285 protein-coding genes, 3 tRNA genes, 1 rRNA gene and 7 pseudogenes (1 of these 296 only partly in view) are annotated in these 337,349 nt (G+C 61.3%); 129 read left to right on the plus strand and 167 right to left on the minus strand.

The window, feature by feature from the left end; genetic code table 11:
• A protein-coding gene (locus AC07NR_RS15050) for a pilus assembly protein PilM (RefSeq protein ID WP_248738596.1) crosses the window boundary here: on the minus strand, positions 1 to 528 show its start. The gene continues 537 nt to the left of window position 1, outside the view; 528 of the gene's 1,065 nt are visible here — the first part of the coding sequence; it begins with the start codon at positions 526 to 528; its stop codon lies beyond the left edge, outside the window.
• A gap of 216 nt (positions 529 to 744) precedes the next feature.
• Between AC07NR_RS15050 and AC07NR_RS15055 the strand changes: the two genes are divergently transcribed.
• Positions 745 to 3,192, plus strand: a complete 2,448-nt coding sequence (locus AC07NR_RS15055; protein WP_423204734.1) for a penicillin-binding protein 1A — start codon at positions 745 to 747, stop codon at positions 3,190 to 3,192.
• Positions 3,193 to 3,354: 162 nt separating this feature from the next.
• Here AC07NR_RS15055 and AC07NR_RS15060 read toward each other — a convergent pair whose 3' ends face one another.
• The 3 genes from AC07NR_RS15060 to rpmE all read right to left on the minus strand — a co-directional run bounded on the left by AC07NR_RS15060 (position 3,355) and on the right by rpmE (position 5,850).
• A complete protein-coding gene (locus AC07NR_RS15060) occupies positions 3,355 to 4,623 on the minus strand; it encodes a malic enzyme-like NAD(P)-binding protein (protein WP_085711053.1) in 1,269 nt (422 codons plus the stop codon).
• Positions 4,624 to 4,807: 184 nt separating this feature from the next.
• Complete coding sequence (locus tag AC07NR_RS15065; RefSeq protein ID WP_423204733.1) at positions 4,808 to 5,590, minus strand: thermonuclease family protein; 783 nt, start codon at positions 5,588 to 5,590, stop codon at positions 4,808 to 4,810.
• Between the two features lie 41 nt (positions 5,591 to 5,631).
• Positions 5,632 to 5,850, minus strand: a complete 219-nt coding sequence (gene rpmE, locus AC07NR_RS15070) for a 50S ribosomal protein L31 (RefSeq protein ID WP_007952398.1) — start codon at positions 5,848 to 5,850, stop codon at positions 5,632 to 5,634.
• Between the two features lie 168 nt (positions 5,851 to 6,018).
• Here rpmE and AC07NR_RS15075 point away from each other — a divergent pair, with 168 nt between their 5' ends.
• The 10 genes from AC07NR_RS15075 (at position 6,019) to AC07NR_RS15120 (ending at position 18,711) form a co-directional block, all read left to right on the plus strand.
• A complete protein-coding gene (locus AC07NR_RS15075) occupies positions 6,019 to 8,238 on the plus strand; it encodes a primosomal protein N' (RefSeq protein WP_423204732.1) in 2,220 nt (739 codons plus the stop codon).
• A 142-nt stretch (positions 8,239 to 8,380) separates the two neighbouring features.
• Positions 8,381 to 10,117: an arginine--tRNA ligase gene (gene argS / locus AC07NR_RS15080; protein WP_134825209.1), complete on the plus strand. Its 1,737-nt coding sequence runs from the start codon at positions 8,381 to 8,383 to the stop codon at positions 10,115 to 10,117.
• Between the two features lies 1 nt (position 10,118).
• Positions 10,119 to 10,835: an SPOR domain-containing protein gene (locus AC07NR_RS15085; protein WP_085711050.1), complete on the plus strand. Its 717-nt coding sequence runs from the start codon at positions 10,119 to 10,121 to the stop codon at positions 10,833 to 10,835.
• Between the two features lie 155 nt (positions 10,836 to 10,990).
• Positions 10,991 to 11,527 carry an ATP-dependent protease subunit HslV gene (gene hslV / locus AC07NR_RS15090; RefSeq protein ID WP_003220875.1) on the plus strand — a complete coding sequence of 179 codons (537 nt, stop codon included), beginning with the start codon at positions 10,991 to 10,993 and terminating at the stop codon, positions 11,525 to 11,527.
• A 48-nt stretch (positions 11,528 to 11,575) separates the two neighbouring features.
• Positions 11,576 to 12,913 (plus strand): ATP-dependent protease ATPase subunit HslU, encoded by a 1,338-nt coding sequence (gene hslU, locus AC07NR_RS15095; RefSeq protein WP_085711049.1) that lies wholly within the window; start codon positions 11,576 to 11,578, stop codon positions 12,911 to 12,913.
• Positions 12,914 to 12,989: 76 nt separating this feature from the next.
• Positions 12,990 to 13,367, plus strand: coding sequence for a gamma-butyrobetaine hydroxylase family protein (locus tag AC07NR_RS15100; RefSeq protein WP_085711048.1), 378 nt, complete (start codon positions 12,990 to 12,992; stop codon positions 13,365 to 13,367).
• 257 nt (positions 13,368 to 13,624) lie between these two features.
• Positions 13,625 to 15,304, plus strand: coding sequence for a class II poly(R)-hydroxyalkanoic acid synthase (gene phaC, locus AC07NR_RS15105; protein ID WP_495078870.1), 1,680 nt, complete (start codon positions 13,625 to 13,627; stop codon positions 15,302 to 15,304).
• A gap of 68 nt (positions 15,305 to 15,372) precedes the next feature.
• On the plus strand, positions 15,373 to 16,227 hold the full coding sequence (gene phaZ, locus AC07NR_RS15110) for a poly(3-hydroxyalkanoate) depolymerase (RefSeq protein ID WP_065259455.1): 855 nt from the start codon (positions 15,373 to 15,375) through the stop codon (positions 16,225 to 16,227).
• 150 nt (positions 16,228 to 16,377) lie between these two features.
• The gene (gene phaC, locus AC07NR_RS15115; protein WP_248738600.1) at positions 16,378 to 18,060 is read left to right on the plus strand and encodes a class II poly(R)-hydroxyalkanoic acid synthase; all 1,683 of its coding nucleotides are present in this window, start codon (positions 16,378 to 16,380) and stop codon (positions 18,058 to 18,060) included.
• 30 nt (positions 18,061 to 18,090) lie between these two features.
• On the plus strand, positions 18,091 to 18,711 hold the full coding sequence (locus AC07NR_RS15120; RefSeq protein WP_085711045.1) for a TetR/AcrR family transcriptional regulator: 621 nt from the start codon (positions 18,091 to 18,093) through the stop codon (positions 18,709 to 18,711).
• Positions 18,712 to 18,769: 58 nt separating this feature from the next.
• Here AC07NR_RS15120 and AC07NR_RS15125 read toward each other — a convergent pair whose 3' ends face one another.
• From AC07NR_RS15125 to AC07NR_RS15135, 3 genes are all read right to left on the minus strand, one after another.
• Complete coding sequence (locus AC07NR_RS15125; RefSeq protein WP_495078871.1) at positions 18,770 to 19,624, minus strand: phasin family protein; 855 nt, start codon at positions 19,622 to 19,624, stop codon at positions 18,770 to 18,772.
• 10 nt (positions 19,625 to 19,634) lie between these two features.
• Positions 19,635 to 20,057, minus strand: coding sequence for a phasin family protein (locus AC07NR_RS15130; RefSeq protein WP_248738603.1), 423 nt, complete (start codon positions 20,055 to 20,057; stop codon positions 19,635 to 19,637).
• Positions 20,058 to 20,217: 160 nt separating this feature from the next.
• Complete coding sequence (locus AC07NR_RS15135; protein ID WP_085711042.1) at positions 20,218 to 20,493, minus strand: polyhydroxyalkanoic acid system family protein; 276 nt, start codon at positions 20,491 to 20,493, stop codon at positions 20,218 to 20,220.
• Positions 20,494 to 20,658: 165 nt separating this feature from the next.
• On the opposite strand from AC07NR_RS15135, the gene ubiE reads away from it, so the two are divergent.
• From ubiE to AC07NR_RS15190, 11 genes and pseudogenes are all read left to right on the plus strand, one after another.
• Positions 20,659 to 21,429 (plus strand): bifunctional demethylmenaquinone methyltransferase/2-methoxy-6-polyprenyl-1,4-benzoquinol methylase UbiE, encoded by a 771-nt coding sequence (gene ubiE / locus AC07NR_RS15140; RefSeq protein ID WP_007952418.1) that lies wholly within the window; start codon positions 20,659 to 20,661, stop codon positions 21,427 to 21,429.
• Positions 21,429 to 22,052 (plus strand): ubiquinone biosynthesis accessory factor UbiJ, encoded by a 624-nt coding sequence (locus AC07NR_RS15145; RefSeq protein ID WP_039772453.1) that lies wholly within the window; start codon positions 21,429 to 21,431, stop codon positions 22,050 to 22,052. The genes ubiE and AC07NR_RS15145 overlap by 1 nt, the downstream gene beginning before the upstream one ends.
• Complete coding sequence (gene ubiB, locus AC07NR_RS15150; protein ID WP_085683997.1) at positions 22,049 to 23,653, plus strand: ubiquinone biosynthesis regulatory protein kinase UbiB; 1,605 nt, start codon at positions 22,049 to 22,051, stop codon at positions 23,651 to 23,653. Before AC07NR_RS15145 ends, ubiB begins: the two co-directional genes overlap by 4 nt.
• 80 nt (positions 23,654 to 23,733) lie before the next feature.
• Positions 23,734 to 24,135 carry a phosphoribosyl-AMP cyclohydrolase gene (gene hisI / locus AC07NR_RS15155; protein WP_025110285.1) on the plus strand — a complete coding sequence of 134 codons (402 nt, stop codon included), beginning with the start codon at positions 23,734 to 23,736 and terminating at the stop codon, positions 24,133 to 24,135.
• A complete protein-coding gene (locus tag AC07NR_RS15160) occupies positions 24,128 to 24,460 on the plus strand; it encodes a phosphoribosyl-ATP diphosphatase (RefSeq protein WP_007952422.1) in 333 nt (110 codons plus the stop codon). The genes hisI and AC07NR_RS15160 overlap by 8 nt, the downstream gene beginning before the upstream one ends.
• A 25-nt stretch (positions 24,461 to 24,485) precedes the next feature.
• Entirely contained in the window at positions 24,486 to 24,764 is a 279-nt protein-coding gene (locus AC07NR_RS15165; protein WP_007952423.1) for a twin-arginine translocase TatA/TatE family subunit, read from the plus strand.
• Between the two features lie 10 nt (positions 24,765 to 24,774).
• Entirely contained in the window at positions 24,775 to 25,239 is a 465-nt protein-coding gene (tatB, locus tag AC07NR_RS15170; protein ID WP_495078872.1) for a Sec-independent protein translocase protein TatB, read from the plus strand.
• Positions 25,236 to 26,024 carry a twin-arginine translocase subunit TatC gene (gene tatC / locus AC07NR_RS15175; RefSeq protein WP_065261773.1) on the plus strand — a complete coding sequence of 263 codons (789 nt, stop codon included), beginning with the start codon at positions 25,236 to 25,238 and terminating at the stop codon, positions 26,022 to 26,024. Before tatB ends, tatC begins: the two co-directional genes overlap by 4 nt.
• Positions 26,021 to 26,728: a 16S rRNA (uracil(1498)-N(3))-methyltransferase gene (locus AC07NR_RS15180; RefSeq protein ID WP_423204728.1), complete on the plus strand. Its 708-nt coding sequence runs from the start codon at positions 26,021 to 26,023 to the stop codon at positions 26,726 to 26,728. The genes tatC and AC07NR_RS15180 overlap by 4 nt, the downstream gene beginning before the upstream one ends.
• A gap of 222 nt (positions 26,729 to 26,950) precedes the next feature.
• Positions 26,951 to 27,895, plus strand: a pseudogene (locus AC07NR_RS15185) (methyl-accepting chemotaxis protein); the annotation flags it as partial.
• Positions 27,896 to 28,036: 141 nt separating this feature from the next.
• Positions 28,037 to 28,750 (plus strand): methyl-accepting chemotaxis protein, encoded by a 714-nt coding sequence (locus tag AC07NR_RS15190; RefSeq protein WP_371320914.1) that lies wholly within the window; start codon positions 28,037 to 28,039, stop codon positions 28,748 to 28,750.
• A 54-nt stretch (positions 28,751 to 28,804) separates the two neighbouring features.
• Here the strand turns inward: AC07NR_RS15190 and AC07NR_RS15195 are convergent, their stop codons facing one another.
• From AC07NR_RS15195 to hutC, 20 genes are all read right to left on the minus strand, one after another.
• A complete protein-coding gene (locus AC07NR_RS15195) occupies positions 28,805 to 29,539 on the minus strand; it encodes an amino acid ABC transporter ATP-binding protein (protein WP_114881121.1) in 735 nt (244 codons plus the stop codon).
• Positions 29,532 to 30,491 carry an amino acid ABC transporter permease gene (locus AC07NR_RS15200; protein WP_007952431.1) on the minus strand — a complete coding sequence of 320 codons (960 nt, stop codon included), beginning with the start codon at positions 30,489 to 30,491 and terminating at the stop codon, positions 29,532 to 29,534. Before AC07NR_RS15200 ends, AC07NR_RS15195 begins: the two co-directional genes overlap by 8 nt.
• 145 nt (positions 30,492 to 30,636) lie before the next feature.
• Positions 30,637 to 31,434 carry a transporter substrate-binding domain-containing protein gene (locus AC07NR_RS15205; protein ID WP_085711037.1) on the minus strand — a complete coding sequence of 266 codons (798 nt, stop codon included), beginning with the start codon at positions 31,432 to 31,434 and terminating at the stop codon, positions 30,637 to 30,639.
• A gap of 189 nt (positions 31,435 to 31,623) precedes the next feature.
• Positions 31,624 to 34,194 (minus strand): glucans biosynthesis glucosyltransferase MdoH, encoded by a 2,571-nt coding sequence (mdoH, locus tag AC07NR_RS15210; protein ID WP_119429550.1) that lies wholly within the window; start codon positions 34,192 to 34,194, stop codon positions 31,624 to 31,626.
• Positions 34,187 to 36,001, minus strand: coding sequence for a glucan biosynthesis protein G (locus tag AC07NR_RS15215; RefSeq protein ID WP_085711291.1), 1,815 nt, complete (start codon positions 35,999 to 36,001; stop codon positions 34,187 to 34,189). Before AC07NR_RS15215 ends, mdoH begins: the two co-directional genes overlap by 8 nt.
• A gap of 321 nt (positions 36,002 to 36,322) precedes the next feature.
• Complete coding sequence (gene dtd / locus AC07NR_RS15220) at positions 36,323 to 36,760, minus strand: D-aminoacyl-tRNA deacylase (protein WP_065260939.1); 438 nt, start codon at positions 36,758 to 36,760, stop codon at positions 36,323 to 36,325.
• Positions 36,757 to 37,728 carry a prolyl aminopeptidase gene (gene pip / locus AC07NR_RS15225; protein ID WP_007952436.1) on the minus strand — a complete coding sequence of 324 codons (972 nt, stop codon included), beginning with the start codon at positions 37,726 to 37,728 and terminating at the stop codon, positions 36,757 to 36,759. The genes dtd and pip overlap by 4 nt, the downstream gene beginning before the upstream one ends.
• A gap of 104 nt (positions 37,729 to 37,832) precedes the next feature.
• Positions 37,833 to 38,738 (minus strand): alpha/beta hydrolase, encoded by a 906-nt coding sequence (locus AC07NR_RS15230; RefSeq protein WP_495078873.1) that lies wholly within the window; start codon positions 38,736 to 38,738, stop codon positions 37,833 to 37,835.
• Positions 38,738 to 39,685 carry a choline ABC transporter substrate-binding protein gene (locus AC07NR_RS15235; protein ID WP_085711033.1) on the minus strand — a complete coding sequence of 316 codons (948 nt, stop codon included), beginning with the start codon at positions 39,683 to 39,685 and terminating at the stop codon, positions 38,738 to 38,740. The genes AC07NR_RS15230 and AC07NR_RS15235 overlap by 1 nt, the downstream gene beginning before the upstream one ends.
• Positions 39,686 to 39,833: 148 nt before the next feature.
• On the minus strand, positions 39,834 to 40,634 hold the full coding sequence (hutG, locus tag AC07NR_RS15240; RefSeq protein ID WP_134825198.1) for an N-formylglutamate deformylase: 801 nt from the start codon (positions 40,632 to 40,634) through the stop codon (positions 39,834 to 39,836).
• Between the two features lie 10 nt (positions 40,635 to 40,644).
• Positions 40,645 to 41,850 carry an imidazolonepropionase gene (gene hutI / locus AC07NR_RS15245; protein ID WP_495078874.1) on the minus strand — a complete coding sequence of 402 codons (1,206 nt, stop codon included), beginning with the start codon at positions 41,848 to 41,850 and terminating at the stop codon, positions 40,645 to 40,647.
• Positions 41,851 to 41,950: 100 nt separating this feature from the next.
• Positions 41,951 to 43,483 (minus strand): histidine ammonia-lyase, encoded by a 1,533-nt coding sequence (hutH, locus tag AC07NR_RS15250; RefSeq protein WP_495078875.1) that lies wholly within the window; start codon positions 43,481 to 43,483, stop codon positions 41,951 to 41,953.
• Between the two features lie 117 nt (positions 43,484 to 43,600).
• Positions 43,601 to 45,124 (minus strand): histidine ammonia-lyase, encoded by a 1,524-nt coding sequence (gene hutH / locus AC07NR_RS15255; protein WP_495078876.1) that lies wholly within the window; start codon positions 45,122 to 45,124, stop codon positions 43,601 to 43,603.
• Between the two features lie 69 nt (positions 45,125 to 45,193).
• Positions 45,194 to 46,024, minus strand: a complete 831-nt coding sequence (locus AC07NR_RS15260) for a quaternary amine ABC transporter ATP-binding protein (RefSeq protein WP_495078877.1) — start codon at positions 46,022 to 46,024, stop codon at positions 45,194 to 45,196.
• On the minus strand, positions 46,021 to 46,872 hold the full coding sequence (locus tag AC07NR_RS15265; RefSeq protein WP_085711027.1) for an ABC transporter permease: 852 nt from the start codon (positions 46,870 to 46,872) through the stop codon (positions 46,021 to 46,023). Before AC07NR_RS15265 ends, AC07NR_RS15260 begins: the two co-directional genes overlap by 4 nt.
• 83 nt (positions 46,873 to 46,955) lie before the next feature.
• Complete coding sequence (locus AC07NR_RS15270) at positions 46,956 to 47,924, minus strand: ABC transporter substrate-binding protein (RefSeq protein WP_085732540.1); 969 nt, start codon at positions 47,922 to 47,924, stop codon at positions 46,956 to 46,958.
• Positions 47,925 to 47,995: 71 nt separating this feature from the next.
• Positions 47,996 to 49,468 (minus strand): purine-cytosine permease family protein, encoded by a 1,473-nt coding sequence (locus AC07NR_RS15275; RefSeq protein ID WP_495078878.1) that lies wholly within the window; start codon positions 49,466 to 49,468, stop codon positions 47,996 to 47,998.
• Between the two features lie 81 nt (positions 49,469 to 49,549).
• Positions 49,550 to 51,232 carry a urocanate hydratase gene (gene hutU / locus AC07NR_RS15280; RefSeq protein ID WP_432218325.1) on the minus strand — a complete coding sequence of 561 codons (1,683 nt, stop codon included), beginning with the start codon at positions 51,230 to 51,232 and terminating at the stop codon, positions 49,550 to 49,552.
• Between the two features lie 421 nt (positions 51,233 to 51,653).
• Positions 51,654 to 52,223: a HutD/Ves family protein gene (locus tag AC07NR_RS15285; protein WP_495078879.1), complete on the minus strand. Its 570-nt coding sequence runs from the start codon at positions 52,221 to 52,223 to the stop codon at positions 51,654 to 51,656.
• Positions 52,220 to 52,930 (minus strand): histidine utilization transcriptional repressor HutC, encoded by a 711-nt coding sequence (gene hutC, locus AC07NR_RS15290; RefSeq protein WP_162803449.1) that lies wholly within the window; start codon positions 52,928 to 52,930, stop codon positions 52,220 to 52,222. Before hutC ends, AC07NR_RS15285 begins: the two co-directional genes overlap by 4 nt.
• A 145-nt stretch (positions 52,931 to 53,075) precedes the next feature.
• Between hutC and AC07NR_RS15295 the strand changes: the two genes are divergently transcribed.
• Complete coding sequence (locus AC07NR_RS15295) at positions 53,076 to 54,440, plus strand: formimidoylglutamate deiminase (RefSeq protein WP_495078880.1); 1,365 nt, start codon at positions 53,076 to 53,078, stop codon at positions 54,438 to 54,440.
• A gap of 48 nt (positions 54,441 to 54,488) precedes the next feature.
• On the opposite strand, the gene AC07NR_RS15300 is transcribed toward AC07NR_RS15295, so the two are convergent.
• Both AC07NR_RS15300 and AC07NR_RS15305 read right to left on the minus strand, forming a co-directional pair.
• The gene (locus AC07NR_RS15300; protein WP_305833289.1) at positions 54,489 to 55,058 is read right to left on the minus strand and encodes a lipocalin family protein; all 570 of its coding nucleotides are present in this window, start codon (positions 55,056 to 55,058) and stop codon (positions 54,489 to 54,491) included.
• Positions 55,059 to 55,089: 31 nt separating this feature from the next.
• Positions 55,090 to 55,344 (minus strand): hypothetical protein, encoded by a 255-nt coding sequence (locus AC07NR_RS15305; RefSeq protein ID WP_007952486.1) that lies wholly within the window; start codon positions 55,342 to 55,344, stop codon positions 55,090 to 55,092.
• A gap of 294 nt (positions 55,345 to 55,638) precedes the next feature.
• Between AC07NR_RS15305 and AC07NR_RS15310 the strand changes: the two are divergent.
• Both AC07NR_RS15310 and AC07NR_RS15315 read left to right on the plus strand, forming a co-directional pair.
• Positions 55,639 to 56,661, plus strand: a pseudogene (locus tag AC07NR_RS15310) (HAMP domain-containing protein); the annotation flags it as partial.
• 93 nt (positions 56,662 to 56,754) lie between these two features.
• Complete coding sequence (locus AC07NR_RS15315) at positions 56,755 to 57,519, plus strand: methyl-accepting chemotaxis protein (protein ID WP_371320915.1); 765 nt, start codon at positions 56,755 to 56,757, stop codon at positions 57,517 to 57,519.
• 62 nt (positions 57,520 to 57,581) lie between these two features.
• Here the strand turns inward: AC07NR_RS15315 and AC07NR_RS15320 are convergent, their stop codons facing one another.
• The 5 genes from AC07NR_RS15320 to AC07NR_RS15340 all read right to left on the minus strand — a co-directional run bounded on the left by AC07NR_RS15320 (position 57,582) and on the right by AC07NR_RS15340 (position 66,901).
• On the minus strand, positions 57,582 to 58,184 hold the full coding sequence (locus tag AC07NR_RS15320; protein ID WP_495078881.1) for a DUF924 family protein: 603 nt from the start codon (positions 58,182 to 58,184) through the stop codon (positions 57,582 to 57,584).
• Positions 58,185 to 58,187: 3 nt separating this feature from the next.
• A complete protein-coding gene (locus tag AC07NR_RS15325; protein WP_065261556.1) occupies positions 58,188 to 59,198 on the minus strand; it encodes a class 1 fructose-bisphosphatase in 1,011 nt (336 codons plus the stop codon).
• A 195-nt stretch (positions 59,199 to 59,393) separates the two neighbouring features.
• Complete coding sequence (locus AC07NR_RS15330) at positions 59,394 to 60,758, minus strand: DUF3999 domain-containing protein (protein WP_495078882.1); 1,365 nt, start codon at positions 60,756 to 60,758, stop codon at positions 59,394 to 59,396.
• A complete protein-coding gene (locus AC07NR_RS15335; RefSeq protein WP_495078883.1) occupies positions 60,755 to 64,348 on the minus strand; it encodes a DUF2339 domain-containing protein in 3,594 nt (1,197 codons plus the stop codon). Before AC07NR_RS15335 ends, AC07NR_RS15330 begins: the two co-directional genes overlap by 4 nt.
• 102 nt (positions 64,349 to 64,450) lie before the next feature.
• On the minus strand, positions 64,451 to 66,901 hold the full coding sequence (locus tag AC07NR_RS15340) for a glycogen/starch/alpha-glucan phosphorylase (RefSeq protein WP_085712786.1): 2,451 nt from the start codon (positions 66,899 to 66,901) through the stop codon (positions 64,451 to 64,453).
• 258 nt (positions 66,902 to 67,159) lie between these two features.
• Here AC07NR_RS15340 and AC07NR_RS15345 point away from each other — a divergent pair, with 258 nt between their 5' ends.
• Positions 67,160 to 67,597 (plus strand): YkgJ family cysteine cluster protein, encoded by a 438-nt coding sequence (locus AC07NR_RS15345; RefSeq protein WP_007961740.1) that lies wholly within the window; start codon positions 67,160 to 67,162, stop codon positions 67,595 to 67,597.
• Positions 67,598 to 67,711: 114 nt separating this feature from the next.
• Here AC07NR_RS15345 and typA read toward each other — a convergent pair whose 3' ends face one another.
• Together typA and thiI are read right to left on the minus strand one after the other, a co-directional pair.
• A complete protein-coding gene (gene typA, locus AC07NR_RS15350) occupies positions 67,712 to 69,532 on the minus strand; it encodes a translational GTPase TypA (protein ID WP_085712784.1) in 1,821 nt (606 codons plus the stop codon).
• Between the two features lie 139 nt (positions 69,533 to 69,671).
• Positions 69,672 to 71,126 carry a tRNA uracil 4-sulfurtransferase ThiI gene (thiI, locus tag AC07NR_RS15355; protein ID WP_085712783.1) on the minus strand — a complete coding sequence of 485 codons (1,455 nt, stop codon included), beginning with the start codon at positions 71,124 to 71,126 and terminating at the stop codon, positions 69,672 to 69,674.
• 328 nt (positions 71,127 to 71,454) lie between these two features.
• Here thiI and glnA point away from each other — a divergent pair, with 328 nt between their 5' ends.
• The 5 genes from glnA to ntrC all read left to right on the plus strand — a co-directional run bounded on the left by glnA (position 71,455) and on the right by ntrC (position 76,884).
• On the plus strand, positions 71,455 to 72,861 hold the full coding sequence (glnA, locus tag AC07NR_RS15360) for a glutamate--ammonia ligase (RefSeq protein ID WP_085712782.1): 1,407 nt from the start codon (positions 71,455 to 71,457) through the stop codon (positions 72,859 to 72,861).
• Positions 72,862 to 73,004: 143 nt separating this feature from the next.
• Complete coding sequence (locus tag AC07NR_RS15365; RefSeq protein ID WP_495078884.1) at positions 73,005 to 73,514, plus strand: DUF4124 domain-containing protein; 510 nt, start codon at positions 73,005 to 73,007, stop codon at positions 73,512 to 73,514.
• Positions 73,511 to 74,134, plus strand: a complete 624-nt coding sequence (locus tag AC07NR_RS15370; RefSeq protein ID WP_495078885.1) for a DUF4124 domain-containing protein — start codon at positions 73,511 to 73,513, stop codon at positions 74,132 to 74,134. The genes AC07NR_RS15365 and AC07NR_RS15370 overlap by 4 nt, the downstream gene beginning before the upstream one ends.
• 231 nt (positions 74,135 to 74,365) lie before the next feature.
• Positions 74,366 to 75,451: a nitrogen regulation protein NR(II) gene (glnL, locus tag AC07NR_RS15375; RefSeq protein ID WP_085712779.1), complete on the plus strand. Its 1,086-nt coding sequence runs from the start codon at positions 74,366 to 74,368 to the stop codon at positions 75,449 to 75,451.
• On the plus strand, positions 75,448 to 76,884 hold the full coding sequence (ntrC, locus tag AC07NR_RS15380; protein WP_085712778.1) for a nitrogen regulation protein NR(I): 1,437 nt from the start codon (positions 75,448 to 75,450) through the stop codon (positions 76,882 to 76,884). Before glnL ends, ntrC begins: the two co-directional genes overlap by 4 nt.
• Before the next feature lie 410 nt (positions 76,885 to 77,294).
• Here ntrC and AC07NR_RS15385 read toward each other — a convergent pair whose 3' ends face one another.
• Positions 77,295 to 77,735 (minus strand): hypothetical protein, encoded by a 441-nt coding sequence (locus tag AC07NR_RS15385; RefSeq protein WP_248738622.1) that lies wholly within the window; start codon positions 77,733 to 77,735, stop codon positions 77,295 to 77,297.
• Here AC07NR_RS15385 and AC07NR_RS15390 point away from each other — a divergent pair.
• Complete coding sequence (locus AC07NR_RS15390; protein ID WP_114881098.1) at positions 77,734 to 78,189, plus strand: tRNA (cytidine(34)-2'-O)-methyltransferase; 456 nt, start codon at positions 77,734 to 77,736, stop codon at positions 78,187 to 78,189. The genes AC07NR_RS15385 and AC07NR_RS15390 overlap by 2 nt on opposite strands.
• Positions 78,190 to 78,250: 61 nt before the next feature.
• On the opposite strand, the gene secB is transcribed toward AC07NR_RS15390, so the two are convergent.
• From secB to AC07NR_RS15405, 3 genes are read right to left on the minus strand one after another with little or no spacing between them, the layout of a single operon-like run.
• Positions 78,251 to 78,736, minus strand: a complete 486-nt coding sequence (gene secB / locus AC07NR_RS15395) for a protein-export chaperone SecB (RefSeq protein WP_085712776.1) — start codon at positions 78,734 to 78,736, stop codon at positions 78,251 to 78,253.
• 53 nt (positions 78,737 to 78,789) lie between these two features.
• Complete coding sequence (gene grxC / locus AC07NR_RS15400; protein ID WP_085712775.1) at positions 78,790 to 79,044, minus strand: glutaredoxin 3; 255 nt, start codon at positions 79,042 to 79,044, stop codon at positions 78,790 to 78,792.
• Between the two features lies 1 nt (position 79,045).
• The gene (locus AC07NR_RS15405; protein WP_085712774.1) at positions 79,046 to 79,459 is read right to left on the minus strand and encodes a rhodanese-like domain-containing protein; all 414 of its coding nucleotides are present in this window, start codon (positions 79,457 to 79,459) and stop codon (positions 79,046 to 79,048) included.
• Between the two features lie 153 nt (positions 79,460 to 79,612).
• Between AC07NR_RS15405 and gpmI the strand changes: the two genes are divergently transcribed.
• The 5 genes from gpmI (at position 79,613) to AC07NR_RS15430 (ending at position 86,197) form a co-directional block, all read left to right on the plus strand.
• Positions 79,613 to 81,139, plus strand: a complete 1,527-nt coding sequence (gene gpmI, locus AC07NR_RS15410) for a 2,3-bisphosphoglycerate-independent phosphoglycerate mutase (protein ID WP_119428658.1) — start codon at positions 79,613 to 79,615, stop codon at positions 81,137 to 81,139.
• Between the two features lie 136 nt (positions 81,140 to 81,275).
• Complete coding sequence (locus tag AC07NR_RS15415; RefSeq protein ID WP_495078886.1) at positions 81,276 to 82,580, plus strand: murein hydrolase activator EnvC family protein; 1,305 nt, start codon at positions 81,276 to 81,278, stop codon at positions 82,578 to 82,580.
• A 31-nt stretch (positions 82,581 to 82,611) separates the two neighbouring features.
• A complete protein-coding gene (locus tag AC07NR_RS15420; RefSeq protein ID WP_085712771.1) occupies positions 82,612 to 83,931 on the plus strand; it encodes a S41 family peptidase in 1,320 nt (439 codons plus the stop codon).
• Positions 83,932 to 83,933: 2 nt separating this feature from the next.
• A complete protein-coding gene (locus tag AC07NR_RS15425; protein ID WP_495078887.1) occupies positions 83,934 to 84,710 on the plus strand; it encodes a divergent polysaccharide deacetylase family protein in 777 nt (258 codons plus the stop codon).
• Between the two features lie 107 nt (positions 84,711 to 84,817).
• Positions 84,818 to 86,197 carry a Vps62-related protein gene (locus tag AC07NR_RS15430; protein WP_248738626.1) on the plus strand — a complete coding sequence of 460 codons (1,380 nt, stop codon included), beginning with the start codon at positions 84,818 to 84,820 and terminating at the stop codon, positions 86,195 to 86,197.
• Here the strand turns inward: AC07NR_RS15430 and AC07NR_RS15435 are convergent.
• The 7 genes from AC07NR_RS15435 to AC07NR_RS15465 form a co-directional block, all read right to left on the minus strand.
• The gene (locus AC07NR_RS15435; protein WP_248738627.1) at positions 86,178 to 86,933 is read right to left on the minus strand and encodes a substrate-binding periplasmic protein; all 756 of its coding nucleotides are present in this window, start codon (positions 86,931 to 86,933) and stop codon (positions 86,178 to 86,180) included. The genes AC07NR_RS15430 and AC07NR_RS15435 overlap by 20 nt on opposite strands.
• Before the next feature lie 73 nt (positions 86,934 to 87,006).
• Positions 87,007 to 87,777: an imidazole glycerol phosphate synthase subunit HisF gene (hisF, locus tag AC07NR_RS15440; RefSeq protein WP_007909211.1), complete on the minus strand. Its 771-nt coding sequence runs from the start codon at positions 87,775 to 87,777 to the stop codon at positions 87,007 to 87,009.
• Positions 87,778 to 87,786: 9 nt separating this feature from the next.
• Complete coding sequence (gene hisA / locus AC07NR_RS15445; protein ID WP_248738628.1) at positions 87,787 to 88,524, minus strand: 1-(5-phosphoribosyl)-5-[(5-phosphoribosylamino)methylideneamino]imidazole-4-carboxamide isomerase; 738 nt, start codon at positions 88,522 to 88,524, stop codon at positions 87,787 to 87,789.
• A gap of 42 nt (positions 88,525 to 88,566) precedes the next feature.
• Positions 88,567 to 88,824, minus strand: a complete 258-nt coding sequence (locus tag AC07NR_RS15450; protein ID WP_085712766.1) for a DUF2164 domain-containing protein — start codon at positions 88,822 to 88,824, stop codon at positions 88,567 to 88,569.
• On the minus strand, positions 88,825 to 89,463 hold the full coding sequence (gene hisH, locus AC07NR_RS15455) for an imidazole glycerol phosphate synthase subunit HisH (protein WP_085712765.1): 639 nt from the start codon (positions 89,461 to 89,463) through the stop codon (positions 88,825 to 88,827).
• Entirely contained in the window at positions 89,463 to 90,056 is a 594-nt protein-coding gene (hisB, locus tag AC07NR_RS15460; RefSeq protein ID WP_085712764.1) for an imidazoleglycerol-phosphate dehydratase HisB, read from the minus strand. The genes hisH and hisB overlap by 1 nt, the downstream gene beginning before the upstream one ends.
• Positions 90,057 to 90,347: 291 nt before the next feature.
• Positions 90,348 to 92,012 (minus strand): OFA family MFS transporter, encoded by a 1,665-nt coding sequence (locus AC07NR_RS15465; protein WP_085712763.1) that lies wholly within the window; start codon positions 92,010 to 92,012, stop codon positions 90,348 to 90,350.
• Positions 92,013 to 92,366: 354 nt separating this feature from the next.
• Between AC07NR_RS15465 and AC07NR_RS15470 the strand changes: the two genes are divergently transcribed.
• From AC07NR_RS15470 to AC07NR_RS15485, 4 genes are all read left to right on the plus strand, one after another.
• Positions 92,367 to 94,598, plus strand: a complete 2,232-nt coding sequence (locus AC07NR_RS15470) for an AsmA family protein (protein WP_495078888.1) — start codon at positions 92,367 to 92,369, stop codon at positions 94,596 to 94,598.
• Positions 94,595 to 95,662, plus strand: coding sequence for an A/G-specific adenine glycosylase (gene mutY / locus AC07NR_RS15475; RefSeq protein ID WP_192552731.1), 1,068 nt, complete (start codon positions 94,595 to 94,597; stop codon positions 95,660 to 95,662). The genes AC07NR_RS15470 and mutY overlap by 4 nt, the downstream gene beginning before the upstream one ends.
• Positions 95,659 to 95,931, plus strand: a complete 273-nt coding sequence (locus tag AC07NR_RS15480) for an oxidative damage protection protein (RefSeq protein ID WP_085712761.1) — start codon at positions 95,659 to 95,661, stop codon at positions 95,929 to 95,931. The genes mutY and AC07NR_RS15480 overlap by 4 nt, the downstream gene beginning before the upstream one ends.
• Before the next feature lie 103 nt (positions 95,932 to 96,034).
• Positions 96,035 to 96,110, plus strand: a tRNA-Phe gene (locus AC07NR_RS15485).
• Between the two features lie 139 nt (positions 96,111 to 96,249).
• On the opposite strand, the gene AC07NR_RS15490 is transcribed toward AC07NR_RS15485, so the two are convergent.
• The 3 genes and pseudogenes from AC07NR_RS15490 to AC07NR_RS15500 form a co-directional block, all read right to left on the minus strand.
• Positions 96,250 to 98,700: a TonB-dependent receptor gene (locus AC07NR_RS15490; protein WP_495078889.1), complete on the minus strand. Its 2,451-nt coding sequence runs from the start codon at positions 98,698 to 98,700 to the stop codon at positions 96,250 to 96,252.
• A gap of 122 nt (positions 98,701 to 98,822) precedes the next feature.
• Positions 98,823 to 99,782 (minus strand): FecR family protein, encoded by a 960-nt coding sequence (locus AC07NR_RS15495; protein ID WP_495078890.1) that lies wholly within the window; start codon positions 99,780 to 99,782, stop codon positions 98,823 to 98,825.
• Between the two features lie 7 nt (positions 99,783 to 99,789).
• Positions 99,790 to 100,284, minus strand: a pseudogene (locus AC07NR_RS15500) (RNA polymerase sigma factor); the annotation flags it as partial.
• Between the two features lie 168 nt (positions 100,285 to 100,452).
• Between AC07NR_RS15500 and AC07NR_RS15505 the strand changes: the two are divergent.
• A complete protein-coding gene (locus tag AC07NR_RS15505) occupies positions 100,453 to 100,764 on the plus strand; it encodes a hypothetical protein (protein ID WP_495078891.1) in 312 nt (103 codons plus the stop codon).
• Between the two features lie 43 nt (positions 100,765 to 100,807).
• Here the strand turns inward: AC07NR_RS15505 and AC07NR_RS15510 are convergent, their stop codons facing one another.
• A complete protein-coding gene (locus AC07NR_RS15510; protein ID WP_114881085.1) occupies positions 100,808 to 101,257 on the minus strand; it encodes a carboxypeptidase regulatory-like domain-containing protein in 450 nt (149 codons plus the stop codon).
• Positions 101,258 to 101,372: 115 nt separating this feature from the next.
• Here AC07NR_RS15510 and AC07NR_RS15515 point away from each other — a divergent pair, with 115 nt between their 5' ends.
• From AC07NR_RS15515 to AC07NR_RS15535, 5 genes are all read left to right on the plus strand, one after another.
• Positions 101,373 to 101,519 (plus strand): hypothetical protein, encoded by a 147-nt coding sequence (locus AC07NR_RS15515; protein ID WP_423204704.1) that lies wholly within the window; start codon positions 101,373 to 101,375, stop codon positions 101,517 to 101,519.
• Positions 101,519 to 102,577: a PDDEXK nuclease domain-containing protein gene (locus AC07NR_RS15520; protein WP_495078892.1), complete on the plus strand. Its 1,059-nt coding sequence runs from the start codon at positions 101,519 to 101,521 to the stop codon at positions 102,575 to 102,577. Before AC07NR_RS15515 ends, AC07NR_RS15520 begins: the two co-directional genes overlap by 1 nt.
• Positions 102,578 to 102,646: 69 nt before the next feature.
• Positions 102,647 to 103,621: an alpha/beta hydrolase family protein gene (locus tag AC07NR_RS15525; RefSeq protein ID WP_495078893.1), complete on the plus strand. Its 975-nt coding sequence runs from the start codon at positions 102,647 to 102,649 to the stop codon at positions 103,619 to 103,621.
• 31 nt (positions 103,622 to 103,652) lie between these two features.
• Complete coding sequence (locus AC07NR_RS15530; RefSeq protein WP_085712753.1) at positions 103,653 to 104,066, plus strand: hypothetical protein; 414 nt, start codon at positions 103,653 to 103,655, stop codon at positions 104,064 to 104,066.
• A 6-nt stretch (positions 104,067 to 104,072) separates the two neighbouring features.
• A complete protein-coding gene (locus tag AC07NR_RS15535) occupies positions 104,073 to 104,525 on the plus strand; it encodes a hypothetical protein (RefSeq protein ID WP_114881081.1) in 453 nt (150 codons plus the stop codon).
• A gap of 70 nt (positions 104,526 to 104,595) precedes the next feature.
• On the opposite strand, the gene gabP is transcribed toward AC07NR_RS15535, so the two are convergent.
• The gene (gene gabP / locus AC07NR_RS15540; RefSeq protein WP_134825169.1) at positions 104,596 to 105,987 is read right to left on the minus strand and encodes a GABA permease; all 1,392 of its coding nucleotides are present in this window, start codon (positions 105,985 to 105,987) and stop codon (positions 104,596 to 104,598) included.
• 551 nt (positions 105,988 to 106,538) lie between these two features.
• Here gabP and AC07NR_RS15545 point away from each other — a divergent pair.
• The 7 genes from AC07NR_RS15545 to AC07NR_RS15575 all read left to right on the plus strand — a co-directional run bounded on the left by AC07NR_RS15545 (position 106,539) and on the right by AC07NR_RS15575 (position 112,083).
• Entirely contained in the window at positions 106,539 to 107,312 is a 774-nt protein-coding gene (locus AC07NR_RS15545; RefSeq protein ID WP_007897462.1) for an ABC transporter ATP-binding protein, read from the plus strand.
• Positions 107,313 to 107,325: 13 nt separating this feature from the next.
• The gene (locus AC07NR_RS15550) at positions 107,326 to 108,075 is read left to right on the plus strand and encodes an ABC transporter substrate-binding protein (RefSeq protein WP_085712750.1); all 750 of its coding nucleotides are present in this window, start codon (positions 107,326 to 107,328) and stop codon (positions 108,073 to 108,075) included.
• A gap of 78 nt (positions 108,076 to 108,153) precedes the next feature.
• Entirely contained in the window at positions 108,154 to 108,849 is a 696-nt protein-coding gene (locus tag AC07NR_RS15555; RefSeq protein WP_495078894.1) for an ABC transporter permease, read from the plus strand.
• Complete coding sequence (locus AC07NR_RS15560) at positions 108,846 to 109,535, plus strand: ABC transporter permease (protein ID WP_085712748.1); 690 nt, start codon at positions 108,846 to 108,848, stop codon at positions 109,533 to 109,535. The genes AC07NR_RS15555 and AC07NR_RS15560 overlap by 4 nt, the downstream gene beginning before the upstream one ends.
• Positions 109,516 to 110,751 (plus strand): methyltransferase, encoded by a 1,236-nt coding sequence (locus AC07NR_RS15565; protein WP_495078895.1) that lies wholly within the window; start codon positions 109,516 to 109,518, stop codon positions 110,749 to 110,751. Before AC07NR_RS15560 ends, AC07NR_RS15565 begins: the two co-directional genes overlap by 20 nt.
• A 344-nt stretch (positions 110,752 to 111,095) precedes the next feature.
• Entirely contained in the window at positions 111,096 to 111,932 is an 837-nt protein-coding gene (locus AC07NR_RS15570; protein WP_495078896.1) for an FkbM family methyltransferase, read from the plus strand.
• Positions 111,933 to 112,007: 75 nt separating this feature from the next.
• A tRNA-Thr gene (locus tag AC07NR_RS15575) sits at positions 112,008 to 112,083 on the plus strand.
• A gap of 236 nt (positions 112,084 to 112,319) precedes the next feature.
• On the opposite strand, the pseudogene AC07NR_RS15580 reads toward AC07NR_RS15575, so the two are convergent.
• The 6 genes and pseudogenes from AC07NR_RS15580 to AC07NR_RS15605 all read right to left on the minus strand — a co-directional run.
• Positions 112,320 to 112,580 (minus strand): annotated as a pseudogene (locus AC07NR_RS15580) (type II toxin-antitoxin system RelE/ParE family toxin); the annotation flags it as partial.
• A gap of 135 nt (positions 112,581 to 112,715) precedes the next feature.
• Entirely contained in the window at positions 112,716 to 113,333 is a 618-nt protein-coding gene (locus tag AC07NR_RS15585; protein ID WP_495078897.1) for a hypothetical protein, read from the minus strand.
• 93 nt (positions 113,334 to 113,426) lie between these two features.
• Positions 113,427 to 113,723 (minus strand): hypothetical protein, encoded by a 297-nt coding sequence (locus tag AC07NR_RS15590; RefSeq protein WP_495078898.1) that lies wholly within the window; start codon positions 113,721 to 113,723, stop codon positions 113,427 to 113,429.
• 977 nt (positions 113,724 to 114,700) lie between these two features.
• A pseudogene (locus tag AC07NR_RS15595) lies at positions 114,701 to 115,026 on the minus strand (IS3 family transposase); the annotation flags it as partial.
• Positions 115,027 to 115,032: 6 nt separating this feature from the next.
• A pseudogene (locus AC07NR_RS15600) lies at positions 115,033 to 115,272 on the minus strand (type II toxin-antitoxin system RelB/DinJ family antitoxin).
• A 371-nt stretch (positions 115,273 to 115,643) separates the two neighbouring features.
• Positions 115,644 to 116,069 carry a type II toxin-antitoxin system HicB family antitoxin gene (locus AC07NR_RS15605; RefSeq protein ID WP_495078899.1) on the minus strand — a complete coding sequence of 142 codons (426 nt, stop codon included), beginning with the start codon at positions 116,067 to 116,069 and terminating at the stop codon, positions 115,644 to 115,646.
• Between the two features lie 512 nt (positions 116,070 to 116,581).
• Here AC07NR_RS15605 and AC07NR_RS15610 point away from each other — a divergent pair.
• Entirely contained in the window at positions 116,582 to 116,848 is a 267-nt protein-coding gene (locus AC07NR_RS15610) for a DUF3077 domain-containing protein (RefSeq protein WP_423204693.1), read from the plus strand.
• Positions 116,849 to 116,905: 57 nt separating this feature from the next.
• Here the strand turns inward: AC07NR_RS15610 and AC07NR_RS15615 are convergent, their stop codons facing one another.
• Positions 116,906 to 117,616: an SDR family NAD(P)-dependent oxidoreductase gene (locus AC07NR_RS15615; RefSeq protein ID WP_423204692.1), complete on the minus strand. Its 711-nt coding sequence runs from the start codon at positions 117,614 to 117,616 to the stop codon at positions 116,906 to 116,908.
• Positions 117,617 to 117,665: 49 nt separating this feature from the next.
• The gene (locus AC07NR_RS15620) at positions 117,666 to 117,884 is read right to left on the minus strand and encodes a tautomerase family protein (RefSeq protein WP_065257763.1); all 219 of its coding nucleotides are present in this window, start codon (positions 117,882 to 117,884) and stop codon (positions 117,666 to 117,668) included.
• Positions 117,885 to 118,263: 379 nt separating this feature from the next.
• Between AC07NR_RS15620 and AC07NR_RS15625 the strand changes: the two genes are divergently transcribed.
• Complete coding sequence (locus tag AC07NR_RS15625; RefSeq protein ID WP_085712740.1) at positions 118,264 to 119,190, plus strand: LysR family transcriptional regulator; 927 nt, start codon at positions 118,264 to 118,266, stop codon at positions 119,188 to 119,190.
• On the opposite strand, the gene AC07NR_RS15630 is transcribed toward AC07NR_RS15625, so the two are convergent.
• The 6 genes from AC07NR_RS15630 to AC07NR_RS15655 all read right to left on the minus strand — a co-directional run bounded on the left by AC07NR_RS15630 (position 119,107) and on the right by AC07NR_RS15655 (position 123,805).
• A complete protein-coding gene (locus tag AC07NR_RS15630) occupies positions 119,107 to 119,424 on the minus strand; it encodes an AzlD domain-containing protein (RefSeq protein ID WP_007952614.1) in 318 nt (105 codons plus the stop codon). The genes AC07NR_RS15625 and AC07NR_RS15630 overlap by 84 nt on opposite strands.
• Entirely contained in the window at positions 119,403 to 120,119 is a 717-nt protein-coding gene (locus AC07NR_RS15635; RefSeq protein ID WP_085608636.1) for an AzlC family ABC transporter permease, read from the minus strand. Before AC07NR_RS15635 ends, AC07NR_RS15630 begins: the two co-directional genes overlap by 22 nt.
• Entirely contained in the window at positions 120,116 to 120,493 is a 378-nt protein-coding gene (locus AC07NR_RS15640; protein WP_007952618.1) for a GNAT family N-acetyltransferase, read from the minus strand. The genes AC07NR_RS15635 and AC07NR_RS15640 overlap by 4 nt, the downstream gene beginning before the upstream one ends.
• Positions 120,494 to 120,572: 79 nt before the next feature.
• Complete coding sequence (locus tag AC07NR_RS15645; protein WP_114881035.1) at positions 120,573 to 121,319, minus strand: 2OG-Fe dioxygenase family protein; 747 nt, start codon at positions 121,317 to 121,319, stop codon at positions 120,573 to 120,575.
• Between the two features lie 232 nt (positions 121,320 to 121,551).
• The gene (locus AC07NR_RS15650) at positions 121,552 to 122,838 is read right to left on the minus strand and encodes an OprD family porin (protein WP_085733304.1); all 1,287 of its coding nucleotides are present in this window, start codon (positions 122,836 to 122,838) and stop codon (positions 121,552 to 121,554) included.
• Between the two features lie 298 nt (positions 122,839 to 123,136).
• Positions 123,137 to 123,805 carry a DsbA family protein gene (locus AC07NR_RS15655; protein ID WP_305833311.1) on the minus strand — a complete coding sequence of 223 codons (669 nt, stop codon included), beginning with the start codon at positions 123,803 to 123,805 and terminating at the stop codon, positions 123,137 to 123,139.
• Positions 123,806 to 124,049: 244 nt separating this feature from the next.
• Here AC07NR_RS15655 and AC07NR_RS15660 point away from each other — a divergent pair, with 244 nt between their 5' ends.
• Positions 124,050 to 126,137: a TonB-dependent receptor gene (locus AC07NR_RS15660; RefSeq protein ID WP_305833312.1), complete on the plus strand. Its 2,088-nt coding sequence runs from the start codon at positions 124,050 to 124,052 to the stop codon at positions 126,135 to 126,137.
• Between the two features lie 64 nt (positions 126,138 to 126,201).
• On the opposite strand, the gene AC07NR_RS15665 is transcribed toward AC07NR_RS15660, so the two are convergent.
• The 3 genes from AC07NR_RS15665 to AC07NR_RS15675 all read right to left on the minus strand — a co-directional run bounded on the left by AC07NR_RS15665 (position 126,202) and on the right by AC07NR_RS15675 (position 130,858).
• Positions 126,202 to 126,414: a hypothetical protein gene (locus tag AC07NR_RS15665; RefSeq protein ID WP_065257771.1), complete on the minus strand. Its 213-nt coding sequence runs from the start codon at positions 126,412 to 126,414 to the stop codon at positions 126,202 to 126,204.
• 245 nt (positions 126,415 to 126,659) lie between these two features.
• On the minus strand, positions 126,660 to 127,766 hold the full coding sequence (gene aguA / locus AC07NR_RS15670) for an agmatine deiminase (protein ID WP_248738647.1): 1,107 nt from the start codon (positions 127,764 to 127,766) through the stop codon (positions 126,660 to 126,662).
• Positions 127,767 to 127,945: 179 nt separating this feature from the next.
• Positions 127,946 to 130,858, minus strand: coding sequence for an aminotransferase (locus tag AC07NR_RS15675; RefSeq protein ID WP_495078900.1), 2,913 nt, complete (start codon positions 130,856 to 130,858; stop codon positions 127,946 to 127,948).
• A gap of 179 nt (positions 130,859 to 131,037) precedes the next feature.
• Between AC07NR_RS15675 and rfbC the strand changes: the two genes are divergently transcribed.
• The 4 genes from rfbC to AC07NR_RS15695 are packed head-to-tail and all read left to right on the plus strand — an operon-like array spanning position 131,038 to position 135,278.
• The gene (rfbC, locus tag AC07NR_RS15680; RefSeq protein ID WP_248738649.1) at positions 131,038 to 131,583 is read left to right on the plus strand and encodes a dTDP-4-dehydrorhamnose 3,5-epimerase; all 546 of its coding nucleotides are present in this window, start codon (positions 131,038 to 131,040) and stop codon (positions 131,581 to 131,583) included.
• A gap of 52 nt (positions 131,584 to 131,635) precedes the next feature.
• Positions 131,636 to 133,444: a sensor histidine kinase gene (locus AC07NR_RS15685; protein WP_248738650.1), complete on the plus strand. Its 1,809-nt coding sequence runs from the start codon at positions 131,636 to 131,638 to the stop codon at positions 133,442 to 133,444.
• Positions 133,441 to 134,826: a sigma-54-dependent transcriptional regulator gene (locus AC07NR_RS15690; protein ID WP_248738651.1), complete on the plus strand. Its 1,386-nt coding sequence runs from the start codon at positions 133,441 to 133,443 to the stop codon at positions 134,824 to 134,826. The genes AC07NR_RS15685 and AC07NR_RS15690 overlap by 4 nt, the downstream gene beginning before the upstream one ends.
• Positions 134,823 to 135,278 carry a YiiD C-terminal domain-containing protein gene (locus AC07NR_RS15695; RefSeq protein ID WP_495078901.1) on the plus strand — a complete coding sequence of 152 codons (456 nt, stop codon included), beginning with the start codon at positions 134,823 to 134,825 and terminating at the stop codon, positions 135,276 to 135,278. Before AC07NR_RS15690 ends, AC07NR_RS15695 begins: the two co-directional genes overlap by 4 nt.
• A 15-nt stretch (positions 135,279 to 135,293) precedes the next feature.
• Here the strand turns inward: AC07NR_RS15695 and cysQ are convergent, their stop codons facing one another.
• Together cysQ and nudE are read right to left on the minus strand one after the other, a co-directional pair.
• The gene (cysQ, locus tag AC07NR_RS15700; protein WP_495078971.1) at positions 135,294 to 136,127 is read right to left on the minus strand and encodes a 3'(2'),5'-bisphosphate nucleotidase CysQ; all 834 of its coding nucleotides are present in this window, start codon (positions 136,125 to 136,127) and stop codon (positions 135,294 to 135,296) included.
• 5 nt (positions 136,128 to 136,132) lie between these two features.
• Positions 136,133 to 136,699 carry an ADP compounds hydrolase NudE gene (nudE, locus tag AC07NR_RS15705; protein ID WP_495078902.1) on the minus strand — a complete coding sequence of 189 codons (567 nt, stop codon included), beginning with the start codon at positions 136,697 to 136,699 and terminating at the stop codon, positions 136,133 to 136,135.
• Between the two features lie 88 nt (positions 136,700 to 136,787).
• Between nudE and yrfG the strand changes: the two genes are divergently transcribed.
• Positions 136,788 to 137,450, plus strand: a complete 663-nt coding sequence (gene yrfG, locus AC07NR_RS15710; RefSeq protein WP_495078903.1) for a GMP/IMP nucleotidase — start codon at positions 136,788 to 136,790, stop codon at positions 137,448 to 137,450.
• A gap of 93 nt (positions 137,451 to 137,543) precedes the next feature.
• Here the strand turns inward: yrfG and lysM are convergent, their stop codons facing one another.
• Positions 137,544 to 137,984, minus strand: coding sequence for a peptidoglycan-binding protein LysM (gene lysM / locus AC07NR_RS15715; protein ID WP_065257779.1), 441 nt, complete (start codon positions 137,982 to 137,984; stop codon positions 137,544 to 137,546).
• Positions 137,985 to 138,121: 137 nt separating this feature from the next.
• Here lysM and AC07NR_RS15720 point away from each other — a divergent pair, with 137 nt between their 5' ends.
• The 4 genes from AC07NR_RS15720 (at position 138,122) to AC07NR_RS15735 (ending at position 143,054) form a co-directional block, all read left to right on the plus strand.
• Complete coding sequence (locus AC07NR_RS15720) at positions 138,122 to 139,009, plus strand: LysR family transcriptional regulator (protein ID WP_495078904.1); 888 nt, start codon at positions 138,122 to 138,124, stop codon at positions 139,007 to 139,009.
• Between the two features lie 92 nt (positions 139,010 to 139,101).
• Positions 139,102 to 139,941 (plus strand): formate dehydrogenase accessory sulfurtransferase FdhD, encoded by an 840-nt coding sequence (gene fdhD / locus AC07NR_RS15725; protein ID WP_495078905.1) that lies wholly within the window; start codon positions 139,102 to 139,104, stop codon positions 139,939 to 139,941.
• Positions 139,938 to 142,286: an FdhF/YdeP family oxidoreductase gene (locus AC07NR_RS15730; protein ID WP_495078906.1), complete on the plus strand. Its 2,349-nt coding sequence runs from the start codon at positions 139,938 to 139,940 to the stop codon at positions 142,284 to 142,286. The genes fdhD and AC07NR_RS15730 overlap by 4 nt, the downstream gene beginning before the upstream one ends.
• Positions 142,287 to 142,574: 288 nt before the next feature.
• The gene (locus AC07NR_RS15735; protein ID WP_248738654.1) at positions 142,575 to 143,054 is read left to right on the plus strand and encodes a glycine zipper domain-containing protein; all 480 of its coding nucleotides are present in this window, start codon (positions 142,575 to 142,577) and stop codon (positions 143,052 to 143,054) included.
• 64 nt (positions 143,055 to 143,118) lie between these two features.
• Here AC07NR_RS15735 and AC07NR_RS15740 read toward each other — a convergent pair whose 3' ends face one another.
• The 4 genes from AC07NR_RS15740 to AC07NR_RS15755 form a co-directional block, all read right to left on the minus strand.
• Positions 143,119 to 143,550, minus strand: a complete 432-nt coding sequence (locus AC07NR_RS15740) for an acyl-CoA thioesterase (protein WP_423204683.1) — start codon at positions 143,548 to 143,550, stop codon at positions 143,119 to 143,121.
• Positions 143,551 to 143,581: 31 nt separating this feature from the next.
• Positions 143,582 to 144,805 (minus strand): 3-hydroxyacyl-CoA dehydrogenase, encoded by a 1,224-nt coding sequence (locus AC07NR_RS15745; RefSeq protein ID WP_248738656.1) that lies wholly within the window; start codon positions 144,803 to 144,805, stop codon positions 143,582 to 143,584.
• Positions 144,806 to 144,914: 109 nt separating this feature from the next.
• Entirely contained in the window at positions 144,915 to 146,843 is a 1,929-nt protein-coding gene (locus tag AC07NR_RS15750) for a RecQ family ATP-dependent DNA helicase (protein ID WP_495078907.1), read from the minus strand.
• Positions 146,844 to 147,229: 386 nt separating this feature from the next.
• On the minus strand, positions 147,230 to 147,733 hold the full coding sequence (locus tag AC07NR_RS15755) for a polysaccharide deacetylase (protein WP_495078908.1): 504 nt from the start codon (positions 147,731 to 147,733) through the stop codon (positions 147,230 to 147,232).
• Between the two features lie 303 nt (positions 147,734 to 148,036).
• On the opposite strand from AC07NR_RS15755, the gene AC07NR_RS15760 reads away from it, so the two are divergent.
• The 5 genes and pseudogenes from AC07NR_RS15760 to AC07NR_RS15780 all read left to right on the plus strand — a co-directional run bounded on the left by AC07NR_RS15760 (position 148,037) and on the right by AC07NR_RS15780 (position 150,454).
• Complete coding sequence (locus AC07NR_RS15760; protein WP_305833324.1) at positions 148,037 to 148,318, plus strand: hypothetical protein; 282 nt, start codon at positions 148,037 to 148,039, stop codon at positions 148,316 to 148,318.
• A 194-nt stretch (positions 148,319 to 148,512) separates the two neighbouring features.
• Positions 148,513 to 148,938, plus strand: a pseudogene (locus AC07NR_RS15765) (hypothetical protein); the annotation flags it as partial.
• A gap of 343 nt (positions 148,939 to 149,281) precedes the next feature.
• Positions 149,282 to 149,581, plus strand: coding sequence for a hypothetical protein (locus tag AC07NR_RS15770; protein ID WP_495078909.1), 300 nt, complete (start codon positions 149,282 to 149,284; stop codon positions 149,579 to 149,581).
• A 157-nt stretch (positions 149,582 to 149,738) separates the two neighbouring features.
• The gene (locus tag AC07NR_RS15775) at positions 149,739 to 150,182 is read left to right on the plus strand and encodes a hypothetical protein (protein ID WP_134825142.1); all 444 of its coding nucleotides are present in this window, start codon (positions 149,739 to 149,741) and stop codon (positions 150,180 to 150,182) included.
• Positions 150,182 to 150,454, plus strand: coding sequence for a type II toxin-antitoxin system RelE/ParE family toxin (locus AC07NR_RS15780; RefSeq protein WP_114881019.1), 273 nt, complete (start codon positions 150,182 to 150,184; stop codon positions 150,452 to 150,454). The genes AC07NR_RS15775 and AC07NR_RS15780 overlap by 1 nt, the downstream gene beginning before the upstream one ends.
• A 178-nt stretch (positions 150,455 to 150,632) precedes the next feature.
• On the opposite strand, the gene AC07NR_RS15785 is transcribed toward AC07NR_RS15780, so the two are convergent.
• Positions 150,633 to 152,174 carry a phosphoenolpyruvate carboxykinase gene (locus AC07NR_RS15785; RefSeq protein ID WP_495078910.1) on the minus strand — a complete coding sequence of 514 codons (1,542 nt, stop codon included), beginning with the start codon at positions 152,172 to 152,174 and terminating at the stop codon, positions 150,633 to 150,635.
• A gap of 181 nt (positions 152,175 to 152,355) precedes the next feature.
• Positions 152,356 to 153,258 carry an Hsp33 family molecular chaperone HslO gene (gene hslO / locus AC07NR_RS15790; protein ID WP_495078911.1) on the minus strand — a complete coding sequence of 301 codons (903 nt, stop codon included), beginning with the start codon at positions 153,256 to 153,258 and terminating at the stop codon, positions 152,356 to 152,358.
• A 104-nt stretch (positions 153,259 to 153,362) separates the two neighbouring features.
• Between hslO and AC07NR_RS15795 the strand changes: the two genes are divergently transcribed.
• Complete coding sequence (locus AC07NR_RS15795) at positions 153,363 to 154,163, plus strand: phosphatase PAP2 family protein (protein WP_085733330.1); 801 nt, start codon at positions 153,363 to 153,365, stop codon at positions 154,161 to 154,163.
• A gap of 67 nt (positions 154,164 to 154,230) precedes the next feature.
• Here AC07NR_RS15795 and AC07NR_RS15800 read toward each other — a convergent pair whose 3' ends face one another.
• Positions 154,231 to 154,638: an RNA-binding S4 domain-containing protein gene (locus tag AC07NR_RS15800; protein WP_119428614.1), complete on the minus strand. Its 408-nt coding sequence runs from the start codon at positions 154,636 to 154,638 to the stop codon at positions 154,231 to 154,233.
• A gap of 218 nt (positions 154,639 to 154,856) precedes the next feature.
• On the opposite strand from AC07NR_RS15800, the gene rimB reads away from it, so the two are divergent.
• Together rimB and rimK are read left to right on the plus strand one after the other, a co-directional pair.
• On the plus strand, positions 154,857 to 155,336 hold the full coding sequence (gene rimB / locus AC07NR_RS15805; RefSeq protein ID WP_065257793.1) for a retropepsin-like aspartic endopeptidase RimB: 480 nt from the start codon (positions 154,857 to 154,859) through the stop codon (positions 155,334 to 155,336).
• The gene (gene rimK, locus AC07NR_RS15810) at positions 155,333 to 156,238 is read left to right on the plus strand and encodes a 30S ribosomal protein S6--L-glutamate ligase (protein ID WP_007949201.1); all 906 of its coding nucleotides are present in this window, start codon (positions 155,333 to 155,335) and stop codon (positions 156,236 to 156,238) included. The genes rimB and rimK overlap by 4 nt, the downstream gene beginning before the upstream one ends.
• A 35-nt stretch (positions 156,239 to 156,273) precedes the next feature.
• Here the strand turns inward: rimK and AC07NR_RS15815 are convergent, their stop codons facing one another.
• A complete protein-coding gene (locus AC07NR_RS15815) occupies positions 156,274 to 157,587 on the minus strand; it encodes an ATP-binding protein (RefSeq protein WP_085712711.1) in 1,314 nt (437 codons plus the stop codon).
• Positions 157,588 to 157,701: 114 nt separating this feature from the next.
• The gene (ompR, locus tag AC07NR_RS15820) at positions 157,702 to 158,442 is read right to left on the minus strand and encodes an osmolarity response regulator transcription factor OmpR (RefSeq protein WP_007952694.1); all 741 of its coding nucleotides are present in this window, start codon (positions 158,440 to 158,442) and stop codon (positions 157,702 to 157,704) included.
• A 360-nt stretch (positions 158,443 to 158,802) separates the two neighbouring features.
• Between ompR and AC07NR_RS15825 the strand changes: the two genes are divergently transcribed.
• The 7 genes from AC07NR_RS15825 (at position 158,803) to tauD (ending at position 167,010) form a co-directional block, all read left to right on the plus strand.
• A complete protein-coding gene (locus AC07NR_RS15825; protein WP_423204679.1) occupies positions 158,803 to 161,127 on the plus strand; it encodes a Tex family protein in 2,325 nt (774 codons plus the stop codon).
• Positions 161,127 to 161,510, plus strand: a complete 384-nt coding sequence (locus AC07NR_RS15830; protein ID WP_085712709.1) for a PaaI family thioesterase — start codon at positions 161,127 to 161,129, stop codon at positions 161,508 to 161,510. The genes AC07NR_RS15825 and AC07NR_RS15830 overlap by 1 nt, the downstream gene beginning before the upstream one ends.
• Positions 161,511 to 161,724: 214 nt before the next feature.
• Positions 161,725 to 163,308 (plus strand): glutamate--cysteine ligase, encoded by a 1,584-nt coding sequence (gene gshA, locus AC07NR_RS15835; RefSeq protein ID WP_495078912.1) that lies wholly within the window; start codon positions 161,725 to 161,727, stop codon positions 163,306 to 163,308.
• 177 nt (positions 163,309 to 163,485) lie between these two features.
• Positions 163,486 to 164,463 carry a taurine ABC transporter substrate-binding protein gene (tauA, locus tag AC07NR_RS15840; protein ID WP_134825137.1) on the plus strand — a complete coding sequence of 326 codons (978 nt, stop codon included), beginning with the start codon at positions 163,486 to 163,488 and terminating at the stop codon, positions 164,461 to 164,463.
• A gap of 16 nt (positions 164,464 to 164,479) precedes the next feature.
• Entirely contained in the window at positions 164,480 to 165,274 is a 795-nt protein-coding gene (gene tauB / locus AC07NR_RS15845; RefSeq protein WP_248738667.1) for a taurine ABC transporter ATP-binding subunit, read from the plus strand.
• A complete protein-coding gene (gene tauC / locus AC07NR_RS15850) occupies positions 165,271 to 166,110 on the plus strand; it encodes a taurine ABC transporter permease TauC (RefSeq protein ID WP_495078913.1) in 840 nt (279 codons plus the stop codon). The genes tauB and tauC overlap by 4 nt, the downstream gene beginning before the upstream one ends.
• Before the next feature lie 57 nt (positions 166,111 to 166,167).
• A complete protein-coding gene (tauD, locus tag AC07NR_RS15855) occupies positions 166,168 to 167,010 on the plus strand; it encodes a taurine dioxygenase (protein ID WP_493065890.1) in 843 nt (280 codons plus the stop codon).
• A gap of 46 nt (positions 167,011 to 167,056) precedes the next feature.
• Here tauD and mgrA read toward each other — a convergent pair whose 3' ends face one another.
• The 3 genes from mgrA to AC07NR_RS15870 are packed head-to-tail and all read right to left on the minus strand — an operon-like array spanning position 167,057 to position 171,680.
• Entirely contained in the window at positions 167,057 to 168,094 is a 1,038-nt protein-coding gene (gene mgrA, locus AC07NR_RS15860; RefSeq protein WP_248738669.1) for an L-glyceraldehyde 3-phosphate reductase, read from the minus strand.
• A gap of 39 nt (positions 168,095 to 168,133) precedes the next feature.
• A complete protein-coding gene (locus AC07NR_RS15865) occupies positions 168,134 to 169,453 on the minus strand; it encodes an LLM class flavin-dependent oxidoreductase (RefSeq protein WP_495078914.1) in 1,320 nt (439 codons plus the stop codon).
• A 1-nt stretch (position 169,454) separates the two neighbouring features.
• Complete coding sequence (locus AC07NR_RS15870) at positions 169,455 to 171,680, minus strand: TonB-dependent receptor (RefSeq protein WP_495078915.1); 2,226 nt, start codon at positions 171,678 to 171,680, stop codon at positions 169,455 to 169,457.
• A 206-nt stretch (positions 171,681 to 171,886) separates the two neighbouring features.
• On the opposite strand from AC07NR_RS15870, the gene AC07NR_RS15875 reads away from it, so the two are divergent.
• Positions 171,887 to 172,924: a LacI family DNA-binding transcriptional regulator gene (locus AC07NR_RS15875; RefSeq protein ID WP_495078916.1), complete on the plus strand. Its 1,038-nt coding sequence runs from the start codon at positions 171,887 to 171,889 to the stop codon at positions 172,922 to 172,924.
• Positions 172,925 to 172,988: 64 nt separating this feature from the next.
• Positions 172,989 to 173,249, plus strand: coding sequence for a hypothetical protein (locus AC07NR_RS15880; RefSeq protein WP_265812660.1), 261 nt, complete (start codon positions 172,989 to 172,991; stop codon positions 173,247 to 173,249).
• A gap of 24 nt (positions 173,250 to 173,273) precedes the next feature.
• Here AC07NR_RS15880 and betT read toward each other — a convergent pair whose 3' ends face one another.
• Together betT and epsC are read right to left on the minus strand one after the other, a co-directional pair.
• Positions 173,274 to 175,235: a choline transporter BetT gene (gene betT, locus AC07NR_RS15885; RefSeq protein ID WP_167443790.1), complete on the minus strand. Its 1,962-nt coding sequence runs from the start codon at positions 175,233 to 175,235 to the stop codon at positions 173,274 to 173,276.
• 288 nt (positions 175,236 to 175,523) lie between these two features.
• On the minus strand, positions 175,524 to 176,450 hold the full coding sequence (gene epsC, locus AC07NR_RS15890; RefSeq protein WP_085733345.1) for a serine O-acetyltransferase EpsC: 927 nt from the start codon (positions 176,448 to 176,450) through the stop codon (positions 175,524 to 175,526).
• Positions 176,451 to 176,640: 190 nt separating this feature from the next.
• Here epsC and AC07NR_RS15895 point away from each other — a divergent pair, with 190 nt between their 5' ends.
• The 12 genes from AC07NR_RS15895 (at position 176,641) to AC07NR_RS15950 (ending at position 188,712) form a co-directional block, all read left to right on the plus strand.
• A complete protein-coding gene (locus AC07NR_RS15895; protein ID WP_495078917.1) occupies positions 176,641 to 177,645 on the plus strand; it encodes a D-cysteine desulfhydrase in 1,005 nt (334 codons plus the stop codon).
• A 305-nt stretch (positions 177,646 to 177,950) separates the two neighbouring features.
• Positions 177,951 to 178,751, plus strand: coding sequence for a cystine ABC transporter substrate-binding protein (gene tcyJ / locus AC07NR_RS15900; protein ID WP_495078918.1), 801 nt, complete (start codon positions 177,951 to 177,953; stop codon positions 178,749 to 178,751).
• Positions 178,751 to 179,416, plus strand: a complete 666-nt coding sequence (gene tcyL / locus AC07NR_RS15905; RefSeq protein ID WP_114881003.1) for a cystine ABC transporter permease — start codon at positions 178,751 to 178,753, stop codon at positions 179,414 to 179,416. Before tcyJ ends, tcyL begins: the two co-directional genes overlap by 1 nt.
• 4 nt (positions 179,417 to 179,420) lie before the next feature.
• Positions 179,421 to 180,170 carry an L-cystine ABC transporter ATP-binding protein TcyN gene (gene tcyN, locus AC07NR_RS15910; protein WP_114881002.1) on the plus strand — a complete coding sequence of 250 codons (750 nt, stop codon included), beginning with the start codon at positions 179,421 to 179,423 and terminating at the stop codon, positions 180,168 to 180,170.
• Between the two features lie 473 nt (positions 180,171 to 180,643).
• A complete protein-coding gene (locus tag AC07NR_RS15915; RefSeq protein WP_495078919.1) occupies positions 180,644 to 181,408 on the plus strand; it encodes a hypothetical protein in 765 nt (254 codons plus the stop codon).
• Between the two features lie 209 nt (positions 181,409 to 181,617).
• The gene (locus tag AC07NR_RS15920) at positions 181,618 to 182,859 is read left to right on the plus strand and encodes an SfnB family sulfur acquisition oxidoreductase (protein ID WP_495078920.1); all 1,242 of its coding nucleotides are present in this window, start codon (positions 181,618 to 181,620) and stop codon (positions 182,857 to 182,859) included.
• Positions 182,860 to 182,895: 36 nt separating this feature from the next.
• A complete protein-coding gene (locus tag AC07NR_RS15925; RefSeq protein WP_495078921.1) occupies positions 182,896 to 184,089 on the plus strand; it encodes an SfnB family sulfur acquisition oxidoreductase in 1,194 nt (397 codons plus the stop codon).
• Complete coding sequence (locus AC07NR_RS15930) at positions 184,089 to 185,453, plus strand: LLM class flavin-dependent oxidoreductase (protein WP_169428379.1); 1,365 nt, start codon at positions 184,089 to 184,091, stop codon at positions 185,451 to 185,453. Before AC07NR_RS15925 ends, AC07NR_RS15930 begins: the two co-directional genes overlap by 1 nt.
• A gap of 13 nt (positions 185,454 to 185,466) precedes the next feature.
• On the plus strand, positions 185,467 to 186,276 hold the full coding sequence (locus AC07NR_RS15935) for a MetQ/NlpA family ABC transporter substrate-binding protein (RefSeq protein WP_007952748.1): 810 nt from the start codon (positions 185,467 to 185,469) through the stop codon (positions 186,274 to 186,276).
• 2 nt (positions 186,277 to 186,278) lie between these two features.
• Positions 186,279 to 187,403: a methionine ABC transporter ATP-binding protein gene (locus tag AC07NR_RS15940; protein ID WP_495078922.1), complete on the plus strand. Its 1,125-nt coding sequence runs from the start codon at positions 186,279 to 186,281 to the stop codon at positions 187,401 to 187,403.
• On the plus strand, positions 187,393 to 188,037 hold the full coding sequence (locus AC07NR_RS15945; protein ID WP_065261159.1) for a methionine ABC transporter permease: 645 nt from the start codon (positions 187,393 to 187,395) through the stop codon (positions 188,035 to 188,037). Before AC07NR_RS15940 ends, AC07NR_RS15945 begins: the two co-directional genes overlap by 11 nt.
• 48 nt (positions 188,038 to 188,085) lie before the next feature.
• Positions 188,086 to 188,712 carry a class I SAM-dependent methyltransferase gene (locus tag AC07NR_RS15950; protein WP_495078923.1) on the plus strand — a complete coding sequence of 209 codons (627 nt, stop codon included), beginning with the start codon at positions 188,086 to 188,088 and terminating at the stop codon, positions 188,710 to 188,712.
• Between the two features lie 34 nt (positions 188,713 to 188,746).
• Here AC07NR_RS15950 and AC07NR_RS15955 read toward each other — a convergent pair whose 3' ends face one another.
• Genes AC07NR_RS15955 through AC07NR_RS15965 form a run of 3 tightly spaced genes read right to left on the minus strand, consistent with a single transcriptional unit; the run spans position 188,747 to position 193,955 of the window.
• Positions 188,747 to 191,794 carry an efflux RND transporter permease subunit gene (locus AC07NR_RS15955; RefSeq protein WP_495078924.1) on the minus strand — a complete coding sequence of 1,016 codons (3,048 nt, stop codon included), beginning with the start codon at positions 191,792 to 191,794 and terminating at the stop codon, positions 188,747 to 188,749.
• Positions 191,791 to 192,855 (minus strand): efflux RND transporter periplasmic adaptor subunit, encoded by a 1,065-nt coding sequence (locus tag AC07NR_RS15960; RefSeq protein WP_114880994.1) that lies wholly within the window; start codon positions 192,853 to 192,855, stop codon positions 191,791 to 191,793. Before AC07NR_RS15960 ends, AC07NR_RS15955 begins: the two co-directional genes overlap by 4 nt.
• The gene (locus tag AC07NR_RS15965) at positions 192,852 to 193,955 is read right to left on the minus strand and encodes an efflux RND transporter periplasmic adaptor subunit (RefSeq protein ID WP_119428589.1); all 1,104 of its coding nucleotides are present in this window, start codon (positions 193,953 to 193,955) and stop codon (positions 192,852 to 192,854) included. The genes AC07NR_RS15960 and AC07NR_RS15965 overlap by 4 nt, the downstream gene beginning before the upstream one ends.
• Before the next feature lie 144 nt (positions 193,956 to 194,099).
• Between AC07NR_RS15965 and AC07NR_RS15970 the strand changes: the two genes are divergently transcribed.
• Positions 194,100 to 195,260 (plus strand): AAA family ATPase, encoded by a 1,161-nt coding sequence (locus AC07NR_RS15970; RefSeq protein WP_495078925.1) that lies wholly within the window; start codon positions 194,100 to 194,102, stop codon positions 195,258 to 195,260.
• Here the strand turns inward: AC07NR_RS15970 and AC07NR_RS15975 are convergent.
• From AC07NR_RS15975 to AC07NR_RS16035, 13 genes are all read right to left on the minus strand, one after another.
• A complete protein-coding gene (locus AC07NR_RS15975; RefSeq protein ID WP_323161034.1) occupies positions 195,257 to 196,135 on the minus strand; it encodes a transporter substrate-binding domain-containing protein in 879 nt (292 codons plus the stop codon). The genes AC07NR_RS15970 and AC07NR_RS15975 overlap by 4 nt on opposite strands.
• On the minus strand, positions 196,132 to 196,929 hold the full coding sequence (locus tag AC07NR_RS15980; RefSeq protein ID WP_085712678.1) for an amino acid ABC transporter ATP-binding protein: 798 nt from the start codon (positions 196,927 to 196,929) through the stop codon (positions 196,132 to 196,134). The genes AC07NR_RS15975 and AC07NR_RS15980 overlap by 4 nt, the downstream gene beginning before the upstream one ends.
• The gene (locus AC07NR_RS15985) at positions 196,926 to 197,585 is read right to left on the minus strand and encodes an amino acid ABC transporter permease (RefSeq protein WP_495078926.1); all 660 of its coding nucleotides are present in this window, start codon (positions 197,583 to 197,585) and stop codon (positions 196,926 to 196,928) included. The genes AC07NR_RS15980 and AC07NR_RS15985 overlap by 4 nt, the downstream gene beginning before the upstream one ends.
• Positions 197,566 to 198,231 (minus strand): amino acid ABC transporter permease, encoded by a 666-nt coding sequence (locus tag AC07NR_RS15990; protein ID WP_495078927.1) that lies wholly within the window; start codon positions 198,229 to 198,231, stop codon positions 197,566 to 197,568. The genes AC07NR_RS15985 and AC07NR_RS15990 overlap by 20 nt, the downstream gene beginning before the upstream one ends.
• Positions 198,232 to 198,702: 471 nt before the next feature.
• A complete protein-coding gene (locus AC07NR_RS15995; RefSeq protein ID WP_007952772.1) occupies positions 198,703 to 199,500 on the minus strand; it encodes a MetQ/NlpA family ABC transporter substrate-binding protein in 798 nt (265 codons plus the stop codon).
• A gap of 167 nt (positions 199,501 to 199,667) precedes the next feature.
• Complete coding sequence (locus AC07NR_RS16000) at positions 199,668 to 200,600, minus strand: sigma 54-interacting transcriptional regulator (RefSeq protein ID WP_495078928.1); 933 nt, start codon at positions 200,598 to 200,600, stop codon at positions 199,668 to 199,670.
• Between the two features lie 56 nt (positions 200,601 to 200,656).
• Positions 200,657 to 201,238: an alpha/beta hydrolase gene (locus AC07NR_RS16005; protein WP_085712674.1), complete on the minus strand. Its 582-nt coding sequence runs from the start codon at positions 201,236 to 201,238 to the stop codon at positions 200,657 to 200,659.
• A gap of 169 nt (positions 201,239 to 201,407) precedes the next feature.
• Positions 201,408 to 201,809, minus strand: a complete 402-nt coding sequence (locus AC07NR_RS16010) for an ExbD/TolR family protein (RefSeq protein ID WP_003220570.1) — start codon at positions 201,807 to 201,809, stop codon at positions 201,408 to 201,410.
• Position 201,810: 1 nt separating this feature from the next.
• Positions 201,811 to 202,536 carry a MotA/TolQ/ExbB proton channel family protein gene (locus AC07NR_RS16015; protein ID WP_011331927.1) on the minus strand — a complete coding sequence of 242 codons (726 nt, stop codon included), beginning with the start codon at positions 202,534 to 202,536 and terminating at the stop codon, positions 201,811 to 201,813.
• A 45-nt stretch (positions 202,537 to 202,581) separates the two neighbouring features.
• Positions 202,582 to 203,394 (minus strand): energy transducer TonB, encoded by an 813-nt coding sequence (locus AC07NR_RS16020; RefSeq protein WP_041475106.1) that lies wholly within the window; start codon positions 203,392 to 203,394, stop codon positions 202,582 to 202,584.
• Positions 203,395 to 203,773: 379 nt separating this feature from the next.
• On the minus strand, positions 203,774 to 204,100 hold the full coding sequence (locus AC07NR_RS16025; protein WP_007952780.1) for a hypothetical protein: 327 nt from the start codon (positions 204,098 to 204,100) through the stop codon (positions 203,774 to 203,776).
• Between the two features lie 189 nt (positions 204,101 to 204,289).
• Positions 204,290 to 205,633, minus strand: coding sequence for an aryl-sulfate sulfotransferase (locus tag AC07NR_RS16030; protein ID WP_495078929.1), 1,344 nt, complete (start codon positions 205,631 to 205,633; stop codon positions 204,290 to 204,292).
• Positions 205,634 to 205,656: 23 nt separating this feature from the next.
• The gene (locus tag AC07NR_RS16035) at positions 205,657 to 208,017 is read right to left on the minus strand and encodes a TonB-dependent receptor (RefSeq protein WP_495078930.1); all 2,361 of its coding nucleotides are present in this window, start codon (positions 208,015 to 208,017) and stop codon (positions 205,657 to 205,659) included.
• Between the two features lie 165 nt (positions 208,018 to 208,182).
• Between AC07NR_RS16035 and AC07NR_RS16040 the strand changes: the two genes are divergently transcribed.
• Complete coding sequence (locus AC07NR_RS16040; protein ID WP_305833350.1) at positions 208,183 to 209,127, plus strand: LysR family transcriptional regulator; 945 nt, start codon at positions 208,183 to 208,185, stop codon at positions 209,125 to 209,127.
• A 101-nt stretch (positions 209,128 to 209,228) separates the two neighbouring features.
• Positions 209,229 to 210,839: an alkaline phosphatase family protein gene (locus AC07NR_RS16045; protein WP_495078931.1), complete on the plus strand. Its 1,611-nt coding sequence runs from the start codon at positions 209,229 to 209,231 to the stop codon at positions 210,837 to 210,839.
• An 87-nt stretch (positions 210,840 to 210,926) separates the two neighbouring features.
• Here the strand turns inward: AC07NR_RS16045 and AC07NR_RS16050 are convergent, their stop codons facing one another.
• Positions 210,927 to 211,847: a TauD/TfdA dioxygenase family protein gene (locus AC07NR_RS16050; protein WP_495078932.1), complete on the minus strand. Its 921-nt coding sequence runs from the start codon at positions 211,845 to 211,847 to the stop codon at positions 210,927 to 210,929.
• Between the two features lie 180 nt (positions 211,848 to 212,027).
• Between AC07NR_RS16050 and AC07NR_RS16055 the strand changes: the two genes are divergently transcribed.
• Positions 212,028 to 212,948: a LysR family transcriptional regulator gene (locus AC07NR_RS16055; RefSeq protein ID WP_432218248.1), complete on the plus strand. Its 921-nt coding sequence runs from the start codon at positions 212,028 to 212,030 to the stop codon at positions 212,946 to 212,948.
• A 39-nt stretch (positions 212,949 to 212,987) separates the two neighbouring features.
• Here the strand turns inward: AC07NR_RS16055 and AC07NR_RS16060 are convergent, their stop codons facing one another.
• On the minus strand, positions 212,988 to 214,001 hold the full coding sequence (locus AC07NR_RS16060; protein ID WP_273897906.1) for an ABC transporter substrate-binding protein: 1,014 nt from the start codon (positions 213,999 to 214,001) through the stop codon (positions 212,988 to 212,990).
• A gap of 304 nt (positions 214,002 to 214,305) precedes the next feature.
• Between AC07NR_RS16060 and AC07NR_RS16065 the strand changes: the two genes are divergently transcribed.
• From AC07NR_RS16065 to AC07NR_RS16075, 3 genes are read left to right on the plus strand one after another with little or no spacing between them, the layout of a single operon-like run.
• A complete protein-coding gene (locus AC07NR_RS16065; protein ID WP_495078933.1) occupies positions 214,306 to 215,904 on the plus strand; it encodes an ABC transporter permease in 1,599 nt (532 codons plus the stop codon).
• Entirely contained in the window at positions 215,901 to 216,716 is an 816-nt protein-coding gene (locus AC07NR_RS16070) for an ABC transporter ATP-binding protein (protein WP_495078934.1), read from the plus strand. The genes AC07NR_RS16065 and AC07NR_RS16070 overlap by 4 nt, the downstream gene beginning before the upstream one ends.
• A gap of 14 nt (positions 216,717 to 216,730) precedes the next feature.
• On the plus strand, positions 216,731 to 218,341 hold the full coding sequence (locus tag AC07NR_RS16075) for an arylsulfatase (protein WP_495078935.1): 1,611 nt from the start codon (positions 216,731 to 216,733) through the stop codon (positions 218,339 to 218,341).
• 53 nt (positions 218,342 to 218,394) lie between these two features.
• On the opposite strand, the gene AC07NR_RS16080 is transcribed toward AC07NR_RS16075, so the two are convergent.
• Positions 218,395 to 219,468, minus strand: coding sequence for a fatty acid desaturase (locus AC07NR_RS16080; protein ID WP_495078936.1), 1,074 nt, complete (start codon positions 219,466 to 219,468; stop codon positions 218,395 to 218,397).
• A 100-nt stretch (positions 219,469 to 219,568) separates the two neighbouring features.
• Between AC07NR_RS16080 and AC07NR_RS16085 the strand changes: the two genes are divergently transcribed.
• Positions 219,569 to 220,573, plus strand: coding sequence for an AraC family transcriptional regulator (locus tag AC07NR_RS16085; RefSeq protein WP_085733379.1), 1,005 nt, complete (start codon positions 219,569 to 219,571; stop codon positions 220,571 to 220,573).
• 15 nt (positions 220,574 to 220,588) lie between these two features.
• Here AC07NR_RS16085 and AC07NR_RS16090 read toward each other — a convergent pair whose 3' ends face one another.
• The 4 genes from AC07NR_RS16090 to AC07NR_RS16105 all read right to left on the minus strand — a co-directional run bounded on the left by AC07NR_RS16090 (position 220,589) and on the right by AC07NR_RS16105 (position 224,226).
• Positions 220,589 to 221,812, minus strand: a complete 1,224-nt coding sequence (locus tag AC07NR_RS16090; RefSeq protein ID WP_495078937.1) for a type II toxin-antitoxin system HipA family toxin — start codon at positions 221,810 to 221,812, stop codon at positions 220,589 to 220,591.
• Complete coding sequence (locus AC07NR_RS16095; RefSeq protein ID WP_085746304.1) at positions 221,805 to 222,053, minus strand: helix-turn-helix domain-containing protein; 249 nt, start codon at positions 222,051 to 222,053, stop codon at positions 221,805 to 221,807. Before AC07NR_RS16095 ends, AC07NR_RS16090 begins: the two co-directional genes overlap by 8 nt.
• 114 nt (positions 222,054 to 222,167) lie before the next feature.
• On the minus strand, positions 222,168 to 223,556 hold the full coding sequence (locus AC07NR_RS16100) for a heavy metal sensor histidine kinase (protein WP_248738747.1): 1,389 nt from the start codon (positions 223,554 to 223,556) through the stop codon (positions 222,168 to 222,170).
• Entirely contained in the window at positions 223,546 to 224,226 is a 681-nt protein-coding gene (locus AC07NR_RS16105) for a heavy metal response regulator transcription factor (RefSeq protein ID WP_119428570.1), read from the minus strand. The genes AC07NR_RS16100 and AC07NR_RS16105 overlap by 11 nt, the downstream gene beginning before the upstream one ends.
• Before the next feature lie 136 nt (positions 224,227 to 224,362).
• Here AC07NR_RS16105 and AC07NR_RS16110 point away from each other — a divergent pair, with 136 nt between their 5' ends.
• Together AC07NR_RS16110 and uraH are read left to right on the plus strand one after the other, a co-directional pair.
• A complete protein-coding gene (locus AC07NR_RS16110; protein WP_495078938.1) occupies positions 224,363 to 224,845 on the plus strand; it encodes a GlcG/HbpS family heme-binding protein in 483 nt (160 codons plus the stop codon).
• 16 nt (positions 224,846 to 224,861) lie between these two features.
• Complete coding sequence (gene uraH, locus AC07NR_RS16115; RefSeq protein WP_495078939.1) at positions 224,862 to 225,272, plus strand: hydroxyisourate hydrolase; 411 nt, start codon at positions 224,862 to 224,864, stop codon at positions 225,270 to 225,272.
• 60 nt (positions 225,273 to 225,332) lie between these two features.
• Here uraH and AC07NR_RS16120 read toward each other — a convergent pair whose 3' ends face one another.
• Together AC07NR_RS16120 and AC07NR_RS16125 are read right to left on the minus strand one after the other, a co-directional pair.
• Positions 225,333 to 225,659, minus strand: coding sequence for a hypothetical protein (locus AC07NR_RS16120; RefSeq protein WP_305833356.1), 327 nt, complete (start codon positions 225,657 to 225,659; stop codon positions 225,333 to 225,335).
• A 69-nt stretch (positions 225,660 to 225,728) separates the two neighbouring features.
• Entirely contained in the window at positions 225,729 to 226,412 is a 684-nt protein-coding gene (locus AC07NR_RS16125; protein ID WP_305833357.1) for a Crp/Fnr family transcriptional regulator, read from the minus strand.
• An 85-nt stretch (positions 226,413 to 226,497) separates the two neighbouring features.
• On the opposite strand from AC07NR_RS16125, the gene AC07NR_RS16130 reads away from it, so the two are divergent.
• On the plus strand, positions 226,498 to 227,022 hold the full coding sequence (locus tag AC07NR_RS16130) for an Mpo1 family 2-hydroxy fatty acid dioxygenase (RefSeq protein ID WP_438300337.1): 525 nt from the start codon (positions 226,498 to 226,500) through the stop codon (positions 227,020 to 227,022).
• Positions 227,023 to 227,075: 53 nt separating this feature from the next.
• On the opposite strand, the gene AC07NR_RS16135 is transcribed toward AC07NR_RS16130, so the two are convergent.
• The 6 genes from AC07NR_RS16135 to dibA all read right to left on the minus strand — a co-directional run bounded on the left by AC07NR_RS16135 (position 227,076) and on the right by dibA (position 233,283).
• Positions 227,076 to 228,065, minus strand: coding sequence for a sulfate/molybdate ABC transporter ATP-binding protein (locus AC07NR_RS16135; RefSeq protein WP_085733384.1), 990 nt, complete (start codon positions 228,063 to 228,065; stop codon positions 227,076 to 227,078).
• A 3-nt stretch (positions 228,066 to 228,068) separates the two neighbouring features.
• Entirely contained in the window at positions 228,069 to 228,941 is an 873-nt protein-coding gene (cysW, locus tag AC07NR_RS16140) for a sulfate ABC transporter permease subunit CysW (RefSeq protein WP_003220512.1), read from the minus strand.
• Positions 228,942 to 228,954: 13 nt separating this feature from the next.
• Positions 228,955 to 229,773 carry a sulfate ABC transporter permease subunit CysT gene (gene cysT / locus AC07NR_RS16145; protein WP_085712655.1) on the minus strand — a complete coding sequence of 273 codons (819 nt, stop codon included), beginning with the start codon at positions 229,771 to 229,773 and terminating at the stop codon, positions 228,955 to 228,957.
• A gap of 71 nt (positions 229,774 to 229,844) precedes the next feature.
• Positions 229,845 to 230,858, minus strand: coding sequence for a sulfate ABC transporter substrate-binding protein (locus AC07NR_RS16150; protein WP_065257482.1), 1,014 nt, complete (start codon positions 230,856 to 230,858; stop codon positions 229,845 to 229,847).
• A 132-nt stretch (positions 230,859 to 230,990) separates the two neighbouring features.
• Positions 230,991 to 231,173 carry a sulfur starvation response protein OscA gene (oscA, locus tag AC07NR_RS16155; RefSeq protein ID WP_085712654.1) on the minus strand — a complete coding sequence of 61 codons (183 nt, stop codon included), beginning with the start codon at positions 231,171 to 231,173 and terminating at the stop codon, positions 230,991 to 230,993.
• Between the two features lie 190 nt (positions 231,174 to 231,363).
• Positions 231,364 to 233,283, minus strand: a complete 1,920-nt coding sequence (gene dibA, locus AC07NR_RS16160) for a phosphodiesterase DibA (protein WP_248738704.1) — start codon at positions 233,281 to 233,283, stop codon at positions 231,364 to 231,366.
• 146 nt (positions 233,284 to 233,429) lie between these two features.
• On the opposite strand from dibA, the gene desA reads away from it, so the two are divergent.
• Together desA and AC07NR_RS16170 are read left to right on the plus strand one after the other, a co-directional pair.
• Positions 233,430 to 234,614 carry a delta-9 fatty acid desaturase DesA gene (gene desA / locus AC07NR_RS16165; RefSeq protein WP_248738705.1) on the plus strand — a complete coding sequence of 395 codons (1,185 nt, stop codon included), beginning with the start codon at positions 233,430 to 233,432 and terminating at the stop codon, positions 234,612 to 234,614.
• Between the two features lie 144 nt (positions 234,615 to 234,758).
• A complete protein-coding gene (locus AC07NR_RS16170) occupies positions 234,759 to 235,748 on the plus strand; it encodes a GGDEF domain-containing protein (protein ID WP_495078940.1) in 990 nt (329 codons plus the stop codon).
• 25 nt (positions 235,749 to 235,773) lie between these two features.
• Here AC07NR_RS16170 and AC07NR_RS16175 read toward each other — a convergent pair whose 3' ends face one another.
• The 6 genes from AC07NR_RS16175 to AC07NR_RS16200 all read right to left on the minus strand — a co-directional run bounded on the left by AC07NR_RS16175 (position 235,774) and on the right by AC07NR_RS16200 (position 241,480).
• On the minus strand, positions 235,774 to 236,985 hold the full coding sequence (locus AC07NR_RS16175) for a response regulator (RefSeq protein ID WP_114880967.1): 1,212 nt from the start codon (positions 236,983 to 236,985) through the stop codon (positions 235,774 to 235,776).
• 141 nt (positions 236,986 to 237,126) lie between these two features.
• The gene (gene gabT / locus AC07NR_RS16180) at positions 237,127 to 238,404 is read right to left on the minus strand and encodes a 4-aminobutyrate--2-oxoglutarate transaminase (RefSeq protein ID WP_085684283.1); all 1,278 of its coding nucleotides are present in this window, start codon (positions 238,402 to 238,404) and stop codon (positions 237,127 to 237,129) included.
• A 186-nt stretch (positions 238,405 to 238,590) separates the two neighbouring features.
• Entirely contained in the window at positions 238,591 to 240,033 is a 1,443-nt protein-coding gene (gene gabD / locus AC07NR_RS16185; RefSeq protein WP_085712649.1) for an NADP-dependent succinate-semialdehyde dehydrogenase, read from the minus strand.
• A gap of 319 nt (positions 240,034 to 240,352) precedes the next feature.
• Positions 240,353 to 240,670 carry a RebB family R body protein gene (locus AC07NR_RS16190; protein WP_085712648.1) on the minus strand — a complete coding sequence of 106 codons (318 nt, stop codon included), beginning with the start codon at positions 240,668 to 240,670 and terminating at the stop codon, positions 240,353 to 240,355.
• A gap of 43 nt (positions 240,671 to 240,713) precedes the next feature.
• Positions 240,714 to 241,253 (minus strand): hypothetical protein, encoded by a 540-nt coding sequence (locus AC07NR_RS16195; protein ID WP_495078941.1) that lies wholly within the window; start codon positions 241,251 to 241,253, stop codon positions 240,714 to 240,716.
• A complete protein-coding gene (locus AC07NR_RS16200; protein WP_085712646.1) occupies positions 241,253 to 241,480 on the minus strand; it encodes a RebB family R body protein in 228 nt (75 codons plus the stop codon). Before AC07NR_RS16200 ends, AC07NR_RS16195 begins: the two co-directional genes overlap by 1 nt.
• Positions 241,481 to 241,678: 198 nt before the next feature.
• Between AC07NR_RS16200 and AC07NR_RS16205 the strand changes: the two genes are divergently transcribed.
• A tRNA-Arg gene (locus AC07NR_RS16205) sits at positions 241,679 to 241,755 on the plus strand.
• Between the two features lie 66 nt (positions 241,756 to 241,821).
• On the opposite strand, the gene AC07NR_RS16210 is transcribed toward AC07NR_RS16205, so the two are convergent.
• The 18 genes from AC07NR_RS16210 to AC07NR_RS16295 all read right to left on the minus strand — a co-directional run bounded on the left by AC07NR_RS16210 (position 241,822) and on the right by AC07NR_RS16295 (position 260,932).
• The gene (locus AC07NR_RS16210) at positions 241,822 to 242,091 is read right to left on the minus strand and encodes a hypothetical protein (protein ID WP_225739936.1); all 270 of its coding nucleotides are present in this window, start codon (positions 242,089 to 242,091) and stop codon (positions 241,822 to 241,824) included.
• Positions 242,092 to 242,111: 20 nt separating this feature from the next.
• Entirely contained in the window at positions 242,112 to 242,735 is a 624-nt protein-coding gene (locus AC07NR_RS16215; RefSeq protein ID WP_495078942.1) for a hypothetical protein, read from the minus strand.
• Complete coding sequence (locus AC07NR_RS16220) at positions 242,732 to 243,313, minus strand: RNA polymerase sigma factor (protein ID WP_495078972.1); 582 nt, start codon at positions 243,311 to 243,313, stop codon at positions 242,732 to 242,734. The genes AC07NR_RS16215 and AC07NR_RS16220 overlap by 4 nt, the downstream gene beginning before the upstream one ends.
• Before the next feature lie 29 nt (positions 243,314 to 243,342).
• Positions 243,343 to 245,034, minus strand: a complete 1,692-nt coding sequence (locus AC07NR_RS16225; RefSeq protein ID WP_495078943.1) for a vWA domain-containing protein — start codon at positions 245,032 to 245,034, stop codon at positions 243,343 to 243,345.
• Positions 245,035 to 245,123: 89 nt separating this feature from the next.
• A complete protein-coding gene (locus AC07NR_RS16230; protein ID WP_085712643.1) occupies positions 245,124 to 245,684 on the minus strand; it encodes a YbhB/YbcL family Raf kinase inhibitor-like protein in 561 nt (186 codons plus the stop codon).
• Positions 245,685 to 245,787: 103 nt separating this feature from the next.
• Positions 245,788 to 246,318 (minus strand): poly-beta-1,6-N-acetyl-D-glucosamine biosynthesis protein PgaD, encoded by a 531-nt coding sequence (pgaD, locus tag AC07NR_RS16235; RefSeq protein WP_119428556.1) that lies wholly within the window; start codon positions 246,316 to 246,318, stop codon positions 245,788 to 245,790.
• Complete coding sequence (gene pgaC, locus AC07NR_RS16240; protein WP_423204663.1) at positions 246,315 to 247,670, minus strand: poly-beta-1,6-N-acetyl-D-glucosamine synthase; 1,356 nt, start codon at positions 247,668 to 247,670, stop codon at positions 246,315 to 246,317. The genes pgaD and pgaC overlap by 4 nt, the downstream gene beginning before the upstream one ends.
• A 1-nt stretch (position 247,671) precedes the next feature.
• Positions 247,672 to 249,669 carry a poly-beta-1,6-N-acetyl-D-glucosamine N-deacetylase PgaB gene (gene pgaB / locus AC07NR_RS16245; protein ID WP_423204662.1) on the minus strand — a complete coding sequence of 666 codons (1,998 nt, stop codon included), beginning with the start codon at positions 249,667 to 249,669 and terminating at the stop codon, positions 247,672 to 247,674.
• A gap of 12 nt (positions 249,670 to 249,681) precedes the next feature.
• Positions 249,682 to 252,165, minus strand: a complete 2,484-nt coding sequence (gene pgaA, locus AC07NR_RS16250) for a poly-beta-1,6 N-acetyl-D-glucosamine export porin PgaA (protein ID WP_495078944.1) — start codon at positions 252,163 to 252,165, stop codon at positions 249,682 to 249,684.
• A gap of 258 nt (positions 252,166 to 252,423) precedes the next feature.
• A complete protein-coding gene (locus tag AC07NR_RS16255; RefSeq protein WP_114880958.1) occupies positions 252,424 to 253,935 on the minus strand; it encodes a YdgA family protein in 1,512 nt (503 codons plus the stop codon).
• Between the two features lie 199 nt (positions 253,936 to 254,134).
• Positions 254,135 to 254,770: an NADH:ubiquinone oxidoreductase subunit N gene (locus AC07NR_RS16260; protein WP_423204660.1), complete on the minus strand. Its 636-nt coding sequence runs from the start codon at positions 254,768 to 254,770 to the stop codon at positions 254,135 to 254,137.
• Between the two features lie 93 nt (positions 254,771 to 254,863).
• A complete protein-coding gene (locus AC07NR_RS16265) occupies positions 254,864 to 256,306 on the minus strand; it encodes an efflux transporter outer membrane subunit (RefSeq protein ID WP_495078945.1) in 1,443 nt (480 codons plus the stop codon).
• Positions 256,303 to 257,190 carry an efflux RND transporter periplasmic adaptor subunit gene (locus tag AC07NR_RS16270; RefSeq protein WP_248744083.1) on the minus strand — a complete coding sequence of 296 codons (888 nt, stop codon included), beginning with the start codon at positions 257,188 to 257,190 and terminating at the stop codon, positions 256,303 to 256,305. The genes AC07NR_RS16265 and AC07NR_RS16270 overlap by 4 nt, the downstream gene beginning before the upstream one ends.
• Positions 257,187 to 257,396, minus strand: a complete 210-nt coding sequence (locus AC07NR_RS16275) for a DUF1656 domain-containing protein (protein WP_007957657.1) — start codon at positions 257,394 to 257,396, stop codon at positions 257,187 to 257,189. Before AC07NR_RS16275 ends, AC07NR_RS16270 begins: the two co-directional genes overlap by 4 nt.
• Positions 257,393 to 259,456 (minus strand): FUSC family protein, encoded by a 2,064-nt coding sequence (locus AC07NR_RS16280; RefSeq protein ID WP_495078946.1) that lies wholly within the window; start codon positions 259,454 to 259,456, stop codon positions 257,393 to 257,395. The genes AC07NR_RS16275 and AC07NR_RS16280 overlap by 4 nt, the downstream gene beginning before the upstream one ends.
• Positions 259,453 to 259,881, minus strand: coding sequence for a MarR family winged helix-turn-helix transcriptional regulator (locus tag AC07NR_RS16285; protein ID WP_085712633.1), 429 nt, complete (start codon positions 259,879 to 259,881; stop codon positions 259,453 to 259,455). The genes AC07NR_RS16280 and AC07NR_RS16285 overlap by 4 nt, the downstream gene beginning before the upstream one ends.
• A 214-nt stretch (positions 259,882 to 260,095) precedes the next feature.
• Positions 260,096 to 260,341 carry a DUF2789 domain-containing protein gene (locus AC07NR_RS16290; RefSeq protein ID WP_114880954.1) on the minus strand — a complete coding sequence of 82 codons (246 nt, stop codon included), beginning with the start codon at positions 260,339 to 260,341 and terminating at the stop codon, positions 260,096 to 260,098.
• Between the two features lie 129 nt (positions 260,342 to 260,470).
• Positions 260,471 to 260,932 (minus strand): aminoacyl-tRNA deacylase, encoded by a 462-nt coding sequence (locus tag AC07NR_RS16295; protein ID WP_085712631.1) that lies wholly within the window; start codon positions 260,930 to 260,932, stop codon positions 260,471 to 260,473.
• 174 nt (positions 260,933 to 261,106) lie between these two features.
• Between AC07NR_RS16295 and AC07NR_RS16300 the strand changes: the two genes are divergently transcribed.
• Positions 261,107 to 261,658 (plus strand): NfeD family protein, encoded by a 552-nt coding sequence (locus AC07NR_RS16300; protein ID WP_248738716.1) that lies wholly within the window; start codon positions 261,107 to 261,109, stop codon positions 261,656 to 261,658.
• Positions 261,659 to 261,663: 5 nt separating this feature from the next.
• A complete protein-coding gene (locus AC07NR_RS16305; RefSeq protein WP_114880952.1) occupies positions 261,664 to 262,422 on the plus strand; it encodes a slipin family protein in 759 nt (252 codons plus the stop codon).
• On the opposite strand, the gene AC07NR_RS16310 is transcribed toward AC07NR_RS16305, so the two are convergent.
• The 7 genes from AC07NR_RS16310 to AC07NR_RS16340 all read right to left on the minus strand — a co-directional run bounded on the left by AC07NR_RS16310 (position 262,388) and on the right by AC07NR_RS16340 (position 275,299).
• Positions 262,388 to 263,362, minus strand: a complete 975-nt coding sequence (locus AC07NR_RS16310; RefSeq protein WP_495078947.1) for a sulfotransferase family protein — start codon at positions 263,360 to 263,362, stop codon at positions 262,388 to 262,390. The two genes, AC07NR_RS16305 and AC07NR_RS16310, sit on opposite strands and share 35 nt — an antisense overlap.
• Positions 263,350 to 264,135, minus strand: coding sequence for an aspartyl/asparaginyl beta-hydroxylase domain-containing protein (locus AC07NR_RS16315; RefSeq protein WP_495078948.1), 786 nt, complete (start codon positions 264,133 to 264,135; stop codon positions 263,350 to 263,352). The genes AC07NR_RS16310 and AC07NR_RS16315 overlap by 13 nt, the downstream gene beginning before the upstream one ends.
• Positions 264,132 to 264,737 carry an adenylyl-sulfate kinase gene (gene cysC, locus AC07NR_RS16320; RefSeq protein ID WP_495078949.1) on the minus strand — a complete coding sequence of 202 codons (606 nt, stop codon included), beginning with the start codon at positions 264,735 to 264,737 and terminating at the stop codon, positions 264,132 to 264,134. Before cysC ends, AC07NR_RS16315 begins: the two co-directional genes overlap by 4 nt.
• A complete protein-coding gene (locus tag AC07NR_RS16325) occupies positions 264,721 to 266,235 on the minus strand; it encodes a TolC family protein (protein ID WP_134825080.1) in 1,515 nt (504 codons plus the stop codon). Before AC07NR_RS16325 ends, cysC begins: the two co-directional genes overlap by 17 nt.
• A gap of 47 nt (positions 266,236 to 266,282) precedes the next feature.
• Positions 266,283 to 272,666 carry an Ig-like domain-containing protein gene (locus AC07NR_RS16330; protein ID WP_495078950.1) on the minus strand — a complete coding sequence of 2,128 codons (6,384 nt, stop codon included), beginning with the start codon at positions 272,664 to 272,666 and terminating at the stop codon, positions 266,283 to 266,285.
• A 53-nt stretch (positions 272,667 to 272,719) separates the two neighbouring features.
• On the minus strand, positions 272,720 to 273,565 hold the full coding sequence (locus AC07NR_RS16335; protein WP_085712623.1) for a sulfotransferase family protein: 846 nt from the start codon (positions 273,563 to 273,565) through the stop codon (positions 272,720 to 272,722).
• 138 nt (positions 273,566 to 273,703) lie between these two features.
• Positions 273,704 to 275,299 (minus strand): glycosyltransferase family 39 protein, encoded by a 1,596-nt coding sequence (locus AC07NR_RS16340; RefSeq protein ID WP_495078951.1) that lies wholly within the window; start codon positions 275,297 to 275,299, stop codon positions 273,704 to 273,706.
• A 241-nt stretch (positions 275,300 to 275,540) separates the two neighbouring features.
• On the opposite strand from AC07NR_RS16340, the gene AC07NR_RS16345 reads away from it, so the two are divergent.
• The 7 genes from AC07NR_RS16345 (at position 275,541) to AC07NR_RS16375 (ending at position 283,384) form a co-directional block, all read left to right on the plus strand.
• On the plus strand, positions 275,541 to 276,128 hold the full coding sequence (locus AC07NR_RS16345) for a phage tail protein (protein ID WP_085733413.1): 588 nt from the start codon (positions 275,541 to 275,543) through the stop codon (positions 276,126 to 276,128).
• A gap of 58 nt (positions 276,129 to 276,186) precedes the next feature.
• Positions 276,187 to 276,498 carry a DUF6916 family protein gene (locus AC07NR_RS16350; protein WP_248738721.1) on the plus strand — a complete coding sequence of 104 codons (312 nt, stop codon included), beginning with the start codon at positions 276,187 to 276,189 and terminating at the stop codon, positions 276,496 to 276,498.
• A 169-nt stretch (positions 276,499 to 276,667) separates the two neighbouring features.
• A complete protein-coding gene (locus AC07NR_RS16355; RefSeq protein WP_495078952.1) occupies positions 276,668 to 278,737 on the plus strand; it encodes a type VI secretion system Vgr family protein in 2,070 nt (689 codons plus the stop codon).
• Positions 278,734 to 279,582 (plus strand): DUF4123 domain-containing protein, encoded by an 849-nt coding sequence (locus tag AC07NR_RS16360; protein WP_495078953.1) that lies wholly within the window; start codon positions 278,734 to 278,736, stop codon positions 279,580 to 279,582. The genes AC07NR_RS16355 and AC07NR_RS16360 overlap by 4 nt, the downstream gene beginning before the upstream one ends.
• Positions 279,579 to 280,352 carry a hypothetical protein gene (locus AC07NR_RS16365; RefSeq protein WP_495078954.1) on the plus strand — a complete coding sequence of 258 codons (774 nt, stop codon included), beginning with the start codon at positions 279,579 to 279,581 and terminating at the stop codon, positions 280,350 to 280,352. The genes AC07NR_RS16360 and AC07NR_RS16365 overlap by 4 nt, the downstream gene beginning before the upstream one ends.
• 12 nt (positions 280,353 to 280,364) lie before the next feature.
• Positions 280,365 to 281,204 carry a hypothetical protein gene (locus AC07NR_RS16370; RefSeq protein WP_495078955.1) on the plus strand — a complete coding sequence of 280 codons (840 nt, stop codon included), beginning with the start codon at positions 280,365 to 280,367 and terminating at the stop codon, positions 281,202 to 281,204.
• Positions 281,201 to 283,384 (plus strand): lipase family protein, encoded by a 2,184-nt coding sequence (locus AC07NR_RS16375; RefSeq protein WP_495078956.1) that lies wholly within the window; start codon positions 281,201 to 281,203, stop codon positions 283,382 to 283,384. The genes AC07NR_RS16370 and AC07NR_RS16375 overlap by 4 nt, the downstream gene beginning before the upstream one ends.
• A 1-nt stretch (position 283,385) precedes the next feature.
• Here AC07NR_RS16375 and AC07NR_RS16380 read toward each other — a convergent pair whose 3' ends face one another.
• From AC07NR_RS16380 to AC07NR_RS16450, 15 genes are all read right to left on the minus strand, one after another.
• Positions 283,386 to 283,877 carry a GNAT family N-acetyltransferase gene (locus AC07NR_RS16380; RefSeq protein WP_495078957.1) on the minus strand — a complete coding sequence of 164 codons (492 nt, stop codon included), beginning with the start codon at positions 283,875 to 283,877 and terminating at the stop codon, positions 283,386 to 283,388.
• 11 nt (positions 283,878 to 283,888) lie between these two features.
• Positions 283,889 to 285,985 (minus strand): site-2 protease family protein, encoded by a 2,097-nt coding sequence (locus tag AC07NR_RS16385; protein ID WP_438300315.1) that lies wholly within the window; start codon positions 285,983 to 285,985, stop codon positions 283,889 to 283,891.
• The gene (locus AC07NR_RS16390) at positions 285,986 to 287,305 is read right to left on the minus strand and encodes an efflux RND transporter periplasmic adaptor subunit (RefSeq protein ID WP_495078958.1); all 1,320 of its coding nucleotides are present in this window, start codon (positions 287,303 to 287,305) and stop codon (positions 285,986 to 285,988) included.
• On the minus strand, positions 287,302 to 288,081 hold the full coding sequence (locus tag AC07NR_RS16395; protein WP_085712616.1) for an efflux RND transporter periplasmic adaptor subunit: 780 nt from the start codon (positions 288,079 to 288,081) through the stop codon (positions 287,302 to 287,304). Before AC07NR_RS16395 ends, AC07NR_RS16390 begins: the two co-directional genes overlap by 4 nt.
• A gap of 271 nt (positions 288,082 to 288,352) precedes the next feature.
• On the minus strand, positions 288,353 to 289,804 hold the full coding sequence (locus AC07NR_RS16400) for an efflux transporter outer membrane subunit (RefSeq protein ID WP_495078959.1): 1,452 nt from the start codon (positions 289,802 to 289,804) through the stop codon (positions 288,353 to 288,355).
• A complete protein-coding gene (locus AC07NR_RS16405; RefSeq protein ID WP_085733425.1) occupies positions 289,801 to 290,871 on the minus strand; it encodes an HlyD family secretion protein in 1,071 nt (356 codons plus the stop codon). The genes AC07NR_RS16400 and AC07NR_RS16405 overlap by 4 nt, the downstream gene beginning before the upstream one ends.
• Positions 290,872 to 290,890: 19 nt before the next feature.
• Positions 290,891 to 292,426 carry an MFS transporter gene (locus AC07NR_RS16410; protein WP_495078960.1) on the minus strand — a complete coding sequence of 512 codons (1,536 nt, stop codon included), beginning with the start codon at positions 292,424 to 292,426 and terminating at the stop codon, positions 290,891 to 290,893.
• 102 nt (positions 292,427 to 292,528) lie between these two features.
• Positions 292,529 to 293,446: a LysR family transcriptional regulator gene (locus AC07NR_RS16415; protein WP_011331856.1), complete on the minus strand. Its 918-nt coding sequence runs from the start codon at positions 293,444 to 293,446 to the stop codon at positions 292,529 to 292,531.
• 58 nt (positions 293,447 to 293,504) lie between these two features.
• A complete protein-coding gene (locus AC07NR_RS16420; protein WP_248738731.1) occupies positions 293,505 to 294,371 on the minus strand; it encodes an ABC transporter permease in 867 nt (288 codons plus the stop codon).
• Positions 294,372 to 294,391: 20 nt separating this feature from the next.
• On the minus strand, positions 294,392 to 295,252 hold the full coding sequence (locus AC07NR_RS16425) for an ABC transporter ATP-binding protein (protein ID WP_495078961.1): 861 nt from the start codon (positions 295,250 to 295,252) through the stop codon (positions 294,392 to 294,394).
• Between the two features lie 5 nt (positions 295,253 to 295,257).
• Positions 295,258 to 296,283, minus strand: a complete 1,026-nt coding sequence (locus tag AC07NR_RS16430) for an ABC transporter substrate-binding protein (RefSeq protein WP_495078962.1) — start codon at positions 296,281 to 296,283, stop codon at positions 295,258 to 295,260.
• Between the two features lie 18 nt (positions 296,284 to 296,301).
• Positions 296,302 to 297,198: a TauD/TfdA dioxygenase family protein gene (locus AC07NR_RS16435; RefSeq protein WP_495078963.1), complete on the minus strand. Its 897-nt coding sequence runs from the start codon at positions 297,196 to 297,198 to the stop codon at positions 296,302 to 296,304.
• Positions 297,199 to 297,485: 287 nt separating this feature from the next.
• Complete coding sequence (locus tag AC07NR_RS16440) at positions 297,486 to 298,853, minus strand: HlyD family type I secretion periplasmic adaptor subunit (RefSeq protein ID WP_085712607.1); 1,368 nt, start codon at positions 298,851 to 298,853, stop codon at positions 297,486 to 297,488.
• Positions 298,843 to 300,999, minus strand: coding sequence for a type I secretion system permease/ATPase (locus AC07NR_RS16445; protein ID WP_495078964.1), 2,157 nt, complete (start codon positions 300,997 to 300,999; stop codon positions 298,843 to 298,845). Before AC07NR_RS16445 ends, AC07NR_RS16440 begins: the two co-directional genes overlap by 11 nt.
• A 34-nt stretch (positions 301,000 to 301,033) precedes the next feature.
• Positions 301,034 to 302,386 (minus strand): TolC family outer membrane protein, encoded by a 1,353-nt coding sequence (locus AC07NR_RS16450; protein ID WP_085712605.1) that lies wholly within the window; start codon positions 302,384 to 302,386, stop codon positions 301,034 to 301,036.
• 360 nt (positions 302,387 to 302,746) lie between these two features.
• Between AC07NR_RS16450 and AC07NR_RS16455 the strand changes: the two genes are divergently transcribed.
• Together AC07NR_RS16455 and AC07NR_RS16460 are read left to right on the plus strand one after the other, a co-directional pair.
• The gene (locus tag AC07NR_RS16455; RefSeq protein ID WP_495078965.1) at positions 302,747 to 318,979 is read left to right on the plus strand and encodes an immunoglobulin-like domain-containing protein; all 16,233 of its coding nucleotides are present in this window, start codon (positions 302,747 to 302,749) and stop codon (positions 318,977 to 318,979) included.
• A gap of 148 nt (positions 318,980 to 319,127) precedes the next feature.
• A complete protein-coding gene (locus AC07NR_RS16460) occupies positions 319,128 to 319,466 on the plus strand; it encodes a tryptophan synthase subunit beta (RefSeq protein WP_085712603.1) in 339 nt (112 codons plus the stop codon).
• Between the two features lie 50 nt (positions 319,467 to 319,516).
• Here the strand turns inward: AC07NR_RS16460 and lapD are convergent, their stop codons facing one another.
• A complete protein-coding gene (gene lapD / locus AC07NR_RS16465) occupies positions 319,517 to 321,460 on the minus strand; it encodes a cyclic di-GMP receptor LapD (protein ID WP_085712602.1) in 1,944 nt (647 codons plus the stop codon).
• A 14-nt stretch (positions 321,461 to 321,474) separates the two neighbouring features.
• Entirely contained in the window at positions 321,475 to 322,167 is a 693-nt protein-coding gene (lapG, locus tag AC07NR_RS16470) for a cysteine protease LapG (RefSeq protein ID WP_114880931.1), read from the minus strand.
• 195 nt (positions 322,168 to 322,362) lie between these two features.
• On the opposite strand from lapG, the gene AC07NR_RS16475 reads away from it, so the two are divergent.
• The 5 genes from AC07NR_RS16475 (at position 322,363) to AC07NR_RS16495 (ending at position 329,419) form a co-directional block, all read left to right on the plus strand.
• Positions 322,363 to 323,073 carry a GntR family transcriptional regulator gene (locus AC07NR_RS16475; RefSeq protein WP_248738736.1) on the plus strand — a complete coding sequence of 237 codons (711 nt, stop codon included), beginning with the start codon at positions 322,363 to 322,365 and terminating at the stop codon, positions 323,071 to 323,073.
• Between the two features lie 752 nt (positions 323,074 to 323,825).
• Entirely contained in the window at positions 323,826 to 324,599 is a 774-nt protein-coding gene (locus AC07NR_RS16480) for a DUF3050 domain-containing protein (protein WP_119428524.1), read from the plus strand.
• A complete protein-coding gene (locus AC07NR_RS16485; protein ID WP_495078966.1) occupies positions 324,596 to 325,525 on the plus strand; it encodes a diiron oxygenase in 930 nt (309 codons plus the stop codon). Before AC07NR_RS16480 ends, AC07NR_RS16485 begins: the two co-directional genes overlap by 4 nt.
• A 13-nt stretch (positions 325,526 to 325,538) precedes the next feature.
• Positions 325,539 to 328,928, plus strand: coding sequence for a non-ribosomal peptide synthetase (locus tag AC07NR_RS16490; RefSeq protein ID WP_495078967.1), 3,390 nt, complete (start codon positions 325,539 to 325,541; stop codon positions 328,926 to 328,928).
• A 23-nt stretch (positions 328,929 to 328,951) separates the two neighbouring features.
• Positions 328,952 to 329,419: an SRPBCC family protein gene (locus AC07NR_RS16495; protein ID WP_248738739.1), complete on the plus strand. Its 468-nt coding sequence runs from the start codon at positions 328,952 to 328,954 to the stop codon at positions 329,417 to 329,419.
• A 59-nt stretch (positions 329,420 to 329,478) separates the two neighbouring features.
• Here the strand turns inward: AC07NR_RS16495 and AC07NR_RS16500 are convergent, their stop codons facing one another.
• Complete coding sequence (locus AC07NR_RS16500; RefSeq protein ID WP_085712595.1) at positions 329,479 to 331,359, minus strand: methyl-accepting chemotaxis protein; 1,881 nt, start codon at positions 331,357 to 331,359, stop codon at positions 329,479 to 329,481.
• Positions 331,360 to 331,670: 311 nt separating this feature from the next.
• Between AC07NR_RS16500 and AC07NR_RS16505 the strand changes: the two genes are divergently transcribed.
• The 4 genes from AC07NR_RS16505 to AC07NR_RS16520 all read left to right on the plus strand — a co-directional run bounded on the left by AC07NR_RS16505 (position 331,671) and on the right by AC07NR_RS16520 (position 337,025).
• A complete protein-coding gene (locus AC07NR_RS16505) occupies positions 331,671 to 332,171 on the plus strand; it encodes a sigma-70 family RNA polymerase sigma factor (protein WP_248738740.1) in 501 nt (166 codons plus the stop codon).
• Positions 332,171 to 333,181 carry a FecR domain-containing protein gene (locus AC07NR_RS16510; protein WP_495078968.1) on the plus strand — a complete coding sequence of 337 codons (1,011 nt, stop codon included), beginning with the start codon at positions 332,171 to 332,173 and terminating at the stop codon, positions 333,179 to 333,181. Before AC07NR_RS16505 ends, AC07NR_RS16510 begins: the two co-directional genes overlap by 1 nt.
• A gap of 87 nt (positions 333,182 to 333,268) precedes the next feature.
• Positions 333,269 to 335,770: a TonB-dependent siderophore receptor gene (locus AC07NR_RS16515; RefSeq protein WP_495078969.1), complete on the plus strand. Its 2,502-nt coding sequence runs from the start codon at positions 333,269 to 333,271 to the stop codon at positions 335,768 to 335,770.
• A gap of 76 nt (positions 335,771 to 335,846) precedes the next feature.
• Positions 335,847 to 337,025 (plus strand): PepSY-associated TM helix domain-containing protein, encoded by a 1,179-nt coding sequence (locus AC07NR_RS16520; RefSeq protein WP_495078970.1) that lies wholly within the window; start codon positions 335,847 to 335,849, stop codon positions 337,023 to 337,025.
• A 71-nt stretch (positions 337,026 to 337,096) separates the two neighbouring features.
• Here AC07NR_RS16520 and rrf read toward each other — a convergent pair.
• Positions 337,097 to 337,212, minus strand: a 5S ribosomal RNA gene (rrf, locus tag AC07NR_RS16525).
• Positions 337,213 to 337,349: the final 137 nt, after the last annotated feature.

Consider the following 337,349-nt stretch of genomic DNA (forward strand, 5'->3'; position numbering starts at 1 on the left):
CTCCAGCGCATAAGCCTCGACGTCGACCACCCGCGCGGTCAGGCCGGCAAGGGCCAGCGCCGCCTCACGGACTTCGACGTTTTCCTTGCGACAGGCGGCCAGCAGCACGTTGACCCGCTCGGGATTGCGCGGCGAAACGCCCTGGACTTCGAAATCGATGGCGACCTCGTCCAGCGGATAGGGAATGTATTGATCGGCTTCGATCTTGAGCTGGTTTTCCAGCTCGTCGTCGGACAGCCCGGCGTCCATTTCGATGACCTTGGTGATCACCGCCGAGCCGGCCACCGCCACCGCCACGCTCTTGAGCCCGGTGCGAGCCTTGGCCAGCACCCGGGACAGGGCATGCCCGACGCCTTCAAGCTCGGCGATGTTCTTCTCGACCACGGCATTGGCCGGCAACGGCTCCACCGCGTATGCCTCGACCCGGTAGCGCTCGCCCTGACGGCTCAGCTCCAGCAGCTTCACCGAAGTGGAGCTGATATCGATCCCCAGCAACGTATTGGTCTTTTTATTGAAGAGTCCTAGCACTACCAATTCCCTATGACTTTCCGTGAGTTACGGACTCTGTAATGCGCATTGCGTTCCCTCGCCCCGTCTTGACAGAAGCGCAAATGACGCCCCCAGCGGAAAAGTGCTTATAATGCCCAGCGATTTTTTCCGCTTTTTACTGCCGGCGCGGGCCGTTCTGTGTGTTCCCGGAACCCTGTCGCCCAATTCATTCTTTGCCCTGGATGTCCAAAAGCCTTGATTCGTCTGCTGAAATTCTTCGGTTGGTCCATCGTCGCCGTTTTCTGCGGACTGCTTTTAGTTCTCAGCGGCGCGTTTCTTTACCTTAGTCCGGGTTTGCCATCTGTGGAGGCGCTGAGAAGCATTCAGTTGCAGATTCCGCTCCGGGTCTACAGCAGCGACAACAAGTTGATCGCAGAATTTGGCGAAATGCGCCGTACTCCGATCCGTTTCGCCGACATTCCCCCCAATTTCATCAATGCGTTACTAAGTGCTGAGGACGACAACTTCGCCAATCACTATGGCGTCGATCCGAGCAGCCTGATGCGTGCCGCGACCCAACTGGTCAAGAGCGGGCACATCCAGTCCGGCGGCAGCACCATCACCATGCAGGTGGCGAAGAACTTCTTCCTGACCAGCGAACGCAGCTTCTCGCGCAAGACCACGGAAATCCTCCTGGCCCTGCAGATCGAGCGCCAGCTGACCAAGGACGAGATCCTCGAGCTGTACGTGAACAAGATTTATCTGGGCAACCGCGCCTACGGCATCGAGGCGGCGGCGCAGGTGTATTACGGCAAGTCGATCCGTGAGGTCAGCCTGGCGCAGATGGCGATGATCGCCGGCCTGCCGAAGGCCCCGTCGCGCTTCAACCCGCTGGCCAACCCGGCGCGCAGCAAGGAGCGTCGCGACTGGATCCTCGGGCGCATGTACAAGCTCGGCAAGATCACCGAAGCCGACTACACCGCTGCCATCAACGAGCCGCTGAACGCCAGCTATCACGTGCCGACCCCGGAAGTGAACGCGCCGTACATCGCCGAGATGGCCCGTGCCGAAATGGTCGGCCGTTACGGCAGCGACGCCTATACCGAAGGTTTCCGCGTCACCACCACGGTGCCGAGCAACCTGCAGGAAATGGCCAACACCGCGCTGCACGAAGGCCTGATGACCTACGACCAGCGTCACGGCTACCGTGGCCCTGAATCGCGCCTGCCGGGCAAGACCCATGAAGCCTGGGCCACCGAGCTGACCAAGCAACGCACCATCAGCAGCCTCGAGCCGGCCATCGTCACCCAGGTCGACAAGAACGGCCTGCAAGTGCTGACCCGTACCGGTGAAGAGCATGTGGCGTGGGACACCATGAAATGGGCCCGTCCGTTCCTCAATACCAACAGCATGGGCGCCGCGCCGCGTCAGCCATCGGATGTCGCGCAGGTCGGCGACCTGGTGCGCGTACAGCGCCAGCCGAACAATTCGCTGAAGTTCAGCCAGATTCCGCAGGCGCAAGGCGCGCTGGTGTCGCTGGATCCGCAGAACGGTGCAATCCGCTCGCTGGTCGGCGGTTTCGCCTTCGAACAGAGCAACTACAACCGTGCCATGCAGGCCAAGCGTCAGCCGGGCTCGAGCTTCAAGCCATTCGTCTACAGTGCCGCGCTGGATAACGGCTACACCGCCGCCACGCTGGTCAACGACGCGCCGATCGTGTTCGTCGACGAGTATCTGGACAAGGTCTGGCGTCCGAAGAACGACACCAACACCTTCCTCGGCCCGATCCGCCTGCGCGAAGCGCTGTACAAGTCGCGCAACCTGGTTTCGATCCGCCTGCTGCAAGCCATGGGTGTAGGCAAGACCATCGACTACATCACCCGCTTCGGTTTCAACAAGCAGGACCTGCCGCCAAACCTGTCCCTGGCGCTGGGCACCGCGACCCTGACCCCGATGGAAATCGCCACCGGCTGGAGCACCTTCGCCAACGGCGGTTACAAGATCACCCCGTACATCATCGACAAGATCGAAAGCCGCAATGGCGACACGCTGTTCGTCGCCAACCCGCCGACCGTGCCACAGGGCGGCGCGGCCACCGACGGCATCGCGGCACCGGCGACCCAACCGATCACCGTCGACGCAGCACCGGTTCCAGGGGAAGCACCGGGCAGCGCCGCAATGCCACAGGCTCCGGCAGTCGCCGAGCGCATCGTCGATGGCCGCACCACCTACATCCTCAACAGCATGTTGCAGGACGTGATCAAGCTCGGCACCGGTCGTCGCGCACTGGCCATGGGCCGCAGCGACATCGCGGGCAAAACCGGTACCACCAACGAATCCAAGGATGCCTGGTTCTCCGGTTACAACGCCGATTACGTGACCACGGTCTGGACCGGTTTCGACCAGCCGGAAAGCCTCGGCCGCCGGGAGTTCGGCGGCACCGTGGCGCTGCCGATCTGGATGAACTACATGAGCGCCGCGCTCAAGGACAAGCCGCCGCATGTACAGGCCGAACCGGAAGGCATCCTCAGCCTGCGGGTAGACCCGGTCAGCGGCCGCGCGGCTTCGCCGAGCACACCAGGCGCCTACTTCGAACTGTTCAAGGCCGAAGACACGCCGCCGTCGGTCAACGAGATCGGCAATGGCACGGCACCGGGCAGCCCGCTGCCGGCGGATGAACAGGCGCCGATCGATCTGTTCTGATCCTGACCTGCCAAAAAGCCCTGCCTTCGTGAGAAGGGCGGGGCTTTTTATTGCCTTCAGGATTGTGGCGGATGAACCGGCCAGACTCGAGCCAAAACCCTCAGGCACAAAAAAGCCCCGACTCTCACGAGCCGGGGCTTTCGCTTGAAGCGCTACAACGACTTAGCCGTTGAACACATCATCCACGCTTTTCAGCGGGTAGTTCTTCGGATACGGCAGGGTCGCTACGCCGGTCTCGATCGCAGCCTTGGCCACGGCGTCGGAGATCACGGTGATCAGGCGCTTGTCCATTGGTTTCGGAATGATGTACTCACGACCGAATTCCAGGGAGATACCGCCGTAGGCGTCGCAGACTTCCTGAGGAACCGGCAGCTTGGCCAGTTCGCGCAGGGCGTTGGCGGCAGCGATCTTCATTTCTTCGTTGATGCGCTTGGCGCGAACGTCCAGGGCACCGCGGAAGATGAACGGGAAGCCCAGCACGTTGTTGACCTGGTTCGGGTAGTCCGAACGGCCGGTGGCCATGATCACGTCGTTGCGGGTGGCGTGGGCCAGTTCCGGGGAGATTTCCGGATCCGGGTTGGAGCACGCGAAGACGATCGGGTTGGCCGCCATGCGCTTGAGTTGCTCGGCGCTCAGCAGGTTCGGGCCCGACAGGCCGACGAATACGTCAGCGCCTTCGATGGCGTCGTCCAGGGTGCGCTTCTCGGTAGCGTGAGCGAACACAGCCTTGTACTGGTTCAGGTCGTCACGGCCAGCGTGGATCACGCCGGTACGGTCGATCATGAAGATGTTCTCGACCTTGGCGCCCATGCTCACCAGCAGTTTCATGCAGGAGATGGCGGCAGCGCCGGCGCCCAGGCAGACGATCTTGGCTTCGCCGAGGGTTTTGCCAGCGATTTCCAGGGCGTTGATCATGCCCGCAGCGGTCACGATCGCGGTGCCGTGCTGGTCATCGTGGAATACCGGAATGTCGCATTGCTCGATCAGAGCGCGTTCGATCTCAAAGCACTCAGGTGCCTTGATGTCTTCCAGGTTGATGCCACCGAAGGTGATGGAAATGCGTTTTACGGTGTCGATGAAGGCTTGCGGGCTTTCGGAGTCGACTTCGATGTCGAAGACGTCGATGCCGGCGAAGCGCTTGAACAGCACGCCTTTACCTTCCATCACTGGCTTGGAAGCCAGTGGGCCGAGGTTACCCAGGCCCAGAATCGCGGTGCCATCGGAAATGACTGCAACCAGGTTGCCCTTGCCGGTGTACTTGTAGGCCAGTTCAGGATCGCGGGCGATCTCGCGCACTGGTTCAGCTACGCCGGGGCTGTAGGCCAGCGACAGGTCGCGGGCGGTAGCAGTGGCCTTGGTGAGCTCGACACTCAGCTTTCCTGGACGAGGATTGGCGTGATATTCGAGAGCGGCAGTTTTCAGATCAGACATTTTGGCATTCCGCTTTTTACTGTTGGACAGACTGGTCAGCGAGGATACGCGCCTCGCAAAGTCCCCACAAGACTGCCCGGTCACCCCTGTCAAGCGCCCTGCCCTACGACTTTGGGCCAAGAGCCACGGCGCACAAGGGTTAGACTGTTCACAATCGACAGAAAAAATGTCTACAACTTTTTCTTCAGCGGGACGATTGCAACATCGAAGGGTCGGTCAGCGGCAACAGCCAGCGAGCCTGACCGGGTTTCAATCCGCCCCGTCGTGAGCGGTCGACCACCCAGCCCCGAGCCTCGATCTGCCTGCCCTTCAGCGCTTGCAGGGCGTTGCCATCAAAACGCTCCAGCAGATTGGGTGCAACACGCAGTACAAGCTTGTCCTGCAACTCGATCCAGATTCCGCCACGATTGCGCTGAACCTTGCTCACACGCCCGCTGACGATGGCGAAACCCGAGCGTTCGATCTGCTCCGCTTTCAGTACAGGCGAGCGCTTCCACAAGCCAAGCCCGGCCTGCCGCGCGCTGCGTTCGGCGGCTTGCTGACAATCGACAAGATTGACATTCGGTGCCACCGCGACCTGGAATCCAAGGCCATCGGCGAGCATTTGCGCTTCGAGGTTCTCACCCTTGGCGCTGAAAACATGGGCGAGCGTACGCCCGTAATGGTCTTTTGCTTGCGCACCAAGGCGCAAACCGACCCGACCGCCACTGTCGGCCACCAAGGTTTCCAGGCGTTTGCGCGCCGCCACGGCAAACGGCTCGTCGCTGCGCCCCTGCTTGCCCAGCTCGGGCGTGTTGAGGCCGATCAGGCGTACGCTGCGCCCGTCGCTCAGACGCAAGGTGTCTCCGTCGACCACTCGCTGCACGGAGACGCCAGTCAGGCCGGCGGGAGCCGCACAGAACGCCTGGGCACCGGACAGCCAAATCGCGGACACAAAAAAGGCGCCCACAAGGGACGCCTTTTTCATCAGACCGGAAAAGCCGCTGAGGTTTTCCAGAATGAGGGGCCTTAGGCCTTTTTCGCGCCAAAAGCACCGAAACGGTCGGCGAACTTCTGAACGCGACCACCGGTGTCCAGAGTCTTCTGCTTACCGGTGTAGAACGGGTGGCACTCGTTGCAAACGTCGATCGCCAGGGCTTTGCCGAAGGTCGAACGGGTTTCGAACTTGTTGCCGCAGCTGCAAGTTACTGCAACTTCTGGGTAATTCGGGTGGATATCGGCTTTCATGGTGTTTTCCTCAGCTGGCGTGCCGCCATCCAACACGATTGTTGAATACCGCACGTAATTAGGCCGCGGATTCTACCAGACCTTTTCAATCACGCAAGCTGTCACCGAGACCGACCGTCTGCTAGGCTCCCGCCCTTCTTCACCGCCCCGCCTATGAGAATCCTCCGCGTGCCCGACGCCATTCTGCGCCTCGCCCTGCCCTCGCCCCTGCGCCGCCTGTTCGACTATCGGGCCCCGGCCGGCGTGCTGCGTTCGCAGTTGCAGCCGGGCATGCGCCTGCGGGTGCCGTTCGGTCGGCGGGAGATGATCGGGATTCTGGTGGAGGTCACTGACACCAGTGAAGTGCCGGTGGAGAAGCTCAAACCGGCGCTCGCGCTGCTGGACGCCACCCCACCGCTGCCGCCGGCACTGTTCAAGCTGTGCCTGTGGACCGCCCAGTATTACCAGCACAGCCTTGGCGACACCTTGAGCTGGGCACTGCCGGTGCTGCTGCGCCAAGGCGAACTGGCCGAAGCCCGCCAGGAACGCTTCTGGTCCGCCGCCCCCGGCGCCAGCCTCGACGACCCGCGTATCGCCCGCGCCCCGCGCCAGCGAGAAGCTCTGGCGACACTGGCCCAGCATCCTCATGGCGTCGCCCATCAGTTGCTGAGCAAACTGATGCTGAGCAAGGACAGCCTCGACCTGCTGCTGGCCAAGGATCTGGTGCAGGTGGAAGTGCGCCGCCATGCCCCCGGCGCGCGCCACGAACACTGGCTGGCCCAGCCCGAGCTGCCGCTCAACAGCGAGCAACGCGCCGCGTACGAGGCGATTCGCGCCGGGTTCGACAGTTATCACGCGTTCCTGCTGGCCGGGGTCACCGGCAGCGGCAAGACCGAAGTCTATTTACAGCTGATCCGCGAAACCCTCGAGGCCGGCAAGCAGGCACTGGTGCTGATCCCGGAGATCAACCTCGGCCCGCAGACCCTGGCCCGCTTCGAACAACGTTTCAATGCGCGCATCGCCCTGCTGCACTCGGCGGTCAATGACCGCGATCGCCTCGATGCCTGGCTCGCTGCCCGGGATGGCGAGGCCGACATTATTATCGGCACCCGCTCGGCGCTGTTCACCCCGATGAAAAATCCGGGGCTGATCATCATCGACGAAGAACACGACGGCTCCTATAAACAGCAGGAGGGCCTGCGCTACCACGCGCGGGATCTGGCACTGGTGCGCGCGCGGCAGGAAAACATCCCGATCGTGCTCGGTTCCGCGACGCCATCCCTGGAAAGCCTGCACAACGCCTACACCGGTCGGTACGGACTCCTGCGCCTGAACGAACGGGCCGGCGGCGCCAAGCAGCCACGCTTCCTGCGCCTGGATGTGAAAAGCCGTCCGCTGGACAGCGGTATTTCCGGGCCGATGCAGCAAGCCATCGGCCAGACCCTCGCCGCCGGCCAGCAGGTGCTGGTGTTCCTCAACCGCCGAGGGTTTGCTCCAACCCTGCTGTGCCACGATTGCGGCTGGATGTCCGAATGCCAGCGCTGCGATGCGCGGATGACCGTGCACCAGCGCTACGGCGAGCTGCGCTGCCACCACTGCGGTTACGTCGAGCGCGTGCCGCGCCAGTGCCCGAAGTGCAACAAGGTCGATCTGCGGCCGGTGGGCGCCGGCACCGAGCGCGCCGAGGAACGGCTGGCGATTCTGTTCCCGGACTATCCGGTACTGCGCGTCGACCGCGACAGCACCTCGCGCAAGGATGCGATGAACCAGTTGTTCGCCACGATCCAGAAAGGCCAGCCGTGCATCCTGGTCGGCACCCAGATGTTGGCCAAGGGTCACCACTTCCCCCGGGTCACCCTTGTGTCGATCCTCGATGCCGACGGCGGGCTGTTTTCCGGCGACTTCCGCGCCAGCGAACGCATGGCGCAGTTGATCGTGCAGGTCGCCGGGCGCGCCGGGCGTGCGGAGGAGCCGGGCAAGGTGATCATCCAGACCCATCTGGCCGACCATCCTTTATTGGTTCAACTGACCGAGCAGGGTTATTTCGCCTTCGCTGAACAAGCCCTGAGCGAACGCCGCGCCGCCGGCCTGCCGCCGTTCGCCCACCTCGCCCTGCTGCGGGCCGAAGCGCACAAGCCGGGGCAGGCCGAAGGTTTTCTCGATGAGGCCTGCAGCGAGGCCGAGCGTTTGCTGGCCGAACAGAATCTGACCGGCATTGAACTGCTGGGACCGGTGCCGGCACCGATGGAACGCCGGGCCGGGCGCTTCCGCGCGCAACTGCTCTTGCAGGCCACGGCCCGGGCGCCGCTGCACCGCTTGCTGGCGAGCTGGCTGCTGGTGCTGGAGCAGATGCCGAGCGGCCGAGCGGTGCGCTGGTCGCTGGATGTCGATCCGGTGGATCTGTACTGACCGGGCAAAACCGCTCGAATTGTCACCACACATCCACATCCTGCCTGCTAAGGTTGGCAAGCCCGTCTTCGCAACGGATAATGCCGAGTTTTTCCACCCGCGCATCGATGCGCCGCCGCGCTTGCGGTCGAAAGAGAAGACCATGAAAGACACCATTCGCCAGCTGATCCAACAAGCCCTCACCCAACTCGTCAACGAAGGTGTGTTGCCTGAAGGCCTGACGCCGGCGATCCAGGTGGAAAACGCCCGGGACAAGACCCACGGCGACTTCGCCAGCAACATCGCGATGATGCTGGCCAAGCCTGCGGGCATGAAGCCGCGTGACCTGGCGGAAAAGATCATCGCCGCCCTGCCGGCCGACGAGAACGTCACCAAGGCCGAAATCGCCGGCCCCGGCTTTATCAATTTCTTCCAGAACACTCAAGCGCTGGCCTCGCGCCTCGACGCCGCACTGGCCGACGCTCACGTTGGCGTGCGCAAGGCCGGCCCGGCGCAACGCACCGTGGTCGACCTGTCGGCGCCGAACCTGGCCAAAGAGATGCACGTCGGCCACCTGCGTTCGACCATCATCGGCGACGGCGTGGCCCGTGTGCTCGAATTCCTCGGCGATACCGTGATCCGTCAGAACCACGTCGGCGACTGGGGCACCCAGTTCGGCATGCTGATGGCGTATCTGCAGGAAAACCCGATCACCAGCGACGAACTGTCGGACCTGGAAAACTTCTACCGCGCCGCCAAGCAGCGCTTCGACGAGTCCCCGGAGTTCGCCGATCGCGCCCGTGGCCTGGTGGTCAAGCTGCAGGCCGGCGATGCCGAATGCCTGGCGCTGTGGACCAAGTTCAAGGACATCTCGCTGTCGCACTGCCAGAAGATCTACGAACTGCTCAACGTCAAACTGACCATGGCCGACGTGATGGGCGAAAGCGCCTACAACGATGACCTGATCAACGTGGTCAACGACCTGAAAGCCGCCGGCATGCTGGTTGAAAGCAACGGCGCCCAGTGCGTGTTCCTCGACGAATTCAAGAACGCCGAAGGCGAGCCACTGCCGGTGATCATCGTCAAGGCTGACGGCGGTTACCTGTACGCCACCACCGACCTGGCCGCCGTGCGCTACCGCAGCGGCAAACTGAAGGCCGACCGTGCGCTGTACTTCGTCGACCAGCGTCAGGCCCTGCACTTCCAGCAAGTGTTCGCCGTGGCGCGCAAGGCCGGTTTCGTGACCCATCCGATGGAAATGGAGCACATGGGCTTCGGCACCATGAACGGTGCCGACGGCCGTCCGTTCAAGACCCGTGACGGCGGCACCGTGAAGCTGATCGATCTGCTGACCGAAGCTCAGGAACGTGCCTACACCCTGGTGAAAGACAAGAATCCGGAGCTGGCCGAAGACGAGCTGCGCAACATCGCCAAAGTCGTGGGCATCGGCGCGGTGAAATACGCCGACCTGTCGAAGCACCGCACCAGCGACTACAGCTTCAACTTCGACCTGATGCTCAACTTCGAAGGCAACACCGCGCCATACCTGCTGTACGCCTACACTCGCGTGGCCGGCGTATTCCGCAAACTGGGCAAGGATTTCAGCGAAGTCGACGGCCAGATCGTCCTCGAAGCGGCGCACGAACAGGAGCTTGCGGCCAAACTGGCGCAGTTCGGTGAAGTGCTGAACAACGTCGCGGAAAAGGGCACGCCACACACTCTGTGCACCTACCTGTACGACGTGGCCGGCCTGTTCTCCAGCTTCTACGAGAACTGCCCGATCCTCGCCGCCGAGACCCCGGCACAAATGCAAAGCCGTCTGCGCCTCGCTGCGCTGACCGGCCGTACCCTCAAGCAAGGCCTGGAACTGCTCGGCCTGGAAACCCTGGAGCGTATGTAAGTTGGCTGCCAAGAAAAAACCTGCACCCAAGCGTGGCGCCAGCCGTTACCAAGCTCCTGCGAAGCAACCGATCCCGGGCTGGCTGTGGATGGCCATCGGCCTGACGGTCGGTGCGTTCATCGTGTTCCTGATGAAACTGGAGCCGGGCAAGGGCAGCGACACGGTCAAGCGCGAGAAGGTCGAGCAACAGCAACAACAGAAAGCCACCAAGATCGCCGAGGCCAACAAGACCCCGCCGAGCCCGACGCAACCGGTGAAGCCGAAGTACGACTTCTACACCCTGCTGCCGGAATCGGAAGTGATCGTGCCGCCTGACGCCGTGCCGGAGAAAACCCTGCCGACGCCACAGGTGCCGGCGATCCCGACCACGCCGGTGACTCCGGCTGAAGCGGCGAAGATCGACACGGCGCGCGCCCAGGCTGCGCTGGCCGGGATCACCCCGCCGCCAGCGCCACCGGTGACCAAGGCTGCACCGGTGACCAAGTTCTTCCTGCAGGCCGGCTCGTTCCGCAAGCAGACAGATGCCGACAAGGTCCGCGCGCAGATCATTCTGCTCGGCCAGGCGGTAGCGGTTGAGTCCGGAACCGTGAAGGATGAAACCTGGTACCGCGTACTGGTCGGTCCGTTCAGCAACCGCGAACAACTGACCACCGCCCAGAAACAACTGGCGGGCGCCGGTTTCAGCAACCTGTTGTTACAACAACGCCAGAGCCGCTGATTCCCCCTGAATGATCCTTCCCCCGCTCTGCGTGGGGAGGATCAGCGCGACAACACCGCTCGTCCCCTCTCCCTCCCCGCAGTTGAAATCCTCTCCACCACCCCCATATGAATGGGCATAAGGCATTTTCGCCCCGCAGTGTGGAGACTCTTCCCTTGACCACCATCGTTTCAGTCCGCCGCCACGGCAAAGTCGTCATGGGCGGCGACGGCCAGGTTTCTCTCGGCAACACCGTGATGAAAGGCAACGCGAAGAAAGTTCGCCGCCTGTACCACGGCCAGGTCATCGCCGGTTTCGCCGGTGCCACCGCCGACGCCTTTACCCTGTTCGAACGTTTCGAAGGCCAGCTCGAGAAACATCAGGGCCACCTGATCCGCGCCGCCGTCGAACTCGCCAAAGAATGGCGCACCGACCGCTCCCTGAGCCGCCTCGAAGCGATGCTCGCGGTCGCCAACAAGGACGCCTCCCTGATCATCACCGGCAACGGTGACGTAGTCGAACCGGAAAACGGCCTGATCGCCATGGGTTCCGGTGGCGGTTACGCCCAGGCCGCTGCCAGCGCGCTGCTGAAGAAGACCGACCTGTCGGCCCGCGAAATCGTCGAGACCGCTCTCGGGATCGCCGCCGACATCTGTGTATTCACCAACCACACCCAGACCATTGAGGAGCAGGATCTCGCTGAAGAAGCCTGAGTCGGCCCTGCGCCACGGCTTGTTTCTGCTTGAGGACCGTCAATTATTATGTCCATGACTCCCCGCGAAATCGTCCACGAACTCAACCGCCATATCATCGGCCAGGACGATGCCAAGCGCGCCGTCGCGATTGCCCTGCGCAACCGCTGGCGCCGCATGCAGCTGCCTGAAGAGCTGCGTGTTGAAGTGACCCCGAAGAACATCCTGATGATCGGCCCGACCGGTGTCGGTAAAACCGAGATCGCCCGTCGCCTGGCCAAGCTGGCCAACGCGCCGTTCATCAAGGTCGAAGCGACCAAGTTCACTGAAGTCGGCTACGTCGGCCGTGACGTCGAATCGATCATCCGTGATCTGGCCGATGCCGCGATCAAGATGCTGCGCGAGCAGGAAATGACCCGCGTGCGCCACCGCGCCGAAGACGCTGCCGAGGACCGCATCCTCGACGCCCTGCTGCCGCCGGCACGCATGGGCTTCGGCAACGAAGACGCGCCGACCCAGGATTCCAACACTCGCCAGCTGTTCCGCAAGCGCCTGCGCGAAGGTCAGCTGGACGACAAGGAAATCGAGATCGAAGTCGCCGAAATGGCCGGCATCGAGATCGCCACGCCGCCGGGCATGGAAGAAATGACCAACCAGCTGCAGTCCCTGTTCGCCAACATGGGCAAGGGCAAGAAGAAGGCCCGCAAGCTCAAGGTCAAGGAAGCGCTGAAGCTGGTGCGCGATGAAGAAGCCGGTCGCCTGGTCAACGAAGAAGAGTTGAAGGCCAAGGCCCTGGAAGCGGTCGAACAGCACGGCATCGTGTTCATCGACGAAATCGACAAGGTCGCCAAGCGCGGCAACGTCGGCGGCGCCGATGTGTCCCGCGAAGGCGTACAGCGTGACCTGCTGCCGCTGATCGAAGGCTGCACCGTCAACACCAAGCTGGGCATGGTCAAGACCGACCACATCCTGTTCATCGCCTCCGGTGCGTTCCACCTGAGCAAGCCGAGCGATCTGGTGCCGGAGCTGCAAGGCCGTCTGCCGATCCGCGTCGAACTCAAGGCCCTGAGCCCGGAAGACTTCGAGCGCATCCTCAGCGAACCGCACGCCTCGCTCACCGAGCAATACTGCGCGCTGCTGAAGACCGAAGGCCTGAACATCCAGTTCCAGCCTGAAGGCATCAAGCGTCTGGCGGAGATCGCCTGGCAGGTCAACGAAAAGACCGAGAACATCGGTGCCCGTCGCCTGCACACGCTGCTCGAGCGTCTGCTGGAAGAGGTGTCGTTCAGCGCCGGCGATCTGGCCAGCGCCCACGACGACAAGGCGATTCTGATCGACGCCGAGTACGTCAACAGCCACCTGGGTGAATTGGCGCAGAACGAAGATCTGTCCCGTTATATCCTGTAAGCCATACTTACAGTGGTCGTGAAACTGTGGGAGCCATCGGCTCCCACAATTTTTTCCACCTGACGGAACACCGGCGATGACCCAACTCCCCACCGACATCAAACTGCACAAAGCCTCGAAAACCCTGTCGCTCAAATACGCGTCCGGCGAGGAATACACCCTGCCCGCCGAATTCCTGCGCGTGCATTCCCCTTCCGCCGAGGTCCAGGGCCACGGCAAACCGATCCTGCAATTCGGCAAGCTCCACGTCGGCCTGACCAAGGTAGAACCGGCCGGTCAGTACGCACTGAAACTGACCTTCGACGACGGTCATGACAGCGGCCTGTTCACCTGGGATTACCTCTACGAACTGGGGCGACGTTATGACGCACTCTGGGCGGATTATCTGGCCGAGCTCAAGGCCGCCGGCAAAACCCGCGACCCGGACGAGTCCGTCGTCAAGCTGATGCTCTAGTCCGCGCCTCGGACTGTTTAGAGGGCATTTTCTAAATTCATCTGTTTGAATGCTCCGCTAAAGCGGCCCGGGATCGGCTGCTTGCGAAAAAAATTAAACTCGGGTAACCAATGGAGCTGGCAAGTTCCCTGCAGTGCTCTACGACTGTAAAGCAGCTATGCAGAATCAACGGTCACCCGAGCAGTAGTACCTGGCATTGGCTGTGGAACTGCACAGCAGAAACCGGGTACTCGTCTCAGGACAATGGAGCGTCGTAGATGAGTAACAAGAATAACGATGATTTGAAGTACCAAGCCTCGGAAAACACCCTGGGGCTGAATCCTGTCGTTGGGCTTCGCGGAAAGGATCTGCTGGCCTCTGCTCGAATGGTGCTGACCCAGGCCATCAAACAACCGATCCATAGCGTCAAACACGTCACTCATTTCGGCATCGAACTGAAGAACGTGCTGTTCGGCAAATCAGAACTGCAACCGGCAGGCGATGACCGTCGCTTCGTCGACCCGGCGTGGAGTCAGAACCCGCTGTACAAACGTTACCTGCAAACCTATCTGGCGTGGCGCAAGGAACTCCATGCCTGGATCGACGACAGCAGCCTCTCGCCCAAGGACATCGCGCGCGGCCACTTCGTGATCAACCTGATGACCGAAGCCATGGCGCCGACCAACACCGCAGCCAACCCGGCAGCGGTCAAACGCTTCTTCGAAACCGGCGGCAAGAGCCTGCTCGACGGCCTCTCGCATCTGGCCAAGGATCTGGTGCACAACGGCGGCATGCCGAGCCAGGTCAACATGGGCGCCTTCGAAGTCGGCAAGACCCTGGGCGTGAGCGAAGGCGCGGTGGTGTTTCGCAACGACGTGCTGGAGCTGATCCAGTACAAGCCGATCACCGAGCAAGTCCACGAGCGCCCGCTGCTGGTGGTGCCACCGCAGATCAACAAGTTCTACGTATTCGACCTGAGCCCGGACAAGAGCCTGGCGCGCTTCTGCCTGCGCAACAATGTGCAGACCTTCATCGTCAGCTGGCGCAACCCGACCAAGGAACAGCGCGAGTGGGGCCTCTCGACCTACATCGAAGCCCTGAAGGAAGCGGTCGACGTGGTCACCGCGATCACCGGCAGCAAGGACGTCAACATGCTGGGCGCCTGCTCCGGCGGCATCACCTGCACCGCCCTGCTCGGCCACTACGCCGCCACCGGCGAAAACAAGGTCAATGCCCTGACCCTGCTGGTCAGCGTGCTGGACACCACCCTGGACAGTGACGTCGCCCTGTTCGTCGACGAGCAGACGCTGGAGATGGCCAAGCGTCATTCGTATCAGGCCGGCGTGCTGGAAGGCAAAGACATGGCCAAGGTCTTCGCCTGGATGCGCCCCAACGATCTGATCTGGAACTACTGGGTCAACAACTACCTGCTCGGCAACGAGCCGCCGGTGTTCGACATCCTGTTCTGGAACAACGACACCACCCGGTTGCCGGCGGCGTTCCACGGCGACCTGATCGAGATGTTCAAAAACAACCCACTGACCCGTCCCGATGCACTGGAAGTGTGCGGCACGCCGATCGACCTCAAGAAGGTCACGGCCGACATCTTCTCGCTGGCCGGCACCAACGACCACATCACTCCGTGGAAGTCCTGCTACAAGTCGGCGCAGCTGTTTGGCGGCAAGGTGGAATTCGTGCTGTCCAGCAGCGGGCATATCCAGAGCATTCTGAACCCGCCGGGCAACCCGAAATCGCGCTACATGACCAGCGACGAAATGACCGCCAATGCCGATGACTGGCAGGAAAACTCGACCAAGCACGCCGATTCCTGGTGGCTGCACTGGCAGGCCTGGCAGGCGGCGCGTTCGGGCGAACTGAAAAAGGCACCGACGAAGCTGGGTAACAAGGCATATCCGGCAGGTGAAGCCTCGCCGGGCACCTACGTACACGAGCGGTAACCGATACACCTCACTCCCTGCGGGGAGTGAGGTGAACACTGAGATTGCGACCCACAGGGCCCTGAAGCATGCCGCAACCGTTCATCTTCCGTACCGTCGAGCTGGATGGCCAGACCCTCCGGACCGCCGTACGCCCCGGCAAGCCTCACTTGACGCCCTTGCTGATTTTCAACGGCATCGGCGCCAACCTGGAGCTGGTGTTTCCTTTTGTCGCGGCGCTGGATCCGGACCTGGAAGTGATCGCCTTCGACGTGCCCGGTGTCGGTGGTTCTTCGACGCCGAGCCGGCCGTATCGCTTTCCGGGCCTGGCCAAACTCACGGCACGGATGCTCGATTACCTCGACTACGGCCAGGTCAATGTGATCGGCGTGTCCTGGGGTGGCGCGCTGGCGCAGCAATTCGCCCATGACTATCCCGAGCGCTGCAAGAAGCTGGTACTGGCCGCCACGGCGGCGGGCGCGGTGATGGTGCCGGGCAAGCCTAAGGTGCTGTGGATGATGGCCAGTCCGCGCCGCTACATCCAGCCGTCCCATGTGATCCGCATTGCCCCGATGATCTACGGCGGCTCGTTCCGTCGCGACCCGACGCTCGCCGCCAGCCATGCGGCCAAGGTGCGTTCGGCGGGCAAGCTCGGCTACTACTGGCAACTGTTCGCGGGCCTTGGCTGGACCAGCATTCACTGGCTGCACAAGATCCATCAGCCGACCCTGGTGCTGGCCGGCGACGATGATCCGCTGATCCCGCTGATCAACATGCGCCTGCTCGCCTGGCGGATCCCCAACGCGCAATTGCACATCATCGATGACGGGCATCTGTTCCTCATCACCCGGGCCGAAGCCGTGGCGCCGATCATCATGAAGTTTCTCCAGGAGGAACGTCTTCGCGCAGTGATGCACCCCCACCCGACACCGCTGGGCGGATAACCGGCCCGGTCCGGTTTTCTGGACAGCTCCTTGCAGAGCTTTTTCAACGTGCGTGGCAGGACGCCGCGCAGGCAACAAGCCGCAACAGCGTCTATGGTGTTCTGGTTCGGTGTGTTTGTTTTTGACCTGAAGACGAAGGAGTGTTGAGTCATGCGCGACAAACCAGCGACGGGCGTAGTGCCCAGTCCCGCCGTTTTCATCAATGCACAAAGTGCAATGACCGGCCTGCGAGGCCGCGACCTGATTTCGACGTTGCGCAGTGTAGCCGCCCATGGTCTGCGCAACCCCATTCACAGCGCGAAGCACGCGTTGAAACTCGGTGGCGCGCTCGGACGCGTGCTGCTCGGTGAAACCCTGCACCCGACCAACCCCAATGACAGCCGGTTCGCCGATCCGGCCTGGAGTCTCAACCCGTTTTACCGCCGGGGCCTGCAGGCCTATCTGAGCTGGCAGAAACAGGTGAAGAGCTGGATCGACGAAAGCAGCATGAGCGACGACGACCGCGCCCGCGCGCACTTCGCTTTTTCCCTGATCAACGACGCCGTGGCGCCCTCCAACACGCTGCTCAATCCGCTGGCGATCAAGGAGCTGTTCAACTCCGGCGGCCACAGTCTGGTACGCGGTTTGAGTCATCTTTTCGATGACCTGCTGCACAACGACGGCCTGCCGCGCCAGGTGACCAAACAGGCTTTCGAAGTCGGCAAGACTGTCGCCACCACCACCGGTTCGGTGGTGTTTCGCAACGAACTGCTCGAGCTGATCCAGTACAAGCCGATGAGCGAAAAGCAGTATTCGAAACCGCTGCTGGTGGTGCCGCCGCAAATCAACAAGTACTACATTTTCGACCTGAGCCCGAGCAACAGCTTCGTCCAGTACGCCCTGAAGAACAGCCTGCAGACCTTCATGATCAGCTGGCGCAACCCGGACGTGCGTCATCGCGAGTGGGGCCTGTCGACCTACGTCGAGGCCGTGGAAGAAGCGATGAACATCTGCCGGGCGATCACCGGCGCCCGCGAGGTCAACCTCATGGGTGCCTGCGCTGGCGGGCTGACCATCGCTGCGCTGCAGGGGCACTTGCAGGCCAAGCGGCAGTTGCGGCGGGTCTCCAGCGCGACCTATCTGGTGAGCCTGCTCGACAGTCAGATCGACTCCCCGGCGACGCTGTTCGCCGACGAACAGACCCTCGAAGCGGCCAAGCGCCGTTCCTATCAGAAAGGCGTGCTGGACGGTCGCGACATGGCCAGGGTGTTCGCCTGGATGCGGCCCAACGATCTGATCTGGAGCTACTTCGTCAACAACTACCTGCTGGGCAAGGAGCCGCCGGCGTTCGACATCCTCTACTGGAACAACGACAGCACCCGCCTGCCCGCCGCGTTTCATGGCGATCTGCTGGACTTCTTCAAGCACAACCCGCTGATTCATTCGGGCGGCCTGGAAGTCTGCGGCACGCCGATCGACCTGCAGAAAGTCACGGTCGACAGTTTCAGCGTGGCCGGCATGAACGACCACATCACGCCCTGGGACGCGGTCTATCGCTCGACCCTGCTGCTGGGCGGCGAGCGGCGCTTCGTGCTGTCCAACAGCGGCCACGTCCAGAGCATTCTCAACCCGCCGAGCAACCCCAAGGCCAACTACGTCGAAAACGGCAAGATGAGCAGCGACCCTCGCGCCTGGTACTACGACGCGAAAAAAGTCGACGGCAGTTGGTGGCCGCAGTGGCTGGAATGGGTCCAGCAGCGCTCCGGCACCCTGCGCGAAACCCAGATGGCCCTTGGCAACGCGAACTATCCACCGATGGAGGCGGCGCCCGGCACTTACGTGCGTGTGCGCTGACCGGCCCCAACCGCCTTTTAAGAAGACTGGATGAAAACAAGCGAACGGATCCTCGAATGTGCCCTGCAGTTGTTCAACGAGAAGGGCGAGCCGAACGTCTCCACCATGGAGGTTGCCAATGAAATGGGGATCAGCCCCGGCAACCTCTACTACCATTTCCACGGCAAGGAGCCGCTGATCCTCGGGCTGTTCGAGCGCTTTCAGAGCGAGTTGGCGCCCTTGCTCGACCCGCCCGCCGATGTCGAACTGGCACCGGAGGATTACTGGCTGTTCCTGCATTTGATCGTCGAGCGGCTGGCGCAGTACCGGTTCCTGTTCCAGGACCTGTCGAACCTGGCCGGACGTCTGCCGAAACTGGCCAAGGGCATCCGCAATTTTCTCAACGTCCTGAAACGCACGCTGGCGTCACTGCTGGCGCGGTTGAAGGCCTCGGGGCAACTGGTCAGCGATACCCAGGCGCTGGGGCAACTGGTGGAGCAGATCACCATGACGCTGCTGTTCTCGCTGGACTATCAGCGGATTCTTGATCGCGAGGGGGAAGTGAGGCTGGTGGTTTACCAGATCATGATGCTGGTTGCGCCGCATTTGTTGCCGCCGGTGAAGGTGGCGACGGAGAGAATGGCTTTGCAATACCTCGAAGATCACGAGTGACCGCCCAAACAAAAACGCCCGACCTTCACAGGCCGGGCGTTTTCTTGAGCCCTGAAAATCAGGACTGACTGGTCGGCGTCGACGGAGTCGATGCAACAGTCGAAACAGGTGCCGGGGTTGGAGCCGAGGCGGAGTTCGACGTGCTGGCCAGTGCTTGCGGTGTGGTCACCGGTTTTGGTGCGGCAGCTTTCGGCGCAGCGGCTTTCGGCGCGGCCGGTTTTTTCACTGCAGGTTTTTTCGCTGCAGCCGGTTTGGCGGCAGGCTTGGCAGCGGGTTTGGCGGCAGCGGTTTTCGCTGCTGGCTTGGCCGCTGGTTTTGCAGCAGGTTTGGCGGCGGCCTTGGCGGCGACCGGTTTGGCTGCGGCTTTTACTGCAGGCTTGGCCGCAGCGGTTTTGGCTGCTGGTTTTGCTGCCGGTTTGGCGGCGGCTTTAGCCAGTGGCTTGGCAGCGGTTTTGGCCGCAGGCTTGGCTGCTGCGGTTTTGGCCGCGACAGGTTGGGTTTTCAGGCCGGTGAGTTTCTCGATCTGCTTGGTCAGGGTATCGACCTTCTTGTGCAGATCCTTCACCTCATTGCGGCTCGGTACGCCCAGGCGCGAAATCGCACTGTTCAGGCGCTTGTCGAAAGCCCCTTCCAGCTGATCCCAGGTGCCCAGCGCGCGATCTTTCACGCCGCTGATGCGCGATTTGGCCGAGCTCGCGGTGTCCTTGGCAGCATCGACTTTCTTGCCGACCGCAGCCTTGGTGAGCTTCTCGGCTTTCTCGCCGTCTTTGACCAATGTATCGAAGAGCTTGCTGCCGTCAGTGTCGATCTTCGAGTACACGCCTAAACCAGCCAGCCAGATCTTGCGGGAATAGTCTTCGACTTTTCCGATCCACGAGCTGCCTTCTTTATCGGTGTTCTTTTTACCAGCCATCCCGTTCTCCTTAAGATTTACGCGCGACGCGTTCGAGCAATGCCGTCAGCTCATCGAGCTTAGCAGAGAGTGCCTCAACGTCATGTTTAGACGGAATGCCGATACGATTCAAGGCACTGGCGACACGCGTGTCGAACGCCTTCTCGACCTTGTCGAGCTGAACTTCGACGCGACCTTTGAAAGAGCTGACTTCACTCTTGGCTTCGTCGATCTCGGCGTTGGCCGCTTCGAGTTTTTCGGTGACGGCTTTTTTGCCTTTCTTTTCAACAGTTTGACCAGCCTTGATCAACTCCTGAAAGTACTCGCTGCCCTCCTGACCGACCTTGGTGTAGGCACCCAGGCCTGCCAGCCAGATCTTGCGGGCATAGGATTTGACGTCGCTCAGGGCTGAAGTCGAGGCGTCGATTTTTTTCTTCAAAATAGCTTTGGCCATGGTGCACCTCACGCGCAGAAGGTTTGAGGAACTGCCCTGACGAGTGTCGGGCTCAGGCACAAAGTAGGGAGAAAAATTAGAAACGGCACCCTAACAACTGACATAAAAGGCAGGTGCACGAGAAAAGAAAGGGGAGCCCGAAGCTCCCCGTTTGTCCTGATCAGACCAGCGCTTTATCCAGCGCCTTTTCGATCTCGGCTTTGATCATGCCGCTCATGGCCGACATCATCAGGCCCAGCTCGACATCGACCCGGATCGAATCCTCGGCCACATGCACCGCACCCTTCACGCCCGAACGCTTGAGGTTCAGGGTGTCACCCGCCCACTGCGGCTCGAGGCCATATTGATCGGAGAGTTTCTGCGCCAGTTTGTCGGCTTTCTCGCGGGCAACTTCCTTGCCCAGGCTGTGGGCACGCTCAACACTGATATGGGCCATTGAATGACTCCTGCTTTTTGAATGGGGCTATGAATGCCTGCAACGAATCTTGACCGCCACTGCGGCAAATCGTCCCGAAGGTTGACCATCTTACCTTTAGCCATTCCAAGACAAAGCATGGCTTGGGGATTAGAATGTCGCGCATTCTCTTTTGGTGACAGCGATATGACTGATCAGCGCAAAGGCAGCGATGCCGAACCCACCACTCACTTCGGCTTCAAAAACGTTCCGGAAAGCCAGAAAGCGGAAAAAGTCGCTGAGGTGTTCCACTCCGTGGCCGCCAAGTACGACCTGATGAACGACCTTCTGTCGGGCGGCATGCACCGTCTGTGGAAGCGCTTCGCGATCGAGCTGTCGGGCGTGCGCGCCGGCAACCGCGTGCTGGACATCGCCGGCGGCACCGGCGACCTGACCAAAAAGTTCTCGCACCTGGTCGGCCCGACCGGTCAGGTCGTTCTCGCGGACATCAACGAATCCATGCTCAAGGTCGGCCGTGACCGCCTGCTGGATGTCGGCGTGTCGGGCAACGTCGAGTTCGTCCAGGCCGACGCAGAAAAACTGCCGTTCCCGGATAACCATTTCGACTGTGTGACCATCGCCTTCGGCCTGCGCAACGTGACGCATAAAGAAGACGCCCTGCGCTCGATGCTGCGCGTACTCAAGCCCGGCGGCCGTCTGCTGGTGCTGGAATTCTCCAAGCCGACCAACGCGCTGATGTCCAAGGCCTACGACGCCTACTCGTTCGCCTTCATGCCGTTGATGGGCAAGCTGATCACCAACGACTCGGAGAGCTATCGCTACCTGGCCGAATCGATCCGCATGCACCCGAATCAGGAAACCCTGAAGTCGATGATGGTCGACGCCGGTTTCGACCGCGTGACCTATCACAACATGACCGCAGGCATCGTCGCCCTGCACCGCGGCATCAAACCCTGATGCTGCTGACCGGGCTGCTGGCCAGCGTCGAACTCGGCCTGAACCGCGTGCTGCGTCTCGACAGCACGGCGCTGCCGCGACTGGCGCATCTGACCGGCAAAGTGATTGCCGTGGATTGCCGCAGCCCGGCGTTGCAACTGTTCATCCTGCCGAGCGACGAAGGTTTGATGCTGGCGTCCCGTTGGGAAACCGGCGTCGACTGCACCCTGCGCGCCCCGGCCTCGAGCCTGGTGAAACTGGCCCTGAGCAAGGACAAGACCGCGGTGCTGCACGCACCGGAAGTCGAACTCGACGGCGACAGCGGCGTGCTGCTGGAACTGGCGGGCGTGCTGCAGGACCTTGAGCTGGACTGGGAGTACGAACTCTCGCGCTGGCTCGGCCCGGTCGCCACGCAACTGGTCGGCGGTCACCTGCGCAGCCGCGCCCGCTGGTATCAACAAGGATTTGCCAGCCTCAACCAGAACCTCGCCGAATACCTGGCCGAAGAATCGCGCACCCTCGTCGGGCAGCGCGAAGCCGAAGCCCGCTTCAGCGAACTGGACCGGATCAAACTCGATCTGGAACGTCTCGAGGCGCGCTTCGAGCGCCTTTCCCGATCCCTCGACCCAAGCGATAACGCATGAAGCTGCTCGCCGTCCGCCGTCTGTTGCGCATCCAGCGCGTCGTGATCCGCTACCGCCTCGATGATCTGCTGTTCGATCTGCCTTTGCCTTGGTTCCTGCTGGCGCTGCGCTATGTCCTGCCGTGGCGCTGGTTCCCGCGCAAGCCGCTGGACCTGAGCCGTGGCGCACGCCTGCGCCTGGCCTTGCAGGACCTGGGGCCGATCTTCATCAAGTTCGGGCAGATCCTCTCGACCCGCCGCGACCTGCTGCCGGAAGACATCGCCGATGAGCTGATGCTGTTGCAGGACCGCGTGCCGCCGTTCGATTCGCAGCTGTCGGTCAAACTGATCGAAGAACAGCTGGGCAAGAAGATCAGCGAAGTATTCAGCCGCTTCGACGTCGAACCACTGGCCTCGGCCTCGGTGGCGCAAGTGCATGCCGCGCAGCTGAAGACCGGCGAAGAAGTGGTGGTCAAGGTGATCCGCCCGGGCCTGAAACCGGTGATCGCCCAGGATCTGGCGTGGCTGTTCATCCTTGCCCGCGCGGCCGAGAAGGTCTCCGCCGACGCCCGCCTGCTGCACCCGGTGGACGTGGTCAGCGACTACGAAAAAACCATCTATGACGAACTCGATTTGCTGCGCGAGGCGGCCAACGCCAGCCAGTTGAAGCGCAACTTCGAAGGCTCCCCGCTGCTCTACGTGCCGCAAGTCTATTGGGACTGGTGCCGGCCGAAAGTGCTGGTGATGGAGCGTATCTACGGGATTCAGGTGACGGACCTGGCGACCCTCGCCGACCAGCGCACCGACATGAAAATGCTTGCCGAACGCGGCGTGGAGATCTTCTTCACCCAGGTGTTCCGTGACAGTTTCTTCCACGCCGACATGCACCCGGGCAACATCTTCGTCAGCACCGTCAATCCGTGGAGCCCGCAGTACATTGCGATCGACTGCGGCATCGTCGGCAGCCTGACCCCGGAAGACCAGGATTATCTGGCGCGCAACCTGTTCGCCTTCTTCAAGCGCGACTACCGCCGCGTGGCGCAATTGCACATCGATTCGGGCTGGGTGCCGGCGGAAACCAAACTCAACGAATTCGAAGCGGCGATCCGCACCGTGTGCGAGCCGATCTTCGAAAAACCGTTAAAAGATATTTCATTTGGCCAGGTGCTGATGCGCCTGTTCCAGACTGCGCGCCGCTTCAACATGGAAGTGCAGCCGCAACTCGTGTTGCTGCAAAAGACCCTGCTGAACATCGAAGGCCTGGGCCGTCAGCTGTACCCGGATCTGGACCTGTGGAACACCGCGCAGCCGTTCCTCGAACGCTGGATGCGCGAACGCGTCAGCCCGAAAGCCTTGATCGGCAACGTACAGAGCCAGTTCGAACAGCTGCCGCACCTGGCCAACATGGCCCGCGACCTGCTCGAGCGCATGTCCCAGCCCCACGCCAACGACCCGCCACCACCGTGGAAAAAGCGCAAGGACGACTGGTTCCTGCGCCTGCTCGGCAGCGCCCATCTGGCGGGCGGCACGATCCTCGCCGCCGGTGGCCCGCTGAATGAACTGGGGCATTGGCCCGCCGGGATCATGGTGGCAGTCGGCTTGTATCTGGTCGTTCGCCGATAGCCAGTTGCGTGATCGGCTGGCACACTGTTTCAACGCCTGAACCCGACTATTGAAGTGTGGGTTCGCTGTCGGAGTCGAAGATGAAAAACTGGCTGGACGAGATCAAGTGGGACGCCGATGGCCTGGTGCCGGCGATTGCCCAGGATCACAAGACCGGACGCGTGCTGATGATGGCCTGGATGAACCGCGAAGCCCTGGAGCTGACCGCATCCGAAAACCGTGCCATCTACTGGTCACGTTCCCGTGGCAAGCTGTGGCGCAAGGGCGAAGAGTCCGGCCATGTGCAGACCCTGCATGAAATGCGTCTGGACTGCGACGCCGACGTGATCATCCTGATGGTTGAACAGATTGGCGACATCGCTTGCCATACCGGCCGTCAGAGCTGCTTCTACCGCGTCTTCGAAAACGGCGACTGGAAAACGGTCGACCCGGTCCTGAAAGACCCGCACGCCATCTATTCCGCAGGACACAAACATGAGTGACACCCTGACCCGCCTCGCTCAGGTACTTGAAGAGCGCAAGGGCGCTGCTGCCGACAGCTCATATGTAGCTAGTCTGTATCACAAGGGCCTGAACAAGATTCTGGAGAAGGTCGGCGAAGAGTCGGTCGAAACGATCATTGCCGCCAAGGACGCCGCCGTCAGCGGTGACTGCAGCGACGTGATCTACGAGACCGCCGACCTGTGGTTCCACAGCATGGTCATGCTCGCCCAGCTGGGGCAGCATCCGCAGGCTGTACTCGACGAACTGGATCGTCGCTTCGGCCTGTCCGGACACGTCGAGAAAGCCTCGCGTCCGTCCGCCTGAACAACTTTTAGAGAGGAACAGCAACATGGGCATTTTTGACTGGAAACACTGGATCGTCATTCTGGTTGTCGTGGTGCTGGTGTTCGGCACCAAGAAACTGAAAAACCTCGGCACCGACGTCGGCGAGTCGATCAAGGGCTTCCGTAAAGCCATGAACGACGACGAAAAACCGGCCGATCCGACCGTCACGCCTGCGCAGCCGGTGCCACCGGTCCAGCCGCAAGCCACCGCTCAGGCCAACCCGCCGCACACCATCGACGTGCAGGCGCAGAAAGTCGAAGAGCCGATCCGCAAAGACGTGTGAGCACTGACTAATGTTTGGTATCAGCTTCTCTGAACTGCTGCTCGTCGGTCTCGTTGCCCTGCTGGTGCTGGGCCCCGAGCGTTTGCCGGGTGCCGCGCGCACCGCCGGCCTGTGGGTCGGGCGGCTGAAGCGCAGCTTCAACGCGATCAAACAGGAAGTTGAACGTGAAATCGGTGCCGACGAAATCCGTCGGCAACTGCACAACGAACACATCCTGTCGCTGGAGCAGGAGGCGCGGAAGATCTTCACGCCACCGGTTCAGCAGGAGCCGACGCCGGTGCAGCCGGCGTCAGACCAGACGCCAACGCCGCCTGTCGCAGAGCAAACGATTCATGCGCCGGCGAGCGTCGAACACGTCTCTGCCGCAGCCGCTGAAACTGCCCCGGTCATGAAACCGATCGAACCCGTTGCTCCAGCCGCCGCGCCAGCCACACCAGCGCCCCAAGACACTACTTTGCCGCCGCGAGCCCCATGAGCGATCTCCCCGAAAACGACCAGCACATGCCGCTGGTATCGCACCTCACCGAGTTGCGCACCCGCCTGCTGCGTTGCGTCGCGGCAATCTTCATCATCTTCGCCGGGCTGTTCGCCTTCACCCAGCAGATCTACACCTTCGTCTCGACGCCGCTGCGCCAGTACCTGCCGGCCGGCGCGACGATGATCGCCACCGACGTGTCGTCGCCGTTCCTGACGCCGCTGAAGCTGACGATGATGGTCTCGCTGTTCCTCGCGATTCCGGTGATCCTGCACCAGATCTGGGGCTTCATCGCACCGGGCCTGTACAAGCACGAGAAGCGTGTGGCGGTGCCGTTGCTGATTTCCAGCATCCTGCTGTTCTACACCGGCATGGCGTTCGCCTACTTCTTCGTGTTCCCGCTGATCTTCAAGTTCTTCGCCTCGGCCACCCCCGCCGGCGTGGAAATGATGACCGACATCACCAGCTACCTCGATTTCGTCATGACGCTGTTCTTCGCCTTTGGCGTGGCGTTCGAAATCCCGGTGGCCGTGGTGCTGCTGGTGTGGATCGGCGTGGTCGACGTCAAATACCTGAAGAAGATCCGCCCGTACGTGATCATCGGCTGCTTCGTGGTCGGCATGATCCTGACCCCGCCGGACATCTTCTCCCAGACCCTGCTGGCCGTACCGATGTGGATGCTGTTTGAAGTCGGCATTCTGTTCGGCAGCCTGGTCAGCAAGCGCGAGCGCCCGGACGAAACCGTCGACGACCACAACGACCAGCCGCCAGCGACCCAGCCATGAACCTGCTGTTGTTAGAAGAGGCCGATTTCATTGCGGCCGACCGCGTCGTGCTGCGCGACCGGCGCCTGACCCACATGCAGGAAGTCCATCGCTCGGAAGTCGGCGACAGCCTGCGGGTCGGGCGTATCAACGGCTTGATGGGCTCCGCCGAGCTGCTGCGCCTGGAAGCGGGCGAAGCCGAGCTGCAGGTCACCCTTGATCAGCCACCACCGGCCAAACTGCCGCTGACCCTGGTACTCGCCCTGCCTCGCCCGAAGATGCTGCGTCGGGTGTTCCAGACCGTGGCGACCATGGGTGTGTCGAAGGTGATTCTGGTCAACAGCTATCGCGTCGAGAAAAGCTTCTGGCAGACGCCGTTTCTGGAGCCGGAAGCGATTCGCGAGAACCTGATCCTCGGCCTCGAACAGGCCCGGGATACCGTGCTGCCGGAAATCATCATCGAGAAGCGCTTCAAGCCGTTCGTTGAAGACCGCCTGCCGGCCATCAGCGACGGCACCCTCGGTCTGGTCGGCCATCCGGGCAACTTCCCGCCCTGCCCTCGCGCCTTGAGCGAACCGGTGACCCTGGCCATCGGCCCGGAAGGTGGCTGGATTCCCTACGAAATCGACCTGCTGGGCAAATCCGGCCTGCAACCGGTGCAACTCGGCGATCGCATCCTGCGGGTCGAAACCGCCGTCACCGCCCTGCTCGCCCGTCTGTTCTGAACCTGCCGGCGCCATTCGGCGCCGGACAAATCGCGTTACAGATTGCCATCATCCAGCCGATACAGTCTCCATAAGTCCAATTAGTGGTCCGAGGGGAGTCGTCGCATGTACCGTTGGTTAGCCGAGAATCTTGGAAACGTCAGCGTCAAACGCAAGCTGGGCATCGGTTTCGGCCTGGTGCTGCTGCTGACGCTGTTGATCACCTTCACCGGCTGGACCGGCATGAGCGGCATCATCAGCCGCGGTGACAAACTCGGTTTCATCTCCAGCCTCAACGAGCTGACCAAGGACCTGCGTCTGGCGCGCCTGGACTACGAAATGCGCCGTGGCGAACAAGGCCCGGGCGCGGTCAATGACCTGCTCGGCAAACTTGACAGCGGACTGCAGACCGCTCGCAGCCTGATCGAGCAACCGTCGGACGCAACGAAAGTCGATCAGCAACTGGCGGCCGTCGCCGAGTACAAACGCGCCTTCGCCGACATGGTGCAGGCCGGCGCCAACCGCGAAGATGCCCGCAGCAAGCTGGGCGCCACCGCCGACAACGCCGTGGCCAAGGTCGCCGAAGTCGAAAAATCCATGCTGCAGGGCGACAGCGTTGCCCAGTTCAACGCGGTGATCGACCTGAGCAAGCTGATCCAGCAGGCGCGCTTCCAGGTCCGTGGCTACACCTACAGCGGCAAGACCGAAGCCGAGCAACCGGCCCTCGACGCCATCGACAACGCCCTGAAAAACCTCGAGACCCTGCCGGCCAAACTGCCCGAGCAACACATCGCCAACCTGCAACAGGCCACCGACTCGCTCAAGGCCTATCGCGCAGCCGTCAGCCAGTTCCGCGACTCTCAGGTGGCCAGCGCCAAGGCTCTGGCCCGCATGTCGGTGCAGGGCGACATCCTGCTCGATGTCAGCAAGCAGCTCACCGAATCCCAGACCGTCGTTCGCGACACCGACGCCGCCAGCGCCAAGAACCAGTTGCTGATCGCCACCCTGCTGGCCGTGGCCTTCGGTCTGCTGGCCGCCTGGGCGATTACCCGACAGATCATCATTCCACTGAACCAGACCCTGAAAGTCGCCGAACGCGTAGCCTCCGGCGACCTGACCCACAACCTGATCTCCCAGCGCCGCGACGAACTCGGCCAGTTGCAGCGTTCGATGCAGAGCATGACCCAGGGTCTGCGCGAACTGATCGGCGGCATCAGCGACGGCGTCACCCAGATCGCCAGCGCCGCCGAAGAACTGTCCGCCGTGACCGAACAGACCAGCGCCGGCGTGAACAATCAGAAAGTCGAGACCGATCAGGTCGCCACCGCCATGAACGAAATGGCTGCCACCGTGCAGGAAGTCGCGCGAAACGCCGAGGAGGCTTCGGAAGCCGCCGTCGCCGCTGACCAGCAGGCCCGCGAAGGCGACAAGGTGGTCGGTGAAGCCATTGCCCAGATCGAACGTCTGGCCACTGAAGTCGGCCATTCCACCGAGGCCATGGGCGAGCTCAAGCGCGAAAGCGACAAGATCGGCAGCGTGCTCGACGTGATCAAGTCCGTGGCCCAGCAAACCAACCTGCTGGCCCTCAACGCCGCCATCGAAGCGGCCCGTGCCGGTGAAGCCGGTCGCGGTTTTGCGGTGGTCGCCGACGAAGTCCGCAGCCTCGCCCAGCGCACCCAGAAGTCCACCGAAGAGATCGAAGAGCTGATCGTCGGCCTGCAGAACGGCACCCAGCAAGTGGCGACGATCATGGACAACAGCCGTACCCTGACCGACAGCAGCGTCGAGCTGACCCGCCGTGCCGGTGGTTCGCTGGAAAGCATCACCCGCACCGTCTCGGCAATTCAGGCGATGAACCAGCAGATCGCCGCGGCGGCCGAGCAGCAGAGCGCCGTGGCCGAAGAGATCAACCGCAGCGTGCTGAACGTGCGGGATGTGTCGGATCAGACGTCGGCAGCGAGTGAAGAGACGGCGGCGTCCAGCGTCGAACTGGCGCGCCTGGGCACTCACCTGCAAACGCTGGTGGGGCGGTTCAAGGTTTAAACCGCGCAAACAAAAAAATCGCAGCCATTGGCTGCGATTTTTTTTGCCCTGCGTTTAGAGGACTTGCCGCAGGAACGCCTGGGCTCGCGGATCCTTCGGCGCGTCGAAGAATTCCGTCGGCGAAGCATCTTCCAGCAGTTTGCCGTGATCGAAGAACAGCACCCGGTCCGCCACTTCCCGGGCAAAGCCCATTTCGTGGGTCACGCAGACCATGGTCATGCCTTCCACGGCCAGATTCTTCATCACGTCCAGCACTTCACCGACCATTTCCGGGTCGAGGGCCGAGGTCGGCTCGTCGAACAGCATGACCTTCGGGTCCATCGCCAACGCCCGGGCAATCGCCACGCGTTGCTGCTGACCGCCGGACAGACGCGAAGGGTATTCGCGGGCCTTCTGCGCAATCCCGACCTTCTCCAGCAACGCCAGGGCCTTGGCCTCGCTTTCCTTCTGGCCGCGCTTGCGCACGACTTTCTGCGCCAGGCACAGGTTTTCCAGCACGGTCATGTGCGGGAACAGATTGAAATGCTGGAACACCATGCCGACTTCGCGGCGGTAGGCGTTGACGTCGGTTTTCGGGTCGGCCAGTTGCAGGCCGTCGATGCTCACCGAACCGGAATCGAACTCTTCCAGGCCATTGAGGCAGCGCAGGAAGGTCGACTTGCCGGAACCGGACGGGCCGAGCACCACCAGCACTTCGCCCTTGGCCACATTGGTGCTGACGTGATCCACGGCGCGCACCACCTGACCCCGGGTGTCGAAGACTTTTACCAGATCGCGGACTTCAATCACTTTGCGCGAGCCTCCGCTCAAGCCGGCTGGCGATTTTCGACAGCGGCAGGTTGATCAACAGGTACAGGCCGGCCACGCAGAACAGGATTTCGAACGGCGAAAACGAGGTGGTGATCACTTCACGGCCGCTCTTCAGCAGCTCAGTAATCGCAATCACCGACACCAGCGAAGTGTCCTTCACCAGACTGATGAACTGTCCGGCCAGCGGCGGCAGCACGCGTTTGAACGCCTGCGGCAGCACCACATGGCGCATCGACTGGCCGGCGCTCAGACCCAGCGAACGGGCCGCTTCGTTCTGCCCGCGGGCAATCGACTGCACGCCGGAACGGATGATTTCCGCCACGTAGGCGCCGGTGAACAGCGACAGCGCAGCGATCCCGGCGAACTCCCGGGACAGGTTCATCACCGTGCCGATGAAGAAGTAGAAAATGAAGATCTGCACCAGCAGCGGCGTGCCGCGCACCAGTTCGACATAGATCGTCGACAGGTCGCGCAGGGTCGGGTTGCTCGACAAGCGGCACAGCCCGGTCGCCAGACCGATCAGCAGCCCCAGCACGCCGGACACCACCGACAGCCAAAGCGTCGTCCACAGGCCCCACAGCAGCGGCCCCGCCGCCCAATGCCGGGTCACACCCACGACGTCGCCTTCAGCCACATCGTCGCCCTGGGCGAATTGCAGGCTGTTTTCGTCGACGGTCAGGTGCTGCTCGTCACCGGCATCGTTGCGCAGGGTAACCTGCGCGCTGCCGCCCTTGCGCACCAGTTCGCTGACGGTGGAGATGTCAGTCGCGCGCTGGGTTTCCTCGGCCTGATAGGCGAAGTACTGCGGCACGCGGTTCCAGCGCCATTCGTAGGACATCAGCGACGTGGCGTAATACAGCGCGCCAGCCAGGCCGACCAGCACCAGCACGGTCAGGACGTGCCAGGGCCATTGGGCTTTTTTCTGTTTCATGGGTTTAGCGAAATCCGAAAGTTGTGTCGCCGGGGAGGCCGCCTTCGCGGGCAAGCCCGCTCCCACAAGGGACCGGGTCAGACACACCGATCACTGTGGGAGCGAGCTTGCTCGCGAATGGGGCGACTCGGTCTATAGGACCGAGTTATTCCATGTCCTTGAGCCACTCGGTGCTCTTGAACCACTTGTCATGGATGCGATCGTAGGTGCCGTCTTCGTGGATCTGGTGCAGGAAGTTGTTGATGAAGTTGATGCTGTCGTAGTCACCCTTCTTCAGACCGAAGGCCAGCGGCTCGTAGGTGAACGGCTTGTCGAGGAACACCAGTTTGCCGGCGCCGACCTTGTTCACCGCGACCACGTTGTACGGCGCGTCGTAGATGAAGGCGTCAGCCTTGCCGTTGACCACGTCGAGCACGGCTTCCTGCTCGTTGTCGTAGCCGTGGTACTTGGCCTTGGCGATCAGCTTCTTGGCGACCATTTCGCCGGTGGTGCCGAGTTTGGAGGTGATGCGGTAGTCGGCGGTGTTCAGGTCTTTATAGGACTTGATGGTGCCTTCCAGCTCCTTGCGGATCAGCAGGGTCTGGCCGACCACAATGAACGGTTCGCTGAAGTTCAGGCGCAGGTTGCGTTCCTGGGTCAGGGTCATGCCGCTGCCGATCATGTCGAACTTGTCGGTCATCAGCGCCGGGATGATACCGTCGTAACCGGTCGAAACCAGCTCCAGCTTGACGCCCATGGCCTTGGACATGGCTTTGAGGATGTCGACTTCGAAACCGATGATCTCGCCGCGCTTGTTAGTCATCTCGAACGGCATGTAGGTCGGGTCCATGCCGACTTTCAAGGTGCCGCGCTTGACCGCGTCATCGATTGCGCCGGCCTGCGCCGCATTGACTGCAACCAGTGCCGTGACGCCGACCAGCAGCATCGACAGATACTTCTTCATCTTCAAGTCCCCAAAACCATTGCGTTTGCGGCGCGAAAACCGACAGAGATGGACAAAAGTGTCCGGGTGCGCCAATTCGGGGACGGATGCTAACGCACTCGTCCGTTTGCACAAGGTTTTTTCATGAGTGGCTGACCGATGCCAGCATTCGGCAGGCAAAAAAAACCCCGCTTTCGCGGGGTTTCTTCATCAGGCCGGTTGCGCCTGCAAACTCACAGGCTTGAGCGGCAGCAACGGCGCATGGGGATCGGCTTTCACCGAAGCCCGCCATGCATCCAGCCACTCGGCGTGACCTTCGGCCCACACCTGCTCATGCAGACGGGCCAGGGCCACCGGATCGCTCAGCAGTTGCAGGCGATCATGGTTGTTCAGCCCGGCCGGGCCGACCTTGATCGCGTGACGCACACGCTCCTGACGCAGCCACTCGATCGGCTCGGCCTGACCGTGACGCGAGGTCGCCAGCGAGCACGCCAGGGCGTTCTGTTGTGGATCGACCACGGCGCGGACGAAGCCGTCGTTCAGCGCGTGCCAACGGTTTTCGTGAGTGTACTGATCGGTAGCCAGCAGTGCCTGTGGCGGATTGTATTCCTCGGGGATGAGGAACAGGCTCTCGTCACGGGATTTGAGGCCCAGGCCCACACGACTGGAAATCACCGACACCGGAATCGACAGCATCAGCGAACCGACGATCGGCACCAGCCACCACAGGAAGCTCGGGTTCAGCCAGATCACCAGCAGCGCCCAGAAGAAGCCCAGCAGGGTCTGCGGACCGTGGCGCTTGACTGCTTCGCTCCATGGCGTGGAGTCGTCGTCACGCTGCGGCGAGTTCCAGGTCGCGGCCCAGCCGAGGAACGCGGCCAGGACGAAGCGGGTGTGGAAAATCATCCGCACTGGCGCCAGCAACATGGAGAACAGCATCTCCAGCAGCATCGACAGGGTCACCTTGAACTTGCCGCCGAACTCTTTCGCGCCCTTGGCCCAGATCAGGATGATGCTCAACAGCTTCGGCAGGAACAACAGCACGATGGTCGTCGAGAACAGCGCGATCGCCTTGTCCGGGTGCCATTGCGGCCACAGCGGATAGAGCTGGCGCGGTTCGAGGAAGTACTGCGGCTCCATCAGCGTGTTCACCGCCAGCAGCGCGGTGGACAGCACCAGGAAGAAGAACCACAGCGGTGCCGACAGGTAAGACATAACGCCGGTCAGGAACACCGCGCGGTGCACCGGGTGCATGCCTTTAACCAGGAACAGGCGGAAGTTCATCAGGTTGCCATGGCACCAGCGACGATCACGCTTGAGTTCGTCGAGCAGGTTCGGCGGCAGTTCTTCGTAGCTGCCCGGCAGGTCGTAGGCAATCCACACGCCCCAGCCGGCACGGCGCATCAGCGCGGCTTCGACGAAGTCGTGAGAAAGGATCGCACCGGAGAACGCACCTTTGCCCGGCAACGGCGCCAGGGCGCAGTGGTCGATGAACGGCTTCATGCGGATGATCGCGTTGTGACCCCAGTAGTGGGATTCACCCAGCTGCCAGAAGTGCAGGCCGGCAGTGAACAGCGGGCCGTAAACGCGAGTGGCGAACTGCTGCATGCGCGCATACAGCGTGTCCATGCCCGAAGCGCGCGGCGCGGTCTGGATGATGCCCGCGTCCGGAGTCGCCTCCATCAGGCGCACCAGACTGGTCAGGCACTCGCCGCTCATCACCGAGTCGGCGTCGAGCACGACCATGTACTTGTAGTCACCACCCCAGCGACGGCAGAAGTCGTCGAGGTTGCCGCTTTTGCGTTTGACGCGACGACGACGGCGGCGATAGAAGATCTTGCCGAAGCCCTTGGCTTCACGGCAAACGTCCAGCCAGGCCTGTTGTTCGGCAACACAGATATCGGTGTCGTTACTGTCGCTGAGCACGAAGAAGTCGAAGCGATCCAGGTCACCGGTGGCCGCGACGGACTCGAAGGTCGCGCGCAGACCGGCGAACACCCGAGGCACGTCTTCGTTACAGATCGGCATCACCAGTGCGGTGCGCGCGTCTTTCGGAATCGGCTCGTTGCCAGCACTTTTACCGGAGATCCGGTATTTATCGTGGCCGGTGAGCAACTCGAGGAAGCCCATCAGCGCGGTCCAGAAACCGGCCGACACCCAGCAGAACAGAATCCCGAACATGATCAGGATGCTGGTCTGCAGCGCATACGGCAGCACTTGCGTGGCGGTTTGCAGCAGCGGTTGATGCAGGACTTCTTCCAGGTCGACGAACGACCAGCCCTGGTACGGCATGATGCCTTTCATGTACCAGCCGGCGACGATGGTCTGGCCGAGCATCAGGATCAGCAGGATGTAGCGACGGATCGAACCGACGGTGCGCCAGCGGGCGGCCGGCAGCACGTTCTGGTCTTTCGGCGGCTGCGGCGGGTTGGTCCGGCCGGTCAGGCGACGCCAGCCACGCACCAGGATATTGGTGCGCCATGGCTCCGGCACGACCTTGGTCCGACGGATCGGCGGCGTGGCCTTGAGGCTGACCCGGCCGCTGGCGTCGAGCACCAGCATTTCCGCGTCTTCCAGCTCTTCGGCAGTGCTCAGGGTCAGGCGCTTGCCCACCGAAGCCTGGGCGGCTTCGGTCGGCGCGTCGAACGTCGAGGACGACAGGCGTTGATGCAATTCGCTGAAGGACTGGCAGCCCGCGAGTTCCGCGCGCTGCTCGTCGGTCATCGGCAGATGCGCCAGATACTCGGACAGAGTCTCTGGCTGTACTTGAGAGTTACTCATCGGCAGGCAACTGATAGCTCCAGGTCTCGGTCAGGACTTCTTCAGTCGAGGCCGGTTCCGGTGTGGCTGGGGCCGCGTCCGCAGCCGCTGGCTGCTTGGCGTCTTTGTTGGCCTTGTCCTTGGCATCTGCCGCTGGCTTGGCGTCGGCCTGTTTGGCTTCGGCGGCCTTGGCTTCCTTGTCGGCTTTTTCCTGTTGCTTGGCGGCGATCTTGTCGGCCTTGGCAACCGAGGAGTTGGAAGCCGGCAGCGAGGTCTTGGCCAGATCGGCCGGAACGATGTTCTGCACCAGTGCGGCACGCATCTCGGTCGACTTGCTCGCGTCCTTGATCTTCATCCGCAGGGTCAGGCGCCAGCCCTTGGTTTCAGGGTTGTAGCGCACGCTGTTCTCGACCAGTTCGGCGTTGTCGCCGACGCTGACCTGGCTGCGAACGTCCGCATCCGGGGCCAGAGCCGCCAGGGACGGGCCTTCGAAATCGACCAGATAGGCAACGCTGCCATCCGGCTGACGGATCAGGTTCGATTGCTTGACGTCACCAGTCGAACGCAGGGTCTGCTTGACCCAGGCGCTGTCCGGCGCGTGAATCGCCGCTTCGTCCATGGTCCAGTGCATGCGGTAGGCGAAGTCCAGCGGCTGGCCTGGCTCCGGCAGTTTTTCCGGGTTCCAGAACGCAACGATGTTGTCGTTGGTTTCGTCGGCGGTCGGGATCTCGACCAGATCGACGGTACCTTTGCCCCAGTCGCCCTTCGGCTCGATCCAGGCGCTTGGACGCTTGTCGTAGCGGTCGTCGAGGTCTTCGTAGTGGCTGAAGTCACGGCCACGCTGCAGCAGACCGAAACCACGCGGGTTTTCGACGCTGAACTGGCTCACCGCCAGATGTTTAGGGTTGTTCAGAGGACGCCAGATCCACTCGCCGTTGCCGGCATGGATCGACAGACCGCTGGAGTCGTGCAGTTCGCGACGGTAGTTGAGCACTTTCGACGGCTGGTTGGCGCCGAACAGGAACATGCTGGTCAGCGGCGCGATGCCGAGCTTGCCGACCTTGTCACGCAGGAACATCTGACCTTTGACGTCGACAATGGTGTCGCTGCCCGGGCGCAGGATCAGGCGGTAGGCGCCGGTCGCGCGCGGCGAGTCCAGCAGGGCGAAGATCACCAGGTGCTTGTCGCCCGGCTTCGGCTGCTGAATCCAGAACTCGCGAAAACGCGGGAATTCTTCGCCGGACGGCAGAGCGGTATCGATCGCCAGGCCACGGGCCGACAGACCGTAGGTGTGACCCTTGCCGACGACGCGGAAGTAGCTCGCGCCCAGCATGGTCATGATTTCGTCTTGCTTGTCAGCCTTGTTGATCGGGTACAGCACACGGAAACCGGCATAGCCCAGTTGTTCGGTGGCCTTAGGATCGAACTGCAGATCGCCGAAATCGAAACGGCTCGGATCGTATTTGATCTCTTCGACGGTGTTCGCGGTGATTTCGTTGATTTTCACCGGCGTATCGAAGTGCATGCCCTGATGATAGAAGGACAGCTTGAACGGGTTCTTCTGGTCGGCCCATTCGGCTTTTTCGGTGCGGAAACGAATCTTCTGATAGTCCGCGAACTTCATGTCACGGAATTCGTTCGGCAGGTTGCTGCGCGGGGCTTCGAATTTTTGCCCGGCCAGCTCTTTGGCCTTGGCCGACACATCGTCAAGATTGAATGCCCAAAGCTGGCCGGCGCTGAGCAGGCAGAGCACTGCCGAGCCCGCTACCAGAGCGCTGCGCAAGCGTTTGGCAGACAATTTTGCTGCATTACAGGGACTAACAATCACGAGCAACCCTCGCCGAAAACAGATCAATAAACCAACGGCCAGATGAAGTGCCTGTGAGGTTTTCGGTACAAAAATACCGGCCTTGCAGGGCACCCTTGCCAAGTTGGCGAGCATTGTTCCGACTCCGCTGGGTCGAAATGATTCCCCAATCGGATCCGGACAAGTCTCTACCTAAGTCAAAATGGACCAACGAACGCTGATCCCCGTAGCGCGCGATTATCTAGTAGCCCGCGTGACAACGCATCAGGGGTAACAAAGTATTTATCGCGAAAATTCCCTGTTTTCAGTCGAAAAGCCCTTAAAAACTTGTTTCAAGCGCTTTCATGTCTGTAACAGGAAGGTTACCGGGCCATCGTTGACCAGGTGCACCTGCATATCCGCGCCGAATCTACCTGATGCCACAGTGCCATGCATCTGTTTCGCTTTGCTTAATAGATAGTCGAACAATTCCTCGCCCAGCGCCGGAGGGGCGGCGGTCGAGAAACTCGGACGCAGCCCGCTTTTGGTGTCGGCAGCCAGGGTGAACTGAGAGACCAGCAGCAGCCCGCCGCCCACATCCGCCAAAGACAGATTCATCTTGCCCTCGGCGTCACTGAATACTCGATAGTTAAGCAGCTTATGCAGAAGTTTGTCGGCGCTGGCCTGCGTGTCGTCGGGTTCGACCGCCACCAGCACCAGCAAACCCTGATCGACGCTGCCGACCACCTCCCCCGCCACTTCGACCCGCGCGCCTTTCACGCGCTGCAAAAGCCCCTTCATGCTTCTTCGGGCGGCAGGTCGAGCAGGCGCCGGGCCATTTTGCTGGCGGCGCGCACCAGTGCATCGGTGATGCCCGGTTCGGACGCAGCGTGACCGGCATCGCGGATCACCTGCAGCTCGCTGTTCGGCCAGGCCTGATGCAGCTCCCACGCATTGTCGAGCGGGCAGATCACGTCGTAACGGCCATGGATGATCACGCCCGGCAAATGAGCGATCTTGCCCATGTCGCGAATCAGCTGGTTCGGTTCGAGGAAGGCGTTGTTGGTGAAGTAGTGGCATTCGATCCGCGCAATCGACAAGGCGCGCTGCGGCTCGGAGAAACGGTCGACCACCAGCGGGTTCGGGCGCAGGGTCGCGGTGCGCCCTTCCCAGGTCGACCAGGCCTTGGCGGCATGCATCTGGGCGATCTGGTCGTTGCCGGTCAGGCGCTTGTGGAAGGCGCTGAGCAAATCGTCGCGCTCGTCCAGCGGGATCGGCGCGAGGTAGTCCTGCCAGTAATCGGGGAACAGACGGCTGGCCCCGGCCTGGTAGAACCATTCGATTTCCTGCGGACGGCAGAGAAAGATCCCACGCAGGATCAAACCATGCACACGCTCCGGGTGGGTCTGCGCGTAAGCCAGCGCCAGAGTCGAACCCCAGGAGCCGCCGAACAGCACCCATTTATCGATGCCCAGATGTTTGCGGATGCGCTCGAGGTCTTCGACCAGATCCCAGGTGGTGTTGTTTTCCAGACTGGCGTGGGGGGTGGAGCGTCCGCAACCACGCTGGTCGAAGGTGACGATGCGATACAGGTTCGGATCGAAGTAGCGACGGCTCTGGGCATCGCACCCGGCGCCCGGGCCACCATGGATGAACACCACCGGCAAACCTTCCGGTGAACCGCTTTCGTCGACGTACAGCGTATGGGTGTCGTCGACGGCCAGATCGTGCCGTGCGTGAGGTTTGATCTGCGGAAACAAAGTCTGCATTGCGCGCTCCGTAAGGGGTCGAGGTCATCCCTGGGGGGACTTCTATTATTCTGCCGTCCGGCATCATAAACCCGATTTACGTCAATGAGCATGCCCGCACGCTGTCACATTTTGTCAGCCATGAACCCCAGCAGGTTTTCGTAGAGGCGATCGACTTCGGCGGCCTGATGCCGCGCCCGCAGGCAGCCGTGCACCAGCCCTTCGCCGTAATACAGCGTGGCCTCGCCCCCGGCGGCGGACAGTCGTTCGGCGTAGCGCACACCGTCGTCGCGCAACGGATCGAACTGCGCCACGGCGATCCAGGCCGGGGGCAGTCCGCTGAAGTCATCGGCAAACAACGGCATGGCCCGGGCATTCGGCTGTGGCGTGCCGCGCAGGTACAACGCGTGATAACAATCCACGTCGCTGCTGGAGAGTAACGGCGCATCGCTGCACTCGCTGCGCGACGGCAGTTGTTCGTCACCGCCCAGTCCGGGATAGATCAGCACCTGGGCTTTAGGCGGCGCTTCGCCGGCATCGCGCAGGGCCAGGCACAACGCAGCAGCGAGATTGCCGCCGGCGCTGTCGCCGGCCACCAGCATGCGCTCGGGGTCGACGCCGAGCGATCCGCTGCGCAGGGCACGCCAGACACTCAGGCAATCGTCGAACCCGGCGGGAAACGGATGCTCGGGCGCCAGCCGATAATCCACCGCCACCACCATCGCCCCCAGCGCCATGGCCAGTTCGCAGCAGATGAAGTCGTGGGAATCGAGCCCGCCGACTACCCAGCCACCACCGTGCAGGTACACCACGCAAGACGGTGACGCCACGGGTGGGCGATAAGCGCGGACCGGCACCACGCCCAACCGAAAGTCCTCTACCTCAAGCCCTGCCGGCCGCGGCGGGGTGAACGCCCGGCACATCTCGTCATAGCCACGGCGCAATCCGGCGAAGCTGCTGTCATCACTGGCGAAGCTTTCGGTTCTGGCGACGAACGCCGCCATCGCCGGTGAAAGTGGATAACTGCCCATCAGTTTTTCAGGCTGGCCTGGACCGTGGCCACGCCGTCCTTGCCGTCGAAACTGCTGACCCCCGCCAGCCAGCGCTGCAGATCTTGCGGATGCTCACGCAGCCAGGTCTTCGCCACTTCCTGAGGTGTCTTGCGCTCCATGATCGGCACCATCAGCTGGCTTTCCTGGGCGGCGGTGAAGGTCAGGTTTTCCAGCAGTCGATGAACGTTCGGGCAGCGCTCGGCGTAGTCCGGCGCGGTGACGGTGGAAACGGTGGCGGCGCCTTCGTTCGGGCCGTAGACGTCTTCGCTGCCGGTCAAGTAGGTGATTTTCATGTTGATGTTCATCGGGTGCGGCGTCCAGCCGACGAACACCACGAATTCCTTGCGGTTCACCGCCCGCTGCACGGCGGCGAGCATGCCGGCTTCACCGGACTCGATGATCTTGAAATCCTTCAGGCCGAAATGGTTGGTTTCGATCATGGTCTTGATCGTGGTGTTGGCGCCGCTGCCAGGCTCGATGCCGTAGATCTTGCCGCCGAGCTGATCCTTGAATTTTGCGATGTCGCCGAAGGTTTTCAGCCCTGCCGCCGCGACGTAATCCGGCACTGCCAGCGTCGCCTGAGCATCCGCCAGGCTTGGCTTGTCCATCACTTTGACTTGATTGGCAGCCAGGAACGGCGCGATGTTCTTGTCCATCGCCGGCTTCCAGTAACCGAGGAAGATATCCAGGCGTTTATCGCGGATGCCGGCAAAGATGATTTGCTGCACGGCGCTGGTCTGCTTGCTTTCATAACCGAGACCGTTGAGCAGCACGTCGGCCATGCCGCTGGTGGCGATCACGTCGGTCCAGTTGACCACGCCCATGCGCACGGTTTTGCAGGATGCATCATCGGAAGCCATGGCGCCGGCGCTGAGCAGCGCACTGCCGGTGAGGATTAACGCACAACGAGTGAACAGTTTTTTCATGTGGGATCGTCTCGTGCGGCAGCGGTTTATTGTTCGGATCGGTGTCTTCTTGCACCGTGGCCGAAACATTACGCAGCAGGCGAGACGGAAAAGCGACCTGTGGCGACCGGGATTTGCACGGTGGCGACAGGCGCTCTCCAAAACAGACTCAGTTGTAGTGCTTTGCGCCCCAGGCGAGCAGCCCTTGCAGCAACTCCTTGAGCACCACCCGCGTCGGCTCCGCCAGATCGGCGCGGTAGCGGAACGGTTCGAACTCTTCCATATAGGTGCACTGGCCCAGCTCCAGTTGCACGGCGTGGATGTTTTCGGCCGGGTTGCCGTAGTGACGGGTGATGTGGCCGCCCTTGAAGCGTCCGTTCAGCACATGGCTGTAATCGCCGTGGCGTGCGCAGATTGCTTCCAGTTGCGTGGCCAGTTGTGGATCGCAACTGGCACCGTTGAAGGTGCCGAGGTTGAAGTCCGGCAGCTTGCCGTCGAACAGGTGCGGGATGATCGAACGGATCGAGTGCGCATCGAACAACAGTGCGTAACCAAACTCGGCCTTCAGCCGCGCCAGCTCTTCCTGCAAGGTGCGGTGGTACGGCGTCCAGATCTGCTCAAGGTACGTCGCGCGTTCTTCTTTCGACGGTTCCTTGCCTTCCTTGAACAACGGAATGCCATCGAACAGCGTCGCCGGGTACAGCCCGGTGGTGGCGCCGGCATACAACGGCTTGTCGTCGGATGGCCGGTTCAGATCGATGACGAACCGCGAATACTCGGCCGCCAGGGTGCTGGCGCCCAGTTCGGCGGCGAAATCGTAGAGCTGCGGAATATGCCAGTCGGTGTCCGGCAGGCTTTTCGCGTCCGGGATCAACCCGGCCTCGACCGCCGGGGTCAGGCGCACGCCCGCGTGAGGCATGCTGATCAGCAGCGGCACGCGACCTTGTTTGAAGTTCAGAACCTTATCCACAACCGCTCTCCTACAGACTTGATTCAACGCCGTGACGCACGACGCGTTTGTCCAGTTCACCACCCAGCCAGTAAGCCAGATCCGCCGGCCGGTCGATCTGCCAGGCGACGAAATCCGCGACCTTGCCGACTTCCAGCGAACCGTGGGTATCGGCCATGCCGAGGGCTTGCGCCGCATGAATGGTGGCACCGGCCAGAGCTTCTTCCGGGGTCATGCGGAAACAGGTGCAGGCCATGTTCAGCATCAGGCGCAACGACAGTGCCGGCGAGGTGCCGGGGTTGAGGTCGCTGGCAATGGCGATCTTCACCTTGTGCTTGCGCAGGGCTTCCATTGGCGGCAATTGGGTTTCACGCAGGAAGTAAAACGCCCCCGGCAACAACACCGCGACGGTATCGGACCTGGCCATGGCGATGGCGTCGTCTTCATCCATGAACTCCAGGTGATCGGCGGACAACGCGTGATAGCGCGCCGCGAGGCTGGAGCCGTGCAGCGACGACAATTGCTCGGCGTGCAGCTTCACCGGCAGACCCAGTTTTTGCGCGGTGATGAACACACGCTCGACCTGCTCCGGGGAGAACGCCAGGTATTCGCAGAAAGCATCCACCGCGTCCACCAGCCCTTCGGCGGCCAGTGCGGGCAGCATTTCGGCGCAGATGTGATCGATGTAATCGTCAGCGCGATCCTTGTATTCCGGCGGCAACGCGTGAGCCGCCAGACAGGTGCTGCGTACGCTGATCGGCAGTTCGTCGGCGAGGCGGCGGATGACCCGCAGGATCTTGCGCTCGCTGGCCAGGTCGAGACCGTAGCCGGATTTCATTTCGACCGTGGTCACGCCGTCGCGCATCAGGCTTTTCAGGCGTTTGGCGGCGCTGGCGAACAGCTCGTCTTCCGAGGCTTCACGCGTCGCCCGCACGGTGCTGGCGATGCCGCCACCGGCTGCGGCGATCTCGGCGTAACTGACGCCTTGCAGGCGCTTCTCGAATTCACCGCTGCGGTTACCGCCGAACACGGTGTGGGTGTGGCAGTCGATCAGGCCGGGGGTGACCCACGCGCCTTGCAGATCGTTGACCGCCGGGTATTCGCCCGACGGCAATTGAGTGCGCGGGCCGATCCACTCGATGTGTGCACCGGACGTCACGATGGCCGCATCCTCGATGATCGAGTAGACGCCTTGCGCCATGGTTGCGACGTGGCAGTGTTGCCAGAGGGTTTTCATCCCTTAGTCTCCACAGTATTCAGAATCGAATCGCCAGCAGGCTGGCTCCCACGGGTTGCGCGGTGCTCTTGTGGGAGCCAGCCTGCTGGCGATGAGTGCATCACAGGCTCGGCAGCAACTTCGCCGGAACCAGTTCAGTCAAGATGCGCGAAGCCAGCAATTCGGTCGCCGCATTGATGTCCGGCGCAAAGAAGCGGTCCTTCTCGTAGAACGGCACTTCACGACGCAGAATGCCCCGGGCCTTTTCCAGTTTGGTCGAGGTCTTCAGGCCGTTGCGCAGGTCCAGACCCTGCACCGCCGCCAGCCATTCCACCGCGAGAATGCCGCGCGTGTTCTCGGCCATTTCCCACAGGCGTTTGCCGGCGGCCGGAGCCATCGACACGTGGTCTTCCTGGTTGGCGGAGGTCGGCAAGCTGTCCACCGAATGTGGATGAGCCAGTGCCTTGTTCTCGCTGGCCAGTGCGGCCGCAGTCACCTGGGCGATCATGAAGCCGGAGTTCACCCCGCCGTTGGCCACCAGGAACGGCGGCAGTTGCGACATGTGCTTGTCCATCATCAAAGAGATGCGACGCTCGCTCAGGGAACCGATTTCGGCGAGGGCCAACGCCATGTTGTCAGCAGCCATGGCCACCGGCTCGGCGTGGAAGTTGCCACCGGAAATCACGTCGCCTTCGGCGGCGAATACCAGCGGGTTGTCGGATACAGCGTTGGCTTCGATCACCAGCACCTCTGCGGCCTGACGGAACTGGGTCAGGCAAGCGCCCATGACTTGCGGCTGGCAGCGCAGCGAGTACGGGTCCTGGACCTTTTCGCAGTTCTGGTGCGAGTCGGACACTTCGCTGCGCTCGCCCAGCAGATCGCGGTAGGCAGCGGCGGTGTCGATCTGGCCTTTCTGGCCACGGGCGGCGTGGATGCGGGCGTCGAACGGCGAGCGCGAACCCAGTACCGCTTCAACTGTAAGACCGCCCAGCGCCAGCGCGCCGGCGAACAGGTCTTCACCTTCGAACAGACCGCGCAAAGCGAATGCGGTAGACACCTGCGTGCCGTTGAGCAGCGCCAGACCTTCTTTCGCGGCCAGGGTCAGCGGGGTCAGACCGGCGACTTTCAGCGCTTCGGTGGCTTCCATCCACTCGCCCTTGTAGCGCGCCTTGCCCTCACCCAGCAGCACCAGAGACATGTGCGCCAATGGCGCGAGGTCACCGGAGGCACCGACCGAACCTTTCAACGGAATGTGCGGGTAAACCTCGGCATTGATCAGCGCGATCAGCGCATCGATCACCACACGGCGGATACCAGAGAAACCACGGCTGAGGCTGTTGACCTTGAGCACCATGATCAGGCGCACCAGCTCATCGCTGATCGGCTGGCCGACGCCGGCGGCGTGGGACAGCACCAGCGAGCGCTGGAGGTTTTCCAGGTCTTCGCTGGCGATGCGGGTCGAGGCCAGCAGGCCGAAACCGGTGTTGATGCCGTAAGCGGTGCGGTTCTCGGCGAGGATCTGCTCGACGCAGGCGACGCTGGCTTCGATCTGTGCGCTGGCGCTGTTGTCGAGGGTCAGCTTGACCGGTTGCTGATAGACATCACGCAGTTGGGCCAGGCTCAGTTGGCCGGGAATCAGGTTCAGCGCAGTCATTTAAATGCTCCTTTTGAGGCATTGTTATTAACTACCAGTCGCTCCGGAGCATTCCGTTATCCGTCGCTTCTCGTCTTTTGGACGATCCGCGCCTTGGCACGCTGGTATGGGTAATTGTCAGTGCAAATTCGGCAGTACGTGGTGCAGCAGATCCGGGTCTTTCAACACGCTCGCGGCAGCGGCGATATCCGGCGCCAGCCAACGGTCCTGATCGTAGGCCGGGACCTTCTCGCGCAGCAGTCGCCACGCCACATCGGTGCCGGCGCCGAAGCGTTGTTCCTTGAGAAATTCAAAGGCCTGAGCCGCCAACAGGTACTCGATGGCGAGGATCTGCGTGCAGTTTTCCAGTGCGCGATGCAGCTTCAGCGCGGCGTTGGTGCCCATGCTCAGGTGGTCTTCCTGCAGACCGGAAGTGACGTAGTTGTCGAGCACCGCCGGTTGCGCCAACTGGCGGTTTTCCGCGCACAGCGACGCGGCGACGTATTGCACGATCATCATCCCGGAGTTCACCCCCGGATTGGCCACCAGAAACGCCGGCAGACCGCTGACGTGCGGGTTGATCAGACGGTCCAGACGCCGCTCGGCAATCGAGCCGATTTCGGCCATTGCGATCGCCAGCAAATCCGCCGCCAGCGCTACCGATTGTCCGTGCGGGTTGGCCTGGGACATCACCCGGAAGTTGTCCGGCGTACCCAGCAGCAACGGGTTGTCGGTGCAGCCGTTGAGTTCGGTTTCGATCTGTTTGATCGCGTGTTGCAGTTGATCGCGCGCGGCACCGTGCACCTGCGGGATCGAGCGGATGCTCAGCGCATCCTGAGTGCGAATGCCTTTGCTCTTCGCGATCACTTCACTGCCATCGAGCAGCGCCCGCAGATTGACGCCGACCTGTTGCATGCCCGGGTGCGGCTTGAGCGCGATGATCTCGGCGTCGAATGCGGCGATCTGGCCGCGCTGAGCTTCGAAACTCATGGCGCCGACCACGTCTGCCCATTGCACCAGACGCGTGGCATCGGCAATCGCCAGGCAACCGAGACCGGTCATGCATGGCGTGCCGTTGACCAGGCACAAACCGTCCTTCGCCCCGAGCTGCACCGGTTGCAGGCCTTCTTCGGCCAACGCCTGCTGCGCGGAAATCACTTGCCCGCGATAGCTGACATTGCCCACGCCCAACAGCGTGATACCGATGTGAGCCATGTGGGTCAGGTAACCGACCGAACCCTGGGACGGCACTTGCGGGGTGATGCCGCGATTGAGCAACGCCAGCAGTGCTTCGACCACTTGCCGATGAATCCCGGATTTGCCGTGGCTGTAATTGCGGATCGCGGCGCACATGATGGCGCGGGTCTGCTCGTCGGCCAGTACCGGGCCGACGCCGCAGGCGTGGCTGAGCAAGGTGTTACGCGACAACTGACTGAGTTGTTCGCCCTGCAACGAGACGTTGGACAGACCGCCCAGCCCGGTGTTGACGCCATAGGCGCGCTCGCCGCTGGCGACGATACGCTGGACGATGCCCTGAGCATTTTCGATGCGCGCCCAGGTCTGTGCCGACAGCTCGAGCTGCGCGCCGTGACGGGCTACCGCGACCACATCCTGCCAGCGCATCGGAGCGTCGGCGATAACGATTTTTTCAGCCTGGGACATCTAGAACCTCTTTAACCTGATCGTCACGGAATGCACTCCCACGCAGACGGTTCGACGTGGGAACGAACCTCAAACTACCGCCGCCCGCCGCTGCACGAAGCGGTCGACATATTCGTCCGCCGGCGAATGCAGGATCTCTTTCGGCGTACCGACCTGGATCAGGCGGCCGTCCTTGAGGATCGCGATGCGGTTGCCGATGCGCACGGCCTCGTCGAGGTCGTGGGTGATGAAGACGATGGTCTTGTGCAGAGTCTTTTGCAGCTCCAGCAACTGGTCCTGCATCTCGGCGCGGATCAGCGGGTCGAGGGCGCTGAACGCCTCGTCCATCAGGATGATGTCGGTGTCTGCCGCAAGCGCGCGGGCCAGGCCGACACGCTGGCGCATGCCGCCGGAGAGCTGGTGCGGGTATTTGTTTTCGTAGCCCTTGAGGCCCACGGTATTGATCCAGTGCAGCGCGCGCTCGGCGCACAGTTGCTTGCTCTCGCCGCGCACTTTCAGGCCGTAGGCGACGTTGTCGAGCACGGTCTTGTGGGGCAGCAGGCCGAAGCTCTGGAACACCATGCTGATCTTGTGCCGGCGAAATTCGCGCAGGGCGTCCATGTCGTATTGCAGGATGTCCACGCCGTCCACCAGGATCGCGCCGCTGGTCGGGTCGATCAGGCGGTTGAAGTGGCGCACCAGCGTGGATTTGCCGGAGCCGGACAGGCCCATGATCACGAAGATTTCGCCGGTGCCGATGCTCAGGGACAGGTCGTTGACCCCGACCACGCAACCGGTCTCGTTCAGCACCTGATCCTTGGTCTTGCCCTGGCCGACCATCGCCAGTGCATCCTTGGACCGGTTGCCGAAAATCTTGAAGACGTTTTTGACTTCGATCTTGCTCACGGTTGCGTTGCTCATTTGCTCACCTCATGCCGTGGCCGACCGTACGCCTGGGTAATGCGGTCGATGACCACTGCGAGAATCACGATCGCCAGACCGGCTTCAAGACCGCGTCCGACGTTGAGGGTCTGGATGCCTACCAGCACATCTTCACCCAGGCCACGGGCGCCGATCATGGAGGCGATCACCACCATCGACAGGGCCATCATGGTGGTCTGGTTGATCCCGGCCATGATGCTCGGCAGGGCCAGCGGCAGTTGCACGCCGAACAGTTGCTGCCAGCGGTTGGCGCCGAAAGCGTTGATGGCTTCCATCACTTCACCGTCGACCTGGCGGATGCCCAGATCGGTCAGGCGGATCAGCGGCGGTGCGGCGTAGATCACGGTGGCGAAAATCGCCGGCACCTTGCCCAGGCCGAACAGCATCAGCACCGGGATCAGGTACACGAAGCTGGGCATGGTCTGCATGATGTCGAGCAGCGGCATCAGGAACGAACGCAGGCGATTGCTGCGGGCCGAGAGGATCCCCAGCGGCACACCGATCAGCACCGAGATGACCGTGGCGACCATCATCAGCGCCAGTGTCTGCATGAGTTTGTCCCAGAGGCCGACGGCGCCGACCAGGAACAGCAGGCCAACGATCACAGCGGTGGTCACGACCTTGCGCGTGGCGTGCCAGGCAACGCCCGCGACGATGGCCAGCATCAGCCACCACGGCGCGGCGCGCAGCAGGCCTTCAAGGTTGACGATGGCCCACAGCAGGGTGTCGGAGATATGGCGGAACACGTCACCGTAGTTGGTGACCAGTGCATCGACCCAACCGTTGACCCAGTCGGCGATGGAAAACGTAAAGCGTTCGGGAAACATAAGCGGCTCTCAATCAGAAATCTCAATCAAGCGATGACGGCAATTCTCCCGGCCAGCCTCACGGTTAGCCGGGAGGTATCGACCTACAGCGCCGCGTCGATTTTCTTGGCAGCGTCGTCGCTGACCCACGCATGCCAGACCTCAGGATGTTCCTTGAGGAAGATTTTCGCCAGCTTCGGCGACTCGATCCGCTCCTTGGTCATGCGGCCCAGGTTCTGGTTCAGCAGGTCGATCGGCAGGTTGACCTTTTCCAGCACGGCCACCAGCTCGGGGGCTTCCTCGTGGAAAGTCTTGGACAGGCCGACCTTGATGGTCACGCGCTTGTCGACGCCCGGTTTCTCTTCCAGTTTGACCGCGTCGATCTGGCCCATCAGCGGGGTTGGCGACCAGTAGTAGAACAGGATCGGCTCGCCGCGCTTGTAGCTCGACAGCACCGCCGCATCCAGCGCCGGGCCGGTGCCCGGACGGAAGTTGGTGTAGCTGTTTTCCAGGCCGTAGCTTTTCAGCATTTCGCTGTTGTCCAGCTCGCAGGTCCAGCCGGCCGGGCAGTTGTAGAAGCGGCCCTTGGAAGGCTCTTCGGCGTCCTTGAAGATCGCCGAGTATTTGCCCAGATCAGCGATGTTTTTCAGGTCCGGGGCCTTGGCTTCGATCTTGCGCTTGGCATCGCCTTCGATCACGTAGCGCGGCACGTACCAGCCTTCCACCGCACCGACGACAGGCGCGCCGACACCGACGACCTTGCCGGCCTTCTCGGCCTTGTTCCAGACCTCGCTGCGGCCGACCCACTCTTCGGCAAAAACTTGAATATCGTTGCTGCTCAGGGCGTTTTCCATGGTGATGGAGTTGCCCGGCAGGCTGTCGGTCTTGCAGTCGTAACCTTTCTCCAGCACGACCTGCAGCACGTCGGTCAGCAACATCGCGCTTTCCCAGTTCAGGCCGGCGAATTTCACCGGTTTGCCGGATTCGCACCAGCCGGCGGCCTGGGTGGCACCGGCACTGGCCAGCAGGCCCATGGACAGCAATGTGGTCAGCAGGGTCTTGTTCGATTTCATTGTTGTGACGCTCCTAATCATGAATTGGCTTACGGCAGTTCAAGAGGCATCCAGCCCTGTCCACGTCCAGATCAGGCCTGCGCCGCAGCGCGGCCGGTCCCGTTTGCTTCAGGTTGTACAACGCTGTTCTGCTCGACCGGCAGAATCAGGTGATCGGGCACGCTGCCGTGCCATTTCTTTGCGCACACGTAGTAAAGCGCAGCGGGCAGCACCAGACCGATGATCCACGAGATGTCCACATCACCCAGTGCGGCCACCAGCGGACCGGTATAGAACTTGGTGGAGATGAACGGCAGCTGCACCAGCACACCGAACACATAGACGCTGATCCCGAGGAGGTTCCAGCGACCGTAGCGACCGTTCGGGTCGGCCAGCGCCGGGACGTCGTAGTGCTCACGGGTAATGCAGTAGTAGTCCACGAGGTTGATCGCGCTCCACGGCGTGAAGAACGCCAGCAGGAACAGGATGAAAGACTTGAAGGCACCGAGGAACGAGTGCTGGCCGAGCAAGGCGATCAGGGTCGCGGCACCGACGATCACCAGCACGAACACCAGGCGCTGCATCCGGGTGACCGTCAGGTGGCCACGGAAGCCGCTGATGATGGTCGCGATGCACATGAAGCTGCCATAGGAGTTCAGGGTGGAGATGGTCACCTTGCCGAACGCGATGCTGAAATACAGCAGCGCAGCGGTGGCACCGGTGCCGCCCAGACCGACGATGTAAGCCACTTCATGGCCGGCGAACTGGCCGTTGGCCGAAGCCGCCGCGAACACGCCGAGGATCATCGCCACTTGCGCGCCGATCACCGAGCCGGCGCCGGCAGCAAAGAAGGTTTTCACCGAAGAAACCTTGCTCGGCAGATAACGCGAATAGTCCGCCACGTAAGGGCCGAAGGCGATCTGCCAGGACGCGGCCAACGACACCGCCAGCAGGAAACTGCTCCAGCTGAAGTGACGGATTTGCAGGAGTGCGCCGACGTCCACTTGACTCAGCAGACGGCTGAACAGATAAACAAAAGCGATCACGCCAATGACACTGGCGATACGGCCGATCCAGTGGATCACCCGATAGCCGAGCACCGTGACCACCACAATGACGCTGGCGAACAGCAGGATGCCGACGGTGTCGCTGACCCCGAACAACTGGCCCAGCGCCTGACCGGACAGCACCGTGCCGGTGGCGGTGAAGCCGAGGTACATCAGGCACACCAGCACGATCGGAATCGCCGCGCCATACACCCCGAACTGCACACGGCTGGAGATCATCTGCGGCAGGCCCAGCTTCGGCCCTTGCGCCGCGTGCAGCGCCATGACGCCGCCGCCCAGCAGTTGACCAATCAACAGACCGATCAGCGACCAGAACACATCACCGCCCAGCACCACGGCCAGGGCCCCGGTGACAATCGCGGTGATTTGCAGGTTGGCACCCATCCACAGGGTGAACTGACTGAATAGACGACCGTGTCTTTCCGCTTCCGGGATGTAGTCGATCGAACGCCTTTCGATCAACGGTTTGTTGCTTGCACGATCGGTGTTGCCAGCCATGATTCAACCTCTGTGGATTGTTCTGGGTTTTGTTGTTGTATTGGCTTGAGCGGGAGCGAGCACGCTCGCTCCCGCCGTTTTTTATTTGCCGGTGATCATCGGCAGGTTCAGCCCTTGCTCCCTGGCGCAGTCGATGGCGATCTGGTAACCGGCATCGGCGTGACGCATGACGCCAGTGCCCGGGTCGTTGTGCAGCACACGAGCGATACGCTCGGCTGCTTCATCCGTACCGTCGCAGACGATCACCATGCCCGAGTGTTGCGAGAAGCCCATGCCGACACCGCCGCCGTGGTGCAGCGAGACCCAGGTCGCACCGCTGGCGGTGTTGAGCAAGGCGTTGAGCAGTGGCCAGTCGGAGACGGCATCGGAACCGTCCTGCATCGATTCGGTTTCGCGGTTCGGGCTGGAGACCGAGCCGGAGTCGAGGTGGTCGCGACCGATCACGATCGGCGCCGACAGCTCGCCGCGACGGACCATTTCGTTGAACGCCAGACCGAGCTTGGCGCGCTGGCCCAGACCCACCCAGCAGATACGCGCCGGCAGGCCCTGGAAGCTGATGCGCTCGCGAGCCATGTCCAGCCAGTTGTGCAGGTGCGCGTCGTCCGGGATCAGTTCCTTGACCTTGGCGTCGGTCTTGTAGATGTCCTGCGGATCACCCGACAGCGCCGCCCAACGGAACGGGCCGATGCCACGGCAAAACAGCGGACGGATGTAGGCCGGTACGAAACCCGGGAAGTCGAAGGCGTTTTCCACGCCCTCTTCCTGAGCCATCTGGCGGATGTTGTTGCCATAGTCGAAGGTCGGGATGCCTTGTTTCTGGAAATCCAGCATGGCTTTGACGTGGACGGCCATCGATTGCTTGGCGGCTTTGATTACAGCGGCCGGTTCGGTCTTGGCGCGGGCGCGGTATTCGTCCCAGGTCCAGCCGGCCGGCAGGTAACCGTTGAGCGGGTCGTGGGCGCTGGTCTGGTCGGTGACCATGTCCGGGCGCACACCGCGACGGACCAGTTCCGGGAGGATTTCGGCGGCGTTGCCCAGCAGCGCAATGGAGATGGCCTTGCCTTCTTTGGTGTACTTCTCGATGCGCGCCAGGGCGTCGTCGAGGTCTTTGGCCTGCTCGTCGACGTAACGGCTTTTCAGGCGGAAATCGATGCTCACCTGCTGGCATTCGATGTTCAGCGAGCAGGCACCGGCCAGGGTCGCGGCCAGCGGCTGGGCGCCGCCCATGCCGCCAAGGCCGGCGGTCAGGACCCAGCGGCCCTTGAGGTTGGAATCGTAATGCTGGCGACCGGCTTCGACGAAGGTTTCGTAGGTGCCCTGCACGATGCCCTGGCTGCCGATGTAGATCCAGCTGCCGGCGGTCATCTGGCCGTACATGGCCAGGCCCTTGGCGTCGAGTTCGTTGAAGTGTTCCCAAGTCGCCCAGTGCGGCACCAGGTTGGAGTTGGCGATCAGCACGCGCGGGGCGTTGCTGTGGGTCTTGAACACGCCGACCGGCTTGCCGGATTGCACCAGCAGGGTCTCGTCGTCATTCAGGTTGGTCAGGCTTTCGACGATCTTGTCGTAGCACTCCCAGTTACGCGCGGCGCGGCCGATGCCACCGTAGACCACCAGTTCTTTCGGGTTTTCGGCCACTTCCGGGTCGAGGTTGTTCATCAGCATGCGCAGCGGCGCTTCGGTCAGCCAGCTCTTGGCGGTCAGCTTGTTGCCGCGTGCGGCGCGTATTTCGACATTGCGGAATTTTGTAGGCTTGTTGTCAGTCACGAAAAAGACTCCTCAGCGATCAATTCAAACCAACCCTGGCGGTGGGCAAGCGGCTTGTGCGCTTCAATGCGCGACAAGCGAATCAGGGACGCTGCGGAGAACCTCTGACGACTCATACGCATACGTCTTTACTTGTACATACAAGCATATGCAATCGAGCGGCCAACTTTTTGGGGGGCTGTTCAACAAAAACGCCGGGCAAGTCTGGAGGACGCCTGAATCAAGGGTTGTGGCGTGTATGAATTTTTTCGCGAGATGGGTTTGAACAAGCGGAAGGCGAGTTCATGTGCGTGGTTTTGCGCCACGCTGGGGCGTTCGGTAACAAGTTGGTGCGCGTTCGGGAACGTCGGGATGAAAAAAACCGCCGCTCTCAACAGCCCCTACAGGCACTGTTCAAAGCGGCGGTTTTTCACGAGTCGGATCAGCGTGCAGTCAGTTCGATCACACAGCAGCCCGCGTTGACGGCGATTTCCACCAGACCGGTGTTGCCGTCCAGTTGCAGGCAATCATGTCGACCAAGCTGCGCAGCGCTGTCACCGACCCGCACTTGCAGCAACTCGCTGACACTGAAAACGAGAACGGTGCCGGCGGAGCTGAAAAACCGTTGCTCGCCATCCAGCCACTGCAAGCGTGCGCTGTAACGCTGCGGCGCGTAGATCAGGTTGAAATCGCGAATCGCCCCGCCGAGCAAGGTGCAGGACACCTGGCTTTCACCGCTGAAGGCAAACGGGTCGAGGGGTAACAACGGACGGGTGTCGTCACCGTCGACACACAGGGTCATACCGTCGCCCTGCAACACCGTGATCACCCGTTGATAACCGGTGAACGTCGAGAAACCACCGGATTCGGCGATGTCGGCAATCGACAGGCGCCAGCCGAAACCGTCGAGGCCGGCACCGGCGTCACGGGTGATTTCCTCGGTGCTGCCGCCGCCGTTTTTCCACGGCATGCGCGGGTAACCTTCGGCGCGTAAAACCTTCAACTCTTTCATTTATGGAACCGACCTTCCAGACGATGACGGGAACCGGGGTGGATCAGGCGCGCTGCCGTTACTGGCTGACGACCCGACCAGGTGCGGCGACGGATCAGCAGGCACGGCTCGCCTTTTTCGATCTGCAGCAATTTGCATTCGGACGGCTCGGCGAGGATCGCTTCGACCACATGCTCGCCTTCGGTCAGCGGCGCAACCTGGTTCAGATAGGCGTAAGGCGTTTGCAGGGTGAAGTCCTGCTTGAGGTATTCCGGGGCGACCAGCGCGTTGACGAAACGGTCTTCGATCTGCACCGGAATGTCGTTTTCGTAATGCACGATCAGCGAGTGGAACACCTTCTGCCCTTCGCGCATATCCAGCGCCAGCGCACGTTCGGAACCAGCGGCCTCTTCCTCCAGAGTGATCACCTGGCAGGTGTGGCGATGGCCACGGGAGGCGATTTCGTCGGCGATGTTGTGCACTTCGAACAGCGCGGACTGGCTCTTCGGCTCGGCGACGAAGGTGCCAACGCCTTGCATGCGCACCAGCAGACCGTCGGCGGTCATTTCCCGCAGCGCGCGGTTGATGGTCATGCGGCTGAAGCCCAACTGGCTGACCAGCTCGCTTTCCGACGGCACGCGATAATGCGGCGGCCAGTTACCACTGTCGATCTGCTGGGTGATCATCTGTTTGACGCGGGCGTACAAGGGCGCCGGACTGTCGCCCATGTTCGCGGCCAACGGAGAAACTGGAGGCGGAGTCGGCACGATGGATCCCTGTTCATTGGATAAGGTTGCTAGCTTGCCGGAGTTTACCGAGCAGGCAAACGTCTGTATATGTATATACAAATAACACACGATGGGGTGCTGAACCATGTCCGCCTTCTTTGCCGAACGCGCGCTGCTGCCTAACGGATGGGCCAACAATGTACGTCTCGAGGTCAGCGCCGACGGCGTATTGACCCGAATTCAGGCCGATTCCACCGCAGACGGCGCCGAACGGCTGAGCGGTCCGCTGCTGCCCGGCATGCCGAATCTGCACTCCCACGCGTTCCAGCGAGCGATGGCCGGGCTGGCGGAAGTGGCCGGCAATCCCAATGACAGTTTCTGGACCTGGCGCGATCTGATGTACCGGCTCGTCGGAAAAATCAGCCCGGATCAGCTCGGCGTGATCGCCCGCCAGCTGTATATCGAAATGCTCAAGGCCGGTTACACCTCGGTCGCCGAATTCCATTACGTCCACCACGATCACAACGGTCAGCCGTACGCCGATCCGGCGGAGCTGGCGTTGCGCATCAGCCAGGCCGCCAGCTCCGCCGGCATCGGTCTGACTCTGTTGCCGGTGCTTTACAGCCACAGCGGTTTCGGCGGCCAGACGCCGAACGAAGGTCAGCGCCGATTCATCAACAGCACCGAAAACTACCTGAAACTGCAATCGCGCCTGCAACCTTTGCTGGCGCAGCAGAAGGCCCAGTCGCTGGGATTGTGTTTCCACTCGTTGCGCGCGGTCACCCCGCAACAAATCAGCGAAGTGCTGGCGGCCAGCGACAAGCAATGCCCGGTGCACATCCACATCGCCGAACAGCAGAAAGAAGTCGACGACTGCCTGAGCTGGAGCGGTCGCCGCCCGCTGCAATGGCTGTACGAAAACACCGAAGTCGATCAGCGCTGGTGCCTGGTCCACGCCACCCACGCCAATCCGGAAGAAGTCACGCTGATGGCCAAGAGTCGCGCCATCGCCGGCCTGTGCCTGACCACCGAGGCCAACCTCGGCGACGGGATTTTCCCGGCGGTGGATTTCCTCGCTCAGGGCGGACGCATGGGCATCGGTTCCGACAGCCATGTGTCGTTGAGTGTGGTGGAAGAATTGCGTTGGCTGGAATACGGCCAGCGTCTGCGCGATCAGCGGCGCAATCGTCTGTATGGCGCGGATCAGCCGATGGTCGGCCGCACGTTGTATGACGCGGCGCTGGACGGTGGAGCTCAGGCGCTGGGCCAGCCGATCGGCGCGCTGGAGGTCGGCAAACGCGCCGACTGGATTGTGCTCGATGGCACGGATCCGTACCTGGCCACGGCCAGCGGTGACGGGATCCTCAACCGCTGGCTGTTTGCCGGTGGCGACCGTCAGGTGCGCGACGTGCTGGTCAACGGCCAGTGGGTCGTTCGCGACGGGCGACATGCCGGGGAAGAGGACAGCAATCGCGCCTTCACCCAGGTGCTGCGAGAGCTTTTGGGCTGACACAAAAAAACCTGTGGAGGGCAACCTCCACAGGTTTTTTGTTGTGCGTCAGTTGGACGTCTTGGCCATCTGCTGATCCGATGCTCGCCAGATCAACCGCGTGGTGTCGTAACCCTGCTGACGCGCCTTGCTCAGCAGTTCTTCGCGCACCACACCATTGACAGTCGGCGTGCGCGACAACAGCCACAGGTAGCGACGGCTCGGGTCGCCAACGATGGCAGTCTTGTAGTCGTCACTGACGTACAGCACCCAGTATTGACCCTTCGCCGAGCCCGGAATCAGCCGCGAAAACCAGGTATCGAACTCGACCCACAACTTGTCGGTCTTGCCCGGCACCTGTGGATAAGCCGTGCCCTTGACCTCTTCCCATTGCCAGTCCTTGGTCAGGCAACGGTTGAACACGCCCAGGTTGCCGTCCGATTCGAGCGTGTAACGGGCTTCGGATTGTGCGCAGTTGCGCTGGAAATACATCGGCAGTCGCGCCAGCTCGTACCAGGTGCCCTGGTAACGCTTGAGGTTGACGCTGCTGACTGTCTTGGGCGCCAGCGGATCTTCACCGGTGGTGGCGCAGCCGGCCAGTACCAGGCCGGCAAAAAGGACAAGCAATAACCGCTTCATTGTTTTTCTCCCGTGGGCGCGTAGCCCCGGTTTACTTCAGGCCTTGGCCGGAAAACATCAACACTTTGTCACCGGCGTACTGCACGCTGATAAAGCTGTTCTTGTCGCCCCAGGTGCAACTGGACATGCCGAGAGCGCCCGAGCAGTCGGTGGGCTTGCCGAGCAGCGTCTCCACTTCGGCCTTGGCCATGCCGGCCGAGAGCTTCGAGTAGTTTTCCTGATTGACCTTGCTGCATGCGGCCAACAGCACGCAAAACGACAGAAGGGCGATAGATCGCAGCGACATGGTGTAACTCCTGGAACGGAAGGGGGATGGCCTGGCGCCAACCAGAAGCTTAGAAGAGAAAACCCCTGTCTGGTTCCCTCGGCGGGTGGCTATTTATTGTCCCACTCGTCCGGCATTCATCGGTAAATCAGACACTTTGTAGGGCTATTGAGCATTTCGTCGCCTTTAACAAAAGCGTCCTCATCTTTGTCGCGCGGCGGTCGAAATAAGAGCAGCGCAAAGCCCGAGAGTGTGGCAAATTGCCGCCCTTTCTTGACCAGCCCCTTCGCGGTAGCTCACTTAATGACCAGAAACATGAAATTCAGCCACAAGATCTTGTTGGCTGCCGCCCTCGTGGTGGCCGTAGCGTTCGCCTGTTTCATTTTGTTCAACGACTATCGACAACGCGAAGCCCTGCAAAGCAGCACCGAAGCGTCCATGCAGGAACTGGGCAGCCTGACCACCAGCAACATCCAGACCTGGCTGGAAAGCCGCATCCAGTTGCTGCAATCGATGTCGCAGCAGGTTGTCGCCGACGGCAGCGCCCCGGCCAGCCTGAAACGCATCATCGACCTGCCCGCCTACACCGGCAATTTCCAGCTCAGCTACTTCGGCGGCGCCGACGGCGTAATGTTCTCGGTCCCGGCCGGCAACCGCGCGCCGGATTACGACCCGCGCGCCCGTGGCTGGTACAAGGCCGCGAACAGCGCCCAGCAGACCATCGTCACCGAACCGTACATCGCCGCGTCGTCGGGCAAACTGGTGATCACCGTCGCCACCCCGGTGCAGCGCCAGGGCCAGATGATCGGTGTGGCCGGCGCCGACATCGACCTCACCAGCGTCAGCGCGATCATCAACTCGCTGAACTTCGGCGGCCACGGCCACGCGTTCATCGTCAGCGCCGACGGCAAGATCCTGATCCACCCGGACAGCAAACTGGTGCTCAAGACCCTGGCCGAGGCTTACCCAAGCGGTGCACCGAAAGTCAGTCCGGGCCTGAAAGAAGTCGAGTTCGACGGCAAGACCCAACTGATCTCCTTCACCCGCGTCAACGGCGTGCCTTCGGCCGATTGGTATGTGGGCCTGGTGCTGGACAAGGACACCGCATTCTCGATGCTCAGCGAGTTCCGTACCTCGGCGCTGATCGCCATGGTCATCGCCGTGGTGATCATCATCGCCCTGCTCGGCATGCTGATCCGCGTTTTGATGCAACCGCTGCTGACCATGGGTCGCGCCATGCATGACATCGCCGAAGGCGAAGGCGACCTGACCAAGCGTCTGGTGATCCATGGCCACGACGAGTTCGGCGCGCTGGGTTTGTCGTTCAACCGTTTCGTCGAGCGTATCCACACCTCGATCCGCGAAGTGTCCTCGGCCACCGGGCAGGTCAACGAAGTCGCCCTGCGCGTGGTCGCGGCGTCCAACTCGTCGATGTTCAATTCCGACCAGCAGGCTTCGCGCACCAACAGCGTGGCGGCTGCAATCAATCAGCTCGGCGCCGCCGCCCAGGAAATCGCCCAGAACGCCGCCCTCGCCTCGCAGCACTCCAGCGACGCGCGCAGTCTGGCGGTCGACGGCCAGCAGGTTGTGGATAAAACCATCCATGCGATGCAGCAACTGTCGGCGAAGATCAGCGACTCCTGCGGCAACATCGAAACCCTGAACAGCAACACCGTGAACATCGGGCAGATTCTGGAAGTGATCACCAGCATCTCCCAGCAGACCAACCTGCTGGCGCTCAACGCCGCCATCGAAGCCGCCCGTGCCGGTGAGGCCGGTCGTGGTTTCGCCGTGGTCGCCGACGAAGTGCGCAACCTGGCGCACCGCACCCAGGACTCGGCGCAGCAAGTGCAGAGCATGATCGAAGAACTGCAGGTCGGCGCGCGTCAGGCGGTCGGCATCATGACCGAGAGCCAGCGCGAGAGCGAAAGCAGCGTCGGCATCGCCAACCAGGCTGGCGAACGCCTGGAAAGCGTGACCCAGCGCATCGGCGAGATCGACGGGATGAACCAGTCGGTGGCGACCGCGACCGAAGAGCAGACGGCGGTGGTCGAGTCGATCAACGTCGACATCAACGAGATCAACACGCTGAACCAGGAAGGTGTGGAGAACTTGCAGGCGACGTTGCGCGCTTGTGCGGATCTGGAGCAGCAGGCTGCCCGACTCAAGCAGTTGGTGGGTAGTTTCCGGATCTAAGGCGCTCTCACTGATCTCTTCGCGGGCCTTTCTGCGAAGAGGTCAGTCGTCTGGATGCTGATTCAGAACCGCGACCCCGGCTGCGCAAGAAACTCCAACTCCTCCACCGTAGACTCCCGCCCCAACACCGCATTGCGATGCGGAAACCGCCCGAACCGCGCAATCACCTTTTGATGCCGCTCGGCATAATCCAGGTTGTCGGCAAACACCCCGCGCTCCGCCTCCGGCTGTTCAGCCACCAATTCGATGAATCGCGAGACTGCTTCATTCTGCACCGCGAGGTTTTCGCAGTGTTCGAAGACGAGGTAGATGAAGAGGCGCTGGATCGGCTTCAACTGCCGGTCGAAATCCGCCGCGATGCCTTGGGCAACCAGTTTCTGCGCTCGCAGATCGCCGGAAAAAGCTTTGGGTGTATCGCGAAAGATCATTCGCGGAAGTTGATCGAGCAGCAGCACCACCGCCAGCCAACCTTCGGGACGTTGCGTCCACTCGGTCAATCCGCCAGCGAGGGCCTGATCGACAAAGACCCCGAAACGCTCACGCGCTTCGAGATCCTGGCTGTCTTTCTTGCCGAACCACAACCCGCCCTGTTGCGCCGTCACTTCAGTGGCTGACTCGGAGTGACCGAACCACCAATCGAGCAACGGCTGCCAGGGCGCGGTCATGGCTTATTCCTTGTGGTAAGCCGTGGCGCGAGCAACTTCTTCTTTCGAGCCGAGGAACACCGCTACGCGCTGGTGCAGGCCTTCAGGCTGGATGTCGAGGATGCGCTGGTGACCGTCGGTGGAAGCGCCGCCCGCCTGTTCCACCAGGAACGACATCGGGTTGGCTTCGTACATCAGGCGCAGTTTGCCTGGCTTGGACGGCTCGCGGCTGTCGCGCGGGTACATGAACAGACCGCCACGGGTCAGGATGCGGTGCACGTCGGCAACCATCGCCGCGACCCAACGCATGTTGTAGTTCTTCTTCAGCGGGCCTTCTTCACCGGCCAGCAGTTCCGAAACGTAGCGCTGTACCGGGGCTTCCCAGTGACGCTGGTTGGACATGTTGATCGCGAATTCCTGGGTGCTTTCAGGAATGGTGATGTCTTCGTGGGTCAGGACGAAGCTGCCCATTTCGCGGTCCAGGGTGAAGCCCTTCACGCCGTTGCCCAGGGTCAGGATCAGCATGGTCTGCGGACCGTAGATCGCGTAACCGGCAGCCACCTGCTGGGTGCCTGGCTGCAGGAAGGCCTTTTCATTCAGGGCTTCGTTCTGGCTCAGGTATTCGTTCGGGCAACGCAGTACCGAGAAGATGGTGCCGACCGGCGCGTTGATGTCGATGTTCGACGAACCGTCCAGCGGGTCGAATACCAGCAGGTAGGCGCCTTTCGGGTATTTGCCCGGGATCTGGTAGGCGTTGTCCATTTCTTCGGACGCCATGCCGGCCAGGTGACCGCCCCACTCGTTGGCTTCGAGCAGGATTTCGTTCGACAGCACGTCGAGCTTCTTCTGCACTTCGCCTTGCACGTTTTCCGTGCCCATGCTGCCCAGAACACCGCCGAGGGCGCCTTTGGACACGGCGTGGCTGATCTCTTTGCAGGCACGCGCCACCACTTCGATCAGGAAGCGCAGATCGGCAGGAGTGTTGTTGCTGCGGGTCTGCTCAATCAAATAGCGACTCAGGGTAACGCGGGACATGGACGGCTCCGGTGGAATGGGGGGCTGAAAACCCGCGCAGTTTACAGGGAGTCTGAAACCGTAGCGAGCAATGACGCCCGCTAACGTGCGTCGGGTGCGATTCCTGCTATCAGACGTGATGAATCCGGGAGAGTTCAGGCACCGGATTCAGCGTAGTTGGAAACCCGACGGGTGTGGAGGCCACACCCGTCATATTCAGGACTTCGCCGGCAGCTTGCGCAGCAGACTGAAGGCCATCGCGGCCAGAAACAGCACACTGAGCAGCAACACTGCCCACAATCCGATTTTCTTCCAGTTGGTCTCGGCAACAGCTGCTGTCGTTGCCGTCGTTGTCTGCGTCGCGACTGCATCGCCCTGCACCGTGGCCTTGCCCAGCGTGGCCAGTTTCTCCGGTTTGAAGTCAGGGATCAGGGTCGAGAGCGGCAAATTCGCCGTTCTCACCGTCGGATTGCCCAGCGCCAGGCTGTAAGGCCCGTCACCGCGTGCAAGAAAGATCACCTGAGTGGCGCGCACCGCGTACTTGATGCTCGGCGCCTGTTCGCCGAGGCCGCCGCCGCGTTCGTCGACCGTCAGTTTCAACTGCTGGACGGTCTGCCCGTAAAGCTGCAACTCGTTCTGCACCACGTCCTGGCCGTTCTGGGTCAGGCGATAGAGCAAGCCGCTGCTCAACGGCTGCCACGGCAGACTGGTTTCGCGGCGCCCCGAGAGCGTCACCGGCGCCAGGCTGTTGGGTTGTTTCAACTCGACCTGGACCCGCTCGACATTCAGCCCCATCGGCAACTGCCAGGTGTATTCACCGGCCTTGGTGCTGCTGCCGGCCAATGCAGGCGACCAGACCAGCGGCAACGGCAGGTTTTGCGGGTCGCTGCTTTTCAGTTGCGCCGAAGTCAGGGTCGGGGCCGCATTGGGCGAATCCCACAACAACCGCAGATAGCGCGCCGATTGCCCCGGCAGCGCGACTTCATGCTGTTCGATACGCTCATCGGAAAAGGTCAGGCGCGCGACCTGGCCTTCACCCCATGGCTGCCAGTGCTGCAAGTCGTCACTGGCCTCGATGCTGAAACGCTGGAAGCCGTCGCGCTCGCTGGTCCAGTCAAGAATCAGTTGCTGCAGCGGTGCCTTGATCGCACTGGCATCGAGCAGCCAGCCGCGCAGCACTTCCTCGCCCGCTTCCAGTTGGCTGGAGGGTTGCACTTCCACCAGCGTGCCGGTGGTGGTCGATTGCACGCGCACGCTCGGTGCGCGTTCGGTGGCATCCGCCGAGTTGTACAGCGGGAACCACTTCACCGTGTTCATGTGGCCGTCGTCGCGGGTCTGCGCCGATTCCCGGGCCAGCGCATAGGCCTGCGGTTCACCGGCGGCGTTGAACACCCGCAGGTCACTGAGATCGGTCTGACGGGCCTGCAACTGCACGTTCAGCGGCAGCTCGAGGCGATACCACGGGCCTGCGCCGCTGACCGACAACGGCACCTGCGCGGCGAAGTCCGCCGGTTTTTCCTGGGCGCCGGCCGTCATGGCCACGCCCAGCAACAGCCACCCGAGATTAAGCTTGCGACTCAAGACGACACTCCTTCGGTTTCCGGGGCCGGTTTGTCCGCCGCCGGTGCAGCTTCGACGCGTTTGGGCGGCAGTGGCGCGAAGTAGCCCACCACCAGCAGCAACACGCCGACGCCGATAAACGAGACGATCCGGGCCAGCCCGCCACGGTTGCTCAATTCGACAAAAATCAGTTTGGCCACCACCAGCGCAATCAGCGCCGCACCGATCAGCCACACTTCGCGGCGATGGCGCAGGTGCCCGCCGATCATCAGCCCGAGCGCCATCAGCGTCCAGACGATGGACAACCCGGCCTGCACCAGCATCGATTCGAGCAACAGGTCCAGCTCGAACGGAATTCCCGCCCAGTGGTGCGCGGCGCGGGTCACCAGCGCGGTACAGAAGGCGAACAGCGAAACACCGGCGATCAGTTGCGAGGCGTGAGCGGCGTAATCCTTGCGGATCGACAGCTCGGATACCGCACTGCGCGACCAGACATAAACGCTGAACAACGCGATCAGCAGGCCCAGCTCCAGCGGGTTGATCAGCGGCACGTATGGCAGCGGTTCGGCGTTGCCGTCGCTCACTCCGTTTGCCAGCCAGAACCAGATCAACATCAACACCGCCAGCGGCGCCGCTGCGTACAAGCGGTACTCGCGAGAGAACGCTGCCACCGGCCACGGCCAGTTGCGCGGCGCGGCCATCAGCAACAGATACACGCTCGGCAGAATCGCCCAGCCCAGCCAGCGCCAGGCATTGTATTGCTCGGACAACAGCAGCAAGCCGTAGCGCAGCTCCAGCGCCAGCACGCCGATCAGCAGCCAGCAACCGAGCACATGCGCGGTGCTCAAGGCCCGCGCCGGCAGCATCGGCGCCAGACGCCGCAGGCTGAAGAAATGCACCGCGAACACTGCTGCCCACGCCAGCCAGCCGAAGTTGGCCGCTGGGTGATAACGCGAGTGCCACGCAGCGAGCAACACCAGTCCGGCCGCCGGAATCAGCAAGGTGCAGAGCAAGCCGAGCGACGGCCATTTCAGGCGCAATGCCAACACTGTCCACAACGCGACACTCAACGCGGCGACCAGCAGCAACAACGTCGCCTGCAGATTCAGCGGCGCAAAACGCAGCACCTCACTAATCCACGCCAACGCCCACCAACCAGCGCCCCACACCAGCAACACTTCGGACAGCCGCTGCAAACTCAGCACATCGAATGCCGAAGCGTGATTACCCAATTGCAGGCGCCACGCACCGATCATCGCCGCCAGCCCCAGCACCAGCGGCGTCCAGAACCCGCCATGAGCGAGCGGTCGCATACCTTCGCTGGACAGCGGCCCGAGCAGCTCGGGACCGGCCAGCAAAAACGCCGCGCCGCCGATCAGTTGCAACAGCAGACCGAAGACAAAACTCACGCGCTGCTTGAGGTACAGGCTGAGCCAGATGATCAGCAAGCCACTGGCCGCCCATACCGCGCTCGCGGTCTGCCACGGCAGCACGAACAACACCGCCAGATTGATCAGCACCAACCCCGCCAGCAGCACCACCGACAAACCGCGCAGCAGCCGCACATCGCTGCGCACCATCTCGTCACGCGCCGCCAACAGCATGCCGGCGATCAGTGCCAGACCGATCAGCGAGGCGCTGAGCAAACCGCTCCAGCCAGCGCTGAACACGGCCGCCGAATCCTCACCCGCCCCTTGCAGGCGCAACAGGAACAGCGCACCGCCGAGCAGTTGCACGGCAAATGCGCAGAACAGGAACGTGCGCGATTGCAGGCGCAAGCCGACAAACAAGGTCAACAGTCCGGCCAGGGCCCAACTGATTGCCGTGAACTGGACGAAGAAAAACAGCGGCGCCAGCAGATAGAGAAAAGTCAGGCCGAGACTCGCCAACACCGGCAGGCCTTGGCGCTCCCACGCCGAGGTGAATTCCGCCGGGGCTTTGCGCAACTGATAGAAGCTGAACAGCAACGCGACGCCCAGCATCAACGTCCCCAGCGGCGCACCGTCGAGCAGGCTGCTTTCACCGACACGCAACTGGCTGAGAAACGCCAGCGCCGAGCCCAGTTGCAGCAGCAACGCAAAGGCCCGGGCGAAAGGCCGGTGCTGACGCAAGCCAAGCCAGAAAATCCCCGCGCCCTCCACCGCCCAGGCCGCGGAGGTCCAGCGCGCATCCAGCCCCAGCGGAATCGCCAGGCTGGCGAAAATCACCCCGAGCGCAAGGCAGGTCTCGCCCAGCAACAACGCCCGACCGCCCATCAGCGCCCGAGCGAGCGCCATGTAAATCATGCCCAGTGCCAGTGCACTGAACGCGGCGGCAAATTCCAGATGCTGCACCAGCGCGAATTGCAGACCGAAACCCACCAGCGGCGGCCCGAACAGCATGGTGCCGTCGACGTAGTCGCCCTTGCGCGCCGACCACTGCAGCAGCGCCTCGCGATCGCTCTCTACCGGTGCATCCGGCATGTCCAGCAGCTTGCGCCGGGCAAACAGCAGGCCGATGGCCAGGTACATCAGGAAGAACAGAATCAGGAACGGCTCGGTGCTCCACAGCAGTTCCGGCGCATACGAACGCACGCCCCAGGCGAAACCGATGCCGAAGGTGCCGGCGAAACCGATCAGGTTGAGCAGACGCCAGGCCTTGAACCAGGCGATGGCGAGAATGCCGGCGTTGAGCAATGCGAAATAGCTGAACAGCGCGACATGGTTGCCGGCGCCGGTGGACGTCAGGATCGGCGCGGCAAACCCGCCAAGCGCAGCAACGCAGGCCAGGGCCAGGGAATCCTGGGTGATGGCCAGAATGGCCGAGAACACCGTCACCGCCACCAGCAATCCCAGCGCGGCGGACGGATCGAGCAGCGGATGCAGACGCATCGCCGCAAATACCGTCAGGTACAACACTGCAATCCCGGTGCCTTGCAGCATCAAGGCGTAGCTCGTGTTGCGATGGCGCAGCCACCAGCCCAGCGCCAGCAATCCCAGCGCCGCCGCCGCGACCCCGGCGTAACGCATTTCGATCGGCACCACCATGCCTTCGGTAGCGTAGCGCAGCAGGAAGGCCAGACCGAAAAACAACAGCACCACGCCGACCCGCAACACGGTGTTGCCACCGAACAACCAGTTACGCGCAGCGCTGATGCCGCGCTCGATGAGGTTCGGGCCACGAGGTTCGGCAGGTTGCTGTGGTTCGGGAGCGTCGGGGGTTACGGCGTCGAGACGCCAGGCATCGGCCGGTAGCGGCTGACTGGCTTCGCTGGCGACGGCGGAGAGAGGTTCGAGTTCAGGTGGCAACTCCCAGACCAGTTCAGGGGCCGCAGCCTCTTCGGCGACCTCGTCGGGCTCGACCAAAGGCTCGGGGACCGGTTCCACGCCTGGCGCCGGCACCGCATGCGAGGGCGATCCCTCCAGCAGATACAGGCGCTGCGCAACGCCTTGCAACGCCACCTTCGTCTGTTCAAGTTGCCGCTGCTGCTCCGCCACCTGCGAGCCGAGGCGCATGATGCGGATCGTCTGCCCGATCGCCAGGCCCAGCAGCGCGCCCAATAGCGCAGAACTGAACGATTCGTCGAGCAGCCAACCGAGCAGCAGCCCGATCAACATGAACATCCATTGCATGGTCGATATCCCTGAGCAGCCCCGAAGCGGGGCGAAACCAGGGCTCAGTATATCGGCCCGGCCCAACAAGCGTGGGGCCGGGCGCACATTTGTCGCTAAAAGTTACTCCAGCGCCTTCCAGATATCCGTGGCGTACTCGCGAATCGTCCGGTCCGACGAGAACCAGCCCATCCGCGCGGTGTTCAGCACCGCCGAACGCCACCAGTTGTTGGAATCGTGCCAGAGCGCATCGACGCGCATCTGCGCTTCCCAGTACGAGTCGAAGTCGGCGCAGACCAGGAAGCGGTCGTAGTCCACCAGCGAATCGATCAGCCCGGTATAGCGCGAGGTGTCGTCCGGCGAGAACACGCCGCTGCGGATCGCCTGCAACACGTCATTGAGGCGATGGGACGCCGCAATGTCCGGCACCGCGCTGAACTCGTGGTTCTGCTTGCGCGCTTCGACCTGCTGGGCGCTCAGACCGAAGATGAACATGTGCTCGGCACCGATGCGCTCGCACATTTCCACGTTGGCACCGTCGAGGGTGCCGATGGTCAGCGCGCCGTTGAGGCCGAACTTCATGTTGCTGGTGCCCGAGGCTTCGAAACCGGCAGTGGAGATTTGCTCGGACAAATCCGCCGCCGGAATGATGCTTTCCGCCAGACTGACGTTGTAGTTGGGCAGGAACACCACTTTAAGGAGCCCGCGCACGGTCGGGTCGTTGTTCACCACCCGGGCGATGTCATTGGTCAGTTTGATGATGAGTTTGGCCTGGTGATAACTGGCCGCCGCCTTGCCGGCGAAGATTTTCACCCGTGGCACCCAGTCGGTTTCCGGCTGGGCACGAATCGCCTGATACAGCGCCACGGTGTGCATCAGGTTGAGCAACTGACGCTTGTACTCGTGGATCCTTTTGACCTGCACGTCGAACATCGCCGCCGGGTTCACCGCGATCCCCAGCCGTTCATGAATCAGATAGGCCAGCGCTTTTTTGCTGTGCAGCCGCTGCTCGGCGAAGGCCTTGCGGAAAGCCGCTTTTTCGGCGAACGGTTCAAGGTCCAGCAGGCGCTCTTCGGGGTTGTCCAGCACATCCGGGCCGAGGGCATCGACCAGCATCGAGGTCAGTTCAGAGTTGGCCTGGTACAACCAGCGGCGGAAGGTGATGCCGTTGGTCTTGTTGTTGATCCGCTCCGGATAGAGCTTGTGCAGTTCGGCGAACACGGTCTTGCGCATCAGTTGCGTGTGCAGGCCCGACACGCCGTTGACGCTGTGGGAGCCGAGGAACGCAAGATTGCCCATGCGTACCCGGCGGCCGTTGTCTTCTTCGATCAGCGACACCGCGCGCAGCACGTCGAAATCGTGGATGCCCTTGGCCCGCAACGAATCGATATGCTGGGCGTTGATCAGGTAGATGATCTGCATGTGCCGCGGCAGCATGCGCTCCATCAGGCCCACCGGCCAGGTTTCCAGTGCTTCGGGCAACAGCGTGTGGTTGGTGTACGAGAGCGTATCGACGGTGACTTGCCACGCCGCATCCCATGCCACGTCATAGACATCCACCAGAAGACGCATCAGTTCGGCGACGGCGATCGAGGGGTGCGTGTCGTTGAGCTGGATCGCCGCGTGATCGCCCAGGGTCAGCACCGAGGTGTGCATGTTGCGATGACGGCGCAACAAGTCCTGAAGCGAGGCGGCAACGAAGAAGTATTCCTGACGCAGGCGCAATTCCTGCCCGGCTTCGGTGCTGTCTGCCGGATAAAGAACGCGGGAAATACTTTCGGCCCGGGCCACTTCGGCCACAGCGCCCAGGTGGTCACCGGCGTTAAAGCGCTCCAGGTGCAAGTCCTCCATCGCCCGGGCGCGCCACAAGCGCAAGGTGTTGACGCTCGCCCCGCGCCAGCCGACCACCGGGGTGTCGTAGGCAATCGCCCGCACGGTTTCTGCCGGGTGCCAGACCTGTTTGCTCTTGCCGCTGACATCGGTGACGGTCTCGACGCTGCCGCCGAAGCCGATGCTGTAGACGACCTCCGGCCGCTCGAACTCCCACGGGTTGCCGAAATCCAGCCAGTGCTCGGTCTGTTCCTGCTGCCAACCATCGACGATGGCCTGGCGGAACAACCCGTGCTCGTAACGAATGCCGTAGCCGTGACCGGCGATGCCGAGGGTCGACATGCTTTCCATGAAGCACGCCGCCAGCCGTCCGAGGCCGCCGTTGCCCAGCGCGGCGTCGGGCTCCAGCAAGCGGATGCGCTCCAGATCCACACCCAGTTCGGTCAGTGCCTCACGGGCAACGTCGAGCAGGCCGAGGTTGCTCAGGCTGTCGTACAGCAAACGGCCGATGAGAAATTCCAGCGAGAGGTAATACACCCGCTTCTGACCTTTGCGGTAGATCTGCCGGGTGTGGTCCATCCAGTGCTCGACCATGTGGTCCCGGGCCGCCAGGGCGATGGCTTCGAACCAGTCATGGTCGAAGGCGTGATCCGGGTCTTTGCCCACCGCGTAGGTGAGTTTGGTCAGGACGGCGTCGCGGAATGCGGCCACCTCTGCTTCGCGAACTAGTGGTTCTTGAGTCATCGATAGGACCTCGAGCGAGCGGGGAATTGTCAGAGCCTAGACGGTCTGACCGACGGTGGCGGCTCTGGTTCGGCAGTTTTTCCTGAGAGTGCGGGATCGTTCGGCAATACCTTGGCGAATGCCTGAATGAATGCAGGGGCCGTGCCGAATTGTCGGCCCCGGTGATGACAGAAAGAAAAAATCTGGCGAAAGGTTGTTCAAAAATCCACCAGTCCCGGTATGATCGCGCGCCCTGATGCACACGCCTGGTAAACCCCGATGATGAAGCCCAACCTGATCGCCGCAGCCGAGATCGACCGTCTCGATACCTGGGCCAAATATTCGGCCCCGATGTGCGGCTCGTGCGTTTCCAGCTGCTGCACGCTGCCGGTCGAAGTCAAGATCAAGGATCTGGTGCGCATCGGTGTGGTCGACGAGTTCGAACTGGGCGACCCGCCGAAGAACATCGCCAAGCGCCTGCAAAAGGAAGGTCTGGTGGAGCGCTTCAACCAGAAGTCGGGGATCTTCACCCTGCAGCGCATGAGCAACAACGATTGCTACTACCTGGATCGCAAGAGCCGGTTGTGCACCATTTATGACAAGCGCCCGGACACCTGCCGCAACCACCCGAAGATCGGCCCGCGCCCGGGATATTGCGCGTACAAGCCGAAGGAAGTGGAGCGGGTGCAGAATTCGCGGTCGATCGAGAAGTTCTGATCGGCCCTTGATCGTCCCCACGCTTTGCGTGGGAACGAGATATCAAAAAAGCCCGAACAAAAAAAAACGCCCCCGGTCTCTCGACCGGGGGCGTTTTTTCAAGCCTGGGCTAAATTACGCCTTGGCTTTCTTGGCAGCGCGGGTACGCTCGCTTTCGTCCAGGATCTTCTTGCGAAGACGGATGGACTTAGGAGTAACTTCGCACAGCTCGTCTTCCTGGATGTATTCCAGAGCCTGTTCCAGGGTGAAGCGAACAGGTGGGACCAGAGCGATGGTTTCGTCTTTACCCGAAGCACGCATGTTGTCGAGCTTCTTGCCTTTGGTTGGGTTCACACCCAGGTCGTTGTCGCGGGAGTTCTGACCAACGATCTGACCGTTGTAGATCTCCTGGCCGTGTTCTACGAACAGCTTGCCACGAGCCTGCAGGGTTTCCAGGGAGTAGGTCAGTGCCTTGCCGGTTTCAACCGAAACCAGAACGCCGTTCTGACGGCCGGACATGTGGCCCGACTTCACTGGAGCGTAACGATCGAAGATCGAAGTCAGGATGCCAGCACCGTTGGTCAAGGTCAGGAACTGGTTACGGAAACCGATCAGACCGCGAGCAGGGATGTTGTATTCCAGACGAACACGGCCCTTGCCATCCGGCACCATGTTGCTCAGGTCGCCTTTACGCAGACCCATTTCTTCCATGACCTTGCCCTGGGATTCTTCAGGGATGTCGATGGTCACGTTTTCGAACGGTTCCTGCTTCACGCCGTCAACTTCACGGATGATCACTTCAGGACGGCCCAGGGCCAGCTCGAAGCCTTCGCGACGCATGGTTTCGATCAGTACCGACAGGTGCAGCTCACCACGGCCGGATACCTTGAACTTGTCAGCCGAGTCGCCTTCTTCAACGCGCAGTGCAACGTTGTACAGCAGCTCTTTGTCCAGACGATCCTTGATGTTACGGGAGGTCACGAACTTGCCTTCTTTACCGCAGAATGGCGAGTCGTTTACCTGGAAGGTCATGGAAACGGTTGGCTCGTCAACGGTCAGAGGCTTCATCGCCTCGACGGTGTTGATGTCGCACAGGGTGTCGGAGATGAACAGTTCGTCGAAACCGCTGATGCAGACGATGTCGCCCGCAGCTGCTTCTTCAACGTCAACGCGGTGCAGACCGTGGTGACCCATCAGCTTCAGGATACGGCCGTTGCGGCGCTTGCCGTTGGCGTCGATAGCGACAACCGGAGTGTTCGGCTTGACGCGACCACGAGCGATACGGCCAACACCGATAACACCCAGGAAGCTGTTGTAGTCCAGAGCGGAGATCTGCATCTGGAACGGACCGTCACGGTCAACAGCCGGAGCTGGAACGTGGTCGACAACCGCTTGGTACAGCGCGGTCATGTCTTCGCCCATGGCGGTGTGGTCCAGACCGGCGATGCCGTTCAAGGCCGAAGCGTAAACAACCTGGAAGTCCAGTTGTTCTTCGGTGGCGCCCAGGTTGTCGAACAGATCGAAGATCTGGTCCAGAACCCAGTCAGGACGCGCGCCCGGACGGTCAACCTTGTTGATCACCACGATCGGACGCAGGCCGGCTTCGAAAGCCTTCTTGGTCACGAAACGGGTTTGCGGCATTGGGCCGTCTTGAGCGTCGACCAGCAGCAGCACGGAGTCAACCATGGACATAACGCGTTCAACTTCGCCGCCGAAGTCGGCGTGGCCCGGGGTGTCCACGATGTTGATGTGGTAGCCGTTCCAGTTGATGGCGGTGTTTTTCGCCAGAATGGTAATGCCGCGCTCTTTTTCCTGGTCGTTGGAGTCCATCACGCGCTCGTCGTTGAGCTCGTTGCGCTCCAGGGTGCCGGATTGACGCAGGAGTTTGTCTACCAGGGTGGTCTTACCATGGTCAACGTGGGCAATGATGGCGATGTTGCGTAGATTTTCGATCACTTGTGTATCTCGATCAGAGGATTCGGTTTGCTGACAAGTCTTGGCAGCGATTAGCAGTAGTGTCCGGCATGGCCGTTACAGCTTGACGGCGGTGTCGGGGGGCCGGTGACGCAGGCCACAGGCAAACAGCCCCGGGCACTTAGCTCGGTCGATAAACGCGCACATTGGCATGCCCCTCACTGAGCAAATGGTGAGCATGCAGGCGACTCATCACGCCTTTGTCGCAATACAGCAGGTACTGGCGAGTAGGGTCCAGTTCCTTGAAACGTGCGTTCACTGCATAGAACGGCATCGTCTGTACTTCTATGCCCTCGAGTTCCAGCGGCTCATCCTCGGCGGCATCCGGGTGACGGATGTCGATGACGATCTGGCCGGCCAGTGCCTCGCTGACTTCTTCGATTTGCAAATCCTGGCCCAATTCGTCGATCACCCGATCGATCGGCACCAGTCTGGCGTTTGCGAGCGCACGCTCGAGCACCGCCATGTCGAATTCCTGCTCTTCGTGCTCGACCCGGCCACGCTTGGCGGCGGTCTTCGGGTTGACCGAAATGACCCCGCAGTACTCCGGCATGTGCCGGGCGAAATCGGCGGTGCCGATCTCGTTGGCCGTGTCGATGATGTCCTGCTTGTGGGCGACGATCAGCGGACGCAGGACCAGTTTGTCGGTCACACAGTCGATCACCGACAGGTTCGGCAGCGTCTGGCTCGATACCTGGGAGATCGCCTCGCCGGTGACCAGCGCATCAATGTGCAGGCGCTCGGCGATGGCCGAGGACGCGCGCAACATCATACGCTTCAATACGACGCCCATATGACTGTTATCGACCTTGCCGAGAATTTCGCCCAGGACTTCTTCAAATGGAACACTGACAAATAGCACGCGTTGCGAGCTGCCGTACTTCTTCCAGATGAAATGCGCGACTTCCATCACGCCCAATTCGTGAGCACGACCGCCCAGATTGAAGAAGCAGAAGTGCGCCATCAGGCCGCGACGCATGATCTGGTAGGCCGCAACCGTCGAGTCAAAGCCGCCGGACATCAATACCAGCGTCTGCTCCAGCGCACCGAGCGGATAGCCGCCGATGCCATTGTGCTGGCTGTGGATGACAAACAACCGTTTGTCGCGAACTTCGATGCGGACTTCGATTTCCGGCGCTTTCAGGTCGATTCCGGCGGCACCGCACTCACGGCGCAGCTTGCTGCCGACGTATTTTTCGACGTCCATCGAGCTGAATGCATGCTTGCCCGCACGTTTGCAGCGCACCGAGAAAATCTTCCCGGCCAGTGCATCGCCATAGTGCTGCTTGCACTTCTCGGTGATGTCGTCGAAGTCGCCCAGCGGGTACTCGTCGATCTGCAGAAAGTGCGCGATGCCCGGCATGCAGGTCAGGCGCTCGCCCATCTCTTTCAGGGCCTTGGGATCGGTCACGCGGGTTTCCAGCTCGAGATTGTCCCACACACCGTTCACCACCACGGCCGGGTCCAGGTCGCGGAGCACGGTGCGGATGTTCTTGGCCAGCTGGCGGATGAATTTCGTCCGGACAGGTCGGCTTTTGATGGTGATCTCGGGGAAGACTTTTACGATTAGTTTCATGAAAACAGCGCGCGCTGGGCCAGCCGAAAAAGGGGGGCGCGGATTATAGCGGAAATTGCTCAAGGTTTAACCAGTTAATGTGCAGAAGGTTTTGTATGCACCAAAACGGGTCATTTTCGACTTATGACGCTACATTAAAGGGCGAGATTTTCAGCCTTTATGCGTTTCGCACCTTAATAAGCGTGAATTTGGGGCAAAAAACCCATGCTGGGGCACTGGCATGCAATTTGCTCCCTTGTGAGGCAGGTTGCCTTGGCAGAGTATTCGCGCCGGCATCACCAACATTTAAGGGCATCCACTACCAGCCCTAAGCCACCCGGAGGACACTATGTCGAAGTCGGTTCAACTCATCAAAGATCATGACGTCAAGTGGATTGATCTGCGCTTCACGGACACCAAAGGCACTCAGCACCACGTGACCATGCCGGCTCGCGATGCGCTGGAAGACGACTTCTTCGAAGTTGGCAAGATGTTCGACGGTTCCTCCATCGCTGGCTGGAAAGGCATCGAAGCCTCCGACATGATCCTGCTGCCGGACGACGAAACCGCCGTTCTGGATCCGTTCACCGAAGAGCCGACCCTGATCCTGGTCTGCGACATCATCGAACCTTCGACCATGCAAGGTTATGATCGCGACCCGCGCGCCATCGCCCACCGCGCCGAGGAATACCTGAAGACCACCGGTATCGGTGACACCGTATTCGCCGGTCCAGAGCCTGAGTTCTTCATCTTCGACGAAGTGAAGTTCAAGTCCGACATCTCCGGCTCGATGTTCAAGATCTACTCCGAGCAAGGCTCGTGGATGTCCGACCAGGACGTGGAAGGCGGCAACAAGGGCCACCGTCCAGGCGTGAAAGGCGGCTACTTCCCGGTTCCGCCGTTCGACCACGACCACGAAATCCGTACCGCCATGTGCAACGCACTGGAAGAAATGGGTCAGACCGTTGAAGTTCACCACCACGAAGTGGCAACTGCCGGTCAAAACGAAATTGGTGTCAAGTTCAACACCCTGGTGAAGAAAGCTGACGAAGTTCAGACTCTGAAATACGTTGTCCACAACGTGGCCGATGCCTACGGCCGCACCGCGACCTTCATGCCGAAGCCTCTGTACGGCGATAACGGCTCGGGTATGCACGTTCACATGTCCATCGCCAAAGATGGCAAGAACACCTTCGCTGGCGAAGGCTATGCCGGCCTGTCCGAAACCGCCCTGTACTTCATCGGCGGTATCATCAAGCACGGTAAGGCCCTGAACGGCTTCACCAACCCGGCCACCAACTCCTACAAGCGTCTGGTGCCAGGTTTCGAAGCTCCGGTGATGCTGGCCTACTCGGCTCGCAACCGCTCCGCCTCGATCCGTATTCCTTACGTCAACAGCCCACGCGGCCGTCGTATCGAAGCACGCTTCCCGGATCCGGCTGCCAACCCGTACCTGGCTTTCGCAGCACTGCTGATGGCCGGTCTGGACGGTATCCAGAACAAGATCCACCCAGGCGATGCCGCTGACAAAAACCTGTACGACCTGCCGCCTGAAGAGGCGAAAGAGATCCCGCAAGTTTGCGGCAGCCTGAAAGAAGCCCTGGAAGAGCTGGACAAGGGCCGCGCGTTCCTGACCAAGGGCGGCGTATTCTCCGACGACTTCATCGATGCCTACATCGCTCTGAAATCCGAAGAAGAAATCAAGGTCCGCACCTTCGTACACCCACTGGAATATGAGCTGTACTACAGCTGCTGATCCGGTAGCGCTGCACTACGCGGCGTGACAAAAAGAGGCCTCCTTCGGGAGGCCTTTTTTATTGCCCGGATGTTTACCGCCCGAGCCATCCCCGCCCGACTGGCCTATGCTGCAACCCATCGTTTTCTTTTCCGGTCGATTTCATGGGTCGCACCTTTCTCTACATCCTGATGCTGATCGCCCTGCCCGCCGCCGCGCAGATCTACAAGTTCACCGACGCCAACGGCAACACGGTGTACAGCGATCACTCGCCGGACGGCATGAAGGCACAGGCGGTGGAGTTGCCGCCGCTCAACAGTGTCCAGCCTCAGGCACCGAGTGCGCCGTCACCGGACACGGCCAGCCGTGCGCCTGCGCGCAATGCCTATGAGGTGCTGGAGCTGACCGGCCTGCCCACCGAAGAAGCCCTGCGCGCCAACAACGGCACGTTCACCGTCAGCGTACTGATCAAGCCGCGCCTGCAACCGCCGCATCAATTGCGCCTGTTGCTGGACGACGCACCTTACGGTCAGCCAAGCAATGTGCCGATCCTGCAACTGGTGAACGTCGACCGGGGCGAGCATCGGCTGGCGGTTCAGGTGATCGATGGCGAGGCGATCATTCAGCAGAGCCCTGCTGTGGTTTTCGCTGTGCAACGGGTGCACAAGCCATGACTCGCGGATTGATCGCTGTGTGTCTGGCCCTGTTTGCGCTTGGCGCATCCGCCGAGGTCTTCACGTACGTCGATTCGCAGGGTAATCGCGTCTACACCGATCAACCCCGTGGCAACGCCAAGCGTGTGCCGCTGGCCACCAGCAATCGCATGGCCTCGAACCCGACCGGGGCGGCGCCCATCACCAAGGCCAAAAAATCAGCGGAGCAACCGCTGTTCCGCTACGACATGCTGCGGGTGCTGGTTCCCGAGCCGGACGCGACCATTCGCAGCAGCGCCGGCGAATTGATCGTCAGCATCACCAGCGAACCCGGCCTGCAAAAAGGTCATCGCTATCGCCTGTTGCTGGACGGCCAGCCCACCGGCGAACCCGGACTGAGCCCGGTGTTCCCGCTGAGCAATATCGATCGCGGCAGCCATAACCTGTCGGTGGAGATCCTTGATGCGCAGGATCGCATCGTGGAGCGCACCGCCAATCAGCCGTTCCATATGCAGCGCATTTCGCTGGCACAGAAGCGCCAGGTCAAACCCTGCACCACTGACGACTACGGCGTTCGCCCGGAATGCCCGCTGAAAGACAAACCCGCCGAACCGAAAAACCCCTTCCTGCGTTTCTTCTAACGCCGTTCAGCTTTGCGCACTATATTGGTGCAACAGTCTGCACCGTACTCACAATCCAACCCATTTTGGTTCGAAAGTACCCGCCAGGGCCGGCTGATCGCCACGCAAACGAGCGTCAAACGCCCGTTTCAGGGGATGAGCGCTTCTTTTCGGAGCCTTGGTTTGGTTTTTGCATTTTCCTCGCACCGGCGCTTCGTTTCTCGCGCACGCCTTGCTCCAAAAGAGGTCCTGATGACCATAAGCGACGCACTCCACCGATTGCTGCTCGACAACCTGACCACCGCCACCATCCTGCTCGACGCCGAATTGCGCCTCGAGTACATGAACCCGGCGGCGGAGATGCTGCTGGCCATCAGCGGTCAGCGCAGCCATGGCCAGTTCATCAGCGAGCTGTTCACCGAATCCACCGAGGCGCTCAATTCGTTGCGCCAGGCGGTGGAACAGGCGCACCCGTTCACCAAGCGCGAAGCGATGCTCACCGCCCTCACCGGCCAGACCCTGACCGTCGACTACGCGGTGACACCGATCCTGAGCAGCGGCGCGACCCTGCTGTTGCTGGAGGTTCACCCCCGCGATCGCTTGCTGCGGATCACCAAGGAAGAGGCGCAACTGTCGAAGCAGGAAACCAGCAAGATGCTTGTGCGCGGCCTCGCCCACGAGATCAAGAACCCGCTGGGCGGCATTCGTGGTGCCGCGCAATTGCTGGCCCGGGAGCTGCCGGAAGACAGCCTGCGCGACTACACCAACGTGATCATCGAAGAGGCCGACCGCCTGCGCAATCTGGTCGACCGCATGCTCGGCTCGAACAAACTGCCGTCGCTGGCCCTGTGCAACGTCCACGAAGTGCTGGAGCGCGTCTGCCAGCTGGTCGAGGCCGAAAGCCAGGGCTGCATCACGCTGGTGCGCGATTACGACCCGAGCATTCCGGACGTGCTGATCGACCGCGAGCAAATGATTCAGGCGGTGCTGAACATCGTGCGCAACGCGATGCAGGCGATCAGCAGCCAGAACGAGCTGCGCCTGGGCCGCATCAGCCTGCGCACCCGCGCCATGCGCCAGTTCACCATCGGCCATATCCGCCATCGTCTGGTGACCAAGATCGAGATCATCGACAACGGCCCGGGGATTCCGGCGGAACTCCAGGAAACCATTTTCTTTCCCATGGTCAGCGGCCGTCCGGACGGTACCGGACTCGGCCTGGCCATCACCCAGAACATCATCAGCCAGCACCAGGGCCTGATCGAGTGTGACAGCCATCCAGGCCACACCACCTTCTCGATCTTTCTGCCACTGGAACAAGGAGCCACATCGACATGAGCCGTAGTGAAACCGTGTGGATCGTCGATGACGACCGTTCTATCCGCTGGGTCCTGGAAAAAGCCCTGCAACAGGAAGGCATGACCACCCAGAGCTTCGACAGTGCCGATGGCGTGATGAGCCGCCTAGCCCGCCAGCAGCCGGACGTGATCATCTCCGACATCCGCATGCCGGGTGCCAGCGGTCTGGATCTTCTGGCGCGGATTCGCGAGCAGCACCCACGACTGCCGGTCATCATCATGACCGCACACTCCGATCTGGACAGCGCTGTCGCCTCCTATCAGGGCGGCGCTTTCGAATACCTGCCCAAGCCGTTCGACGTCGACGAAGCGGTGTCGCTGGTCAAGCGCGCCAACCAGCACGCCCAGGAGCAGCAAGGCCTGGAAGTGGTGCCGGCCCTGACCCGCACCCCGGAAATCATCGGCGAAGCGCCGGCAATGCAGGAAGTGTTTCGCGCCATCGGGCGCCTGAGCCACTCCAACATCACCGTGCTCATCAACGGCGAATCCGGCACCGGTAAAGAACTGGTGGCCCATGCCCTGCACCGCCACAGCCCGCGTGCGGCCTCGCCGTTCATTGCGCTGAACATGGCGGCGATTCCGAAAGATCTGATGGAATCCGAGCTGTTCGGCCACGAGAAAGGTGCGTTCACCGGCGCAGCCAACCTGCGTCGCGGGCGTTTCGAACAGGCCGATGGCGGCACGCTGTTCCTTGATGAAATCGGCGACATGCCGGCAGATACCCAGACCCGACTGCTTCGGGTGCTGGCCGACGGCGAGTTCTATCGCGTTGGCGGGCACGTGCCGGTCAAGGTCGATGTGCGGATCATCGCCGCGACCCACCAGAATCTGGAAACCCTGGTTCACGCCGGGAAATTCCGTGAGGACTTGTTCCACCGCCTCAACGTGATCCGCATCCATATCCCGCGCCTGTCGGACCGTCGCGAAGACATCCCGACCCTGGCCAAGCACTTCCTCAGCCGCGCCGCGCAGGAGCTGGCGGTGGAGCCTAAGCTGCTGAAAAGCGAGACCGAGGAATATCTGAAGAACCTGCCATGGCCGGGCAACGTGCGGCAGCTGGAAAACACCTGCCGCTGGATCACGGTGATGGCGTCCGGGCGTGAAGTGCACATCGGCGACCTGCCGCCGGAGCTTCTGAGCCTGCCGCAGGATTCAGCACCGGTGACCAACTGGGAGCAGGCGCTGCGCCAGTGGGCCGACCAGGCCTTGGCACGTGGTCAGTCGAGTCTGCTCGACAGCGCGGTGCCGGCGTTCGAGCGGATCATGATCGAGACAGCGTTGAAGCACACTGCCGGGCGTCGCCGTGACGCTGCGGTGCTGCTGGGCTGGGGCCGCAATACCCTGACCCGCAAGATCAAGGAGCTCGGCATGAAGGTCGATGGCGGGGATGACGATGAGGGTGATGAGGGCTGAGATTCAGTGCCGGCCTGCACCGCCGCAAGGCACCGTGACCCGTAATCGGGCACGGTCGCTAGCTCAACCTGGTATCGCAACACGCTGAAAAAACCATCCAGTGAAAAGACGAAGGCCCCGTATTACGGGGCCTTCGTCATGGTGCAGGGCTTTTTTGTTTCAAAACGATAAAAACTGGCACGTCCCCTGCAATAACCCTTTCAGGTGATTCGATTCACCCACCCTTTCGGGGGCCTTGGTACAGGCAGGCCGGGGATTCCCCTCTTTACACCGGACTCGAAGAGTCCACCCTTTTGGGGCCCTTGATACAGGCAGGTCAGGGGTTCCTTCTTTACACCGGCTCAGCACGCCATGCGATGAGCCCGCCCGTTTCGGGAACCTTGGTACAGGCAGGCCGGGGATTCCCTCTTTTATTGCTCCCGGAGACGGATCTCCAGCCGCCAGCGGTCATCGACCGCCTGGCCGGCCCACTCCCCTTGCAGCGGCCGCGCCGCCAGCACCGTCAGCAGTAAACCACCGTCACTCAATCGCGTCCGCCAGTTCCCGTCTTTGCCGTTGATCTTCAACTGGCCCTTTTGTGCCTTGCCCTCGGCCTGAAACAACAGGGCGAGCGTGCCATCGACGATTTCGCCATGCAGCTTCGGCTCATTGTTGAACCAGACCGCCAGACCGCCATCGATCACCTCGACCTGTTGCAATACGCTGGGGTCGGGGGTGGTCAAGCGGCCGATCATCATCCCGACCATCAGGCCGAAAATCGCCAGCGAACCCATGACTCGCGGGAATAGTTTCGAACGCGGGTCGGCTGGCGGCGTAGAATGCGCGTCATCTTTACCTTCGGAGCCGTGCATGTTTCACGTCATCCTTTTTCAACCGGAAATTCCACCGAACACCGGTAACGTTATCAGGCTGTGCGCCAACAGCGGCTGCCACCTGCATTTGATCGAACCGCTGGGCTTCGAGATGGACGACAAGCGCCTGCGTCGTGCCGGTCTCGACTACCACGAGTACGCCACGCTGCAACGCCACGCCGACCTGGCCAGTTGCCTGGAAAGTCTCGGCCACCCACGGCTGTTCGCCTTCACCACCAAGGGTTCGCGACCGTTTCACGATGCCGCGTTCGTCCCGGGCGATGCCTTCATCTTTGGCCCGGAAAGCCGTGGCCTGCCGCCGGAAGTGCTGGACGCCCTGCCCGCCGAACAGCGCCTGCGCCTGCCGATGCGCGAAGGCTGCCGCAGCCTGAACCTGTCCAACACCGTGGCAGTGGCCGTGTACGAAGCCTGGCGACAGAACGGCTTCAAGTAACGATCACCGCCCATGAAAAAAGCGCCTGTAACGGCGCTTTTTTCGTTGTTGCATCGACCGCTTACTGAACGGTCGGAGTCTCGCCGGCTTCCTGCATGCGCTGCAGCTCTTGCGCGTACAGGGCGTCGAAGTTCACCGGGGCCAGCATCAGGGCCGGGAACGAACCACGGGTCACCAGGCTGTCCAGGGTTTCGCGAGCGTACGGGAACAGGATGTTCGGGCAGAACGCACCCAGAGTGTGGCTCATCGAAGCCGCGTCCAGGTTCTTGATCAGGAAGATACCGGCCTGTTGCACTTCAGCGATGAAGGCGACTTCTTCACCGTTTTTCACGGTCACGGACAGGGTCAGCACGACTTCGTAGAAATCGCCTTCCAGCGCTTTCTGACGGGTGTTCAGATCCAGACCGACGGTCGGGTCCCACTGCTGGCGAAAGATCGCCGGGCTTTTCGGAGCTTCGAAGGACAGGTCGCGAACGTAGATGCGCTGCAAGGAGAATTGCGGTGCGGTTTCTTCTTCGCTGGCTGCAGTGTTCTGTTGGTCAGTCATCTCAGATCCTTTCTGATCTTGGGTCTTTTGGGTTCTTGGTGAGGTGCAGCAGTTCAGGCCTTGAGCAGCGCGTCGAGCTTGCCGGCGCGCTCCAGGGCGTACAAATCGTCACATCCGCCGACGTGGGTGTCGCCGATCCAGATCTGCGGCACGGACGTGCGTCCGGCTTTCTGGGCCATGGCGGCGCGCACTTGCGGCTTGCCATCGACCTTGATCTCTTCGAAGGCCACGCCTTTGTTCGCGAGCAGGTACTTGGCGCGCGAGCAGTAAGGGCAGTAATCGCTGGAGTAGACGATGACTTCGCTCATATCACTTCACCAGCGGCAAGTTGTCGCCTTTCCAGCTGGAGATCCCGCCGGACAGCTTGGCGGCGGTGAAGCCGGATTTCATCAGCTCGCGGGCGTGGGTGCCGGCAGTCTGGCCCAGGGCGTCGACCAGAATGATGGTCTTGGCCTTGTGCTTTTCCAGCTCGCCGATGCGGGCGGCCAGCTTGTCCTGGGGAATGTTCACCGCGCCAACGATGTGACCGGCGGCGTATTCCTTGCTCGGACGGATGTCCACCACCACGCCGGCTTCCTTGTTGACCAATGCGGTCAGCTCGCCCGTGCTCAGGCTTTTACCGCCGCCCTGCACCGTATGCGCCAGCAGCAAAGCCAGCAGTACGACGAAGATACCGACAAGAATGTAGTGGTTAGTGGCAAATTCAATCAGGTGAGCAACCATCGAAGGAGGTTCCAGGGCGTTAAAATGTCGGCCAGTATACACAGCCACTATGGTCGGCCAAACCCCGTCCGGCGGTGACGCCGCAGGAACTTAGCTTTAAACTGCCACTCCCTTTTCCATCGCCCTCTTCTTTATTAGCCACGAGTGGATTCCATGACTACCACGCCTAAACCTTTGGTCCTGATGATTCTCGACGGCTTCGGTCACAGCGACAGCCCCGAATCCAACGCCGTCTTCGCGGCCAAAAAGCCTGTGCTGGATCGCCTGTGGGCCACCGTGCCGAACGGCCTGATCTCGGGCAGCGGCATGGACGTCGGCCTGCCGGACGGCCAGATGGGCAACTCCGAAGTCGGCCACATGAACCTGGGCGCCGGCCGCGTGGTGTATCAGGACTTCACCCGCGTGACCAAGGCGATCCGCGACGGTGAGTTCTTCGAGAACCCGACCATCTGCGCCGCCGTGGACAAAGCCGTGGCCGCCGGCAAGGCCGTGCATTTCATGGGCCTGCTGTCGGACGGCGGCGTTCATAGCCACCAGGATCACCTGATCGCCATGGCAGAGTTGGCCTTCAAGCGTGGCGCCGAAAAGATCTACCTGCACGCCTTCCTCGACGGCCGTGACACGCCGCCGAAAAGCGCTGCTTCGTCGATCGAACTGCTCGACGCGACCTTCCAGGCACTCGGCAAGGGCCGCATCGCCAGCCTCATCGGCCGCTACTACGCCATGGACCGCGACAACCGCTGGGACCGCGTATCCCAGGCCTACAACTTGATCGTTGATGGTAAAGGCGAATTCAACGCCGCCACCGCCCAGGAAGGCCTGGAAGCCGCTTACGCCCGTGGCGAGAGCGACGAGTTCGTCAAGGCCACCAGCATCGGTGAGCCAGTAAAAGTTGAAGACGGCGACGCCGTGGTGTTCATGAACTTCCGCGCCGACCGTGCCCGCGAGCTGAGCCGTGTGTTTGTCGAAGACGGTTTCAAGGAATTCGAGCGCGCACGCCAGCCAAAAGTGCAGTACGTGGGCCTGACCCAGTACGCCGCCAGCATCCCGGCCCCCGCAGCCTTCGCGCCGGGCAGCCTGGAAAACGTGCTCGGCGACTACCTGGCGAAAAACGGCAAGACTCAACTGCGTATTGCCGAAACCGAGAAATACGCCCACGTGACCTTCTTCTTCTCCGGCGGTCGCGAAGAGCCGTTCCCGGGCGAAGAGCGCATTCTGATCCCGTCGCCGAAAGTCGCCACCTATGACTTGCAACCGGAAATGAGCGCGCCGGAAGTCACCGACCGCATCGTCGATGCCATCGAGAATCAGCGCTACGACGTGATCGTGGTCAACTACGCCAACGGCGACATGGTCGGCCACAGCGGCGTGTTCGAAGCAGCGGTGAAAGCCGTGGAATGCCTGGACACCTGCGTCGGCCGCATCGTCGAGGCCCTGGAAAAAGTCGGCGGTGAAGCCCTGATCACGGCCGACCACGGCAACGTCGAGCAAATGGCCGACGAAGCCACCGGCCAGGCGCACACCGCGCACACCACCGAGCCGGTACCGTTCATCTATGTCGGCAAGCGTGACCTCAAGGTCCGTGAAGGCGGCGTACTGGCGGACGTGGCGCCGACCATGCTCAAGTTGCTGGGCCTGGAAAAACCGGCGGAAATGACTGGCACTTCGATTCTGGTCTGATATCAAAAACGCCCTGTAATCAGCCTGAAACGGCTTTTTATGACGAACGCCTCAAAGCAGTTGGCTTTGAGGCGTTTTTTTTGCCGCGTGGGGCGGGCATACTAGGCCGTCCCTTACCCTGGTGCCGCCCGCCCCTATGCTTCGCGTCCTGATCGCCCTCGCTCTGACATGCCTGCTCCAACCGGCCTTCGCTGACGAGCGTGCGCAAACCCAACAGCAGTTGGACGCCACGCGTCAGGACATCGCCGAGCTGAAAAAGCTGCTGGGCAAGCTCCAGGAAGAAAAATCCGGGGTGCAAAAGGAGCTCAAGGGCACCGAAACCGAGATGGGCAAGCTCGAAAAGCAGGTCGATGCCCTGCAAAAAGAGCTGAAGAAGAGCGAATCCGAGCTGCAGCGGCTCGATGCGGAGAAAAAAAAACTCCAGAGCGCGCGCACTGAACAGCAGCGACTGATCGCCATCCAGGCCCGCGCGGCCTACCAGAACGGCCGGCAGGAATACCTCAAGCTGCTGCTCAATCAGCAGAATCCCGAGAAATTCGCCCGCACCCTCACCTATTACGACTATCTGAGCCAGGCCCGCCTGGAGCAGTTGAAGAACTTCAACGAAACCCTGCGTCAGCTGGCCAATGTCGAAAAAGACATTTCCTCGCAGCAAGCCCAGTTGCTGGTGCAGAAAAGCGACCTCGACACCCAGCGTGACGCCCTCGACAAGGTTCGCAAGGAGCGCCAGCAAGTTCTGGCCAAGCTCAATGACGACGTGAAAGCCCGCGACCAGAAACTGGCCGCCCGCGAGCAGGATCAGGCAGACCTGTCTAAAGTCCTTAAAACCATTGAAGAAACCCTGGCCCGCCAGGCCCGTGAGGCAGAAGAAGCGCGGCAGAAAGCGCTCATCGCCCAGCAGGAAGCCGAAAAAAAGCGTTTACGTGAGGCCCAGGCCCGCGCCGATGCGGACTCGGACACCAGCGACGCCCCGCGAAAACAAGCCAGACCCACACCTGGCGCGCTGGTTTCCAGCAGCGGCGAGACGTTCGGCGGCCCTTTTGCTGCCACCCGGGGAAAACTTCCATGGCCGGTTGATGGTCGACTGCTGGCACGCTTCGGTGAAACCCGTGGCGACGATGCCCGCACCAAGTGGGACGGCGTGATGATCAGCGCCGCCGCCGGCAGCCAGGTGCACGCCGTACACGGCGGGCGCGTGGTGTTTGCCGACTGGTTGCGCGGTGCCGGGCTGCTGGTGATCCTCGATCACGGCAACGGTTTTCTGAGTCTTTACGGTCATAACCAGACGCTGCTGAAGTCGGCTGGTGACGTGGTAAAAGCCGGTGAGTCCATCTCCACTGTCGGTAGCAGTGGCGGGCAGGACACACCAGCGCTGTATTTCGCAATTCGTCAGCAGGGTCACCCGAGTGATCCGGCGCAATGGTGTCACGCGCAAGGATAAGCGCGTCGCCTAATTCAGGAGTTCGTTCGACATGCTGCATTTGTCCCGCCTTACCTCGCTGGCCCTGACGATCGCCCTGGTGATCGGCGCGCCTCTGGCGTTTGCCGCTCAACCGGCCCCGGCTGTCGCTCCGGCAGGCACTGCCGCGACTTCCAAGGCCCCATTGCCGCTGGAAGAGCTGCGCACCTTTGCCGAGGTCATGGACCGGATCAAGGCCGCCTATGTCGAACCGGTGGACGACAAGACCCTGCTGGAAAACGCCATCAAGGGCATGCTCAGCAACCTCGACCCGCACTCGGCCTACCTTGGCCCGGAAGATTTCACCGAACTGCAGGAAAGCACCAGCGGTGAGTTCGGCGGCCTGGGCATCGAAGTCGGCTCGGAAGACGGTTTCATCAAGGTCGTGTCGCCAATCGACGATACGCCAGCGTCGAAGGCCGGCATCCAGGCCGGTGACTTCATCGTCAAGATCAACGGCGCACCGACCCGCGGCCAGACCATGACCGAAGCCGTGGACAAGATGCGCGGCAAGATCGGCCAGAAAATCACCCTGACCCTGGTCCGTGACGGCGGTACGCCGTTCGATGTGACTCTGGCCCGTGCGGTGATCCAGGTGAAGAGCGTCAAGGCGCAACTGCTCGAGTCGGGTTACGGCCTGATCCGCATCACCCAGTTCCAGGTCAAGACCGGCGAGGAAGTCTCCAAGGCCCTGGCCAAGCTGCGCAAGGACAACGGCAAGAAGCTCAACGGCATCATCCTCGACCTGCGCAACAACCCGGGCGGTGTGCTGCAGGCAGCGGTGGAAGTGGTCGACCACTTCATCACCAAGGGCCTGATCGTCTACACCAAAGGCCGGATCGCCAACTCCGAGCTGCGCTTCTCCGCCACCGGCAAGGACGAAAGCGAAGCGGTACCGATGGTCGTGCTGATCAACGGTGGCAGTGCCTCGGCCTCGGAAATCGTCGCCGGCGCCCTGCAGGACCAGAAACGCGCCGTGGTCATGGGCACCACCAGTTTCGGCAAGGGCTCGGTGCAGACCGTGCTGCCGCTGAACAACGACCGTGCGCTGAAGATCACCACCGCGCTGTACTTCACGCCGAATGGCCGCTCGATCCAGGCCCAGGGCATCGTCCCGGACATCGAAGTGCGCAAGGCCAAGATCACCAACGAGGCGGACGGCGACTACTTCAAGGAAGCCGACCTGCAGGGTCACCTGGGCAACGGTAACGGCGGCGCGGACAAACCGACCGGCTCCGGCGGCAAGCCGAAAGCCATGCCGCAGGATGACGATTACCAGTTGGCCCAGGCCCTGAGCCTGCTCAAAGGCCTGAGCATCACGTCCGGCCGTTGAGGATGTCTTTGCGTTTCGTCTTTGCCCTGCTGTGCTGTCTGGCGGGTGCTGTTCACGCAGAACCTGCCAGACCGACACCGCAAAAAGCCTACCTGACACTGATCATCGACGACCTGGGGCAGAACCTGCCTCGGGATCGTCGCGTGCTGGCCCTGCCCGGACCGGTCACCACGGCGATCATGCCCGACACCCCGCACGCCACCGAATTCGCCCGCGAAGCCCATCGCGCCGGCAAGATCGTGATCCTGCACATGCCGATGGACCCGGCCACCGGCCCGTTCGCCTGGCATCCCGAACTGCCCATCGAAGAGCTTGAGAAGCGTCTCGACGCTGCATTCAAAATGGTCCCGTACACCGCCGGCATCAACAACCACATGGGCAGCCGCATGACGGCACAACCGGTGGCGATGGCGTGGTTGATGGGCGAGCTGCAACGCCGCCACAAGTTCTTCGTCGACAGCCGCACCAGCGCCCAGACCGTCGCTGCGCAACAAGCGCAGAAGATCGATCTGGCGAGCGTTTCGCGGGACGTGTTTCTCGATGACGAGCGCACCGAAGCGGCGATCTATACCCAACTGCAGACCGCGATCACTCTGGCGCGTAAACAGGGTTCGGCGGTGATGATCGGCCATCCTTATCCACAGACGCTGGCGGTGCTGGAGCAGGAGCTGCCGAAGCTGAAAGCTCAAGGCATCGAGTGGATCGACATAAAGCAGATGATCAGTGTGCGCAGCAATCGCGCCACGGCCGCTCATGGCAAAGACGGTGTCTATCGCTAATGCCGGCCCATACATAGTTACCGCCAGCCCCCTCACCCACTTCCGGATAGTGAAACCTGCAACCGGTAGCGACTCAGCCGAGTCGCCTTTCACTATCAGGAATTACCATGACGATCAATGACAACAACGCCGCCCCTTCGCGGCCAATGGAACCCATCAAGCTCGACAACCTGCTGATCAGCTTCACCACAGAATTTCAGCGGGTGTGGGACACCAAAAACCTTCGCTCGAGCCCGGCCGGCTTCTGGCGCCCCGCCCCGCCCCCCGATGTGTTGCCGGGTTATTTCTCGATGGGCGATATTGCGATTCCCGGATTTGCCAACATCAACGGCACGAACGTTGCGGCCGTTGTACGAGAGGCGGACTCCCCGAGCATCGACAGCACCAAGGGCAAAGCACTCAGGCGGCCCGACAACTTCGAACTGGTCTGGAAGGACTCAGGCTCGGGCGCAAAAACCTACGTCTCGATCTGGCGCCCGATCCCTCCTGAAGGCTACGTCGCTCTTGGTCTGGTATGCGCCAGTGATCATGAAAAACCATCGGTCAATTCGGTACGTTGCGTACGTATGGATCTGGTAACGCCTGCCACTGCCGGCCCGTTGATCTGGAGTGATAAAGGCAGCGGCGCAAAGCAGAACTTCAGCGCTTGGAGTATTGAGCCACCGATCGCGGAAGCAGGAGAAATCTGCTTTTTACCCGGCACGTTCACCGGCGTGCAGAGCCATTCCAGACCTTCGTCATACCTGGCTTCCTACGCGTTGCGAGTACCGCTCACCGTGCAGTCTAACGCCGCGCCAGCAACCCCGATGCTGTCGGGGTTCGGATCGCCCTCCCCCATCGAGCCGGCTACGGTTACTCAGGTCACCCGGCTTCCGTGGTTCGCAGTCAGAGACGATATGCACCCGCTCGAACAGCTGCGGCTATCGCCGTACTACCGCCTTGAAAGAGCGGATCGGTACGTGTTGGTCGGTCACGAGCATAACGCGGGGGACCAATATCGATCTGTCAAATGGACGGCAGCGCGGGCTCAAAATGCGTCTTTACTGCAAGTGTTCAATCGACTGACAGCCATCGAGTTCGACAGGGCCTGGCCGATCAGGACACCCGGTGATAACTGGGCGATACGATTTTCGGCCAGCCTGACCAAAACCTTCACTCACACCGAAACATCGTCCGGCGGATGGGGGAAATTCTATCCCCTGGAGGTTGTCGCCCTGGCAGCGAAAAACACGATGGTTGCGGTATATCAATTGCAGAGCGAGTACCGGCTGCTGCGTGTGGACAACACGGCAGTGACATTCGGCGTCGAGTACAGCGATGACGAAAGCCTCTTTCTGAGCCAGTACCCGTCCGAAAAAGACGCCGTGATCACCTGCCCCTCGCCGAAGGCATCCGATCATGAACAGGGCGAGGCCTCTTTCGGGCAGGATGAAATCCCCGTCCTGCCGACGGAACAAGTGATGGTGACTACAGATACCGCCCCATGATCTCGTCGACCACGCCGTCCTTGCGCATTTGATCGAGCGCGGCTTGAAGTTTGGCAACGGCGGCGTCCGGCACTTCCTTGTTCAGCGCCAGATACAGTTCGGCGCTGTTGAAGCGCAGCACAGTCTTCAGCCCGGTCACGCCATCCTGCCGAGCCAGATAACGCCCGGCAGGATCGCCGGTGGCCCAAAGGTCGATCTGGCCGCTGACAAGCTTTTTGGCGTTGTCCTGATCGCGCAATACCACCACCGGCTTCAGGCCCTGCTTGGCCAGGGTCTCGGCAATCGCATCGCCCTTGTAAGCGCCGATCTTGTATTTGCGCGCGTCATTGAGGGTTTCGAGGGTGATCTTGCTGTCGGCCTTGGCCAGCATGACCCAGTCATCCGGGCCGATCGGGCCGACCCATTTGAACAGGGTCTCGCGATCCGGCAGACGCGCCATGACGAAAGCACCGTAACCGGGATTCTCCAGCGCCAGCTTGTAGACCCGCTCCCAGGGGAAGCGCAGGGTCAGGCTGTAAGTGATGCCGGCACGCTTGAACATCTCGCGCACGATGTCCGTGGCGATGCCGTTGATGTTTTCGTCCTGGGCGAAATTCTTGCCGTTCTTCGCCATGTTGTACGGCGGGAAGTTTTCGGTGAGGAGCACCAGATCGGTGTCGGGATTTTCTGCGGCGTGGCCAGTGTTGATCAACAACACGGAGGCACTGGCGAGGGCGAGAAGCAGGCGTTTGATCATGTCGGGCTACCGAAATCCATGGCGTGCCCAAGAGTGCCTCGGGTACGCCATGCTGTCCACTGGCCTGTATGGTTTAACGCATTACGATGCCGCGTTTAGCCATGTAGGCTTTGGCTTCCTGAACGGTGTATTCGCCGAAGTGGAAAATACTCGCCGCCAGTACTGCACTGGCGTGGCCTTCGAGAATCCCGTCAGCCAGATGCTGCAGGTTGCCGACGCCACCGGAAGCGATCACCGGAATGCCCAGCGCATCGCTGATGGCGCGAGTCACGCCAAGGTCGAAGCCGTTTTTCATGCCGTCCTGATCCATGCTGGTCAGGAGGATTTCACCGGCACCCAGGCCTTCCATTTTCTTCGCCCACTCGACCGCGTCGAGGCCGGTCGGTTTGCGGCCGCCGTGGGTGAAGATTTCCCAGCGCGGGGTTTCGCCCGGGCCGGACACCTTCTTCGCATCGATGGCGACGACGATGCATTGCGAACCGAAATGCTGCGCCGCTTCGCCGACGAATTCCGGGTTGAACACGGCAGCGGTGTTGATCGACACCTTGTCCGCACCGGCATTGAGCAAGTTGCGGATGTCCTGCACGGTACGTACGCCACCGCCGACGGTCAACGGGATGAACACCTGGCTGGCCATGCGCTCGACGGTGTGCAGCGTGGTGTCGCGACCATCGACGCTGGCGGTGATGTCGAGAAAGGTAATCTCGTCGGCACCCTGCTCGTCGTAGCGACGGGCGATTTCCACCGGGTCGCCGGCGTCACGGATGTTCTCGAACTTCACACCTTTGACGACCCGGCCGTTGTCCACGTCCAGGCAAGGGATGATGCGTTTGGCCAGCGCCATGGTCAGTCCTCAGCCTTGGTACGAGTCGCAGAAAGCTTGCGCTTCGGCGACGTCGAGAGTGCCTTCGTAGATCGCCCGGCCGGTGATTGCGCCGATGATGCCTGGCGCCTTGGCGTCGAGCAGCGACTTAATGTCACCCAGGTTGTGAATGCCGCCGGAAGCGATCACCGGGATCCTGGTGGCAGCAGCCAGCGCGGCGGTGAACGGTACGTTGCAGCCCTGCATCATGCCGTCTTTGGCGATGTCGGTATAAACGATCGAGGACACGCCGTCAGCTTCGAACTGCTTGGCCAAGTCGATGACCTGCACCTGGCTGATTTCAGCCCAGCCATCGGTGGCGACAAAACCGTCTTTGGCGTCGAGGCCGACGATGATCTTGCCCGGGAACGCGCGGCAGGCTTCGGCAACGAACGCCGGCTCTTTAACAGCCTTGGTGCCGATGATCACGTAGCTCACGCCAGCCTTGACGTAGTGCTCGATGGTTTCCAGCGAACGGATGCCGCCGCCGATCTGGATCGGCAGGTTCGGGTAGCGCTTGGCAATCGCGGTCACCACTTCGCCGTTGACCGGCTGGCCTTCGAAAGCGCCGTTCAGATCGACCAGATGCAGACGGCGGCAACCGCCCTCCACCCACTTGGCAGCCATGCTCACCGGGTCATCGGAGAACACTGTGGAATCTTCCATGCGGCCCTGGCGCAGACGTACGCAGGCACCGTCTTTGAGATCGATAGCGGGAATAATCAGCATCTGGCAAACCTTCAAATTTGAATGTTCAGCTTGGCTCGGAAATCAGTTTTTCTCGAGCGCCCACAGGTCGCTTTCGATGCTTTCAAACCGCTCCTTGAGGTGGGTCTGCACATCGAAAATCGCCCTGTTGTAATAGTGCGGAGCAATTTCGCGGGTAAACAGCTCAAGAATTTCCGCCGCCTCGAACGAACCCAGGTCCAGTTCGAAACGATCCTCCATGAACCGCTGGATCTTGCGATTGGCGTCGCTTTCCTGCTCGGGCGTGAGGGTCAGGATCGGCGGTTTCTTCTTGGCGGCCATTTACCAGCGACCGTCCCACGCTGCGAAGTTCTGCAGCAATTGCAGGCCATGGGTATGGCTCTTCTCCGGGTGGAACTGCACGGCGAAACGCGACCCTTCGGCCAGCGCTGCGGCGAAATCGACACCGTAATGACCGCTGCCGACCACTTGGCGCGGGTTACCGGCGGCGATGTAGTAGCTGTGCACGAAGTAGAAACGCGCCAGGTCCGGAATGTTGTGCCACAGCGGGTGATCCACCGACTGCTTCACTTCGTTCCAGCCCATGTGCGGGACTTTCAGGTGCTCGCCGTCTTCATGCAGGTCTTTGCCGAAGAACTTCACCGCGCCCGGGAACAGGCCGATGCAGTCGACGCCGTCGTTCTCTTCGCTGGTGTCGAGCAAGGCTTGCATGCCGACGCAGATGCCGAGGAACGGGCGATCCTGGCTGACTTCACGTACCAGCGAGTCGAAACCGAGGCGACGGATCTCCGCCATGCAATCGCGGATCGCGCCGACGCCGGGAAAAACCACGCGGTCGGCTTCGCGGATCACGTCCGCATCGCTGGTGATCAGCACCTTGCCAGCGCCGACGTGCTCGAGGGCCTTGGCCACCGAGTGCAGGTTACCCATGCCGTAATCGATGACTGCAACCGTCTGCATTACAGCACGCCCTTGGTCGAAGGCATCTGGCCGGCCATGCGGTCATCCAGTTCGACGGCCATGCGCAGCGCGCGGCCGAAAGCCTTGAACACGGTTTCGATCTGGTGGTGAGTGTTGGTGCCGCGCAGGTTGTCGATGTGCAGGCTGACCAGCGCGTGGTTGACGAAGCCCTGGAAGAATTCCTGGAACAGGTCGACATCGAAACCGCCAACGGTGGCGCGGGTGTACGGCACGTGCATCTGCAGGCCCGGACGGCCGGAGAAGTCGATGACCACACGCGACAGCGCTTCATCGAGCGGCACGTAGGCGTGGCCGTAGCGACGGATGCCTTTCTTGTCGCCGATGGCTTGTGCGAAGGCCTGGCCGAGGGTGATACCGACGTCTTCCACGGTATGGTGGTCGTCGATATGCAGATCGCCCTTGCATTGGATATCCAGGTCGATCAACCCGTGACGGGCGATCTGATCCAGCATGTGCTCAAGAAAAGGAACACCGATATCGAATCGGGCCTTTCCGGTGCCATCAAGGTTGATCGAGGCTTTGATCTGGGTTTCCAGAGTGTCGCGCTCGACAGACGCCTTACGTTCGGCCATCACCAGCTCCGCAAAATCATTGGGCGAAAAAGGCAGCCATTATAGGGGCGCGGGGCCGAAACAGAAACACGAGACGTGATATGGCAGACGGATAGAAGCCCGTGTTGTCGGGGATAGACATGTCCATACAAGCCATTTCAGACAGCCCGAAACAACTGTGGGAGCGAGCTTGCTCGCGATGAGGGCCGCACATTCAACATCACTGTCGACTGTCAGACCGCAATCGCGAGCAGGCTCGCTCCCACAGGTTTTGGTGCTGGCCTGAGATATCAGGCCGGCAACTTCAGCTTTTTAGTGAAACAGAACCGCCGTCTTCTGCAGGGTCACCCACACACCCCACGCCAACGGAATCCCGACCACCAGCCACGCAGCGATTGCCAGCGGCTTGCTGCCCGGCGCGGCTTTCCACTCCAGCACAGTGCTGCTGTCAGCACCCTTGTCGTGGCCCAGCGCCTGCTCGGCCGCCAGTTCGGCGTCGGTCATGAAGTACTTGTCCGCCACCGGGCGCACCAGCAGGTTGCACAGGAAACCCAGCACCAGCAGGCCGGCGAGAATGTACAGCGTGATGTCGTAAGCCGCGGCGCGTTCAACGCCGATGCTCAACTGATATTCACGCAGATAGTTCACCAGCACCGGACCCAGCACGCCAGCGGCGGCCCAGGCGGTCAGCAGACGACCGTGGATCGCGCCAACCATTTGCGTACCGAACAGGTCGGCCAGATAGGCCGGAACGGTCGCAAAACCACCGCCGTACATCGACAGGATGATGCAGAACGCCGCCACGAACAGCGCAACGTTGCCCAGGTGACCGAGGTTCGGGATCAGCGCGTACAGCGCAAAACCCAGTGCGAAGAACACGAAGTAAGTGTTCTTGCGGCCCAGGTAGTCCGAGAACGATGCCCAGAAGAACCGACCGCCGATGTTGAACAGGCTCAACAGACCGGTGAAACCGGCCGCAATCGCTGCGATCGAGGCCAGTTGCCCGGCATCCAGCTGACCGAACGGCAGATCATTGCCCAGCAGCTTGCCGCCGAACACTTCCTGCAACAGTGGCGAAGCCATGCCGAGGATGCCGATACCGGCGGACACGTTCAGGCACAGCACCAGCCACACCAGACGGAATTGCGGGGTTTTCCACGCTACATTCACGTGAACGTGACGGTGGGTGATCATCGCATTCGAGGCTTTTTTCGCCGGTGCGGTCCAGCCTTCAGGCTTCCAGCCGGTTGGCGGCACGCGGTAAGCCAGTGCACCACCGATCATGAACACGAAGTAGATCGCGGCCATGGCCACGAAGCTCTGCCATACGCCCACGCCAGTCGGCGAAGCGAAATGGCTCATCAGTGCGGTTGCCAGTGGAGCGCCGACCATCGCGCCGCCACCAAAACCCATGATCGCCATGCCGGTGGCCATGCCGCGCTTGTCCGGGAACCACTTGATCAGGGTCGAGACCGGCGAGATATAGCCTAGGCCCAGACCGATACCGCCGATCACGCCGGAGCCGATCCACATCAGCCAGATCTGGTGAGTATAAATACCCAGCGCGGAAATCAGCAGACCGCCGCACCAGCACAGTGCCGATACAACGCCGGCCTTGCGTGGCCCGGCGTGTTCGAGCCAGCCGCCCCAGATCGCTGCCGAGCAGCCGAGGAAGATGAAGAACAGGGTGTAGATCCAACCGAGCATGGAGATCGGCCAGTCGCATTGCGACGAGAAGACTTGTGCGATGAAGCCCATGTCCGGCGCGCAAGCCACCGGTGCGGTGATGCCCAGCGCTTTGGACAGCGGCAGCCAGAACACCGAGAAACCGTAGGCCATGCCGATGCACAAGTGGATGGCCAGAGCGGCCGGTGGTACCAGCCAGCGGTTGAAACCGGGCTTGGCGATGATGCGTTCCTTGGACAGGAACGCAGGCTGGGCGGCGCTGAGGCCGTCCGCCGTGATGCTCGTGCTCATTGTGTATCCCCCAATTATTAGTATGTGTTCGTCAGCCGCTGCTCACCCCCGGCCTTTATGCACGCAGGCATGACCGTGTTAGTGGGTGGAGCTCCTTGAAGCGCGACCAAAAGTCGCAGAGGGACGGACGAACGGGCGAAGGTTACCATCTGCACGTGACAGAAAAACCAAACTGATATCACCTTTTTCGAGTCATCTGATCCCATATGACCGGGGAACCCTCCCGCCGACCGTTGTCGAAGCGCTGCACGCCGCGGTTCAAGAGGCTCCTCAGGACACCGCACCAGCACGGGGTCAGGCAGCGCTATACTCCCCGGCTAAATTACGAATTCGACTAACTACAAGGACTCGCCCATGAAAGCGTTCGGCAAAATCCTGGGTCTGGTACTTCTCGGGCTGTTGCTGATCATTGTGGCGGCGGGCTTCGCCCTGACCCACTTCTTCGATCCCAACGACTACAAAAACGAGATCCGCCAGATAGCCCGCGACAAGGCCCACATCGAGCTGACGCTCAATGGCGATATCGGCTGGAGCCTGTTCCCGTGGCTTGGCCTGGAATTGCACGAGGCCAGCGTCGCCACCCTGATCAAGCCTGACGAGCCGTATGCCGATCTGCAGATGCTTGGTCTGTCGGTGCGCGTGCTGCCGCTGCTGCGCCGCGAAGTGCAGATGAGCGACGTGCGCGTCGAAGGCCTGAACCTGCGCCTGAACCGTGACAAGAACGGCCACGGCAACTGGGAAGACATCGGCAAGCTGCCGACTGCCGCCCCTGCGCCGGGCAGCACCCCGCCAGCGGCCGCCGGCGAACCGGTCGCCGAAACACCTGCCCAGCCGGAAAAGCCACCGCAGCCGATCCGCCTCGACATCGACAGCCTGACCGTCAACAACGCACGGGTTGAGTACAACGACGAGCAGACCGGCAAGCAGTTCAGCGCCGAAAGCATCCAGCTGAGCACCGGTGCGGTCCACGATTCAACCAACATTCCGCTGAAAGCCACGGCGTTCCTCAGCACCAATCAGCCCGTGCTGCGGGTACGCACCGAGCTCAATGGCGAGCTGCGCATCGAGCGCGCCCTGCAACGTTACAAGTTCGAAGACCTGAAGCTCTCCGGCGAACTGACCGGCGATCCGCTGCAAGGCAAAGCCATGACGTTCTCCGCCCAGGGCCAGATGTTGCTCGACAAGGCCGCCAACGTCGCCGAATGGACCGGGATCAAGATCTCCGCCAACCAGTTGCGCGCACTGGGTGAACTGAAGGCCAACGATCTGGACAAGACCCCGCAAATCACCGGCGCGATCTCCATCGCCCAGTTCGACCTGGCGAAGTTCGTCGACAGCATCGGCCAGACCCTGCCGGCCATGGCCGAAGGCAGCCTGAGCAAGGTCGAGCTGGTCAGCCGTGTCGCTGCCACGCCCACCAGTCTGGCGCTGGACAACATCAACCTGAAACTCGATGACAGCAGCTTCAGCGGCCGCATCGCCGTCGAAGACTTCGCCAAGCAATCTCTGCGGGCGATCCTCAAGGCCGACACCTTCAATGTCGACCGCTACCTGCCGCCGAAATCGGAAAAAGCCGCCAGCGCCACCCAGGCGCGCCAGACCGAAGTCGCCAGCACCGAAGCCGATGCCATGGCCAGCGCCGGCAGCACCCCGCTGCCGGACAAACCGAGCAAAAGCGCCTGGAGCACCGAGCGCCTGTTCCCGGTGGAGCGCCTGAGCAAACTGGACGTGAACGCCGACCTGACCTTCGGCCAGTTGACCCTCGACAAATTGCCGATCCAGAACGCCGCACTGAAAGCCACCGGCCAGGGCGGCCTGCTGACCCTGGAAAACCTGCGCGGCGAGTTGTACAACGGCGAATTCGAAGCCAAGGGCACGCTGGACGTGCGCCCGAATGCACCGCTGTTGAACCTGCAAACCCGGATCAACCGCGTGCCGGTGGAAAAAATCCTCGAAAGCCAGGGCAAGAATCCGCCGGTCAAAGGCCTGGTGAACCTCACCAGCACCGTCACCGGTAGCGGCAACAGCCAGCAAGCGCTGATCGATACCCTCAACGGCAACGCCAGTTTCGTGATCAACAACGGCGTGTTGCTCAACGCCAACCTTGAACAGCAGCTGTGCAAAGGCATCGCCACCCTCAACCGCAAATCCCTGAGCGGCGAGCCGCGGGGCAAGGACACGCCGTTCCAGGAGCTCAAGGGCAACCTGACCTTCCGCAACGGCGTGGCCAACAACCCGGACCTGAAAGTGCGCATCCCGGGGATGACCGTCAACGGTGACGGCGACATCGACCTGAAAGTGCTGGGCATGGACTATCGCGTCGGCATCATCGTCGAGGGCGACACCAGCGCCATGCCGGACCCGGCCTGCCAGGTCGGCGAGAAATTCGTCGGTATCGAATGGCCGCTGCGCTGCCGTGGCCCTCTGGAGCTGGGCGCCAAGGCCTGCCGCGTGGACAACGAGCGCCTCGGCCAGGTCGCGACCAAAATGGCCGGCGACAAGCTCAGCGAAAAAATCGACGAGAAACTGGGCGACAAAGTCAGCCCGGAACTGAAAAACGCATTGAAGGGGCTGTTCAAGCGATGAGAGCGGAGCAGTTTTCCACGGCGGTACTGGAATGGTTCGACCGCCACGGCCGCCATGATTTGCCCTGGCAACAGAACATCACCCCGTATCGGGTGTGGGTGTCCGAGATCATGTTGCAGCAGACTCAGGTCAGCACCGTGCTCAATTACTTCGACCGTTTCATGGCCGCGTTGCCGACGGTCGAAGCCCTGGCCGAAGCGCCGGAGGACGAAGTGCTGCACCTGTGGACGGGCCTGGGTTACTACACTCGTGCGCGCAACCTGCAGAAGACCGCGAAGATCGTCGTCAGCCAGTACGGCGGCGAGTTTCCCCGGGATGTCGAGAAGCTCACGGACTTGCCGGGCATCGGCCTGTCCACTGCCGGTGCGATTGCCAGCATCAGCATGGGCCTGCGCGCGCCGATCCTCGACGGCAACGTCAAACGGGTGCTGGCGCGGTTTACTGCGCAAGAAGGCTATCCAGGCGAACCGAAGGTCGCCAAACAGCTGTGGGCCAACGCAGAGCGCTTCACGCCGCAGGATCGGGTCAACGCCTACACCCAGGCGATGATGGATCTGGGCGCCACGCTGTGCACCCGCAGCAAACCGAGCTGCCTGCTGTGTCCACTGGAAAAGGGCTGCGAAGCACACATGCTCGGCCTGGAGACGCGCTACCCGATTCCCAAGCCGCGTAAAGCCATCCCGCAGAAACGCACGCTGATGCCGCTGCTGGCCAACGAGGATGGCGCGATTCTGCTTTATCGCCGCCCGTCCAGCGGATTGTGGGGCGGTTTGTGGAGCCTGCCGGAACTCGACGACCTCGACGACCTGCCACACCTCGCCGCGCAGCACTCGCTGGAACTGGGCGAGCAGCAGGCGCTGCCAAGCCTCGTCCATACCTTCAGCCATTTCCAGTTGTCCATCGAACCCTGGCTGGTCCAGGTGCAGGAAGCCGGCGGTCACGTGGCCGAGGCCGACTGGCTCTGGTATAACCTCGCCACCCCGCCGCGCCTGGGCCTCGCCGCCCCGGTCAAGACCTTGCTCGAACGCGCGGCCGCCGTCTTGAATGCAGGAGAGTCGACATGACCCGCACCGTAATGTGCCGCAAGTACAAAGAACAACTCGAAGGTCTGGAGCGCCCACCGTACCCGGGCGCCAAGGGCCAGGACATCTTCGAACACGTCTCGGCCAAGGCCTGGGCCGACTGGCAGAAACACCAGACCCTGCTGATCAACGAAAAACGCCTGAACATGATGAACGCCGAAGACCGCAAATATCTGCAGGGCGAAATGGACAAGTACTTCTCCGGCGAGGAATACGCCCAGGCCGAAGGCTACGTTCCGCCAGCGGAATAATCAGCGGAAATCGGGGGCCTGATCGTAAGCGACGGAATTAATTTAAGAAATTTTAAAAAAGTCGTTGACGTAAATCCGAAAAACCCTTTTAATGCGCCCCGTTGCCCAGATAGCTCAGTCGGTAGAGCAGGGGATTGAAAATCCCCGTGTCGGCGGTTCGATTCCGTCTCTGGGCACCAAATACCGAAACCCTGAATCGCAAGATTCAGGGTTTTTTTATGCCTGCGATTTGATGGCGGCGGAATCCGACCCATCTCGCAGCTCGAAAAGAACCCGCGATCCCTTTCCAGAGATCGCGGGTTTTGTCTTTTCAGCCGATCAGTAAGCCATCGACCAGCTCAACGTATACGTCCGCCCACGACCCTGATAGTCATACAGGTACGCCGGGCCGTAGGTCGGCGAGTAGAACAGCGTCGCCCGCTGCCCCCAGACCGTGCTGTATTGCTTGTCCAGCAGGTTCTGGATGCCGCCGCTGAAGGTGCCGAATTCGGTGTCGCGGCTGCTGAGCAGGTCGAAGGTGGTGTAGCCGCTGATCTTGTGGTCGGCATCGTCCTTGAGGGTGAAGGCGTGATTGCCTTGCAGGCGGGCGCTGGTACGGTCGCCCTTCCAGCCGACGAACGCGGTGGATTTCGACAGCGAAGCATAGCGGGCGTCGCGCTTGATCCAGCTGCCGTTGGCGCCCTCTTCTTCCGAACGCACCAGGTGCAGGGTGCTGCCCGCTTCCCAGCCGCTCTGGAAGTGTCGGGTCAGCGCACCTTCGAAACCGTAGTCGCGGCTCTTCTGGTCGATCACGTCGATGGTCAGGGTGGCGCTGTCAGTGGTGATGACTTTGTCCGACCAGATGTAATACAGCGCCGCCTGAGCGTCCCAGTCGCTGTCGGAGTAGCGCCAGCCGGTTTCCACCTGACGGCTCTTGATGCCGGCCAACGGGTTGTCAGCGACGCTCAGGCCCGGCTTGCCGTAAAATTTGGCGGGGTCCGGCAGATCGAAACCTTCGCCGTAGTTGACCCACACTTGATGACCGTTCTTGAAGTCGTAGATGGTGCCGAGGTTGTACAGGTTGACGGCGTAATCGTTGCTGCCGCCGGCGATGCCTTTGAAGTTGCCGACATCCACGTCCATTTGCTGACGGCGCATGCCGCCGGAGACGGTCAGGTTGTCCGTGGCGTACCAGTCGAGCTGGCCGTAACCGGATAGGCCATCGACGCGGTAGCTCGGATAGCGCGGTGCCTTGCTCAACGTATCCAGATCCAGCCCGCCGCTTTCCGAAGACACGCGCTGATCGAAGGTGCTCTGCTCGGCGTTGAAGCGCTCGCGATCCAGGTCCACGCCATAGGTGAACTTGAAGGATTGCCACTCCTTGGCGAACAGCGCCTTGAGGCTGCTGACCTCGAAGTTCTGTTGCGAAGCGGCGAAGTACACGCCCTTGGAACCCACCGGTTTGCCGGTGTTGTAGTAAGGGAACGGGTAGAAGTTGTTGTCTTCCTTGCGATACGACGCTTGCAGGTAGAAGTCCTGCCCCAGTACATCGCTGTGGTGGTAGTTGGCATTGAGCAGTACGCGTTTGGTGCGCGGATCGAGGTCGGTGGAGTAACCGCTGCGCAGTTCGGCGTCTTCCAGATTCGACGGCTTCTGGTATTTCAGGTTGGGAAAGTAGATGCCGGTGTCGCCGTTGTTACCCGAGTCGTAATACTGCGCCAGCAGATCGAGGGTCTGCTCGTCGTTGAAGCGCATCGCCAGGCTGCCCATGACGTCGATGGTGCGGTTGTATTGCAGGTCGGTCTGGGTGTTGTCGATGAAGATCTGGTCGCCAGCACCGTCGTAGAACGCCTTGTTCTGCTCGCCGGCAATTCCGAGGCGACCGCTGATATTGTCGTTGCCGCCGCTGACCGATTGCGCGATGCGCGTGGAGAGATCGTCACTGTTGTTGAAGCCGCTGCTGGCACCGATCTGGGTTTCGAATTGCGCCGGGCCCGGAGTGGCCTTCTTGGTGACGATGTTGATGATGCCGCCGGTGGCGCCACCGCCGTAAATCGCACTGGCACCGGACAGCACTTCGACGCGCTCGACGTTGAACGGCGAGATGCTGTCGAACTGGCGCGACAACCCGCGCGAGCTGTTCTGGCTGACGCCGTCGATCATCACCAGCACGTTGCGCCCGCGCATGTTCTGGCCGTAGTTGGTACGCCCTTCCGGCGCCAGGTCGAGGCCCGGCACCAGTTTGCCGATGGCCTCCTTGAGGCTGACACCGGTCTGCAGTTGTTCGCGCAACTGGGTCTGATCGACGACCCACACCGTACCGGGAATCTCACTGATGGCGGTGCTGGTGCGCGAAGCCACGCTGACCTCGATCGGCTTGAGCGTCATGGCATCCGCCGGTGCCTTTGCACGGCGGAGGATCACCGTCCGCGCGTCGCTGAATTCCCAGTTCATGCCGCTGCCGGCCAGCAGCGTCTGCAACGCCTGGGCAACGCTCATCGAACCGTTCAGCGCATCGGCCTGCACGCCTTCGACGTCGGCGGTGGTGTAGAGCAGGCGCAAGCCGGCCTGATCGGCAAATGCGGTCAGGGATTGATCGAGGGACTGGGAAGGCAACGAGAGCGTCACCTGGCGCTGTTGTGCGCCGGTTTCCTGCGCGACGCTGCTCCGGGGCTGTGCCTGCACCAGCGCGGAGCCGAACAGGCCGGCGATGATCGCCTGAGCCAACAGGGTCCGGTGCACGATGTTTCTGCCGTGGTTGCTGCGCGTCTGTGCCGACTGCTTGAACATACCTTTCACGTCTTCCTTCCCAGCCAAAATGAATGCGTCAATGAGAATGAGTTTCTTCTCAGTCCCACTACGACGATTCGGCAGGAAGGAACTTGCAGTCGCTTTATGAAAAAAGTTTCAGATCAGTGCAGCACCGCCAACCAGGGCAGGTAGGTGACCTTCAGCGGATAGCGTTGCTCTAGCGTTCGCAGCGAGCCTTGCGGGTCGTTCAGTTCGAACACACCGCTGACCGGCAGCGCCGCCAGTTCGCGGTCGGAGATCAGGATCCTGCCGTGCTGATAACGCTCCAGCTCGCCGATCACTTCGCCCAGCGGGCGCCCGTTGAAAATCAGCTTGCCGCGCTGCCAGGCCGTCAGACTTGCGGCGTCGACTTTTTGTCCGGCGAGCAGTGGCTGGCCGGGCTGATGCTCCAGTCGCTGATTGGCTTGCACCAGCATCGGCTGGTGCTGGCCGCTGAGCTGAACCTGACCGGTGCTGACCACCAGTGTCACGGCGTCACCCTCGCGGCGTACGCTGAAGGCTCCGCCACTGGCCTGCACACGCTCATCGCCTATGCGCACGACAAACGGCCGGGGATCGGATGCCGGTTCGAACAACGCTTCACCTTCGCGCAGGATCACGGTGCGCTCATCGTTGGAATAGGCCAGCGAAAACGCGCTGGCGCTGTTGAGGATGACCTGGCTGCCATCGGGCAGCGTTACGCGCTGCTGCTGGCCGACGCTGGTGTGATAGTCGGAGCTGAGCGCCGGCCATTGCTGCCAGCCTGTCACTCCGGCAATCGCCAGCACCACCGATGCAGCCAGCGCCGGCCACCAGTGCCTGCGCCGACGTGCAGCCGGGTGCGTTTTCGGGTGCTGCCTGGCGGTTGAAGTCTGGCCGATCATCGACCACAGCATCTGCGCCTCATCGGCCAGGGTTTGATGAACCGGACTTTCACTGCACCACTGCTGATAGGCGAGCCGATCGGCCGCAGTGGCCTTGCCCGAGTTGAGCAGCACCACCCAGTCGAGTGCGGTGTCTTCAAGGCTTTGCGAAGGGTCGGTCATGGCGGCATCGTGGCTGGAAAGGGAAAGGTCACGCATGGTTGGTCTTCAACCAGTCGCGACAGTGACGCAGGGCCTGGCCAATGTACTTGGCCACCATGCTTTCGGAGACGCCCAGTTCAACGGCGATTTGCGCCTGGGTCAAGCCTTCGAGGCGATTGAGCAGCAATGCCTGCCGCGCATTGGGCGACAACTGCTGCAGGGCGTCGTCGAGAATCCCCAGACGCTCCTTGGCCAGAAACGCCGCCTCCGGCGCGGGGGCAGGATCGACGACCTGGGAATATTCCAGATCGTCGCCGAGACTGCCGCTCAATCGCTGCTCGCGACGCAAAGTATCGATTGCCAGATTGCCCGCCACCCGGAAGATGAAACCACGGTCGTTGAGCACCGCCACCGACTCGTCGATGTTCAGCAGCTTCAGATAGGTTTCCTGCGCCACGTCGGCCGCTCGCTGCCGGTCGCTCATGCGTCGGGTCAGGTAATTCAGCAAGTCGTCGTAGTGTTCCTGAAAACTCAGCAACAGGCGGGGGGCTGGCGGCATCGAGGGGCGAGTCCGGGTTCGTTTGACTGAGCCAATGTGATCCTTTCACGGGCGTTAATGAGAAACAGTATCAATCATTGAACGATGAGTTTTCAACGCTGACGGGTTTCGGTCACCGCGGATCCGCGCTACTTTGGCCGCCCCTTACGGAAGAGGGTCATCACGTCGATGAACCAGAAACGAACCCGCGTCCCCCTGCCCCATCCGCCACCTTATCGGCAGAGCCGGACTTCATTCTGGCTGACCCTGCTTGTCGGGCTGTTGATCACGTTCGCCATTGGCGCGTCGATCTACCTGATCATCGACAGCCTGATCAGTGGCTCGATTACGACGACGAACCGCGGCCCGCGCACAACTTTCCTCCGGGATCTGCAACCGCGCCGGTACTGGTTCGAAGTCGTGTGGCAAAGCCTCATCCCCCTGATGCTGGTGAGCGTTGCGCTGTTCGGCTTACGGATCTACCGGAAAGTGCGCAAGTGATCGCGAAGGACGGGATTCAGGGCAAATCCCGTCCTTACCGACGCTATTGATGCCAGTCCCAATGGAACACCAGATTGCTGGCTGCACCACTGCCGACATTGGCAACGTCCCGGCGCACCTCGCCATTGCGGGTAGCGACCACGGTGTATTTGCCCGGAGGCAACTGTGCATAAACCAGAGGCCCGATCTGGTTCAGATTAAGCACCGGTTGCCCCGTCGCTTTCTGCACAACGAGGTCGACGTCCGAGGTGTACAGATTTTGCGCACCGACCGCGAAGGTCATGTGCAAGTTGTAACCAGCGGACTGTTGAATCGCCCGCGACTCGTCCAGGCCAATCCCGCCGGACAGATAATTAATCCCGTTCTGCTGTTGCTGCTGGACTTGCACGCCGGCGCTTTCGATAGGCTCGGCACTCGTGGCCTGTGCCATGAGCGGAAACATCAGAATCGCCACAGCGGCGACGGGCAACATGAGTGAAGTGACGCGTTTCATGATGAGTACTCCCGGGTTCTCGCAGAACCCAATCGTTACTCCTGTTTAGATTTTACGATGCGGGGCTGGTTTTAGATTGATTGGGAGTTGTCCTGGGTGCGAAAAGGACTACGCGTTGTATTCCCCAATCAATGCCGTCTTCGGTCAGTTCCCGCAAAAACCGTTCACCCTTCCTTCAGTTGAACCAGACATGGCCGGCATCGCCAAGCCGTGGGTTATTGGCATGCTCTCGCTTCTGTTTCTCCTGAGCCGGAAGACCTGATGAGCCAACTTGAACCTGCTGATACGCAAGATCCGAAACTCGATTCGTTACTGGGCAACCTCGGTGACTTGATACGTGAAGCGCGAAAGAAAGTATTGCGAACGGTCGACACGATTCAGGTCCAGACCTGCTGGCAGATCGGGCGGCATATTGTCGAGTTTGAACAACAGGGGGCCCGGCGGGCCGGGTATGGAAAGTTTTTACTGGCCACATTGGCGAAAGGGCTGACTACAGACTTTGGAAAAGGCTTTGACGTAACCAACCTTCGAAAAATGCGGCAGTTTTATCAGCTCTTTCCAATTCGAGACGCACTGCGTCTCGAATTGAGCTGGACCCATTACCGCAGGATTTTGCAGGTCGAAAGCGAATCAGCCCGGCAGTGGTACATGAACGAATCCGCCTCGCAAAACTGGTCAAGCCGCGCTCTGGATCGGCAGATCAACACGCTCTACTACGAACGTCTGTTGATGAGCAGAGACAGGACCGACGTCTATGCAGAGGCAGCCACCAACATCGCCGCGATGAAAAACAATCCCCGTGAATTCATCCGCGATCCTGTCCTTCTGGAGTTTCTCGGCCTGCCCTCACCGGGCAAGCTTCAGGAATCCGAACTGGAACAGGCCTTGATCGATCAGCTCCAGGGTTTTCTCCTCGAACTGGGCAAGGGCTTCGCCTTTGTCGGTCGCCAGCAACGCATCAGCGCCGGCGACGATGATTTTTACATCGACCTGGTGTTCTACAACTATCTGCTCAAATGTTTCGTCATCATTGACCTCAAGCGCGGCAAACTCAGTGCTCGGGACGTCGGGCAGATGGACATGTACATCCGTATGTACGACGACCTCAAACGCAGCGAGGGTGACGGGCCCACAGTCGGGATCATTCTCTGTGCGCAACAGAATGAATCGGTTGCGCACTATTCGATGCTCAAGGGCAATGAACAACTGTTCGCCAGCAGCTACAAACTGGTGCTGCCGAGCGAAGATGAATTGCGAGCGGAATTGAATCGTGAACAGCTTCAACTCGAAGAGCGCCTGCGCAATCAGGCGAGTGAATAAACACTGACGGATTGTTCACGAGAGCTGCCGAGACTATCGTTGGCAGCTACTTCGCGAAGGTCGAGAGCCATGGGTTTTCAAGAGACGCACGCACTGGAAAATGCTCAGGACAGAGTCGCCCTCACAGGCGAAGTTCAGGACGAACCCTTCCGGGAGCCCGCCGCCGACGGTTATGTTCTTGGCGGGTTCACCTGGCGCCACGCTTCACCTGACCCACAGCGCCCGGTTGTGATCATCAACGCCGCCACCTCGGTGCGTTGCCGTCACTATTCGCGCTTTGCCGCTTACCTGTTCGCCCACAATTTCGATGTGATCATCTTCGACTACCGGGGTATTGGTGAGTCGCGGCCGAAGTCGATGAGGCATTTGCAGGCCTCGTGGACGGATTGGGGAGCACTGGATTTCGAGGCGATGCTCAATCGCGCTCAGCGGGAGTTTCCCGGCCAGCCGATCGATGTGGTCGGGCACAGCTTCGGCGGTTGTGCGGCGGGGCTCGGCGCTTCCGGATCAGCGATCCGACGATTGGTAACCGTCGGCGCTCAGTTCGCCTACTGGCGTGATTACGCCCCGGAACATCGCTGGCGCATGTTCGGCAAATGGCATTTGCTGATGCCCCTGCTGACGCTGTTTTGCGGTTACTTCCCCGGCAAGCGTCTTGGCTGGCTGGAGGACACGCCCGCTGGTGTGGTGCGCGACTGGAGCACGCCTGCCCCGCGGTATGAACGGCGTCCGAGCGGTCGGGCGATGTTGGCGAAAAACGGCCATCTGCCCTTCGCCAACGTCCGCGCAAACACCCTGGCGCTCAGCATCAGCGACGATCCTTACGGAACCATTCCGGCAACCGAACGCCTGCTCGATTACTTCCACAACGCGCAAAAGACCCACCTGCGAATCGAACCGCAGGACATCGGCGAACAAGAAGTCGGACATTTCGCCTTTTTTCGCAGCGCATACCAAGCCACACTATGGCCCATCGCGCTGACCTGGCTGCAAACCGGCGCACTGGCCCCCGATACACCGGGGCGGCAAGTGCCGCGCAGTTGAGTCCCCTCCAACGCATCACGGAACACACACCATGGCTTCCGCCAACAAGCAGCAAAAACGCGCCGCCCGGGCCAAGACCAAGGCCAAGCAGAACCGCACCAAACGCGCCGAGGCACCGGTCGAGCTGGACCCGAACGACGACCGCATCGATTTCGAATCGGTGGACCTGACCGAACTGTTCAAGAAAATGATCGACGCCGAGAAGATCAGCCAGCAGGCCATGTGCACCGCGTTCCTCGAGGACCCGTTACTGGAGCTGGTGTACGAGCAGGAAGGCGAAGAAGGCGCGATGGATTTCATCCTCGCCGCCCTGATCGAGTACCGCCAGTGGTCCACCGAGACCGACGAAGCCGGTGCCCTGGCGTGGATCGAGTCGCCTGATTTCCAGAAAGACTATGTGGCCGCGTCCGACGCGATCGCCGCGCAAACCCAACAGAAAGACTGAGTTCCCATGGCATCCCTGAACAAACAGCAGAAACGCGCCAAACGCGCCAAGGCCAAAGCCAAGCAGATCCGCATGGTCGGCCGCAAACCTCTGGCCCTGGACGATGACCACGGTCACCTGGCCGAGCCGATCCCGGAATACACCCTGGCGATGTTCAGCAAAATGCGCGACGCCGAAGCCGTCAGCCGCGACGACATGCTGCTGACCCTGCTGCGGGAACTGGCGTTCATCATCGTCGACCATCCTGAACTGCTGGACATGGAAAACGCCGACGACGAAGGCATGGCTGCGACTCACCTGGCCGCCGACATGCTGATCGACTATCGCATGTGGGCCGATGGCATGGATCGCGAGACAGCCCAGGCCTGGCTGAGCGAGCCGCAGTTCATCACCGACTTCGGGAAGGCACTGGACACCTACGGCCAGTCGCTCGAAACGCAGGAAGAAAAAAGCGAATAAACCTCGCCCGCAAACAAAAACGGCCGCTTGTCATCGCTGACAGCGGCCGTTCTGCATTACGCGATACGGATCAGTTCAACACCACCGCACCACGGTTTTCTGCCTTGCGACGACGCGCCACGAGCATGCCGGTCGCGACAACCACCAGGCTCAGCAGGCCGGTCGCGAGGATTTCCACGCGGTGGGCTTCCTGGAACAGCATGATGGTCAGGGCGGCCACGATGAACACGATCACCGCGTAGGTCAGGCCCGGGAACAGCCACATGCTGAAGACGATTTTCTCGCCGCGAGCCATGCGTTGTTTACGCATGCGCAGCTGCGAAACCGCGATCACCAGGTACACCAGCAGCGCGATGGCGCCGGAGCTGGCCAGCAGGAACTCGAACACCGCAGCCGGGGCCACGTAGTTGGCGAAGGTGCACAGGAACGCCGCGCCAGTGGACAGCATCACCGCCCAGTAAGGCGTGCCGCTCTTGTTGGTGCGAGTTGCCATGGCAGGAGCATCGCCACGCTTGCCGAGGGAGAACAGCATGCGCGAAGAGGTGTACAGCGCCGAGTTCAGGCAGCTGGTCACAGCAACCAGAACCACGATGTCGACGATCATCTTGGCGTTAGGGATGCCCATGCGCTCAAGCACAGTCTGGTAGGAGCCAAGGCTGGCCAGCGCTGGATCATTCCATGGCACCAGGGCTACGACGATGAAGATCGATACGAGGTAGAACAAACCGATCCGCCAGATCACCGAGTTGGTGGCCTTGGAAATCTGCTTGCCCGGGTTCTTCGATTCCGCGGCCGCGATGGTCACGATCTCGGTACCCATGAAGGAGAACATGGTGGTCAGGATCGCGCCCAATACAGCGCCCAGGCCGTTTGGCAGGAAGCCTTGAGTGTCGAAGATGTGCGAAACGCCGCTCACCTGGCTGTTCGGCAGGAAGCCGAAAATCGCCGCCACACCCAGAATGATGAAACCGATGATCGCCACGACTTTGAGCAGGGCGAACCAGAATTCGAACTCACCGTAGTTTTTCACGCTGAACAGGTTGGTCACGGTCAGCAGCATGGTGATGATCAGCGCGAAGGCCCAGATTTCCACACTCGGGAACCAGGCGTGCAGGATGGTCGCGGCGGCGTTGGCCTCCAGCGGGATCACCAATACCCAGAACCACCAGTAGAGCCAGCCGATGGTGAAACCGGCCCAGTGACCGATGGCGCGGTCGGCGTAAGTCGAGAAGGAGCCGGTGTCCGGCGAGGCAACAGCCATTTCGCCGAGCATGCGCATGACCAGCACAACCAGCATGCCGGCAGCGGCATAGGCCAGCAGCACGGCCGGGCCGGCAGCGGCGATCGCGTGGCCGGAGCCGACGAACAGACCTGCACCGATCACACCGGCGATCGACAGCATGGTCACATGACGCGGTTTGAGCCCCTGTTCGAGGCCATTGGAGCTTGGGGTACTGCTCATTGAAACTACCTTTGCGAGGAAAGCGATTGCGTCCGGCCCGTCTGGCGTTCCTTCTCGTAAAAAGAATCCAACGGGGCGTTCCAGATTCTGCACGCAATAATTGCGCCAAAATGTTTCAAAGTCTTCTGGCCCGCGGTTTTTAGCGCGACCGGACGGTCATCGCAAGTCCTTGAGAATACTGGCCTTTCGCCAAAGCGTTACCCTGCGACTCACTTTTCAAACGAACGAGCGCACCAGAAACACACTGAAAAAGTGCGGGATGCACAATAAAAGGGCGAATGAGGAACGTTCGGCCGGATAGCGCTTCCAACACCCCGCCAAAGGTGGCAACATCGCGCCTTTTTTTACGCGACACCCACGGGAATCAACGTTCAAACGCCCGTTCGGTTGTTGACGGGGCGACAGTCTGCTGCGCTGATGCGACAACCTGCCACACGCCATCCGTTTACCGCTCGTAGCGCTGTTGGCTGCCATTGAAACGCTATGCTAGCTTGGCCGCCTCGCCAGGAAGGCCACCAACAGCTGGAGCGCAACATATATGAGGAACGCACATGGCTGAGGCCACGCCCGCGCTTGAAATCCGCAACCTGCACAAACGCTACGGACAGCTTGAGGTGCTCAAAGGCATCTCGCTGACCGCCCGCGACGGCGATGTGATCTCGATCCTCGGTTCCTCCGGTTCCGGCAAGTCCACGTTCCTGCGTTGCATCAACCTGTTGGAGAACCCGCACCAGGGCCAGATCCTGGTTGCCGGCGAAGAACTCAAGCTCAAGGCCGCCAAGAATGGCGAGCTGGTTGCCGCCGACGGCAAGCAGATCAACCGCCTGCGCTCCGAGATTGGTTTTGTGTTTCAAAACTTTAATCTGTGGCCGCACATGAGCGTGCTCGACAACATCATCGAAGCCCCGCGCCGCGTGCTCGGCCAGAGCAAGGCCGAAGCCATCGAAGTCGCCGAAGCCCTGCTGGCCAAGGTCGGCATCGCCGACAAGCGCCACGCCTACCCTGCGCAACTGTCGGGCGGTCAGCAACAGCGCGCGGCGATTGCCCGCACGCTGGCGATGCAGCCCAAGGTGATCCTGTTCGACGAGCCCACCTCCGCCCTTGACCCGGAAATGGTCCAGGAAGTACTTAATGTCATCCGCGCATTGGCCGAAGAAGGCCGCACCATGCTGCTCGTGACCCACGAAATGGGGTTCGCCCGTCAGGTGTCCAGTGAAGTGGTGTTCCTCCACCAGGGCCTGGTCGAAGAGCAAGGATCGCCACAGCAGGTGTTCGAAAACCCGCTTTCGGCGCGCTGCAAACAATTCATGTCCAGCAACCGCTAACGGAGCTACCCGCATGCAGAACTACAAAAAGGTCTTCCTGGCCGCCGCCGTCTCCCTGGCGTTCAGCGCCGGCGCCATGGCCGAGACCCTGAAGATGGGCATCGAAGCCGCTTACCCGCCGTTCAACAATAAAGACGCCAGCGGCCAGGTTGTTGGCTTCGACAAAGACATCGGCGACGCCCTGTGCGCCAAGATGAAAGTCGAGTGCAGCGTCGTGACTTCCGACTGGGACGGCATCATCCCGGCCCTGAACGCCAAGAAGTTCGACTTCCTGATTTCCTCGCTGTCGATCACCGACGAGCGCAAGGGTGCGGTGGACTTCACCGACCCGTACTACTCGAACAAGCTGCAGTTCATCGCGCCGAAAAACGTCGACTTCAAAACCGACAAGGACGCGCTCAAAGGCAAGATCATCGGCACGCAACGCGCGACCCTGGCCGGCACCTGGCTTGAAGACACCTACGGTAGCGATATCCAGGTCAAACTCTATGACACTCAGGAAAACGCCTACCTCGACCTGACTTCCGGTCGTGTCGACGCGATCCTCGCCGACAAGTACGCCAACTATGACTGGCTGAAAACCGATGCCGGCAAGAACTACGAGTTCAAGGGCGACCCGGTCGTGGAAAGCGACAAGATCGGCATCGCCGTGCGCAAAGGTGACCCGCTGCGTGAGAAGCTGAACGCCGCATTGAAGGAAATCGTCGCCGACGGTACCTACAAGAAGATCAACGACAAGTACTTCCCGTTCAGCATCTACTGATCCTGACGTGCGGGACCTGCGCCGTGATCCGACGGTGCAGGCTCCCGGCCTTGCCTGCCGCGATTTGAAAAGAAATCCATGATTATCGACCTCTACGGATTCGGCCCGGCGCTCGCCGCCGGCGCGCTGATGACCGTCAAACTGGCACTCACGGCCCTGTGCCTCGGGCTGGTGCTCGGTCTGCTCGGCGCCCTGGCCAAGACTTCCCCGTACAAGCCGCTGCAATGGCTTGGCGGCACTTATTCGACCCTGGTGCGCGGCGTCCCGGAATTGCTCTGGGTGCTGTTGATCTACTTCGGTACGGTCAACGCCATGCGCGCGCTCGGAGAGTTCTTCGGCAATCCCGAACTGGAACTTAGCGCCTTCGCCGCCGGCGTCATCGCGCTGGGCCTGTGCTTCGGCGCCTACGCCACGGAAGTGTTGCGCGGCGCGATCCTCGCCATTCCCAAGGGCCACCGTGAGGCCGGCGTGGCCCTGGGCCTGTCGAAATGGCGGATCTTCACCAGGCTGATCATGCCGCAGATGTGGCGCATCGCCCTGCCCGGTCTGGGTAACCTGTTCATGATCCTGATGAAGGACACCGCGCTGGTATCGGTCATCGGCCTGGAAGAGATCATGCGTCACGCGCAGATCGGCGTAACGGTGTCCAAACAACCATTCACCTTTTATATGGTCGCCGCCCTCATGTACCTGTGCCTGACGGTGCTCGCGATGACCGGCATGCACTTTCTGGAAAAACGCGCCGCCCGCGGCTTCGCGAGGAGCGCTCAATGAACTGGGAAGTCATCATCAAGTGGCTGCCGAAACTGGCGCAGGGCGCGACCCTGACCCTGGAACTGGTGGCCATCGCCGTCATCGCCGGTCTGCTGCTGGCAATCCCGCTGGGCATCGCCCGCTCGTCGAAGCTGTGGTATGTGCGCTCGCTGCCCTACGCCTACATCTTCTTTTTCCGTGGCACGCCGTTGCTGGTTCAACTGTTTCTGGTCTATTACGGCCTGGCGCAGTTCGACGCGGTGCGCAGCAGCGCGCTGTGGCCATACCTGCGCGATCCGTTCTGGTGCGCGACCGCGACCATGACCCTGCACACTGCGGCGTACATCGCCGAGATCCTGCGCGGCGCGATCCAGGCGATTCCGCCGGGCGAAATCGAAGCGGCGCGGGCACTGGGCATGTCCCGGCCGAAAGCGCTGTTCTACATCATCTTGCCGCGCGCCGCCCGCATCGGCCTGCCGGCCTACAGCAACGAAGTGATCCTGATGCTCAAGGCCAGCGCCCTGGCCAGCACCGTGACTTTGTTGGAACTGACCGGCATGGCGCGCACGATCATTGCCCGCACTTACCTGCCGGTGGAGATCTTCTTCGCTGCCGGCTTGTTCTATCTGGTGATGGCCTACGTGCTGGTTCGCGGTTTCAAATTGCTGGAACGCTGGCTGCGCGTCGATGCGTGCCAGGGACGCTGATTCTTCTTACGTGCTGACGGGCGAGGCCTTACTCGCCCGTTTCACCGCACTGGATACATTTCTCACAGCACATCATGCGCTGTGGAAGCCTCGCCCGTTTACTCATCTGCAACTTCCCTGGGAAGCGTCCTGCCCGGAGCTGGCTTCGTGGCTACGCGGGCGCTCACTGGAAGAAGCGGAAAACGCTCACAACAACCCTGCCGAACTCTTGAGTGCGCCGGAGCCGTTTGCTTCATTGGCGGCGTTGTCGCTTGAGCTGAGTGTGGTGGGTGAGTTGCCCGCACACTCACTGGAAGCTGCCAACCATCGCCTGAATGTCGATGTACCGGGGCGCAAATGGCAGCAGATCGAGGCGTTCGCCAGCCGCTTGTCGTTTGCCTCACAACCGAAGCACTGGCTGGATTGGTGTTCAGGCAAAGGCCATTTGGGGCGGCGCCTGCTCGGCGCTGGTCAGCAGCTCACCTGCCTGGAGTATGACCCGGTGCTGGTCGCCAGCGGTCAGGCGCTGAGCGAGCGTCATCACCTGCATGCGCTGCATGTCGAACAGGATGTGCTCGCGGCGGACACGGCTTTATTGCTGAACAGCGAACACACGCCTGTTGCCCTGCACGCTTGCGGCGATCTGCATGTGCGGCTGATGCAACTGGCTTCGGCGGCCGGCTGCCGACAATTGGCGATCGCACCGTGTTGCTATAACCGGATCAGTCGTACTGAATATCAGGCGTTGTCCTGCGCCGGTTCGCGATCAGCCCTACAGCTCTCGCTGGAAGATCTGTCGCTGCCGATGAGCGAAACCGTCACCGCCGGCGCCCGCGTCCGACGTCAACGCGACACCTCCATGGCCCGCAGACTGGCTTTCGATTTGCTGCAACGGCAAGTACGCGGCATCGACGAATACCTGCCGACACCTTCCCTGCCGAGCGCATGGCTGGAAAAACCGTTCGCCGACTTCTGCCGCGACCTGGCAGCGTTGAAAGAGTTATCCACAATCGGCGAGCAGGATTGGCCGGCACTGGAAACCGCCGGTTGGCAGCGATTGGCCGAAGTTCGCAACCTGGAACTGCTGCGCGGACTGTTCCGACGGCCGTTGGAACTTTGGCTGAATCTTGATCGGGCACTTTTCCTCACCGAGCAGGGATACGTTGTACGTCTCGGCACCTTCTGCGAAGCGCCGCTCACACCGCGCAATTTCCTGCTACTGGCGGAACGCGCTTAATTCTTCACATCCTGTGGATAACTCTGTTGATGGAATTCTCGTGGATCCAATATCCACGCCTGTTTCAAGCCATTAACAGCCTTGGTCATTTTTTGTTCACATGAATAAAAAACCGGTAAAACAGGGATTTGCGATTCAAATGAGAACCCGTCCACAAAATCCTCTCTAAGCCCGCCTTCTTCAAAGCCCGTTGTGCATAAGCCCCCAAGCAAAAGGACATAACCGCCGAATCACGGACGCAGGGAACGGAAAATTGCACCTGCCAACCACCCTTGCTATACAGGCTCACACCGTGCCGGCAGCGCACGCACGAACAAGAAGAACCTGACCGACAGGGAGCGACCGTGACGTTCATCTCTTACGCACAGAATTTCGAAGACATCCGCCTGTGGCGCGCCCTTAAATTCTTCGAGAATGGCTTCTATATAGATGTCGGCGCCAACGACCCGACCCACGATTCGGTGACCAAGGCGTTCTATGATCGCGGCTGGAGCGGCATCAACGTCGAGCCGATGCAGAACTTCCACGACGCCCTGCGCCAGCAACGCCCCCGCGACACCACGCTGCAATGCATCGCCAGCGATGAACCCGGCGAAGTGACCTTCTACGGCATTCCCGGCACCGGCCTGTCCACCGCCGACCCGGTCACCGCCCAGGAGCGTCGCGACCTTGGCCTCGATGTGCGCAGCCTCACCGTCAAGGCCCGCACCCTGACCTCGATCTGCGAAGAACACGTCGCCGGCCGCGAAATCCACTTCCTGAAAATCGACGTCGAAGGCCACGAAGAAACCGTGCTGCGCGGCATGGACTTCGTCCGCTTCCGCCCGTGGATCATCCTCATCGAAACCCCGTTCGAACGCGACCACACCTGGGAACACCTGATCACCGACGCGGGCTACACCAACGTCTGCTTCGACGGCCTCAACAGCTACTTTCTGGCCGACGAACACCTGAACCTCAAACCCGCCTTCGACATGCCGCCCTGCCAGCTCGACAACTTCCAGCTATGCCTCGGCCACCCCTTCGCCCACCCTGTCAGCCCCGGCGAAGCCGACGCCCTGGCGCAAATCAGCGCCGCCACGCAGCGCGCCGAACACGCCGAAGCCCAACTGCGCGCCCTCCAGAACAACCGCGTCTGGCGAGCGATCCAGAAACTGCGCAACGTCCTGCGCCGAGCCTGATCGACGCCCGCGCAAAAATAGTCAGAATTCAGGGGTTTACAGAACCAACCCAGTCGCTATAATCGTCGCCCACACGCCGGTATAGCTCAGATGGTAGAGCAACTGACTTGTAATCAGTAGGTCCCGGGTTCGATTCCTGGTGCCGGCACCATACAAAACAAAGCCCCTGCAGAAATGCAGGGGCTTTGTTGTTTCTGGGGTTTGGAGAATGCTCTTGCCGCAATGGGGAGTTTTTTGCGCTGGACTTCGGTATCCGGTGATCGCCACCACGCTCTATAGAACACTGACAATAGATCGAAAAATAAATCGATCGAAAAATAAATCTGTCGTCTTTTCTAGCTATGAACGTGCTCCGCCAGTTGCAGGTTCATGGAGCGCTTACGATTAATTGGTCGTTTTCACGAAGGAATGCAGCACAACGACCATGTCTGCGAATTTGGCCAAATAGACGCACCGAAATGCAGGGCTGCCGTTGATGATGAGCTCAATCGCCCTAGTCCCAACCGACTCCGTTAGCGACTTGACCGGCCGTTCAGGATCCTGCCCATACTGAATGCGACACAGGTCTTTGCCAAAGTCGTCTTGAACATCCTCTGCCCTCACAGCAAGAAAACGTTCGTCTGGTGCCAACCGCTTCCAAAGTGCGATATTTATGGGCGCTGGGATAGGAATAATATTTTCAGACGTACATTACCGCGCGAACCAAAAAAATCAATACCGCCTAACCTTTGAGTTCAGGGCCGGCTGGGAAAGTGGCGCCCCATTCAGCGATTTTTAGGCTTTTCATTTCCCAATTAGTTTCCCTGCAGACCAGATAATAAAGTCCAATTTCTTATTCTGACTAATTATATTAGCGTATCTTGGAAACACCTTATCAAATAGCTGAAATATTTCATCAAGCGATCCGTCTGAAATTATTTTCTCGTAGTCAGCTGATAATTCGGAGTAGAATTTCAAAAGATGATCAACTCTTTCGTCTACAGGCTTACCAGACAAAGGCGCTCTGTAGCCGTACATCTTTGCCACTTCAGAATCATAGATTGGCAATGAAACATTGACGGTGTTCGCAAGTTTTGTGACGAATGAAAACTGCAAACTCACCGATCCCTTTCTGTTCCTAATCTCATACAGATCCATGCAAATATTTTTGATATTTGGCTGGCTTGACCTAGAAGCCTCAAGGCGCTCAAAATATTTTTCCTTGAACTCGTCAGTTAGCCCTGCATTGTCTAAACGGTAGAAAGATCGGAATACAAACTGAAAAACCTTGTTATCAATAGCGGACTGTCCCTCCCACTGCTCTTGAAGAAAGCAGTAAACTGCCAACGACTCCTCTTGAAGATTTCCGATTATCTGGGTAGATGATGCGTTTATTTTTTTTGTATCTAGACCAATAGTCATGAGAAAAACCTAGCAATTAAGCAAACGGGCAGAAAAGCACAGTTTTTGGCTGTCCAACGAACGAAACGAACAGTTTCGTCAGACGGATAAAGATTAAGCAGGCTCCCCTACACTTTCTTCGTCCTCTGACTCCACCTCATCGTTTGGATCAGCAGGAAAAGGGCCAAGGAGGCGCTCAGTGATGAGATGCCAAGCTTCTATATAACGCTGCTTGTCCTTAACTTTTATCCAAAACATATAGCGACTCATCGGGCGCTCAAGATAAGAGGCAACATCCGAGAAGGGAACAATAAATACTTCAGGATGTGGATTCCTGATAGAGCTCGGGGTGCCCTTTAAGTTCACGAAAGCATAAAAATTGACGCCCCTTTGAGCGTCTTCCCCTTGCATCCAACGTCCCATTCCCACCTGTTTTTATCTTTATTCTTGTCTCTCTTAAAAACACGACGGGCGCTACTGGAAGTTTTTACCTGTATTGATATTGAACCATTCCCACCTACATCGCCGACCATCAAGTCTATAACAGGCGAACCGCCTCTAGTCAGAGTCGTCGGATAACCCATTGCCGAGAGCTTATAGGCCACATAATGCTCGCCAGCAGCGCCCGTTAATGAAGTTGCGCGCTTTGACATATATCCATTAACCTTTAATATTCTGTCGCACACAGCATAGGCGCACAGCTTGCTACGCGCCCTACGCATGTTTTTTTCATGCCACGGGTTAAGCACACACTCGAACGGGGCAACTTATAGATTGAGCTACTTAATTAAGCTCCATTCATTCCGACCGCAATCGGGGCAGTCGAATCTTTCCGACACGAATTTTGTTATCTCATCGGAGAATGCTAGCATCGCCACACCGCCCGCAACGATTGCCACGCAGATAGCTAAGGCAAATCCAGTGCCCGCAAAAAGGTAAGCAATCCAAGCGTACCCTCCAAATCCCACCATACCTCCGCCTAGCACTTTGAAGAAAAACTCTTTATTCGCTTCTTCTTCGTAACCGCAACACTTGCATTTAATTCTTGGCATTTACAAACCTATAATTGAATTGCGCGATTAGCACGCATTAAAAATATCATGTCACATGAGTTTCTTAACATAGACATCAGATGGTGAATAAGCCCCCTGACGGGACGGGTGGGCAACACTCCTTGTCATTTTCGTGCTCCCTTTACGTTGCGGGTTTCGCAGACAGGATGACCGCTTCGGGGAGTTATACACCCTGGGCGGCAAGACCAAGCTGCCTGACCAGACTCATGATCGAGTTCGCGTCAGACACTACTCCACTCACACCTAGCGAGTCTATTGCGAAGGTGGTTGCCATCCTCGGCAGCAGAATCAGTCCGTTTGTTCTCGACGGGCCTCGATGCCCAGAAACTGATAAGCCCCGGCAATACTCAGCCCTGCGGCTTGATCTTGTGAGAGGACTTGTCGGATCGCTTTTTTAAGACCGATACGCCGTAGTCATTTTTCAGGGCATCAACAACGGTCTCGAAGAACTGAGCCTTCTGGTTCATCAACTCAAGCTACTACTCAAGCTCTTTGATCCGCTGCTCTGGAGTGAGCGTTTTTGGAAGCGGACATCGCACAGCGCCTTTCGGGCCGGATCGACACCCCTTGACTCCAATCCTACCGACCATGCTTACGCACCATATCAGGACCGTCGACCGCCCCCAGATGCGATATCGAACTCAAGGCTATAGGTCATCCAGCGAAACCTTCACTCGCTGAGGGCCGGCAAGGCGCTCGCGAATGGTCGCTAGCAGCGCCTCATCCTCTTCGGTCATGAGCACAGGTTTAAAAGGCAACTGCCCGCGCTCGGCGACTTACTGCAAGGCTTGGCGCGTGAGCTCGGAGGGCGTAACACCCAAGCGCTCAAGCTCACGATAGGCTCGGATTTTAAGATCGTCGTCGATACGAACATTGATGGACTCCATAATGGCTTACTCACCGTAATGACAATTGTCTTTACAGCGGCGTAATTCTGGGCAGCAGACAAGTGGCTTATGGGCACAAACCGACGAAGGACAAGGCCGTTGCACGCCGATTCGATTCCACAAATAGCCATAAAGTGCTGATTTATTTATAGCTACGTAACGAGGTACGACCCAAAATCCACCAAATTCCAGTCCCGCGAATCCTCTGCCCTCACAGCCAAAAACCGTTCGTCTGGTGCCGGCGCCATACAAAACGAAGCCCCTGCAGAAATGCAAGGGCTTCGTTGTTTCTGGGGTTTGGTTTTCCACTCCTAATGCCCACTCCCGAAAGCTATAGCTGTCGGGAACGCTCCATCATTCGGTTGTGGAATCTACGCAGCCTCAACCGAAAGCAAAATCCGCCGCCCAAGCTGCTGCAATGCACGCTCGACATTCTCGATTTTGGAGTGATGCAGGAAATCGACTAACCGATCTACCTGGGGCCGTTGCACCCCCAAACGTTGTGCCAGTTCAGCTTTGCTAACCCCAGACTCCAAAAGCGTATTCCACAGCCCAACCTTTGCGGCAGTCAATGCAGGCAGACGCAAAACAGCGTCACTTTCCTGCTCTCCCGCATCACCTGTCGGAATCAACCGGCGATCATCAACGTAGATCGACAAGGCTGTTTCCATTGCATCAATAGCACCGTCGAGTACTTCCTCAAGAGTGTCGCCAGCGGCGTGCATCTCTGGAATTTCTGCGCAGGACAACCAGACACTGCCCGGTTCCTCGTGGACTTCCAACGCATATTCGAACATCGCGTTTCCTCTCATTGGGGTACAACTGGGTCCAACTGCATGCCGAAATTCGATGTCGCTCTCGCACATCACTCGGCATTTCGGTAGAGCGACCGTGCAACATATTTGTTACTCAAACAACATAAGTGTTGCGTGCGAGTATGTCGGCCTCCTCGCCACCACCTGGCCACGATTGCGCTCAATCCTCCCCCACGCTACCTTCAAACCCGTCGCTGCCAATTCAGCGACCGGGCCTGAGAACCCGCGTAAGATGCAGGCGCACCAGCGCCCCAACCCACGTTTGCCGGCGCTTTTTTATGCCTGCAATTCCGTGTAATGGCGGCTGTGCGTGGGAGGCCTTCGGGTCTGCCGGGTTCCTGTATCTCCGGTTTCTCAGCCTGCGCATAGCTGCCACCCTTTCGCCTGAGAACGAAGTGGCAGCGCTCATTTGATACAGGGAGTTTCACAAATGATTAGCATCGATCCGTCCAAAGTCTGCCCCTTCCACCAACCAGCCAACGGTAGGTGAAGCCATGACCAATCCCCACGATCTGAAAACCCTCGGCCTCACCCACTTTTCCTTCCAGTCCAACCACGCCCTCTTCCGCACCAACCCCGGCGTCCCGGTCGTCACCGCCCTCTCCCACGCCTCGCATCTGCTGCATATTTCCAAACTGCTTACCTCAGATACCTCTGCCGCCAACGACCCGGAACTCCATGCCTGCGCCTCGCAATACTTGCAGGAGTTGAGCAAGGCGCTGGTCGATGACGCGGTCAAAGTGTTGAGCCCAGCCCCATAAACCGTCGCCCACAAAAAGCCCTCGCATCTACGCAAGGGCTTTGTGTTACCGGATCAATCAGTGCCCGGCGCTCTGCCCACCATCCACATGCAGAATCTCGCCGGTCACAAAGTTCGCGTTATCGAGATACACCACCGCCTGCGCAATATCGTCGATCTCGCCCATGTGCCCAACCGGATGCAGCGCACCCAGTGCCGCGTGGGTTTCCGCGCCATGCATCGGCGTCTTGATGATGCCCGGTGATACTGCGTTCACCCGGATTCCGCGTTTGGCGTATTCGATGGCCAGGGATTTGGTGGCGGCGTTGAGGCCGCCCTTGGTCAGCGAAGCGAGGACCGAGGGCACGCCTTCGATGGCGTGGTCGACCAGGCTGGTGGTGATGTTGACCACGTGGCCCTTGCCCTGTTTTTCCATCTCGGCGATGGCCAGTTGGGTGATGTAGAAGAAGCCGCTGAGGTTGACCGACAGCACCGCCGCGTAGTCTTCCGGGGTGTAGGCGGTGAACGGTTTGGCGACGAAGATGCCGGCGTTGTTGACCAGGGTGTCGATGCTGCCGAAGCGTGCCACGCCTTCGCTGATCACGCGCTTTGCGGTGGCCGGGTCGCCGATGTCGCCAGCGATGGTCAGGATCTGCGGGTCGTTCGACGGTTTGATCGAGCGCGAAGTGGCGACGATGTTGTAGCCCAGCTCACGGAAGGCCTTGACCATGCCTTCGCCCAGACCTTGGGAAGCACCGGTGATAACGACGGTTTTTTTCGAGTGGCTCATGATGAAATCCTCAACAGATTGATGGTGATCGACAAGACAGCGGGCGCGGTCAGGACTGATTCCGCTCCGCCAGTTGCCGGCGGTATTCGGTGGTGGTGATACCGGCGTAGCCCCAGTTATCGGTGTCGACTTCTTCGATCACGATGTGGGTCAGGTCCGGGCGTTTGTTGAGGACGCGTTCCAGGGTCTCAGTGATTTCGGCGATAACCTGAGCTTTTTGCTCACGGGTAACACCGTCGCGGGTGATGCGTACGCTGACAAATGGCATGACGACGACTCCAGTGACCTGCCCTCGGGATGATGGTCAGGTGTTGGAGCTCAATTTAGGCGTGAGCCGGGAGGGGAAAAAGTAGGGGTGGGGTACTTCGTTTGTGAGGTGGTGTAATGAATAGTCTGTAAAAATCGCGCCAAAATTCCTTTGAAAATCCGCCCAAACGCACTCAAACCGTGCACTTTTTTTGACCCCAATCACCCCCGCGTCACCAAAAACCCCGATCCTGTGTCAGCCTCCAGCCATCGGCGGGGACATCAATTCGCTACTAATTGCGCGACAACTATGCTCAGGTACAGGAATATAGCCGGCAAATGGAGCCGTTCAGGCCGTCACGTACACAACAATACCCAGCCCACTTCAGAGGGCATTACCCATGGATAGCAGAACCTTACGCAACCTCATGCGCATCGTGCAGACCGGCTCCTTGTCGGCCGCAGCCGAGCATTCGTGCCTGACCGTGCAGGCCCTGGCCGCGCAGTTGAACAAGGTCGAAGAACAGTTCGGTTTCCGCTTGTTTCGCCGTTCCAACAAAGGTTTGACGCTGACGCCGCAAGGCACCGAGCTGACGCCTTATATGGACAGAGTGCTGATTGCCACGCGGCAGATGGAAGAGAAAGTCGAAGCATTGAAGGTGCCGGGACAGCGCACGTTGAAAGTGGCGTTGAACACCACGCTGGACCCGGACTTCAACCGGCGATTGATCGGACGCCTGATCGATGTGTTCCCCGACTACCAGATGGAATTCAGCTACGCCGAGTCGATGGAAAATCTCAGCAAGCTGAAGAACGAAGACTTCGACCTCGCGGTGCTGATCGGCCCGCAGCGTCCGGGTTTGCCAAGCATTGTCCTGCCTGAAGTGCAGGTGCAGGTGGTCGGCGCGCACTGCGGTCAGGAGAACGATCCGCTGACGTTGCTTGGCAACAAGTTTCAGGTGCGTCCTGCAGAAGATTGCCCGTATTCCCACAGCTTTTTGCGTTTTCTCGACGCCGGGCTGGGCAATCACGAGAACAGTCAGCGGACGATTTATTCCTGCAGCGAAACGCTGACCCTGTCGCTCATCACGCAGATGGACGCCGTCGGCATGGTCTCTCGCGAGGCCGCGCAGAAGAACGGCCTGACGATTTTCCCCGGGTTCGAGGATTTCCTCGAAGTGCGCCTGGCGGTGAACAACCCGGATCTGTCCGGCCAGGCGTTGAACGACGTGGTCGATCTGCCGCTACATGAACGAGCCGAGCGCAATGTACGCAGCCGTCCCAACCGCCACACTGAGAAAGAGGTTTTTGCTGAAATACGCACATAACAGCGTCGGAATCGCTGCATAGAATTCCGGGCGATCGAGCTGTATGTGCTGATCCTTGATCAACAAGGGTGTCAGGCTGATCGCAGCGACGATCGCCACCGGCAGGTATTCCAGCGCCCGGGCGACGAAGGGTGGCCAGTGCTCGGTGTTGACCTGCAATGGCAAGGCCCGTGGCAGGAAGGTCACGGCCATCATCAGCGCGACCACCAGAATCAGGAACGTTTGGTCAGGCATACACCTACTCCGCAGCCCACAAACGTGGCGATGAAAACGTTGAACGGCGAGCTGCCAACCAGGCTCAGCGCGCCCATGCAGACCACTGCGGCCAGGGCGGCGATGAGTTTGTTGCGGGTGTTGCACAGCGAGACCAGCACGTAGAGCATCATCGCGGTCAGCGCATAGTCGAGCTGGTATTTGATCAGGTGCGAGGCGTACTGCGCGCACAGGGCGCCGAGCAATCCGCCAATCACCCAGGAGGTGTGGCAGAACAGGTTGAAGCCGATCAGATAACGGATGTTCACCGGCGCACCGGTGCCGAGCTTGACGCTGTGGAAGGCGAACGATTCATCGGTCAGGCCGCCGGCATAGCACCAGCGCTCCATGCGGCTCAGGCCCAGCGCCCGCAGGGCCTTCGCCATGTAGACCGACATCAGCATGTGCCGCGCATTGATCAGAAATGTAGTCAGCACGATGGTAGTCAGCGACGCACCGCTGCTGATCAGCGCCAGCGCCGCGAATTGCGAAGCCCCGGCATACACGAACAGACACATTGCCACCGGCAACCACAACGGCAGCCCGGCGTTGACCGCCATCAGCCCGAACACGAACGACACGGTGAAATAACCGGCCACCACCGGGCTGGCTTCGGCAAACGTGCGCGACGGCTGACGGTCGACCATCAGCGGCGCACTGCCGGATGTTTCATTCATAGATCCCTCTCAAATGTCCGTTCGCCGTGAGGTTCACAGAAACCCTGGGCAGTCCAGAAACGCTTGCCCGCGAGGTTAGCATCATCGACGAACAGGAACATCCGCAGCACACCGACCCGTTTCATATCGGCCGACGCCGCCTCCACCAGACGCTGGCCGACGCCCTGGCTGCGATAGCGCAGGCTGACCGCCAGATGGTTGATGGTGCCGCGACTGCCGAGCATGCCGCCCAGCACCGCCCCGACGATCTCGCCTTCAACATCGAAGGCCAGATACGCCGTGGTGGTTTTCTGGATCAGCACGCCGCGCAGGCACTTGGCGTCCTGCCATTCACAGAACGATACTTCGTCGAACTGGCGGAAGAAACGCTCCATGCGCTGCGCGTCCTTGGCCGTCGCGCGCCGCAGCACCACCGGCGTCGAGCATTCGACGCCGTCTATTTGGGTGATCTGATTAGCGAACAATGTCGAAAGCGGTCCCGGGCCGCGAGAAGGAAATCGCCAGAATCTGCCGGTACGCCATGGCATGGGAATGGGTGTTGCGCGCCGGTGTCACGTAGTGGCGCATGTCGCGGTCGAGGAAGTAAGTGGTGTCGAGGATTTCCTGGTAGGTGGTCGACGCCAGTTGCTGCTCGTGAATGTCGTACAGGCGGCTTTCGGCACCCTCGACATTGTTGCGACCCCAGAAGTGCACACCGCTGAACGGGTAACCGTCGCAGTGAATGCCTTCCGGCGTGATTTCCAGTTGTTTGCCCGGTTTGATCTCGATGCGGATCTGATGGATCTGGCATTGCCAGATTTCATCATGCAGCTCTTCCGGCAACACGCTTTTGTACACTTCGAAATCAGTGTCGATCAGACTGCGCATCACAGGCGATTCGATGACTTCGTCCGAGAAGTCCTGGAAGTGTCGCACCACTCCGCCCACGTAGGCGTTGTTTTCCTTCGACTGCACGTATGCGCGGTGTTCCAGCTGCTTCAGCTCGCGCGTCTTGGGGTTGTATTCAAAGTCGCTGTAACGACGGTAACGCATGCCGGCTTCGGCCTGACCGTAGTAACTGTCAGGCTCCATGTTTTCCCAACTTTTGGTCAGTCTGACGAAGTCGGCGAAATGACCGTAGAGATTGAAGTCAGCACCCTGCACATTGGCGTACTTGTCGCGCCGTAGCGATTCGCCCACTTCTCTGGTTAAAACGATCATTACCAAATTCTCCGCTGCATTGAGCGGCCTAATCTATTAGGTGGAGAATTTGCGTCCATGAGAAAAAATTTCAGGCATTTAAAGCCCTGTTTGAAACGCGATTTGAAACGGCCTGAAAGTGCATTTCAAATGACAAAAACACGGGTTTTCATGTTTTTTTCAGAAAAACCGTCAAAAAAAAACCCCGAACCAGTCGGGGTTTTTTATCGGTTTTCGCGGGTTCAACCGATCATCAGAAGATGTTGATCGGATAATCCACGAACACACGCAGCTCGTTGCCGCTGACGTTGTATTCGCTGGATTTCTGCGAAACACGCAGGATCGAGCTACGTACTTTCACGCTCAGGTCTTTGGCCGGGCCGCTTTGCACGACGTATTTGAACTGGTTGAAGATTTCGCGCTCGGTGCCGCCTTCGCTGGTGGACGTGGTGATGTTGTCGCCACGTACGTACGCGAAGTTGTAGCTCAGACCCGGTACGCCGAATGCGCCGAAGTCCAGGCCGTAGCCCAGCTGCCAGCTGCGCTCGTCTTCAGCGTTGAAGTCCGACCAGTAGGAGTTGGCCAGGTAGATGGTGTTGCCACCGTCACCTACGCGACCCTGACCTTTCTGGTAGCCGCCGTAGGCGTAACCCAGGTTGCTGTCGCCGGTGGAACGCTGGTGCGCCACCGTGAACGAGTGCGGGCCGGTGGCGAAGGTCGCTGCCAGGCTCCAGATCTTGTTGTCGTCGCCGGTCACACCGTTTTCGCGGACATAGGAGTTGTCCAGCTTGGTGCGGTAACCGTTGAAGTCCAGGGTCAGGGACTGATCCTTGTCGATCGGGAACACGTAGTTGGCGTTCACGTATTGCTTCTTCAGCACGTCTTCGACGTCGGAAGCGTACAGCGCAGCCTTGAATTGTTCGGTGAACTGGTAGCTACCGCCCAATACGTTGATCGACTTCAGACCACCGCTGTCACGGCCTTCAGCGCTCTTGCGCGACTCGGCGGTGAAACGACCGGCATCCAGTTGCAGGCCTTTGATCTCTTTGGAAGTGATCAAGGTACCGGTGTAGCTTTCCGGCAGCAGACGCGAGTTGTCGTAGTTCAGCACCGGCAGGGCCGGCATCTGGTCACCGTAAGTCAGGGTGGTGTTGGACAGGCGGAATTTCACCGCCGCGCCGCCCTTGGACAGGTCGTTGGCCGGTTTGCCGCTGTCGCCCTTCTTGAAGAAGTCGATGCCGCCGGCGCCGCTGCGATCTTCGCTGCGCTCCAGGTTCAGGGCGTACAGGCCGAATGCGTCAACGCCGACACCGACAGTACCCTGGGTGAAACCGGACGAGAACGTACCGATGGCCGCCTGGCCCCACTCGGATTTGTCCTTGTTGCCGTCTTTGTAGTCACGATTGATGTAGGCATTGCGCAGCAGCACTTTGAGGCTGCTGTCTTCAACAAAACCCTTGGACTCGGCCTGGTCGTTAGCCATGGCCTGAGTGGCGCTCAACATCCCCAATGCGATCAGACTGATCCGCTTGTTCAACATTTTGTTTTCCTTATTACGGGTTGAAACGCGCTGTGTCGAACGGCTGAAACGGCGCTTGATGCACTCTTTTATTCACCCCGAAACAAAAAGGCCCGCTCAAGACAATGTCATGGCGGGCCTGCTCCTGATTTTGAGTCATGGCGGTTAGCCACAGGCGTTGGGCCGAATCGTAGCCGCGCCCTGAACAATGTGTCAATTTCAAGAATCGTCTTTAAATAGGCAAAAATCGTCTAATAAAAGTAAATTTTTCGAAAGCTTCGTGCGGGGAAATGCCTGTAGTCAGGGATTTGATGCCCGGTCACGCACAACCGTCGAGGCCACAGACCGGCAGGCCTTGCGCGTCGGGTGCCGACGGAATCGACTCGCTCAACCATTGTGCAAACGCCTGCGGTTTGCCGAGCCACGGGCCGATATCGATCAGGGTGAACTGGCCGTCCTGTTCCAGCGCGAAGGTCGGGAAGCCTTGGCCACCAAGTTTCGCCAACAGTGCGCGGCTGTTCTTTATGTGTTGATCGGTGTCAGTCGCTTTCAGGGTTTTGAGGAACGTGTCCGCCTCGTAGCCCATCTCTACCGCGCACTCCACGAGGACGGACTCATCGGCAATTCGCCGGCCTTCTACATAGTGTGCGGTTTGCAAACGACCCAGCAGTTCCAGTCCACGCCCATCGATGCTTTCTGCTGCCATGACTGCGGCAATCGGCGGAGCCGAATCAAATACCGCCGTGTGATCACGCAACAGGCCTTCGAAATAGGCTTCGCCGAACGGCTGCCCGGTGTACTCGGCAATGCGCCGGTCGTGAGGCATTACATAATTGCGCAGTTGCGGTGAAACGCTCTGGCGGTTGGCACCCGTCATCATGCCGCCAGCGTGGCCGATTACCGGCAACACTTGCTGTGCGGCCTGGACCAAAGGTTTGGCGCCGTAGCACCAGCCGCACAGAGGGTCGTAAATGTAGTGAAGGGTCATGTGAAAACTCCGGGAAATCGATGGCAGCCACGTTAATCCCTCGGTGGTTGCGGAAAAACGCCGGAATGGCTTTCAGTCTGTTTCGGCAATCGGTCGAATGCCGTCGTTATCCGCGCAGATACAAACCAGAAACAAATTGACACAATCAAACCACGGAACTTTTCCGGAATAATTAACGGAAGCAAATGCAAAGCATTACCATTCGCGCGCTCGAATTCTTCCACCCTTTCGGATGCGCTTTTCAATGCCTGCCCCGTTCCGTCTCACGCCCGTCACGCTTGGGCTTTCTGCCTTTTTGTCCTCCGGTTTCGCTTACTCCGCGACCGAGCTTCCTGCCACGTCGATCAGCGCCGAAGCGCAGGCCGACGACCCGCGCGTAAAGGTCAGCAACACCGCGACCCGCACCTCCACCCCGGTGCGCTACGTGCCGCAGGCGATCGACTCGATCAAGACCGCCAACGTCGCGGACTACGGCATCAATGACATCGAAGACGCCCTGAGCGGAATCCCCAACGTCAGCGGCGGCGGCGACACGCGCTTCGACAGCCTGCGCATCCGTGGTTTCGATGCCAGCAACGATTTCTATCTGGACGGCATCCGCGACGACAGCCAGTACAAGCGCGACTTGCACAACATCGAACGCGTCGAAGTGCTCAAGGGCCCCGCCGCCGTGCTGTACGGCCGTGGCAGCCAGGGCGGGATCGTCAATCGCGTCAGCAAGGCACCCGAGGCCGGCCGCCGCTCGACCATCGAGGCCCAGGGCGGCAGCGAAGATCTGCGCAGCCTGTACGCCGACCTCAGCGCCGACCCGAGCGAGAACATCAGCCTGCGCCTGAACATGGGCAACATGGACGAAAACAGCTTCCGCGACGGCGTCAGCGGCAACCGCAAACTGTTCGCGCCGTCGATGAACTGGCAGCTCACGCCTGACCTGAACTGGCTGGTGCAATACGAATACAGCCGCTACAACCGCACGCCGGATCGCGGCATTCCCGGGGTCGGTGGACGTCCGGCCGACGTTGGCCGGGACACGACCTACGGCAACGATCACGACTTCATCGACGACAAGACGCAATCCCTGCGCTCGCGACTCAGCTATGAACTCAACGACAACTGGCAACTGCGCCACACCCTCGGTGTGTTCAAGCTCGACAGCGATTTCGACAACACCTACCTCACCGGCTTCGACGCGAAAACCAACAAGGTCACCCGCCAGCACTGGCAACAGGACCTGACCACCCGCAACGTCTACAACAACGTCGAGCTGGAAGGTGGATTCGACACCTTCGGCCTCGAGCATCGCCTGCTGACCGGGATCGAAACCGGCAGCCAGCGCCGCGATCCGACGCTGTACAACGCGGCCACTGGCCGGGGCACTCAGCCGGTGCCGTCGCTGGACCTGTACAACCCCAACCGCGACCTGCGCCACACAGGGCGCATGCAGGTGTCGAGCAGCAGCCACACCGAAGTCGAAAGCCGCGCGATCTATGTTCAGGATCAACTGCGCCTGAACGATCAATGGCAACTGCTGGCCGGCCTGCGCTACGACACTTTCGATATCGAGTCGACCAACAAGCTGCGCAACATTTCCGAAGACCGTGACAGCCACAGCACCAGCCCGCGATTCGGCGTGGTCTGGACGCCGTTGCAGAACCACTCGTTCTACGCGTCGTGGACCAAGACCTTCTCTCCGGTCGGCGGCGGTCTGATCGGTATCACCCCGGGTGCGGCCGGCAACACCAACGACCTGAGCCCGGAGCTGACCAAGCAGAAGGAAATCGGGGTCAAGAGCGACTGGCTCGACGATCGCCTGAGCACCACCCTGGCGATCTACGAGCTGGAGCTCTACAACCGCCGCACCACCGATCCAAACGACCCGACCCTGACCGTACTCAGCGGCCTGCAACGTTCACGCGGGATCGAGCTGACCGGCACCGGCAAGATCGTCGGCAACTGGTATGTGCGCGGTGGCGTCGGCGTGCAGGACGCGACCATCGAGAAGGACAACAACGGCCTGGAAGGCAAGCGCGTCAACAACGTCGCCAAGCACAACGGCAGCCTGTTCCTGACCTGGAAACCGGAAATGGGCTGGTACGGCGAAACCGGCCTGACCCTGGTCGGCCAGCGTTACGCCGATAACGCCAACACCACCGTGTTGCCGGGCTACGGTCGCTGGGACGCCCTGGTCGGCTACCGCCACAAGGACTGGGACCTGCGTGCAGCGCTGAACAACATCACCGACCGCGAGTATTACGCTTCGGCCACCAGCGCCTTCCAGATCCAGCCGGGCGCACCGCGCAGCCTGGTCATGACCGGTACCTACAGCTTCTGATTCGCGCCCATAAAAAAAGCGCTGCCATCCCGGCAGCGCTTTTTACAATCCTTGTTTGTTCTTCTTATCCTTCCATCACATCCCAAAGTGCATCCAGTTCGGCCTCGCTGAACAGGCCAGCGGGGTAACGCTCGATCATCATCCGGCGCGGATCAGGTTCCCTGATCTGACGCGTTCCATTGGACTTCAACCAGTGCGCGACAATCTGGAGCGACTCACTATTTACAGCCATGGGATGCAACGTCCGCTCGCTGATTACGTTCACTTCGGCGTTCATTTCAGCGCTCTCTCCCCGTTCGTGAGCGGCTAAGTTATCCAAGGTTTATGACAGAACTGTTGAAGTTCTCCCCCCTCCCTAGTGCGTCATGAGCGATACAAGAGCTATGCCAACGTAATGAAATTGTCGACCGGCGGACATAAAGAAACCCGCAGTCCTGACGGGCTGCGGGTTTCTCTTCAAGCGTGGGCAACAAATGACTGCCCGGTCGATTTTCCAATCAACTCAAGCTGTTACATCCGCACTCACTCTTTGTGCGGCGCGGGTTGCTGTTGGGTAAGGCAGTGAATGTTGCCGCCCCCCAGTAACAGTTCGCGGCCCGGCACCATCACAACTTCGTGTTGCGGGAACAGCTTCTGCAGGATCTCCCGGGCTGGCGCGTCCATCGGATCGTCGAAGCTTGGCGCGATAATGCCGCCGTTGACGATCAGGAAGTTCACGTAGGATCCGGCCAGACGCACGCTCGGATTGCGCTCCTGAGTGCCGTCCACCGGATCCACGCCCGCGCATTCCTCTTCGGTGGCAAACAGCGGCCCCGGGATCGGCATCTTGTGCACCGTGAACGGGCGACCCTTGGCGTCGGTGCTGCTTTCCAGCACCTTCATCGCAGCCTGGCAGCGCGGGTAGTTCGGATCCTGCGGATCGTCGGTCCACGCCAGCAGCACTTCACCCGGACGCACGTAGCAGCAGAAGTTATCCACATGGCCGTCGGTTTCGTCGTTGAACAGGCCATCCGGCAGCCAGATGATCTTGTCCACCGACAGGTTGTCGCGCAGCACCGCTTCGATGTCTTCGCGGTTCAGGTGCGGGTTGCGATTGCGGTTGAGCAGGCATTCTTCGGTGGTGATCAGCGTGCCTTCACCGTCGACGTGAATCGAGCCACCCTCGAGTACGAAGCCCTCGGTACGGTAGCGCGGGCTGCGCTCGATTTCGAGGATCTTGCCGCCGACCTGGGAATCGCGGTTCCACGGGGAATACAGACCGCCGTCAAAACCGCCCCAGGCGTTGAAGTCCCAGTTCACACCGCGCACTTCACCGCTGTTGTTGATCACGAAAGTCGGGCCGCTGTCGCGGACCCAGGCGTCATCGCTGGACATCTCGACCACGCGGATATTCGGCACATCGAGGCGCGCGCGAGCGTTTTCGTACTGGCCGGCGGAGACCGCCACGGTCACCGGTTCGAAACGCGCGATGGCCTTGGCCACGGCAGCATGAGCGGCCTGCGCCGGCTTGCCGCCCAGACGCCAGTTATCCGGACGCTCGGGCCAGATCATCCAGGTCTGGGTTTGCGGCGCCCATTCGGCCGGCATGTAGAAGCCATCGGCGCGTGGGGTACTTTTCAAGGTGGTCATGTCGATCAGGACTCCAGGGAACGGTCGAGGTTGTTCAACGCGCCGAACAGGTTTGGACGACGGACGATGGCGACTTTATAAACGATAAATATCGACTTTAAAAGCTAAAAACAAATACCGAGTTTTGTTTTTACCGATTAATACCGATAGAAATCGGCATTAATCGGACTACCACAGGCTCAGAGGCCTTCTTCCAGCACCTTCGACAGCATGTCGACAAAGAAATCCACACTCTGCCGTGAAGTGACCATCGGCGGTTTGATCTTGAGGATGTTCAGGTCATCGCCGGTCGGCTGCATGAAAATCCCCAGCTCCCGCAGGCGATCACACAGCAGCGTGGTTTCTTCGGTCGCCGGCTCCAGGGTCTGGCGATTGCGGATCAGTTCGACCCCCAGATAGAACCCCGAGCCATGCACTGCGCCGACCAGCGGATGTTTATCGATCAACGCCTCCAGCCGCTGCTTGAAGTGCCCGCCGACGACCTGAGCGTTTTCCCAGAGTTTTTCTTCTTCCATGACATCGAGCACCGCCATGCCGATCTGGCAACTCACCGGGCTGCCGCCGGCGGACGAGAAGAAGTAGCCCTCGGCCTCCAGCGCCTCGGCGATTGCCCGACGGGTGATCACCGCGCCCAATGGCTGGCCGTTGCCCATGCCTTTGGCCATGGTGATGATGTCCGGCACCACGCCTTGCTCTTCGAAGCCCCAGAAGAAGTGGCCCATGCGCCCGTAGCCGACTTGCACCTCGTCGGCGATGCACACCCCGCCCCGGGCGCGCACCAGTTCATAGACTTTCTTGAGGTAGCCCGGCGGCAGCGAAATCCCGCCCGCATTGCCGTAGACCGGCTCGCAGATGAATCCGGCCAGTTGCCGTTTCTGTTCATCGATTTTGGCCAGGTTGTGTTCAACGCTGCGCACGTAATCCGGTGCCGAATCGAGGCCACGGAATTCGCCGCGATAGATGTTCGGCGCAGTCACCGGATGCACCCAGTCCGGACGGCTGCTCAGGGCTTGGGGGTTGTCGGCAATCGACGTCGATACCGCGTCCGCACCGACCGTCCAGCCGTGATAGGCCTCCAGCACACTGAGCATGTCGCGCCCGCCGCTGTAGGCCCAGGCCAGACGGATCGCCAGATCGTTGGCCTCGCTGCCGCTGTTGACCAGGAACACCCGATCCATGCCTTCCGGCGCCAGTTTCAGCAAGCGTTCGGAAAACTCCGCGACCGCCGCATAGTTGAACCGCGAGTTGGTGTTGAGCAATGACCACTGCCGACTCGCGACCGCCGCCATGCGCGGATGGCCATGTCCGAGCACCGCGACGTTATTGAGCATGTCGAGGTAGGAGCGGCCCTGCATGTCGATCAGGTGATTGCGCCAGCCGCGTTCGATACGCGGCGGGTCGACGTAATAGTGTTTCTGGGTGCGGGCGAAACTGGCGTCACGGCGCGCCAGCAGGGTTTTCGCATCCAGTTCCGGTTCGGCGTCGCAGGCCAGGCCCAGCAGTGCTGCCGGCGATGGCGACAGCGCCTGCCACGCCGGCGCGTGGGTCGGCGTGCAGAACAGCGGTGCCTCCAGATGCGCATCGCGGACCAGTTGCACAATCAGCGGCCCGTCCACCGAACCCAGCACCTGGCCTTTGACCAGCGCCGCACCGCCCTGCAACGACGGCGTCACGCCCCGCAGACGCAGGCTCAGTTGCGGGCCGTCGAGTCGCAGCGCGCCGTCGGCTGACAAATGCAGTACGCCGGCGAACGGCGCTTCGACCGCTGTCCCTTGAGGCACACGCAATTCGACGTGCAGCGGGAACGTCTCTGGTTCTTCGGCGCTGTCAGGCCGGGTGCGGGACAAACGGAATTGCCCGTATCGACTGGCAGCCAGTCCATGGATCGCGGCGGCTTCATTCAGCAGGCGTTGATCGATGCCTGGCTGTTCCCAGTTACCGGCCTCGAAATGCGCGCTCAATACACCCAGATCAATCAGCGCGAACTCGCGCCCGACCAGACCGGGCAACAACGGTGCGAAGCCTTCACTGTCGATGGCCGGCAATGCCTGCCCGACCGCCGAGAGAATCGCCGCCTCCATCAGCGCCAGCGGCACCGACGTCGCGACCCGGAAGATCTCCCACTCATGAGCAAGGTTGTCGCGGCTGTAGGTATTGCCCGGATCGATGCTGACCTGTTGCTCGCCACTGAGCACCAGCACCGCCGCCCGCGTCACGATCAGCGGCCACAGCGCCTGCAATTCTTCGTGTTGCAGCGGATTGACCGCGTGATAGGCCTGCACCGCCGGCAGGATCACGAACGGATCGCCCCCGGCGTGATGCAGCAACGCGGCACAGGTGACCGACAGATCGGTGATGCGCCAGGTACGCACCAGATCGCCGAAATCGATGACACCCTGCAACTGCCAGTGCCGCCGGGCATCACGTTGCCAGACCACGTTGTCGTCGGTGATGTCCATGTGGATCGCCTGCACCGGCAGCTTTTCCAGCAACGGTTGCAGACGGCGACCGGCCTGTTCGGCGGCATCTGCAATCAGTGCGCGCTGGTGCTGATCCCCGATCACCGGCAGCAGATGCTCGATCAGCGCGCTGGCGTGGCGCGCGTCCCACTGCAAGGTGCGTTCGAGTCCCGGATGGTCGAACCCGGCCAGGGCCAGGTCCATTTCGCCGCAGAGCCGACCGAATCCGGCAACGACTTCGTGGCCAAGATGATCGAGCGCGGTCAGCGGCTGACCTTCGATGTAGTCGAGCAGCCGCACGTGCACCGCTTCACCGCCGATCTCCAGCGACAACAGGTCCTGGCCGTCATTGGCCGGAATGACCCGGGGAACATGGACATCGCAATGTTCGGCCAGATACTTCAGGCCGGCGTGCTGAGCCTGCAACTCCACCAGTGAATAGTCGCCCCGGCAGATCTTCAACACGAACCGCCCGCGCTCACTGTCCACGCGATAGTTGAGGTCCTGCTGACTGCCCAGCGCCTGCAGCGTGCCGCTCAGCCCGTAATGCTGCGACAGTACCTGCAAGGCCTGCTCAGCAGTGACCTGTGGGCCTGGAAGACTGGCGCGGTGAATCAACGTGGCGAACGACATGGAACGACCCCTGAAATTTTATTAGGCGCCTATATCGCCACTGCTTCGGGCGATAAGCAACCCCCGACCATCCGTCCCCCGTGCGCTGTGTGGCGGGCATATTTGCAAGTCTGCACTCGCGCCCACCGGCACTTTGCGCAAGAATGTCGGCCATCCAAACCAGTCACTGGAAAATTTTCATGAATGTAATCACCACCGACCTGCCCGGTGTTCTGATCATCGAACCCAAGGTATTTGGTGACGAGCGCGGTTTCTTTTACGAAAGCTTCAATGCCAAGGCTTTTCAGGACGCAACCGGCCTGGATACACAATTTGTTCAGGACAACCATTCCCGCTCGCAAAAAGGCGTCCTGCGCGGTTTGCATTACCAGCTGGAAAACACCCAGGGCAAACTGGTCCGCGTCACGGCCGGTGAAGTGCTCGACGTGGCCGTCGATATCCGTCGCAGCTCGCCGCACTTCGGCAAATGGGTTGCCGTGCGTCTGTCCGCCGACAATCACCGTCAGCTGTGGGTACCGGAAGGCTTCGCCCATGGTTTCGTGGTACTGAGCGAATTCGCCGAATTCCTCTACAAGACCACGGACTACTACACCCCGTCGGCCGAGCGCAGCATTCGCTGGGACGACCCGGATCTGGGCATCGACTGGCAACTGGACGAAGCACCGAAACTGTCCGCCAAGGATCAGACAGCGGCCTTGCTCAAGGATGCCGACGTCTTTTCCTGAAGTGCCCCAAGCCTAGGCATAATGCGCCTGTATCCACAGGCGCCCGATGCTCATGACTCCGACCCTTCCCCGCCGCCCCCGCTGGCGCAGCCTCGCCCTGCTGGCACTGTGCCTGGCCCCGCTGCTGTGGCCGCTGGAACATCTGGCCGAGCGCTACTACCGCAGCGAACTGATCGGGCAGAACCGCCAGACCCTCGACCTCTACGTCGCCAACCTGCTGGGCACACTGCATCGCTACGAAGTGCTGCCACAGATCCTCGGGGATCTGCCGGCCCTGCGGGCGATCATCGGTGCGCCGGACGACGGCGTCACCCAGGGCAATGCCAACCGCCTGCTGAAAAACATTGCTGCCCAGACCGGCGCCGAAGTCATGTACCTGATGGACACCTCCGGCCGGACACTGGCCGCATCGAACTGGGACAAGCACGACAGTTTCGTCGGGCGCAATTTCTCGTTCCGGCCTTATTTCAGTGAAGCCATGGCCGGGCGCCTGGGCCGCTTCTTCGGCCTTGGCACCACCTCCGCCAAACGCGGCTACTTCTTCGCCGCGGCCGTGCGCAATGGCGAAAAAATCATCGGCGTGCTGGTGATCAAGGTCGATCTCGACCACACCGAAAGTCTGTGGGGCAAAACCCCGGAGCAACTGTTGGTGACCGACCACAACGGCGTGGTCATCCTCACCTCGCGTCCGGAATGGCGCTTTCGCTCGACCCGCCCATTGAGTGGCGACGAACGCTCGGCAATCACCGCGATCCAGCCGTATCCGACCCGCGAGCCGCGTCCATTGAACCTCAGCCCGACCGCCTGGCTGACCCAGACCCGGGACATCGAAGAAACCGGCTGGAGCGTCAGCATCCTGGCCCCGCGCACGCTGATCGACCGTCCGGTGCGCACCGTGGTGGCCGTCGGCGGCGCCACGCTGTTGGTGGTCATGCTATTGCTTGGTCTGATGATGCAGCGCCGTCGCCATTACCTGGAGCGAATCGCATTCGAAGCCAAGGCGCGACGGGAACTCGAAGGCCGGGTCGCCGAACGCACCAGCGATCTGGAAGGGCTCAACCGGCGTCTGAAACAGGAAGTGCTGGAACGCGAACAGGCCCAGCAGGAACTGGTACGCGCCCAGGACGATCTGGTGCAGGCCGGCAAGCTGTCGGCGCTGGGCACCATGTCGGCGAGCATCAGCCACGAACTCAATCAACCGCTGGCAGCGATCCGCAGTTACGCGGAAAACGCCGAAGTGTTGCTTGATCATCAGCGCACTGAAGATGCTCGCGGCAACCTCAAGTTGATCAGCGAACTGACCGGGCGCATGGCATCGATCATCGCCCACCTGCGCGCCTTCGCCCGCCGCGATCGCCACGCCCCGGAAAGCGTGGCCCTGCAACCGGCGCTGGACGATGCCTTGGCGCTGCTGGCCAAACGTCGCCGGAGCATGGATGTCGAGCTGATCCGCGACCTGCCCGCCGCAACCTTGTGGGTCGAGGCCGGGGAAACCCGTCTTCGCCAGGTCCTCGGCAATCTGTTGGCCAACGCCCTCGACGCCCTGACCGAGAAAGGCCCGCCGCGCAAATTGTGGCTGAGTGCCGAATCCACCGGCGAGGGCGTCAATCTGTACATTCGCGACAACGGTCCGGGTTTCTGCATGGAAGCCCTGGGCCGCGCCAGCGAACCGTTTTACACCACCAAGACCCGCACCCAGGGGCTTGGTCTGGGGTTGGCCATTTGCGAAACCCTGATGCGCGCCTTTGGTGGTGAACTGTCGTTCGCCAACCACAAGCAAGGTGGCGCCTTGATCACCCTGCGGCTGCGCGCCGGCGCGCCCGGGGTCAGCCTGCAACCGTCCGAGGATCGAAGTGCATGACCATCGACAACCGCATTCAGGTGGTGCTGATCGACGACGATCCGCACCTGCGTCAGGCCCTGGGCCAGACGCTGGATCTGGCCGGCCTGAAAATCCTTCCGCTGTCCGAAGCCAAGGGCCTGGCCACCCAACTGGAGCGTGACTGGCCGGGCGTGGTGGTCAGCGACATCCGCATGCCCGGCATGGACGGACTTGAGTTATTGAGCGAACTGCACGCCCAGGACCCTGAGTTGCCCGTACTGCTGATCACCGGTCATGGCGACGTGCCGCTGGCCGTGCAAGCCATGCGCGCCGGCGCCTACGATTTTCTGGAAAAACCCTTCGCCAGTGACGCCCTGCTCGACAGCGTGCGCCGCGCACTGGCCCTGCGCCGTCTCGTGCTGGACAACCGCAGCCTGCGCATGGCCCTGAGCGACCGCAACGAACTGAGCGCCCGACTGGTCGGCCACTCGGCCCCGATGGCACGCCTGCGCGAGCAGATCGGCGCACTGGCCGCGACCAAGGCTGACGTCCTGATCCTCGGCGAAACCGGTGCCGGCAAGGAAGTCGTCGCCCGTGCGCTGCACGACCTGTCGAGCCGGCGTAACGGCCCGTTCGTGGCAATCAACGCCGGGGCACTGGCCGAGTCGGTAGTGGAGAGCGAGTTGTTCGGTCATGAGCCCGGCGCCTTCACCGGCGCGCAGAAGCGCCGGATCGGCAAGTTCGAATTCGCCAATGGCGGCACGTTGTTCCTCGATGAAATCGAAAGCATGAGCATGGACGTGCAGGTAAAACTGCTGCGCATGCTGCAGGAACGAGTCGTCGAACGCCTCGGTGGCAATCAGTTGATCCCGCTGGACATCCGCGTCATCGCCGCGACCAAGGAAGACCTGCGTCAGGCCGCCGATCAGGGTCGGTTCCGGGCGGACTTGTATTACCGCCTCAACGTGGCGCCGCTGCGCATTCCGCCACTGCGTGAACGAGGCGAAGACGCGCTGGTGTTGTTCCAGCACTATGCCGACGAAGCCAGCGCCCGCCACGGTCTGCCACCTCATGAACTGCAACCGGCACAACGGGCGTTGCTGCTGCGTCACTCCTGGCCGGGCAATGTGCGGGAATTGCAGAACGCGGCGGAGCGTTTCGCCCTCGGCCTCGAACTGGCGCTGGACAACTCTCAGCCCGACGGCAGCGGCGCGACCATCGAAGTCACCAGCGGTGGCCTCAGTGAACAGGTGGAACATTTCGAGAAGTCCTTGATCGCCGCCGAGCTGGCCCGCTCGCACAGCTCGGTGCGCAGCCTCGCCGAAGCCCTGGGCATTCCGCGCAAGACCCTGCACGACAAACTGCGCAAGCACGGGCTGAACTTCGCCGACAGCAGCAACCATGGAGACGAATCCGAATGAAGCACGATAGCCATTATCTGGAATCCGTCCTCCATCACGACATTCCGCTGACCCGGGACATGGGCCTCAAAGTGCTCGACTGGCATGAACAGCAACTGCGCCTGCACTTGCCGCTGGAGGCCAACGTCAATCACAAGAGCACCATGTTCGGCGGCAGTCTGTATTGCGGCGCGGTGCTGGCCGGCTGGGGCTGGCTGCATCTGCGTTTGAAGGAAGAAGGCATCGACGACGGACACATCGTCATTCAGGAAGGACAGATCAGTTATCCGCTGCCGGTGACCGGCGATGCCATCGCGATCTGCCCGGCGCCGAGTGCGGCCGTGTGGAAGAGATTCCTGACGATGTATCAGCGTTACGGACGGGCTCGACTGACCCTGCAGACACGGATCGTCAATGCGGGCAGCGATGAGGATGCGGTGACCTTCAGCGGGCAGTACGTGCTGCACCGCTGAGGTATGGAAGTGCGCTTACGAACGGGCCAGCTCCAGCAGCTTCGCGCGCCATGCGGCTTTTGCCGGCAGCGCCAGGAAGAACTCGTTCAGCAGTGATTCCCGCGCCGGGTAGCAGAACGCTTCACCGTTCAACCCCAGCACCTCGCCACCCGCGCCTTCCAGCACGCCTTGTGCTGCCGCCGTGTCCCATTGGGATGTCGGTGCCAGTCGCGGATAGCAGTCCGCCGCACCTTCGGCCAACAGACAGAATTTCAGCGAACTGCCGATGTTGGCCAGTTGCAACTCGCCGAGGCTTGCGCTCAATCCGGCCAGCAAGCGTTCCTGCTCCGGGCTGGAATGACGGCGGCTGGCGACCACGGTGAAAGCTTCGCCAGGGCCAGGCACGTCACGCACCCGAATCGCCACCGGCGTGCCGCCTGTGTCGCCCCGCCAGGCACCAAGCCCGGCACCGCCGACGTAGAAACGCCCATTGGTCGGCATCGAAACCACCCCGAACACCACGCGGCCATTTTCGATCAGGGCGATGTTGACGGTGAACTCTTCACTGCCGCTGATGAATTCCTTGGTGCCATCCAGCGGATCTACCAGCCACCAGCGCTGCCAGCCGGCGCGCACGCTTTGCGGGATGTTGGCGTCCTCCTCGGACAACACCGGGATGCTCGGATCCAGCGCCGTCAGACCGGCGACGATCACATGGTGCGCGGCGAGGTCCGCAGCGGTCACCGGCGAATCATCGGACTTGGCGGTGACCGCCACATCGGCGCGCCAGAACGGCAGGATCGCCTCGCCGGCCTGCAGCGCCAGCTCAACCACCGGTGCCATCATCGGATGGGGAAAACTCATCGACATCTCACTCATGACTGGAAAACGCCGCGCTGGATCAGCAGATCGCGGGCCAGGTACAACGCCGCCAGGGCTCGACCTTCGGAAAATTGCGGATTTTGCGCCAACGAAGAGAGATCCCGCAGGTTGACCTTGTCCACCCGCATCGGCTCCGGCTCATCGCCTTCCAGTCGTTCTTCGTACAGATCGCTGGCGAGCACCACCTGGATTTTCTGGCTCATGTAGCCGGGAGACAGCGACAGCTCGGTCAGGTGCTCCAGTTGCCGTGCGCCGTAGCCTGCTTCTTCCTTGAGTTCACGCTCGGCCGCCGCCAGCACGTCCTCACCCGGTTCGATCAACCCTTTGGGCAGGGACAGTTCATATTCGTCGGTGCCGCCGCAGTACTCCTCGACCAGCACCGCATGCTCGGCATCGAGCATTGCCACGATCATCACCGCGCCATAACCGGCGCCCTTGCCCACCAGCCGCTCGTAGGTGCGCTCGACGCCGTTGGAAAAGCGCAGCTTCAGCTCTTCGACGCAGAACAGACGGCTGGTGGCGACGATTTCCCGGGCGAGTACGGTTGGTTTCTGGCGCATGCAAAGCTCCTTGGCGTGAACGCGCTACTATAACGCGGCTTTTCCGATTGTTTGTGTCGGATATCTTTCTACCGTTCGAGACGTTGCCATGCCTTCATTACCGTGGTCCGACATCGATACCGTTCTGCTGGACATGGACGGCACGTTGCTGGATCTGCACTTCGACAACCACTTCTGGCTGAAACACCTGCCACAGCGCTACGCCGAACTGCATGGCGTGAGCCGGGCCATGGCGGAAATGGAATTGCAGCCGTTGTTCGAGCGCCATGCCGGTCAATTGCAGTGGTATTGCCTGGATTTCTGGAGCGCGGAACTGAAGCTGTCGGTGCGTGAACTGAAACTGGAAACCGCCCACCTGATCGCCCTGCGTCCGGACGCCGACACCTTTCTGGCCGCGATCAAACGGGCCGGCAAACGTGTGGTGATGATCACCAATGCACACCGCGATTCGCTGTCGCTGAAACTGGAACGGGTTGAACTGGCGCCCTATTTCGAGCGGCTGATCAGCTCTCACGATTACGGATTCCCCAAGGAGAACCCGCAGTTCTGGGACGCCTTGCAGGCCGATATCGGATTCGACCCGGCGCGCAGCCTGTTCATCGACGACACCTTGCCGATCCTGCGCAGTGCGCGGGATTTCGGGGTAGCGCATCTGTTGGCGGTGAAGGAACCGGACAGTCGCAAAGGGCCGAAGGACACGGCGGAATTTGCGGCGGTCGAGGATTATCGGGATTTGATCAAAGGGCTTTAGACCGCGCGGACTTCATCGCGAGCAGGCTCGCTCCCACAATGGAAACGCATTCCAATGTGGGAGCGAGCCTGCTCGCGATTGCGGTTTCGAAAGTTAATCAGGAATACGCAGCGTCTGCCCCGGATAGATCTTGTTCACATCCTTGAGCATTGGCTTGTTGGCTTCGAAGATCTTGTTGTACTGGTTGGCATTGCCATACACCGCCAGGGAAATCGCGCTGAGGGTGTCGCCCTTTTTCACCACCACAAAACGTGCGGCGGCCACCACCGGCCCGGTCACGGTGATCTGGTCATCGACACTGCCCACGCCTTCGATGTTGCCGACGGCCAGCAGAATCTTCTCTTTCTCTTCCTGGCTCGCCACCTCGCCGGTGACCGTCACCTTGTCGCCGTCCACGGTGGCCTGGACATTGGGGTTACCCAATCCGACCTTGCTGATGTGTTCCTTCAACTGCTCGCTGGCATTGGCGTTGCCGGGGGTCAGCAGGTCGATCAGCTTCTCACCCGCCTCTTTTACAAAGCTCAAAAGACTCATAGCGCACACTCCTTGATTTAAGTTCCAGACGCCCAAGCCTAGACCACCCCGAACCCCACCGGTTCCGGCCCGACCAATGACCCTGCCCCCGTGCAAGCGGTAGAATCGCCCACCCTTGCCAGCGCCCCGGAGCGAAGATGGACATCAAGCAGCTGAAATTCCTCATCGCCCTCGACGAAACCCGCCATTTCGGCCAGGCCGCCGCCCGCTGCCACATTACCCAGCCGACCTTGTCGATGCGCCTGCGCAGCCTCGAAGAAGAACTCGACCTGCCGCTGGTCAATCGCGGTCAGCGCTTCGAAGGCTTTACCGCGCCAGGCGAGCGAGTGCTGGCCTGGGCACGCACGGTGCTGGCGGCTTATGACGGCTTGCAGGCGGAAGCGGCAGCCTGTCGCGGCAACCTGATCGGCACCTTGCGCCTGGGGGTCGTGCCGCTGTCCAGTTTCGATCCGCTGCCGCTGATGCAACGCCTGCACGCTGCACACCCGGAACTGCGTTTCGAACTGTCGGCACTGAGCTCCGAGCAGATCCTCGAACAACTGGCGGACAACCGGATCGACATCGGCGTGTCCTATCTGGATCGTCTCGACAACGAACGTTTCGAATCCCTGGCCTTCGACGAAACCCGCATGGGCCTGCTTTACGATCAGCGTTCCTTCAGCTTCGGCGAAGCACCGCTGAGCTGGCAGGCGCTGATCGAACTGCCGCTGGGCATGCTCACCAGCGGCATGCACTTTCGCCAGTCCATCGACCACAACTTCCACAGCCGTGGCCTGACACCGCAGCCGCTGTTGCAGACCGACGCCGTGCATCAATTGTTACAAGCTGTGCACGGCGGATTCTGCTGCGCGATCATGCCGCTGGACGGCGGCCTCGAACGCCTCACCGATCACCTGCGCCTGCAACCGATCGATAACGCCCAGACCCTCGCCCGACTGGGCCTGATCATGCGCCGTGGCGCCCCGCGTTCGGCGCTGGCCGAGGCCTGTTTCGCGCTGTATCAGAAATCGCCAGCCGCCGCTTGATCGACGGCATCTATCGATAGATCGACACTAGCGATTAGACGCGACAAGTTGCCGCGCCTAGTCTTAACGTTGATCAATCCGTCGGTGATGCCATGAACGCCAAGCGCCCGGCCTGCGCGGCGCCTGCACTCGAAACGCCCGCGCCCGCCGCCAGTCAGACCTACAGCTACAGCGACCTGCCCCTGGCGGAGTCGACCAGCACCGCGCTGGCCGAGGAAGTCGCGCTGGCGATTGCCTACAACGGCATCAGCCAGGCCGTGATGCTGGTGACACCGACCGACCTCGAAGACTTCATCGTCGGTTTCAGCCTCGGCAGCGGCATCATCGAAGACGCCACCGACATTTATGACCTGCAACTGACCGGTTCAGGCTCGGCGCAATACGCCCAGGTGACCATCGCCAATCGCGCGTTCTGGAACCTCAAGCAACAACGTCGGCAACTGGCCGGCACCAGCGGCTGCGGTTTGTGCGGCGTGGAAGCGGTGGAACAGGCGTTGCCCGATCTCAAGGTCTTGCCCGGCGCGCCTTTGCCGCCGGTCGAATGGCTCGACGGTCTGCGCCAGCGCATCGGCGCGTTCCAGCCGCTCGGCCAGCATTGCGGCGCGGTGCACGCGGCGGTGTTCATGAACGCCAGCGGTGAATTGCTGCTGGGCCGTGAAGACATCGGCCGGCACAACGCTCTCGACAAACTGATCGGCGGCCTGATCCGGCAAAAGATATCCACAACCGGCGGCCTGGCGATTGTCACCAGCCGCTGCAGCCTCGAATTGATTCAGAAAGTCCTGCGCGCCGGGATCCAGACCCTCGTCAGTCTGTCAGCGCCCACCGGCCTCGCCGTGCAATGGGCCCGTCGCCACAACCTCAATCTCATCCACCTGCCGCAGAAAAACGCGCCGCGGGTGTATAGCCCAGAAATGGAGAAACACCCGTGAGCCAACACCATCAAGCCGACCAGAAACCCGTCCCGCGCTACAAGCCCTACAAGGGTGCCGCCGGCGGCTGGGGCGCACTGATCAGCGTGGCCCAGGCCTGGTTGACCAGCGACAACGCGCTGAAAAACCTGCGCATGATGCTCAAGACCAACCAGAACGGCGGCTTCGACTGCCCGGGCTGCGCCTGGGGCGATTCGCCGGAAAGCGGCATGGTCAAGTTCTGCGAGAACGGCGCCAAAGCAGTGAACTGGGAAGCGACCAAGCGTCGCGTGGATGCAAAGTTCTTCGCCAAGCACAGCGTCACCGCGTTGCTGGAACAGAGCGACTATTGGCTCGAGTATCAAGGGCGTCTGACCGAGCCGGTGGTGTATGACGCCGAAACCGATCGCTACAAACCGATCAGCTGGGACGATGCCTACGCCCTGATCGGTAAACACCTGCAAGCGTTGTCGAGCCCGGACCAGGCCGAGTTCTACACCTCGGGTCGCGCCAGCAACGAAGCGGCATATCTGTATCAACTGTTCGTCCGCGCTTTCGGCACCAACAACTTCCCCGACTGCTCGAACATGTGCCACGAGGCCAGCGGTGTGGCGCTCGCGCAAAGCGTCGGTGTCGGCAAAGGCACCGTGACCTTCGACGACTTCGAACACGCCGATGCGATTTTCGTCTGGGGCCAGAACCCGGGGACAAACCATCCGCGCATGCTCGAACCGCTGCGTGAAGCGGTAAAACGCGGTGCTCAGGTGGTGTGCATCAACCCGCTGAAAGAGCGCGGCCTGGAACGTTTCCAGCACCCGCAGCACCCGATCGAAATGCTCACCAACGGCGACAAGCCGACCAACACCGCGTATTTCCGCCCGGCACTGGGCGGCGACATGGCGGTGTTGCGCGGCATGGCCAAATTCCTGCTGCAATGGGAGCGGGATGCGCAGAAGGCCGGCGCGCCGGCGGTGTTCGATCACGACTTCCTCAATGAACACAGCGTCAACGTGCTGGAATACCTCGGCGTCGTCGATGACACGCCGTGGGAGCAGATCGTCGCGCAGTCCGGCCTGAGCCTGTTGGAAATCGAGCAAGCGGCGCGCATGTACGCCAAAGGCAAGAACGTGATCATGTGCTGGGCGATGGGCATCACCCAGCACCGCCACTCGGTGCCGACCATCCAGGAAATCGCCAACCTGATGCTGCTGCGCGGCAACATCGGCAAGCCCGGTGCCGGTCTGTGCCCGGTGCGCGGCCACAGCAACGTGCAGGGCGACCGCACCATGGGCATCAACGAGCGTCCGCCGGTGGCGTTCCTCGATTCCCTGGAGCGTCGCTTCCAGTTCAAGGTGCCGCGCCACAACGGGCACAACGTGGTCGAAGCGATTCACGCGATGGCCGAAGGCCGCGCCAAGGTGTTCATCGGTCTGGGCGGCAACTTCGCCCAGGCCACGCCGGACAGCCCGCGCACCTTCCAGGCCCTGCGCAACTGCGACCTGACCGTGCAGATCAGCACCAAGCTCAACCGCAGCCACCTGGCCCACGGCAAGGACGCATTGATCCTGCCGTGCCTGGGCCGTACCGACATCGACATCCAGACCGAAGGCCCGCAAGCCGTCACCGTGGAAGACTCGTTCAGCATGGTGCACGCCTCCAACGGTCAGTTGCAGCCGCTGTCGAACCAGATGCGCTCGGAGCCGTCGATCATTGCCGGCATCGCCGCCGCCACACTGGGCAGCAAACCGGTGGACTGGAACTGGCTGGTGGCCGACTACCGGCGCATCCGCGAACTGATCGCCGACACCATTCCGGGCTTCAAGGACTTCAACGAGAAGGTCAAGAACCCTGGCGGCTTCTACCTCGGCAACAGCGCCGGCGCGCGCAAGTGGAACACCACGTCGGGTCGGGCCAACTTCAAACCGAACATGCTGCCCAAGGACCTGATTCACGAGCGCACCCGCGCCACCGGCAAACTGCCGGACCTGATCCTGCAATCGATGCGTTCTCACGATCAGTACAACACCACGATTTATGGTCTCGACGATCGTTATCGCGGTGTGAAGGGACAGCGTGACGTGCTGTTCGCCAACGAGGCGGACATCATTCGCCTGGGCTTCAAACCGGGGCAGAAGGCAGACATCGTGTCGCTGTGGGACGATGGCCGCGAGCGTCGGGTGAAGGGCTTTACGTTGCTGGCGTTCGATATTCCGGCGGGTCAGGCAGCTGCCTACTATCCAGAGGTCAATCCGCTGGTGCCGCTGGAAAGCACCGGGGACGGCAGCCATACGCCGACGTCGAAGTTCATCGCCATTCGTTTGGAAGCGGCGAGCGAGACGGGGTTGATCATGGCCAAGTCGGCCTGAATCCGAGCGTTCCCACGCTCAGCGTGGGAACACAGTCCGGGACGCTCAGCGTCCGGATTTCAGTCCCAAGGCATTCCGCGAATTGTTTTCAAACGCCCACAAAAAAGGCCGCTTTTGCATAAAAGCGGCCTTTGTGAAGTAGCTAAAGACCGGCCAAAATCGGTTAAGTTCCACCCAAAAATCAGTAACTTGCATAATTGTATACAAGTCGTGTTATTCGTCGGATTTCGATTGTCAGCCTTGTTACACAGCCTCAGGATCGCGCCGTCATCCCTTTGAGGCTCCTCTATGAAGTTCTCCCAGATTCTCTTGTTGTCCCTTGGCCTGGTCAGTGGCTTCGCTTCTGCCGGAGGCACCACCGAAGCAGGTGTGGGCGGCGCATTGGGCGGGGTTCTTGGCTCGGTCGTCGGTCAGTCTTTGGGCGGCAGCACAGGTTCAACCATTGGCGCGGCCCTGGGCGGCGCGGGTGGTAGCGCGGTTGGCGCCAACAAACACAGCCGTGGCGAAGCCGCCATTGGCGGTGCATTGGGTGCAGCCGGCGGTAACGTGGTCGGCCGCAGCATGGGCGGCACCACCGGCAGCCTGATCGGCGCCGCAGCAGGTGGCGGCGCCGGTGGCGCGCTGGGTAACTACATGGGCAACGAGAGCAATCGCGAAGACCGCAATTACGATCGCGGCCGTGACCGTGGTCGCTACTACCGCGACGACCACCGCGGTCGTGGTCACGCCTACGGCCATCGCAAGCATCACCGCTACTACCGCGACTGAGGCTTGACCTCATCGCCGGTACAGCCAGATCGCAGCTCCCCCGAGCTGCGATTTTTTTTGCCTGTCAAACCGCCAGCCGTTCCAGCGCTCCGCGCAAACTCGCAGGAATCGCCACCGGCTGGTTCGATGCACGATCAACGAACACATGCACGAAACGCCCCGCCGCGCAGGCTTCATGCTCGCCAGACTTGAACACGGCCAGCTCGTATTGCACTGAACTGTTGCCCAGTTTGCCGACCCGCAAGCCGACTTCGATCAAGTCCGGGAAAGCAATCGAGGCGAAGTAATCGCAAGACGAACTCACCACAAACCCCACCACCTCGCCATCATGGATATCCAGGCCACCGACCTGAATCAGGTAGGTGTTCACGGCCGTGTCGAAAAAGCTGTAGTAGGTGACGTTGTTGACGTGACCGTAGGCATCGTTGTCATGCCAGCGCGTGGTGATCGGCTGGAAATGCGGGTAATCGGCGCGTTGCGGCATCGGGTTGGACATCAGTGTCGATTCCTTGAGTGATCGGCCCAGTCTAAAGGTAAAAACCCTTTCCTCGCGCTGCCAGCTCGCCAATCAATTGCGCCGGGCGCCATTGCTCACCCTGCCGGGTCTCCAGCGCCAGCAACCGCTTGTGAATGTCTGCCAGCCCCTGATCATCCGCCCAGGCCATCGGCCCGCCCCTCTCTGCCGGAAAGCCGTAGCCATTCAGGTAGACCTGATCGATGTCATGGGCCGACTCGGCAATCCCCTCCTGCAGAATTTTCGCGCCCTCGTTGACCAACGCCAGAAGGCAACGCTCAAGGATCTCCTCGGTCCCGATGTCACGGCGATGAAACCCCAGACCTTCGCTGACGCTCAACACCAGCGCATCCACCTCGGGGTCATGCTCGGCCTGACGACTGCCGGGCTCATAGTGGTAGTAGCCGTTACCGGACTTCTGTCCGAACCGCCCCAGCTCGCACAAGCGGTTATCCACCTGAACCTCTGGTGCATCCTGACCCTTGCCGGCCAGCTCACGAGCACGCCACTCAAGATCGATGCCGACCACGTCGTACATGCGAAACGGCCCCATGGCAAAACCGAAGCCTTGCAACGTCGCGTCGATCTGCTGTGGCCAGGCGCCTTCGAGCAGCATTTTGCGCGCCTCGAGCACGTAAGGATGAAGCATGCGGTTGCCGATGAATCCGTGGCAGTTACCCGACACCACACTGACCTTGCCCATGCGTTTGCCCAGCTCAAGTGCCGCTTCCAGCACGGCTGGCGAGGTTCGCGCGCCACGGACGATTTCCAGCAATTTCATGATGTGCGCCGGGCTGAAGAAATGCAGGCCCAGCACTTGAGCCGGGCGTCGTGTCGCGGCGGCAATTGCATCGATGTCCAGCGCCGAGGTATTGCTCGCCAGCAGCGCCTCCGGCTTCAGCAAGCCATCGAGCTCACGGAAGATCTTCTGCTTGAGCTCGAGATTCTCGTACACCGCTTCAATCACCAGATCGACATTGCGAATCGCCACATAGTCCGCCGCCGCGCTGACCCGGGCGACTCGCGCATCGGCCTCGGCCTGATCGATCCGCCCCTGACGCACGTTATGCGCATAGGTATCGGCCACCGCCTTCAGCGCCTGCTCGAGCATCTGCGGATTGTTGTCGACCCATTGCACTGACACGCCGGCGTTGGCCAGGCACATGACAATGCCGCGGCCCATGGTGCCGGCGCCGATCACGGCGGCCTGGCGGATTTCGAAGGATGTCTGGCTCATGTTGTTCTCTTGTTGGAGATCCAAAGACAGCCTTCACCATAGTCAGCCACCGGGCATTTTTGAAGTTTATTGCCGTGATGATCGACATTCAGCAGATGGATTCGCCGCTTCAGAGATGCGCCTGAACCCAGGCCCGCACATCCGCGTAGGGATACTCCTCCAGTGCCGCATACCCGGCAATCGTCCGCGCCTTGAGCCTGGTGAACAGCGGCACGCTGATCCCGCACAGAAACCGCGTCAGCCGCTCCGCCGAAGGCGCACTGCCGGTCTGCTGCTCGTGCCTGTGGATAAAGTCGCCGCACAACGCCGGGAAACTTTTATCCACAAGCGCCGGCAATTCCGGAGGCGCCGGCAGCCGGGCAATCTGCCCGTGACACACCGAGCAATGCCCGCACTGCTCGGGGGCGTTGTGATCACCGAAGTACTCCGCCAGTCGATAGCCCAGGCAGCGCTCGGTGGCGAACAATTCGAGCATCGCGTGAATCCGCGCCACTTCGGTCTGTTCGTGGCGGGAGAAGTAATCATGCAGCTCGCCACTCAAAATCTGGCTGTCGAAGCTGCTGTGCAGCACGTTGTAGACCTCGGTCATCTGTTTGCTTTCCAGCTCGACCCAGCCCTTCTCCTGGAAGTAATCCAGCGCCTTCACCACGCGGTTGCGCTCAGCGGAATGTTGCGTGTACATCGCCTCGAAATTCACCGTGGCCCAGGTCCGTGCGCGGCTCGAGGTCTGGATGATCGCCGCGACGAAATCCCTGCGCTCACCCTCGAAACGCTCAAGCAGCGCCTCGGGTTCCAGCAGGTATTTGAAGCGGTATTCGGCGTAATACGCGTAGCGCGGGGCAATCAGACCTCGCAGCTCCAGTTGCACCAGCAACGTCTTCAACGGCAGCGCACGGATATTGCTCTGATCCGCCAACGGCCCGAGCAAAAACTCCCACTGACCTTCAGGCGCAGCGGCCTGCAACTCGTCCAGCACATGGCGAATGCCATCACGCTCCGGCGTGTCGCCGTAGACGAAGTTTTCCAGCACATTGAGGCTGTCGCGGTTGGCCAGCACCAGGCAGTCGGACGGTTGCCCGTCACGCCCGGCACGGCCGATTTCCTGGCTGTAGTTTTCGATGGATTTGGGCAGGTCGAAATGCACCACGTTGCGGATGTCGCTCTTGTCGATGCCCATGCCGAACGCGATGGTCGCCACGATGCAATTGGACTGCCCACCCATGAAGCGTTTCTGAATCGCTTCCCGTTGTTCGTGGGGCAGCCCGGCGTGGTAAGCCTCGGCCTGAATGCCATTGCGCCCCAAATGCTCGGCGATGTACTCGGCGGTTTTCTGCAGGGTGACGTAGACGATGCTCGGTTGACCCACCCGCTCGGCCATCCACTGCACCAGCCGTCGCCGCTTGTCCTCACCGCGCACCGGCTCCACCAGCAGATTGAGATTGGGCCGATAGAAACCGGTGGTCACCACATCCTCGGCAGCGATGGCGAATTTCGCCTGCATGTCGGCGATGACTTTCGGTGTTGCCGTGGCAGTCAGCAGCAAGGTCTGCGGGATGTTGAACTGGCGCTGGTAGTCCGGCAACTTGAGGTAATCGGGCCGGAAATTGTGGCCCCACTCGGAGATACAGTGCGCCTCATCCACCACCAGCAGCGAGATCGGCACCTGCTGCAAAAAGTTGCGAAAGCGCTCGTTCTTCAAGCGCTCCACGGAAATCATCAGGATCTTCAGTTCACCTGATCGGGCGCGGGCCATCACATCATTGGCATCTTCACGGCTCTGCGCCGAATCGATACTGCCTGCCGAAATGCCATGTCGCCGCAAAAACTCGAGCTGATCCTGCATCAGCGCCAGCAACGGCGAGACCACCAGCGTCAGATGTGGCAGCAAGAGAGCCGGCACTTGGTAGCAAAGGGATTTGCCGGAGCCCGTAGGAAAGATCGCCGCCGCCGAGCGTCCGGCCAGCACAGCGCTGATTGCCGCTTCCTGACCGGGTCGAAATTGTGGATAACCGAAAACCTGTTCCAGGGTGTTGTGCATTCGCTGTCACTCCGTTGACCGCTGTGATGCCAACAGCCTAGCGGGCGATCGCAGCGAATCGAGAAAAGGTCGGGGGGCAAATCGATACGGGATGATACAGCGTTGGGGGCACCGCCACGGGATCAAACAAATGAAACACTTTGTTCATCGCCGTGTGAATCGACCTGAAGGTAATGTCCGTCACGCGTCGAGCCAGGACGGCCGATGCCCATGGATTTTTATCAAGGAGTGAACATGTCGAACCGTTTGAAACTGCCCTTGGCCCTGATCTTTGCATCCCTGTTACTGAGTGGATGTACGCCCTCTCCCGACAACTTTCCCCCGCCTTGGGCTTGCGCCGCGACAACCGGTGAAACCCTTTCGGCCTGACACCCGCGAAAGCAACTTTATGGCCGCAACACGGCCACCCGCAGTTGCTCATCCAGTACCCGCTCATGCACGTCCAGGCTCTTGCTTGCCCATTGTGCATGGGCCGGGCTGATATCACCGGTGAATGCCGCCGCCAGCTGGCGCAGATCGGCGACGCTGCGCACCCGCGGGCAAAACGCTTGTTCGTCGCAATTCTGACTGGCGTTGCGATAGGTGTTGAGCAAGCGATCCCACAGACCGTCGCGCACTTGCCGGATCGACTTGAGCTGCATCTGCTGCACGCCCAGTCGTTGCTTGAGTCCCGTTTCGTCCAGCGCTTCGCTGGCCAACAGGGCCTTGCCGAAGATCAGCACTTCCGCGCGGGAGGCTGTGTCGATGCTGGCCTGAGTGGTGAGCGCTTCGGGCCAGCCACTGCGTTCCAGATTGGCAAGCGCCAACCCGTTGGCCGTATCGGAGGCCACTGCCACGCGACAACCACTGACCCACAGCAAAATGATCGAGGCCATTCGTAGCCACTGCATACCTAATTCCCTTTAAGCGTGTGTCGGACGTCTGGAAACGCCCTACGGATTCTGGCGCGCACCATACAGAGGTTTATCGGGAATCGCCCGACAAACACGTGGGAAATTTCGCTGATCAGGGTTTGGCTGTGAAAAAGCTTGGAAAACGCGTAGGGCAAATGCCCGAACCCAGGAAAAACCCCTACGAATTCTGTCCATCGTGGCTGTCTTGTTCCGCTCGAAGGCGTCCTTCTATAGTGGCCGGCGCGACTGAAAACACTGTATCGGCCCGCCATGGCGACGTCGTAAGGAACTCACCCGATCATGAACATGTTCAAACCGCTCAACACCCGATACCGCTCACTCACAACCAGCTATAGCGAAACGCCCGTGCTGGTCATTGATACCGAGGCGGGCCACCGCGATCTCCTCGATGCCGCCGATCAGCGGCTGCGTGCAGCCAACAACCTGCTGGAAACTCTTTACTGCCTGTGTTTCAAACAGGCCGATGTGAAAGACATCCCCAACATCGTCAATGCGCTTTATTTATTGACCCAGGACGGCTGCGACTTGCTGGAAGTTGCCAGGCAACGAATAAACAATTGACGCCACCCGCCAAACTTACAAAGTTCGCAACAACCCTTCACTACCACTACTGCAAAATTCAGAACCAGCCTGTTTGCTCTTTCATCAACCAAGAGCAACAACATGACTACGCTGACTATTTTCTTTTGCGGTACAGGTTCCACAAAGTTTGATAACACCCACGAAAACTATTGGGATGGCGAACTGGTTTCCACCCGCAAACCGCGACCGGCACTAAAACCAGCATTTTCCCCATGCCCGGCCGTCACGCCACGCTGGTCGGCAATTCTTTGGCCGATGGCGTCAGTGGTCCGAAGGTTGTGGCCGAACCTGGCCTGATCGTCCGTCACTTTGCCGAGGTGTGCCTGAAACGCTGGGGCACCGTGCTCGACAAGAACCTCAACCTTACTGATGCCGACCTTCGAACCCACACCGCCGCCATCGTCAACGCGGCAGCGAAATACAAGGCCATGGAGAAGTGCTCCTACACCTGGTTCACCGAACTGGATCAAGGTGAACGCTACGTGTCGCTGGGCAGCAAAGGCGTCCCGTTCTCGACGGTGAAAGGCACGATCTACAGCCCGGCGACCGGGCTGACGACGAGTGTGCTGGATGTTGAGGGGTATCGGGCGATTCGTTGAAAACCGTAATTGATCTGTAGGAACGGCCTGCTCGAATCTGCATCCCGTTCCTACACGCAGCGGCGCCTTGTCTTCTATCGGCGCCGGTAGGTCGAAACCTATAGTTGTGACTGTCGCTGCCCAATCAGCGATTCAGGTTTGGTCACCTGAAAAACAGAGATAACTGATGCATGCCCTTGTATGCTGCCGACCTCTTTCTGTCGGCACGCTATATGGCGGGCTGTGTTTGGGACGCTTCGGCGTACCGGGTTATCTCTGCCGGTTTGACCAACTTGAACACAGTCCGCCTCCACCGCTTGGTCACGGTAGCAGCGGTTCATCGATGCCTACAGAGATAGAAAAAATGAAATCATGGAACGAGCTCCACTCCGATCGCTACCACCCACTCGACTCCAACCTCACCGACACCAAGCCCCTGGTCATCGACACCGATGCCAATCCGCAAGACATCCTCGAATGCGCCGTCCAGCGCCTGCGTGCTTCCAGCGACCTGCTGCAAACCCTCTACTGCCTCTGCTTCAAACACGCCGACGTCGAAGACATCCCGCACATCACCCACGCCCTCTACCTGCTGACCAAAGACGGCTGTGACCTGCTGCAAGTCGCCCAGCAGCGAATGCTCAGCTGGAAAGCCCCGGCCTGACGAACTTCGGGCAGGCGTGTTCATGGCTAGAACTGCCTGCCTCTATCCAGAACACTGACGCTGGCATTTCCGGCGCAAAACTTTAAGGACCTGAATTTTGCAAACTATTATTGATTGCGTACGATGGGAGCCATTGTTCAACCAAGGGCTTGCCTTCATGACCACTGAAACCATTGATCACAGCACTCTCACCCGACTGTTTGAGAACGGTTCGATCAGTAGCGCACATATCGTTGCCAAGCCCGGTGGCTGGTCGATTCAAGTTCAGCAAGGAAGCAAAGAGTATTCACTGGCAGCACAACGCAGTGGCCAGGTGCGGCTGTTCAAGCGGTTCGAAACACTGGTGACCTACCTACAAGGAGTGGGTATCAATCACTTCGATGTGGACGCCTCCAGTTATGACCCTCTTCAAATAAAAACCTATGCCCGCCCTGATCGCGCCGAAGCGATGAAACAAGCTCATGAAGCCGCTGCGTATGAAGAATGGGTCAAGCAACAGGTACAAATCAGCATTGATGACCCAAGACCCAGCGTCAGCGATGAAGACGCTCGCAGGATATTTGCCGCCAAGCGTGATGCCCTGCGTCAGCGAGTACGTTGATGAGGTTGGTCTGGCGCCAAGAGGCGCTGGATGACCGAGACAACATCATGGAGCGTATCGGACAGGAAAATCCCGTTGCAGCGATTAGGCTCGATGAGCTTTTCGAATCGAAGGGAGAAAGCGTCCGCCAGCACCCAGCTTTATACAAAAGAGGGATCGCGCAAGACACCCGCGAAATAGTTGTCACCCCAAACTACTACATCATCTACACAATCAAAGTTGATGCTGTGGAGATGCTGCGAGTACTGCATACCAGGCGGCAATGGCTATGAAGGCTGAAGAGAAAAAGAGCGGCGTTTAGAACTCACGGCTTCTTAAGTGGCATTATTCTGGCTGTTTAACGCGAACTTTGCGGGAATAATGGCAGTTGGTCTGATGATGACATCCAACCCATCACCCACAAAAAAGCCGCCCTCAAGAGGCGGCTTTTTCATTCACCAGAACTAAGTCTTACAACTTAGGCCCGGCAGCCTTGATCGCGTCGCTCACGTCGAACTTCTTGAAGTTCTCGATGAACAGACCGGCCAGTGCTTTGGCAGCTTCGTCGTACGCAGCCTTGTCAGCCCAGGTGTTGCGTGGGTTGAGCAGGTTGGTTTCGACGCCCGGTACGGCCAGTGGCACGTCCAGGTTGATGGTGTCCAGGTGTTCGGTTTCGGCACCGACCAGGGCACCGCTCTGGATCGCTGCGATCACGGCACGGGTGGTCGGGATGTTGAAGCGTTTGCCGACGCCGTAGCCACCGCCGGTCCAGCCGGTGTTGACCAGGTAGACCTTGGAGCCGAAGCCCTTGATGCGCTTGATCAGCAGCTCAGCGTATTCGCCAGCCGGACGCGGGAAGAACGGTGCGCCGAAGCAGGTGGAGAAGGTCGACTTGATGCCGCTGCCCGAACCCATTTCAGTCGAGCCCACCAGTGCGGTGTAGCCGGACAGGAAGTGGTAGGCCGCCTGCTCGTTGTTCAGGATCGACACTGGCGGCAGTACGCCGGTCAGGTCGCAGGTCAGGAAGATCACAGCGTTTGGCTCGCCGCCCAGGTTCTTCTCGGAACGCTTGGCAACGTGCTCCAGCGGGTAGGCTGCGCGGCTGTTCTGGGTCAGGCTGACATCGGCGTAGTCGGCGTGCTTGGCATCGTCGATCACGACGTTTTCCAGCACAGCGCCGTGCTTGATGGCTTTCCAGATGACCGGCTCGTTCTTCTCGGACAAGTCGATGCACTTGGCGTAGCAGCCGCCTTCGATGTTGAAGACAACGCCTTCGCCCCAGCCGTGTTCGTCGTCACCGATCAGGTAACGGCTTTCGTCGGCGGACAGGGTGGTCTTGCCAGTGCCGGACAGACCGAAGAACAGGGTCACGTCGCCCTCTTCGCCGATGTTGGCAGCGCAGTGCATTGGCAATACGTCGGAAGCCGGCAGCAGGAAGTTCTGCACCGAGAACATGGCTTTCTTCATTTCACCGGCGTAACGCATGCCGGCGATCAGCACTTTTTTCTGTGCAAAGTTGAGGATCACGCAACCGTCGGAGTTGGTGCCGTCACGCTCAGGCACGCACTCGAAGTTGGCCACGTTCAGCACTTGCCACTCTTCACGACCGGCCGGGTTGTACTGGGCCGGGTTGATGAACAGGCAACGACCGAACAGATTCTGCCAGGCAGTCTGGGTGGTCATCTTCACGGCCAGGTAGTGATCTTCGGCCGCGCCTACATGCACGTGGGAAACGAAATGCTCTTGCGCGTTGTTGAACGCCTCGACACGAGCCCACAGCGCGTCGAACTTGTCGGCCGGGAACTTGCGGTTGATCGGGCCCCAGGCAATCGCGTCCTGGGTGGAAGGCTCTTCAACGATGAAACGGTCGACTGGCGAACGGCCGGTGCGGTGACCGGTGCGAACAACCAGAGCGCCGGTATCGGCAAGCTCGCCTTCACCGCGTTTCAGGGCTTCTTTTACCAGATCATCAACACTCAGATCGGTGTACACGGCGTTATTGGCTTGCGTCATGAGGTTCCCCGTCGGCCAGTGGCCGAGTGTGCTCCAAACGTTTTGTAGTAGAAAGTCGTGCACTACTACCGCGAAAAAAGTGGGCCGGATTATGCCAGAAAAGCCCAAAAAGAGTAGGGCCCTCCCGTCGTAACGGCGTTATTCCGTCGTTGAGCAGTGAATTTACCTGCGCTGAACCGTTTTAGTGCCGGGTATCTGACGGCGTCTCGACACCCGCACCAGCGAACAATTGAGCGATATCCGCCGCGTCGAACAGGTAGCGCTGGTTGCAGAACTGGCAATCGATCTCGACGCTGCCACCCTGCTCGGCCACCAATTGCTGCGCATCTTCCAGACCCAGGCTGACCAGTGCATTGCCCGAACGCTCACGGGAGCAGCTGCAGTGGAAACGCAATTTCTGCACATCGAACAGACGGACCTGCTCTTCATGGTAGAGGCGATGCAGAACGGTTTCGTTGTCCAGGCTCAACAGTTCATCAGCGGTCAGGGTATTGCCCAGCGCGGTGATGTGCTGCCAGCTGGCGGCGCGTTCTTCTTCGTCTTTCAGGCGATCGGCCGGCAGTTGCTGCAGCAGCAGGCCACGGGCGCGACGGCCATCGGCGCAGAGCTTGAAGCGGGTGCCTACCTGCTGGGACATGACGAAGTAGTTGGTGAAGCAGTCGGACAGGGTTTCGCCGTCGAGGTCGACGATGCCCTGATAGCGCTGGCCTACGGTCGGGTCGATCGTCAGGGCCAGAACACCGTTGGGCATCAGGTCGGAGAGGGTCGCGTCAGGAGCGATCAAGTCCGCCTCGTAACGGGCCAGGCCACGGATTTCACGCTCGCTGGAGCACTCGATCATCAGCAGCGGAATCGGGCCTTCGGAGCGCGCCTGAAGAATCAGCAAGCCATCGAATTTCAGGGTGCCCACCAGCAACGATGCAGCAGCCATGAACTCGCCCAGCAATTGCGCAACCGGCTCCGGGTACGGGTGCTTGGCGAGCACTTCGGCGTAGCTGCGTTCCAGCGACACCAGTTCGCCGCGCGTGTCGCTGTCATCGAAGATGAAGCGTTGGGTGTAATCGGTATCGAGGAAATCGGTCATAGGTCTAGGTATCTGATTTTAATGACAAAAAGGTTACAAAGAATGAAAATCCCGCGCTTCTGGCATCCATTTTGATGCCTATGTTCAGCCACGGGAGGCATTTTATGAACAATCCGGGTTTGTTCCAATCAAGGTGGAACCTCGGCCGGCTGGTTCTGTGCAATGCGGTGCCATTGGCACTACTGGCTTTCTGGTTATGGCCTACAGGCCAGATGCTGTGTGTGGTTTTCGACGAGTGGCTGTTCCGCTCACTCAATACTCCGCTGGCCAGCAACCCCATATGGCTCCACATCTGGGCAATTGCAAGTCTGCGCCCGTTCGACGTTGTCGTCGGACTGATTCTGCTGACGCTGCTGATCAAGGGCGACTGGGTCTTCAAGGCGATTGACGTACGTCGCGCGTTCTTCGGATTTTTCTCGATCCTGCTGCTGATGGTGGTGATCCGCGCGCTGTTTTCCAAATTCGCCGACCACATGGGCTGGCAGCACAACAGCCCTTCCATGGTGCTCGAAGGCGCCGTCCATATGAGCGACTATTTTCCGCATCTGGAGAAAACCTTTGAGCTGAAGGATCGCTCGAGCCAGAGCTTTCCCGGTGACCACGCTTCGGTGCTGCTGATCTGGGCGTTGTTCATGGGTGTTTTCAGTCGCTCAGCCGGCCAGTTCCTGACGGTCTGGGGCCTGGCGCTGCTGTTCATGTTGCCGCGGCTGGTGGCCGGCGCGCACTGGGGCCAGGACGACTACATCGGTGGACTGCTGCTAGCGGTGTGGGCGTTGGGCTGGGGTTACTACACACCGTTTGCCTATCACGCGGCGAACTTCTGGCTGAAGGTCACGGCGCCGATCTTCGGGCTTCTGGGCAAATTGCCGGTGGTTTCGCGGATGACCGTCGTGTCCGCACGATAATCGGCGACCGCTGAAAAAAATCGCAGCCTTTGACGAGTCCTGAGTCAGGACCGACAGGCTGCGATTTTTATTCTCCGCCACTGTTCCCACGAAATTTAAACAGATCCCGGCGCTGCTTCTTGCTCGGTTTGCCATCGGTGGTCACGCCCAAGGCGCCGGCCTTGCGCATCGCCGCAGCCGCCTCGCGCTTGGCGATACTGGCTTCGGTTTCCGCATACAGCGTCTGTGCTTCCGGTGCGCCACGACGCACGATCGACAGGGCCTGGACCACAACGGTCTTTTCATCGAAGCCGGTGCGAATCTCGAATTCGTCGCCGATGCGTGGCTCTTTGCCAGGCTTGCAGCGCTCACCCCGACAATGCACCTTGCCGCTCTCGATCGCAGCCTTGGCCAAGGCCCGTGTTTTATAAAAACGTGCGGCCCACAACCATTTATCGAGACGGACCTTGTCGTCCTCTTCGCTTTTTTGTGCCATGGAATTTCCTCATTCTGAAATATTGATGAACTGTACTACCGTTTCTGTCGTGCCATGAATTGTGCTGTCCCGGATTACAATGCGCACATTCCGGGGCGTGCTTGAGATGGCGCGAATCCGGGCCGTAGATATCTGTCGCCTTTTAACCACTATTCTGCGTGAATACCGCAAATCCGGCCCCCTGCGGGCTGATCGGTTTTCACCGGTTGAGCATTTTTTTGAAGACATTTGACCATTTGACCGTTGTCGGTCTGCGCGAGTGGGTGGCGCTCCCGGATCTGGGAGTCGCGGGCCTTCGGGCGAAAATCGACACCGGCGCCAGCACCTCCAGCCTGCACGCCACCGACATCGAGCCGTTCGAACGGGACGGCGAGAAGTGGGTGCGTTTCACCGCGCACCTGGGCACGGTGGTGCAGTTGCGCCACCGGCGTTGTGAAGCGCCGCTGGTCACCCGCAAGACCATCAAGAGTTCCAACGGCCAGGCCCAGGTGCGCTATGTGATCAGCACCACCCTGGCCCTCGGTGATCGGGTCTGGCCGGTCGAGTTCACCCTCGCCTGCCGCAAGTCCATGCGCTATCGCCTGTTGCTCGGTTCCAAAGCCCTGATCGATGGCCAGCTGGTGGTCAATCCGGGTATCAAGTATGTACAAGACAAGCCGGTGTTCCCGGTATCTACCTCCTCCACAGGTGTTGCATGAAGATCGCTGTGCTGTCGCGGAATCCGCGTCTGTATTCCACCCGCCGTCTGGTCGAAGCCGGAACCGAACGCGGGCATGAAATGGTAGTGATCGATACCTTGCGCGCCTACATGAACATCGCCAGCCACAAGCCGCAGATCCACTATCGCGGCAAACCTCTGGAAGGTTTCGATGCGGTGATCCCGCGGATCGGCGCGTCGGTGACGTTCTATGGCTGCGCGGTGCTGCGCCAGTTCGAAATGATGGGGGTGTTTCCGCTCAACGAATCGGTGGCGATCGCCCGTTCCCGGGACAAGCTGCGTTCGCTGCAATTGCTGTCACGTCGGGGCATCGGCCTGCCGGTGACCGGGTTTGCCCACTCGCCGGACGACATTCCCGACCTGATCGACATGGTCAACGGCGCGCCATTGGTGATCAAGGTACTGGAAGGCACCCAGGGCATCGGCGTGGTGCTGTGCGAAACCGCAACGGCAGCGGAGTCGGTGATCGAGGCCTTCATGGGCCTGAAACAGAACATCATGGTGCAGGAATACATCAAGGAAGCGGGCGGCGCCGACATTCGCTGCTTCGTGGTCGGCGACAAGGTGATCGCGGCGATGAAGCGTCAGGCAAAGCCCGGGGAATTCCGCTCCAACCTGCACCGGGGCGGCAGTGCCAGCCTGATCAAGATCACCCCGGAAGAACGCATGACCGCATTGCGCGCAGCCAAGGTCATGGGCCTGGCGGTGGCGGGTGTGGATATCCTGCGTTCGAATCACGGGCCGCTGGTGATGGAGGTGAACTCGTCGCCGGGCCTGGAAGGGATCGAGACCACCACCGGCAAGAACGTGGCGGGGATCATTATCGAGCATCTCGAGAAGAATGGCGGGCCGAACATGACTCGCACCAAAGGCAAGGGTTGAACCTGGAATCAGGCGGCCGCCAGGCCGCCTGAAACTTAAACCGCGTCCCGCGGCAACATCAATCCCAGCGGCAACCGCACTCGCGCCTCCAACCCGCCACCGGAGCGGTTGCGCAGCTCGACATTGCCACCGTGCATCGAAGCAATCCGTTTCACGATCGCCAGCCCCAGTCCGGTGCCCTTCCCGCCCCGCGCCCGATCGCCACGAGTGAACGGGTTAAAGATCGCTTCAAGCTCCGATGGATCAATCCCCGCCCCACGGTCCATCACGCTCAGCACCACATACGGCGCACTGGTGTCGCCGGACACATAGGCTGCGACATCCACGCTACCGCCGGCATGATTCAACGCGTTGCCGATCAGGTTGTTCAGCAGACGCTTCATCGACACCCGACGCAGCGGGAACGGCTGGATCGGCTCCAGACGCAAGCGCACTTTCTCTTCACTCTGGTTGTACGGCGCCGCGACTTCGCGCACCAGATCGCTCAGGTCCACTTCTTCCACCGACTCGTCCCGACCATCGCGAATGAACGCGAGGAACTGGTCGAGAATCGCATCCATATCTTCAATGTCGCGCACCATGTCGTCGGTCAGGTCGGTGCGGTCGCCCATCAGTTCCAACGACAGCCGCAATCGGGTCAGCGGTGTCCGCAAGTCGTGGGAAACCCCGGCGAGCATCAGTTCACGCTCACGTCCAGCCTGTTCGACGTCCTCGGCCATCTGGTTGAAGGCGCGATAAACCTCGGTCATTTCGCTGGGTGTATCGCTGATCGGCAGGCGCACGCTGCGGCCCTGACCGAGTTGCCGCGCGGCATACACCAGTCGCTTCAATGGCTGGTTGAGCTGGCTGACAAAAATCCAGGCCGACGCGGTCGAGAGCAGACCGATGGCGAGGAACCAGCCGAGCACGTTCCAGATTTTCTGGCCGCGCAACGGATGCGGGTACAACGGCACTTTCAGCCAGCCATCACCCAGGCTCGGCGCGCGCACCCACAACGCCGGCGGCGAATGCATGCGCAGTCGAACCTCGGTGTCCGCCCCCAGTTCCGCCTGCATCTGCCGCTGGTAGATTTCGCTGTACGGCCAGTGCTGCTCGCCTTCCGGCACGCCTGCACCGACCACCCGGATCAGGGTCGCGGCATCGGCGATCTTCGCGCGGTTTTCTTCATCGGCGGCCCAATAGGCGCGCAGCGTCAGGGCGACGCCGTGGCTGTATTGGCGATCCACCAGCACGTCCTCGTTCATCAGCAGATAAACCAGAGTCAGTGCCTTGGAAAACAATACGACGATGAGCACCAGCCACAGGGTGCGGGAGAAGAAACTTTGGGGGAACCAGACAGGGGTTTTCATGGATAACCGCTACGCACTTGCAGGAGCGAGCAATGCTCGCATATTGCGGATAACGAGTCTGCGGAGCCGGCACTTTCGACCGTTTCCCGCAGACCCGCTCCTACAAATCACCCGTCACTTGGTGGAGTTGCCATCCGGCACGAACACATAACCCACGCCCCAGACAGTCTGGATGTAGCGCGGTTTGGACGGATCGGGTTCGATCATCCGGCGCAGACGGGAAATCTGCACGTCGATGGAACGCTCCAGAGCATCCCACTCCCGGCCACGGGCCAGGTTCATCAGCTTGTCGCGGGTCAGCGGCTGACGGGCGTTCATCACCAGAGCCTTGAGTACCGCAAACTCACCGGTGGTGAGCATGTGCACTTCGTCGCCGCGCTTGAGTTCGCGGGTGGCCAGGGACAGCACGTAGTCGCCGAACGTGACGTTCTCTTCTTCACTGCCCGGCGCGCCCGGCACCGGTGCGGCCTGACGGCGCAGTACGGCTTTGACGCGGGCCATCAGTTCGTCCGGGTTGAACGGCTTGGCCAGGTAATCGTCGGCGCCCAGTTCCAGGCCCTTGATACGGCTCAGTTCGTCGCCCTTGGCGGTGAGCATGATGATCGGGATCTGATTGTTCGCGCCACGCAGGCGACGGCAAGCGGTCAGGCCGTCTTCGCCCGGCAGCATCAGGTCGAGAACGACCAGGTTGAACACTTCACGGGACAGCAGACGATCCATCTGCTCGGTGTTCGGTACGGCGCGGGCACGGTAGCCCTTGCTGACGAAGAAGCGTTCCAGCAGGCTGCTCAGCCCCGGATCGTCGTCAACAATAAGAATTTTTTCGCCTTCAGCAGTTTGTGCAGTGCTGCTCATTGGATGCTCCTTTTAGCTCGGCGCGCATTATGGCGTAGCTGCCGTTATACGCACCGTGTGCATTGTTAGCAGATTTTTCCTTCACTGCCAGAAAACCGGGGCTTGAGCCTACAGACCGTGTCGCCCCCGAATGACAGAACGCCGGTTATAATGCGCGGCCTTTTGTGCCAGGCAACGTCTGAATCGTTACCGCAGGTGGCCGTCCTTTATTTTCATGGGCGCCGCAGTAATTGTTCGATTTCACGGGTCAATGGGATGCCTTTTGACCCAGGCAGCGGCAAGCGTCAGGCCGCCCCACCAGACTCCGGGCCCTTATTTATGCGCCTGCGAGCCTGCTTTCACAATTTGTCAGGTGGTTTTATGGACAGCATCAACAGCCGCATCGCCGAGGAACTCGGCGTACGCCCGCAACAGGTCGAAGCGGCCGTCGCGCTACTCGATGAAGGCTCTACCGTTCCCTTCATCGCCCGTTACCGGAAAGAAGTGACCGGCAGTCTCGATGACACTCAGCTGCGTCATCTGGAAGAGCGTCTGCGCTACCTGCGAGAACTCGACGAACGGCGCATCAGCATCCTTTCCAGCATCCAGGAGCAGGGCAAACTCACCCCTGAGCTGGAGCGCGAAATCAAACTCGCCGACACCAAGACCCGCCTCGAAGACTTGTACCTGCCGTACAAGCAGAAGCGCCGCACCAAGGGCCAGATCGCCCTGGAAGCCGGACTCGGCGAGCTGGCCGACGGTCTGTTCAACGATCCGTCGCTGGCCCCGGAAACCGAAGCCGCGCGCTTCATCAACGCCGAAAAAGGCGTGGCCGACGCCAAGGCTGCCCTGGAAGGCGCCAAGTACATCCTCATGGAGCGCTTCGCCGAAGACGCCAACCTGCTGGACAAACTGCGCAACTATTTGAAGCAGGAAGCCACCCTCAGCGCCCGCGTGATCGCCGGCAAGGAAGAGGAAGGCGCCAAGTTCCGCGATTACTTCGAACACGACGAACCACTGAAAAGCATGCCGTCGCACCGCGCGCTGGCGATTTTCCGTGGCCGCAACGAAGGCATTCTCAGCTCCGCGCTGAAAGTCGGTGAAGAACTGCCGGGCACCCTGCACCCGTGCGAAGGCATGATCGGCCAGCACGTCGGCATCCAGAACCAGAACCGTCCGGCCGACAAATGGCTGGGCGAGGTGGTGCGCTGGACCTGGAAGGTCAAGCTCTACACCCACCTGGAAACCGACCTGCTGGGCGAGCTGCGCGACGGCGCCGAAACCGAAGCGATCAACGTGTTCGCCCACAACCTGCACGACCTGCTGCTGGCCGCCCCGGCCGGCCCGCGCGCCACTCTGGGCCTCGACCCGGGCCTGCGCACCGGCTGCAAGGTCGCGGTGGTCGACTCCACCGGCAAGCTGCTGGATCACGCCACGGTTTACCCGCACGTGCCGCACAACAAGTGGGATCAGACCATCGCCATCCTGGCCGCCCTGTGCGCCAAGCACTCGGTCGACCTGATCGCCATCGGCAACGGCACCGCCAGCCGTGAGACCGACAAGCTGGCTATCGAGCTGATCAAAAAATATCCAGCAATGAAAATGACCAAGGTCATGGTCTCCGAAGCCGGCGCATCGGTGTATTCGGCATCGGAACTGGCAGCCAAGGAATTCCCGGATCTGGACGTGTCGATCCGTGGCGCCGTGTCCATCGCCCGTCGCTTGCAGGATCCACTGGCCGAACTGGTGAAAATCGATCCGAAATCCATCGGTGTCGGCCAGTACCAGCACGACGTGTCGCAGCTGAAACTGGCGCGCGGCCTGGACGCCGTGGTCGAGGACTGCGTGAACGCCGTGGGCGTGGACGTGAACACCGCGTCCGTGGCGCTGCTGGCGCGGATCTCCGGCCTCAACGCGACCCTGGCGCAGAACATCGTGACTCACCGTGACGAGCACGGCGCGTTCAAGACCCGTGCCGCGTTGAAGAAAGTCGCGCGTCTGGGCGAGAAAACCTTCGAACAGGCCGCCGGCTTCCTGCGCGTGATGAACGGCGACAACCCGCTGGACTCCTCGGCCGTTCACCCGGAAGCGTATCCGCTGGTGCAACGCATCGCCGCTGAAACCGACCGCGACATCCGCTCGCTGATCGGCGACGCCTCGTTCCTCAAGCGTCTGGATCCGAAGAAATTCACCGACGAGACCTTCGGTCTGCCAACCGTCACCGACATCCTGCAGGAACTGGAAAAACCGGGCCGTGACCCGCGTCCGGAGTTCAAGACCGCCGAGTTCCAGGAGGGCGTCGAGGACCTGAAGGACCTGCAACTGGGGATGATCCTCGAAGGCGTGGTGACCAACGTGACCGCGTTCGGCGCGTTCGTAGACATCGGCGTGCATCAGGACGGTCTGGTGCACATTTCGGCGCTGTCGGAGAAGTTCATCAAGGATCCACGCGAAGCGGTGAAGGCCGGTGACGTGGTGAAAGTGAAGGTCATGGAAGTCGACATCCCGCGCAAACGCGTCGGCCTGTCGATGCGCATGAGCGACACCCCGGGCGAGAAGATCGACGGTGCCCGTGGTTCGCGTCCGGGCTCGGCGCCACGCCAGTCTCAGGGTTCGGCTCCGCGCAAGGAAAGCACCCCGGCGGCTCCAGCCAATAACGCGATGGCGTCGCTGTTCGCCAACGCCAAGCAGTTGAAGAAACGCTGATGGAAATTCCGGCCGGGCTCGTCGAGAGCGCGTTTTTCAAGCTGTTGGGCTGCCGCCTGCACAGCCTGGAAACCGGGGTGGCGCAAGTCGCCCTGGTGCTGGAACCCGAACTGCGCAACCGCGGCGGCAAGCTGCACGGCGGCGCGCTGTTCAGTCTGGTCGATATCGCCATGGGGCTGGCCTGTTCCAGCACCCACGGTTTTGACCAGCAGAGCGCGACCATCGAGTGCAAGATCAACTACATCCGCGCCGTCTCCGAAGGCGAGGTGATGTGCACGGCGCGGGTGATCCACCCGGGCCGGCGCACGCTGGTGGTCGAAGCCGACGTGATGCAGGGCGACAAACTGGTCGCAAAAGCGCAAGGCACGTTCGCTGTCCTGTAGCTACTCGTCATCGATTTGAGTTAATTTCGGCGCTGTGATCGCAGCGTCGGAGTTTTCCTCGCCCGCGTCTGCCAGATTCAGGGACTGAAGTTGGCGTTTGCAATGGGGCTTTCATGGCCCGAAAACCAGGCGAAAACGCCAGTTTCAACTTCACCCTTGTAGACCGTCCTGCCCACCCCCATATTGGGGCGACTGACGCGTGAAGGAATCCAAATTGAGCGAACTTCTCAACCGCCGCCTGGCTCTGCTCGGTGAGCGCGCCAACCTCTCTCTGCTCGAACAGTGCCTGCACGGCATCGAACGTGAATGCCTGCGCGTGACCGGCGAGGGTCGACTGGCGCAAACGCCGCACCCTGAAAGCCTGGGTTCCGCGCTGACCAACGAACAAATCACCACCGACTATTCCGAGTCGCTGCTGGAATTCATCACGCCTGCCCTGCCCGATCCGGCCGACACGCTGGCGAGCCTGGACAAGATTCATCGCTTCGCCTACAGCAAGCTCGGCAACGAGTATCTGTGGAGTCCATCGATGCCGTGCCCGTTGCCGGCCGAGGAAGACATCCCGATCGCCTATTACGGCACCTCCAACATCGGTCAGCTGAAGTACGTCTACCGCAAGGGCCTGGCCCTGCGTTACGGCAAGACCATGCAGTGCATCGCCGGGATTCACTACAACTTCTCTCTGCCGGAAAAACTCTGGCCGCTGCTGAAAGAAGCCGAAGGCTTCGTTGGCACCGACCGGGATTTCCAGTCGTCGTCCTATATCGCGCTGATCCGCAACTTCCGTCGCTACAGTTGGCTGCTGATGTACCTGTTCGGTGCTTCGCCGGCGCTGGACGCGGGGTTCCTGCGCGGCCGTTCGCATCAGCTGGAACAACTGGATCCGGACACCCTGTACCTGCCTTACGCCACCAGCCTGCGCATGAGCGACCTCGGTTACCAGAGCAACGCCCAGGCCGGCCTGACCCCTTGCTACAACGACCTGGCAAGCTACACCGACAGCCTGCGCAAGGCGGTGGCCACGCCATACGCGCCGTACGTCGAAGTCGGAACGCACCAGGATGGCGAGTGGGTGCAACTGAATACCAACATCCTGCAGATCGAAAACGAGTACTACTCGAACATCCGCCCGAAACGCGTGACTTACACCGGCGAGCGGCCGATCCAGGCCTTGATGGCCCGTGGCATCCAGTACGTCGAAGTGCGCTGCCTGGACATCAACCCGTTCCTGCCGATGGGCATCGACCTCACCGAGTCGCGCTTCCTCGACGCGTTCCTGCTGTACTGCGCGCTGAACGACAGCCCGCTGCTGACCAACATCAGCTGCGGCAACGCCACGTCGAACTTCCTCAGCGTGGTCAAGGAAGGTCGCCGTCCGGGCCTGCAATTGCAGCGCGACGGCCAACCGGTCGACATGAAGGAATGGGCGGCGGAGCTGCTGGAAAAAATTGCTCCGCTGGCCGCGTTGCTCGACCAAAGCCACGGCGGCGACGCTCACAGCAAGGCCCTCGATGCGCAACTGGCCAAGGTCAAGGATTCGTCCCTGACGCCATCGGCCCAGGTGCTGGCAGCCATGGCCGAGCACAAGGAAAGCTTCGCGCAATTCTCCCTGCGCCAGAGCCAGGCCCACGCCGAGTTCTTCCGCAGCGAGCCGTTGGCGGCTGAGGAACAGGCGAAGTTTGAAGAACTGGCGCGCTCGTCACTGGCGCAACAGGCTGAGCTGGAGCAGAACGAGGTGGGCGATTTCGACGTGTTTGTCGGGTCGTATCAGGCGAGCATTCTGGCGATCAGCAACTGATCGCTTCCATCCGTGATCTTTGATCGTTCCCACGCAGAGCGTGGGAACGATCTGCTCTGCCTTCCCTTAGATTTTTCCGCTCATAAGCTAAGTCTAAAAAGTTATTTATTTTTAGTTTCTTAGATCATTTAGTCTCCTTTCACGCCGACGCTCGGTCGCCTGATATGGAGCTTTTCAATGAAACTGAATGTCCCGCTTCGCCTGCTGGCCGTGGCCTCTCTGGCTGCTGCGAGTTTCCTGGCCCAGGCCGCCGACCTCACCGTCGCCTACCAGACCACCGTTGACCCGGCGAAAGTCGCCCAGGCCGACGGCGCCTACGAGAAAGCCACCAAGGCCGACATCAGCTGGCGCAAGTTCGACAACGGCGCGGACGTCATCTCGGCCATCGCTTCCGGCGACGTGCAGATCGGCTACCTCGGTTCCAGCCCGCTGACCGCAGCCGTCACCCGCAAAGTCCCGGTGGAAACCTTCCTCATTGCCACCCAGATCGGCGCCGCCGAAGCGCTGGTCGCCCGTGACGGTTCCGGCATCAAGACGCCGCAGGATCTGGTCGGCAAGAAAATCGCCGTGCCGTTCGTGTCCACAGGTCACTACAGCCTGCTGGCCGCGCTGAAGCACTGGAACATCGACCCTTCGAAAGTCACTGTCCTCAATCTCGCCCCGCCGGCAATCATTGCCGCGTGGAAGCGCGGTGACATCGATGCCACCTACGTTTGGGATCCGGCGCTGGGTGTGGCCAAGGAAAACGGCAAAGTGCTGATCACTTCCGGCGAGCTGGCCAAGTTCGGCGCGCCGACCTTCGACGCCTGGATCGTGCGCAAAGACTTCGCCGAGAAGCATCCGGAAATCGTCACCGCGTTCGCCAAGGTCACCCTCGACGCCTACGCCGACTACCGCAAGGATCCGAAAGCCTGGCTGGCCAATCAGAGCAACGTCGACAAACTGGTGAAACTGTCCGGCGCCAAGGCCAGCGACATTCCATTGCTGCTGCAGGGCAACGTCTACCCGCTGGCGGCGGATCAGGTCAGTGACCTCGGCGCGCCGACCACCAAAGCCATCACCGACACCGCTGCGTTCCTCAAGGAGCAAGGCAAGGTCGAAGCGGTACTGCCGGACTACGCGCCGTACGTCACCCCCAAGTACATCACCAACTGATCGGGAGTTAACTGCGATGGCCTTGCTACAGCTGGAGCGCATCAGCGCACAGTATCCCGGCAGCCCGGAACCGGTGCTGGCGGATATCTCTCTGACTCTGGGGCCCCAGCAATTGCTGGTGGCTCTCGGCCCGTCCGGCAGTGGCAAGACTTCGCTGTTGAACCTGATTGCCGGTTTCGTCGAACCGAGCGCCGGGCGTATCACCCTCGACGGTGTGCCGGTCAAAGGCCCGAGCGCCGAGCGCGGCGTGGTATTCCAGGACGACGCCCTGCTGCCCTGGCAGGACGTGCTGGCCAACGTCGCCTTCGGCCTTGAGCTGGCAGGTGTGGCCAAGGACAAACGCGAACAGCGCGCCCGGGAAATGCTCGCGCTGGTCGATCTCTCCGGTTTTGAAAAGCGTCGCATCTGGCAACTTTCCGGCGGCCAGAAGCAACGTGTCGGCCTGGCCCGTGCTCTAGCCGCCGACCCGCGCGTTTTGCTGATGGACGAACCCTTCGGCGCCCTCGACGCCTTCACCCGCGAACAGATGCAGGAGCTGTTGCTGCAAGTCTGGCAACGCACCGCCAAACCGGTATTCCTGATTACCCACGACATTGAAGAGGCGGTGTTCCTCGCCACCGACCTGATTCTGCTGGCACCAAATCCGGGGCAGATCGTCGAGCGCCTGCACCTGGATTTCGGCAAGCGTTACGCCGCCGGCGAATCGGCGCGGGCGATCAAGTCCGATCCGCGCTTCATCGAAACCCGCGAACACGTGCTCGCCAAAGTGTTCTCGCAACGCAGCGCCGTTCAACGGCAGGAGCGCGCATGAGCAGTTACGACGTTTCCGCCGCCGCAGTGAAACCCGCCGCCACCTCGGTGGTGATTCCCGTGCGCCGCAGCCTCAGCACCCGCTGGATCAGCCTGCTGACCTTGTTCGCGTTGCTGGTGATCTGGTGGGCCGTGACCGCCACCGGTCTGATCGAACCGCTGTTCCTGCCACCGCCGTCCGCCGTGCTGCAAAAAGGCTGGTTGCTGGCGACCACGGGCTACATGGACTCGACGTTGTGGCAGCACCTGGGCGCGAGCCTGAGCCGCATCGGTCTGGGACTCGGCTTTGCGATTCTGACTGCCGTGCCGGTAGGCATTGCCATCGGCGCCAACCGCATCGCCCGTGGCGTGCTGGATCCGCTGATCGAGTTCTACCGCCCTATTCCGCCACTCGCCTATCTGCCGCTGATCGTGATCTGGTGCGGTATCGGCGAATTGTCGAAAGTGCTGCTGATCTACCTGGCGATTTTCGCCCCGATCGCGATTGCCACCGCCACCGGCGTGCGCACCGTGGACCCGGCCAAACTGCGCGCTGCGCAATCGCTGGGGGCGACTCGCGCACAACTGATTCGCCACGTGATTTTGCCTAGCGCCCTGCCGGACATTCTGACCGGTGTGCGCATCGGCCTCGGTGTCGGCTGGTCGACGCTGGTCGCTGCCGAATTGATCGCGGCCACCAGCGGCCTGGGCTTCATGGTGCAGTCGGCCGCGCAGTTCCTGGTCACCGATGTGGTGGTGCTGGGGATTCTGGTCATCGCCCTGATCGCCTTCGCCATGGAAATGGGCCTGCGTGCCCTGCAACGCAAACTGGTGCCGTGGCACGGCCAGACCCACTGATTTTTCAGCACTGACTACCCCGACAGTTTCGGGGCCCCGGAATTGAAGAGAACCACCATGAGCAGCCTGAACATCACCCCGTTAAGCTCGGCCCTCGGCGCACAGATCAGCGGCGTCGACATCAGCCAGCCGCTGAACCTGGAACAACGCGATGCCATCGAGCAGGCGCTGCTCAAATACCAGGTACTGTTCTTCCGCAATCAGCCGATCGAGCCGTCGCAACAGGCACGCTTCGCCCACTATTTCGGCGACCTGCACATTCACCCGATCTACCCGAACGTGCCTGAACAACCGGAAGTGCTGATCCTCGACACCGCCGTCACCGACGTGCGCGACAACGCGATCTGGCACACCGACGTGACCTTCCTGCCAACCCCGGCCATGGGCGCGGTGCTCAGCGCCAAGCTGTTGCCGGAGTTCGGTGGCGACACGTTGTGGGCCAGCGGGATTGCCGCGTATGAGGCGCTGTCGGCGCCGATGAAAGCGCTGCTCGAAGGGCTGACCGCGACTCACGACTTCACCCGCTCGTTTCCGCTGGAGCGTTACGGCAACACGCCGGAAGCACTGGCGCAGTGGGAAGAGGCACGGCGCAAGAATCCACCGCTGTCGCATCCGGTGATTCGTACGCATCCGGTGAGCGGGCGGCGTTCATTGTTCGTCAACGAAGGCTTCACGTCGAAGATCAATGAATTGTCGGAAACCGAGAGCGAAGCGGTGCTGAAGTTCCTGTTCGCCCACGCGACGCGGCCGGAATTCACCATTCGCTGGCGCTGGCAGAAGGACGACATCGCATTCTGGGACAACCGCGTAACGCAGCATTACGCGGTGGATGATTACCGTCCGGCGCGGCGGGTGATGCAGCGGGCGACGGTGTTGGGGGATGTGCCGTTTTTCCGCTGAACAACTGATCGTTCCCACGCTCTGCGTGGGAACGATCAGCTTGTAGTTATTCAGCCGTCGAAGGCTTCTCCCAAAGATTGATCCCGCCCTCCTGGGCAAACCGGTCAATCTCCGCCAACTCTTCCGCACTGAAATTCAAATTCTTCAACGCCCCGACGTTCTCGACAATCTGCTCCGGCCGGCTCGCGCCGATCAGCGCCGAGGTCACTCGCGGATCCCGCAGCGTCCACGCCAACGCCAGTTGCGCCAGGCTCTGCCCACGACGCTTGGCGATCTCGTTCAGCGCCCGCACATGAGCAATGTTCGCCTCGGACAAGTGCGAAGCCTGCAACGACCCACCGCCCGGACGATTGACCCGTGCATCCGCCGGCACGCCGTTGAGGTATTTGTCGGTCAGCAGACCCTGCGCCAGCGGGGTGAATGCAATCACGCCGGTGCCGAGTTCGTCGGTGGTGTCGAGCAGGTCCTTTTCCACCCAGCGGTTGAGCAGGTTGTAGGCCGGTTGGTGAATCAACAGCGGCACTTTCCACTCTTTGAGCAGCGCGGCGATTTCGCGGGTTTTTACCCCGGAGTACGACGAGATGCCGATGTACAGCGCCTTGCCTTGCTGCACCGCAGTGGCAAGGGCGCTGGCGGTTTCTTCCAGCGGGGTGTCCGGATCGAAGCGGTGCGAATAGAAGATATCTACATAGTCCAGCCCCAGGCGTTGCAGGCTCTGGTCGAGGCTGGCCAGCACGTATTTGCGCGAGCCACCGCCCTGGCCGTAAGGGCCGGGCCACATGTCCCAACCGGCCTTGCTGGAGATGATCAGTTCATCGCGGTACTGCTTGAAGTCTTCGCGCAGCAGGCGGCCGAAATTGGTCTCAGCGCTGCCGTAGGGCGGGCCGTAGTTGTTGGCCAGGTCGAAGTGGTTGATCCCCAGATCGAACGCCGTGCGCAGCAAGGCGCGCTGAGTGTCGATCGGCGTGCTGTCACCGAAGTTGTGCCACAGGCCCAGAGACAGCGCAGGCAACACCAGACCGCTGCGTCCGACGCGGCGGTAAGGGATGGAGTCATAGCGGTTTTCGGCAGCGGTGTAAGTCATCGAATCCTCTCTTGTCGGTCTTGAAATGGGTGTCGATTGCTACGCAAAGCGATTGTCAGGCCGGGCAAGGCCAAGGTTCTGGCGCAAGGTCCGGCCCTCGTATTCGGTTCTGAACAGTCCGCGCCGTTGCAGTTCCGGGACCACGCCATTGGCGAAGTCTTCGAGCCCGCCGGGCAGGTGCGGCACCAGCACGTTGAATCCGTCCGCCGCGCCTTGCTCGAACCATTCCTGCAAGCAGTCGGCAATCTGCGCCGGTGTGCCGACAACGCTGTAATGCCCGCGACCACCAGCGATTCGGCGGCCCAGTTCGGCCAGCGTCAGATGTTCGCGGCCGGCCAGTTCGGTCAGCAGTTTCTGTCGGCTTTGCTGGCCGCTTTCAGTCAGCGGCAAATCCGGCAGCGGCCCGTCCAGCGGGTACTTCGACAGGTCGAAGTTGCCCAGCATACGCCCAAGCAAGGCGACGCCAACCTCGGGTTCGACCAATTGCTGAAACGTTTCACATTTTTCCTGCGCTTCGGCTTCCGTCTGCCCGACCACAACGAATACGCCGGGCATGATTTTCAGCGAATCAGCACTGCGCTCGTACTTGGGCAAACGTCCCTTGAGGTCGGCGTAGAACGCCTGAGCGCTGGCCAGCGAGGTCTGCGCGGTGAACACCACTTCGGCCGACTGCGCCGCCAAATCACGTCCGGTTTCCGACGAGCCGGCCTGCACGATCACCGGCTGACCCTGTGGCGAACGCGCGACATTCAGCGGGCCCTTGACCCGGAAGTGCTTACCGACGTGATTTAGCACATGCAGTTTTTCCGGGTCGTAATAGGCGCCGCTGGCCTTGTCGCGGAGAAAGGCATCGTCCTGCCAACTGTCCCAGAGCCCGGTCACCACCTGATGAAATTCCCGGGCACGGCTGTAACGCTCGGCATGGCCGATGTGTTCATCGCGGCCAAAATTCTGCGCTTCGGCGGCGTTGTCCGAGGTCACCAGATTCCATCCCGCCCGGCCGCCCGACAGGTGATCGAGGGACGCGAATTTACGCGCCACGTGGTACGGCTCGTTGTAGCTGGTGGTGGCGGTGGCGATCAGGCCGATGTGCTCGGTCACTGCGCTCAACGCCGAGAGTAAGGTCAGCGGTTCGAAGTGATCCGAACGGGCCATGCGGCTGGCGATGTCGTGAGTCGGCGCGGCAACGCTGTCGGCGACAAACAACGTATCGAACTTCGCCGCCTCGGCAATCTGCGCCAGACGTTTGTAGTGGGCGAAATCCAGCCCGGCGTTGGCCGGTACGTCCGGATGACGCCACGCGGAGACATGGTGCCCGGTGCCCATGAGGAATGCGCCGAGTTTCAGCTGTCTGCTCATCTCAGAAATCCTTGCGCAGTTGCACGCCGAAGTAGCGCTCGTCGTCGCGAGGCACGGCGCGGTAGATGTAGTTGCCGCCGCTGGCGAGCAACGGCGAATACGACTTGTCGGTGAGGTTTTTGCCGAGCAACGCCACGCGCCAGCCGTTGGTGTAATCGGCCAGGGCGACGCTGGCGTTCCAGAGGCCGTAGGCGCCCTGTTTGGTGTCGGCGTTCTGGCTGATGTCGTACTGCACTTCGCTCTGCCAGCTGTAGTCGGTGCCGAGTTCGATATCCAGGCCGTTTTCCAGCGGAATGGTGTAGTCGGCACGCACGTAGCTTTTCCAGTCCGGGCTGAACGGCAGCGGCTTGCCGTTGACGTTGCACGACGCCGCCGCGCCCGCGGGGCAGGCGAATTCATCAATGCGGGCGCGGGTGTAGGCCAGTGCGCCGGAGAACTTCAGTTGCTGGGTCGCCTGCAGGGCGTAGTCGAGTTCCACGCCCTCGGTGCTGACGCTGCCGGCGTTGATCAGGCGCGTTACGACTTGTCCGGCGACGGTGTCGAAAAAGTTCGCCTGATAGTTGTCGTAGTCGCTGTGGAAAACCGCGAGGTTGGTGGTCAGGCGATTGTTCCAGGCCGAGGCTTTGATCCCTGCCTCCCAGGTGTTGGAGGTTTCCGGTTTCAGCGCTTCGGTATCGCGCGGCTGCATATTGAAGAACACGTTGTAGGCCGGGCCTTTGTAGCCGCGCGAGTAGGTCAGGTAAGTGGTGACGGTATCGCTCAGGTCGTACTGCAAACCGAGCCGACCGGACCAGCCGTCCTCGTCCACCGAACCGGAACTGCTGGTGGCCGGTTGAATGCCGCTGACGGTGGTGGCGGAAGTGGAGACGCGACGGTGATCGTATTCGAGATCGTCGTGGGTGTAGCGCAGGCCGGCGATGCCTCGGAAGTCCGAGGTGAAATTCAGCGTGCTTTCGCCGAACACCGCGTAGCTGTCGCTGGTGGTGCTGTAATCGGCGACGCCACGGTCAGTCCGCGTGATGGTGGTCAGCGTGCGCTGATAGGTCTCGTCGTCCTTGCCGTGCATGTAGAACAGGCCGCCGACATATTCGAGGAACTCGCCTTTCGGCGACGCCAGACGCAGCTCCTGCGAGTATTGGTCGAAGGCCAGGTCGCCCTTGTCCGCCGTGCCGGGGAACGCGGCCGTCACCGTGCCGAGGCGGTCGCCGTCCTGATACTGGGTGTTGTCCCAGCCGCGCCACGCGGTGATCGACGTCAGGGTGTAATCGCCCAGTTGCCAGTCGAGCTGGCCGGACAGGCCCTTGTTGGTGTCTTCGACGTGGGTGCGGGTGTCGGTGTTGATATCGCGGTTGTGACTGGTGGCGCTGACCGGGCTCAGTGCATTGGTGAACGCCGGGGTCAGCGACTTGGTGACGACGCCATTGGGGCCGTCATCATGGGACTGCATGTAGTCGGCGATCAGGGTGAAAGTGACGTCGTCGTTCGGGGTGAATTCCAGTTTGCCGCGCACGCCGCGATGGTTGTAGCCGTTGACCTCCTGACCATTGTGCTTGTTGTCGACATTACCGTCATAGCTGCCGAACAAGGTGCTGATCGAACCCTTGAGCGTGTCCGGAATCAGGCTGCCGCCGATGCCGAAACGGGTGCGGCTTTCGTTGCCGCTGTAGTACGACTGATCGATGTAACCGTGGGTCTCGGTGGTCGGCGCCTTACTGGTGATATTCAGCACGCCGGCCGAGGCGTTCTTGCCGAACAACGTGCCTTGCGGACCGCGCAAGACTTCGACGCGTTCCAGATCCAGCAGATCCAGAGTCGACTGACCGGGACGGGCGTAGACCACGCCATCGATCACCGTGGCCACCGTCGGCTCGACGCCCGGCGAGGTGGAAATCGTCCCCACGCCACGCACGAACAGCGAGGTGTCCTTGTTCGATGCGCCAGTGCGGAAATTCAGCGACGGCACTTGCTGGACGATGCTCGCCACGCTGTTGCGGTTGTCGCGCTCCAGTTGCTCGCCGTCGATCACCGACACCGCCACCGGGACCTTTTGCAGCGACTCTTCGCGGCGGGTGGCGGTGACCGTGACGGATTTGAGTGTCGGCTCCTGATCGCTGCTGTCGGCGGCGAACGCAGCGGGTAGCGGCAGCGCGGCCAGCCCGGTGAGTAGCCAGCCCGCAGCGCGGATCGATTGCGCCAGTTTGTGTATCGCCCCAGGAATGTTGTGCATGTTTGCCCGCTCGAAAAGTTGCCCTGAACCGCTGCCGTTCTGCGACGACAGCGCCTGTCTCGGTGTCTTGGGCATTCGCTCGAGCGAGTAGCAGACAATACGCTTTGTTAGCGCTAACATCGCCAGTATTGGCAAGCCCGGCATAGAGCGTCCAATACTGAAAAATTACTTTTATATGCGTTTTGGTTTTTAAGAAGGATCGAGCCTTGAGCGAAGAAAAGCCCCGCAAACGCCGTGGCGCCGGTCGCGTGACCCTCAACGCGGTGGCGCGCCAGGCCGGTGTTTCGGCAATCACCGTGTCGCGCTACTTCAACCAGCCGGAACAGGTCTCGCCCGAACGCCGCGAACGGATCGCGGCGGTGGTTGCCGAGCTGGGTTATGTACCGAATCTGGTGGCCGGCGGCCTCGCTTCGGCGCGGGGAAAAATCGTCGGCATGGTGATCCCGAACATCTCCGGGCCGATCTTCGCCAACACCATTCAGGGCTTCAGCGACACCCTCAGCCGCCACGGCTATCAGCTTCTTCTGGCATCGAGTTACTTCAGCACTGAGCAGGAGGAGAACGCCGTGCGGGCATTCCTCGGCTGGTCGCCGGCAGCGCTGGTAGTCACCAGCCACTTTCACAGCGTGGGCACGGAAAAGATGCTGGCCGAAGCGGATATTCCTGTGATCGAAACCTGGGATTACCAACCGGATCGCGAGCCGATGCAGATCGGCTTTTCGCACTTTGAAGTGGGAGTCAGCGCCGCCCGTTATCTGCACGGCAAAGGCTATCAGCGAATCGCCTTCGTGCAGAACAGCGCCCCCGGCGACTTCAGTGCGCTGGAGCGTCGCGACGGTTACGCCGCAACGGTTCGCGAGCTGGGCCTGGAACCGTGGGTATTCGCACCGGACGCCGATTGCGCCCCGTTCGAGGCCGGCAAGCAAGCGATGGAAGCGCTGATGAACGCCTCGCCGCGCCCCGACGCCATCTTCTTCGCCAACGACAACCTCGCCGCCGGCGGCCTGCTCGCCGGGCAACGCGCCGGCCTCAAGATCCCCGAAGACTGCGCCGTCCTCGGTTTCGGCGACTACCCGTTCGCCGAGATGCTGCTGCCGAGCCTGAGCACCATCAAACCGCCGGCGCTGGAGATCGGTGTATTGGCGGCGACGCGGGTGCTGGAAAGTCTGGGCGTGTTGCCGTGCGATGAGGTGCAGCGGTTGAATCTGCTGCAATGCACGGTCATTGAGCGGGAAAGCACCTGACGAGCACGGCGAGAGTTGAGTTGGCTATGCTCTAGGTAACACCGCACATCCCACAGGCGCGACCATGCACACCGCAATCATCATCTTCTTCGGCCTGATCCTGCTGGCGCTGATGCTCTACATCGGCGAGCGCATCGGCTTCAGTCGTCAGACCATGGCCTACGGTTTCGCGGCGTTGTGGCTGGCGTTGACGGTGATCAACGGCGCGGTCGGCGTGGTGCACGCCGGGCAGCCGCTGGGGTCGGAGATTGCGATTGGCAGCGCCGTGTTTGGCGTGCCGATCGCGGCATTGGTGTTGTTCATGGTGCTGAGCGCCGAGACCTGAAACCGTCCCGGCGCCCTGCTCCGATCAACGGACCAAGTGCAGGAACTGCATGTGCCGTTCGTACTGGTCGAGGATGTCGTTGATGATCTGCTCTTTGGTGTAACCGACCAGATCGTAGTCCTGACTGCCTTCGCTCAGATGCACTTCAGCGCGGTAGTAGCGACGGTTGTTGAGCTGCTTGGAGCCCATGCCGCCGCGGGCGAACGACGGCGTGAAGTAGCCGCGCATCTGCACTTGATAGATGAACGGATGCAGCTCGCCGTGTCCGATTTCCAGGCTGACGCTGTCGTGGGCCGGATCGGGTTGCGTAACGACGTTCAGACCCTTCTCGACGAATACCGCCGTTACTTCTTCGATGGCCGGTTTCACCGTGGTGTCCATGAAGCGGTACACCTCGTCCCGCGACGGGAAGTGCACGGCCTGACTCAGGCGCTGGCGCCAGCCACCCTTGCCACGTCGCGAACCGGAGACCGGCGCCAGCGAATGCAGTTGCGCAATCTGCTTCTGCGACTCCAGATAGAACGCCTTGTGCAGCCCCCACATCATCAGCAGCAGAATCAGCGAGAACGGCAGCGAGGTCAGCACCACCGCTGACTTCAGCGCATCGATGCTGCCGGAGAACAGCAGCGCACTGGTGATCAGCGCGGTCATCGCGCCCCAGAACACCCGCAGCCATTTCGGCCCGTCTTCATCCGGGTTGCCGCCCTTGGCCGACAGGGTCGAGAGCACTACGGTGCCGGAGTCGGCGGAGGTGACGAAGAACACGAAGCTGATGAACACCGTCACCGCGATGACAGTTTTGCTCCACGGGTAGGTTTCCAGCAGCAGGTAAAGGGTCATCGACGGGTTGTCGAGAGCCGACATGCCCAGTGCCGACATGCCGTGGTTGAGCACCTGATCGATGGCGCTGTTGCCGAAGATCGACATCCACGCCAGGGTGAAACCGAGCGGGATCAGCAGCACGCCGAAGACGAATTCGCGGATGGTCCGGCCACGGGAAATCCGTGCGATGAACAGGCCCACGAACGGCGACCATGCAATCCACCAGGCCCAGTAGAACACCGTCCAGCCACCGAGCCAGTCGCTCGGTTTGTCGTAGGCGTAGAGGTCGAAACTCTTCGTCGGCAACGCGCCAAGGTAATCGCCGAGATTCTGGATCAGGGTGTTGAGCAAATGCTGGGTGGGGCCGGCGAACAACACGAACAGCAGCAGCGCACAGGCCAGCAGCATGTTGATGTCGGACATGACCCGCACGCCCTTATCCACACCGGAGACGGCGACGATGATCGCTGCGCCCATCATCAGCGTGATCAAACCCACCTGAATCCACTGGGTGTGGGCGATGCCGAACAGGTAGTCCAGACCGGAATTGAGATGGAGCACGCCAAAGCCCATGTCCGCACCGAGGCCGAACACCGTGGCGATGATGCCGAAGCCATCCACCGCGTAGCCGATGGGGCCGTTGATGCGTTTGCCGATCAGCGGGTACAGCGCCGAGCGCAGGGCCAGCGGCAGGTTGTGTCGATACGCAAAATACGCCAGCGCCATGCCGACGAAGGCGAACACGCCCCAGCCGTGCAGGCCCCAGTGCAGAAACAGGATCTGCATCGCCTGACGCGCCGCCTCCGCCGTTCCGGCCTCGCCTTGTGGCGGCTGGAGCATGTGGGTCAGCGGTTCGGAGACACAGAAGAAAAACAGCGTGATGCTGATCCCGGCGGCGAACAGCATGCCGGCCCAGGACAGGTAACTGAATTCGGGTTCGTCGTGGTCGGCACCGAGTTTGATCTTGCCGTAGCCCGATAACGCGGTGACCACCACGAAGACCAGATACAGGGTCATCGCGAGCATGTAGTACCAGCCGACCGTATTGGCCGCCCAGTTTTGCGCTTCAAGCAGCCAGGCACCGGCCTGTTCCGGCATGGCGATAACGGTCAGGCCGAACAGCAGGATCACCGTTGCGGCGAACCAGAACACCGGCGGATTCATGCGTACCAGACCGCTGGCGGGGGTGGACGATGCACTCATGAACGGTGCACCTCAAGGGGTTGGAAAATGGCTGAAATGATCGGACTCAGCAAAGGCAAGCCTCCTGTTGTGAGCGGGCAGCGAGCTACCGGTTTAACTTGAATGAACGTTCAAGTTAAACATGGATAGCACGCTCAGGACTAATCGCAGGGCTCAGCGGTCGCTTTCGTACGCTGGCTCAGGGAGGGGTATGACGCCGTGGCGAGGGCGTTCGTTCCCACCTTGCGCGGGAACGAACGGACAGGAAAATTACTTCTGCGTCCCGTCATCATGCTGCAGATTGGCCTGGGTCAGGTTGCACCCCGCCGGCACGCTGCGAGTCAGCCACACGTTGCCGCCGATGGTCGAACCCTTGCCGATGGTGATCCGCCCGAGAATCGTCGCGCCGGCGTAAATCACCACATCGTCCTCGACGATCGGATGGCGTGGATGGCCCTTCTGCAACTGGCCGTCCTCGTCCGCCGGGAAGCGTTTGGCGCCCAAGGTCACTGCCTGGTAGATCCTGACGCGCTCGCCGATGATCGCGGTCTCGCCGATCACCACGCCGGTCCCGTGGTCGATGAAGAAACTGCGGCCGATCTGCGCGCCCGGGTGAATATCGATGCCGGTCGCCGAGTGGGCGATTTCCGAACTGATCCGCGCCAGCAGCGGCAGGCCTGCGCGATACAAATGGTGCGCGAGACGATGGTGGATCACCGCCAGAATCCCCGGATAGCACAGCAGCACTTCATCGACGCTGCGCGCCGCCGGGTCGCCGTGATAGGCGGCCAGCACATCGGTGTCGAGCAGACTGCGCAGGCCTGGCAGCGCCAAAGCGAAATCCTGAATGATCCTGATGGCCTGCGCCTCGACTTCGCTGTCATCCCGGGCGCTGTGGCGGGCGACGTAACGCAGTTCGAGTCGTGCCTGGGCCAGCAACGCATTCAACGCAACATCGAGGGTGTGCCCGACGTAAAAATCCTCGCTCTCTTCACGCAGATCCACCGGCCCCAGACGCATCGGGAACAACGCCCCGCACAAGGCTTCGAGAATCTGCGCCATCGCATCACGGGACGGCAGTTCGCGCCCGCCCTGCTCGCCGCTGGCGCGGCCATTTTGTGCACGCCACTGATCCCGCGCGGTACGCAGCTGGCTGACGATGGTCTGCAATTGCCAATGGCTGGAACGCTCGCTCACGGTAAAGACTCCTCACGGGCGGCCGGACTGTCTGGCCGCGTCAACGGCCACTACTTTACGGCAACGCCCCGGAGGCGAATTAAGAACCGATAGTGCTGGGCTAAGCACATTTGGCTATAAGCGAATGACGGTTGCCCCGGTAAATCGGCGTGCCTATAGTCCTGTGATCTTCCTCCGCCAGTACGGAACCATGTCCACACAACCGATCAAACAACAGCTGCAACGCTTTAACCGCCTCGACCTGCTCGGCCAACCGACCCCACTGGAAAAACTCGAACGCCTGTCCACCTGGCTCGGCCGCGATGTCTACATCAAGCGCGATGACCTGACGCCGCTGGCCATGGGCGGCAACAAGCTGCGCAAGCTCGAATACCTCGCCGCCGATGCCCTCGCCCAAGGCGCCGACACCCTGATCACCGCCGGCGCACTGCAATCGAACCATGTTCGCCAGACCGCTGCGCTGGCCGCGAAACTGGGCCTGGGCTGCGTGGCCCTGCTGGAAAATCCGCTGGGCACCGACGACAGCAACTACACCGGCAACGGCAACCGCCTGTTGCTGGATCTGTTCGACACCAAGGTCGAGCTGGTCGACAACCTCGACAACGCCGACGAACAACTGGCCGCCCTCGCCGTACGCCTGCGCAGCAACGGCAAGAAGCCGTATCTGGTGCCGATCGGCGGCTCCAACGCCATCGGCGCGCTGGGTTATGTACGGGCGGGCCTGGAACTGGCGCAGCAGATCGAGGACACCGGTCTGCAATTTTCCGCCGTGGTGCTCGCCTCGGGCAGCGCCGGCACGCACAGCGGTATGGCCTTGGCCTTGAGCGAAGTGCTGCCGCACTTGCCGGTGATCGGCGTGACGGTATCGCGCAGCGAAGAAGATCAGCGCCCGAAAGTTCAGGGTCTGGCCGAACGCACTGCCGATCTGTTGGGCGTGGCGTTGCCGGAGAATTTCAAGGTCGAGTTGTGGGACGAATACTTCGGCCCGCGTTATGGCGAGCCGAATGCCGGGACGCTGGCTGCGGTGAAGCTGCTGGCCAGCCAGGACGCCGTGCTGCTGGATCCGGTCTACACCGGCAAGGCGATGGCCGGGTTGCTCGACGGCATCGGGCGCGGGCGTTTCGACGACGGCCCGATCATCTTTCTGCACACCGGCGGCGCCCCGGCGCTGTTTGCCTACAAGGATTTTCTCTGATGCGCTCGTTCCCACGCTCGGCGTGGGAAGGCAGGCCGGGACGCTCCGCGTCCCTTTGCGTCCGTTGAAGCCCTCCCGCGCAGCGGGTGGGATCAACCGGAATACAAAAACACATATTCCACATATGAATAACAAATGGAAAATTCATTATTTTCCATTCTAAAAAAACAGTCTTATAGTCTCGCCGCAGGCGAATTTCGCGAGAGACGCATAAGCTGCTTTAAGGCAGGATAGCGCTGTCGTTCAACTCCCGGATTCGCCAACTTTCCTTAAGCGTCTTCCATAAGAAAACACAGGGGCTTGTCATGATTCTTTCCGCACTACGTCGAAATCTGCTGGTAGGTTCGCTGGGCCTGGCACTGAGCGCCGGTCTGATCAGCAGCGTCGTTGCCGGTGAGCAACTGCAACAGATCAAGGACAAAGGCGTTATCAACGTCGGCCTGGAAGGCACTTACCCACCGTTCAGCTTCGTCGATGCCGACGGCAAACTGTCCGGCTTCGAAGTCGAGCTGTCCGAAGCCCTGGCCAAGAAGCTGGGCGTGAAGGCCAAGATCCAGCCAACCAAGTGGGACGGCATCCTCGCCGCGCTGGAATCCAAGCGTCTGGACGTCGTGGTCAACCAGGTGACCATCTCCGACGAGCGCAAGAAGAAGTATGACTTCTCCGAGCCTTACACCATCTCCGGGATTCAGGCGCTGGTGCTGAAGGACAAGGAAGCTGCGCTGAACATCAAGACTGCCGCCGACCTGTCCGGCAAGAAAGTCGGCGTAGGCCTGGGCACCAACTACGAGCAGTGGGTTCGTGCCAACGTACCGGGTGCCGACGTGCGCACCTACGACGATGATCCGACCAAGTTCGCCGACCTGAACAACGGCCGTACCGACGCGATTCTGATCGACCGTCTGGCCGCCCTCGAGTACGCCAAGAAAGCACCGAAAACCGTAGCGGCCGGTCAGGCGTTCTCCCGTCAGGAATCCGGTATCGCCCTGCGCAAAGGCGAGCCTGAGCTGCTGGCGGCCGTGAACAAGGCCCTCGACGAGCTGCGTGCCGACGGGACCCTGGCCAAGATCTCGGAAAAGTACTTCCAAGCTGACGTCACTCAATAATGGAAGCAGCTTTCCAACTCGCACTGGACTCCGCGCCCTTTCTGCTCAAGGGCGCGTACTACACGGTAGTCCTCAGCCTCGGCGGCATGTTTTTCGGCCTGCTGCTGGGCTTTGGCCTGGCGCTGATGCGCCTGTCGCGTTTCAAATCGGTCAGCTGGCTGGCCCGCATCTACGTGTCGTTCTTTCGCGGCACGCCGTTGCTGGTGCAGCTGTTCGTGATCTATTACGGCCTGCCGCAACTGGGGCTGGAGCTCGACCCGCTGCCGGCAGCCCTGATCGGCTTTTCGCTGAACATGGCCGCCTATGCCTGTGAAATCCTGCGTGCCGCGATCGGCTCCATCGAACGTGGTCAGTGGGAAGCGGCTGCAAGCATCGGCATGACCCGCGCGCAGACCCTGCGCCGGGCCATCCTGCCGCAAGCCATGCGCACGGCGTTGCCGCCGCTGGGCAACAGCTTCATTTCACTGGTCAAGGACACCGCGCTGGCCGCCACCATCCAGGTGCCGGAGCTGTTCCGTCAGGCACAACTGATTACCGCCCGGACTTTCGAAGTCTTCACCATGTATCTTGCCGCCGCGCTGATCTACTGGATTCTGGCCACAGTGCTGTCGCACTTCCAGAACAAGCTGGAAGAGCGGGTCAATCGGCACGACCAGGAGTCCTGACCCCATGATTGTCGTGGAAAAACTGACCAAGCAGTTCAAGGGTCAAGTCGTGCTCAACGGCATCGATCTTGAAGTGAAGGAAGGCGAGGTCGTGGCCATCATCGGCCCCAGCGGCTCGGGCAAGACCACGTTCCTGCGCTGCCTGAACTTCCTCGAACAACCCACCAGCGGCCGGATCAAGGTCGGCGATATCGAGATCGATACCGGTCGTCCCCTGAACCAGCAGCAGAATCTGGTGCGCACCCTGCGCCAGCACGTAGGCTTCGTGTTCCAGAACTTCAACCTGTTCCCCCACCGCACCGCGCTGGAAAACGTCATCGAAGGCCCGATCGTGGTCAAGAAGACGCCTCGCGACGCAGCCATTGCCCTGGGCAAGAAGCTGCTGGCCAAGGTCGGCCTGGCGGGCAAGGAAGACGCCTACCCACGGCGCCTGTCCGGTGGCCAGCAACAGCGCGTGGCGATTGCCCGGGCGCTGGCGATGGAGCCGGAAGTGATCCTGTTCGACGAGCCTACATCGGCCCTCGACCCGGAACTGGTGGGCGAAGTACTGGCGACCATTCGCGGTCTGGCCGAAGAAAAACGCACCATGGTTATCGTGACCCACGAAATGGCGTTCGCCCGTGACGTGGCCAACCGCGTGGTGTTTTTCGATAAAGGCGTGATCGTCGAGCAAGGTGAAGCCAAGGCGCTGTTCGCCAATCCGAAAGAAGAACGCACCCGACAGTTTCTCAGCAAGTTTCGCAACAACGGCTGAGAACTCCGCCTGCACCCACACTCACTTCCATGGATGGAAGTAGTGTTTCCCCCGATATAAAAATCACTTTCAAAACATAAACTACCCACCCCTTGAAAAGGCAGTACATATATATGTCCTGCAACAACTTCCTGCGCATAAAATTCGCCGCACTCTGATTCCTTGCTTCAGCAGAACGAACAGTCAAACACGCTGAAAACCGCGAAAACCTGTAGCCTCTTTCCTTTCCCTACCTAGTCCGACTGCTACAACAACGTAGGAACCTTCTGATTAATCCGTAATTCACGGATTAACTAAACCACTCGCTTGACACCTCTTCCGACGAACTCTTATCTAGTCATCAACCGGCGCACGCTAGTTCAACAAGACACTTTCAAACCTGTACGCAACACCTAAGTTTTATTGCCGATTAATTCACGCCATTCGTTCTTTCAGATACGGACTTCGCTGCAAGGCTTCAAGGAGAGAAACCGATGACCTGCATTTCAAACATCCCGCTACTGCCACCACCAACCCTGGAGCAAACCCACGGGGCTGGAATCAACCTCATGGCGGCCGCCAACCTGTCGGTCGAAATCGGACCTTATGACCATATGGACAGCGGCGATCTGATCGAGCTGTTCTGGGATGACTGCTATGCCGCTTCCCGTGTGCTGACTGCCGGCGATATCGGAAGCACGGTCAGCCTCAGGGTGCCGGAGAGCTTCATCGTCAACGGTTCACCCTGCGTGCACTATCGGGTCATGCAGGTCGGGAGAAACCCGGCGCTGTCGGCCGGCGCCCGGTTCCAGGTGAAGCTCGACTGCCCGGGCGGGCAATTCGCAACAGGCAGCGCAGAGGAAAACCAGTATTTGCTGCCGGTCAGCCTTCCAGACGTCATCCGCCGGCGTGGGGTCAACCCGAGCCAGATCAAGCGCGGCGTCCCGCTGACCATCGAGCCTTACCTGAACATGGCCGAGGGTGACGAAATCACCCTGCGCTGGGGCGACGCACGAATGGATCTGCCCCCTGTCACGCAAGCCGATGTCGGCCAGGGAATCCAGGTCTGGGTGCCACCGGCAGTCATCGTCGAAGCGGGTGAAGACCTGCGGCTTGACGTGACCTATTGCATCATCGACCGGGTCGGCAACAACTCGCGCTGGGCGCCGCCCCGCACCCTGAAGATTGGCTGCGTGAATCCTTATCTGAAAGTGCCCTTGAGGCAAATACCCATGGCTGCGGAGCGCAAAGCCAAGTGAGCTTTCGATCGTCTATGCATATTCCTAAAAGTTAGTTTATTTAAATTTTATACGCGCTTAGGGTATATAAACCGGACCACCGGACATTCTTTCGTTCGCCGCACTTTTGCGGCGTTTTTCATGAGATGTGAGGTAGGTAACATGGTCCGGAACCCAATCACCCCAGTGCAGATCGCCAGGGCATTGCGTGCAGCCAAGGAGTGGCACTGATGTCCAGTCTGGCAGACGCAAACGTCCAGAGTGACCTGGACATCGCCCCGTTGTTGTTGCCCGCGCAAGTGCTGCGCAACGACGCTCAAGCCATCAAGGCTGCACATGAACTGGCGCAAGTCGCCCGCGTGCAGGCCGCCAAACGTGATCGTCAGCGCAAGCTGCCATGGGCGGAAATCGAGCAGTTCACCCGCAGCGGCCTGGGCAGCATCGCCATCCCGCGCGAGTACGGCGGGCCGCAGGTTTCCTTCGTCACCCTGGCCGAGGTGTTCGCGATCATTTCCGCGGCCGACCCGGCGCTGGGACAGATCCCGCAGAACCAGTTCGGCATCATCAACCTGATCCTCGGCAGCGCCACCGAAGAGCAGAAACAGCAGCTGCTGAAGAGCGTGCTCGAAGGCTGGCGCATCGGTAACGCCGGGCCTGAGCGCGGCACCAAGGACACGCTGGAACTGAAAGCGCGCATCACCGCCGACGGCGATGACTACGTGATCAACGGCCAGAAGTTCTATTCCACCGGCGCCCTCTTCGCCCATTGGGTGGCGGTCAAGGCACTCAACGATGACGGCAGGCAAGTGCTGGCCTTTGTCCGTCGCGGCACGCCGGGATTGCGCATCGTCGATGACTGGTCGGGTTTCGGCCAGCGCACCACCGCCAGCGGCACGATTCTTTTGCACAATGTGCGGGTCGATGCAGGCCTCGTGGTGGATAACTGGAAGATCAACGAAAAGCCCAACACCCAGGGCGCGGTGTCGCAGCTGATTCAAGCGGCCATCGACGCCGGCATCGCCCGTGGCGCCATCGATGATGCCATCGAATTCGTCAAGACCCGCGCCCGGCCGTGGATCGATGCCAAGGTCGAGCGCGCCAGCGACGATCTCTACGTCATCGCCGACATCGGCAAACTGAAAATCGAACTGCACGCTGCCGAAGCGCTGCTGCGCAAGGCCGGGCAAGTGCTGGATCAGGTGCACGCTGCACCGCTGACTGTCGAGTCCGCCGCCCGCGCCTCGATTGCCGTGGCCGAAGCCAAGGTGCTGACCACCGAGATCTCGCTGCTGGCCAGCGAAAAGCTCTTCGAACTGGCCGGCAGCCGCGCCACCCTCGCCGAATTCAACCTCGACCGCCACTGGCGCAATGCCCGGGTACACACCCTGCACGACCCGGTGCGCTGGAAATACCACGCGGTCGGCGCTTATCGCCTCAACGGCAAACTGCCTGCGCGCCACTCCTGGATCTGACGACCGCACACTTTCTCAAGAGCCTGGAGAAAACCTATGACCTTTTCCCATCCCGTCGCGGTCATCACCAGCGACGAGCAAGCCCTGATCGTCGCCAGCGACCTGGCCGAAGATTTCCAGCGCGACAGCAACCTGCGCGACCGCGAACGCCGCCTGCCGCTACCGGAACTCGACGTGTTTTCCCGCTCCGGCCTGTGGGGCATCAGCGTTCCGAAAGAGTACGGCGGTGCCGGCGTGTCCAACGTGACCCTGGCCAAGGTCATCGCCCTGATCGCCCGGGCCGATGGCTCGCTGGGGCAGATTCCGCAGAACCATTTCTATGCCCTCGAAGTGCTCCGGGTGAATGGCAGCCACGAGCAAAAACAACGTCTGTACGCCGAAGTCCTCGCCGGTCAGCGCTTCGGCAACGCCTTGGCAGAACTGGGCACCAAGACTGCCCACGACCGGGTCACCAGCCTCAAACGCGACGGCAGCGGCTATCGCATCAACGGTCGCAAGTTCTATGCGACCGGTGCGATTTACGCGCAGCGCATCCCGACCTCGGTGGTCGATGAACACGGCGTGCAGCAACTGGCCTTCGTCCCGCGTGACAGCAAAGGCCTGACCGTGATCGACGACTGGAGCGGCTTCGGCCAACGCACCACCGGCAGTGGCTCGGTGGTGTTCGAAGATGTGTATGTCGCCACCGAAGATGTCATCCCGTTCCAGAGCGCTTTCGAGCGTCCGACCACCGTCGGCCCGCTGGCGCAGATCCTTCACGCCGCCATCGACACCGGCATCGCCCGCGCCGCCTACGAAGATGCGTTGCACTTCGTGCGCAGCAAGACCCGGCCGTGGATCGATTCGGGTAACGACAAGGCCACCGAAGATCCGCTGACGCTCAAGAGCTTCGGCCACCTGAGCATTCGCCTGCACGCCACCGAAGCCCTGCTCGAACGTGCCGGCGAATTCCTCGATGCAGCCCAGGCCGAGACCAACGCCGAGACGGTTGCAGCAGCCTCGATTGCCGTCGCCGAAGCACGGGCGATCAGCACCGAAATCTCCCTGGCCGCCGGCAGCACCCTGTTCGAACTGGCCGGCAGCCAGGCCACCCTGATCGAACACGGCCTCGACCGCCACTGGCGCAACGCCCGGGTGCACACCCTGCACGACCCGGTGCGTTGGAAATATCACGCGGTGGGCAATTACTACCTCAACGATGAAAACCCTCCGTTGCGAGGGACCATCTGATGAGCAAGAAAAAGATCCTGCTCAATGCGTTCAACATGAACTGCATCGGCCACATCAACCACGGGCTGTGGACGCATCCACGGGACACCTCGACCCGATACAAGACCATCGAGTACTGGACCGAACTGGCGCAACTGCTGGAACGCGGGCTGTTCGACGGGCTGTTCATCGCCGACATCGTCGGCGTGTACGACGTCTACCAGAACTCGGTGGACGTCACCCTGAAAGAGTCGATCCAGCTGCCGGTCAACGATCCGCTGTTGCTGGTGTCGGCGATGTCCGCGGTGACGAAAAACCTGGGTTTCGGTCTGACCGCCAACCTCACCTACGAGCCGCCGTATCTGTTCGCCCGGCGCATGTCGACCCTCGATCACCTGAGCCGTGGAAGGGTGGGCTGGAACATCGTCACCGGTTATCTGGACAGCGCCGCCAAGGCCATGGGCCTGAGCGAACAGGTCGAGCATGACCGGCGTTACGACCAGGCCGACGAGTACCTCGAAGTGCTCTACAAACTCTGGGAAGGCAGCTGGGAAAACGGTGCGGTGCTCAACGACCCACAGCAGCGGATCTACGCGCAGCCGGACAAGGTGCACAAGGTCGAGCACAAGGGCGAGTTCTACCAGGTCGAGGGTTATCACCTGTGCGAGCCGTCACCGCAGCGCACGCCGGTGCTGTTCCAGGCCGGCAGTTCGGATCGCGGTCTGCTGTTCGCCGGGCGTCATGCCGAGTGCGTATTCATCAGCGGTCAGAACAAGCCGTCGACCAAAGTGCAGGTGGACAAGGTCCGCGCCAGCGCCGTCGAGGCAGGTCGCAATCCCGAAGACATCAAGGTGTTCATGGGCCTCAATGTGATCGTCGGCGAGACCGAGGAAGCGGCCTGGGCCAAACACGCCGAGTACCTCAGCTACGCCAGCGCCGAAGCAGGCGTGGCGCATTTTTCGGCGTCCACCGGGATCGATTTTTCACAGTACGAAATCGACGAGCCTATCCAGTACGTGAAGAGCAACGCAATCCAGTCCGCCACCAAAAACCTGCAGAACAACGACTGGACCCGACGCAAATTGCTCGACCAGCACGCCCTCGGCGGGCGCTACATCACTGTGGTCGGCTCGCCGCAGCAAGTGGCGGATGAGCTGGAATCGTGGATCGCCGAAACCGGCCTCGACGGCTTCAACCTGACCCGCATCGTCACCCCGGAAAGCTATGTGGATTTCATCGACCTGGTGATTCCGGAACTGCAACGGCGCGGCTCGTACAAGACCGCGTACGACACCGGCAGCCTGCGGGAAAAACTCTTTCACGGCGAAGCGCATCTGCCGCAGCAACACACCGGCGCCCACTACCGACACACCTCCTCGCACTGACTGGAAAACCACCATGACCAAGAAGCTCCTGTCCCACCCAGTCAAAGCACTGGCCCTGGCCTTCGGCCTGTTCAGCTCAGCCGTTTTCGCCGCCGACGCGCCGTTGAAAATCGGCACCACCGCCGCGTTCGCGATTCCACTGGAAGCCGCCGTCGAAGAGGCCTCCAAACAAGGCCTGAAAGTCGAGCTGGTGGAGTTCACCGACTGGATCGCACCAAACGTCAGCCTCGCCGCCGGCGACATCGACGTGAACTACTTCCAGCACATCCCGTTCCTGGAAAACGCCAAGGCCGCCTCCGGTTTCGACCTGGTGCCGTTCGCTCCGGGGATCATCAACAACGTCGGCCTGTACTCGAAGAAATACAAAAGCTTCGACGAGTTGCCTGAGGGCGCCAGCGTCGCCATCGCCAACGACCCGATCAACAGCGGACGCGGCCTGCAACTGCTGGCCAAGGCCGGTCTGATCACCCTGAAACCGGGCGTCGGCTACAAGGCCACCGAAGACGATATCGTCGCCAACCCGAAGAAGATCAAGATCCTGCAAGTCGAAGCCGTGCAACTGGTACGCGCCTACGATGACGCCGATCTGGTCCAGGGCTACCCGGCCTACATCCGTCTGGCGAAGACCTTCGATGCAGGCTCTGCGTTGCTGTTCGACGGCCTCGACCACAAGGAATACGTGATTCAGTTCGTGATCCAGCCGAAGAGCAAAACCGATCCGCGCCTGATCAAGTTCGTCGACATCTACCAGCATTCGCCGGCCGTTCGCGCCGCGCTGGACAAGGCCCACGGCAAGCTGTACCAGGCCGGTTGGGAAAGCTGAGGATGACCGCTGCCATTCAGCGGCGACTGGATCTTCCAGAGCCACCCGCGCTGGCACAGCGCACCGAACTGCATCCCGAGCTGAACCGCGCCCATGTGCGTTTCGTCGGGCTCGGCAAAACCTACGACGGCAAACAAGGCCCGGTCGCCGCCCTGCAAGGCATCGACCTGGCGATCCAGCGCGGTGAAGTGTTCGGCATCATCGGCCGCAGCGGCGCCGGCAAATCGTCGCTGATCCGCACCATCAATCGCCTCGAACAACCGACCTCGGGCCGGGTGCTGATCGATCAGGTGGACATCGGCGAGTTCGACGAGGATCGCCTCGTCGCCCTGCGTCGGCGGATCGGCATGATCTTCCAGCACTTCAACCTGATGTCGGCAAAAACGGTGTGGCAGAACGTCGAACTGCCGCTGAAAGTCGCCGGCGTTCCGAAGGAGCAGCGGGAGAAAAAGGTTCGCGAACTGCTGGAACTGGTGGGCCTGCAGGCCAAGCACAAGGCCTATCCGGCGCAATTGTCCGGCGGGCAGAAACAGCGCGTCGGCATTGCCCGCGCACTGGTGCACGACCCGGACATTCTGCTGTGCGACGAGGCCACTTCGGCGCTGGATCCGGAAACCACTCAGTCGATCCTCGGCCTGCTGCGCGAGATCAACAAACGCCTGGGCCTGACCATCGTGCTGATCACTCACGAGATGGCGGTTATCCGGGAAATCTGCGACCGCGTCGTCGTGCTGGAACATGGCCGCGTCGTCGAGCAAGGCCCGGTCTGGGAAGTGTTCGGCAACCCGCAACACGAGGTCAGCCAGACCTTGCTCGCACCGCTGCAACACGCCTTGCCCGAAGAGTTGCAAAACCGTTTGCAGGCACAACCGTCGTCGTCCGACGCGTCCGTGGTGCTGCGCTTGCAGTTCACCGGCAGCCAGCAGGACGAACCGGATCTGGCCGCACTGTTCGCCGCCCTCGGTGGTCGGGTGAAATTGCTCCAGGGCGGCGTGGAACGGATTCAGGGCCACGCGCTCGGGCAACTGTTGCTGGCGGTGGCAGGCTCGAAGCTGAACGCCGAGGAACTGCGTCAGCGTGCCAGCCAGTGGGCACAACGCACGGAGGTGTTGGGTTATGTGGTTTGATCGCTTGCTGCAGGGTTTTATCGATACGTTTCTGATGGTCGGCGTGTCATCGCTGATTGCATTGCTCGCCGGGATTCCCATGGCGGTGATTCTGGTCACCAGCGACAAGGGCGGCATCTACGAAGCACCGGTGCTGAATCGTGCTCTGGGTGCGTTCGTGAATCTGTTTCGCTCGATTCCGTTCCTGATTTTGATGGTTGCGCTGATTCCGTTCACCCGGCTGATCGTCGGCACCACATACGGTGTGTGGGCGGCGGTCGTACCGTTGACCATCGCGGCCACGCCGTTTTTTGCGCGGATTGCCGAAGTGAGCCTGCGCGAAGTCGACCACGGCTTGATCGAAGCCGCGCAAGCCATGGGCTGCCGGCGCTGGCATATCGTCTGGCACGTGTTGTTGCCCGAAGCGCTGCCGGGCATCGTTGGCGGGTTCACCATTACGCTGGTGACGATGATCAACTCATCGGCGATGGCCGGAGCGATTGGTGCCGGCGGTCTGGGCGACATCGCCTATCGCTACGGCTATCAGCGCTTTGACAGCCAGATCATGCTGACCGTGATCGTACTGCTGGTGGCGCTGGTGGCGGTGATTCAACTGGGCGGCGACCGTCTGGCGCGAGGGTTGAACAAGCGCTGAATTGCATGGCGTATAGTCGGCAACATCCTTTGCCAGCGCAGTCCGACCATGAAACAGACGCCTATCGATCTGGAACAGATCACCTCCACTACCCTCGGCCACTACAACTCGGTGGCCGAGGATTTTCGTGAAGGCACCCGCGACCATGATGTCAGCCAGAACATCGACGCCCTGCTGCGGCATATTCAGGCTGAAGCGCCGTTTTCCATTCTCGACTTCGGCTGCGGGCCGGGCCGGGATTTGCAGACCTTCACCCGTTTGGGTCACGTCGCCGTCGGCCTCGATGGTGCGGAAAAATTCGCGCAGATGGCCCGGGAGGACAGTGGCTGTGAAGTGTGGTGCCAGGATTTTCTGAAGCTGGATCTGCCGGCAGAGCGCTTCGACGGGATCTTCGCCAACGCGGTGCTGTTTCATGTGCCGTTGCAGGAGTTGCCACGGGTTTTGAAGCAGTTGCACGGGACACTGAAACCGGGCGGCGTGCTGTTCAGCTCCAATCCACGCGGGGACAACCGTGAAGGCTGGAACGGGCCGCGTTATGGCTCGTATCACGATCTGGAGGCGTGGCGCGGATTGCTGACGGCGGCAGGGTTCGTGGAACTTGAGCATTACTACCGGCCGGCGGGGCTGCCGCGGGAGCAGCAGCCGTGGCTGGCGAGTGTCTGGCGCAAGATCTGACTTCCCTCACCCAAGGGTGAGGGAAGCTTTTGATCTAGTTTTTCTTCGGCTCGCGAATCTTGTACCAGGCCACATACAGCGCCGGCAGGAACAGCAGCGTCAGCAATGTCGCCACCACAATCCCGCCGATCATCGCGTAGGCCATCGGCCCCCAGAACACTTCCCGGGCGATCGGGATCATGCCCATGCTCGCCGCCGCAGCAGTCAGCAGAATCGGCCGGCGTCGGTGCTCGGTGGCTTCCACCACCGCATCCCAGGGCGAGTAGCCCTTGTGCTCGAACTCCTCGATTTGCGTCACGAGGATCACCGAGTTGCGGATGATGATGCCGATCAGCGCCAGAATCCCGAGGATCGCCACGAAGCCCATCGGCGTACCGGTCGGCACCAGCGCCAGCACCACGCCGATCAGCCCCAGCGGCGCAACACTGGCCACCAGGAACAGCTTCTGCACGCTGTGCAGCTGGATCATCAGGAAGGTCGCCATCAGGAACAGCATCAGCGGCAAGACCTTGGCAATCGGCCCTTGGGCCTTGCCGCTCTCTTCGACCGTACCGCCGGTGGCGACCTTGTAGCCCACCGGCAGTTTGGCGGCGAAGTCATCGATGGTCGGCTTGAGGACTTTCACCAGATCGGTCGGCTGGATTTCATCGCGCACCGAAGCCTTGATGGTGATGGTCGGCAAGCGGTCGCGACGCCACACCAGCGGCTGCTCCAGTTCATAGCGCACGGTGGCGAAGGCCAGCAGCGGAATCGACGTGCCATTGGGCGTGACGATCTGCAGATTCTGCAGGGTTTCCGGTGTGCCGCGCTCGGAATCCACCGCACGCCCGACCACATTGACCAAGTAGATATCGTCATCGACCTGAGTCAGCGGCGAGCCACTGACGATGCTGTTCATCAGGTTGGCCACATCCTCCGAGGACAGGCCGAGCTGACGCGCCTTGTCCTGAGCGATGTCGATGCGCAGGACTTTGCCGGGCTCGTTCCAGTCGTAAATGATCTCGCCGATGTGCGGGCTCTTGTCCAGTTCGGTGGCCAGGTCGATGGCGTGTTTGCGCACCTGATCGATGTCCTTGCCGCTGACCCGGTACTGGATCGGACGACCCACCGGCGGGCCCATTTCCAGGGCCTGCACGTAGCTGCCGATGCCGACGAAATCCTTGCGCAGGCGATCACGCAGGCGCTGGCTCAAGGCTTCGCGGGCCTTGAAGTCTTTGCTGACGATCACCAGTTGCGCGTAGTAAGGGTTCTGCAGTTGCTGATCCAGCGGCAAGTAGAAACGGATCGCACCCTGACCGATGTAGGTGCTCCAGCGCACGATATCCGGGTCGCCCTTGAGCGTGGCTTCGAGCTTGTCGACCGCCTTGCGGGTTTCATCGATCGAGGCGTTTTGCGGCAGGTTCAGGTCGACCAGAATTTCCGGGCGATCTGAAGACGGGAAAAACTGGTTCTGTACAAAGCGCATGCAAAACACCGAGAGCACGAAGCACAGCACGGTGATGCCGATGCACCACCAGCGGTTGCGCATCGACCACAACAAACCGTGATTGAACGCTCGCCCGATACGCCCCGGCTCCGCTTCGTGGGGCTTCACGTTGGTGCTGAGAATGTGCACGCCGATCACCGGCGCGAAGAACACCGCCACGATCCACGACACGATCATCGCCACCGCGATCACCGCAAACAACGTGTAGGTGTACTCACCGGCGGAGCTGGCGTTGAGTCCGATGGGCACAAAACCGGCCACGGTCACCAGCGTACCGGTGAGCATCGGGAACGCCGTGGAGGTGTAGGCGAACGTCGCCGCCTGCTCCTTGGTCTCGCCCATTTCCAGGCGCGTGACCATCATTTCCACGGTGATCATCGCGTCGTCCACCAGCAGCCCGAGGGCAATGATCAGTGCTCCGAGGGAAATCCGCTGCATGGTGATGCCGCTGTACTCCATGTACACGAACACCATGGCCAGCACCAACGGGATCGAGCACGCCACCACCAGCCCGGCCCGCACACCGAGGCTGATAAAGCTCACCACCAGCACGATGACCACCGCTTCGAACAGCGCACTGGTGAAGCCACCGACGGCTTCTTCCACCACCACTGCCTGATCGGAAACGGTGTGCACGCCGACGCCCACCGGCAAGTCGGCGGTCAGTTGATCGATGCGCGCGTGCAGCGCCTTACCGAAGGCCTGGACGTTGCCGCCCTTCTGCATGGCGATTGCCAGGCCGATGGCCGGCTTGCCGTCGAAGCGGAATTCCGGAGTCGCCGGGTCGACGTAACCCCGGCTGATTTCAGCGATATCGGCCAGACGATAGAAGCGGTCATTGAGTTTGAGATTGACCTCGGCCAGGTCCTTTTCCGAGGCAAACTGCCCGGACGTCCTCACCGAAATCCGCTCGGGCCCGGCCTCGATCACACCCGCCGGGGTCACGGCGTTCTGCGATTGCAGGCTTTGCACCACTTGCCGTTGATCGATGCCCAGCGCCGCCAATTTGCGAGTGGAGAAGTTCAGGTAGATCACTTCATCCTGCTGGCCGACCATCTCGATCTTGCCCAACCCCGGCACGTTGCGAATCTCGGCGCGCGCCTGTTCCACATAATCGCGCAGTTGCCGCATCGTCAGGCCGTCGGCGGTGAACGCATAGACCGAGCCGAACACGTCACCGAACTCGTCGTTGAATCCCGGCCCCTGAATCCCCTGGGGAAACTGGCCGCGAATGTCGTCGATCTTTTTGCGCACCTGGTACCAGATTTCCGGGATGTCCTTGGCGCTGGTGGTGTCGCGCAGATACACGTAGACCGTGGATTCGCCGGGTCGCGTGTAGCTTTTCACATAGTCGAGGGAGTCGAGTTCCTCGAGTTTTTTCTCGATGCGGTCGGTGACCTGTTTGAGCGTTTCCTCCTGGGTCGCGCCCGGCCATTTGGTCTGGATCACCATGGTCTTGATGGTGAACGACGGGTCTTCCTCGCGCCCCAGATTGAAGTACGAGAACACCCCCATCAGCAGCCCGACGAACATCAGGTACCAGACGAACGACTGATGCTTGAGGGCCCATTCGGAGAGATTGAAAGACCCTTTCATTGACTGTCCTCGTCGAGTTTCACGGCTTGTCCGGGTTTGAGGCTGTTGACGCCGGCGCTGACCACACGCTCGCCGGACTTGACCCCGCCGGCCAGCACCACGGTGCTGTCGGTGCGGCTGGTCACGCTGACGTCACGCGGGGCAACGGTTTTGCTTTGCGGGTCGATCACCCAGATCCGGGTTTTGCCGTCGGCCTCCTGCAAGGCTGTCGCAGGCAATTCGATTCGCGGTTTGATCGCCGAACTGAGGGTCACGCTGATCGCCGTACCGAGACGGAAGCCCGGTGGAGTGCTGGCCAGGGTCAGGCGTGCGCGTCGGGTGCGCGTGGCGCTTTGCGCCTGAGGTTCGATTTCACGGATGACGGCGGTGGTGTTGATACTCGGATCGAGTTGTGCGGCCACCAGAAACACCACGTCGCTGGGAATCTGATCGACCAGCGTGTCCGGCAGATCGATCACCGCTTCCTTGATGTCCGGTTGCGCCAGCGTCACCACTTGCTGGCCGGCCGTCACCACTTGCCCGGCCTCGGCGTTCCACGCGGTGACTACGGCTTTGTGGTCGGAGCGCAGTTCGGTATAGCCGAGCTGATCCTTGCTCTGGTTGACTGCCGCCCGCGCCTGGTCGAGGGACGCCTGGGTGGTCTTCAGATCAGTGGTGGCAATGTCCAGTTGCGCCTGGGCGCCGACCCCGCGATCAAACAGCGCCTGCTGACGCCGGGCATTGGCCTGGGCGTTGATCAGTTGCGCCTCGACTTTCGCCAGATCGCCCTGGGCCGAACGCAGCTGGTTCTGCTGGTCGGACGGGTCGAGGGTGGCGAGCAAGGTGCCCTTCTCCACCTCGGCCCCCACGTCGACGTTACGGCTGGCAATGCGCCCGCCGACACGGAAACCGGTGTTGCTCTCGTAGCGCGCCTGAATGCTGCCGGCGAAACGACCGAGGGTTTCCTCGTTCAGTGCTTCGACCTTGATCGACAACACCGGCCGCACCGGTTCGGGCGGTGGCTCGCTCTTGGAACAGGCAACCAGCAGCAGCCCGACAGACATCACCCACAAAGGCTTCATGGCTGTGCTCCCGGTTGCAGTTCCTTGTAGGTGTTCTCGGCGATCTCGACTTTCATCCCCGGATGCAGCAGCTGCCCACCGGCAACGATGACTTTTTCGCCGCCCTTGAGCCCTTCGCTGATGATCACGTGCCCGGTCAGGTAGCGGCCGACGGTGACGTTGTGCAGTTGCGCCTCACCCTTGTCGTCCACCATCCATACGGCGGGTTCACTGATGTTCTTGGTCAGGGCCGACCACGGCAATTCCACCGCCGATTTGCCGCTGCCCTTGGCGGTGGCACTGACCACCGAACCGAGCTGCATGCCCTGGGGCAGGCTGTCGAGGGTGACCTTGACCTGCACCGTGCCGGACTGCGCCGACACTGCCGGGGTGATTTCACGCACGGTGCCGGTGGTCTTGATGGCGGGGTTGTCGAGCAGGCTGACGACGATCGAACGCTCGGCCGGCCGCTCTGCCAAAAGGGATTCGTACACGTTGAACACCGCGTCGCGATCGCCGTCCCGGGCTAGGCTGAAGATCGGCGCCGTAGCCTGCACCACCTGACCGACCTCGGCCTGACGCTGGGTGATGATGCCCGGCGCATCGGCGATCAGTGCGGTGTAACTCAGTTGATCCTTGGCGTTGGCCAACTGCGCCTGGGCCGCGCTCAACGCACTCTGGCTGCTGCGCAATGCCGCTTGCGCGGAATCGTATTCGCTCTGGCTGGTGTAGCCCTTGGGCAACAGTTTTTGCTGGCGGACGAACGCGGCAGCGCTCTGTTTGACCCGCGCCTGCTCGGCCAGCACCTGGGCCTGGGCGGAATCGACGTTGGTCTGCAAGTCCTTGGGATCGAGTTTGGCCAGCACTTGTTTGGCCGAGACACGGTCACCGACATCGACCATGCGCTGGATGATCTTGCCGCCGACCCGGAACGACAATTCGGTCTGCACCCGCGCCTGAACGTCGCCGGTAAGGGTCACGGATGCCGCGAAGTCCGCAGGCTTGACCTCTTGCACGAAGACCCGCGGCAAATACTCCTGGGGCGCCTTTTTTTCGCCGCAGGCGGCGAGCAAAGCGAGCAGGCCCAACAGGGCGGCTGTTTTCAATCCGGGACTCGCCATGCAGACTCCTTCCTGTGTACGAACGTGCAAGTGACGATACGACTGTGAGCTTAGAACAGGGTTCAACCTTCGTCCGGGCGATATATGCATTTATGTGCAGCAGGTATCCTGACCCGGATTCCGGAGCACCCAGGAAGGATTTTCATGCTCAAGACCCTCGCGGTGGCCAATTACCGCTCGATCAATAAATTGGTGATTCCGCTGGGTCGGCTGAACCTGATCACCGGCCCCAACGGCAGCGGTAAATCCAACCTTTACCGGGCGCTGCGGCTGCTGGCGGAGACCGCTCAGGGCGGCGTGGTCAATGCACTGGCTCGCGAAGGCGGGCTGGAATCGACGTTCTGGGCCGGGCCGGAAACCATCAGCCGGCGCATGCGCAACGGTGAAGTGCCAATCCAGTCCACGGTACGTCAGAGCGTGAAACGTCTGAGGCTGGGTTTTGCCGGTGAAGATTTCAGCTATTCGATTGCGCTGGGTTTGCCCGAACCGAGCCTTTCATTCTTTTCCCTCGACCCGGAAATCAAAAAGGAATGCATCTGGGCCGGGCCGCTCTATCGCCCGGCCAGTCTGCTGGTGGATCGCGACGGGCCGATGATCCGCACCCGTGACGGTCGCAGCTGGGACGTGCTGGCGCAGCACACGCCGAACTTCGACAGCCTGTTCGATCAGGTCGGCAGCCTGCGCACTTCGCCGGAAGTGTTCCAGATGCGCGAGTTCATCCGCCGCTGGCGCTTCTACGATCACTTTCGCAGCGACGCCGACGCCCCGGTGCGCCAGCCGCAACTGGGCACGCGCACGCCGGTGCTGCATCACGACGGCCGCGATCTGGCGGCGGCATTGCGCACCATCATCGAGATCGGTGATCCAGAGGCATTGCAGGCGGCGATCAGCGACGCGTTTCCCGGCGCACGGCTGAACATCGCGCCACTGGCGGGCGGACGCTTTGCCATCGAGTTCTTTCAGGAGGGCTTGTTGCGGCCATTGTCGGCGGCGGAATTGTCGGATGGCACGTTGCGTTATCTGCTGCTGGTCGCCGCGCTGCTGACGCCGCGCCCGCCTTCGCTGATGGTGCTGAACGAACCGGAAACCAGTCTGCATCCGGATCTGTTGCCGGCGCTGGCGCGGTTGATCATTCGCGCATCGCAGGAGTGTCAGGTATGGGTGGTTTCACATGCACGGCGATTGATTTCGGCGTTGCAGGAAGATGAGGAATGCAATTGCATCGTGCTGGAAAAGACCCTCGGCCAGACGGGAGTGGTCGGGCAGAGGGTGCTGGATGAGCCGGCGTGGAATTGGCCTGATTAGCCCTGCCACTTTCCGCCTTCGACAATCACACTCTCAGGCTTGGTGTCATCGCTCAGTTCTTTACGCACATATTGGTCATACAGTTTGAGCAAGTATTTCTCTTCCCCAAGCTTGGCCAGTTCGGTATTCACCCAGTCACGCAATTCGATATTGCCCTTCTTCACCGCCGGTGCAATCGGGGCTTCGGCGCCGAGTTTTTCATCCAGCACGCGGTAGCCCGGGTTCTGCTTGGCCCAGCTGAACAACACCAGATTGTCCTGGGCGTAGGCATCGCCACGGCCGTTGGCCAAGGCTTGCAGGGACTCGGAGTTTTTCTCGAACTTCAGCAGTTTCCAGTCCGGGTGGTTCTTGGTCAGCCAGATATCGGCGGTGGTGCCAGTGGTGACGATGGTGGTGCGGGTCGCCAGATCATCCAGCTTCTTCACGTCGCTGCCTTGCGGCACCAACGCCTGCACCGCGACCTTGAGGTTCGGATTGGTGAACTCCACCGCCTCCTTGCGCTCCGGGGTCACGGTCATGTTGGCGAGGATCAGATCGACCTTGTCGCTTTGCAGGAACGGAATGCGGCTCGCCGGCTCCACGGCCACAAACTCGACCTTGTTTTCGTCGCCCAGCAGATCCTTGGCGAATTGCCGGCCGATGTCGGTATCGAAGCCGACATAGCGCCCTGCTTCATTGACGAAACCGAACGGCGGCTTGTCGGTGAACACGCCGACGATCAGTTTGTCGCGAGCCTTGATCTTGTCCAGGTAACCGGCCGGCGCGGTGCTTTCGCTGGCGACTTTCGGCTTGGCTGGTTCTTCGGTCTTGTTGCAGCCGGCCAGCAGCGCGAGGCTGATCAGCGGTAAAGCAAACAGGGCTTTGGCAGTTTTCATGGCAGTTCCAGTTCCTTGGTTTGAGACGTTGTGGACGAAGTCGTTGAAGGCAGGGCTTCGACGTAGGAGAACTTCTCCAGGAACTGCTGCGCGCGTGCGGTTTGCGGGTTCGTAAAGAAAAGCTCGGGCGGGTTCTGTTCGAGGATGCGCCCGGCATCCATGAACACGATGCGGTCGGCCACCGCGCGGGCGAAGGCCATTTCGTGGGTGACGATCAACAGGGTCATGCCTTCGCGGGCCAGGCCCTGAATCACTTGCAGCACCTCCTTGACCATCTCCGGGTCGAGGGCGGCGGTGACTTCGTCGAAGAGCATGACTCGGGGGTTCATGCACAACGAACGGACGATGGCGATACGTTGCTGCTGGCCGCCGGAGAGCTGGCGCGGGAAGGCATCGCGTTTGTCCGACAGGCCCACGCGTTCGAGCAACGCTTCGGCTTGTTGCTGTGCTTCACGGCGTTCGCGTTTCTGCACCTTGAGCGGGCCGAGCAGCAAGTTATCGAGCACGCTCATGTGCGGGAACAGGTGATAACTCTGGAACACCATGCCGATCTGCTGACGCACTTCGCGCCAGTCGGTGGCCTTGTCCAGCAGTTCGCGGCCGGCGAATTTCAGACTGCCGCCGTGGGCAACCTCCAGACCGTTGAGGCAACGCAGCAGGGTGCTTTTTCCGCAGCCGCTGGGGCCGAGGATGACGATGACTTCGCCGGACTTCACTTGCAGATCGATGCCCTTGAGCACCTGCTGTTCGCCGAAGAATTTGTTGAAACCCTGAAACTCGATCAATGCGCTCATGCTTGCGTCCAGCGCCGCTCCAGCACGCGCGAGGCGGCCGACAGCGGGTAGCAGATGAAAAAGAAAAACAGGAACAGCGCGCCGTAGATCAGCACCGATTCGTATGTGCGCTCGATGATCTGCTGGCCGACCTTGATCACATCCACCACGCCGATCAGCACCGCCAGCGAACTGGTCTTGATGATCCGCGTGTAGACGTTGATGGTCGGTGGCGTCATGCGTTTCAGCGCCTGGGGCAGCAGCACGTAGCCGTAGAGCTGGGCCGCGTTCAGTCCGATCGACAGCCCCGCCTCACGCTGCCCGCGCGGCAACGAATGCAGCGCACCACGCGCCACTTCGCCGACCTCGCTGGCGCCCCACAATGACAGCACCAGCACCGCGCACCAGAAGCTCGGCAGGCTCAGGCCAAAGAAAATCGGCAGGCCGAAAAACAGCAGGTACAACCAGACCAGCACCGGAATCGCCCGGAACAGTTCCAGATAGATCCGCAATACCGCGTTCAGCCATGTCACGTTGAGCGTGCGCAGCACGCCGTAGAGCACACCGCCGACGGTGCTGATGGCGATGCTCAGGAACGAGATCGACAGGGTTTGCCCGGCGCCTTTGGACAGTTGCGGCAACGACACCCAGAGCAGTTCAAGACCCGAACTGGCCATGCTGGAGCCTCCTTTCCAGACGGCTCAACAGCAGCGACAGCGGCAGGAACAACAGCACGCAGATCAGCGTCAGCACGGCGAGCATTTCGTAGGTTTTGTAGTAGAGCGCGATGTAGCTTTTGGTGGTGTAGAGAATCTCCGGCACCGCCACGGCCGAGACCACGGTGGTCTCCTTGAGCAGGAAAATGAAATTGGCGAACAGCGACGGCAGGCTGAGGATCCCCGCTTGCGGCAGGATCACGTAACGCAGCAACTGGCCGTGGGACAGACCGATGGAGCGACCCGATTCCAGTTGCGCCTGGGGCACCGCATCCACACCGGCACGCAGCACTTCGGTGAGGTAGGCACCGCCGAGAAACGTCATGGTGATAATCGCAGCGGTGAAACCGGAGACCTTGATCCCCAGAGCCGGCAGCGCAAAGTAGACGAAGAACAGCTGGATCAGCAGCGGCGTGTTGCGCGCCAGCTCCACATACAGCCCGACCAGTTTTTTCAGGTAAGGCGTGCGGAACACCAGAATCGTCGCGTTCAGCAGCGCGACCAGCAACGAGGTACCAATGGCGATCAAACCGACCTGCAGCGTCACGCCCACCGCTTTGAGAAACGCCGGCAACGTGCTGAGGATAAATGCGTAATCGAAGGTCATGAAACATCCTGACGTCGCTCGGTAAGCGACGGTGGTGCAGTCCATGGACAGCGGGTAGCTGTCCTGCAGGCACCGACTTTAAAGGTATAAAAAGAAGAATTTAAATACCGTTAAAGCATATTGATATCACGCAAAAAACTAATCGACGGGTTTGCCGGGAAGAAGGAGGAAGGCTATTGTCCCCAGCGCTGTAGGACGGATCTTTTTTGCATAAAAGCCCTCCAAGGACGAACAGCTTTTGGCCAGACTCCCCCGGCCGAACCCATAACAAGGAAGAGAACATGGACGTAAAAGTGCCGCAGCGACTGGATCCGCAGGAAATCGTGAAATTGTTGGTGGCGTTGCGCCGGGCGTTGAAGACCGGGATAGCCTGAGCTTAAAGACACCCTCACCTGCACACACAAAAACGCCGATGACCATCACTGGCCATCGGCGTTTTCATACCTGAAGGGGTTGTGTTGCTGCGTCAGATCAGAACGCCGGCAATACCGCGCCGTTGTACTTCTTCTCGATGAACGCTTTGACTTCCGGGCTGGTCAGGGCAGCGGCCAGTTTCTTGATGGCGTCGCTGTTCTTGTTGTCCTCACGGGCGACCAGGAAGTTCACGTATGGCGAATCCGCGCCTTCGATCACCAGAGCGTCCTTGGTCGGGTTCAACTTGGCTTCCAGCGCGTAGTTGGTGTTGATCATGTCCAGGTCGACTTCTTTCAGAACACGCGGCAGCAGGGCCGACTCCAGTTCCTTGAACTTGAAGTTGTGCGGGTTCTTGGCGATGTCTTTCGGCGTGGCCAGAGCGTTTTTCGGATCTTTCAGCTCGATCAGGCCAGCCTTCTGCAGCAGGATCAGGGCACGACCGCTGTTGCTGCCTTCGTTCGGAATGGCGATGGTGGCGCCGTCCGGCAGTTCAGCCAGGGTCTTGTACTTGCTCGAGTAACCGCCGAACGGTTCAACGTGAACGCCTTGTACGGTCACCAGGTACTTGGCCTTGTCGTCCTTGTATTTGCCCTGGTTGAAGCTGTTCAGGTACGGCAGGGTCTGGAAGTAGTTGGCGTCCAGACGCTTCTCGCCCACCTGCACGTTCGGCTGCACGTAGTCGGTGAAGACCTTGATTTCCAGATCCACGCCTTCTTTGGCGAGAGTCGGTTTGATCAGCTCGAGGATCTCGGCGTGTGGAACCGGGGTCGCGGCGACCACCAGTTTTTCGCCGGCCTGGGCCAGGGAAGCAGTCAGAGCAGCCGCCAATGCGGTAAACAACAGAACCTTTTTCATGCAGTGTCCTTAGTCGAAAATCACGGTCGTCATCGACGACGGCATTAATACGTGTGCCAGCGATGTGCTACTGCTGGCGTGAGTCGGACAATACCGGGATTTTTTATTCCCGGACAATAACGTTTATTCAGCTTCATATTCCATTTCGTTCATGTTGAACAAAATGGTTACAACGCCTCGCTCAGGCACAACAGTAATTCTTTCAATGCCTTACGCTCCCCGGCAGTCCCTTTGGCGCGAATGCTCGCCACCTGACGTTCGATCTGAACCAGCGACCCAGACACCTCGGGCAGGTTCAGGTGCTCCGGCAGGATTTCATCGCCAGTGCTCACCAGCAGCGCAAAGTGAATGACGTTTTCCAGCTCCCGGGTGTTGCCCGGCCAGCTGTGCTGCTCCAGCACCTCCTGCGCCGCTTCGCTGATCAGCGGCACCGGCAGATCCAGGCGCTGGCTATAGATGCCGAGGAAATACTCGGCCAACGACAGAATGTCACCGACCCGTGCCCGCAACGCCGGCAGTTCCAGATGCCCTTCGCTGAGATAGTGATAAAGCCGCTCGTGGAATTTCCCCGCCGCCACCGCTTGCGCCAGATCGATGCTGGTCGCAGCAACCAGTCGCACGTCCACCGGGCTCGGCTGATGCGCACCGACCCGGGTGACTTCGTGGTTTTCCAGGGCGGAAAGCAACTTGATCTGGATCGGCAGCGGCAGGTCGCCGATTTCATCCAGATACAAGGTGCCGCCATTGGCCGAACCGAACCAGCCAGCACGGCTGCTGGCCGAACCGCTGTAACTACCGGCGGCGTAGCCGAACAACTCGGCATCGGCGTAGGTCGGGCTGATTGCGCCGCAATTGACCGAGACAAACAACCCGCTGCGATCACTGGCGCGGTGGATATGGCGGGCGAGCAATTCCTTGCCGGTGCCGGTCTCGCCGCGAATCAACACCGAGATCGAGCGCGGTGCGAGCCGGGCCATTTCCTCGCGCAACTGGCGCGAGCGTGGATCGACGAACACCAGCGCCTTTGCGCGAATGCTCAGGGGACTTTTTTCCGCATCGGGAAAGGTCAGCAACGGCTGACCGAAGGTTTCGAAACTCATGGCAGACTCCCGCCCCAAATCGCCGGGAGACGGGGGCGTTGAAAAAATAAAAGGGGTCAGGCGCGACGCCGGGCGTGATGTTCCATGCGGTTTTGCAGGCGATACAAATAAGCGAACCCCTGCTCCCAGCGTTGATGCCCGGACTTCACGTTGATATGACCGGCACCTGCGAGAATCCCCGCCTCGGCGCCCCAGTTGCGCGCCAGTTCCAGCGCACGCGGCGCACTGACGGCGGCGTCGTTGTCGGAGCTGACGACCTGGCTCGGGAACGGCAGCAGGTCAGTCGGAATCGGTGCAAAGTTGCGCAGTGCCGGCACGCAAGCCGGACGCTCCACATCCGCCGGCGCCACCAGCAGTGCACCACGCACCTGACGCAAATGCTGCAGCGGTGCGGTGGCCGCCCAGTGCGCCACAGTGATGCAACCCAGACTGTGGGCGATCAGGATTACCGGTGTGCTGTCGGCGGCAATCGCCTCGGCCAGCGCGGCGACCCAGTCTTCACGACGCGGCGTCAGCCAGTCGGCCTGCTCCACCCGCGCGCTGTTCGGCAGGCTGTTCTGCCAGTGGCTTTGCCAATGATCTTCTGGCGATCCTTGCCAGCCCGGCACAATCAGATAGCGGATTGATTCGTTGCGCATGGGGGAGCTCTCCTGCGTCGTGTCTGTTCCTGGTCGAGTATAGGGACGGGATTTATATTCGTTAAGGAATAAGAAGCTATTTATTAAGACCTGAAAAGAATATTAAGTATCAAGCAAAAAAAGGGGCCGCACCCTGCCAAGGAGACGGCCCCGGAAAAACGTGAAACCCTTATCGTGCAGTGATCACCGACAGTTTGGTGATGCCCGCCCGCTCAATCGAAGCCATGGCTCGCGCCACTTCGCCGTAATTCACCCCGTCGTCCGCCTGCAATTGCACGCGCACTTCCGGGTCCTTGGCCTTGGCCGACTTGAGGTTGAACTCCAGCAGATCCGGCTGGATTTCGTCCTTGTTGATAAACAGTTTTCCAGCACCGTCGATGCTCACCACCAACGGGTCTTTCTGCTCGACCGGCGCCACCGCTTCGGTCTTCGGCAGGTTGATCGGTATCGCGTTGGTCAGCAGCGGCGCGGTGACGATGAACACCACCAGCAGCACCAGCATCACATCCACCAGCGGCGTCACGTTGATCTCGCTCAGCACCTCGTCGCTGTCTTGCGTGGAGAAGGCCATATCAGGACGCCTCCTTCACTTTTGTTGCGTTGCCCTGGGCCGCAGCCTTGTGCGCGGTCGGGTGGATCAGCACGCGGAAGGAGCTCTTTTGCGCCAGGCTGTAGAAGTCGTGGGCAAAGTCGTCCAGGTCCGCCGCCGTCAGTTTCAGACGACGCAAAAAGTAGTTGTAAACCAGCACCGCCGGCACCGCGACCGCGATCCCCACCCCGGTGGCGACCAGCGCTGCACCGATGGGACCGGCCACCGTTTCCAGGCTCGCCGAGCCTGCCGCGCTGATGCCTTTCAACGCTTCCATGATTCCCCACACCGTGCCGAACAGGCCAATGAACGGCGAGGTGCTGCCAATACTCGCAACCACCGCCAGACCGGTTTCCAGCGAACGACGCTCGCGGACGATCTGCTGACGCAAGGCACGTTCGAGGCGATCCTGATGGTTGATCGCCTGGCTCAGGTCATTGGCCTGCGGCGCCTCGCCCACTTGAATCGCCGCATAACCGGCCTGTGCCACCCGCGCTGCCGCGCCGGGCTGGGTTTCGCTCAACTCGGCGGCGGAGTCCAGACTCGACGCCGCCCAGAAGCGCTTGTGAAATTTGCGGTCCTGCGCCTTCAACCGGCCGAACTGCACAGCCTTGAGCAATGCCAGGCCCCAAGTGGCGACAGAGAAGACCACCAGCAGCCAGATCACCGCGCTTTCGATGGATTCCAGTGGAGATGCCAGTAACGTCATGATGTGTTCCCTCGTGTAAACATTTCGCGCGAATTTGGTTTCGGTTTAGTGAATCTTGAAATCGATGGGCACGCTGACCCAGCCGTCCTGGGCGACATCACCCTGCTTGGCCGGCACGAAGCTCCAGCGCTTCACGGCATCCAGCGCCGCGTCGTCGAGCTGTTGCCGGCCACTGCTTTTCTGAATCTGGATCTCACCCGGTTTGCCGCTGGCCAATACGTGCACCCGCAGCAACACCGTGCCTTCCCAACCGCGACGCTGGGCCAGCGACGGATATTCCGGCGCCGGGTTCTTCAGGTACGCGGCGTTGGCCGAGGCCGGCGTCACCGGAGCAGGCGCTGGTGGTGCAGGTGGCGCTGGCGCGGCGACTGGAGCGGCCGGTTGTGGCGGAGCCGGTGGTTGCTCGACGGCTTTGGGTGCCGGTTTCGGTACGGGTTTGGCGACCGGTTTCGGTTTGGGAATCGGCTTCGGTTTTGGTGGCGGCTTGGTTGCCAATTCGTCTTCCACCGGCGGCGGAGGCTCGACCACTGGCGCCGGTGGTGGCGGTACAACCACAGGTGGAGCCGGTGGCGCCGGGCGCGAAAATTCGATAGTCATCGGTGGAATTTCCGGCGGCACGATCGGCAGCGCCGGTGTCGGATGCTGATTGATCCAGTAGATCACCGCGCCATGCACCACCAGCGCCAGAACGCCGAGCAGAATCGTTTCGCGGCGGCTCAGAATGCCCTTGGGCGCGCGCTGCAAACGCAGTTGCCCCAACGGCACGCGATGGGGCCGGCCGAGATCGACCAACTCGCCGCTCGGCGCCTGGCGCCACAGCACCTCCTGTGCACTGGCGGCGGTCTGGACATTGCCCATTGATTTACTCCCTGCGGTCTCTTTGCGTTTTTTCGCGTAGCCGATGCGCCGCTTGTTGAATCCCCCACGGCGTGATCGATGGGTCAATCATTGGGCTAGAGGCTTATCTCCGAAAGTAATCTTTCATGTTATGAATAGATGTTTATGGAATATAAGAAACGGTCATTTCCGCCAAAGCCACGGCCCGCAAGGCTTCCAGCGATTCGCCGGAATCGACATGCTTTCCCGGCATAAAAAGTATTCATCCAAGGCATCGGGTTTTCGACGCCCCGGCATTCAGTGACAACTAATACCAAGGTGATAGTTGACGAACTTTTCAAGAGGCAAATAAAAAGGCCGATGCATGTTTAATGCATCGGCCTTCGACTTACAGAATTTCTTATTGCTTCACAAACTCCCCGGCCAGACCGACTACATCACCGTCAAAGTTGGTGCGCGAACCCACCGCACGAACTTTCGAGTAGTTGTGATCCGGCGAGAACAGGGTCCAGGACTGATAGCCAGTGCCGTCATTCAGAGCCGCGAAAGTAATGATCGTAGGCTGCCCGGTACTGTTCTGGAAGTGGTAGTGACCGTACGCGATGTCGTAGTTCACGCCGTTCTGGCTGAATTTTCCGCTGAAGGTGCCGTTGGAGTCGTTGCCATCGGTAATCGTCAGTTTGGCGCCAGCGTTAGCGTTTACATAGTTGCCATTAATGCTCGACATAACGAGATTTCCTTTATCGTTGGATAAGTGTCTTCCGATGAGAGCAAGTTTCCTCCTGGAAACTCACGAGACTCAGGATGGTTCGCCATTCACTTATTGTCCACGCGACTTTTCAACGATATGGCTATATGCACTATTCATGTCACTCATAACTTATTTCGAATTCGAAGCCCCTTAATCACCTTTCAACTAACGGCTTGCATTGATCTGTTGCACACCGATCGCAGGCGCAATCACGGCCGTCTCCGAACGCGGCGTTCCGACCGGTACCCAGTCATAACTCACAGGCAGTGCTCGATACACCCAGTTGCTGATCGCATCGCTACCTGGCGCCTTGCCCAAATAAGGGCTGACGTATTCCCAGACGTTTTCGCCGCTGGCCGTTACCTGGAAAAACCGCCCGTTCATGCCCTCATCGATCAGCGTGTTGCCATTGGGCAAGCGCCGCGCACTGCTGATGAACGAGCTGTAGAACGCCCACCCCGGCTGCTTCGAATTGGCCGCGCTGTACTGCCAGACGATTTCATTTTTCACCGGGTCGATTTCCAGCACCCGCGAACCGGAAATCAGCCCCAGCGTAACGTTCGGATAACCCGCCGAACCCTGGTTGTCGAACACCAGCAGATTGCCGGCGCCGGGCAGCCCGGCCGGGATGATGTGCGCATCATGCTGACCGACGAACTGGTCCACCGGACGTGGAATCTGCTGCGCGGTTTTCGGGTTGGCCAGCGGCAGGTTCGGCCCCAGGCGCCAGACCACTTTGCCGCTGTGTTTGTCGATGATCGCGACGAAATTGGCGTTGCGTGAATCGAGCAGCAGGTTGTCCGGATTGAAGCGTTTGTCGCCGGCGTCGAACCACTTGTTCGGCCCGACCAGGCTGAGGTTGTTGATGTGCAGGTAATCCGGATTTTCACTGGCCCGCACCAGCTTCAATTGCTCGGCAGTGAAGCCGAATTCGTTCAAGTGATCCGACGCCAGCCACTGCCATTTCACCTCGCCTGCGGGGCTGACTTCATAGATCGCATCGTCGATCACCTCGGGCACTTTGAAGCCTTTGACCTTGTGCACCTTGTTCGCCAGCACCACGGTGTTGCCGTTGCTCAGGCGACGCTGGTCGTGATGTTGTTGCGCCGCGCCACCGGGCGCTTTCTCGCCCCACTGCCAGACGACTTTGCCGTCCCAGTCCAGCTCGCCGATGCTCTGATTGCCCAGGCCATTGCCGGCAGAACCGAGCTTGCCCGGATCCTTTTCACTCAGTTGCAGAAGGACGTGACCGCGCTCGCCACCGACCAGTTTCGGGTCGATGATCGCCGAGGGGAAACCGGCCTGCGGCCAGTTCTTCACTTCATTGCCATTCATGTCGATCAGGTGCGTCTGCTTGTCTGCACCGCTGAAGATCACATATTGATTGAAGGCCTTGGCCGGGTCGTATCGGGTGACGCCGGTGGGGTAGACGCTGGGCGCGGCGAGCGCACCTGCACTGAGCACTGCGCCGGACAACAACACCGGTAAAGCGGTTTTGATGCGCAACATGATGCAGCTCCTTGAGGGATCGATCAGAAGTCGTAGCGACCGGTGACGCCGAGGGTGCGCGGCGTGCCGAGCAGGCCTTCATAACCGCCGTTGCCGCCGGTCCACAGGGTCGTGTAGTAGGTTTTGTCGAAGGCGTTTTTCAGCCACAGCGAGACGTCCCACTGGCCCTGATTGAAATCGCCGCGCAGGCCGGTGGAGAGATTGACCACCGCGTAACTCGGGATCTGGCCGTAGTCGGAATCCTCGACCGTGCCCACTGCTTTGGAGCGAAATGCGTAGCTGCCGGTGACGTAAGGTTGCAGCCCGTTGGCCAGATTCCATTCGTACTTGCCGTTGGCGTTGCCGATCCATTTCGAGGCGCCGACGACCTGATGACCGCTGAGGTCGCAAGAGGCCGGAGCGCCCGGTGCCAGGCTGACTTCCGGCGGGCACGGCGCGTCCTTGTACGAGAGGTAGCTGACGTCGTTGAACGAGCCGTTGAAGTTCAGGGTCAGGCCGCGCAACGGGATCACAGTGCTTTCGAATTCCACCCCGCGCGAGCGCACGGAACCGGCGTTGGTCAGGTATTGCACGCGGTTGACGTCGTCGTAAGCGTTGGTCTGGTAGGCGTTGACCTGGGTCCAGAACAGGTTGGCGTTGAGCTGCAGGCGGCGGTCCCACAGGGTACTTTTGAAACCGAGTTCGGCGTTGTTGGCTCGCTCGGTGCCGATCAGCAGCGAGTCGGCGCCGGCAGTTGGTGCCGAACCCACCACGAGGTTGACCCCGCCGGATTTCTCGCCGTGGGACAACGTGGCGTAGCCAAGCAAATCGTCGGTGATGCGATAGCTGAGGTTGAGCAAGCCGGACGGGCTGGAGCTGTACTGATTCAGATCGCCGGAATCGTAGGCGCCGGTCCGGCCACGTCGCGCAGTGGCTGCGGCGCCGGTAACTGTGGCGCCACCGACCGGCGCATCGCGATTGACCCAGGCGTTCTTCTCTTCATAGGTGCCGCGCACCCCGGCGGTGAAATCCAGGCGTGGAGTCAGGTGCCAGGTGCCTTGGGCGAACAGCGCAAAACTGTCGGTCTGGATGTGGCCGCGGCCGACGCTGCCGACGTTGGCCAATGCGCCCCGTGGCGTGCCGTTCCAGATGTCGGCCTGGGGGCCGTAATAGGCGAAGGATTTGTTGTCCAGATCTGAGCCGAAGTAGTACGCGCCGAGCACGTAATCGAAGGACTCGCCCTTGGGCGACGCCAGGCGAAATTCCTGCGAGTACTGCTTGTCCTCCACCGACACACCGGCGTTGTAGGTTGCCGCGACATTGAGGCCATCGTCGTTGGCCGGGGTGAAATTCCAGAAGCGGTAGGAGCTGATCGACGTCAGGGTGAAGTCGCTCGGCAGCGTCCAGTTAGCCTCCACCGATGTGCCGCCCTGATGCACCGTGACGTGCTGGTCGTTGTCCAGATTGACCTTGCGGTGCGAGCCGTTGACCAGCGTTGCGCCGGCGGCGTTGGCCCGCGACTGATAGAGGTTGACGCCGTTAATGGTCGGCCCGGTGTTGTACAGCACGCGGGTACCGGCGCTGGAATCCTCTTCGTTGTAATCACCAATCCAACGCAGATTGAAATTCTCGTTGGGCTTGAACAGCAACTGCGCACGGAAGCCGTCGCGAGAGCCGCCGTTCAAGTCATGGCCGTTGAATTCGTTTTTGATGTCGCCGTCGCTGCGGGTGCGATAGGCGGAAATTCGGCCGGCCAGTTGATCGTTGAGCGGCCCGGAAAGCGTGCCCTTGGTCTGGAAGTAACCGTCCTCGCCGACCGAAGTTTCGATGCTGCGCTCCGGGGTGAAACTCGGCGCTCGGGTGCTGATGTTGATCACCCCGGCGGTGGTGTTCTTGCCGAACAACGTCCCCTGCGGCCCGCGCAGGACTTCGAGCTGTTCGATGTCCATCAGGTCGAACACCGCCATCCCCGGGCGGCCCAGATAAACGTTGTCGATGTACAGGCCGACACTGCCTTCCAGACCGTCGCTGGCCGGGTTGTTACCCAGGCCGCGAATCGACACGCTGGACTGGCGCGCATGCATGTAGGCGACGTTGACGCTGGGTACCAGTTGCTGCAGATCCTGGATGCGATAGACCCGCTGCGTCTCCAGGGTCTGCCCGCTGACCACGCTCATCGGCGTCGGTACATCCTGCGAACTTTCTTCGCGACGGCGAGTGGTGACGGTCACGGTTTCCAGTTGCGAAGTGGCGGTCGCAGTCTTGCCTGCCGGTACCGGCACAGGGGTTTCGGTTTCCGCAGCGTAGCCGTGGGTCCAACTGGCACTCCCCGCCAGCAACAGGGCCAGAGGCAGACGTTTGAGCCGTCGTGGCGGCGGCGGTGAAGCAAGGTTCAACGGACTCATGGGGCTGCTCCTGGTCAAAAAACACGCAGACATTGTTCGCGTCGCATATTCTTTAAAGTTATTTATTTATGTTTTTACAAAGATTTACTGCATAAGAGATTGCCTTTATAAGGAGTCGACCTAATGCATATCCAATGCATTTCCCGGATATTTTTTATGTGAAAAATGCATATCGACTTGCGCCAGCTCAGACACTTCATCGCCCTCGCCGAACAGCGCAGCTTCGTCGCGGGCGCGCAGGCGGTGAACCTGTCGCAGTCGGCGTTCAGCCGCAGCATTCAGGCGCTGGAACACAGCGTCGGTTGCCAGTTGGTGGATCGCGGGCGCAAGGAATTGCCGCCGACCAAACAGGGCCAGGTGCTGCTTGAACACGCGCGGCGACTGGTCAGCGGTGCACAGCAAATGGCCAACGAGATCAGCCAGTTCAACGGGCTGGAGGCGGGGGAATTGCGCTTCGGTTGCGGCCCGGCGCCGGCGGCAGGATTGATCCCGCAAGCCATCGGCAGCTTCATCGGCCGCTATCCGAAAGCGCGGGTGCATTACCAGGTCGATGACTGGCAGAGCCTGAGCAAACGGCTGCTGAGCGAAGAGTTCGAATTCTTCGTGGCCGACACTCGGCACTTCGAGGCGGATCCGGATTATCTGACCCACCGATTGCGCCCGCGCAAATGGCATTTCTGCTGTCGCGCCGGGCATCCGCTGGCCGCTCTTGATCGGGTCACGGCCGAGCAATTGATGAGCTATCCACTGGCCGTGAGCATTCGTCCGCCAAACCTGCGCAAGGTCATCGTCGACCTCAGTGGCCGGCCGGATTTCGTCCCGAATGTGGAGTGCGAGAACAGCGCCAGCCTGCTCGGCGTGGTGCTGCGTTCGGATGCAATCGGCATCGTCGGTGCCTATTCGGATGCACTGCATCAGGCCCGTGGCGAGTTGGTGTGCTTGAAGATCGACGGGTTGGCGGATGATCTCGAGGAGCTTTACACACGCTACGGAATTGTCAGCCGCGCCGGGTATCGGTTGTCGCCATTGGCCGAGGCGATGATCGAGCAAATCAAGGCGATCGATGCGGTGGAAGAGGAGGTGTGTTCACTGGCAAACCTCGCCGTCTAACCCCATGCGTTTCATGCATGGCAAGCATTCCCCGAATGCACTTGCCGAACACCCTCGCCGAAAGCGAAAAACCTCGCCTGTCTTTCTGACTGGTGAACCCCATGTCCAACCCGCAAAACCCCGTGCGCAACGTGCTGTACATCATGTGCGATCAACTGCGCCGCGATTACCTGTCCTGCTACGGTCACCCGCATTTGCACACCCCGAACATTGATCGCCTGGCCGCCGCCGGCGTGCGCTTCAGCCGCGCCTACACCCAGGGCACGATCTGCGGGCCGTCGCGGATGTCGGCCTACACCGGGCGTTATGTCAGCAGCCATCAGGTGGCGTGGAACGCCGTGCCGTTGCCGCTGGAAGAACTGACCATCGGCGATTACCTGCGCCCCCACGGCATTCGTACTGCGCTGGTCGGCAAGACCCACGCCACGGCCAACGTGGATGCCTTGCAGCGGCTGGCAATCAACCCTGAAAGCGCCCAGGCCGAAGTGCTGAACGAAGTCGGCTTCGAGCCGTACTTTCGCCACGACGGCATCTTCCCCGATGACCCGTTGTTCGATGACAAACGCGAATCCGCGCCGTACACCCATTACCTGCGCGAGCAAGGTTTGGAAGGGCGCAACCCCTGGCACGACTGGGCCAACGCGGCCGAAGGCGACAACGGCGAAATCCTCAGCGGCTGGAAAATGCGCCATGCCCGTCTGCCGGCGCGAATTCCCGAGCAACATTCAGAGACTGTCTACACTACAAATCGAGCCATCGACTTCATCGGTGAGCAAGGTGAAAAACCGTGGTTTTTACACCTGTCCTATATCAAACCTCACTGGCCCTACATCGTACCGGCGCCGTACCACACTTTGTACAGTACGAAATCGATTCTCGAACCGGTACGTAATGCCTCTCCAAGCGACCATCCGGTCTATCAGGCCTTTCGCCAGCATGAGGAAAGCCTGAACTTCTCCAAAGACCCGGTACGACTGAACGTGATCCCGACGTACATGGGCCTGGTCAAACAGGTCGATGATCAGTTGGGTCGTCTGTTCGATTTCCTGCAAAGCAACGGACGCTGGGAGGACACGCTGATCGTGTTCACCAGCGATCACGGCGACTTTCTGGGGGATCACTGGCTTGGCGAGAAGGAGTTTTTGCTGGAGCAGGCGGTGGGCGTTCCATTGATCGTGCGCGACCCGCGCACGGCGGCGGATGTCACACGGGGCACGGTGGATGAACGCTTGGCGGAAACTATCGACGGCGTACCGACCTTTCTCGAAGCGCTGGGCGTCACGGGCGCGGAGCATCGACTGGAAGGTCGCTCGTTGATTCCATTGCTGCACGGTGAAAACCCTGACTGGCGCCGCTATGCGATCAGCGAATACGACTACGCCTTCCAGGCCCCGGCACGGGAGCGACTGGGCCAGCCGATCGACCGTTGCCGCATGACCATGGTGCGCAGTGAACGCTGGAAATACCTGGCGTACGACGGCTTCCGGCCGCAGCTTTTCGACCTGTTGAACGATCCGCAGGAGCTGCAGGATCTGGGCGCCGACCCCGCGTATGCGGGGGTGCGCGAGGAGCATGCGGCGTATCTGTTCGAGTGGGTGCGCGGGTTGAAGCGGCGCACGACGATCAGTCATCAGGAGATCGATTTGCGTGGGCAGCGGTTTCGTTATGGCGAGCCGGAGACTGAGAAGCTCGTTCAGATTGGCGTTTGGTGATTAAAAGCATCGCTGGCAAGCCAGCTCCCACAGGATTTGTGTACACCGCAAACCTGTGGGAGCGAGCTTGCTCGCGATGAGGCCCGATCAGACACCAACGATTTCAGCACCTTTGATGGTCTGGCTACGCTGCCCATTCGCCCCGACCGGCACCTCCCCTTTCAGCGTCACCCGACGCACCACGCGATCCTGAGTGCCGTAATCATCAATCGCATAATGCTGCGTCGAACGGTTATCCCAGATCGCCACATCACCGGCCTTCCAGCGCCAGCGCACGGTGTTTTCCTGACGAATCACATGACTCTGCAACAAGCCGAACAGGTGCGCCGAATCAGCCTGGGAGTAACCCTTGATGCGTTTGACGAAATGCCCCAACAGCAAGCTTTTTTCGCCGCTGATCGGGTGTACGCGGACCACCGGATGTTCAGTCTCGTAGACCGTCGAGGTGAAGATCTTGCGATAGCGCTCAAGCTTCTCCGCCGAGACGTCCGGCTTCGCCCCGGCGTAGTCGTATTCGTTGCTGTGCACGGCCACCAGTTTGTCCGCCAGCTCACGCAGCTCGGTCGGCAGTTCGTTGTACGCGGTCGCCGTGTTGGCCCACAGGGTGTCGCCACCGAATGCCGGAGCCACCACCGAGCGCAGGATCGAGGCTTTCGGGTAAGCATCGACGAAGGTCACGTCGGTGTGCCAGGAGTTGGCGCGCTGCCCTTCGGCGCCGTCCAGTTCCAGCAGGTACCGGGTGCCCTCACGGGACGGCACGGTCGGATGCGCCACCGGCTCGCCGAGCAAATGAGCGAAGGCTTCCTGACGTTGATCGTCGAGCTGGGTCTGCTCACGAAAGAACACGACCTTGTACTGGACCAGCGCCTGTTGAATGGCTTCAACCGTCTCGGCATCCAGTTCACCGGACAGGTGCACGCCACGGATTTCGGCACCGATACGGCCGGCCACCGGATGAATGTCCAGCGCGTGGACAGCGGGTTTTACAGCGAGTGCGGCATTGCTCATGGGTAGACCCTCATCGACTGCTTGCGGTTGAACGGCAGCGAAACAACGCTCTATCTATATTCCATTTACATCTAATAGATATTCACATGCTTCGTTGACGGAATAAGAGCTTGCATTTAAAACCTCAAGCAACCTCGTCGCAAATGCCTTCGAGCTATTTTTAGGATGCCGGAAAAGCATATGGATCTTCGCCAGTTGCGCTACTTCATCGCCCTCAACGAACACCGCAGTTTTGTCCGCGCGGCCGACGCCATGGGCATCACTCAACCGGCGTTCAGCCGCAGTATTCAGGGGCTGGAGCAGGAGTTCGGCTGTGTGCTGGTGGATCGCGGCAACAAGGATCTGCGCCCGACACCCGAAGGCCAGGTGGTGCTGCAACACGCCCTGACCCTGGTGCAGGGCGCGGCATTGCTCAGCGCCGAAGTGACGCAGATGACCAAGCTCGACGCCGGCGAACTGCACTTCGGTTGCGGTCCGGCGCCGGCGGTGAAACTGGTGCCGGACGCGGTGGCGCAATTCATCAATGCGCACCCGAAAGTGCGCACCTGTTTTCAGGTGGATAACTGGGAAAAGCTCAGCCGCGCGCTGAGCCGCGAGGAGATCGAATTCTTCATCGCCGACATCCGCCATTTCGAATCCGACCCGAACTTTCAGACCCAGCCGCTGACGCCCAAGCGCGGGGTGTTTTTCTGCCGGCCGGGGCATCCGCTGCTGGCCAAGGAAAGCCTGTCGACCAACGACATGTTTGACTACCCGCTGGCGACCACGCTGATCCCGCCGGGCATTCGCAAACTGCTGGCGAACCTCAGCGGCCGGATCGATTTTTCCCCGACCATCGAGACCGAACATTTTCCGGCGCTGGTGAAAGTGGTGCTGCAATCCAACGCGATTGGTGTGGGCACTGAAGAGGCGTTTGTCGAGGACATCGCCCAGGGCTCGCTGGCGCTGCTGCACTGGCGCAACCTGCCACAGAACCTGGAGAGCATGAATGCGCGGTGCGGGATTGTGAGCCGCACAGGATTCCGGCTGTCACCGGCGGCGCGGGCGATGATCGATACGTTGGTGGCAGTGGATAAACAGGCGATCAGCATCGCGGTTTGAGGGTCATTCCCACGCATTGCGCGGGAATGACTCCATCACTCAGAGCTTCGCAGCCGCCAGCTCAGGCGCCACCCACTCGTTCACCTTGAACGGCTTGCGGATCAGTTTCTGCTGCGCCGCCAGATCCACCTTGCCCTGCAGGTTTTCGAGGAACAGCGGATCCAGTGTCGACGGGAATACTTCGCTCAGGTTCTGATCCTTCAGATCCTGGGTCAGGATCACCGGCGGATAACTCGCCAGCCCAGAAACCAACTGCACGTAAGCGTCCTTGTTGCTGTCCTGGGTCAGCCACTCCACTGCCTGTTGTTGTGCCTTGAGCAGCTTCGCCACGGCCTCCGGATGTCCATCGACAAACTTGCCGGTGCCCACCAGCACCGACTGCACACTGCCGGCGCCACCGAGATCCTTGGTGTTCAGGGGCAACTCGGCCAGGCCCTTGGCTTGCAATGCTGTCAGCCCGGAGCTGCCCCACGACGCATCGATCTGCTTCGCCGCCAGCGCGGCAACCGCCGCGTTGAAATCGAGGTTGATCACCTTCACGTCCTTCTCGCTCAGGCCCACGCTGGCCAACGCGGCATCGAATGACAACTGGGTCGCGGTGCCCCGGAAGATCGCCACGCGCTTGCCCTTGAGATCCTGCAACGTCTTGATCCCCGAACCCGGCACCACGCCGAGGTATTGCTTCACACCCCGGGCGCTGGCACTCAGCAGCCGTGTATCCAGCCCGTTGGACTTGCCGATGATGGCCGCCAGATCCCCCAGATAAGCCAGATCCACCTGGCCGTTGGCGAACGCCTCGTTGATCACCGGGCCGGCGCCCTTGAAGAAGCTCCACTGAATCTTGATGCCCTGCTCGGCGAAGGCCTTTTCGAAAATCTGCTGATCGCGCAGCACGTCCACGATGCCCCCGCCGCTGTGTTGAGTACCCGCGCTCAGATCAGGCACGGCAATCCTGATTTCCTTGAGCTCGTCGGCCTGGGCAGAGAACGCCAGCAGGCCCGCCAGTGCCGGCGCGGCAAACAGACTGATGACACGTTTGAAGGGAAGGTTCATGGGTGCGGCTCCTGATCACGGCGGGCATTGAGGAGCCGAAAGTAGGCGCAATCCATATCGGCACTTAAATACTTAAAAAGCACATTTTTATAGCTTTTCACGCTAAGCCAGCAAAGTCGGGACATGCAGGCCGGTATGCATGGAGAGCATCGAAAATATTCTTCGAATGCATTGGATGCGTGCAGGGCTGGAGGCCTTAAATGGCGCTGCTTATCTCCAAAATGATTATTTTTTAATTCACTTATAACGATTAGTTCACAGCTAATTCCGCTGACACGATCCAACCCGACAACGGAGGTCACCCATGGCCCGTGAATCCCTGCTCAGCCTGCCACTGGCCGCACCGCCGTTGAAAAACCGGCGCACCTGGCCAAGCCTGAGCCAACGCGTTTTACCCTGGATCTTGCCGCTCGGGCTGTTCGCCCTGTGGTGGCTGGCGGCGCGCAATCAATGGATGAGCGAACAGATCCTGCCGGCGCCATCGCTGGTGTGGAACAGCGCGATCGAGCTGTCCCAGGGCGAGTTGTGGAGTCACTTGTGGATCAGCCTGCAACGGTTGTTCTGGGGCTTGTTGGCGGGCGTTGCCGCCGGTGCGGTGCTCGGTGCGGGACTGGGCTTCAGCCGTCGCCTCGAACGCCTCATCTTCCCGACCTTCGCGGGTCTGGCCCAGGTGCCGACGCTGGCGTGGATTCCGCTGTTCATGGTGTTTTTCGGCATCGGCGAAACGCTGAAACTGGTGGTGCTGGTCAAGGCCATCGTAGTGCCGGTGACCTTGCACACGCTGGTCGGCGTGCGCGATGCGCAACCGAAACTGCGCGAAGCCGCCGCTGTTTTACGTTTGCCGCCACGCCTGTTGATCCGCCGATTGGTGCTGCCCGCCGCCCTCCCCGCATTCATGGCCGGCGTGCGTCTGGCCCTGGCCGCGGGCTGGACCTCATTGCTCGCCGTCGAGCTGCTGGCCTCCAGCGAAGGCATCGGTTACCTGATGGTCTGGGCGCGTCAGTTGTTCATGCTCGATATCGTCTTCGTGTGCATCGTGGTGATCGGCCTGATCGGCGTGGCAATGGATCGCGGCATCGGTCTGCTGGACAGGAAACTGGTGCACTGGCCGCACCCGGCCACGGCGGAAATTCGTCGCGGCCCGCGTTATGAAGGCTGGCAGCGCGTGCAGCCGTGGCTGTTGCCGCTGGGGTTGTTTGCGCTGTGGCAACTGGCGGTCGATCAGCAGTGGGTGGACTCCAACATTCTGGTCAGCCCGTTGGCCGTGTTGGAAGCCACAAAACACGGCCTGCTCGACGGTACGCTGATCAGCGGCATGGCCCTGAGCCTCGGCCGCACACTCGGCGGCCTGTTGATTGGCGGCGGCCTCGGCCTCGTGCTGGGCTTGGTGCTGGGGCTGTCGCGTACCAGCGAGCGCGTGCTCGGCCCGACACTCGCCGCCCTGCGGCAGATCGCGATTTTCGCCTGGGTGCCGCTGCTCACCGCATGGTTCGGTCTGGGCGAATTGGCCAAGTGGGTGTTTGTCGCCCTCGCCGCTTTCTTTCCGTTGTTTGTCGCGACTCAACGCAGCGTCGCCAACCTCTCGCCGCAACTCAACGAAGCCGCACAGGTACTGCGCCTTAGCCTCGCTCAACGCCTGCGCCGACTGGTTTTGCCGGGCGCCGCGCCGGGGATTTTCGCCGGCCTTCGACTGAGCCTGATCTACGCCTGGCTCGGCACCATCGGTGCCGAATATTTCATGCCGTCCAACGGCGGCATCGGCAGCCAGATGATTGGCGCCCAACAACTGTTGCGCATGGATCTGATCATGGCCGGGATGCTGCTGGTCGGCCTCACCGGCGCCCTGCTCAACCTCATTGGCCAACGCCTGGAAATCCGCGCCACCCGCTGGAGACACGCATGAACGCACCGATTGTCAGCTTCACCCACGTAGGCAAATCCTTCGACGTCGACGGTTTCGAACTGGAGGCGATTCGCGAATTCAACCTCGACATCGCCGAGGGCGAGTTCGTCGCCATCGTTGGCTCCAGCGGCTGCGGCAAGTCCACCTTGCTGCGCTTGCTGGTGGGGCTCGACACGCAGTTTCGCGGGCAGATCACGGTCGATGGCAAAGCCGTCAGCGGCGTCGGCGGCGAACGCGGCATCGTGTTTCAGGAACACCGTTTGTTCCCGTGGCTGACGGTGGCCGACAACATCGGTCTGGGCCTGGTCAACGAGCCGCTGAGCGCCGCTGAAAAGCAGCAACGCGTCAACGATTTCATCGAACTGGTGGGCCTGCGCGACTTCACCCGCGCCTATCCGCATCAACTTTCCGGCGGCATGGCCCAGCGCGTGGCGATTGCTCGCGGGCTGGTGGCGAGCCCACGAATCCTGCTGCTTGACGAACCTTTCGGCGCCCTCGATGCGCTGACCCGCCAGCAGATGCAGGACGAACTGCTGGCGATTCGCGAGCGGGCAAAGATCACCACGATTCTGGTCACCCACGATGTCGAGGAAGCGATTTTTCTCGCTGACCGCGTGGTGGTCATGGAACCGCGCCCCGGCCGGATCAAACAGGTGGTGGACATCGCCCTGCCCCATCCGCGCCAGCGCAGCAGTTTCGACTTCCACCAGTTGCGCGAAGAACTGCTGCACGAACTGACCAGTGACGACCATTACCAACCGAGCGCACCGGTGCAGATCCGCGATCTGCCGCTGTCGTTCATTGCCTGCTGAACAGGAGCCTGTTGATGCCGCAACGTCCCAACTTTCTGGTGATTCTGGCCGATGACCTCGGCTTCTCCGACATCGGTGCCTTCGGCGGCGAAATCGCCACACCGAACCTCGATGCCCTGGCCAACAATGGCCTGCGCCTGACTGATTTTCACACTGCGCCGACCTGCTCGCCGACCCGCTCGATGCTGCTCACCGGCACCGATCACCACATCGCCGGTATCGGCACCATGGCCGAAACGCTGACCCCGGAACTGATCGGCAAACCGGGTTACGAGGGTTACCTGAACGACCGTGTCGTCGCGTTGCCGGAGTTGCTGCGCGAAGCGGGTTACCAAACCTTGATGAGCGGCAAATGGCACCTGGGCCTGACCGCTGAACTGGCGCCCCACGCCCGTGGCTTCGAGCGTTCGTTCTCGCTGCTGCCCGGCGCGGCGAACCACTACGGATTCGAACCGACCTACGATGAACACACGCCCGGCCTGCTGAAATCCACCCCGGCGCTGTACATCGAGGACGACACGTTCATCGACGAACTGCCGAAGGATTTCTATTCCTCCGACGCGTTCGGCGACAAGCTGTTGCAGTACCTCAAGGAGCGCGACCAGAGCCGGCCATTCTTCGCCTACCTGCCGTTTTCCGCACCGCACTGGCCGTTGCAGGCTCCCGCCGACATCGTCGAAAAATACCGTGGCCGCTACGATGCGGGCCCCGAAGTCTTGCGCCTCGAGCGTCTGGAAAAACTCAAATCGCTGGGGCTGATCGAGCCGGATGTCGAGCCGCATCCTTTGATCCAACTGACCGCGCAATGGGCTGCGTTGAGCGATGAGCAAAAGCAGATTTCCGCACGGGCGATGGAGGTCTACGCCGCGATGGTCGAGCGCATGGACTGGAACATCGGCCGCGTCGTCGACTATCTGCGCCAGCAGGGCCAGCTCGACAACACCTTCATCCTGTTCATGTCCGACAACGGTGCCGAAGGCGCGCTGCTGGAAGCCTTCCCGAAATTCGGCCCGGAGCTGGTGACCTACCTGAGCCAGCATTACGACAACAGCCTCGACAACATCGGCCGCGCCAATTCCTACGTCTGGTACGGGCCGAACTGGGCGCAGGTGGCGACCGCGCCGTCACGCCTGTTCAAGGCGTTCACTACAGAGGGCGGGATTCGCGTTCCGGCGCTGCTGCACTATCCGCAGTTGCCGCTGAAGGGGCAGATCAGCCACGGTTTCGGCACAGTGATGGACATCACGCCGACCATCCTCGATCTGGCCGGCGTGCGGCATCCGGGCAAACAGTGGCACGGCAAACCGGTGGCGCCGTTGCGTGGTAAATCGTGGTTGGGTTTCCTGTCCGGCGAGACGGCGCAGGTGCATGACGAACATACCGTCACCGGTTGGGAATTGTTCGGGCGACGGGCGATTCGGCAGGGGCAGTGGAAGGCAGTGTGGATCCCCGGTCCGGTCGGGCCGGCGACCTGGCAGCTTTATGATTTAGGGACTGACCCGGGGGAGGTTCATGACCTGGCGACCAGTCAGCCGCAAAAGCTTGAAGCGCTGATCGAGCATTGGCAGCGGTATGTGGAAGAGACCGGGGTGATTCTAAGCGAGTCGCCGTTTCAGCTGGATTGAGGGTGGCTGATGCAGGGCTATCGCCGGTTAGCCGGCGATAGCTTCGGATACCTTCAAGCCTGAGCCGTCTGCACCTCTTTCTGTACGATTTCTTCCTTGCGAACAAACCTGTTCGCCCGCCCGAACGTCCCGAAATCATTGAACCGGACGCCCATCTCCCGCATCACTTTATGCGCCACCGGCACGGTCAGCTGGCGAATGTAAAACGGCTCCTTCACCACAAAATGATGAATCCCGTGACTGCTGCCAAAGTTGAAGCAGAACGCCTGCAACGGCCACAGCCACCACGGATTCAGCACCTGGCATTGCTGCAACACATTGCCCGGCTCCACATCACCGTAGTAATGCATGTTCGAGCTGATGAAGTGCAGGCAAAACGTGCGCAACACATTCGGGCCGATGATCACCACAGCGGCAATATCGATCACTTGCATCACCGACAACGTGGTCGCTGACCATTCGATCGGCGAGCCCATCAGGTAAGCGATGCCGTTAGCCGCATGGAACCCGAGGAACACATACCACGCGCCCCAATGCACCAGCGCCAGCGGCGCGTAGACCTTCAGCGAACGCTTGATGATGCTGAACTTGTGCGCCCAGGTCTTGGCCCGCAGCATGCGGATGAATGCCGACATCACGTTGTCGCCGACCATCAGCAACCGCGCCAAACCCCATGGCTCGCCGTTGGTGATCGCCCGTTCTTCCATGTCGGTTTCAGTGCCAGAGACCTTGTGGTGATTGAGGTGCAGATGACGGCGGATCCACGGGTTGATCGTGCTCGGCCGCGCCAGCCACACCAGGCCCATCATCAGGTTGTGCGGCACGCGCTGTTTGCGGAAATACATACTGTGAATCAGGTCGTGCTCCAGCTCATGGGTCAGCGAGGCGAAAAACGCGTTGAGCAACAGGCACGCCCACCACGCCATATGCCCAGTGATGTAGAGCGCCGCCGAGCCGATCATCCCGGCCAGGGCAAACGCCAGAATCCCCGCACCGAGGGCGTCCTGATGCTTGAGAATCGGGTAACGCTCGCGCAGCTCGACGCCATTGGCCAGCACCACTTCGCGAATATGCGCTGATCGCTGGGCAGCATTGTGTCGCTGGGGACTTGCAGAAGTACGGTCCATGCTTCCATCCTCTGGTTATTGATGTTCGCATCCTGCCCCGCGCAGGGTCCGGACGCGGTAGCCGAGAACGCCAACCTGTTGACCGGAAGCGCCAATCAGCATGAAAGAACCGACTTCTCTCGCCAGCTGGACCCGTGCCCTGCGCAAGCAACTCGACGCGCTGGGGCTGGACAGCACTGCCCTGTGCCAGCAGGCCGGGCTCGATCCGCAGCTGATGGACGACCCGAACGCCCGCTATCCGTTGTCCGCCACCACGCGTCTGTGGGAAATCGCAGTGCAGGTCAGCGGCGATCCGGCGATCGGTTTGCGCGTGTCGCGTTTCGTCAGCCCCACGACGTTTCACGCGCTGGGATACGCGTTGGTGGCCAGCGGCAGCCTGCGGGAAGTGTTCGAGCGGATCGTGCGTTATCACCAAGTAGTCAGCGACGCGCTGGAACTGGAGCTGACCCGCAGCGAAGACCGCTACCGGTTTCGCCTGAAAATCCCGGCCGACAACCCGGCCCCGGCCTTCGAAGCCATCGACGCCTTTGCCGCGATCTACGTGCGCACCTGCCGCAATCGTCTCGGCCGCGACTACGCGCCACTGGCGGTGTACCTGCGCCGCCCGGAACCGGCCGATGCGCATCAATGGCACAAGGTGTTCCGCTCGCCGGTGCATTTTTCAGCCGAAGAAGACCGCATCGAATTCGCCCTCACCGACTTCGACAGCCACCTCGACGACGCCAACCCGGAACTGGCCGAGCACAACGAAGCCGTGCTCAAACGCACCCTCGCCCAGCTCAAGCCGCTGACCTGGGAGCGCAAGGTGCGCGACGCCATCGAAGAACAACTGCCCGAAGGCGAACCCAGCGCCGAACGCATCGCCCAGGCCCTGCACCTGAGCCTGCGCAGCCTGCAACGGCATCTGGCGGACGAGGGTTGTCGCTTCGACACCCTGCTGAATGAAAGCCGCGAGAACCTCGCGCTGTTGCACCTGCGGGATCCGCAATGCTCGCTGAGTGAGGTCAGTTATCTGCTGGGGTTTGCCGATACCAGCAGCTTCAGCCGCGCGTTCAAACGCTGGACGGGGATGACGCCGGGGCAGTTTAGGGATCAGTTGCGTTGAGCGCACATCGGTCGCTCAACCCTTGGTCAGACTGCGCTCAATCCCGGATTTCCACTGCTCGATCATTGCCGCACCCACCTCGCCGAACGACTGATGGGTTCGGCAATGCTCAAGCATTTCCGCCATCGCCGCCTGCATGCCATGAACAACCTGCTGCAGCAGTTCATTGCACCGGCCTTCCGTCAGATTGCACGCCGTACGGCCGAAGCGGATGAGCGCCTTGTACTTGGGCCATGCCTTCGACCCGCCCAACAGCAAGGCCAGGCTGTCGTTCCTGATGTAAACCGATGTAGTGATGATGTCGTATGCCGGGGCCAGCCGGATCGAGGCCTGCGCGCCACAATGGTCATACAGCACACCGAAGTTCTTCAGGTGCGCATCGCCGTTTTTCAGTCCCGCTGACAGCGCTACGATCTTGAAAAAAGCTTCCAGCGCCTGACTCAACAACGCAGGCGAAACAAAGGCCTTGATCTGTCGCGCAGCGCCTTCGTAAGAACCATCGTATTTGGCTCTGGAAGGCCAGCCGTTGAGTACACAAAAGTCCTCGAAACCCAGATAGCCGTGCTCAATCAGGTCAAAACGCTCGACCACCAGAAACTTGCCCTGCTCACTCAATTCAAACTTTGGCACTTCGAGTCCGCTAAGCGCCGCGGCGCGCATACAGAAGTACTCGTTGGTCGCCAGCTCGGGAAACTCTTCGGGACGGAAGGCTTTGACCAGATGTGTGGAGCCTCGGTGGGTCAGGCGATCAACTGCTGCCGCACTATCGCGCACCAGCACTTTGGGCTGCACACCCGAAACCCCGGAGTATTGGCCGTACTTCTGTAGCAAATCATCGAACAGTCCCTGGGCACCGTCATGCACCAGAAGCTCAGCCAATGATGTTTCGGGCTGACGCTCGGTTGCCGACTCGCTGGTAATCGCCAGCCGCCCCAACTGATGCGGTCCGACAATAGCGAGCAAAGCGAAATCATCAAAACCGCGGACGGCCTTACTGAAGCGTCGAACCAGTTCATCGCGTAACGCGCCTTCCGGCAGATTCATTTCGAAAACGGGATGAATGCCCCGCTCCCAGCCGTAGCTCTCCAGCCGGGTCGGCATTGTCAGCGACACCGCATTTTCATCGATGGCGCCCTCGCGATAGCTGAACACACTGTCCATCCCCGGCTGCCCTCGACCGAGCGTTCCGACAGGGCTATCAGCGACGGTGATGTGCAAGCGATCTGTCGGCTCAGTCATGGAAATTGACCTTCTGCAACGCGTCGAGTGTCGGGCGTTGCGCTCTCACGGGAACCGCCGTCAGCTCATAGCCAAAGCCGTTGAGGATCGCCTCGACTTTGCGCAGACCAATTTCAGAAATCGTATTGTTTTCGATACCCGAAATGGTGGCGCGGCTCATGCCGTAACGTTGCGCCAGCGCCTGTTGCGAGAGTTTTTGCGCTTTGCGCAGAGTTCTGATCAGTTCGCCCAACTGTTCCATGACACACCAGTGCATTATATGCAGTGCAATAAAGCGTAATTAAAATTATATGCATCGTATTTGATGCCAATTCAGGACGAGTCTAGCTCAGATGAAGCGGCATGTGCGGGTCGATCAGCGACTGGTTACAAATCCAAGCTCAAAAACCGTGCCCTGCGCATCACTGCTCACCCGCACCCGCCCCCCATGCAATTGCATGATCGACTGCACGATCGCCAGTCCCAAGCCGCCGGAGTCTCCCGGCTCCGCGCGGGACGGGTCGACGCGGTAGAAGCGGTCGAACAGTTTGCCAAGATGCTCATCCGCGATGACCGGGCCGAGGTTGTGGACTTGTAGCCAGCACACGCCTGGCTCATCGCGCCGGCACAGGCTGATGACCGAACCCGCATCAGCGTGGCGTACGGCGTTGGCCAACAGATTGCCCAAGGCGCGTTGCAGCAGTTGCTGATCGGCCAGCAATTCTCCGCTGAATGTGTTTTCGAGGCGGATTCCCCGGTCATCGGCCAGGGCTTCGAAGTAGTCGCACAACTCAACGCCGACTTCGTGCAGCTTCAGCGTGCGCAGATCGAGCGCCCGCTCGGCCTGCTCTGCGCGAGCGAGAAACATCAGGTTTTCGGCCATGCGCTTGAGCCGCTCGAACTCGTCCATGTTCGACGCCAGTACTTCCTGATACTCGGAGCTGCTGCGCGGATAATTCAGTGCCTGCCCGTTGCTGGCGAGCAAGGTGTGCAGGGGCGTGCGGATTTCGTGGGCGAGGTCGGCGGAAAACTGTGAGAGACGCTGAAAGCCGTCGTCCAGCCGCACGAGCATGCCGTTCAGCGCGTGCACCGGCTCCAGCAATTCCGCCGGCGTGCCGGCGGTGGGAACGCGTTGGTCGAGGCTGCGCAGGTCGATGCCACGGAGCGCTTCACTGAGTTTGCGCAGAGGTCGCAAACCTCGGCGCAGCAGCACCAGGCCCAGTGTGAAAGCGAGTAAGGCACCCACGCCGACGGCCAGATACAAGCGCAGGCGATAGCTGCCGAGCATCTGCGCGCGCTCGCTCAATACCTTGCCGGCAATCACGGTCAGCGATTCGCCGTTGGGGCCTTGGGCCTGACCTGACAACAGGGCGAGCTCGACACCGTCCGGCGCCTGCCAGGTCAGCACATCGCTGAGTTGCGGAGGCTGATCCCGGGGAATGGCCTGCACGGCTGGCAGTGCGCGTTGCCGAGGGTTGATCGCAATCACAGTCGAACCGTCCACGCGGCGCACCAGCAGCAAACTGTCGAGGTTGCCAAGCATGTTCTGGTACAGCCGTGGCCGCGCCTGCAAGGCGTCGAGGCTGTCGCTGTCGGCGAGCAGCGCGCGTACCTGTTCCAGACGACCGAGCAAGGCCATGTCGTCGCGCCAGGCGATTTCCGAGGCCAGTGAGCGATACAGGAATACGCCAATCGCGCTGAGCACCAAGGCACAGACTGCAGCGAATGCCAGGGCCAGGCGCCAGGCGATTGACCTAGAGCGCATCATCGGGCGCTTCAAGTTGATAGCCGACCCCGCGCACGGTGTGGATCAGTTTGGGCATGTACGGATCATCGACTTTCGAACGCAGCCGGCGCACTGCGACTTCGACCATGTTGGTGTCGCTGTCGAAATTCAGGTTCCACACCTGCGAAGCGATCAGCGTGCGCGACAGCACTTCACCCTGTCGGCTGGCGAGCAAATGCAGGAGGGCGAACTCCTTGTTGGTCAGGGCGATGCGCTGGCCGCCACGGCTGACCCGGCGGCGCAGCACGTCAATTTCCAGGTCGGCGATGCTGTACGACTCGGCTTCGCGCATCGGCCCGCGCCGCAACAACGTGCGCACCCGCGCGAGCAACTCGGCGAAGGCGAACGGCTTGAGCAAATAGTCATCGGCCCCCAGTTCGAGGCCGCGCACGCGGTCTTCGATAGCATCCTTCGCCGTCAGGAACAGCACCGGCGTGGCGCCGCGCTGGCGGATCAGCTGGAGCAATTGCCAGCCGTTGAGGCCCGGCAGCATCACGTCGAGGATGATCAGGTCATATGCCTGCTGCTCGATGAAGTAGCGTCCGTCGAGGCCATTGAGCGCCACGTCCACGGCGAAACCCGACTCGCCCAGCCCTTTGGCGAGGAAATTCGCGGTTTTGGCTTCATCTTCTACAACCAGCAAACGCATGGCACACCTCAATTGATCAGAGGCACAGGCTAGGCGCCTTCGGCGGCGTTGCCCATTACAAACTTGTAATCCGACTGACGAGGTTTCGACGGGGACCGGCGGATAAGGTGACGGCCTTCGCTTCTGGAGCCTGCCCATGACCGTCAAATACTTGATTGCCAGCCTGGCAATCGGCCTCAGTGGTGCCGTTTTTGCCGCACCGGAGCTGCCCCGTCACGCCGATCTCGATCTGAAAACCGCACGGCTGCTGGCCGACGCGACGCTGGAACACTGCACCGGCACGGTATCGGTGCTCGACCGTGGCGGCAACCTGTTGGTGACCTTGCGCGGCGACGGTATCGGCCCGCACAACACCGTCGCCAGCCAACGCAAAGCCTACACCGCGCTATCGACGAAAACCCCGACCCGATTGTTCGCCGAGCGCGCCCGCAGCAATCCGGAAACCGCCAATCTCAACACCCTGGACGAGTTGCTTTTGCTCGGTGGCGGCATCCCGCTGTTCGCTGGCAAGGAACTCGTCGGCGCCATGGGAGTGGCCGGTTCCGGCGGCGGCGAGCAGGACGAAAACTGCGCGATCAAGGCTGCCGAAATCGTCGGCCTGTCCATCAACCGTACTTGACCCCAGGAGCATCACCATGACCCCACTGCGCATGACGTTCGCCGCGCTCGGCCTGAGCGCTTTTTCAAGCCTGGCGCTGGCCGCCGGTAATCCACTGAGCGTGCACGTACTCAATCTTGAAAACGGCCTGCCGTCGCCAGGCATCAACGTGACATTGGAGAAACACGTGGGCCAGGACTGGCAGCCGCTGGCGCAGGGCACCACCAATGAACAGGGGCGGATCGCCGAACTGTTCCCGGCGAACAAACCGTTCGAGGCGGGTGAATATCGGGTGGTGTTCAAGACCGGCGAGTACTTCGAGAAGACGAAGCGCGAGACGTTTTTTCCGGAAATTCCGGTGATTTTCAATGTGAAGCAGTCGGATCAGCACTATCACATTCCATTGCTGCTCAGCCCGTATGGCTTCTCTACTTATCGCGGCTCGTAGACCTCAAAAAATCGCAATGTGGGAGCAAACGCCTGACTCCCACATTGAGTGAGTGTGTGCTTATCCCGAGACAACTTTGAAATCGAAGATAGCCGTAAATGGTGACCTTTCACGGTTATTCGTTTGGAACGCAACGGCTGAGAAGGAGCGTTCCGACAGTTGAACGTCAGTGCTCCAACTACCGTCAGCCTGGACGAAAGCGGACGCGAGATCGGTACCATCAAATGGAACTGATACAACAACTACCATCCACCCCGGCAGACCGGTGCCCGAAAAATTTACCGGATTCTTGACATCTCCATTCGGAAGATTGACCACAGGCGGTTCGACACTCAGGTTCTCAGTGAGCTTGGTGTGATCAACGCCGCTGGTTACGTTACTGTTCATCGGGTCCAACTCCTTTGTGGTCGTATTCGACTCACTTCTTGTACGCCGCCCGACATGCGCCGACTACTGTCAGATCTGACAGGTGATGCGCAACTTTTCCATGTCCAGTATCTCGATTTCCCCATAACCGAGACCAATAATTCCTCGATCTTTCAAGTCCTTGAGGATCTGGTTGGTGGTCTGCCGCGACAGCGACAGCATCGACGCCAGTTGTTCCTGAGGCAGTTGCAGTACGCGGCGCGGCGGGTCGAGTTCGCCGTAGCCTTCGGCGATCATCAGCAAGCGATGGGCCAGACGCGCCGGGGCTGGCAGCAGGCTCAGCTGTTCAAGATTGATGAAGGTCAGACGCAGTTTGTGGCTCATCAGCAGGGCCAGATGCCGCCAGTAAACGGGATGTTCGTCGAGCAGTTTCAACAGCGCGGCTTGCGGGATATTCAGCAACAGACATGGCCCGACCGCGTAGGCATCGTGGGTGCGGGGCTGGCCGTCGAACAGGCAGATTTCGCCAAACCAGTGCGGCGCCTCCACCAGGCTCAGCAACGCTTCCTTGCCCTGCTCGCTGACCGCGCCGATGCGCACTGCGCCGTCGAGCACCGCGTACAGCCCGCACGGCGCATCACCGCGCTGGAACAAGCGCTGCCCCGCCGCCAACCGCCGCTCCTTTGCCGCTGCCAGCAGACTATCCTGAAAGGACGAAGGCAGATGACTGAACCATTGCCCGGTCAGCAGGCGCTCGCGCCAGACCTTTTCCATGCGTTCTCCCAAAGATTGTCGCCTGCCTGACAGAGCAAGCCGTGAACCCGAGGCATGATTCGATCACCCTACAGGAGGAACAACAATGAAAAGCCTCGTCGATCATTTGAGTCAATACGCCGCTTACCACCGTGATCCACGCAACATCGCCAGCCACTTTATCGGGATTCCGCTGATTGTGGTGGCGGTGGCCGTGCTGTTGTCGCGGCCGGAATGGTCGGTGGGCGGGTTGTGGATTTCGCCTGCCGTTATCGTGGCGCTGGCCTCAGCGTGGTTTTACCTGCGGCTGGAAGTGAAACTTGGTGTGTTGATGACCGCACTCATGGGGCTATCGGTCTGGGCCGGGCACGTTCTGGCGCAGCAGAGCACCATGGTCTGGCTCAGCAGTGGTCTGGCGATGTTTGTGATTGGCTGGGCGATCCAGTTTGTCGGCCATCACTATGAAGGGCGCAAACCGGCGTTTGTGGATGACTTGAGCGGGTTGATCGTCGGGCCGCTGTTTGTGGTGGCCGAACTGGCGTTCATGCTCGGGATGCGCCATGAACTGAAAGAGCAGATCGAGGCGCGGGCGGGTGTGGTGCGGGTGAATCCGAATCGTGCAGCTGTCTGAACCGCTGCCCGGCTCGCTCGTTCCCACGCTCGGCGTGGGAACGAGCGATGCTTTTAAAGGCTGGCGACTTTCTGCCAGACCTTCGGCTTGAAGAACAACGTCTCCCCCTTCGCCAACCCGGTCAGGCTGTCGTGGTCTTTCACCACTTCCGCCTCGATCAGGTCAGTCTGGCCTTCAACCTTCAACGTCACCCGCGTGGTCGCGCCCAACGGCCGGATATCGCGGACTTCAGCGGCATGATGATCCTCCAGCTCATGTCGCGACAGCGACACTTCGTGCGGGCGGAACAACACGTGGTTGTCATCCCCCAGATGCAGGCGGTTCGAGTCGCCGAGGAAGTGATAGACGAAATCGCTGGCCGGGTTCTCGTAAACATCGCCCGGTGAACCGATCTGCTCGATCACGCCCTTGTTCATCACAACGATGCGGTCGGCCACTTCCATCGCTTCTTCCTGATCGTGGGTCACGAACACCGAGGTCAGATTGATGTCTTCGTGCAGGCGCGCCAGCCAGCGGCGCAGCTCTTTACGCACCTTGGCGTCGAGGGCGCCGAACGGCTCGTCGAGCAGCAGCACTTTCGGCTCCACCGCCAGGGCGCGGGCCAGGGCGATACGCTGACGCTGACCACCGGACAGTTGCTCGGGATAACGATCCGACAGCCAGTCCAGTTGCACCATGTTCAGCAGCTCGTGAACTTTGGTCGCAATCTGGCTTTCGCTCGGGCGCTGGTTTTTCGGCTTCATGCGCAGGCCGAACGCGACGTTGTCGAACACGGTCATGTGGCGGAACAGAGCGTAGTGCTGGAACACGAACCCTACGTTGCGATCGCGCACGTCGTGGCCGGACACGTCTTCGCCGTGGAACACGATGTTGCCGTTATCCGGGGTTTCCAGACCGGCAATGATGCGCAGCAGGGTGGTCTTGCCGCAGCCGGACGGGCCGAGCAATGCCACCAGCTCACCGCTGTGGATATCCAGGCTGATGTTGTCCAGCGCCTTGAACGCGTTGAAATTCTTGCTGACGTTACGCACTTCGATCGACATGAATTATTCCTCCGCGGCGCTGGCGCGCAGGCGGTTGATACGGTTTTCGCTCCACTGCTTGAGCAGCAGGATGAAGAGCGCCAGGATCAGCAACAGGCTCGCCACGGCGAACGCGGCCACGTGGTTGTATTCGTTGTAGAGGATCTCGACGTGCAGCGGCAAGGTGTTGGTCACCCCGCGAATGTGCCCGGAAACCACCGACACCGCACCGAACTCACCCATGGCCCGCGCGGTACACAGCACCACGCCATAGATCAGGCCCCACTTGATATTGGGGACGGTCACGTGCCAGAACATCTGCCAGCCGTTGGCGCCGAGCAGGCGCGCGGCTTCCTCTTCCTGAGTGCCTTGTTCCTGCATCAGCGGGATCAGCTCACGGGCCACGAACGGTACGGTGACGAAGATCGTCGCCAGCACGATGCCCGGCAGGGCGAAGACGATCTGGATGTCGTGATCCTGCAGCCACGGCCCGAACAGGCCCTGGGCGCCGAACATCAGCACGTAAACCAGACCGGCAATCACCGGCGACACCGAGAACGGCAGGTCGATCAGCGTCACCAGCATGCTCTTGCCACGGAACGAGTATTTGCTCACGCACCACGCGGCGCTGACACCGAACACCAGGTTCAGCGGCACCGAAATCAGCACCGCAATCACGGTGAGTTTCAGGGCCGACAAGGCATCCGGTTCAAAGATCGCCGTGAAGAATGCACCGAGGCCGTTCTTCAAACCCTGCGACACCACGATGAACAGTGGCAGCACCAGAAACAGGAAGAAAATCAGCCAGCCGAGGCCGATCAGCACTCTGCGCGAAGTGGCGCTGCCACGGCGGGCGGCGTTGGCCGAGGAAGCGGCCGCAATAGACGATTGGGACATGGTTCGCGCCTCCTTATGGGGTTTCGATGCGCCGCTGCAACAAGTTGATCAGCAGCAACAGGACGAAGGAAACCACCAGCATCAACACGCCGATGGAGGTAGCGCCGGTGTAATCGTACTGGTCGAGCTTGACCATGATCAGCAGCGGCAGGATTTCGGTTTTCATCGGCATGTTGCCGGCGATGAAAATCACCGAACCGTACTCGCCGACGCCCCGGGCAAACGCCAGGGCAAAACCGGTCAGCCACGCCGGCAACAGCGCCGGCAGCAGGATGTGGCGGAACACCTGCAATGGTTTCGCACCGAGGCACGCCGCCGCTTCTTCGACTTCACGCGGAATGTCGGCCAGCACCGGCTGCACCGTGCGCACCACGAACGGCAGGGTCACAAAGGTCAGCGCCAGGGTAATCCCGAGCGGGGTGTAGGCAATCTTGAAACCGAGGTCGGCGGCGAATTGCCCGACCAGCCCGGTCGGCGTGTACAGCGCCGTCAGCGCGATACCGGCCACTGCGGTCGGCAGGGCGAACGGCAGATCGATCATCGCATCGATCACCTTGCGCCCCGGGAACGTGTAGCGCACCAGCACCCACGCCAGCAACGTGCCGATGATGCCGTTGATGATCGCGGCGCACAGCGCGGTGCCGAAGCTCAGCTTGAGTGCGGCGAGAACGCGGGGGGCGGAAATGATCGTCCAGAACTGATCCCAGGTGAGCTGTGAGGCGTGGATGAACATCGCCGCCAGCGGGATTAGCACAATCAGGCTGAGGTACACCAAGGTGTAGCCCAGCGTCAGCCCGAAGCCGGGTATGACGGGGGAGATACGACGCGACATAAAAGTCCTTGGTTTGAGAACGCACAAAGCCCCGACGGTTAAATCGGGGCTCGTTTATGACCTATTTCAGATTACTGCGCCTGATAGATCTGGTCGAACACGCCACCGTCGTTGAAGAATTTCGGCTGCGCGGTTTTCCAGCCGCCGAAGTCCTTGTCGATGGTCACCAGTTCCAGTTTCGGGAACTGCTGGGCGTACTTGGCGGCCACGTCCTTGTCACGCGGGCGGTAGAAGTTCTTCGCCGCGATTTCCTGGCCGGCCGGGCTGTACAGGTGCTTGAGGTAGGCTTCGGCGATCTGCTCGTTGCCCTTCTTCTCGGCGTTCTTGTCGACCACGGCCACCGGAGGTTCGGCGAGGATCGACAGCGAAGGCACGACGATGTCGAACTTGTCCTTGCCGCCGTCCTCTTTCAGCGCCAGGAAGGCTTCGTTTTCCCAGGCCAGCAACACGTCGCCCTGACCGTTGTTGACGAAGGTGATGGTCGAGCCACGGGCGCCGGTGTCCAGGACCGGAACGTGCTTGAACAGGGTTTGCACGTATTCCTTGGCTTTCGCTTCGTTGCCGCCGTTGGCTTTCAGGCCGTAGGCCCACGCCGCAAGGAAGTTCCAGCGTGCACCGCCGGAGGTTTTCGGGTTCGGCGTGATCACCGAGACGTCGTTCTTGATCAGGTCGCCCCAGTCCTTGATGCCTTTCGGGTTGCCCTTGCGCACCAGGAACACGATGGTCGAGGTGTACGGAGTGCTGGCGTCCGGCAGACGCTTCTGCCAGTCGGCCGGCAGGGTCTTGCCGAGTTTGGCGATTTCGTCGATGTCGCCGGCCAGTGCCAGGGTCACGACGTCGGCGCGCAGACCATCGATCACCGCACGGCCCTGCTTGCCCGAACCGCCGTGGGATTGCTGGATTTTCACGGTGTCGCCGGCATGCTCTGCCTGCCAGTACTTCACGAATTCGGCGTTGTAATCCTGATACAGCTCGCGGGTCGGGTCATACGAAACGTTGAGCAGTTCGTAATCCTTGGCAACCGCGGAACCGGCAAACACAGCGCTGGCCAGGGCGGCCAGAGCGTAACGGCGAATCGACGACATGGTGAAAGCTCCTGGAATTCTTGGTGGTGGCTTTTTCTTATGTATTGCGGGAATCGGGTTGCTCATTCAGTGATCGCGCCTGCGGCAACTCCTGCGCATGGCCCCCTGCAGGAGCTGTCGCAGATGCGATCTTCAGGCCTGCTTGTTGCCCGGTTGCTGCAGACGGAATTTCTCTTTGCGTTCGATCTGGACGACTTGGGCGTTGTGCACAGTGATCTCCACCGCGCCGAAACGCAGGTCGCGCAAGGCGCTCTGGATTTCACGCAAGATGGTGGTTTCGTCCTGACCGTCAACGCTACGCAGGGATGCGCTCATGGTGCTGCTCCTTTGTATGGGATATGCCTGGCAGTGGGCGGCACTGCGTTCGGCGTGGGAGCAATATAAGAGAGGCGCAGATATTCTTAAAAAGACTATTTAAGAATGTTTATATAACTGGAAAACATTATGTGATGCAGCAAGGGTTTGCGGCGGATTTGCCCGTTCGCAAACCCGCTGTGCACATCCTTCAGCCGATTGCCGGCGCTCTGGCCCAGTCGATCTGCGCTTCAGGCACCGGCCGCCCGAACCAGTAGCCCTGCCCCAGATCGCACGCCTGCTCCAGCAGGAACGCAGCTTGCTCGGCCTGCTCGATACCTTCGGCGTGCACTTGCATGCCCATGCTGCGGGCCAGGGCGATGATCACCCGGACAATGGCGGCATCGTCCTCGTCCCAGGGCAGGCCGGCGACGAAACCCTGGTCGATCTTCAGCTTCTGCACCGGCAGGCGCTTGAGCCGCAGCAGCGACGAATAACCGGTGCCAAAGTCATCGATGGCCAGGCGAATCCCCAGCTCGCGCAGACGATGCATCTGTTCCAGCGCCACTTCCGGGTCATCCATGACTGCACTTTCGGTGACTTCCAGCTCCAGATACGCCGGATCGAGGCCGGTGTCGTGCAGCACCTGCGCCACCTGTTGATACAACTCGCGGCGGGCGAACAGTCGCGACGAAACGTTCACCGCGACAAACGACAACACCACCCCGGCCTGCTGCCATTGGCACATCTGGCGGCAGGCCTGCTGCATCACCCAGGCGTCGATTTCCGAGATCATCCCGGTGCGTTCGGCGATCGGGATGAACTCCGCGGGTGACACCAGGCCACGCTGTGGGTGCTCCCAGCGCACCAAGGCCTCGACGCCGATCAGGCGGCTGGTCTGCAGGTCGTGGACCGGTTGGTAATAGACCCGCAGCTCTTGTTGCTCCAGTGCACGGCGCAGTTCGAAGGCGATCTCGACCCGTTGCTGGGCATGAGCGGTGAGTTCTTCGGTGTACAACGCGTAGCCATTGCGGCCGCTGCTCTTGGCCTTGAACAACGCGGCGTCGGCATTGCGCAACAGCTGTTCGGCGCTCAGGGCATCACTGGGAAACAGGCTGATGCCGAGGCTGGCGTTGATGAACAATTCGTGGCCGTCGAGACAGAACGGGTCCTTGAGCGCATCGAGAATCCGTTGGGCCAGGGCTGCGGCCTGCGCCGGCTGTGGACAACTTTCCATCAGTACCGCGAACTCGTCGCCGCCCAGGCGCGCCAGCGTGATGCCCGATCCGAACAGCGCCTGCAAACGCACGGCGACCGCCTTGAGCAAACGGTCACCGATGTTGTGGCCGAGGCTGTCGTTGATCAGTTTGAAGTGGTCCAGATCGATCATCAGCAGCGCGCAGCCGCGCTTGTGGGTCTGTGCCGATGCCAGCGCCTGCTCGGCGCGATCGCTGAACAGCAGACGGTTGGGCAGATCGGTCAGCGGGTCGTGGTGGGCCAGGTGCTTGAGCTCGTGCTCGGAGTCCTTGATGGCGCTGATGTCGGAAAACACCGCGACGTAATGACTGAGCCGACCGTCCTCGTCGCGGATCACCCGGATGGTTTGCCACTGTGGATAAATTTCACCGCTCTTGCGCCGGTTCCAGATCTCGCCACTCCATTCATCCTTCGCCTGCAGCGTGGCAAACATCGCCTGATAGAAACCCGGAGGATGGTGCCCGGACTTGAACAGGCTGGGCTGCTGGCCAATGACTTCTTCACGCCGGTAGCCGGTGATTTCCATGAACGCGCGATTGACGTGCACGATCAGCCCCTGCCGGTCCGTCACAAGCACGCCTTCGCGGGTGCAATCGAACACAGCAGCGGCCTGACGCAAGCGTTCGCGATCGGCCTGGCGCTCACGCAACCGGGCACCGATGCCCAGACATTCGAACAGGCGCGCCCGGGCAAGAAAGATCAAACCGGCGCTGAACACCACAAAGGCATAGCCGTTGATCAGTTGCCAACGCAGCAACTGATCAGAGCTATCGAAGAAACTGTTCAATAAATAGCCAATGCCTTGCAGCCAGACAACGGCAAGAACCAGGTAAAGCAGCGCTGCACGCAAGGCATCGCGGTATGTGGCAGACATTCGGCCGTCCATGTCCCTACAAAAATGTCGGGATTATAGGTCAAGAAACATCCAGCCATCTCTTATCTGAAAGGGCGACTGGTTTTATCTGTGTGCTTGGTGATAATGCAACGGCTGTTTTTTCTCTATCGAGGGCCCTATAGCCTATGTGGTACGAAGGTTTTCTTGGCTTGTCGGCCTGGTCACTGGTCGCCGTGACCCTGTTGATGACCCATGTGACGATTGTTGCCGTCACGGTCTACTTGCACCGCTACTCGGCCCATCGCTCCCTGGAGCTGAATGCCGGGCTGAAGCATTTCTTCCGCTTCTGGCTGTGGCTGACCACGGCGCAGAACACCCGCGAGTGGACCGCCATCCACCGCAAGCACCACGCCAAATGCGAAACCGAGGATGACCCGCACAGCCCGGTCGTCAAGGGCCTGTCCACGGTCCTGCGCAAAGGTGCCGAGTTGTACCGCGAAGAAGCGCAGAACCCCGAGACCCTGCGCATCTACGGAAAGAACTGCCCGGAAGACTGGATCGAGCGCAACCTCTACAGCCGCTATCGCCTGCTGGGCATCGCGATCATGGCGGTCATCGACCTGCTGCTGTTCGGCACCATCGGCATCACCATCTGGGCGATCCAGATGATGTGGATCCCGGTCTGGGCCGCCGGCGTGGTCAACGGTCTCGGCCACGCCATCGGCTACCGCAATTTCGAATGCCGCGATGCCGCGACCAATCTGGTGCCATGGGGCATCCTGATCGGCGGCGAAGAGCTGCACAACAACCATCACACCTACCCCAACTCGGCCAAGCTGTCGGTCAAGAAGTGGGAGTTCGACCTCGGCTGGGCCTGGATCCAGGTCTTCAGCTTCCTGCGTCTGGCCAAGGTGCAGCGCGTTGCGCCGATCGCCCACCGCGTCGAAGGCAAGGGCAGCCTGGACATGGACACCGCCATGGCGATCCTCAACAACCGCTTCCAGATCATGGCCCAGTACCGCAAGCTGGTGATCGGGCCGCTGGTGAAGCAGGAGCTGGACAAGGTCGATCATTCGGTACGCCACCAGTTCCACCGCGCCAAGCGTCTGCTTTCCCGTGAAACCAGCCTGTTGGAGGATCGGCACCACGCGCGCATCCAGAACATGCTCGAGCACAGTCAGGCGCTGAAGGTAATCTACGAGAAACGCCTGGCCCTGCAGCAGATCTGGGTCAAGACCAGCGCAAATGGCCACGACATGCTCGCGGCCATCAAGGAATGGGTCCACGAGGCCGAGGCCAGTGGCATCCAGTCCCTGCGCGAATTCGCCGACCAGTTGAAAACCTACTCGCTGCGCCCTGCCGCCGTCTGATGCCGTTGATCGGTGCGCCCGGCTCCCGGGCGCCCCCTTCGGAACTTCACCCCCGATCCCCTATCTCAAAGACACTTCGCCACCCCGGCGGGCTATCCCGTGGCTGTTGTCGACTTCCCGGCACGCCCTTTGAGATCCGTGTCGATGGTCAACAACAATCAAAAAGACTCATCCCTTCCCCAGTGGCCCGAGGCCGCACAAACCCTGATGGCATTGATGCACGCCCAGGGCGAAGTCGCGCGCCTGAGCGAACGCGAACAGTTGTTCAGCTCGCTGCTGGTCAGCGTCAACGCCGTGCTGTGGGCCTTCAACTGGGAAACCCGCCAGGTGCTGTACGTCAGCCCCGCCTATGAGCGGATTTTCGGCCGCTCGGCCGCCCTGCTGCTGGCCGACTACAACCAGTGGCGTGACAGCATCTACCCCGACGACCTCGAGTACGCCGAACGCAGCCTCGCCGAAGTGCTGCACAAGGGCGCCGTGGAAGACCGCGAATACCGGATCATCGACGCCGACGGCCAGGTGCGCTGGATAAGCGACAAATGCTTCATCAACCGCCAGGAAGAGCCGGGGCAACCGGTGATCATCGTCGGCATCGCCGAAGACATCACCGAAAAGAAACAGATGGAAACCGAGCTGCAACGCCTGGCCACCACCGACGTGCTGACCCAGAGCAGCAACCGTCGACACTTCTTCGAATGTGCCAACCGCGAGTTTGAAGAGGCCCGCCTGCAGGGGGCGCCACTGGCGTTTCTGCTGCTGGACATCGATGACTTCAAGGTGATCAACGACACCTACGGTCACCCGGAGGGCGACAACGTGCTGCAACGAATCGCCGAATGCGGTCGTGCCTCGCTACGCCGGGGAGACCTGTTCGGGCGGATTGGAGGTGAAGAGTTCGCTGCGGTTTTTCCGGGCTGCGCGCCGGACATGGCGATGCAGGTGGCCGAGCGGCTGCAACAGGAAATCCAGCGCTTGAGCTTCAGCCACGGCGAACAGACGTTCGGCATCACTGTCAGCCAGGGCCTGACCAGCCTCACCCCGGAAGACGAAAGCCTCGACGCCCTGTTCGCCCGGGCCGATGCGGCGATGTACGAGGCGAAGCGTCAGGGCAAGAACCGGATTATCTCGGCCTGAACACCGCGCTGATGCGGGACAAGCGCTATTTGCGCATCCGCATCAGCTCCGGCAAACCGATCTTGAGTAGCCGTGCCGTACGGCTCTTCGCCAGTTCCTCGACGCCCTCGTGCTCGGTCAGACGTGCCATCTGCGCCGCCATGTTCATCACCAGCGCCTCACGGGAATACACCCCGCCACCGAGCTGGTAGACCGAGGCAATCAGCTCGCGCAACTCCAGTGGCAGGCGCCAGCGGGTGCGCAGTGCCGAACCGTAGGCCGCACCGAACTCCGCCAGCGCATCGCCGACTTCCTCCAGTTCATCCAGCTCGCCGCCGGCCTGCTTCCATTCCTGCAAACAACGCAGCAGCGCCAGATCGCCGAGACGATGGAGCATCCCGGCGCAATAGCAGCGCTCCTGATCCAGATCGAGCAGCCGCGCCAGGGTGCGCGCGTACTCGGCGGTGTGCAGCGACAGGCCCCAATAGCGCTCCGCATAGTCCGCCAGGCACGGATCGCTGAGTCGGGCGCTACGCTTGAGCGCCAGGCCAAGAATCAGGTTCATGCTTTGCCCGGTGCCCAGGCGATGCAGCGCCTGGGCCAGGGTCTGCACCGCCGCGCCGTGGTGCTGAGCGGCGCTGTTGGCCGCTGCGATCAACACCGCCGTGATCTGCGGGTCGGTGCGGATTTCTTCTTCCAGCAGCTTCAGATCCAGCCCGTTGGGGTGGAGGCTGCGTTTGACCGCCACTTGCACGTCGGTCATCAACGGCGCGCCGTCGGCCTGCTCGCGACGACGCTCGAGGAACACCGACAGGGTCATGCCCGGCGCCAGTGCGGGCACTTCGCAGAAGACTTCCTGACCGGCATTGAGCAGCAGCCCCTGCAAACGCTCGGTCAGGCTTTCCATGTTCAGGGGTTTGGCCAGATAGGCCGTGGGTGCCAGTGGCAGGGCTTCGCGCACGCTGGCGCTGTCGTTGCGGCTGCTCATCAGAATGAACGGCAACGGCGGATTGCGTTTGCGCTGGCGGACACTGCGCAACACGTTCAAACCGTCGACGCCGGGCAACTCCCAGTCGACGATCGCCAGGTCATAGGGCACTTCGCCGAGCAGAGACATCGCCTCCTGGCCATCGGCGCACAGATCCAGCCGCGCATCGCAGCGCACGTTGAGCAAAACCTGTTTGAGCAGGTCACGAGACCAGGGGTCGGCCTCGGCAATCAGGACTCGGGGTACAGCGGGTAATTCGACGGCAGTCATGCTCGCCCTCCCTAGCAATGCTTGAACCTTAGCCAATGCTGGCGATTCGATACAGCTCGAATGCGGGGTATGTGTTTCAGCAAGCGTAAAAAAACCCGCCGAAGCGGGTTTTTTGTCGATCCGATCACACAGTGCCCGGCATTACAGCTCCGAGAAGCACTCTTCGATGATCGCCAGACCTTTGTCCAGTTGCTCGTCCGGCGAGGTCAGCGGAACCAGGACGCGCAGAACGTTGCCGTAGGTGCCGCAGGACAGCAGGATCAGGCCCTTGTCGCGTGCCTTGGCCACCACTGCTGCTACGGCAGTCGGGTTTGGCTTGTGGCTGTCGCCGTTTTCGAACAGCTCGACCGCGATCATCGCGCCCAGGGCACGGACTTCGCCGATCACCGGGTACTTGGCCTGGATGGCCTTCAGACCGGTGACCAGACGCTCGCCGACAGCCTTGCAGCGGTCCAGCAGTTTTTCTTCTTCGAACACTTCCATCACGGCCAGGGCCGCGGCGCAAGCGATCGGGCTACCAGCGTAGGTGCCGCCCAGGCCGCCTGGAGCGATGGCGTCCATGTATTCGGCCTTGCCGCACACACCGGCCAGCGGGAAGCCGCCAGCGATGGATTTGGCGAAGGTGGTCAGGTCGGCGGCAACGCCCATCTGTTCCATGGCGAAGAAGGTGCCGGTACGGCCAGCGCCGGTCTGCACTTCGTCAGCGATCAGCAGGATGCCGTGCTGGTCGCACAGGGCACGCAGACGCTTCATGAACTCTTTCGGCGCGACGTAGAAACCACCTTCACCCTGTACAGGCTCGATGATGATCGCGGCGATGTCTTTCGGCTCGGCGTCGTTCTTGAAGATGCGTTCGATGGAAGCGATCGAGTCGTCGATGCTCACGCCGTGCAGTTCGTTCGGGTACAGCGCGCGGAAGATGCCGCCAGGCATCAGGCCCATGCCGGCCGAGTAAGGCACGACTTTACCGGTCAGGCCCAGGGTCATCATGGTACGGCCGTGGTAAGCGCCGGTGAACGCGATCACGCCGGCACGGCCAGTGGCAGCACGGGCGATCTTCACGGCGTTTTCAACGGCTTCGGAACCGGTGGTCACCAGCAGGGTTTTCTTGGCGAAGTCGCCCGGCACGCGAGCGTTGATTTTTTCGCACAGCTCAACGTACGGCTCGTAGGCCAGAACTTGGAAGCAGGTATGAGTCAGCTTGTTCAGCTGTTCGGTCACGGCGGCGATGATTTTCGGGTGCACGTGGCCGGTGTTCAGCACGGCGATACCGCCGGCGAAGTCGATGAACTCGCGACCTTCAACGTCGGTCACGGTCGCGTTCTTCGCGGACTCGGCGAAGATCGGGTGAATCTGGCCAACACCACGTGGAACAGCGGCGGTACGGCGGGCCATCAAGTCAGCGTTAGTCTTGCTCATTACAGTCCTCATTCACCGCTCATCGGGCGGCGTGGTTCAAGGATTAAGCGGGAGGAATCGGCGGTGGCAGCATGCGATGATCGACTGCCACGGCGTTCCCGGCCGCAGAGAAAATTCCGGTTTGAAACGACGCAAAGGGACAGCGCTCTCGTGCCCTTTGCGTTTACAGCGATCTTCTACCGAGGCTTAGATGCCCAGGCAGAGGTATTTGATTTCCAGGTAATCTTCGATGCCGTACTTGGAGCCTTCACGGCCCAGGCCCGAGGCCTTGATGCCGCCGAACGGCGCGACTTCGTTGGAGATCAGCCCGGTGTTGACGCCGACCATGCCGTATTCCAGGGCTTCCGCCACACGGAACACACGGCCCAGGTCACGCGCGTAGAAGTACGAAGCCAGACCGAACTCGGTGTCGTTCGACATCGCGATCACTTCGGCTTCGTCTTTGAAGCGGAACAGCGGCGCCAACGGACCGAAGGTTTCTTCCTTGGCCACTGCAGCATTTTTCGGCACGTTGGTCAGGATGGTCGGCTCGAAGAAGTTGCCTTCCATCTGCTTGCCACCGGCCAGCACGGTGGCGCCTTTGGCCACGGCGTCAGCGATGTGCTCTTGCACCTTGGCTACAGCTTTCTCGTCGATCAGCGGGCCGGTGGTGGTGCCGTCTTCCAGACCGTTGCCGATCTTCAGCTTGGCGACAGCCGCTTTCAGCTTCTCGGCGAAGGCGTCGTAGACCGAATCCTGAATGTACAGACGGTTGGCGCAGACGCAGGTCTGGCCGTTGTTGCGGTACTTGGAAATGATCGCGCCTTCGACGGCCTTATCCAGATCCGCGTCGTCGAACACGATGAACGGCGCGTTGCCGCCCAGTTCCAGGGAAACTTTCTTGATGTCCTTGGCGCATTCCGACATCAGCTGACGACCGATTTCGGTCGAGCCGGTGAAGGACAGCTTGCGCACGATCGGGTTGCTGGTCAGCTCGCTGCCGATGTCGCCGGCGCTGCCGGAGACCACGCTGAATACACCTTTAGGGATGCCGGCGCGCTGGGCCAGTTCGGCCAAGGCGAAAGCGGAGAACGGGGTTTGCGAAGCAGGCTTGAGCACCATGGTGCAGCCGGCGGCCAGGGCCGGGCCCGCTTTACGGGTAATCATCGCCGCCGGGAAGTTCCACGGGGTGATGGCGGCGGTCACGCCGATTGGCTGCTTGATCACGATCAGGCGCTTGTCAGGCTGGTGGCCCGGAATCACGTCACCGTAGATGCGCTTGGCTTCTTCGGCGAACCACTCGATGAACGAAGCGGCGTAAACGATTTCGCCCTTGGCTTCGGCCAGTGGCTTGCCCTGCTCGAGGGTCATCAGGCGAGCCAGGTCTTCCTGGTTCTCGATGATCAGCTCGAACCAGCGACGCAGTTTGCCTGCACGCTCCTTGGCGGTCAGTGCACGCCAGGCCGGCAGCGCTTTGTCAGCGGCTTCAATCGCGCGGCGGGTTTCGGCAGCGCCCATCTTCGGCACGGTGCCGAGGATTTCGCCGGTGGCCGGGTTGTTGACCTTGATCGTCTGACCGTTGTCCGCGTCGACCCAAGCGCCATCGATGAAGGCTTGCTGGCGGAACAACTGGGTGTCTTTAAGCTGCATGTCGGCTTTCCTTAACAGCACCGCGGCCAGCGCGGAGCAAAATTATGATTGTAGAAAGGCGCCTCGCAAGGCTGCCGTCAGGGAAATCATTCACCGGGCTCAAGCACCTGAATAGTGCACGGTTGCAAACACGTGCGGCTCGGCACCCGATCAAAGAGCGTTTGAAATCTCAAACGGATCCTAGGATCAAAGGGGGTAAAGGACAATAGGTCGTTCGAAAAAAAGAACAAAAACGCCGCAATTGCTGAACATTTCGGATCAACGTACAGACGCCTCTGTTCCCTGCCGCCGCCGAACGGCAGGGAATAGAGGGGCGTGACTACTTGTTCTGAAACGATTTGAGCACCGTCAACAGACTCGTCAAGTTGTCAGCGACACCCGCCTGCCCCAGCTTTTCCGTAGCAGCGGCGCCAGCCGTGGTATCGACGCTGTAAATCTGCATCACGCCCTGGTTGGTTGCCGCCTGCGCCAAGGTGTTTTGTTGCTGCTGAGCGCTGACGGCATTCTCGAACAGGATGCCGGTCGAGTGCGCCATGCTTTGATAAATGCTGCCCATCGCCATGGCCGGTGCCTCGGCCACCACCTTGACGCTGGTCTGGGTGACCGCATCGGTGATCTGATCATTCACGGTTGCCATGTTCGGACTCCTTTCAAGGGACAGTGGGTGTTGCAAATATTGCTCAGGCGCCTGCGGACCGCTCGGGATGGCTGGCGCTGAACTGGGCAATGCTCTGGTTGATTCGCTCGAGTGCCTGATTCACCCCGTCGGCGTCCAGCACTCCGCTCGCCGCGGCCACCGCTGCAGCGCCGCCTACCAGCAGATGGGTATTCAAGGCGCCGAGCGCACTTTCGGTAGCCGCGTCGAGGTCATCCTTGATGATGCTCTCGGTCATCTGGCGCAGCAGCACACCTTGAGAGGCCAGAGCGAGCTTGGTGACACCATCGAAGTAGCTCGCCGCCGATTGCGCCACCAGCCCGCTGGCCTGACGAACCAGCAGTTCCGAACCCAGCTGCGCCAGAGCAGGCGCGTGAGCAGCAAGCTGTGTGTTCAGCAGGTTCACCGCATCGACAATCTGTCGATTCAACGCTTCCGCCCCGACACCGTCAGCCGACTGCTGAAGCAGATGTTCATTGAGCGACTCAAGCAACGCGGCGGCTGCAGCCGCCGGGTCAACGGCCGGTTGCTCCACGTTATCGCTCTGAGCCTTTTCCCCGGCCATCAGGAGCGCCCTCCCACCGCCAGAATCTGCTGCACGGCTGCCGCCACCGTGGCATTGCCGATAATGTTCATCGCCTGTTGATGGCTGACCGCATTCTGTAGCGCCAGACTGACCGCATGACTGGTGACCTGGGTCAGCGTGGCGATGGCCGTGGCCGGTGCCGAACCGACGACCTGCACATTCGACTGGGTGACGGAATCGGTGATTTGAGGATTGACGACGCTCATGCTTTTCTCCCTGAGTAAGGCGATCGAAGAACCCGCCGCAGGAAAACAATAGAACAGCTTCGCCAAACTGCCACGAGAGCGTTTTGCAGGACGTTACAGCCTTTTGGAATGCGCCCTCGCTCGACACAAACACTGACAATGAGCCGGCAAAAACCGGCATGGACGCCCCGAGCCGACCTAGGTATGATGTCGCCCGCTGCACCAGTAGCTCAGCTGGATAGAGTACTGCCCTCCGAAGGCAGGGGTCGTGGGTTCGAATCCCGCCTGGTGCGCCATGAACAGAAACGAAAAAGCCTCAGGCCGAAAGGTCTGAGGCTTTTTTGTGCCTGCTGGTTGGCGAATCACTCCGTCGTCCAGTCAAACTCGTCGTATTCATCATCGTCTTCGTCGTCCTCGATCCACTCATCATCAAGAACGTCGTCCTGCAGATCTTCTTCTGCCTGCTTGGCCAGAAGAAATTCCTTGCGACTCTCCGTCACAGCTCGCCGCAGTTCCTCACCCTTCACCGGGCAGTTGAGCATTTGGGCGATGCGGTCGATTTTTTGGGCCACGGCATCCTCCAGCGCATCGGCAATGCCCCGATAGTGCGCGTTTTTGCGGGGCAATGCCAAATGGCTGGACGATCAACCGGTCAGTTCTGGCGGATTTGTTCGAGGCGCAGGTCCAGATTCACGCTCGGGTAACGCTTGTGCAGATTGTTGTACAGGGTGTCGGCAGCCTGTGATTGACCGGATTCGCGCAGGCGAAGGACTTCGCGCAGTTGCTTGTCGAGGCCATTGGCCGGGGCGGCGGCGCGTTTGCTCACTATGGCTTCGTCCGTTCTGTCGGCGCTGATCGATTCGCTCTGCATCGGCGCGGCCATTTCCGCCATTGGTGCAGGTGCAGGTGCAGGTGCAGGTGCGGATAACGCGCCAGCAGGTGCTGATAATGTCCGGGATTCGATGGCCTCTTTACGAGCCAGTGGCGCAGCAGGTTTGGCGGCAGGGGCGAAATCGTAATGAGCCACGGGTTCCGGGGCGCGATGCACCAGCGACAGCATCAGCGCGATGCCGACCAGACTGGCGAAAGCCACCTGATAACGCGGCGTCTGGCAGACCTTGAGCCAGCGCTGCCATACGCTCGGTTTCGGTGCCGGGACCTGACGATGCGCGGTACTGAGAATCAGCGCATCGAGATGCGCCGGCGGTTCGGCGTTGTGCTGTTCGCGCACATGTTTGAGCAGTTGCTCTTCGGGTGTCTGGCGGGTGTCCGTCATGTCAGTACCTCCTCGGCCAGCAGCCGACGCAGTTTTTGCTGGGCGTAGCGCAAGCGGCTCTTGACGGTTTCCAGCGGTGTTTCGGTGAGGCTGGCGATTTGCGCCAGGTCTAGGTTGCCGTGGGCGCGCAGCAGAAACACTTCGCGCTGGTCGGCGGGCAAGGCTTTCAGAGCGCTGTCCAGGCGCTGACTGTCGCGACTGAGGCTCAGCAGTTGTTCGGGGTCGCTCGCTTCGTCACTGACCGCATGGGTCTGTTCGTCGTAACTGTCATGCAGCGGCTGATGGGCGCCGTGCTTGCGCCAGTGATCGATCAGACGGTTGCGGGCAATCTGGAACAGCCAGGTACGAAAAGTCGCCCGACCTTGTGGCTGACTGGCGCTGCGGATCAGGCTCAGCCAGGTTTCCTGATACACCTCTTCGGCCAGCTCCGGCTTGCCGCTCAACCCGAGCAGAAACCGGTACAGGCTCTGGCGGTGGCGGGCGTACAAGATCTCGAACGCCTTGCCGTCGCCCTCGCGATATCGGGCCAGCAGCGATTCGTCGCTGCTGGCCTCAAGGCTGTCGGCGCTGGCAAACAGCTGGCTGATAAACCCCTTCAGGCGGCTCACTATTCAATCCGTCGCTCGGTCGGCATCGTGTTGGAGGCAGTCGAAGTCCGCAGGCTCTGCGCCAGTTCCACCAGTTGCACGAACTCATTGCGCAGGCCGAAGCGGTCATCACCACGGGCACCTCGGGCCAGTGCTTCGGTGTTCTTGAGGCTGAAATCGCCGGTGTAGCGGCCGTCCTTGAGTTGCTGGGAGAACGCAGCGACGGCGGCAGCAAATCTCAGATCTTCGCTGGCCGGCACAACCTGACTGGCAATCGGCCGCTCGATCAGCAGACTTTTCCCACCTTCAGGCTTTTGATATCGCACACGCAGCATTGCCAGTTCTCCTTTCTTCTCGGAAACCACTGCATCGTTTTTTCCGTAGCGCAGCGGCTCCAGCCAGCCCTTCTCGCCGGTCGGGACAATTTCATACAGCGCCGTCACCGTATGGCCTGCACCGATTTCACCGGCATCGACCTTGTCATTACTGAAATCCTCACGCTTGAGTGCGCGATTTTCGTAGCCGAGCAGCCGGTATTCACTGACCTGCGCCGGGTTGAATTCCACCTGCAACTTGACGTTTTTCGCCACCACAGCGAGGGTCGAACCGAGCTGATCCACCAACACCTTGCGCGCCTCGCGCAGGTTGTCGATGTAGGCGTAATTGCCGTCACCGGCGTCCGCCAGTTGTTCCATCAGGTGTTCATTGTAGTTATCCACACCAAAACCCAGGGTGGTCAGGGAAATCCCGGTCTTGCGTTTATCCACAGCCATTTGCTTGAGGCTATCGAAGTCGCTGACGCCGACGTTGAAGTCACCGTCGGTGGCCAGCAGGATGCGGTTGATGCCTTTGGGCATGAAGGCTTGTTGCGCCATTTGGTAGGCCAGCTCGATGCCGGAGGCACCCGCGGTCGAGCCTCCCGCAGTCAGCTGCTCGATGGCTGTGCGAATCTTCGCTTTTTCCCGCCCGGAAGTCGGCTCCAGCACCACTCTGGATTCGCCGGCATACACCACCAGCGAAACGCGATCCTGCTCGCGCAGTTGATCGACCAGCAGCTTCAGGGTGCTTTTGACCAGCGGCAGCCCTTCGCGACGATCCATCGAGCCAGACACATCCACCAGAAAAACCAGGTTGGCCGGCGCCAGTTCCGCCACCGAGCGGTCAGACGCCTTGATGCCGATGCGCAGCAAACGGGTGTGCGGGTTCCACGGGGTGGCCGCCAACTCCGTGGTTACACCAAAAGGTGAGCCGTCAGTGGGCAACGCATAGTCATAGGGAAAGTAATTGACCATTTCCTCCAGCCGCACCGCGCCTTCCGGCGGCAGGCGCCCCTGATTCAGCAGACGGCGGACGTTGGCGTAGGCGCCGGTATCCACATCGGCACTGAAGGTCGAGACGGGCGTTTCGGCGACGCTGTGGATCGGGTTATCGGCCAGGGTTTCGTACTGCTCGCGCGGCTCGGCGCGATAGTCCTGTGGATAACTTTCCCCGGCGGGCATCGGTGCAAAACTGGCCGTCGGCGCCGCCAATGCACTGCGCTTGGCCAAAGAGTGATCGGCCATGACCCTCTCTTGTTGCGCTACGGGTTTTGAAGAGGGCTGTGCCGGTGGCCGCACGGCGGCGGATTCCGGGCTGGAGGAAATGCCGCAACCGGCGATAGCCAACAGCACACCGGCAGCCAGGGGTCGCAGAAGCGTCGATGGAAGAGACATGGGGGCTGACCTCGGAGGAAGAATTGATCCATTCAACCTCTGAGACGGACAGCCCTTTCAGTTCGGGTTAAACGCCGCCGACATTATTTTCAGCGGTGATAGCGCCGCACTGCACTGCTGTTGCGCAGCACATGGCCTTTGATCTTTTCCAGCAACTGGGCGCGGGTCAGGCCGGCCGGCAAGGCGTCGGGGGCCAGGTCCAGGGCATAGATCTGGATGATGTAGTGGTGTGCGCTGTCGCCGGTTGGCGGGCACGGGCCGACATAGGTGGTCGTGCCTTTGCTGTTGGTGCCGCCCAGGCCTTCGAAAGTCGGCTTGGTGCCACTACCGGCCGGGATCTGCCGGGTCGTGGCCTTGATGCCGTAGTGAACCCAGTGATCGACGCCCAGGCCTTTCTGGCCGTCCGGATCATGCATCACGATGGCGTAGCTCTGGGTGGCGGCCGGGCCGGCGTTCCAGCTCAGCGCCGGGGACAGGTTCTTGCCGCCGCAACCGGCAGCGTCACTGGCTGCCGCCGCGGTGAACAGACGGTTGTCCGAAACACCGGGAATGCTGAGGGTGAAACGCTCCTGGGCCTGCGCCGGAAACTGCACGCAAAGGGCGACGGCAACGGCCGCCAGCCAAGGGTTTAGAGAGGTCAATCGGGTCATTCCGGGAGCACCTTGTGCAGTTGGGCCGTCTTCGGCCTGCAGACTATAGCTGTACCGTTCGTGCCGTGGCAGTGGCAAATGACGCCCATTGGTATCACCGCGCTTACAGACGGTTCGTCGGCTCACGGTTATCGTCGTCCTCGGCATGCAGAAAAATCACTCGCGGATGCTCCAGCGGCGCCAGGGGTGGCGGCAGTTCCGCCGGCTCCACCGGCCACAGGTGCGGCACCACGTGGCTGACGTCACCGTCCTGATTGTTATGGATGGTGATAACACCCGGGCTGCGCAGCTTCTGCAGGCGGTCATCGCACAGCTTGAAGCTTTTGCTCAGGCCGTCATCGTCGACCACCGGGGCGGCAAGGCGACGCTGGGCGAAACTGCGGCTCTTGCGCTGTTGATAACGGGCCCAGGAAATCAGGATCACGGCGTTGACCAGCGCCACCCACAGGTAGACCTGCAAGGTCCCCAGTGCTTCGAACGCCGAATTGTCGATACGCGGCCCACCGGCATGGGTTTCAATCAGCGGCCACAGCCCGCGCACCAGCAGATACAGCAGGCCAACCCAGGCCAGCACCGTGAGGATCACGTCGATCACCACCAGGAATGGCCGCTGGCGGGTCCGGATGATTTTCATTTGATGACCTCCTCTTCGTCGTCGCCCGCCGGTTTGATGCCCCGGTCCGGGCTGACCCAGCGCGCGCGCTTCTGATGCTGGCCGAACAGCACCTTCGGAAAGCTGACCAGCGTGGTCAGCAGACTGATGAACCAGAACACCAACGGATACCAGACCACCCAGAACATGGTTCTGCCCAGACCCGGCTCATAGCGTCGGTCGATGATGATGCTGACCGCGAACTGCACCAGGCAGACAAACGCCAGCAGCAGCCCGGTAAAGGCCGGCGGCATCAGGTGATGCACGGCAATGGCCTCGGGCATGACCATGAACTTGCCCATCCCCCAGAAGATCACTGACAACAGGAAGGTGAAGGCCCAGCCGGTCGACAGGCAGTATTCGAACAGCAGCGGCCACAGATAACGGTGACGGTACTGCCAGATCCCGCGAATGTTCTTGAACAGCACTTCGGCGCCGCCCTGGGCCCAGCGCAGACGCTGCTTCCACAGGCCGCGCAGGGTTTCCGGCATCAGGATCCAGCACAGGGCGCGGGGCTCGTAGAAGATGCTCCAGTGGTCCAGTTGCAGCTTCCAGCTGATGTCGATGTCTTCGGTGATCATGTCCGGGCTCCAGTAGCCGACCCGGTTCAACGCGGTGCGGCGGAACGCGACGATCACACCGGACACGGTGAAGATCCGCCCGAACACCCGCTGGGTACGCTTGATCAGCCCGATGATCGACGAGAACTCGCCGACCTGGACCCGCCCGACCAGCGTCGAACGTGTGCGGATTCGCGGGTTGCCGGTGACCGCGCCAAGCCGTGCGTTGTCGAGCATCGGTGCCACGAGGTAAGCAGCGGTGTTCGGCGCCAGCAGCGCGTCACCGTCGATGCACACCAGATATTCACTGCGCGCCGCAATGGCGCCCATGCGCAGGGCCACGGCCTTGCCCTGGTTTTCCGCCAGGTGCAGCACCCGCAGCCGTGGGTCTTCCTTGGCCAGCGCATCCAGCACCTGCGCGGTGTTGTCCTTGGAGCCGTCGTTGATCGCGATGACTTCGATGTTCGGGTAATGCTGGGCCAGCGCCGCGTGAATGGTGTCGGCGGCGTTGTCGCCCTCGTTGTAGCAAGGGATCAGGATCGATATCAGCGGTTCGCCTTCCAGCGGTGGCGGCAGCGTGTCGTCCTTCCACGGCCAGTGTCGTTCCCAGTGCAGCCAGAAATACAGGCCGCCGGAAATCCACAACCCGGACATGAACAGCGGGTAGAAGAACACGAAGTCCATCAGGAATTGCCCGGTGACCAGGAAGATCAGCCCCAGCGGTACGCCGAGGACGATCGCCAGAACAAGCAGGGCCAGCAGTCTATCCAGCATGTCATGGGTTCCATTTGTTGGAGAGCGCAGGCCGCACGGTTTTCAGGTCCGGCAGGTTCTCGAGGAAGTTGTCCGGGTAGTAGCCGAAACTCGTCGCGCCCTGACGCTTGAGGCGGCCCATCCAGTCGGCCAGTTGTGCACCGTCGATGTCGGCCTGGTCCTTTTTCGTCCAGTCCCGGGCCTGCAATTCGAACACCGTGCGATCCAGCGCACCGGGGCGCTGCTTGATCTTCGCCACCAGCTCTTCCAGCCACGGGCCGGATTGCGCATGGGTCTGTTTTTCCATGAGCGGCATGGCCATCGGCGCCGTCCAGTCGTAGCTCACGAGGAAATCGTCGAGGTTCTGCGCGAACCACGCTTCGCTCTCGGGGTTAAGAATCGGCTCGGCGAAGATGTTGCGCGCAGTAAGCACCTGCGGGCCACGGATCGCCCGGACCTTGGCGGTCAGTTCATTGGTGAAGTCGATCAGGTAGCGGCTCTTGAACCGGGTCCAGCGCTGCATGGCCGCCGGATCGTCACGCAGGGCGGCAATCGAGCCCGGCAGACCGTGGGCAACATAGGCCTTCAATGCTTCGGGACTGGCGTCTTCGAAATCCGAGAGCACGGCGTCATCGTGGTAGAGAATGCCGTCAACCGAGGTCAGGCGCGCCACGTCTTCGTAGATTTCACCGATGATCCGCCGCACCTCGGGATCGAACGGCGACAGTCGCTTGTACTGATCCGGATCGACAGCGGTGGTGCCGGTCTTCGGATCCCAGCGGGTGACACGCGGCAGTTTCGAATCCAGCGCAAAACTCAGCACCGGCATCCAGGCAAACACTTTCACGTGAGCCCGGGTACGCAGCTGCCAGGCGACACGGTCAAAAATGTCGGCACGCACCGGCAAGTGGCGGTTGGGGAAATACAGCGAATGCACCAGGCCATCGCCTTTCGGATCGGCGAAGGCTTGCAGGAACACGGTGTTGGCGCCCATGTCGGCCATGCGCTGGATCAGCTTGCCGAGGTTCACTTCCTGCTGCGCCGGATCCGGGTCATAGACGTTGTCCAGATCCACATGCACCACGCGCATGGCGAAGTCGGACTGCACCGCGACGATGCTGTTGGCGAAGTGCTCGCCATCCGGGTCGGATGCAACGAGGAACCGTGGGCTGCTCATCAGGTTGTCGAGGGCATCGAGGCCGTCGTCGAGGGTCAGGGCCATTTCGTAGCCCTGCTCACTCACCACCGTCAGTGAAGTACCGTCTGCCGTGCCGTAGGGCCAGACCCAGACCCGTGGCTTCTTGCCGGTGGCCTTGCGGATTTTTTCCGAGATGGTGGCCACGTCGGTGCGGATACGCGCCTGGAAATCCGCCTCGGATTCATAGCGTTTGGTCACCGGATCGTAACGCCGGGTCGCGGCGGCCGGCTGCATGTTGCCTTGCGGGTTGGCGAGGATACCTTTGTGGCTGGCGTCAGTGTGGGCGGCGATTTCCACCAGACCGGATTGCGAGATTTCGCGCACCTGATCCCAGGTCAGGAAGTCGGAACGCGGGCGCATGGCGCCGGCAAAATCCACCGGCTGATTCAGCGGTGTATCGATCCAGACGCCCACCGGGGCCAGCAGCGCATGCCAGTTATAGGCGCGCAGCACCGGCATCACACGGGTGTAGAAACTTGCGTAGCCGTCGTCGAAGCTGAGCAGGATGGCTTTGGGCGGCAGTTCCGGCCCGCCCTTGCGCGCGGCCATGATCTGATCGACCGTCACCGGCTTGTAGTTGTTTTCCCGCAGCCAGGCCAGTTGCTCGATCATGCGCTCGGTGCGCACCGCCACCACGGCCTGATCGGGATCACGGTCTTCGATGTCGTGGTAGGCAATGCCCAGCACGTGGTTTTTCGGCCATGGTTTTTCATTGGCCGCCAGCGGACGCTCCGACGGCGGCGCGAAGGCCGGGGCTTGCTGGGCGCAGGCGCTGACCAGCAGCACTCCCAGCAGAAGGATGAAACGCGAAATAAAAGGCATCTTCAAACTCTTCTAGAAGCGGAAAGTGAGGTCGACGAGCAGACGCAGATCGGTTTCCCGATCACCGTCGTAGGGCCGGTTGATCACACTGAACAAACCGCCCACCTCGAATACGTCGTTCCAGGCATAACGCTGGCCGTAGCCGAGCATCGCCATGCCGCCGGTGCCGTGGTCACGCTGGCTGTACGTACCCGCACCGGCCTGGAACTGCTGGCTCCAGGAGGTTTCGTAGCGGTGGTAGAGCACGTGGTTGACGTTGACCGTCGGCATCACGCTGAAGTCCGCCTTCGGGTTGTAGTAAGGCACGTCTTCGGAGTTCGAGTTGTGGCTGGTGCTGACCTCCAGACCGGCATCGACCTGCACATGAGTCGCGCTGTAGACGCCCTCGCGTCCAGTCAGCAAGGCTTCGACGCGGTTGTTGCCGTCGCTGAAATGCGACGGGCTGACCGACAGTTTCCACTCGCGGCTTTCGTTGGCGCGCCAGCGAATGAAACCGCTGCCGCCGTTGGCCTTGATGTTGCTGTTCAACGCCCGCAGCGGGGTGTCGGCCGACAGGTATTCAAGGCTGCCGCCGTACTGCCAGTTGTCGTTGATATCCCGGGCAATCGCCAGACGGGCGCCCTGCTTGTCACCGTAACCGTAGGAATGGTTGGAGACTTCCGCTTCGAGGGTCATGTCGCGGGTACGACGTTCCAGACCGACACGCTGGAAGCGGTGATTGCCGGTACCCTCGGCGAAGTCGCCAGTGGCGTAACCGATCCCCGCGAACACCCGCCAGTCTTCATCGATCGGCGGGCTGTACAGCGTGCTTTGGATGCCGAAGTCCCGGCTGCCGCTGACTGCGCCGGCATTGCCACCGCTGCCGCCATTGGCTTTGCCGCCGTACGCTTCGACGCGCAGCTCGGACATGTCATGCACTTCACGCTCGCGTGCAGCGCGCTGCACCTGGCGATTGTCCGGGAAACGCTCGACAACGTCGTCGGTCAGCGCATCCATCTGCCGCCATTCCTGAAGGGTCATGGCGGTGCGGGCCTGAGCCACTTCCAGGCCCATGTCCCGGGGCACCATGCTCTCGACTTCCTTGAGCTGACTTTCGGCGCGACGCGGCCATTGGCGGGCCAGATACAGATCGGCCTGGGACAGGCGCAAGCCGACGTTGCCCGGCGCCTGATCGACCAGTGTCTGCAAACGGTCCTCGCCATGGGGCAGGTCCGCGCCGTAGGTGCCGGCGGCCTGGGCCGACAGCAATTGGGCGTCCATCCAGTCGTCGCTGGGGTTGCCGATGGGCAGGCCCTTGAGTTCGACGCGCGGTTTCTCGTTTTTGGCCAGGTCTTCGGCAACCTTGCGTGCGTCCTCGGCACGGTCGCTTTCCAGCAGCGAGTAGTACAGCGCGGTGGTGTCTTCGAGGCGATCACCGGCATCGGCGTCCGGCGCCGAGAGCACCTGGCGATACAGGTCGGTGGAAACTTCCGGCTGACGCTGATCCAGATAGGACGCAGCCACCCAGCGCAGGGCGTAGGTCGGAATCTTCACGCCTTCGGCTTGCAGCTTCTGGTATTCGGTAATCACGTCGGCGGTGCGCGCCCGGGCCTTGAGGGCGCCCATGCGATCGATGCGCCAGCGGGTCACGTCATCGTGGGCGCTGGCGTCCGGAGTCCATGTGGCGAGCAGTTTGTCGTAGTCGGCCAGCGCGCGGTCGGCGATCACGTAGCGTTCTTTTTCGCTGCGGGTGGCGAATTCGGCGAGACGCACGCGTTCGGCAGCCAGGTCGCCTTCAAGGCGACGCAGGGTCACCGGATCGATCAGCCCAGGCCGCTGATTGGCCAGGCGCAGTGCAGGCTCGGGCAGACGGGCCTTTTGCAGCGCGACCACGTATTCACGGGCGACTTCCGGTTTACTGCCGGCACGAGTAAAGGCTTGATCGTATTCGAACAGTGCATCGTATTGTTTGCCGGCGCGGGTCAGGGCATAGCCCAGTGCGAGGCGGCGGGAAGGATCGTCAGGCTTGGCTGCAACCAGCGCCTTGGCGCGGGTGACAGCCTCGTCTGGTTTGCCGGAATCAGCCTGGGTCAACGCCAGACCCAGTTGCAGGTCGGCATTGTTCGGCTCCAGCGCCAGGGCCTTGTTGTAGACCTCGGTGGCCTGATCCCAACGCTTGAGATTGCGATAGGCCCGAGCGGTGGCGGTCAGGGCCTGAACAGGCAGGACACGGTTGCGGCCCTCGGTTTCATAAACCTTGACCACTTCGGCGTCGAGCCCGGCCCAACTGGCGATTTGCAGGTGATCGCTGACCTGCCCGGTGGTCGACTGGCCCGGCGGAACCTGACGCAGCACGTTCAGTGCAGGCGTGGTTTGCCCGGCACGCGCATCACGCACCATTTGATCATAAGGCGTATCGGCCAGCGCCAATGCGGGCCAGAGCAACTGGCTGCACAGCGCGACTCGAAACAAAGGGCGTAAACCACGATGTAATACGGGAACATCAGTACGCGGCATTCGTCAGCATCCTTACATGGCCAGCCGGGTTGCAATGCCCCCCCTTGCCCGATTCGTGACGGAGGCCAAGTCGGTATCACTCGGCCAAGCTAATCCAAGCAGTCTTGCACGCAAGCGTAGACCAATATTCAGAACACAATATTTGTTCAGATTCGTGACCGAAAACGCGGGGGCTCGCCGCAAACGCAGATTCCAGACAGCAAAACGCCCGGCGTCTGCGGGAGGCAAAGGCCGGGCGCTGAGGTGTTGCGCGGGGTTTTACTGTTCCTGGCTGACGCTGACGCCGGCAAATTTGCTCATCAGGAAACCGACGAACTGCTCGACCGTCATCTTCTGGCCGTTGAACTCCACTTGATTGGCGGCGTAGTGCAATTTGGTCGTCACATTGGTGCCATCCAGCGTTGCCAGCTGCGAACCCACGGCCATGCCGGAGAACATGTCGGCGGCGGCGCTGGCCTGGTCAACGATGGCTTTGGCGTCGGTTTGACCGTCGATCTGGGCCTGAACGCTGAGCAGGTCCACCAGCATTGGCTTGGACACCTGCACATTGAGGTCAAGCAGCGCGATCAGCTGTTTGCCCAGTTGATCCGGCGGCAGGTCCATCGAGGCCGGTTTGGTCAGGTCGAGCACCAGGTTGGCACGGCTTTCACCGTTGGCGGTTTTCAGCGACAGGTCTTCCAGCGCCAGTTGCGGGCCGGCGGCCAGCAGTTTCTGCATGTCAGCCTTGACCTGCGCGGACTCGGCTTCGGTCAGGTTCAGCTCGGGCGCCGGCAGGCCGGCGGCAGTGGCTTCGGCGGCGGCTTTTTCGTACGGCTGCAGTTTGGTCTGGTAGATCTGCATCAGCGACAGGGCCGACGGGATGTCGAGGTTTTTCAGGCTCATTGCCAGGTTGGCCGAGCCGATTTTCTTGTCGTTGAGGGTCACTTCACCGATTTTGTAGTCGGCACGACCGGAGGCGTTGCTGCCGTTCTCTTCGGTGAGGTTCTTCATTTCGAAGTTCTTCACGCCCAGCACCAACTGTTTGGCACCGAAAGTGGTCTTGCTGCCGGTCAGCTCGAGGGTGTTCTCGCCGGTGTAGTAGCCGTAGCTGCTCTTGTTCAGGTTGCTGGCCAGGGTCAGGCCGTTGAGTTCGATCTGCACCGGCGCCTGATCTTCAGCCACGGTGGTCAGGTGCAGGCTGTCCATGTAGCCGTTGGCCTTGACCTTCTGCGCCTGGGCGCTGGCGGAAATGTCCATGTTCAGACCGGAAAACTTCAGGCTCGACTTGTCGTCCAGCGCGGTTTCCAGCGGCAGCAGCTCAATATTGCCGGTGGTGGACTGGTCATAGCCGATATTGACCACACCCTTGAGTGGCGCAGCGCCCTTGGTGGCGGCAAACCATTTTTCGGTAACCGGGGTCTTTTCCAGCTCGTAGTGACTGGTGGCCATGACCGGCAGCCATTTCAGCGAGACCAGACGCGAGAACGGCAGCGGGCCGTGTTCGATGTGGTCGACGAACAGCAGCTCGACCGGCGCTTCACCGAACATCTCGCCTTCGCCCTTGAGGCGATAGTGCGCGGTGCTGCTGAAGGTGTGACGCTCCAGCGATACCAGCTCCAGCGACGCACTGCCGTTGGAACCGGCCATGGCGGTCTGCAGCTCTTTGTTGGCGTCGACGACGGCGTTGTTGAGCACGCCTTCAATCTTGGTGCCCGTATACCAGGCCCCGCCGACGCTGATGGCGCCGATGGCAACAACGATTCCGAGAAGCACGCCTGCTGATTTATTCATGAATGACCTGATCGATTTCCGTGGCTGAAGGTGTGGTCGTCTTCCGTGAACCCGTGACCGGGCCGTGGTTCGACTCCGCTGAATTTAGCGGTGGAGATTAGCACTGGCCGCGCAGGGCGGCCCAATGTTTAAAGGTTAAAGAGTGTCCACGGGACATGGACAAACAAAAAGATCGCCGGGTTCGGCGATCTTTTCGGGATCAGGAATATTGGACCTCGATCTCGTCGAGCTGATGATCGAAGCTTTTCAGGCGAGCGGTCCAGGTGTACACGAGCACCTCGAAATCCCGGTCGATCACCGCCCCGCCCGGCCCGTCGCTGCGCGGATCACAGAAATCCAGTTGATAGCGCTCCCGGGCCATGGCCGTGGCCACGTCGGACAGCTCACGGGCGTTGTTCAGCCAGTGCCAGCCGTCATCGGCGACTTGCCTGTCGAGTTCCAGACATTGTTTTTTCAGGGCTTCGAGGCTTTTTTCCAGCGGGGTGCCGGTGAGTTCGCCCATGACTTCGGCGAAGGTGCGCCCGGGTTGCCAGTAGCTGCCCCAGAAGTAGCGGTCGAACACGGTTTCGACTTTGCGCAGCGCGACTTTGGTGTCCCAGATCAGCAGCAGGGTCTTGCTTTGCTCAAGCTGGCGTTTCTTGAGTCGTTGCACCTGCACCAGCGACCAGGCCACCACCACGATCGCCATCACTGCGATCAACGCGGTCGCGCTGTCGAGGAAGACCATCGCCTTGTCGATCTGATGGGCCAGCATGATGCCGTAGAAATAGGTGGCCGACAGCAGCACCAGTGCGACCAGGGCGCACCAGAAGCCGAGAGCGTAAGGGTTTTTCATTATTGGTTTCCCCTAGACCTGCGCTAGCAATGTGCACTGAAAAGGCGCCTTGCTCAGGGCGCCCCTCCAACACTTCAAAGCATAGCAACGGCCTCAGGGTTTGCTGGCGCTCGAGGCTTGCGTTCGTCCGCTTTCCCAACCGCCGCCGAGGGCGAGGAACAAATCGATCTGGCTCATGGCAACCTGGGTGTTGGCAGCGGCCAGTTGCGCGGTGACATCGGTGTAGGTGCGGGTAGCTTGCAGATCGGCAAGGAACGACTCGCGGCCCGCCTGGAAGAAGCGGTGAGTCTGGTCAGCCGCCAGCTTCGCCGACTGCTCGGCATCGGCCAGGGCATCGCGGCGCTGCAGCAACGCAGTGTACTGAGCCAGGCCGGTCTGGGTTTCACGGATGGCGTTGAGCACCACCCCGTCGAAATGCGCCAGCGCGCCCTGGGTCGAGGCTTCGGCTTCGCGGATACGTGCCCGGGCGCCGTTGGTCGGCACCTTCCAGCTCAGCGACGGGCCAAAGCCCCAGCGGTTGGTCGACGGGTCACCAAGGTCGGAGACAATGCCGACGGTGCCGATGGTCGCGCCGATGCTGATATCCGGGTACAGCTCGCCGGTGGCGATGCCGATGCCGGCGGTCGCGGCGGCCAGTCGACGCTCGGCCTGGCGGATGTCAGGCCGACGCTTGAGCAGCGCAGCGCCATCGCCGACCGGCACCAGTTGGGCGATTTTCGGCAGTTCGGCGCAGGTCGCGGTGCCGGCCGGTAATTGATCGACCGGTTTGGCCAGCAGCATCGACAGACGGAACAACCCGGCCTGACGCGCCGCCTCATAACGCGGCAGATCGGCGCGCAGGGACTTGAATTGGGTCTGCGAACGGGTGACCTGGGTTTCGTCGCCGCGCCCGGCATCGCGCAGACGCTGGATCAGCGTGGTGCTCTGGGATTGCAGGTCGAGGGAATGCTGGGCGATTTCCCGTTCTTCGTTGGCCGCACAGACCTGGGTGTAAGCCCGGACCACATCGGCGACCAGGGTGATGCGTGCGGTGTCGGCGGCGGCCTGGGTCGCGTCGGCGTTGGCTTTTGCCGCTTCGATCCCGCGTTGCAATGTGCCCCACAGGTCGAACTGGTAGGAGGCGCTGATGCCGATGTCGGCAACGTTGGCCACCGGGACTTTCTCCGGCAGCAGGAATGCCTGACCGGATTCCTGCAAGCGCTGGGCGCCCATTTTCACGCCGCCGCTCCAGCCCCCGGCCGCCTCGGCTTCATCGACCTGGGCACGGGCCCGCGACAGGTTCGCCGCCGCCACCCGCAGATCGGTGTTGGAGGCTATGGCCTGCTGCACCAGTTGGTCCAGACGCGGATCGCGATACAACCGCCACCAGTCCGCCGGCACCGGAGTAGAAACCACAGGCTTGCCGGCCACCGCCAGATCGCCCTGAAAATCCTTGCGCTGAATCGCCGCGTCACCCGGCAGGTGATAGTCCGGCCCGACCATGGAACAGGCCGACAGCATCACGCCCAGACCGGCGATCATCAGGGCCCTGCTCATTTCGCGGGCTCCTGCTGCTGATCGTCGATGATCGACACGGTGGCGGTACGCCCGGCGATCATGCGGAAGTCTTCCGGCACGTCGTCGAAGGCGATGCGCACCGGAATCCGCTGCGCCAGACGCACCCAGCTGAAGGCCGGGTTGACGTTGGGCAGCAGGTTGCTGCCGCTTGAGCGGTCACGGTCTTCGATGCCGGCGACGATGCTTTCGACATGCCCGCGCAAACGGGCGCGGTCGCCGATCACGCGGATATCCACCGACTGACCGATGTGGATGCCGTCGAGTTTGGTTTCTTCGAAATAGCCGTCGATGTGGAACGAATTGCTGTCCACCACCGACAACACGGGGCGCCCGGCGGTGACGAACTCTTGCGCGCGCGGCGCCCGGTCGTTGACGTAGCCGTCGACCGGGCTGCGGATCACCGAGCGGTCGAGGTTGAGCTGGGCGCTGTCCACCGTCACCAGCGCTTCGGCCAGTGCCGATTGCGCGCGGGCGACTTTCGACTGGCTTTCTTCCAGCTGTTCGGCCGGCACCAGATTGCCCAGGCCACGGTTACGCTTGGCTTCACGCTGGGCCTGAGCGAGGGTCTCTTCGCGGTCGGCAACGGCTGCCTTGGCCTGACGCAACGCCAGTTTGAAACGGTCCTGATCGATGCTGAAGAGCACCTGGCCACGTTTCACCAACTGGTTGTCCTTGACCTCGACCTGCTGGATCAGCCCGGACACGTCCGGGGCAATCTGCACGATGTCGGCACGGATGTGGCCGTCGCGGGTCCAGGGCGCGAACATGTAATACATCACCATGCGCCAGACCACGACGACGGCGAAAGCCACGATCAGCAAGGTCAGCATCACGCGACCGATAGTCAAAAACGGTTTTTTCATGTCATCAGGTATCGACTGAGTGAGTCCACGCCATACAGCATCACGGCGTAGAGGGCCACGTTGAACAATGCCCGGTGCCAGACCAGACGGTAGAAATGCAGGCGTGTGAGCACGCCGTGTACCAGCACGAACAGCACGTAGGTGATGCCCATCAGCACCAGCAGGGTCGGCAAGAAGATGCCGCTGATGTCCAGGTCACCGATCATAGGGGCGCTCCTTCGGGCAGCGGTTCTTCGGGCTCGGCACTGGAGACGAATTCGACGCCGGGCAACAGCGCCAGACGCAAACCGCTCAAGGCGTGCAACAGGTGTAGTCGGGTTTCTTCATCGCCGTGGCCGTTGAGCGCGCGGCGGGTACGGTCCATGGTCATCAGCAACGGGCTCGGCGCCGGCAAGCGTTCGCCGGCCTTGAGGCAGGCGCGGAAATACTCGCCGACCTCGGCCACCACTTGCTGCAGCAACGCGTTCGGCGCACCGGTCACGCGCGGGGTGTAGGCCAGCAGGTCGAGCAGGTTCAGCCCCACCCGCACTTCGCGCATGGCGATGCCGGTGTCTTGACCGGTCAGCGCCAGACGCGGCAAGTGCTGCATCAAGCGGTCGAGCAACTGCACACCCAGTTGCCGGTGCTCGGCGAGGTTCGCCGGCTCGGTCATGCTGACGATGTCTTTCCAGCTGAAACGGGTCAGGCGCTTGGCCGCCAGTTCGGCACCGAAAGGCCGGGCGATCAGGGTCCAGATAAACGCGAACAACAGCCCCAGCGGACCCGCCAGGTTGGAGTTGGCGAACGCAAAGAAGTCCGCGTCGTAGGCACCCTGGATGCTGATGAACGACGAGGTGTTGACCAGTGTCAGCAACATGCCGAGGTAAAACCGTGGCTGCACCGTCAGCGTACCGACGCAGATGAACGGGATGGCAAACGCCAGCACCAGCATCGGGAAGTCGTGCAGGTTCGGCAGCACCAGAAACAGGTACAGACTGGCGAACAGCACCGACATCCCGGTCCAGAAAAAGAACCGGTAGATCTGCGGCGCCGGGTCGTCCATCGAGGCAAAGAAGCTGCACGAGACCGCCGCCAGAATCACCGCACTGCCACCGTCGGTCCAGCCCAGCAGAATCCACAGCGTCGAAGCGACGATGATCGCCAGAATGGTCGACGCCACCGAATACAGCATCAGTCCACGGTCAAGGAACGGCGTCAGGCGACCGAGGCGCCAGTGACGGTAAACCGCGCGCCAGCTGTCCTGGCGTTCGCACAGGATCGCGTCCTGCAGACTGCGGCAGTCCTGCCACAGATCGATGAATTCGCCGAGGCGGTACAACGCGTTGGAAAACAGCAACTGTTTGCGATCTTCCAGGGCTTCGGCGCTCGGTTGCAGGGCTTCGAGCTGATCCCGCAGTGCTTGCCAGCGGTCGAGATCGGCGTCTTTGTAGCCGAGCCATTCACGGGTGGCAGTGAGTAGCGGCGCGAATTTTTCCACCAGTTCCGGGGTGCGCCGTTCGAGGGCGTAGAGCGAATCCTCCAGCGCATCGATCACCGGCAGTAGATGGATCATCCGCCCGCGCAGTTCCTTGGTGTTGCGCACCGTCTGCGGCCGCGCGCCTTCGTGGGGCAACTGGCCGATCATCAATTCCAGGCTGTTGAAACTGCCGACCATGGCCATGCGCAGGGCGGTGACTTCTTCGGGGTTCACGTCACGGCTGAGGAATTTCAGGCTATAGGTGGTCGCATCGGCGAACCACTTGCCCACCGCATCGTTGAACACCGGCGCCAGGCGCCGTGGCCAGAACATCGCCCCGACCACGGCAGCGACCGCGATGCCGAGGAAGATCTCTTCAGTCCGCGCTTCCGCCACGTCCCATACGGCCAGCGGGTTATCCACCACCGGCAGGGCGATCAGCGGCAAGGTGTAGCCGGCGAGCATCAGCGCGTAGTTATTGGCGGTGCGCAGATGCAGGGACAGGAACAGCAGAATCCCGGTCCACAACGCGATGACCACCACCAGCACATACGGGCTCTGGACGAACATCGGCACGAACAGCACTGCCGCAGCGGCGCCGAGGAACGTACCGATCGCCCGATACAGCGCCTTGGAACTGGTCGGCCCGAGGAACGGGCTGGAAACGATGTACACCGTGGCCATCGCCCAGTACGGACGCGGCATCTGCATGAGCAAGGCGATGTACAACGCGATCATCGAGGCTGCGAAAGTACGGATCCCGTAGAACCAGTCCCGGGCCGGAGGAATGCCGGAAAAAAAGCCGTTCACGGATGGGTCACCGCTGGCGGACTGGCCGCTTCGAAAGCTCTCAATACTCGAAGCGTAGCTTCCAGATCACTCCGGTCGATGCCTTCGAGCACTTCATTACGCAGACGCACCAGCTCGCCTTCCACCGCCTGCACCAGTTCACGGCCGGTGTCGGTCAGGCTCAGGCATTTGGCCCGGCGATCCTGCGGGTCTTCAGTGCGGCAAACGTAGCCGGCGTGGCACAACTGATCGAGCAACCGCACCAGCGAAGGGCTCTCGATACCCGCCGCCTGTGCCACCTGCACCTGATGCACACGCTCCCCCAGCCGCCCGATCATCAAGAGTGGGACGGCGCAGGCTTCGGAAATTCCATAGTTGACCAGCGTGGTCTGGCAGATCTTCCGCCAATGCCTGGCGGCCACCACCATGGCACTGCTGATATTCATCTGGAGGGATTCGAGGTTGTTCGGCACGAAGGAATGCACACACTGTTAGTTTGCTAACTATCAATATGGCATTGGAGGGGAAATTCCGTCAAGTTTTGAAACAAATCCATCTTCGAGTGTGAATTCAGAAAAATGATCTCTCCCTGACTTTTGCGCTGTTTTTTTTACAACCCACAAGTTTTTTTTACATTTCGGTCTTTTCAAACATTTTTTTTTACATCCCCCGCCCCTTCCTCAACATCACATCCAACTGATCCACCACCTCCGCCCAATCCGCATCATCAAGAATCTCGTCCCGCAGGAAATCCGCCTGGCTCTTGGTCCAGAAAAACGCGTCGCACAGGTGCAGTTCGGGTTTGAGCGGGGAATGGGCGGCGATGAACTGGTCGATGCTGACCGGGTCGTTGGGCAGGCCGAGTTGTTTGAACAGGGATGGGAGGCTGTGTGTTGGATTTTCCATTGTTCTACTCCTTCGAAGACTCAGTGGATAAAAACATTTCGCGAGCAAGCCACATTCCCACAGATTCATTGCAGAACCTGTGGGAGCGAGCCTGCTCGCGATTGGCGTCGGCACAGACGCTGAAAAAAACTACTGACTCAACTCCCGCACCTGCGCATGGGGCACCATTTTCAGGAACTCGGGCATGCTCATGTGCAGCAGGTTGTTGTGGTTGCCGGCCTCCAGGTAAATATCTTTCTGCCGGGTCACCAGCGGGTCGATGACCATGTCCAGGCCATAGGAATCGCCCAGTGGCGGCACCGCGCCGCGTTCGCAATCATCGAACAGGTGCGCCAGGGTACTTTCGCGGGTGATCTGCCACTCGCCGCTGGTGCGCACTTTGCTCAGGTCCAGATGACGGCTGGCGGGCAGCACGGCCATGAGGTAATGCCCGTGATGGTCGTCGAGGATCACCGATTTGGCCACCCGTTCCGCCGGAATTCCCGAAACCCGCGCCGTTTCCAGGCTGCTGCTCGAGTGCGGATGGGAGACGACGTCGTATTGGCATTGCGCCCGGGTCAGGCTGCTTTGCACTTTTCTTGCCATACGCATGATGCACCTCGGTGCCCGCCGGACGCTGCTCGGCGAGCGATGATGAACGTTGTTCCTGTTCTGGAAAGTCTAGTCGGGCAAGCCACGAATGAAGGTAAATCCGCCCACTGGCGACGCTGGATCTGATCAGAATTCCTCCGACCGCAGGCTCAACTAGACTGATAAGAGAACCCCATGACTCTCCCGGAGGGTCACGTGAACATCCGTCGCTGTGCGTTTGTCCTGTTGATGCTGCTGAGCGGATCGTCCCTGGCTGCGGACATCCCGTTGCACGCCATCGATCCCATCGGCCTGTGGCTGATCACCCTGGGCATCGTGTTCCTGATCGCCGAAGCCGCGCTGCCCAATTACGGCGTGATCGGTTTGGGCGGCATCGTCATGTTCGTGATCGGCGCGCTGATCCTGAGCAACGCCGAACTGCCGGTGCCGATGATGATCGGCCTCGGGCTGGTCAGCGCACTGCTGCTGATCGCGTTGCTGGTTCGTGCCCTGAGGACCCGGCCGCGACACCCGGTCAGCGGCGACGCCGGCCTGGTCGGCAGCGTGACGGCCGTGACCGTCGTAGAGTCGCCGGACACCCGCAATGGCTGGGTGCAATTGCAAGGAGAACGCTGGCAAGTGTCGAGTGCCACGCCGCTGCACGCCGGGCAACCGGTGCGGGTGGTCGGGCGCAAGGGCTTGTTGCTGCAAGTGGCCGCGGCTGACGCGGCACCGCTCGGAGAGTGATCATCATGGGTCTGCAAATCGGTTTTGTCGCGCTGCTGCTGTTGCTCATTGCCCTGGCCGGCTCGACGTTCCGCATCCTGCGTGAATACGAACGCGGCGTGGTGTTCCAGCTCGGGCGCTTCTGGCAGGTCAAGGGGCCGGGGCTGATCCTGTTGATTCCGGTGGTGCAGCAAATGGTCCGCGTCGATCTGCGCACCATCGTCCTCGACGTGCCGCCGCAGGACGTGATCACCCGCGACAACGTCTCGGTCAAGGTCAACGCGGTGCTGTATTTCCGGGTGCTCGATCCGCAGAAAGCGATCATCCAGGTGGAAGACTTCCTGGTGGCCACCAGTCAACTGGCGCAGACCACCCTGCGCGCGGTACTCGGCAAGCATGAACTGGACGAGCTGCTGGCCGAGCGCGAACAGTTGAACATCGACATCCAGCAAGTGCTCGATGCCCAGACCGACGCCTGGGGCATCAAGGTCGCGAACGTCGAGATCAAACACGTCGACCTTAACGAATCGATGGTCCGCGCCATCGCCAGACAGGCCGAAGCCGAACGGGAGCGGCGAGCCAAGGTGATCCACGCCGAAGGCGAATTGCAGGCTTCGGAAAAGCTCATGCAGGCCGCCGAAATGCTTGGTCGCCAGCCTGGCGCCATGCAATTGCGCTACATGCAGACCCTGAGTTCGATTGCCGGCGACAAGAGCTCGACCATCGTCTTCCCGTTGCCGATCGAGTTGCTCAAGGGGATGGCGGATCTGTCGGCCAAGTCGTGAGTGCGCGCAAACGCTCCAGCGCTTCGTAAGGTGCTCGCGCACACCGTTCTACTCGCGCCTGCAACAGCGGGGAGGCTTCGCGGCGTTTGCTTTCGCCATCGGCGACAAACGCCTGTGAGGGTTGCTTCGCATGCTGTGCCGAAGCTGTCAGCGCCTGTTCGCACTGCTCGGCATTCAGCTGAAAAAACCGCGCCAGACGTCCCGTCATCGCTTCGGGCAACTCGTTGTAATTGACCGCCAGCCCGCCGAAATCAGCGCAGTGCAAGCGCGCCGCCTCCAGCAGCCGTCCGAGCCTGCGGGCGATGAAATCCTCACGCCCCTCGAATGGCAGGTCGTCGTCCAGCACGCACTCGCCAAGCAGGCCGGGCACCATGTGCATACCCGGGCGACGCAGATGTGAAACGGCGATTTCCAGCGGGTCGCGGTAGACAAACAACCAAGGCGTATCGGGGAAGCATTCGTGGAGCAACGGCCATTCACCGATGTTCCAGGCGTCGAGCTTGATCACCAGCCGTTGCTCCACACCGCGCCGGCGCTGACCGTAGGCCGAGAGCAACCCGGCGATGGCCGCACGGCGTTCGACGGACGGCAAATCACTGCGCAGCAAGGCATCGAGGGGCGGCGGTTCCGAGATCACGATGTGATCGTCGAGGCGGGCGAGCATTTGGCTGATCAGCGTCGAACCACAGCGCGAGGCATGCAGGATGAAGGCGCTCGGCGCCAGGCCGGGGCTGAGCGCCTGCCAATCCGTGAGCGCCGACAACGGAGTTTGCCGGCGAAACGCCTGATTGAACGGCAACTGCAGCGCCTGCTCCACCGTCTCGCGAAAAAACGGCTGGTGCAGCGGCGTTTCGCCAAACCAGCACCAGTCCACCTGCCATTGACCGGCACTTTTCCAGATGCGAATCGGCAGCCAGCCGTGGAAATTCAGGCTCGCCATTGTTCGTTCCACGACCGGCGTCCGTTGCGCATCGCCGCGTGCAGTTCTTCCCGGGAGAATGACAAGCCGCGCTCGGCGGCCAGCGCCAGTGTCTGGCTGATGAACGCTTCGGGATCGCGCAACGCCTGTAGGGTCGCCGACAAGGTAGGATCCGCGATCAGCAGACGCTGAAAACGCTGTAGCGCCGAATCTTCGGCATCAGGCTGCGGCGTACTCGGCAAACCATCGGCAATCATCTGCTCCAGCCAGGCGCCGGGGCGACAGTCGAGGACCAGATGAATGCGTGCCGCGCTGTCGCGATTGTCGACCCGATGGGGCCGCGCAAGATCGAGAAACCAGCACTCGCCCGCCGACATAGGCATGCGTAATCCGTCGAGCCAGAAATCCACGGCGGGCGGGCTGAGCAATGGAATATGCAGCCGCAGGTCGGCGTCCGGCCCGTCAAGATCGTAATCACGATGCTCGTGAATCTGCCCGCCGGGCCCGAGTCGCAGCAGCCGCGCACTGACGATCTCCAGCGGCAGATCCTGCAGCGCCTGCTGCCAGCGGCGGTCGTTCAGCCAAGGGGCACGCTGCACCGGCTCGGCGGTGCCGGGGGACAATTCGGTCAACGCATCGGCCGCGGAAATCAGCGCCACACCGCTCCAGTCGCCGGCGAAATAGGCCGTGTTGAAATGCCCACGCCAGGCATCGTTTTCAATCGCTGCCAGTGCCTGCAACAGCAACGGCAGATCCACCGTCACCGGCAGTCGCGAAAACGCCGGCCGGCTCATGTCCTGGGCAACACCGCAGATTCGCCGAGCCAGGTCAGCAAACGATCAAGGCAAGCTTCGACCGTCAACGTTCCGGTATCGAGCACCAATGAGGGCTGGGCCGGTGGCTCGTAAGGCGCCGACACGCCGGTGAAACCGGCCAGCTCGCCCCGTCGAGCCCGGGCGTAATGCCCTTTCGGATCACGCTGTTCGCACACCGCCAGCGCGGCGCTGCACCAGACTTCGCGATAGTCATCGCCCAGGCGTTGGGCGAACACTTCACGCAACTCCACCAGCGGCGCGATCATCGCCAGAATCACGATCTGCCCGTTCTCCACCAGCAGCGCCGCCAGTTCACTGGCCCGGCGGATGTTTTCCAGTCGGTCGGCATCGGTGAATCCCAGATCGCGGTTGAGCCCGACGCGCAAACCGTCACCGTCGAGCACCACACTTTGCAGACCTCGCTCGAAGAGTTCGGCATGCAGCGCCTGAGCCAGGGTCGATTTGCCCGCCGCCGGCAAACCGGTCAGCAACACGGCCGTGCCGCGATGGCCATTGCGGGCCTCGCGCTGTGCACGGCTGATGCTGGCGGTCAGCGCCAGCACGTCACTTCGCGGGGGCATGGGCCACCGGCACCGAAATATCCCCCGACGCCCACGCCGCTTCGCGGTTGGCCAGCGCCGTGGCGATCGACTGCACTTCGGTCGACTGCACCTGATCCGGCAGCGGATCGAGCCCGGCACTGGCGAAGATCTGGCCATAGGCATTGCGCAGATCGGCGTAGGACAGGTCACGGCGCAAGTCCGCCTGGAGGTTGTTCAGTTCACCCTGGATCAGATCCAGTTCGCCGATGCCCGCCGCCTGATGACGGTTGCGCAACTGACCGACAATCTGCCCGTCGATGTCCGACAGTTGCTGGTTGGTCTTGAACTGACGCAGCGCCTCCTGATAGTTGGCGTTGGCCACATACAACTGCGCCAGCACCGCAATCGACATGGCCTGACGGCGTGCAGTGGCGACTTCTTCGCCGGCCTTGGCCACATCAATGGCGGCCGGGGCGGAGATCACGTTGAACAGGTTCCAGGTCACCTTCACGCCGTAATCGGCCCAGCGGTCGTTCACCAGGAACGAGTTGCTGTCGTAATGCCCGCCGGCGGAAAACTCCAGGCCCGGCAGCATGCGCAGCATGGCCTTGCGGGTTTCGGCGGCGCTGATTCGGGTCTGGTAATCCTGCTCGCGCAGTTCCGGGCGGCTGGTCAGGGCTTCCTGTTCCAGTTTGGCGATATCGACCTTGAGTTCCGGGATCTGATAACCATCGTCGGTGGCCAAGGTCAGATTGGTGCCCATCGGCAGGTTGATCAGAGTCGCCAGCTCGGTCTTCGCCAGTGACAGCGCGCGGCGCTGCTCTTCCAGTTGCCGGGTGGCTTCGATCAGCGAACGCTGGTAACCCAGGGACTGCACCGGATCGCCGATGCGCTGTTCGCTCATGCTTTCACTGTTGCGCCGCGCAGCATCGACCCGCGCCATCAGGCTGTCGATCTGCTTGAGCAGACGTTCGGCCGCCATCGCTCGCCAATAGGCCGAGCGCACGTCCTGAACGATGGTGTTGATCACCTTGCGCCGGCGTTCCTGAACGATCAGACGCTGGTCGCCCTGCTGCTTGGCGTTGATGTAGCTGACACCGAAATCGAGGACGTTCCAGACCATGGTCAGGTCGGCGACGTTGCGGTCGCGGTCCTGGGAGGTCGACGGTTCCAGGGACTGGGTGCCGGTGCGCACGCTCTGGCTGCTGGAGGCGCTGACGTTGTTGCGCCCGACGTAGCCGGCATCCAGCGCCATGCGCGGCAGCATGTCGAAACTGGCGAGGTCGAGCTGCCGTTTGGCCAGCGCTTCCTCCATGATCTTCAAGCGACCTTCGAGGTTGTATTTCACCGCACGGGCCATGGCCTGGTGCAGGGTCAGCGGACCGCGCAACGGTTCCTGGCCCTTGTACATGGTCTGCAGGTCCGATTTGGCCCGTTGTTCGCTGACGCTGCGTTCGATCGGTTCACTGGTGACTGCACATCCGCTGATCGCCAGCGCCAGCAGGCTGGCGCCGAACAGTTTCTGACTTTTCTTCATCCCTGGATCGCCCCTAGGTCCCGCACATATTGAGTTGTTGTGTGTTGTCAGGCCGGCATTTCGCTGATGCCGACCTGTTGCAGAGCCGCCGCCAGGTTGTCCACCCGGTGCTGCTCACTGTCCTTGATCTCTTGCAGTTGCTGGCCCAGGGTCGGCGCGCCGAACACACCGCGCAGGCCTTGGGAAACGTCACCGCCCCGGATCGAGTGGCTGTCGAAAGCGTTCAGTGAGTCCCGCTCGGCGGCGCTGTCCTGGTTGAACAGGCTCGACAGCGTGCTGATGCCGAACACCCCGCCATCACCCCCACCGAAACCGAGGAAGCCATGGCCGGAACCGTCACCGCCGCTGTCGCTGCTGGTGAACACCTGGGCAATGAAGCTTGGGCTCAACGCACCGTGGTTGATGAAAATGTCGCCCAGCGGGCGGATGCCATTGCCGATCACCCGCTGCTCGAACAGCGGCGGGAAGGTCAGCGGTGAACCGAGGCCACCGGTGGGTGGCGCAAAGATGGTCGGTTGCAGCGGCACGTCGACCCGCGACGGCAAAACGACCGGAACTTCGATGCGGAACTCCGGATCCGGCGATACCACCACCAGCGGTGAGGTCGGAGGCACGGCCGGCACCGTGTTGATCACATAGTTGCCGGACTGGCTGATCCCGCTGCCACTGTTGCCCGACAGATCGCTGACCCCGGCACTGTTGACGCTGATCGCGTTATTGGCGCTGTTGACGTTGGCGTTCGGCGTCAGGGTCGCGGTCCAGGTCTTGCCGCCGTCGCTGCTGCTCAGGTTGGACAGGGTACCGTTGGCCACGCTGAGGTCCGACAGGTCGAAACCGGTCACCGCTTCATTGAAGGTGATGATCACCTGCGAGGTCTGGCCGACGCCCAGGTTCGGATTGGCGACCACCACCGTGGCGGTCGGCCGCTCACTGTCGAGGGCGTAGTTGTTCGACACCGCCACCGTGCTGCCGGCGTTGCCCGCCAGGTCGGTTACGTTGCTGGTGTCCAGGGCAATGAAGTTGCTCGGGTCGGTGACATTCGCGGTCGGCGTGAAGGTTGCGGTCCAGGTCTTGCCGCCATCGCTGCTGCTCAGGTTGCTCAGATCACCGTTGGTCACGCTCAGGTCGGACAGATCGAAATTGCTCACCGCCTCGCTGAAGGTGAAAGTCACCGTGGTGGTCTGGCCGATGCCCAGGTGCGGGTTGGCGACCACGATGTTCACCGTCGGCCGGGTCGCATCGAGGATGTAGTTGTTGGAGATGGCAATGCTCGCCCCGGCGTTGCCGGCCAGATCCTGAACGCCGGCTGTGTCGAGGACGATCAGGTTGGTCGCGTCGTTGATGCCGGCAGTCGGTGTCAGGGTCGCGGTCCAGGTCACGCCGCCATCGCTGCTGGTCAGGTTCGACAGCGCACCGTTGGCGACGCTGATGTCCGACAGATCGAACCCGCTCACCGCCTCGCTGAAGGTGATGGTCACCGTGGTGGTTTCACCGATGCCCAGGCGATTATCGGCGACCACGATGGTGGCGGTCGGCAGCGCGGTGTCGATGGCGAAGTTGTTGGAGTCGGTCGTACCCACGCCGCTGTTGCCCGACAGGTTGGTCACCCCGGCGTTGTTCAGGGTGACCAGGTTGGTGGCGTCAGTGATATTGGCCGTCGGCGTGAATGTCGCGGTCCAGGTAATGCCGCCGTCGCTGCTGCTGACGTTGCTCAGCGTACCGTTGGCGATGGTCAGGTCACTGTTGTCGAAGCCGCTCACCGCTTCGCTGAAGGTGATGGTCACCAGCGAGGTTTCCCCGGCCTTGAGCGAAGTATCGGCAACCACAATGGTGGCGGTCGGCACCTGGGTCTGGATCTGATAGTTGGCCGAACTGGTGGTGCCGGTGCCGGTGTTGCCGGCCAGGTCGGTGATGCCGGTGTTGTTCAGGACAATCAGGTTGGTGAGGTCGGTGACGCCGATGTTCGGCGTGAATGTGGCCGTCCAGGTGATGCCGCCGTCGCTCGACGAGACATTGCTCAGGGTACCGTTGGCGACGCTCAGGTCGGAATTGTCGAATCCGGTCACGGCTTCGCTGAAGGTGATGGTCACCAGCGAGGTTTCCCCGGGGCGCAGGTCACTGTCGGTCATGACAATGGTCGCCGTCGGCCGCTGACTGTCGACGGCGTAGTTGTTGGAGTCGGTGGTGCCGCTGCCGACGTTGCCCGCCAGATCGGAGATGCCTGTGTTGTCCAGGGTAATCACGTTGGTGGTGTCGGTGATTCCTGCCGCCGGAGTAAACGTGGCGGTCCAGGTGATGCCACCATCGCTGCTGCTCACTGCACTCAGCGTACCGTTGGCGATGATCAGGTCGGCGTTGGTGAAACCGGTCACCGCTTCGCTGAAGGTGATGGTCACCAGTGAGGTCTGGCCGACGCCCAGAGCCGTGTCGGCGACCACGATGGTGGCGGTCGGACGCTGAGTGTCGATCGAGTAATTGTTCGAATCGGTGGTGCCGATGCCGGCATTGCCCGACAGGTTCTGAACGCCGCTGTTGTCCAAGGTAATCAGGTTGGTCGCGTCGGTAATGTTGGTGGTCGGCGTGAACGTTGCCGTCCAGGTGATACCGCCGTCGCTGCTGCTCACCGCGCTCAACGTGCCGTTGGCGATGGTCAGGTCGGCGTTGGTGAAACCGGTGACTGCCTCGCTGAAGGTGATGGTCACCAATGAGGATTCGCCGATTTTCAGACTGGGGTCGGACACGATGATGGTCGCGGTCGGCACCACGGTGTCGATGGTGTAGTTGTTGGAGTTGGTGGTGCCGCTGCCGGCGTTGCCGGCCAGGTCAGTGATGCCGGTGTTGGCCAGCCCGATCACGTTGGTCGCGTCGTTTACGCCCACGTTCGGCGTGAAAGTCGCGGTCCAGGTGATGCCACCGTCGCTGCTGCTGACCGCCGTCAGGGTGCCGTTGGCGACCACGATGTCGGCGTTGCTGAAACCGGTCACCGCTTCACTGAAGGTGAAGGTCACCAGTGTCGTTTCGCCGGCCGTGAGAGTGCTGTCGGCAACCACGATGGTGGCGGTCGGACGCTGGGTATCGATGGCGTAGTTGCCGGAATCGACGGTGCCGCTGCCGGCGTTGCCGGACAGATCCGAGACGCCGGTCTGGTCCAGGGTGATGACGTTGGTGGCATCGGTGATGTTGCTGGTCGGTGTGAACGTCGCCGTCCAGGTGATACCGCCGTCGCTGCTGCTCACCGCGCTCAGCGTGCCGTTGGCAATCGTCAGGTCGGCGTTGGTGAAACCGGTCACCGCTTCGCTAAAGGTGATGGTCACAACCGAGGTTTCGCCGATTTTCAGCGCGTTATCGGACAAGACAATGGTCGCGGTCGGGCGCTGGGTGTCGATGGCGTAATTGTTCGAATCGGTGGTACCGACACCGGCGTTGCCGTTCAGGTCAGCGATGCCGGTATTGTTCAGGGTGATCAGGTTGGTCGCGTCGGTAATGCTCGCGGTCGGCGTGAATGTGGCCGTCCAGGTAATGCCGCCGTCGCTGCTGCTGACCGCTGTCAGCGTGCCATTGGCGATGGTCAGGTCGGCGTTGGTGAAACCGGTCACTGCTTCGCTGAAGGTGATGGTCACCAGCGAAGTTTCGCCGATCTTCAGATTGTTATCGGCCACCACGATGGTCGCGGTGGGACGCGCGGTATCAATGGCGTAGTTGTTGGAGTTGGTGGTGCCGCTGCCGGCGTTGCCGGCCAGATCGACGACCCCGGTGTTGTCCAGGGTGACCAGGTTGGTGGTGTCGGTAATGTTGTTGGTCGGCGTGAGCGTGGCGGTCCAGGTGATGCCGCCGTCGCTGCTGCTCAGGCCGGTCAGGGTGCCGTTGGCCACCGTCAGGTCGGCGGTGGTGAAGCCGCTGACCGCTTCGCTGAAGGTAATGGTCACCAGCGAGGTTTCGCCCGCCGCCAGATTGCTGTCGGCCACGACAATGGTCGCGGTCGGCCGCACGGTATCGATCACGTAGTTGGCCGAATCCGTGGTGCCGCTGCCGGCGTTGCCGGCCAGGTCGGCGATACCGGTGTTGTCCAGGGAGATCAGGTTGGTGGTGTCGGTGATGCTCGCGGTCGGGGTGAAGGTCCCGGTCCAGGTGATGCCGCCATCGCTGCTGCTGACTGCGCTCAGCGTGCCGTTGGCGATGGTCAGGTCGGCGTTGGTGAAACCGGTCACCGCTTCGCTGAACGTGAAGGTCACCAGCGAGGTATCGCCGATCTTCAACGCCGTGTCGGACATCACGATGGTCACGGTCGGCCGTGCAGTATCGATCGCGTAGTTGACGGAGCTGGTCGTGCCGACGCCCGCCACGCCGTCGCTGATCGCGGTCACCCCGGTGTTGTCGAGGGTGATCAGGTTGGTGGCGTCAGTGATGTTGTTGGTCGGAGTGAAGGTCGCGGTCCAAGTCAGGCCGCCGTCGCTGCTGCTCACCGATGTCAGCGTGCCGTTGGCGATGGTCAGGTCGGCATTGGTGAAACCGGTGACTGCGCGGCTGAAGGTGATGGTCACCAGCGAGGTTTCGCCGATTTTCAGCGCGGTGTCGGACATGACGATGGTGGCGGTCGGTGGTTCAACATAAGCGGTGTTGAGGGTGCCGCCGTTGTTGTAGATCGCCGCGAAAGCCAAGGGTACAGAGCCCGTCACGCCGCCGCCCAGCTCCGAGCCGCCGGAGCCGCTGCCCGCCGCGTTACCGCTGATGGCGCTGAAGTTGGAGGCCGTGATCAGTACCGTGCCGCCCTGGTTCCAGATTGCGCCGACACCTCGTCCGCCGTCGCCGCCGTTCAGGTTGTTGCTGCCCTGGCCACTGCCGCCACCACCGCCGCCGCCCGCGCCGATGTTGTTGCTGATGACCGAGGTGCCGACGATTTTCAGGGTGCCGGTTGAGGCGTTGTAAATGCCGCCCGCCGCGTTGCCGCCGACGCCGCCGACCTTGTCCCAGCCGGAGCCGCCACCGCCGCCGCCAATGGCAATGGTGCCGTTGTTGGCCGTGCCGCCATTGCCGCCGTTACTGTAATAGGACACGCCGACACCACCGGCGCCGCCGATGGTGGAACCGCCACGGCCGCCCATGTGCGTCGCGTCGTAGCCACCGCCGTAGCCGCCGACACCGCCGCTGCCGGCCTGGCCGCCCAGCGTACCAGTGCCCGGCCCGGCGGTACCGCCATGACCACCACCCTGACCGCCGAGACCACCGCCACCGCCACCACCGCCGCCGTAGTTGGCGCCCGTGACACCACCGCCGCCGCCACCGCCCGCTGCCGCGTTGCCGGTGACCGAGACGTTGTTCAGCGTGAGGATGCCGGCGTTGAAAATCCCGCCGCCCATGGCCCCGGTCGCGCCGTAGCCGCCATTGCCGCCGTTGCCCGAAACCAGGCCCCGGGTAATCACCAGACCGTCGAGGGTCACGGTGCTGCCGGAGGTGATTTCCACCACCCGGGTCTTGTACTGGCCGTCGAGGGTGACGTCGGCGACGCCGTCGTTGTTCAGGTCGCCATCGACGGTGATGTTCTTGTTGATCAGCAATTCCGAGGTGAGCTGCACCGTCATGCCGGTGCTGAAGGTCACGATGTCGCCGTTCTGCGCCGACGCCAGCGCCGCGCGCAGCGAGCCGACCCCGGTGTTCGCGTTGTTGGTGGCGGTCCAAGTGGCCAGGCCCCACTGGTACTCGCTCATCGACAGGGCCGACAGCACGTTGGCGCTCTCGATCTTGCCGGTGGCGATCTCCAGATCCCAGTCGCCGCCCACGCCGGTACGGTTGTTCGACGCCGCCACGTCGCGGCCGGTCAGTTGCGCCAGCGAGTCGACGAAGCTCAGGCCACGGTCACCCTCGGCGGTGTAGCAGCCGTAAATGAGGATGTCGCCACCGACGTTCATGTCCTTGCCGATTTCCGCCAGCACCGCGCTGCGCTGCGCGACGTTGTCAGCCGACAAATAGCTGTTGCCGAGCCACAGGTCGCCGGCGTTGCCGTGGGCGATGATCTGTACCGAGCTGACACCCGAGTGCTGGTCGAGGTATTCGGCGATCTGCTGCAAGCCGTCCTTGCTCGCGTCGAGCTTGACCACTTGCGTGCCGGGGGCGACGCCTTTGAGCAGGCTGTCGGCATCCTTGACCCGGGCATCGACGAACACCACCGTCTGGCCCGGCACGGAGACAGGGCTGGCAGCCGGCGTGGCATCAGCCTGACCGTGGGTGTCCTTGCTCGCCACCGGATGATCGGCGGTCGGCGCCTTGGCCGCATCGGCAGTGGGGTGACTGTCGGGCTGGGCCGCAGCGGTATCGGCCACGGTGGCCGCGACAGCGCCGTCGAACAGCATGCGCGGCTCCAGCGACATGATCAGCGGCGCAGCCGGCGTCCGTTGGCCCTCGGTTACCCGCGACTTTTGCTTGCTCCACCACATGTTGCTCACCCGGACTCGAACAGTTGTAAACGCATCAATGAAAAACGCCGCGATCAACTGATCGCGGCGTCGGACTTCATACGAATCACATTGGCAGCGCTGGCTGAGCCATCGAGCCAGAAGGACAGATCGGCGTATTGCTTGAACAGGTCCGGCGGCAGAATCGTGCGCCGGGACTGCAGGGCGACCTTGGGTTTGACCTTGTGCAGGCCGGCCACACCCAGGGCCTGGTCGAACTCCGGCGCGTCATAGGCCAGGTGCTCGAAATCGTGCTCGAACCACGGCTCGCCGATGAAGTCGTAGACCAGCCGCAGCACGCGCTCCGGGGCCTGGGTCAGCAAGTCGTAATCGACGATCAGCAGCGAATCGGCGTGCTCGCCGTAATAGGCTTCCTTGAGTGCCGCCCAGGCAAAACCCACCAGGCGGTTGCGCTGGGCCAGGGTTTCGCAGCGGCTGTAGACGGTGTTGCGCTCGACGGCATCGCCGAACAGCTTGGTGTTTTCGTAAGGGTTGGCGCGGTAGAGCCGCTCCAGGCTGTCCATCACCCAGGCAACGTTGCGCACGCAGGCGATGACCTTGGCTTTGGGGAACAGATCGCTGATGGCCGGCAGGCGCGAGCTCCACTGCCGGTTGGTGTCGAACACCACCGGTTTGTCGGCCTTGTCGGCGTAGTAGGAATCGAACAGGCCGCGCAACAGGCGACGGCGCATGTCGGTGTCGATCACCGCGCCGAATTCGCTGCCGGCGCTGCATTGTTCAAGGACACCGGAAAACAGTGCGCCGACCGGGCTGGTCATGCCCGCATGGAAGCGCGGATTCTGCAAAAGGATCGCAGAAAGGAGGGTCGAGCCCGAGCGCGGCAAGCCGGAGATAAAGTGGAACTGCTGCAATCCCTTCACCTTACTTTGTAAGTCCTTTTGTCCGACGAGCGTAGTCCAACAATACCCTTTCGACTAGTAGTGTTTTGACATCAACATAGAGCAAAACGGACTTGTTAGACCATTTCTTATCGCGAACAGTAAGGTGAAGCGTTTAAGTCATTCCCTGTTGGTACGATCGTCCTTTTCCAGAACGAAAAGTCGCGCTTTTGCCCCGCCAGCATTGGACTGATCACGCAGCTGCCAGGTCTTGGGCAGAGGCAGGAACGGGTCCGCAACTTCCGGGTCCAGGTCACCGATCAGCCAGACCCGGGAACTGTCCTTCGGCAGATCCGCGAGACGATCCAGATAAACCTCATCGGACACCAGTGTGCCGAAACCGTAATGGTTCGGACGCGTCGAGCGCCCGTCGGCGGCAGGCGGCGTATACAAGCGGATTTGCGCATCCGTGCGGTTGTAGTAGACGTAGCTCAGGTACCAGAGCATGTCGCTGGTGACGATCCGGTCGCCACTGACGAAGTGGTGGTTGATGTGATCGACCATCACGTTGAACTGGTCATTGGGATCGACCGTGGCGTTGGTGTTCACCCCGACCATTTCGATTCCGACAAACGCCACCAGCACCGCCATCGCCAATACGCGAACGCGGCTGTACAGGCGGTCGATGGCCAGCGCCGCCAGCATCGGCAGGCCCAATGCATAAGCCGTCAGATAGCGTTCGATGAACACCGGGCTGATGAACGACACCGCGAACACCAGAAACAACGGCACACCGGTATAGAGCGCCAGCAACACGCTGCCATGGTTCACGCTGCGGTCACGGGCGACGGCCACGCCCGCCAGCGCCAGCATGGCCAGGGGCATGCCGCAGAACAGCAGCAGCGGAAGGTGATCGCCCTCGTTCTGGATCAGCCACAGCCAGATCATCGACGGCAGCGAGGACAGGGTCACCGGGTCTTCCCAGCCCACATCGCCACCGACCTTGAGTTCTTCCATGTGCTGCGTCAGATCGAGCAGGTTCGGCAGCCACGGCAGGTAAAGCGCGACGATCGCCAGGTTGGCCAGCCACCAGTCCTTGCGCTGGATATGCCGCAGGCGATAACCCGGCAACAGGCGGATCAGCCCCAGATACAGCCAATGGCTCAGCGCCGCCAGCACCGCGAAGTAGTGGGTGTACAACGCGGCGCTCATCAGCAGCGCATAAATCACCAGATACCGTCGGCGCTGCGGGCGTCTGACCCAGCAGATCAACGCCAGGGTGGTGCCGACCAGCAACAGTCCGAGCAGCGAGTACATGCGCACTTCCTGGCTGTAGCGCACCGCCGTCGGCAACAGCGCCAGCAGCACCCCGGCGATGATCGCGGCGCGGCGGGTCGCCAGACGATCGACCAGACACATGCCCAGCCCGACCGTAGCGATGCCGGCCAGGGCACTGAGGCTGCGGATCGACAGGATCCCTTCGCCAAACAGTCCGATCCAGCCGTGCAGCAGCATGAAGTACAACGGCGGATGCACATCGAACGCGGCGTGCTCCCAGATACCGCCCAGCGTATAGCGCGCCAGCAGCAGGCTGGAGCCTTCGTCACCCCAGATCGCGGCGGCGGTCAGGTCATAAAACCGCACGGCTGTCGCCAACAGCAAAATCGGTATCAGCCACTGCTGGCGAACCCAGCGCAGCAGACGCCGGACACCGGCATTCGGTGCGGCAAACGGGTCCTGGGTATCCCCCAGCGGAGTCTCTCGACGCGCTTCCATCAACCTTCCCTTACGGTATTCCGAGTAAAAAACAGCGCCATTCATTGCGCACACTGTAGGCCAGAGCCGAAGCCGACGCGCGGCCGCGACGACGTCCGGCAAGTCCGCCGATCCGGGTCTACGCTACGGCTTGGCGTGACCTGCCCGCGCAAATGGAAGGCGTCAGTAAAACGTTTCGACCTGCCCGGCAACACAGGCTAACGCGCGGCGCGCCAACCACATAACAGAAGGATGAGGAACCATGGAAGTCTTTATGGGTACGATTCAACCGTTCGCCTTCAACTTCGCTCCCAGTGGCTGGGCCCTGTGTAATGGACAGATCCTTTCCATTGCGCAATACAACGCGTTGTTCGCGTTGCTGGGCACTTACTACGGCGGCAACGGCACGACCAACTTTCAGTTGCCCAACCTGCAGGGCCGCGTGCCAATGGCCCAGGGCAACGGTCTGGGTCTGACGCCGCGCGTCATCGGTCAGGTGGCCGGTACGGAAAGCGTCACCGCCACCATTGCCAACATGCCCAACCACACCCACGCGATGACCGGTCTCACCGCCAACACGGCCTTGTCGCTGGCGGTACCTGCCAGCAATCCGGCGACCGTACCGACTGCCACCAATTCCTACATCGGTGCGTCCGGCGGCGGCCCCGGCTCGGCGAACATCTACTCCGACGCCCAGGGCGCCACGCCGGTGCCACTCAAAGGTGTAACCACCACCGTCACCGGCGACATTTCCTCCACCGGCGGCAGCCAGCCGCTGGGCATCATGAACCCCTTCCTGGTCCTCAACTTCAGCGTTGCCCTGAACGGTCTCTTTCCGTCGCGCAACTGAGCAATCGTCCGGGGGCCCCGAGCCCCCGGACGTTTGGTTTTTTCTCTGGAGTCAGACCATGCTGCAATCGGTTCAGATCGAACACCTCCAGCCATTGCTGGGGCAACAACGCACGCTGCACCTGCCGGATGGCACGGCGCTGCCGATTCAACTCGCTCACCTTGAAGAAGTCCCGTCGGCGAAAATGCGCTACAGCGAACGCATGCCCTTCTGCCTCGAATTCAACAGCCTGGAGCCGACCGAGTTTGTCGACGGCCTGTGCGCACTGGAGTTGCCGGAGTTCGGCCGGGTGGAGGACATTTTCGTGTCACGAGTGCCGGCGATGGGGCGGGATCCGCAGTTGGGCTACTTCTGTATTTCCTTCAACTGATACCCACTGCGGAATCTTCGCGAAACCTTGTAGGCAAAAGATGTAGGACTAAAGCCAAGGCCTTGTAGGCCGGACTCTTCAACCGATTTTATTGGGAAACGTCCGACATCATTTCCCGGCTCACCTTGTTAGCGTTGTTCCGAATCCGTCACAGGACGAGGAACAACGGATGTTCAATGCCAACGCACGCTTTCGCCTTACGACCGACGACTTTAAACACGATTTTCAAGTGCTGTCCTTCAGCGGCAGCGAAGCCATCAGCGAGCCGTTTGCCTTCAAGGTCGAGCTGGTCGGCACCAGACCGGATGCCGATCTTCCAGGCCTGATGCATCAACAGGCCTTTCTTGCCTTCGATGACCACGGCCACGGCATACACGGACAGATCCAGCACATCGGCCGCGGCAATATCGGCGAACGGTTGACGCGATACAGCCTGACCCTCGCCCCTTGCCTGGCCAATCTTCGCCATCGCGTCAATCAGCGGATTTTCCAGAACCTGAGCGTTGCGCGAATCATCGCGCAGATTCTCGAAGAGCATGGCATCCACGCCGATCGCTACCGGTTCCAGCTCGGCCACCCGTTGCCGGATCGCGAATATTGCGTGCAGTACAACGAGTCCGACCTGCACTTCATCCAGCGCCTGTGCCAGGAAGACGGCTTGCATTACCACTTCCGGCACAGCCGCGACCGACACCTGCTGGTCTTTGGCGACGACCAGACCGTGTTCCCCCGCCTCGCTCGGCCAACACGCTTTAAACCGCACAACGCCATGGTCGCCGACAGGCCGGTGATTCAGCGATTCGACTATCGGCTCGAAACCCGGCCCAACCACGCCTCCAGCCGCGCCTACGACTTCAAAAAGGCGCGAATGTTGCTGGAAGCGGATGCCCGCAATCCCGATCGGCACCTCCAGCCCGATCCCGGGGTTTACGAATATCCGGGACGCTACCTCGATCGCGAGCACGGCAAGCAACTGGCCCGGCGAGCGCTGGAACGTCACCGTGCCGATGACTGCCTGGGCGAAGGCGACAGCAATGAACCGGCGCTGGTGTCGGGGCATTTTCTGTCACTGACCGAACATCCCGATCCGGCATTCAACGACCTGTGGCTGCTGACCGAAATCCGCCATGAAGGCAAACAACCGCAAGTGCTGGAGGAAACCGCTGACCATGCGTCAGCCGATCCCGAAAAGGACTTCATCCAGGGCTACCGCAACCACTTCAAGGCAACGCCCTGGGAGGCGATCCATCGACCGCCGTTGCGCTACCGCAAACCCCGCATCGGCTCGACCCAGACCGCCGTGGTCACCGGCCCGGAAGGCGAAGACATCCATTGCGACCCGTACGGCCGGGTCAAGGTGCAGTTCTTCTGGGATCGCGAAGGCCGCCACATCGACAAGAGCAGTTGCTGGCTGCGGGTGGCCTCGGGCTGGGCCGGCAATGCCCATGGCAGCGTGATCATCCCGCGCGTGGGCATGGAAGTACTGGTGACCTTTCTCCACGGCGACCCCGACCGTCCGGTAATCAGCGGTTGCCTGAACAACAGCGCCAACCCGGTGCCCTACGAGTTGCCGGCGCACAAGACCCGCAGTGTGTTTCGCTCCCGCAGTTCGCCGGGCAGCACGGGCTTCAACGAGCTGATGATCGAAGACCGCGCAGGCCAGGAGCAGATTTACCTGCGCGCCCAGCGCGACCTGCTACAGAAGGTCGAGCACGACAGTCATCTGGACATCGGCAACCAACGCCGGGAATCCATCAGGGGCAACAGTTTCAGCGCGCTGCACGCGGAAGAACACCGCCTCGTCACCGGTCATCGCAAGACCCATCTCAAGGCCAGCGACTACCTGCACGTCGGCGAAAGCAGCCACACCCGGGTCGGTCAATCACTGACGACCGAAGCCGCCGGACAGCTGTGCCTCAGCGCGGGCGAACATCTGGTGCTGGAGGCGGGAAAAAGCATCAGTCTGAAAGTCGGTGGCGAGCATTTTGTCCTCGATCACAGCGGCCTTTTCGGCAGCAGCGACTTGCTGATCGGCGGCGTGCCCGCGACCTTCCTGCGCGCCCCGCTGTTGCAGCCCGACGGTATTGAAGACCTGTCGGCGCCCGCGCCTTTGCCGCCATTGGTGGCGCCCTCACAACAGGCATTGATGGCCGCCAGCAAAACCCTGGGCGCGGATTTCTGCCCGATCTGCGAAGCCTGCCGCACAGGTGCGTGCCCGATCCCGGAGGCTGCCGCATGACCGACGCCCTTGTACGACGCTGGCTGATCGAACAACACCGCGCCGGTTGCCTCCTGTGCCTGGTCCTCGACTCGCAGAACGAACGCGACATGCGCCAGCGCTGGCTGAAGAGCAGCCGTTACGAGCAATACGCCAGCCTCTACAGCGAAACCGCAGTCGCCGAACTGGCCGACACCGGCCCGTTCCTCTTCACCTTCGACCAGCCCGACGACCGCCGTCTCGATGCCCTGCTCGACAGACCGGATAGCCATTGGGGATGGTTGGCCAGCCTGGGCAAAGGCGAGCTGAAGAGCTGGGTCCGGCACTGGCAGGAGCGGCTGATCGTCGGCGTCCGTCCGCATCAGGCGCTGTACCGCTTTCACGATAACCGGGTGCTGACCCGGGCGCTGGAGCATCTGCCGGTCGAGGCTTTGCCGGCGTATCTCGGACCAGCGATCAGCGTTTGCCATTGGCAGGGCTCGCACTGGCAGATGACCGACAACCCCGCGCCGGGCAGCTACCCCGTGCCGGACACGCCGCCGTGGCTGCAACTGCCGATGCCTGACGAACAAGCCATGGAGATTCGCCTGGCCAATGCCCACCGCTTTTTGCTGGCCGAACATGTAAAGGCTTATTCCGCGCTGGCGTGCGCTCAGGATCCGCACATCTGGCTGCGTGAACGACTGGAACTGGCCGAAACCTGGGACTGGCTGGCGCCGGAGCGGCTGGAGTTTCTGCTGGTCCAGAGCCTGCAAACTCCGAATCCCGCGCCCCATTGGCAAGCCCGACCCGACGAAACGCCGGATGAACACTTTGATCGGGTTTACCAGCTATCGAAGCACTGGAACGGGGAGGCGCCCTCATGAAAATTCCGCTCAAAAGCCTCGGTCTGATCGGCTGTTTCGCGGCACTGGGAGGCTGCAGGACCGAACCGCCCAACACCTTCAAATTCACAGCCGATTTGCCGCCGGGGTTTGCCTACGTCGCAGCGGTTTACTACGTCCCCGAAAAAGGCCAGACCTGCACCGTCGACAGACGGGACAACCTTGCGCCGGTGTTCAACAGCAAGTGGCGCACGGACTACAAGCCGGATGCCGAAATCACGATTCGCAAGACGGTTAAGGGGTGTCCGTTGGTTATCAGAAAAATCTCCCTGGAAATCAACTCTGCGTATGGCAAGGACTGGGGAGACATCAGCGGTGATCAAGGCATGGTGATCATTCGTGATGTGCTGGAAGAACAGTACAAAAACACCTTCAACGATGCTGGGGAAAGCTTCATTTACAGCCAGTGCGAATGGTGGTTCCGCACAGTGGGGACCAACCGCCGTATCGTCAAGATTCTTGATTGCTCCTCATCCAATGCCCAAGGAACCCGAGAGCAGGGCAAAACATTTTCTGCCTTCACTCTTGAACAACTACCAGGCAAAACCTTGCGGCTAAAAGTCGGGCTAGCAGAAAAGGAAAAGCCTGGATGGGGGGATACATGGGTGAAGGTGCCGAATGGTTGGAAGCGCTGCATGGGCGAAAGCCTCGAAGATCAAGATGCCTACTGCCGCGGCAATTACACCGACTTCAGCACATTCAAAATGCCTGATGGCCGCGTCTGCACTATTTATCCAAGTTGCACGGAATAAGGAGGGCACGCCATGGAATTATTTGAAAAGGATCTGCAATCTCCAACACTGACCTCACCGTTGATCAGACTCGCGCTGCGCAGTGCGACTTTGGCTAGTTGCCTTGCCCTCATCGCGGCCTGCAAAACCGCCCCCCTAAACACCTTCAAATTTACAGCCGACCTGCCGCCGGGATTTGCCTATGTCGCAGCGGTTTATTACGTACCCGAAAAAGGCCAGACCTGCACCGTCGACAGACGCGACAACCTTGCCCCGGTGTTCAACAGCAAGTGGCGAACGGACTACAAGCCGGATGCCGAAATCACGATTCGCAAGACGGTTAAGGGGTGTCCGTTGGTCGTGAGGCGAATCGAGCTGGAGATCAATTCGGCATACGGCAAAGATTGGAGCGACTTCAGCCGTGACGAAGCCATGGTTTTCATCCGTGATGATCTGGAGGAGCAGTTCAAAGGTGTGTTCAACGAAGCCGGTGAAAGCACGTTCCATGGTCAGTGTGAGTGGTGGTTCCGCACTTCGGGCAAACCGCGAATTCTAAGAAAAATCCTGGATTGCAGAACAGTCGATGTCCAGGGGGCACGTGCTTATGGCAAGACCTTCGGGGCTTTTAACCCTGATCAACTGCCAGGCAAAACCGTGAGGATGAAGATCACCTTGGCAGCGGAAGAGCGACCGGCCATCAAGGACACCTGGGTCAAAGTCCCTAACGGCTGGAAACGCTGTATGGGCGACAATTTTGAGGATCAGTACGCTTTTTGTTACGGCAACTACACGGATTTCAGCGGCTTTCAAATGCCAGACGGGCAGCAATGCACCATATATCCCGGATGTACGGAAAAGAAGGTTTCGCCATGAAGGTACTGGAGAAGGATCTGCAATCTCCGTTGAGTAGCCGCATTCTGAAATGTCCCGAGGGTGGCATATGGACAAGTTTCCAACTCATCGACGAGTTCTGCTCGGGCGAGCCCTACGCCGGGTTGGCTTATATCGCCACCGACTCGGAAGGCTATAAATACACAGGCCGCTTGGACGCTGCGGGCAAGGGCAGAGTAGACAACCATTTTGTGGGGCCAATTTCGCTGCTGTTTGATCAAGCGTACGAAGGAAAGGAAAAGCTCTACTCATATTTGCAAAGCAGACCACATTACCCCCTGAAAATCACCGAACTTCAGGTCCGAGCCGAGGCAACCCGGTACCTGAACCCAAATGCCACCCGCAGGCGCGAACGCCCGAAAATTGCAGACGGTGCGGACTACTTTCAAGTCGAAGTCCGTCATCTTGTCAGGCATGCCTCGCACCTGCCACCCGAGGTTTATCGCGATTACCCCCTCGATTCCGGGTGCGCTGCAATCATGCGCGAACACGGAAAACTTGGCGTAGCGCTGATGCCGCAACGTCACACCGTTCTTGAAGTGCGCCCGCTACGCGCGTTGCGGCCGATGTTATCCACAGCTCCGGCATTCTGTGCACTCAACCTGTACCAGCTCGCATTGATGGCGACCCTGAGTTACTGCCCTTTCGGCCAGGAACCCAAAGTCCCTTCCGCCGAAACCAGATCCGTTAAGTTTCCGCTGCAACCCAGCGTCGGAAACTGGTTCGGCGATGCACTGGCCAAGGGAGAGGAACTGTGGAAAGTCGACAACGCTCAGACCAAATTCTATTACCCGCTCTACGAGGATGTTTCGTACTCAAGAAGGCTAGAGATCATTCCGTTTGACCCGAACCTCTATGCAGTCAACAGGCACAGCCCTGAACGGGATCCGGAACACCCGGCCAGCGTCCACTTCCTCGACGACATCGGTAATAAAGACAGCACCGACACCCAAGCCTTCATCACCCACAACGACGAACTGATCCTGATCGCCGTTCGCGGCACTGCCGAGATCATCGCCGATGGATTACGTGATGCCGATGCCTTGCAAGTGCCATTTGCCGAAGGTGAAGGCAAGGTACATAGGGGTTTCTATGAAGCGGCCAGGAAAGCCGCGACTTTCGCCGTCAGCTACCTCGAAAAATTCTACACCGGCCAAACCCTCCTGATCTGCGGCCACAGCCTCGGCGGCGCTATCACGTTGCTGCTGTCCGAAATGCTCCGGCGTCGGCCCGAGGGCTACAACATCCAGCTCTACACCTACGGCGCCCCCCGCGCCGGCGACGCGGATTTCGTGAAGGGCGCAGCCGATCTCGTGCATCACCGCATGGTCAACCATAACGACCCGGTGCCCAGCGTGCCCGGCAGCTGGATGAACACCAAGGCCGATATCTACGGCACCGGGGCGGCGCTGACGTTCGTCAATGTGCCGGTGGGGCTGTCGGTGTTCGTCGCCGGCATCACCAACTGGACCGGAGAGGCCTACGACCACCATGGCAGCCTGCGACACGCCATGCCGGTGGAGTTCGGGCGTCAGCAGGTGTCTTCGATCCTGTGGGAGCCGGGTTGCGACACCATTACCCAGCACGCCGCATGCGATGTAGCGATCCGGCAGCGGCACGGTTTGCCGGATCGGCCGACGTTGCTCAAACAGATTTTCGACGCCGGGCATCACTCAATGACCGGGGCGTACATTCCGGCGTGCTGGACGGTGTTGCGGCGTTGGCAGGAGGCCCAGGAATCAAGCCGTTCGCTGGTCACCGAACGGGAGTTTGCTGTGGTGGAGTCGGCCCTGGAGCGCATCACCCACCAATTGCGCACCCGGCGCAACAACCTGCCGGGACGCCCGGACAGTTACGTGCGCACTCAGTCCGGCACCCTTGATGCGCTTAATCGTGAGGTCGAAAGAATTCGCGTGACACGTGAGCGCCTGGCAATCCTTCGCCATCGGCGCATCACGACTCAGGACGTTTACGGGCAACTGGCAGAACAACCGGAACGACTGGCCGAAAGCCTGCCGCGCTGGCAGCTGCACCCGGAAAACGCTGCAGCCGAACAGCTCGCCATGGCGCCGGACGCTGCCGAAGACGACCCGCTGCTGGCGACGCTCTACGGCCACAAGATCGGCGCGCCGCACACCTTCGATATCAACTCGATCATCTGACTCAACCCTGTGGATACCACACCAGACGCTCCGCCGCCGGATTGCGCTCTTCCACCGCAAACCCCAGCGCCAGGTAATGCTGGCGCGCATGGGGGTTGTTGGCCCAGACCACCGTCGCCACCGGGCAACGCACTTGCTGCGCGGCCTTCTGCACACCTTGCAGCACGGTTCGTCCGTAACCCTTGCCCCGGGCCTGAGGGATGAAGGCGATGTACAACACGCGGATTTCGTTGGGACCGAAATCGGTGCTCAGCGCGCCAACGGCCGTGCCGAGTTTTTCCACGACGTAGTGCATGGCATTCGGATGGTTTTCACTCATGCCCTGCTCCTGCACCTGAAACTGCTGGGCGACGATTTGCTGCACCTGTTCCTGCTCGCCGTCGATCCATTGCAGATCCGGCCGCGCCGATTGATACAGGCTTTGCAGAAAGGGGCCGTCAGTCGCCCGCGAAGGCCGCACCACCAATCCGTCCGCTGCCAGGTTTTCCGTCATCTTCATGCTCCCTAGAAACCGCTTTCCCTGACCCCCAGCGCCGCCAGCCGACGCCAGGCCACGCCGAGCACCGATTCGCCGCTGCCCTGCAGAACCACCACGCCGCGTAAAGGCTGTACCGGCGTCGGTGGCTGATCCAGCGTAGTCAATCGCGCGCCGTATTGCGCCTGCACCGGTTCCGCCCGTTGCTGTTGATCGCGGCGCACGGCAATCGGCCCGTGATGGTCGGAGGTCAGGGCTTCCTGATCGACATAGGCCACGCCATTGGTATCGATTTCATCGAGTTTCACGGTGATCGCCGGGTGCATCGGATCATCGGCGATAAACCGCCCGGTGGCCCCCGGTTTGACCCGCCACAGTTCAGCTTCGGCCACATAACCACGCAGTCGCGAGCCGTCCTCGACCACTCGCGCCAGCGCATCCTTGCTCGACAGCCAGCGGCCCGGCGTCAGGTTCGGCAACAGGTCGCGCACCGTGCCGGCGTGGGGCGCCCGCAGCAGCAGGCGTTCGCGGCGGGCGGACAGGCCTCGGTATTCCGCCACGGCTTCGGCGAGGCGTTGTTCGACGATGCCGGCGTCGGCGGCGGTTTCGCTACGACCGGCCTGACGGCGCATCAGCAACTGCTGAATCTGGATTTCCCGGCGGACGATGGCCTGTCGCGAGTCGAGATCCGGTGATTCCAGTTCGATCAACACGTCGCCCTGAGCGACCTTCTGGCCGTCCGCAACCTTCACCGTTTTGACCCGCGCCGCCACCGGCGCATGCAACGCACTGGCCCGACCGCCCTCGAGCATCGTCGGCAGTTCGACCGCGCTGCGCCACGGCACGATCAGCACCAGCAACAGGCCGAGTACCGCCAGGCTGCTGAGCAACACCCGGGGGCCGTGGGCCTGTTCGCGGCGGCTCCACCACTGGCGCCACTCACTCATGATCGGCAGAAAGATGAACCACACCAGTTCCACCAGCATCAGGAAGATCCCCAACACCTTGAAGAACAGGTGATAGACCGCCAGCGCGATCCCGAAAAACAACGCCGCACGCCATAACCACGAGCCATACCCCCAGATCAGCAAACGCCGCTGCATCGCCGGCGACCAAGGCTCCGGCGCCGGTGCGCCATAGCCGAACAAGAATTCCCGCAGGCGCCAGCGACAGAAGGCAAAGGCCCGGCCCTGAAGGTTGTCGACTTCCCACAGATCGCTGAGCAGAAAGTAGCCATCGAAACGCATGAACGGGTTGAGATTGACCACCAGTGTGGTGATCCAGGTCGCGCTGGCGAGCATGAACGCCGCCGTGCGCGCCGGGCCGTCCGGCAGCAGTGACCAGACCAGCAACGCGATGCAGGCCAGCAGCAATTCCGCCAGCACCCCGCCGGCACCGATCAGCAGTCGCGCACGCCGGTCGTTGACCCGCCAGGCATCGCTGACGTCGGTGTAGAACATCGGCAGCAAGACCATGAACGCCACGCCCATGCTCTGCACCCGACACCCGGCGCGCTTGGCCATGAACGCGTGGCCGAACTCGTGGCAGAGCTTGGCGAAGAACAGCGCCACACCGAACGAAATCGCCCCGCCGAGGCTGAACAGGTGCGGGAAGGTGCCGACGAAGCGCTGCCAGTCCCGCGACACCAGAAACACCCCGAGTCCCAGGGTCGCCGGAAAACCGTAGCGCAAAATCCTTGGCCCGAATCGTTGAAGCCACGGCCACGCCCGATTGAGAAAAGCGTCCGGACGCCACAATGGAATACGAAAGAACAGATATTGATGGAGCAGGATTTTCCACAGGCTCTGGCGCTGCGCGAGGGCCTTGAGTTGATAGCTGGCGCGTTGCTGATCGTCGAGGGCGCTGATCAGGTCATGCCCGCGCAGGAACGTCAGCAGTTGCTCCAGCTCGACGCCGTCCAGTGGCAAGCCCGGTTCGCGGTTGGCGGCGCGCAGCACTTGCTCCGGATCGCCCAGCGACCAGTGGCGCAACAGGCGCATCGCCGCCGTGCCGAGTTTGAAATAGCGCCCGCGCACCGGGTCGGCCAGGGTCCAGCGCGGCGAGCCGTCCAGCGCCGGCGCCGCGGGCGACAATTGCAGGTCGGCACGCAGGCTCGGCAGGTTCATTTACAGGCCCACGCTCTGACGCAAACCGGCCAATGGGCGGCGCAGCAGATACAGCGCCAGCGGCGCGCGGTCGCCGAAGATCTTCGCCGTGCCGCGCAGGCCGATACGCGGCGGCGCGTCGGTAAAATTCGCATCCAGCCGATAGGCCAGTTGGCCGCCGGCGGTGGGCTGCGCTTCATAGGCCGAACGCTCGAGTCGGGCGACATGACGTTGCAGCGGATCGCTGTCGAGGAACAGCGCAATGTCGGCGCCCGGCTCCAGCGAAATCGCGTCGCCCACCGCCAGCTCGATGCGCAATTCGGCCTGGTTCGGGTCGGCGATTTCCATCAGCCGTTCGCCGGTCTGCACCGGTTTGCCGGTCCAGCGCTCGGCGTCGGCGAACACCGCGATACCGTCGCGCTCGGCACGCACTTCGCTGCGGTTGAGCAGTTCCCGGGCGTAGTCCCGTTCGGCGCGTTTCTGCTCGACGCGGGCGGCCAGCAGATCCACCCGCGAACTGGATTCGGCGTCGGCGAATGCACGTTGGGAATTGGCTTTGAGCTCGGCTTCAGCCACACCGAGCGCACGCTCGGCGACATCGGCCTGGGCCTTGAGGGTGGTGCTTTCGAAGCGCAGCAGCAGATCGCCGGTCTTCACGTTCTGATTGGGTTTGACCAGAAACTCGGCGATCACCCCGTCCAGCGGCGCTGCCACCACGCGACCACCCAAGGGCACCACTTCCGCCGGGGCCAGCACCGACTGGCGCACCGGGATCAACAAACCGAGCAACAGCACAGCGACCAGCGCCACCTGGCGTTTGCGGGTCCAGCGCAGCCGCCACGGCTTGCGCGGTTGCAAGGCCAGCCAGGCGTGGCTGTAGGTGTCGCCCAGTTGCGACAGCAGCACTTGTTCGGAAGGGTTCCACGGTACGTCGCGGGCCAGCCACAATCCGCCGAACACCTGACCCTCGCGGTCGATCAGCGGCAGCCAGAACACCTGCAGCGCCGACAGACTGCGCCAGTCGCTCTGGATCGATTCACTGACCATTTCGGGCGAGATCACCCGCGCCACCTTCAGTACATCCTGCTTGAACAGCTGCGCCACCGCCTGCTCGACGAACGCCACGAACGGCGCATTCGGCTCCACCGCGCTGACACCGGTCACGGCCTGCACCTTTCCGGCGATCAGTAGCGCCGCATGGCGATAGCCGAACAGCGGCTGCCCGTCATTGACCAGGCTGTAGGCCAGTTGCGAAGCATCACGGGCGGCGCGGGTCTGCCGTTCGAGATCGAGAAACCGCGCGAACACCTGCTCGGCGGCGCCGCTGACCGGGGCGTTCACTTGAGCTCCGGAAAACGCGCAGTGCCGCTCATGCCGGCGAGCAGGCCTTTGGCTTCAGGGAGTGTGGCGACCAGCAACAGGGTTTGACTGCCCTCATCGATCCGCGCGCCAAGGCGTTTGACCGTGGCGTCGATAGGCTGGCCGGTTTCATCGGGAACGAAGCTGAAGGTCTGGCCGGGCTTGAGCTTGGCCATCCAGCGCGACGGCACCAGCAGATGGATTTCCAGGGTACGGTTGTCCACCACATCGAGCAGCGGCGCCCCGGCCGATACGCTTTCGTAGCGTTGCACCTTGCGCTCGACCACTTGCCCGTCGAACGGCGCGACCACGCTGCAGCGTTTGACCTGGACTTGATAAACCTGGGATTGCGCCTGGGTCTCGCTGACCTTGGCCTCGGCCCGGGCCACTTCGAAACGCCCGACAGAATTGAGCGCCGCCAGTTGCCGGTTGTGCGCCAGCTCTTCGCCGGCGCCACGGCTGGCGGCCTGCGCGGCGTTCAACTGGGCCTGATAGGCCGAACAGTCGAATTTCGCCAGGGTATCGCCCTTCTTGAACGACTCGCCCTCGCTGAACGGCAACTCGACAATCCGCCCGGACAACTCGCTGGCCAGCGTCGCCTGATCCCGCGCCCGCAACACACCCCGTGCTTCGCTGCTGGCCGAGGCATTGGCGGCCCCAGCGTTATCCTGCAGCGGATCGTCTGGCACAGGCGTTTGCGCCTGAACTGCACACGTTACAAAGGTCAATCCGACAACCCAACCACGAAAACGCCGCATAACCGTTACTCCCTGACGGATGAGCGGAGTCTACGACAGCGGGGTTTAGCGTCAAGCGAAAGGCCATCATTCGTCTCGAGGCGGGCGCTTTCGTCACTTACAAATTTTAGGGAAGTTTCCTACGCATCTTTCCAAAGGGCCGTTATTGCCGATTTATCGTTCGTTGCTTACTCTCACCGCACTCAACCCCGTACGTAGCGATTCAGTTCGCTGGCAGTTGGGGTAAAGAAACCGGCCTCGGCCGGTTTTTTTATTTTTTGCGCTCATCCACTCAACGCTGCGCCATCTCCCCCACCGGATACAACGATTCCCATCCCCCGCCCAACGCCCGGTACAACCCGACCATCGCCAGCGAAACGCCGGTGGAGCTTTCCACCCATTGTTCCTGGGTGGCGAGCAGTGCGCTTTGCACGGTCAGGACGTTGACGAAGTCGGCCACGCCTTCGACGTATTGCTGTTGCGCGGTGCGCAGGGCGATCTGGTTCTGGCGCACGGCTTCGGCGAGGCTGTCGCGGCGGCGCTGGCTGGCGTTGTAGGCGGTCAACTGGTCGTCGATCTCGTGCCAGGCGCGCAGGACGGTCTGTTGATAACCGATGGCCGCTTCCTGTTGCTGGGCTTCGCGCAGTTGCAGCACGCCACGCAGGCGGCCGCCGTCGAACAGCGGCAGGCTGAATTGCGGGCCGATGCCGAAGGCCCGCGAACCCCATGAACCGAAATCACTGAGCTGCATGGCTTGCGAGCCGAGGTTGCCGGACAGGGTGATGCGCGGATAGAAATCGCCCTTGGCCACACCGATGTTGGCGGTGGCGGCATGCAGCCGGGCTTCGGCCTGGCGAATGTCCGGGCGGCGCTCGGCCAGTTGCGACGGCAGACCGATGGCGACTTGCGGCGGGGACTGCGGCACCGGCGCGTCTGTGGATAGTTCTTTGGCCAGCGCTTGCGGCGGCTCGCCCATCAACAGGCTGATGGCGTTGATCAGTTGCGCCTGACGTTGCTCCAGCGCCGGCAGTCGCGATTCGATAGCCGCCACTTGCGCGGCCGCTTCGGCCACGTCGAGATCGGTGGCTACGCCATCATTGAACCGCAGTTGTGACAGTTTCAGGCTGTGCCGCGCGACATCGAGGTTCTGCTCGGTGACCGCGCGGGTGTTCTGCACACCGCGCAACTGGATGTAGTTCTGCGCGGTGTCCGCAAGCACCGCCAACAGAACGCCGCGACGGTCGTTTTCCGCCACTTCGAGGTTGGCATCGGCCGCTTCGGTTTCCCGGCGCACCCGGCCCCAGAAATCAAGCTCCCAGGAGGCAGAGAAGCCGGCATCCCACAGGTTGAAGGCGGAATCGCCATTGTGCCCGGACGGATCGCTCAAGCCTTCGCCGCTGTTGCGTTTGCGTGCGTAGCTGCCGGTTGCAGCAGTTGTCGGATAACGGTCGGCGGTGATCACCTGACGTGCGGCGCGGCTTTGTTGCAGGCGGCTGCTGGCCAGTTTCAGGTCGAGGTTGCTGCTCACGGCGCGCTGGGTCAAGGCCGAGAGCTGCGCATCGTGGAAGACTTCCCACCAGCGCTCGTTCAGGGGTTCGCTGACGGCCTGGCTGGGTGCGGATTTGCCGGGTTTGGCCCACTCGGCAATCTGCGTGGCTTCGGGCTTCTGGAAGTCCGGGCCGACGGTGCAGGCCGCCAGCGCTGACAGACTGAGGACAACCGTCAGAGATTGAACACGATTCATCGCTGAGTCACCTCACGCACCGATGTCGCCGAGCTTTTGGTATCAATGCTCGCCTCCACCGACATGCCCACCCGCAGGCGCTCGGCCAGTGGCTGGCCCGGTTCCAGCAGGATCTTCACCGGAATCCGCTGCACGACTTTGGTGAAGTTGCCGGTGGCGTTGTCCGGTTTGACGGCGGCGAAGGTCACGCCGGTGGCCGGAGCGATGCTTTCGACGCGACCGCTCAGGGCTTCGCCGCCGAGACTGTCGACCCGAACGACCACATCCTGTCCGGGTTGCACATCGGTGAGCTGGGTTTCCTGAAAGTTGGCGACTACATAGGCCTGCTTCAACGGCACCACCGCCAGCAGCTTGCTGCCCGGCGTCACATAAGCACCGACCCGTACGGCACGCTCGCCGATCATGCCGTCCTGAGGCGCAGTGATACGCGTGTAGGACAGCTCGAAACTGGCGATTTCCAGTGCCGCCTGAGCCTGTTTCAGGCTGCCTTCGGCGGCATCGCGCTGCGCCGTCAGAATCTCGACCTGTTTGCGCTCCGCAGCCAGTTTTGCCGTGGCGGTGTCCAGCCGCGCAGTCGCCTGATCAATGCGAGTACGTGCCTGTTGCGCGTTCTGCACGGTACCGGCACCGACGCCGGCCAGATGGTTGTAGCGGTTCAATTCCTGCTGGGCGAAGGCCATTTCAGCCTTGGCCGAAACCACCGACGCCTGCGCCTGAGCTATTACTGATGTCTGCCGCTCCAGGGTGGCTTTGGCGTTTTGCAATTGAGCGCGGGCGACCACGGTGTGCGCATCGGCGGCTTCGGCGGCGGCGCGCAGGTCGCGATCATCGATCAGCGCCAGCAATTGCCCGGCCTTGACCTGCTGGTTGTCTTCCACCAGCACTTCCTTGATGAACCCTGCCACACGCGGTACTACCAAGGTGAAGTCGGCGGAGACAAACGCGTCATTGGTGTTCTGCTGAGTACGTTTGCCGAACAGTCCGGGCATCGCCAGATACACCAGCACACCGACCGCCAGCGCGGCGGCCACGGCCACCGCGAGTTTTTGCTTTGCTTGAGTCGTCATAAAAAGCCTTCTGTTTCAGTCAGGTCGGCGCGCGTGGCGGATAGATCCGCGTCGGCAGCCAGAAAATCAGCAGGATCAGCGCCACCGCGACGCCGGCCATGCACAGATAAAGATCCGAAGAAGTCAGCACAACCGCCTGCTCGTGCAGGCGATGGGCGAGGCCGGGGTCGTTGCTTGCGGCCAGCGGCGAGTTACCGAGGCGATCGACCAGCATCGTCGAGTGAAAATGCAGGCGCGCGGTGGTCAGCGCCTCAATGACCCCGGTGGCGACCACCGCCGCCAGGCCTTTCACGGTATTGAACCAGGCAGAAGCGAACGGGCCGTCCTGGGGCTGGATGCTGCCGGTGGAGAGCATCAGCAGCGGCAGCACCGCCATCGGCTGGCCGAAAATCTGCAGCCATTGCAGAACGTAGAAATTGTCGCGAATCCACACCGAGGTCAGCTGCGACCCGCCCAGGCAGGACAGCACCAGCATGCTCAGCCCGATCCCGAGCACCCAGCGGCAATCGACCCAGCGCAGGTTGCACAGCGCCGCCACCAGCGGCAGCGCGATCAGTTGCGGCAACGCCGCCAGCAGCATGATCGGCGCGGTCTGCACCGGCCGGTAACCCTGCACCTGAGCCAGATAACTCGATGGAATCAGCACCACCGCCAGCAACACCACCAGCACCCCGGCCAGGGTCATCAGGGCGAACGACAGGTTACGAATGCCGAGCATCTGCAACTTGAAAAACGGAATCGGCTGCGACCACTCATGGATCAGAAACGCCACCAGCAGCAGCGAACCGGCCCCCAGCAACGCGCAAATCAGATTTGATTCGAACCAGTCCAGACGATTGCCCTGCAACAGGCCGATCACCAGCATGCAGATCGCCGGAAACCCCAGCAGCAGACCTTTCCAGTTGAAGGTCTTGAGACGCTCCAGCCGCAGCGGGTCCTGAGGGATGCCGTACGCCACCATCGTCATGGCGATCAGGCACGGCACGATGATCTGCCAGAACGTCCATTGCCAACCGACGTATTCGGTCCACAACCCGGCCAGCGGTGTTCCGAGGCCTGGGCCAAACGTGGCGGTCAGGGCGTAACCGGCGAGGCCGTAAAGCTTGAAGTTGGGTGGCAGAAACCGCAGCGCAACAGTCATCAGCATCGGCGGCAGCGCACCGCCGGCCAGGCCTTGCAGGATGCGCATCAGCAGCAGGCTTTCGTAATTCGGGGCGAACGGGCAGAGCACCCCGAGCAGGGTGAACAGGCCGATGGCGCATAGGGTGAAGCGACGCAGGGAAAAGGTCACCGAGCACCACGGCGCAAACGCCATGGCCGCCACCGAGGTCGCGGTGTAACTGGCGACCAGCCAGGTGCCTTCGTCGTAACCGATGCTCAGGGCGCCGCGAATGTCGGCCAGGGCGACCTTGGTCACCATCTCGTTGAGGCCCGATACCAGCACCGCTAGCAGCACGCCGACCAGACCGATGATGATCCGCGCCCCGAACACCGGTGGCGCGGCGGCCATCGGAGCGGCAGCGGCCATCGGCGCCGTGACCGTCAGGGATGTCATGCAGGCAAACTCCGGAGGGAAAAATACCGGAGCATGGTAGTAGGGCTTAGTGCTGACGAAAATTGACTTCTTGGCAGTTTATAAGTGCATCAGACGCAATCGTCAGGGCTGCGCCGCCAGCCAGGTTTCATCGCAGCAAGTCTTGAGGGTTTCCCGCAACCAGCGGTGGGCCGGGTCCTTGTCGAAACGCGGGTGCCAGGCCTGGGTCAGCATCAGCGTCGGCAGCGGGATCGGCAGGTCGAACGAGCGCAGTTTCAAGCCCAGCCGTCGCACGCTGAGCAGCGCTTCCTTGGGCACCGGCAGGATCAGGTCGGAGTCCGGCAGGGCAAACATCGCCGCGTGGAAACTCGGTGCGATCACCGCGACCCGCCGCTCCAGACCCAGCGCATTCAGCGCCGTGTCGATAGGCCCACGGGCGATGCCCCGGCGGGACATGCTGATATGGGAAAACCCGGCGTAACGTTCAGCGGTAATTTCGCCATCCAGCAGCGGGTGATCTTCACGTACCAGACCGACGAAGTGGGTGGAAAACAGGTTCTGCACTTTGACTTCCGGGGTCACCGGACGGGTGTTGCTGACACTCAGGTCGATGCGCCCTTCGCGCAAGGCTTCATCGTCGCCGTCGCCCTCGGGGACGAAGCGCAACTCACAGTGCGGCGCCAGTTGATCGAGGGTGTCGAACAACTTGCCGCCATACACGCCAACGAAAAAGTCGTTGGCGCGAATGCTGAAACGCCGGCGCAGCGTGCCCAGCTCCACGGCGTCCGCCGAGCGAAACAGCAACGCCGCCTGCTCGACCACATCGCGCACCTGCTCGCGCAGTTCCAGCGCCTTGGGCGTCGGCACCAGACCCCGGCCGGCACGCACCAGAATCGGATCGCCAATGGCTTCGCGGATCCGTGTCAGCGTGCGGCTCATGGCCGCCGGGCTGAGGTTCATCCGCCGTGCGGCGCCGACCACGCTGCCCTCGTCGAGCAAGGCGTCGAGGGCGACCAACAGGTTCATGTCCGGAAGTTGCATGCCAAGCACTCGTGACTGATCAGGATTGATTCGCACGCAATGCTAGCAGATCAAAAAATCAGCGCTGCATGCCCCAGCGCTTCACCGTCACCCGCTCCAGCGTATCGAACACCAGGTTCTCCACCAGCAGACCGATGAGAATCACCACCGCCAGACCGGCAAATACCTTGTCGGTGTACAACTCGTTGCGGTTCTGGAAGATGTACCAACCCAAACCACCTTTGCCGCTGGTGGCGCCGAATACCAGCTCGGCGGCGATCAGGGTTCGCCAGGCGAAGGCCCAGCCGATTTTCAGCCCGGCGAGGATCGACGGCAGCGCCGCCGGAATCAGGATGAACAGCACGAAGCGCATGCCCTTCAGACCGTAGTTGCGCCCGGCCATGCGCAGGGTTTCCGAGACGCCTAGAAACCCGGCATACGTGTTCAGCGCCAGCGCCCAAAGCACCGAATGCACCAGCACGAAAATCAGGCTGTTCTGACCCAGGCCGAACCACAGCAACGCCAGCGGCAACAACGCAATCGCCGGCAGCGGGTTGAACATTGAGGTCAGCGTACTCAGCAGGTCCCGGCCAAACTGGGTGGAGACAGCCAGCGTGGTCAGGGCAAACGCCAGGGCGATGCCGATCAGGTAACCCTTGAGCAACACCACCAGCGAGATCCACACCTTGCCCAGCAGTTCACCGCTGAGCAGGCCGTCGTAAAGCGCATGACTGGTCTGCAAAAAGCTCGGCAGCAGCAGGTCGTTGTTCTGTACCCGGGCGACCACCTCCCAGAGCACCGCGAGCAAAATCAGGATCACGCTTTTGCGCAACCAACCCTGTTGCCACAGGCGCTGGCCCAGCGGCAATTCGCGCTCTACCGGCACGCTGGTCAGTGGTTGCAGATCGTTTTCGAATTCTTGACGTACGGATGATGAATGGCTCATCGGGCGATCCTCCGAGTGGCTCAATAAGCGATGCGAATGTCGTTGAAATCGTGCTCGCGCTCGGTTTCCGGCGACTGCCCTTCATCGAACAGCAACCGATGAATGCGCCGCGCCGACTCCTGAAACGCCACGCCGCCGAGGCTGTGCAGATCGTATTGATGACTGTGCACTTCCGCCCTCACCCGGCCCGGGTGCGGCGACAGCAGCAGGATGCGATTGCCGACCACCAGTGCTTCTTCAATCGAGTGGGTTACGAACACCAACGTGAAACGCACCTCCTCCCAGAGCAGCAGCAACTCCTCCTGCATCTTGCGCCGGGTCAGGGCGTCCAGTGCGGCGAAAGGTTCGTCCATCAGCAGGATTTTCGGCTGCATCGCCAGCGCCCGGGCAATCGCCACCCGCGCCTTCATGCCGCCGGACAAGGTGTGCGGATAGGCATCGGCGAACGCCGCCAGACTGACCTTTTCCAGGTAATGCAGCGCACGCTCTTCGGCCTCCTTTTTCTTCAACGTGCGCGAGGCCAGCAGCGGAAACATCACGTTCTGTTTGACGGTTTTCCACGGCGGCAGTTGATCGAACTCCTGAAACACCACAATCCGGTCCGGCCCCGGCGCGTCGACGCGCTGGCCTTGCAGACGGATCTCGCCCTCGCACGGCGCAATGAACCCGGCGACGGCCTTGAGCAAGGTCGACTTGCCGCACCCGGACGGGCCGAGCAGCACGAAACGATCCTGTTGATCGACTTCGAAACTGACCTGATGGGTGGCGCGCACGACACGTTGCGGCGTGCGGTATTCGAGGCTGACCTGATCGACCGCCAGCAGCGCCTGCGCCGTGGCGATCGGGTTGCTGGCCGCGTGGCCTTGCAAAGGGGCGTTCATGTCGATCAGCTCCCTTGCAGCGGTTTGGCGTCCTGGAAGAAGTAGTCCTTCCACGATTCAGGTTTGTTCTTGATCGCGCCGACGCGGTAGAGGAACTCGGCGAGCGGGTAGGTGTTTTTCGGCGTGACGCTGAATTCGAACTGCGGGTTGTCGATGATTTTCAGCAGCTCGGCGCGGTCGATCTTGGCTTTGGTCACGCGGATATAGGTGTCCGCCGCTGCGCCTTTATCGTTCTGTGCAAACTGCGCGGCTTCGGTCAGGGCTTCGACAAATGCCTTGTAGGTTTTCGGGTTCTCGTTACGGAATTTCTCGGTGGCGAACAGCACGGTCGGCGAGTTCGGCCCAAGCACGTCATAGGAATTGAGTACGACGTGCACGTTCGGGTTCTGCAGCGCCTGATCCTGGAACGGCGGGTTGGAGAAATGCCCGGTCAGTTCGGTGCCGCCGGCTATCAGCGCAGCGGTGGCGTCCGGGTGCGGGACGGCGATGGTGTATTTGTCGAGGCGATTGAAGTCCTTGTCGCCCCACTGCTTGGCCGCCGCGTATTGCAGGAAGCGCGACTGCACGGAAACACCAACCGCCGGCACCGCGATGCGGTCCTTCTCGGTGAAATCGGCGATGGTTTTGACCTTGGGATTGTTGCTGACAAGGTAGTACGGGAAGTTACCCAATGAGGCCACGGCCTTGACGTTCTGCTTGCCGTGGGTGCGGTCCCAGATGGTCAGCAGCGGCCCGACGCCGGCGCCGGCAATGTCGATGGAGCCGGAGAGCAGCGCATCGTTGACCGCCGCGCCGCCGGACAACTGGGTCCAGTCGACCTTGATGTCGAGCCCTTCCTGCTTGCCGTACTTCTCGATCAGTCCCTGATCGCGCACCACGTTGAGCAATAAGTAGACAATGCCGAACTGTTCGGCGATGCGGATTTCACCTTCGGCGTGGGCCCCGGTCGGCGCCACCAGGCTGCCGGCGATCAAACTGAAACCGAGGCCGATGGCCGCCGCCAGCGGTGCAAATGGAAGACGTTTGGACATGATCGGATCTCCGGCAAATCAGTAAGGCGCGTCGCCCTGGATGGTGGTGCGATACAACTTGCGGCGCAGGTGCGCAGGGCAGCCGGCGGCAAGGTGGATCAGCGAACGGTTGTCCCAAAACACCAGGTCGTGGGGCTGCCATTGATGGCGATAGATGTTCTGCGGCAACACGCTGTGGGTGTAGAGCTCGTCGAGCAGTTGCTTGCTCTCGTCTTCCGGCAGGCCGACGATGCGGGTGGTGAAGCCTTCGCTGACGAACAACGCCTTGCGGCCGTTTTCCGGGTGGGTACGAACCACCGGGTGCACGACCTCGGCGACCTGTGCCAATTGCTCCGGGGTCAGGGTCGGGCGCCAGTTGCCTTCGAATTTGGTTTCGCTGTAACGCGCGGTGTAGGAATGCGCAGCCGAGCGGCCTTCGACGGCTTTGCGCAGGGCGTCGGGCAGGCTGTCCCAGGCTTTGTGCATGTCGGCGAACAGGGTGTCGCCGCCTTCGGACGGCAGCTCCTGGGCGTGCAGCATCGAGCCGAGGCTCGGCAGCTCTTTATAGGAAAGGTCCGAGTGCCAGAACTTGCCGGCATCACCGAGGCCGATGTTCTGGCCGTTCTCGACGATATTGGAAACGATGAGGATTTCCGGGTGATCGGCCAGCAGGAACTGCTTGAGCACATGGATCTGCAACACGCCGAAGCGGCGGCTGAAATCGATCTGCTGTTGCGGGGTGATGCGCTGGTCGCGGAATACCACGACGTGGTGATCGAGGTGCGCCCGGTGGATGCGGGCGAAGTCTTCATCGCTGACCGGACGGGTCAGGTCGAGGCCGATGATTTCGGCGCCGACGGCACCGCTGAACGGGCGGATCTCGAAGGTTTGCGGCGCGACAGTCGCGGCGCTTGGGGTAGCAGTAGCTGCGGACATCAATCAATCTCCCACGCACGGCACGCTCAATGGCGCGCACGTCGATCAGAAACTCACGCTGGATTGCGTGTGGGTTCGTGTCGTGCGGCGCGCCGATTGGTCGGCAGGTACGCAGGAGGCTGACTTTATAGCTATAAGAAGCGATATTTAAATACCGTTAGCGAATAACGATATGGCGATTGCTTCGGAATGGACTGGATGGTGAGTGACCATTTGCGTCACTTCTTGACGGGACGTGGTGTTGCGGCGGACACCTTCGCGAGTCCCGCGAAGGTGTCCGTGAAGACTTACCGCTCGTGCAGCGCCTCGGCCCGCGCCCGGATGATCGGCTTGAGCAGGTAGCTCAGCACGGTCTTCTTGCCGGTGATGATGTCCACCGACGCCACCATCCCCGGGATGATCAGCAGCGGCTTCTCGTCAGTGCCGAGATGGCTGCGCTCGGTGCGCAGCTTGATGATGTAGTAGGTGGTTTTCTTGTCTTCATCGGTGATGGTGTCGGCGCCGATCTGCTCGAGCTTCGCCTTCAGGCCGCCATAGATGGTGTAGTCATAGGCGGTAAATTTCACCGTCGCGTCCTGCCCCGGATGCAGGAACGCGATGTCCTGCGGGCGGATCTTCGCTTCGACCAGCAAGGTGTCGTCCAGCGGCACGATTTCCAGCAGGTCGCTGCCCGGCTGGATCACGCCGCCGATGGTGTTGACCAGCATCTTGTTGACGATGCCCCGTACCGGCGAGGTGACGAGCGTACGGCTGACCCGGTCTTCCAGCGCCTTGCCGGTGGCCTGGGCCTTGTTCAGGTCGGTACGGGCTTCGTTGAGCTGGGTCAGGGCGTCGCTGCGGAACTTGCCGCGAGTCTCGTCGATCTTGCGCTGTACTTCCTTGATCGCCGATTCGGCACGCGGGATCGCCAGGGTGGTGGCGTCGAGCTGGCCACGGGTTTCCACTTCGGCACGCTTGAGTCGCAGCACTTCCACCGGCGATACCGCGCCCTGGGCCACCAGCGGCTCGGACATGTTGATTTCCTGGCGTTGCAGGCCGAGTTGCTGGCGGTACTGCGCCTGCTTCGAGGTGAATTCGCGCAGCTCTTGCTGGCGCTGGATCAACTGTTCCTGCAAGCCGCCGACCTCATCGTGCAATTGCTGGCGACGGCTGACATACAGCGACTCTTCACTCTTGGCCTGACCCGGCACGGCTTTGAGCACGTCCTCGGGGAAATTCAGCGGCCGGTCATCGACCTCGGCGCTCAGGCGCTCGACCCGCAGCAGCATCGACAGTCGATCGGCTTCGGTCTCGCCGACGTTGGAGGCGAAGCGCGTGTCGTCCAGGCGAACCAGCGGTGCGCCGGCCTCGACGATCTGGCCTTCCTTGACGAACAGCTCGGAGACGATACCGCCCTCGAGGTTCTGGATTTTCTGAATCTTCGACGACGGAATCGCCTTGCCGTCGCCCTTGGTCACTTCGTCGATGACGGCGAAGTTGGCCCACAGCATCAGGAACACGAAGAAACCGATGATCGCCCAGATCGTCAGCCGCACCACCCGCGGCGCGTCCTCGATCAAGGCCTTGTTGACCTCCGGCAGCGGCTGGCCCTGCAGCGATGCAGAGCCTTTGAAGTAGCGACGGATCGAATCCTTGAAACCCGACTTAAGCAACACTGATCTGCCCCTTCTTCAACGCTTCCATCACGGCGGCTTTCGGGCCATCGGCGAGAATCTGCCCGCGGTCGATCACCAGCAGGCGATCCACCAGCGACAGCAGTGATGCCCGGTGCGTCACCAGCACCACGGTCTTGTTTTCAACGACTGCAGCCAGGCGTTGCTTGAGGCGTTCTTCGCCGGTGTTGTCCATGGCGCTGGTCGGTTCGTCGAGCAGCAGGATCGGCGGATTGAGCAGCAGTGCCCGGGCCAGGGCGACGTTCTGCCGCTGGCCGCCGGACAGGTTCTGTCCGCGCTCGCCGACTTGCAGTTCATAACCCTGCGGGTGCAGACGGGCGAATTCATGCACGCCAGCCAGTTCGGCGGCTTGCAGCACCAGCTCATCCTCGACGTAGCGAGCGCCGGAAATCAGGTTGTCGCGCAGGGTGCCGGCCAGCAGCTGGATGTCCTGCGGCACGTAGCCGATGTTGTAGCGCAGCTCGCTGACGTCGATCTGGCGGATGTCGACGCCGTCCACCAGCAACGCGCCGTCGTCCGGCTGATACAGGCCCACCAGCAGTTTGGCCAGCGAACTCTTGCCCGAGCCGCTGCGGCCGATGATGCCGATCTTCTCGCCGGGACGGATCACCAGGTTGATGTTTTTCAGTGCCGGGTTCTGTTGATCGGGGTAGGTGAAGTTGAGCTGACGGCATTCGATCGCACCTTGCAGCACCTTGCGGCTCAGCGGGCGTTCTTCGAAATTGCGCTCCTGCGGCAGCTCCATCATCTGGTCGACCGAAGTCATGGTCACCCGCGCCTGCTGGTAACGGGTCAGCAGACCGGACAACGACGCCAGCGGGCTCAGTGCGCGGCCGCTGAGCATATAGCAGGCGATCAGGCCGCCCATGCTCAGGTTGCCGGCGATGATCTGGTACACGCCGAAGACGATCATGATCACCCCGGCCAGTTGCTGTATCAGCAGGGTGATGTTCATCGCCAGGCCGGAGAGCATTTTCACCCGCAGCTCGAGGCGGCTGAGGGTGCCGATGGTCTGCTCCCACTGGTATTGGCGTTCACTTTCGGCGTTGTTGACCTTCACCGCGTCGAGGCCGGCGAGGGTTTCGATCAGGCTCGACTGACGTTCGGCACCCAGCGCCATGGTGCGCTCCATTGTGGCCACCAGCGGCTTCTGCAAGGCATAGCCGATCAGCAGCGCAATCGGGAAGGCCAGCACCGGAATCCACACCAGATGCCCGCCGAGAATGGCGATGACGATGAAGATCAGGATGGTGAACGGCAGGTCGATCAGGCTGGTCAGGGTCAGCGAGGCGAGGAAATCGCGCAGGCTCTGGAACTCGTGAATGTTCTGGGCGAAGCTGCCGACCCGCGCCGGCCGGTATTTCATGGCCATGCCAACGATGCGTTCAAACAGCGTGGCGGAGATGATCAGGTCGGTTTTCTTGCCGGCCAGATCCAGGCACAGGCTGCGCAGGCTCTTGAGGATCAGGTCGAAAATGTAGGCGCCGGTGATGCCCAGCGCGAGGACCCACAGGGTCGCTTCGGCCTGGTTCGGCACCACGCGGTCGTAGACGTTCATCACGAACAGCGGCGCGGCCATGGCGATGATGTTGATCAGGAAACTGGCGGCAATGGCGTCGACGTAAAGCCAGCGCGAACGCTTGAGGGTGTCGCGGAACCACGAGCGGGCGCGCGGGATCAGCGTGCCGTGGTTGACGTCGAATTTGTGCTGGGGTTGGGCGAAGAACACTTTGCCGAGGTAGTCGTCGGCCAGCAGCTCACGGTTGACGAGAGACTCGCCGCCATCGCTTTCGCTGAGCAGCACCCGAGCTTCGTTCTCTCCCTGCCAGCCAAGCAGGACGGCACTGCGGCCATCCTTGAGCAGCAACAGCGCCGGCATGGCGATGGCCGGAATTTCTTCCAGCTTGCGTTGCAGCACCCGCCCCTGCAGCCCGGCGCGTGCCGCTGCACGGGGCAGCAGTTCGACGCTCAGGCGTTGCTTGGGCAGCGGCAGACCGGTGGTCAGCATCGCCGCGCTGGCGGGTTTCTGGTGCAGCATGCAAAGGGCGAGCAGACCATCCAGTAACGGATCGTCGTGCAACGCGCGTGGATCATGACTGAGATGAACTCGACTGACTTCTGATTCCACGCTCGACACTCTTTAACAGTTGAAAAGGGACAACTCAATTCATCCCGGGCAGTTGAACCTTGGGCTTCACGTCGTTCTGCACAACGGATGCCATCGGTGCGACCACTCCCTGGCTCTTGAGCAACTCGCCCATGGTCGCCTTGATTCGGTATTGAGTAAATAACTGAATGTTCTTGATCTCGGCCAGACGGCGCGAAGCGGTGAACAGTTCGTTTTCACTGTCGAGCAAATCCAGCAGGGTTCGTTCGCCAAGGCTGAACTGGCGCTGGTACGCGGTGCGCACTGCGGTGCTGTGATCAACGTACTGCTGAGCGATCGGCACCTGGGCATTGGCGTTGTTCAAGGCGTTCCAGGCCAGGCCCAGTTCTTCGTTCAACTGACGCAAGGCGTTGTTGCGGATGTCCAGCGCCTGGTTCGACAGGTAGGACTTGGACTCCAGGTCAGCCTTGTTGCTGCCGCCGGAATACAGGTTGAAGCGCATGCGCAGCATGGCCTGCCATTCATTGTTGTGACCGTTCTGGCCATCGAGGTCGTTGTCGGCGGTGCGGCCCAGCTCGGCGTCGAAACGCGGGTAGAAGGTCGACTTGGCGGTTTCGTACTGCTTTTCGGCAGCGGCGATGTCGGACTCGGCCGAACGCAGGATCGGGCTGTTTTCCAGCATCTGCGCGCGAGCCTCATTGAGGTTGGCCGGCATCATCGCCATGAACGGCGCCGGACGCTCCAGTTGATCGGGCATCTGGCCGACGGCGCTGAGGAAGTTGGTTTCCGAGTCGGCCAGGTTGGTCTGCTCGGTGATCAGATTGTTGCGGGCCTGGGCCATCCGCGCTTCAGCCTGATCGAGGTCGGCACCGCTGCCGACGCCGCGCTGGGTGCGCAACTGGATCTGGTCGTAGATGCGCTGGTGGCTCTTGAGGTTTTCCTCGGCCAGGCGCACGAATTCGCGACGGGTCAGCACATCCAGGTAAACCTGGGCCACGGTCAGCGCGGTGCGCTCGGAGGTGCCAAGCAAGGCATAGGCGCGGGAGTTGACGGTGGCTTGTTGACGCCCGACTTCGCTGGACGTCGCAAAACCGTCAAAAACCATTTGCGACAATCGCACACTCGACTCGCCACGGTTCAGGGTTTCCCAGTGATTGCCGCCGCCGTTGGCGCGGGTGGTGACGCTGTCGGTGCCTTCACGGCCATAACCGCCGAGCAGATCGACCTTGGGCAGGTATCCACCTTTGGCAGCCTTTAACTGATAATCCGCGGCCAATCGACTGTTGACCCCTGCCTGGATTTCCGGATGGACATCCAGTGCCTGTTGCATGGCTTCCGGTAAGGATTGTGCTTGAGCAAAAGACGCGGCGAGAGCGAAAGGTAGAGCCTTGAACAGGGGCGAACGCATGGTAAGGAATTCCCAAAACTTCTTGTCGTGAATCACAGCAAATAAGGGTGCTGCGTCGGATGATGGCAACCGGAATGACCGTATGTCGGAAAGTTTAAAACCGGAACTGGATCACATGCTCAAGGGCAAGTCGCCGCGTAAATATCAATGTGACATTAGTGGGGCGATTGTTTAGGATGGCATCCATAAGGTCAATAGTTTGGCATAAAGTTAATAGCGAAAGATTCTAGCCAAAATATTGACGAAGATCGGCGTCAAACTTGATTCACATTTTTTTAAAAGTACGTCCAGACTGAATCGGCGCAGAAAAGCCATCAGGTCTATGGAAGTCAACTGAACGTGACACCCGGAGAGTCTTCAATGAGCAGTGTTGTGGCCATCGTCAAAAGCATTGTCGGTCAGGTTTTCGTGGTGTCCCCAGAGGGCGTCCGTCGCGTACTCGTTGAAGGCGACCGTCTGTTCGCCGGCGATCAGGTCGATACTGGCGTCTCTGGCGCGGTGTCCCTGGAACTGGCTGATGGCCGCACCCTCGATCTGGGTCGTGACACTCAATGGAGCGCCGACACTCCGGACTCCGTCACCGACCTGGCCGAGGCCACTGCGCAGGCCGCGCCGTCCGTTGAGGAGCTGCAGCAAGCCATTGCCGCCGGTGTCGACCCGACTACCGCCCTTGAGGCCGCAGCAGCCGGCCCGACTGCAGCAGGCACTGGTGGTGCCGCCGGCGGCGGCCACAGCTTCGTGATGCTCGATGCGACCGCTGGCCGTGTCGATCCGACCATCGGCTTCCCGACCGCAGGCATCAACTCCGGCGGCCAGGCCGCACAGAACATCACCGGCGGCCAGACCACCGACACCACCGCCAACGCCCTGCGCGACTCGACCCTGAGCCTCAGCGCCACGCCGACCATCACCGAAGCCGGCGGCGTGCTGGTGTACACCGCGACCCTGACCCAGGCGCCGCTGACCGACCTGACCATCACCCTGTCCAACGGCGCGGTGATCGTGATTCCGGCCGGTTCCACCACCGGCACCGTCAACGTGCCGCTGGCCCCGAATGACACGGTCTACAACGACGCCAGCCAGATCAACGTGACCGTCACCGGCACCACCGGCGGCAACGGCATTACCGTCACCGTGCCGACCCCCCCGGCCGTGACCCAGGTCACCGACACCATCGACACCACCACCGTCACCCTGACGGCGGGCAGCAGCGTCACTGAAGGTGGCCAGATCACCTACACCGCGACCCTGACCAACCCGGCGCAAACGCCGGTCACCGTCACCCTGTCGAACGGCTCGACCATCACCATCGGCGCCGGCCAGACCACTGGCACCGTCAACGTTCCGACAGCACCGAATGACGTCTATAACAACGGCAGCACCGTCACCACCACCATCACCGGTGCCACGGGCGGCAACTTCGAGAATCTGGTGCCGAACCCGACGCCAGCCGTCACCAATATCGTCGATTCGGTCGACACTACCAACCTGACCCTGACCGCGACCGGCACCGTGGTTGAAGGCGGCCAGATCACCTACACCGCGACGTTGACCAACCCGGCGCAGACGCCGGTGACCGTCACCCTGTCGAACGGCTCGACCATCACCATCGAAGCAGGCAAGACCAGCGGCAGCGTCAACGTGCCGACCGCACCGAATGACGTCTACAACAACGGCGGCACCGTCAGCACCACCATTACCGGTGCGACCGGCGGCAACTTCGAGAATCTGGTGCCGAACACCACGCCGGCGACCACCACCGTCACCGATTCCATCGACACCACCAATCTGTCGCTGTCCGCGACCGGTTCCGTGGCCGAAGGCGGCTCGATCGTTTACACCGCGACCCTGACCAACCCGGCCGGCACGCCGGTGACCGTGACGTTGAGCAACGGCTCCGTCATCACCATTGAAGCGGGCAAGACCACCGGCACCGTGACCGTTCCGGCACCGGCCGATGACGTCTACAAGGATGCCGGCAAAGTCGAAGTCAGCATTACCGGCACCACCGGCGGCAACTTTGAGAACCTGGTGCCGAGCACCGTTCCGGCCGTGACCGAAGTCACTGACACCATCGACACCACCACGGTGAAACTCACCGCGACCGAAACCGCAGCCGAAGGTGGCACTGTTACCTACACCGCCACCGTTGGCGCGCCGGTGACCGGTTCGCCTGTGACCGTGACCCTGGCCAACGGTCAGCAGATCACCATCGAAGTCGGCAAGACCACCGGCACCGTGACCACAACCGCGCCGAATGACGCGCTGACCGGCAATCCGCCCCTGACCAACTCGATCACTGGCGTGAGCGGCGGCAACTACGAAAACCTCGTAGCCGATAAAACCCCGGTTTCGACCACGGTCACCGATACCGTCGACACCACCAACCTGACCCTGAGCGCCACTGGCTCCGTGGCCGAGGGCGGTTCGATCGTCTACACCGCGACCCTGACCAATGCCGCCGGCTCGCCAGTCACCGTGACCCTGTCCAATGGCGCGGTGATCACCATCGAAGCCGGCAAGACCACTGGCACCGTGACCGTTCCGGCCCCTGCCGATGACGTCTACAAGGACGCCGGCAAAGTCGAAGTCACCATCAAGGATGCGTCCGGCGGCAATTTCGAGAACCTCGTTCCGAGCACTGTCCCGGCGGTTACCGAAGTGACCGATACCATCGACACTTCGACCGTGAAACTGACCGCTGACACCTCGGTCGCTGAAGGCGGCACCGTCACTTACACCGCCACCGTTGGCGCACCGGTGACCGGCTCGCCGGTCACCGTGACGCTGGCCAACGGTCAGACCATCACCATCGAAGTCGGCAAGACCACCGGCAGCGTGACCACCACCGCACCGAACGATGTGCTCAATGGCCACGCGCCGCTGACCAACTCGATCACTGACGTGAGCGGCGGCAATTACGAAAACCTCGTGGCCGACAAGACTCCGGTTTCGACCACGGTCACCGACACCGTCGACACCACCAATCTGACGCTGAGTGCGACCGGCTCCGTGGTTGAAGGCGGCTCGATCGTCTACACCGCCACGCTGACCAACCCGGCGGGCACTCCGGTGACCGTGACCTTGAGCAACGGCTCGGTCATCACCATCGAGGCTGGCAAAACCACTGGTACCGTGACTGTTCCGGCTCCTGCCGATGACGTCTACAAAGACGCCGGCAAGGTTGAAGTCACTATCACCAATACCGCTGGCGGCAACTTCGAGAACCTGGTGCCAAGCACTGTTCCGGCCGTCACTGAAGTGACTGACACCATCGACACCACCACGGTCAAACTGACCGCGACCGAATCCGCAGCTGAAGGTGGCACTGTCACCTACACCGCTACCGTCGGCGCACCTGTGACCGGCTCGCCAGTGACCGTGACCCTGGCCAATGGTCAGCAGATCACCATCGAAGTGGGCAAGACCACTGGCACCGTCACCACCACAGCGCCGAACGACGCGTTGAATGGTCACGAACCACTGACCAACTCGATCACTGACGTGAGCGGCGGCAACTACGAAAACCTCGTGGCCGACAAGACGCCGGTCAGCACCACCGTGACCGACACCGTCGACACCACCAACCTGACCCTGAGCGCCACTGGCTCCGTGGCCGAAGGCGGCTCGATCGTCTACACCGCGACACTGACCAACCCGGCCGGCACGCCGGTGACCGTGACCTTGAGCAATGGCTCGGTCATCACCATCGAAGCGGGCAAAACCACCGGTACCGTGACCGTCCCGGCTCCTGCCGATGACGTCTACAAGGACGCCGGCAAGGTTGAAGTCACGATCAAGGACGCATCCGGCGGCAACTTCGAGAATCTGGTGCCAAGCACCGTTCCAGCCGTCACCGAAGTTACCGATACCATCGACACCACCACCGTCAAACTGACTGCGACCGAGTCGGCAGCAGAAGGTGGCACTGTCACTTATACCGCGACTGTTGGCGCGCCAGTGACCGGCTCGCCCGTGACCGTGACCTTGGCCAATGGTCAGCAGATCACCATCGAAGTCGGTAAAACCACCGGCACCGTCACCACCACTGCGCCGAACGACGCGTTGAACGGTCACGAACCGCTGACCAACTCGATCACTGGCGTCACTGGCGGTAACTACGAAAATCTCGTAGCGGACAAGACGCCGGTCAGCACCACCGTGACCGATACCGTCGACACCACCAACCTGACCCTGAGCGCCACTGGCTCCGTGGCCGAAGGCGGCTCGATCGTCTACACCGCGACACTGACCAACCCGGCCGGCACGCCGGTGACCGTGACCTTGAGCAATGGCTCGGTCATCACCATCGAAGCGGGCAAAACCACCGGTACCGTGACCGTCCCGGCTCCTGCCGATGACGTCTACAAAGACGCCGGCAAAGTCGAAGTCACCATCAAGGACGCCTCTGGCGGCAACTTCGAGGCCCTGGTGCCGAGCACAGTCCCGGCAGTCACTGAAGTGACTGACACCATCGATACCTCGACTGTGAAGCTGAGCGCCGATACATCGGTGGCCGAGGGCGGAACTGTCACCTACACCGCGACGGTCAGTGCGCCTGTGACCGGTTCGCCAGTGACTGTCACTTTAGCCAACGGCCAGACCATCACCATCGAAGTCGGCAAGACCACCGGCACCGTGACCACCACCGCACCGAACGATGCGTTGAACGGTCATGAACCGTTGAGCAACTCGATCACCGACGTGAGCGGCGGCAACTACGAGAACCTCGTTGCCGATAAAACGCCGGTCAGCACCACCGTGACCGATACCGTCGACACTACCAATCTGTCGCTGACTGCGACCGGTACCGTGGCCGAGGGCGGTTCGATTGTTTACACCGCTACCCTGACCAACCCTGCCGGCACCCCGGTGACCGTGACGTTGAGCAACGGCTCCGTCATCACCATCGAGGCCGGTAAAACCACAGGCACCGTGACCGTTCCGGCTCGGGCCGATGACGTCTACAAGGACGCTGGCAAAGTCGAAGTGACCATCAAGGATGCGTCCGGCGGCAACTTCGAGAATCTGGTGCCAAGCACTGTTCCAGCGGTTACCGAAGTCACCGACACCATCGACACCACCACGGTCAAACTGACTGCGACCGAGTCGGCAGCAGAAGGTGGCACTGTCACTTATACCGCTACCGTTGGCGCGCCGGTGACCGACTCGCCGGTGACCGTGACCCTGGCCAATGGTCAGCAGATCACCATCGAAGTGGGTAAAACCACTGGCACCGTCACCACCACCGCACCGAACGATGCGCTGAACGGTCACGAACCTCTGACCAATTCGATCACTGACGTGAGCGGCGGCAACTACGAGAACCTCGTGGCTGACAAAACTCCGGTTTCGACCTCCGTGACCGACACCGTCGACACCACCAACCTGACCCTGAGCGCCACTGGCTCCGTGGCCGAGGGTGGTTCGATCGTTTATACCGCCACCCTGACCAATCCGGCCGGCACCCCGGTGACCGTGACCCTGTCGAACGGCGCGGTGATAACCATCGAAGCCGGTAAGACCACCGGCACCGTAAGCGTTCCGGCTCCGGCCGATGACGTTTACAAGGACGCGGGCAAAGTCGAAGCGACCATTTCGACGGCCACTGGCGGCAACTTCGAGAACCTGGTGCCAAGCACCGTTCCGGCGGTGACCCAGGTTACCGATACCATCGACACCACTACGGTCAAACTGACCGCGACCGAATCCGCAGTTGAAGGTGGCACCGTCACCTACACCGCGACTGTGGGCGCACCTGTGACCGGCTCGCCAGTCACCGTAACCCTGTCCAACGGTCAGTCGATCACCATCGAAGTCGGCAAGACCACCGGCACCGTGACCACCACCGCACCGAACGATGCGTTGAACGGCCATGCACCGTTGACCAACTCGATTACCGACGTCAGCGGCGGCAACTACGAGAACCTCGTAGCGGATAAGACGCCGGTCAGCACCACCGTTACCGACACCATCGACACCACCAACCTGTCGCTGACTGCGACCGGCACCGTGGCCGAAGGCGGCTCGATCGTTTACACCGCGACTCTGACCAACCCTGCGGGCACGCCGGTAACCGTGACGTTGAGCAATGGCTCGGTCATTACCATCGAAGCGGGCAAAACCACTGGCACCGTGACTGTTCCTGCACCGGCCGATGACGTCTACAAAGACGCCGGCAAGGTCGAAGTCACGATCAAGGACGCGTCCGGCGGCAACTTCGAGAACCTGGTGCCGAGCACCGTTCCAGCCGTCACTGAAGTGACTGACACCATCGACACCACCACGGTCAAACTGACCGCGACCGAGTCGGCGGCTGAAGGCGGCACCGTCACCTACACCGCGACTATTGGCGCTCCGGTAACCGGTTCGCCGGTGACCGTGACCCTGGCCAACGGTCAGTCGATCACCATCGAAGTCGGCAAGACCACCGGCACCGTGACCACCGCTGCACCGAACGACGCACTCAACGGTCACGAACCGCTGACCAACTCGATCACCGGCGTGAGCGGCGGAAACTACGAAAATCTGGTCGCCGACAAGACCCCCGTCAGCACCACCGTGACCGACACCGTCGACACCACCAATCTGACGCTGAGCGCGACGCCGGAAGTCAACGAAGGTGGCCAGATCACCTACACCGCGACCCTGACCAACGCCGCCGGTACTCCGGTGACCGTGACCCTGAGCAACGGCGCCGTGATCACCATCGAGGCCGGCAAAACAACCGGCACCGTGACCGTTCCTGCGCCAGCCGACGACGTCTACAAGGACGCCGGCACCGTGGAAACGACCATCAAGGGCGCCACCGGCGGCAACTTTGAAAACCTGGTCACCAGCACTGCCCCGGCGGTCACCACCGTTCACGACACCATCGACACGTCCACCGTGTCGCTGACCGCTACCGCCAACGTCGCCGAAGGCGAAACCGTGGTCTACACCGCGACCGTGACCGCGCCAGTGACCGGCTCGCCGGTCGTGGTGATCCTGTCCAACGGCCAGACCATCACCATCGCCGTGGGCGAAACCACCGGCACCGTGAACTTCGTCGCGCCGAACAGCCCATTGGCGGGCGGCAGCTCGCTGAGCGTGACCATCGACAAGGCCACCGGCGGCAACTACGAAAACCTGGCGGTCGACAGCAAACCGGCCAACACCTCGGTTTCGGACACGGTCGACACCACCAACCTCAACCTGACCGCTACCGACTCGGTGGCCGAGGGTGGTTCGATTGTCTACACCGCGACCCTGACCAACCCGGCCGGCACCCCGGTGACCGTGACCCTGTCGAACGGCGCGGTGATCACCATCGAAGCCGGCAAGACTACGGGGACCGTGACCGTTCCGGCGCCAGCCGATGACGTTTACAAGGATGCCGGCAAAGTCGAAGCGACCATTTCGACCGTCACCGGCGGCGGTTTCGAGAACCTGGTGCCGAGCACCGTTCCGGCCGTGACCAACGTCACCGATACCATCGACACCACCACGGTGAAACTCACCGCGACCGAAACCGCTGCTGAAGGTGGCACCGTCACCTACACCGCGACTGTTGGTGCTCCGGTAACAGGTTCGCCAGTTACCGTGACCCTGGCCAATGGTCAGCAAATCACCATCGAGGTCGGTAAAACCACCGGCACCGTGACCACCACCGCGCCGAACGATGCACTCAATGGTCACGAACCGCTGACCAACTCGATCACCGGCGTGACCGGTGGCAACTACGAGAATCTGGTGGCTGACAAAACTCCGGTCAGCACCACTGTGACCGACACCGTCGACACCACCAACCTGACCCTGAGCGCCACTGGCTCCGTGGCCGAGGGTGGTTCGATCGTCTACACCGCGACCCTGACCAACCCGGCGGGTACTCCGGTGACCGTGACCTTGTCCAACGGCGCGGTGATCACCATCGAGGCTGGTAAAACTACCGGCACCGTGACCGTTGCGGCCCCGGCGGACGACGTCTACAAGGACGCGGGCAAAGTCGAAGCCACCATTTCGACGGCCACTGGCGGCAACTTCGAGAACCTGGTGCCGAGCACCGTTCCGGCGGTGACTCAGGTAACTGACACCATCGATACCACCACGGTCAAACTGACTGCGACCGAGTCGGCGGCTGAAGGCGGCACCGTTACTTACACCGCGACGGTTGGCGCACCGGTGACCGGTTCCCCAGTGACCGTGACTCTGTCCAACGGTCAGCAAATCACCATCGAAGTCGGCAAGACCACCGGCACCGTGACCACCACCGCTCCTAACGATGCGTTGAACGGCCATGCACCGCTGACCAACGCGATTACCGACGTCAGCGGCGGCAACTACGAGAACCTCGTAGCGGACAAGACGCCGGTCAGCACCACCGTCACCGACACCATCGACACCACCAATCTGTCGCTGACCGCGACCGGGACCGTGGCCGAAGGTGGTTCGATCGTCTACACCGCGACCCTGACCAACCCGGCGGGCACGCCGGTGACCGTGACCTTGTCCAACGGCGCCGTCATCACCATCGAAGCGGGTAAAACCACCGGCACCGTGACCGTTCCGGCCCCGGCCGATGACGTCTACAAGGATGCCGGCAAAGTCGAAGTCACCATCAAGGATGCAACCGGTGGCAACCTCGAGAACCTGGTGCCTAGCACCGTTCCGGCCGTCACCGAAGTCACCGACACCATCGACACGACGACCGTGAAGCTGACCGCTTCCGAAACCGCCGCCGAAGGTGGCACCGTTACTTACACCGCGACCGTGGGCGCGCCGGTGACTGGCTCGCCAGTGACCGTGACCCTGTCCAACGGTCAGCAAATCACCATTGAAGTGGGCAAAACCACCGGCACCGTGACCACCACGGCACCGAACGATGTGCTGAACGGCCACGCGCCGCTGACCAACGCGATCACCAACGTGAGCGGCGGCAACTACGAGAATCTGGTCGCCGACAAGACCCCGGTCAGCACCACTGTGACCGACACCATCGACACCACCAACCTGTCGCTGACCGCGACCGGCACCGTGGCCGAGGGTGGTTCGATCATCTACACCGCGACCCTGACCAATCCGGCCGGCACCCCGGTAACCGTGACGTTGAGCAACGGCGCCGTCATCACCATCGAAGCGGGTAAAACCACCGGCACCGTGACCGTTCCGGCTCCGGCCGATGACGTCTACAAAGATGCCGGCAAAGTCGAAGTCACCATCAAGGATGCAACCGGTGGCAACTTCGAGAACCTCGTTCCGAGCACCGTTCCGGCCGTAACGGAAGTCACCGACACCATCGACACGACGACCGTGAAGCTCACTGCTTCCGAAATCGCCGCTGAAGGCGGCACCGTTACTTACACCGCGACTGTAGGTGCACCCGTCACCGGTTCGCCTGTGACCGTGACCCTGGCCAATGGTCAGCAGATCACCATCGAAGTCGGCAAGACCACCGGCACCGTGACCACCACCGCACCGAACGATGCGTTGACCGGCCACGCGCCGCTGACCAACGCAATCACTGGCGTAACCGGCGGTAATTACGAAAATCTGGTGGCCGACAAGACCCCGGTTTCGACCACCGTCACCGACACCATCGACACCACCAACCTGTCCTTGAGCGCCACCAATTCGGTCGCCGAGGGCGGTTCGATCATTTACACCGCCACACTGACCAACGCTGCGGGCACTCCGGTGACCGTGACCTTGAGCAACGGCGCCGTGATCACCATCGAGGCCGGTAAAACCACTGGCACCGTGACGGTTCCGGCACCGGCCGATGACGTCTACAAGGACGCCGGCACCGTGGAAGCGACGATCAAGTCCGCCACGGGTGGCAACTTCGAAAATCTGGTGACCAGCACGGTTCCTGCGGTAACCCAGGTCACCGATACCATCGACACCACCACGGTCAAACTCACCGCGACCGAGTCGGCGGCTGAAGGCGGCACCGTTACTTACACCGCGACCGTGGGCGCACCTGTCACCGGCTCGCCAGTGACCGTGACCCTGTCGAACGGCCAGACCATCACCATCGAAGTGGGCAAAACCACCGGCACCGTGACCACCACCGCACCGAACGATGCGCTGACCGGTCATGCTCCGCTGACCAACGCGATCACCAACGTGAGCGGTGGCAACTACGAAAATCTGGTCGCCGACAAAACCCCGGTCAGCACTACCGTGACCGACACCATCGATACCACCAACCTGTCGCTGACCGCGACCGGCACCGTGGCTGAAGGTGGCCAGATCACCTACACCGCGACCCTGACCAACGCAGCGGGCACTCCTGTGACCGTAACGCTGAGCAACGGCGCCGTGATCACCATCGAAGCGGGCAAAACCACCGGCACCGTAACCGTTCCTGCGCCAGCCGATGACGTCTACAAGGACGCCGGCACCGTTCAGGCCACGATCAAATCCGCCACCGGCGGCAACTTCGAAAACCTGGTGACCAGCAACACACCAGCCGTGACCAACGTCACCGATACCATCGACACCACCACGGTCAAACTGACCGCGACCGAAACCGCTGCCGAAGGTGGCACCGTCACCTACACCGCTACCGTGGGTGCACCAGTTACCGGCTCGCCGGTTGTCGTGACCCTGTCGAACGGTCAGCAAATCACCATCGAAGTCGGCAAGACCACCGGCACCGTAACTACCACGGCGCCAAACGATGTGCTGACCGGTCACGCGCCGTTGACCAACGCCATCACCAACGTTTCCGGTGGCAACTACGAAAATCTGGTCGCCGACAAAACACCGGTTTCGACCACCGTCACCGACACCATCGACACCACCAACCTGTCGCTGACCGCGACCGGCACCGTGGCCGAAGGTGGCCAGATCACCTACACCGCAACCCTGACCAACGCCGCTGGCTCGCCAGTCACCGTGACCTTGTCGAACGGTGCTGTCATTACCATCGACGCGGGTAAAACCACCGGCACCGTGACCGTTCCGGCACCGGCCGATGACGTCTACAAAGACGCCGGCAACGTACAGGCCACGATCAAGTCGGCCACCGGTGGCAACTTCGAAAACCTGGTGACCAACACCACGCCAGCGGTGACCAGCGTCACCGACACCATCGACACCACCACCGTGAAGCTGACCGCGACCGCAACAGCGGCCGAGGGCGGCAACGTGGTCTACACCGCAACTGTCGGCGCACCGGTGACCGGTTCGCCAGTGACCGTGACCCTGTCCAACGGCCAGACCATCACTATCGAAGTCGGCAAGACCACCGGCACCGTCACCACGACGGCACCGAACGACGTGTTGAATGGTCATGCGCCACTGACTAACGCAATCACCGGTGTAAGCGGCGGCAACTACGAGAACCTCGTAGCGGACAAGACTCCGGTCAGCACCACCGTCACCGACACCATCGACACCACCAACCTGTCCTTGAGCGCCACCAATTCGGTCGCCGAGGGTGGTTCGATCATCTACACCGCCACATTGACCAACGCTGCGGGCACTCCGGTAACCGTGACCCTGAGCAACGGCGCCGTGATCACCATCGACGCTGGTAAAACCACCGGCACCGTGACTGTTCCGGCTCCAGCCGACGACGTCTACAAGGATGCCGGTACTGTTCAGGCAACCATCACCAACGCCACCGGTGGCAACTTCGAAAACCTGGTGACCAGCAACACACCAGCCGTGACCAACGTCACCGACACCATCGACACCACCACCGTGAAGCTGACCGCGACCGCAACAGCGGCCGAGGGCGGCAACGTCGTCTACACCGCGACTGTCGGCGCGCCGGTGACCGGTTCGCCAGTGACCGTGACGCTGTCCAACGGCCAGACCATCACCATCGAAGTGGGCAAGACCACCGGCACCGTGACCACCACCGCGCCGAACGATGCGCTCAACGGACACGCGCCGTTGACCAACGCCATCACCAATGTCAGCGGCGGCAACTACGAAAACCTCGTAGCGGACAAGACGCCGGTCAGCACCACCGTCACCGACACCATCGACACCACCAACCTGTCGCTGACCGCGACCGGCACCGTGGCCGAAGGCGGTTCGATCGTCTACACCGCAACGTTGACCAACGCTGCGGGCACTCCAGTGACCGTGACTCTGAGCAACGGCGCCGTGATCACCATCGAGGCCGGCAAAACCACCGGCACCGTGACCGTTCCGGCGCCAGCCGATGACGTTTACAAAGACGCCGGCACCGTTCAGGCCACGATCAAGTCGGCTACCGGTGGCAACTTCGAAAACCTGGTGACCAGCAACACACCAGCCGTGACCAACGTCACTGACACCATCGACACCACCACCGTGAAGCTGACGGCGACCGCAACAGCGGCCGAGGGCGGCAATGTTGTCTACACCGCGACTGTCGGTGCTCCAGTGACCGGCTCGCCAGTGACCGTGACCCTGTCCAACGGCCAGACCATCACCATCGACATCGGCAAGACCACCGGTACCGTCACCACGACGGCACCGAACGACGTGTTGAATGGTCATGCTCCGTTGACCAACTCGATCACCAACGTAAGCGGCGGCAACTACGAAAACCTCGTGGCCGACAAGACGCCGGTCAGCACCACCGTGACTGACACCATCGACACCACCAACCTGTCGCTGACTGCGACCGGTACCGTGGCCGAAGGTGGCTCGATCACCTACACCGCGACCCTGACCAACGCGGCAGGCACCCCGGTGACCGTGACCCTGAGCAACGGCTCGGTGATCACCATCGAGGCCGGCAAAACCACTGGCACCGTGACCGTTCCGGCACCGGCCGACGACGTCTACAAAGACGCCGGCACCGTGCAGGCAACCATCACCAACGCCACCGGTGGCAACTTCGAAAACCTGGTGACCAGCAACACGCCAGCGGTGACCAACGTCACCGACACCATCGACACCACCACCGTCAGCATTACCGGCAGCACCTCGGTGACCGAAGGCCAGACCGCGACCTATACCGTGAGCCTGACCCACCCGGCGCAAACCGAAGTGACCCTGAAAATCGTCTACAGCGGCACCGCCGCCGACGGTTCGGACTTCACCGGCGTGTACACCGTGAAGATCCCGGCAGGCGCCAGCAGCGCGCAATTCAACGTTGCGACCATCGACGACAAGATCACCGAAGGCACCGAGAACTTCGTGGTCAAGATCGACTCGGCCACCGGCGGCAACTTCGAGAACCTGGCGGTCAGCAGCACCAACGGCAGCGTCAGCACCTCGATCATCGACAACGATGCGCCACCGGTCCTCGACCTCGACGCCAACAACTCCAGCGGCGCCACTGGGGCCGACTACAAGGTGACCTTCACCGAGAACACCCCGGGCGCGGGCGTGTCGATCGCCGACACCGACATCAGCATCACCGACCCGGACAGCACCATGCTGACCGGCGCCACCATCGTGCTGACCAACCGTCAGCCGGGCGACTCGCTGAACCTGGGCAACAGCGTCAACGGCATCACCATCAATGCCAACAGCAAGGATGGCTCGATCACACTGACCCTGTCGGGCAACGCGACGCTCGCCGACTACATGCAGGCGATCAAGAACATCACCTTCACCAACAGCAGTGAAGACCCGAGCACCGTGCCGCGCATCATCACTGTGACGGTGACCGATGGCGGCAACTACTCCAACGTCGCCACCACCACGGTCAACGTGGTGGCCGTCAACGACGCGCCGGTCGCAGCACCGGTCAACGTCACCGGCACCGAAGACACCCCGCTGATCCTCGGCTGGTCGACCTTCGGCGTCACCGACGTGGACAGCCCGGCCTCGAGCCTGGGCGTGAAAATCACCCAGCTGCCGGGCGAAGGCAAACTGCAGTACCTGGACGGTTCGACCTGGAAAGATGTCGCCACCAACCAGACCTTCAGCAAGGCCGACATCGACGCCGGCAAGCTGCGCTTCCTGCCGGATGCCAACGAATCGGGTGTGAACGGTTATGGCGGCGCCGGCCTGGGCAACAACCAGGCTGACTACGCGCAGATCAAGTTCCAGCCAACCGACGGTCAACTGCTGGGCAACACCGGCACGATCAAGATCGACATCACGCCGGTGGCGGATGCGCCGACCCTGTCGGTGGCCGACAACAGCGTGAAGTCCACCGGGCTGGTCAAGGACGTCTGGACCGGCCTGTCGGGCCTGGGCACCGACGGCAGCGGCGCCAACTCGACCACCCTGAAAAACGTGATCGACGGCGCAGGCAAACCGAACACCAGCGGCACCGTGACCAACGTGCAGTCCGACGGCAGCGTAGCCGCCGGCACCGCGTCGAAGACGTCCGGCCTGATCTACCTCGAAGCCGGCAAGACCTACACCTTCACCGGCACCGGCGATGACAGCCTGCTGGTGAACATCGGTGGCAAGAACGTGGCCTCCACGACCTGGGGTGCGGGCGGCAACCTCAACGGTTCGTTCACCCCGACCACCAGCGGTTACTACACCGTGGAGATCTACCACCACAACCAGAGCGGCCCGGGCAGCTACGACGTCAACCTGTCGGTCAACGGCGGTACGCCGATCGACCTGAGCAGTGCCGGCGTGCCGATCTACACCGGCGTACAGGACCTGGTGAACTCCGGTGTGACCGTCTCCGATCTGCACGGCACCAACGGCGAAGGCTATTACGACGGCTACAAGCTCAACACCGGCGCTGAAGGCACCACCGTGAAACTGTCGTCGATCAGCACCGCGCTGACCGACACCGACGGCTCGGAAACCCTGAGCATCAAGATCAGCGGCGCACCGGTCGGTTCGGTGCTCAGCGACGGCGCGGGCCACAGCTTCACCGTGACCGCCACCAGCGGCGACGCCAACGTCACCGGCTGGAACCTCGGCAGCCTGACCGTGACCCCGCCGGCCTACTACAACGGCCAGTTCAACCTGACCGTGACCTCGACCTCCACCGAGGCTCTGGGCGGCTCGGCCAGCACCACCGCGACCATTCCGGTCTCCGTGGTGCCAGCGGTCTACAACTCGATTGTCGCCACTTCGGCTGACGACACCGTCACCGGCACCGATGGCAACGACATCATCGTCGCCGACATCGGCGGCCTGACCGTGGTGCCGGGCACCAACTACAACATCGCGTTCATGGTCGACAGCTCGGGCAGCATGAGCACCTCGTCGATCAACGCCGCCAAAGACTCGCTGACGTCGGTGTTCAACACCCTCAAGCAGAGCATGGGCAACAACTCGGGTACGGTGAACATCTTCCTGGTGGACTTCGATACCCAGGTCAACAAGTCGGTGTCGGTGAACCTCAACGACCCGAATGCGCTGACCAAGCTCAAGGCAGTGCTGGACTCGATGACCTCCGGCGGCGGCACCAACTACGAAGACGTGTTCAAGGCTACGGCCAACTTCTTCCAGAGCACTGAAGCCGTTGCCAACACCGGGGCGAAGAACCTTACGTACTTCATCACCGACGGCCAGCCGACCTACTACCAGAGCGGCGAGCAGACCAACCCGACGCTGTACGGCAACGTGAAGCTCGACGACGTGGTGAAGACCAGCAATTACAAGCTGGGCGACAGCTTCAGCACCTACATCGACAGCACGCACTACCTGACCATCAGCACGGCGGGTGCCGTGGTGCTGCAGACGTACAAGAACGGCAGCTGGAACTGGAGCAACGTGGGCACCATCCACGCCCAGGGCGACGGCACCTACGAGCTGTCGAGCCTGGCAGGCTCCGGCAGCAGCACCAGCCAGGCCACCACCGACAACGCCAACAGCGCCTTCGCGCTGCTGGGCAACCTGTCCAATGTGGAAGCCATCGGGATCAACAGCGGTGTCAGCCTCAACGACCTGAAACCGTACGACACCGATCACAACCCGCAGACCAACATCGATCCGAAGGACCTGGCCAACTCGATCATCGGCCACACCGAAGCGACAATGCCGGGCAACGACACGGTCAACGGCGGCGACGGCAACGACATCCTGTTCGGCGATCTGGTGAGCTTCAACGGCATTGCCGGCGAGGGTTACCAGGCGATGCAGGCGTTCGTCGCGCAGCAGACCGGCGTCGATGTCAGCAAAGTCACCACCAGCAACGTGCACCAGTACATCACCGAGCACTATCAGGCGTTCGATGTGTCCGGTGCCCATGACGGCAACGACACGCTGCTGGGTGGCGCAGGCAATGACATCCTGTTCGGCGGCGGCGGCAATGACGTGCTCGACGGCGGCAAGGGCAATGACATCCTGCTCGGCGGCTCCGGCAACGACACGCTGATCGGCGGCCCGGGCAACGACATCCTGATCGGCGGTTCCGGTGCCGACACCTTCGTCTGGAAAGCAGGCGACACCGGCAACGATGTGATCAAGGACTTCAACGCCAGCGAAGGTGACCGCATCGACCTGCGCGACCTGCTGCAGGGCGAGTCCGGCAGCACCATCGACAACTTCCTCAAGATCACCACGGTCGACGGCGTGTCGTCGCTGCAAGTCAGCTCGGCGGGCAAGTTCAACTCCGCCGATGCGGCTGCCGCGACACCGGACGTGACGATCAAGCTGGAAGGCAACAACTGGTCCACTGCCAACATTCACAACCTGATTGCCGGCAGCGATCCGACCATCAAGGTCGACCACAACAACAGCTGATGCGTGAACAAAACGGCCGCCCCAATGGGGCGGCCGTCACGTTTGCGTCTTTCTTCCCGGTGACGATTGCGTCGCCGCACCGCATACTCCCGTGCAGTTGGCTATGCTGCTGACAGCATGACGCCGGTCCATTTCCGAGGGATGCTCAATGTTTTACGTGCAACGCGATGCACAGGGTCAGTTGGTTCGCGTGGAAGCTGCGGCCTGGGCCGAGGCCACGGAAACGCTGCCCGCCGACCACCATGAAATCCAGGCCTGGTTTGCCAACGCGGCCGTGGAAAACAGCCTCAAGCAGCTCAAGCAGAGCGACTTGGAGATGATTCGGGTACTCGACGACCTGATTCAGGTCCTGACCCAGAAAGGCGTGATCCGCGTCACCGACCTGCCGCCGGCGGCCCAGGCCAAGTTGATGGACCGTACCCAGGCCCGGGAGGCGTTGGGCGGGCTGAGCCAGTTGATTGATGATGAAGAGACCGGGTTGATCTGATCTCTTTTGTCCTGCCCGTTCCCGCGCTGCGCGTGGGAACGGGCAATTCATCACCAGGGTTTCGGTTCACCGAAAAGCTGCCCCTGAACCCCGTACAAGCCCATCTCGCGAATCACCGACAATTCCCCTTCCGTCTCGACCCGTTCGGCAATCAGCGGCAGATCGATGCTGTGCGCCGCCCGCTGGATCGCCTCGATGAACAGGCGCTTGTCACTCTCCTGGTCAATCGCGCGAATGTAACTGCCATCGATCTTCAGGTACGCCAGCCCCAGCCGCGCCAGGTTGCCGATCATGCTGAAGCGCCCGCCGAAGCGTTGCAGGCTCAGGGAGAAACCGAGTTCGCGCAGGCGGCGGGTCAACTGTTCCAGCACCGCTTGTTCCGGCAATTGCTCCTCGCCGATTTCCAGGGTCAGACGCGGCCCCAGATTGGAGTGCGAGCGCAGAATCTCGAAGACTTTGTTCAGCGCCTGTGGGTCGGCCAGGGTCGCCGACGACAGGTTCAGCGCCAGGGATTCTTCATGGCCGGCCATTTGCTCCAGCACCCGCTCGAGCATCAGTCGGTCCAGGCGTGCGGTCCAGCCAAAGCGCTCCAGCCATGGCAGGAAGCGTCCGGCGGGAATGGTCTGGCCCTGTTCGTCGAGCAGGCGCGACAGCACTTTGTAATGCAGCACCAGTTGCGTGTCCTGCGCTGCCACCACTGGCTGGAAGAACAACTCGAAACGCCGCTGGTTCAGCGCCTGATCGAGCAGACGGTGCCAGGCGTGGTGATCGTCGCCGACGTCCGCCACCAGGCTCTGGTCGAGGCACGCCCAATTCTGTTCGCCCTGGCCTTCGGCCTGAGCCAGGGCCTGATCGCCGAGGCTGAGCACCGCCTGCGGTGAGTCGCCATGGGCGAACGGTGCCACGCCGATGGAGGCCACGGCGGCCACGTCAGTGGCGCCCGTCGCATGCAGGCTGCCCAGGGCGCTGTCGAGGTTCTGCGCCAGTTGCAGCGCTTCTTCGCGGGTCAGCCCTGGCGCCAGCACGGCGAATTCACCGCCACGGATACGGGTCACGAGATTCTGGGTTTCCGGGTATTTGGCGCACTCGCGAGAAAGTTGCTGGCCGACCGCTTTCAACAATTCATCGGTACGCTGACCGCCAAGACGCTGGTTCAGCCCGGCCAGATCCTTGACCCGCAGCAGCAACAGATAACCGGAACTGGCCTGCTCCGGGTTGCTTACCCGGGCGTTCAGTTGCATCTCGAAGTAGCGCCGGTTGGCCAGCCCGGTGAGGTTGTCCTGATAGGACTCGGTGCGCAGTTTTTCGCTACGTTCGGCCTGCTCCTGGAACAGCGCCTTGAGCTTCTCGACCATCTGGTTCATGGCCAGCACCACGCGGCGCAATTCAGGCGTGCGCGGCAGGTCCGGCAGGCTGAGGAATTCGCGACGGGCGATGGCGTGGGATTGCTTGACCATGTAGTCCAGCGGCCGCAATTGCCGGCGCAACAACAGCGCGCCCAGCACCGCGCTCACCGCACCGCAGACCAGCAACCAGCCCAGGCTGCCGAGTGCGCTCTGCCAGAGCTTGGCCAACGCGAACATCGGATGGCTGACCACCTCGACCCGCGCCGCCTGTTCCCAGCCACGGCTGACCAGTGCATCGCCGCCGGCCGGCTCCAGGCCAATCAGTTTGACGAACCAGTCCGGCACGTTGGTGACGGCGGGAATGCCGCTGCGCTCGACGATGGTCTGGTCGGTCTTCAGATCGACCACGCGGATGCTCGAGTAATAACCGCTGTCGAAGATCGAACTGACCAGCAGCTCGACCATGGCCGGGTCGTCGATGTTCGGGGTCAGCGACAACGCCAGCGCCGTGGCGGCGTCCTGGGCGTGGGAACGCAACTGGTTGACGTACTGGGTGCGCGAGCTCTCCAGGCTGACCATGAAGCTGCCGGTGAAGGCGACCACGAGGAACAGACAGATTGCGATCAACAGCTGTTTGAACAAGGACATCTGAGCGCGTGCTCCTAGTTAGTCGTCTCGACCGGGAATCCTTCGGCCTGCATTTTCTTCAACACATCCTGCCAGCGTGACAGGCGTTTGGTGTCGCCGACCTTTTTGTTGCCCTTGGCCCCCGGCAGGTACAGCCCTTCGGCATTGAAAGAGTAGACCGGCAACAAATCGGTTCGCTCGGAGGCCGGTCTGATCGGGTCGATCAGGCTGTCGAGCACCAGAGGCATGGCGTCGGGACTGGAATAGTAGGTCAACACCATGTGCGCGCGGTTCTGGCGCAGGGCCTTGACGTAGGTGATGCGCAATTTGTCACTGGCCACGCCGAGGTGGCGCAGGCTGAAATACTTGGCGATCGCGTAGTCTTCGCAGTCACCGGCGCCTTTCCACAAGGCTTCGATGGGGGTCTCCCAATAATCGACCTGGCCCCACAGGTCGATGTCCTCGACGTAGCGCATCTGTTTGTTGAAAAACAGGTTCACCACTTTGAGCTTTTCCATCTCGCTGACCTGTTTCTGGGTGGCCAGCAGATTCTGCCAGGCATCGATCCGTTGTTGCCCGGCGCCCAGCGGTCCGTACAATGCCGTGGCCTTGCGGCTGATCGCGGAAAAATCCCAATCGGCATGCAGACCGCCCAGCATGACGCCGGCCAGCAGCAGCGCGCAGGCAAGCCAGCGCGCAATCCGGGGAATCGCGAAACGTACCGCCAATGCAAGGCATCCAGGGCAGGAGGAAAGGCGTTTGATGGTGAAGGTTAGCCGAGCAAAAAACAATGGCACCCTGAGATCATCGCCCGCGCGCTAAACTTCAGATGTGACAGGGTTCTTCTACACGGTTTGACAACCTGTAGAGCAATCACTAGTGTCCTTTGGATCCAAATTCCGCAGTCAACAGGGTGTGCAGTTGTGACCCAGAAGCCCAAGCCACTCCACAGCATCAAAGTCGAAGGGCCGATTCCCGCGCATCTGGCGCGCTCGGTCATCGAGGAAACCCTGCGCTCGGCGATTCTCGACGGGCGCCTGCCGTGCGGCACCGCGGTCCGCCAGCAGGATCTGGCGGACCTGTTCGGCGTCAGCCGCATGCCGGTACGCGAAGCGTTGCGTCAGCTCGAAGCCCAGGGCCTGTTGAGCGTGGTAGCCCACAAAGGCGCCGTGGTAGCGCCGCTGATCCAGGGCGACGCGACCGAAACCTACGAACTGCGCATCCTGCTGGAATCCGAAGCCCTGCGTCAGTCGATCTCGCTGCTGACCAGCGCCGACCACGAACGCGCCGCCGGTTACATCGAAGAGCTGGAAACCGAGCACGACTACACGGAGATCGGTCGGCTCAACCGCCTGTTCCACATGACGCTTTACAGCAAATCCCCGAACGGCCGCCTGCTGCGGCTGGTCGAGGACGGTTTGAATGAAGAGGAACGCTTCCTGCGTTTCAACCTCGAGGCCATGGGCCTGGGCAAGATCTCCCAGGACGATCACCGCGCGTTGCTGCAAGCCGTGCAGCAACGTGACACCCCGCTCGCTGTGGCATTGCTGGAGCAGCACCTCAACCGCGGTGTCGAGGTCATCACCCGTTACCTCGCCAGCCCCGCCGCACAAAACCGCAAGACAGCCCGCTGATTCCCCCCTTCCGGGTGAGCTCCCGCTCACCCGGCGAATAACCCGCTTACAAATCCCCACGCCAGTCACGCTCAATTGCCGTGGCACTTCGGCGCCTTCGCTCTAACCTCCCCCCTGCTTTGGACAGCCCGGAAATTGCACCGCAAGGAAGTCATTTTCGACGATAGCCGCGGCGCCGATTTACGCGCACCCTTGAATCGCCAACCCAAATAGAACGGGGACGCGCCGCCCCGGCAGCAGTCTCCGCAACAGGAACCTACGGAAGGAGCCTTGTCACGGGAAAAGGAAGATTCGCCGCCGTATCAGGCCAACTTCATCCCCTCAGATCATTTCAATTACTTACTTCAAAAGTTGCTTTGAGTGAGGCATTCACTCTTGTTATTCAATTTTGGCCTTTAAAGGCCGAAAGGAGCAACTACGCCCAAATAAAACTTAACTTAAAAGTTTTATCAGCTTCGCTCATACTTGAAAAACAGCAAACTTAAATTAATTAAAAATATACTTGTTAAGTTGTTTTGCGATGTATTAGTTTTTCTACGCCGGGTTTATACCGAACCGAAAAGCCGGCAAGCTCCAACAACATGGCCCGCTGCACGTCAGTCTCTCCTGGCGTTCCGATGTACCGGGCCTCTCGATACAACTTCAACTTTCATCGAAACGAATGAGGCTATCGCTCGCCTGGAAACTATATCCAACGTTGTTAGCCATTGATTGAGCAGTCCCTATATCCCTATAAGCCAGAGGCTCGCATCATGCCAACTAAAGAACAACTCGCCCAAAAGAAAGCCGAACTCAGCGTTCACCCGATCTTCTCCGAAATCGATTCGCTGTCGGTGTTGCGACGCTTCATGGAATCCCATGTCTTTGCCGTATGGGACTTCATGTCGCTGACCAAACGCCTGCAACAGGAACTGACCTGCACTCGACTACCGTGGCTGCCGCCGCGCGATCCCCATGCCGCACGATTGATCAATGAAATCGTGCTTGGCGAAGAGTCGGACGATCGGCTGTCACACGGGCATTACAGTCATTTCGAGTTGTACCTGGATGCGATGCGCGAAGTCGGTGCGAGCACCTCGGCGGTGGAGCGCTTTGTCGCGCTGCAACAGGAGGGCGTGAGCTATGACGTCGCGCTGCAAAGTGTCGAGGTCGACCCGGCCGCCGCGCAATTCGTACGCGACACCCTGCACACCGCGCTGCATGCACCGGGGCACAGTGTAGCCGCGGCTTTCCTGCATGGTCGCGAGAGCGTGATCCCGACCATGTTCCAGCGCATGCTCGATGCCTGGGGCATCGGCGTGGAGCAGGCGCCAACCTTCCGTTACTACCTGGAGCGACACATCGAAGTCGACTCCGAAGACCACGGCCCCGCCGCCGAGCAACTGCTGGAGCGCCTGGTCGATGGCGATCCGCAACGTGAGGCCGAGGTCTATGCCAGCGCCATCGCCGCCGTGGAAAGCCGCATCGCGCTTTGGGACGGCCTGCGCCTGAGCATGCGCGAGCCGTTGGCGGAGGTGGCCGAATGAACGCCGCCGACTACCAATCCTTCGCCGACGCCTGGGAAAGCCGCGCCACCATCCGCACCCGGCCGCGCCGCGTGCTGGAGGACGACGCGCGGCTGATCTATCCGCTCAGCCGCCAGCCGTTGGTGCTCAGCGAAACCTTCCTGCGCGAATGCCCGGAACAGCGTGATTTTGCCCTGGTGCAGACGCTGTACAAGTTCATCAACGACGTGGTGATTTTCGAGACCGAGATCGTTGACAAGACCGCCCGCAGCATTGCCAAGAACCGCTTCGCCGTGGCGTTCCCGTTCGCCTGTCGCTACGACGCCATGACCGTCGTCGTGGACGAGGATTACCACGCGCTGGTGGCGATGGATTTCATGCAGCAGACCGTGGCCATGACCGGCATCGAACCCATCGAGTTGCCGAATGAAATCGAACTGAGCCGGGCGATTCCGGCCGCCGTCGAATTGGCCCCGGAACACCTGCGCAGCGCCGTGGAACTGATCTGCGTGGCCATCGCCGAGAACACCGTGACCGGCGATGTCGCGGCTTTTGCCCGGGACGATACGGTCAAGCCATCGATCAAGGGGCTGATGGCCGACCACTTGATGGACGAGGGTCGTCATTCGAGTTTCTGGGCGCGGATGGTGCGCATCTACTGGCACACCGCGAGCGATGCGGATCGCGAATGCATCGCGCAGATCCTGCCGGTGTTCATCGGCCACTACCTGACCAACGACATCCAGAAGTCTTTCGACCTGCGCCTGATCGATGCCTTGCCGGTCAACGATGCGACCCGCCGCGCACTGAAGGACGAGATGGCCGGGCTGGCCTTCCCGATCAATCGCCACCACCCGCTGGTGGGCAACATCGTGCGTTTTTTCCACAACAGCTCACTGCTCGACACACCGTGCGTACAGCACGCCCTGCGCGACTACCTGGTTTGACACGGAGGCTGACATGAGACGTCTCGACATTTTGCTGAAGGGCCGTAGCCAGGCCTTGACCGACCTGGCGCTGGAGCTCGAACAACACGGTCATTCATTGCTGTCGGAAGCGGCTCCGTCGATGGATCTGGTGATCGACGACGGCAGTCTTGCGCCACAGAATCACGGCGTGACACCACACCTGACCTTGCGTCTGGGTATCGGTGCAACGGGCGTCGGCGGACTGCCGGTGCTCGATCTTCTGTGCCTCTGCGACTCGACACTGCTGAGCCGCGTGCCCATCGCCGACGAACCCTCCGGTAACGGTCAGGCCCTGCGCCAGCGAACACTCGCGCTGGTGGTGGATGAAGTGGCGCTGCTGGTCAGCCGTTTTTCCCGCGATGCCGAATATTTCCAGCACGCGACGACGGCCCGTGCACCGGACTTCGAGCAGGTGGAAAACCTGCTGTTTCTCGACAGCCTGGCCTATGTGCATCGCTTCAACGCCACGGCCAATCCGGCCTTGTTGCAACGGGCGCAGATCCCGGTGATCGAGCGCCTGCAACAGAGCTTGATCGAGCATGCCGAACGCCCGGCGCTGCACCTCGCCGAGCAGTCGATCAGCTATCGCCAGTTGCATGATCACAGCCGGGCGATCCAGCAGCAGTTACTGACGATGCTGGAGACACAGCCGCAACCGTGGGTAGTCGGGATTTGCCTGCCGAAATGCGATGCGCTGTTTGCTTCGATCCTGGCGATTCTCGGCAGCGGTGCGGTGTATCTGCCGCTGGAGCCAAGCCATCCGCTTCAGCGCCAGCAGTACATCCTCGAAAACGCCGGTGCTGTGTTGTTGTTGCACGATGGCGAACATCCGCTGAGCGATTTGATGCCGGGGCTGGACGTCAGTCGCATCGACCGCACTGAAGTCGATCCGGCGCTACCGCTGATGCTGCGCCGGCCCGAGCTCGATTCACCGTGCATGGCGCTCTACACCTCGGGCACCACCGGGCATCCGAAAGGTGTGCTGCTCAGTCAGGCGAATCTCGCGCACTTCACGGCGTGGTACGCCGATTACGTGCAGTTGCACGCCGAGAGCCGGGTGCTGCAGTTCTCGTCGCTGAGTTTTGACTCGTCGCTGATCGACATCTTCCCGACCCTGCTCGAAGGCGCGGAACTGGTGGTGCCCGACGACAACCAGCGCCGTGATCCGCTGCAACTGGTGGCGCTGATTCGCCGCCGGCAGCTGACCCACGCGTTCCTGCCGCCAGCACTGCTGAGCATCCTGCCGCTGGAGCAATTGCAAAGCGTCGGGCAGATCATGACCGGCGGTGACGTCTGCGAGCCGTTCGTGATCGAGCAACTGACGCGCCAAGGCAAACTGCACAACCTCTACGGCCCCACCGAAGCGACGGTGCTGATCACCGCGCGGCAGCTGCAACCGGGCGACAGCAATCGCACCCTCGGCGGGCCGATTGCCAACAGCCAGGTACTGATTCTCGACGACGATCTGCAACCGGTGCCGGAACAAACGGTAGGCGAGCTGTTCATCGTCGGCCCCGGCGTGTGCCTGGGTTACCTGAATAATCCGCAGCAGACCGCCGAGCGCTATCTGGACCTTGAGTTACCGGACGGGCAGCGTCTGCGCGCCTACCGCAGCGGCGACATGGCCAAGTGGGGCGAAGACGGCATCGAGCTGTGCGGACGCCGCGACAATCAGGTGAAGATTCGCGGCTTCCGGGTCGAGCCGGAAGAGATCGAACGGTGCCTGCGCGAGAGCCAGCTGTATCGGCAGATCGCCGTGGTGATCGACAGTCAGCGGCGGATTCTGGCGTTCCTCGCCCAGCCGCAATCGGACGCCGCCCGCGATGCGCTGAAAGCACATGCCCAGCAGTTCTTGCCCGACTACATGCAACCGGTGGCATGGACGGAACTGCCGAACATGCCGTTCGCCGCCAACGGTAAAGTCGACCGCAAGGCGTTGCTGGAGCTGCCGGTGAGCGTGCAGGACAGCGGTCCGAAATGCCTGCCGGCCAACGCCGATGAAGCGCTGTTGCTGGAGATCTGGGGCGAACTGCTGGAGCTGCCGACCAGCGACATCTCCACCGATGAAAGCTTCTTCAATCTCGGCGGTCACTCGATTCTGCTGTCGCGCATGCTCCTGCGTCTGCGGGAGGAATTCGGCCGCAGCATTTCGATCAACCGCTTCATCGAACTGCCGACCATCACCAAGCTCGCCACCCTGGTACGCGGCACCGATGACAGCGCGGTGCTCAGCGCCCAGGCGATGGCCGACGCCGAGCGACCGCTGGACATCGAGCCGTTGCCGATCAGCCGCATGGGCGATGTGCACAAGGTGATCGTCACTGGCGCCAACAGTTTTGTCGGCGTGCACATCGTCGAGGCGCTGCTGGGATGGGGCGCCAGCGAAGTGGCGTGTCTGGTGCGCGACGGCGGCGGGCAAACCGCGGCGCAGCGTTTTGCCCAATCGTTGCGAGAGAACCGGCTGGAACATCTGGACCTGAGTCGGGTGCGGGTCTATTCGGCAGACATCACCCGTCCGCAACTGGGCCTGGCTGATGGGGACTTCGAGCGACTGGATCGCGAGTTCGGCGCGCTGGTGCACAACGCGGCGAACGTCAATCACGTCCTCGATTACGAGTCGCTGGCGGCGGACAACGTCGAACCGGTTTTCGAACTGCTGCGGCTGTGCGAAGGGCGCAGCAAGAAGGTGTTCAATTTCGTCTCGACCCTGTCGGCCTCCAGCACTGTCGACGACGCGGGCCGGGTGCTGGAGTTGCCCGCCGCACCGACACCGCCGATCTACATCCGCAACGGCTACAACCTGTCGAAATGGGTCGGCGAACGCATCCTCGAACGGGCGCGGGAACGCGGGGTGCGGGTCAATCTGTATCGACCCGGCAACATCAGTTTCAACAGCCTCAGCGGCGTCTGCCAACCGCACAAGAACCGTTTGATGCTGATGCTCAAGGGCTCGATCCAGCTCGGTCAGGTGCCGGCCTTCGCGCTGAACTTCGACCTGATGCCGGTGGACTTTCTTGCCCGTTTCATCGCCTTCCATGCCAGCCGTTATTCGCCCGAACGGGCGGTGTTCAACCTGCACAACCCGGAGCCTCTGAGCTGGGATGCCTACGTTGCATCGTTCCGCGAAACCGGCAGCGAGTTTTCGCTGGTCAGCGTTGCCGACTGGCAACAGCAACTGGGTCGGGTTGATGCCGACAACGCGCTGTTCGGCGTACTCGGTTTCTACCTCAACGGCTTTGAGGAAGACATCGGCGACATCTCCCTGATCGGCCACGCCAACGCCCAGGCCGGAGTGCAACAGATGGGCGCGCACTACCCGGAAAAATCCCCGGCGCTGCTGCGTCGCGGCTGCGACTACCTGAAAGAAATCAACTTCATCTGACTCATCAAACAAGGAGCAACATCATGAGCAATCTGCAACCCGACACCCTGATCAAAAACCCTCACGGCTGCCACGTGGTGTCTTCGGTGGAAGTGCCGGTGGACGCCAAACAGGTGTGGGCGGTGGTCGGAAAATTCGACGGCTTCGACCGTTTCATCCCAGCGCTGTCGCACATCGAAATGACCGGCGAAGGCGTGTCTTCCCTGCGCAAGAAATTCTTCAAGGATGGCAACGTCGTGGTCGAGCAACTCAACTCCCGGGACGACCAGGCGCTGAGCATGACCTGGACCACGATCTACAACACCCTGGGCGTGGCCAATCTGTGGGCGGCGATGAATGTGGAATCGCTGGGCGCGGGCAAGTCGCGGGCGACCTGGACGATCATTGCCGAGCCGGCCAGCGGCGGGCCCGAGGCGCTGTCGGGGTTCAAGGATTTCGTCCAGGGATTTGCCGATGATGCGATGGGCAATGTGCTGAAGCTGTTTGTGTAAGGCATGAAAAAGCCCGCTGCGGATCACTCCGCAGCGGGCTGTTTTTTGACCGCAGGCGATCAGATCTTGAAGCTGTCGACCAGTTGTTTCAAACGGTTGGCCTGCTGCGACAACGCATCGCAATCCTTCAACGTTTCATTGAGGTTGGCCACGCTCTGCTGGTTCAGCAGGTTGATCTGGTTGACGTCGACGTTGAGGGTTTCCACCACGGCGGTCTGCTCTTCGGTAGCCGCGGCCACCGACTGGTTCATGCCGTCGATTTCGCCGATGCGCTGGGTCACGCTGACCAGGCGCAGACCAGCCTGATTCGCCACTTCAACACTCTCTTCGCTGGACGCCTGACTGGCGTTCATGGTGGTCACCGCTTCACGGGAACCGACCTGCAGCGAGGTGATCATCTTGTGGATTTCTTCCGCCGATTCCTGGGTACGGTGAGCGAGGTTGCGCACCTCGTCCGCCACCACCGCAAAACCGCGTCCGGCTTCACCGGCACGGGCCGCTTCGATGGCCGCGTTGAGCGCCAGCAGGTTGGTCTGTTGGGAGATGCCTTTGATCACGTCGAGAATGTGGCCGATGTTGTCGGTGCTCGCATTCAGGGTTTCGATCTGGGTGCACGACAGGCTGATCTTCTGCGACAGCTCGGTCATCGCCTGAATCGTCTGCTCGACCACCTGACGACCGTCATCGGCCTGCTCGCTCGCGCCGCTGGCGTGTTGCGAAGCGTCGGCGGCGTTGCGGGCGATTTCCTGGGTGGCGGCACCCAACTGATTGATCGCGGCCGCCACGCTGTTGGTGCGTGCACTTTGCTCGTCGGAACCGATGATCGAGGCGTTGGACGATGCCATCACCCGTTGCGACAGGTCGTGTACATGACGAGTCGCGGAAGACACTTCGGAAATGGACGCGTGAATCCGCTCCACGAACTGGTTGAACGAACTGCCCAGCTCGCCGAACTCATCCTTGCTTTCCACTACCAGACGACGGGTCAGGTCACCTTCACCCTGAGCGATGTCCTGCATCGCGCGGCCCATGGTAATCAGCGGACGCATCAGCACGGTGATCAACAGGCTCAGGAAGACTGCAATCGCACCCACTGCAACGAACATTGCGATCAGTGCCGAAGTACGGAACTGGCTGAGCGCAGCGTAGGCCTTGTCGCGGTCGATCGACAGACCGATGTACCACTCGGCATTCGGCAGGCCGGTGACCGGGGTGAACGACAGGATGCGCTCCTGGCCGTTGAGCACCACGTTCTGGTTGCCCTTCTGGATGCGCACATCGGCGTTCGGGTAGATGTCCTTGAGGTTCTTCATCACCTGGTCTTTGTCCGGGCTGACGATCACCTGACCGTCACCGCTGACCAGGAATGCGTGGCCCAGGCCACCGAAGTCCACCGAGTTGATGATCTTCACAAGGGTTTCCAGACTCAGGTCACCGCCCACCACACCAAGCAGCTCGCCGTTCTTTTTCACCGGCATGGCGATGGTCACCACCAGACCGCCAACGGCGGCCATGTATGGCGGGGTCAGCATGGTCTGGTCAGCGGCCACGGCCTGCTTGTACCACGGGCGCTGACGCGGGTCGTAGCCGTCCGGCATCTTCGCGTCAGGGCGCTGGGTGAACACACCGTTGGCCTGGCCGACGTAGGTGAACTGGAAGTTCGAGGTGAAGGCCGGTTGATCGACCAGCCCCGGGAAATCGGCGTTCTTGCCCTGATGAGCGACGTTCTGCGCGAGGTTTTCCAGTACCAGAATCCGTCCGCTCATCCAGTTCTGCACACTGCTGGCGGTCAGATCGCCGGCCTGCTGGACGGAGGACTGCAGGTTCTGACGAATGGTATTTCGCTGCAGATAGTCGTTGTACAAAGTGAACAGCGCGAACGCCAGGACCACGACGCCCGAGGCGGCCAACAGGATTTTATGGCTGAACTTGAGATTCATTTCATGGGACTTCTTATGCCAAAAGTGGGGATGCGTTCCGGATGCAACATTCCATGTACAGCGCAGGCAGCGTTCTGATGGCTGCTCTACTTTGGTGCACGCATGTCTCACCAGTCTGTCGGCACGATTCGGAGAAAACTTAGCGTTTTGTAGGAAATGGACGGCATTTCTGCCAGCTTCCCGCCGAACGGCGTGCCAGAGCGTTCGCCTGGCATTTTTTGATGACTGTTTTGCAGCGTCGGTTGCAAATTCTGTAACCCTTGCTGACAATGCGACTAATTATCATTTGTGACGTCCGGGCTGTCGCGTTCATGTCCTCACCTGAGTTTGCAGTACAGGCGCTTTACAGTCGTCATCACGGCTGGCTCAACGGCTGGTTGCGCGCGCGGCTGGGCAATGCGGCCGATGCGGCGGATCTGGCCCAGGACACTTTCGTTCGCCTGCTGCAACGCACCGAGCGTCTCGAACTCAAGGCGCCCCGCGCGTTCCTGCGCACCATCGCTCGCGGTCTGGTCATCGACCATTGGCGTCGCGAAGAAATCGAACGCGCCTACCTGGAAACCATCGCTCACTTGCCCGAAGCCGAAACACCCAGCGCTGAAGCCCGCGCGCTGGTGATTGAGCTGCTGGAAAGCATTGCCCGCATGCTTGAGGGACTGAAGCCCAAAGTGCGTCAGGCATTTCTGCTGGCGCAGTGCGAAGGTTTGACCCACAAGCAGATCGCCGAGCAGATGGGTCTGTCCTTGCGCTCGGTGGAGCGCTACGTCGCCGATGCGCTGTATCACTGCTACGTGCTGCGGTACGAAAGCTGATGCCGGTGGATAACCTGTCAATCGCCCGAAGCGCCGAGCCACAGCAGAAAGTGGTCAAACAGGCGATCCACTGGCTGCTGCGCCTGCGCAACAATCATGGCAATTCGCGCTTGAGCCACCAATGCGAACAGTGGCGCGCCGAACACCACGATCACGAACTGGCCTGGCAGCGGGTGCAATCGCTGCAAAACGAATTGACCCACAACCTGCGTGCCGTGCCAGGCGCACAAGTGGCATTCAATACATTGGAGAACAGTGCGCAGGGCCTCGGACGCCGCCAGGCGTTGAAACTGCTGTCCGGTGCGTTGTTGATGGGCTCCGCCGCATGGCTGGCCAGAGATACGTCGGCCTGGCAGCAATGGAGCGCCGACTACGCCACCGCCACCGGCGAACGTCGTGGATTCCAGTTGCCTGACGGCACGCGGATCGAACTGAACACGGCCAGCGCCGTGGACCTCGATTACACGGCGCAACAGCGGCTGATCAAACTGACTCGGGGCGAGATCATCGTGACCTGCGGCGCCGGCGGAGGTTCGGTGGTCGATCGACCGCTGCGAGTGCAAAGCCGTCATGGCACCTATGAGCCGTTCGACGCGCGCTTCATCCTGCGTCAGGAAGGTGATTGCACGCGCCTGAGCGTCACCAGTGGCCGGGTCGCGATTCTTTTGCCGCGGACGAGTGCTGGCGCTTCCACCGAGGTGCTTGCCGGTCAGAGTTATTTGATCGACCACCATCAGGCGCGCCCTGCTCCGCCGCTGGACATGGATGCCGGCGCCTGGATCGACGGGCTGATCGTGACGCGCAATATGCGCCTGGGCGACTTCCTCAAAGAGGTTGGTCGCTATCGTCCAGGCTTCTTGGGTTGTGCTCCACAAGTCGCCGATCTGCGTTTGTCTGGCGTGTTCCGCCTCGATGACACCGACAAGCTGCTGGCGATCCTGCCGCAGACACTGCAGGTGCAATTGCGCTATCGCACCCGCTGGTGGGTAACGCTGGAACGAGCAGTCTGAAATTTTTTTGGCGGGTTTTCATGGCAAGGCCGGCTTAGTCAGTAAGCACTTCAACTCAGCCTTCGCGACTTGCCACGGAAACCTACAATGACTGCGCGCGTTACCTGTAAGAACCCTCTGAATTTCACCGTCGAATCGGGCCTTCTGCGCCACGCCGTTCGTGCCGCGTTGTTCTCCACGGCACTGGGCGTCGGCCTGCTGCCGAACCTGAGCGTCGCGGCGAGCGCCAGTGAGGTCAGCAGCCACCGCTACAACATCGCCGCCGGGCCCTTGGGCGAAGCGCTGAATCAGTTTGCGCGCCAGGCCGGCATTACCTTGTCGATGACCCCGCAGCAAACTCAAGGCCGACAATCACCCGGCGTGCAGGGCGAGTATTCGACCGATCAGGCGTTGAGTCATCTGCTGGGCGGCTCGGGTCTGGAGGCGGTCAGCCAGGACGGCAGCAGCTACGTTCTGCGCTCGATTGCGGAAACCGAAGCACTGGCCCTGCCAACCACCGATATCAAAGGCTTCGCCCTCGGCAACGCACTGGGCAGCATGGACGGCTACAACGCGACGCACAGTCAGATCGCCACCAAAACCAGTACCGCACTGCTGGAAACATCGCAAAGCGTGTCCGTGGTCACTCGCGAGCAAATGGACGACCAGGGCTCGCAAACCGTGTCCCAGGCGATGCGGTACACCCCCGGCGTGCTGACCAACCCCTATGGCGCCACGCACCGTTACGACTATGTGGCGATGCGCGGCTTCAACGATGGCTCGGTGGATAACATCTACCTCGACGGCCTCAAGTCCATGGGTGACAGCGGCACCTACAGCACCATGCAGGTCGATCCGTATTTCCTCGAGCGCGTCGATATCCTGAAAGGCCCGTCGTCCGTGCTCTACGGCCGTAGCTCGCCTGGCGGCCTGGTGGCACTGACCAGCAAGAAACCGCTGTACGAGGCCTATCACCAGATCCAGGCCACCGTGGGCACTCAGGGCCAGCGTGGTGTCGGCTTTGACTTCAGCGGCCCGGTCGATGACGACAAGCGCATCGCCTATCGTCTGATCGGTTTGACGGATCAGTCCGACACGCAATTCGACCACAACAAGGAAAAGCGCTTCGCCCTTGCACCGACCGTCAGCATCGACTTCAACGAAGATACTTCGCTGACCCTGCACGCCTATCTGCAGCATGACCCAGATGGCGGCTATCACGGTGGCGTGCCGGCCGATGGCACGATTCATCAGCGCAACGGCAACCGGATCTCGCCGCACTTCTTCGAAGGCGAACCGGGAGTCGATGGCTATTCTCGCGATCAGCAGTCGTTCGGTTATCAATTCGAACATCGTTTCAACGACGTCTTCACCGCGCGGCAGAATTTCCGTTACCTCGACTCCAAAGTGAATATGGATCAGGTGTACGCCTATGGCTGGACGTCGCCGACCAGCAACGAGCTGAATCGCTACTACACCGGCGGTGACGAACGCCTGCATGCGTTCATCGTCGACAACATGCTCCAGGCCGAATTCTTCACCGGTGCGACCAAGCACACGGTGCTGATGGGAGCGGATTACCAGCGACGCAAAACCGTGGTCGACTGGACCAGCGGCGGCCTGGCACCGATCAATGCGTTCAATCCGGTGTACGGCAACGCCGCCATCGATATGTACGGCGAGACCAGTTATCTGCGTCGTCTGGAGCAGACCGGGGTTTACCTGCAAGACCTGATTGAAATGGATAAATGGCGCTTCTCGCTGGGTCTGCGTCAGGACTGGGTAGAGACGTCCGAGGAGAACCGGATTGCCGAGGCGGGCCGCCCGGTCGGCACCGAGATCAGCGACAAGCGCACCAAACTGACGGGCCGTGTCGGAGCGCTATATCTGTTCGATAACGGCCTGGCGCCGTACATCAGCTACTCGGAGTCGTTCAACCCGAACTCCTATGCCGACAGCGCCGGTAATCCACTGGCCCCGACGGATGGCACGCAGTGGGAAGCAGGTCTGAAGTACCAGCCGCCTGGCACCGACAATCTGTTCACGGCCTCGCTGTTTCGCATCGATCAGGAAAACCTGGCGACCAAACTGCCGCAGGAAAACTTCTATCGTGCTGTAGGCGCCGTCCGCTCCCAGGGTCTGGAACTGGAGGCGCACATGCAGCTCACCGACAATCTGAAAGTTCTTGGTAGCTACACCTTTACCGATATCGAGTACTCGAAGTCGATGATCAGCACCCTGAGCACCCCGAGCAATGTGATCGAGAACAAAGGCAACTCGCCAACCCAGGCGCCGCGACACATGGCTTCGCTATGGGCGGACTACAAGTTCGACAGTGCGGCGCTTGATGGCCTGCGATTGGGCGGCGGTGTGCGTTACGTCGGCTATAGCTGGGCGGATGCAGAGAACACCATGAAGGTGCCTTCCTACACATTGTTCGACGCGTCGATCGGTTATGACCTGGGCAAGGTTGGTTTGAAGGGCGTCGATGTACGCCTGAATGCGAACAACCTGACCAACGAATCCTACGTGGCCTCCTGCGCCAGTCTGAACTTCTGCTACATGGGCGAAGAGCGCAACGTCGCCGCCACGGTCAGCTACCAGTTCTAAGCCTTTGTCTTGTGCATAAAAAAGCCAGTCCCTGAGGTTCAGGGACTGGCTTTGTCGTATTCGTGGGGAAGCTTTCATGCGTTCGTTTCTGGTTTTACTGCACCGGTACATCGGCTTGGCCACGGCGGTTTTTCTGTTGTTGGCGGGGATTACAGGGAGCATTCTGGCGTTCAATCATGAGTTGGATGAGTGGCTGAACCCGGGGTTTTACGAGGCTTCGGCCGAAGGGCAGCGCCTACCACCGGGTGATCTGGTCGATGCGGTGCAATCTGCACATCCGAAGCTGCAGGTCTGGTACATGGAGTACCCGAATGAGGCAGGCCACACAGCGTTGCTGGCGGCGGTTCCACGTAATGATCCGGCGACGGGCAAACCGTTCGATGAGCGTAATCAGGTGTTCTACCTGGACCCGGTCAATGGCAAGCAAAAAGGCCAGCGCTATTGGGGCGAGTGCTGTTTTCAGCGAGAGAACTTCATTCCTTTCATTCTTGAGTTCCACTACAACCTGACGCTGCCCGGGAACTGGGGTTTGCTGCTGATGGGATTGGTGGCCATTGCCTGGGTGATCGATTGCTTCATCGCTCTCTGGCTGACCTTGCCGCGAGGCAAACCCTTTTGGAGGAAGTGGTCGAGCGCCTGGAGGATCAAGGGCGGGCATGCCTATCGGCTCAACTTCGATCTGCATCGGGCTGGGGGCTTGTGGCTATGGTTGTTATTGCTACCGATAGCCGCCAGCAGCGTGGCCATGAACTTGCCGAGCCAGGTCTTCAAACCGGCGGTGTCACTGTTTTCTCCGATTGAGCCGAGCGTATATGAGGCCCGAGGTCGAATGCCTGCCGATGAGTTGGGGATCACTCGCTTGAGTTATCAACAGGCCTACGAAAGGGCACAGCAGGAGGGAAAAAGGTTGGGGCTGAGATCGGCGATCGGCGAGTTGTATTACAGCTTTGAGTACAACTTCTACGGCGCAGGGTTTGGACAGCATGACACCGAGGCCCACGGCAAATCCTGGTTGTTTTTCCACGGTACCGACGGACGATTACTGGGGCAGGAGATCGCAGGAGAAGGGACGTTGGGAGAGCGGTTCTATCGGTTGCAGTTGCCAATACATGGGGGACGGATCATAGGTTTTACCGGACAAGTGATGATCGCGGTATTGGGTGTTCTGATTGCGGGGTTGTCCGGGACTGGCGTCTATATCTGGTGGCGCAAATGGCAGGCTCGTCGAAGCAGCAAGGCACGCAGAGCGGCTTGAAGATGGGGCTTTTGCAGGCTCTGAAACGACAAAACCCCAACTGCTTTCGCAATTGGGGTTTCGGAATTTAATCTTGACGATGACCTACTCTCACATGGGGAAACCCCACACTACCATCGGCGATGCATCGTTTCACTTCTGAGTTCGGGATGGGATCAGGTGGTTCCAACGCTCTATGGTCGTCAAGAAATTCTGTGACCAGCCCGTTACCGCAGTAACGCACCGGCAAAAACTGGTGACTTCTACTAAAACAAAACCCCAACTGCTTTCGCAATTGGGGTTTCGGAATTTAATCTTGACGATGACCTACTCTCACATGGGGAA

This window comes from Pseudomonas sp. GW821-FHT09C09 (genome assembly GCF_059418105.1).

What these genes read in the sequence shown, in the direction of transcription:
- AC07NR_RS15060 (WP_085711053.1), bottom strand. Translation starts at nt 4,623, where the DNA reads ATGTCTGATCTGAAAACTGCCGCTCTCGAATATCACGCCAATCCTCGT.
- AC07NR_RS15065 (WP_423204733.1), bottom strand. Translation starts at nt 5,590, where the DNA reads ATGAAAAAGGCGTCCCTTGTGGGCGCCTTTTTTGTGTCCGCGATTTGG.
- rpmE (WP_007952398.1), bottom strand. Translation starts at nt 5,850, where the DNA reads ATGAAAGCCGATATCCACCCGAATTACCCAGAAGTTGCAGTAACTTGC.
- argS (WP_134825209.1), top strand. Translation starts at nt 8,381, where the DNA reads ATGAAAGACACCATTCGCCAGCTGATCCAACAAGCCCTCACCCAACTC.
- hslU (WP_085711049.1), top strand. Translation starts at nt 11,576, where the DNA reads ATGTCCATGACTCCCCGCGAAATCGTCCACGAACTCAACCGCCATATC.
- AC07NR_RS15100 (WP_085711048.1), top strand. Translation starts at nt 12,990, where the DNA reads ATGACCCAACTCCCCACCGACATCAAACTGCACAAAGCCTCGAAAACC.
- phaC (WP_495078870.1), top strand. Translation starts at nt 13,625, where the DNA reads ATGAGTAACAAGAATAACGATGATTTGAAGTACCAAGCCTCGGAAAAC.
- phaZ (WP_065259455.1), top strand. Translation starts at nt 15,373, where the DNA reads ATGCCGCAACCGTTCATCTTCCGTACCGTCGAGCTGGATGGCCAGACC.
- phaC (WP_248738600.1), top strand. Translation starts at nt 16,378, where the DNA reads ATGCGCGACAAACCAGCGACGGGCGTAGTGCCCAGTCCCGCCGTTTTC.
- AC07NR_RS15120 (WP_085711045.1), top strand. Translation starts at nt 18,091, where the DNA reads ATGAAAACAAGCGAACGGATCCTCGAATGTGCCCTGCAGTTGTTCAAC.
- AC07NR_RS15125 (WP_495078871.1), bottom strand. Translation starts at nt 19,624, where the DNA reads ATGGCTGGTAAAAAGAACACCGATAAAGAAGGCAGCTCGTGGATCGGA.
- AC07NR_RS15130 (WP_248738603.1), bottom strand. Translation starts at nt 20,057, where the DNA reads ATGGCCAAAGCTATTTTGAAGAAAAAAATCGACGCCTCGACTTCAGCC.
- AC07NR_RS15135 (WP_085711042.1), bottom strand. Translation starts at nt 20,493, where the DNA reads ATGGCCCATATCAGTGTTGAGCGTGCCCACAGCCTGGGCAAGGAAGTT.
- ubiE (WP_007952418.1), top strand. Translation starts at nt 20,659, where the DNA reads ATGACTGATCAGCGCAAAGGCAGCGATGCCGAACCCACCACTCACTTC.
- AC07NR_RS15145 (WP_039772453.1), top strand. Translation starts at nt 21,429, where the DNA reads ATGCTGCTGACCGGGCTGCTGGCCAGCGTCGAACTCGGCCTGAACCGC.
- ubiB (WP_085683997.1), top strand. Translation starts at nt 22,049, where the DNA reads ATGAAGCTGCTCGCCGTCCGCCGTCTGTTGCGCATCCAGCGCGTCGTG.
- hisI (WP_025110285.1), top strand. Translation starts at nt 23,734, where the DNA reads ATGAAAAACTGGCTGGACGAGATCAAGTGGGACGCCGATGGCCTGGTG.
- AC07NR_RS15160 (WP_007952422.1), top strand. Translation starts at nt 24,128, where the DNA reads ATGAGTGACACCCTGACCCGCCTCGCTCAGGTACTTGAAGAGCGCAAG.
- AC07NR_RS15165 (WP_007952423.1), top strand. Translation starts at nt 24,486, where the DNA reads ATGGGCATTTTTGACTGGAAACACTGGATCGTCATTCTGGTTGTCGTG.
- tatB (WP_495078872.1), top strand. Translation starts at nt 24,775, where the DNA reads ATGTTTGGTATCAGCTTCTCTGAACTGCTGCTCGTCGGTCTCGTTGCC.
- tatC (WP_065261773.1), top strand. Translation starts at nt 25,236, where the DNA reads ATGAGCGATCTCCCCGAAAACGACCAGCACATGCCGCTGGTATCGCAC.
- AC07NR_RS15180 (WP_423204728.1), top strand. Translation starts at nt 26,021, where the DNA reads ATGAACCTGCTGTTGTTAGAAGAGGCCGATTTCATTGCGGCCGACCGC.
- AC07NR_RS15190 (WP_371320914.1), top strand. Translation starts at nt 28,037, where the DNA reads ATGAACGAAATGGCTGCCACCGTGCAGGAAGTCGCGCGAAACGCCGAG.
- AC07NR_RS15200 (WP_007952431.1), bottom strand. Translation starts at nt 30,491, where the DNA reads ATGAAACAGAAAAAAGCCCAATGGCCCTGGCACGTCCTGACCGTGCTG.
- AC07NR_RS15205 (WP_085711037.1), bottom strand. Translation starts at nt 31,434, where the DNA reads ATGAAGAAGTATCTGTCGATGCTGCTGGTCGGCGTCACGGCACTGGTT.
- mdoH (WP_119429550.1), bottom strand. Translation starts at nt 34,194, where the DNA reads ATGAGTAACTCTCAAGTACAGCCAGAGACTCTGTCCGAGTATCTGGCG.
- dtd (WP_065260939.1), bottom strand. Translation starts at nt 36,760, where the DNA reads ATGAAGGGGCTTTTGCAGCGCGTGAAAGGCGCGCGGGTCGAAGTGGCG.
- pip (WP_007952436.1), bottom strand. Translation starts at nt 37,728, where the DNA reads ATGCAGACTTTGTTTCCGCAGATCAAACCTCACGCACGGCACGATCTG.
- AC07NR_RS15230 (WP_495078873.1), bottom strand. Translation starts at nt 38,738, where the DNA reads ATGGGCAGTTATCCACTTTCACCGGCGATGGCGGCGTTCGTCGCCAGA.
- AC07NR_RS15235 (WP_085711033.1), bottom strand. Translation starts at nt 39,685, where the DNA reads ATGAAAAAACTGTTCACTCGTTGTGCGTTAATCCTCACCGGCAGTGCG.
- hutI (WP_495078874.1), bottom strand. Translation starts at nt 41,850, where the DNA reads ATGAAAACCCTCTGGCAACACTGCCACGTCGCAACCATGGCGCAAGGC.
- hutH (WP_495078875.1), bottom strand. Translation starts at nt 43,483, where the DNA reads ATGACTGCGCTGAACCTGATTCCCGGCCAACTGAGCCTGGCCCAACTG.
- hutH (WP_495078876.1), bottom strand. Translation starts at nt 45,124, where the DNA reads ATGTCCCAGGCTGAAAAAATCGTTATCGCCGACGCTCCGATGCGCTGG.
- AC07NR_RS15260 (WP_495078877.1), bottom strand. Translation starts at nt 46,024, where the DNA reads ATGAGCAACGCAACCGTGAGCAAGATCGAAGTCAAAAACGTCTTCAAG.
- AC07NR_RS15265 (WP_085711027.1), bottom strand. Translation starts at nt 46,872, where the DNA reads ATGTTTCCCGAACGCTTTACGTTTTCCATCGCCGACTGGGTCAACGGT.
- AC07NR_RS15270 (WP_085732540.1), bottom strand. Translation starts at nt 47,924, where the DNA reads ATGAAATCGAACAAGACCCTGCTGACCACATTGCTGTCCATGGGCCTG.
- AC07NR_RS15275 (WP_495078878.1), bottom strand. Translation starts at nt 49,468, where the DNA reads ATGGCTGGCAACACCGATCGTGCAAGCAACAAACCGTTGATCGAAAGG.
- AC07NR_RS15285 (WP_495078879.1), bottom strand. Translation starts at nt 52,223, where the DNA reads ATGAAAGAGTTGAAGGTTTTACGCGCCGAAGGTTACCCGCGCATGCCG.
- hutC (WP_162803449.1), bottom strand. Translation starts at nt 52,930, where the DNA reads ATGGGCGACAGTCCGGCGCCCTTGTACGCCCGCGTCAAACAGATGATC.
- AC07NR_RS15295 (WP_495078880.1), top strand. Translation starts at nt 53,076, where the DNA reads ATGTCCGCCTTCTTTGCCGAACGCGCGCTGCTGCCTAACGGATGGGCC.
- AC07NR_RS15300 (WP_305833289.1), bottom strand. Translation starts at nt 55,058, where the DNA reads ATGAAGCGGTTATTGCTTGTCCTTTTTGCCGGCCTGGTACTGGCCGGC.
- AC07NR_RS15305 (WP_007952486.1), bottom strand. Translation starts at nt 55,344, where the DNA reads ATGTCGCTGCGATCTATCGCCCTTCTGTCGTTTTGCGTGCTGTTGGCC.
- AC07NR_RS15315 (WP_371320915.1), top strand. Translation starts at nt 56,755, where the DNA reads ATGTTCAATTCCGACCAGCAGGCTTCGCGCACCAACAGCGTGGCGGCT.
- AC07NR_RS15320 (WP_495078881.1), bottom strand. Translation starts at nt 58,184, where the DNA reads ATGACCGCGCCCTGGCAGCCGTTGCTCGATTGGTGGTTCGGTCACTCC.
- AC07NR_RS15325 (WP_065261556.1), bottom strand. Translation starts at nt 59,198, where the DNA reads ATGTCCCGCGTTACCCTGAGTCGCTATTTGATTGAGCAGACCCGCAGC.
- AC07NR_RS15335 (WP_495078883.1), bottom strand. Translation starts at nt 64,348, where the DNA reads ATGCAATGGATGTTCATGTTGATCGGGCTGCTGCTCGGTTGGCTGCTC.
- AC07NR_RS15340 (WP_085712786.1), bottom strand. Translation starts at nt 66,901, where the DNA reads ATGACTCAAGAACCACTAGTTCGCGAAGCAGAGGTGGCCGCATTCCGC.
- AC07NR_RS15345 (WP_007961740.1), top strand. Translation starts at nt 67,160, where the DNA reads ATGATGAAGCCCAACCTGATCGCCGCAGCCGAGATCGACCGTCTCGAT.
- thiI (WP_085712783.1), bottom strand. Translation starts at nt 71,126, where the DNA reads ATGAAACTAATCGTAAAAGTCTTCCCCGAGATCACCATCAAAAGCCGA.
- glnA (WP_085712782.1), top strand. Translation starts at nt 71,455, where the DNA reads ATGTCGAAGTCGGTTCAACTCATCAAAGATCATGACGTCAAGTGGATT.
- AC07NR_RS15365 (WP_495078884.1), top strand. Translation starts at nt 73,005, where the DNA reads ATGGGTCGCACCTTTCTCTACATCCTGATGCTGATCGCCCTGCCCGCC.
- AC07NR_RS15370 (WP_495078885.1), top strand. Translation starts at nt 73,511, where the DNA reads ATGACTCGCGGATTGATCGCTGTGTGTCTGGCCCTGTTTGCGCTTGGC.
- glnL (WP_085712779.1), top strand. Translation starts at nt 74,366, where the DNA reads ATGACCATAAGCGACGCACTCCACCGATTGCTGCTCGACAACCTGACC.
- ntrC (WP_085712778.1), top strand. Translation starts at nt 75,448, where the DNA reads ATGAGCCGTAGTGAAACCGTGTGGATCGTCGATGACGACCGTTCTATC.
- AC07NR_RS15390 (WP_114881098.1), top strand. Translation starts at nt 77,734, where the DNA reads ATGTTTCACGTCATCCTTTTTCAACCGGAAATTCCACCGAACACCGGT.
- AC07NR_RS15385 (WP_248738622.1), bottom strand. Translation starts at nt 77,735, where the DNA reads ATGCACGGCTCCGAAGGTAAAGATGACGCGCATTCTACGCCGCCAGCC.
- secB (WP_085712776.1), bottom strand. Translation starts at nt 78,736, where the DNA reads ATGACTGACCAACAGAACACTGCAGCCAGCGAAGAAGAAACCGCACCG.
- grxC (WP_085712775.1), bottom strand. Translation starts at nt 79,044, where the DNA reads ATGAGCGAAGTCATCGTCTACTCCAGCGATTACTGCCCTTACTGCTCG.
- AC07NR_RS15405 (WP_085712774.1), bottom strand. Translation starts at nt 79,459, where the DNA reads ATGGTTGCTCACCTGATTGAATTTGCCACTAACCACTACATTCTTGTC.
- gpmI (WP_119428658.1), top strand. Translation starts at nt 79,613, where the DNA reads ATGACTACCACGCCTAAACCTTTGGTCCTGATGATTCTCGACGGCTTC.
- AC07NR_RS15415 (WP_495078886.1), top strand. Translation starts at nt 81,276, where the DNA reads ATGCTTCGCGTCCTGATCGCCCTCGCTCTGACATGCCTGCTCCAACCG.
- AC07NR_RS15420 (WP_085712771.1), top strand. Translation starts at nt 82,612, where the DNA reads ATGCTGCATTTGTCCCGCCTTACCTCGCTGGCCCTGACGATCGCCCTG.
- AC07NR_RS15425 (WP_495078887.1), top strand. Translation starts at nt 83,934, where the DNA reads ATGTCTTTGCGTTTCGTCTTTGCCCTGCTGTGCTGTCTGGCGGGTGCT.
- AC07NR_RS15430 (WP_248738626.1), top strand. Translation starts at nt 84,818, where the DNA reads ATGACGATCAATGACAACAACGCCGCCCCTTCGCGGCCAATGGAACCC.
- AC07NR_RS15435 (WP_248738627.1), bottom strand. Translation starts at nt 86,933, where the DNA reads ATGATCAAACGCCTGCTTCTCGCCCTCGCCAGTGCCTCCGTGTTGTTG.
- hisF (WP_007909211.1), bottom strand. Translation starts at nt 87,777, where the DNA reads ATGGCGCTGGCCAAACGCATCATCCCTTGCCTGGACGTGGACAACGGC.
- hisA (WP_248738628.1), bottom strand. Translation starts at nt 88,524, where the DNA reads ATGCTGATTATTCCCGCTATCGATCTCAAAGACGGTGCCTGCGTACGT.
- AC07NR_RS15450 (WP_085712766.1), bottom strand. Translation starts at nt 88,824, where the DNA reads ATGGCCGCCAAGAAGAAACCGCCGATCCTGACCCTCACGCCCGAGCAG.
- hisH (WP_085712765.1), bottom strand. Translation starts at nt 89,463, where the DNA reads ATGCAGACGGTTGCAGTCATCGATTACGGCATGGGTAACCTGCACTCG.
- hisB (WP_085712764.1), bottom strand. Translation starts at nt 90,056, where the DNA reads ATGGCCGAACGTAAGGCGTCTGTCGAGCGCGACACTCTGGAAACCCAG.
- AC07NR_RS15465 (WP_085712763.1), bottom strand. Translation starts at nt 92,012, where the DNA reads ATGAGCACGAGCATCACGGCGGACGGCCTCAGCGCCGCCCAGCCTGCG.
- AC07NR_RS15470 (WP_495078888.1), top strand. Translation starts at nt 92,367, where the DNA reads ATGAAAGCGTTCGGCAAAATCCTGGGTCTGGTACTTCTCGGGCTGTTG.
- mutY (WP_192552731.1), top strand. Translation starts at nt 94,595, where the DNA reads ATGAGAGCGGAGCAGTTTTCCACGGCGGTACTGGAATGGTTCGACCGC.
- AC07NR_RS15480 (WP_085712761.1), top strand. Translation starts at nt 95,659, where the DNA reads ATGACCCGCACCGTAATGTGCCGCAAGTACAAAGAACAACTCGAAGGT.
- AC07NR_RS15490 (WP_495078889.1), bottom strand. Translation starts at nt 98,700, where the DNA reads ATGTTCAAGCAGTCGGCACAGACGCGCAGCAACCACGGCAGAAACATC.
- AC07NR_RS15495 (WP_495078890.1), bottom strand. Translation starts at nt 99,782, where the DNA reads ATGCGTGACCTTTCCCTTTCCAGCCACGATGCCGCCATGACCGACCCT.
- AC07NR_RS15505 (WP_495078891.1), top strand. Translation starts at nt 100,453, where the DNA reads ATGAACCAGAAACGAACCCGCGTCCCCCTGCCCCATCCGCCACCTTAT.
- AC07NR_RS15510 (WP_114881085.1), bottom strand. Translation starts at nt 101,257, where the DNA reads ATGAAACGCGTCACTTCACTCATGTTGCCCGTCGCCGCTGTGGCGATT.
- AC07NR_RS15520 (WP_495078892.1), top strand. Translation starts at nt 101,519, where the DNA reads ATGAGCCAACTTGAACCTGCTGATACGCAAGATCCGAAACTCGATTCG.
- AC07NR_RS15525 (WP_495078893.1), top strand. Translation starts at nt 102,647, where the DNA reads ATGGGTTTTCAAGAGACGCACGCACTGGAAAATGCTCAGGACAGAGTC.
- AC07NR_RS15530 (WP_085712753.1), top strand. Translation starts at nt 103,653, where the DNA reads ATGGCTTCCGCCAACAAGCAGCAAAAACGCGCCGCCCGGGCCAAGACC.
- AC07NR_RS15535 (WP_114881081.1), top strand. Translation starts at nt 104,073, where the DNA reads ATGGCATCCCTGAACAAACAGCAGAAACGCGCCAAACGCGCCAAGGCC.
- gabP (WP_134825169.1), bottom strand. Translation starts at nt 105,987, where the DNA reads ATGAGCAGTACCCCAAGCTCCAATGGCCTCGAACAGGGGCTCAAACCG.
- AC07NR_RS15545 (WP_007897462.1), top strand. Translation starts at nt 106,539, where the DNA reads ATGGCTGAGGCCACGCCCGCGCTTGAAATCCGCAACCTGCACAAACGC.
- AC07NR_RS15550 (WP_085712750.1), top strand. Translation starts at nt 107,326, where the DNA reads ATGCAGAACTACAAAAAGGTCTTCCTGGCCGCCGCCGTCTCCCTGGCG.
- AC07NR_RS15555 (WP_495078894.1), top strand. Translation starts at nt 108,154, where the DNA reads ATGATTATCGACCTCTACGGATTCGGCCCGGCGCTCGCCGCCGGCGCG.
- AC07NR_RS15560 (WP_085712748.1), top strand. Translation starts at nt 108,846, where the DNA reads ATGAACTGGGAAGTCATCATCAAGTGGCTGCCGAAACTGGCGCAGGGC.
- AC07NR_RS15565 (WP_495078895.1), top strand. Translation starts at nt 109,516, where the DNA reads ATGCGTGCCAGGGACGCTGATTCTTCTTACGTGCTGACGGGCGAGGCC.
- AC07NR_RS15585 (WP_495078897.1), bottom strand. Translation starts at nt 113,333, where the DNA reads ATGACTATTGGTCTAGATACAAAAAAAATAAACGCATCATCTACCCAG.
- AC07NR_RS15590 (WP_495078898.1), bottom strand. Translation starts at nt 113,723, where the DNA reads ATGCAAGGGGAAGACGCTCAAAGGGGCGTCAATTTTTATGCTTTCGTG.
- AC07NR_RS15605 (WP_495078899.1), bottom strand. Translation starts at nt 116,069, where the DNA reads ATGTTCGAATATGCGTTGGAAGTCCACGAGGAACCGGGCAGTGTCTGG.
- AC07NR_RS15610 (WP_423204693.1), top strand. Translation starts at nt 116,582, where the DNA reads ATGACCAATCCCCACGATCTGAAAACCCTCGGCCTCACCCACTTTTCC.
- AC07NR_RS15615 (WP_423204692.1), bottom strand. Translation starts at nt 117,616, where the DNA reads ATGAGCCACTCGAAAAAAACCGTCGTTATCACCGGTGCTTCCCAAGGT.
- AC07NR_RS15620 (WP_065257763.1), bottom strand. Translation starts at nt 117,884, where the DNA reads ATGCCATTTGTCAGCGTACGCATCACCCGCGACGGTGTTACCCGTGAG.
- AC07NR_RS15625 (WP_085712740.1), top strand. Translation starts at nt 118,264, where the DNA reads ATGGATAGCAGAACCTTACGCAACCTCATGCGCATCGTGCAGACCGGC.
- AC07NR_RS15630 (WP_007952614.1), bottom strand. Translation starts at nt 119,424, where the DNA reads ATGCCTGACCAAACGTTCCTGATTCTGGTGGTCGCGCTGATGATGGCC.
- AC07NR_RS15635 (WP_085608636.1), bottom strand. Translation starts at nt 120,119, where the DNA reads ATGAATGAAACATCCGGCAGTGCGCCGCTGATGGTCGACCGTCAGCCG.
- AC07NR_RS15640 (WP_007952618.1), bottom strand. Translation starts at nt 120,493, where the DNA reads ATGGAGCGTTTCTTCCGCCAGTTCGACGAAGTATCGTTCTGTGAATGG.
- AC07NR_RS15645 (WP_114881035.1), bottom strand. Translation starts at nt 121,319, where the DNA reads ATGATCGTTTTAACCAGAGAAGTGGGCGAATCGCTACGGCGCGACAAG.
- AC07NR_RS15650 (WP_085733304.1), bottom strand. Translation starts at nt 122,838, where the DNA reads ATGTTGAACAAGCGGATCAGTCTGATCGCATTGGGGATGTTGAGCGCC.
- AC07NR_RS15655 (WP_305833311.1), bottom strand. Translation starts at nt 123,805, where the DNA reads ATGACCCTTCACTACATTTACGACCCTCTGTGCGGCTGGTGCTACGGC.
- AC07NR_RS15660 (WP_305833312.1), top strand. Translation starts at nt 124,050, where the DNA reads ATGCCTGCCCCGTTCCGTCTCACGCCCGTCACGCTTGGGCTTTCTGCC.
- AC07NR_RS15665 (WP_065257771.1), bottom strand. Translation starts at nt 126,414, where the DNA reads ATGAACGCCGAAGTGAACGTAATCAGCGAGCGGACGTTGCATCCCATG.
- aguA (WP_248738647.1), bottom strand. Translation starts at nt 127,766, where the DNA reads ATGACCACCTTGAAAAGTACCCCACGCGCCGATGGCTTCTACATGCCG.
- AC07NR_RS15675 (WP_495078900.1), bottom strand. Translation starts at nt 130,858, where the DNA reads ATGTCGTTCGCCACGTTGATTCACCGCGCCAGTCTTCCAGGCCCACAG.
- rfbC (WP_248738649.1), top strand. Translation starts at nt 131,038, where the DNA reads ATGAATGTAATCACCACCGACCTGCCCGGTGTTCTGATCATCGAACCC.
- AC07NR_RS15685 (WP_248738650.1), top strand. Translation starts at nt 131,636, where the DNA reads ATGACTCCGACCCTTCCCCGCCGCCCCCGCTGGCGCAGCCTCGCCCTG.
- AC07NR_RS15690 (WP_248738651.1), top strand. Translation starts at nt 133,441, where the DNA reads ATGACCATCGACAACCGCATTCAGGTGGTGCTGATCGACGACGATCCG.
- AC07NR_RS15695 (WP_495078901.1), top strand. Translation starts at nt 134,823, where the DNA reads ATGAAGCACGATAGCCATTATCTGGAATCCGTCCTCCATCACGACATT.
- cysQ (WP_495078971.1), bottom strand. Translation starts at nt 136,127, where the DNA reads ATGTCGATGAGTTTTCCCCATCCGATGATGGCACCGGTGGTTGAGCTG.
- nudE (WP_495078902.1), bottom strand. Translation starts at nt 136,699, where the DNA reads ATGCGCCAGAAACCAACCGTACTCGCCCGGGAAATCGTCGCCACCAGC.
- yrfG (WP_495078903.1), top strand. Translation starts at nt 136,788, where the DNA reads ATGCCTTCATTACCGTGGTCCGACATCGATACCGTTCTGCTGGACATG.
- lysM (WP_065257779.1), bottom strand. Translation starts at nt 137,984, where the DNA reads ATGAGTCTTTTGAGCTTTGTAAAAGAGGCGGGTGAGAAGCTGATCGAC.
- AC07NR_RS15720 (WP_495078904.1), top strand. Translation starts at nt 138,122, where the DNA reads ATGGACATCAAGCAGCTGAAATTCCTCATCGCCCTCGACGAAACCCGC.
- fdhD (WP_495078905.1), top strand. Translation starts at nt 139,102, where the DNA reads ATGAACGCCAAGCGCCCGGCCTGCGCGGCGCCTGCACTCGAAACGCCC.
- AC07NR_RS15735 (WP_248738654.1), top strand. Translation starts at nt 142,575, where the DNA reads ATGAAGTTCTCCCAGATTCTCTTGTTGTCCCTTGGCCTGGTCAGTGGC.
- AC07NR_RS15740 (WP_423204683.1), bottom strand. Translation starts at nt 143,550, where the DNA reads ATGTCCAACCCGATGCCGCAACGCGCCGATTACCCGCATTTCCAGCCG.
- AC07NR_RS15745 (WP_248738656.1), bottom strand. Translation starts at nt 144,805, where the DNA reads ATGAGCCAGACATCCTTCGAAATCCGCCAGGCCGCCGTGATCGGCGCC.
- AC07NR_RS15750 (WP_495078907.1), bottom strand. Translation starts at nt 146,843, where the DNA reads ATGCACAACACCCTGGAACAGGTTTTCGGTTATCCACAATTTCGACCC.
- AC07NR_RS15755 (WP_495078908.1), bottom strand. Translation starts at nt 147,733, where the DNA reads ATGCAGTGGCTACGAATGGCCTCGATCATTTTGCTGTGGGTCAGTGGT.
- AC07NR_RS15760 (WP_305833324.1), top strand. Translation starts at nt 148,037, where the DNA reads ATGAACATGTTCAAACCGCTCAACACCCGATACCGCTCACTCACAACC.
- AC07NR_RS15770 (WP_495078909.1), top strand. Translation starts at nt 149,282, where the DNA reads ATGAAATCATGGAACGAGCTCCACTCCGATCGCTACCACCCACTCGAC.
- AC07NR_RS15775 (WP_134825142.1), top strand. Translation starts at nt 149,739, where the DNA reads ATGACCACTGAAACCATTGATCACAGCACTCTCACCCGACTGTTTGAG.
- AC07NR_RS15780 (WP_114881019.1), top strand. Translation starts at nt 150,182, where the DNA reads ATGAGGTTGGTCTGGCGCCAAGAGGCGCTGGATGACCGAGACAACATC.
- AC07NR_RS15785 (WP_495078910.1), bottom strand. Translation starts at nt 152,174, where the DNA reads ATGACGCAAGCCAATAACGCCGTGTACACCGATCTGAGTGTTGATGAT.
- hslO (WP_495078911.1), bottom strand. Translation starts at nt 153,258, where the DNA reads ATGACCGATTTCCTCGATACCGATTACACCCAACGCTTCATCTTCGAT.
- AC07NR_RS15795 (WP_085733330.1), top strand. Translation starts at nt 153,363, where the DNA reads ATGAACAATCCGGGTTTGTTCCAATCAAGGTGGAACCTCGGCCGGCTG.
- AC07NR_RS15800 (WP_119428614.1), bottom strand. Translation starts at nt 154,638, where the DNA reads ATGGCACAAAAAAGCGAAGAGGACGACAAGGTCCGTCTCGATAAATGG.
- rimK (WP_007949201.1), top strand. Translation starts at nt 155,333, where the DNA reads ATGAAGATCGCTGTGCTGTCGCGGAATCCGCGTCTGTATTCCACCCGC.
- AC07NR_RS15815 (WP_085712711.1), bottom strand. Translation starts at nt 157,587, where the DNA reads ATGAAAACCCCTGTCTGGTTCCCCCAAAGTTTCTTCTCCCGCACCCTG.
- ompR (WP_007952694.1), bottom strand. Translation starts at nt 158,442, where the DNA reads ATGAGCAGCACTGCACAAACTGCTGAAGGCGAAAAAATTCTTATTGTT.
- AC07NR_RS15825 (WP_423204679.1), top strand. Translation starts at nt 158,803, where the DNA reads ATGGACAGCATCAACAGCCGCATCGCCGAGGAACTCGGCGTACGCCCG.
- AC07NR_RS15830 (WP_085712709.1), top strand. Translation starts at nt 161,127, where the DNA reads ATGGAAATTCCGGCCGGGCTCGTCGAGAGCGCGTTTTTCAAGCTGTTG.
- tauA (WP_134825137.1), top strand. Translation starts at nt 163,486, where the DNA reads ATGAAACTGAATGTCCCGCTTCGCCTGCTGGCCGTGGCCTCTCTGGCT.
- tauB (WP_248738667.1), top strand. Translation starts at nt 164,480, where the DNA reads ATGGCCTTGCTACAGCTGGAGCGCATCAGCGCACAGTATCCCGGCAGC.
- tauC (WP_495078913.1), top strand. Translation starts at nt 165,271, where the DNA reads ATGAGCAGTTACGACGTTTCCGCCGCCGCAGTGAAACCCGCCGCCACC.
- tauD (WP_493065890.1), top strand. Translation starts at nt 166,168, where the DNA reads ATGAGCAGCCTGAACATCACCCCGTTAAGCTCGGCCCTCGGCGCACAG.
- mgrA (WP_248738669.1), bottom strand. Translation starts at nt 168,094, where the DNA reads ATGACTTACACCGCTGCCGAAAACCGCTATGACTCCATCCCTTACCGC.
- AC07NR_RS15865 (WP_495078914.1), bottom strand. Translation starts at nt 169,453, where the DNA reads ATGAGCAGACAGCTGAAACTCGGCGCATTCCTCATGGGCACCGGGCAC.
- AC07NR_RS15870 (WP_495078915.1), bottom strand. Translation starts at nt 171,680, where the DNA reads ATGCACAACATTCCTGGGGCGATACACAAACTGGCGCAATCGATCCGC.
- AC07NR_RS15880 (WP_265812660.1), top strand. Translation starts at nt 172,989, where the DNA reads ATGCACACCGCAATCATCATCTTCTTCGGCCTGATCCTGCTGGCGCTG.
- betT (WP_167443790.1), bottom strand. Translation starts at nt 175,235, where the DNA reads ATGAATCCGCCGGTGTTCTGGTTCGCCGCAACGGTGATCCTGCTGTTC.
- AC07NR_RS15895 (WP_495078917.1), top strand. Translation starts at nt 176,641, where the DNA reads ATGTCCACACAACCGATCAAACAACAGCTGCAACGCTTTAACCGCCTC.
- tcyJ (WP_495078918.1), top strand. Translation starts at nt 177,951, where the DNA reads ATGATTCTTTCCGCACTACGTCGAAATCTGCTGGTAGGTTCGCTGGGC.
- tcyL (WP_114881003.1), top strand. Translation starts at nt 178,751, where the DNA reads ATGGAAGCAGCTTTCCAACTCGCACTGGACTCCGCGCCCTTTCTGCTC.
- tcyN (WP_114881002.1), top strand. Translation starts at nt 179,421, where the DNA reads ATGATTGTCGTGGAAAAACTGACCAAGCAGTTCAAGGGTCAAGTCGTG.
- AC07NR_RS15915 (WP_495078919.1), top strand. Translation starts at nt 180,644, where the DNA reads ATGACCTGCATTTCAAACATCCCGCTACTGCCACCACCAACCCTGGAG.
- AC07NR_RS15920 (WP_495078920.1), top strand. Translation starts at nt 181,618, where the DNA reads ATGTCCAGTCTGGCAGACGCAAACGTCCAGAGTGACCTGGACATCGCC.
- AC07NR_RS15925 (WP_495078921.1), top strand. Translation starts at nt 182,896, where the DNA reads ATGACCTTTTCCCATCCCGTCGCGGTCATCACCAGCGACGAGCAAGCC.
- AC07NR_RS15930 (WP_169428379.1), top strand. Translation starts at nt 184,089, where the DNA reads ATGAGCAAGAAAAAGATCCTGCTCAATGCGTTCAACATGAACTGCATC.
- AC07NR_RS15935 (WP_007952748.1), top strand. Translation starts at nt 185,467, where the DNA reads ATGACCAAGAAGCTCCTGTCCCACCCAGTCAAAGCACTGGCCCTGGCC.
- AC07NR_RS15940 (WP_495078922.1), top strand. Translation starts at nt 186,279, where the DNA reads ATGACCGCTGCCATTCAGCGGCGACTGGATCTTCCAGAGCCACCCGCG.
- AC07NR_RS15945 (WP_065261159.1), top strand. Translation starts at nt 187,393, where the DNA reads ATGTGGTTTGATCGCTTGCTGCAGGGTTTTATCGATACGTTTCTGATG.
- AC07NR_RS15950 (WP_495078923.1), top strand. Translation starts at nt 188,086, where the DNA reads ATGAAACAGACGCCTATCGATCTGGAACAGATCACCTCCACTACCCTC.
- AC07NR_RS15955 (WP_495078924.1), bottom strand. Translation starts at nt 191,794, where the DNA reads ATGAAAGGGTCTTTCAATCTCTCCGAATGGGCCCTCAAGCATCAGTCG.
- AC07NR_RS15960 (WP_114880994.1), bottom strand. Translation starts at nt 192,855, where the DNA reads ATGAAGCCTTTGTGGGTGATGTCTGTCGGGCTGCTGCTGGTTGCCTGT.
- AC07NR_RS15965 (WP_119428589.1), bottom strand. Translation starts at nt 193,955, where the DNA reads ATGGCGAGTCCCGGATTGAAAACAGCCGCCCTGTTGGGCCTGCTCGCT.
- AC07NR_RS15970 (WP_495078925.1), top strand. Translation starts at nt 194,100, where the DNA reads ATGCTCAAGACCCTCGCGGTGGCCAATTACCGCTCGATCAATAAATTG.
- AC07NR_RS15975 (WP_323161034.1), bottom strand. Translation starts at nt 196,135, where the DNA reads ATGAAAACTGCCAAAGCCCTGTTTGCTTTACCGCTGATCAGCCTCGCG.
- AC07NR_RS15980 (WP_085712678.1), bottom strand. Translation starts at nt 196,929, where the DNA reads ATGAGCGCATTGATCGAGTTTCAGGGTTTCAACAAATTCTTCGGCGAA.
- AC07NR_RS15985 (WP_495078926.1), bottom strand. Translation starts at nt 197,585, where the DNA reads ATGGCCAGTTCGGGTCTTGAACTGCTCTGGGTGTCGTTGCCGCAACTG.
- AC07NR_RS15990 (WP_495078927.1), bottom strand. Translation starts at nt 198,231, where the DNA reads ATGACCTTCGATTACGCATTTATCCTCAGCACGTTGCCGGCGTTTCTC.
- AC07NR_RS15995 (WP_007952772.1), bottom strand. Translation starts at nt 199,500, where the DNA reads ATGAAAAAGGTTCTGTTGTTTACCGCATTGGCGGCTGCTCTGACTGCT.
- AC07NR_RS16000 (WP_495078928.1), bottom strand. Translation starts at nt 200,600, where the DNA reads ATGAGTTTCGAAACCTTCGGTCAGCCGTTGCTGACCTTTCCCGATGCG.
- AC07NR_RS16005 (WP_085712674.1), bottom strand. Translation starts at nt 201,238, where the DNA reads ATGCGCAACGAATCAATCCGCTATCTGATTGTGCCGGGCTGGCAAGGA.
- AC07NR_RS16010 (WP_003220570.1), bottom strand. Translation starts at nt 201,809, where the DNA reads ATGGCCTTCTCCACGCAAGACAGCGACGAGGTGCTGAGCGAGATCAAC.
- AC07NR_RS16015 (WP_011331927.1), bottom strand. Translation starts at nt 202,536, where the DNA reads ATGACGTTACTGGCATCTCCACTGGAATCCATCGAAAGCGCGGTGATC.
- AC07NR_RS16020 (WP_041475106.1), bottom strand. Translation starts at nt 203,394, where the DNA reads ATGGGCAATGTCCAGACCGCCGCCAGTGCACAGGAGGTGCTGTGGCGC.
- AC07NR_RS16025 (WP_007952780.1), bottom strand. Translation starts at nt 204,100, where the DNA reads ATGTCGAGCATTAATGGCAACTATGTAAACGCTAACGCTGGCGCCAAA.
- AC07NR_RS16030 (WP_495078929.1), bottom strand. Translation starts at nt 205,633, where the DNA reads ATGTTGCGCATCAAAACCGCTTTACCGGTGTTGTTGTCCGGCGCAGTG.
- AC07NR_RS16035 (WP_495078930.1), bottom strand. Translation starts at nt 208,017, where the DNA reads ATGAGTCCGTTGAACCTTGCTTCACCGCCGCCGCCACGACGGCTCAAA.
- AC07NR_RS16040 (WP_305833350.1), top strand. Translation starts at nt 208,183, where the DNA reads ATGCATATCGACTTGCGCCAGCTCAGACACTTCATCGCCCTCGCCGAA.
- AC07NR_RS16045 (WP_495078931.1), top strand. Translation starts at nt 209,229, where the DNA reads ATGTCCAACCCGCAAAACCCCGTGCGCAACGTGCTGTACATCATGTGC.
- AC07NR_RS16050 (WP_495078932.1), bottom strand. Translation starts at nt 211,847, where the DNA reads ATGAGCAATGCCGCACTCGCTGTAAAACCCGCTGTCCACGCGCTGGAC.
- AC07NR_RS16055 (WP_432218248.1), top strand. Translation starts at nt 212,028, where the DNA reads ATGGATCTTCGCCAGTTGCGCTACTTCATCGCCCTCAACGAACACCGC.
- AC07NR_RS16060 (WP_273897906.1), bottom strand. Translation starts at nt 214,001, where the DNA reads ATGAACCTTCCCTTCAAACGTGTCATCAGTCTGTTTGCCGCGCCGGCA.
- AC07NR_RS16065 (WP_495078933.1), top strand. Translation starts at nt 214,306, where the DNA reads ATGGCCCGTGAATCCCTGCTCAGCCTGCCACTGGCCGCACCGCCGTTG.
- AC07NR_RS16070 (WP_495078934.1), top strand. Translation starts at nt 215,901, where the DNA reads ATGAACGCACCGATTGTCAGCTTCACCCACGTAGGCAAATCCTTCGAC.
- AC07NR_RS16075 (WP_495078935.1), top strand. Translation starts at nt 216,731, where the DNA reads ATGCCGCAACGTCCCAACTTTCTGGTGATTCTGGCCGATGACCTCGGC.
- AC07NR_RS16080 (WP_495078936.1), bottom strand. Translation starts at nt 219,468, where the DNA reads ATGGACCGTACTTCTGCAAGTCCCCAGCGACACAATGCTGCCCAGCGA.
- AC07NR_RS16085 (WP_085733379.1), top strand. Translation starts at nt 219,569, where the DNA reads ATGAAAGAACCGACTTCTCTCGCCAGCTGGACCCGTGCCCTGCGCAAG.
- AC07NR_RS16090 (WP_495078937.1), bottom strand. Translation starts at nt 221,812, where the DNA reads ATGACTGAGCCGACAGATCGCTTGCACATCACCGTCGCTGATAGCCCT.
- AC07NR_RS16095 (WP_085746304.1), bottom strand. Translation starts at nt 222,053, where the DNA reads ATGGAACAGTTGGGCGAACTGATCAGAACTCTGCGCAAAGCGCAAAAA.
- AC07NR_RS16100 (WP_248738747.1), bottom strand. Translation starts at nt 223,556, where the DNA reads ATGCGCTCTAGGTCAATCGCCTGGCGCCTGGCCCTGGCATTCGCTGCA.
- AC07NR_RS16105 (WP_119428570.1), bottom strand. Translation starts at nt 224,226, where the DNA reads ATGCGTTTGCTGGTTGTAGAAGATGAAGCCAAAACCGCGAATTTCCTC.
- AC07NR_RS16110 (WP_495078938.1), top strand. Translation starts at nt 224,363, where the DNA reads ATGACCGTCAAATACTTGATTGCCAGCCTGGCAATCGGCCTCAGTGGT.
- uraH (WP_495078939.1), top strand. Translation starts at nt 224,862, where the DNA reads ATGACCCCACTGCGCATGACGTTCGCCGCGCTCGGCCTGAGCGCTTTT.
- AC07NR_RS16120 (WP_305833356.1), bottom strand. Translation starts at nt 225,659, where the DNA reads ATGAACAGTAACGTAACCAGCGGCGTTGATCACACCAAGCTCACTGAG.
- AC07NR_RS16125 (WP_305833357.1), bottom strand. Translation starts at nt 226,412, where the DNA reads ATGGAAAAGGTCTGGCGCGAGCGCCTGCTGACCGGGCAATGGTTCAGT.
- AC07NR_RS16130 (WP_438300337.1), top strand. Translation starts at nt 226,498, where the DNA reads ATGAAAAGCCTCGTCGATCATTTGAGTCAATACGCCGCTTACCACCGT.
- AC07NR_RS16135 (WP_085733384.1), bottom strand. Translation starts at nt 228,065, where the DNA reads ATGTCGATCGAAGTGCGTAACGTCAGCAAGAATTTCAACGCGTTCAAG.
- cysW (WP_003220512.1), bottom strand. Translation starts at nt 228,941, where the DNA reads ATGTCCCAATCGTCTATTGCGGCCGCTTCCTCGGCCAACGCCGCCCGC.
- cysT (WP_085712655.1), bottom strand. Translation starts at nt 229,773, where the DNA reads ATGTCGCGTCGTATCTCCCCCGTCATACCCGGCTTCGGGCTGACGCTG.
- AC07NR_RS16150 (WP_065257482.1), bottom strand. Translation starts at nt 230,858, where the DNA reads ATGTCGTCGATTCGCCGTTACGCTCTGGCCGCCCTGGCCAGCGCTGTG.
- oscA (WP_085712654.1), bottom strand. Translation starts at nt 231,173, where the DNA reads ATGAGCGCATCCCTGCGTAGCGTTGACGGTCAGGACGAAACCACCATC.
- dibA (WP_248738704.1), bottom strand. Translation starts at nt 233,283, where the DNA reads ATGTCTGCCACATACCGCGATGCCTTGCGTGCAGCGCTGCTTTACCTG.
- desA (WP_248738705.1), top strand. Translation starts at nt 233,430, where the DNA reads ATGTGGTACGAAGGTTTTCTTGGCTTGTCGGCCTGGTCACTGGTCGCC.
- AC07NR_RS16170 (WP_495078940.1), top strand. Translation starts at nt 234,759, where the DNA reads ATGGTCAACAACAATCAAAAAGACTCATCCCTTCCCCAGTGGCCCGAG.
- AC07NR_RS16175 (WP_114880967.1), bottom strand. Translation starts at nt 236,985, where the DNA reads ATGACTGCCGTCGAATTACCCGCTGTACCCCGAGTCCTGATTGCCGAG.
- gabT (WP_085684283.1), bottom strand. Translation starts at nt 238,404, where the DNA reads ATGAGCAAGACTAACGCTGACTTGATGGCCCGCCGTACCGCCGCTGTT.
- gabD (WP_085712649.1), bottom strand. Translation starts at nt 240,033, where the DNA reads ATGCAGCTTAAAGACACCCAGTTGTTCCGCCAGCAAGCCTTCATCGAT.
- AC07NR_RS16190 (WP_085712648.1), bottom strand. Translation starts at nt 240,670, where the DNA reads ATGGCAACCGTGAATGATCAGATCACCGATGCGGTCACCCAGACCAGC.
- AC07NR_RS16195 (WP_495078941.1), bottom strand. Translation starts at nt 241,253, where the DNA reads ATGGCCGGGGAAAAGGCTCAGAGCGATAACGTGGAGCAACCGGCCGTT.
- AC07NR_RS16200 (WP_085712646.1), bottom strand. Translation starts at nt 241,480, where the DNA reads ATGAGCGTCGTCAATCCTCAAATCACCGATTCCGTCACCCAGTCGAAT.
- AC07NR_RS16215 (WP_495078942.1), bottom strand. Translation starts at nt 242,735, where the DNA reads ATGACGGACACCCGCCAGACACCCGAAGAGCAACTGCTCAAACATGTG.
- AC07NR_RS16225 (WP_495078943.1), bottom strand. Translation starts at nt 245,034, where the DNA reads ATGTCTCTTCCATCGACGCTTCTGCGACCCCTGGCTGCCGGTGTGCTG.
- AC07NR_RS16230 (WP_085712643.1), bottom strand. Translation starts at nt 245,684, where the DNA reads ATGACCCGATTGACCTCTCTAAACCCTTGGCTGGCGGCCGTTGCCGTC.
- pgaD (WP_119428556.1), bottom strand. Translation starts at nt 246,318, where the DNA reads ATGAAAATCATCCGGACCCGCCAGCGGCCATTCCTGGTGGTGATCGAC.
- pgaC (WP_423204663.1), bottom strand. Translation starts at nt 247,670, where the DNA reads ATGCTGGATAGACTGCTGGCCCTGCTTGTTCTGGCGATCGTCCTCGGC.
- pgaB (WP_423204662.1), bottom strand. Translation starts at nt 249,669, where the DNA reads ATGCCTTTTATTTCGCGTTTCATCCTTCTGCTGGGAGTGCTGCTGGTC.
- pgaA (WP_495078944.1), bottom strand. Translation starts at nt 252,165, where the DNA reads ATGCCGCGTACTGATGTTCCCGTATTACATCGTGGTTTACGCCCTTTG.
- AC07NR_RS16255 (WP_114880958.1), bottom strand. Translation starts at nt 253,935, where the DNA reads ATGAATAAATCAGCAGGCGTGCTTCTCGGAATCGTTGTTGCCATCGGC.
- AC07NR_RS16260 (WP_423204660.1), bottom strand. Translation starts at nt 254,770, where the DNA reads ATGAAAAACCCTTACGCTCTCGGCTTCTGGTGCGCCCTGGTCGCACTG.
- AC07NR_RS16265 (WP_495078945.1), bottom strand. Translation starts at nt 256,306, where the DNA reads ATGAGCAGGGCCCTGATGATCGCCGGTCTGGGCGTGATGCTGTCGGCC.
- AC07NR_RS16270 (WP_248744083.1), bottom strand. Translation starts at nt 257,190, where the DNA reads ATGAAAAAACCGTTTTTGACTATCGGTCGCGTGATGCTGACCTTGCTG.
- AC07NR_RS16275 (WP_007957657.1), bottom strand. Translation starts at nt 257,396, where the DNA reads ATGATCGGTGACCTGGACATCAGCGGCATCTTCTTGCCGACCCTGCTG.
- AC07NR_RS16285 (WP_085712633.1), bottom strand. Translation starts at nt 259,881, where the DNA reads ATGAATATCAGCAGTGCCATGGTGGTGGCCGCCAGGCATTGGCGGAAG.
- AC07NR_RS16290 (WP_114880954.1), bottom strand. Translation starts at nt 260,341, where the DNA reads ATGGAAAATCCAACACACAGCCTCCCATCCCTGTTCAAACAACTCGGC.
- AC07NR_RS16295 (WP_085712631.1), bottom strand. Translation starts at nt 260,932, where the DNA reads ATGCGTATGGCAAGAAAAGTGCAAAGCAGCCTGACCCGGGCGCAATGC.
- AC07NR_RS16300 (WP_248738716.1), top strand. Translation starts at nt 261,107, where the DNA reads ATGACTCTCCCGGAGGGTCACGTGAACATCCGTCGCTGTGCGTTTGTC.
- AC07NR_RS16305 (WP_114880952.1), top strand. Translation starts at nt 261,664, where the DNA reads ATGGGTCTGCAAATCGGTTTTGTCGCGCTGCTGCTGTTGCTCATTGCC.
- AC07NR_RS16310 (WP_495078947.1), bottom strand. Translation starts at nt 263,362, where the DNA reads ATGGCGAGCCTGAATTTCCACGGCTGGCTGCCGATTCGCATCTGGAAA.
- AC07NR_RS16315 (WP_495078948.1), bottom strand. Translation starts at nt 264,135, where the DNA reads ATGAGCCGGCCGGCGTTTTCGCGACTGCCGGTGACGGTGGATCTGCCG.
- cysC (WP_495078949.1), bottom strand. Translation starts at nt 264,737, where the DNA reads ATGCCCCCGCGAAGTGACGTGCTGGCGCTGACCGCCAGCATCAGCCGT.
- AC07NR_RS16325 (WP_134825080.1), bottom strand. Translation starts at nt 266,235, where the DNA reads ATGAAGAAAAGTCAGAAACTGTTCGGCGCCAGCCTGCTGGCGCTGGCG.
- AC07NR_RS16330 (WP_495078950.1), bottom strand. Translation starts at nt 272,666, where the DNA reads ATGTGGTGGAGCAAGCAAAAGTCGCGGGTAACCGAGGGCCAACGGACG.
- AC07NR_RS16340 (WP_495078951.1), bottom strand. Translation starts at nt 275,299, where the DNA reads ATGGAAGCGCGTCGAGAGACTCCGCTGGGGGATACCCAGGACCCGTTT.
- AC07NR_RS16345 (WP_085733413.1), top strand. Translation starts at nt 275,541, where the DNA reads ATGGAAGTCTTTATGGGTACGATTCAACCGTTCGCCTTCAACTTCGCT.
- AC07NR_RS16350 (WP_248738721.1), top strand. Translation starts at nt 276,187, where the DNA reads ATGCTGCAATCGGTTCAGATCGAACACCTCCAGCCATTGCTGGGGCAA.
- AC07NR_RS16355 (WP_495078952.1), top strand. Translation starts at nt 276,668, where the DNA reads ATGTTCAATGCCAACGCACGCTTTCGCCTTACGACCGACGACTTTAAA.
- AC07NR_RS16360 (WP_495078953.1), top strand. Translation starts at nt 278,734, where the DNA reads ATGACCGACGCCCTTGTACGACGCTGGCTGATCGAACAACACCGCGCC.
- AC07NR_RS16365 (WP_495078954.1), top strand. Translation starts at nt 279,579, where the DNA reads ATGAAAATTCCGCTCAAAAGCCTCGGTCTGATCGGCTGTTTCGCGGCA.
- AC07NR_RS16370 (WP_495078955.1), top strand. Translation starts at nt 280,365, where the DNA reads ATGGAATTATTTGAAAAGGATCTGCAATCTCCAACACTGACCTCACCG.
- AC07NR_RS16375 (WP_495078956.1), top strand. Translation starts at nt 281,201, where the DNA reads ATGAAGGTACTGGAGAAGGATCTGCAATCTCCGTTGAGTAGCCGCATT.
- AC07NR_RS16380 (WP_495078957.1), bottom strand. Translation starts at nt 283,877, where the DNA reads ATGACGGAAAACCTGGCAGCGGACGGATTGGTGGTGCGGCCTTCGCGG.
- AC07NR_RS16385 (WP_438300315.1), bottom strand. Translation starts at nt 285,985, where the DNA reads ATGAACCTGCCGAGCCTGCGTGCCGACCTGCAATTGTCGCCCGCGGCG.
- AC07NR_RS16395 (WP_085712616.1), bottom strand. Translation starts at nt 288,081, where the DNA reads ATGCGGCGTTTTCGTGGTTGGGTTGTCGGATTGACCTTTGTAACGTGT.
- AC07NR_RS16400 (WP_495078959.1), bottom strand. Translation starts at nt 289,804, where the DNA reads ATGAATCGTGTTCAATCTCTGACGGTTGTCCTCAGTCTGTCAGCGCTG.
- AC07NR_RS16405 (WP_085733425.1), bottom strand. Translation starts at nt 290,871, where the DNA reads ATGACGACTCAAGCAAAGCAAAAACTCGCGGTGGCCGTGGCCGCCGCG.
- AC07NR_RS16410 (WP_495078960.1), bottom strand. Translation starts at nt 292,426, where the DNA reads ATGACATCCCTGACGGTCACGGCGCCGATGGCCGCTGCCGCTCCGATG.
- AC07NR_RS16415 (WP_011331856.1), bottom strand. Translation starts at nt 293,446, where the DNA reads ATGCAACTTCCGGACATGAACCTGTTGGTCGCCCTCGACGCCTTGCTC.
- AC07NR_RS16420 (WP_248738731.1), bottom strand. Translation starts at nt 294,371, where the DNA reads ATGAGCCATTCATCATCCGTACGTCAAGAATTCGAAAACGATCTGCAA.
- AC07NR_RS16425 (WP_495078961.1), bottom strand. Translation starts at nt 295,252, where the DNA reads ATGAACGCCCCTTTGCAAGGCCACGCGGCCAGCAACCCGATCGCCACG.
- AC07NR_RS16430 (WP_495078962.1), bottom strand. Translation starts at nt 296,283, where the DNA reads ATGTCCAAACGTCTTCCATTTGCACCGCTGGCGGCGGCCATCGGCCTC.
- AC07NR_RS16435 (WP_495078963.1), bottom strand. Translation starts at nt 297,198, where the DNA reads ATGTCCGCAGCTACTGCTACCCCAAGCGCCGCGACTGTCGCGCCGCAA.
- AC07NR_RS16450 (WP_085712605.1), bottom strand. Translation starts at nt 302,386, where the DNA reads ATGCGTTCGCCCCTGTTCAAGGCTCTACCTTTCGCTCTCGCCGCGTCT.
- AC07NR_RS16455 (WP_495078965.1), top strand. Translation starts at nt 302,747, where the DNA reads ATGAGCAGTGTTGTGGCCATCGTCAAAAGCATTGTCGGTCAGGTTTTC.
- AC07NR_RS16460 (WP_085712603.1), top strand. Translation starts at nt 319,128, where the DNA reads ATGTTTTACGTGCAACGCGATGCACAGGGTCAGTTGGTTCGCGTGGAA.
- lapD (WP_085712602.1), bottom strand. Translation starts at nt 321,460, where the DNA reads ATGTCCTTGTTCAAACAGCTGTTGATCGCAATCTGTCTGTTCCTCGTG.
- AC07NR_RS16480 (WP_119428524.1), top strand. Translation starts at nt 323,826, where the DNA reads ATGCCAACTAAAGAACAACTCGCCCAAAAGAAAGCCGAACTCAGCGTT.
- AC07NR_RS16485 (WP_495078966.1), top strand. Translation starts at nt 324,596, where the DNA reads ATGAACGCCGCCGACTACCAATCCTTCGCCGACGCCTGGGAAAGCCGC.
- AC07NR_RS16490 (WP_495078967.1), top strand. Translation starts at nt 325,539, where the DNA reads ATGAGACGTCTCGACATTTTGCTGAAGGGCCGTAGCCAGGCCTTGACC.
- AC07NR_RS16495 (WP_248738739.1), top strand. Translation starts at nt 328,952, where the DNA reads ATGAGCAATCTGCAACCCGACACCCTGATCAAAAACCCTCACGGCTGC.
- AC07NR_RS16500 (WP_085712595.1), bottom strand. Translation starts at nt 331,359, where the DNA reads ATGAATCTCAAGTTCAGCCATAAAATCCTGTTGGCCGCCTCGGGCGTC.
- AC07NR_RS16505 (WP_248738740.1), top strand. Translation starts at nt 331,671, where the DNA reads ATGTCCTCACCTGAGTTTGCAGTACAGGCGCTTTACAGTCGTCATCAC.
- AC07NR_RS16510 (WP_495078968.1), top strand. Translation starts at nt 332,171, where the DNA reads ATGCCGGTGGATAACCTGTCAATCGCCCGAAGCGCCGAGCCACAGCAG.
- AC07NR_RS16515 (WP_495078969.1), top strand. Translation starts at nt 333,269, where the DNA reads ATGACTGCGCGCGTTACCTGTAAGAACCCTCTGAATTTCACCGTCGAA.
- AC07NR_RS16520 (WP_495078970.1), top strand. Translation starts at nt 335,847, where the DNA reads ATGCGTTCGTTTCTGGTTTTACTGCACCGGTACATCGGCTTGGCCACG.